Source organism: Methanosarcina soligelidi (genome assembly GCF_000744315.1).
In the GTDB taxonomy this organism is placed as follows: Archaea; Halobacteriota; Methanosarcinia; order Methanosarcinales; family Methanosarcinaceae; genus Methanosarcina; species Methanosarcina mazei.
The window spans coordinates 1,095,020-1,556,392 of sequence record NZ_JQLR01000001.1 but is presented as its reverse complement, the minus strand read 5'-3'; the positions used below and the strand labels follow the sequence as shown (position 1 = coordinate 1,556,392).

Genomic DNA, 461,373 nt, shown 5'->3' with positions numbered 1-461,373 from the left:
GAGATTGGCTATTGCTTCGGATATTTCGGCGGCATCAGCTATGTTTTTGATTACAACCATTTTTCGGGTCATATCGCCGGTCACGGTTCCGGTCATATTTCCAGCCGTAAGTACAGTCATGTTGTCCATGCCTTCTGTCATGTTATTCATACCGCTGGCATTATCCATGCCCTGTGACGTGTTCAACATGATTGTTCCGGTCATATTCCCGGTTGTAATTATGGTTATGTTTCTGGAGACATCCATATTACTGGTATCGTTGGTAGCGTTATTTGTAGCATTATTTGCGTTATCGGCAGTCTCAGTAACATTATTGACAGTCTCAGTAATGTTATTGGCAGTCTCAGTAACGTTATTTCCAGTCTCAGTAATGTTATTGGCAGTCTCAGTCATATTTTCAGTGGCATCATCCATACCTTCTGCCATGCCATCCGTTTTTCCGAAGATGACCACGCTTCCAGGTATACCATCAACTTTTCCGGCCATGACAGCTTTTTCTGTCATGTTACCCATATCTTTGATCAGAATAATCTTCCCGCTTACCTCAAGCGTTTCGGGAATATTCATATCACTGCTAACATCAGTCGTATTACCGGTGGCGTTATTCATACCGTCAGTAACATTACTCATGTTATCATCACTCATGTTATCCTCAAATTCCATTTCTTCGACAATGACCGCATTTCCGATGATATCACATGTAATGGTTTCAGTAATATCGCCGGTTGTGATCATGTTTATGTTCTCCATGTTTCCGAATACATCTGTCTGTGCCTGTACGGCCACAATAGGCAGAGCCAGACATAATACTAACAGGAAAACCATCAATTTCATCTTCATTCTATACCCCCCGTATACGAGTCCGGTCTTATGGACCGATTGCAATCATAGAGTTTGATTAAATAAAAATGGTTTTAATAATAACCACTTTAATAATAAAAGGGGAATTTATAAATAATTAATCTTTATTGAACTATAGAAGGGGTAATTTAGAGTTTCAGAGTCAATAAATGCTCAGAAAATGGTATTGACCACAAAAGTATATTTTTTATGATATTTATACAGCTTCTGCGCAAAAACTTCAAAAAAGAAATATTCCAGGCCATAATTTTTAAAAATAGAGACACAGGAAATCTAAATAACTTATTTTAAGCAGTTTTCAGCCCATTCTTTTACCATATTACACATTCCATCCGGTACTTCTGACAAATCATGCCCTGTAACTTCGAATATTGAGTTTTCTGGTTCCTATTTCAGGAAAATATGAATACATCGGACCTCATGAAGGAAGTTATTCATATTCACCTCCGCGTATAAGGAGAAATAAAACCACTTATCAGGATAAAAGACCGGTCTTCTGGAACAGGACAATAAGATGTTCCTTTCGGGTTAAAGTCAGTTTTAAAATGAATCTCATAAGTACTTGAAGAAAAAATAACATAAAAAGATAGTTTTTCCAGAGAGAAATGTTATAATAACTTCCAGGCACATTCAAAGGCATAACTTTAATTAAAAATATGGCAAATGAAAAGTGATTTTGCTGACAATACTTTACTGGCACTTACCGGAGCTATTATTATGGAAAATCTCATTAATTTTTTTAAAAAGGATAAATTCGCCATGCATTCAAGCATAGAACTGCTGGAAGCCGCCCCAGGCTATGCAAAAGCCAGAATGGAGATAGAAGAAAAACATCTTAATGCATTAAGGGCAGTGCAGGGAGGCGCATTGTTTACTCTCGCAGACCTTGCTTTTGCTGCAGCCTCGAATGCATACGGAATTGCTGCAGTTGGGATAAACTCAAATATATCTTTTGTAAAAGCCGCAACAAAAGGCACTCTTATAGCCGAAGCAAAAGAAACTTCAATAAATCCTAAAATTGCCACATACACTGTTAATATCACGGATGATGAAGGAGACCTTGTGGCAATATTTCAGGGAATGGTTTACAGGAAAAAATTTACGCTTGATTTTTCTGAAGCTTAAGCTTCAGAAATAAAAATTGCGCCTGAAATTATGACTTAAGCTAAGCTCAAAAGAAAAACAGCGGCAAAATAAGTTAGATGCTGCTTAAAGTAAAAACAAAATAAAAACACCCTAAAAATATCCGTTTTTTGTAATTTAAAAAAGCTCATGCGACTGCCGGGATTCGAACCCGGGTTCTAAGCTTGGGAAGCTCAGGTCATAGCCACTAAACCACAGTCGCACACAGTCTAAGGAACTGCTATGTACTCTTCTCATGCATCTTTTAGATATTAAAGTTTTCGGTGACAGTGATAAAAACACTCGGGAGAACCGGCTTGCCCTCTGCAGGAATGAAATCTCTTTTTTGGAAATTTGAGGGTGCAAAGCGATAAAGACCGGGGCAGGGAATAGTTATTGTAGAAATTTCAACCAGCTTTTTCGGAGAGGGGCAATGGTGAGGTTTAAAGAGCTTGCAGAGCTTTTTGAGGAGCTTGAGAAGACCACGTCCCACAGGGAAATCGTAAGAAGGATTTCTGAATTTTTTAAGAATCTCAAAGGAGATGAAGTGAAGGACAGTGCGTATCTTTTTCTTGGAAGCACCGGGCCTGCCTTTGAAAACACAACCCTGGGGATCAAGGACATGCTTGCCATAAGGGCCATTGCAGGAGCTTACGGAGTTACCAGAGAAGATGTCAGGAAAAGGTATGCAAGAACAGGAGACCTTGGAGATGTGGCTTTTGAGCTCAGCAAAAAAAGAGAATCTTCCCTGACCATTGAGGATGTTTTTCAAAGGCTTCTACGGATAAAAAAAACCTCAGGAAAAGGCAGTCAGGAAGAAAAAACAGCCCTTTTTTCGGATATCTTACAAAAAGCCACACCTGAAGAAGGTAAATATATAGTGCGACTTGTGCTCGGAAGGCTAAGATTGGGGTTCGGAGACCAGTTCTTGCTCGAAGCTTTCTCAATCGCATTTACAGGGGACAAAAAACATGCCGCAAAAATAAAAGAAAGCTACAGCGTCTGTACGGATATCGGGGAGCTAGCAAAAATCCTTGCAGAAAACGGAGCAAGGGCTACAGGGTTTATCTCCATAAAACCGGGTAGGCCGGTAAAATCCATGCTCTCCCAGCGAGTCGAAAGTTTTGAAGAGCTTGAAAAAAGGGTTAAGGGAAAAAAAGCTGCTGAAGAGAAATATGATGGAGAGAGGGTGCAGGTACATAAAACCGGTGAGGGGATTAAAGCTTTTTCCCGCAGGCTTGAAGACATAACTTCCCAGTACCCTGAAATTATCGAAGATGTCAGAAAAACCGTCCCTGCAAAAGAAATAGTGCTTGATGGAGAAATAGTTGCATACGCAGAACTGGAAAGAAACGGTAACCGGATAGAAGAATTTTACCCGTTTCAGAACCTCATGCAGAGGCGAAGAAAGTACGAGATTGAAAATTACAGGAAGAAATGCCCGGTAGCAGTATTCTTTTTTGATATCCTTTACCTTAACGGAGAGCCCCTTCTAAAGAGGCCCTATCCTGAAAGAAGGGCTTTGCTTGAGATGAACGTTGTTGAGTCAGGAATAATTCGTCTGTCAAAAAGAATCGTTACGGAAAGCGTTGAGGAAATTGAGGATTTTTTTAACGAAACCATAGAAAAGGGGCTTGAAGGAATAGTGGTCAAGTCCATGAGCAGCAACTCTTATTACGAAGCCGGGAAAAGGAGCTGGTTCTGGTTCAAATGGAAACAGGAGTATTCCGTGGGGATGAGAGAGACCTTTGACCTCGTGGTTGTGGGGAGTTATTACGGAAGAGGGAAAAGAAAAGGGTCATTTGGAGCTCTTCTCTGTGCAGTCCTGAATGAAGAGGAACGGCGGTTTGAAACATTGACAAAAGTGGGAACTGGTTTTACTGAAGAGGATGCAGAAGAGATCAACAGGTTGCTTTCAGACCATATCGTAAGCGAAATTCCAAAAGACGTTTCCATTAAAAAAGGTATGCTTCCTGATATCTTTATAGAACCTGCAGTAGTTATCGAAGTCCTTGGCTCGGAGATCACAAACAGCCCCGGACATACGGCAGGAGAAGGAGAAGAGGAAACAGGACTTGCACTGCGTTTCCCCCGGTTCTTACGAATAAGGCACGACAAAACTCCATATGATGCCATGACAGTTAAGGAAGTAAGGGACCTGAAGGACGGAACTTAAAAAGTAAAAGAAAAGTGGAAGAGTGTAAGTAAAATATTTTGAAAATAGCAGGAAAAATAACAGAGTGAGAGGGAGCCTTTGAGAAACCGTGAGGTTGCAGAACTGTTGTATGAAACTGCTGATATAATGGAGTTCCAGCAGATAGAGTGGAAACCGCGAGCTTACAGGCGGGCAGCTCAGAACATAGAGAATTTTGGCGAAGATATTGAAAAAGTCTACGAGAAAAAAGGAAAAAAGGGGCTTACAGAGATTCCCGGCGTAGGTGAATCCATTGCCGACCATATAGCCGAATACCTGAAAACAGGGAAGGTAGAAAAATTTGAGGGTTTGAAAGGTAAAGCCCCTTCAGGCACTGCCGAACTGATGGAAATCAGGGGGCTTGGAGCAAAAAAGATGAAAAAGCTTGCAGATAAGCTTGAGATAAAAACCATGTTAGACCTGAAAAATGCGGTTAAATCTCACAGGATCAGGAGGCTTTCAGGCTTCGGGGTAAAAAGTGAAGAAAATATCGCCAGGGCAATTGAAAACTATGAAAAAAGCCATTCAAGAATCCCGCTTGGAAAGGCACTCCCGCTTGCCGAAGAAATCATATCCGGCTTGAAAGAAGAACTGAAGAACGGAACTCCCGGGTTAGACCTCTCCAGGATCATCTATACAAGTTCCCTGCGAAGGCTGAAAGAAACTATTGGGGACATTGACATCCTTGCAGAAGCAGAAGAAGCAGATGCAGGGAAAATTATGGATGCATTTGTTTCTCTCCCCGAAGCAGGACAGGTTGTTTCAAAAGGCAGAACCAGAAGCAGTGTGATCCTTAAAGAGGGATTTGCGATAGACCTCAGGGTAGTTCCGCCTGAAAGCTACGGGGCAGCTTTACAATATTTCACGGGCTCAAAGGAACACAATATCGGACTCAGAAATATTGCTCTCAGAGAAGGTTATAAGCTTTCAGAATACGGGCTGTATTCCAAAAATTCGGGAGAACGGATTGCAGGCAAAAGTGAAGAGGAAATTTACAGGAAACTCGGGCTTGAGTATATCGCACCTGAACTCCGGGAAAACAGGGGAGAACTTAAGGCTGCAGCAAAGAATGAACTACCAGAGCTTGTGGATGCAGGAGACATACGGGGAGACCTGCACATGCATACGGATTACAGCGAAGGGACAGAGAGCCTTGAAACTATGATAGAAAACGCCGAAGCTATGGGATACGAATATATTGCAGTTACAGACCATTCGCGCTCCCAGAGAATTGCAAACGGAATGGATATTGAAACTTTGAAAGAGCAGTGGAAAGAGATCAAAAGTCTGTCAAAGCGCTTCAGGATAAAGGTTCTCAGGGGCTCGGAAGTTGAGATCCTTAAAGACGGAAGCCTTGACTATCCTGATGAGATCCTTAAAGAGCTGGATATTGTGGTCGGAGCTGTACATTCGGGCTTTGCATCATCGGAAAGAGAGATGACAGGAAGGATTATCACTGCTCTTGAAAACAGTCACCTTGACATACTTGCCCACCCATCAGGCAGGCTGCTAGGGAAAAGGGAAGCTTATGCGGTTAATTTCGGGAAAGTCTTTGAGGCTGCGGCGGCAAATAAGAAAATTATGGAGATTAACTGCCAGCCCTCGAGGCTCGACCTTAACGATGAGCTTATTTTCAGGGCGAAAAACTATGGGCTAAAGTTCTGCATTTCAACGGACAGCCACTCCGTATCTGACCTTGCTTCCATGCGTTACGGGCTCGGACAGGCAAGAAGGAGCTGGCTTGAAAAAGAAGATATTGTGAATACCTACCCGTACTCCAGGCTTAAGGAGGTTTTCAAGAAACTCAGGGATTGAAAGAAAAAATCAAAATTTTGTTGTTATTTTCTTGGAAAGGGATATTTTGTATTAAAATAGAGAAAAAATCTATTCTGGATATAAATATCACAGAAAAGCCTTCTACACCTCCTCTACACCTGAATTTTTCTAATAAAAGTCATTTTTAAAGATATAAATCAGGTTTAAACCCCTTATAGGATTTTGTTTCTATCTTTAGTTTCATAAAACTTATATTTTATTTCATAAATAATATTACGCTTATAGAAGCTAAGATCTTGTAAAAAGAAGGAGAGGGATGCTGAAGAGTCAGCGCTTCCGGATACAACTTTGATGGTAGCTTCAATTCTCTCAAGGGCCTGACAAGTGCAGGTGCATTAAGAAAAGATCTCTTGTGAATGCTATCTGGGTTGTTTTTCTGTGTTCTATTCTTAAGCATAACCATAAGAGTAGCAGCAGGTTCCATTTAGCAGGTAATTGACAGTAGCCTGAGAATCTTCTATTCTGCATTCTCCGGGCAGGGGCATTCAAAGAAACCTGACGTGATGACAGACATGCAGGCCTCAGTAATTGAAGAAGAATAGGAAATGAATGCTGGATAAAACAAAAAGTGATGCATAGACTTTTTCCAGCCCACAGGAAAGTCTATTTTACTCAGGGAGAAAGTTCTGAATGACAATACAAAACCGCCTTCCTCATCGCATTCATGTTCTAGCAAAGCCAGCAGGGGCTATCTGTAACCTGGCCTGCACATATTGTTTTTTTCTTGAAAAGGAACTGCTCTATCCTGGAAGCAGGTTCCGAATGTCAGATGAAATACTGGAAAACTATATCAGGCAGCTCATCGCAGCCCACAACAGTCCGCAGGTGACCGTTGCCTGGCAGGGAGGTGAACCCACGCTTATGGGCATCGACTTTTACCGGCGTGCCGTCGAGCTGCAGGAAAAGTACAGAAAACCAGGCATGACGTTCGAAAATACAATGCAGACAAACGGCACGCTGCTGGACGACGAGTGGTGCCGGTTCTTTAAGGAAAACAATTTTCTAATAGGGATCAGCATCGATGGACCGCGTGAACTTCACGACGCCTACAGGGTGGACAAAAAAGGGGGAGGAAGCTTCGATAGGGTCATGAAGGGGCTCCGCCTCCTGCAGAAACACGGCGTGGAATATAACGTCCTGACCACAGTAAACAGGGTCAATGCCGATTATCCGCTGGAAGTCTACCGATTCCTGCGGGATGAAGCAGGGACTGACTGGATTCAGTTTATCCCGGTTATTGAGAGGATCAATGATGAAGGGCGTACCCTTTACCAGCAAGGGGACAGAGTCTCGGACCGTTCTGTGCAGCCCGAGCAGTTTGGAGGTTTCCTTAGCCGCATTTTCGACGAATGGGTAAGAAATGATGTTGGAAGGGTATTTGTGCAGACTTTTGAGGCTTCTGCACGCAGATGGCTGGGGCTGCCTTCAGGAATGTGCGTTTTTGAGGAGACATGCGGGACCGGGCTCGCTCTTGAGCATAACGGAGATCTTTACTCCTGCGACCATTTTGTGGAACCGGAATACCTCCTGGGCAATATTATGGAAAATGAGCTGGGAGTGCTTGCTGCTTCGGAAAAGCAGTACAGGTTCGGGCAGGATAAACGCGACACTCTACCGCAGGTATGCCGGGAATGCGAGGTGTTCTTCGCCTGCAGGGGAGAATGTCCTAAAAATCGCTTCCTGACCACTCCTTCAAGAGAATACGGCCTGAACTACCTCTGTAAGGGCTGGAAAGCTTTCTTCCAGCATGTCGATTATCCGATGCAGATAATGGCAGGATTGATGCGCAGGGGTTACCCGGCATCAGAGGTGATGAGGATTCTGGCTCTTGATGAAGCTTTTCAAAGGACAGGACGCAACGAACCCTGTCCCTGTGGCAGCGGGCTCAAGTTCAAACGCTGCCATGGACGCAAGGATACCAGGGTAAAGAAAGAGGAAATGGGCATGTAATTTACGTGGATACTGTACATGCGAAAAATGCTGCGGAAAAAAAAATGGCACCATTAAAGAAAAATCCGATATCCGGTAAAGGAGGGTCTTGAAGGAAGAGGGGGCGGAAATACATTAGCACGCGATAATTCTGGTTGTCGATAATCAGAAAGGAGAATAAACAATGGGAGAAAAGAAACCAAATATTCTGGTCATCTGGGGAGATGACATCGGTATCAGCAATCTCAGCTGCTACAGTGATGGATTAATGGGGTACAGGACACCTAACATAGACCGCATAGCCAACGAAGGCATGAGGTTCACAGACTCCTATGGAGAACAGAGCTGCACAGCCGGACGTGCAGCGTTTATTACAGGCCAGAGCCCTTTCAGGACAGGACTGAGCAAGGTGGGCCTGCCCGGGGCAAAGACAGGACTGCAACCCGAAGACCCTACCATTGCTGAACTTCTGAAAGCCCAGGGATATGCAACAGGCCAGTTTGGCAAGAATCACTTTGGAGATAGGAACGAATATCTGCCTACAGTTCATGGTTTTGATGAGTTCTTTGGGAACCTCTACCACCTGAATGCCGAAGAAGAGCCTGAGCTGCCTGACTATCCTCCCGGGGAGGACTTCCCACTTTTCAGGGAACGGTTTGGTCCGAGGGGAGTGATGCATTCGTGGGCCACTGATGAAGATGATCCTACCGAGGACCCGCGCTGGGGTCGTGTGGGTAGACAAAAGATCAAAGACACAGGTCCGCTGAGCAGGAAACGCATGGAGAAGGTTGACCTTGAGTTCATAGAGGCTGCCATTGATTTCATTAAGCGCCAGAAAGAAGCAGGTAAGCCTTTTTTTGTATGGCTCAACACCACCTGGATGCATTTCAGAGTGCATGTCCCTGAAGAGATCCGAGGTCAGGCAGGGCGCTGGCAGTCGGAGTATCACGATGCAATGATCGAGCACGATAGGCAGGTTGGCATGATGCTTGACCTGCTTGACGAGCTGGGTATTGCCGAGGATACCATCGTTTTGTACAGCACAGACAATGGACCTCATATGAATTCCTGGCCCGATGCAGCCATGACTCCTTTCCGTTGTGAGAAAAATTCAAACTGGGAAGGTGCTTTCCGCGTTCCTGAAGTCGTGCGCTGGCCGGGTAAGATACCTGCAGGCGTTGTATCCAACGAGATCATAAGTCACATGGACTGGATGCCAACTTTCCTTGCCGCTGCAGGAGTGCCGGATATAGGAGAGAAACTTAAAAAAGGACACCAGAGCGGTGAAAAGAACTTAAAGGTGCATCTCGATGGTTATAACCTGTTACCTCACCTTACAGGCAAGGAAAAAAAGTCCCCGCGCATTGAATACTTCTACTTCTCCGATGACGGGGACCTGGTTTCAGCACGGTATGACAACTGGAAACTGGTGTTCATGGAACAGCGTGCTGTCGGAACCCTGCAGGTATGGGCTGAGCCCTTTGTACCTCTGCGTGTTCCAAAGATATTCAATCTTCGAACAGACCCGTATGAGCGCGCAGACATGACCTCCAATACATACTATGACTGGATGCTTGACCATGCTTTCCTTTTGATACCGGCCCAAAAAATAGTTGGTGACTTTTTGTCTACTTTCATAGAATTCCCGCCACGTCAGAAGGCAGCCAGTTTCACCATAGACAGGGTGATGGAAAAACTCCTGGAGGGAATAGGCAGCACCTGATTGGGATTAAAATACATGAAAATCGTTGTTTTCTGGCTCTTTGAGCCAGCTGGCAACTTTAACAGATATCACATACCTGAGAAAGCTAGCCGGAACTGACATGCATGGAAAATACATGATATAGAGGGCAAATATAATGGGCCTGTATGCCAGCCTTCCGGTAATTCTGCTCATAATCTCATAAAACTTATAATTCATGAACCGGTTAGTTCTGAAATTGTATCCAGATAAAATCAGTAAAAGTCAGAGATAATTATGAGTACTTACTCGGAAACATAGTAAATCGGAGCTGCTGGATAGAGGAAAGACTAATAAAGGAATAAAAGTTCAAATTGATACAGAATAGATATAGAATTGATAAACAAAAATCAGACAAAAGGTTACGATAATGGTTTCAAAAAACCTGCCCTTCAAAAAAGAAGATATCCTGAAAATAATGGAAAAATACCCAACTCCGTTTCATATTTACGATGAGAAAGCCATAAGGGAAAACGCCAGAAGAATGAAATCCGCCTTTAAAGATATTCCGGGTTTCAAGGAGTTTTTTGCAGTAAAAGCCCTTCCCAACCCCTTCATTCTTAAGATCCTCAAAGAGGAAGGTTTCGGGGCAGACTGCAGTTCTCTGCCGGAACTCATACTTGCGGAAAAAGCGGGGATGACAGGCGGTGACATCATGTTCAGTTCCAATGACACGCCGTCTGAAGAGTTTATAAAGGCAAAAGAGCTTGGCGGCTTTATCAACCTTGATGATATCAGCCACATCCCTTATCTGGAAAAATCCGCAGGGCTTCCTGAGATCGTTTGCTTCAGGTACAATCCAGGACCCCTGAAAGAAGGAAATGCAATCATTGGAAAGCCTGAAGAGGCAAAATACGGATTTACAAGGGAACAGATGTTTGAAGGGTACAGGATCCTAAGGGACAAAGGAGTAAAGCGCTTCGGGATGCACACAATGGTCGCCTCGAACGAGCTTAACTCTGATTACTTTGTGGAAACCGCAAGGATCCTTTTCGAACTTATAGTCGAGATTTCAAAGGGACTGGGAATTCAGTTCGAGTTCGTAAACCTCGGAGGAGGAATAGGCATCCCGTACAGGCCAGAGCAGGAGCCCGTCTCCCTTGAAGCCGTGGCAAAAGGTGTAAAAGAGGCTTATGATGCCACAATCACAGCTAACGGGCTTGCTCCTCTCAAAGTATACCTCGAATGCGGCAGGGTCATTACGGGTCCCTACGGATATCTTATCTCTCAGGTCAGGCACTTAAAAAGCACATACAAAGACTACGTGGGCCTGGACTCCTGTATGGCAAACCTGATGCGTCCAGGGATGTACGGTGCCTACCACCATATTACGGTACTTGGAAAAGAAAAGAAATCACCTGCTCATAAATATGATGTGACCGGCTCTCTCTGCGAAAACAATGACAAGTTTGCAATCGACAGGATGCTTCCCGAGGTGGAAATAGGAGATATCCTGGCAATTCACGATGCAGGCGCACACGGACATGCGATGGGCTTCAACTACAACGGAAAACTCCGCTCAGCCGAACTCCTGCTGAGAGAAGACGGAAGCGTTGTGCAGATCCGCAGGGCAGAGACCATCGAAGATTACTTTGCAACCCTGGATTTTGAGCAGTTGAAAAGTTTCAGGTAAGCAGCTTTCCAAAAAATTATAGTAAAAAAGTAACTGGCGGATAAAACCCAATTTCTTGAAATCCGTCTTTTTCTTTTTTAGCTTTATTTATTCCTTATTTTTGCTCTCTTCTTATTTTTGCTCTCTTCTTATTTTTGCTCTTTACTGGATTTATTATTCAAACGGTTTTTTAGCATATAGTGAGAACCCAATTTATGTTTTTAACTTTAATTCAGGATTTTCTCGTTGATTCCCTGTCAAAGAAGATGTTTTTCCCTTTAACACTGAGAGGAAGTCCCATTGCAACATCCGCATCAATCATTTTAAAGTAACAGGCAGCAGCCCCTGCAGAATAAAGGACGCGGTTGTCGATGCAGAGATCTTTTGCCTTTGCAGCAGCAGAGCCCACAGCAATTCCGAGGTCAACGTACTTGATCATGCACTGGGGTCCGAAGAACTCTTTCTGCACCTTTTCCTGTTCAAGCATCTCTTTACAGGTATCAAACCCGCAGGCTCCGCAGTCAAGACCGGCTGCTCCCGAGGCTTTCAGGCCAATAAGGACGATCGCATCGGCATCCCTTACGTTCTTTGCATCCCTGATGAGGAACTTAAAGTCTTTAATCCCGCTCAGCTCTTCCATCCGGTCAGCAAGTTCAGATTTTTCCTCCTGAGAAAAGAGGCAGGTTACGATGTCATCAATTCCTTTGCCTTTCGGGGCTGTACGGGCTGCAGTCAGTATAATTTTTGCAAGCATTTCGATAGATTCGAGTTCAGGGTTGAGTTTCATGTAAGAAAAAAACCCCTGCCTATTTATAAATTAAGTGCTGAAACTCTGAACAATAAAATAAAAAAGTTCTGCGAAGCAATAGAACCTTTACATAAGAGCTGAATAAGAGGTCATCTGAAAGATTAAAATGATATATAAAGATAACGATATTTATTTATATTATTAGTCTAAAAAATAGAGAGATAGATATCATAATACAAACTTGTTCCAGAAAATGCTCTTGAAAAGGTGATAGAACATGGATTCAGATGAAAGTGAAAGAATAAAAAAAGAATGGCTCGAGAGGATGAAACGTGAAGGAAAGCTAACGCGAAACCCCACGGAAGATCATAAGTTCGGACTCAAGGTTCTTCAGAACACCACAAGAAGAGAGATCCTTATTTCGCTTGGAAGTGAGAGAAAATCCTTTGAGGAAATAAAAGAAAAATTTAACCTGAACGACTCCATGGCAAATTTCCACCTTAATATGCTGGAAGATGCACTTTATATCGAAAAAGTTGAAGAAGAAGGCAAGACATTCTATATCCCAACCCCTCGCGGAGAAGGTTATGTTGAGAATGTGGAAATGAAGAAGTAAGATGACCGGTGATGCAGTAAAAAGCAGCCTGAGCCAAAAAATATAGAAGCCCCGGAATTTAAAATTCAACTGAGAAATAACCGGGAATCAAAAAATAATTTACTGAAAGAAGGAGGCAATCCTTCATAATTACTGAAAGAGGAAGGAAAACCTCCATAAAAGACATTAAATATTTTCGTATTTCTTCAGGATATCCTCAAAGGCATCTGCAACAGTACCGAGTTTTTCCTTTCCGAGCCCGAAGGTGCTGAGTTTGAAATATTTTGTAAGCCCGGACTTGATGCCGTGAATATTGCGTTCTTTTAGCTCCCTGTAGAGGAAATATCTGCCGTTTTTGACTTTCTGGGAAATCTCGTAGAAACCCGGAGCTTCAAAGAACATAAGGTCGTGAGAATGCGGTTTCTGCCCGCGCTGGATAAAGCCCATGCCTTCAAGCCTTGAAGAGAACCAGCGGGCGTTTTCAACTTCCTGGTCCCAGTTACGTGTTCGTTTTACAACCTCAGGGAAAGAAGCCATCAGAGTCATAACTGTTGCTCCGCGGGCAGTGCAGCCAAGAAGTTCAATTTCCTTTACCTTGTTGTGTACGGATTTCCTGAATACGACAGGAGCATATTCTTCACTTACGCCCAGCACTCCAACGGGACCTGAAGCTGCCATGGACTTATGCCCGCTGCCTACAATAAAGTCAGCTCCGATTTCCTTTGCAGATACAGGCATTCTTCCTACGGAATATGCCCCGTTAAGAAGAAGAGGCACATCATATTCATGGCAGACCGACGCAATCTTTGCAGCATCCGGGATGTTACCGTAACTTCCGTCAGGGAAAGTAACAAGTGCCAGAACCGGAGGCTTCCCGTTTTCTTTCGTAACTTCTTCAATCGCCTTTCCGTACCCTTCCGGGTCAAGGTAATACTCCGGGCTGCCTGCGTGAGGCACTACCTTGATATTCAGTCCGGCTCTTTCGGCTGCAACATAAGAAGAATAATGGGCAAGCCCGTCAAGTACAACCCAGTCTCCGGGTTTTCCCATGGAATGCATGACAGCAAATTTGGATTCCCTTGCCCCGTTTGTAACCCGTGCTTCATCGCAGCCCAGAAACTCAGGAAGGGCTTTGTGTACGAAATCATGGATAGGAGGCTTTTTGACGAGGTCGAGAACTCCACCACAGAAGTCACAGACAGAATAACCGTCTCCCCATTCAACAAGTGCCTGTTTAGCAGCCCCGGTCAAAAGTCCTCCTGTCTGAAGAGGGTCGATGTTTATGCTGCCGAGGGTCTCTCTCTTTATGAAACCAAACTTCTGTAAGGATGAGTCATCAAGTGTCATTTATTATACCTCATGTAAGAACTGTAATTCCTATTTAAAGCATGAATTTAACCTTAAATTTAGGATTACTCACTGAATAGCCCGATGTTAATTATAAATCAAATTGCTTAAGGCTCTGCGGTTCAATGATATGCAGAGAACTCATAAAAAAGTATTCCAGAAATAGTATAAACAATTCTAAAAAGACATCCCACCGTATAAAGTGGACGAATGATCTTTGAATGATCTTTATTTCTCTAATGTTTCCTGCTGAAAGAAAGAAATGGGCAAAACGCCTTAAAAAGACGTCCTGCGATCTTCAGTTTCAAGCATTTGCTGCTTTGCTGAAGACATCGATAAATTCGTCGCATTCAGAAACAATGATTGCTGCCACGTCCTTTAAAACCAGAATAGGATCCGCACCATCGGTTTTAATATAAAGGACAGGGTCACTGATGCTCACATATTTCATATCGTAAAAAGCCGTTACAACCCTTTCATCTTTAATCAGGAGGTCCTTAAGAAGATTAAGAAGGGTATGAGTTTCGCCTCTAAGCTCGACTTCAAGCTCATTATTTGTTTTGTTAAGAATGTTCAGTTCCACTGGTGACCACCTGTAAATGGTGAATTTAACCGGTCATAAATATGCCGTAAAATCTTTAACCTGCCGTAAATCCCTGAAGTAAGAGGAAGAGGAAATTACCTGATCCCTTTCCCATACTCAGTTGAGATCTTGCGGGTTTCAGTCATATTGCAGACCGGGCATTTAAGCTTTTTCCCTTCCAGCACAAGTTCTCCTTTGCAGTTTGAACAGTAAGCTTTTACAACTCCAAGAGAATCTTCAGCTGTAGTAAGGCGCATCCTCTCAACGTCAACTACCTTTGCTCTTACTATGTCAGAAGGCCTGAACTCATCTGCCAGCCTCTTCACATAGGAATCTCTCACACTGGAGACATGAATATCCCCGGTCCTTACACTAACGATTGCCCTGTTTTCTTTCCCTTCAATTCCTGCGACTTCCACCATTGCCCCGGACTCACGGACGTCAGATATCCGCCCGTACACGACATTTCCTACTTTGAGGATATTTGGAGTAATTGTGTTTGGCTTTACCGAGACCACTCTGGCTTTTCTGTCAATGAGCACATTACCCGTAGCAGTGGAATAGATGTCCCCTGCAATTACTGCAGTTCCATTGCCCGATTTGAACTCTTCTGTGGTTCCGACAAGTTCTCCAGGAAGTACAAAGCCTCCTTTTTCGAGATCTTCTTCAGATACAACGGCTTCTGCGGTGGGGGGCCTGAAACCCGGAGTTTCCTTTCTATCTCTGGGACCTTTCTTGGAATATGGGAATTTTCTCTTTTTATCAGGGCTGCCTTTGAACTGGTCCCTTGACTGGTCTCTGAATTGCCCTCTTGACTGGTCTCTGGGCTGAGACTTATACTGAGCTCGGGGCTGACCTTTAAACTGGTCTCTTGACTGCTCCCTGGGCTGGCTTTTAAATTGAGTCCTGGGCTGATCCTGTTGCTGACCCTTAAATTGATCCCTGCTTTCTTCATTTGAAGGAGCCGATTTCTCAGCTCCGTTCTTTCCTTCACCAGGACCTGTTAATTTTTTCCTGGTAGTCTTATTTTTTCGAATTCTAATCATGATCCCTCATTCGAATTATCGCTATTAATAATATAGATAATCGTTGTAACAATTTTTATAGCCTTTGTGGGACTGCTGGCGGAAAGCTGGATGTCGGTCACGATTGCTCACAAAAAGCATATCTGAAGTCATCAGTCCCGATTATACAATGTTAATGTGGATTTATTTATGGTATTATGGATTTATTCTCTATCTTATGATCTTTTCTTTGTTCAATAAGCTTATTAATTCCGCCTTTCAGAATGAAGCACAAAGAGATAAGCTGCAAAACATGACGCCTTAAAAGGTTCCCTGAATACAGGTCAGGCATGAACAGCAATTCTGTAAATCTCTACCTCAATAACCTCTCTTTCTTTTTGATGAAAGTCAAAAGTCCTCTTTATAGGGAACTTCGCAACGTACGAATGTGTAATGACCGCAGGCTTAATGAACTTTTGGATAAAAGCAAGGCTTCCGCGGTTGTGGATGGAGTATATTACTTCACTTGTTCTTAATGCTGACGAAAGAAAGGGTCTGTCCCTTCCCTTAACTCTTGCCCCAAAAGGAGGGTTCATAATTGTGGTTTTTACCCGTTCCGAGACTTCAGAGATATCGGAACAGATAAATTCAACGTCCACTCCGATCTTTTCAGCATTTTTTCGTGCAACCTCAAGAGCTCCCGGGTCAGTATCATACCCCACAACCTTCCTTGCTCCCAGAACCTTTGCCCCTATTGCGAGGATTCCCGTACCGCAGCCCAGGTCATGGACTGAATCATCAAGGTCTCCCTGCATGTAAGCGAAATGAAGAACTTCAGCAGCAAGGAGAGAAGGTGTCTGATACTGTTCCAGTTCAAGTTCAGGATCGGAAAAGCCTTCAATTTCCTCAAGCAGCATTTCAAGTTTTCTCTGTTTCATATCCTTTGTCTTTTAGTATTATTAGATTTAATTTTAGAATTGCTCGACCACGAATGTATGATTATGCAGCCATTTACTCCCAATCATACAGGTTCTTCAGTGATTTCGTCCAGCACAAGCTTTTCCCATTCGCGTTCCCCAAGCACTATTTCAAACTCCTGGGGTGTCAGCATAGGGGCAGGAAAACGTCCCACTTCATCAATAGCAAGCCTCGGGCAGGCTGTATTTACGAAAGCGTCTACTTTGAACTGGAGCAGCTGGTCCGGAGTTACGAGGTCGATCAGTATAAGGTGTGACTCTTTTCCATGCTTCTTTGCAAGTTCCTTTAAGGAAGAAGCAAGCTCCATCCTCTTCTGCCCGTTTTTGCTTGAGACAATAATCCCGAAGACCTGTGCATCCAGGGACTTTGCGATTACCGCACTCCTCTGGCGCAGAATCCTTGAAGGGTCAACCTCGCGGACCTCTCCAGAGAAAGGATCGGCTGCAAGGACACGTTTCTTTGTGGAAAGAGCTACCCCCAGGGGGTGGAAATCTCCGCTTCCGATATAGAGATACTCATCACAGTCTTCATCCCGGGCTGCAGAGAAATTGCAGCCGAGAACCTGTCCAGCATAAGCAATTCTGGAGTCACCACGCCCGATTACGCAGGTCTTTCCCATTCTCTCCAGCACGCCACATACATCAGGAAGTTTATGGACGTGCTGAACAGTAGTGATCAGCCCTATTTTTTGCCCTTTAAGCTCAGGGACAGCCTTTTCAATAACATGCAGGACGTCCACCGAAGACCGGGTTTCGATAAAATAGACTTTATTCGAGAGCCTGATGTCTTCCAGTTCCGCATGTCCGAAATGGAAAAGTATGTCAACGTGGTAGAGGAGAGTCCTGTCCAGGTCACATGCTCCGAAACACGGGTCTCCTGAGATAATAATTTCAGCTCCGGTAGCTTCTTCGACCTTCTTTGCCAGCTCCGGGCCCTTACGTTTTAACCCTTCAGGAAACTGAAAGCCCACAAGCTTTGCTCTGGTATCCTTTATTACGCTGATTATGTAATCAGGCCTGAGGTCGAATGCTTCACTGATTCCCAAAGACATTCTTAATCTCCACACCTTTCTCGCCCACATCAATTGTGACGAGAATCTTGGGTTCAACTCCGAGCTCCCTCAGCTTCAGGTAACCATCGCCGCGCCCGATAACGGAAATCACATCCATTACCTCTACACCTATTGTCTGCAGCGCTTTTACAAGGGCAAGGAGCGTACCTCCTGTACTGATAACGTCATCGACAATAATTATTCTGTCCCCTTTTTTTAGCCCGTTTATGTAGAGGACGCCCTTCGAATACCCTGTGCTCTGGGAGAGTTCAACTTCCCCTTCAAGGAAATAAGGCCGCTTCCGGACAATGGTAAGAGGAATCCCGGTTTTCAGGGAGAGCGCATTTGCAACCGGAATGCCCATAGCTTCCACGGTCAGGATAGTGTCAACGTTCATATCTGCGATCTCTGAGATGTAATCGGAAATCTCTTCTACCAGGTGAGGGTCGATGGAAGGTACCCCATCAGAAATAGGATGGATAAAATAGTTATACTCCCCTCGCTTGATTATAGGGGACCTGATCAGTGAATCTTTCAGTCTTTCAAGCATGGTTTTAACCTTTCTGGCTGTCTCAATATTCCGGGAAGTAAAAAATCCTGAAATTAAGCCTGCTCCTTTTAATACCGTTTCCCGAAGCTAGGAATATAAATATACATAAGCGCACGAACATGCTGCCGGGAGAGATAAATTGATTCTAAATTGATTCCAAGAAACATCGAAGTACTTGATATAATTTTGGTCTTCCGATTCCGCCTGTTTAGAATCAGGGTGCAGGAAATATTAGTAAATAGTTAAGTCAGTGTTAATAAATTTAAGGACGCTCAGATAAAAAATATAAAGACACTCAGATAAAAGATATAAAAATGGCAGAAAGTAAAAAATAAAGTCTGAAATAAAATTGAGAAAGAAAAACACAGGAAAGATAAAAAATAAGGTAAAGAGGAATCTACTAAAGATTCCACAAACTTTTTCACGCTATCCCAGGCTTGTATTTTGCTTATGCAGTTACTGCTTCAGTGGATTCCAGATTCTGAGGGCTGGCATCCTCTGCGAGGTTGAGAAGCCCTATAACTACATAAGGATTGGTATCTGCCTGTTTCATTTCGTTCAGGGCAGCATCATCGATATCAATGACAGCGATCTCTGTAACAAGACCGTCCCAATTTTCAGGATTCATAAGCCAGAGATCCTTCATATATTTTGAAACCCAGTCAGGATCACCTTCTTTTGCCCCGCAATTTGCACTCGCAACATCAGAGTTGTACCCGAGCACAACTGCCTTCAGAGTTCCTGCATTCTTATCCCTGACAACGAAAACTCCAGCAAGGTCGCTTCCAATTGCTTCAAGTTCCTCGTCTGTCAATTCAGAGACAAAAACCCCTCCTTTTCCAGGAGTAGCATCCCAGCGCTTGACAAAAACATCATCCTTACACCAGTGAGGAGTGGAGAAAACCGTATAACTTACCCCCTCTTCAAGCGGATAATTTTCTTCCATCCAGTTTGCAAGCACAAAGCCGCTCGAAACTCCGGGACAGAAGTGGTTGTGTATCTCCAGGCACTGCATAAGTTCATAATTGAGATTTCCTGTAGCCCAGGCATTGGAAATTGTAAGAATAGCAAATTCGCGCCCGTTAAAAATCTTTGAGTTTACTTTTTCACTCCAGGCTGCTATGGACTCCTGGCTTGCGGAAAGCTCATTAAAGTTTATATTTTCCGTTACCTGATAGCTGATTTTATCTTCGTTTTCGTATGTAACCTCAATGTAGGCACATTTTCCGCTTGCTTTGTCAAAGAAAGCAAACCAGAGAGGGGCGTTTCTTGCGTTCTGGACTACAAGCAGATTCTTTGTATATTTCAGCTCTTTTCCATAAAACTCAGAATAAAAGTCATTTAAAAAAAAATCGGACTCTGCAGGAGAGCCGATATCAGTCATTATAAAAGTGTTTTCAGGTCCGAGAGTCCCCAGCTCTGCTTCGGCTGCGGAAAAGACCTGATCCATCAGTTCCTTATCTTCAACTGGGGGATTAACATTTCCATTTGAGTTGAGAAGCCCGAGGACTTCATAGGGATTGGAACCTGCCCGCTTCATTTCACCAAGGGTATCCTTATCAATGTCGATAACCGCGATTTCCGTAACAAGGCCTTCTTCATCCCAGTTGCCTCTGCCCATAAGCCAGAGGTCCGCCAGGTATTTTGAAATCCATGCAGGATCATCCTTTTTTGCACCGCACTTCGCGTTCACGACATCAAAGTCAAACCCGAGAGCTACTGCTTTCATTGTTCCGGCGTTCTTATCCGTAACCACAAAGATTCCGGCAGGAGAATTCCCGATTGCTTCGATCTCTTCATCCGTCAGCGCAGAGACAAAAATTCCTCCTTTTCCAGGGGTGGCATCCCAGCGCTTGACAAAAACATCTTCTTTACACCAGTTGGGGCAGGAAAAGACCGTATAGCTTACCCCTTCTTTAAGCGGATAATTTTCTTCCATCCAGTTTGCAAGCACAAAACCGCTCGAGACTCCGGGACAGAAGTGGTTGTGTATTTCCAGGCACTGCATAAGTTCATAATCGAGATTTCCCGTAGCCCAGGCATTGGAAATTGTAAGAATGGCAAATTCATGCCCTTTAAAAACAGCAGAATTCACTTTTTTATTCCAGGCCTCTATAGACTTCTTATTTTTCGAAAGTCCATTAAAGTTTATATTTTCCGTTACCTGATAGCTGATCTTCTCCTCGTCTCCGTATGTAACCTCAATGTAAGCACATTTCCCGCTTGCTTTGTCAAAGAAAGCAAACCAGAGAGGGGCATTTCTTGCGTTCTGGACAACAAGCAGATTATCGGTGTATTTCAGGTTCCTTCCGTTAAATTCCGAGTAAAAATTGTCCAGAAAAACATAAGACTCTGCAGGAGAACCGAGATCTGTTATTATAAGTGTGTTTTCAGGTCCAATATTCCCGAGATTACTTTCGGCTACGGCAAAGACCTGAGCCATCAACTCCGAACTGTCAGTTTCAGCTGCCATCCCCGGGATGAAACACAGGGAAAAGACCAGTACTGTCAGAAAAACAAAACTGGTAATTTTTGTTTTGATTTTTTTATTAGTACATCCACGTATTCCAATCATATTTTTACCTCTTCTGCCCATAAGTCATTTATTTAATACTGCATTGGGTAGCATTTTTTAGAATATATAGCTTAATAAATAGAACAAAATATGGATTTTATGTTTTTTAGTATTACAAGTGATGAAAAAAATATTACTTAAAACTTTCGAATTTTATTGGCGTTGAAAATTCATACATGCAGAGAGGGAAGCAAAAGAAAATTTATAGAAAAAGAGAAAAAAACAATAATATAAAAAAACATAGAAAAAAAAAGAGAATAGAAAACAAAAAAGGTAGTGAAAAAGAAAGAGAAATGGGGTTTAAAATAATGTAGAAAGAAAGTGAAAAACAAAAGAGAAAAGAGAGTTAAAAATAAAAGAGAAAGAAAGTGAAAAACAAAAGAGAAAAAGAAATGAAAAAGGAAAAGTTAAGAGGGGCATACAATGTTGTCAAAAAGCCTGACCACAATCTCTGCCAGTTCTTTGCTCTTCTCAGTAGAGGTCATCAGGGTGTCTGCCCGTGAAGCATGGCAGCCAAGCCTTTCAAATGCGAATTCATCTGCACGGTCCCTTTCGTCAAAAACGAAAACATCAAGGAAATCCTGGTAGTATTCAGCAACTCCCATGGAAGAGACTTCAAGCCCGCAGGCAGGCATCAGTTTTCCAGCAGGGCCGCTGACAGGGGCATTCCCAATAATCGGGCTAACTGCAACGACCTTTTTCTTTTTCAACAGATCCTTCATCCCGGGGAGGGAAATAATCGGACCTATACTCGTGATAGGGTTGCTCGGCCCTATAAGGATATTTTCTTCCTTCTCAAAGGCTTCGAGCACTTTAGGAGAAATGGAAGCTTCGGAAACTCCCCTGATATCAACTCCACGCACATCTGGCTCTCCACGTTTTCCAATCCAGAAGTCCTGGAAATGCATAATTCCTTCAGCAGTTTCTATATAAGTGGAAACAGGATCATCGGACATTGGCAGGATATTTGCTTTGATCCCAAAAAGGGATGAAAGCTTCACTGTTGAATCCGTAAGGGACGCCCCGTCACGGATAATGTTCGAGCGGATAATATGGGTTGCCCTGTCCCTGTCTCCTAGCTTCAGTCCTTCTTCAATGCCGAGCTCCTTCATGCGCTCATAAGTCCCGAAGGTATCATTTTCTATGCCCCACCACCTCTTCCGGTCAATCTGGTCTGAGAAAAGATAGAGCACTGTATCAAGGTCTGGAGAGATCAGGTTCCCAGAAACCCAGAGGTCTTCGGCAGTGTTTACAACAACGGTCAGTTCCTCCTCAGGGAGGATTTCCTTGAGCCCGTCAAGGAGTTTGGGAGTTCCGGTGCCGCCTGAAAATATAATCATGATATTACCTGTTTCTAATCCCTGTTTCCGAATTATTATATAGTATTCGGGCAGCAGGTGCCCTGTAATTTACATCTTAAGTAATAGCATCAAAGTAATAGATACAGCAATATATAATGACATCTGTCTAAAGATTAATGAAAGTAGTCCTTGATCCCGTGCATGGTTACATCGAACTGGATGAAGTTGTTCAGGAGCTTCTGGACACCCCCCAGATACAGCGTCTCAGGAGAGTCAGGCAGCTTGGATTTTCAAACCTTGTATATCCAGGAGCAAACCATACACGTTTTGAACACTCACTCGGAACCATGCACCTTGCCTCCATGCTGATGAAAAACCTCGATTCAATTGACGAGGATAAAAAACTGGAGATAAGGGTTGCTTCCCTTTTGCACGATGTGGGGCATGGTCCATTTTCCCATGTAACAGAGAATGTTATTTATAAATATACCAGGCGCAGGCATGACGAGATAAAGGAAATCCTGGGGAAAGGGGAAATAAAAGAAGTCCTGAAAAAGTACGGGATTTACCCCGGTGAACTTGCAAAGCACGTCGAAGGCGAGACATCTTTAGGGCAGATTCTAAGCAGTGAGATCGATGTGGACAGGATGGACTACCTTGTCCGGGATGCACATTATACCGGCGTGGCTTTCGGAGTTGTGGACTACAACCGCCTGATAAATCAGATGCGTTTTCACGAAGACAGGCTTGTTGTTGACCAGGGAGGGCTCAAAGCAGCCGAATCTCTCCTGGTCTCCCGCTTCTGGATGAATACCTCGGTTTATTATCATCATGTTACCAGAATATCTGAAGCCATGTGCTCAAAAGCAGTTGAGCATATGATTGAAGACGGAGAAATTGACCCTATCCGGCTGAGCCAGATGGACGATATAGACTTAATAGCCGCAATGCGAAGCTCAAAGGGGTATGGAGGAGAACTTGCAAAGCGGCTCGATTCACGCAACCTATATAAACGGGCGCTCTATACAGGGCTTGAGGACGCAGGGAAAGGAGTGCTCAAACACCGGGATAAAATAGAGAGAGCAGAGAAGGAAATCGCAGAACTTGCCGGAGTGGACCAGGAATGTGTGCTTGTGGATATCCCGAAAACCCCTGAAATGCTTGAAATGAAGGCAATGATAAAAACAGACCATAAGCTGGTTTCCCTTAACGAAGCTTCGCACTTCGTATCCATATTGCAGGAGGCTCACATGGACAACTGGAGAATGGGAGTTTACTGCCCAAGGGAACACTGTGAAGCTGTAGGGAAGGCTGCAAAGGAATACTTTAACATAAAAAAAGTCACAAAACAATTCAAGCTGAGCGATCTGGAAAATACTAAAGTGCAGGAGTAAAATTTTTGTTTACCGTTACAAGGAAAGCCAGCAGGATAGAAATCACTCTCGAAGTGAAAAAACTGGGGGAAGACTACCTGCTAACCCTGACCGGCGGAAAAGAGCATGCTGGCGCAGTTGCAGTAGGGCTATTCGATGAAAAAAGCGGGAGAGCCAGCTCTTCTGTTATCACACTTCCCGGGCACAGGGAGGAACAGCTTGCCCTTGACAGCGCAAGACGGGTAAGCAAAGCAACAGGAAAAACATCGATAGTTGTTGTCGGAATTCATGTGGACAACATCAGCCTGGGAGAGATAAAAGAGATAGTTTCAACCGCAGAGGAAATGGTCGGAAACTTCATTGCCTCCTGTGAAAAAAGTGACGTTACAGCAAGGAGAAACGAATAATGGAAATAATTGTGGGCATCAGCGGAGCTTCAGGGGTCCAGTACGGGATCCGCCTTCTTGAAGTGCTGGCAAATAAAGGGATTAAAACCCATCTCGTACTGACCGAAGCTGCAAAACAGATAATCGAGATCGAGACTGATTTCCTGCCTGTTGAAGTGGAAAAACTGGCAACCTGGAATTATTCCCAGAAGAACTTTTCAGCTCCTATAGCCAGCGGCTCTTACAAAACTTCGGGAATGATCATTGCCCCGTGCAGCATGAAAACCCTTGGGGCGGTTGCAAACGGGATATCTGATTCCCTGATAACAAGGGCTGCAGATGTTTGCCTCAAAGAGGAGAGAAAACTGATCCTCATGACAAGAGAAACTCCCCTGAACCTTATACACCTTGAGAACATGCTGAAAGCCAGAAAGGCAGGAGCAAGCATCCTTCCTGCATGCCCGGGATTTTATTCCAGACCAAAGACTCTTGATGACATTATAGACACCATGGCTGGCAGGGCTCTTGACCTCCTGGGAATAGAAAATGACATTTACCAGCGCTGGAGACAGGAAAAAGCCGAGGATTTGGAGAATAATGGCTTGGAGAATAACGGCTTGGAGAATAACGGCTAAATGCCGGAAATTAGAGAATTCATCAAGTAAAAAAGGTAATCCAGACAATTAAGTGGGGAATATAAAATTTTGATCCTGTTTCGAGAAGTTAAGATACAGCCGTATGTTCTAACGAAAGCTATATAAAGGATAATCTCCTTTGTGAGGAGGTGCCCTTGGGATAGTAGGGTAGCTTGGTCCATCCTCGAGCGTTTGGGACGCTTGGACCGCGGTTCAAATCCGCGCTATCCCATCATTTTTTATCTTTTTTATATTTTCCACCTTTTTTACAGATGCTTTTGTAAAAATGAATATTTGCGGTTTATTTTTTAAGTTTTAGTGTTCTTAACCCCAGTGTTCTTAACCCCAGTGTATGAACCTATCCCAAAAGCTATTTTTTTATGCATTTATCATTAGGTTTCATTACTACTTTCTTGGTTAGTAGCTCGATTGATTACTTCAAAATTGAGAACTAAGTAAGTAGTTTTTGAGTTTTGAGATCAACTCTATTATTAAGCAGGATAATTTCTCCTTCGTAATTTTTCCACTTAAATTAGAGGAATTAGATAGCATATTACCATTCTTTTGATTTCCTCTTTATTCTACTGCATGCTGCTTATGAATTTTTGCAACAGAACCTTTAGAAGCGCCATAGATAGGGATATTCCCGTCAACCTGTGATTATCAAGCCTCTACAGAATAATTTTAACCTATAGAAACCTATAGGTTGTTATGGCAGCGACGACAACAATCTGTATTGATCCTAATATCAAGAGCAAGTTAGACGATTTAAAAGCATACAAAAACGAATCTTATAATTCTGTCGTTGAAAGGCTTATAAAAATGGCATATGACGAAGAACCATTAACAGATGAAGATATAAAAGGCATTGAGGAGAGCCTGGAGGATATTAAAGCGGGTAGAGTATACAGCGAAGAGGAAGCTAAACGTATTATGAGTATTGAGGATTAAATGTATTCTGTTAAGTATACAGCGCATGCGATTAAAGAAATGAATAAATTACCTGCTGAAATAAAAACAAAAATTTTCAGTGCTATTAGCAAAATCAAAGAAGACCCCTACTCACACGTCAAAAAACTAAAAACATCTGTTAAAACGCCTCTATATTCCTTAAGAGTAGGAGAATATAGGGTAATAATGGCAATTAAAGACCCTGTACTTATTATTCAGGTCGTTGAAGCCGGTAATCGGAGTAAAATATATCAAAATTATTGAGCTCTTACTCTCGGCTTTTTAGAGCTATTTTAAGAGCACCTGAAAAATTACCTGCCTGCCCTGGATATGCAAGCCATGAGCCTAATATAAAGCCTGTATTTACATCATAGGCTTCAATCCTGAGAAACGAATACTTCAGGTCAAAATATCAAAGATTCAAAACCTGTTTTCAAGAGTTCCACAAGCTGCAAAGGAAACATACTCTTACAAAATCCTCTTAATTCGTCCTTCAATCCTTTGTTAAAAACGAACTTCAATTTTCACAAAATTAGTATGAAATCTTTGCCAATTTGCGATACTAAGTATATATAGGAATCTTATTTTTACCGAAATTTCCACTGGAAAACTTCAAAATCATGTAAGTGCTCGAAAAATGCATTCTTCCTTCAATTTTGCTCTAATTTGTTCACTCGATTGAAAGCACCAATAGCGTTAGACATTGCCTATGTGTTTATGTTAGAAGTCATTCCAAAGACTATGTAACGCTTTTGAAAAACAGCTATCGGATAACCCTATATTTTGAAGAACAAATTTTTCCTATCGATAACCCCAGCTCTAACAGAAAAAAAAGGTAAGAAACACATAGGCTGTTGGAATTTATAGAACTTTAGGGTACACTGCCAGTACTTTTCTGAAAATGAGTGTATTGAATTTTCTCTGTAAGTTCCTGCATTTGAAGCCTATAGGAAAGATTATTCTCATACCAGAATAGTTGTACTTACTCGAAAAGATTGTGGGGAAGGAAGCAGGGATTAAGGTCTTTTATTATCTGTTAGTTCAAAAGACAAAAATCCGATTAATGCTGCTAATAGTACATTGGCAAATATCTCGGTTGCATCAAAAGCGGAGATTGTGCCAAGGCTGGTATTGTTAATACCATCTACAGTATAACCGATATAATCAAACATAAACGGTCCGATAATTGCTGACAAGCTAAAAAGAAAAATGGTCAGGCAGAAGATTAGGTATATTTTTAGATAATCTGTCTTGTTTTCGTCCTCAGTTTCCATCTTTATATAATAAGGATAATGGTTGATCGAATTGTAATGTTTAATTGAAGTTAACTTTTGTTTATTGCGATGTATACTCTGTATCAAAAGAAAACATACTATTAGGAAAATAAAAAAACATGCTATTGGAATTTTAAATAATGTTATTGATAGCAGTTATGTCACCCCTAACATCTTGTATAATATGTATAATAAGTTCTTGAAGTTTACTTCTTCTGTCTGTTTTAAAGAAATAAATTTTGATTTTTGGAAAATTATCTTGGTAGGGGATAAATTCAGGGTCCAGCAAGGATATAGAAGGATGCAAGCAGGATACAAGCAGGATACAAAAGAATCTGGATAAGCAAAATCCGGATATTTCAGGATACACTCTCTGTAAAAAGTACATGCTGGAAGACAGGTAAAAAAGAAAAGTAACCACAAAAAGAAGAGACACATGCCTTACTTCATAAGGCAGGCATGCGCTGAGAACGTCTTTCTGAAAAAGCAAGTTCTTATATGGTTTATATTCAATATCCGGTTTGTAAACACTTTTTTTCTTTTTTTACTTCACATTCATTATTTCTTAACTTTCTGCCCACATCTCTTTAGCGTTTTAGCGGTGCCTCACAACACAGCTTGAAAGCCCCAGGATTTCCACAATATCACTGTTGTCCGGGCTGTGGATTATCATCTGCCCTTTCTTAAGATAGGGAATTCTGCGTTCGTATTCCTTAGGGACTTTCAGGGAAGAGATTGCAGCATCGTTGTTGAGGTTAAGGATCAGCTTTGTATTTATCTGCTTGATGACAGTATCATCAATATCCTGAGGGTCCTGCGTTATCAAAAAGAGCCCGAGAGCTTCTTTTCTTCCCTGGCGGGCTGCGTCTGCAAAACGGGAAATTATAAGACGGGCATGTTCCCCGTTTGCTTTTGAGAGGTAGCGGTGAGCCTCGTCCAGCGCCAGGATAATCGGAGTTTCTTTTATGGCATCAATCCCTGTGGTATTGAGTTTGTTATCAACAATCAGGCTCATGATTGTGAGCACAATGAGATCCCTTATCCTGGGAGAGCTTATGTACTCGGTTGGGAAAACCGAAATCTGTCCCGGCTTGAAGATTTTGTCAACAATGTCGGAAATCGGGGTTGCATCGCGGTCAAAGACTTTTGAGAAGAATCTGCTGCTTACTCTCCTCACGATTCCGTCATAAGAAGACTCATGGATCCTGTTGCTGTCAACGTAATGAGAACGCGTGCCTTCATTTTCGATATGGCTTATAAAGTTCTGGTAGGTATGCGGCCCACTTGACTTGAAAAAGTCCCCCAGGAGCACATCAAGCCCTATAAATTGAAGTTCAGACATCCCGGCAGCTGCAATCAGCCAGGAATTATGTTCCACAAAGGAAAAAGGAATTGTAAACTCTATCTGCTCTGCCCTTGACTTGTCTCCGGGATACTTCTGTCCGTCAACCTTTGCTACAAAAGCCCTTGTTGACTGGACCCTGCCGCAGGCAACATTTTCGGATTCAAACCTGAATCTGTCGTCATCAGTCAGGGTTTCGTTGTCCTCGAAAATCTGGGAATACTCATCCTGAGGGTCCATAATAACGAGGCAGGGATTTTTCCTCGCATTATCAGAAGCATTCCTCAGCCTGTAACGGTTACTTTCGGTCATGAACTGGCGCAGAATGTTTTTAGATAGGAAGGTCTTTCCTGTCCCTGTGCTCCCGCAGATAAGCATATGCCTGAAAATAAGGGGGTCGCCCATCGAATAATCGTTTCTGAGATAATAAGCAACGGTTTCGGGCTCGGAATGTGTTTTTACAAGCTCTCCCCCGACGCTTAAATGCCCGAGGAAAACCCCTTCTTCCGGGATGTTCAGCCCTGTCTGGACTTCAAGCCTGTCCGTAACAGGCAGTATGGGAGTGTTCGGGCGGGGAATTCTGTCTGCCATCCTGCGTGTAAGTGCTCCCTCTGCTTTTTTTCGATAGAGGATACAGAGAGGATCAAGGCAGGCAAGAAACTTGTAGTCGGCTTCGTTTATGGGGCTTGCACGGGCATTCAACATGCGCCTTGAATGGATTTCGGTCGCATCGTCCACTGCAAACTCCTGCCTGTACTGGAGCTTCCCTACCCTTGCAAAGAGCTTTTCTCCATCTTCATAAGGCACAACAACATATGTTCCGAGCCTGATCTCACTCCTGCGGGCAGAAGCGATGTATCCTGTGATTGTGGCTGCCGAAGGCGTTATTTCCAAGGGTTCTATACCGGTTGTGACAATTCCGAAGGCTTCAACCAGGGACGGGGAGGCTCCGGAAATTCCGACATCATAGTCTTCAAACGTTTCAAACGGAAGTTCTTCCTTTTCGGAAAAATCGGCAGGATAAGAGTCTTCAGGATAAAAAGAGGAAGCAGGTGCCGGGACAGCTCTGGAAAGCCCGGAAAGTTCAGAAGCGCCTGAAAAAGTGCTTGAAAATGCTTTTGAATCACTACCTGAAGGGTTCTGTATGTCAGTTTCCGTAACAGTTTCAGGTAAAGGAACGGGGAGCTCTTCAAAAGCTGGCTTTGTGGCAGGATCAGAGCTTTCTTCAGAACCAGAGATTTCTTTAAAGAGATCTTTTTCCCGACCCCCGATCTCATTTTCGGGACTTATTTTTGACGCTGAGTTCCCGCCTGAAAGTGTCTCATTTTCCGAAACAGTAACCTTTTCAGGAGCAGAAACCGGCCTGGATTTTTTGGAAATAAAAGCGAAAATATCGGCATCTTCATATGTCATTGAACTTACCCCACCGGGTGTCATTATAAGTTGTATCAGGACTCATGCTTTCAAAGAATTTATCGATTTCCTGCCTCTCCACTTTCCGGATTTTTGCGAGATGGTCTGCCTTTGTGAGGGTAAGGGGAAAACCGTGCAGAGAAACGTCAAAGAGCACTTTTTTAGTAATTTGCATACGCAGGAAATCATCCTTAATAAGCCCGTAAGGGGCTTCAACCTTAAAAACCACATCCTTTGAAGGCACGTAAAGCATGAAGAAACATAGTGCATAATCTTCAGGGGAAAACCTGTGCCTGAGCTTTTGCTGAATCATGTCCCCGGCTGCAAGCGGGGAAGTCCCTTTAAGCATCTTTTCGTAATACCTGTTGGGCTGTAAAAACCAGTTGGTGTAAGTGAGATAAGCACTTCTGGAACCATAGTGCCTGCAATTATTCCCGTTATTTCCATTATTGTTTGAGTACCGCCCTTCATGCCCATTCCCGGAAGTTCCCCCTGCTTTTTCCAGTGAGAGTACATTTTTGAAAAACTGGGCATCCAGCATCCATGGAAGGTCAAAAGCTTCTCTTTTCTTTCTCACGCTGTCCATGATCTGCATATCAGTAGGATTTTTTACAAACCCAATTACAGGGATCTTCATTTCCAGAAAATGGTCCATGACATCAATGTAATTCTGGAGAATTTTTCGGGCATCAGGGTTCTGCCTGATCCTTACTTCAGCGTCGTCCAGAACCATCCAGTACATGAGCTGCTTTGGATAAATGGGCCCGTCCATTATGAAAAAGCTTTCAGGCTCCAGCCTGTCCTTCATAAAAAGCAAATGTTCGGATTCTGCCAGGTACATGGCAAAGCTGTGTACCATATCAGGAGCTTTTCTTTTAAGCTCATCAGGAGCAATTGTTACAAGCTTCGCCCTTCCAAGCCCTTCATCAAAGGTTTCCCATCCTGGTGTCGCCCGCATTGCAATTCTCCGGGAAGAGGAATAAGCTGCACAGACAATTGTCCTGCACCTCTGAACATCAAGGTCAGTAGGCGTTGCAGCCAGCCCGCAGTGGCAGAAATCCACAAAAAGCCCGCTGTCATAAGTTTTGGGATTCGTGCTCCCGCTGTCGCAGGCATAGGTAACAGGATAAGGATCTTCGCCCTGAGCCATCAACTCGGTTCTGACCATCCCACGGAAGAGTCGGTCCACAGCTTTAAGAATTACCTTCCCATCAACTTTCAATTCTTCAAGCAGCCTGTAAATATCCGCTGCCGTTTTCGGGTCATCAAACTCAAATGATCGGTCAATTCTCTCTGCAAGCTCCGAGATCTTATGCATATGCACGGGCTCAAGGGTCATGAATAAAAGATACTTTAAACAGTAATATATATTTGTTGAGTGAAAGCCGGTATAGTTTTACTGATAAGAAACCAGGTATATAAAGGGATAACTTACTGCATGAATATATCACAGTTGACATAATATCATTGATAAGATAATTTTATATTCGGCATGTGCATATAATGTGCATGTGGGATGTATATGATACAGGCTAGAGTTAAAATTTCGGACAGAACGAACCAGGTTCTGAATATTGTTAAAGCCAAATACAACCTGAAGGATAAGAGTGCTGCTCTCGACTTAGTTGTAGCTCAATACGAAGAGAAAATACTTGAGCCTCAATACAGTCCTGAGTTCATAAAGGAAATGCTTGATTCGGAGAATGATGAAGTAATTGGACCATTTGAAAACGCTGGTGAATTAAAAGCATACATAAAAAGCTTGCCTGATGAGGATGAGTAAGCTTGTACAAATTATTGGTCAAGGGGAAGCTTTTAAAAGAACTGCGAAAATTAAACAAGAAGAATCATGTACTTTTCGAGGCAGTCTTCAAAAAAGCTGATGAAATCTGTATCAATCCTCAACATTACAAAAATCTCAATTATCCCTTAAATAAATATAAACGAGTACATATTGATTCTAACTTTGTACTATGTTTTTCTGTTGACGAAAAAGAGCAAACTGTGACATTGGTGAAATTAGCCTATCACAAAGATGCTTATTGATTAAAGTTTAAAAATTGGGTAATGGGCTTGAGGAGTTATTGAAAACCGCAAGCAGAAAAATTTCTCTGTATTTTTCTCAAATTCGGGAGTTGTACTTGCTTTTTCAGAAATGATCAATAACTCACGGACATAACCCAAAATTTCCACCATGGTTTATTATTTTCGTATTCTCTGACAGAAGCTTCATATTTAATTTACTGTTTTCCTGAATTAAGCTCTGAATATGTACAGCTTGTTTTTGTGTAACTCAGTTTAACCGGCTTATCTGATCATCCTTCCGGCTCATATATACAAAACATGCACATGTATATTTTATAACTTCCTCAAAAAATTTATATCAAATTGATGCCATACATGAGAGCATGGGAATTCAAATAAGCATAAAGGCAGGAGCTGACGCATCAACTTCCAGCGTCAGCGCATCGGGAAGTGTACAGCACATCATCACAGACAATGAGAGAAAGACATTCGGCATTGAAGACGCAGGTCTCAAGAGTGCAGTTGAAAAATATTTTGGGAAGAAACCGAATGATGCATATCTTCACAGTCCCACTCCATGGGACGACCTTTACAAAACATACGGGTGGGCTGAAGTTCAAACAATACTTGACGTCAAGAGTTCAACAGTAACCGGGATTACTTCAGAACCAGTTATAGTGGCAACCAAGAAATTCGTCAACAGCAGCACAAAGGTAGCCACTTTCGATGCCAGCATTTCGGACCAGGTCAACGATACCACGGAAAGCAACTGGTCTCAGACAGACACAATCGATGTAGGGCAGAAGATTACTTATGAAGTCAGCTTCCTGGGAGCCGGAGGAGGGGGAGAAACGTCCATGTCTTACAGCCATTCCTGGGGTCAGGGAGGCTCTGAGAGCAAAAGCATTACAGTTGGTTCAAGTTCGGGAGTTACTGTTCAGTTAAACCCGGGAGAGTCGGTTGAAGCTGTATTGACCGCAAGCAGAGGCGTAATGAAGGTAAGGATTGTTTACCTGGCACATCTGACAGGCAGTACTGCTGTCAATTATAACCCGACTTACAAAGACCACCATTTCTGGGCCCTTCCCATTACCGGTGTTATGGGTGCTGCAAGCCTCTCAACTACCAGGGAATTTACAGAAGATATTGAGATCGGCTACTACTCAGACGCAAAAATAGAACTGAGAGACCCGACAGGACAGTTAAAGGCAACATTCCTGGCAGCCAATAAGCCAGCAATTGAAAAAATAGCTGTCAAAGCAGTGTAAAGCTTATAAGCCTATTAAGCGCAGACCCGGCAGTACACGAATTAAAGAGCCAGGCAATGATAATGAGAAATTTATGTTCTCAGTCAATCAGCTTGAGCATCTTTTTCTGGATTACCTGCCCTGTTCTGCTCAACTATTTTTTCATTTTTTAAAGAACTGTTCAGCTCTGTTTAATAGAAGGCTTCATTCTTTAAGTCGAAATCTGTGAGCTGATTTTTGTGAAGGGGTTTTATATCGAACTGCTCCGGCATTCAGACAGAAACAGGCTACCTAGTTTAATATGTAAGTCACTCAGTTAATATTTAAATTACTAAATTTAAGATATAAGTTACTAAATTTAATATTTAATTCACATTACTTTTTATTTTTACTAATTTCATCCCTTAACTCTGCTAATTTGCCGCGAAGATCGCTGTATTCATTTTTCAAGTTTTCAATGTCATCCGGGATAGTTTTTATCCTTGTTTCTATCATCCTTTTCATCTGTTCGTTTTCAATCTCGTCAGATATTTTACAGCTCAAATCTTCCTTGAAATTCACCACGTCTTCGAGATATTCGTTTAATTTATCGACAAAGCTTTCTATCTTTAATTCCCGGGACACAGCTTGAAGGCTCTCTAATTCGTCTATGAGAGCATTTGAAGTATTATCCAGATTGCTCATCTTCTGTTCCAGTGCGGTTAATCTGGAAAGTATATTCTGTTCAGTAGATTCAGACAATGTATTCCCCCCATGAACTGCATGTACGTCTCTAAATGAATTGATACCTAAATGAATTGAAACAGGAAAAAATAAAGTTTTTCCATTATCATAAATAAAGCGGAAAAAAATAAAGACAAAGGGTAAAGATAATTTAAGGGAACCGTTATTTCAGGAAACCGTTATTTCAGGAAACCGTTTTTCCAGAAAAAGTTTTTATCAGGATTTCTTTCGAATTTTTCAAATACGCTGGGATAAAGCGCCGGATACCGTGCTTCTTCAAGAGGGATACAGAACATCCTTTCAGGATAAGAAGGAACTCCACCAAGTCCAGCAGCAACGAAAAAAGGATGTTTATTTTCTCTGGCGAAGTCCTGGTAGCGTTTTAACTGCTCCGGATTGGACCAGTGAAGTTTTCCTTCATAAAGATCTGACCTGAACTTGCATTCCACATAAAAGATTTCGCCGGTTGGGACATAACGGATAGTGAGGTCAGGACCGGCATCTGCTTCCACATATCTGTCGTGCTTTCTGGCAATGTCCGTGCTCCATTGAACAATAGAAAAATATTTTTTATCAAAAAGACCAACAACGTACTTTTCAAAGTCATTTCCTTTTTCTACAGACTCATCTTCTGTCAATACTTCAACAGCTTTTACTATTTTATTCAAAATTCCCATTATGTGACCCCTTAAAAGAACATATAAATAAATAATGTGTTAGATACTTTAAAGCTTTTCTATAAGTATTCAGAATAAAGTCTCGTCGCTTTTAAAATGAAGTTGAAGCGGGAAGTCTGTACAAAATTATATAAAGAAAAAAACAGACAGAGAGGAGAAAGCGCAGAGGAAGATGGGTGCAGAAAAAAGAATATTCCTTAAAATAATGAAAGAACATGCTGAAAAGCTAAAGCAAAAAATGAAAAGTTTAGAATTAAAAATTTATTCTGGCATCTTTTTTTTCCAGGAGAATTTTTTCTTTGGATCCCGTTCAAATTTCTTATACATTTCAGGATAGATCGCAGAGTATTTTGCCTCTTCCAGAGGGATACAGAACATCCTTTTTGGCTTTCTCGCCTTTCCTCCGAGCCCTATAACCACAAAAAAAGGGACCAGATTATCCTGTGCAAAGGTCCTGTAACGCCCAAGCTGTTCAGGGCTTGACCACTGGAGTTTACCTTTATAGAGTTTTGATCTGAACTTGCATTCTACACAGAAAATCTCATTGGTGCGCCTGTGGCGGAGGACCAGGTCCGGGCCGCAGTCTGACTCTACAAACCGGGTATGTTTTCTCGCCATATCCGTGGTCCACTGCACAATAGAAAAATTTTTTTCATCGAAGAGGTCTACCACATACTTTTCAAAATCATCTCCTTTTTGCTCGGATTCATTTTCAAAAATGATACCCAGAATTGTCCTTAACTTTCTAAACAGACCCATAGTTACACCACTATTGTTTTTGAGAAAATACTGAAATATTTTAACAGATTTATAAATGTGATGGTATGCAGCTAAAAAAACAAAGAATGTATTTATCAGAAAATATCATGCGGAAAACGAATTTAGAATATTATCGGAATGTTTTGCACGCCCACAGAATTCGGGGGTCCCACCAATTATTTTTCTTAAGTTTTCAGGGTATAAATAAGAGTCCAGAAAATGTTTTTATGGGTTTCCCGGAAACCTTAATTTAAAAAAAGGATATACTATAATAGTAGAGATATATTGCAGAGACATAAAACTGGATTAAAATAATCAGAAAAAATTAAAAACCTCAGAATTCTACGCCGATAGGGGGAAGGCAAAGGAATTGCGAAGAAAAGCTGATAACACCGGAACGGGCAGCTGAGCTTATGGAAAAAGGCTGGAAACGGGCAGACCTGCATGTACATACTACCTGTTCTTTCGACGTGCTTCCGGCAAAGGATTTGAATCCCCTGAGTCTTTACGAAAAGTCTCTTGAGATTGGGATGGATTTTGTAACATTTACAGACCATGATACTGTAGAGGCATACGAACTCCTGGGCTGGGACCGTGAAAAGCTCACTCCGGGGGCTGAGATGACCTTATATGACCCGGAATTTGCAGGGCATACTTTGCACATCAACGTTTTCGAGCTTGACAGAGAGTATTTTTCAGAACTCAGGGAAATAGCAGAAATAGAACATGACCTCAAAAGTTTTACAGGATACCTCAAAAAGCACAGGCTTCCTTTTGTTTACAACCACCCTTTCTGGTTTGAGTTCCACAGGCAACCGAACCCTTCCGCAGTGCCGAAGCTGGCAAAGCTCTTTCCTGTGCTTGAATACAATATGCACGAGCTCAAGCAGAAAAATGAACTTACAATAGCTCTTGCAGAAAGGTTTGGCAAAAGCATTGTTGCGACAACGGATACCCATACCGGAAAAATGGGCCAGGTATATACCCTGGCAAAAGGGGATAGTTTCAGGGAATATTTCAGGAACATAGAGAAAGGTAGAAATTACATAGTTACCGGAGACCTTACAAGAGAATTGCTGATAAAAGAAATGAACACCTGGATAGACCTGATCTTTGAAAAAAGCCAGAAGAACAGGGACATAAAAAACTATCTTACAGGAATAAAGTCCCTGGATGCACTGGTAAAAATCTCGAGGAGCACTCTTTTAAACTACTCTCCGAGGCTTAACAGGACAGCCATGAACCTTTTTTATATGATCTCAAACACAGGGCTTCCGGCTTCATTCTACATCCATTCGGAAAAAAGCTTTGCCAGAGAGATCGAAAAAGACATTGAGATCAATAACAGGAAGTAAAGTTACATGTCTTATTTTCCGTTTTTCTTATCCCAGCGATTTTAACCAGTATTTTTAATAATTCAGCATCACTTTCCCAATTAGTTGTAATTTTGCCGTGATACAATCCAGAAGTTACATATTTAAATTTATTTAATCAGTCCCCTCAAAATCCAGTTACCATATATTCAGATTTCTCTGTCCACGTTTCTATAATCCAGCTGTCACATATTCACATTTCTTTATCCAGTTTCTCTAGAATCCAGTTTCTCTAGAATCCAGTTTCTCTAGAATCCAGTTTCTCTAGAATCCAGTTTCTCTAGAATCCAGTTTCTCTAGAATCCAGTTTCTTGAATCTATTTTTCTATTTTGATTTATTCTGCTTTGATAAAAGTCCTGAGATTAAAAACCTGTTCAAGGGACTGCTTTACAAAAAGATGGAAAAAATGAAAAGGTTTATATTGCGAAATCATTAGATTTTATAGCATAAAAATTTAATTTTTAGTAATATTTTTAATTATCCAAATATTAGATATTAACAATTGATGCGAATAAGTTCGAAAAAAGAGCGTAGAGGTAACCATTAATATTCTGCTCAAATTTCACCCATCATATTTTCAATGTCCTGTTAATCAGCAGAAAAACCGGGAAAAAATAAGTGGAGTAGAAATCTTTTCAAAGTAACCGAACCTCTGGCGCCATCTGTGAAATCAAGGAGAAAAGTCGAAACAGGAAGAGGCAGCATGATGAAAAAGAGTAAAGGTTTCAGAGGATTGCAATTAAAGAGAGGGTTAAAAAGCTGGTTGATATTTACCGCACTCATGCTTGTTTTTTGTTCGGTCATACACCTGGCAGGAGCAGCAGAGCCTGAAAATTCAGGAGAAAGCATTACTCCCTCAAACGACGGAATTATGGACAGAATTATGACATATATAAAAGGGCTGCTGGGAGAAGAAAATATTCAGGGCTCCGGAGCAGTTTCCGAAGCAGCAATCTCAGATATTCAGCAGTCGGCAGATTCCGAAAAAGCAGTCCTGAAAATTGCAACTCCGGGAATGGTAAAATCCACGTCCTTTATAGGGGACTCAAATCTCGGAGTTTTTGCCCATCTCTCAAACCCTCCTCTCATGAAAATGGACTCAGGTGGGAAACTTACAGGCCAGCTTGTCGAAAATTATGAAGTCTCGGAAAATAACACCTGCTGGACATTTTACCTTAAAAATAACCTCTACTGGAGCGACGGAGAACCTGTGACTCCGGAAGACGTTGACTTTTCAATCAGGTACTACGGAAAAAAGACTCCCTGGGCAAGCTGGATAAACGATACTCTTGAAAGCTCGGCTGTTTCGGACGCAAACAACTCAGTAACCTTCAAATTTAACAAGCCTTACACCCGCATCGACCTGGAATTTGCCACCTACAATATTCTCCCTGCCCATGTCTGGGAAACAATTGAAAACCCGATGGAATACACGAATAACGGCCCTTACACAGGCTGCGGGCCTTATTACCTCAAACAGATAGACCTCAATGCCGGGAAGCTTGTTTTTGAGAAAAACCCTTACTGGAAAGGAAAAGCTCCGGAATTCGAAACTGTGGAGGTCCATTTTTACTCAAGCGCTGACGTTGCTACCCTTTCCCTTAAAAACGGCGAGGTTGACACCTATTACAAATATGCAGGTTCATACCCCTATTCCGGAATCGAGCAGCTTGAAGGAACTGGAAATTTCGACTTTATCGAAAAGACGGATATAGGCCTTGTTTTCCTTGCATTCAATCTGGAAAAAGCACCTTTTTCGGACCCGGAATTCAGAGAAGCTCTGGCTTATGCAATAAATTATGAAGAGATCGTAAACCTTGAGATTCTGGGTCACGGGGAAGTACCTAACCGCGGTTTTGTGCCACCTGCCATGGAAAACTTCAAGGAAACCGAAAAACTTGAGTACAGCCCTGAAAAAGCCAGAAAAACTCTGGAAAAAGCAGGATATAAGGATAGTAATGGAAACGGGATACTTGAAGGAAAAGACGGGAAAGACATCAAGCTTGAAATCCTTATCCGGCCGGAGTATGCCCGTACAGGCGAACTTCTTGAAGAATACTTCGAACATGTGGGCCTTGCTTCAGACCTGAGGACTGCGGATTCCGATACCTGGATGACACTCAAGGATAATTACGAGTATGACATGACAGTAACCCGCTCCACCCCCTGGGGCATGTTAATGCACGCGAGCTGGGGAAGCGGCTACTTTGATTCCAGAAGGACAGGGCAGGGAGTTATGCATAACCTGGATGACACCGAATTCCTGAAGCTCTGCGATGATGTCCTCGCAACCACGGATCCCGAAGAGCTTCAGGCCTATGCATATGAAATTCAGGACTACTATGCAGAAAACCTGCCGGCAGTTCCTCTCTACTGGAACAGTGTTGTTACCCCGTATAACAGGCACATTGAGGGCTGGTATACCGATCCCCTTTACGGCATTTATAACCTTGATAACTTTGTAAATGTGACAAAAATAGATGCATAAAACATAACTGGAGGTATCAAAAAAATTCTGAAAAAGAAATCCTGGAAGTTAAAAAGGTAGAAAAAGAAGTAGAAAGTACGGCAAAATAGTGCAGGAAATAAAATAAGAAATAAGACCAATGTCAGGGATAACAGGAAAAGGGACCCGGTATCTTGCTTCACTCGCGCTCATAATCATCATCAACTTTACCCTTCCCAGGCTCATGCCCGGGGATCCGGTGAAAAACCTCATAGGAGAAGATGTATATGTGTCCGAACAGGTGATGGAAGAGCTGAGGGCAGAACTCGGGCTTGACAGGCCTCTTTACGAGCAGTTTGCATCCTTCGTTTCAGACATCCTGCACCTTGACCTGGGGTATTCTTACCACCTCCATGCTCCTGTTGCAGAGATCCTCCTTGACAGGATTGGATGGACCCTGCTGTTTGTAGGGTCGTCTGTAATTATCGGAGCCTTTGCAGGAAGCCTGCTCGGAGCTCTTGCAGGGTGGAAGCCGGAAAAGAGAACAAGCCGTGTTACAGGTCTTGCATTTATTGTTTTTTCCTGCACCCCTCCGTATTTTCTTGCCCTTCTTTCCCTCTATATTTTTTCTTTCAGGCTGGGACTTTTTCCTTCAAAAGGGTTTTATGACGCCCCGGAAATAGGGAGCATACTTCATCACCTTTTCCTGCCAATCTGTGTGATGTCTGTTTTTTCGGCATCCAGAAATTTTCTGGTCATGCGCGGAAGTGTGATCCAGGAAAAGAAAGAGCTTTACGCTCTCTATGCCAGGGCAAAAGGCCTGAATGATACCGGCGTACTCTTCAGGCACGTATTGAAAAATTCCTCACTCCCTATCATTACCCTTCTCGCGCTCGACTTTGGGTTTCTATTCAGCGGAGCGCTGTTTATAGAAATAATTTTTTCGTTAAACGGCATGGGAACCCTTATTTACGGCGCAATAATGGGAAAAGATTATCCCCTTCTCCAGGGGGCTTTTCTGGTAATCTCCCTCACAGCCCTGCTTGCAAACATGCTTGCTGACCTGCTCTATGCTTTAATCGACCCCAGAGTCAGGAGACCTGCATGAGCCTGGAAGCTGCCCATAGCGAAAGCTCCTGTATAACAGAAGCCTGTACTGAAGAGCATCCTGAAAAACAGCTTGAAAATTCGGATTTTATTTTAAAACTCCCTTTAAAACCCCCATTTAATTATTACAGAAAGCAGGGAAGTTTTTTGGGACAACTGAATTATGGAGGAATTTTTCTCTTTGCCTTATTCCTGTTTATGGCATTGTTTCCTTCCCTGCTTGCCCCTTACGCCCCTTATGACCGCTTCACGCCTTACGAAGAACCTTCAGGACAGCACCTTCTCGGGACGAACGACATAGGAAACGATATCCTCTCAGAACTTGTGTACGGGGCAAAGGTCTCACTGACAGTGGGATTTGCAGCCGCCCTTGTCTCAACCCTGATAGGGACCATCCTCGGGCTCTGTTCAGGCTATTTCAGGGGGGCTGTTGATGAGCTGCTAATGGGTTTTACAGATATTGTCCTTATTATCCCGAAAATTCCCCTTATCATAGTCCTGGGAGCGTACCTGCAGCCCAGCATCTGGATCCTTGTCCCCGTGCTCGGCCTCCTATCCTGGGAATCCACTGCCAGAGTTACCAGATCAAAAACCCTCCAGTTAAGGGAAACAGGCTATGTTAAAAGTGCCAGATGCATGGGTTTTTCTTCACAGCACATTATGTTCTCGGATATTTTGCCCAACCTCTACCATGTCCTGCTGCCCAAATTCATGCTGGCAACAGCCTCGGCAATGATTTCGGAAGCCTCTCTTTCTTTTCTCGGGCTCAGCGATGTAAGCATGAAAAGCTGGGGGACAATGCTTTCTTTTGCTTTTTCCAGAGGAGGTTTTATCAGGGACATGTGGTGGTGGTATTTGCCTCCGGGAATCTGCATAACCCTCTGCGTAATATCTATTGCACTCATAGGGTTCGGGATCGAAACTAAAAAAGAGGAATATGCAGCAGGCGGAGAGGATGCTGTATGAAGTCTCCCACCAGAGATAAGCTGCTTGAAGTAAAGAACCTCCAGGTCTCATTTTTGGGGATAAAAACCGTAACTGCCCTTTCAGGGATCTCTTTTTCGATTGGGGAAAGAGAAACACTGGCTCTGGTTGGAGAAACCGGGTGCGGTAAATCCGTAGCTGCACATGCAATTATGCGCCTTTTGCCCCCCGAGTCCGGAGTGAAAGGGACTGTGGAATTAAGGGGAAGAAACCTGCTCGGGTTGAGTGAAAAAGAGATGACAGAGATAAGGGGAAAAGAAATCGGGATAATTTTCCAGAACCCCTCCCTTGCCCTCAATCCCGTGTATTCCATAGGGCATCAGCTTGCAGAACCCCTGCGCCTGCACAGGAAGGAAAAGAAAAAGAAAGCCCTCTCCAGGGCAGCAGAAGCCCTTAAAAATATGGGTTTTGCAAATACCGGCGAGATAATCAATTATTACCCTTCATGGTGCTCAGGGGGAATGAACCAGCGATTTTTGATTGCAGCTTCAACTATCCTTGACCCTGCGCTCCTTATAGCAGATGAGCCTGGAAAAGGGCTTGACAGAAGTTGCTTATCCGAACTTGAAGCCGGGCTTAAGAGATTGAAAGAAGAAAAGAAAACTGCCCTGCTCCTTATAAGCCATGACCTTGGTTTCGTGCGAAACCTTGCAGACAGGGTTGCAGTGATGTATGCAGGAGAGATTGTTGAAATTGCAGACTCTTCAGGGATTTTCGAAGAACCTCTGCACCCCTACACAAAAGGTCTCCTGAATAGCCTGCCAGAGAAGGGCTTTATCCCCATACCCGGATTTTCCCCTCCCCTCAGCAGGCTCCCTTCAGGCTGCAGGTTCCACCCGCGCTGTCCTCTGAGGAAAAGATGCTGTATTGAAAACCAACCGGAGATTATAGAAACAAACGGAAGAGCTGTGAGGTGTTTCCTATACCCCTGAGAGCGGACCGGCTTTCAAAAACATACGGAGCCAGCTTTCTGAGCACGGGAAAATGTATTTTCCATGAGGTCTCGCTTGAAATCAGGCAAGGTGAAACTTTCGGGCTTATGGGAGCGTCCGGAGAAGGAAAAAGCACTCTGGGACGGGTCATTGCCGGCATTGAGAGACCCACATCAGGCTCCGTATATTATGATGACCACGGGCTTACCGAAATGAAAAAAATCGAAAATGCAGCCTTCCGCCGTAAAGTCCAGATAATGTTTCAGGATCCTGCAGATGCTTTCAACCCGAGGAAAAAGATAGAGCAGGCAATTTCTGAAGTGCTTAAACTCCTCAGAGTCCCAGAAGCCGGATATGCCTCAAAGATAGAAGAGATGCTTGTAACCACAGGCCTCCCTGATGAAGTGCTTTCCCGTTACCCCATCCAGCTTTCGGGTGGACAGCTCCAGCGCCTTGCCCTGGGTAGGATTCTTCTCCTCAACCCGGAATATATCATCCTTGACGAACCTACTTCTGCCCTTGATGTCTCGGTGCAGGCACAGATCCTCCATATGCTTAAAAGGGTTCAGGCTGAAAAAAACACAGGCTACCTCCTGATTTCCCATGATGAGGCAGTTATCCGCTTTATGTCTGACAGCTATGGAGTGCTTGAAAATGGGCAGCTGAAAATAATCGAATAATAGATTTTAATCGAATAATAATCGATAAATGATCAATAGATAATCGATAAAGAATCGCTAAGTAGATTTCATGACCCTGCATAAGTTCAGGCAAATTCTGACCGTGCAACTAATTAATTATCCTGAATTGCTCTTACGCGCCTGGATTAGAAAAATAATATTTCCTGAAAGGAAAAAGGGAAAAAGGAAAAGAAAGCAGGCTAAAATTCCGGATTTAAAAAAGCTCCAGAATGGCTTCGGGGCTTTCAAGTACGGTGATCCCCTGCAGGCTTTTTACAATCTCAACATTTCGCATGTCCACGTCCCTGACAAGGACTTCAACAGGTCCACCTTTTATAGCATTATAGGGGCAGAGTTCTTTGCAGATCCCGCAGCCTTTGCATTTAAGCAGATCTATCTGGTCCGTGACGCCGTTTTTCTCGCTGATTGCTTCATGTGGGCAGTTTTCCCGAGGTGGGCAGGTTTCGCAGTGTTTGCACTGCTTTCTGTCAATGTTGTAAGGCATTTCGGATATAATCGAGCCTTCGATGTCCACAGGTACAACAAATACCGGGACTCTCCCTTTGACAGCCTGGGAGACAGCATTGGTTACAAGGGAATCGGCAATTCCGTAGGCGATTTTCGAGACTGTGTTTGAAGTTGCAGGCGTAACGAAAAGGGCGTCATACCTGTCAAGAGCAAAACGCCCTACTTTGGGGGAACTTGAACCCTGCTCGCTTTCCCGGAAAATCTCTTCAAGGTAGTCTCCTCCCGAGATTTTTACAAGCTTTTGCTCAAGCCCGTACATCCTGAGCACTTCTTCGGCTGCCCTGGAAACGTATGTGTTTACGGAAAGTTCGGGGTTCCTGAGTTTAAGTTCTTTAAAAACCTGATAACTGCGGTCAAGGAAATGACCTGCACCTGTGATACCCCATGCAATTCTCTGAAAGCTCATGAAAATGAATCATGCCTGAGGGAGATGATATAATTTTCTAAAAGAAGACATCCTGAAAGTAAAAGAAAAATTAAAGTCCGAGAGCTTCATAAATCAGTTTCATAGCTTTTTTTTCAGCATCTCCTCCACATTTGGAAGCCAGGGACTCATAGTGCCGGATCAATTTAAGATATTTTTTTTCACCGGTCAACTGGTAACGGGTTGCATGGACTGTAGCCTCGAGCACGGCATTGAACCCTCTGTTGGGTACCGGGAGCTCCTTTATGTTGCGCTCATTAAAGCCAGCGTTAAGGGGAACAAGATCAGCAACAAGGGACTGGTCAGTGTTTCTAAGATTAATGCACTCAAAAACGACCCAGGCAATGGCTTCTTTGAGGACAGGAAATTTAAACTCGCCTGCATCAACATATTCAAATTCGGAAGGCACAAGGTCGGAGAAGGTCGAGCGTACAAAGAGAATGGGGTCGTAGACAACGTTTGATGCGAGGCACCTCTCTTTAAGGACGTTTTCCCAGGTGTGGCTGCCTTTGAAAAGGCGTACAAAAGGTCTTTCGCCCTTCATAACTATGCCTATGGGAGCAGCATTGGGGTGCTCAAATCCGGTGCTTGCGATGATCTCGGAAATTCCCTCCCTGATCCCGAAAGACGGGAGGTCAATATCATGATACTGTTTTTCAAACCCCTGGCGATCAGACAGGAACCCGATCAAAATCTCAGGCCTCCAAGAAGGGCAATAAAAAGTGCTGCAATAATGATATCTGCCGTAGAACCCGGGTTGATCCTTTTATCCAGAAGCTCGGAATCAAATTCCTGTATTCTGGGAAGAATAAAAGCAAAATCTCCTGCTTTTTTCCCTGAAATTTCCCAGCCTGAAAGAACCTCACCTGCTCTGGAAGAAACGTAATCTGCAGTTTCGGCGTCAAATTTGGTCTGGATAAAGGTGTCCCTGTGTTTTGAAAGCAGTTTAAGGAAAGTGTATACCACAGCCTCATTGATCCCTGTGCCCGAACATATGGAAACCGAGCCTCCTGCCAGAGCTTCTTCCCGGCAGTTCCGTGCATCCATGAAATCAAGAATGATTTTTGCTCCTTCAAGGCAGCGCCCGAAACCTGATGTCCATTCATTTGCGATCAGGTCATAGCCCTTTGCAATTTCCATAAGGGAGTAAAGGGTAATATTCTGATTCCTGAGGTCGGAAGTTGCTTCAGGGTCTTCAAGGTCAAATTCTTCAACGCTGTTTACCCTTACCCCTGCATGCCCGAAAGCCCTGTAGAACTCAACAGCATCTTCACAGTCCGTTTCCCGGACAAAAGCATGGGCATGGGAAGCAAGGTTCTCAAATTCCTCTGCCTCGATCCGGAAAAATGTTTTTCCACAACCGGGTTGCTCTCCCTGTTCTCTAGAAATTTCACCTGCAGCCATTGCCAGGGGGATCAGGAGTAAAAAAGCCCCGAAATGAGTGTTTCCTCCCTGCTGCCAGGCAGAACTTTCATAAACTGCACTTCTGAGAAGCTGTCCTATCCGTCCCGTGCTTTTTGCGGCAAGCTCAAAGACAGGATATACGGCAACTGAAGAGGCAACAAAATGTTCAAAACAGGTGTCTGGATAATTATGTTCCCTGTCAACGTTTCCCGGTTTAGGGGAAGCTGATACCTCAAGCAGCATGGCAAGCTGTGCACAGCGTGCGATCAGGCTTGGGGCAGGGCGTTCTCCCCTCCATTCAGGGTTATGGCAGGAGAAAACAGTTTTATCTGGATTCATTTACCGGAATCCTGGCATTGTCAAGGATATGTTTTGCCAGCTTCTCTTTAAGCTTCATGTATTCTGCGTCAGAGAGGTCTATAGTGTTCAGCACACCGTCCCTGATCCAGCAGGGCTTTGTAATCTTGCAGCACCAGACCAGGCTCCCGAAACAGGTGTCCTCTCCGAATTCAAGCATTGTGCCCCTGGCAAATTCCAGTTTTGTGCGGGCGAATTCTTCTGCGGTATATCCCAGCTTTTTGAATTTCGCGTGCACAGGACAGGGTTTTACCGGAAGGCAGCAGAAAGCCAGTCCTCTGAAGTCCCCTTCACTGCAAACGTGTTTGGGAGCATTATACCAGCCTATTGACTGCTGATAAGAAGTGATACTTTCTACAAGTTCCTTTATCAGGTCTGAATTCTCCATGGCTCCCCTTGCAACGGATACCATGTCGGCTCCCCGGGAGAACATCTCCTTTGCAGCGGCAAAATCAGTGATCGAGTTGTTGCCTATAAGAAAGAGCCTTGTAGCGTCCCTGTAATTTGAAATTGCATCAAGGTCGGCTCCAAAGCCTTCAAGCATGGCGTCAACATGGATAATATCAGCTCCTGCCTTATCAATAAGCCTGGCAAGTTCGACGTCATTTACCACGTTTGCCCTTACCTTTACGGAGAGAACAACTCCGGTCTCTTTTATTGCCTTTATCCAGGCAGAGAGCCTCGGGAGGTCATGCAAAAGAGCTTCTCCTATGCCGGATTCAAGCATTTCAGGCTGTTTGCAGTGGGCATTTAATTCAAGAATTGCGCCTTCTTCCTTTACAAGTTTTGCAGCTTCAATCAGGGGCTCAAGGGTAGTGCTCCTCACATTTACCGCAACAGCACTTCCTGAGTTTACCGCCCGAATTTCCTGTTTTATAAGCTCCAGAGGTTCATCGGAAATGAACTCTTTCCTTCCCCGGGCTACGAGTTTTGATGCAACTTCCATCGACCCTTTATCAAGGTTGAAGGCTCCAAGCACTACCAGCCCGGCATCGCCTGCATACTGGTTGGCAAAAGCACTGTCTGCAATTCCTGCCATTGGAGCAAGTGCAATAGGATTTCTAAAACGGACATAACCAGTATACAAATCAAATAGATAATCACTCATGTTTTACCTCTTAAAAATAAGCGTGGAAATGAACACAAAAATGATAGTTATAGTCAGATATTAAACTAACGAATCTTTTTAGGCTTACGAGAACTTATTTCAAAGAATTCTCGAGGATGTGAAATACATATTATTTCACGATTATAATACTTATATATTAATATTTGGGAACATATCCGGCACACAGGAATGATATAGAACAGATGAAAGAAATGACCCCGTCCGATCCAGAGCTTAAAAGACCGAAACTGGCAGAAAAATTAATTGGCAGTTGACAAAAAACTCTTATCGGGAGTTCATTTAAGTTCATTTTTACCTGTAGAAATATCATCCCATAAATATATATAGGTTTAAAAAATAGATAGAGCCAGAAATCAACAACATGCGAGAGAGGCTGGACGGCTTCCGGACCTTCAGGTCTGAGGAAAGTCTCCCCACCGCTCCGGACACACGAACATCTGTAAAGGATGTCGGGCGAGAGCCCGGGCCCTGGCACAGAAACGATAACCATCCCCTGCAAGTGCGATGATGCCATAAGCTGAGGTCGCAGGGAGAGTGGATGAAACGGCGAATCCTCGTGGGTGCAAGTTGGAAATCGGGAAGTACGAGCAGTCCGGAATCGTCCCGGTTGGTTTTGGTAACGCTTAGCCGAATGCCGTCGCTGCAAGAGTCCTCAGGGACCGTTTCTTACACTGCTGGGTGCAAGAAAGCTTTGCAGTAACAGAAGGGAGCTTACACGCCTCACTCGCACTCAATATCCTTTTTATGCTCATGTTTTTTTCAAAAGTTATCATTCTTTTTTCAAAAGTTATCATTCAACCTGTTTTTTAATTAATTTTTAATTAATTTTAATTAATTTTTAATTAATTTTTGATTTAATCCTCTAAATTACTGATTTTTATACTTAATGGACTTTATTTTAGATGCAGGTTCAGAAAAGCTGAAATTGAGCAGCAACCACCTGACATAATCTTTGTGGCTTCTATTTATTACAACCTCCTCCAGGTATTTATCAATAATTTCCTTCCTGCTGAGAGCAAGCCTGAAAGAAGTCTCAGGGAAACGGTGCATGGCTTTTTCAAGTTTAAGGGAACTGGAGAGGAAATTACCGAACTCTTGCCTGCAGCTGGTTTCATACTCTTTAAGGTCGCTCAGTTTCCGGTTATAAAGTACGATTTCGGCTACTTTTTCCGCTGCAAGCTGCCCTGAGCGAATAGCATATGAGATGCCTTCCCCTATGAAGGCGTCCACAAAACCTGCTGCATCCCCGCTCAGAAGAATCCTTGAACTTATGGTTTTTCTTTTAATTCCTCCAACCGGGATAATGTGAGAATGAACCCGAAAATCTCCTGAAAAGCCATTTACCTGTAAAAAGTCCTGCATAACAGCCTTCGGGTGCTTAAGATACTCGGCTGTTCCCACGATTCCCACAGAATAGTGTTCGGAATGGGGAAAAATCCAGCCATACCCTCCGGATGCGATTCCGAAATGCATATCTATCACATTTGGAAAACGCTTTCTTATTACTTTATCCCTTTCAGGAATTTCGGAAACAAGGGCAAGATCATATTCCGTTCTCCGGTCTTTACGCTTCCTGACACTGTATTTAAGCACGCCTTCAGATCCTTCCGCAATAAGGACAAACTTTGCAAGGTAAGTGTTCTGAGAAGTTCTAACCTCAACACACTCTTCTCCTTCCTCACAATCAAGCACTTTTTCCCCAGAATGAATGTCAATGCCGGTTTCTCTTGCTTTATCAAGCAGGAAATTGTCAAAAGCTTTTCTTGAGACCAGCAAAGATATTGAATAATCTTTTTGCATTTCAGTGCAGAGCTCCCTGAAATGAACCCTTATCCTTGAAATATCCCTTTCGACCAAATATTCAGGGAGTTTAAAATCCAGGCACGAAAGCGCGTAAGGAGATAGAGCTCCTCCGCAGGGCTTATACCTTGGGAAACTTTCTTTTTCAATCAGGAGAGTTGAAATTCCTGCTTTTCCGGCTACTCTTCCAGCAGAAGCTCCCGAAGGCCCTCCACCTACTATAATGAGATCATACATATCCAGAACACCTGTGCTTAAAGATGAGAAGCATGCCATTCATAGACAGCATCAAACGGACGATATACCTCACAAAGTAGATTGGCGTGGAAAAATAAAAAGATAAGGGAAAAGAAAAAATCAGGAAAAAACCTGATAAAACTTTTCTTCAGAAGAAACTGCCATCCCTGAAAGCTTACTTTTTTATAAAAGAGAGTACCGGTTTTCCCTCGGTTACATGATGGTGTGTGAAGAGAAGGTCCTGAAATTAGCAAAAGAGGATATGGAGAATACTGAACCAGATAGTCATGCTGACCCCCCTGAAACAGGGCAAATTCTGGAGATATGCTGTCACACACTACATGAATTTGATTTCCAGTACCATAATTTATAATCATCTGCAAAGAATATTCAAAATTTTAAGAGGATTCTTACTTAATGTAAACATATAATACTGCAGAGGATACGCCAGAGGGCCCGCAATTTCGGAAATTCGTCTATTTCTGTTTGAATGCTTCATTTTATTAATTAAATGTTCCTCTACCAGGTCGTTATATGATTCGTTATGCATTATGCTTCTTGCAGCAAGATTCGCGCTCTGAAAAGCGTATCTCATTCCGAATCCCCAGAGATAGTCCTGAAATCCTCCTGCTTCTCCGATGAGCATTGCCCCGTTCTCATCATAATAATTGTTTTTTATTTCAAACTGTCCATAACCACCAAATTTTTTTCCGGCAGCAACTTCTTTTTTATCAAGAAAATCCGAAAAATAGTTGACTGTGTTTTGAAGGAACTCTTCCGAACGATGGGTACTCCTGCGCTCATAAACGGTTGCAATCGTTCCGTGCCCATTTTTGGTCAAGAGATAAGAGTAAAACCCTCTGGCTATATCCTGTCCAAAAGCCATATGATAGCCGATCTCGGATCTGGTATTGAATTTGATTCCCCTTACATAGGCAGTTGCCTTTTTGGGACCGGTTGCATTCACTTTAGCAGTCATTTTCCTGTCCTGCCTGTAATTAAAGTGAATTTTCGCCCCCAATTTTTCAGCCTGTTCAAGTAAAGCTTTATCCAGGCAGCCTTCTTTGCTTCCCCTCCTTACCAGATAACATCCGTTTTTTACACTGGCAGTTTTCATTTTATCCGAATAATGCACAGATAATTCCGAAATAGGCTCATAATCAAAAGACAAATCGATGCCATATGATTCTATCTGTTTCAGGACATCGATTTTTTCAGACCAGTTTTCTAACCCCTGCCAATCGTCGTTGAATCTTTTACCAACATAACTGCCCTTTTCATAAATATTAACTTTATAGCCATTATTACGGAGGATTATTGCACAGGCGAGGCCGCTTATTCCTCCTCCTAAAATATTAATTTCTTTGTCCATCCAAACACCTGCAGAGACTGGAGTTCTCAAATATTTATATTTATTTCTTTTTAGCTATACCTTATATAGAAATTAATTTATTGATGACAATCAGGTTCAGAGCATGAGTCTAAATACTAAAAAAGAAGAATAATAAAAACAGGATTAAAACAAAAAGTTAAAAAAATCAGTTCGTATTAAATTCCTCAAACACTTTAAGCACATTCTGGTAATTCACCTCTGTTCCGAAACAGCCGTCTCTCTCCATAGGAACTCCATAGGTAACCACTTTTTTGTCTTTAAGGGCGCGCATGACTTTATTAATTTCGTAATCGCAGGCGATGAGCAGGACACCATCTGCAGATTCCATTTTCAGGATATTTTTAACAAATGAAGAGCCTGTCACGATGAAAACCTTATATCCGTATTTTTCAGCGTCTTTCTTTAAACGGGTAAAAACGCACTTTCCACATAACTTGCACTGGATCCCTGTCTGTGTGGAGTAAGCAGGGCAGTCAAGGCTGCGCATGCAGTGAGGAGCAAGAATGACCCTTTTTTTCGTTTTAGCAAAAGCAGATTTATGAGCCCTGTTTTTCAAGGAAGACATCCATTTGTCCAGGACACGGGTATCTGAAAATTTGAGAAAAATCTGCCTTAGAGGCAAATAAAAAAAGTCAAGTACATCTGCATAAAAGCCTGCCAGAAAAACACTACGAGTAAGGCTCCTTCGGCTGACCAGCAGGGCCACGCCTGAAAGAACGAATGAGATAACAACAATAATAAGAAGAACCTTACCTATAAGATTATACATTGCACATCTCCATTTTTTGAATTATCTCTTCAACATTTGCCTCGGTATTGAAGCATCCGTCTTTGAGAAGAAGTACACCCTGAACAGGGACAAAAGAGGCTGCTTGCATATTCTCAGAAAGCTCGTTGTAACAGGCAACTCCGAGACAGGCTTTTGGATTATATTCTTTAAAAATCTTTTTAACAAAGCTACCGCCCGGAACCACAAAAACCTTAAAATTACATCTGTCAGCCGCATCGCAGAGTTTTGCGATATCACAGAGACCGCACCTTTTGCACTCGTAACCGTGGATAGGATCACATCTTGCCTTACAATTGGGGTGGCGCAGGCACTGAGGAAGAAGCAGGATTTTCCTGCCTTTGACACGAATAAAATCATCGCACATAACAGCGTTTCTTACATCAATAAGGATATCATCCACAAGGGTATCCCTTATCCGGAAAACTCTGCAGATCCATTTTGAAGGGGAATAGAAGAGATAAAGTGTGAATAATACGAATCCCGGGAAAATGATTCTTTGTTTTTTAAAAGAATAAGCTCCGATAAGAAGGGCAAGTACGGTACCTGCAAGAGCGAAAAGTAACAGGAATATCAATACTTTTCCGAGAAATTCGTAGGGAATATGCATGTTCAGGGGAGGGTAATATCTGTATTTAAGTTTTTCTGAAAAATAAAAATAGCAAAAATATGAAGAGTGAAGATAAAGGACTGAAATCAGCCTTTACCTCTTTCACTTATTTAGTCTCAAGTCCGAGAGCTTCTGCAACGAGCTCTATGACGTCCTCGACAACCATGTCAACTTTGAGTGAGTCACGGCCGTCCATCAGATTTCTCTTACAGAATGGGCAGCAGCTGGAAAGGATATCTGCATCGGTTGCAACGGCATCCTTAACCCTTGATTCTGCGACTCCCAGAGCGAGATCAGGGATACCTGCCTTCACACCACCGCCAGCTCCACAGCAGCGCTGGAATTCTTTTACCCTGTCCATTTCGACAAACTTGACGCCAGGAATGTGTGAAAGCACATATCTGGGTGCATCAAAAACACCTACATGGCGGCCAAGGTGGCAGGGGTCATGGTAAGTGACTGTCTTGTTGATGGACTTTTCCCATTTAATTTTGTCCTGCTTGATCAGGTCCGCGAGGAACTCTGCAACGTGGACAACCTCAAACGGCAGTTCTTCTCCGAGAAGCCTCGGCCAGTCAACCTTGGAGGCACGGAAGCAGCCTGCACAGGCGTAAAGAACTTTTTTGGCACCCTTTTTCTTGATCGCCTCGACATTATGCCTTGCAAGTTGACGTGGCACGTCATCGATGTGCACCTGACCTGTCCTGATAAGGGCTGAGCCGCAGCACCATTCTTCTTCCCCAAGCATGGCAAACTTAACGCCAAGCTTGTTGAGCACGCGTGAGGTTGCATAGGCTAAAGCAAGCTGATTGTACCCTGCAGTACAGCCAGTGAAATATACGATGTCTGCTTTGTCTTCAATTTTCACGTCTGGGGGAACCCAGTTAAGCCTGTCCTTCTGGTCCTTCATGTAAGGGTTATGGTACTGCCCGATAAGTTTCGGGAACATGTTCTGCTTCCCAAAAGGACCTATCCCTTTCTTTACAAGGTTTGTCCTGAGGGCTTCCCAGAGTTCAACAGTGTTAATGCCTGATTCACATACGGTTGCACAGATACCACAGGTGGTACAGCCGTGCACGTCATCTTTAAATTCTTCAAGTTCAGACTGGGGGATTTCAGTCGGACCGAAGAGTTTTGCTTTAATCCCGTAGGATTTGTTCATGAACTGCCTCCAGCGCAGGATCTTATCCCTGGGTGCTAACCCGGGCTTCTGGCCGGAAGCTGCATAAGTTGGACACCATTTTACACATTCACCACAGCGGGTGCAGGAGTCGAGCTCCATGAGCTGGACTGCTGTAAGGTTTTTGGTGTCTATTGATGGAGTTTTTTTTGCCATTTTATTCTCCTCCCTTATTTGCAAGGATTGCAAGCGGGGTGGCGATTACATGTATATACTTGCTGTATGGGATATATGCGATACAGAAGAGCAGGGAGATCACAGAGTGGAAGAGAGCTGCCGGAGGTGCTGTTACGGGATCGAGTCCGAAGCCCCAGATGATTCCGGTTCTGATACCGTCGGCGATAAAGCCGGAGATGGTGACTATGAAAACTCCTCCAAGCAGAACCCAGTCATACATAATGGAAGCTTCCCTGACTTCAGAAACAAAGAGCCTTCTTACTACTGCAATCATGACTCCTATAAGCAGAATATAGCCGAATATGTAGTTCGGAAGAGATAGCATCTCTCTAAATTCGGCAGGAGTAAACGGAAGTTCAATTCCGATCTTTTCGGTCATTTCGACTGCAAACATCAGTCCTGACAGAGCGAAAAGGGACATCCAGCCTGCAAAGATAGTAAAGTGCATGAACCAGCGAAGAGGGCTTCTTTTAAGGATTCTTCTCTGGAAAAAGATGTCAAGGATTAGAACCTCTAAAATGGGCTTTCCATGGTGATGAGATTCTGCTCTGACCTGTGCCCACCAGGTTTTTAAGAACCTGATAGCGCTTCCTTTCTTTCCTGTTGGAGGTTCGAGAGCGTAACCTGTCACTCCTGCCCCCCATTTCTGGAAATTACCGATCATACCGTATAAAAAAATTACAACAGCTATAGCGCTGAGTATCATTATCTGGACAAACGTAAGACGAAGTGCGTCCGAGAGTCCAGAGAAGTATGCCATCTCACTGCTAATAGTTTATTCCTCCTATATATGGGTAAAAACTGAGAACTGATACTGCTTTAGAATTATTATTGATTACAGAATATCAACAATAGCAAAGACATGTCGAGAACCGTAGCGACTGTCTGTATAAGGTTTGAATAGTCTGTTAGTCTTTGTATCTATTATATTTAAACGTTATCTTTATAACACAATACATCGAAAAGCTCGCAAGAGCCACGAAAACAGGGTAGCATTAAAGCCATTTGAAAGGAAAATAAAAAGAAAACTGGAAAAATAATGATAAAATTATAATACAAGAATTATAAATCTATTTATTGAAACTCTTCCTGACGAAAAATAGAAAAAATCAGCATTAGAAAGCTCAGAGAATTCAGAAAAAAAGAAGGTGCATTAAGAAATTTGAATAACAGAGTGAAAAAAAGCTGGAGAAAAAGAATTCAGATAAAACTTTCGTATGCCGCTTGAGAACAGAGTTCTTTTCTAAAATAGAACTACCCCAGCTTTTGTACGCAACTACCCAGCTTTCACCATAACTATCCAGCTTTCATTTAAAATTACTTGCTAGATAGGACTGATTAGAACAGCTATTTGAGATCGACTCATATGAACCGATTTGACCACTGTCCAGTAATATATAGGGCTGTTATATAGGGCTGTTTACAGCCCTACTCCTTCTTTGAATTTCTCAATTCCTATTTCATCTATCATTGCGCCAATCCGTTTAGATTTTCCATATCCTTTATAGAAGTTGATTATCCTGTCGACAAGATCAAGAACTTCTTCTTCGGAAAGATCTTTTGCCACAACTTCTCCGAGTCTCGGGCGTGGACCTGCATTTCCTCCTACGCTTACATTAAAACCCTTTGCAGTACCCACAATTCCTACGTCTTTTATGATCGTTTCGGAACAGGAATTTTGACATCCTGAAACACCCATCTTGAATTTGGAAGGAAGCTGCATACCATGGTACTTTTCATCAAGTTTCAAACCAAGCCCGACAGAGTCCTGTTTTCCCCTCTTGCAGAAAGTAGTTCCGGGACAGATCTTGACGCTCCTGACGCAGAGCCCGATAGCTGCACCGGGTTTCATGCCGAGTTCACCCCAGGCTGAATCCAGGTCTTCTTCCTTAAGTCCAACAACTGCAATCCTCTGTGCTGAAGTAACTTTGAGAGCTGCAGCCCCATATTTCTCTGCAATGTCTGCCAGCTTTCTCAGGGTTTCGGGATACACAATCCCTCCGGGAATATGCGGAGCAATAGCATAAGTTTTCCCATCTCTCTGTAAAATTGCAGCCTTCTCAGGAAGGTCCCCCTTAACATATTCTTTTGTCATGCTTTTACACTCTCCATGTTAATAGTTCAAGTTTGTTTAAGGATCTAATTATCGGCTAGCCTGAGCCCTATATCCGGACATCGGAGCAAAAACTGAGTTGATGAACAGGCTGAGTTCCCGAACAAACTTTAACCCGCGAATAAACGGATATGGAAACCTGTTTTAGCCCCAGGAAATTAGACCCCTTACATAACCGAAGAACCTCGATAATCCGGCACCCTTCCGGATTAGAGGAATAAAACTTCTGGACCCATAAAGAGGACACCAGATCAGAGAAATATATGCTCAAAACAATATAAATTGTTCTCTTTCTTAACTTAATACAATTTTTACGGCGTAACAGTTTAAAATCTGCCCAGGATTGAGCATCAATAGGGACAGTAAGTTTGATTCTGTGATCTCTGCATATCAGTCCCTTCAGTAATTGCGCAGGTTTCGACTTGATCAGCATAATTCAGATTCGCCCATCTGTGCACCGGCATCCATCCACAAACCCGCAAGTACACGATTTCGCGCATATTTGTGGGGCTTAAAGCTCCAATGATCAAGTCATCCCTGTAAAATGTGATCTCTCCGGCGCTACGCAGGACGTGGATGTCTACCTGTTTTCTCACTCGCTCAGCAAATCCTAATTTTTGCCCAATGTATATTCTCGCATGAATTTGGCTCTATCCTGAGTTATATAAATACCATCTGACTATCTTAATCGATTGCCATCATAGAATTATGATCTGGCTGTCGTACCGAGTCCCGAATATAGACTTGAAAATGGGTTTCAACTTGCTGGCTTGATGATCTAGACAAATTGGGAGGATTTGACAGGACGGAGTGAGGACTGCTTGGATGAGCTGTGAAGAAGTTCGAGATTTCTGGCAGGTTATGGCAGACTAGCCCATTTTTCAGCCTGCCAGCTGGGGGCACAGCGAAAATATGTTTTTTCCGGTGGAAGTGTACCACGTCACTCGTTGCGACTGGCAGACTAAGTAATTATTGTTTAAACCCAAAAATCTTCGGATCCAATTTTAGGAGTTATTGGTTCGTCTGCATTATCTATTTCGCCTTCTAATGTATTGTTTGTGCTGTTAAAACCATAGGTTACTTTAATTTCAGTATTTAAACCTCCAGTGTTACCTTGCAATGTGTTATTTTGAGAATGATAAATTATAACTGAAAACGAATATCCACCTTTTACAATAATGTTATTAAGAACTTTATTATTATTTGAATTAATAAGACTGAGGCTGAAATAGTTATCCAGAATCGAGTTATTATTTAGCTCATTGTTAGAAGAATTAGTAAGGTTTATACCCTCCCAGTATTTTAATATAGTATTATTTATTAACCTGTTATTATTTGAATCTTCTAAACAAATTCCTCCTATTCCTCCTCCTCCATTATCTAATTTGGCAATTAGTCCAAAACAGGAGAAATTATTGTTACTTACTTGGTTATTAGTAGAATTGTTTAAATAAATTCCAAAAAAGTTGTCATTTATTTCATTATTATCTTGAGTATTTCTGTTTGAATTATTAATGTAAATGCCATACATATTATAACTTAATTTATTTCCAGTTATGTTACAACCAGACCCACTACAATAGATGCCAGATTTATTCTGTGATCCAGTTATATTAAAGCCACTAACCGTTACGTTGTTTGCAGTAATCTTAAATACATCTCTCTCTGGGTCTGCAGCCTGAATTATCGCGTTTTCATGCTTCCTTTCCTTCGAGATTATACTCAGAGGTTTATCGATAGCCAAATTTTCTTTATATAATCCCGAGTAAACAGTAACAGTACCACCGGAACAAACATTGTCTATTGCCTGTTGTATTGAATCTCCCGAATGTACATCAATATTTATCGAGCTATTGTTAATATTTTCAAAAGATTTTTGGGGATATATGCAATTACCATTTGTATTGAAAATATATAGCATTGAAGCAAAAAAAATTAACAATAAGACGAATGTTAGTTTTATATTGATTTTTTTAAGTGGCATAATTATCTCTTCTTTCAAAAATAAATGGGTGATTAAGGTCTCACCCATGTTGCTGTTGAACTGTTCCAATTTCCAAAAGTAATGTAATGTTCACTTGAATCCCATCCATCATGAAGGTAAGCATAAACAGTTGTACCCGAGATACCATAACCTACACATGTAACAGAATGGTTTTTATATGCACCAGTATGTCCGCTTCCAACCCCGCCGCCTTGCATACTCAAGACAAATGGTCTAGTGGTATTAATTTCTGACATGAGTTCAGATTTAGTCAAGGTATAGTCATTTACAGAATTAAAGTTCGAATATCCATGATTATCACAAACTGTATTTATACCATCATCAATTTTGGACACGGATGTACTATAGTTATAAGTTCCCATCGCTGTTGCTAACTCCGACATTAGTGTGTTACCAGTTGGAAAGTTTGGATATCCATTCCCGTCCCAATACCCCAGAACCATACCACCCGCAGTTGGAGCGCAGCCATAAGTAAGCGCGAGATAATAAGGAACACCAGATATTTTTTTATAATAACCAACCGCTTGAGTTGAGTAAGTACTTTCTGTACTTGATACTGTTCCTATCTCATCACTTTCCTCTACCACTTGGTCTTCTAAATAATTCCATGCTTCTTCGATTTCATCACTGTTAACAGTTTCTACTTTAACAGTTTTTACTTTATCTTTGCTGGTGTTAGAAACATTTTCAGCACACTCGATATTTGATGTAACGAGATCTACAACAACTTTCTTTTTATTTCCGTTTTTACTATCTAGAAGACTGTATTGAGTATAGTAGAATGTTGCACCTTCATAGACAGGCACACCTTCCTCAACATTCAGTTTATTTTTGTTTGCATAGTTTTCTACTTCGTTTTCTGATTTCTCGACCATTGTAGAGATTTTAGTTGGGAGTTGCCCCTTTGAGAATTCAAGGATTGGATATTTATCTTTCGTGGCAGATGTAATTATGTAGCCATCATATTCGCTATTTTTCATCACGTCAAAGGAATATGCTGTGATATTTCCTTCCAAGTCATAAAATGTAATGTCAGGCTCAACAACTGCATTCTCCCATCCCGATAACTCAGGTATTGTTCCAGAAAGTTCTACCAGATAAAAAGCTGCAATTTCTTTTGCCATATCTATACTCAGGGTTGTAGATGTTTGTTCGTTGATACTTACTGGGAGTTCATTTGTCTCTGCATAGGCAATAGAACATGAACTTATTAATAAAATTCCCATAAGTATTATAGTTCGTGTTAATTTACTCGTATTAGATAATATTCTGCTTCTTGCTTTCATTTCTTTCCACCTTATTTATATTCACGGAAAGGCAAGAATCAGCAAACTTTAATAGTCATGAAGTAGCATATTTCTTGCCTTCGGGTATGTGGGGTTCGGTAGAGTTTGAGACCTGTATTGAACCCCGCATAACATTCACACTTTGTGATTTTTTAGTTATTCATTATATAGTTTCTGTCCATGCTCTCAAACAATCAGCTGGCAGAAATAGTTACAGATTTGTATATAGATCTGGAATGAATGCATGAAAATTAGTCGAGAGTTTTCACAAAAACTATATAAAGATCAGATAATAGATTGTTACTTTTATCGTTTTTTAACATACTTTATGCACAATATTAAATACTACATATAGTGTTTTCCAACAAAATTCACTTAAATATTGCACGAAAATAGCATTTTTGACGTTTTGATCCTTAGCCAAATCCAAATGTAGATTGTATGTGTACACAAAGATCTGGAAAAATAATTAAAATGTTTATCCCTCAATTAGCCATTAAGTTTAACCCTTCCAGATAAATTTCACAGCGTAGTCTAATATATAAGGGAAATGAATAAGACCTCTTCATATTTTAATGAAGAATCATAAAGAAATAAATAGAAAATCATACTGAAAAGGATAGCAAAATATATTAAAACAAGAATATTATAAAATATTTGAAATAATACAACCGGATGGAAAATAACCGGCATGAAAATTTATATTGATGAAGAAAAATGTACAGGTTGCGGAGCATGTAAGGCTGCATGCCCTAAAGGCCCGAGGGTTTACTCCATTGAAGAAAAAAAAGGTAAAAAGGTCTGTGTTGTAAAGGACCCTTCTTACTGTCTGGGGTGCAGGATGTGCACGACTGTCTGCATGGCAGATGCAATTACCCTTGAAAACTAATTCTAAAAAATGCGTTCAGGATTGAGAAATTTGTCATTAAATATTCGAGTAGTGCTTGTAGAACCCATGTACCAGGGAAATGTCGGATCTGTTGCAAGAGCCATGAAAAACTTCGGATACTCCGACCTTGTCCTGATGAACCCCTGCGAACTTGAAGGGCAGGCAAGGGCAATGTCTTCTCATGCCAGGGACGTGCTTGAAGGGGCAAGGATCGTTTCAACCCTTGAAGAAGCCGTAAAAGGTTCAGACCTGCTTATAGGGACTACAGGAATCTCAAGCCTGAAAACCGGAGAACATATACGCCTCCCTCTTTATACTGTAAAAGAGGTCAGAGAAAAACTTAAAGGATGCAGCGGCACTATTGCACTCCTTTTCGGGCGTGAGGACAACGGCTTCAGCAATGACGAACTGAAAGGATTTGATATGCTTATTACGGTCCCAACCTCGGAAATATACCCGATTATGAACCTTTCCCATGCCGTTGCAATCGTGCTTTACGAGCTATCCGGACTCGAAGGAGGAAGCAATCCTCTTGCAGACGGCTTTGACCTGCAGCTTCTTTACGGGCATCTGGACGAGCTGCTTGAAGAAATAGATTATCCGGCTCACAAAAAAGACAAAACTTCCCTGATGCTGAGGAGGATATTCGGAAGGGCAGGGCTGACTCCGAGAGAAGTACAGACTCTCAGGGGCATAATAAGGAAAAGCGAGAGAAAAATGAGGCTTGCATCAGAGGCTGAAAACCTGCAAAAAATAGAAGATCCGGGAAGCATAGAAAAGTTCATATGATAATAAGCTGTCTTATCAGAACCTATTATATCTTATACGTTTTTTTACTTTTTTAAAATCATTTTCATGTAAGAACAACCTGATCAAAGATAGAAATTTTCATAAAAGCCAATTTTTGAGAATGTTATGACTGAAACAGAAAGCAAATGGGACGAGAAATTAAAGAGATTCTTTAAAGATTATTACTGGAATGAAATCCTTCAGCTGGCAAACGAATACCCTGACCAGCGTAGCCTTGCAGTTGATTTCACGGATATAGAGAAATTTGACAGGGATCTTTCAAGGGAATTTCTCGAGCATCCCGGAGAACTTATATCCGCAGCTGAAGCCGCCCTGAAAGAAATTGACCTGCCTGTAGAAAAGAACCTTGAGCAGGCCCATGTAAGGGTCATAAAAATTCCTAACAGGATTCCTATCAGGGAACTGAGAAGCAAACACCTCACACGTTTTGTTGCTATCGAGGGCATGATAAGAAAGGCAACAGAGGTCAGGCCAAGGATCACAAAAGCTGCCTTCCAGTGTTTAAGATGTGGGCACCTGACCATAGTGGAGCAGAACAGTTTCAAGTTCGAAGAGCCTTTTGCAGGATGTGAAGAGGAGACCTGCGGGAAGAAAGGGCCATTCAAGGTTTCAATTGAAGATTCAACTTTTATCGATGCCCAGAAACTCCAGATCCAGGAGTCCCCGGAAAACCTGAAAGGAGGGTCGCAGCCCCAGAGCCTGGAAGTGGACTCTGAAGATGACCTCACGGGGAATGTTACTCCGGGGGACCGTGTTATAATCAACGGAGTCCTGAAGTCAAGGCAGCGCACCCTCAAGGATGGGAAATCCACTTTCTACGACCTTATACTGGAAGCGAATTCCATCGAGCGCCTGGACAAAGATTATGATGAGCTTGAAATATCTGCCGAAGAAGAAGAACAGATCCTTGAGCTTTCCCGTGACCCGGCAATTTATGAAAAAATCATAAGCTCCATTGCGCCCTCTATTTACGGATACGAGGATATCAAAGAAGCCCTTGCACTCCAGTTATTTTCAGGGGTTGTGAAGAACCTTCCTGACGGCTCGAGGACGAGGGGAGATATCCACATGATGCTTGTAGGTGACCCCGGAATTGCAAAAAGCCAGCTTCTCCGTTATGTTGTCAAACTATCTCCAAGAGGCGTCTTTGCTTCCGGGAGGAGCGCATCTGCGAGCGGTTTGACTGCGGCTGCCGTAAAAGACGACATGAACGACGGCAGGTGGACGATAGAAGGCGGAGCACTTGTCATGGCTGATATGGGAGTTGCTGCAGTTGACGAAATGGACAAGATGAGGACAGAGGACAAGAGTGCCCTCCACGAGGCAATGGAACAGCAGACCATAAGCATAGCCAAAGCAGGGATTATTGCAACTTTAAAGTCCAGGTGTGCCCTTCTTGGAGCTGCAAACCCGAAATACGGCCGCTTTGACCGGTATGAAGGGCTTGCAGATCAAATAAATATGCCTCCGGCTCTGCTTTCTCGTTTCGACCTGATCTTCGTTTTGCTCGATACCCCAAACCATTCCCTGGACAGCAGGATAGCAAACCACATTCTGCAGTCGCATTATGCGGGAGAACTCTCCGAGCAGAGGCAAAAACTTCCAGGGTCTACAATTTCTGAAGAATTTGTTGATGCTGAAATGGAAATAATCGAGCCTGTTATTGCACCGGAATTTATGCGGAAGTATATCGCATTTGCACGAAAAAATGTTTATCCGGTAATGGAAGAAGATACAAGACATAACCTTATTAACTTTTATACGGACCTCAGGAGAAGCGGAGAAGGCAAGAATACGCCCGTGCCCGTAACAGCCAGGCAGCTCGAAGCACTGGTTCGCCTCTCCGAAGCCAGTGCACGTGTCCGCCTCAGTAATATAGTCACCCTTGAGGACGCAAAACGGACCATCAGAATAGTAATGAACTGCCTTAAAAACGTAGGAGTCGATCCAGAAACAGGAGCTCTTGACGCAGACATACTTGCTTCGGGTACAAGCATGAGCCAGAGGAATAAAATAAAACTCCTCAAAGACATAATAAAAAAAGTCAGTGATAGACACCCGGGTTCCAAAGCTCCTCTTGAAGAGGTCTACGCAGAGGCTGAAAGCGAGCACGGCATAGATAGAGGACATGCAGAGGAATACATAAAGAAGATGAAACAGAGAGGCGACATTCTTTCTCCGGACCAGACCCATATCAGGCTCATTAATTAAGTCAAAAAACAGCGGATTCTCGCAACTGAAACTGTTACTGTACACCAGGAAGCTCCCGAAGGAAAAAACAGTGTACCCGTAAACAAAATAATGATGGTTAAGCTGTAAATACTAAAAGGGCGAAATAGTATTCAAAAAGGGGAAATATGTATCTAAAGATCTATAAAAATGGAGAGCACGTGCTTGTTGCAGCCTGTGATGAGGAGGTGCTCGGAAAAACCCTGAAACATGGCAATACTATGGTAGAAATAAACAGAGCTTTCTATGAAGGAGAGCCTGTATCTGAGGAAGAACTGGAAAAAGTTCTGGAAGAAGCTACAACTGCAAACCTTTTCGGGGAAAAAACGATTAAATGCGCTATTAAATGCGGGCTTATCGATCCGGACTCTGTGATCGTTATAGACTGCGTACCTCATGCCCAGGTGTTTAGAGTTTAAAAAGCCTTGTGACATTTAAACAGGTACTTTAACTGTTAAGAGGGTGGGCAGTCCCGGGTGAAGTCTCCGGACGGCTCTACCAGTCCAAACAAAAAAAGCCTATAAAAAGAAACTACAGAATCGTGATACTGTGAGCGGAAACATTGAAGAAGCCGGGATCAGAATACTGCCAGAAGGGGAACTGATCTCCAGGGTTGTAGAAAAACATAAAAAGTTTCTGGAAGAATATCGGAAAGAATTTGAAGAACTGGACAGCAAGCTGAGCCAGTTTGAAGAAGACGCAAAAAATGCAAAGATTTCCAGAACCCGGATGGCAGAGCGAAAAGAAGTCCTGAAGGAAAAGAGACAGCAGTTTTATCATCAGGTAGAAGGACTGCTCGAAAAGGATCTCTTCCCGAAGCTGGACCCTGTAACTGCTGATAAAATAAAGGAAGACATTAAAAAACTCAAAGGACAGATCGAACCCGAAGAAGAACAGGATCTTAAGAACTCTTTTATGAAAAACCTGGGCGAACTTATCAAAGAGAAAGAGGCAGGAGAAAGCCTTCTCCAGCAGGTCAACGCCAGATTGGACGAAGCCGGCAGCTCAAATATTGAGCTGAAGGAAATAAAAGAGTCTGAAAAACAGCTTGAAGAGGATGATGGAAGCAAAAGCAGCGAAATTTCCAAAAGCAAACCCCAGCACAAATGGCTCAGCACTAAAATAAAAAGTCATGAAGAAGCCCTGAGTTACTGGGAAAAACAAAAAGCATGAATTGTTTCGGAAACACGTGGGTGGTAAGACATGAACAACGACGTTTCAACAGCAGAAACTGCAACGGCCGACCTTTCAAACCTTAATGAACGGGAGCTCAAGGGCAAGGTTAACGAGCTCAGGAGCAGGATAGAGAAAAGCGAAAGGCAATTGGCTTCGATTTTCAAGGATCTGAAAATAAACAGAACCGATATTGACGAACTTAAAGCAAAGAGAGACACTCTGAACCAGCAGGTAAAGGAAAGGGTTGCAAAAGCGCAGGCACTTAGAGACCGCCGGGATGAAATAAATAAACAAATCGGGGAATACAAAGAGAAGAGAAGCGGGATCAATTCCAAAACCCAGGAACTTTTTACAGGGATTGCGGAGCTCAAAGAGAAGCGTGATGAATGTAATAAACTATCCCATGGAAGTGTTGAATCCCTTTCAAAAGCTTATGAAGCTGAACTTGACGCCCTGTTTAATAAAGAACTCCCCCTTGCAGTTGAGATAAAAATAATGCAGAAGCTGGATGACCTGAGTAAACGCCTTGATGCCGCAACGAAGGCTAACGAGCTTCATTCGCAGATCCAGGAGAGTTATAAGGAATCCAAAGGTATTCATAAAGAAGGGGACGAGTTCCACGAAAAAATCCAGGCACTTTCGGATGAGTCTCAGGCATGCCACCTGGAAATGCTTGAAAATTTCAAGGCAGCAGATGAGATCCGAAAAGAAGCAAATATGTACCATGCCCAGCTTACCGACAAAATTGCAAATATAAATTCCATTAAAGAAAAAATCGACCCCCTCAAGAACAATATTGCTAACAGTCGGAAAGAACTTTCATTATATCTCGATAAATTAAAAGATCTCCAGTTAACAAAAGATGAGCACAAAGTAAGCCAGAAACACAGCGATGCACGTGAAAAGCTTCAGAAAAATGCTCGCCTCAGCCTGGAAGACCTCAAACTCCTTATAGAAAAAGGAGACGTAAAATTCTCCACAAATGAATAAGAATTGAAAAGAAAGCACGAAAAAGCATTGAAAAAGCAGATTTTAAAGTCTTAAAAGGGCTTTTCTTCTTACAGGGAACTTTAGTCCGGGACTTGAGTTCCCAGAAAAATAGATTTATTTTATATGTTTTGACTCGATAATAGCTGCTGGTTTCTTTTAACATAACTGTTAACATAACTGTTAACATAATTAGATATTCTATCCGATTTACAGAATTACGAATCATATAACTTACTACATAGATTTCATCAACATAGATTTCGATTACTTATTACAGAATCGGCTTTTCTTACATATTCTTCTATACTAATCGATTTTTCATCCACATATTCTACTATTACTGATCAGTTTTTTTCATATAATCTACTATTACTTTTTCTTATAAATTCCTGCAAAAATCCCGCTTACCAGAAGAACAGCCCCCATGCTCAGAAGTAAAATGGGCATGTCAAAACCTTTTGCCTGATTTTCAAATACGGGAGGAGGAGAAGAATTATTGTTGGAGTTGTTATCAGGAGTAGTTACCGGTGCCTGAGTCATGGGAAGGCGGGGGTTAAGGTACTGATAAACAGGAGAGAACTTTACCAGCACTCCATCTGCTCCGCCGTATATTTTCTCCACTGTGAGGTTCAAAATCTCCGTAGAATTATTAGAATATATAAAAGTGTCACCCTCGCCGACAATAGCGTCTTCAATAGAAGTGTCGTCCCTGCACAGTTCGATCCATACCCTGTTGCCTTCAGAATTAGCGCCTTTTACGTGGAGCTGATAATCCTGCAACAAAGAGTAATAGTCACCTGAGCGCACATAAATCTCGTCCCCATCAATTAGAATAATCGAAAGCCTCCCATTAGATGCTCCTGCGGTGGGAGAGACTGCACAGGCAATGAGAATTGAAAATATAAAAATGACCGGGATTGAAAAAAAAAGAGCTGAAATGAATTTCATTCCTTTACTGCTCTTTTTTTCGCATTTATTTGGGACGCGCATAAATGCATCTACCTGCAATAATTTCTTCCTTAGTATTATCTGCCTTCCTTATGATAAGGGCTCCGTCAGGAGTTACTCCAACCGCCCTTCCCTCTATAATCCTGGAAGGCGTGGTGACTTTTACCTCCCTACCAATTGTATCCGAGAGGGCGAGCCAGTCATTGAGAATATGAGAGAACGGCTGGGTTTTGAAGCTTATGTACTGCTGCTCAAGCTCGAAAAGGAAATCCTGAAGGAAAGAAACCCTCCTGATGTGTTTTCCGAGTTCCACTTTAAGGGTGGTCGAGCCTGCACGGAAAGATTCGGGGATGTCTTTTAAATCCATATTTACATTGATTCCTATACCGAGGACAACATAATCCACCCTGTCTACTTCAGCCTTTGCTTCGGTAAGGATTCCGCATACTTTTTTCCCGTTTATACGGACATCGTTTGGCCACTTGATACGGGCATCGAGCCCCATATCACGGATAACATTTGCAACTGCAAGCCCGGCAACAAGGGTCAGCCTTGAGGCATGCCTGAGAGGGATCCCAGGCTTAAGTATTACTGACATCCATATTCCGCCGTGAGGGGAGACCCATTCCCTGCCCATGCGGCCCCTGCCTCCTTTCTGTATCTCGGCAATGACAAGAGCTCCTTCTTCTTCGGAAGCTGCGATCTCTTTCGCAACACTGTTGGTGGAGCTTACCTCCTCGAAGTAATGAATTTTTTTACCCAGGAGAGTTGTTTTGAGCCCCATCTGAATCTCATCAGGGTACAGGAGTTGAGGAACGGATTTCAGGACATATCCTCTTTTCGGAGATGACTCTATTTCGTACCCATCAGCCTGGAGGGATTTAATGTATTTCCATACCATTGTCCTGGAAATTCCAAGCTTGAGCCCCAGCTCTTCTCCAGAAACCGGAGTCTTTTGCGCATCTTTAAGTGCCTTAATAATTCGAGACCTTTTATCTCCCATCCGTGCACCCCATACAAATGTATATGTTCCACCGTATATATTCTCTTAGTCCAGACATATGGTCATACCCTGATAAGCCGGAAAATCTTTTTCCTCTTTTCCGAAGAGTGAAAAGCATCACCGCTGTGTTTTCTGGGCCATGTTAACATAGGCATGTACAGCGGCCGTGATTGCTGCAACTTTCTTGTCCTTAGCCTCAAGGGCCGAAGCCAGAGTAGCACCTTTCTCACTGTCAGCCTTAACGACGTGTTCTACAGCCTCAAGGATATTCTCCTCTTCGATAAAGCTGGTTGTCATGTCGCCTCTGCGGAATGCAGGGTTCCTCATAACAGCTTTATGGAAAGGGATATTGGTTTTTACTCCAACGACCACATACTCGTAGAGTGCCCTGTCCATCCTGGCGATAGCTTCTTCTCTTTTTCTGGACCAGACACAGAGCTTGGAAATCATGGAGTCATAATAAGGAGAGATTGTATAGCCTGTATGAACTCCGCTGTCCACCCTTACTCCGGGCCCTCCTGCAGAACGGTACCTCTGGATCTTTCCAGGGGAAGGAGCAAAATCATTCAGGGGATCTTCGGCATTTATTCTGCATTCGATTGCATGCCCGTCAATAACTATATCTTCCTGTTCAAAATCGAGTTTGTCTCCCCAGGCGATCCTGATCTGTTCCCTGACAATATCAATTCCGGTTACCATTTCGGTAATTCCATGTTCCACCTGAAGGCGGGTATTGACTTCAAGGAAATAGAAATTCCCTTTAGAGTAAAGGAATTCGACGGTCCCTGCGTTTACATAACCAATTGCTTTTGCAACCTTTACGGCAGCCTCCCCCATCTGCTTCCTGAGTTCCGGAGTCATTATAGGGGAAGGAGCTTCTTCAATCAGCTTCTGGTGCCTTCTCTGGATTGAGCACTCCCTGTCTGAGAGGTAGACCATATTACCATGAGAGTCAGCAAGGATCTGGATCTCTATATGCCTTGGCTCTTCCACGTACTTTTCGATAAATACGGAAGAATCCCCGAAAGCGGAACCTGCCATCTGCCTTGTAGAGCTTAAGGATGTGGCAAGCTCTTCCCTGGAGTGGACAACCTTCATCCCTATTCCACCGCCTCCGGCAGACGCTTTGATAAGGACAGGATAGCCGATCTTTTCTGCAATTTCCATGGCTTCTTCAGGGTCCTCAACTGCGTCCTTTGTTCCGGGAACTACAGGGACTCCGGCTTTCATCATGAGGTGCCTTGCTCTGATTTTGCTTCCCATTTCGGCAATTACATTGCTTGGAGGGCCTATGAAAATAATGCCTTCTTCCTCACAGCGCTTTGCAAAAGCAGGGTTTTCGGAAAGAAAACCGTAGCCGGGGTGGATTGCCTCAGCTCCGGTGTTTTTTGCAACCTCAATGATAGCTTCCATATTCAGGTAGCTCTGGCTTGAAGGGGCAGGCCCTATCAGATAGGCTTCATCAGCATACTTGGCAAAAAGGGCGCTTTTGTCAGCCTCGGAACAGACAGCAACTGTTGAAATCCCGAGCTCCCTGCAGGCACGCATAACCCTGATTGCTATTTCACCGCGGTTTGCAACGAGTACTTTTTTGAACATGATACCTTCCACCTTTCCCGATTTACTCGATTGAAAGGATGATATCTCCGGGCGCGACGGTGTCCCCTTCGGCTACAAAGATTTCCTTAACTATTCCCGAGCGTGGGGCATGAACCGCATTCTCCATCTTCATGGCTTCGATAACAGCTACGGTGTCTCCTTCCCGGACGGTATCTTCTACTTTAACCTTAAGGGAAAGTACCATGCCCTGCATTGAGCTGGTAACCCCTCCTTTAACGTATTCTGCGCTTGGCTTTTTAGGCGACGCTTCAGAGATGGAAACTCCGCCGCCTAGAGGCTCGACCCTGACTTCGTAGACCTCATCGTCCACCTCAACCTTGAAGTGTGTAGGAATTGTGTATTCCTGAGGAGTCGCCGGGGCAGGGGCAATAACTGCCAGAGCTTCTTCTTCCATTTCCCCTTTCAGGAACTTGGGAGCAATTGCCGGATAGAGAATGTATGTAAGGATATCTTCTTCGGAATTTGCAATGCCCATTTCTTCTGCTTCTTTTTTTCTCTTCTCATACTCAGGCTTGAGAAGGTCTGCAGGGCGGCAGTGAATCGGTTCTTCATCGCCTATGATCTTTCCTATGATCTCAGGGCTGATCGGGGCTGGAGAACGTCCGTAGAGTCCGCGTACGTAGTCCTTTACCTCTTTCGGGATGACCTTGTAGCGTTCTCCCATGAGAACATTGAGTACAGCCTGTGTGCCTACGATCTGGCTTGTGGGAGTAACAAGAGGAGGATAACCGAGCTCTTCTCTGACCTTTGGCATCTCTTGAAGCACTGCCCCGTATTTATCGAGGGCATTCTGCTCTTTCAACTGAGAAACAAGATTGGAGAGCATTCCTCCCGGGATCTGGTAGATAAGAACATTGGTGTCAATCTGCTCGGAAATAGGATCGAGGATTCCTCTGTACTTTTCTTTCAGGTCTTTGAAGTACCTGACAGCCTCTTCAAAAGCCCCAAGGTCAAGTCCTGTATCATAGGGGGTTCCCTGAAGAGCTGCAACAACGGTCTCGGTAGGAGGCTGGGAGGTTCCCCATGCCAGAGGAGAGAGTGCCGTATCCAGAACGTCCACTCCGGCAGGGCAGGCTGCCATATAGCTCATAGGAGCCATTCCCGAAGTACAGTGACAGTGGAGAGAAATAGGGATAGAAACCTCTTTTTTCATGGCACTGATTATTTTTGCCGCTTCATTTGGAGAAAGAAGGCCTGCCATATCTTTGATACAGAGCGAATCACATTCCAGCTCTTCAAGCTGTTTTGCGAGTCCTACATACTTTTCTACTGTATGTACAGGACTTATAGTGTAGCAGACCGTGCCCTGGACATGAGCTCCCAGCCTTTTTGCCACTTTTATGGAAAGCTCCATGTTCCTGACATCATTTACAGCGTCAAAAACCCGGAATATATCAATGCCGTTTTCATAGGACTTGGTTACGAACTTTTCAACCACATCGTCCGAATAATGCCTGTATCCTACGAGGTTCTGGCCGCGGAGAAGCATCTGAGCATATGTGTTGTCCATATTTTTCTTAAGGTCCCTGAGGCGCTGCCAGGGGTCTTCGTTAAGATAGCGAATACAGGAGTCGAAAGTGGCACCTCCCCACATCTCAAGGGAAAAATACCCAATCTGGTCCAGTTGTTCAACCACTTCGAGCATATCCCTTGTCCGCATTCTGGTTGCCAGGAGGGACTGGTGTGCGTCCCGGAGGACGGTTTCAGTAATTTTTACACGCATGGATGAGCCTCTTAAATCGGATCAAAAAACAGAATTTATTGAAACATGCGTCTATATATTCTCCAGAAAACTGTCCAGTTTTCAGGGCATACAGAGCCTGTTTGAGCCTGTTTTTTGATCCGGTTCTGTCAAAGCATAAAATCTCCTGACAGCGGTTTATTGCAGAAACCTGCAGTTTACCTGGAGGGGAATTTCTCCGGCATTGTAGGACCGAATCTGAGTTACCGCTTAAATTAACAGGAGAAAACTGATATTAATGGTATATACCGCAAAACTTACCTGTCCTGCGTTGATACGAATATTTTTATTAATACCATTGTTAACAAGTAAATACTTTTCGCTGCCGTTAACATTAGGTATACTCTTTTGAAAAGGAGAATCAAGGACTGAAAAAATAGTTGTAATACAACAATAAGAAAGTTCCGGATTCCGATTTAAAAAAGGAAAAAAAGAAAATAAAACAAAAGAAATTCCTATTAAAATTAAATCTCCATTAAGAGTTACTTTATGTGGATGTATTTTTTTGTCTTCGCCCTACAAAGAGCCACTGATCATAAGCACCTTCTGAATCCGTATTATCCACAATTTCTCCGTCTACACCTGCCCTGAAAAGGGCATCTGCAAGTATTTCAATCTCGGGTTTGCTGCTTACGGTAAAGAGCAGGACTGCGCCATCAGCTGCAACGGAAACAGCTTCTCTTACAATACGGACCCAGAGCCCTTTGTTAAATTCGTAGACGAGCCCCAGCATAAAACCCATTACAGCATCAAAACTTCCCGGCTCAAAGTATCTTGACACGGCTGCTGCATCCATAACCATAACTCTCTGAGGGTTAAGGACCCCCTGTTCGAGCCCCTGGCAGATAGTACATTTGTTTATTTCTATTGCAAGGGGGTCAAGCCCGGATCTGTAAAGTGCGAGTGTTGACATTCCATTCCCACAGCAGACCTCAAGCAGCCTGCCTTCGGGGTAATAACCTTTTTTTCGGAGAAGTTCAAGGATTTCGGCAACCCTTTTTATGCGGTTTTCCGAAAAAACATTGCCATAGGACTCAGGTTTTACTGAGCAGCTGGTGCAGAGGTTCCGGTTAACAAGCATAAGTGAGTAATATTCGTTTACTGCGTTAAACCATGTTTCGTGGAGGAGTTCAATGTCCTTTTCAGGAGAGGTGAGGTTGAGAAGGGAATCTGCAAGAGTTTCAAATTTCTCTTTCAGGGCAGGCTGGGCAAAAGCTCCGGTAAATACCGACCAGAAATCTACAGGAACGTCCTCGTCTGCAGGATTGAAAAACAGCAGTCCGGTTGTGTGACCTGCCTGCCTTACTCTTATAATCCTGATATTCTCAATATCTGGAAAATTTAAAAATCTGTTAAGATATTGAAGGGTAAGTTCAGGGTTTCTCTGGGAGGTGTAACTTTCTTCTATAAGATAGATATCTTCGTCTATTCCAAGGAGTTCCTGTAAGAGCATGTTTGATTAGATTCGAATAATCCGATATCAAGATTTCGAAAAAGAGACTCAAAACAGAGAGGCAGGTATTCGGAAGAGAACAGACTAAGAAAAATTAAGAGAGTAAGAAATTGGGAGAATCTTGTATAAAAAACTTCCCAGAGTTGACAGTTAGTTAGAAATCTCCATAAAAATAATTAGGAATAAAAAAAGATAAAAATAGGCTTTACAAAGTAAATAGAGGGGAAAAAGAGCATTAAAGGCTGAATAAGATGGAAAGGAAACTCCGATATAAGCAAAAGTATTTATAGAATCTAAATACAAAAACAGAGATTAGAAGGAATTTATATTAAATAAAAGAAGCTTGGAGGATAATATGGCAGCAAAAGTTATACCGTTCGCACCAATCGAGCGTTTAATAAGGACAGCGGGTGCTCACAGAGTGAGCGAGAGTGCAGGAATGGCTCTTACGGAGATTCTGGAAGAATACGGGCTTCAAATATCAAAAGAGGCTATAAAGCTTGCAGAGCATGCGGGCAGGAAGACCGTAAAGGCTGAAGACATAAAACTAGCTAAAGAAATGCTGTAAATAATTCTGCTGGATAATAAAAAGAACTGAAAAATGCTGAAAAACAGCATTTTACCTATTTTTACCTGAGACTGGTTATGCAGTTGCGGCTTCAACCTCAACTACTGAGAGGGATTCCACAGGACAATTCTTTGAGCAAGCCCCGCAGCGGATGCAGATTTCGTCATCAATTATTGCCATTCCATCAATGATCCGGAGTGCAAGTTCGGCAGTTTCGGGATCAAAGTCATCGCTTTTCATTGCTTTTGCGTTCACGGGGCAGACGGAATAGCATATCCCGCACCCAATACACTTTTCAGACTGAACTATCTTTTTGTTTTTTTTATCTGCCTTTGCCATTAGAGTCACCTCAAAAATACGATAGAATTGCCAGACAACGGGGAATAAGCCGTATGAGAAGCTGTAAAAACAGGGCTGGCTGCAAATATAAAGAGAAATTTATATTTGTTCTGTCTATGCTATATTTGATATTTTTAAGATATATGAATATTTCGAAAGCCTGACCTGAAGGTCATGCCAGCGAAAAGGTTTCGAAAGCCTGACCTGAAGGTCATGCCCCTAAAATAAGTTCAAACAGGCTCATTCCTGTCATGGTAACAGCGGTTACAATAATTCCTGCGATCAATATGCCTGCAGCAATTGCAGGAAATGAATTCCTGAACTTTATTCCAAACACAAAAGCTGCTGCGCATCCCGTCCACGCCCCGGTAACAGGCAGAGGAATGGCAACGAAGAGCGTCAGGGCGAGTAGCCCGTATTTCTCAAAATTCTCAGTATGGTTCCTGCGGGTTCTTGAAAAGAGCCACGTAAAGAATATATCAAAGATACGGTAGCGACGCAGGTAATTCGAAACCGGCTCAAGGAAGAGAAGGAGTGGGATTACAGGGAGAAGATTTCCGAGAACCGAAAGGAAATAAGCCTCAAGAGGTTCCATGTGGTAGATACCCATTGCAACAGGGATTGCACCTCTTAATTCCGAAACAGGAATAGCTCCAATAAGCAGAACTGCAAGCCAGTGAGGCACAGAAGCCAGCATTTCTACCAGTAAGTTTTCAACGGACATGATGATCAGGAGTGGTAATTATAATCTTTTAAAAGAAAAGGCTCTTTTGAACGGCCTTTTCCATTTACTTTTCAGAGATCTGGAAATAGAATTGAAGTATTGATATAAATACCGCATGTGAAATATATTTTTTAGAATTACGGATTATTTCACAACTTATTTTTTCACAACTTATTTTTTCACAACTTATTTTTTCATAACTTATTTTTTCATAACTTATTTTTTCATAACTTATTTTCATTCTTCTCTCGATAGAGCAAAATGTGCAAGCAGGGCTTCCAGCTGGATTTTTTCGCTTGCTCCTTCAGTCAGTCTGAAGTCTGTTTCCCCGATAATATCCACAAGTCCGACAATATCCCTTTCCGAAAGCCCGAGGTCCAGAATCATGAGGTTATCCATTTCGGAAACCACCCTGTATATCTGCCCCACGATATCTTCTCCGGAAAGCCCTTCTTCATAAAGAAGCCTGTTAAGCTCTTTTCTGGCAACCCTGAAGTTTCCGCGCAAAGCGGTTTCAATCAGGTTTTTAATCTCCTCAGGGTTCGCAGTTGCCGTGGTCCTGTAAATGGTTTCCCTGGAGATAGGTTTTTCGACATCAATGAAAGCGGCAGCCTGGAGAGAGTTGACAGCTTTACGCATATCCCCCTGAGCTACATAAATCAGGGCTTCATACCCACCATCTGTGATGGACAGGTCCTGTTCTTTAGCAATATACTCAAGACGTTCTCTGATGGCCTTATCGGAAAGCCTCCTGAACCTGTAAACCGCACATCTGGACTGGATAGGCTCAATGATCTTGGAGGAATAGTTACAGGAAAGAATAAAACGGCAATTGCTGCTGAATTTTTCCATCGTCCTGCGGAGTGCGGACTGGGCATCCGAGGTGAGGGCATCAGCTTCATCAAGGAAAATGATTTTGAAAGGGGCTCCGCCCATAGGAGCGGTTTTTGCAAAGTTTTTGATTTTATTTCGGACAATATCAATACCTCTTTCATCGGAGGCATTGAGTTCCGTAAAATTTTCCCGCCATAAATCTTCTCCGAAGATCTCCCTTGCTATTGAAACTGCAGAAGCTGTTTTTCCTACACCGGGAGGGCCGGAAAAGAGGAGGTGAGGAAGGTTTTTAGTTGCCACATAAGACATCAGGCGCTCGATTGTTTCTTCCTGTCCTGCTACCTGATTAAGCCTGACAGGCCTGTATTTTTCAATCCAGATCTCTTCTTTAATCTTAAAGTCCTCCATTTGTGCTTGCACCTTAATTAGAGAAGATAATATTTAAACTTTCGAATGTTTTCGATATTTCTGGTATATCGACCGCATTTCGAAAGAAGAATACTAAAGAGAACGCCATCCCGGATATATAATTTTGGGATTGCCTGCCAGGGTACAGAATCAGGAATAACAGATAGAAGATTACATCATTAAATTTAGACAGTTGACGGTTTGAGATATTCCATTATTTTAGCACTCTCAGGTTTTATGAGATAATAATTATCAGAACACAGAAAAAGACTGACAGGTAGAAAAGAACCGGTCAGAGCTGAAAGGGCGATTAAATTTCCTAAAAAAGTTAATCAGTCAAGGTATACCGTATGCAGAGTCTCATAGATAGGACCTTCAGGAGTAAGAGTACTTTTTTTAAGAAGAACTTTGTTCACCTGCATACTTCCAATCTCGATATTCTTTAATTCTTTAAGGATATTTATAAAAGAATTTTTTTGATCTTTATTCAGAGATTTTACCCTTGCAAGAGTCGCATGGGCAGTAAAACCTCTTTCTTCCTCTTTGAACCCGAAGGGTTTCAGTACTGTTTCCACATCATTGTGAAGAGTTTCAAAGTTTCCTGCCGATCTCAGCCACAGGACTTTAGGGTTTGAAGGCTTAGGAAAAACCCCAAGACCCCCGATTTTTGCTTCGAAAGGCTCGCACATAATGGAATCAAGAGCTGCAGCAATGGATGGGACCTTTGATTCTTTAATATCGCCCAGAAACTTCAGGGTTATATGAACAATTTCGGGGTTAACAAACTTCAGGTCAAACTCTGAAAACCTTTCCTGAACCTGGCGGATTTTCTCCCCGAAACCAGGATCTAGCTCCACTGCGACAAATGTCCTTATCAACGCTTTCACCATTATAAATTAGAAAGAAGAAACAGAAAAACGTTTCTATAGGTTTATGTTTTCGAAAAAACAGATCCGGAATATAGATACCCTGAAGAATTGTAAACTCGTGTGAACATAATAACAAATAGAAAAAGAAAAGGAAATAAGTATCTGAAGTTGAGAAAAAGATAGTAAAGAAAAAGAGAAAAATGGGGTCAAACACAGAACAATTATAATATATCAGATATTACACTAGAAAATAAACAGGCTTATTAAGTATGCAGTTACCGTTAATGTTAACTGCAAGAAATAATGTTAACCGGTGGAAATAACACTTATCCACAGAAACAATAATTAACTTAAAAATCCAACACCAGATTATAAAAATAAACTTAGAGTAAAAAAGCAGGACTTATAAAATGATTGCGTAAAAAGGGGTGAGTGACATGGAAAGAGCACGTGTAATTGCAGAAGCGGCAGCCCATATTTCCCGGGAACTCGGTGCTGTCGCAATTATGGTCTCCGGAGATTTGAATTTTGAAGGGATTGAAACCGGAGAAATTCCTGTATATTATATTTCCATGCGCCCTAAAAGCATAATAGACCACCTCGTAGCAACCAGCAAAGATGGAAAAAGTCCTGTAAAAGAACTGGGTGATCAGCTCACCAGGGAAGCTTCGGGAAATGTTGAATACGTGCAGCATGCCGCAGCTATAGAATACGCACTTGAAGGCCCCAAAAACGGGATTGTGGTAGGGGTTATTGAAACCCGCGGGTCCAGCTCCATTATAGTCCATAACCTGGATGACAACCCTCTCATAAAAGCTATGAAAGAATGTGAAGAGAGAGTCAACCCTGAAGTAATGAATGCAGTCCTGAAAATCGCTTTTGATATCGCCCTTACGGGCAGGGAAGGAAAAAAAATAGGGGCTGCCTTTATTGTGGGTGACTCCGAAGAAGTCCTTAAACGCTCTCACCAGATAATCCTTAACCCTTATGAAGGCCATGAGGAAGCCCACAGAAACATACTCGACAGAAGAAACTGGGAGTCTATAAAGGAGTTTGCCCTGCTTGACGGGGTTTTTGTAATAGACGAGACTGGCATTGTCCGTGCAGCAGGGAGATACCTTGACGTGGACGGAAAAAATATAGATATTGAAAAAGGGCTTGGTGGACGTCATGTCTCAGCAGCTGCCATCAGCAGGGATACGGTAGCAATTTCAGTTACAGTTTCAGAGTCAGGTGGAGTCCTCAGAGTATATAAAGACGCAAAAGAAACCATTTGCATGGAGTCCTTACAACCTGCATCCAGATACGTATGAACCTGGAGTGCAGAAAAAATTAACTGATTTTTAATTCCCTGACTATTATTTCCGGTTCTATGGTTTTTCTCACAGTTATGAAAAGCCCGGGATATTCATTAATAAAGAGAAAGCACATACCTTTTAATATGCAAAAAACCGGAAAACAGAGAGTAGTCCCATGAGCAGACAGATTTTTTACATGCCTTTCAGCCTGAGATTCCTTTTCTTATTAATAATCATAACAATCTTCGGACTGGGTTCTCTGTTTCTGGGAGTCATAGTTTCTGCTTTCATGAAAATAGGATTTTCCGCAGAGGACGCCCTCTTAATTCTCTTCCTGTCTCTCCTTGGAAGCGGAATCAATATCCCGCTGACAACTCTGAAATCCGATATTCCGGTCGTCAAGGATAATTATATAAAGTTCTTCGGGATTTCCTACAGGATTCCTACCCGCCAGATTGTCAGGAATGAAACCTTACTTGCTATCAATGTGGGAGGAGCGGTTATCCCTGTCCTGATTTCCGCTTACCTTCTTACGCAATTCCCTTCTTCTCTCCTTCTTGCAGGAGCCGGTGTGGCGATTGTTGCAATTGTGACTCATTCCGTAGCAAGACCGATCAAAGGAGTGGGTATTGCAACCCCTGCTCTGATCCCACCCCTTACATCTGTCCTTTCCGCAGTCCTGCTCACCTCGATAGTCCATATTCCAGGCTGCCCTGCAGAACCGTGCCGTGTTATTATTGCCTACACCGGAGGAGTACTCGGGACCCTCATAGGAGCTGACCTGCTTAACCTGGGAAAAATTAAGAACCTTGGAGCTCCGGTTGCAAGCATAGGAGGAGCAGGCACCTTTGATGGGATATTTTTAAGCGGGTTTATCGCCCTTCTCCTGATCTGAAAAAATCCTCCTGACCTGAGAAAATCCTCCTGACCTGAGAAAATCCTCCTGACCTGAGAAAATCCTCCTGACCTGAGAAAATCCTCCTGACCTGAGAAAATCCTCCTGACCTGAGAAAATCCTCCTGATCTGAAAAAAGCAGTCTCTAAGTAACTGGCATATCCATTTCAGAACATGGAGAAATACCTTATCTGTCCCCCTGAACCGCACTGTATCCTTTAGTGTCAGTCAGGCTAAGATCTTTCATAATCATGACCGTGTTTAAATAAAAAAATCTGTAGTGACCTTCATCGGAATTGTGGTCTTGCAAAAACGGATAGTGTTGCGACACAATTGCAACTACAAAAAGTAATAAGGTTTCCTGTCCCGAGGCGCAACTCGAGAAAGAAACCCTAAAAATTCAAAAAAGATAGGAGAGATAATTCTCAAAGAGAACAGGCTTCTAAGAGAATAATACTCCATTATATTTCTTACCTGATATTTCTTACCTGATATTCCTCACCTGATATTCCTCATATGGAATAACAGATTAGCTCTTTCTTCTGAGAGCCAGACACATCATAACCCCGATAATTCCGGAGATGATTCCAAATCCCGGAAGCTTTGTAGAGGAACCCTCCGCAGCTTCTTCAGGGTGACTTTCCTTATCTTCCATGCCTGCTGTTCCAGAAGATGGAGCTGTCCTGTGATCTGCTGAGACATTTTCAGACTCGTTTGATTCTGAGGTTATATTAGTCTCCTCTGTGGAATTAGCTATCGGCACGGTGGCATTTTTGTCTTCAACAACCACATCTGTCGCAGGATAGATGATGTACCCTTCAGGGGAAATGCTGCCTTTTCCTTTATCCGAGGTCTGGAAGTACCAGGAGTCGGTGAAGTAGTTCTTTTTATCCTTATCAAGGTTCAGGGTAATACACTTTGAATTTTCAAGGACAATTCCGTCTTTGGAAGTTTCTATTACCTCAAATCCCTGGTATTCATCCCCGTTTTTGATAATAAGGATGTCATCTTTGTCAATAAGCCAGGTATACTTGAAAACTGCAAAGGAATCGGTAGCGCTCATGAAAACCGAGTCAACATAGGTGATGAAGTAAAGCTGGTCAGTCCCGTCTCCGAAGTCAGCAGTTGCGGTAAAGATCTGGTTTTCTACAGTCCCGTTTGCGTTCACAATTCCGGACTCGAGTTCTTCACCGTTTTTGGATAAGGAGAACCATACCTTGTCACCCTCAACATCTACCTGGTTTACGGTCAAAGAGTAGCCTTTGCCAAGGTCCCAGACATCACCCGATTTAAGAACTTTTTTATCACTGCTGCCCTGGGTAATGACGATATTTGCAAGCTGGCTTGCATCATTTTCAACCGTAACATATGGTTTTCCGAACCAGGGAAGTTTGTAGTAGAACATCCCGCCAAGTTCGGGAGGAATTGTACTGGCAGTAAGCCCAAGATCGGAAACAAGGTCGTATTTGTTAGAGAACTGCCTTGTAGAATACAGAAGCTCTCCTTCGCCTATAACATGGTTTCCGGGATTGTTTACACCTAGTTCGTCCTGCCCGTCTTTATCAACGTACTGAAGGCGTTCTCCCCACCAGTCTTCAGAGGCTACAAAATTCTTGTGTTTGTTTACAGGGTAGTTAAAGCCTCCAAAAGTGGCCGCATTCCAGTAAAAACCATCGGATGAAGTAACACCTGTGTCAACAGGCATTCCTCTCAGAGTATAATTTCCAGGTTTGTCCAGATCTTTTGCAAGGCGGATAATGTATCCTTCAGGGGAAGTGCTGCCTTTTCCTTTATCGGAGGTCTGGAAGTACCAGGAATCGGTGAAATAGTTCTTTTTATCCTTATCAAGGTTCAGGGTAATAGACTTTGAATTTTCAAGGACAATTCCGTCTTTTGAAGTTTCTATTACTTCAAATCCCTGGTATTCATCCCCGTTTTTGATAATAAGGATGTCATCTTTGTCAATAAGCCAGGTATACTTGAAAACTGCGAAGGAATCGGTAGCGCTCATGAAAACCGAGTCAACATAGGTGATGAAGTAAAGCTGGTCAGTCCCGTCTCCGAAGTCAGCAGTTGCGGTAAAGATCTGGTTTTCTACAGTCCCGTTTGCGTTCACAATTCCGGACTCGAGTTCTTCACCGTTTTTGGATAAGGAGAACCACACCTTGTCACCCTCAACATCTACCTGGTTTACGGTCAAAGAGTAGCCTTTGCCAAGGTCCCAGACATCACCCGATTTAAGAACTTTTTTATCACTGCTGCCCTGGGTAATGACGATATTTGCAAGCTGACTTGCATCATTTTCAACCGTAACATATGGTTTTCCGAACCAGGGAAGTTTGTAGTAGAACATCCCGCCAAGTTCGGGAGGAATTGTACTGGCAGTAAGCCCAAGATCGGAAACAAGGTCGTATTTGTTTGAGAACTGCCTTGTAGAATACAGAAGCTCTCCTTCGCCTATAACATGGTTTCCGGGGTTGTTTACACCTAGTTCGTCCTGCCCGTCTTTATCAACGTACTGAAGGCGTTCTCCCCACCAGTTTTCAGAAGCTACAAAGTCCTTGTGTTTGTTTACAGGGTAGTTAAAGCCTCCAAAAGTGGTTGCATTCCAGCAAAAACCATCGGATGAAGTAGCATTTGTATCAAAAGGAGCCCCGCAAATAGACGGACCCGCCAGACCCGGTACAGGGAGCATCAAACAGATTGTTAACGCTATCAAAAGCGCATGCAAAAATCTCTTAATACCGAAATTCATAAACACCATCACTCATTTTAATATAAATTTAATAATTAATTCAACGGAGGAATTAATTATAAGCAAATATTATTATAAACAAATCTAAAAGTAACAACAAATAAAGAAGAGTAGTTAATAAATTTTACGAATTTGAATCAAAAATAAGAAAGATAACACTGAAACAGGACATAAAAAATAAAAGAGCTGCTTCCCTCTCCTCAATGTCAGGGGGAAAGGAATTAACATTAGAAAGAAAACAAAAATAAGAAAATAAAATAACGAAAAAATAAAAAACAAAAATACAAAAAATGAATGAAAATTTAAGTAAATAATAGACAGTTAACGGCTGAATATTAACAGGCCTGCACAGGATCTTAACAGGTCTGCACAGGGTCTTAACAGGTCTGCACAGGGTCAGCCTGTTACTTTGAAACGGAGCAAAGCTGCAATTCCTCCAAGTTTGTGAAGTTTTTCTCCGGGCTCAAAGGCCGTGCTGAACACAACAACTTTTCCCTGAGCCTGTTCGACCTCCATAAGTAGTTTATCTATATCCTCACCTTTTTCCCGCCCTTCACGCAGCGTTTCGTCAGCTATGAGCAGGGTTTCAACAGCCCCGTAACCAAGAGCATTTTTCACATCTGCAAAACCGTAAGCTGCTTTTCCGTCCATAGAGATTTCCCTGATAAGGTCTTCCATGAGAGAGGATTCCCGGGCTATTCGGGACTCCTGCATGATCCGGTCCACCGCTCCTCTGCGGAGCACCTCCTGAAACCCGGACATACCTATCATGGACGTATCTTCAGTCAATGCCTTAGAAGCCATTTCAGACTCAGTTTCATTAAAATATTTCAGGAAATCTTCTTTGGTGAAACCGGGCCCTGCAATCACTATGGAAGCGTCTTCAGGAACTGCGTGCCTGAGCTGTTCAACAATTTCCCTGAAAAACTCATTCCTGAGCCCGGTCTCCCGCTTCCCGGAGGACTGCCTGATATGAGAATAGACTTCGATTCCATAGTGGCGCACAAACCCGATATCTGCGTCACCCTCCTCAACCGCTACAATAACAACTTTTGGGCGCTTTCCTGCTTCTTCGGCGTCCTGAATGCGCTGGAGCTGGTCGTTCTTCCAGTGCTCCTTAATGATGGAAATATTGGTCCCTATTTCCACATTGAGTGTGTGATAGGAGCCTGTGTCCATTCCGTGCTCAATCGGCCCGTGTATTCTCAGCCTGTTTGCAAATTTATGGAACTCCAGTTCTTCAACCCTTATCCCCAGCCTTACCTTTACCTTCTCAACCTTTTCCGGGCGGAGTTTGTCGCTTGCAGAATCGGCTTTCCTTCTGGTCAGAGCAAAGACCATGTCACCTTTTTCAATAATATACTTCAGGTGCCAGAGATCGTCAAGAGTCTCGGCTGTTACGGCAATTTCCCCTTCCCGGCCTTTTAGAGAACGGTTTGTAACCCTCATTCCTTTTTCACTCCGCGTATTTCAATTATTTCTTCATTTCCCTCTCTGGCTTCAGCTTTAACTTTTACTTCACTGCCTTCCCCTATTTCTTCTGCAAATTCTTCATCTGCGAACTCTTCTCCTGCATTTTCTCCAGATTCTTCATCAATTTCACCTTTAAGGTCTTCAAATCCGGCTTCCATTTCAGGGGTTTCGTATCCTTCACCCTCAGGCCCGAAACCCTGACCTTTCTTTTCCGGCTTCTGGTTCCTCAGATCTGATTCTCCGGCGGGGATCATCATGGCAATCTGGTCAGGAGATGCAATTTGCTTCACAAAACGAGGGTCATTGAGTTCATCTGCATAAATCCTGTAGATCTTTTTTGAAATATCATTCTGATTGAATTTGCCGGGAATAATTTCAAGAATATAGTCTCCGTGCTTCCTGACCGCAGAAGCAGGCCCTCCAATAATCCTTGTCTCGCCTTTAAGCTCAAGACCAACTGCAATGCCAAGAGGGACGTCTTTGAAGTAATTGCGCTCACCGCGGATAACAAATGCCCCTTTTTTCAGGTACTCTCCGGATTCCGGGGTCTTTGTCACCTGTTCAGATTTAATCCAGTAACAGTCACCGCTGAACTGTCCGGCTTTCCAGAGGCTCGAATAAGAAACCGCAAACTGTGAAACTTCCTGAAGCGTGGAGTCCGGAACCTCCTTCCCTCCGGTCTTTACAACCGTAAGAGGAGCGCCCGGTGTCTGTGTATGAAAAACGATGTCTCTTTTTTCCATGTACTTTTTGAAAATTTCTTCGTTGGTATCGGCATCCCTGCCGCCCACGACCAGGAAGCCGTCTGAAGATACAAACCACCTGAACCGGTCATACCAGTGCTTTTTCCGGGAAGCCTGCAGCTTCCTGCCAGCTTTTGCAGATTTTGTAGCAGCCTTTTTCTCCATAGCTTTTTTAGTGTCCTCAATAGCCCGGATAGCTCCGTCCTTCTTTTTGGTGAACTTTTTAACCTTTTCATAATATTCCTGGGCATTCTGAGGCACAGTCTTCCGGATATCAAGATTTATGCTCTTTCCGTCGAGATTGACAGTTACAGTTCCGGTTTTCTGGTCAATATTAGTAATTGTCTGGGCTGCAGGAACGGTCTTTTTTGCCTGTTTCAGGATGGAGCGAATTTCATCCCAGGAATAACCTTTTGCCCTTGCTCCGTTAAGTACTGAAAAAAGCTCTTCGATAATCTGGTAATTGGCATATACGGTTTCTGCAAGGGCATTGTTTTTCTCAATTTCCTTTTCGAACTTTGCAAGGCTCTCTTCCTGCTGCATGAGCCGCCTTTCAAAGACCCCGAGCGTTTTTTCCTTCTTTTCGGCTTCCTTTACCTCTGCCACCTGCTCAAGAGCCTTTTTCCCGAAAAACTCATCAAGTGCAGTATTAAAGGAATCGAAATATTCTTTTTCGTATTCTGAATAACGGTTAAGGTCAAAAGGCACTACATCGAAGGTTTCCATTTTCCCATTAATTTCCTGCTTTATATGCTGAGGCCTGAGCCCCGGAATAAGAGGTCCGGTTTCTGCTCCGGGCCTGTCTTCAATTTCAGCACCGCCTTCAGGCTCGCCTTCAGTTCTGGCAGCGTCCCTCGCTCTGAATAGAGGGGAAAAAAGGTCCTGAAGCGCCTCACGCAGCTTTTCAGCATCCTCTACTGTAGCTTCTTTTGCAGGCCTGGACTTGTTTATTCCTGCGCGTGCACAGGCTTCTTCTGCCAGGACTCCTCCGAGGTTGAACCTTGTAGCAATAGTCCGGACTATATCAGCCGTTGATTTAGAAAATGCATCCATAAGGTCGGAAACCTTAGCCTCGATGGGGCTCAACTGCGCCTCCGGAAGCTCGTAAATTTCTCCGCTCCTGAGCCTGCGGTCCTTGAGGGTTACGGGGTTCATGGGCAGGATGATTTTGTTTTCCGAATCCACTATCAGGACATTGCCTCGCGCAAACAGTTCAACAATAAGTGTGCTTCTGACTCCAGCCCTCTCAATCCCTATTTTTATAATCCTGTCAAAGTCATGCTGCTCGACGGATACGATCCTGCCTCCCATCAGGTATTTTCTCAGAAGCATGGGGAAAGCCTGAGGAAGAGTGGGGCTTGGCCGGATGTGTTTTGTCATATGGAGGCGCTTTCCTGCCTCAATAACCAGGTTGTCCCTTCCCTGGTGAAAAACGTAAAGGTTGATGCGTATCTCCTCGCTGGCTGGCTGGTAGATCTTTCCGATCTTCGCATCAATAATAGACCTGGGACCTGCTGACAGTTCGGCAACAACCGCAGCAACGTCTGCACTTGACATATCCTGTTTCATGAAGTGGATATAAGAGAGGATTCATGTATAAGTGTTACTGTAGAATTCTTTTTACAGTAGTCAGATTTTAATCGCCCGAATTGCGCCTCGGGAGTACGCGGTCCTTTTCGGTCGCTTTGCTCGCTCAAGAGGACTAAGCTTTGTTTATTTAATAGTGATCTGAATTAAGAGGGGTGCGTCAGGATAATGAAACGAAACCGGGAAAGCTGATAGATAAAAAAGACAGTTAGAGAAGTCTTTGAGGAATTAAAAAGAAGAGAAAAAACTTATAATTCCCTCACAAGCCGAAATCCAAGATTTGCTAAACGTTTGTCAGGCTCGCGGCTGAAACGGGAAGCTGAGCGGCAGGAATCGGTAGAGCAGTACCAGCTTCCCCCACGAGAGACACGATTGGAGCTGTTTCCGTCTTCCCATGCGCTTCCGTCAGAAGGAGCCCCATTATAGTCTTCGTGCCAGCTGTCCTGAACCCATTCCCAGACATTACCGCACATATCGTAAAGGCCCCAGCGGTTAGGTTTTTTTCTGCCAGCAGGATGGGTTTTACGGCCTGCATTCCTGGCGTACCATGCATAATCGCCAAGTTTGGATTCATCTTCACCAAAAAAGTACCTGCTCTGCGTACCTGCTCTGCATGCATACTCCCACTCGGCTTCGGAAGGCAGGCGGTATTTTGTGGTGTTTTCCATTGCGTTCAGTTTTCCAATAAATTCCTGAACATCTTCCCAGGAAACCAGCTCAACAGGACGGAAATCTTCATTAAAATTCGACGGACTGGTCCCCATTATAGTTTTCCATTGTTTTTGAGTAACCTGATATTTGCCGATGTAAAACGGATTTTTAATCGTAACCCTGTGGACCGGAGATTCGGAGTATGACCTGCCTATCTCTTCGGGAGAGGACCCCATTAAAAATTCACCGGCAGGTGCCATTATGAATTCCATACCTGTAGACGGACTGATAAATATTTCAAAAGCCTCCGTGCTTTCAGGTTCTGTCGCACCGGCAGGGTCTTCAACCCGGTCTTCAACTTCGTTCTTTTTCAGATAGTACCGGATTGTATTAATATGATTTATAATACTGATTTTACTTCCCACAGAATTTACCCCTAGAAGTTCTTACTCTCCATTATGTTCTACAGGTTCTCAGATCCCATAATCATTGACAAGGATAATTATATGGAAATAATATATATTAGTAGGAATCATTCCTAAGTCTCTTATTGATTTTATACTTATTGCAGATGGTCTCTTTTCTATGAATTCCTTCTCATCCATAACAGGAATTTTTCCATTACAGCCTTTCTTTAAACTGTTTTTAAAGAGGCCGGAAAAGCAGGCAAACTATTTTAAAAAAGCCTCATATAAACAAAAGTAAAATATGAGTTATTCTATCATAAGAGACCCCTAACCAAGATCCAAAAACCCTGAACCCCGAAACCATGGACAGCAGAACAACCCGTTATTTAAAATCCTGTTTTCAAAAATACTATAAAACCGCTGAGATAGGCCTCCCTGACCACCTGCCTAACAGAGAGTGGGCTTTCATCTTTTATGACGATATGCCGGAAAAAATGATGCACAGGCACAAGTCTTTCGGCTCGCCGGGAGAAGCTCTGGATTACCTTTACGGCATGGCTCCTGCACATGTTTACAACTCTACTGCTTATTACGAATACCCTGACGCACGAAAAATGAATGAGAAAAACTGGCTTGGGGCAGAGCTAATTTTTGACCTTGACGCGGACCACCTGCCTAATGCCCCGAGAAATTATGCAGACATGCTTGAGCTTGTAAAGAAAGAGACCCTCAAGCTCATGGATTTTCTTCTGGATGATTTTGGATTCTCAGAGCAGGAGATCGAACTCGTATTTTCCGGAGGAAGGGGATACCATTTCCATATTACCAGCCCGAAAGTCCTGACGCTCGGGAGTTCGGAAAGGAGGGAGATCGTGAACTATGTCAGCGGGAAGGATATTGATTTTAAGTATTTTTTCAGGGAAGTTGCAATGGACGGGGATTTTGGGACCGGTTCGAAGTCGTTCAAAGGGATCAAAAACCTTCCAGTGAAGTGCACGCTTGTAGGATACGACAGCGGGTGGGGAAAGAGAGTTGCACTTTACCTTACTGATTACATGAAAGCAGAGTGCGGAAAAAAATATAAAAAAGATATGTTTCCCGAGCTCCGAAAGCATGAGAAAGTAGGGGATACCACAATCAAAAAACTGATTAATATTACTAACAGTGAAAACGGCTTAAAAGATATTCTGGAGAGAGGAAGGCTGGACTTCGGCGTAAGAAACTTTAAGGAGATTGCCGCATATTTCATGCAGGAATCTATGGAAAATTTCCTTAACCGTTTTGGAGCCAGTGTTGATGAACCCGTGACTGCCGACATCAAAAGACTTATCCGTGTCCCCGGGTCCCTTCACGGAGGCTCAGGGATGCTGGTCAAAAAACTTGCTTTATCCGAACTGGAAGAGTTTAACCCGCTGAATGACGCAGTTGTTTTTGGTGAAAGACCGGTAAAAATAACCGTTTCAAAGCCTTTCTCAGTACAGTTAAAAGGCAAGGATTTAAGAATAGAGGAAGGCATACAGGAAGTTCCGGAATATGCAGCCGTATATCTGATTTGTAGAGGTGTTGCTGAGTATGGATATAGAAGGAATCAGCCAGACGCTGTATAAAGAAAAAAACCAGACCTTAAAAACAATTCCGGCTGATTTTTATCGGGAAGCCGAAAAATATATCCGGGAACTCGAGAAAGAAATAAGCAAAATAAACAATCCCCGTTCTCCGGAATCAAAGATGCTCAATGACGAGCATGAAAGGGCACTTTCCGACCTTGAGACCATTTTTATGAAGAGAATAGGGAAGGTTATTACCAGGGCAACGATCCAGTCTCACGCTGATAAACCTATCTCAAAGGATATTGAAAAGCTGCTTCCTGCGGAAAAATTGCTGTATGACCTCGTGCTTCAGGGTATCGAAGCTGCAAAAGTCGAGCTTTTAGGGCCTATTCTTTATCCGGATTCAGGAAAGACTGCTAGATGGCCCTGTGTATGGTCATCAAAACAGGCCCCTGCCCCGGGCAATCCGGAAGCAAAGAAAGGAGACGAAATAACCGCATCTGCAGAGGGAAAGGAAAACGGGATAGATACGGGCAAAAACAATATAAACGAAGAATATGTTGTTGTCCGGGTACTGAAGGATCTACCTACTTTCACAGGTGCAGACGGCCGGAATTATACGGTCAACGCTGAAGATGTTGTTGTTTTGCCGCAACTGAATGCAACCGGGCTGATAAAACGAAATGCAGCAAAACTGATTGCTGCCGGGGATAAAAGCTCAGAAGAGAAAATTTTCGAAAAGAATTGAAACATGCAGCTTATTTTAGCAAGAAAACAGCCGGGGACAGACTCAGTAGAAAGCCTGCAAACAGCAGTTTCATGCACCATGAGGAAGGAAGCACTTCAGTTAATAGTATTAGTATTTATATGTGTAGCTATATCTGTGTAGCTTAACCTTGTTAGCGTGCTTTGACCTCGTCTCTGATAGAGACCGCAACTCAGATTCAGGGGTAAAAAGAGGTCAGATTATCTCAAACTCATCAATCAAAGGCTTCCCAAATAAAATACTTTCCAGGAAAAATAAAACGCCATACGTAACGCCATACGTATATTAACAAGTATATTAAACGATGCTTTTCCGCAAAAGCCGGGAATGCACACAAATACCAATAATCAATAAAAAAAGGTGTAAAGAATGAAGATTCCAAAGAGATTCAGAACTTACTGCCCGTTCTGTAAAACCCACCAGGAACACGTAGCAGAGAGGGTAAAAAAGGGACAGGCTTCATCAATGACTCACATTGCAAGGCAGAAGCAGAGACAGCAGGGCATAGGGAACAGCGGAAAGTTCTCAAAGGTGCCTGGTGGCGACAAGCCAACAAAGCGCATCTGGCTCAGGTACCGCTGCACTGTATGCAAGAAAGCCCACCAGAGACCCTGCTTCAGGGCAAAGAAGTTCGAGTTCAAGGAGTAAGATAATATGGTAGACTATACCCAGAGACCAAAGAGCAGGTTCCTGCGCGTAAAGTGCAATGACTGCGAAAACGAACAGATCATATTCGGAAGCGCAAGCCGCAAGATTACCTGCGTTGTCTGTGGAAGAACCCTTGCCGAACCAACCGGTGGAAAATCTACAATTACCACTCACATCCTGGAAGTGCTTGAATAACCGGACAGGTAAAAGCACTGCACAGGAGTACAGTTGAGAGTAATAAAAGACAAAAATTGAGAAGTGGTACGAATGGGAAACGATAACTGGCCTGAAGTCGGAGAGTTTGTTGTCTGTACGGTGAAGAATGTAACTGATTTCGGAGCCTACGTCGAGCTTGAAGAATTCGGAGGAAGGGAAGGTTTCATCCATATCTCCGAAATTAAAGCAGGCTGGGTCAAGTACGTCAGGGACTACGTAAGGGAAGGGCAGAAGATTGTCTGCAAGGTTCTGAACGTGGACCCTTCCCGCGGCCACATAGACCTTTCATTGAAAGACGTGAACGAGCACCAGCGGCGGGCTAAAATCCAGGAATGGAAGAATGAGCAGAAAGCCGCCAAGTGGCTCCAGTTCGTGGCCGAAGAAACCAAGACAGATGAAAACGGCCTGCAGGCTCTTCACGAGAGACTTGTTGAAGATTTCGGAAGCGCATATTCAGCCTTTGAAGAAGCAGCTATCGAAGGGGAGAGGGCTTTTAAAGGGCTCAAAGTCAACAAGAAATACCTGAAGAGCATAGTCAAAATCGCAGGAGAAAACATCAAACTGCCCTTCGTGGATATCGCAGGGTATGTTGATCTGACCTGTAATCTTCCAAACGGCATAGAGGTCATAAAACAATCCCTCAATGCTGCCAATTCCATCAGCGATGTGGATGGAAAAGATATCAGGCTCGAAATAACTTACACAGGAGCCCCAAGATACAGAATCAAGGTAATAGCTCCTGATTATAAGAAAGCCGAATCAGTCCTTAAGAAATCCGCCCAGACGGCAGTAGACACTATTTCCAAACTTGGCGGACATGGGATCTTCAAACGGCATATCGAATCGGCAAAGGCGTGATACCCTTTGGGACAAAAGATCCGCAAATGCAAAAATTGCGGCAGGTACACTTTAAGGGAAAAATGTCCGGTTTGCGGGGAAGTAACTTTACCCGCTATTCCGGCTCGCTTTTCTCCTCAGGACCCTTACGGTAAGTACCGCAGACTGGCAAAGAAAGGATAAGGATTTTTATGCAACAAAGTACACTTGTCCGCCTGAAAGAAAAACTTACACTGAAAAACCCCATAATGGTAGTAGGACTTCCCGGTGTAGGACTTGTTGGCAAGCTGGTAGCAGAACATCTGGTAGACGAACTCGCAGCTGAAAGGATTATGGAGGTTTATTCCCCGCACTTTCCGCCCCAGGTTCTCGTCAACAAAGATTGTACTGTCCGCCCTGTAAGCAACACCATATACCTTGGGAAAGCAAACGAAACTGATGTTCTTTTTCTAGTAGGAGATCACCAGAGCACTACTGCTCAGGGGCATTACGAACTCTGTTCTCTTTACCTGGACATTGCAGAGGAACTGAAAGTCCCCAGGATATACACTCTTGGAGGCTACCCGACAGGTAAACTTACTTATGAAGATACGGTTCTTGGAGTTGCCAACAGCACAGAATTGATAGAGGAAATTAAACAGTACGGTGTAGAGTTCAGGGAATCCGAGCCAAGCGGAGGAATCGTAGGAGCTTCCGGCCTGCTTGTGGCTTTCAGCGGGATGAGGGGCATAGATGCCGCCTGTCTTATGGGGATGACTCCCGGATACCTGATGGACCCTAAAAGCGCCCAGTCTCTTTTGAAAGTGCTGTGCAATATCTTCGGAATCGAGGTAAATACTGATTCTCTTAAGAAAAAAGCTGAAGAGATGGAAAACATCCTCGAAAAGCTGAAAGAAAAAGAAGAACAACAGAATCTTCCCGAAGTTAAACCCACGGAAGAAGACCTTCGGTATATAGGGTAAATATACGGTTTTGTAAGTTCAGGAAGAAAGTAAGGATAAAAGGCCCGGATAGGCAGCATATAGAGAACCTGATAATTAAAAACGCCTGACGAAAGGTTCGGAAATGAAAGCCAATGCAGACCTCCATCTCCACTCGAAGTACTCCATGGCATGTTCCTCAAAAATGGAACTGCCCACAATCGCAAGCGAAGCTGCAAGAAAAGGGATGGAACTTATAGGCACAGGGGACTGCACCCATCCGAAATGGCTTGAAGATATTAAAAAAGCAGCCATTTCAGACGAGGAAATCCGGATAGGAGATATATTTTTTATCCCGACTACCGAAATCGAAGATATCGACCGTGTACACCACCTCCTGATTTTGCCTTCCATTTCAAAAGCCGAAGAGCTGGCAGAGAGGATTTCCTCTTTCGGAAACCTTGAAGCAGACGGAAGGCCCACAGTTAAGCTGGACGGTTGTGAGATTGCTGAGATTGCAAAAGACATAGGAGCTCTAATCGGCCCCTGCCACGCTTTTACTCCCTGGACTGCTCTTTACGGCTACCATGACAGCCTTGAAAGCTGCTATGGGAGCATGACAGGTTACATTTCTTTTGTTGAACTTGGTCTGAGCGCGGACAGTGATTATGCTGACAGGATTGAAGAACTGCACAGGCTGACTTTCCTTACAAATTCTGATGCCCATTCCCCTTCTACCAATAAACTGGCAAGAGAATTTACTCAGTTCAACCTGCCTGACATGACTTTTGACGGGCTCAAAAAAGCCATTTTGAGAGAGCAGGGCTACGGGGCGACCCTGAATGTCGGCTTCTTCCCTGAAGAAGGAAAGTACAACCGCTCCGCCTGCATCAAATGTTTTACTCAATATACCCTTACCGAAGCCGAAGCTATCAAATGGCGCTGTTCAGTATGCGGAGGCATTATAAAAAAAGGTGTGGAAGACCGGATCAACGAACTTGCGGACTTTGAAGTACCAAGGCACCCTGCCTACCGTCCCCCTTACCTTCATCTTATGCCTCTTGCAGAAGTCATACAGATGGCACTTGGCCATGCAAGCGTCCAGACCAAAGGTGTAAAAACGGCATGGGAAACCCTCGTAGAGTATTTCGGAAACGAGGTTGAAGCCCTGATCTATGCAGAACCCGAAGCCCTGAAAATAGTTGACGAGAAAATAGTAAACTCAATCCTCGCCTTCAGGAACGGCGATGTTATAATCCACCCTGGAGGAGGCGGCAAGTACGGCTGGCTTGAGCTCCCTGAACACCTGAAAGCGGACAAAGCTGAACCTGCAGGAAAAGCCGGCGAAGCAAAGAAAAGAGCCAGGAAGGAGACAAAAAAAGAAAGGGAAAAAACAGAGAACCAGTTCTCGTTCTCTGATTTCGAAGGAAAAAAAGAAGAGGACACATTAAAGATTGATTCAGGAGAGGCAAAGGAAGCAGAATCAGGGAACTCAGAAGAAGAAAGTGAAGAAAAAACTGCAGCCCAGAAGTCTCTTTTTGACTTCTAAAATCCTGACCCGCTGAGAATAAAATATATAAGATAGAAAGTGTATTCACTTAACTCTGCACCAGAAACGCCGGGCGATGCCCGGAAACTTCCTCATCGCGAAAAAACTTTTTAATCAAAATGCCCAGGTCGTCTAGCGGTATGGCGACGGTCTCGAAAACCGTTCCCCTTGGGATCGCAGGTTCGAATCCTGCCCTGGGCGTAATTTTCAGGATAAAAAACCTTCTCTACACTTTTCTCAAAGATTTCAGGTCAATATCTCGACCACATTCCTTTTAATCACACCTTAAAAACCCATCACGTTTTAAAAATCTATTACGTTTTAAAAATCTATTACGTTTTAAAAACCTTCTTTTCTTCAAACATTCCTTAAAAAAGTTTGCAGATTTTCCAGCCCCCATAATATATTGATATCACCCATAATATATTGATATCACCCATAATATATTGAGATTAGACTTTCTGAGCGTTAAAATAATAAATATGACCTGATAATAAGGTGAAAAAGAATTTCAAAACAGGGGAGAGAAATATGAGTTCCAAAGACAACCTTAAAGCTGCATTTACCGGCGAATCGATGGCAAACAGGACATACCTGGCATTTGCGAAAAAAGCTGATGAAGAAGGTTATCACCAGATAGCAAAGCTCTTTAGAGCTGCTGCTGCTGCGGAAACGATCCACGCCCATAACCACCTTCAGCGTATGGGTGGAATCGGAACCACAATGGACAACCTGAAGGAAGCCATTGAAGGGGAAACATACGAATTTACCAAAATGTACCCCGAGTTTATAGAGGAAGCAAGGGCAGAAGGGGACAAAAGGGCTCTCTGGAGCTTCGAAGTGGCAAATAAGGTAGAAAAAGTCCATGCCATGCTGTACGAAAAAGCACTGCAAGAAATTGGAAATAATAAAGAAATTGATTATTACGTCTGCGCTGTCTGCGGGCATACCATAGAAGGGGAGCCTGAAGGCAACTGTCCTATCTGCGGGGCAGCCGCGTCAAAGTTCAACAAAATCGACTGAAAAAAACACAATTAAGTCGTTACTTTTAGGCGGCTAGCGGACCAGGAGAGCTAATAGAAAAAGCTCCCGGTCTACTTTTTTGTTTATAGATCAGCGTTTTTCCTGCTTGAAATTTACTTTGAGCTAATCTGCCGGGAAAAAATGGATAAATTTTGGAAACATTTTTCAAAATCATTATTTCCTGCCGTTAACTATTTAAAATAGAAAGGATATGTCAGTATCCTTGTTAATCAACATTAAGGGGCTGTGGCCTAGCCCGGCATGGCGATGGGCTCCAGCGGATAAATGATGAACAACGGGTCTACCGAGTCTTTCCCGACGGGGCAGGACAATGAGGAACCGTTGGAGCACTGATAGATGCTCACCAGAAAACTGTAAAAGCAGTTGTTCGGAGATACCCGTCGATCGTGAGTTCGAATCTCACCAGCCCCACGTTTTTATTCTTTTCTTTAATTTTGTTATATTCTTTTGTTAACACTTTTTCTGCATATTCTGGACTTAATCTGTCAAGTTTAGAGAAAGGAATATAGAAAAACAGAAAAAACAGAAAACGGCAGTTTTTAAGATAATTACTTTCAGACAGCTCCCCCAACAGTTATTACCTTCTAAGTACAATTTTCTCCTGAGATACTTATTTTCTATATTCATTTAAACGACCGAGGTTCTCCTTTGAGGCGGGAAAAAGAAAAAATAGCAGTCCTTGTCAGAGCTGTCCCGGAAAAAGGAAAAAGGAACGGGGAAGGGCACGCTGTTGGAGTCACCGGAATCAATGAAGACGGAGAGCTCCTCAGGCTTTACCCCTTCAGGTTCAGGTACGGCGAAGGGCTGGTGGATTTCAAAAAGAATGACCTGCTTGAGGTTACGGTCACCAGGCCTGAGAACGGCACGAGGTGGGAGAGCAGGAAAGTCCTTGATTACGTTAACCTTGGGAAGCCTGCAAAGGACAGGGAGATAAAAGAGCTCATTCTGCCGCTTGTGACTTCACTGGAAAAGCTGAATGTAGAAAGGGCAAGTCTTGGAGTGGTAAAACCTGAGCTTCTGGACATCGAGGTTAAGATAAACAGCCTTGAAATCTTTGATCGGCAGCAGTATTTTGACATGATGGGAGATTTTCTGGAAAAAGGGGAAAAAGCCGGGATGCCTGTCGAAATAAAGTATATTTTCAGGTGCGAGGGAGAGGAAGCCTGCAGAGGGCATAAAATTGTTCTGCTTGACTGGGAACTCAATGAAGCCGTGAGGAATATTGTAAGGGGAGAAAAAGAATCCCTGGCTGTGAAAAGAAAAATAAGAGAACAGCTCTTTGACCATTTAAAAGGAAAAGAGCTTTACTTCATCATGGGAACCCATTTCATATACGGGACGTGGTTGATTACAGGGGTATTCTGCCCTGAAAAAGAAAGCGTAAATCAGAGAAGCATCTTTGATTTCAGGCAGAAAAGAACTGTCACTGAAATGAATAAAGGGCAGCAGGAACAGCCAGCATTAAACAGATAAAGCCACTCGAATTATCGCTGAACTGACCAGAAAAACATTAAAAAACAGTTAGAAAAAACAATTCGAGAAGAGCACTAAAAAAACAATTAGAAAAAAATTAGAAAAAATTAGAAAAATTAATAAACAGAAAGTGTCCGCTGCCAGATCCGAAAAACTTACCCTTCAAGCTCTTTTTCCAGAAAAGCTTCCAGGCGGTCCATTCCTTCTGTAATATTTTCCAGGCTGTTGGCATAGGAAAAACGCAGGTAGCCCTCTGCCCCGTTCCCGAAGTCTATTCCCGGGGTTACAGCCACACCTGCCTCATTGAGTATCCTGCGGCTCAGTTCAAGGGAGTCACTGCAGTATTTTCGGGCATCAGCAAGGACATAAAAAGCTCCCATTGGCTCTTTGCGTACATCAAGCCCCATACCGATAAGCCTTTTCAGCATATACTGCCGGCGCACATTATAGGTCTGGACCATCTCAGTGACATGTTCCTGAGGACCTTTCAGGGCCGCGATTCCTGCCTCCTGCACAAAAGAGTTGGCGCAGATAAAGAAGTTCTGGTGAATCTTCTGAAGTGCACGCACGCATCCGGGGGGACAGATAATATAGCCCAACCTCCAGCCTGTCATCGCATACAGCTTGGAAAACCCGTTAAGGACAAAGGCGTTTTTTGTGTATTCAAGGATGCTGTGTTCTTCACCGCTGTAAATCAGGCCCTGGTAGATCTCGTCAGAAACGATAGGAATTCCCCGTTCATCAGCTATCGCTGCAAGTCCCTGCAGGTTTTCAGGGGACATAACATGCCCTCCCGGATTTGAAGGGCTGTTGATAAGGATAGCTTTCGTATTGGGGCTCAGGCGCTGCCTTACTGTTTCCGGCTCAAGGGCAAATCCGTTTGTTTCGTTCGTATAAACAAAAACAGGCGTCCCGCCGAGGTGTTTTACAAAATTCGGATAACAGGAGTAGTGAGGGTTAGACATAATTACTTCATCCCTCTTTTCAAGCAGAGCCATGAAAACCATCAGGAGAGCCGGGCTTGTCCCCGAGGTAACGATAACCTGACCCGGGTCCAGGTCCACTCCAAACTTCTGATAATAAGACTCAACTATCGCCTCTCTGAGAGCAAGCAACCCCTGGCTATGAGTGTACTTTGTCAGTCCCCTGCCAATAGCAGCGCAGGCGGCTTCACAGATATGTGGAGCGGTAGGAAAATCGGGCTCTCCTACCTCGAGGTGGATTATGTGCCTGCCCTGAGCTTCCAGAGCCTGGGCACTTTCCAGGACTTCCATCACATAGAAAGGGGGGATATCCTCTGATTTTTTTGATATGACGCATTCGGAGTTTATCGAAAACATGAAAGACCTTCTGAAAAATGATCACTATAAAAGCCATAAGCTGGAAGCAAATAATACCACAGAGTATGTACCTGAAACTGCGTATGCTTTCAAGATTTAAAAATCCTGTGGGGAAAATAAAAAGTCAGTAAGGATGTTATAAAAGAGAAAAATTAAAGCCCGGAAAAAACGGAAGGAAATAATTTCTCTGGGAGGGCTGGTTTATGGGAACTTAATCCTTCGGCATAATTTTTTCAATAACTTCTACATCCTGCCCGTCCCATTCCTGATCTTCGAGCATCTTTACAAAATCACGCTGAAAAGCCTGGAATTTTTCAACGGCTTCAGGGACAATATTAAGGAAATCGTAGTCTCCGTAAGCTCCCGTAAAGAAAGAGGCAACCGTTTCTTCAAATTTTTCCTCTATCCTCTGCGGATACCAGAACCCGTATTGAGAAAGTAAAACGAAATTAGGATCAGGCACAGGAGTTTCTCCGGAATAGGTATAAAAACCTATAAACACTTCTTCTCCGGACTTTGCAATAACCAGTTTCTTTTCAAATTCCGGCTTCTGAAGCTTGAGAAACCATTCCCCCTTTAAAAGATCTTCGGGCTCTTTAATGACTTTATAGGCTTTCAGAATCTTTTCAGCTGCCTGCTGGATCTCCAGAAGCATGCTTTTACGCTGCTCTTCAGGCATATTCAGGCAGGAGATACAGAACTCTTCTGAGGGAGGTCCTGACCGAATATCAGGCTCTTTTCCCTGCTTCTCCTGCTCCTCATCTTTTTTTTCATAGTTTTTCCCGGGCTTATCTTCACTATTCTGATTTTCTTTACTGACAGGCGGTATTTCGATCTCAGGATATTCTACCATGATTGGAACCCCCGTTAATGTATATAGGAGGGGGATGCCCATAAGCGTTGGGATAGATCAGAGTAATAATCATTGAAATCGGGCATTTCGGAATTCAATTTAAGTCTACAATCCTGACCGGTTTAAGGAGCCGGGGGTCTCCTGACCTTTAACTATTCCTGTCTCTCTGCCCTCATCAGGATGCAGGTTCTCTTTTTCCTCTCCGGAAGCGAGCCATTTTACTCCAAGGTATACAAATGGAGTATCAAGAAGGGCAAAGATCACCTTAAGAATCCAGAGCGGCAAAATCATGGAGAATATAGCAGCTGCGCCCATCTCAGGACCTGCATGATAGAAAGCGATAAACATAAAAACGGTAGAGTCGAGAAGCTGGGAAACAATTGTTGAAAGATTATTCCTGAGCCACAGGCATCTCCCATTTGTTTTTTTCTTCCAGAAATTAAAAGCCCAGATGTCGTGGTACTGGCTTATGAGAAAAGCTATCATGCTTGCCAGGATAATTCTCAGGGAACCTGAAAAAACGTGATTATAAGCTTCATTATGAGGATATAGAGGGGAAGGGGAAAGGCCTGTGCTAACAAATATGAAAAATAGGGCTATGCAAAGTGAAAGAAAACCTGCATGCACGAAAATTTTTGTCACTTCTCTTCCTTTTACCTCTTCTACGATATCCGTAATAAGAAAGGTAGGCGGGTATCCGAAAAGGCCGACAGAGGTTACGATTCCAAAGATCTCGATCAGCTTGCCCCCCAGGAGGTTTCCGAGGAGCAGAGAACTGATGAAAATTGTCAGCAAAATCTGGATTTTATAATCTATGGGTTTCATGGATTCTCAGGGTTTTTGGGTGGGGTTTGGGGTTGTTTGGGGTTGTTGGGGAATGAATAATACTGTAAGCAAAACTAATAATTTAAGTGGAATAGTGTAAGTGAAATTAATTATGCAAGTGAGATTAATAATGTAAGAGAAATTAAATATGTAAGAGAAATTAATTATATAAGTGAAATTATTGTAAGTGAAATTCTGTAATTTTCATAAATACCTGTTTATCCTGTTCCAGAAAGAATCGAGAGTAGAGATCGAGAGTGAAGAAAATCACCTGAAACGCTCTGCTCTTTTGAAAAGATTTTGAGGCGACCGGTCCACCTCATCGCATATGATTTTATGTGGGATGGAAAGGGGAAGGATAGAGCAGGCCTGGCTGTCCGTGCCCCGCAGCCCCCATGTCTCATCCGTGAGCAGGAAGTAGGAATTTTCAAGCCTGATACCTTTCGATTTCAGGGAAGAGAGGACCTCAGGGTTTGAGAGGTCTTTCCTGATCTCTTCAGCAGCTTTTACCTGAGTTCCCGGACCTCCTTTTTTTATAGTATAAAACCTGTCATCAGAAAGGATTTTTTCCATGGTTCGGACTACCAGCCTGTAGCAGGTTTTTTTATTTGAAGACATTTCCAGCACTTTTTCAAGATAAAAAACACTGCTTTTATTGCGGGCAATGTCAGAGAGAATGTCTTCACGTCTTGAAAAGGATTCCACACTACACATAGCTGTACTTGAGAAAAAAACAGGAAACTTTTTGGACAGGCTGTCTGCGGCTGCCTGATACATCTTTTCACGTGGGATATACTCAAAGCTAATCCCGGACCCTGAAAACTCCTGTTCTGCACCCTCAGCCTTTCCCTGAAAATTTTTTACGGCTTCTGTAGAATCATTATAAACAACTATTTCTTTATCGCCTTTGGAAAAAATCCTGACAAGGGAAATGGCAAAATCGAGAGCATCAAGTTCGCAATCAAGATTATTACGAGGATTACCCCGGACTTCGGTCGTTGACTGATGGATCTGCCTGCCTTCCCGCAGCACCACGCAGCCGATATAGGACTCTCCATTTTCATTATAAGATGAGTCACAGTAGACTTCAAGCATTTTTAATTGCACCTTTCTGAAGATAAAGCAAGATAAATTTCAGGGACATAACAGATTGAGTGTAGATCAACAGTTATGAATGTGGAAATTAAGCTATCACAAAAGTATTACGCTAATGAGAGAAAAAGATTTTCAACCTATGCCAGATTGAAAAAGAAGAAAGAAGAAAAATAGAGAAAGAGTAAAGAAAAAAGAAGAAAGAAGAAAAATAGAGAAAGAGTAAAGATAAAAAAAATAGAGAAAAAAGGAGAAAGAATAAAAAAGGAAGAAATTGAGAGGAAAAAAAGGAAAAAAATACAATCAGATAATGATTGCCGCTGTCCTTTCATCCTTTTCTTCATCGAAGTCTGTTACAAGAGCTTCTGTTGTAAGCACCATGCCTGCGATTGAGGCAGCGTTCTGGAGCCCGCTTCTTACGACTTTTGTCGGGTCGATTACTCCTGCTTCGAAGAGGTCTTCAAAAACATCCGTTTTTGCGTTGTACCCGAAATGCTCACTGGATTCAGCTTTTATGGCTGCTACCACTTCAGCGCCTTCTCTTCCTGCATTTGCAGCGATCTGGCGTACAGGGTCTTCTATAGCTCTCTGGACAATTTTTACTCCAATCTGCCTGTCGCCGTCAAGGTCAAGGGAATCAAGGGTCGCCGCCGCACGGAAGAGACTTATTCCTCCTCCTGTGACCACACCTTCCTCTACTGCTGCTTTCGTTGCATTCAGGGCGTCATCGATTCTCATCTTCTTTTCCTTGAGTTCGGTTTCGGTTGCGGCTCCAACTTTAATTACTGCAACGCCGCCGCCCAGTTTTGCCATGCGCTTTTTAAGTTCGGTCTTTCTGTAGTCGGCTTCAGCAATATTGATCTGGGCTTCAATGACCCTGACTCTTTCATCGATGTCTGCCTTATCACCCCTGCCTTCAACGATAATGGTTTTGTGGTTGTCAACCGTGACTTTCCTGGCATTTCCAAGCATGTAATCGCTGAATTCTTCAAGCTTCATGCCCTTTTCTTCGCTTATTACCTGCCCACCGGTAAGGACAGCAATGTCCTCAAGCATCTCTTTTCTCTCGTTTCCGAACCCCGGAGCTTTTACAGCGCAAACTCTGAGGGCTCCGCGGATGATGTTCAGAATCAAAGCAGCCTGGGCGTCTCCGTCGACATCTTCAGCAATAATCAGGAGAGATCTCCCTTCAGAAGCAACTTTCTCAAGCACAGGCACGATCTGCTTCATGCTGTTGATTTTTTTGTCCGTAATCAGGATATATGGGTCTTCAAACTCGCAGACCATCTTTTCGGTGTCAAGAGCCATGTACGGGGAAACAAACCCGCGGTCGAACTGCATACCTTCGACCACATCAAGGCTGGTCTCCATGGTCTTTGAATCTTCAACAGTGATTACCCCGTTGTAGCCGACCCTTTCCATAGCGTCGGCAATCAGGTTGCCTATTTCTTCATCGTTGTTTGCGGAAATAGTGGCTACCTGTATGATTTTATCCTTTCCTTTTACCTCAACACTCTTGCCTTTGAGGTATCCCACAACCTTTTCCGTGGCAATCTCAATCCCTTTCTTGACTTCAATTGGGTTTGCCCCGGCACTGATGTTCTTCAGGCCTTCCCGGATCATGCTCTGGGCAAGAAGGGTTGCTGTCGTTGTCCCGTCCCCGGTGTTGTCCTGGGTTTTGGAGGCTACTTCCTTAACAAGTTTGGCTCCCATGTTTTCGAACTTATCATGGAGCTCTATTTCTTTTGCAATGGTGACACCGTCATTTGTGACCACGGGTTTTGTGCTTTTATCCAGAACGACATAACGCCCTTTGGGCCCCAGGGTGATCTTGACGGTATTTGCGACCTTATCCACACCGCTTAAGAGTGCTTTTCTTGCACTTTCATCAAACATTATCTGCTTTGAAGCCATCTATATTCACCTGAATTAAGATCAAATATTTTTATTGAATTAATTCATGATTTATCGAAATCACTGTCTGACATTCATCGGATTCCTGATTTACTTAAATTCGTCATATGACTGATGCAATACTTTCAGAAAAGGCCTCATTCGACATTATTCTTCAACAACTGTTGCCAGGATATCCTTGAAATCGACAAAAATATATTTTTCATCATCGATTTCAATCTCATCAGCCTGATATCCCCCGTAAATTACATGGTCATCCTTCTTAAGGGGAAGTTCTTTCCCATCTTCAAATGTCCCCACAGCGACAACAATTCCTTCTTTCTTTTCCTGCCTTGCTGATTCAGGGATATAGATCCCACCTTTAGTGACTTCTTCTTTCTTCTGGTGCTTGAGTAATACACGTTCGCCAATAGGTTTGACAATCATTTTTGTTCCTCCTATGTGTAAGCGACCTTAATATTAGCTGAAGGTTAACTTGCTGCTGTAAGTCAGCATAAAATCGGTGAATAATTGAGCTGTTTAAAGCCCAACTATCTGCATATAATGCAAAACTTATATTTAAAAATTACCCGCACACTTGAGAAAATGAATCAATAAAATAGCCATAATTGAAGTAAAATCGATATGATATCCACAAATCTAAATAAAATTTATATATTTGAATCTCTAAAATGATACACAGATGGTTCAGCAAATTATCCTCAGAAACCTTGAAAAACCCAGGATTAAAAGCCTTGAGGAAGACCTTATATGGTTCTGTGACAGCTTTGGCTTTTCTTCTGGGAGGGACACGGAAAATACAGCTAACAGGATAATTTTCAGCTTGCTTGAAAAGCTTTCAAATGACAGGGAAAGCTCATCCGAAGACCTGGCTGAAGATCTGGATATGAAAATTTCAAGAATCAACCACCATCTCCGAAACCTCAATGAGTCAGGGCTACTGTACAGGAAAAAACGCCTGATTTATCTTAGGGGGGGAAGCCTTAAAGCTGCAGTAAAGGAGATGAGAAAGGACTCGGAAAGGATACTGGATGAGCTGGAAAGCGTAGCTGAAGAGATCGACCTGATGATGGGCCTTAAAAACAGGTAAAAATATATTGATGAGTTTTAAAAAAGGGAAAGCGGTTAAAAATAACATATGGATAAAAACTGACACCGCGAATGAAACCGGAAAAGAATTAATAATTACCCTCATTTATTTAAAGCAATGAATAAAGTCTCCATAGTTCCCTGTTCTGATTATTCCAGCGCAAAAGAAGCAATAGCCAGAGCTCTGGACCTTCTGGGCGGTCTTGAAAATGTAATCGGCAAGGGAGACAGCGTGCTCCTGAAGCCAAATATCCTTGCAGCAAGCCCCCCCGAAGCCGCCGCAACTACCCACCCGGCTGTGGTCGCAGCGATGTGCGAGTTCGTTCTCAGCGCAGGAGGGAAGCCAGTAGTAGGGGACGGAGCCGGGATCTCAAGACCTGGGGCTACTGCAAAAGCCCTGAAAACCTCAGGGATAGAAGAAGCTGCCTTAAGAGCAGGAGCCAGGGTTGTGAACTTTGAGACCGCAGGTTTTAGCCTTGTAGAAGTCCCGGAACCTCTTCAATTCAGGAAACTGTATATTGCAAAACCTGTCCTTGAAGCCGATGTCATAATATCCCTCCCAAAACTGAAAACGCATGAGCTCACCTATTATACAGGCGCGGTTAAGAACTTCTTTGGCGCTCTTCCCCTCAGGTGCCGGAAAGAGACTCACCTCCTCGGGGAAAGAGACCTTTTTGGAGAGGCAGTTGCGGATTTATATTCTGTCATCCGGCCCGATTTTGCAGTAATGGATGGAATTGTGGGTATGGAAGGAAACGGGCCATCCCACGGGAAACCCATAAACTCAGGAGTAACTCTGGCAAGCCGGGACTGTGTTTCCCTGGATATTGTCGCTGCAGAGATGATAGGATTTGACCCTCTGAAAATTCCCACGACCGCGGGTGTCCTGAAGAAAGGCTTTGGAAACCAGTGCCCTGTTGTGGTCGGAACACCATTAAAAGAAGTCAAAAAGAAATTCAAGCCATCAAGCGGTGGAGTCAGTAAAGTTCCTCCTTTTCTGACGCGCCGCCTCGGAAAATATTATACCGCTTACCCGAGAATTAACCAGAGGAAATGCACCCGTTGCTCGGCGTGCTACAATAACTGTTCTACTCATGCTGTAGAGCGCCTTGCGGACGGGAGTTTCAGGATAAATCAGGATAAATGTATTTTATGTTATTGCTGTCGTGAACTCTGCCCCAATAATGCGGTTGAGATTAAAAAATCGCTGCTGGCAACTCTTTTGACAGCAAGAGAAAGTATATTCCAGAAAACATGACCGGTAAAATTTAAAAAAGAAAAAAAGATAGAAAAAATTGAATTCAGGGAGATAGATAATGCCTCCCCGGGTCCTTTATTACTGATATTTCTTCTCCCTTCTTTCTGCTACCGTGCGTTCCCTTTCCAGGCGTTCAAGTTTCTCTTTATCTGTCTCGGTCTCCTCCATTCTTTTAATTCTTTCTTTATCCTGCTGTGCCATTTTTTCCTCTGCGGTTTTTAGCTGCCCGTGGCTTTCGCTTTCAGCCCGTCTCTCCATTCTTGCCGGCTCTCTTTCCCTGGGACTTTCGGCAGTCTCCTCTGTCACTCCGGTTACTTCAGCAGTTTCTCTTTTCTGCCAGTATGGCTGGTATCCATAGTAGGTATAGGTCCTGGATAGGCTGTCACGGGTTAAGGGCCATCTGTCCTTATCAAAGCCTTCTGCATCCTTCAGGACATCTTTAGGAATATTAAGGACAAAGGCGTGTTCGTGAACCTTCAAAGAAAGTGCCTTCCAGGGGATGGCAAACAGTTTGTCTCCCATGCCAAGGAATCCGCCAAAGGACAGTACAGCATATCCCACTCTTCCATCATCGAGGTCGATCATCAATTCTTCAATCTTTCCAAGGTCCTCCCCTTCCGTATTGATGACTTTATCCCCTTTGATAGTGCCTGCTGAAAGGAATTCCGGACTTTCTCTGCCCGCTGTAACATCTTTTCCGGAAACCCTTTCTGAGCCTATCTCTCCGGGAAGCCCTGTCCTTTCAGTCGCCTCTCTCTGCCAGTAAGGTTCGTGTCCGTAGTAATTGTAGGTCTGCCAGAGACCCTCACGGGTAGTTACAGGCCAGTTGTCTTTATCAAAACCTTCTGCTTTTTCAAGAGTTTCTTTAGGAACGTCAAGTACGAAGGAATGCTCGTGTACTCTCAATGATAGAGAGTTCCAGGGAATAGAAAATAACTTGTCGCCCAGACCGAGGAATCCACCAAAAGACAGTACAGCATATCCTATTCTTCCTTCATCAAGGTCGATCATTAATTCTTCTATCTTTCCAAGGTCCTCGCCGGCTGTATTGACAACCTTGTTCCCTTTTATAGTGCTTGCCGATAAGAATTCAGGACCTTCCCTTCCTTCTATTCCTTCAGTCCTTGCCATTTTTGCATATCCTGTTTCCGCTCCTTTTGCTGCCATTACACCCCCTGTTCCTAACCCGGCAAGCCTTTCCTTCTCGGTCTCATGGCGCTTTTCTGCTTCCGTTCTCTCTTTTTCAAGCCTGGCAAGCCTCTCCTGCTCGGTCTCTACTTTTCTTTCAGCTTCCATCCTCTCTTTTTCCAGACGGGCAAGCCGTTCTTTCTCACTTTCTTCACGCCTCTCGGCTTCCATCCTCTCTTTTTCAAGCCTGGCGAGCCTCTCTTTTTCGGTCTCTTCCAGCTTCCCCACTCTTGCACGCTCGCTCTCCAGCTGTGCCAGTTTCTCTCTGCGGGACTGTTCCTGCCCCTGTAAAAGATTCACCTCTTTCTCAAGCCTGGATACTTTTTCAGTCTCTTCGAGCCTGATAGATTCCTGAAGTTCTTTTTCCAGCCCTGCAAGCTTCTCTTTCTCAACCCGTGACTGATTTTCAAGTTCCATCTGTTCTTTTTCCAGGCGCGAGAGTCTTTCTCGTTCAGTTTCTGTCTGCCTCTCCCGTTCCATACGTTCCTGTTCCAGACGGGAGATTTTTTCTTCCTGCGTCTCTTTTAACCCTTCAAGTCTTTCCCTTTCCTGTCTTGCCTTTAACTCTTCATCTGTTTTTACCAGCCCTTTCCTCTCTCTTTCCATCCGGGACATCTTTTCTGCTTCAGTCTCACCCATGACTCCTGCCGAAACGCCTGCCCCCACTGCCGCTGCCTGCCAGTAAGGTTCAAACCCATAGTGCGTGAAAGTCCCGGAAAGTTCCTGACGGGTTAGAGGCCAGTGACTCTTGTCGAAACCTTCTGCCTTATCAAAGGTCTCTTCAGGAATGTCAAGTATGAAGGCATTATCACGGATTCTAAGGGAAAAAGCCTTCCAGGGAATAGCAAACAATTTGCTGCCTATACCAAGGATCCCGCCATGTGATACTGCGGCATATGCCACATTTCCATCCTGCAGATCGATCATTATTTCGTCGATCTTTCCAATATCATTCCCATCCCTATTGACAACTTTATTTCCTTTTATGGAATCTGCTGACAGGAATACGGGGTTCTCACTGGCTGATTCTCTTGATAACCTTTCTGCTCCTACCTCGCTTCGTATTTCGGTCCGCTCCTCTTCCCTTCTTTGCCAGTATGGCTGGTATCCGTAGTAAGTGTAAGTATCGGAGAGCCATTCACGGTCAGCTACAGGCCAGTTGTCCTTATCAAAGCCTTCCGCTCTCTCAAGTGTTTCTTTAGGAATATCAAGTAAGAAGGTATGTTCGTGAAGCCTGAGTTTTAAAGCCTGCCAGGGAATGGCAAATAGTTTGTTTCCCATACCCAGGAACCCGCCAAAAGACAATGCCGCATACGCTATTCTTCCGTCATCGACGTCGATCATCAATTCTTCAATCTTTCCAAGGTCTTCTCCAGCAGTATTGACGACCTTGTCCCCTTTTATAGTGCTTGCCGATAAAAATTCTGGATTATCTCTATGTGCCATAGTTCCAACTCCCTAAATTAAAAAGATGTTCTAAAGTACAAGTATTCTGAAAAAAACATAAAACGTATATCGGATCTACTTCATCCTGACTTTTCAGACTTATCATATGCCAGTAAGGTGAGACCTGCGCCTTGACTGTCCGCCCATACAGGTTTTTAAATATTTCCCGGCCTATTTTCCAGCATTTCTGTCTGCCAGTATGGCTGATATCCATAATAGCTGTACATAGAGGAAAGCCATTCACGGTTGGTTACAGGCCAGTTGTCTTTATCGAAGCCTTCCGCTTTCTCAAGGACTTCTTTAGGAATATCGAGGACAAAGGCATGCTCGTGCACTCTTAACGAAAGGGCACTCCAGGGAATTGCAAATAACTTATTGCCCAGACCAAGGAACCCACCAAATGAGAGTATAGCATACGCTATTCTTCCATCACGGAGGTCAAGCATCAGCTCTTCAATTTTCCCCAGGTCCTCTCCAGCGGTATTGATGACCTTATCCCCTTTTATAGTGCTTGCTGACAAAAACTCAGGATTATCTTTATGCGCCATAGTTCCAGCTCCCAAAATTAAGGAGATTTATTTTAAAGTCAGCGTCCCCCAAGACGCAAAACTAAAACCTCTCCCCTAATGATTATTATTTTTTTAATGTTACTTAAAACTACCGGAATCATTTAAAATAATATTTTATGTTACTGAAAGAAAAATATATAAATAAAATTTAGTAAGAAATTGAAGAAAGGAAGATATTTATTATCAAAAGTCCTCCTTTAAATCCTGGAATTGTAGATTGGAAAAAAAGTCCTGGATAAAGAGGAAAACAGGTTATTGCTAATTGAAAATCGATAGAACAGAACAATAAAAACTAATAAGCGTTAAAAAAATTATTCATCAGGTTAAAAGTTAAATTTTTATTTACTTTCGTCATTCCGTAAGGTATATTTCAGGCATAAAGAAGATTTAAAGGTTTAAAGCGAAAAAGAAGGCAGAAGGAAGACGGAAATCTGTCGTACATTATAACACTTTCCATTTTATCTTTTTGCAAGATTTTTTAACCTAGGACGCCGAAAATATGTAGTAAAAGAATCTTCTGTAAAACCAGATTACCCTGTGCTCATGAATAAAGAAGGTGTTGGTTAGATGGTCTATACCTACGTGGATACGGAGTATGCTCCGGAAAGATGCTCGCTATGCGATGGAACCGGGCATTCTGAAGGCGGAATCTGTGAGGCTTGCGGAGGACAGGGGAATGTTCTCGTTGCCCAGCCTGCTATTACATGCCCGCTTTGTAATGGGTCAGGGAACCTTGAAACAGGGACCTGCAAAGCCTGCGGAGGAAGCGGATGGGCTCTTTTCTGAAAGAAAACAGGTAATGATTTCGAATAGCCTTTTTTGTTCCTTTTTTGTTCTCATTAATAATCCTGAATAAAACCTCATTTCCGGGCAAAGGATCTGTCAAAAAGGATCTGTCAAAAAGGTCCTCCATGCCCTAAAATCAACTCTTTTTTTCATTTTGCCTTGCCAGAATATCTTTCTTTTTTTCTTCAGGAAGGCAGTCAAAGCAGGTTTCATATCTTGAAGACTTATACCTTTTCCTGCATCTGGGACAGATTTCCATACCTTTCATGCTTGCAAAATGGCAGCTCTTGCAAAGCACAATCGCATGCTCAAAAGATGCGGATTCTTCCTCTGCTTTTTTAATCTCCTCTTCAATAAGTTCTTCAATTCCGTTTTCTGCAAGCCATTCATGATATAGCTGCTTAAAGTTTCCTTCTCCCCTGTCTTCGATAAGCCTCTCAATTATCTGTTCTTCAAGGTCACTATGGTCAGGTTCGATCTTATGTATTGTTGAAGCCCTGTGCCATGCAGGATGGCTTTTATGGCGGTGTTTGCCTGTCAGAATATACTCAAATTGCTGGTACTTCTCCCTGTAAACTTCTTTAAACCTGGTATAAGCAAGATTGTAAATACCTGAGCGGATTTCTGCCGGAGAGGAGACTCCGGGAGTGAAAACACACAGACGGTCCGGAGAACTGCACCAGGCGCAAACCTTGCCTTTAACAAATTCAGCCCTTTTCTGCTTCCATTCCGTGGAGGTTCGTTTCATGCGGATACCTGCAAGACCTTTTGCCGTAAAAGATATTTAAAGCTGGGTGCCCCGTGCTCCTGGACCAGTAATATCTTTTTGCTCTACTTCAGGTTAGATAAACCACCGTTAGCATCAGGGAAAGGGCGTGGAGAATCCATTGAAAGGACATTCTCTGACCGATCCCGGTAATATTCAAAAAGTTCTTTACCCCAGGCAAGGGAACGGGGCTCAAAATTAAGAAGATACTGCCCTTCAAATCTCCCCTTTTTATTGAATAAACCGAGAAGTAACGCATTATCCGAAACCGCAATCAGTGCAGGTATTTCGAGGGGTCTTCCTTCGTAAATAAAAATCGAAGCATTACCTTTTGCCATGATCTTCTCTCCAGTATCATGAAAATCCCCTGAAAGCCTGTCAAATGAGTCCCTGCTAAAGATGAGTTGTGCCTGAACATTCTTTTTTGCAAGCTCCAGAGAAAAAGATGGAATCAGGGGATGAAAAAAAGAAAAAAGGAGCATAACCTTTGAAGAATCGGTAAAATTGTCTATCAGCTCAGGAAAAAGGTCAAAGCCGTGAGTTAGCCCTGGTTCGAGTAGCTGGCTTCCTTTAAGGTCCCCTATGCGCTTTAACAGATGAGGAGGAATGGAATCAAGCTTCCTGTAGCCCCAGTAAGAATCATTGTCTTCAAATATGCCGGCTGAATTCAGCAAAGGCCTGGCTTTTCTGACCAGTATCTCACCTGTGGTGGAAAGGGAATATACGTCTCCTTTCTGGAGAATTAAACCCTTTTCCTTTAATTTTTTGATATGGGGAAGAAGAGAAATTCTGGAAATCTGAAGCAGATCCGGAATTTCATCAATATTCCTGGGCTCTTCTGCCAGCAATAACAATAAATTTTTTCTTTTCTCAGAAAATAAAAGAAGATTTACAAGCTGTAACTTCATCTGGTCTGCGCCTTCTAACGTAAATCAGCATACAATAAGCAGATGCAATTGTATGAAAATTTCAAATAAATATGACAGTGATATAATCATTAGTATATGGATATAAATGTTATTTAAAATATAATACAAAAAAACCAGAAAGTCAGGTGAAAAAACAGAGAACACCAATTTCAAATTGTCATCTGGTTGAAACCAGGGTAAAAAACATATTTAAAAAAATACTATATTAACAGGGAACTTTTAATTTGAAATTATCCCTGAATCGAAAGTCTGGGAAGAGGAGGAGATATTGATTAACAGAACATTTCCTTTACTGCTGATATTACTGTTAATTTTTATATCCGGATGTACTGAGAAACAGACAGATAACCCGGAGAATCAAACGGACGTATCAGTGAATGCTACCATAACTCACAAAACATACGGAGCCTTCACGCTCCCGGAAATGCAGCTGCAGGAGTTAACAGTGAACAGCACAGCAGTTGTGTTTACTACTTCGGATAACGAAGGCAATTTCAGGAAAACATATGAAAAGCCATTCAATGAAACTGCTTTCAGAGACCTTATCAATCTTTTCGAAGAAAAGCGTTTCCTCCAGATGGAAGAACGCTATGTCCCTCAGGAAGGCCAGCCTTTAGTTACGGATGTCGGGACTCTGGAAATTAGCCTGGAAGATGAAGTACATACAAAAACCGTAACTGTAGACCCTTATTATTCCGAATACATGCCAGAAGGCCTTCAGGAAATAGATTCCGCACTTGTTGAACTGAGAGCTTACACCCTTTCCACCTCTCGGGAAGAAGCTGAACAGATAGCCGAAGCCTGGATAGAGAACGCACCCACATACGGTTATGACGGTTTTGACTTGAAACTGGAAGACCATGAAGTTCTTGAGACGTACCCTGAACAGCACTTTCTGAACTATATATTTACCAGCAGGCACGGAGGGTATGGAAACAGGACAGACCAGATAGTAACCGAAGCTCTCACCCCTCACAGTATAGAAATTGCTGTTTCTGAAAGAGAAGTAAGGTCTGCCGTAATAGATGGAGAATGGGATGAAATTGCCCAGAAGCCCCTTGAAAAAGAGCCGCACAATGATGACAGCACTGAAGTAGTTTCAGGAGCTGAAGAGGATCTTCTGGAGATGAAATATCCTGTATCCGAAGAAAAGACTCCATGGGATCAATGGTATGAAGAAGGGAACATCCAGTTTATTAAAGCCCCCAATGAGCCGGAATTGATAACAGCATATTACGGGACTGTGTACGGAATAGAGGTCTTCGATATAAGAAGTGATGAGCCCTTTCACACAGGTAAAGTAAAAGAAAGCGACTCTGAACAGATGAGAGACCTTGGATGGACAGATTTGGAAGAAGAATAAGCCCTGAAAAAATATCAGAATAGAAGAGGCAAAAATTAAAAAAAGGATAAAAAAGCACCTTTTTTTATTAAGGTGCTTTACGTTTATTTTTTTTAAGGTGCCTTACGTTTATTATTCCAATTCAGTCAAATAAAAGTATTAAGATCCTGGAAAAATTACTTTCCTGAAAAATCGCTTTCCTGGAAAATCAGTCATCATTACTGGTGTCAGCGCTTCTTGAAGTATTCAGGAGAGGCGCGGAAAAACATTGAGCAAGGGTTTTATAGACATACTGAGTAGGAGCCATCCAGACAATTCCCGTACCTTCAAAGGTCTGAAGTGCTCCCTCGCCGCTGGTGAAATTGCCGACAAAATTCTTTGCAGACCTCCCGACCGTAAAGTTAAGGGAAGCAGTCCTCAGGAACACAAAGTTTCCATCAACCTGCAATCTCTCATTCTTGAGTTCATACTTCAGGACCTCAGCCGGAGGCACGGGAATTGCAAGCACACAAAGCCCAGTTCCGCTGATTTTTGTCTGGAACCAGCCTTCTCCTCCAAAAAGCCCTGAAGAAAGGTTTTTCTGGGCTGAAACTTCTACACTGATCCCGTTTTCACAGCAGTAGAACATTCCCCTGTCTACAATAATGGCCTCGTTCTTCAGTTCCAGCAGTATATAATGGTTGAAACCCGGCTCAAGAAAAATCTCGCCTGTGCCTGAGTACGTAGGAGTAAAAGTGGATTCACTGGTCAGCCTGTTTTTAATCAGTTTTTTCGCAAGCCCCCCAACTCCTCCTGTTTCGCATTCAGCAGCGATGTTCCCTTTATGGAAATACAGGGCTCCCCTTTCGGTTGTTACTGCACTGTTATTGAGAGTGATTTTTATCTGTTTGAGGCTCATGCCGGCTTTTTCAAGATAATACAGGTTTTCTGCAAGGCATACGTCCCTGAGGCCTCGAAGGGTTTTGTACTCAAGGATCTCGATTTTTATTCCGTCTTTTTCAATGCATTCAAGGACATTGATGTTGTCATAGAAGTTTTTCTCGATAATAGACTCGCCACCTTTCATTTTTTACGAAATGGTCTCACATACTCATTTATGAATCCAGTAAATCCTTTCTGGGCTCAGATCTTATTATAAGTAAATATATTAATAAGTATATTATAAAATTTTTGTACAGTTCTGTAAAGACAGTTACCCGGAGAGAGAAACTGCAAAAATGCAGGAAAAATACTACAAAAAACAGAAAAAACTACAAAAAAACAGAAAGAAACTACAAAATGAGAAAAAAGCTACAAAAAATAACGATCAATTAATAATTATGTTTAAATAGTATAAAAATACAGGAAATATTTAAAAAAGAAAGGCGAGATACTTAATGCAGCGGAAAAAGAAAACAAATAAAAACCGGAAATAGAGGGGGTCGTGAAATAACCCCGTCATTTCCGGCCAAAATATAAAAGCCCTAATCCGCTCCAGAAAAGCATCACGACAGCTGTGAATATAAGAACGGGAACAGGTCCGAAATTAAAGATTAAAGGGACGGAAGTGGCTGTGAAAAGTCCCCCTCCAACAACTGGTTCAAACATGAGCTGTTTGTATCCAAAGCTTTCAAGCGCAGGAGACCTGTTTTCAGGGTCTGCTATTTTCATTAGCAGAAGCCCGCTTGCAGTCATACCCATAGACTGCCCGAAATCTCCCATGCCCCTTTCAAACCAGTATGAAGGGATCATTCTGGGTGCGAGCAAAAGAAAGGCTGCTACATTCCAGAAAATCCCCACGATGCTCAGGATAAGAAAAGGTGCCAGATTTCCGCCTATTGCTTCAAGAGAAAGAGTGGCGATGGCACTAACTATCAAAATATCCAGAGAAAGCCCCTGTATCCTCATCATCAGGTTTCTATCAAGCGTTTTGTATGTATCAAACCTGTCAAGAAACATCTCAAGAATAATCCCGCCAATCATTGCAAGTGGAAAAAGGGGCATGTGTTCCAGAAGGTGGATGCCTGTTGTCCTGCCCCAGGCCAGCTCCTCTATCAACTGGAGGATTTGAAGGATAATGTAACCTATTCCTATAGCAACTCCTACATAAGCAAAATGCATTGATAGGGGTTCTATGGATTCGGGCCTTGTTGTTATTTTGCCTGCACATTCCCGTGCATCGAAATCAACAACCCCCGCCTGTTCACTTTTTTTAAGGGAGATTTCATCCGGCACTTTTAGAATGGAAGATTTTCCAGTCCTTACACCGTAGTTTAAGAGCAAAATTCCAAGGATCACACTGAAGAGTAAGCCTACAGTAGCCAGGCCGATTGACAGGTCTGCACCTTCAGGGAATCCGGCCTCTGCAAAAGTAGAAGCCATACCTGCTGCAGTCCCGTGGCCTCCTTCAAATCCTATCTCTATAAGTGCACCTGCTATAGGATTAATCCCGAAGTAGGGAGTGAGTATAAGGACAGTTACCAGTATTCCGAAAACATACTGCCCCCAGGCTACCGTCTGGCCAAATGAGACCTGAGGACCTGCTATGTTCCAGATCTCCCTAATTCCGGGAAGTTTTTTTCCCAGAAAAAGGGTGGCAAAAATGATATTTATGAAGAGTCCCGGAAGGGAAGCCCATATAGCGAGCATATCTTCAGGAAATATTCCGCCGGCAAGCATGGAAAATGCAGCGTTTTCATATTCCAGCCCCTCAACCAGGTTGCCCAGGACCTGTGGTCCGAGAATGAGGGCCAGAAATCCGCCGATTAAAGAGCTGGGGATAAAGAGTTTCTGAAGATTGGGAGTTATTACCCGTATCCACTTTCCAAGTAGCAGAATTATTCCCAGAACCAGAAAACTCATTCCTACCATGGAGGCTGACATCGTGATTACTCCGTATTCGTTATTAGAATATATTATAAAATGATACTCGATTAATAGGGAGGATGTTACTTAGTTGACCGTATTCAGTTCCTTTTCAAATTATATAATATTTATTCAACTGCAAATAATGAAAAAATAAGAATTTAATCCGGTTATGAAAAAAGTTAAAAAAACTCAAATCCAGAAGCTTTCGCCCGTTTGCCTGAAGATATCAAACTTATATTTCAGGCTTTTCGGACTTATTATCCTTAGTCATTAAACCGGAGAGTGAACTCAGTCCCCTGGTCTCTCTTAAGCTCGATGCTGCCGTCTATCTGGTCGATAAGAATCGTTATGAGCTGAAGTCCAAGAGAGTCAGTGGTCCGGAAATCGATATCATCAGGAATCCCTTTCCCATTATCTGAAACAGTCAATATGTAATGGAAATTACTGTTCTCCGGAGAATCCGGAACCGAATCGAAAATTTCATTTTCAAATTCAGGCTTTTCTTCATTTCTGAGGCTTATACAGATTTCTCCTTCACTTATACCTGGAAAAGCGTGTTTCAGGGAATTGGATACCAGTTCATTGACAATAATTCCAAGAGGGATTGCAGTATCCATGCCAAGACGGACACTTTCAAGTTCAAGTGTGAGATTTATTCCGTCCTTACCTACACGGTACGAATTGAAAAGGTCCGAAGTTAGTTTCTGCAGATATCCCGCGAAATCCAGAGAGTCCGGACTTTCCCCACCATGAAGCTCTTCGTGTATCATGGCTATGGATGCAACGCGGTTCTGGCTTTCCCTGAAAGCTTCAATAACCTCCCTATCATCAAATTTTTCTGCCTGCAAACTGAGCAGGGATGAGATCACCTGCAGGTTATTTTTTATCCTGTGGTGGACTTCTTTTATGCGGATGCGCTCTATTTTTTCAAGCGCTTCTTCAGCCATTTTACGTTCAGTTATATCATAAGCCAGGCCCTGGAAGTTTCCTGAGCCTTCAGGCGTACTCTCGATTCCCCGGATAATTTCCCTGACCCATTTTGTCTCTCCGTTTTTTTTGCGGATTCGAAGTTCATTTTCGATTACAAGTTTGGGGTTAGATTTCAATTTCTTCCTGTTTTCAAAAACAGAGGGCTGATCTTCAGGAACGACCAGTTCCGTCAGAGTTATTTTTCCAGAAAGGATTTCGTCCTTCCCGTAGCCTGATACTTCCTCAACCGGGCCTTCTATTGATACGGGCATAAAGTTCTCGTCCAGCTGGAACCAGACCCCTGGGAAATGATCTGAAAATGGATGATAGTTTTCCTGAACTCTTTCTTTATCAGAATTTTTGTTTTGAGGTTCAGAAGTCCTGTTTGCCCCTATCATCCTGCATATGAGGTGATACTCGTCCCCGAGGAGAATGGCTTTTTGCCTGAACTCTTCTTCCCTGTGTTTAAGTTCCCTGAAAAGAAGGCTGCACGGCTCTTCAAATCCGATACCCACAACTGCCTGGTATATAAAGTAAAAAGATAGCAGCTTAAAATAATGGCCTATGATATTGGGGAATTCACCGATGTGAGAATACAGAGCGAAGGATAAATCTCCCAGAGCTGCAAGTGCTATGGAAGCTGCAAGCAGATTGAAAACCTTGCTTTCAAAGTTATCCCTTTTCACATAAAGCGCTATCAGTGAGCAAAAGAGCATAAAAGAGATGATATATTCGCTTAGAATTTTAAAAGGAGTAATTCCCGAACCTTCAATATAGGCAGCCGGAAAGTTCCTGAAAAAGAAGATAGAAAGCAGGCATAAAATCGTAATTGCTGCATAAACAAGAAAAACATTCCAGGCAAAAGTTGAGCTATCAGGAGATATTATGTATCTTTTTTCAACATCCGGGTTTACGTCCTCTTTTCTTTTAATAAGGAACAGCGGAGCAAGCAGAAAGGTAATGCTTTCCAGGTATCTTGCAGCTATCCAGAGCTGGACGGTCAGGTTAATACCCGAGCCAGGGAACAGTTCCATTCCCCTGAATGTGAAGGTATGCAGGAAATCAATGCTTCCGATGAAAAAAAAGGCAACCCCTATGAATATAAGGTATCCGTTTTCCAGTCGGGATCTCGATTTCCATACTATAAGAAATATCACATATGCTACATAAACGCTGAAGAGTTCTACCACGGTATGAAAGAGAAGGTAATTTCCAAGGCTGATAAGGTAAAGCAAGCCAATTATCGCAACCCATACCACTGCTTCATAAAAACCTGGTTTAAACGTATTCCTGCTGATGTATGATATATGCAGTTGCCCCCCGTATGCTACTAACCAGATAATTAATCGATTTCATAGAATAAAACCGCATTGGAATGCATCCGTGAAATGATAAAGGGGCAGAAGCCCCCGATTTCGTACATTGCAATATAAAACTATGGAAAGAGAAAAACAGTAAAATCAAAAATAAGAAGAAGCCCGGAGAAGTCATGTCCTTTTACTGGACTCCCCAATACAGCAGCCCCGGCAATATACTCTCAAGCATACCTATCCGGAGCAGGACCAATGCCCTCCAGGCAGTTCTTTACTCATTTTTCATACCCGCTAACTTCCTAACTCCACAAATATAACATTATATCATTACTATTTTAAATTAATTAGCAGAAAAATTTCTTCCAATAAAAAAATAGTTTTATGTAGAAAATTTCAAAGTAATCATAAAATCAGAATATCTCTTTAAAATTCGCTGCTTTTCCTGTAATCCGGAATCAGAATAACATAATGGTTTGAATATATAATAACCTATACAGGAGTTACGCGGCTATGATCTATACAGGAGTTACGCAGATGGACTGAAAAATAGACAGCATTTAATCTTCAACTGTATAAACACTCACTCCATAATAATACCGATTGTGCTTGATTTTGTATTTCAAGTGCGTAAGTCCTACTATACATTTAAGGGTTCAGACATAGATACTATAAATCAACATAGATCATCTTATGAATTAATCAAGCCAACAGGGGTTGAAGGGAATGACGGCACACTTTAAAGATAGAGCAGACGCAGGAAAACGGCTGGCTAAAGAACTTTCAAAGTATTCAAACCGCCCGGACGTGCTGATACTGGCACTTCCTCGGGGAGGAGTTCCCGTAGCTTTTGAAGTCGCAAAAGAACTGAAAGTAAAAATGGATGTTTTCATAGTGCGAAAGCTGGGAGTTCCTGGAAATGAAGAACTGGCAATGGGAGCAATTGCATCTGAAGATGTCCGTGTTTTGAATGAAAATATTATAAAATCCTATAAAATACCTGATAGAGTAATTGCTACGGTGGCTGCAAACGAACTCAGGGAACTGGAACGCAGAGAGCGCAAATATCGTGGAAGCCGCCCAAAGCCGGATATGGAAGGTATGACTGTAATCCTGATAGATGACGGACTTGCAACCGGAGCAACGATGCATGCAGCAGTTGAAGCCCTCAAGACCAAACGCCCGGCTAAGCTGGTAGTTGCGGTCCCGACCGCTTCCCCTGATATGTGCAAATTCTTTAAAAAAATAGTGGATGAAATGATCTGTGCTACCACTCCCGAGCCTTTTTATGCTGTGGGTGCATGGTATGAGGATTTCAGCCAGACAACAGATGAAGAAGTCTGTGAGCTGCTGAAGAAAGCACACAGCTTTCCGGCAGAATGAGTTTACAGGTAAAGAATTCAAAGGGGGAAGCATGAACTCGTCATCGGATAATTATAAAAGGGATATTGAAGTCCGGATCCCTGTAGACTCCATAAATCTTGAAGGCAACCTGAATATCCCGGAAGGAGCCAGAGGAATTGTTATTTTCGTTCACGGCAGCGGGAGCAGCCGCCACAGCCCGCGAAACCAGTACGTTGCAGACGAACTCCGGAGGGCAGGCCTTGGAACACTTTTGTTTGACCTTCTGACAATCGAAGAAGAGAGAATTGATATGATGACTCGCCACCTCCGCTTCGATATTGAGCTCCTTTCAAAGCGCCTGATTGATGTAACCGGATGGGTCTTGAACAGGCCGGAAACCAGAGACCTTAATATAGGTTATTTCGGTGCCAGTACGGGGGCTGCAGCCGCACTCATAGCTGCAAAAGAATATGCTACCGCAGTAAAAGCAGTGGTTTCAAGGGGAGGAAGGCCTGACCTTGCCGAAAGTGCCCTGATTCATGTAAAAGCGCCCACACTGCTTATCGTAGGCGGGAAGGATACTCAGGTGATAGACCTGAATAAATGGGCACTGGAAAGAATAGTCGCACTGGACAAGGAGTTAAAGATAGTTCCGGGCGCCACACACCTTTTTGAAGAGCCTGGAGCTCTGGAAGAAGTTGCCCGGTTAGCCGGGAAATGGTTTACGAGATATCTTGCAGATGGGGTTTAAGAAATATCTTGCAGAAAGAAAACGAAAAGCCTTTATAGAGAAACTTTGAGAAAATGTTGAAAGGATTAAAAAGATTATCCAGGACTATGGAAAAAGAAATAAAAGAAAAACAGCATCATGCAGGACTATAGTCTCAAAACATGAGGAAGAAAATATTTATATCTATTGGTAGCCTACTTATATTTTTCTGATAAACACATTAAAAAGAATATAAATTTTAATGAATTCAAATATCACAGCTATTCTGAGAAATTATGACAGAAACTGATGGTACGGCAAATGAAGTAATATTTCTCTCAGGGGAAAGTGAAGACTCCAGGTATTCTCAGGCAGTTCACGTAACAAAAGTTTCTGTGGTTTCAAACATCTTGCTGACGTTTTTTAAGTTTTTTGCAGGAATTGTAGGTAATAGTTCAGCAATGATAGCAGATGCCGTCCATTCCACGTCAGATTTCATGACCGACATCGCAGTAATAGCAGGCCTGAAGGTTGCCCGAAAGCCCGGAGACAGTACACATAATTACGGGCATGGGAAGATCGAAACCCTGTCTGCTGCATTTATAGGGCTCGTACTCATTGCAGTAGCTTTCGGGATTTTCTGGGGAGGGCTCGAGAAGGTTATTGCTTTTTACCATGGGGAAATGCTGCCTGCTCCCAGCGGAATAGCTCTCAGTGCAGCAGTCCTTTCAATTGTAACCAAAGAATGGCTATTCCGCTACACAATAGTATACGCCCGGGAGCTCAGGAGTGATGCTCTTACTGCAAACGCCTGGCACCACCGTTCTGATGCGTTGTCTTCAATAGGGACAATGATAGGGATTGGAGGTGCAGTCCTTCTCGGAGGCAGGTGGGCGGTACTCGACCCCATAGCTGCTGTCATATTGAGTTTTTTTGTATTCAGAGTGGCAGTCGAGATCTCGTATAAGAATCTCAACGAACTGCTGGAAGCCTCTCTGGATTCTACAACTTACAAAAGTATTGAGGAAATCCTCATATCCACAGAAGGAGTACTGGGTTTCCATGAGTTAAAGACCCGAAAGATAGGAAATGCGATGGCTGCAGATGTACACATAGAAGTGGACAGAAACCTGAATATTGTGGACGCACACGAGATTTCGGTTAAGGTTGAAGACAGGTTAAAGGAAGTCTGCGGCAAAAACGGTTACTTCTCAATTCACGTAGAACCCTGCCCAGAGCACGAATCAGGATATGAAAGAAAAAATTAAACACAGGAATTTTCCTGAAATGAGATTTCCTTTTGAGATTATAAGTCATTTTTTTGAATACAAAACAGCATCAGGTTTTTCCCCGTTTTTTACATTTATGCCCAGAATGAACCTGGTTCCCTGACACCTTTCAAGTTTAACACCGCCACCTATCTGTTCAACGAGGAGATTTACGAGCTGAAGACCGAGGGATTCTGCATTTTCAAAATCAGTTTCTTCCGGAACACCCTTTCCGTTGTCTCCCACAGTTAAGGTGTAATCAAATCCACTTTCACAATCGACACTCTCACCGGAGATTCCTGCTTTTAATGCTATTTTTTCCGTCCTGTGGAGACCTATGTAAATTTCGCCTCCCTTTCCTTCTGGAAAAGCATGCTTCAGGGAGTTTGAGACCAGTTCATTGACGATAATTCCCAGAGGGATTGAGGTATCCATATCAAAATGGGCCTGTTCAAGGTCAAGCCTGAGAGTTATTTTATCATTGCCCACACGATATGAAGCTAGAAGATCTGCAGTCAGTTTCCTGAGATAGGCGGAAAAATCGAGAGTGTCCATATCGCTGCCTTTGTATAATTCTTCATGAATCAAAGCCATTGAAGCTACACGATTCTGGCTCTCACGGAAGGATTCAAGCATTTTTCTGTCACTGAACTTTTCAGCTTCAAGACTGAGAAGGGACGAGATTACCTGCAAATTATTCTTGATTCTGTGGTGGATTTCCTTTATGCGGACTTTCTCGATTTTTTGAAGAGCTGCCTCTGCCTTTTTACGTCCGGTGATATCGTGAATAAATCCCTGAAACTGTCTGGAATTTTTGAATTCTTCCGGAGATTTCTGAAGAAACTCCCTTATCCACCTTATTTCTCCATTTTTTCTCTTTATCCTGTACTCGGTTTCAATAGAATGATCGGGATTGGAAACAGACCTGTTTATTCTCTCAAAAATAAGATGCTGGTCTTCAGGTAAGACCAGATCTGCCCATTTGACCCTGTGAGAAAGAAAATCTTCTGTACTGTACCCCGTAATCTCTTCAACGTCCCCATCTATGAAAACCGTACCCTTACTATCATCAAAACGGAAACCTATCAGTCCTTCGATATCCTTCACCAGGGAAGAATAAGTTTTTTCATTAATTCTGGCGTTACAGGTAGAAAAGGCATCTTCCGACTCTTCCGTTTGAACGCCTAGCATCCTGTAAATTCGCCCCTGGTCGTCCTGAAGAAAAAATGTCTTCCTCCTCAAAGCCTCTTCATTCTGTTTAAGTTCCCTGAAAAGAATACTGCAGGGTTCGCTAAATCCTGTTGACACTACTGCCCTGTAAACAAAGTAGAAAGACAGTAGTTTAAAATAGTGTCCGGTAACAAACGAAAAATCATCCACATATGTAAACCTGGCAAAGATTATTTCTGAAATAATTGTCAGGACTATGGACGCTGTGAGCAGTCTGAAAACATGGTTTTCAAATCTGTCCCTCTTTAAATAAAGAAGAACTAATGAGCAAACCAGAATTAAAGAGATTACATATTCACTTATAATTAAAAAATCAGTCTGCCCTCTGCCTTCGATATAGGAGTCCGGAAAGTTCCTTAAAACAAAGATTGAAAGAAACAAAACAAAAGTAATTCCGGAATATAAGATAAATAATTCCCAGGCAAACCTTGCTTTTTCTACAGGACTGATATCTGTTTTTAAGTTCAATAGCCTGGAATTCGACAATAATAGAGGAGCAATCAGAAACGATACGCTCTCCAGATACCTTGAAGCGATCCATAGCTGGGCAGGAAGATTCATGCCGGACCATGAAAAGAACCCCATCCTTTCATAGGATAAAGCATGCAAAAGGTCAAGAGTCCCGATAAAGAAATAGGAGATTCCTATTAACAGTAGATACCTGTTTTCAAGAAATGTTTTTGATTCCCAGACAACCAGAAATATAACATATGCGATTATGACGCTGAATAACTCTAGAAGTGTATGGAAAAGAAGATTATTGCTAAGACTAACCACATGCAGTAAACCTATTATAACTGCCCAGTAGATTATCCTGAAGATTATATTCCGGTTGTTTTTTAGCTCTCTGCCAGACACATTTATCCCGTATCAATAGTGTTTCTGTACGCAGAGGAGCTACTGAGTTTATATTATTTATATTATGGCATTTTTATAATGGATATTAGAAAATAGTTTGTACTGAAATAATTCCTGAGATTTAAAAATTAAGGAGATAAAAATTAAGGAGATAAAAATTAAGGAGATAAAAATTAAGGAGATAAAAATTAAGGAGATAAAAATTAAGGAGATAAAAATTAAGGAGATAAAAATTAAGGAGGTAAAAATTAAGGAGATAAAAATTAAGGAGATAAGGTAAAGAAAAAACGGTCAGAAAGTATTATTTATGAGATACAAAGAGCAGAAAAATAACCGTAAAGCCACTACTAACTTACAAATTCATCAGTAACTCCTAAAGCTATTAATAATTAAAATAGAAAAACAAATATTAAATTGAGGAAAAAATAAACTGGGGAAATTTATGACAGACGAAATACGAGTAGGGGAAACTATCCAGGACTTCCGTCTAAGAGACCAGAAGAGAGAAGAAATACATCTTTATGACCTGAAAGGCAAGAAAGTCCTCCTGTCCTTCCACCCTCTTGCCTGGACACAGGTCTGCGCACAGCAAATGAAGTCACTTGAAGAAAATTATGAGCTTTTTACAGAACTCAACACTGTACCCCTTGGTATAAGTGTGGATCCCATACCTTCAAAGAAAGCCTGGGCAAGAGAGCTTGGAATCAACCACATTAAATTACTTTCGGACTTCTGGCCTCATGGGGAAGTTGCCAGAACCTGCGGGATATTCAGGGGAAAAGAAGGTGTCTCAGAAAGAGCTAATATAATTATTGATGAAAATAGGCAAGTGATTTATTTCATGAAATATCCAGGGCATGAGCTTCCTGATATAAAGGAGATTATAGAAGTTCTGAAAAATAAATAAGGTCTAAAAAGGAAATTTCTGAAAACCTGCCCGATGGCAGACCTGAAAGATAGGTTTTAAACCAGAAAAAGGAGCCGCCGGAGGGATTTGAACCCTCGGCCTGCTGATTACGAATCAGCCGCTATACCGCTAAGCCACGACGGCACATGGATTGAAGAATAAGCAGACTTAAAATAGCGATCAAGAATTTAACTATTTCGCTCGTTAAAGTTATTATCTTTCCTCAAAAAGAAGAATTACAGAACGGAAAAACAATAGCTTCCGACTACTTTTTTACTCTTTTTTTATTTTTGATTGGCAGTAACCATTGTTTATTCTTTTATGCACGTTTCTGAGTTCTGATTCTATAACTTCTTTTTTCCCACCCGCAAAGGAGCTTTTACTGAAATCTGATCCCTTAGGAATGATGAAAATATAACTTCCAAATTTCAGTTTGGGAACTGATCTATAGTTCCATTTCCCCCAATAACCATTCCTGGCAACAAAACCCCTTGATATTATATTTGAATCATTCCTTACGCGATCAGGTGCCAGCGCGCAGAGGGCTGAAACTCCAAACTTCAAAGAAACTGGTAGCGGCATAGATTTCAAAGAATCTTTGCCTCGATGCAGATGTTATACTGGTGAGGAGCATATGAACGGACTACCCTTTTCTCGAGAACCTCGACCTTTCTTCCTGCTTTTTCCGCAGCTTTCCGGATAAGTTCAATAGAACTTTCAAAGAGGTCGTCTTCAGGGGTTATCCCGTAGTAGTGGATTATTCCTCCCTGCTTTGTAAGAAGGACAGCAGAATCAAGGAATTCATAAGCATTATGGGGCAGGTTCATGATTACATGATCAGCAGTTCCTGCAAACCTTTTTGCCTCTTCTCTGGCATCACCTTCGATTGCTTCAATATTTTTTGCCGAATTGAGCGAAATATTTTCTCTCAGATAGCGCACTGCTTCAGGGTTTTTGTCTATTGCCACAACCCTGGAAGGCTTTTTGCTTTTTGCAAGCAGGATACTGTAGGGTCCAACCCCGGCAAACATATCGACAACAGTATCCCCTTCCTTAATCCAGGAGAAAATTCTTGAGCGTTCCGTAGAAAGGCGAGGAGTAAAATAAGCCCTTGAAAGGTCTACTTTATAACGGCAGCCGTACTCCCTGTGGATTGTTTCGGTCCTGTGCTCGCCTGCAATTACCTCAAATTCCCTTACCCTGAATTCCCCGATAACAGGAGTAAGAGGCTTGACAACGGATTTTATATTTGGCTGAGTTTTCAGGAGGGCATCTGCGATCTTTAGAGCGGTTTTTGCATCCAGTTTCTCGTCTTCCAGGAGGGCAATGTCTCCTATGACTTCATAGGCAGGAGTGAAACCGAGGAGGTCTTCAGGGACAGGCTTTTTTTCCAGGGGCTCGAAATCAAAGAATGTAAGTTCAGAACCTTCAGGCAGCCCTTCCAGTTCCCCGGTATCAGGCTCTCTGGAAAGTGGGAGATAAAGGAAGGTTTCATCCGAACCGATCTTCAAAGAATTATCAAGAATTTCAAGACCAAGGAGTATCCTTCTTGCAGGTTCTCCTTTCTTTCTGGGGACTTTTATACACTGCCTTCTCATGAAAAATCGACCTTTCGGAAACCTAAGGTTATCCTTGTATTATTAAACTATCCCAATTTTCAGTTTCACTGATGGACAAGGTTTTCCTGATATAGGAAAAGATTTCAGGTAGAGAAGAGATTTCAGGTAGAGAAGAGATTTCAGGTAGAGAAGAGATTTCAGAAACTCTGTTTCCAAAGAAATCTTTAGTTCTGAGTATTATCTTCGTGAACTACCACCCAGCTAAAGACTGAGTGGCTTCCTGAGTCATCCTTTCTCCCATTGGAGGCGAGTCGTGCAGGCTCTAGCCCCTCGTTCCGAAGGTGAAATAGATATGAGCGTGAGGTTGTACTTGAGATGCTTATAGCTACCGTCTTTCCACGGCTTAATCCCGATCCCTTCAGGATGATTCTTGCCCTGTTATCCAACTCCCTGATGTTCAAACGTTACCTCGCTTGGTTTTCGCTTTGAAATTCGGCAACGTTCTTAGGAACTGTGAGGTTGTGGTGACAGCAAAATCTAATATTAAAAACGTTTTGAAGATACTTAATAAATTACAGAATCTATAACGGATAACAGTTTGGAAGTTGACGCTTATATCTCACGAAGCTAAAGACTTCGAGGTTTTACGCTTCTTCCTATAAAACCAGAAAGCAAATTGGTTAGAGAGGTGCTGAAATTGGGAATGCCGGATATTAACAAAATCAGAAAGATCTCGCTTGGGGTGCAGGTTTCAACCCTGCTGACCTATATAACTGGAATTGCTGCACTGAAGAAAAGCCGCTTAAAAAAAGATGGAATTCTAAAGCATGCAAAGATTAACACCGCAGGATATTTGATGGGATCCCTATCTCTGATATATATGGCATACTCCGCAACCAGGCTTATAATTGCCGGAAAAGCACCTGCAGCAGTATTTATTCACGGCCCTTTCGGGCTTGTCACTCTCGCTCTCAGCTCTTTGTTCGTGGCTAACAGGTGGAGCTGGAAGACAGTCAAAAATATGAGAGCTCTTGTAGTTTTATTCCTATCGACTTTCAGTGGGGGAGTCTATCTGTTTTCAGTGCTGAGTAAAAGGGAAAAAATTTTAAAAGATATACAGCAATAAAGAATCCCTGTTAGAAAAAATATTATTAGAACAGTTGAGCTGCGCCTTTATAGTTAAACATGAAATAGAGCCCAAAAAATATTAGAAATGTTCCGCACGCGTAGAGTATGTACCTGTGTGTTTGTTGAGAGAGCAGGGTTTTTCCACGGCTGAAAGACCCGGATATTGCAGTAAACCAGCTGAGGTCTGCGATCCAGTGCCCGAGGATATAAGCTATTGAGATGATAATCCCCAGTTCATACGCCTTAAGTACAAGCGCACTTCCAGCAGTTAGCCACCAGATCCAGAAGTAAGGATTGGAAACTGAGGTTATCAGGCCCAAAGCTACGGGATTTGAAGTCAATTTCAGGCCAGACGTCTCTGGAGAAAGTCCTGCAGAAGCAGTAGTTTTTGCATCTTTTACCGTAAGCAGTCCGAAAACCGTAAGGGAAAAACCTCCAATGATGGAAACAGCTGAAATCGCTCCACTTCCGATAAAAGAAGCAACCCCAAAGAGAATCAGAATAGAAAGTACAAGCTCAACCAGAATGTGCCCGAAAACGACCTCCGGCCCTGTAAGCCACCCTTTTTTGAGTGAAAGCTCTATGGTTGCAAAAAGCATGGGCCCGGGGACCAGGGCGCCAGTAAGCCCGATGGTGAAGCCCAGGAGAAGGGCTCTGAAGATCTCAAGTGTAAGCATTATAACCCATGGTTAATATAAATTTACGTAGTTTTTATAAAAATATTTTGATTATCAGAACCATGCGTTTTTTATAACTCTGTTTTGTAAAGCTGTTTTGGAATCTGCTTTAGAATCCATTTTGGAATCGGTTTTAGAATCCGTTTTGGAATCGGTTTTAGAAATTAGATTTATATTTGCTTTAGAATCTGCTTTAGAATTTGCTTAATAAATTCAATTTATATTTATTAAAATTAAAAAAGATACTCTCTGGAACAGTTTATGAGCACAGCCGCGAATAAAGTTCCATGAAAAAGGAAAGAAAAAGAGGGCGCATTCAACCCTCTGTCTGCCTGAAGAACATCAATCAGCCTGGCTGAGAAAAAAGAAGAAAGACTTAGAGGATAATCTCGATATCCAGTTCTTCTGCAAGCTCTTTATACCTGTTTCTGATGGTGACTTCCGTGACCCCGGCAACATCTGCAACTTCACGCTGAGTCCTGCGCTCTCCGCAGAGAATGGATGCAATGTAAATTGCTGCTGCGGCAACTCCTGTGGGGCCTCTTCCGCTTGTGAGTTCTTTTTCCGAAGCCTGCCTGAGGATCTCAACGCTCTTGGACTGGACTTCTCCTTTCAGGTTAAGCCCGGAGCAGAACCTCGGGACATAGTCGATTGGAGAGGTGGGCATGAGCTTTAAGGCAAGTTCTCTGGAAATAAAACGGTAAGTTCTTCCGATTTCTTTCCTGCTTACCCTGGAAACCTCTTCGATCTCGTCAAGGGTCCTCGGGACACTGCACTGGCGGCAGGCTGCATATAGTGCTGCTGCGGCTACACCTTCAATGCTTCTTCCACGGATGAGGTTCTTGTCCACAGCTTTTCTATAGACAACTGCTGCTGTCTCCCTGACAGTCCTCGGAAGACCGAGAGCCGAAGCCATCCTGTCAAGTTCTGAAAGTGCAAAAGCCAGGTTTCTTTCGGTTGCGTTACTTACACGGATTCTACGCTGCCATTTTCTTAAACGGTAAAGCTGGGCACGGTTTTTGGAGGAGATAGACTTTCCGTAGGAGTCACGGTTTCTCCAGTCAATCATTGTGGAAAGACCTTTGTCGTGGATTGTATATGTCATGGGCGCGCCCACACGGGAACGCTTCATGCGCTGATCGTGATCGAAAGCTCGCCATTCCGGTCCTTCATCAACAAAGTCGGCATCAATGACAAGTCCGCAGTCCCCACACACGAGCTCCGCTCTCTCATAGTCGTGCACTAGGTTTCTGCTACCGCATTCTGGACACACGGCCTTTTCATTCTCAACAGTTTGCTCTTTTTGTTTTTCTTTGCGAGCTTTAATCATGGCACGTATTTTTTCCCTTTCAAGGGTGTCCGAATAGCGAACTCTTTCGACTTCTACCATATTATATCACCTTACAAATTAACATGACCATATGTCTATCCCTGAATTTCAAGCCTGTACGATATAAATCACAGAATATATATAAAAGAAGGGAGAAGAAAACTCGCGGCTATGACTAGCGAAAAACTTATAAACGGGTTAAAGTTTAACCATAACGAAGGATTAAAATCATTATCGAACGTCAGATATCTCACCGAATATAGACCCTCTCATTGACTAGAGCCCGAGTTTCAGAATCAGGAATTCGCTTAAAGCCCTTCACTAAAAAATATGGATGGTTTACAGGTCCAAAGATACTGGAGATTGTACCAATCCGATTCAGAGCCTTATCAACAACAACAGAATTCAACTTAGGAAGACTACCTGAGACCTTATCGGGTTTTACCTCATCCCCTCTAATTATCAGGTTTCTAACACCTGACCTGTGCAGCACGGTACCGAGTCGTTTCATGTCAGCCACGAATAGTTATGCCTCTATACTCAGGGCAGAAATACCCTGGCTTCGAGTGGAATAAAACTATCAGTCTTAAATAAGAAAATATATTATCGACTGAAAAGCATATGTAGTCTATGTTCATTATATATAAAGATATCGCAAGACGTATATTATACATAGGTTATAACGAAATTAAGGCAGTGAGGTATAAAATAAAGAGAAAGTGAGACCACAATTAAGCTTATATATTAAATGGACATTGCTGGCAACAATCAGATTAAGCTCTGATGATTAGTCAGTAACTGGACTACAATGACCTTAATTCGGAGAGGAGAAACACCGTCCAGCTTCTTAAAGTAAGAATTGTATACGTAAATATCTGTAATTGATAAGTCTGCTACAAGAGAAGTTATTTATTTTGAGCTGGCTTTTCTCTCCTTGACAACAGACCACTGCTCTAAATATATTAGAACAGTCTCAGGAATAAGAACTAAAATATCAGCACTTAAAGGGAAAATAAAATTCTCCTATTTTATTTTTATACATAGTTATTTACTATGATTGTTCTTCTGAATTTTACAGTTCACTTTAAGGTACTGTTATTTAGTAATCACATGTTTAGCTTAAATTCAGAAATATTTTAAATAGTGAAATTATGAGTAAATAAGATACACAGAGATTAATTAAATTAAGAAATCAAAGAATAAAGTACAGGGAAGTAAACCACAAGTTTATAATAATTAAATAGCCATTGTTGGCAACAACCGGACCTATGGTCTGGAAATAATTGACTTTAGCTCCGATTAATGATCTCGAATCCAGGGAGGAGAATCATTGTCCAAGTTCGTATATTTTTTTGGAAAAGATGTAACTGATGGAAAAAGTAGTATGAAAGACCTGCTTGGAGGTAAGGGTGCAAACCTTGCCGAGATGGCAAATCTTGGAGTTCCCGTACCACCAGGTTTTACGATCTCAACTGAAGTCTGTGTTCTTTATTTAAAGGAAGGAAAATATCCAGAAGAGGTTCTCAGACAGGTAGAAGAGGCGATCGATAAATTAGAAAAATTAAACGGCAAAAAGCTGGGAGATCCCGAAGATCCGCTGCTTGTTTCAGTAAGATCCGGAGCACGGGTGTCCATGCCAGGAATGATGGACACTGTTCTGAACCTTGGACTTACGGACAAATCCGTAATCGGGCTCGCAAATAAAGTCAATGACAAAAGATTCGCTTACGACTGCTACCGAAGATTCATCGCCATGTTTGGGGACGTGGTGCTCGGGGTTGAATTCAGAAAATTCGATTCCTTAATCGACGACAAGAAAAAGGAGCTTGGAGTCAAGTCCGACACAGACCTCGATTCAAAAGCTTTACAGGAATTGGCAGAGAGATTCAAGGAAGTAATCAAACTCGAAAAAGGATTTGAATTCCCACAGGATCCTAAAGTTCAGCTTCAGATGGCAATCAACGCTGTTTTTGATTCATGGAATAACCAGAGAGCCATCACCTACAGGAAGCTTAACGCTATTGATGACAGCTGGGGCACAGCCGTCAATGTACAGACAATGGTCTACGGTAACAGAGGGAACACCTCAGGTACAGGCGTTGCTTTTACCAGAAACCCGTCAACAGGTGAAAAGAAGTTTTTCGGAGAATACCTCATCAATGCACAGGGCGAAGATGTAGTTGCAGGAATAAGGACTCCCGACTTTATTGATACTCTCGGAAACAAAATTCCTGAAGCCTATGCCCAGCTTGTGGACATCTGCCAGAAACTTGAAGCCCATTTCAAGGACATGCAGGACATAGAGTTCACAATCCAGGAAGGAAAACTCTATATGCTGCAGACCAGGACCGGAAAGCGCACAGCTGCTGCCGCAGTAAAGATTGCGACCGAGATGGTGGCAGAAGGACTCATAGACAAAGAAACTGCTGTCAAAAGAGTTAATGCTGAACATATTGACCTTCTCCTGCACCCGAGAATTGACCCGAAAGCAAAACTCGAAGTAATAGCAAAAGGTCTCCCTGCATCACCAGGAGCCGCTGTCGGAAAGGTGGTCTTTACCGCTGAAGATGCAGAAGAGATGGCAGAAAACGGCGAGAAAACAATTCTTGTCCGTACCGAGACCTCACCTGAAGACATAGGTGGAATGGCAGCTGCACAGGGAGTTCTCACCGTGCGCGGAGGGATGACCTCTCATGCTGCAGTCGTAGGTAGAGGCATGGGTAAGCCGTGTGTTGTTGGTTGCGGAGAAATCTCAATCGACATGAAGAACGCCCTCTTTATGGTTAACGGTTTCACAATTAAAGAGCACGACTACATCACAATTGACGGAAGCGTTGGAAGCGTCATTATCGGAAAAGTAGACCTTATAGACGCAGAAATAAATGAGGACCTGAAAAAGCTCCTTATATGGGCTGACAAGATAAGGACTCTGGGAGTAAGGACAAACGCTGACAACCCGGCTGACGCAGCCCTCGCCCGCGAGCTCGGAGCAGAAGGTATCGGGCTTTGCAGGACAGAGCACATGTTCTTTGGCGAAGACAGGATCCCTGCAGTAAGGGAGATGATCATGGCCGAAGATGAAAAATCAAGGAAGAAAGCTCTCAAGAAACTGCTCCCAATGCAGAAAGAAGACTTCCTTGGAATCTTCCGCAGTATGGAAGGCCTGCCCGTAACCATCAGACTCCTTGACCCGCCTCTCCACGAATTCCTCCCGGACAAAGAAGAACTTGACGCAAAACTTAGAGAACTTGAAACATCGGGAGACTGCGGAAAGATCGATGGTGTAAAGAAAGTAATCCAGCGTGTAGTTTCACTTAAGGAACTCAACCCAATGCTCGGCCACAGGGGATGCAGGCTCGGAATTACCTATCCTGAAATATACAACATGCAGGTGCGTGCAATCATGGAGGCAGCCTGTGAACTTACTGCCGAGGGAATGGAAGTAGTTCCTGAAATCATGATTCCGCTTGTGGGCATTGTAAAAGAGCTCTCCCTCTCCAGAGAGGAAGTATGCAAGACTGCAGAAGCCGTAATGGCTGAGAAGGGCATGAAGATCGACTACAAGGTAGGGACCATGATCGAACTGCCCAGGGCTGCAATCGTCGCAGACCAGATCGCAAAAGAAGCTGACTTCTTCTCCTTCGGGACAAACGACCTGACACAGACAACCTTCGGGTTCAGCAGGGACGATGTGTCCAAGTTCGTGCCTATTTACCAGAAGGCAGGCATCCTTGAACACGACCCCTTTGCAGTCCTTGACCAGGAAGGCGTTGGCGAGATCATGAAGATAGGTATCTCAAAAGGCCGCTCCGTTAAACCCAAACTCAAGATGGGAATCTGTGGAGAACACGGAGGAGAGCCGAAATCCATTGCTTTTGCTCACGAAATAGGTATTGACTATGTGAGCTGCTCCCCTTACAGAGTGCCCATTGCAAGGCTTGTGGCTGCTCAGAGCACAATGGAAATGAGAGACGCAAAAAAATAAAGAAACTGAAATTTGAATTCCGGCAGGACTAAATCCTGCCTTCAACCTCTTTTTTAAAAAAGTTACTTTCTTGAGCGGAGCAAATCTATCTGTCGATCCGGATTTGAAAAGCTCGAAATGTCCTGATCCAAAAACCTCTCATCAAAAGGACATCTGCCATTGATCAATTGAATGCAAAAGTGATTGTTACTGATAAAAAAGCTTGAGACAAAAGCAAAAATAAAGAAATTAATGAAGAACACAATTAATGAAGAACACTCTTGTAAATATGACTGATAACATACTCGCTCGGCAGTATGTTATGATTAGAAAATAATCAGCTATGACTTGATAAGGATTAATTGAAGTGTTAACATAAATGACTTGATATAATGATTTTATATTTTATATATCAATGCTCGAACACACGTCAAGGCAGCATACTGTATTTATACCTTCTATCCAGACCATCAAACAATTACAGATTAAGAAATAGTTACAGACTTGAAAGAATTATGAAAAACAGATAGTTTAATGGAATTGAGAGAAGATTTATAAAGAATTAAGTAAGAGGAATTTATGGAGTTCAAATGTTCTTTCCAGATTCAGCCGAACTCCCTAAATATGCCTGTTAGGCATGGTTAGGTTAGCTCTGCGTATATTTAAGCTTGCCTGATTTTGCTCTCCTAGGGTAAAACAACTTAGGAGTTAGACAAATGATTAAGAACAAAATTATGATAGCCCTTCTTTTGGCCATGCTGGCTGGTATAACATTGATACCATCTGTGAGCGCGAGTGAAAACAATGAAATCAATGCAGAAGTGAATATGGATGATGCCCTCACTACAGAAGAAAAGATAATTAGTAGTATTCCTTCGAATCAAAACTCTGTAGAAAATATTACAAAAGCTAAAGAACTTTTAGAAAAAGTTAAAGCACAAAATTTACAGGAAATTTCTGATTCAGTAAATAAATCTACAAGTGGAACACAAATAAAATCAGCAACCACTGTTACCCTAGGAACGGATAAAACACTTACTACTGCAGACATAGGAAACTCTGGAACCTCAACTTCGGGAGCAGTACCTAATTTTAAAGATGCTGACTATTCTACAAGTTATAGACGAGCTAGAGCATCGGTATTAATCGGCCCGGGAGGATACGGAACTGGTGGTGCTTGGGCATGGGTTGGAAAATCTATTTATGTGTCAGGTTCTGGCTCCCGATCAGCAAATATTAGAATGGCTGGGAACATAAAAGGTGAAACCAGCGCTTTCGCTGGTGGACAAAGTAATACAGATATAAATTTAATAGTAAAAGACACAACAACAGGAACTTCATACACTACTTCGATATACAGCCAATCAGCTGGAGGAGTGGGGGATTATATTGTCGATGAAAGTTTTAATGATGGAATTTCGGTAACTCTACAAGCGGGTCACTATTATAATATATACGTCTCAGTAGATGGGAGTACTGCAGTTTATTATGCAGGTGAAGCAGGATCTGATTTCGGCCCAGGGGACGGCGACGATGGAGGGCAAAAAGTCAGTTATTCTTCGATAGTAATTGATTTTTAATAGCTCAGCACTCTAAAAATAGAGCAGTCTCTGAACTATAAGCTTTCTCAGTAGTACGGAATTGCAAATTTCAGATTTCGTATTACAAGATATAATTTTTTGATTTTACAAATGTTTAAAATATAATACCAATATCACAACATATCCATAAGAAAGCTGCTCCTAAAACCTGCGATTAAGTTTCAAATCTTGATTTTTAACAACCAATTGATTTTCTGAGTAGGAAAAATAGTTCTTAAGTCCCGGTGATGTGAAAATAAATTAGTTTTGGATGAACTCGAAAACAAAATTGTAAGCACCATAAATCGCTGTTCTTGTAGACATGGTTGATAAAATGAATGAACGCAGAAATGAAATATTAATAAAAATTATTCGATATGCTATTGCTGTTCCCTTTTTTTCGGGAGGAATAGTATTTATCTCTCAAGAAAAAATTCTCCCTGGTATACTCTCGATTTTGATCGGCATTATACTAACTCCTGCAATCGCAGATCCCATTGAAAGTAAATTGAATTTTTTATCGCTCAGTTTTCTCAGATTTATAGTTATACTTCTTCTATTAATGGCGATCAGTGCCACACTTTCACTGTAACAAAGCTACTTTAATCGTTAAATCAAAAGAAAATACAAAAAAAGGGGGTCAAAAAGAAATTGAAATGTAGATGAGCAAAATTAGCCCATCTTTAGTATTCTCGTGAGATCATATAGTCAGCAATCTGCAGGAGAAGGGTTTTTTCAGGACAGTCCCTGAGGACATCCAGTTTTTCTTTGCCTTCTTCTATATATGAAATTGCAAGGTTTTTCACATAATCGAGAGACCCGCATTCTGTAAGAGTCCTGACTGCCGCTTCGGTCTCTTCGAGAGTTGCTTCACCTTTTCCGAAAATATCCAGCTTCACGCCTTTCTCGAAAGCATTTATGACAATAAGGGTGTATTTTCCTTCCATAAGGTCGCTGCCCCTTACCTTTCCGAGAACTTCTTCAGGTGCGGTCATATCAAGGACGTCATCATACATCTGGAAGCCTATTCCTATAAGGCGTCCGTATTCGGATAAAGCCTCGGCAACTTCGTCAGAAGCCCCTCCTAAAAGGGCGCCGATTTTGGCTGAGGCTGCATAGAGGACAGAGGTCTTCTTTTCCACCATCTCGAGGTACTCGGATTCAGTAACCTTTTTCCGGGTTTCGAAATCCATATCGAGCCACTGGCCTTCGCAGATTTCGGTGCAGGTCTTTGAAAGGACATCCATGCACTTTAAAACCCTCACAGGCTCGCTTTCGACTTTAGAGAGGATTTCGAAGGCTTTGGAATAAAGGGTGTCGCCGGCAAGAATTGCTCCGGCTTCTCCCCATTTTACGTGAACTGCAGGCATTCCCCTGCGGATGTCATCTCTATCCATAATGTCGTCATGGATCAGAGTGAAATTGTGCACAAGTTCCACTGAGACTGCTGCGGGCAAAACGGACCTGAGATTGGAACCGACAGCTTCAGCAGCCAGGATGAGGACTGCCGGACGAAGGCGCTTCCCACCGGCGTCTACGAGGTAACGGGAAGCTTTATACAGCTCTTCAGGCCGGGTTACCGGAAGCAATTCGTCGATTGCAGCATCAACATGGGAACTTCTATTTTTAATTTCATCAACAAGCGTCATAAGCATCACAAGAACACGGGATTTTCATTATAGAGTTACTCCTCTATATATAACACTTCGCCATTTCTGAGAAGGTGTACGGTATCTCCGAGTACATACCCCGCATCTTCTGCCATTTCGATGTAATGCCCATGCATCTCCATGTCTCCATGTGCAGGAATCACGTGTTCGGGATTCACCATGCGAAGAAGCTCCCAGTGGTCTTCCCTGTATGCGTGTCCTGATACGTGGACATTATCATAAATCCTGCCGCCCTTCATTTTGAGCTTGGTCTCAAGGGCGTAACGGTTCGCCTGAGTCATCGGGCTCGGGATTACATTTGCAGAGAAAATAATCCTGTCCCCGGGGTCAATAGTATACGGAGTTTCCCCGTTTGCGACCCTCACAAGAATGGAACCCGGCTCTCCCTGGTGTCCTGTGACGATAGGCAGGTATTTGTTTTTGCCTTCCTGCATGATGCGCTTAAATGCCCTGTCGACATCTTTTCTTGTGCCATAAATCTCAACATTCGAGGGAAGGTCAAGATAACCGATGTCCCTGGCAGCACCCACATAGCGGTCCATGGAGCGGCCCATAAGCACAGGAATTCTGCCCATCTCTTCGGCAGCCTCGATAATCGCTTTAAGCCTGGCAATGTGGGAAGCAAAGGTCGTAACAATCATCCCGACACCTGATTCCTCGGTTCCGAGCAGGACATCCCTTACCATGTCTTTTGCGATCTGTTCCGAAGGGGTCTTGCCTGAGCGTCCGGCGTTAGTGCTCTCCGTGATCATTGCAATAACCCCTTCCTTTCCGAGGGATTTGAAACGGTCAAAGTCAGGAGCCTCTCCCATTGTCGGAGTCCTGTCCAGCTTGAAGTCACAGGCGTACAGGACAGCACCTGCCGGAGTATGTACGGCTGCAAGTACACAGTCGATGATGCTGTGCTGGACCCTGATGAACTCTATGGAAATATCTTCCGTAACCTGGTAGGTCCCGCCTGCCTGCAGAGGGATAACCCTGTTGCAAACCTCAAACTTACGTTCGGATTCTATCTGCTGCCTGATAATAGCTGCAGTATAGGGGGTAGCAAGTATAGGGGCGTTATACCTGTGGGCAAGCTTCGGAATCGCACCTATATGGTCAAGGTGCCCGTGAGTACAGACGATCGCCCTCACAGTCCCGTTGATTTCTTTCATGATAGTATCATCAGGAATTGCACCCATCTCGATCAGTTCAAGAGAATGCATTTTGTCAATCTCAACATCCTCATGGATCTGGACCCTGTCGAGCCTGAGCCCCATATCAAGAATGACAATATCTTCACCTATAATTATGGCAGTCATATTGCGGCCCATTTCATTATAGCCGCCGACTGCAACAATACCTATTTCAGTCATATTTTTTAACCTCTTATTTAATTTGAATATCTTATCCTTGTAAAAACCGAAACCTCAAAAACAGATTCGGTGACGGTCTTATACCAATGAGCATGAATGTAAACGCGTGATGCAAAAGCATGGAATAATAATGGAAATTATGATATGGAATTATCTTTTTAGAAAAGTCACTTCTAAAATTTACTTCTTATACCCTTAAAGAAGCCCCCTCCTTGATCAGGTGCATCAGGCTGCATTTCCTAGCAGAAGAATACACTTTAAATATATATTTGTTTCAGTATACAAATATTTTAACCTGCCTGAAACTTTGGAAACTATCTACTATCCTGCCCTTACTGTCCTGTTCTCATGTAGCCAGGATTCTCAGGGGAATTTCCAGAACCTTCAGGAAAATATGTCCTGATTCTGCCCTGTACTCTTTCAACATCTTTCCTTGGTAACAACTATTCTCAAAAAGCCTGTTTCCAGACAGCTTCAGATTAAGGGTAAACTTCTATATTTAAATGACTTTGCTAAACTATTTTGTATATTCCAGCGGTTTATTATTCCACATTCCAGGAGCTTATTCCACTTCAACATTTTATATTTTTTATAAAATGTTTTATATCCATTACAACGCATATTAAATTTATCATAAATTGATTTATATCTAGCATAAAACATTTTAAAGTTATTATAAATTGAGTTATACTTATTACAAAACATTTTAATTTTAGATTAATTCATTCATTCATTCATTCATTCATTCATTTTTATTCCAATAACTTTCTTTATACTCCTGATCATTTCCTTTTACGCAAGTATTCTCCTGATTCAGCACGAAATTAAAGTAACTATCTGCTGAATGATTTTTGCAATTGATTTTTGCAATTGATTTTTGCAATTGATTTTTGCAATTGATTTTTGCAATTGATTTTTGTAATCGATTTTTGTAATCGATTTTTATTTCGGTTAATTTGCGAATGGTTCCTGATTCAGTAAATGTGAGAAGTGACTCTTGATATTAATTCCTTAAATGATAGCTGAGGGATTATTTGAGGAAATTAATCTCGAATAGATACCTTACAGGACTAATTATTGGAATTAATCCCATAATCGATGATTTTTAAGGAGCAGTTTTCAGGGGAAAATAGCCCCGGTAAACATTTCTAAGGTTTTTATCCCGGGAAATTTAGATCCAGCTGAGGATTTCATTATATAAACCTTAAAAAAGGCATTCTTTTACTCTTCCGGTATACTAAGGGGAAACAAAGCTAATTACTTTTTCCCTTATTAAATTATAAACCAGCCATTTTTGCATCAATACTGAATTAGTCCCGAATCAGCCTGACCGGTCCAGGCAAATCCTGGCTGATTTTATCTATTTTATTTTGAGACATTACTGCCATTTTACCTATAAACGTTATCATAGAATAATCTGTAATCTAGTAAAACTGTAATTGAATAATTTGTGATCGGATAAATCTGTTTTGGGTCATACGGGATATGATAAAGGAAGGGATAAATGTTTTTTCCTGTTCCTTAAATTAAAGAGCGTTCCCCGGTAAAGAAAGGTCTTTTACATTAAAACCGCGCTGTTCAAGGTATTCGCGTGTCCACCCTGTAACGACAACCGGGGAGTTATGCAGGTCCTTCATATTTTCACAGCCACAGAGAAACATCGCAGCTTTGAATTCTTCAAGCATGCAGGAAAGTACTCTGACAACTGATTCTTTCCCTTCAAGGGAAGGTCCTACAAACGGCAGGGCAGCACTTGCCGCACTGGCTCCGAGAGCGATAGACTTTGCAATGTCAAGCCCGTTTCTTATGCCGCCGGTTGCGATAAGAGGGAGAGAAACTCTTGATTCTATCAGGCTGGCAACAGTCGGAATTCCAAAATCCCAGAAAAGTTCCCCGAGGCGTTCGGAAACCGAATCCCTGCTTTCTTTTGCCCTGTAAACTTCAACCCCTGCCCAGCTTGTGCCGCCAGCTCCTCCGACATCAATTGCAGAGACTCCTGCTTTCTGGAAGAGAATAGCGTCTTCCCTGGAAATGCCTGCTCCTGTTTCTTTCACGATCACCGGGGTTTTAATTTGGGAACATATTTCAGTGAGCATATCCAGGCAGCCAGTAGCATCCCTGTCGCCCTCGGGCTGGACCGCTTCCTGAAGGAAATTAAGGTGAATTGCAAGGGCATCAGCGTCGATCATTTCAATGAGTTTTTCGACCCCTTCAACACCGTACTGGCGGATCTGGGCAGCTCCGACGTTTCCGTAGACAAAAGCATCAGGTGCTTCATCCCTCACAACCCTGAATGAGTCTTCCTGAGCAGGGTCATCAATTGCAGCCCTCTGGCTTCCTACCCCTATTCCAACTCCCAGTTCTTCGGCTGCAGCCGCAAGTGCAGCATTTACAGGGATAGTATCAGGGTGCCCTCCTGTAATTGATGCAATTAAAAACGGAGCTTTAATGCGTTTTCCAAGAAAATCCACAGAGAGGTCAAGCTCATCCATATTTAATTCCGGAAGCGCCCTGTGAATGAGGGTTACATCTTCAAAGCCAGCACTGACCTGCCTGGCCTCAACCGGGCTTTCAGCGCAGAGCTTAAGGTGTTCTATCTTTCGCCTGGAGGTGGTGTTAATCATGTTTCATACCCTTTTATCCGGACTGATCCTGGTCCCTATGGATTCCCCATTCAAGAACCTGTAAATATTATCCGCTTTTCCTGCATTGAATATATAGGAGGTGATACTAGAATTTTTGCTGAGTTCAAGGAGTTCCAGAACCTTCCCGAGCATCCCGCCTGTAACATCAGTACTTCCCGAGCCTCCGATGCAGTGTCTAAATTCCTCAAATGTTTCGGGAGTTATTTCAGGCACCGGTTTTCCTTCCATATCAAGCACTCCGTCCTCAGCCGAACCCAGGCCGAGCCTGGAAATCCCGAGTTCTTTTGCCAGATAGGGAACAATCTGGTCCCCGGAAAGGATGCAGGTCCCCAGTTCTATGTCCATGGCAACATCCCCATGAAGTACAGGGACAAAGCCCTTTTCGAGCATGAGTTTTATGCTGTCAAGGTACATGGTCTCTATCCTCCCGTTTCTGCACACGGCACAGTCCATTGGGTGCACGGCAATAGCCCTGACTCCGAAACTGTTCAGGGCACCCACTACTTTTGAAGCGAGTTTTTTCACGGATTCATGGGTTACGATCGCCCCTTCGGGATCAAATGTCCTGTCAAGCCCGTATTTTTTGGCATAGGTGTGCCCGAAAGACCCGGCTCCGTGGACTACAATCATTTTTCCCCTGAAGCCTGAAACTTCCTGCGCAATCCTGAGAAGGTCAGCCTCTTTTACAACCCCTTCATACGCGCCTTTGTCTGTAATGGCGCTGCCTCCGAGTTTAAGGATAACAGGTTCGTTTGAAGCATTCATATTATCACTTGACACCTTTTTATAAATAACTCTCAATTATATTCAGAGATTATGATTTCTGCAACAATAATGATGAAAAGATGGGAATAAAAGCAATCTTATTTTACAGGAAAAAACTTCAGATTAATCCGGCTCAATCGACCTTCAACCCCTGTTCCGTGGGTTTTGTAATGGTCACTTTGCCCCCCGCACCTGCAATGGCTTCCGCTACCTGATTACATTTCTCCGGTGCAGTTAGCGCAACCATACAACCACCGCCTCCCGCTCCAGTAATTTTTGCCCCGAAAGCTCCTGCTGCCCTTGCAGAATAGATAAGCTGTGAAAGCTCAAGGATATTAACTCCAAGTGCATCAAGCAGTCCCTGATTTACATTCATAAGCCTGCCAATAGAAGTATAGTCCCCGGAAAGTACAAGTTGCTCACCGATTCTGGAGATTTTGCCAATAGAAGTCATAAGAGGTTCGATAAGATCAGGGTAATTTTCGCGGAGCTGCCTGACGTTTTCCACAAGCTCTTTTGTAGAAGAAAAAACTCCGGTGTCCCCTATAACAATTCCACAGTCAGGAGTCTTAAGCTTTCTCCTTTCAGGGATGGTAACGACTCCTCCGAAAGTAGAAACATAGGTGTCAGTAGGGCTTGCTGCACCCTGAACTTTTATCTCAATTTCATGCCCCAGTTTCGCAATTTCCTGAAGCGAAAGCCCGAATCCGAAAAGTTCGTTGAGAGCTCCTATGCTTGCAATCGTAACAGCAGCAGATGAGCCGAGCCCTGACCCAACAGGAATGTCAGAATCAACAGTTAGAAAAACACCATTTATGGGGATAGATTCTCTCATTTTTTCAATCACTGCAGAGACATAGGGATGTTTTTCAAAATCAAGACCTGTCCTGCCGATCTGAGACTGGATAGTTATGGAGTCATTTAACTCCGCCCGCACCCGGGTCCTTAACTCTACTGCACACGCTATTGCGGTTTCTCCGTAAACAACCGCATGTTCTCCGAAAAGATAGATTTTCCCGGGCGCAGAACATGAAACCATATTATTCCTCAACAGTTTTTCAATTTTGCTGAATTTGAGCACGTTAAGTAATTAACCTTACCCCTGAACGGGTATCTATGAGTAAAAGTAAAAATAGTATAAAAAAACCTATCCCTGCCCGCCTTTATCCCGGAATTATTCTGACAATCAAAATTTCCCCTGTTTTTCCTGAACCTGCTGGCATTTTTCAGTTATTCCACAATAATTGCAGCGTACCCGACAACAGCGTCCTTATCCCCGGAAACATCGCCACTATTTGAGTATTTGAGCAGAGTAGCCCGTGACCCACCGAGTTTTTTGGAAGCAGCAAGCATTGCAGTAATGGGCCCGTATCCGCAGACAGAAGCATTTCTTCTGTAAAGCCTGTCATACATGCCTGAAATATCAAAATTCAGAATAGAGTCTATGACCTCGGAATCTATCTCCTTTGCACGTTCGGCAGTCTCGTAGTGAGTAAAATCACTGGACGCTATTATGACTGCACGTTTACCACTTTCGGAAATAAGGTCGACAAGAAGGTTTCCTACCTCAACTGCAGTTTCTTCATCCTGCATGCCCATGCAGATAGGAAGGATTTTAAAGTCCCGCTCGAAGCGGTACTGAAGGAAAGGAAGCTGGACTTCAATAGAATGTTCGTATTTATGCCCGAGTTCATCTGCGTCAACGATGCTTCCGAGAAATCCATCGGCGAGTTCGAGGTCAACATCAATATTTCCAAGGGGGGTTTTCCACGTTTCCCTGGATACTGATACTGGCGAACCGTAACCGGTATGGTTGGGACCAAAAATAACATAGGTATCGGCTTCAGGAAGAGTCGCATAAACATGTGCAGCCACTTTCCCGGAATACATATACCCGGCATGCGGGCAAACAGCTCCCAGGACTTCCTGTTCCCGGATCTCAAGTCCTTCGAAACACCGTTTAAGTTCGTTTTCCAGATTTTCACAACGCAGGGGATAGAACTGCCCTGCAACTGCTGGCTGTCTCATTTCCAATCACCCATAATATAAGATATGGGCAATTTTTATAAACCCTTGCAGTATGCAGGACGGATGCCCCGAAATTAGAGCGGAGTTTCGAAATCTGTCATCTCGTAATTGAAGGGAGTGTTATTGAGTCTGGAAACTTCCCTTGCAAGCAGCCAGTAAACAAGAGAAAGTGCTTTTCTACCCTTGTTGTTGGTCGGGATCACAAGGTCCACATTTGAGGTCAGGTTGTTGGTGTCACAGAGTGCTATAACCGGTACTCCAATGCTTGAAGCTTCCTTCAGGACCTGGGCATCTCCTGCCGGGTCGGTTACAATAATAACATCCGGCTCAAAGAAACCGTGGATCTGAGGGTTTGTAAGGGAACCCGGGATAAACCTTCCGAGCATCGCCCTTGTGCCAAGTGCCCTTGAGAACATTCTTGCAGGGTGCTGACCATACTGCCTTGAAGATACCACAAGGATTCTGGAAGGATCGTAGTGAGAAAGCAGTTTTGATGCAACTCTGATCCTTTCGTCTGTTGACTGGATATCAAGAACGTATAACCCATCAGTTCTGACCCTGTATACGAAGCGCATCATATCCTGAGTCTTCTGCTGGGTTCCGATGTGAACACCTGCCGCAAGGTATTCGTCAATAGATACAAGGGATGTGGACCCTTCTTTAGCGGAAGCTGCTTCGTCGTCAGCTACAGGTACAGATTCGGTCTTTACTGCGGCTTCCTTTTCAGGTGCAGGTTTTGCTTCAGCCACGACATTCTCTTCAGGCAAAGGCTGTGCTCCGGTTTCCTCCTGCCCTGTCTGCTCAATTTCCTCCATAAAGTCACCTCATAATATATAGAATCAACAATAAAATTCATTCAGCGTCTGAAAGTATCCCAATTACGTTTTTAGCTTTTTTTACGTTTAACCGTTATAGGAATAACTCCGGCCTTCAACTCTTCAATGGCTACACCCAGGGGGTCCAGCCGCCCGTCATCTTCAACCAGGACAGGAGCCCCCATTGCAATCTGCAATGATCTTGCACCTACAATTCGTGCACGCTCGAACCGGGTATAATTTTCCTTGACCAACAGATCACCCTTAAACTTAAAAACGCTCCGATGAGTTCCGATAATCGAGAAGCATGATAAATTTGACATATTCAGTACACACCTTAAAACCAGTACCCTTGAAAGGGAAAATGGGACCGCTGAGATTCGAACTCAGGTTCCGGCGTCCCGAACGCCGAAGGATGGACCAAGCTACCCTACGGTCCCTTACTGGTACGGTGAAAGCACGTCAATAAGTTCGACATGGCTGAGGAACATTCTGCGGCAGCAGTAGCGGGTGATCCCGAGATCATCCAGCACTGCAGCAGCGTCTTCGCCGTCGGTGACGCGTCTTTTGTACTCATCCCAATAGTTAGAGATTACTTTTCCACATGAGAAACATCGGACTGGGATCATAACTTTCCTTACCTGTAAGATTTCTGATATTTAGACCTAGCTCCAGGTCCACCAAAGTTTTTGGCTTCTTTCTGCCTGGAATCGCTTACAAGTAAATTGCGGTCGTAGGCTGCAAAGTTGTCTCTGATGATTGTGTCGTTTGTCCATTCCACAATACCACGAGCAACTGCAGTCCTTACTGCATTAGCCTGCCCAACGATTCCGCCGCCGCGCACATCAACATTGATGTCGAGTCCGGAAACAACATCCTTTCCTGCAATAAGCAGAGGCTCTGAGATTTTCATCATTGCAAGCTCAGGAGTATAGAGCTCGAGCGGAATTTTGTTGATCCTGACCTTACCGGTACCTTTCATAACTGTTGCACGTGCAGTTGCAGTCTTGTGCTTTCCAGATGAATTAATTACTTTGACCATGAGGACTCACCCATTAGAACTTTGAACCCATTTTCTGGCTCACTTCACCAAGCTCTACGTACTTGTTAGAACTCAGAAGCCTCATGTCGGCATCTGCGATGGTGGTTGTCTCAGCGCCCTTAAGTTCGTAGGGGACACCTACATAGACTTTGAGCCTGGACATTGCGTCTCTGCCTCTTGCTCTCTTATAGGGCAACATGCCACGAATAGTCCTCTTCAGAATGCGGTCCGGACGCTTCGGGAAGTAAGGCCCGAATTCCGTTGCACCCCTATCCCGGGTTTCCCGGTATTCTCTGAGAGTGGCTGCCCTTGAGCCAGAAATGATGGCTTTTTCGGCATTTATGATATAAACCTTTTCGTCTCCTGAAAGCAACTGTTTTGCAACTGAACTTGCAAGACGCCCCAGAATAAGCCCTTTTGCATCGATAACCGTCATCTTCGTCACCTCAGCGGAATATCCGGATACCGGACCCTTTTGGATTTGCTTCCATGATCTCTTCAACACTCAGGCACTTGCCGCCGGCTTCGGTGATCTTTTCAACAGCAGATTCGCTGAATGTTACAGCCGCAACGGTAACAGGATGATCAAGAAGACCTGCACCCAGAACCTTACCAGGGACAAGCAGGACATCATTCTCAGCAGTGTGCCTGTTGATCTTGCTTATATTCACAGCCGCATAGTTTCTGGACGGCGCCTCAAGACGTTTCGCAATATCCTTCCAGATCGGGGCAGAATCTACATTTGCCCTATCTTTCAGGGTAAGAATCAGGGAAACGATTCTTGGATTCGTTTTTCTTGTTAGTTTTACCAGTGATTTTTTACCCAATGTATGTTCCTCCGCAAGATTTATTGAATCTCACTCACGCGGAAAAAATCCCTATCGCGTTCGAACATCGCATGACTGCCGCAGCTCAGAAGCCTGAGGCAGTAAATTAAATATCAAGCGAGTAGTCGGATTGGTATGATGTGAATAACATTTCTAGTACATAAAGATTATGCGTAATCGGAAAAGCCAAGAACAGTTCTGGAAACCTTTTCGTGTATCCTTTCTATATTGCATCCGAACTTCTTTGCCACAATAAGTGCAACTACCCTGATATCCACAAGATAAGAGAGGCGTTCCTGCATGGAATTGATCTCGGAGACAAGCCTCTGTTTGTTTATTCCGGCATCTGCGGAAATAAAATCGAGGATCTGTTCAAAGGAAATTTCTTCCCTGTTGCGGACGGCACTTACGGGTTTTCCGGGTTTTTCTTTGAGCTCAAGAAAATTCTCAGGAGGCTTGAAAGCATGAGGGAGCCGGACACTTTCAACATCAAAACAGGGCACAATTACACCTTCCTTCATGGAAAGCAGCCCTGCTTCAAGGGCACGTGCCTTCACCTCGGAAGCTATTTTCGGAGAAAACCATTTCAGGTCGAAAGCGAGGGAAAACTCGAAGTCCTTTTCCGTAAGGGAAGCTGCAAGATTTTTCTTAAAAGGAGCTGAAACAACGTGTTTAAGTTCTTCCATTAATGAGCCTCGAAAAACAACTGGCAACTTCAGTATAGTGATATTATAGTAATGTAGTAGTATGCAGCAGTATGCAGCCTTTCCGGAATAGTAGTATGCAGCCTTTCCGGAATAGTAGTATGTAGCCCTTTCTTGAGTGCAGTTTAAGATTCGGAAAAATTCCGGGAAAAAGTAAAAGTCTCCGGCACAGACTCATTAAACCCGTACCGGAATGAAGCATTTTTCTGGAATTATACTTACTGCATTTTCTCAATGGATTCAGAGGGTTACAAGCTTGGCATTAAGGATGCCCGGAACCTGCCTGACCTCATCAAGGATAGCATCGGAAACATCGGTGTCGACATTAAGAACCATCATGGTCACGCCTCCGACTTCCGATCTTCCAACCTGCATGCCTGAAATGTTGATATTGTTTTTCCCAAGGACCATGCAACAGGGACCGATAACGTTCGGTTTGTTGATATGTTTGGCAAAAATCATACGACCAGCCGGGAAGATATCTACCTTGTCATCATCGATGGAAACTATCTTGGGCTCATCCCCAACAACGGTTCCTGCGACCATTTTTGTAGATTCTCCGCTGGAGAGCCTGATACTGACAGTGGAAGAATACTCTTCCGAAGATTCAGACTTGCTTTCTACCACTGCGATTTTTCTGGACTTCGCAAGGATTGGGGCGTTGACATAATTTACCCCGGACCCGACAGCCATTTCAAGCAGCCCTTTGAGAGCAGAAACTGTAAGTGGTCTGGTATCTTTTCCGGAAATTTCCCCATTGTATGCAATTTCTACCTTTTCATAATTGCTGTCCACAAGCTGCCCTGCAATTTTGCCCATGAGCTCTGCAAGCCTTATATACGGAGCAAGGACTGCCATAGCTTCAGGTTTTACGGACGGTATATTGATCGCGTTCTTTGCAGACCCGCCTGTAAGGACGGAAACAACTTCCTCTGCAATATCGATTGCAACATTAACCTGAGCTTCCTGTGTGGAGGCACCGAGGTGAGGAGTTACGATAACATTGTCAAAGTTAAGAAGAGGGCTGGAGAAAGGAGGCTCTTCGACAAAAACGTCAATGGCTGCGCCGCCTACCTTGCCGCTTTCAAGGGCTCTTGCAAGGGCTTCTTCATTGATAATGCCTCCGCGGGCGCAGTTAAGAATCCGGACTCCTTTCTTCATAAGGGCGAACTGCTCGTCATCAAGAATATTTCTGGTTTCCTTGATAAGTGGGGTATGTACTGTTATGTAGTCAGCCTCTTTTGCGATTTCGTTAACCGTAGCCAGCTTGACTCCAAGTTCCATAGCCCGCTTCTCGGAGATGAATGGGTCATATCCCATGAGGTTCATTTCAAGCCCTGCAGCTCTCTTTGCGACTTCAGACCCTATTCTTCCAAGCCCTATAACTCCCAGGGTCTTACCCTTGACCTCAACGCCCATGAACTTATTGCGCTTCCATTCCCTGGCTTTCAGGGAAGCGTTGGCCTGAGGGATATTCCTCGACATTGACATCATCATGGCAATTGTGTGCTCTGCTGCTGAGATCATGTTCCCTTCGGGAGCGTTGGCCACGATGATGCCTTTCTTTGTGGCTGCATCCACATCCACATTGTCGACTCCGACCCCTGCCCTTCCGATAATCTTCAGGTTGTCAGCAGCCTCGATTATTCTCTGAGTAACCTGGGTACCGCTGCGTATTACAAGGGCGTCGTAGCCTTTGATCTTTTCCACCAGTTCATCTTCACAGAGCCCGGTGCAGACATCAATATCAAAATGTTCTTTTAGGATCTCCAACCCTTCGTTGGAGAGTGAGTCGCTGACCAATACTTTCATGTCAATTTCTCCAGATAAATACGATAAACATGAGATGCTAAATTTTAACAAAGAATACCAATCAACTTAATCACACTTAAGCGTTATCACATGTTTTTAGACCTGAATTATTCACTTTTAAAGCCTGTAAAGTCTTTTCTCCAGGTTAACCTACAAGCCTTATGATACCGATTTTCGGCTCGTAGCACTGACCCCCTGCAAGAAGAGAGCGGACGACTTCTTCCACCAGCTCCTCGGGTATACCTCTTGAAACTGCAGCATCTACAAAAGCGGAATAATCAATTCCTTTGCCTCCTCCCATTTCCCTGAGCAGTTCAAGTACAAACTCTTTCTGGTCAGCCTTGGCTTCTTCATTATCTTCGGATTCAAGATTAAGAGATTTAAGCCCTCCCCGAATAGAAGCCTTTAGCTGCTTTGCAAATTCCTGCGGGGCTCGTTCCCTTTCAAGGGCAATGGAAATCCCTTCGGCAAGCTCTTCGGAAATCCCTCTCTCTAGCAGGTATTCCCTGAGTATTTCTCCGCGGTATCCGCTTGCAAGTGCATCAGAAAAAGCCTCAAGCCTGTCAGTGGTCTGCTCCGCGATATCGACAACCCACCTGTTGCGTATCTCTTCATCCACTACATTCGCTTCTTCTGCCCTGATAGAAACAAAAACCGAGCCTGGTTCAGGTTCGTAAATCCGGGCTTTTCCCGTGAGTGCTATGAAAGCAGGTACCTGGACCGTTGAAAAGAAGATAGAAGCATCAGGCTGGAACTGCCCTGCATATACCGTAAAAGCCCCTGTAGGATCAACTATCCTGGCTTTCCACATTTCTTTCTGCAAGCCTATGCTGTCAAGTTCCGTAAGCACTCCGACTGCAAAAACGCGGTTGAGAATAAGACCAAGAGGGCTGATGAGAAGGTTTGGGGATTTTGAGTCGGCTGTTTCGGACGCAGGTCTTTCGGATTTATCAAGTTCCCTGCAGGCTTCAAATTCCTTTGCAAAAACCCTCTTTGCAATTTCACGTTTAAGCAAAGCTTATCCCTTCCCTGGAAACTTCTGAGCTCTGTTCTCCTTCATCCGGCCCGAGCCTGCGCAGCAGTTCAACAACCCTGACAGCAAGATCATCTTCAGGCACCCAGGCATTTTCCGCAACAAAAGAGGCTCCATATTCTCCATTTGAGGAATTCCCGCGAACTGCCAGGTAGCGGCCTGTAAGGAAACGCCTGAGGTCTTCGTAAACAGCGTCTTTAGAAATGTCGGAAAACATTAGCTGTTCGGCTTCTTCAAGTGTCTTCCCGTATATAATTTCTGCGAGTTCCCTTGGAAACATAACCGACATCGCCCCTGTACCGTCGTCCAGAACGGCTTTAATCCGCATATCCCTTATGCCCTCCACCCTGCCGTGCACCCTGCAGTTTGATTTTTGAATGACACGGCTGCATTCGGGACATCGTGAAATTATCCCCGAGCCCGGCCTGACGGAGACGATATTACCTGCAGTAACCACATCGAACATGCTGTCCCTTGAGGCTATTTCTTCAATTTTTATAGGGGAAGGGTCTTTTGAAGAGGATTCGAAAGTAAAGGCAATCTTTTCAGCTTCTTCAGCCGGTACTGGGGAGGTTCTGGTGCTGCTTATAAAATTAATAGAAGGCATGCCTCTGAACATGCGGATCTGGGCTCCTTCTATCCTGATTATGCTCCCAATATCAATTCCGGGGAGTTCAACCCAGGCGGTGAAAGGCAGCCTGGCAGTCTCATCCGCGAGCACACCAGAAATTACTTTTGATTGCTTGCCCCTGACAGGGACTTCCCTGTGGGAAAGCTGGAGCACACAGGCTGTGGTGCTTACAGAAAAGTCCGCAGAGCCTATTTCAATTAGTTTCTTTGCAGGGGTTTTAGAAAGTTCGGATAGCCCGGGAAGGGAAGAGTCGGAAACCCCGGATACCAGGGACTGTTCCCCGATAGAGAGCCTGATCCTGTTCTGCCAGAGGCGGGTATAGGCATTTTTGATATTAATTACATCCCCGATAGAGCCCGGAAGTCCTTTCCAGGAAGAAAACATGACAGAACCCGTTTCGTCTGCAAGGATCCCTGTATACAGTTTTGAAGGCCCGTCCTGAACTCCTTCCTGAGGGCGGAGTGCTTTTTCTCCCATGTCAAGGATCCTGCCCGTTATTTCAAAATTCTTAAGGGAAGCTGAAAGGTCCTTTACTTTCAGGATTTTCCTTTTCCCACCAAACTTGCGGAGTATAGTCTCCTTTGCAACCTCGGGCGAAACGCGAAAAGCAAGAAGCTTATAAAATTCTGCCCTTATGCCGGTTTTTTCAAGATCTCCAAGCGCCCTGGTTAGCTCTTCAAGATGGGGCGCAATTTTCTCGTCCATTTTAAGCCTCCATTTCAGACAATAATAAAACAATTCAGATATAAGGTTTTTAGGTTTTAAGGATTTTAGATTTCAAGAGTTTTAACCTTTAATCTGGAGCTGTTTTAGCTTTTAATCTGGAGCTCCGGTTTTGTAAGTTGCCTCCGGCAGCCGCCTGATCCAGACCAGCAAGCTATTTTAGTCTTTCAACCCCAGCTTTTCAAGAATAATTGTTCAGAATTTAGAGTCCCAAAAATATATCATTTCAAACGAATCTTTTTTCTAATAAAATATTGAAAGAATAATCTCTGAAAAATAAACGTGATTCATTTGTGAAAAATAGATAAGACCCTTTCCTGGAAAAAGGATGAAATGAGAAAAATAGAAGATTAAAGGCTTTTAAAAAGATAAAATAAAACAAAGATATTGTAAAGAAATGGAAGAGTAAAAGGGGAACTAAATATGAAAAATATAAAAGAAAAGGGCTCACAGGCATTAAAAATTACAGCAACTGTCCTTATTCTGGCAGTTATATGCATGTCTTCTGCCGCTTCTGCAGCAAACCTGCATGTAGACCCTGAAGCAGAAGAAGGCTATACTACAATTCAGGCTGCCGTGGATGCTGCAAATGCAGGGGACACTATATTTGTAAGCCCGGGAACTTATGTTGAAAACCTCAAAATAGACAAACAGGTAAGAATCTGGTCTGACTCGAGAAACCCTGAAAATACGATTGTAAGGCCGGCTGACCCTGCAGAAAGTCCCGTAGAAATAACCGGGGAAAGGGTAACTTTCAGCGGTTTTGGGGTAGAGGATTCGGAAAAAGCAGGTATTTTACTGTCAGGAGCTACAAGCTGTTTTATCAATAATAACAGAGCGCAAAATTCAAAATACGGGATTCTCCTGCAGGATGCAGAGAGTAATAACATAAACGGGAACGTAATAACCCTGAACGAAGCAGGATTAAGGCTCGAAAGCTCCAGATCAAACACCATTCAGGACAACCTTATTGCTTATAACTACGGGCCAGGAATCTCCCTCGAGGAAAGCAGCAGGAACATTTTCTTCAATAATTACTTTAAAAACACCGAAAACATTGAAGAGAACGCCGCAAATGCAGACAACACCTGGCAGAGCACCCTGGCAGTCAAAAGAAACCTTATAAGGGGGCCCTATATAGGCGGGAACTTCTGGGCAGACATTGAAGGCACAGGTTACAGCGAGACCTGCGAGGATAAAAACAGCAATGGGATATGTGATGCCTCATACACGTTAAATGGGGGCGGGTCCGATAACTCTCCGCTTTTCCCTAAAGTTCCCAGCGCTGTCACTGCCCTTGAAAACAAACTGGATGCCGAAGCTTATGAACTGGGCATGGAAACCAGAGGCGTGGAAGTAAATGAGACTGAAAACCCCGCGGGCGAGCAGACAGGAGAAAACGGACCAGAAGGGGAAGAAAATAAAACTGCTGAAACAGAAACTTCTGAAAACGGCACCCCGGCACCGGGAATCGGGTTTGCAATAATGGCAGCCGGAGCGGCTTATTTCCTGAAGAGGAGAAAGTAACTGAAATAAAAGACAGGAAAAAAGAGATAGAAAGAAAAGAACGGGCGTTTTCTGTCCGCTTTCTTTCCCTGATCATTTGTGGGCAAAGTACGCCACGACATTTTCTCCGTCTACGGCGTCGATCCTGCAGAAACCGAAGCGTTCAAACTGGACAATATTATCAAGCTCGGTCTCGATCCCGCGTTCTCCTGTCCCTTCGATATCGCCCTCTGGCCCGCGGACTTTCACAGGAATTCCATCAACCGGCACCCAGTGGATGATTTTTCCTTTTGCTTTTTTGAGGTCTTCGAGAGAGGTTTCGGAGCGCTTAACCCGCAGCGGGGAAAGGGAAGTAATTTCAACGTTGCAGAGGTCTTTTAAGCGGAGGACAGAACCTACATTGAGCTTTTCAATGTCCTCGGCACAGACAAGAACCTTATTTTCGATAGATATTTCCCTCATTCCTCTTGCATGGTCTGTTGGGTGACGGGGGACCTTTGCGACCGCAGGTTTCATGCCTTCAATTTCAAGCTCCACAGGGTTCCAGACAAAGAAATAGCGGTTTGCAACCGGGTCCACTATTTTGCGGTTCTCGGCATAAAGAGATTCCATGCTGATGCTCACATCGGTCATCCCGACTCCCATTTCTATCATGAACTTTTTGAGAGCTTCAGCCCTAATTCCACGGCGCCTGATTGCCCTTATTGTCGGCAGGCGGGGGTCGTCCCAGCCGCTGTATTCTCCGGATTCGATAGCTTTACGCAGGGTACTTGTGCTGAACTTTCCGAACTCATGGATCTTTACCCTGCCCCAGTGAGTTGTTCTCGGGTATGTCCAGCCGAAGTATTTGTAAATGTATGTCTGCCGTTTTTCACTGTCGATAAGGTCTTTACCCCGGATGATGTGGGTCATACCGAGCTCGTGGTCTTCGATAGCACCTGCAAAGTCCAGAAGGGGCCAGACGATGTATTTATTTCCAATCTCAGGGCGTGGGTGGGACATTTTTCTAATCCTGAATGCTCCCCAGTCCCGAAGTGCAGGGTCTTTGTGCTCTATATCGGTCTTTATGCGCAGCACAGCCTGCTGGTCTTCATATTCTCCGGCAAGCATCTTTTCCCAGTGCATAAGGTTTTCTTCAGGGTCTGTGTCCCTGTGAGGGCAGGCCTTTTTGGAGTCTTTTAACCTTTTGAAGTCTTCTCCTTTACAGAAACAGACATAGGCTTTTCCCATCTCAATCAGTTTTCTTGCATAATCGTAATAAATCGGGAAACGGTCAGAGGCACATACAACCTGGTCAGGAACAACCCCGAGCCATTTAAAGTCGTCCATGTACCAGTCATAGGCTTCGAGCATGGGACGCTTTATATCAGGGTCAGTGTCATCAAAGCGCAGGATAAACTTTCCTTTATACATCTTTACATACTCTGAATTGACAACCATTCCCCTTGAACTTCCCAGGGTTGCGGGTCCGTTAGGATTTGGGGCAAAGCGCATTACAACCTTACCGGTTTCGGCTCCCTCAAGGGGTTTTAAGCCTTTGTCAGGCTCTTTCTTTACACTGAGAGCCTCTATAAGCTCGGGAGCGATTTCCGACAGGCGGGCTTCCCAGGCTTCAGGGTTTCCTTTAGCAATTTCTGAAACTATATTTTCAAGGGCAGCAGATACCCCGCTGGGGTCAGCCCTTAACTGGGGACATTCCCCCATAACTTTACCCATAACAGCTTTGGGCTGTGGGGCTTTTCCGTATTTTACAGCATTTTGAAGAGCGTATTTTTCAATTATTTTAATATCTTCAGGACTTAAGGTCATAGAAAATTCTCCAGAAATAAACCTTGATTAAATCTTAATCTGAGGCGATAAGAATATCATAAATTTTAACTGAATGGATAATCCGCACAGAGGTGGACAGTCCCCGATATATTGAAAGGGACAATTGCGGAAAAACATGTAAATAGGGTTATAAAAAGTCACCGAAGCCAGGAACTCCAGAGAAAGAGCCTGAGAGCAAAAATCGTTCGGAAAGGACTTTCAGGTAAATGCCTTTACTTCGGGATAGAAGCTTCAATCTCCCTTATCCGGGACACTTTTTCATCAATCTTACTAACTTCCTGTTCGAAGTTCTGCAGGAATTTATGGACAGCATCCCCGGGAACAGCTCCCTGAGCTGAAGGTTTTATAAGATTTGCCTGTTCAAGGACTCGAAGGGAATAACGCACCTTATGGTTCTGCATCCCGGTAACCTCTGCAAGTTTAAGGATTCCTATGGGACCTTCTTCAATTACCTTTTTGAGCACGATCAGGTGGCGCTCCGTAAGTTCAAGTTCGGTTGCAATATTCTCGAGCAGCATCAGACAACCTCGTTTCTAAGTGTTCCTATCCCCTGGACCTCGACTTCCACTGTGTCCCCCCTGTGGAGTTCTCCAACTCCCGAGGGTGTTCCTGTAGCTATAACGTCTCCCACTTCCAGGGTCATAATTTCGGTGATGAACTCAATAAGGTGGGGAATGTCAAAAATTAAGTTTGAAGTGCTTGAGGACTGTTTTGTTTCCCCGTTTACCCTGCAGGAAATCTTTGCATCGGAGATATCAAATTCTTCCGTAGATACTATATAGGGTCCGAGGGCAGCAAAGGTATCAAAGCTCTTTGCCCTTGTCCACTGTCCGTCTTTTCTTTGAAGGTCACGTGCGGTCACGTCATTAAAACAGGTATATCCTGCAATGACATCCTCGGCTTTTTCGGCTGAAATGTTTTTACAGCGCTTTCCGATAACGACTGCAAGCTCGGCTTCAAAGTCCACCCTTGTACTGGATGCAGGATAAATGATCTTGTCCCCATGCCCTATAACCGCAGAAGGAGGCTTCAAAAAAAGGACAGGGGATTCAGGGATTTCCATAGAAAACTCTTCAGCATGATCCCTATAATTCAGGCCGACACAGACAATTTTAGAAGGGAAGGAAGGGGGCAGAACGCGAAGTTCCGAAAGTTCAAACGTCCCGGCAGAGGTCCCTCCATTGGGATAAACACGCCCACCTTCAATTTCTCCATAAAAAATGGTATCTTCTGACCTGAACCTACCAATCATATCTTCGCCTTCCTTATCCTATTTTTGCGGGTCTTTCACTCCGCTTTCTTTCATTTTTTAAGAGGATATATCCAAACTTAAATTTTAACTCTTCGCCCGCTGGCATCCCGTGAGTATTTCCCGAGCTCGGAACCTGTGAGCTGAGTGCCGGAAAACACAGGCCCGTCCTTGCAGACCCTGAGGCCGGAACTGTCTATGCAGCACGCCCCGCAGACCCCGATACCGCATTTGAAATAACGGTGAAGGCTGAACTCTGATTTTTCCAGCACTTCTCTCTCTTCAAGGAACCTGAAAACCGAAGCCATCATTATTTCAGGTCCGCAGACCGCAATTCTGTCATAGGATGTAACATCAAGGTTTTTGAGTACATCAGTCACAAACCCTTTAACTCCTTTTGAACCGTCATCAGTTGACACATAAGCGTTTCCGAGAGCTTCGAAACGACCTTCAAAAAGCAGATGCTCCTCGCTCCTTGCCCCGAGAACGGTATTCACTTCCGCACCTGCCGCAGAAGCTGCTTCGGCATACGGTGAAAGAGGAGCAGCTCCAACCCCGCCAGCTATAATAAGAACCTTTTCTCCTTTTGCAGGAAGGGTAAAACCTTTTCCAAAAGGACCCCTGAGCCCGAAAGAGTCTCCTTCTTTTAACTCAAAGAGCTTTGAAGTCGCCTCGCCCACTTTCTGGACGGTTATGGAATTATTTCTTGAGAGCCCCATAGGAACCTCATCCACACCCCTGACCCAGACCATTACAAACTGGCCCGGTTCCATATCCTCAAATTTGTGGTCAAAGAAAAAAGTCCTGATCAGAGGGGATTCTTCAATTATCTGTGTTATGGTAGCATTAAGAGGAAGCATCAGACCATCTCGTGGGCAAGCCCTGTAATTTTCTTTATATCAGAATAGCCTTTTCTTTTGAGGAAAGCTTCTATTTCTTTGCCTATTTCAGAGAATATATCTAACCTGTCATATACTGCAGACCCAACCTGAACAGCGGCTGCACCTGCCATTATCATTTCCACAGCGTCTTCCCAGGAAGAAACTCCTCCCACGCCGATTACCGGGATTTCCAGGGCAGTGAAAAGGTCATAAACACATTTTACTGCTACGGGCTTAACAGCTTTTCCCGAAAGCCCTCCTGAACGGTTTCCAAGCACAGGGTACCCGGATTCAATGTCAATAGCCATTCCCTTTACCGTGTTGATCGCAACAACGGCATCCGCGCCCCCGGACTCGGCTGCATTTCCAATGCATGTAATGTCCGCAACATTGGGGGTCAGCTTGACCCAGACAGGTACATTGACAACATCCTTTACCGCCGCCGTAACTGCTTCAACGAGGCAGGGGTTGGTACCTATTGCAGCCCCGTAACCCTCTGCATGGGGGCAGCTCACGTTAAGTTCAAAAGCATCGGGCTTTGCCGGGAGCAGCCCCTCTGCAACTTCAGAGAATTCGGAAGGGGTGCCCCCGAAAATGCTTGCAATTACCGGAGCATCAGAGTTTTCTTTTGCAAACTCCAGCTCCTGGAGGAAGCCGGGATAGGAAGGGTTTGGAAGCCCCATGGCATTTAAAAAGCCGCAGTCCAGCTCAATCATGCTCGGGTTTGGATGCCCGGTTTTGGGAGCAGGACCTATGGATTTGGTCACAACTGCACCAGCTCCCCCTTCACGTGCGACCCTGCAGAGGGAAGCCCCGGTTGTCCCGAGCACCCCGGCTGCAAGAATAGTGGGATTTTTTAATTTAAGTCCGGTAAGAGTATACATTAAATAACTCCGTTTCCTGCCCGCAGGCAGTTTCTGCATCAATAATCACAGGAATTTTCGGAATCGGCACCTCTGGAAATCTGAAGGAGCGCTTCCTCAGCAAGTCTCCTTCCGCCCATCTCCACGAGCCTGTGCCCGAGTTCCCTGGCTTTCTCAATTCCTCCGCGCAGGGGGATAAATTCGTCGATCCTGATAGCTTCCCTGCCGTCAAGAGAAAGGACTTCAGCCCGGACATGGATTTCCTGCCTGTCAGGTGTAATTTCAGCATACGAACCCACAGGAGTTGTACATCCCCCTCCGAGCTCGGCGATAAGGATGCGTTCGATTTCGGTAACAATCCTGCTTTCGGTATGGTCAAGCATGGAAACTGCGGCTTCAGCTTCGGTGCCTTCTCTTGTTACCACTGCAACCGTGCCCTGGTTAGGAGAAGGGCAGAAAAAGTCAGGGGAAAGGATTTCCCCTTCAATCTCCCAGCCCATGCGTTCAAGACCTGCCTTCGCGAGCATAATCCCGTCATACTGACCTTCCCTGAGTTTTCTGAGCCTTGTGTCGATATTGCCTCTGAGGTTCTGGGTAATAATGTCAGGCCTGTACCTCCTGATCTGGGCAGTCCTTCTCAGGGAACTTGTGCCTATAATTGACTGTTCAGGAAGCTCGTCAAGCGGAGTCCCGTCGTATGTGAGCAGAATATCAAAAGGTGTGTCCCTCTTCAGGACTGCAACGGTGGGAATCGCTTTCGGGCGGATTGTGGGCATGTCCTTCATGGAATGGACTGCGATATCTATTTCCCCTGCAAGCATGACATCGTCCAGTTCCCGGACAAAAGCCCCGACTCCTCCGGATACGGCGTGCAGAGGGCGGTCAGTAAACCGGTCACCGCTGGTTTTTATAATCTTAATACTGGTTTCAACGCCTTTTTCTTTAAGGAGGCGTGCAACATTCTCGGTCTGGGCAAGCGCAAGCTGGCTGCCCCGGGTGCCTATTATCATGTGGAATCCTCAAACGTTTTAAAATATAATTCAGAGAGACAAATCTTCAGGAACGTAAGCACTCAGAGATTTTCCAAATAAGCTTCAAGGGTCTTTTCAATATCCTCATCACTGTGGACTGCTGATATGAAGTTGGTCTCAAACTGTGAAGGAGGCAGGAAAACCCCGCTTGCAAGCATTCTGTGGAAGAAAGCAAGGTAACCTTCTTTATCACATTTCAGGACTTCCTGGTAATTATGCGGCTCGTCCCCGAAGAAGATCTTGAACATGGAAGCTATTCCGCATACGTGGTAATCAAGCCCTTCGTCCTCGACAATTTCCGAAAGTGCAGCCCTCATATAATCGCCGGCTGAATTCAGCTTTGCATGAATATTTTCCTCTTTCAGGTAATCGACCATGGAAATGCCTGCAGCCACTGAACACGGGCTACCGCTGAATGTACCTGCCTGATAAACAGCTCCTGAAGGTGCGATCATTTCCATAATCTCACGCTTTCCTCCGAAAACCCCGATAGGCAGGCCTCCGCCCACAATCTTTCCAAGAGTGGTCATGTCAGGCACGACTCCGAAATATTCCTGTGCCCCGCCCATAGCAAGCCTGAATCCTGTGATGACTTCATCGAAAATAAGAAGTACATCGTTTTCTTCCGTGAGTTTCCTGAGCTCTTCGAGGTATCCCGGAAGTGGCAGCACAGGGCCTATATTTCCGAGTACAGGTTCTATGATCACTGCTGCAAGGTCGTCCCTGTTCTTTTCCACAAGCGAGGTCATCGTCTCAATATCATTATAAGGAGCCTGCAGGGTGTGTTTCGTGAAATCTGCAGGGATGCCCAGAGAATCAGGCTCTCCAAGGGTTGTTGCTCCCGAACCTGCCTTTACGAGCACGGCGTCATGGGCTCCGTGAAACCCGCCTTCAATCTTGATGAATTTGTTCCTGCGCGTAAAGCCGCGGGCGAGGCGGAGGGCACTCATGGTCGCTTCCGTCCCTGTAGACACAAAACGGAGCATGTCAATGCTCGGATAGTAGCTTGCAACCTTTTCTGCAAGGGTTACTTCAAGCTCGGTAGGGGTCCCGTAAAGCCAGCCCCTGTCAAGCTGCTGCCTGATTGCTTCTTTTATGACAGGATGGTTATGCCCGAGGACAGCAGGCCCGTAGGCAAGGCAGTAGTCAATATATTCATTTCCGTCAAGGTCCCTTATCTTCGAACCATTAGCAGAAGCGGTATAGAAAGGATAGGGCTTGATAGCTCTTACCGGGCTGCTAACCCCGCCCGGAATAAGGGTTTTTGCTTTCTCATACATCTGTCTGGACTTCTCAAGTGTAATCTCAGATACCATGAACTCTCACCGGATAGACTTGAACGTTTGATAAAGGGGTAAGTGATTAATTGAGTAAGTAAATCAAATTTAAATTGAGTAAGTAAATCAAATTTAGATAAGTAAGTAAATCAAATCAAAGCGAAGAGGCTCTGGAATTATTGAATCATAGAGAGCCTCTGGATCTGGATGATTCTCTTTTCTATGCTTCTTATTCATCCATATAACAGAGCCTTCCCCTATTAAGCAGTTTTTGATGGAGGCAATTATAATGACAGCACACAGGCGATTATGATGGTCGCATACAGGTAAAATTAACAGGCAGGCTTAAAAATGAAAAGTAAAAGGAAAGGAAAAAACAGATTGAAGCCCCTTAAAAAATAATACCTGAAAAAGCTGTTATTTCAGCATCCTGGCAGCATCCTTTGCAAAGTAAGTGATGATGAAATCCGCTCCCGCCCTCCTGATAGAGATAAGGGACTCGTAAATAGCTTTTTTCTCATCAATCCAGCCGCTGGCTGCTGCGGCTTTGATCATGGAATATTCCCCGCTCACATTGTATGCGGCTGTCGGCATGCCGAACTCGCTCTTGACCCTGTACACGATATCAAGATAAGGAAGCCCGGGCTTTACCATAAGAATATCCGCACCTTCTGCCACGTCAAGGGCTACCTCCCTGAGAGCTTCGTCACTGTTTGCAGGGTCCATCTGATAGGTTGAACGGTCCCCGAAGGAATAACCGGATTCTGCAGCTTCCCTGAAAGGACCGTAGAAACAGGAATGATATTTTGCGGCATAGGACATAATAGGAATATTCTCAAACCCGCCTGCGTCAAGAGCCATACGGATTGCACCTACCATCCCGTCCATCATTCCTGAAGGAGCTACCATATCTGCTCCGGCTCTTGCGTGGCTGACAGCAATTTTTCCCAGGACTTCCAGGGTGGGGTCATTCAGGACTTCCTGAGTTTCAAAGTCGACTATTCCGCAGTGGCCGTGGCTTGTGAATTCGCACATGCAGATATCCGTGATCACAACAAGCCTGTTTCCAAGTTCGGCTTTGATTCTCCTAACAGCTTCCTGAACCACGTCGTTTTCCCCGCAGGAAGTGCTGCCCTCGGCATCTTTGAATGCAGGGACTCCGAAAAGGATCACTGCCGGAATCCCGAGGTCTGCAATCTCTTTTGCTTCTTTTGCAACCTCAGAAAGTGGAAAATTGTATATTCCCGGCATGGAAGAGATCTCAACAGGGGAATCAATATTCTCATTCACAAAAATGGGCATAACCAGGTCGTCCACGGATAAGGTGGTCTCACGCACAAGGTCCCTGATCTTCCCTTTTCTCAACCTTCTCAACCTGATTTCTGGAAACATGTGATCACTCCTGAAATATGAAATGCTTACCTGTGAATTGATTTGATTGTTTTTATTGAGAATTGATTTGTTTTATCTGTAAATTTATTTGATTATTTTTTACTGTGAACTGGATTAGTATTTTTGTTTTAACCCTTGAATTATTCCGTTTTTTATTTTCCTGTACCCCGAGTTTAATCTTTTACAGCGTATTCTTCTTTGACCTCTGCCTGTTCTTTTGTACAGCCGGGTTTTATATGGTCAAACTTTGCCTGTTTTATTTTTTCAAATCTCACCTTCTCCTTGTCGAGGCAGAAGACCCTTGAAACCACATCAAGAAACTCTTCGTTCCCGAGTTCTGCAGCCTGGCGGAGGACTTTGGTAGGTTCTCCCAGGATCTTGTTAACAATAGAACGGGTCAGGTCGTCAAGAACCTCGGTTTCTATATCCCCGATCGTATGATAGGAACTTAAACGGTTGACAGCTTTTTGCCTCTCTCTTAGCCGGACATCATATACCTGCTTGTAGAGCTCGGAAATCAACCTGTCGGCTTTATGGCGTTTGTACTGGAGGTTTAAAAGCCGGATCTCTTCCTGAATGATAGCTTCGGCTTTTTTTGCTTCTTCTTTCCTCATCCTGAGAGTCCTTTCACTTATGACCCTGAGGTTGTCGATATTGCAGAGTTCGACATTTTCAAGCTCCACAACGGATTCCTCAATGTCCCTGGGGTTTGCGATATCGATAAGAAGGAGTTTCCTTTCCCTGCACTTTATAGCTTCTTCAACAATTTCACGCGTAAGGATATAATGAGGGGCTCCCGTACCGCTTATTACTACATCAGCACCAGGGAGGTAAGCCCTGATATCATCAAGCCTGACCGCGTGCCCGCCGAGTTCGTAGGCGATTTCTTCGGCTTTTTTATAAGTGCGGTTTGCAATATAGATAGCCTCAATATCCTTTTCGGCAAGGGCTTTTGCGACAAGGACTCCAATCTCTCCTGCCCCAATAACAAGCACGTTTTTTCCTGTAAGCCCCCCGAAGATATCTTCAGCAAGGTCCACGGCAGCAGAGCCTATGGAGACCGAACCTTTATTGATCCGGGTCTCATTCCTTATCCTTTTTCCTACCTGAATGGCTTTTTCAAATGCCGTTTCAAGGATTTTACCGGTTGTCCCGGCTTTCTTCGAATAAGCGTAGAGGTCCTTAATCTGCCCGAGGATCTGGTCTTCCCCCACAATCATGGATTCCAGGCCTCCTGCAAGCCTCAGCAGGTGTTCCAGGGACTCGTCATGCCCGTAAAAGTCAATAATATGGGTGGAAGCTCCCATTTCTTTTGCAAAAGAGAAAAGTATACTGCTGCTCTTGGGGGAAACAACGTAGATTTCAACACGGTTGCAGGTTTTTAAAACGACGCACTCATACACATACTCATGCTTGTAAAGGTTACGAAGCAGACCGTCCAGGTCTCCGTGCCAGGCGGACTCCATTTCCTCAACTTTTGCTTTTTTATGGGATATAACCATACTTGAGATTTCTGTCACAGAGAGCCTCCGGATAGAATGAATAAGGGAATAGAATGAATAATATAAGGAGTTATAAATTAAACTTTGTCCGGAAATCCTCAGCCGTTTTTCACTAAAGGGTTTCCATTAAAGAACGAATGCCCGAGATTACTCAGGGTGATTCGAGATTGTTCCAGGTTATTTGATTACTCAATATTATTCGAAATTACCGACATTGTCCGAAATTATCTTATATGCTTCTTCTGCCGCTTTTTCGTAGGATTCGGAAAAGCCGTTCCAGACTTTTTCATTTTCAAGGACCTTCCAGAGAAGAACTTTCCTTTTTTTCTGTTCTTTTATATGCAGTTTTAGGTAACTCCTGAGCTCGTCCTGAAGCCGGATCATATCGGAATATGCAGGAGTTATCACATTTTCTATCTGTTTACGGGTATATTTAGAGACCGCAGGGCTATGCCCGAGGGTGGAAATCCCTATTACAAGGTCTCCTCTTTTGATGACCGAGGGGATTACAACACTACCTAAAGCATCCACCTGATTAATCAAAATATCGCTTTCCCCGGCAATATTACTTATCTTCCGGTTAAGCTCGGAGCTGCTGGTCGCAGGGATGACAAGAAAAGCCCCTGAAACGATTTCCCTGAGTTCGGAGTCCGTGGCTACCGTAAGGTCAAGCTTTGACAAACGGACCTGACCCGATGCCTCAAGCTCCTGAAGCCTTTCGGAAAAGTCGAGGCTGACGACAACTGTGTCCGCGCAGCCGCAGAAAAGTTCGGCTTTGCGCTCCCCGACCGACCCGCCTCCGAAAATCACTATTTTCCTGCCTGAAAGGTCAAGCATGAGGGGGAGAAAATTGTTTGTTTCAGCCATTTTCAGAGACCTCGCAAATGAAAGCTACGGTAAACGATAGATTGGTGTTTAATGATAGATTGGTGTTTAATAATAGTGTTTAATAAATTCTGGGTAAATGAAATAAATGAGCGATATTGGGTAATAAGTACGTAATAAATGAATAATAAACGGGTAATAAATACTTTAAAGCCAGCTTTTACAGCCAGCCCTTAAAGCCTTACCCCGGTTTTCTTAAACTCTTTTTCGCTGAAGAAAAGGGTGTAGTCCTTAATTCCGGTAGCTTCCGAAATTTTCTCAGCTACTTTTTCGCAGTCTTCAGGGTTATAGGAATGGACCATTGTAAACAGGTTATACTGCCAGTCAGGATAGCGGGGGCGTTCATAACAGTGAGTGACTTCGGGAAATTCAGCCATGATATTCCCTACTTTTTCGATCTGCTCATCAGGAACATTCCAGACACACATTGCATTGGCTTTTATGCCTATGGCTCTGTGCCCGATTGAAGCCGCAAAGCGACGGATCTTCCCGGCTTTCTGGAGGTTTTTAAGCCTGTCAACAACCTCCTGTTCACTGATTCCAAGTTCAGAAGCAAATCCTTTGAAAGGGGAATGAGTGATAGGAATTCCGTCCTGCACCAGTTTTAACAGTTTTACATCCGTTTTATCCATAATTTCACCTGATATCAAACTTTACCTGAATCTTAAACAGGTGCTTGGTAGGAAGATCAAGAAGAGGACAGCCTGTTTTCTCCCGAATTTCACTGAGAATCTCCTCAAGCCTGTTTTTATCTGGAGCCGAAAGCGTAAACCAGAGATTATACTGTGCAGCACTTCTGAGATAATTATGGGAAACTTCGGGATATTCGTTAATAAAAATAGCAATTTCCTCTATGCGGGACTCGGGGACTTTCAGGGCTACAAGAGTACTTACGCCCCCCATATTTCTCGTGTTGAGGACAGGACCTACCCTTCTTACCGCCCCTTTCCTGTTAAGTTCTCGAAGCCTTTCAATGACTTCGGTTTCCGGAAGCCCGAGAATCTCGCCTAATCTTGCAAAAGGTTCGACTTCGAGGGGGACTTCCTGCTGGATAAGGTTTAGGATTCTTTTGTCCGTCTCATCAAGTTCTACTACCGGAACTTCCCTGTCATTAGGATCCATATCACAGGAAAACTCGGCAGCCTCTTTTCGGAGCTGATCTTTTAAACTATCAATGTCAATCATCTCGATCACTATCACTTTTTTCCGGGCCTGTATATGCAGTAAGGCTCTTCTTCGAGATAGTCACCCGTGGCAGCATAGGCTCTTGCCCGGCAGCCTGCACAGACTTTTTTATATTCACATATCCCGCACTTTCCTTTAAGCTCTTCGGGATCCCTCAATTTCCTGAAGACCTCGGAGTTCTCCCAGACATCTTTGAAAGGTTGTGCTCTTATATTCCCGGCAAGCACCGGAAGGTAGCCGCAGGGATAGACCTCACCAACACTTGACACGAAACAGAAACCAGTCCCTCCGAGGCAGCCCTTTGTCATGGCTTCATAGCCGTGGGTCTTTACGGAAATTTCAATGCCTTCTTTTTTTGCCCTCTGGCGCATTATCCTGAAATAATGAGGAGCACAGGTCGCTTTCAGCTGGATTTCCGATTCTTTCTGCATGTCATAGAACCAGTGAAGGACGCGCTCATAGTCTGCAGGGGAAACTTCATCGGACTCTTCTCCCCTTCCCGTGGGCACAAGGAAAAAGACATGGTAAGCAACTGCCCCGAGCTCTTTTGCAAGCTCAAAGGTCTTCGGGATTTCTTCAAGGTTGCGCCTTGAAATCGTGGTGTTGATCTGGAAGGGGAAATCTGCTTTCCTGAGAATTTCAATGCCTGCAAGCGTCCTTTCAAAGGCTCCGGGCACGCCGCGGAACTCGTCATGAGTCTTTGCAGTCGCTCCGTCAAGGCTGATGCTCAGCCTCTGCACTCCGGCATCTCTTAATTTTTTCACGATCTCAGGGGTCAGAAGGGTCCCGTTTGTTGCGAGCACTACACGGAGCCCGGCATCAGTGCCGTAGCGGGCTATTTCAAAGACGTCCGTTCTGGTAAGAGGCTCGCCTCCGCTCAGGATGAGGATTGGTTTTCCAAGCTCCACAACATCATCAATGAAGTGTTTCGCTTCTTCGGTTGTAAGCTCGCCTTCGGGAACTGAAGAGGTGGAAGCTCCCCTGCAGTGCACGCAGTTCAGGTTGCAGCCTGCAGTCAGTTCCCATGCAATAAGCCGTGGTGGGTTTGTCATGGCAATCATGAATTAATGGTTTATATTATGGAAGTCAAGGTTAATAGATTTACAAATTAACCATAATTAGGGATTTGCATATAATCAAAGGATGGAATATAGGTCAGAATCCATTTTACTTAAAGTTAGTATATGAAACTTGAGAGGTCATATTAATAAAGTAATATTAATATTGTGTCATTTCAAACGGTTAACTGTAAAAAGAGACGGGGAAGTAAAGCTTTGTCCTAGTGGAAAACTGAAGATTTACCGTCATATACTTGTAATTTCGCCGGACAGTATGAAGCCCGAAAGACTCGCATCAGCCCAATCATCCGCACCCCTGCAGAAAAACACTTCCTAGAAAGTACGGTTACTGGCAAAAATCTGAGCGCAAGCAGTAAAGTCAGCTTTGGGGTCATTGAAAGCTTGGAAAGAAAAAGACGACAAAGAAATAGGAATAGAGTTACTTCAAAACAGTTTTAGATGAAGTTTGACTCTATCTATTCTCTTTCTTTATTTATCCGATAATGTTAGGAAAAAATCGAATCTGTTCTATATTTATTTAAATAATAAAGTTCATAGCCATTTATTTTCTTCACAAAATATCTTTATCTCTTTCTCGGATATGCTTTTGTTAAATAGAAACTGTAAATCATTTTTTTCTCTTAGCGTATTTTCGTAAATTTTGACAAAACCTCATTTAATACTCAATTTATCCTTGTTCTGGGGAAAAATTGTGTAGCCTTCAAAAGGCTACCTGAATAGTTGCATTTATTATTAAATTGTGTTCAATAACTCCTCCTGACTAATATTTTGATTCCATCCTATGGCTCTCCCATCATCGGTTAATGTGAACTTACCCTGCATGTATCCTGTAACTTTGAAGTGTTCAGGACCAGTATCTTTAGTACCTGGGCTAGTATCTTCAGTTAGATATAGCAAAACTTTTTCACCTGTTTTAAAGCTCGGTTCATCTTCTACCGCCATTGTATCATTTCCGACTTTTCCACCCTCCACTCTCACAATAACCTCTTCGGATGATAATGGGTTTTTGACATATTTGTCTACACTTATGATGATATCAGTATAGATGAGGTCATAAGGGCCGAATTCAACTACTTTATCTGGTCTTTTTCCGTCGGCAGAATTCCATTTACTTGGAAGTATTTCCTTGACTGTACCCATAACGATCACGTCAGAATTTTTACTTAAATCCTCAAGAGTGTATTCTTCAAGCAAAAAACTCATGCTACCGCTTAAGGGCTCATCGATATTATTTGAAGGTTTACTATTTTCTTGTGAAGATTGCATAGAGTTGGAGAATGCTAAACCTAACACGATCAGAGTGAGTGCTCCAACCAAAACGATTCCATATTTTACATTGTTTCGACTCGTCATAATTCATCACCTATTAGGGGTAAATGTAGCAGATACCTGCTATATCATCGGAGTGTAAACTTCTTTTCTTTGTTTCCCCTGTTGACATAGTACTGTACATTGTTGCTTCAGTATTGCTAGAATGACCCAAACTTAACCAGTGCCCAAATTCATGAGTAGCAGCACTTTGTACGTCGAAATATCCTGATGCTCCTGTAGTAGACCAACTCTTATCACTATTAAATCTTACAATACATTTCGTCATCGAGGTACCACTATATGTCTCAGTAGTTGTCGCTAGCGGTCCACTTGATCCAAGTGACGTATAGTAAAGTTTGTTTTCACACCCTATCTGATAAAAGAAGAAATTTGCACCAGCATTATTCCACGCACTCATAGCCTGAGTCAGAGAATTTGACCAAGAACTTGGAATTGAGGAATCCTTGTCGACTTGGGCAAATCCGGAATGCCAATAACGCCCATTGTAGGTATACGCCGATGCCGGAGAAATAATGCTGACCAATGATATCGTAATCAACAAAGCTCCTATCAACATTTTTTTTCTATGCTTCATATTTTTATTTCCTCCTACTAATCTCCTAGGAGGCAAGATCGAGCAAGCCTTAAGTACCCTTAAAGCTATCATTCCCTTGCCTCAGGGCATGTGAAGTTCAAATCTGCTCTGGAGGGTTGTTTGAACTTCACATTCAAAAATCTCTCTTAATCTTCTCCTATACATTTATTACGGTGATGAATTTTTCATCAGCTTGATTAACATCCATTAAACCACTTCTCTTTTTCATCAAAAATAGTAAAGTTTCATAGCTCTAATTGACGTCAGGAATTCGATCTTACTTTCAGCAAATAATTTGGAGATTATTTCCTTCACTAAACCATAAAATTAACAAAAAAGTAGCAACATACGTGCCCCAACAAAGAAAAGAATATATTACGTCAAAACAATTTAATAAGAAAGTGAAGAAAAAAATCTGTAGATACGGCAACAAGAATGAATCATTTCGAAATTTATAAGAATATGGATGATGGCGTTCAGGCAATATACAGGTCAAGGCTTCTAACAGAGATACTTCTATCATTAAACGAGGGCAGCAGAAAGCTTTCTCAACTGCGTGAAATTACCGAAAGTACATCTCAGGCAATAATTCCAAAGCTCAGGAAACTCGAAGCAGATCATCTGATAGAAACAAAAGAACATGAGTATTTCCTGACGTCAGCAGGAAAAATTGTGGCTTCAGGAATAGCTGACTCTTTTGTAACATTTTGGACAATTAATAAGTTTAAGCATTTCTGGTTGAGACATTACCTCGAAGAAATTCCAAGTCCTCTGTTAAAAGAAATCGGATGTCTTTATGAGTCTGAAATCCTCAAGAATCGAGGCATGGAGATCCTTAATATCTATAATAACCAGTTAAAAATGATTAAAGAAGCAGATCATATATACGGGATATCGTCCGCGGTAACCGAAGGATATGCCGATTCTATTTCTGAAAGGGTGAAAGAAGGAATCCCTATTGAGCTTATAGTTCCTCTTCATGTTGCAGGAGAGTTGAAGCTATCACCTTACGTAGAAAAACTAGCCGCCCTGAAAAATCATGAAAACTTCAAATTAATGGTCATGGATGAAGATATAAAAGTTGGGCTCGTTGTTACAGACAAACACCTTTCTCTGAGCCTGTACAAAAAAGAAGGTATTGAGTACGACATAAGCACAGGCTTGTTCAGTTCTGACTCGAAGGCCATTGAATGGGGAGAGAGGCTTTTCTGGTATTGTAAAGGGAAGGCAGACTTCACAAAATTTCAGTGATGTAGAAACTTGTTAGAAAATAACTGGATAGTCACCTTCTCAAACCGTATATACCATTATCAGTATTGGATCCTCGTTTTCCCAATCTATATCTATGACAGCGGTGCTCCAGCGATGTAAGGATATTGGAATGTTTTTCTCTTCAATTCCGTTATCCAGTGTAATCTTGAATGTATATTTTTTCATTCCAGTAGAATATTGAAGACCGGACGGTTTTGCTTCTGAAGCCCTTTCACCAGGATAAAGCTTGTATGATTCTTTGAACATGGAACTCTAAACAGTAGAAGTATTTTGATTTATTTCTGTAACCGTCTCAACGACTACTTCTTTTTCTTCATCAACCAGGAAATCTACTATCTTGTTTCCAGACTGAATTCTCAAAGCGGGAGCACATCCTGGGCCGTCATAATTTTCAGGTGTTGGATGACAGGAATAAGTCACACCCATTATTGTCCCTCCTTCCTGAATTAACTGTCTCACACGGTTGTCTTTGAGTGCGATTTTAGCTATATTAGAAGCATCTGTTTTGAGCCATTCTGACTCCGATTCATCATAAGGTGGAAGTACTTCAATCGCAGAGTAATTAATATCTAAATTATCTACTCCTTTGCTTACAGATGTATTAGTACTGTCTGATGTCTGAGAAGAATTCTCAATCGATTCTTGGCCTATACATCCAGCGAAGCTACAGATAAGCAAAAAAATAGTCAGGAAAATAACTTTAAATTTATTATTTTTAATACAAAAAGAGTCTGTGAACAAGTTCTTTTCCTCCATATATCCTTTTTGTCTACTTTATTCTTTAATTTTATAGGAGCATAACAATAAAATATAAAAGATAATGAGACAATTTTTTACCTGCATTATTTGTTTAATAGATCTTTGATTGGTCTTGTCCGTGAGTTATTGATCAGTTCTGACTTGAAAGCCACTGGATGGGAGAGAGGCTCTTCTGGTATTGTAAAGGGAAAGCAGACTTCACAAAAGTGCAAATATGATTTTGTAGAAATTATGGCAACCGGTGTAAAAAACAAAGATTTAGCAAGTCCTCTCTAATTAATTCCCAATTTAACAACAGCCCAGTAGAAAAGAATCCCGATAAGAAAAGATACCATAAGTGAGATTTTGATTGACATATAATCATTTATTACATTTTTAGCCACAACTTCACTAAGTATGATCATACCAATAACCATAAAAATTGAAATTAAAATCCCTAATATACGTTGTCTTTGCATGTTACCACCTAATAAAAAACTGGCTGATTAAAAAATCAGCCCACACTCAATTAAATCCAATACCAATGACTACCAATTTTCACGTAAATCGTACCTGTTAATAGCATTGAGGGTATATTTGCGTAAGGTATTCTTACATCTAAGCTGCCATCGGACTTCTGTTCCTGCCAATAAACAGTTTGCACTGCTACAGCGAGTAGAGCACTAAGTATTATTGAAGCAGTAGGTGTAAAAAATGAACCTATGATAGCACCTATTGCTCCAGCTGCACCTGTTCCCACATCTGCAACCCAATTTGCATCTCTTTCGCTGAAGTAAATGTGCACTCCCCCTGTTAAAGTGTCACCATACTGCTCGATATAACTTCCATGCCAAAAACTTGTCCTAGCTACAGAAATTGCTGCTGCAGCTGCCGAACTATCATTGAGACTTGAAGCAGATACGAGCTTTTTGGATACCAATTCATTCTGATCTACAAAAGCAAAATTTACTCTGTTAGGATTCTCTTCATCTTTCCATGAAATAGTGTATCCAATTGATCCATCTTGTTTCTTGAAAGATACTATTTTTTCGTCATCGGTTTCTTTCAATACATTCACATTTTCTGATACTTTTTTGAGGTCTTCCTTAGAAATTGATTTTTTGTTCGAAATGTCTATTGCATCAGCATGCTCTTTATTTTGAGAAATGTCAGCCTGTGCACTTACTGCTGGTACAATAGCCATGCTTGTCAGCAGCATTGCAGCAAGCAGTGCACCAAATACAAATTTCTTCTTCATTTCATACTTACTTCTGTTTATTTTCCAGGAGGCATTTTATGTGACAATTCATTTTTTGAGAACTCATTAAGCTTCAGGAAAAAGATTTTGCTATATTAAGCAGTTCTGCCTTATCGAAAGAGGAGACGATAGTGACTTCAAGCTCTTCATTTTCCCAGGTTAGAGCTTTCATATTTCCACCAAATATCGGAGAAATCGTACCGTTCATGTTATTTACCTGAATATATTCTCCTTCACTTTCAAAATTCTGAATTTCATGTAAACCTTTTTCAGAAACACCTTCGATGATACGTATTTCATTATTTCCTTTCGTATACACGAGAGTGATTTTTTCGTAATGCTGCCCTGCAAAAATACTAAACCCACTATGGACAAAAGTTGAATAAGGTGTATCCTTACTGGAAGAGACCATTGAATAATTAAATTCATAGCCCTCCGGGAGATATTCAGGAGTGAGTATTTCAAAATCAATAAACTGTTTTGCTTCTTCAAGCGTCATTTTTTCGGTTTCATTTTTGAAGTCTTCCGATCCCAGTACTTTTACCTGCGCGCCATCTGGAACTTTAAATTCAAATTCAGAATCTGGAATTCCAGTATTCAACTTCATATCCCGAATTTCTATCTCAAGATAAATATTCTCTTTGTTGTCGTATATTTCAGACCTGAGGAGCATCCAGTTTTCTCTGTCAACCCATATTTTTGATTTCCATTGGAGCGATTCGTTTTTCTCGGAAGGGGTAAGCTCAAGTACATATGCGTTTTTCCCATCGATGTTTTCGGTCCCGAGGAGGGAAGGTAGCTTCCCATTAAGGATAATACCATTTAAAAACTCAGCGTAAACATCAGGCTCGAAGAGTTTCAAATCATTAAAATCATCAGAAATCTCCGTTTTGAAAACAGTCCTGGATTCGGAACTATAGATCCATTGGAAATCTCCGTCAGATGCCATAATTACTTCCGTATCTTTATCCGGGCTTAAAATAGTCATTTTCATTAAATCGGGTTTTTTCCATATAACTTCATGCACTTCTGGATTCTGCTGCCTTGAAGTTGAATTTACATACATAGTAAAAGAATAGTCTTCGAGACTGTCCATTCCCATCTGCATGCTAGACACAATTTCTTCAGCACTGGGTTGAGTGTTAGATGAAACTTCTTCGGCACCGGACTCTTCTGCGCAACCTGAAATAAAAATGGAGAGGGTTATCAGGAACAAGATGAGCAGTAAATATCTTTTGGAACTAATCTTCATTTATTTACCCCAATTTAGAGACATTTTGTATTAATTCTATCTTCTAAGGAAGCCAACACAGCTTATTTTTGAATAATAGGTAAAAATTTAGATTTACACTCATCCAGATTTTAAATCTAACCTTTTAGCCCGAAATCGAGATATTATAGCTTGGATAGTCCCAAATAACAATCCGAATGGGCATAAATTCACAAAGATTCTCAACACTGCCTTTTCAACACATCAACTTCCGAAAATTGAGTTTAAATAACACAATTGCAGGAGCCCTCTCGAATTGCGATTAAAGTCTTTACAGGCAGATATGCGTAACATTTTGCTTCCAATTTCACGTTTGTCCTGTAATTCCCACTGCTTGGTACATCGATTGTCTCTGCCCCAGAAGCTGTGCATGAGCTTGGAACCTGGTGAACAATTGCAGGCAAATTGATGGGTTCACTTATCCAAATTGTTATTTTCATCTCACAAGGAGCAGGAAAAGGAAATTCTTTAGAAGTTGTTTGACATCCGCTTACAAACCATGATACATTCATGTATCGACTTCCATTGGAACGCTGATATAATTTGGAAGTAAACTTTATGTATATGTCTCCGGTACCATCCAGATATTCCCTAGTGCAGCTATTTATAAGTGTATCTGCTAAAACAAGGTCTGGTTCTAAAAGTTCACTTTTTTGCTTTTCACACATATTGTATGCACTTTTTTTCTTTACTCCAGAGACAGGATCAAGCAGCCTTAAATATTTGCAAAGCTATCATTCCCTTGCCTCAGGGCATGTGAAGTTCAAATCTGCTCTGGAGGGTTGTTTGAACTTCACATTCAAAAATCTCTCTTAATCTTCTCCTATACATTTATTACGGTGATGAATTTTTCATCAGCCTGATTAACATTCATTAAATCACTTCTTTTTTTCATGCCAAATAGTAAAGTTTCAGCGTTCTAATTGACGTCAGAAATTCGATCTTACTTTCAGCAAATAATCTGGATATTACTTTCTTCACTAAATCATAAAATTAACAAAAAGATAGCAACATACATGCCCCAAAAAAAGAAAAGAATATATTACGTCAAAACAATTTAATAAGAAAGTGAAGAAAAAAATCTGTAGATGCGGCAACAGGAAATGAATCATTTCGAAATTTATAAGAAGATGGATGATGACGTTCAGGCAATATACAGGTCAAGACTTCTAACAGAGATACTTCTATCATTAAACGAGGGCAGTAAAAAGCTTCCCCAACTGCGTGAAATTACCGGAAGCACGTCTCAGGCACTGATTCCGAAGCTCAGGAAACTCGAAGCAGATCATCTGATAGAAACAAAAGAACATGAGTATTTCCTGACGTCAGCAGGAAAAATTGTGGCTTCAGGAATAGCTGACTCTTTTGTAACATTTTGGACGATTAATAAGTTTAAGCATTTCTGGTTGAGACATTACCTCGAAGAAATTCCAATTCCTCTGTTAAAAGAAATCGGATGTCTTTATGAGTCTGAAATCCTCAAGAATCGAGGCATGGAGATCCTTAATATCTATAACAACCAGTTAAAAATGATTAAAGAAGCAGATCATATATACGGTATATCGTCCGTGGTAACCAAAGGAGATACCGATTCTATTTCTGAAAGGGTGAAAGAAGGAGTCCCTGTCGAGCTTATAGTTCCTCTTCACGTTGCAGAAGAATTGAAGCGATCACCTTATCTGAAAAAAATAGAAGCACTGAAAGATTATGAAAACTTCAAATTAATGGTCATGGATGAAGATATTAAAGTTGGGCTCATTGTTACGGATAAACGCCTTTCTCTGAATCTGTACAAAAAAGAAGGTATTGAGTACGACATAAGCACAGGCCTGTTCAGCTTTGACTCGAAGGCCATTGAATGGGGAGAGATGCTTTTCTGGTATTGTAAAGGGAAGGCAGACTTCACAAAATTTCAGTGATGTAGAAACTTGTTAGAAAATAACTGGATAGTCACCTTCTCAAACCGTATATACCATTATCAGTATTGGATCCTCGTTTTCCCAATCTATATCTATGACAGCGGTGCTCCAGCGATGTAAGGATACCGGAATAGTTTTCTCTTCAACTCCGTTATCCAGCGTAATCTTGAATGTATAATTCTTCATTCCGATAGAATATAGAAGACTAAATGGTTTTGCTTCTGAAACACTTTCATCCGGATAAAGATTGTATGATTCTTTAATTATTGAATTGTTGTGCAAGTCCAATATTTCTACAGTTACTTCATGGGTCCCTGCATCATTGTTTCTGATTTCAAAAAAATCAGGTAAAGCCGGACCGCCCAGAAGGAACATCAATGCATAATAACCTATAATTGCAACTATGGGTATGATCAGCAAGAAGAGAAGTGTTTTTTTAATATTTTGCATTTGAAATCCCTTCTATTATAGAAGAAGATTTGGTATCTCCTTCAAAATCGCCAAAAGGAGTACTCCTACTCCAAACCCTTTACTATTTATCGATCTCCCTTCTGACGATTTTCTGGAAAGCTAGGATCAGGCAAGTTTTAATTATTCGCAAAGTTAACATAAACCCATGCCTCGGACAAGATATGGATCAAAACATACTCTGGAGGTTGTTCGGACTATATAAACTGTTTTTCTAATATACCGTATATAAATTATAAAGTTTTTAGTCAAATTGCCAGACAATTCATTCTTAATTTATGACTGCATATTTCAACAGTAATACTTCATATGACAGATTGTGTAATACTCGGATAGAAGCATAGTGCATCTATGGCTGCGGTCAGTATTTTCAAGGAGAGGAAAAAGCACCTTGAGATTTATAAATGGTTTTTCTCCTGAAAACCGCGCTTCGGATCACACCTTAAGTGTCATCTTCTAAAACTTCTTTAATTACAGTTTCTGTAGTCCATTCAGGCAACTCGTCAACCTTTTCAATAGATATCACCGTCCCGTTTGGAGTGTCAACAGTTATCATGTAAAATTCTCCACCGGTCATTTGTGAATAAGTTGATGTTACAGACCCGTTCAGTGAGTCAGCTTCTCTGTAGAGGTTTTCCAGAGAGTTGTCCGGTCCGAGGGTTTTTAATGTACCATTTTGCATTTCAACAGTTATTTTGTGAATATAAGAGCCGTTAATCCGAATATACCCTATAGACTCCCCTGCTTCATTGAAGATTGCACCTGCACCTGAATAGTTCCCTTTTGTCAGGTTTTGAAAATCGCTATCATTAGTGTATATTTCAGTTAATACTTCCCATCCAGACCTTCTGTTAATCCCTCCATGATTGTCAATATCACTCGTACTCCAGTGCAAATCACTGGATTCATAGAGGGATAAAAGAAATATTGCAGAGAGAAGCCCGATAATCATGAGTGAAGACAATTTACTTCCGTCCAGGATTATTCCTCCCTGACCACCAGCGCATTTATATGTCTGTGTCTATTTTTTGAACTTATAGGAACCTGATATGTTACTTCTTTTTCCGAAATACGTAAGTATTCCATAAAAAGGAAAGTGAGAGAGAAGAAAAACTATTGAAAGTAGCATCTTTTATACCCTGAATGAACTCACCCATTCAGGCCTTTCAGGAGGGTTATCATTCAACATTTTTCTCCATTCTTCATCTGTTAACCTTTCTCCTGAAGGCTGCCAGAACTCATAATAACTCATCACAGGACCTGTACCGAGTACGATCCTGCCGTCAGGCTGTTTGTACGCTACTATCATCAGGTCCAGTTTCCCTGTCCCTTCTTCCAGAACGCTCCCTCCGGGACCTGTATGAACATCCGCAACCAGAATGGAGCTCTGGGACTTTATATCCACATTTTCAAGCATTGGAGATATGTTTTGTCCGAAGTTTCGGATGAATTTGTACTCTGCATCTGTTAACTCTTTATCTTCAAGTTCTTTAATCGAGATTTCCAGCAGTTTTTCAAGGGTATTTTCAAGAGTTGTAAAATCTTTATCAGACTGCTCGTCAAGCACTTCCATTTCAGCAAGACCGTTGTGTGCCATTTTTGTAAGGGCGAGCATCCTGGCATAGAATTCAGGAACTGGTTCCACATATCCCTCCACAGGTTTTTCTTCCTGAATTTGAGGAGCACCCAGGAAGTAGGTCTGTTTTGCATAGAGAATGGTATCATGCCTGAGTTCGGTCCAGGAGGCAAGGGCAGTGTTAAGCTGCTTGTCTTCCCATGCTTCGGTTTGCATGAAAGTAGGGTAACCCTCAGGATAGCGTGTAAAGAGAGGCTTTAAGGCGTATAGTTGAGCCCAGTAAAGGTTTTTATTCCAGTCCTCTTCATCAAAAGCTCCAAATTCATTTTCCAGAGATATGTGAGCTTTTTTGTAGTCTTCATTTTCAGAAATACCCATATTTCTCAGGTGTTCGCGGGCTCTTTCAGAACCAAGGAGATCCATGATGTTCAGGGCAGGAGGATTGAGTTTCTGAAGGATATACGAGTCAGGTGTGTATCTCTGCCCCATGAACCGGAAACCTTTTGTGGCTTCAAGAGTCTCATTTTCAGTTTCAGAACCTGCTGGAATTATTTCCCCCGTTCCCCCATAAATTTTCGGACTTTCATATTTATCCAGCTCAGTTATCAGTTCCTCAAGGCTTTCATTATCAAAACTCACCCCGGATCTATCATTACCAAAAACAGTATCCAGAGCTTTCGCATATTCATAGGGCCCGAGATCATCGGAAAAACCAACATAGAAAGCCGTCACATTGTAAATTCGATCCCATCTATCCCGGATGTTTTTATCCCTGTCAAAGTGATCAGAAATTAAAAGAGCCTGCATAGTTTGAATTCTCGCTTCCTTTTCCGGAGATTCTCCAGCTAATCCTTCTACCGTTGAGTCTTCTACAATAATCATTTTCGACTGAAGGAGCATACTTATTCTTCCATGCCACATCATGGCTTTGAAGTAGTTTTTCAGTTTCTCAGAAGACGTATAGTGTCCCCGCGGGGAGTACTGAGAGTAATCTTCAACGTACTTGAAAATTGGAGATATTTCCTTTTTTTGAGCTCCTATCAAAAAGAGTTCAGCCTCTACATCATCTTTTACAAATGGAGGGATTTCAACACTGTATTCTTTTACATCCTTAGTAGCGAAGAGTGTAACTTTCTCTGGATCTTCCCCTGACTGCTCAGTCTGTTCGGGTTTCGGCTGGAGAAGACTCAAAGCCACGGCAAAATATGCAACATTTCTTCTTGCAGCTTCCTTTTCTACTCCCGACGCACTGTTATAATCCTCTATGGAAGCTTCAAAGAGGGCTTTGTCAAGTTTCCAGAGTTCATCGTAAAATTCCTCGGCTTCTACCCTTTTTAACGTCTCATCAAACTGGATGTGATAAAGGTGAAGAAGGGAATCCGACGTGATGAAAATAGGAACATCAGCCACTTTCAGGCCCCGGTAAGTTTCATTCACCAGTGTCTGCCCTGATATCAATTGATTTTTGGGATCTTCACTATCGTCTTCACTATCGAGTACAACAAATCCATTTTTGTACAGCAAATCCTTGCTTTCGTTTGTAAAGAGGATTTTCTGAGTCAAATCGTCATAATTTGCAATTTCGGATGCCTTAAGGGGCAGAGAATAAGCGGGAATTGCAGGCTCAAACTGTAGATATTCTTTACTGTAATGTCCGGAAAAAGAGCTTTGATTTTCAAGAGTATTACTCTTTACAGAAAGGGTTTTTTCAGGAGCGGTTTCTACGATATCATTAAATGAACTTTCCTGATCATCTATCGCTTCTTCCGGTCTGGCCTCATTGATCGGCCCGCTGCTACTGTCGATGCAGCCTGATTCAAGTGTAAGTAACATTGTCAGCAGAAAGGCTGTTATTACCACTTTTAATTTCAAGAAAGGTCCCTCGTATTGAATTAAACAAACAGATTCAAAAAATTAAAGATATAAGATCCCCCGGAGACATGATTATGCAAGCCTTAATAGCTCTTAAAAACAGCATAATCATGCCCTAGAAGAAGAGGTATGGAGTTCAGGTGATCATGGAAAGTATATTAGAACTCCATAATTCACTTCTAGCAAACTCTATATAAATTTTCTATCCATACTATAAAACTAACATTTTTTCATGCTCTTTTATGCTTTTTGGGAAGAAAGTATCCTTTATATCCCTGATTATTTAATATCATTGACAGAGAGTTTATGAAGTTATAGTTGCTGCAGTTGTTTTCCACGGATAAAAAAAGTAAATAAGGTCTTTTGGATAACAGGCTAAAAAACGCTCATGACATTCCTGGAATAACAAGCCGAAAAAATGAAAGTATCCGGAAGTACTTTCATGCTAAGAAAGATGATTTGTGGTTTGGAGTGTTTATTATCGAAGCAAACCGGAGGATACAAGCTAAGGATACAAGCTAAATTATGCTTATTTCTTCACCCTAACAGGGTCCTGGGATTGATAAAGCCGCTTCTGAGCATATGGTCGGCAAGCACGAGGGCAACCATTGCTTCGGCAACCGGCACCATGCGCGGAGGAATCGTGGGGTCATGCCGTCCTTTAATCGCTATTTCGGCATTTTCCCGGGTTGTGAGATCAACCGTTTGCTGAAGTTTACTTATGGAAGGGGTGGGCTTTACTGCTACACGGCAGACGATGTCCAGGCCCGATGAAATCCCTCCGAGGATGCCGCCTGCGTTATTGCTCGAACAGGTAACTCTTCCGTCTTCCATGAGGAAGGAATCGTTCATTTCACTTCCGCGCATACGGGCAGCCTCGAACCCGGCTCCGATTTCAAAGCCTTTGACTGCGGGAATGCTCATAAGAGCTTTTGCAAGGTCTGCATCAAGCCTGTCAAACACGGGTTCTCCGAGACCTGCGGGAACTCCTTTCACGATTACCTCGACAATTCCGCCCGCGCTGTCTCCTTCCTGGCGCAGGGCTACAACCTTTTCAAGCATTTTCTTTGCTGCTTCAGGGTCGGCACAGCGCACAGGAGTTTTCTCTACATTTTCGAGAATTTCATCAAAAGAGAGGGATTTTGCCCGGATCCCGCCGAGTTCGAGAACGTGTCCGACAATCCGGATTCCGTAATGGGAAAGTAAAAGCTTTGCAAGGGCACCGCCTGCGACCCTGCCTATTGTTTCGCGAGCTGAAGACCTGCCTCCTCCGCGGTGGTCCCGAATTCCGTAGCGGGTAATGTAGGTAAAATCAGCATGTCCCGGGCGGGGAGTATTTTTAATGGCATCATAAGAAGAAGACCTGGCATCCGAGTTCCAGACAAGCATGGAGATGGGAGTCCCCGTGCTCTTGCCCTCGAAAATTCCGGAGAGTATTTCCACACTGTCAGCCTCGCTTCGAGGTGTGGAGACCTCGCTCTGTCCCGGACGCCGCCTGTCCAGCTCTTTCTGGATGTCGGCTTCGGAAAAAGGAAGCCCTGCAGGCAGCCCGTCAACAACAACTCCGACAGCCCTGCCGTGGGACTCCCCCCAGGTCGTGATTCGAAACATCTGCCCGAAAACGTTTCCAGCCATGCATCTTAAGTGGTTTTTTTGCTATATGATCCTTGGGGTAAGGCAGGTTCAAGGTGCACAACCACATCAGTAACATCATTATATTCGGCTTTCAGCATTTTGCTTACCCTGTGGGAAATAAGGTGCGCTTCTTCAAGAGTAAGGTCAGCCTGCACAAGCACATGCATATCTATCCGTATATCGCCCATGCCTCCGCGAGTCCTGATCTTATGGCAGCCCAGAACTCCTTCTACTCCCAGAACAAGGTTACAGATCTCGTCTTCTTCAAGCCTAGACATGTCAAGAAGTACCTTTGAACTTTCCTTCATGATCCTGAACCCTGCCCTGAAAATGATAAAAGATATAAGAACAGCGATTATAGGGTCAAGAAGGGGAAAACCAAGCTTTACGGCAGCCAGGCTTAATATCACTGACAGGGAGACATAAATGTCGCTTTTTGTATGCAGGGAGTCCGCAATAAGAACCTGGCTCCTCAGGGCTAAACCCTGCCTGTATTCGTAGCGGGTAACCAGGTAATTAATGCACATTGTGCCGATTATCACAAGAAAACTTATAGCTGTTACCTCAGGTACACTCCGGATGAGGAACCTGTCAAGCGCATGCCTGAAAATCTCAACTCCCACGTAAAGGAGGAGAAGTGCAATAAAAATAGAGGCTATGGTTTCATATTTCTGGTGCCCGTAAGGGTGCTCTTTATCGGGAGGGCGTGCTGCAATAAAGCTTCCCACAAGCCCCACAATATTGGAGACACCATCGAAAAGTGAATGGTAGCCATCTGCTGTCATGCTGAGGGTGCTGGTTAAAGTCCCGTAAATAATCTTAGCAAAAGCTACTGCAAGGTTCAGGAAAAGTACAATCAAAAGAATTCTCTGGACTTTTTTAAACCTCTGTATCGCTGGACAGCACCTCCTGAATCCAGACCTCAAAATAACAGGACAGAAAGCGATAAATCAAATAATGTAAGTCAGAATGATGCTATATATTCTATACTACTTGTGTTGATTTATATTATAATATTCTGCTACATTAAAATTGAGAATTATTAAGAGGCAGAAAAACAGGTTGACTGCCTTTTATTTTTTAGTTTTTTCATAAACGGAAGGCGCTTTTAAAGAAGATACCTGTAAAGAAGAGAAATGAGAGTTTAAGAAAGGATTGAAAAGGATTCAGAGTTTTAAGAAAGGATTAAAAAGGATTCAGAGTTTTAAAAAAATTGAAAAGGATTAAGAATTTGAAAAAAGAATTGAGAAGGATTGAGAAATTTAAAAAAAGAATTGGAAAAGATAACGAATCAAAAAGAAAAAAATGAGAAACAGGGAAGATTTTCAGCAATCTGTACCTGCCCAGAGCAAATAAGCTTCAACTATTTCCTGCCCTTCGAGGAAGACAAGCCCATGTTCTTTTCCGTATTCTTTTGATTTTTCTTTTGAAAGGGCTTTCCCGCTGTCATCGTCCAGCATTTCACAGACAACCATCGCGGGGGTTATTCCTGCCATACGGGCAAGTGCAACCGAAAGTTCTGTCTGGCCCATGCGCTCGTCAAGGAGCCCTTCGGCAGCCCTGAGGAGAGCAACGTGCCCTGGAGTCCTGAACTCGTTTCCAAAACGAACCCCGTTTCCTGAAAGGGATTCTTCTGTGATCTCACCTATTTTCCTGATTGTAAGGGCTCTTTCAATGTCAGGAATGCCTGTCCTTGTGTCCCTGTGGTTGACCCAGAGAGAGAAAGAGGAATGGGCATCGTATTTGAGGTCTCCGTCTTTTTCAACAACTTCCCCAAGGGAGTCACTGGTCTTGCTGGCTTCCCTTACAAGGTCTGCCATGAACGGCAATTTAAGCTGTTTTGACGCCACCGGGTCCACTGCCACGCAGATAAGACCACCGGCATCTTTCCGCATCCATTTCACATCAGTATAAGTGACAGCTTTCGCAGGAATTACAAGATCTGTTTCTCCTTCTCTTGAGTCCGAGTCATAGATCTGGATCATTTTTCCTGCACGCAGGGCTTCCAGAGCCCTGTTAATATTTTCATTGCTATATTTCAGACATTCATAGGCCATGTTCTCGCTCATTTCTGTCCCTCCATACCCTGCTTTTTCAGCTGTGTCACAACTCTGTCTCCATCTTTCAATTTCAGGGCATCCCTGAGTTTTACCGGTGCAATAATCTCAATTAAATCCGAAGGGTAATGAGTCCTGTCAGGGACTACAACAGCAGCATCTATGCCCTCTACTCTGACAGGATAACAATTTCCACCCCCGAAAGTGCGTTCTCCATCATTAAAACCGTCTATCCGGACAGAAGGCATTTCTCGAAGCCTGTTCCTGAGAGCTGAACTGTTTTCCGAGAGCTGCACGTTAAGGGTTCCGGGGAAGGGGATGAAGTGCAGTTTTTCTTCAAATTGAGTCCTGTACCCCGGGATATTTATATAATACTGACCTTCACCAAGACCTTTGAGGACGTTTCCTTCAAGCTCCAGAGTATCGGGCTCTGAAGAAAAGATCCTGCTGTATTCGACGTATTCGTTCTTCAGGATTTCAATCCCTTTTTCTGTCATTTTTATCAACTGGCCACCGGGCACCAGTTCTCTTTCGATCAACCGCTCTTTCTCAAGCTGTTTTAACTTTCGAGCTGCGGTTTTGGAACTGTCTCCCGTATGCTTGTGAAACTCACTCGAAGAGACTTTAACAGTTTTATTTACTGCCCCTATAAGGGCAAGTTTCTTCAGGTATTCAATGTCCGGCACTGTCGGCACCCATGTTACCTTAATTTTGAGATGCGTCTCAATTATGAGATAGAAAACTACGCATTTCAATATAATAAAACTTTTGATATCGAGCGAGGCACTAGGAAAGAGGAAGCAGTATTCCTAAAGCATATATAAAAAGCTTTACGAAACTATTAAGTATAATAAGAATAATTAAAAATGAGACCTGCCATGACACAGCATATCAAAATAGAATGCCCCTCATGCTCACCTGAGGAAAAAGTCCCGCATGAACTGATAAAATTTGGGATAAGTCCACTGGTGCACTGCCTTGAGTGCGGGCTTGTTTACATTGCCTCAGGGTTAAAAGCTCCTGAAAAAATAAGCGTAAGGGTCTTCGTAAACAGGATAGAACATCCTTTCACGCACTGGGTAAAGTTGAACGCCGGAGAACTTCTGCGAGAAGATGAAGAAATAATTCTGGATAAAGTAAAAACCGGTGAAGGAAGCCCATTTGTCATAACTTCGCTTCAGGTTGGAGTCAGGAGGGTGCCTTCTGCCCTTGCCGAGGAGCTCGATACAATCTGGGCAAGACCTCTGAATGAAATTACATTCGCAAAGAGAAGAAAAATAAGGCAAAAACACCCGATGTCCTTTGAAAATATTACATCCACAGCTGGAACTTCCACTGCTTCCGAATATTTGGAAGTAGTTGATGAAAGCTGATTTTTAAACAGGCAACTACAGTTTATAGACTGCAATTTATGGACTACAATTTATAGAGATCTATTTTTGCAAAACTCTGCTTTTACTTTTACCTTTACCTCCCTGAAACTTTTTTTCTTCCCATCGCTCCTTCAGAACACATTCTTTAAAACATCACCGGAGAAGTTAAGTATTTAGTATTTTGAATCCATCTATTGATTAGACTATGATGAGAGAAATTGAAGTCGAATGCCCCGCATGTTCCCCGGAAGAAGAAGTTGGGCATGAAGTTCTTAAAGAAGGGCAGAGCCCGCTTGTCCGATGTCTGGAATGCGGACAGGTACATGCAGCGAAGATAAAAACCCCAAAATCAGTCAGTTTGAAGGTTATAGTTAGCAAGAAGGATACTTCAAACACCTACAGAACCGAACTGGATTCTGAAACCGTTCTCCAGGTAGATGAAGAACTGGTTGTGGATGACGAAGAAACAGGAATGGTATGCCCTATCCTGATTACAGCCCTGGATGCAGGAGGAAAAAGGGTCAAAGTAGCCAAGGCAGAAAACACCGAAACAATATGGGGAAGAGCCATCGATGAGGTGACTGTAAAGTTTTCTGCACAGGAAGGAACTGAAAAAACAGAAGTAATTGAGAAACGTGTTCCCGGAGACTATGAATTTGTCGTGGGAGCAGAGGAAAGAGCTGGAAATACCCGTCTTTTCATTACCAAGATAAAGATCAGAGACGGGAATTTCAGATCCAGAAAAGGTGACGCTGTACTTGCAAAATATGTGAAAAGGATTTTTGCCAGAAAGAAGGGGGATAGTTCTGGTCAACGCAGTTTCAGAAAAGGACCTTGGTGAGGATAAAAGAAAAAGAGAAAAAGAAAAAGAATGTGAGAAGCTCCGCAAGCTCCTTGTAGAAGGTCTTGAAGGTTTCGTAATAGACGAAAAAGTGCTCCAGGCCATGCTCCGTGTCCCAAGGCACAGGTTTGTTCCGGAATATGAGCAAAGGGCAGCTTATGTGGACATGCCTCTTGAAATAGGCCATGGGCAAACAATATCTGCCCCCCACATGGTTGCTATGATGTGTGAAATCCTGGAGCTGGCTGAAGGGCATAAAGTTCTGGAAATTGGGGCAGGTTCAGGATATAATGCTGCAGTGATGTCAGAGCTTGTAGGAAAAACCGGGCATATTTACACTGTAGAGCGGGTAGAACCTCTTGCAAATTTTGCAAAGAAGAACCTGAAAGAAGCAGGGTATAAAAATGTTACAGTTTTACTTGAGAATGGGTCAATGGGTTATCCCGGATATGCCCCCTATGACAGGATAGCTGTAACATGCGCAGCTCCCAATATCCCTGAAACTCTCCTGGAACAATTGAAGCCCGGGGGTATAATGGTAATCCCTGTGGGGAGCTATTCCCAGGAGCTAATCAGGGTTAAAAAAGACAGCACAGGCAAGATATACAGGAAGAAAAAAGGCGACGTTATCTTTGTGCCTATGATTGGCAAACACGGCTTTCGAAGGATTTGAGAGAGAGAACCGGAATTAAAAAGTATGAAATAAAACTCAAAGATTCTTCTTTAATAATCTGAAAAGAATTAATAAATTATTAATAAGTGTGAAATTAACTACTTGATATGGACATCGATATATACGAGGATTTTGAAGAAATTCATGTAAAAGATGTCTATATAGTCGATGTGTTCAGTGACCCTACCCCTGTTGTGCTTCTTGAGAACCTGAAAGGGGAAATGCTTCCTATATATATAGGGCACCTGGAAGCCCTTTCAATAGGGAACGTACTTAAAAACATTTCTCCTCCTCGCCCCATGGCGCATGACCTTATGGTCAATATTTTCGATCGCCTGGACATAAAAATTGAAGGCGTGTTAATTGACGATAAGGTGGATAAAGTATATTATGCCCGTCTTCTGGTAAAAAAAGATAACAGTATAATGCAGTTTGATGCACGGCCAAGCGACTGCATTGCACTTGCGCTCAGGGTGGGAGCCCCGATAAGAATACGGAAGAGAGTGCTGGAATGTTCAGAGATAGAGATGTCCAGGCTTGAAGGCGCACGCGTGATAAATATCTTCGGCTAAGAGAATATCTTGTCCAGGACACCTGGTTAAAGCCGGTATTTTTTCAGAAATAATGGCTGGTTCATCTTTGCCAAAAACCTTTATTCGATTCCTGTTTTTTCAAAAAATCCCGCCTTTTCAAAGAAACCTGTTTTTCAGCAATTTCTGCCCCATAAGCAGCCTGACCCTTTCCGGATTTCTGCCTGTTTAATTTCAATAAGCTTTTAATAACAGTTAATTTCATTATCCCTTAGATGCTCACCAAAAGAATCATACCATGCCTTGATGTAACCCTTGACAGAGCAGGCGGCTGTGTTGTCAAGGGCGTGGAGTTTGTGGACCTGAAAGAAGCCGGAGACCCTGTGGAGCTCGCCAAGCGTTATAATGAAGACGGTGCAGACGAGCTTGTTTTTCTGGACATCACAGCTTCAGCTCACGGCAGGGAAACCATGATCGATGTAATAGAAAGGACTGCAGACGAGGTATTCATCCCCCTTACAGTGGGGGGCGGCATCAGCTCGATTGAAGCTATCCGCCAGATCCTCAGAGCAGGTGCTGATAAGGTTTCTGTTAATACATCAGCAGTTAAAAATCCTGAATTTATCAAAGAATCTTCCGACATATTCGGAGCCCAGTGCATTGTTACTGCCATTGACTGCAAGCGAAATACCAATGTAAAGGACAATCCAGATAAGACCATTCTGGAGCTGGAAGACGGGACACCTGCCTGGTATGAAGTGGTAATTTACGGAGGCAGGAAAAACACGGGTATTGATGCAGTCCAGTGGGCAAAAAGAGCAGAGGAGCTGGGTTCAGGGGAAATCCTGCTCACAAGTATGGACAGGGACGGAACCTGTGCAGGGTATGACATCCCTATCACAAGAAAACTCTCAGAAGAACTTGATATCCCGATTATCGCCTCCGGAGGAGTGGGAAACCCCCAGCACATCTATGAAGGCTTTTCGGATGGAAAAGCCGATGCCGCCCTTGCAGCAAGTATCTTCCACTTCGGGGAATATTCGATACAGGAAGTAAAAGAGTTCCTCAAGGAGAGAAAAATCCCTGTCAGGCTCTGAAATCCGAAAAACAGAATTTTTAGGATCTATCCGAACAGATTTCGGCCTGGCAGACTTATCCAGAATGGAGATTTCCAGACAGGAATTTTGTCCGATCCTATCATTTAATGCCTTAAAAGGGTCAGCCGAACAAAAGATTGGCAGAAAATACCGGAAAAGGTGATAAAGTTATGGAAATTTCCGAGTTTCAAAAGCTTATGTATGAACTCTATGCCCACAATGACATAAGGAGGGGCGGAAAGGCTACAATGCTCTGGCTGGTTGAAGAAGTGGGAGAACTTGCCGAAGCTATTCGCAGGGAAGAGCCCGAAAACATAGAAGAAGAACTTGCAGACTGCTTTGCCTGGATAGGTGCTCTTGCCAACCTTTACGGAGTAGACCTTGAAAGGGCATTCCTTAAAAAGTATCCTGGAGTCTGCCCCACCTGTGGGAAAAAGCCCTGCATCTGTACTGACTGATTACAGAGTACAGGAATATTCAGGGATATTTATTAAATTTAATGGAAGCTCATATTCAAAACCCTTAATTTTCAGGCTTTGCCTGTATTTTCAGTAATTCTTTTTATGCTTTAATTTTTTCAGGGTTTCCAATCTTTCAAACTTTTGCCTGGACACTATTTTTCTTCCGTTATTATATTAACTCTCATATTTTTTGAGATACTTTTTTATTTATTAGAGGCAATCTCTTATCTGGAATTTAACGGAATTCTTTATTTATCGGGGTAATAGAAGATGTCAGAAACACAAAATATGGAAGCTCTTGAAGGTTTGCAGCTGAAGATCCTGAATAATACCGAGGAGAACTTTGTGCTTCAGGCTCAGAAGATTGAAAAAGGGAAATATAAGAAAGGCTACGCGGCTCCGGAAAATGTTGGGTCTTATGAGGAAAAAAGTTTCGAGCTCATCGCATGTGAAGGAAGCTGTGAAGGCGGAGCAGATATCGAAGGATGGATTAAATACGGCATAGGGTGCTCGGAGGGATATTTCAAGATACATTTCAAATACATAGGAAAGCAGGACAAAGTCAGCTATTCCTGTGAATCCCATATGCATGATGGAAAAATACTATGTGAGACATCGAAGGATAAGAAAAGCAACAGAATTGTGACCTGGATAATAGGACCAAAAGCATAAACCGAAGGAAATTCGTCCGGACTTTGTCCAGCAACACTTCACTCAATAACCCCTTTTGTTATATTTGCTCTGCCACAACCATCAGTTATAAATTTAATGTTTCTGGCAGAGCAAATAAAATACTCTTCTAACCTGCCTGAATTCTCATTATTTACAATAATCAGAAATGGAAATTAATAACCAGAAATGGAAATTAATAACCAGAAATGGATTTTTATATGACGATTTTTATAGGAAAAAGCGTAAAACCCCGAAGTCTTTAGCTTCGTGGGATATAAGCGTCAACTTCCAAACTGTTAACCGTTATATATTCTGTAAGTTATTAAGTATCTTCAAAACTTTTTTAATATTAGATTTTGCTGTCACCACAACCTCACAGTTCCTAAGAACGTTGCTGAATTTCAAAGCGAAAACCAAGCGAGGTAACGTTTGAACATCGGGGAGTTGGATAACAGGGCAAGAATCATCCTGAAGGGATCGGGATTAAGCCGTGGAAAGACGGTAGCTGTAAGCATCTCAAGTACAACCTCACGCTCATATCTGTTTCACCTTCGGAACGAGGGGCTAGAGCCTGCACGACTTGCCTCCAATGGGAGAAGGGATGACTCAGGAAGCCACCCCAGTCTTTAGCTGAGTGGTAGTTCACGACATATTTAATATGACGCTTTGCAGATAGTTTTTAAAATCTGTGGAAAAATGGATCCGATTGGTTGTTTCGTTTTTAGTTTTTCCGTCAATAACTGCTTTTGTCATAAGCATAAGATTCCTTGCCCCATCTTTTGAGAATCCTGCCTGTATCAATGTATTTTCCCATTCTTCAGGCAACACCTGCTGTAAAGTTACATTTTTATTTAATACATCTCCAAATATTTTGCCGATATCTGAAGAACTATAATCACGCGGCCCGGAGATTTCATGTATTCTTTCCTGCTGAGTTTTGCAGGTCATTACGTCAGATAAAAAACCAGCAACATCTGGAGGGGCAATCATAGGCAGCTCCAGTTCAGGTGGGAAAAAAGTCGGCAGTATTCCATATTCTCTGACCAGTTCCAGGTATCCGAGCCAGTTGCTGAAATAATAAGCAGGCCGGACAAAGACCTGTTCAATTTCAAGATCGGAAAATGCATGTTCAAGCATATAAGATGCCATCAGATTGCCTGTCCCGGATTTGTGCTGTGCGCCCATGGAAGATAAGCCAACAATTTTAGAAATCCCGGATGATAAAACAGCTTCTCTGTAATTGCTTATAATCCTTTGAATCTCGTTTATAAAATTCTCAGATTCAGGATTTTCAGGCGTTAATAGAAAAACTGAACTTCCACCCTGAAAAGCCTTTTTTAAGGCTTCTACATCTAAATAATCCGCAATCTTAACCTCAACACCCTTATTTTTCAGGCCCTGTGCTTTAAGACCATCTCGAACAACAGCTCTTACTGGCTGACCTTTATCTAAAAGGTTATCAACGAGCATTGAGCCGACCTGTCCTGTTGCTCCCAGTATTATATTCATATTATACCTTCCAGACATGAGGATAATTTGTAATTAAATTTAGTTTTTAAATCTAGTTGGATTGCCTGCCAGTTAAACAATTCCTCACACTAAATAACTCCTCAAATTAAACAATTTCTCAGATTAAACAGTTACCGCTCAGGTATTCCTGAAAAAGAAAGGATGCCAAAGTTTAATAAAGAGCATACTCAGTTATCCCATCTGATGAAGCCTGCAAAACCTGAACTGCTGGCTCCAGCCGGCGGCATGGAAGCTCTGATGGCAGCCGTAGAAAACGGAGCCGATGCTGTATACCTTGGAGCCAGGGCTTTTAGCGCCCGAGGATATGCATCCAATTTCTCAGAAGAGGAGATTGAAAATGCTATTGATTACGCCCACCTCAGAGGCGTGAAGGTATACGTAACAGTAAATACCCTGCTCAAGGAAGGGGAAATAGAAAGCGCCCTTATGCTGCTCTCCCGCCTGAGAGAAATGGGGGTAGACGCGATAATCATTCAGGACCTCGGGCTCATTTCCCTTTCCAGAAAATACCTCCCTGACCTTCCACTCCATGCGAGTACTCAGATGACCCTGCACAACAGTGTAGGTGCGGGGTTTATAAAGGGTCTGGGAATCGAAAGAATTGTGCTTTCACGGGAAGTTTCGCTTGAAGACATAAAAACGGTAAAAGAAAGAAATGACGTCGAGATCGAGGTATTCATACACGGAGCTCTCTGTATTTCATATTCAGGGCAGTGCCTCCTTAGCAGCCTGATAGGAGGAAGAAGCGGAAACAGAGGATACTGTGCCCAGCCGTGCCGCAAAAAGTACAGGCTTTACTGTAACGGGAAGCAGGTAAAAACTACAGGCAGCTATCTTTTGAGCCCTAAAGACCTTAACACGGCTACAGCCCTTGGGCCTCTTATAGAATCAGGGATAGAGTCTTTCAAAATAGAAGGCAGGATGAAAAGGCCGGAATACGTTGCAGGAGTTGTCAGGATCTACCGCCGCCTGATTGACAGATACCTGAAAGACCCTGCCGGATATTCAGTTTCCGAAGAGGAACAGGAGACTCTTACTCAATTATTTAACCGCGGATTTACCTCAGGCTACTTTTTTGAGAACCCGCGAGGAAAACTCATGAGCCGGGAAAACCCGCATAACCGCGGAATTCCTGCCGGCAGAGTTATCAGTTATGACAGGCGCACAAAACATCTCCGCGTAAAACTCTCAAACTCCCTCCGCCTGGGGGACGGAATAATGGTCGAAAACGCAGAGACCCGACCTGAAGATAAAGGAAAAATCATATCCTCGATGTATACTGAAAAAGGCCCTGTATACAGCGCAGAAAGAGGCGAAGTCGTAGAAATTCCTTTTGACTCAAGGGCGCCGTCAGGGAGCACAGTTTACAGGACACACGACAAGAAGCTTATGGACTCCCTCAAAAAAGAAAGCGAATCAGGGTCCCTGAGGCCAAAGATCCATATCTCCCTCAAAGCAACCATCGTTCAGGGTAAACCTGCCAGACTCGAAGTGATGGACAGAGATTCAAATTTCGTGGTAGTTGAGTCCGGGTATCTTGTCGAGAAGGCAGAGAAATCTCCAACCTCAAAAGCACAGATTGAAAAACAACTCACAAAGCTTGGGAACACTCTTTTTGAGGCAGCCGAACTGGAAGTAAATACGGAAGAGGATATTTTCATTCCCGTAGGGCAGTTGAATGACCTCAGGACACAGGCAGTTTCTCAGCTTGAAAAACTGAGAATATCAAAATGGAAACGGGAGACACTTGAAATATTTCCTCTCTCTGCACCCGGAGAAAAAAAGGCAGCAGAAATAAAGAAACCGGAGACGACAGGAGGATTGGAGGAGAGAGGAGAGAAGGATAGAACGAAATCGCAGAAACCTTCAGAAAGACCCTTAATTTCGGTTTCCGTATATTCCCTGGAAGAGCTTGAAGGGGCTCTTGAAGGCGGAGCAGACTGCGTTTACTTCGGAGAAGGGCTTTTCAGGAAACCAGAAACAGCCGAAAAAGAGAAAAGCTTCAGTAAAGAAGGGATTTCCGGAACTGACCTTGATTTAATTTTTGAAAGCTCTGTCCTGAAAACCAGAGATGCAGGCAGAAAAATATACTTCACTACTCCAAAAATAGTGAAGGACTCTGAAATAAAAACAGTAGAAGAGCTTCTCTCCCGTGCAGAAAAGTTCGGAGCCGACGGGGTTATTGTTTCAAACCTTGGGACATTCAGCCTCGCAAAAGAAAAAGGGGTCCCATGCGTCGCAGACAGTTCTCTGAATATTTATAATGGTTACACTTTTGCTCTACTTCTGGAAAATAGGGCAAAAATGGCAGTCCTTTCTCCCGAACTGACACTTGAAGAGATAAAAGAGGTGGCTTCTAAAGGGCCTGCGGAATGCATTGTGCACGGCCGCCTCGAACTGATGGAATCTGAACACTGCATCGCCGGCGGGCTGCTCGGGGGAAATAAAGGGCAGTGCAGCGCTCCCTGCCGCTCAGGAAATTTTAAGCTTGTGGATGAGAAGAACTACGAGTTTCCCCTTCTCATGGACTACCAGTGCAGGACTCATCTCCTAAACTCAAGGTCTCTCTGCATGCTCGAATATGTTCCTGCGCTTATAGAAAGCGGGATTTCAAGCCTGAGGATAGAAACCCTGGGGATGGATGGGAGCGCAGAAGAGGTCAGAAAAATTACGGAAAAATACAGAAAAGCCGTTGACGCATATTATAAGTCAGGAGAAAAGACAAAGGAAAAATGTGAAGGCCTCGGAAAGGGTTTTACCACAGGACACTATTTCAGAGGTGTACAGTAAGGAATCCTGTGAGAGGTGTGAAGAAATGGAAAAAATAATACCTTCGGGACAGGGTAAAAAAAGTATCTTCCTTTCGGGATCCATAAGGGGAGGAAGACAGCTGCTTGAAACATACAGGTTCATATATGATGCTCTTGAAGAAGCAGGTGCGGAAGTGCTCAGCTGGCATGTTGCAGACCCGGAACTGGAAAAAACAGAATCAAAAATGACTGAGCAGGAGATTTATGCCAGAGACCTCGGTTTGCTTGAAAAAAGTGATGCACTGATTGCAGAGGTAACTGTGCCGTCCACTGGCGTTGGGTATGAAATATGCAGGGCGCTTGTCCGAAAAATTCCCGTACTCTGCCTTCACATGCCAGATGTGGCAGTTTCATCAATGGTGCTGGGGAACCCTGATACTCTGATGGAAGTCCGGTCCTATCCAGATAAGGAGGCACTTAAAGAGATTATTATTGATTTTATCCGGGCTCTCTGAAGAAAAATGCGCCATAAAATACATTATGTTCATCAAATAAAAGAGATCGGATGGCATTTTCAAGTACTTCTGGCACAATTTTTTTAAAAGCCCTGACTGTGTCATAAAACTCAATGATAAATATAAATAATTTGAACACTATGTATAATCTATGGTAGTTGGTATTACCGAAATCTCAGTATTAATTCTGGCAGCTGTAGCGGCATTTTTGCTATATAAAGTTCTCAAAACTGCCACCAGCCTTGCGATAAATGCAGTACTCGGAATCTTATCCCTGATAGTAGTAAAGTTTTTGCTGGGACTTGAGATCGCAATTACATGGGTGGCAGTCCTTGTCTGTGCAATTGGAGGAATTTTCGGAGCACTTGTAATAATCGTGCTCAATTATCTAAAAATAGCCTTTATATGAAAAAATTCAGAAAAAATCGGGGGCAGATCAATGTTTCCGAAAAACTCCTCTGATCATATGACGCTGATATGATTTCCCCCTGAAAGTTTTATCTTTTATTAAATTTTCCAGCTCAATAGTTTCAAACCCGTAGAAAAGTTCCCTTACCTCTTTTTCAGTAAAATAATGATAAATTATACCGTTTTGCCGAGAAAAAGTTTTTTCTTCAAAAGGGATTGAGGGCTCCCCTCCACATCGCATATCCTCACAGCCAAAACCTTCAAAAAAAACGAAGCCTCCGGGGCAGAGGATGCGGAAGAATTCCCTGACAGCAGCCCTCCTTTCTTCATTAAACAGGTGCTGGAGTACCCCATAACAGATTATCCCCTCAAATGACCCGGAATTGAAAGGGAGGTCATGCACACTTGCTCCAATGTGCTCTGCAAATCTTTCGTTTCTTTCGAGCTGTAAGCGGGAGCTGTAGAGAGCGGTTAAAGATACATCAACCCCTACCGCAATAAAATTCCTCGAAAGCTCTCCAAGGTACCTTCCGTTCCCTGAACCCGCATCAAGCACTCTTGCCCCCGGAAAAAGGAAGGCATGTAAATTTCGGATAGATGCAGGACCTCCCCATTTAAGGTGAAGGTACTCTTTATCCCAGGCAAGGAAGTGTTCTTTAGAAGAGCCTGCAAGTTCCCCTGTTGATTTATCTGTAATCTTTATGTCCTGTATGCCTGAGTTTTCTACTCCCATATCCACGGTTTCCATATTCGCCTGCCCTGTTTTCATTCGCGCTTCTCAGGGCTGTAAGTAGAAGCTTCCCTGAATCTGTTTATCAGGAAGTCCTCTTCAAAGGAAGAAAGGAACCAGCCAGCTTTAGGTCCCGAGCTCTGCCCGAGAATTGAGGTGTAAATCGCTTTGAAAAGATCTTTGGGATCTACCTGAGGAGCAGGCACATTCAATTTTTCTGCAATCAGCCTGTTAAGCTCGGAACCTTTTTCTTTTGCAGAATAAACCAGCATATGATATTCTTCTCCACTGATTTTGCCTTTTGACTCAATAAGGTCTGCAAATGCCCCGAGGAAGGCTTTCTGGAGTTCGGAAAGGGTTGCTACCTGCACGGGCACATTTTCCTTTACGCTAAATTTCGCGAACGGAGGGGCATAAAGCTCGAGCCATTTTGAGACGTTGTCCACAAGTTCCCGGATACATTTTTCATCTTCAGTTGAAAAGCCTGAACGCTTCACAATCTGGAGAATCTGCTCGAAATTTCCTCTGGCAACCTGGAAAATAGTCACCATCTGCTTGAAAGGAATTTCCGGGTGGCAGATGCCGGTAGCCCTGGAAAGCTCGTAAATCCTCTTTTCAAACTCCCCCATGGAAGGATCATTATCCCTGAACTTTTCCCTTAAGCGTTCATATTCATCAACTATGGTAAGAAGAGGCTGTGCGGGGTCGAACTGGATATGCTTTTCAGGCTTGGTACGGATGATAAGGTAGCGCAGGACTTCAGGAGGCACTACTTCGAGCATATCAGAAATCGAGACAACCACACCTGTAGAAGAAGACATTGCCCCCTGCTTCCCCAGCATAATCCATTCGTAGACTATGGGGAAAGGAGGTTCGTGCCCGTAGATTTCCCGGACGATCCTCTTTCCTGTGTCATAAGAGCCACCTCTTGAAGCATGGTCTTTTCCAAAAGGCTCGACAGTTACTCCAAGTACAGCCCAGCGGGCAGGCCAGTCCACTCTCCAGGTGAGCTTTCCCCCTCCTGCCATAGGGACTGTACCCGAGTGCCCGCAGGCACAGACATAGTCCACGGTTTCGGCATCCGGGTCAAAGCCTGTAACCTTCGTGGTGGTTATTTTTCCGCATTCGTTACAGCGCGGGTTGAAGGGGCTCCATTCTTCTGCTACGGTTTTGCCTGAGACCTCTTCAAGGATCTTTGCAATTTCATTTCTTTTTACAAGGGCTGTCTTTATCGCTTCTGTATACATTCCTGCCCTGTACATTTCGTCCGCCCTGTAAACCTCAGGGTTGATGCCCAGGCGCCTTAGAGCTTCAAGGAAGGGTTTCAGGAAGTGCTCGGAATAGTTTGCACACTCCCCGCAGGGGCATGGAACCTCAGAAATGGGTTTTCCAACATGTTCGGCATAACTCTCCGGAAGGAAAGGATAAACCTTACGCAGGGGATCGAAATTGTCAGCAATATAGATAAAGCGGGCATCTGCGCCTCTGTCAAGAAGAGCCCGATAAGCAGCATCGGCAGTCACTACCTCTCTCATATTGCCTATATGGATATGCCCTGAGGGAGTAATTCCAGTGGCTACAAGGTGTTTGCCACTCTTATTTAGCACGTCTTCGGCTATGACGTCTGCCCAGTGAATTGTGTCAGCCATATTTATCACCAGAATTTGATAGCTGTAGAGTCAGGTATGAAAACAAAAATCAGGATCTGTTCATGCATATATCTACAGGAGGTTTCCTGCATAATTATCGTGTCGACTAATAAACTTTGGGCTGGAAAAATGAAAAACCCTTCACAGCCTGATCCTTACCTCACCGTAATACTGAAACAGGAAAAACAGTAAGTGAAAAAAGAAAGAACGAGAAAGGAAAACAAGAGAGAAATGGTTCAGGAAAAAAGAAAAAAAGAAAAAAAAGTAATGGAGGTTCAAAGGCAAATTTCACAGGAGTCTGCAGAATTACAGAGATTTAAAATGGCGCTTTTGAAGCAAATCAAGTAAATTTGATTTACCAATAAATAAAAGCACGTATAAATATATAAATTTATCGTATTGAGTCGATTACCTCCGTAAGAAAGTAGAATAAGGAGAACAACTTTGCTGAAAACAACCTTCGTAGAGTCGATAATATAATAAATCCTGATATGAAGGAAAAAGTGTGGATTAATGGAAGAAAAAGGAAAATGACTGCAAAAAAATAAAATGTTTGAAATATGAAGATCAATCAAAAAAGAGCATATTTAAAAAACAGGGGATAAAAAGAGCATGTGTATAAAACAGGGAATAAAGAGAACTTTATAAAAAGTTCTCAGCCCGAAAAAAATAGTTAACTCCACCTGGAAATTTTTCGTTTTCAGCGATCATCGTCATCTGCAGGTTCATAGTTCCACTGAAGAACTGTTCCGGTGACGGCGTCAATTTCAAATTCGTATTCTGTGTTGTTAAAAAGGATAGAACCTTCATATACTGGCTTTCCATCTTCAGAATCCAGATAAAGCCGGATATCAGACTCCGTTGCTCCTGAAACTTTTGCAAGTGCTATGGACTTTGCTTTTTCTTCCCCGATATAAGTATTATTGCCGGCTGACTGTGCGCTATCGGATCTCGAATAGTTTTCCGCATCAGAGTCATAGCTTACAATGTCTCCAGTAAGCGCGTCGATATCATAATCATATTCTGTGTTACCACGGTAAAACTCGATTTCATATTCCTGTCTACCGTCATCGGTTTCAAGCCATGATTTAACAAAGGTAACATCAGTTTCTTCAAGTCCGGCATGAGCAAGTGCGATTTCCTTTGCCCTATCCAGAGTAATAACATCCTCGCTGGCAGCAGTTTCATTTTCAGGGGAGATTGCAGAATCTGCAGAAGATACCTCCTCGGAGGGCTCTGCTTCATCAGCAGGAATGGATGATGCATCTTCCGTGTCCGTACAGCCAGTAACACTGATTGCTAATATACTGATAATTATTATTGTAAATAGTAATTTTCTCACAGTAAATGCCTCTTATGTGATTTTATTTAGTGTTAAGGGTAATTTTAGTCTTAGAAATATAAAGGTGTTACTATTTAGATCTGACTTGAACATCAAGGTCAAAAGCTACCAGATGAAATATGTAAAACATAAAAGATAAAAAGAGGTCTTCCTCAATATAGAAAAAAGTATCAGGGAGCTTCTGTTCGATTCAGTTTGAAAGCAAGAAGAATAGCTTATTCCAGCCTGAAAAACAGGGAGAAAAGAGATTCGATCCTGAACGCAATAAGGCCTAAAAAATAAAAAGCAGCAGAAATACACTATGATTAATCAGAAAATTATTTTTCAAACATGCAGCCGATTAAATCATCTTTATTCGTAACTGCTCAGAGTATAGTTAACGGCGCTCCTATGAGCGCCGCACGAATACCCTCTAAAACAGGTAAACCGTTCTTTTTTCCTGTAGAAATGTACGCCCTAATTCTGCAGAAAGCTTGCGCTCCCATTGCTTTTCTGAAAGTTCCCGATATTTTCTGCTGTAGTTTCATCATCCTGATATCTCTTTCTGCCTGATTATTATCAAATGGAACTTTCAAATCTGTCAGGAATCTCAGAATCTTTTCTTTGTGTTCTATAAACCTATCCAGCAGATTCCTTGATTTTGTTTTTGGATTTTTACCGCGTTTTCCCTGTTTTTCAGGATTTAGAGAATGCGGATTTTCTTCAAGCGCTCTAATGATAATTGCATCAAACCTTTCTTCCAATGCTTTAATTTGCTCAAAATCAGGTTCTCTTAATTGCTCTTTACACTCATCAGTGTATTTCTTCATCTCAGTGAGCAGTTCATTCATCTCTTTAGCCCATGTCTGTTTATAGTTCTCTTCAATTCCTGTAAGTTCTCTCTGTAAATGAGCGTTACACAGAGCATGATCACAATCATAAACGTTGTAAGGTTTCCATCCATCATGAACTGCTACTCCCTTAAACTTCGGAAGAATTCCCATAGCATCTATTGCTTCTGCTCCTCTTTTTGTATGAGCAAAATAACATGTGTATTTTTCATTAGAAGCTACATGAAGCCAGTGTCTTTTTCCTTCAATCTTCATACCAGTTTCATCAAAATTGATTACAGGCGAGGCTAATAACTTCTCTCTAATAACGTTTTCAAATTCCTCTAAATTCTGGAAACATTCTCTTTCTGCTCTAATTATCGTAGCAGGACAGATTTTTATTCCCATAATGTCTTCAAATAACTCAGAAATTCTATCATAAGGAACAAACTGGTAATTTTTACAGTAAATAGCTGAAGCTAAAATATTAGGGCCATACTGAACCGGATATTTCACTGATTCGGGAAAAACGGCTTTATTCAACTTTCCACAACAAGGACAGGTTTTAATCTGACTTTTATGTTCTGTAACAATTAGATTTACGGGAGGAATGTCAAAGACCTGTCTTCTCTCATAAGCTTCAACTTCAACATTCTCAAGGGTAGATCCGCATTCTTTGCAGCAGGTCAAAGAATGTTCTATTACCTACTCAGGATGATCAACCATATCAAGAGTCGTGCCTGGATGACCTTCCTGACCTCCAGGTTTCTTCCCGCTTGGTTTACGCAGACTCTTGGGATTAGGTTTCTCTTTGACAAAATAATCAGTAGAAGGAGGTCGACTGCTGTTACGACTGTTTTGATTTAAACGAGATTCTAAGGCTACAAGTCTTTCAGTGAGTTCTTTAACTTGAGATTCTAAACTCTCAATGTAAGCTACAATAATTTCAGGATTTGAAGCACAGTAAGAAAGAATCTCATCACGTTTCATAAAGCTAAAAAGGAATCATTTTATATCCAATTTTTCCTCGGAACGAGGAAAAATGTGTAGCCTCGTTAAGGCTACCTGAATAGTTACCTTTATTCAAGACCTTTGTGTTTATCTCTATTCTTACACACATTCTCCCTGCTGCTTTTTAATGAAGGAGGCAGGCATATACCCTTAACTAAAAGTTATACCTGGGACTCCTTCAAAGGTCTGTTCTTGAATTTTTTTAATCAACCGTTTTTTAATCAACCGTTTTTTAATCAACCGTTTTTTAATCAACCGTTTTTTAATCAACTGTTTTTAAATTGACCGTTTTACTGAGCGTTTTTAATTGATCTATTCTTTACCGGGTCTGTTTCCTGAAGAGATTGCAGGAATTTATCTTTACATCGAGTAGTTTCTCGATATTCATTTTAGCGGCAATTCCCTTTGCAGCACCAGGCACTGAAGTGATCACGCCTATGTCGAGTTCCTCACGGAGTTCGCGCATAACGTATTCATCCGCCAGGTCCATGGTTTCTACATTTAGCTTCTTTGCAACGTATTCCTTTGCCTCTTTAATCTTCATGTTCTTTGAGAACTGCATCCTTGCAACAAGGTCTCCTGCTGCTCTCATTCCTGTCATGCCTGAGGCCATTATGTGGGAGATCGGCATACCCAGAGGGTCGCCGACCCCGATCTATATGCCGTCTACGCCTGCAATCTCGACCATTGCCTTGCTTGCCCTTGTAACGGCATCAATCGGAGGAGTTTCAAGCATGGGAATTCCGCCGACTCCCATGCCCATGTCAACATGGCAGGGAATTGAAGAAGCCTGAACTGCTGCCTTCATGAAGTTGACAGCGCGTGCAAGGTTCCAGGGAGAGGTCTTGCTTGTGTTGGTGTTGCATACAGGCCCGAAAACGTTTGCACCTGCTTTTGCAATAAGAGGAGCCTGCTGGTGTGGCCAGAGCCCTGCAAGTGTAACCCCGTCATACTGGAGGTTACCGTGCATACCAAGTACGCATTCGCCAGCCATGCCTGCTTCAATATACATGTCAGGGAACTCTTTTCTAAGAGCTTCGATTGCATGGAGGGTGCCGTACATGTCAGCATCGCCTGCGGCAGCGGTGGTGTCAAAGTTAACGCCGTCTGCTCCCGAGGCAAAGAGTTTCTGCATAACCCAGACCGTGTCCCTTGTAAGGTGCGCGGCTGCATGTTCCATGGAGTCCCAGGCTTCCTGGATCTTGAAAGCCTTCATGAGGTCTCCGGGGTTTTCGAAAGGCCCGTCAGGAGTGTAGTACAGCCCCATGTTCGGCATTGCACCGTAAAAGAGAGGGATGATCATGTTCTGCTGGCAGACTTCCATTGCCTGGCACTCGTTTGCTACGACAGGCTTTACAGGCTTGTAGCTGTAGTCGATGTGACCCAGTTCCATTGTGTCGGCGCCAAATGCCCTTTCGTGCATCATGCACCCGACAAGACGGCTGGAAGGTATACCAACACCGCTGTTGCCCTGGTCACCGTCAAGCCTTAATGTGCCTATGTCGTGTGTGACAGGGACTTCCATGCCCTGCTCGACACTGACGGCTTTGCCGGGCATCATCAAAATTTCTGCAAGCTTGTCGATTTCATCGCCGCTGAGGTCGGGAATTTCACCGAGGTCAGAGGCATTCGCCATTCCTGCCTCAAGCTCCTCTATGATCTTGTCCTTAGTAAGGAAGATCCGTTTCCCGTCTCCCATCCTTAAAGCATATTCGGTTGCCATTTTTATTCTCCACTTATATTGCTTTAGTATTAGATCTGAAAGCTGTATTCCTGGTTCAGAATTTGGACACGAAAGTCCTTGCCTGCCACAGGGCAATCACTGCCAGGATGAGGATAAAGACCATCCACATAATATCCCCAGCCGGTATGAAAGAATTTGCCCAGTAAGCGTTGTAAGCTTCAAGAGCTGCTGCTGTTTGTACCATTTTCTAACCTCCTTGAGATTATGCATACCTCATGCAGGCGTCGGAACCTCGGACTTTTCCGAAATCTGTGATCACATATTTGTGCAGGAGGAAGCCTTTTTTGTAAGTTCCTGCCTCATCGACTTTCTGCTCGATATCTTTCAGCATCCCTCCAGATGCAAGTTCAATGATATCGAAGTTGATGCTGTCCCTTCCGTATGCACTGTTCATATTGTACTCATCCTGGATCTTTGAGACAATCTCGTAGTTCCAGTACTCTTTTCCATCCAGGAAAAGCTCCAGAATTCTGAACTTAATAGGCCTGTTTCCCATCTCATTCACCTCTCAGAGTTTCAAGTGCGCTTGCATCTTCAGTGAACATAATGAAACTGCCAGCAATACAGAGGGCACCTCCGACAAGAATCGTCCACTGAGGAACTTCCCCGAAGAAGAGGAAAATGAATATGATCGCACAGAACCCGTATAAGTTTCCTATACCCTGTCCTCTTCCAACCCCTATTAGAGGGAAAGATTTGTACCAGGTAACGTAACAGAAACCAAATGTGATTCCCGCAAAGACCAGGACCAGCAGAGTCAGAGGCTCAAAAGCCTGGAATGCAAAGGAGTACATTGGGAAGCCAACGATTGCCAGAATCGGCACAATAATGATCCACCAGATGATGTTCTCTCCAAGGAAACGCAGTGTCAGGCCGGCATCCGGTTCTGCTATATCCAGACCTTTGCCTGCGATAGCGCCTTCAATTCCCCAGCCGGCTGCAGCCATTAAACCTCCAAGGTATCCTATCCACTGGATGTTACCTGAAGAAAGCTCTGTCAGGAGTCCACCACCATAAATAGAGATTCCTCCGAGAACAATGACAGCGATACCGATTGCTGCTCTCTTTGAAATCTTTTCTCCATACCAGTAATAAGCAAGAATAGAGCCCACTACAGGATAAAGAAGACCGGCAACAGCTGCAAATGCTCCACCTATAAAGCCCATAGCAATGAAAGAACCTAGAATTGCCATTGGACCTCCGAATATTGAGGCAAGGAAGAACCATTTGGAGCAGGGTTGGAATTCTTTAAGAGTTCTGCCGAGTTCTCCATATTTGCCAAGCACTCCGTTCCAGAGCATAAGTGCGAGCATGACAGTGAGCGCGTTGAAAGCAGTAATCAACACAGCAGTTACAACCAGGGATACGCCATCTCCGTTTGTTGCGGCAATAGCGCCGTACATTTCGTCAAAAGGATTAAGCACCCAGACAACAGTTCCCGGGAGATACCAGATTCCCCAGAATACAGCACAGAAAAGGGCCCACATATACCCTTTACTAATTTTTCGTTTACTTTCCTGTTTTTTTAAGGCTTTTAAATCCACGGAAAATCCCTCCATTTTTCAGAGTCACTATAGAATTCCCTCAGGGAAGAGTCCGTCTCAACCCTATTCTACAGCCTGAAAGCACAGTTTGCGAACCTTCTATCGGGCATTCATATCTCAGGGGATTATGGTTACTTTCCGATTAAATTCAGATAATATTGTTTCATGAAAACTGTACATATATTAAAAGACAGTTTATAATTACTGTATTTATTCCCTCATTTTACCCTGGTTAACTGGAGTAAGCAGGCTCTCTGAAAATTGCATCAATTTCCCATTTTTAGACAATTTTCAGAAGCCTTAAGATTCGCCAGAGAGTGATGCTGAGCAGGTGTACTGCACAGCTTTTTCTATGCTTATTGGGTTCCCGTGAGCTATAACCAGATCCGCGAATTATGAATGGGTGCAGATCCTGCCTATGCCGTCAACTACAGGTTTCGCAGCAACTGTACAAAATAAAGCTGAACAGAAAATGCATTAGACAAAATCTCCTGCATTTTCTGCTTATTGAGCCTTTAGAGTAAGGCTGCTTTTACCTTGCTGACGACATCTGTGGCACTTTCCCCATAGATGTCTGCGCCGATCTTGTCAGCCCAGTCCTGAGTAACGGGGGCGCCACCGACCATGGTCTTGACCTGGCCGCGGATACCTGCTTCTTTAAGCTGTTCCTCGATCTGGATCTGGTTGACCATGGTTGTGGTCATAAGGGCGGAGGATGCGATTATCTGTGGTTTGATTTCCTTTGCCTTTTCAACGAAGGTTTTTATCGGGACATCTCTTCCAAGGTCCACAACTTTAAAGCCTGCAATATTCAGCATGGAAGCAACAATGTCCTTTCCGATGGAGTGGATGTCGCCTTCGATGGTCCCGATGACAATGGTTCCGAGGCTCTTGGTCTGAGACTTGCGCTTTTCCATTTCCGGCTTAATTACCTCTATGCCTGCATTCATTGCTTCTGCGGCTGCAAGCACGTGAGGGAGGAAAAGGGTACCCTGTTCGAACTGTTCGCCGACTTCCTGCATACCAGCAGTAAAGCCTTTCTCAATGAGTTCTACCGGGTCGATCCCTGCAGCGAGAGCTTCTGCTGCGACTTCTGCTGCAAGTTCATCATCAAAATCAGTGATTGCGTCTTTTGCTTTTGCAATTATTTCTTCTTTGTTTGCCATTTTTAGATCTCCTGAATATCCTGGTATAATTACATGCCTCTGAAAGCTTTGTCAGCTTTGTCCACAACAGCTTTCATGTCCTTGAGGATGTCTGCATCGATCGGTTTAACTACGTGGTTTTTAAGGACATCCACAACTTTTTCGTGTGCAGCGGCTGCAAGGTCCTTTGAGCCGGCTGCTGCCCAGTCTCCGAACATGCGCCTGTCAATGAGCATAGGGTCAGAGGGGTAGTTCACAAGCTGCCTGGTCTGTTTGAGTGCAAGGAAGTTGTTTCCGATTCCTACTTTCTGGATGGACTCAACTGCGAGGGTTTCCTCATTAACAGGGACTCCCTGCAGGGCTTTTTTGGTCATCTTGATGATATCGTTGTCAATAACGAGCTGTTCCATTGAGAAAGTCATACCAAGCTCAAGCATTCCGGCACCGTACAGGGTGTTTGCACCTGCAAGAGCTGGAAGGAGACAGGTCATTGTCTTTTCGTGTCCTGCCTGGTTGTCCGGGATCTTTGCATCAGACTAGGTGCCTGCCACGAAAGCGGGGAGGCCATAGAACTGGGCGAGTTTTGCGACGGATGCGCTGATCAGGCCGAGTTCGGGAGATCCAACGGGAGCAGTGCCCTTCTTCAGGTCAAAGGTTGTTGTTGAGCTTCCATACCAGACTTTGGCTCCTGGAACAGTAAGCTGGGCAAGGGTGATACCTGCGAGAACTTCTGCGTTGTGAGTTACAAGGGTCCCTGCGAGGTATACAGGAGAAGAACCGCCTGACATTGCCATACTGAGGACGTTTACAGGCATTCCGAAACGTGCACCTTTGATAATGACCTGGCAGGCATTGACACTGAGTTCAAGCGGGCTGGTCGGGCAGAGGAGCATGGAGAAGATTGGCTTTTTCCTTGCTTCTTCTTCGTCGCCGCCGTAGTAGGCATTCACGATGTCACGGTAGTATTCGACATTCTCACCCACAGGGTCAATGTGGTGGAAGTGCTTTGCAGTGTTTGTAAGCGGGGTGAAGGTCTCGTGGACGTCCTGTGCACCCTGACCTGCAATATCCCTGGCGGAAACCGGAAGGGAGAAGTAGTCGATATTTTCTGCCCAGTCACAGAGCTTTGCAATGTCTGCAATGTCCTGTTCTACGGAATCTACAGTTACGTATTTTCCGTCCTGGTACTTGCACATCTTAACACCGGTACCGAAGCAGGTCCAGTGAACTTTGCCCCCGGATTCCTGGACGGTGTTGTATTTTTTGTCGCGTCCCCAGAGGACAAACCTGGAGGGAGCGAGCTGGAGAGCTCTTCTTACAAGATATTCAGGAATTTTTACGACATTGGTCTGTTCGTTAACTTCACAGCCATTTTCCTTGAAGATCTGTCTTGCCTCGGGATCAGAGACCTGGATACCCGGGTCCATCAGAACTTCCATGGTGGCATAGTGAATTGCTTTGAGTTCATCAGTGGTAAAAAGGTTTAATTCTACACCGTTAAGTGCATTGAATCCTGCAACTGCATTACATTTTGCCATTTTTATAACCTCCGAATAAGAATGATTTAAGCCAGAAGCTCTTTTGCCTTTGTGACGGCTTCACTTGCGTTTTCTGCATAACAGTCTGCCCCGATCTTGTCAGCCCATGCCTGGGTTGCGGGTGCACCGCCGATCATGACCTTTACTTTGTCTCTCAGCCCTTCTTCTTTGAGAAGTTCTATAACATCTCTCTGTCCGGGGAGGGTTGTGGTCATAAGAGCAGAAAGTCCAATCATGTCAGCATTGACTTCTTTTGCTTTCTCGATAAAGTTCCTGATCGGGACATCACGACCGATGTCATGCACTTCAAAACCGGCTGACTGGAGCATTGTGGACACAATAGATTTACCGATGTCGTGGACATCGCCTTCTACGGTTCCGTTGACAATAACACCCATTTTTGAGCTCGCAGAGCCTTCAGGCATAAGATCTTTAAGGGCGTTTACTCCTGCAGTCATCGCGTCGGCAGCCATCATTACGTGGGGTAAGAAAAGTTTGCCTCTTTCAAAGCGGACCCCAACTTCATTCATGCCTGCTGCAAGTCCGTTTTCAATTATTTCGGAAGGGTCTAATTCTCCTTTTGCCTTTTCAACGGCAGCGAGTACCGCATCCTTCTTACAGGTGATTACTGCATCTGCAAGTTCCTGAAGCAGTTCTTCTTTGCTAATATTGCATCCTCCATTCTAATTTTTAAACATTGGAGACTTCTACCAACTATCACGAATAATCATGATGATTGGGATGCTAGCTCACGCTCTTCGAGTCATGAGATGCACGAAAAGTAACTTATGATGTCAGGGTGGGAAGCCAGGATCACCACAAGCAAAACTGCAAAATCATGAATTCTTCATGATTGCTTACTGAGGTTCATGAGAATTTAGCAGAGGGAACATTTTGGTGCCATTTTAAATCCCGTCTGTTAACTCATCTTCACAGATGTCTCCAGATTAAACTGCGCTTTACTGGTATAAATATTTTGTTAAAAAAGACGACAGAAAACAGATGGTTCTATAAATAGTTTTTGGTTTAAATATTTTGAATAGAGTAAATGGAGAAGAAAAGAAGAGGGTAAACGAAAAAATATAAATACTAAATACTAAAGATGTCCTTTTACAGGCACATAGTGAGAGAAAAAATAACCACATCATTTCAAGAGATTAAAGAGACTGAAATAGATATAATTTTTGGCACATAATAGGCAAGAGAATAAATTAAGTCGCATGAAGCTGTTTATTATTCAAACTTCAAACCGGGGATTATATTGAGGATCAATAATTAATTTTTATGGGCACAATTTTTTATACATTCCTGAGCCTGAACAAATTCCGGATAAAAAACAGGAAAAAAACGAAAATATTATATATGAGATTTTTTACCGGGAAAGACATTAAGCAGGATCTCTACAGGGGAAAGAAAAAAAGCAATCTAAAAAACAGGAAATCAAGGAAAGCAAACAACATTAAAATTATATTAAAGAAAATCCAGTAAATAGTTAATAGAATACGATAAATAGAATACGATAATTTGAAATTCGTGGAGCGGAATGCAAAAAACAAAAGAAAGGTAAAAAAGGATAAAGATTTCATGTAAGGGCAAAAAGAGGTTAGGACCCCATATTTATGAAAGGTCCGGTTCTTTGTATCCCGGAACACATAAATTGTAAGCCCTGTTTACAAGCTCTATCATTCTCCGGTCTTCTCTTTCTATTTTTATTCCGCAAGCAAGGGCAAGATACTCAGCAAGATCAAAGATCTTTATTTTCTCATTTTTTCCGGCTTCGGCAAGGTTCTGCATACAGCCGCCGCAGTTTGTTATAATCGCGTCGCAGCCCAGTTTTTCAGCAGCCCGGAACCTGTCAGAAGCTACGGAAATAGATTCTGAAGGATAATTTACCCTTACTCCTCCCCCGAAGCCACAGCAAGCCGAACCTTCCGGAGTTTTATTTGCCAGCCCTGTCCCCGGAATCTTTTCAAGCACATCCCTTGCTTCCGTGTAGACTCCCATCCCTCTTGTCAGGTGGCATGGGTCATGGTAAAAAACCCGGAATTTAAGAGCGTTTTCCGGAGTAAGCCTGCCTTCTTTTAAAAGCCGGTCAAGGTACTGAGAGACCTGCAGAACTTCAAAGTCCAGTCTTCCAAACATGCGTGGATAAATATCTTTAAAAGCTTTGAAACACCCGGGGCAGGCAGTGATAAGGACTTTTGCCCCTCTTTTCCTGATTTCGTCAATATTTTTCTGCCCATGCTTGCGGATAGGGTCCTGGTCTCCTGCACCTGCGGATACAGCCCCGCAGCAGTATTCAAGACCGCTCAGGACAGTATAATCAACCCTGGCTTTTTCCAGAAGAGTCACAGAAGCCTGAGCCATTACTTTGTTGATATAGGTGCCAGCGCAGCCCGGAAAATATACCACTGATCCGGACCTGTCCGTATACTCCGGGATCCCATCCATTTCAGAAATTTTTTTGAATAGGTTATTCTCAGACTCGGGATCCACCATGGTCTGCCTCTCAGAAAGGCCGTTTTCATTTACCCATTTCTGTCGGGAAGGAGATATCAGAGGCTTGATCCCGAGGTTTTCAGGGCAGGCAGAAATGCAGAGCCCGCATGTAAGGCAGCGCAGCAGGGACTCGGAATCGATATTTGATGACCCATCAAGATACCCGTAAAGCCGGTCAAGCACACCGAGGTCTTCATACCGGGAGCAGACCTCGAGACACTGCCCGCATCTCGTACATTTTTCCCTGTGTTCTTCTACTATATTCATATTTTAACTCCATATCATTTTAAACTCATGCGACTTTATTCTTATAGCGATCCTTAAAACCTCTTTCTGAAGAATTCCACCCCTGCAGCCATTGAACCGGAAAAGCCTCCTTTAAAACGTATGGGAGGCTCTCTATGAAAGCTGGAAACCTGAAACCGGAGATCTTTCAAAAGAAGATAAGACTATATCCATAGATGCAGTATCAATATCCAGATAAAGGAAGGGATTGAAATATTTGATGATTTAAAAAACAGCGCGAGAAAACTGGTAATTCCATTAGCCCGTTCAATACCTCTCTCCCCGAACACCCTTACCCTGCTCGGCTTTGCAGTAAGCGTGGCTGCAGGAGCTGCATTTGTCCTTGGCAAACCCTTTGAAGGTGGTCTCCTTATCCTCCTCAGCGGAGTTTTCGATGTCCTTGACGGAGGAGTCGCAAGAGCAAAAGGAAGGATTACCCCTTTCGGAGGCGTGCTTGACTCGGTATGCGACCGCTATTCAGACGGGCTCATGTTTCTCGGGATAATGGCAGGAGCAATAAACGGGAGGCTTACGGTTCTCCCTATCATGGGGGTCGAAGGCTGGCTCTGGTCAGGCTATGCCCTTATCGGTTCTTTTCTAGTAAGCTACACACGCGCCCGCGCAGAGTCCGCAGGCTGCAGGAAATTATCTGTAGGAATTGCCGAACGCACGGAAAGGATGCTTATCCTGGCTTTCGGAGCCCTTACAGGATTCCTAGGCTGGGCGCTTGTCCTGATAGCGGTATTTTCACATATCACCATGATCCAGAGAGTCCTGCGGGCAAAAAGCATACTGAACAATCCGTCTGAGCCCGGCATCCAGAAACCGTAACCGGAAATCCCGTAAAAGCCGCACGAAAAAGAAACAGGGACTGCAATCGAAAAAGAATAAAGAAAAGATGCTGGCTATTCTCTACCGATACGCATTTATACTACATGTTTAATTACAATAGTTGGTTGATGGCGAGCAAGGAAAACCCTTTGCCATCGAAGAAATAGATCTGCTCTGCGGGGCCGTAGGGTAGCTTGGTCCATCCTGCAAGACTGGGGGTCTTGCGACTTGAGTTCGAATCTCAACGGCCCCACCAGAATCATATTTTGATCAGGCTTTTTTATATGACCCGGTGCTTTCATGATCAGTGTTTTTACATGATTTCAGTGATTTTATATTCAGTGTTTTTACAATTGCCTTTTTTATGAAGAAATTCTGTTTTTCAGCTTATTTAATCGTTTTAGATTTTTTAAGGCTTCAATCACCTTTTTTCCAAAAAAGGAAAGAAAAAAATGAAAAATCCGGATTCAGAACTCTCAGATTCCTCTACGTTTGACACCTACATATTTTCATTTCATGATAAAAATCCCTCTTAATATACAGAGGCACCACAACCTGAGAAAAGATAGCAAACCATTTTTATAATGTAAACGCTGTTTACATGTCGGGTTAGTATGAGACTTTACTGGATTGATGCATTAAAAGGGATCGGGATTATGCTTGTGGTGTTTGCGCATCACAGTTTGCCGATAGCGCTTGATACCTATATATTTTCATTTCACATGCCGCTTTTCTTTTTCATTTCCGGGTTTCTGTTTGATTTCGGAAAATATGCTGAATCGGCTGGAAATTTTGTCAAAGGGAGGTTCAGATCTCTTATTGTGCCTTACTTTGCTTTTGCTCTACTGACCTGTCTGTTGTACTTTTTGCTGGAGACCGCATTCCAGCCAGGAGTCACAAACATCGAGTTTTTCCGGAACAGCGCTCTTTATGGGATCTATTCCATCATATATGCACTGGGCCCCCTTGTGTCCTATAATCCGCCTCTCTGGTTTCTGACCTGCCTTTTCGTGACAGAAATCCTCTTTTACGGGCTTGCAAAAAACTATTACGGAAAGTCGGGAAAGATTGTATTCTGGCTTACTGCCGCCGGGGTGCTGGGGTATCTTTATTCAGTTCACGTGCCTTTCAGGCTTCCCTGGAATACTGATGTTGCCCTCTCTGCAGTTGTATTTTACGGAGCCGGAAATCTATTCAGAAAATATACCGGACCTGAACAACTTGTAGAACCTGCAACAGAGCCAAAATCAGGTAAGGAAATGGACTCAGGTCCAGCCAGAGAGTTGGATTTGAAAATAAGGAACAGCTTCATCAGGGTGGAGAAATTTTTACCTGGGATCTTTATCTTTTTGAATCTGCTTTATTTAGCTTACCTTCTGGAGTTCCCCGCCTCAGACAAGGTAAATATGAATGTACTGAAATACGGGAACTTTTTTTCGTATTACCTGCTTGCTTTCTCAGGTATCTTTGCCTTTGTTTATCTTTTCAAAAAAATTAATAGTTCCGGATTACTGGAATATTACGGGAGAAACAGCCTGATCGTACTCGCCCTTCACTTCCCTGTAAAGGATATCCTGACTAAACTGGCAATTCTCGGTTTCGGAGTCGAGCTTGAGTATTTCTATTACAATACCGCCTTTGCTCTAAGTCTGACAGTACTGAACCTTATCTTCCTGATACCTGTTATTTTCCTTATCAATAATTATTTCCCTTTCCTGATCGGGAGAAAGAAGGTTTCTGCGCTACCTGGGAAATTAAAGATTTGCTTCAGGGAGCCTGCAAATTAAAAAAGTTACGTTTTTAAGCAGTCTGGAAGAGAAGACTAAAAAATATGATTGAATGGATTGAATAGTTGAGAATATGTTAGCTGAAGCCAGGACAGGGTTTCCTTAAAGATTTTAAAGGATTAGAGCAATATATAAGAGAAAATATATATTAAAGTCAATTTTCCTCTTTCTCTCTTTCCCTTTTATACTTCTCTTTGATCTTCTCAATCATTTCCTCATTAGCCTCAATAACAAAAGCTCCAACATATCCACACTCCTTGCAGTGGTAGACCGCACCTGCATACCCTCCAACCTCATAGTATATATCCGAACTCCCACAGACAGGACAGACCTCAACTAACTTTTCGTGGTCCAGGGCAATTTCCTCCTTTGATAAGGCTTACAATACCGAATTGTTAAATTATATATAAGAAGCATGATTCAAGATAAAGGCATAGTATTTCTAACTGATATTAAAACAGATACCCATTTAATATTCAAACTAATATTCAAACTAATATTCAAACTGAAACTCAACTTATATCATCAAATTCTATTCAAACTTACATGCGGAAAAACCAGGTCGGTTGGTATGGATAGATATCTGCCCATTCACTCCCGTTCACTCCCGTTCCAGATACGTAAATGCTTTCCAGATTCAAATGCTGAAATTCAGCATTTGTTATTAAAGGCATATTATTCAAAGCCTGTTATTCAAGAGTTATAGATTCAAGGTTTACAGTGAGTAAAAAATGACTGAAATGATGACCCCTGCAATGCGCCAGTACTATGAAGCCAAGCAGGCATACCCTGACACCCTTATCTTCTTCCGGATGGGAGACTTTTACGAATCCTTTGGAGAAGACGCAAAAACCATTGCAAAAGAGCTCGAAATCACGTTAACAGCCAGGGGCAAGGACAGGTCAGGGGAGAGGATGCCTCTTGCAGGCATTCCTTACCATGCCATTGATACATACCTTCCAAGGCTGATAAACAAAGGATACAAGGTAGCCATCTGTGAACAGCTCGAAGACCCGAAGCAGGCAAAAGGAGTTGTAAAGAGAGGCGTTGTCAGGGTGGTAACCCCGGGGACAGCAATAGACTCATCCATGTTCCCGGATGCGTCAAATAACTACCTTATGGCGGTTGCAGGGAAAGAAGTCGGAAAGACCGGAAAAAGCGGAGAAAAGGAAATGGAATTCGGACTCTCATTCCTCGACATTTCAACAGGGGAGTTCCTTACAACCCAGTTTACGGATTCCGGAAGCTTTGATAAATTACTCAGCGAACTTGCCCGAATGAAGCCTGCGGAATGCATCCTGCCCCCGACCCTGTACGGGAATTCGGTACTTGTTGACAGGTTAAGGGAACAGACAATAGTCCAGGAATTTGCCCCGGAAATCTCTGGGATAGAAGAAGCCGGGGAAAAACTGAAAATTCATTTCAGGGTTTCAACCCTCGAGGGCATGGGCTGTGAAAAACTGGAATTCGGAGTCTATTCCGCATGGTCTGCCCTTGAATATGCAAAAACGACCCAGATGAGAGACCTTGCTCATATCAATACCCTCAGGACCTATTCAAACACCGAATTCATGGTCCTCGACTCTGTCACCCTCCGCAACCTCGAAATCGTGAAAAACGTGCGGGATGAAGGGGACCATAACTCCCTTTACAGGACTTTGAGCTTTACAAAGACGCCAATGGGGAGTAGAATTCTGAAAAAATGGCTCTTAAAGCCGCTCCTTTCCGTAGAACAGATAAACCACAGGCTGGACGCAGTAGAAGAGCTGGCAGGAAACCCTCTGCTCCGCTATGATATTCGGGACTGGCTTTCGGAGGTAAGGGATATTGAACGCCTCGTAGGCAGAATAGTGTACGGAAACGCCAATGCAAGGGACCTCGTAGCCCTGAAAAAGTCCCTTGATGCCGTACCCTCTATCCGGGACTGCCTTCTGGAAAAAGCCGGAGCAGAGATGTTAAAAGGGATTGCTGAAGGTCTCGCATCATTTTCAGAAATTGAAGAACTGGCCAAAATGATTGGAAATGCAATTGTTGAAGAGCCTCCCGTAAGCGTCCGCGAAGGCGGGATGATAAAATCCGGGTTCAGCGAGGAACTTGACGAGCTAAGAGACATTTCAAGCAACAGCAAGCAGTGGATTGCAGCCTTCCAGCAGAAAGAAAAGGACAGGACAGGGATCAAGTCCCTGAAAATCGGATACAATAAGGTCTTCGGGTATTATATCGAGGTTACCAATGCAAACAGCAGCCAGGTACCTGATGACTATATAAGAAAGCAGACAATGGCAAATGCCGAGCGTTTCTTTACGCCTGAGCTTAAAGAAAAAGAAAGCCTGATCCTGACAGCAAACGATAAAGCCGTGGCTCTTGAGTACGAAATTTTCACAGAAATCACAGAGACCCTTTCAGCCCATTCAAAGGAGCTCCAGGAAACAGCAGAAAGGATAGGCGTACTTGATGTCCTTGCAGACCTTGCCGAAGTTGCGGAAAATAATAATTATACACGCCCTCAGCTCACAGAAGACTGCAAGATTCTTATCCGGGACGGCAGGCATCCAGTAGTCGAAAGTACGGTATCCGGAGGTTTTGTCCCGAATGATACGGAAATGGACTGCAAGGAGAACCAGTTTTTGCTGGTTACAGGCCCCAATATGGCAGGGAAATCAACCTATATGCGCCAGACAGCCCTTATTGCAATTATGGCTCAGGCAGGTTCTTTTGTCCCGGCTTCCTATGCTTCCATAGGTGTCATCGACCAGGTTTTTACAAGGATAGGGGCTTTTGACGACCTTGCAAGCGGACAGAGCACTTTTATGGTTGAGATGGTGGAACTGGCAAATATCCTTAACAATGCAAGCCCGAAAAGCCTTGTGCTGCTTGACGAAATAGGCAGGGGAACGAGCACCTATGACGGGTACAGCATTGCAAAAGCGGTTGTTGAGTTTCTGCACAACAGGGGAAAGGTAGGCATAAGGGCTCTTTTTGCGACCCATTACCATCAGCTCACATCACTTGAAGAGAAATTAAAAAGGGTAAAAAATTATCATATTGCAGTAAAAGAAGAAGGACACGAGCTGGTTTTTCTGAGGAAAATCGTGCCGGGGGCAACCGACAGGAGTTACGGGATACATGTTGCAAGGCTTGCCGGAGTCCCGGAAAAGGTAATCGAAAGGGCAAATGAGATCCTCAGGGAACTCGAAAGGGAAAGCGTACTCGAAGAATCCGAAGACTGTGAAAACGGGAAAAAAAGAAAAGGCAAAGCGACCACCCGTTATACTCAGATGCTCCTTTTTGACCCCGGGAGCAGAAGCGGGAATTCGGAAGTAAAAAGAGGATTAAGCCCTGTAGAAGCAGCCCTGAAAAAGATGAATGTGGATGAAATGACCCCGATAGAAGCCATGAATAAACTTCATGAGCTGAAAAAGCTGCTTGGTTGAAAGAAATAGATAGAGAAAAACGGTTGAAATAAAAGAAATAGATAGAAAAAACCGGTTGAAATAAGAGAAATAGGTATAAAAAATTAGGATGAAATAAAAAATTAGATAGAATAAAATTTGGAAGGACAGATGAAAGAGCAGGTTGAAGATATACCGGAAGAGAAAACAGGAAAGCAAGCTGAAAAAAAGCTTGAAGAAGAGATGGAAAAGAAGATGGATATGAAGGGAAATAAAATCCGGATTCTTGATAAGGACACGATAAATAAGATTGCAGCCGGAGAAGTAATAGAACGACCGGCATCCGTTGTAAAGGAACTTGTGGATAACTCAATCGATGCCGGAGCAACAGAAATCCGAATCGAAGTCGAGAAGGGAGGAAAACGTTCCATCCTTATCAGGGACAATGGCTGTGGCATGAGCAGAGCCGATGCCCTCCTTGCATATAAAAAACATGCAACAAGCAAACTCACAAAGATAGAAGACCTGGATAAAATTTCTACAATGGGCTTCAGGGGAGAAGCCCTTGCCTCCATAACCGCCATTGCAAAGGTGGAAATCCTTACACGCCCTCCGGAAGAGATTGCAGGCACAAAAGTTGTAATCCATGGAGGAAAGGTAGAGGAAATTTCTGATGCAGGCACGGCTCCGGGGACGTCAGTACACGTAAAAGACCTCTTCTATAATACACCTGCAAGGCGCAAGTACCTGAAAACCGACCGTACGGAACTTGCCCATATCACTGATACCGTCATGAGACTTGCGCTGGCAAATCCGGGGATTTCCTTTACCCTGCTTAACGAAGGAAAGCCAGTTCTTAGGAATACGGGGTCAAGTGACCTTTTTAACAGTATGGTAAACCTTCTGGGACCCGATACCGCACGCTCGATGCTTCCTCTTGATTACGGGACAGAAGAATTTGATATCAGGGGCTATGTCTCAAAGCCCGAACTTAACAGGGGAGACAGCGACCAGCTCTTTCTTTTTGTAAATACCCGCCCTGTAACGTCAAGCACGATCAATAAAGCTGTCCGCGAAAGCTATTACACAAAAATGCCTAAAGGCCGTTATCCTGTAGCTGTGCTCTCCCTTACCCTCGATCCGGGAGAAGTGGATGTAAACGTCCATCCGCGCAAAGCTGAAGTCCGTTTCAGCCGCGAAAAGGAGGTCGGGGACGCTGTCACCAGTGCGGTTGAAAAGGTACTTTCGGAACATGGCCTGGCCCCTGAGATAAGGGGAAAAGAAGCAAAAAGGTTACAGAAAACCTTTGATGCCCCGGAATCACCAAAAATTCAGATACCGGATATCAGGAAAGTAATTCCTGAGAGAGAAAACGCAGAGGTAACCGGACAAGCAGCCGGAAAAGAAATAGAAAGCGAGCCTGGCGTTTTAACGGTTTCAGAGGAAAAAAAGGTTCTGCAAGACGGGAATAGAGTCCTGAGAGATAAGCCCGGTGCTTATACCTATCCTGTAAAGGATACGGAGAGGAGGCTGAAGAAATCCGAGCGCCTCCTTGAGTTTTCAGGAGAGGGGGAGGAGAAGAAGGCTGTAGAGAATAAAGAAGGGAAAACGGAAGAAAAAAAGCTACCATCAGAGATACAGCCGGAAAGTAAAAAAGCAGAAGAAAAAATAGAAGAAAAAATCTCAGAAAAAAGTCAAACCCGGAAGCCGAAGCAAAAAGCAAATACTGACCTTCTTGAAGACCTGCGGGTTATAGGCCAGGTTTCCAGGATGTATATTCTTGCTGAAAAAGGTGAAGACCTTGTGATTATTGACCAGCACGCAGCCCACGAGCGCATCCTTTACGAGCAGGTCCTGAGAAGCAAAAAATCAAGGGTACAGGAACTGATTACGCCGGTAATGATAGAACTTACTCCGAAAGAAAAGGTCCTCATGGAGGAATACATACCCTACCTTGAGGAATACGGGTTTGGAATTTCGGAATTCGGGGATAATACCTATGTGGTTACCTTTGTACCCGAGGTTTTCGGACGTCTCGAGAATACCGATGTAATTCATGATGTTATAGCTGACCTGCTGGCTGAAGGAAAGGTCAAAAAAGAAACAGGAATATCGGAAAAAGTGAGCAAGACATTTGCCTGCAGGGCAGCAATTAAAGGTGGGGCAGCCTGCACCCCGGAGCAAATGGAAGATTTGATAGAGCAGCTCAAAACGGCTGAAGCCCCGTACTCCTGCCCGCATGGGAGACCAACTGTCATAACCATTACGAAAAGTCAACTTGACAGGATGTTTGCCAGAACTATTTAAACAGCGTTAACCGAATAAAGAAGATCTTGAGAAAATCCGGAAAAAGCTGATAGCTCAGCAAAAAAATTATGATATGAAAAACGTAACTTTTCGATGAAATATATAGAAAGGACACCAGATATGGTTTAAGACGAAATCGAAAGAGTTTCCACTTAAAATATATCTTTATTTCCTATAGTTTTATATAATATAACTGAGATGTAGGTAAGTGTCAGACCAGTACTGACACCACAGGCATCATTCCATAAGGCTATTTTTCACACCCCAACCCCCAAACCCAACAAAGAATGGTCACCCCCATTCAAACCCCCAAGAGAATACCCCAACTTCCAGAAAAAAACGAAAAACTCCATTCCTGGAATGATGCCGCTCTTTTCTATTATGTTGTGTTTTTCCATCAGTTTCTGTGATATTTCTGCAATCATTATGTAATGATTTTATAACACTCTGCAAAGATATTATGAGACATTATAATTATTTTATAGGTCCCCATAATATTTTAAAAAATATTTTAAATTATTCTAATTGTCGTATTATTTTTGTGATTATTTTTGTGTTATTTTGGACAATACCCGTATTTTCGGGAATAAGTTGTCTCAGTCGAACTTATTTCTTCTAATTCTTATCCGGTTTTTCAGGTCAATACATTTATAATAAAAAACCTCCGAGTATTCTTCCATGATAGATCCTGTTAACAATTTCAAGATCCCTGAAGAATGGATTGCCCTTACAGGGCTGCCCAGGGAAGAGCTTGAAAAAAACGTGGAATCCGGCATGGTCGTGGTCCTGAGCGACGGTTCAGTGCTTAAGAGAGGATACACCACAGGAACCACTGCCAGCGCTGCTGCAAAAGCAGCTGTCCTTTCCCTTAAGAAAAAGATTGACAGCATATCCGTTCCCACCCCTGTCGGACTGAGAGCCCACCTTGAAGTCAGCGAGTCTTCCCCCGGGCGAGCAGTTGTAAAGAAGATCCTTAACGACCATGAATCCGATATTACACGTGGGCTTGAATTTGTTGGAGAAGCCAGGGAAGCCGAGGGAATTCACGTCCTCGGAGGAAAAGGCATAGGAGTCGTAAGAAGAGACGGCCTCCAGGTCCCGAAAGGAAAGCCCGCTATAAATCCGAAACCCATGGAACAGATAAGAGCAGCAGTAAAAGAAGCTGTAGAGGAACTGGGCCTGCAGGGAGCCGAAGTTACGATTTCAATTCCTGAAGGAGAACGGATAGGAAAAGAAACCCTGAACAGCAGGATCGGAGTCGAAGGCGGAATTTCTGTCCTCGGAAGCACAGGTTTTGTTGAACCCTGGAATGACCACCTCGGAGAAACGAGAGGAGACCTGATACGCTGCACAGACAAAGTTGTTCTGACAACAGGCAGGATAGGAATGCGGTATTCTCACATGCTTTTCCCTGAATATACGGTTGTTATGGTAGGGAGCAGGATCTCGGAAGGCCTTGATTATGCTTCAGGCGACATCATTATTTGCGGACTGCCAGGACTTGTCCTTAAATGGGGAAACCCTGAGATGCTTGAGGGCAGCGGGTATGCAACCGTTGTTGAGATGCTTGAAAAGGCTCCGCAACACGAGCGCCTGAAAGAAGCTTTTGAAATGGCAGTTGAGAAAGGAAAAGGTGCAAGAATCGTTGTAATTGACAGGGACGGGTCTGTCCTTATGGACAGCAAAAGAAGGAATTAAAAGAATAAAACAAAATAAAAGAATAAAGCAAAAATTGAATTTAAAAAACTTAATCGGACAACTTAAACCGGACAAGGGGAAGAAAAAATATGATAGTGGTAGGAGTCGGGGTCGGGCCCGGCATGCTTACGGAAGAAGGGATAAGGGCGATAAAGAAAGCTTCTGTGGTTTACGGTGCAAAAAGAGCGATTGAACTTGCACAGGAATACATTACCTGCGAAGCAAAAACGATTAAAGACTACAAGTCTCTCCACCTCCTGCCTGAAGATGCAGTTGTCCTGTCTACAGGAGACCCCATGTTTTCCGGGCTCGGGAAATTTGCAGGGGAAAAGGATACCGTGATCCCCGGAATATCTTCAATGCAGGCGGCCTGCGCCCGCACGAAAGTAAACCTGACAAACCTCTGTGCAATAACAGCCCACGGCAGGGATTTTGAGCCTGCAAAAGCCGAACTGATCCGGGAATTGAGGAACGGAAGGAATATTTTCCTGCTGCCGGAAGAGACATTCGGCTCCCTCGAGGTTGCAGAAGTGCTTAAAGAACTTGGGATAGAAGCCGAGCTCTATACATGCGAAAACCTCGGATATCCGGAAGAAAGGATTGCAAAGGGTACTCCTGATAACCCCCCGGTTGCAGAAACCATCCTCTACGGGCTGCTTGTCGTGCAGAAAAGATAAAAATGAAAATGGAGACGAGATTTCCGGTTCAGCCCCCGATAAGGTTAAAGACGGCATAAAAGATCAAATCCCCGAAAACGATTGCGGTTATGAAGCCTGCCGTGATTGAGAGCATAAAAGGAAGGCCCGGAGTAACCCAGATCTCTTTTTCGATCAGACCTTTTTTTACGTATTCCTCAAGTTCGGGCTTCCGATTTGCATCAAAATCAAGTCCGGACCGTGCAAATTTCCTGGTTACTGTCCCGTTTTCATCAAGCTCGAATTTTTCAAGCAGGCCCAGATGCTCCTTGTTTTTCAGAGAGGAAACTTCAGTCCTGTACCCGATGAACATGTAAAGGGGATTTTTGAGCATTTGAGGCGAGAAGTGCAGAAGGTTGTGAAAAAACATCCCGAGTGGCACGAGGACAGTTATAAGAAGAGCGTTTTCCAGCACCGTGAAGGTAAAAAGCCCTATAGGAGGCAGCCCCAGCAGGGGATAGACTTTTTCCGAGAACAAAAATACCGGATAGAGAGGGAATAAAATGGAAAGCACCATCAGCCCTTTTGCGTCCCCGCCCCCGAAGGCTCCAAGCTGAAAAAGTATGTAAATAGAAATAAAAACAATAATACTTGAAAGAATCAGAGATTTAAAGTAAGGGAGCCCCCCGGTAAAAACCTCATAGATTACAAATACAGAACCTGATGCAAGCATGTATTTCCATACTTTATTTGAAACTCTGCGCTCCTTCAGGTCGGTGTAGCATCCGTAGAGTAAAAACGGCATGGTGAAGAGGATTTTCAGGATTTCTATCATATAATCCAACAATTAAATTATTTCTATAGTTATAATCACTATTACTTTATTAGTTTTTTACTTTATCGCCTGAATGAAATTTCCCGGAACAGGTCTGGGAATTTCAGGCACAAACTGAAAAATGCCTGCCGGAAAAAATACAAAAAGAACTGCAGAACAGGTCCGGCCAAGCCCAAAACAGGTCTGCAAGCGATAAGCTTATACATAAGAAGTTCTATTTTATGGTTGCTTAACCCATATTAGTTTTCAATTTAATTTCATGGGCTCGTGGTCTAGACGGTTATGACGTCGCCTTCACACGGCGGAGGTCCTGAGTTCGAATCTCAGCGGGCCCACTTTTATATGAATATTTCTTAACCTATTTTTCCGATTAAAAGAATTTCCTTTCCAGCTTTTTGTCTCTTGCTTGAAAGTTAGAGTTTATTTGATTTTGTAATTTTAATGTGCCCTTTTTAAACTTTACAAATTTTTAGTGAAGAGATTCAAGTTATACAAATGAAAATTGTTTTTAGATAGACCCTAAGAGTTGCTCTAAGAATAACTTCAAGAGTTACTCTAAGATCAGGTCTTAAGTTACTTAAGAATAAATACTTAGAAAAATAAGAGTGTCAATGCAGATGCCGGTATTAAAAGTAAGAAATCTTAGAATAATCTTAGAACGGTTCAAATGGGAGACTATGCAAAATACTTGTTTCTTTTAAAGATAAATCTTGGGCCAGAAAAGCTCACAACCATCACGCAAATCCTTATCAAAAAATGTTTCAAATCTGGCAGGCAGGTATATTGCCTAACTATCCAGACTTGATCAAACACTTCGTGGATAATCTTCTTTATCTTCTATATAGGAATACGCCAAGCAGACCGATTATTCCGCAAACCATTTCAAAGCCTGGTATGCCTTTGTTTTCGTTCTCATTGGACTCGTTGCCAGCCTTAGATCCTGTATTTCCAGTGTTATAATCTGAGTTGCCAAGTTTATTTCCGGGCTCTATTTCAGTTACAGCTTCTTCGAGAGAAGCACACGGCCTTCCTGTTATTGCAAAGAAAGAAAATCCCGGAACATCTGCTATAAAGTACAGGTACTTACTATCTTCTCGTGACAGACTGACTGGCAACTGTTCCCATGTTTTGTTGGTGTACCTGTTCAGGGTAATTGAATCTTGATCTATACTTTTGTTCTGCACCCAAGATTTTTCTACCTTGAAACAAATAGTTGGATTTTCTATATTCTCATAGCTTGCAAATCCGCTGTTTCCTGCCCATACATTGAAGTACTTATAGACCTCTCCTTCAGTCAGGTTGGAGACGAGAGTAGATTTATTTTTCAACTGTTCGACTATGGTTGTGGTTTTTCCAACTGTCTTCTTAGCATCAAAACCTACATACACTACACAGGTTGCATTCTTTGTAAAATCAAACTGAACAGCTTTTCCGTTAATGATGAAGACCTGGGAAAGTTCCTTAACCTCAATATTCTTTGCAGGTTCAGGCGAGCCACCCCCATTTCCACCGCTTCCCCCATTATCAGTGTCATCGTCATCTGCATTGCCTATTTTGAGGTAAACAGTATAAGTTCTTGCTATTTCTCTCGTTACAGGTTGTATATACGTTCCTTTTATCTCCTGATCGTTTTCAGAGTTGACTTTTATTTTCCATATATGAACTACTCCCATAGTCCCTCCTGGCTTTTCGATTTTTAACGGAGGATTTCGTGGTATTGATTTTTCACTTAGAATAGTAAGACCGCTGCTCAGTTTGAGTTGCAAAGAATATGGCGTACCTGGGTTTTCAGAAAGTATCAGGTAAAAAATCTCCCCATTTTTGAAATTTATGCTTTTTCCGTTTTCAGCTTCAGTTAATTCAGGTATTACTTGAGCAACATTGATGCTGAGATTTGAATCAGGAATTACTGATTTTCCTCCTATGAACTGCCCGAAAGCTATTGGACTGTTTCCTACATTCACCGTACCTATAACGTTGTTTGTAGTAGTGTCAATTATGGAGACATTGTTGCTACCCTGGTTAGCTACATATACTTTTGTCCCATCAGAGTTTACTGCAACTCCATAAGGACGATTACCCACAGAAATTATGGACATAACGGTATTTGTAGACGTGTCAATTACACTGACATTACTGCTGCCATAGTTCGCTACATATACCTTTGTTCCAGTTGGGTTGACAGCAATGCCGGAAGGAGATTCACCTATCTTTACCGTCGCTGTAACGTTATTTGTTGTTGCATTAATTACAGAAACTGTGCCAATCATTCGTTCGTAATTCATTTCACTTCCGAATGGATTGATATTCGCCACATATACCTTTGTCCCATCAGGATTCACAGCAATTCCAACAGGAAAATCACCCACATTCACTGTATCTGTAATTTTGTTTGTTGCAGCGTCAATTACAGAAATATTGTCGCTATTGTAGTTTGCTACATACACTTTTTTTCCATCTGGGCTAACTGCAACTCCTAAAGGAGTAACTCCTACAGGCACAGTAGCTGTAACTGTATTAGTTGAAGTGTCAATTACACTGACATTATTGCTTCCATAGTTCGCTGCATATACCTTTGTTCCGTCTGGATTTACTGCAATTCCATAAGGATAATTTCCTACTTCTATCGTTCCTATAACATTGTTTGTGGATGTATCAATTATTGAGACAGTTCCATCCATATTAGCCACATATACTTTTGTTCCATTTGGGTTGACCACAACTCCCAATGGATAATGTCCTACATTTATAGTAGCAAAAACAAGGTTCGTGAATGTGTCAATTACAGAGACATTTTTGCTGCCCATGTTCGTAACATATGCACAAACAGAAGGTTGTAGAACATTTATCGTGCCCAATTTTGATACCGAGCCATTAACATTACTTACTGTCAAATTAACAGTATAGACTCCTGATGCAGAATAAGTGTGAGCTGGATTTTGGTTAATTGAAGAATCTCCATCCCCAAATTCCCAGCTTCTTGATACTGCATTTTGCGAAAGGTCAGTGAACTGAACATCAAGAGGAGCATAACCCGCAGTGACATTGCTGGTAAAGTTTGCAATAGGGAATATTGGTTCCAGCTTCTCTTCCAAGATAGTGCATATATAGATTTCGTAGTTTCCATTGCGACTATCCTGCCATACTATTCTATTTCCATAAATAGCAGGTTTCAACTGACTTGATCCATTGGTAGTAATCTGAGTCTCATTAGAAGTTGACAGATCGTACATGTAGATATCTTGATTACCATTACGCTCATCTTGCCATACAATTCTGTTCTCGTAAATATCATAGTATGTCTTAATCGATTTGGATGCGGCCATCTGAGTTTCAGTTGAAGTAGAGATATCGTACATGTAAATATCGTTAAATATTTGACTGCTACGTTCATCTTCCCAAAATATTCTGTCTTTATAGACATCAGGGGAATGCTGATCTAATTCGTTGGTAGTTATCTGACTTCCCTTGGAATTTGAGAGATCATACATGTATATATCCCAGTTTCCATTTCGTTGATCCTGCCAGACTATCTTATCACCATAAATAGCAGGAAGTGCCTGACTTGATCCGTTTGTCGTAATTTGGGTTTCCTTGGAATTTGAGAGATCATACATGTATATATCTTGATTTCCATTTCGATCATCTGTCCAAACTATTTTATCTTCATAGATAGCAGGGAAATACTGATCTGATTTGTTGGTAGTTATCTGAGTTTCCTTGGAGGTCAAGAGATCATACATGTAGATGTTGTAGTCATCATTTCTATTATCTACCCAGATTATTCTATTCCCGTAAATTCTAGGGTCTTCCTGCCTCGATGAGGTTGTAACTACTTGAGTTTCGTTGGAAGTTGAGAGATTGTACATGTAAATTTGTATCTTCCCTTCACGATAGTCCACCCACACTATTCTGTCACCGTAAATAACAGGATCTTCCTTCCATGACGGATTATTGGTTATTTGAGTCTCAACTAAAGTTAATTGACCATCTGCGCTCTCTGCGAAAGCTGTAGAAGCCATACATGAAATGGAAATTAAAAAAACTAAAATAAAGGCAATTAAAGCTAAAGCCGTTGAATATAACTTTCCCTTATTCCTCATTGATTTTCCCTGACCTATCATTAATTATTTTACATTGTAAAAATAATTAGGTAGATTACCAATTGATAGTTTTTAAACTTTTCTTAAAATTTGATTTTATAATCTTTTAATTTGAAAATATAGTCACCATTTTAAATAATGCGACATCTTGTGCGTGAATACATGCTTCTCCCAAAACTCATCTAGTTCTTCCTTTAATACTTTAAGATTCTTGAATGATTTTATTGACGTTAACTCTTCTCTTGTCGTTTTCCAACAATATTCCGTTGGGTTCCTATCTGGAGTAGCTGGAGGGAAAAGTAATATTTGCAACCAATATTTGTTATTTTGAAAGAATTCTCTTGCTTTTTTCGATTTATGCCATGTTGCTCTGTCCAGTAGAAGAAATATTTTTCTTCCTATGTCTTTTTTAAGCTTTATTAATGATTTTAAGAAAGAGTCTGTATTCTTTTTAATCCCTAAATCATACCAATAAAAGTCTCTGTTTTCAGTGTAGAATCCTCCAATATTGATCTTTGTTTTTGAACCACTTATAAATTTAATAGGCTTAGAGCCTTTTTTTGCCCAACATTTTGATCTGTTTGAGTCTAAATAAAAACTACTCTCATCCTGAGTGACAAATAAATAGTCAGGATTTAAGAGTCTTTTTTTTGATTTCAGCAATAAATTCGTTTGTTAATGCCTGATTTCGTCTTTTTGATTGAGGTCTACATGTAATTCTACTAAATCCTAAATTTTTAATAATTTGTCTCATTCTTGATTTGGAATAAGATATTCCAAATTTCTCTCTGACAAATTGAATTGCATCCTTAGTTTGCCAACCACGAGAAAAGCCATCATCTGTTGGTATTGGCTCTGATAATGCTTTCTTTAACACAGAAAGTTGCTCTTCAGTTAAAAAAGACTTTACTCCTCGACCAGGTCTACATTTAAGGCTGGACAAACCTTCTTCTTCAGCTCTTTTCATCCAACGATGAACTGTTGAACGATGAACTGAGAAATCTTCTGCAACTTTAGCTGGACTCAAACCATTTTTAACTAACAGCAACGCTTGAAGTTTTAACTTCTCATTCTTATCACAGGAACTACAGATAGCCGTGGCAACATCAGAAGTAGTAAACATTTCCAAACTCATAATTAAAATAATATAATTACTTCAATTATATAAATGTTGCATTATATAGAAGGGTCACTATAATTAATCAAGGAAATGGATTAAAAAGGATATAAGTAAAAATAAGATAGTGTAATCTTAACCATATTTACAAAAGTGTAGGACTGAATTCAACGTACCTATTATGGAAAAACAGAAAGCAGAAGGTGACTTTCGAATTTGACCTGGCAAGATTTGGTAAATAACCTTCTACTTGATTACTATTCTCTATGGTTTACTGATTTTTAATTTTGTACAAGAACATGCAGAATAGACAAACAATTCCACTGATTAAACCAAATCCAGGAGATTCTTGGTCTTCTGCAGATTCTTCAGTTACAGTGACACCTTCACTTTCTTCTGAGTTACTGCTTTTATATGTTGCAGTAGGTTCTGTGGTCTGTACATTTGGAGTTCCTACATCTCCTGTTATAACGAAAGAAGAATACCCCGGGACTTCAGCTGTAAGGTACAGGTACTCATTGTCTTCACCTGACAAAATCACTGGAAGCTTTTCCCATTCCTTATTCTCTTCATCATAATTGTATAGGATGATAGAAGATTGGTCTATTCCATTCATCTGCGACCAGGATTTTTCAACCTTGAAGTTTACAATAGCATTCATGATACTGTCAGAATTTCCATAACCAGCATTACCGACCCATATGTTGAAAGATTTGTAGATCTCTCCTTCTGGTAGATCTGAAACAAGAGAGGATTTCTCCTTTAGGTTCTCAACGATGGCAGTAGTCTTACCCATGGTTTTATCTGACTCGAAGTTTATGCTGTTGACTACGGTAACATCGTTTGTAAAATTGAAAGTTACAGTTCTTCCATTCGATATGAACGCTTTAGTTGTGTCTTTATATTCTACATTGCTCTGTGGTTCCGGAGATCCACCAGCTCCACCGCCTGATGATCCAGAGCTGTGAGAACTGCCTCCTGAGCTTCCACTGGAATCAGAATCTGATTCTTCTGTCGGAGTTCCCGTAGGAATTTCAGTTGGTGTTGGAGTTTCAGTGACGGTTTCGGTAGGAGTCTCAGTCGGGGTTTCAGCAGGTGTTTCTGTTGGTGTTTCAGTGGAAGTTTCAGTCGGAGTTTCTGTTGAATCTGTATCTGCTGTCTTCTCTGTGACTACAGAATAAGTAGAGCCATCAGTTGTTATTGTGATTGTACCATCAATATCTGTTCTGTAAACCTTTGATACTTTTTGTAGCGTTTCAAGTGCTCCATCATGTGGGTGACCGTAATCGTTTTCCGCACCAACTTCGATAACGCTTACACTTGGACTTACAGCAGAAATGAAAGTTTTCCCACTGGACGTGCTGCTCCCGTGATGTCCTGCTTTCAGAACATCGGCATCGACATCATATCCGTCTCCCATTATTGCGTTTTCTGCTTCTACTCCTGCATCACCCATTAGCAGAAACGATATTTGTCCATCCGTGACCTTTAAAACAATTGAATTCTGATTGAGGTCATCATCGAAATATGTATTTCCTGGATTGAGAACCTCAACAACAATTCCTGGAGCGAAATTTATCTGATCCCCTCTTTTCACCGTTGAAAAGTGAATATTTTTATTGCTAATGGTATTCAACATGTCTTCATATGTCTGGGTTGTATGAGGATATCCACTGTCTATGAACTCCCCAATCGGAAAATCGTTAAGGATTTCATCCATTCCACCAATATGATCTTCGTGAGGATGTGTTGCAACCACATAATCCAATGACGTTATTCCTTCTTTTTTCACGTAATTAGCAACGTCATCACCTTTTCCATTATCTCCAGCATCAATGAGCATGTCATTATCGCCATACTCTAAAAGAATCGAGTCCCCTTGACCAACATTGATAAAGTGAATAGTTAAATTTCCATTGACAGGTGTTGTCGTTGTTGTAGGTGCTGGTGTAGGTGCTGGTGTAGGCGTTGGTGCAGGTGCTGGTGTAGGTGCTGGTGTAGGTTCAGGTTGTGGCTCTGGCTCTGGCTCTGGGGTTGGAATTGGTGTAGGTGTAGGCGATGGTGTCGTACCAATGCACACACTGCATGGTCTATAACCAGCTTCTTCTGCTTCTTGTATACTGTCAAATGTGATGAGATTCTCTGGCTTAATTCGTGAGACGTAACGGCATCCTTCAACATGATATACATCAGATTTCGAGCTAGCGTAATATAAAGTGTCGACCTTGTTATTAGAAGTAGTTTGGCCAGCAGTATTCTCAGACAAAACATTATTTTCTGCTGCTGCAGAATTCACAGATAATATGGGTGAAAATGTTGTAAGTGTTAAACAAAGCACAACAACAAAAATTGAAAATTTGTGCATTGAAACTTTTAATCCATTTTTAGAGCGATCCGTAAACAAATTAATGTGTATGGTATTTTTAAAAAACTCACATAATTTATTGTGTTCTAACTTTTGTCTCATGTAAAAATATACAATTATCCCTAATAGTAACAAAAATATTAATGACAAATCCACTAGTATCACCTTTTTACTTATTTACTCTTACAAATATTGATATAAATTCAAATGTTTTATGTATTATAAAGAGTGTTCGAAGTATACTTGTTTTTTACAGCATCTGAGAACCATTGAAGTAAGTACAGTTGTTTTTATTTTGCCGGAAGCTAAAAAATAACATAAGTTATAACGAGAAAAAATATTTATTCATTTTAATAAAAGAAAAGTACTTTCAGTACTTCCTCTTCCCGAATATGGAAGAACCCACACGTACCATTGTGGCTCCTTCCTCGATGGCAATCCTGTAGTCACTGGACATGCCCATGGATAGCGTCCTGATATCGATATTGTCCCGGTTTTCCTGCTTTATTTCATCAAAAAGGGCCTTCATCTTCCTGAAATAGGATCGGGTTTGCTCAGGGGGTACGAAAGGAGGGATGCACATGAGGCCTTCAACACGGACATTCCTTAAAGAGCGGATCTCTGTTATTGCGTTTTTTATCTCATCAGGTCGGAATCCGTATTTTTGCGGTTCGTTGCCGATGTTAACCTGAAGATAGACTCTCTGTACTTTGTCAATATCCCTGGCTCTCATATCAATATTCTGTATCAACTTCAGGGAGTCAATTGACTGGATAACATCAAATAGATGTACGGCTTTTTTGACTTTATTTGCCTGCAGATGGCCTATAAGGTGTGTCTCACAGGGCAGTATATCATCACGTTTATCCTCGTACTCCTGAACCCGGTTCTCTCCAATGATAGTGGCTCCGGCTCGAATGGCTTCGTTTATCCGTTCAGGTTCAATCGTCTTGGTAACACAAACCAGTGTTGTGCTTCCAATCTTTTCAAGGATTAACTTTGTATTTTCATAGACTGGCATCGCTGTCCCTAAATCTGTTTTTATCAAAAGTAGTTGTATTTAAATGATTCCAATTATGGCTTTATGGAGCGAAAATATAATTATATTAATAATGATAATAAATTGGAATCATTTCAAATACGCAATTCCTATAAAAAAGCAAACATTTTTCAGAAATATTATTTGAGAGCTTATTCCAAAACCTATTTTTCCTACATCGGTAAAAGTTTCAGAACTATTTTCATCATCTGTAGCTCGATTGATTATTCTATATTCAAGATTCAAAGAGCCGGGATTTTAAAGACTTCATTTTCTAATGATTTGGCTATTGCTTCGAGGAAGGATTTTCGAGGAAGGATTTTCGAGGAAGGATTTTCGAGGAAGGATTTCCGAGGAAGAATTTTGCGTCAGGTTGTGAAACTTCAAGTTAGAATTTAAGCTTCTTCTTCAAGAGCAATTACATAGACAGGCATACATTTTCTCTTAAACCTGAAGGAATGGCTCAATAAAGACTGAAGATTGAAGGAGAAACTGGTAAAGGTTATTAATTAAAACATTAAAAATAATTTTTGAAAAAATGATCATCAAAGATTATGGCTAAGATCAGAGAATAATATACAAATAAGCCTTAATCACCTGTTTTTCCGGCTTTTCACCTTATCTGGCTAATATAATACCATCAATATCCCTGAAATACTATTTAACTAATATTAGCTCAATGAGATAACTATTTATAGAAAGTGTTTGTACTTACTATCAAACAAAGTACAATCAAAAAGAGCTTTACAGTGGGGAGAAAAACAGTAGGTGGGATATATGAAACAGAATGAGGCATATTTCAGGCAGTTTGACAGCGCAATAGGTTATGATGGTGCTGTAATTCACGGAGGAAACAGCGTTGAAGTTCGGATAATGAGAGGTCTGAGCTCGCTTGGATTTTTCCTGTACGTGTTCCTGGCATCATTGCCAATAGCTTACGTACTGATAAAAATATCCTCAATGATCTTTGGAAAAATAATGTAAATATTTATTTCCAGGTAAAAATGTAGGACCCTTGAGGCTATACTGGAGATTGGGTTGCACAGCTTATCGATTACACATCACCTTTATCCGATCTCCAGCTTAACATTCTTTTAAGTCTTTTTTATTGAGCAGCTTTTACGTCTTTTTTATTGAGCAGCCATTTTTTGAATTTGCCCTTATGTTCAGCCCGGATATCGTGAAGAGCATTACCCGTTGTTCGTCAGAGTTCTTATGGTTTGCTTCTCATTCACAAAGAAAGATCTGCATATCCGGCTCGTAAGGCACAGTGCTTTTACCGCTTTCACCACTTTTACCGCTTACTCCCAGCCTTCACACGGCGGAGTTCCTGAGTTTTAATCTCAGATAAGCCATTTTTCGGTTTTGTTTTTATTCTCCTTACTTTCGAGCTCAAAGAATGTACTGAGCTTCTTTTCCAATGTTTCTATCTTGCTTTGAGGCAGGATTTTTCTAAGGGATGTGTAGTTTTAAGTCCACAGTATTCCACAGTATAACTCTTACTCTTCATAACGAAGATCTTCTTAAAGAATGATTAAATAAACAGGATTATCATTTTACTAAGGAGAGAAGCAACTATGGCTGAAATGACTGAAAAAGAAAAAGCAGCTCAGGGCTTATTATACAATGCATACTATGATGAAGAGCTGATCTCTCAACGGGCTTATTGCAAAGCAATTTGCTACGAGTATAATCAGCTTCATCCAGCAAAAATTGAGGAAAGGACGGCTTTAATTCAGAAACTCTTTGGCAAGACCGGAGGTTCTTTTCTTATTGAGCCGCCATTTATATGCGACTACGGTTACAACATCGAAATAGGCAGCAATTTCTATGCAAATCACAACTGCATCATCCTCGACGGAGCAAAGGTTGTTTTTGGGGATAATGTGATGATCGCTCCAAACTGCAGCTTCTATACAGCCGGACATCCACTTGATGTAGAACGCCGCAATGCAGGACTGGAATACGCTTATCCGGTAAAAGTCGGCAGCAATGTATGGATATGCGGCAATGTTGCTGTACTTCCCGGGGTAACTATAGGGGATAATGCTGTCATAGGCGCCGGGAGTATTGTGACAAAAGATATTCCTTCCGACGTTGTTGCTTTTGGGAATCCCTGCAGGGTTATTCGTGAGATTAGTGATGAAGATAAAAAATTTTAATCCTTTTTTGCTTGAGCGTTTAAGTTCTATCCAAATAATAAGGAAAACGGAATTCAGAGAGGCTTTTAAAGTTTATAATACGCTTCTGGCTTTTAGAACTTATATTCTTACGATTTTATTAGCTTACATAGATAACAGGTCAGAGAATAATGATTAAGCAAACAGAGTATTATTATTGTTATTATTATTGATATTATTATTATTATTATTATTATTATTATTGATATTATTATTCCTTGTAATAACAGATTATTATTCTTTGTAATTTATGCTTACCGTTTAATCAGAGCGATATGTATGGACCCCCAGAGTATGCCCTTCATGTCGAGAAAAATATGTGTGTTATGATCTCTGGTCACAGGATATTTTATAGCACCTTTCAGATCATCCATATCTGTGCTGAAATTGACAGGAAACAAAGGCTTCATATTCGTAGATGTCAGGAGATATTTTTCCAGTTCTTCACGGGTGAACATTTCGGAAAATATTTTATAACGTCGAAGGAGATGATTGGGAAACTTGCCATACTTTTCGCGAGACCTGTAAAGTTTTTCCAGTTCATTTCCTGCGTAAATTTCAGTTGCAATACTGGCGATTCCGCCGGGTTTTAACACTCTTTCAATCTCTTTCATACACTTCACAGCTGCCTCTTTTCCTCCGAAGTGTTCAATCGAAGAGTAGCTGAATACGGCATCGAAAGTATTGTCTTCAAAATTAATGTCAGTGCCGCTCATAACCTGTACCCCGAGCCTTCTGCGGTTAAACTTACCTGGAGAAAAATGCTCAGGACCCGTTAACATGCTCGAATCTGCTTCCTTCCACCTCCCTGAAGTTATCGTATACAGATCAGTGCAGAAAACATATTTTGCATGGTTTGTCAGATAAAAAACAGGTGCTTCGCTACCGCTACCTATCCCCAGAATAACTGAGCCACTATCCAGCTTGCCTGTCTTTTTCAGTGAGAGCATTCCAATAGCCCATTCCCAATGTTTCCGATGGCGGTTTTTGAGCTTGACATCCTCTCCAGTTCCGGGATGAAGAATGTCCCGCATCATCTCTAATAATTCCGGATCGTTCCAGTCTGCCGTGGAACAAATCTTATTAAAGTTCTTCATGAAATTCCGACCTGTGATGTAATCCAGTCACTTATAATTCAGTAACTTGTAGATAACATGCTTAAATTATATAAAGAGTTTGCACTGGATCAAACTCCAGCTCGTCACAGGCGCAATAAGAAAAGATGTTGTAGCTCGTCATATATTGTAACTCGTCACTATATTTGTAACTCGTTACTATATTGTAGTCCGTTACTGTATTGTAGTTCATCACAAACATAATAAAAAGATAATATAAAACTCGCTATAAACGGATCTGGAAGAATTTATTGCTAGATTTGGGAACTCAACAGGATTCCGGAATTAAAATCTCAGCAAATCAAATTTCCTTTTTTCGTTAGTTCTTTATTTCCTGAACCAGATAGTGAATTTTGTCCCGTGAACCCTTTTGAGATCTATACAGCCGCCTACCTGTTCAACAAGAATGTTTACAAGCTGGAGCCCGAGAGAATCTGAATTTGTAAAATCTATCTCTTCGGGAATACCTCTTCCGTTATCTTCTACGGCAAGTATGTAATGGAAGCTGTCTTTTTCATAAAAGCAGGGACCCGATGAAATATCATAGTTTGAAAATCTCTCTTTTTTGCAGAAACTTATGTGAATTTCACCTGCTTCTCCGGAAGGGAAAGCGTGTTTTAATGAATTTGATACCAGTTCGTTAACGATAATGCCAAGAGGAATTGCCGTATCAATATCAAGATGGATCTTCTCAAGGTCAAGCTTCAGGCTGACACCGCTGTTCCTGAGGCTATATAAGTCAAACAGGTCTGAAGTCAGATTCTGGATATAATCTGCAAAGTCGAGGGTGTCCAGTTCGTTTCCTTTATAGAGCTCTTCGTGAATCAGAGCCATTGAAGCTACCCGGTTCTGGCTTTCCCGGAAAGATTCAAGGATTTTTGCATCACTGAATTTTTCAGATTCAAGACTTAAGAGGGAAGAGATTACCTGCAGGTTATTCTTGATTCTGTGATGGATTTCTTTTATATGGGTTTCCTGTATTTTTTCCAGGGCTTCTTCAGCTTTCTTTCTCTCCGTGATATCCTGGATGATTCCCTTGGACCTAACAGGGGTATTATTCCGGTCAAAAATGAGTTCTTTTTCTGCATGGACTGTGCGTTCTTCCCCGTTATCCCTTATGATCCTGTAATCAATTCCATAGCGTTTCCCGGTAAAACTATTCCGGATAATGCCATCCACAAAATCCCGGTCATCCGGGTGAATGTAATTCAAAAGCTCTTCATAATTTGCAGCGCTTTTTTGAGGGTCACGCCCGAAAATGTTGAAAAGTTCATCAGACCAGTGCACTTTGCCGGTTACAAGGTCCCAGTCCCAGTTTCCAATATGTGCCATTTTTTGAGCTTCAGAGAGACTTATCTCATTTTCCTTCAATGATTCATAAGCACTCTCAAGCTGGACAGTCCTCTCTTCAACCAGTTTTTCTAAATTATCATGTGCTTTCTTCAGGGCATCCTCTGCTTTTTTAAGTTCCGTAACATCACGCGCAGCAGCAAAGACCCCTATAACCTCTCCGGACTCGTCCCTGTAAACTGAAGCATTATACAGAACCTGGGTTACACGTCCGTCTTTATGCTGGATCTCAAGAGGATAATCCTTTACAAACCCTTTCAAAAATACATGCTGATAACCTTTTTTGGCTCTTTCAGGCTCAGTAAAATAGTCTGAGAAGTCCGTGCCTATGAGTTCGTCCCTTGAATAGCCGGTAACAGTTTCAGTGGAATTATTAACATCAGTTATCTTCCCGTCCTGGCCGATAGTGACAAGCGGATCAGGACTGGCTTCAATCAAACTCCGGTTATAAATATTTGAGATCCTAAGAGCTTCTTCAACTTTTTTGCGTTCGGTGATGTCCTGTGTGATACCGAAACCGCCGGTTACCCCTCCGTTTCTGTCAAACTCAAGATATGCTTTTTCACGTACCCACTTAATTTTATTACCTACTACAATTCTGTGTTCGATGTCATATGGTTTCCCTCCCAGCCCCTCCTTCCATTTCCTATCGACATATTCCCTGTCGTCCGAATAGACAGTTGAAAGAAAAAACTCATATGTCAGAGGAGTTCCTTTTGGTATGTCGAAAATACGGTGGGTTTCGTCAGACCATATCAATTCATTTTTACGCACATCAAGACGCCAGCTTCCGATATTTCCAACTGCCTGGGCGCGGTCCAGGTCTTCCCTGTTTTTCTGCAGTTCATTTACCAGGTTATTGCGTTCCATCAACGCCATGGAAAGCCTGATGTTGCTGTAACTCAGCTCGGAAAGCATGTTGGCAAACCCCATAAGGAAAGCCATGCCTGTATTCACAGCCTCTCTGCTCAGGCGCGGCACTTTATCAAGAGCTGCTATATATTCCTCTTCATTAAAGCCATATTTTCTGGCTTGAGACCGGAAAAGTCCGTAGTCCAGAGGTTCATCCTCAAAAAAGAACTGCCCTGAAAAGATATTGCCTATATGATGACCGCCTACCATAATCGGGGTCACTATGTCCCACATATTGTTCCTGCACCTGTACATCTTAAACTTCCCTGGAGAAACTCCCGAAGATAGCATGATGTCACTTGCTATGCAGTGCTTGCATGTCTCAGGGTGAACCCTGTGAAACCTGGTGCAGATATCCTGCCAGCCAACGCCTATCAGAACATTTCCTTTAAGATCGTTTAAGCCTATGGGAATGTTAGTGAGTTTGTAGAAATTGTCCATTAAAGGCTCAATAGCATGGACATTGATAATTTCAGTCAGCTCAAGGTCCTCTACCTTCTGAGAAGGTGAAAGACTGTCCTCCAGCTTCTGCCTGAAATACTGTTCACTCTGGTCCGGAGTTTCCTCAACACGTTTTATATCTATGCCAGAATTTTTCAGGTTCTCTTTCATTTCATATCTTCCCCGATCTTGAAGGGTTCACCCTGTCTATCGCAGCCAGCAACAGAACCCGGTTATCTATTTTCCAGGTAGATAGTATCTGTTTGCGGTTATCACCTATATAATTTATAAGTTTTTATATAAAAATAACATTTGATTTTATTCAACAGCTGCCAATTTAGAAGTTGTCCAGTAAGTTGTGTATGCTTTTAGAACCGCAATAAAAACAGAATCATTTATAAAGTTTAAAAAAACAGGAAAAAAGAATAAATAGGCTTTAATTTTTGTAACAGGGTTATTATTGCCTTAACCGCCTCTCATTCTTAAAGCAATTTTTAATATTGAATTGAGGCCTGCAATTAGAACTCATAATAAAATTAGTATATAATTAAAGGTTGGAAAATATTTTATTCGCAAAATTATATAATTGCTTAGCCTCTTTATTAATTTATCACATAATTAGCCGGCCAAAGAGCCCGGATCTGGATTAATGTGACTTTAGTAATAGATGATTCAGATGTAATTACAGAATATTACAGAACCTGATATTACAGAATAATGTAGGACCCGAAAAATACAGAATATTATAGAACCCGAAAAATACAGAATATTATAGAACCCGAAAAATATCCAGAGTATATAAACTGTATATTAATTTGAAAAATAAAGATAACTGGGGGAAAATAAATGGGAAATAAGGGGAAGCTATGTTCAATAGCTTTAGCTTCATCAGTCCTGGTTTTTGTTTTTTTGGTTTTGATCTCAGCCGCAGCTTCCGCGGCTCAAATTACGAAAATCGGAACCGGATACGACCCTGCTGTTTATGGTGATAAGGTGGTGTGGACAAACGGGGTCGTTATTCATCTATACGACCTGACAAACAGAACAGGCATAAGGTTTAGCTCTTCCGGGGCATCAAGTCCGGATATTTATGAAAACAAAATAGTGTGGCATGATGAAAGTATTGGAACTCCAAGGATTGCTGTTTACGATATCCCGACAGCCACGAAAAGTTACATCACGCAGGAAGTAGACCAGTACAGCAGACCTGCTATTTATGACAACAGAATTGTCTGGAGCGCAAACGATAGCGTGTATCTGAGGGACATATCCAATTCCACACAGGAAAAAATAGGAAACGGCACCAATCCCGACATATATGGCACCAAGGTAGTGTATTACTCATATTCAGAAGATCCGGAAGCGGATATAACTATCAGGATGTATGACATTGACACCGGGGAAAGAAAAACTGTCGTTTCATACGGAGACCCAAACATACCGCGCATATGGGACACGAGGGTCATCTGGTCTGACGTATATAATCATCAGGGATATATTGCGATGTATGATATATTAACAGAGAATATCACAGACGTCACACGCCCTCTTGACACTGATCCGGATGGAAATGAATACGGCGCCAGCACAGGGACACATATTGCCATACAGGATGATAAAATTGTATACAATAAATGTGTTGATGATTATGAAGGCAAACCCGGGGTGTACCTGTATAACATATCTGCAGGACAAAGCACACTGATATACGGTTATCCTGAAGAAGTTTATACGACACCGGAAGTGTACAATAATACTATTGTATGGGGACTTGACAGGAACTATGTTGATGGTACATCTGGCAATGACATCTATTTATGCGACCTCGCAGCCGGACCGGAAATCTCACAAACATAAGTGGTGGAAATCCACCACAACATTTTATTGAAAAATGAATTCCGGATCTGGCGATGATAAAAAGAATATCAGAGCATTTTTAATCTTCAGACAGATTGTCCTTTTCCTTCAGGCAGATGAGGAATTTATTTTAATTCTCTTCACTTTCTCCATTGATCGTGGCTATAATCTCCTTGAAACTTGCCAGTGAAGCTTCCATATTCTCAATTATCTCGTTTGCAAGAATATCCGGGTCAGGGAGGTTGTCGAGGTCAGCAAGGCTTTTGTCCTTGAGCCAGAAAATGTCCAGATTCGTTTTGTCCCTTGCTATTATTTCGTCATAGCTGAACTTCCTGAACCTGCCTTCGGGAGATTCTTCACTCCGGGTCTCTTTCCGATTGAAGCGGTTTTCCGGGTTGTAACATCTGATGAACTCTTCAAGGTCGGAATATTTCATAGGGTTCTTTTTCAATGTGTGGTGCACATTTGTGCGGTAGTCGTAGATCCACACTTCTTTTGTCCAGGGCTCTTTTGATGCGGGTTTTGCTTCAAAGAAAAGCACATTTGCCTTTACGCCGTTTGCATAGAAGATGCCTGTCGGCAGGCGCAGGATCGTGTGCAGGTCTGTGGTTTCAAGGAGCTTTTTGCGGATGGTTTCACCTGCTCCGCCTTCAAAGAGGACATTATCAGGCAGTACAACTGCTGCCTGCCCGCCGGTTTTGAGGATCGTATGGATGTGCTGCAAAAAATTTAGCTGCTTGTTGCTTGTGGTTGTCCAGAAGTCCTGCCGGTTGTAAGTGAGTTCTTCTTTTTCCTGTTCGCCTTCTTCGTTTGTGAAGGTCATGCTGCTCTTTTTTCCAAAAGGCGGGTTTGTAAGGATGTAATCGTAACGGTAACCGGGATCTGCTATGAGCGCATCGGAATTGGAGATCATGGGCTCACCGTCTATTTCCCCGATGTTGTGCAGGAACATGTTCATCAAAGCAAGCCGTCTTGTCCCTGCGACTATTTCATTGCCTCCGAAAGTTTTGTTTTTCAGGAAGCGGCTCTGGTCCCTGTCCAGACGGCGGTGAGAGGTAAGGAAGTCATAAGCTGCCAGAAAGAACCCGCCTGTGCCGCAGCAGGGGTCTCCGATTGTTTTCATGGGTTCGGGCTGGAGGCACTGCACCATGACCTTAATGAGAGGCCTGGGTGTGAAGTACTGCCCGGCTCCGCTTTTCGTGTCTTCGGCATTCTTTTGCAGGAGCCCTTCGTAGATCTCCCCTTTTGTGTCCACACCCATCATGACCCAGCTTTCCTTGTCAATCATATCAATGATTTTGTAGAGCATGGCAGGGTCGCTGACCTTGTTCTGGGCTTTAAGGAAGATTTGCCCGAGCATCCCCGGCTTTTTCCCGAGTTCTTCGAGAAGCTCCCTGTAATGGGTATCGAGTTCTGCCCCTCGCTGCTGTTTCAGTCTGTCCCAGGTATATTCTTCGGGGATGCCGATATTTCTATTGTAGGGCGGCTTCCTGTATTCTTCAGCCATTTTAAGGAATATGAGGTAGGTCAGCTGTTCCAGATAATCTCCGTAGCTCACGCCCCCGTCCCTGAGGACGTTGCAGAAACTCCAGACTTTGGAAACGATGGATGATGTGTTTTCAGACATGGTTTGGATCCTTGAGATAAGAGTAATATTTTTGGTTAGGACTATTCGGTTTATCAGGGATGGTTAGGAAAAGTTTTCCTTCCTGAATAAGTGGATTCAGGATTTCTAATCTGAAATGTTTCCTATCTTTTAATCCCATAAACTCTTGAATTTCCTCTCTACTTCTTGGTTCGATACAATATTCTAATAATGCGTTGATCTTGTCGTTCTCAGCTTGGGGGGTAGCTTGGGGGGTAGCTTGGGGGGTAGCTTGGGGGGTAACTTGAGAGGTAACTTGAGGGGTAGCTTGGGGGATATTTATAGTCTAATTTACAGTATCAATGAATCTTCTTTCCATTCTGCGCCTTTTCAGCCTTTATTCGTTCCAGCAAAACCTCAGCCGGCTCCCAATCCTCTGCCCCGCGAACCTCTGCAAGTTCCCTTTCATTAAGCAGCTTCCCCTCAAACGCTTTTTTCAAAATACTCTGCCGCAGCGCTTCGGCTTTTTCCAGATTTGTTTCAATGTCCTGCTCTATCTTATCGCAGACTGAAAGGCGGGTTTCGATTTCCTGAACGATGGCTTGCATTTCTTGTTTGCTACATATTGGTACTTGTTTGGCCAGTAGTTTTCCTTTGTTAATGAAAGGTATATCAATACCCTGCAAATCTTTCTCAAACTTAGATATGAAAAAAGGTCCTTGCATGAAATACAGAATATAGTTTGCAAGTCCCTCAGAGAGAAGATCTAATCTGCCAACTCGTTGATAAAGAATTGCCGGGAGATCGCTCTTATGCAAAGTACAAATTTTCAGATTCCGTTGAATTAAAGGACGATTTAGAGCAAGTAGTAGATTACCTTCTTTGAGGACTAATTCTGGCCATTTTTGAAGATATTCTTCTGGTAGGTAAACTACGTCATCCCATAATGTATGTCCAAACGATACATTGGCAATCTGGAAGAGTTTAATTCCATGACTGCTGTATTCGCTCTTTTTAAATGCGCGCCCAGAAGTCATATCAGTTAACTCCCCAAGCTTCACCCATCTCCACCTATTCGGCAATCTCGGCAATTCGTTTACTTCGACTTCAGTAAGAGGTTTAACAGAATTCAGTTTCTTGCCCGAGTTTTTTGCAGCTTCTTCTCTTTCCTTCCCAATATGCTCCCGCAACTCCCTCGCATCCGGCAAATCCGTCTGCTGCTCCCGCCATTTTTTAGTAAGCTCTCCTTCAAAAGCTTTCTTCAGCACTGCCTGTCGATAAACTTTGAGCTGTTCCTGTGCCAGTTTGAGATTGGAAATGCCGTTATCCAGTTCGCTGAAGAGTTGCTCTATTTTGGAAACTATGGCGCGTTGTTCTTCTATTGAACATAATCCAATAACATGATCAAGAATATGATTTTTAGACAAGCCAGGTATATCACCCTGAGCTTTCATTATCAACACATCAATTTGATGTTTTATAGCGTGAAGTGTATATTTGAAATCAACTTTAGAAGACGGTAAAAAAGCATAAATATCACGACCAATTGCACAAGAAACGCCTGGAAATATTTTACCAACGCCAGCTCCTTTAACAGTAATGAAAATACAACCCTCTGGTACTAGACGTTTAGGAAATTCAGTCCATTTTGTTTCTTTAATTTTACTGCCATCCCATTGCTCCGGACCAGTAACATAGGGAACCCCGCGCTTTTCTTGATTCACTTCTGCAATTGAAGGGGATTGACCACAAAATAGTTCTCCGATAGAATCGAGTCTAACCCATACCCATCTCTCGGACAGCTGTGGTAATCCAGCGATTTCGGCTTCAGTTAGAGATTTAATCGTTTTCATCTTAATCAGTCAAAGCCTCGTTTAATTTGTTAATAATATCGTTCATGAGCCGGAGTATTTTCTCCGAACTTTTTTCCCAACCTTTCACCACAGTTTTCACCACAGTTTTCTCCGAACCTTCACAACTCCGACGCTTCATCAATATTTTCATTCTTGGACTCATCTATTATTTCCCAATGGCCGCCTTTCGCAGGACCTACACGCTTCAAAATACCCTTTTCTTTGAATTTTGTGATGTTATTTTCAATAGCTGTGGTACCGAGTCCTATTTTTTGACTTAGTTCCACAATTGAGATCTGGGGATCGTTTATTATCTCTCTAATTATTTCCAATTATTTTTCACCCCACTTTTCACCCCACTTTTCACCCCACTTTTTACCACAGTTTTCACCACAGTTTTCACCACAGTTATCTCTTAACCTCTACTTCCACCGATTATTCTCCGAACCTTTCACTATCAATTCAGGAGTACTTTTAAGATGTCAGTTAATTAAATAATTGTCTACTTCTGCCTTTCAGGGATTGCATTAAAAATTAGAACGGCATGAGGGATATATATCCATGCGCTGGGGTCGCAGATAAAGGAAAAGGGAGGAGGAAAGCAGTAAAAGAAGAGAACAATTCTATACGTTTTAACTTTGGTTAAAAGAGTGAATAAGGAGTTCACAAGGTTTGGTCTGCAACAATGAAGTTTATTTCGGGAACAGGCTCTACTCTGTCCTGAATTTGCCTCATTCTACAGCTTACACGCCAATGAAGTAGGTTTCGAGACCGGTTTTCAAGCCGTCCTGAATTTGCTTCATTTTAAGCTTACATGTCAATGAAGTAGATTTTGGGATCGCCTTCAGACTGCCCTGAATTTGCCTCATCTCGCAGTTTACGCTATAAATGAAGGGATACTAGGGGATAGGATTTCAAACCGTCCTGAAATTGCTCCACCTTATGCTTACGCGTCAATGAAGTATATTACGGGATCAGATTTTACTCTGTCCTGAATTTGCTCCACCTCGCAGTAAAAGCATTAATGAAGTATATCTATGGATAGGTTTTCAAGCCGTCCTTAATTTGCTTCACATTATAGCTTACGCGTCAATGAAGTATATTCGGAATCAGTTTTCAGGCTGTCCTGAACTTGCTTCATTTTAAGCCTGCGTGTCAATGAAGTTCATTGCGGGATCAGGGTTTTACTCTGTCCTGAATTTGCTTCACTTTACAGCTCAGTTCCTTGTGAACAATATATACTATGTAAGTTCCTGTATATAACACTGGCGGTATAATTACTGAGAGTAATATAATTAGTTTAATTATTTATCAAGTTAGCCTGCAAATCATCAGTCACGTACTCTGCCAATCAGTCGATGGGAAATAAAAACAAACAATGGGAAATAGGTGTAAAGTGTTTGACGGTTACAAACTGGTTATCATCCGTCCTTTCTATAAAAATCACGCCGCCAGCGCTTCATTCAATTCGCTGATAATCGTATTCATCTCGTCCCCGAAAAGCTGGTACATCCTGCCGCGCCCACCAAGGATATCAAAGGGGTGGTAGTCAAGGTCATCGATTTCCAGATGGAAGCTGGTTGCAACATAATCTTTTATCATTCTGAGCCAGTTCATCTGGTCTTCATTAAATTTCAGGGTTCCAGCCTGCTTTTTGAACACCCAGTCCTGGAAGTTGCGGTTCACGGTCTGGTCGTACGAGGTCAGCACAGGGTCAATCTCAGTTACCCTGCGGATTAAGGAGACAAGGGCAGTGAGTTCGTTTTTAGGGGAATTTCCTTTTACCTTATCCAGCCGCTCATAAGCCTGCCATACATCGAGAGGGGCAAGGTAAGGCTTTTCCAGTTTCATTTTTTCCAGCACGTCCTTTATCATCGCAAAAGTTACTTCCCTGCGCTGGTAGGGCTGGTTGTAGAAAATTCTCAGGGCTGTGATCTCGTCTTTATTGGCTTTCAGATATGCTTTAAAATCGTTGATCAGCTTCTCATCCCTTGCCAGTATATCCATGTCCCATCCGGCTTTTTTAAGGGTATCAAGGTTCACTGTATCAATTATCTGCTCATGGACCCTGCGCACGTTTTCGATATATTCGTTCAGCTCGCCGGAAAAAGTGGACCTGGCAATATCAATAAGGATTTCCTGCGCCTTTTTCTTTACATCGGTGTCCTGAATTTCCGGCTGGCGCAGTTTGATTTCATCAGCTTTGAGGTCGATCATATCAGGGTTATATGCATTGAGCAGGTCCTTTACAGTTTGATAGATAGTTTTTCCATTCGCTTTTTCAGCAAAAGTTGCTCTCTCGTTCTCATTTATCTGCCTGTTCAGCCTTGCAAGACGGTTAGCCAGTGAAACATAAAGGTCTTCGTCCTGAGCGCCGAAAGTAACCGCTGCCAGCAGGTCTTTCAATGAGGTATTTTTCTTACGTTCAAGAGGCCGGCTGTCGGTCTTCATAGTTTTTGTAACACCTATTGCGTCCACGATCACAAAATGAGTCTTGGCTGAAACAGCCGATGGAGTCACTTTATGCAGATCGTCAAAGCCCAGGGTTCGTGTCCCTCTGCCTTTCATCTGCTCAAAATAATTGAGGCTTTTGACATCCCTCATAAAGAACAGGCATTCCAGAGGCTTAACATCCGTGCCTGTTGCAATCATGTCCACAGTAACCGCTATTCTTGGATTGTATTCGTTGCGAAAAGCCGACAATATCGATTTTGGGTCTTCTTCGGCTTTGTACGTTACTTTCTTGCAAAAGGCATTGCCTTCTCCAAACTCTTCCCGCACAATATTGATAATATCATCAGCATGGCTGTCGTTTTTGGCAAAAATAAGAGTCTTGGGAACTTCCTTTCTTCCGGGAAAGATTTCAGGCAGCTTCTCCTTAAATGTCCGTATCACGCGCCGTATCTGGCTGGGATTGACAACTTCCCTGTCAAGCTGCCTGGAAGTATAGGCCAAATCTTCGTCCAGCTGTTCCCAGCGTTTTTTGCGGGTAAGCTTCTCACGTCTGTCCACAAACTCCCGGGCTGGTATGTTTGCTCCGTTCCTTCCAATGTCAGTCTCAATTAGATACACATCATAGCCCACATTCACGCCGTCCGCAACTGCTTCTTCATGGCTGTACTCGCTCACCACATTTTCATTGAAAAAGCCAAAGGTGCGTTTATCCGGTGTGGCTGTCAGACCTATTAAAAAAGCATCAAAATAATCCAGAACCTGCTGCCACACATTGTATATTGAACGGTGGCACTCGTCTATGACAATAAAATCGAACTCTTCAATAGGGACCTTTTCATTATACACAACAGGAAGCGGTTCCTTTGGCTGCCAGCCCCTCTCGGCAGGGTTTTCCTCTTCGGTTTTTTCGTCCAGCTCCTCGCCTTTCAGGATGGAGTAAAGCCGCTGAATTGTGGAAATACATACCTGGCTGTCCGAAGAAATATAGCTTGAACGCAGGCGCTGAACATTATACAGCTCGGTAAATTTGCGGTTATCGTCATTGGGCACATAAGCCATGAACTCCTGTTCCGCCTGCTCACCCAGATTTTTAGTGTCAACAAGGAAAAGCACTTTTCTGGCATCCGCAAATTTCAGTAACCTGTAGATGAAGGTTATGGCAGTATAGGTCTTTCCGGATCCTGTTGCCATCTGAATCAGAGCCCGCGGGCGGTAATCCTTAAAGGACTTTTCAAGGTTTAAAATCGCCATAACCTGGCAGTCTCGAAGACCTTCGGTACACAGCTCAGGAATATCGAGAAGCCTTTCCCGAAGTGGTTTCTTTTTTAAATGTTCTTCAAATAATTCCGGGCGGAAAAAAGAAAAAACAGGCCTTGACCGCGGCTTCGGGTCGCGGAAATCCGTGAAACGTGTGAGTTCCCCTGTACTCTCGTATACAAAAGGAAGGGGGTCATTGTTAAGGTACTTTAGCTTGCTTGATGCATATTCGGCGGACTGTTCTTCAACAACGGTTAATCTGTGACCTTCTTCGTCCCTTTTTGCCTCGATAATTCCGACCGGCTTTTTATCAACAAATAACACATAGTCAGCAGGTCCCACATCGGTAAGATACTCCTTAACTGCAATGCCCCTGGAAGCACTCCAGTCTATCATGCTCTTTTCCTGCACAATCCAGCCAGCATCATTTAATTTTTTATCGATTTCATTTCTGGCTTTCTGCTCCGGGGTCTGGTTATTGATCATATCTTTACCTGTCTTTGACTGCGATTCGTTTCTTTACCAGTAGTCTATTCATTATGGTACTCGGTTGGAATGCCGGGCTGAAACTCTTTCACTATAACCAAAATTAGAGATTCAAATTAATACAAATATTTTTCTAAATTCGTTAAATCCTGAATTTCAGTATCATAACTTTCTAGAGTTAACAAACGGGATATTAATAATTCCTTTATAGAAGATGGACATCGGAACTTCCTGTTTCAGAACTTCCTGTTGTGTGAGGGTAGATTTGAAACACCTGCCGTTCAAAAGTATAGGGTTGCAAGTAGTAAAGCAGGTATTATCAGCTAAGGTTTTACCTGATTCGGAGGAATAGAAGGATTTCTATTTACATTTGACCATGCTAAAACTTAACTAGGAAAGAGGCTGTTTTCTTTGTGGGCAGCGTATAAAATCAACACTATCCTTTTTCTCTCTATAAAAGGTTCTATTATTCGGATAAACGCAAAAAATACGGGGGGTATTAATGCATCCTGAATTCAAAGAGCTGCTGGATAAAAGGGACTGGGAAGGCTTAAGGGTAATCAGGGAGATGAAACCTTCCGAGATTGAGGATCTGTATTTTGAGTTAGATGGCAGAGATTTTGTGATACTTTTCCGGCTTCTTGAGAAAGATCTGGCACTTGAAATCTTTGAAAGCTTTAGTGTGGAACATCAGGTTGAGATAATAAAATTAATGGAAGAAGCGGATACAATAGATCTGCTTGAGCCCCTTGACCCTGATGACTGTGCAAGGATATTTGAAGAACTGCCTGCAAAGATAACAAAACGCCTGCTTAACGGGCTGAGCCCTGAGAGGCGCAAATATGTGAACCTGCTCCTTGGTTATCCTGAAGGAAGTGCAGGCAGATACATGACTCCCAGGTACGTTTCAGCGCATAAGTATCAGAATGCAGGCGAGGTTTTGACGGGTCTACATGCCTCTCCCCTGAGAGCCGATGAAATGCCAATGATTTTTGTAATCGATAGGGAGAGAAAGTACAGCGGGTATGTAATGCTGGGCGACCTCATAAAAACCGAACCTTTAACACCTCTGGAAAGTATTGTTAAAGGAGAGGACATTTTCATATATACTACTGATCCAAAAAATAGAGCGGTAGAGATTATTAGCGAATACGATATCCCGTCACTGGCTGTCCTCGATGCCGAAAAGCGTCTTGTAGGAGCGGTTACTTTTGATGACGTGATGGATGTTGCAGAAGAGGAGGCAACAGACGACTTCCATAAAATGGGAACAGTCGGACTTATGAGAACGGGTCTGAAAGATGCAAACGTCCGGCTATTGTATGCAAAAAGAGTCCCATGGCTATTGACACTTGTTTTCATAAATATATTCTCAGGCGCTGCTATTGCATCCTTTGAGGACACAATCCAGGCTGTTGTCGCTCTTGTAATTTTTCTGCCACTGCTAATAGACAGCGGAGGAAATGCAGGGTCCCAATCCGCAACTCTCGTAGTCCGTTCCCTTGCAACAGGTGATGTCAAAAACAAGGATTGGTTTTACCTTATTGGCAGGGAGATGCTGGTTGCAGCCACAATAGGAATTACAATGGGTGCAGCTGCAGCGGGTCTCGGAATTTATAGAGGGGGGCTGGAACTGGGTGTAGTTGTAGCTGTGACCATGATCATTGTGATTTTTGCCGGCTGTCTGATAGGCACCACCCTTCCTTTCCTGCTTACAGCATTAAAAATGGACCCCGCAACAGCCAGTGCTCCTTTAATTACCTCTATAGCAGATATTGTTGGCGTAGTTATATACTTCAGAATTGCGACGTGGTACTATGGCATTGCATAATTCCGGTTTATTTTGTTAATTTTATATCACCTCACCAGCTGTTTAAGTGCAAATATAGCTGAAGATTTAACTGAAATTTTTAAGGAGGGTACTAGCTAAAACGACATAAGCTAATACCTGTAAACATTTTTCATTAATCCGCTTAAACCATTTCTGTAAACATCAGAGGATAAGCAGAAACCAATGTAAGCTGTAGAGTTTATCATAAATATGTATAAATTTTCATACTCCTTTTCCAATTTTAGTTTCTTTCTCAACTTTGACATCTAATTTAATTGAGCTCTGGAGTTTTTTAATTGAGCTCGGGAGTTTAGAAAATAAATACTCAGGATTTAGCAGAAGAATAAAGAAAATTAGTGGAGAGATCAGAAAACTTAGTGGAGAGATCAGAAAACTTAGTGGAGATGTCAGAAAACTTAGTGGAGATGTCAGAAAAGAATTTCCAGGATACGACAGAGAAAGTATCATATCCTGGTATTCTTAGTATTGGAGGGCTCTATTTCAATATAATTTTGGATTTCTTTTTTCATTAAAAGTGTGTGTTTTATCAAAAGAAGGCTGACTGTTCTTCTGTTCTCCTGAGACTTTAAAGTTCTCAAAAAGGGTATCAACCGTCCTCCGGGCAAGCCCGCTGACATTCTGTACAGAGGTACTGACCTGCTGCATTGCAGCTGTCTGCTCTTCAATTGCAGCTGAGGTCTCTTCACTGCTTGCAGCATTTTCTTCTGCTGTTGAAGCGGTCTCACTTATGCTTTTCTCAATATTTTCGATCTTGATAAGTCCTTCTTCCGCAAGCCTGTCAAGCTCAGCAAGCATGAAGTTTATAGTGGCAACAGCATCGACAATCTCATGGCTCTTATTCAGGGCCTGTTTAATGTTCTTGCTCCCATTTTTCGCCTGGCTGTCTGCTGTGTTGATGGCGTCTGTAACTTTTCTGGTCTCTTTCTGGACGTTTGTAACAATCTCATTTATTTCGTCAGTGCTCTTTCTCGAATCTGCTGCAAGTTTCCTGACCTCGTCAGCAACGACAGCAAAACCCCTGCCGTATTCTCCGGCTCGTGCTGCTTCGATAGCTGCATTTAAAGCCAGGAGGTTGGTCTGGTCGGCAATGGACTTGATTTTTCCTGTGACGGCTCCGATGTTATAAACAGCATCATCAAGAGAGTGGACGATGTCTCCCAGCTGGGAAATTCCCGCAACAAGCTGTTCCACTTCTTCGAGCGCCGTATTACTGAGCCCCTGGGCTTCATCGCTGGTTTTGTCAGCATGGGAAGCATAACTGGAAGACTGCGTGGAGGATTCGCTCAGCTTTTTAAAGATCTCCTGAGAAGCTTTTATATCAGAAGCTGCTATGCCTGCATGCCTGGAAAGGTTTTCGGAACCGGTTGCGATCTGCTCTGCAGCAGTTGAGATCTGCTGCATCCCCATGTTCATCTGGTTAACAGCTTCTTCTGACTGGCGGGCTTCTTCAAGAGTAGTAAGCATATCTTCGAGGACATTCTCAATAACAGATTTCAAATTATTGACAAGCCTGTTAAATTCATCAAAAGTATCACCGAAGTCATCGTCTTTGATTTTCTCAAGATGAACGTCGAGAGCTCCTTCACTTATTTTTTGGATTCCGTCTCCAAGATTTTTCAGGCAACTGCTGGTGTAGTTTAAAATTTCCTTGACCTCTGTTTCCCGGTCTTTCATCTCGGTCATATCTGTTATTACCATAAGGCTTCCAGCAATAGTTCCGGTTTCATCTTTTACAGGCACTGCTGAAAGCACGGTAAATAGAGGTTTATCCAGAGCTTTGAATTTGATGGATTTCTCTACATTATAGATACCTTCTCCGGTTTCCATCACCTTCTCAGCAAGCGTCCTTCTGGAACTGGTGTCCAGTAATTCGGAAGGGGACCTGCCAGTGGCTTCGTCAGCACTCTTAAACCTGCAGATTTCCAAAAAATACTCATTAATGTACTTTATTTTCCCGGAAGCGTCCACATAAAGCGCAAGTGACGGCCTGGGTATGCTGCTGACAATCGCCCTCTGTGACTCTTCTCTTCGTTTTATCTGGGGGGTAACGTCCAGAAACACGCCGTCAATATAAGCTATATTGCCATGTTCATCATTCACCAGACGGGCCTGCTCCTGAACAAATACCGTATCGCCACAGGATTTCTGGATCCTGTATTCGACCTGATAAGGACTCCTGGTTTTCATTGAGTTCTCTATAGCAGCATCGATTCTGGAAACGTCCTCCGGAAAAACAATATCTGACCATGAAAGTCTCCTGGAAAGAAATTCCGCTGCCGGGTAGCCGGTGAGTACTTCCACACTTTTACTGATATAACAAATAGGCCATGAAGATTCATTTGAGACTCTGAAAACAGTTACTGGCAGGTTATCTATCAGCCAGCCTGTCTCTATGGTTCCAGTATCTGCATCTTCATTAAATTTATTCGAAGAGTCTGCCGACTCATTCAGTTTTAAATCGCTATTCTGTAAAGCCATGACCAATCTAGCCCCTGAGAAGTTATATATTAACAGATAATATAAATCAAGGGAGTATTTAAGTATATAGGGAAGTATAAAAAGATGCCGGATTTCAGCAGGAAAAACTGGGCAAATATTTATACAAAGAACACCTATTCTTAGTATGGTTCAGTTTGATATCGAATCAAAGCTACTGGGGATCTGCGTACTCATACTAATTATCTATATATTATGCAAACTGATCCCTGTTTTATCATTAGACAGTTAATTTAGAATTACTACATAAAAATTATAATTGTATAAAACTATTTTTTTTCCGGATACACTGCCAGTCAAACCCTTCTCTGTCGAGCGTCAGAGTTCTGAGAAAACTTCCTTTTCTGCTTTCATCGGATAAATTAAACGTTCTGCCGTTTTTTACCGGGAGATTTTCAGGGTTCCTGTGACCATGCACCTGATAGGTATTCTCATTCGTATTTTTGTTGAAATTTTCAGCGACCAGGAAAACGTCTTCAGGCTCTCCCACGCCGTTAATCATCTGTTCAGCACCCATAAAAATCAGGTTTTCAGGAAGGCTGCTCAGGCCTCCGTGAGTTACAAGCACGGATTTGTCATGGAACTTATAGTAAACGCAGGGCACTGTTTTCCCGCATAGTTTAAGGGCATCCTGCAAAGCCCCTTCTCTTTCAAGTTCTTTCAGAATACCTGTGGTATCAGAAAAATCTTCTATCCGTGTCTGCTTCTCACCGGCTGCAGGGCGGCAAAGGCGTTTTTCATTATCTCCTTCAAGCAGAACCACATTATCCCTGCACATGATTGAGACAAGGAACTTAACGACTCTGGAATTTTCATTTCCCCTGCCTGCATAATCTCCAAGAAAGATATACAGGTCATTGTCGCCCAGTCCGCATGAAAGGTATTTCATCAGGGCTGTATAACTGCCGTTTATATCCCCGATGTGGTGAATTTTTTTATAGTTAGAGAAATCAGGAGTATTATACTGCAGCCTTTTGCGGAATTCATGAGGCTTTATTACCGTAACAAATGAAGGTACGCTCTGCCTTTTGATTATAGCATACATCTCTTCTATTACAGTCTCAGGTACGATCTCATATGCAGGCCTTCCCATGTTTCTTTCCTTTGCAAGTTCAGGAGACACATCAGAAAAATCAACGCAAAAAGCTTCATACCTGTAAGCTTTAACAGGAGACCTGTACTTTGCTATGTCAGCATTTCCTGCATTGGTTGCATCAAGGACTGTAAATTCACCCTCTTCCATGCGGCATTTAATAAGCGAATAAATAAGCCCCCATACCCTGCGGTTGATTTTCTGGGAAGTAACTGGTTGTCCGGCAACGGAAAGTACCGGGGGTTTTATAAGAAGCCGGACTGTGTCCGAGGAAATAGTGTAAGGTTCAAGCCCTTCTTCTTTAACAAAAGTCGATTTGCCGGATCCGGGTATCCCCCTCAAAAATACAAGGTACCTCATATGACATCCCTCACTTTTCTTAAATTCTGCTTATTTGATCAATCCTGTATTTTGACCAGTATTTTTGTGTTGACCAGCTCTTCCTGTTTTAACCGGTTCTATTTATTTTAATCAATTTTGCTTAAACGAAAAATACCTGAGTTAATATTACTATTGATTTTTATAATATTTAATTAGATAATTTTATACCATATATTCTGGAAGAAGTGCAGGGAAAAATGGGAGTGGGTGGACTGCACTGACCTGAAAAAACATTGACGAAGCCTGCTTTTAGACCTGGCTGAATTTAAATCCGACCGGTAAGAGCGTTCAGAGGAGTAGAAACCCGGGAAAAATTATACTGGTGAAAAATATGGAAAGCAAGAGGGAATACGATTATATCCTGCCCGGCAGGGCAGAATCATACTGGCTGGCAACTGTACCCGAGCCCAGCTATCCTGCGCTTAAAGGGGACATCAGAGTTGATATTGCAATAATCGGAGGAGGAATAGCAGGGCTCACAACGGCTTACCTGTTAAAAGAAGCAGGTTTTTCGTCCATTGCAGTGATTGAAGCGGGCCGAATCCTGAGAGGAGTTACCGGACACACCACAGCCAAAGTTACATCTCAGCACAGCCTGATCTATGACCGCCTGCTCTCAAAATTTGGAAAAAGGCAGGCGCAGCAGTATGCAGAGTCCAATCAGGCAGCCCTGGAAAAGATAGCTTCGATAGTGGCTTCAAAAAAGATAGACTGCGATTTTGTCCGCAAGCCTTCATATGTCTATGCAGGGTCCGAAGACTCTACCAATAAAATCCAGAATGAAGCTCAGACAGCCCGGAATCTTGGGCTTCCTGCTTCATTTGAAGAAAATCTTCCCTTGCCTTTTAAAACGTATGGAGCAGTCCGCTTTAATAATCAGGCACAGTTCCACCCTGTAAAATACCTCAACGCGCTGGCAGAGCAAATTCATGAGGGCGGATGCCACATCTTTGAGAATACAAGAGCATTGAAAATAGAAGGGGAGGAGCCTGTAACAATAACAACGGATAAGGGGACCATACGCGCACACAAAGTTGTTCAGGCAATGCATTATCCGATCCACGACAGGCCAGGGCTGTTTTTCCAGCGCCTTTACCAGTCCCGCTCATATGTTCTTGGGGTAAGGATTAGAGATCCTTTTCCTGATGGGATGTTCATAAACGCCGAAGAGCCAGTCCGTTCCCTGCGCTCGCAGAGTACGGATAAAGGAGAACTTATTCTCGTGAGCGGAGAGGGCCACAGGACAGGTGAAGAAGAACACGAAATTTCTCGCTACCAGAATCTTGAGAAATGGGTAAGGTCCGTATATTCCGTAGATTCCATTGATTACCGCTGGTCCAGCCAGGATGCCATAAGCATTGACCATATTCCCTATATTGGAAGGCAAACCTCAGGTAATGACAGCATATTTCTTGCAACAGGGTTCAAAAAATGGGGCATGACCATGGGCACGGTTGCAGCAATGATCATTAAAGACATGATCCGCGAGAAGTACAACCCCTGGGAAGAGGTGTATGACCCTTCACGGTTCAAGCCTGTGGAATCGGCTAAAACCCTGCTCTCTCAGGCTGTGGAAGCCACCAAGGGCTTTGTGGGCGACAGGATACTGCCCACTCATAAAGAAGCGTCTCAGATTGGCCCGGAGGAAGGTGCAATCGTCAAAATAGAGGGGGAAAGAGTGGCAGCGTACAGGGACAGAAACGGGGTACTTTATACTCTCGATCCCTCCTGCAGACACCTGGGATGTATCGTTTCCTGGAACGATGCAGAAAAGACATGGGACTGTCCCTGTCACGGTTCTCGATATAAAGCAACTGGCGAGGTAATTCACAGCCCTGCTGTTTACGGGCTTTCGGAAAAGAAAATCAGGGGACAGGACAAAAATAATATTCATACATAAGAAACAATTCGTAATTCCTATTTTTATATGAATATGCTGAAATAATAGTTTATGCCACCAGAAAATAAAAATTCCGATCCCTTTGAGGAATTAAAGTGGAGTGACCTGCAGGACTGGGCAGGAGGGAAGGCAACTGCAAAGGGGATAAAGTACCAGGAAGAAGAGAGGGTTAAAGAGATAAAGCGAACCCCTGAAGGCAGCCTTGTAGCCCTGGTAGAAGGGACATCTGATTATTTTACGGAAATTTTCCTGAAAGACGGGAAATTGAGTTCGGTCTGTACCTGTCCTGTGGGGCACGACTGCAAACATGGGGTTGCAGCGGTACTTGAATACCTTGAACTTGCAGAGCAGGGAGAAGAGGTTCTGATTGCTTCCGAAGAAGACCCTTTCGTTGCAAGAGCCAGACAGGAATATACCGGAGATGAAATCTCTGCCCTCGGAGAAGAAGAGTCATCAGCCAGGGCTCTCCGTGAGTACCTGCAGCGTCTGACCAGGACGGAATTGATCGAAATACTGGTGACATTTGCAGAAAAGGATACCGGGCTTGGAAAGTATCTCAAAGAAAGGCAAACTCTCTCAGCAGAAAACGTGGAAGAAATTGTAGGGGAAGTCTACTCCGAACTTGACGAGCTTCTGGAAGAAGCCGGAGATTTTGAGTATGCGGATTATGAAATGGATGTCCCTGATTTTTTAGACGTGCAGGTAGGGCTGGAAAGCCTGCTCGATTCGGGACACCCTGATGAACTTCTTGATATCGGAAAAGAGCTGATGGACAGATACGAAAAAATTGCGGATTATGATGAAGAAGGGGAGATAGGAACAAAAATATCATTTTGCATGGACGTGGTTTTTAAAGCTCTGACCCGTTCTTCAATTCCTGCTCACGAAAAAATGCTTTATATGCTTGAAATTGAACTCAGAGACAATTACAATATTCTTAATGAACACGGTTTCTGGGAAAAAGACTTTACTCCCGAAGAATGGAGGCGTTTTTCAGAATCCCTTAAGATCAAGCTAAAAGAAGCTGAAAAGACAGAAAATCCCCTTTATGACTCCCTCTGGCAGAGAGACTATGCTGTTGACAGGCTGGTTTATGCTCTTGAAAAATCCGGGCTCTTTGAGGAGGTAATCCCGTTATGTGAAAAAGAAGCCAAAAAAACAGGAAATTACATCCGGCTGGTAAGGGTGCTGCTTGACTCAGGGAAGAGAGAGAAAGCAGAAGAATGGATCTACAGGGGGATTAAAGAGACCAGAGAACATGAAACTGAGACTGCCCATTAGCTCTTGCAGATCCTTCTTGAGATTAAAGAAGGGGAAGGAGACTGGCTTTTTGTGTCTGCCCTTGAAACAGAAGAGTTTTTCAGGCATCCAGACATATCCAGCTATTCTAGCATGCAGGAAGGAGCAAAGAAGGCGGGAAAATGGGAAGAAGTCCGGGAGGCTGCCATCAGGTACCTGAAAAATGGAAAACTCCCAGCCAGTAAGGGTAAAAATAAAGAAAAAGCTTCGATCCTTCCCGGGGTTCTCCCGAAAACAGGGCTTCTGGAGAAGGAGTTATTAAAAAAGATCAAAACTCCTGTATTTGACCTGCTGATAAAGATAGCAATTCAGGAAGAGGACCCACAGGAAGTTATCCACTGGTATGAGGAGCTTAAAAAAAGCGGAGAAGAATCCCAGGGATACTGGCATTCAATCTCCGAAAGCGAAATTGCAAATTCGGTGAAGGAAAAGTATCCTGAAGTTGCGCTTGAAATATGGAAAAGCCTTGCAGAAAAGCTGATTTCGGAAGCAAAAGTGGGCTCGTATGAAGAGGCGTCCGCATACATTAGAAAAATAAAAGAAACATTCGAAGCCAGCGGAAAAAAAGAAGAATGGGAGAATTATCTCTCTGAGATAAAGGAGGCAAACAGCCGTAAAAAGAAGCTTCTTGGGATTCTGGATACACTTGGAGAAGACAGGATCATAAAGGTATAAATAATAAGAGGAGAAGCATCAGCATCTCCTCTTTAAAGTCAGGAATACACAGGTAAGCAGCACCATAAACAGGTAAGCAGCACCAATGAAAATCTAAAATCCAAGCCTTCTGCATTCTCATTTTCATTAAAAATAGGAAGAAAATGAGTATTTAAATAACCGGAGATATTTTTATTCTTCAACCGGTTTTATACTTAACTTGAATCATTCTATATACATTTTTTTACATGATTTATGTATTTCAGAATTAATTTTTATCAGCATTTGAGAGAAAAGCCAAAAGCCTTTGTAGCTATTTCCGAGTCATTTCTATTTTTTGCCTCAAAAAAACACTACGTTACGCCGTTTCAAAGAAGAGAAAAAATAATTCATACATGGCAACTGTATAAATTATCGCGCTTGTGCAGGTGAAACTGGAGCATTAAGTTTATACAGAAAACTATTAAATAATTAAGATTCATACTAATTATCAGTAAATTTAGACAATGTTGAGATCATATAGGAAGCTTTGGGAAGAGGTAGAAGTATTAGAGATTATACTTCCCTATTTGATCTCAGGCAAATATATCAGATTATAAATAGGGAAGAGGAGTGGGGAATTTGAGGATTTTAACTAAATCCGGGTACTGGAAACCTGCCTGATCACATTTAGCGGAGTTGCAGCATCCTGTAACTGTGGATTAACGAGTATATTACCCTGTTTACCGGGAAAAATATAGAGATAATGCTCTGCAGTTTTTTACCTGAGTGAGAAGGGTGCTTTTATGGAGACAGATCAGTACATAGTGGGTACTGTAGAGATGGTCTGGATCTTTAAGAGGGATAAATCCACGTTTACCAATGCGATTTCTGCCTCCAAATAAATGTGCTGTTTTATCTGAAGATATCTCGCATAGCTGTGATTATGATCTTTTGCCGGTTGTGAACCACAATGAAGAGATCCGTCAGATCAGTGCATAAAAATTGAGATTTCCAGAATAAAACAGATGCCTGCTATCATAGGTTTGCGTTAAAATTTCCCTTTAAAATCTGTTACCAATTGAGCAGTCAGCTCAGTAAGATGCTTGGTGGGGTTCGAGATGGTTAAAGAACGTATCGGAGATTTTGTAAAATTTCAAAAAACAGAAGTAATAAATCGACCGGAGACTATATTTGGAAGAAAAGAGAAGAGCGATAAAAAATTCTCTGATTCTTCCGGCAATAGCGTAAATAAATTGATACCTGTTGCCTCATTAATTCTGGCTGTATTAATCACTCTTTCAATCGGATTATTTCTTTACGAGGGAATTAACCACTTAAATAATGGTACTCCCGGCAGTGTTACTATCCTGGAAGAACCAGAGCTTCTTGACGCACTGAGGAATGCGCAGGATAGAGGAGTTCTTCTTGCAATGCATGGATGGGCACATGAAGATTATTCAACTCTAACGCCATTGCAGATAAAAGAAAATATAGAAAAAGGAAAATACGTCTTTGAAAAAGCCGGGATTGTTCCTGTGGCATTCATCCTTCCAGAAGAACCTATTCATGGAACAATAGATGCATCACTAAAACGGGAAATAGAGAGCAACGGGATCCCAACAGAGTTACCTGTGCTCGAAACCGATGGAACCTACAGGAACGAATATACATGGAACTGGCGTGAAATGGAAAGTTTAGAAGATTCCCGATACCAGGAGGCTTCTGAGCAAATAAGGGAGGATAATCCGACAACGATTCTGCTCCATGCACAGGACTGGAATCCTTATACGAAGCAGTTTATCACTGATTACTTATCATCGACCAATGAGAGAAATATCACCATCAGGGTAGATGATGTCGAGGTGAATACCAGACCAGAAATGGTCTCTGACATGGCCCAGTTGACCCAATACGAATCAGTTGGACAGGTTGCATTTGCAGTAATTCCTGCGGGAGCAGGAAAAGGAGACAACCCTGCTATCGGGAACATAAATATAAACAGGATTATGGGGGTTTACTTCTGGTTCTTTATCATAACCTCATTGTTGCCACTTTCATTTTTTGCAACATGGAAATTGTTATCGAAGTGGCACAAAAATAGGAAACAAAACAGGTATTTACTTGAGGATGGCCGAGATCCAAAAGATCCAAACACGAAAGGTCCAATATTAGTCTCCGTTATTTCCCCGGCTTATAATGAAGAGAAATCAATAGGGAAATGCCTTCAATCTATTCTTAATCAAGACTATAAGGGAAAAATGGAAGTGATCGCTGTTAATGACGGCTCCAGCGATCGAACTGCAGAGATTATTTCAAAGTATCCTGTAAAACTTCTCGACCTTAAAGTTAACGGAGGAAAAGCAAACGCTCTTAATAAAGCTATTGAGATTGCAAAAGGAGACATTCTGATCTTTACGGATTCAGATTCTTATATGGCACCGAATGCTGTGAGTTCTCTGGTGAAATGTCTCAATGAGAATGAAGAAGCCCAGATGGTGGCAGGAAACGTGTTTATTCATGATAACCGGGGAAAAAAAGGAATCATGAAGTATTTCCAGATGATTGAATATCGTACCGAACAGGAGATTATCCGCCACCTTCAGGGCTTGTCAGGCAGCATCCTTGTATGCCCTGGCCCTCTCACTGCTGTCAGGCGCAAAGTGTGTGATGTAATTAGCTTCAGTAACGAGACCATAGTTGAAGATGCTGACTTTACGATTAAGGCTCTTAAAAACTCAATTAAAATTATTCAAGAACCAGAAGCAATAGTCTACACTGACGCACCTGAGACTGTTAAAGGGTGGTATAAACAGAGGAAGAGATGGTGGTATGGAAATCTCCAGTTATGGAGACTCCACAAAAAATGGGCAATGAAGAATCCGTGGATGATATTCAATTATTCAGGATATATAACAGGGATTTGTTCAATCATCCTGATCATGTCAATACCATACTTAATCCTTCAGTATGACAACATTCCAATGATACTGATGAGTGGAATCCTGTGCCTTGCATTCTCTATAATGCTGTACATTATATATATTGGCCCATTATTTGCCACAGACAAAAGATTATTACTAATGTTGATACCTTATGTATTGATCTATGCAACAATAAAAGTAGTAGTAATCAGCAGCCTTTTCCTGTGCTACCTGACAGGTAAAGGAGTAAAAGTTAAATTCGGTGCAAAGAGCTTTGTGGTGAGGTAATGAAAAAAGACTACAAAAAATATTTTTTAGCAGGGCCAATACCCTTAATTTTAGTTATAATTCTATTTTATTTACACCCGGTTAACGAAGGTCCTCCGCGATCAGAATATTCGGAAGGAATATGGAATAATTGTAATTTTACAAAACCTGCTGAAGAGTGGTCTGCGGCTGCTAAGAGGTTTGGGGGAGAAAATGCAGTGATTGATCTGGTCGTTGCCCAGGCTCATGCAAATGAGCTTACATACCTGCCATATCCTTTTGAAAAAAGTGAAAATGTTTACAGCTACAGTCAGACTGATCAGGTAGAGCCACACCTTAAAAAATTCGATGAAGATGGCTTGAAGGTGATCCTTTCAATTCAGCCTAATAATGCTGATGTAGCAGATTTGATTGACATTATACTTACAAGGTATGGTCATCATGAAAGCATAATAGGTGTAAATATTGATATGGAATGGAAATTGACCGGGAACCCGTGTCATGTCAGCAATGAAGAGCGTAACCTCTGGTTAAACAGGGTCCAAAAATACAATCCGGAATTTAAACTGTTTCTGACTTATTTTAAAGATTACACCTATTTCCCAGATGATGCAGAAGATGTTGTCATCCTATATGATGGAGAGAAAGCTACTCAAACAACACTCATGAGAGAATATGGAAATCTTGCGAGCCATTATACATCAGCAGGAATATATACAGGTTATTCCTCCAGCACCCCGCCAACAGCATCTCATGATAGTATCATGGCTGCAGCTCCGAATACGCAGTATATCTTGCATATAGTCTGATAAATATTGGATATCAAAATATCTCTACTTTGAAACTTAAATACGGACCATAATGCCTTCAGAGAATGAATAAAGGACGGATCATCAGGAAACGAAGTGGAAGTAAAGCAAATTTTTATATATAAAAAACGCTCAATAAAAATTGAGTTTGGTGAGTTAACCTGGATTCTGATTTCTGGTTTTGATTCAAAAAAACAGTCCGAATACAATAAAGAATGCTATTTGAATAAGGAGTGGAAATTAATGGTAGCAAAAGTCAACAAAGAAGAATGCACCGGATGCGGGACCTGCGTAGATGAATGTCCTGTAGAAGCAATCATTATTGACGAAGATGAAGGTTGTGCGGTAGTGGATGAGGATGAATGTGTAGACTGCGGGGCCTGTGAAGATGTCTGTCCCATAGGAGCCATAAAGGTCGAATAATACAGGATTTACAGTTAAAGATACACTCTGAAAAAGAAACCTCACCAATTGAATTAAGGAAAAAGAATGGGAAAGCTGAAAAGTATATTTTTCAGCTCTTCAGGGCATTTTCCCATTCAGACTCCCTTTTTTTTACATTTCGCCGGTTTATTCCACTTGAAGAAGGCAGAACCTTTGTCTCATAGCCCATTGCACTGAGAACCGGCTCATATCTTCCTGATGCCTTGCCATTAAAAAATACCTTCTTCAGTTCCGGTGCCATCTCTTTTAATTCAGAAAACTGATTTACCTCTTCTTCTCTTATGTTTGAGTCCTGGCTTCCTTCCCTTTTTCCGGCTTTAAAAACATCCCAGAGCCCTATTCTGTGGCGTTTGAGAGTTATAAGCCTTGTTTCATAATCCATATCCTGGAGATTCTCTCCTATTGCATTACCGACCAGCCTCCAGAAATCATTGCCCGGATGCCCGTAATACTGCCGCCTCCTCAAAGACTCGTCGCCGGGAAGTGACCCCAGAATAAGAATCTCAGTATTATTATCGAGAACTGGAGGAAACCCTCTTTTTATCATGGTAAAGAAAACTTGATTCGGAAATATTTTAATTTTTAGAACCTAAAAAAAGTGAATTAGTGTAGAGTCCCTATTAAATTAGTGTAAAACCCATTTTGAATTCTTATTGAATAAGTATTGGATTTTTAAAATCCAATACCGGATCAAATCTTTATAACCTGCTCAGACATGTCCTTATAGTAGTCGAAAAGTTCCCTGCCCCATTCAAGAGCGCTTTTTTCAAAGCTTACCATCTCGTGGTTATAATATCTCCCGTCTTTTGAGATCATGGATAAAGAAATGAACCGGTCGGTAATAATGCTGGAAGCGAGATCAATCCTGTCGCCACAAACAAAAAGGGAAGTATTCTCCATATTCAGGAACTCTTCTACACCTTTCCTGTAGTCACGGACCAGCTTCCTGTATATTGGCCTTTCAAGGACAAGAGATACCTCAATCCCTTTTTGCGCGAGATCCAGATAAAGGCCTGGATATCCCGGACGGAAAAACGAAGATATTTCCATTACTATTCTGGACTTGTAAAGTGGGTCCATAATTTCCGGAGGGTAATCGAAGATATGCGTTCTCTCAGGTACAAGTTCTCTGCAGGTGCCCAGTTCCCCGATTCTGTCCAGCAGGTGAGCAGGAAGAGTACGCAGGTTCTGCCTTGCCCAGTAATCATGGTTCTCATCAAATACCTGGAAAGTAGAGAGAAGCGGCTCCATTTTGGGGACTATAAGTTTCCCTTTTACAGAGAGTTCGTAACTATCTTCGTTCTGCACCAGCAGCCCATCTTTAAGAAGTATACGGATCTGAGCCATAATAGGGCTGGAACTGACTTCAAGCTCGGTCTTTATCTTTTCAATCGTTTTTGGCCCGTTCTTCAGGAGCAGAAGCAAATTTTTCCTTTTGTCCGAAAAAAAAATGGTGTCTATTAACTGCAGTTCCATACTCATTCTATTTAGCCTCCCTCCGGAAAGGAGTTTGATATCAATGTAATAAGATGATTAATTCGGGATTTAAATCTCCAAACATGTATTAAAGCTGTTGACACGCCAGTATTTCAGGCATCTCAGTATTTCGAGCCCGTCATTATTCGAGCTCGTTATTGAGATCATTATTATCCGAGCTCATCATTATCCAGACTCATTATTGAGATCGTCATTATTTAGTGAAAGCTTACAAGCTGGGATTCGACAAATGTCTCGTTTTCTGACGTGCATATAAAACTGTCAATGATTTTCTCGCTTACAACCTTTAAAGCCCTTGATTTGTAGAAATCAAAGAGCTCTTTTGCCCAGGAAATTGCCTGAGGCTCGGTACAGTGCATATACTCATGATAGAACCTGCCCTGGTCGTCAAAGAGAGAGATCATCATCCCACGGTCGGAGACGATGAGTTCGGCAATCTTCACTCCATCCTTACAGACAGAAAGTTCGGTATTGTCCATTGTGGTGAATTTACGTATTTTCCGTTCATAGTTATGGAGAAACTTTTCGAGCACAGATTCCGTAAAAATAAGTGAAACATCGGACTCAAGTCTTGCAAGCTTCAAAAAGAGAGGAAGGAATTCAGGCCTGTAAAAAGAGGAAAATACCATAAGATAGCGGGAAGAAGAAAAGAAGTCCAGAAGTTCTGTATTCGGTTCGAATATCTGGCTGGGATCCGCTTTGATGGGGTTGCAGTCCTTGATGTCTCCTATCCTGTCAAGAAGGTACTGAGGGATTCCATCCAGGTCGTGTTCCATCCAGTAGTTGTCTTTTTCAACGAGGCAAAGTACATCTACAAGGGACCTGACTTTTTTGAATACCTGCTCTCCCATATCTGTTAATTCATAGCTGCCATTTTTCTGGATAACCAGGTCACTGTCTGCAAGCCTTTTGATCTGAGGTAAGATAGCTGTGGGAGAAACATCGAGGAGAACTTTAATTTCTTCCATTGTTCTGGGTTCTTCTCCAAGGAGCAGGAGTAGATCCCTTCTTTTCTGGGAACGAAATACTATATCTATTAACTCAGGTTGAATTCAAACCACCTCTATCTTGTTTTTTGTAAATGTAAAATATATGATCTTTTTATGATCTTGCGGCACAGAAAATTTGCCGCAGGGAAGAAAAATTTGAGACCCTTTCGCTTTCTCTGCGGGCTGAACAGGAGGAAAAGTTTGTGCCATATTTGGAGGTAACCGATAAGCAGAGATATATAAAAGCGTTTGGATTAATAATTTACAAACCTGAGGGAAGTTAAACAGAGAAATTAAAAAAGTTAGACGGAAAAGGAGAAATTAAAGAAAAAACAGCAACATAAGCCGGAATTTAAAAAGGAAAAGACATTGAAAGTTTATAAATTAGTTTTAGAATTTACAGAGATCTGGCAAATAAGAACATTGAAATTTTTGAACCGCTTTATCTGAATAATGGCATTGTTTAAAAAAAATTAAATTGTTTTAATTCACATACATAGTGAAATCATTGAAACTGTCACCCAGAATTCACTTCAAAAATTTAGAGCTCTTTTATCAAAAAATAAAAGTCCAGAAAATATGAGGGCAGTAAGTCGCAAAGTAGCCTCAAAATTTTAGACCCTGCATTTTTTCGTAAAAATCAGGAAAAAATTTCCGTCGGTTATGGTATATGTGATGATTTCCCCTAATTATGATGTAAACACATGCCAGTGTACTGACATGCAATACATTAAAAAAGGAAAAGTTCCGGAAAACAGGAGAAAGAAGATTTTTTCACCGGTACATACCGTAGAGATCTGGAATTTAGCCCTTCAAAGAAGAAAAACTCCAGATAAGAGTATTGCCACGGAAAAATAGCTTTACAGAGGCAAAACCGGAACCTCCAGCACCTTATGAACCCGGAAACTGCAGATTCGGAGAGGCAAGGACCTTTTTGTTAAAATCTAAATGGAGGTTTAGAAATATGTTGGACTTTACAGAGGCAAGTCTGAAAAAGGTATTAACCAGATACAATGTAGCTCTGGAAAAGGCAATGACGCCAGAAGACGCCGCCGAAGAGCTCTATCCTAAGGACGAACTTATTTACCCGATTGCAAAAGCTATCTTCGAAGGAGAAGAAGACGACGTAATAGAGGGTCTCGAAGCAGCAATTAAAGCAGGCAAGGACCCAATTGCTCTTATCGATGACGCACTCATGGTCGGCATGGGCGTTGTCACAAGACTCTACGATGAAGGTATCATTTTCCTCCCCAATGTCATGATGTCCGCTGACGCCATGCTTGATGGTATTGAATTCTGTAAGGAAAACTCCGAAACTGCTCCTGTAACAAAGGGAACTGTTGTCTGCCACGTCGCAGAAGGTGACGTTCACGACATCGGGAAGAACATCGTTACAGCCCTCCTCAGAGCAAACGGCTACAATGTAGTTGACCTCGGAAGGGACGTTCCTGTCGATGAAGTTCTCAATGCAGTTGCTGAAAACAACCCAATCCTGGTCACAGGTACTGCACTCATGACCACCACCATGTATGCATTCAAGGAAGTTAACGACAAACTTCTCGAGAAAGGATACAAGATTCCATTCGCATGCGGTGGCGGAGCAGTTAACCAGGACTTCGTATCCCAGTATGCACTCGGTGTATATGGTGAAGAGGCCGCTGACGCCCCCAAGATTGCTGACGCAATCGTTGCAGGTACCACAGATATTGCAGCATTAAGAGACAAATTCCACAAGCACTGAGGTGAGTGAAATGGCAGCAACAAGATTCACTAAGATGGCATACGCAAGCGCGGACGAAATGACCTTCGGCGTATCCAAGTACCCTGTAAAAGCAGGACTCGGCCTTGAAATCGGTGCAGGTTACACAATTCCTGAAGTTAACTACGCCCCAAGACCAGAAGCCGGCGCATCCAAGGAAAAACTCATAAAAGAATACGAGAGGATCACCACTGACATCATGGCCAGAATGGTCCAGGTCGGTTTCCCGGCAGTTATCCTCGAAACAGAACACGTTCAGCAGATGTCCAACAACCCCTCCTGGGGAGCAGAAGTTGCACACGCCCAGAAGACCATCATGGAAGAATACCACGATGAATACGGCATAAAGTGCGCACTTCGCCACACAATTGGTGACATCCGTGAGAACAGGGACTTCCTCCAGCTCAGAGGCGACAAGTACTCCATCTTCCTCGAAGCATTCGAAGAATGCGCAAAGGCTGGCGCAGACCTCCTGTCTGTTGAATCAATGGGTGGTAAGGAAGTATTCGACTACGCAGTTCTCAGGAACGACATCGCTGGTATGCTCTACGCAATCGGCTGTCTCGGGTCCATTGACATGGAACTCATCTGGTCCGACATCTCCGCAATCGCAAAGAAGACCGGAACTGTTTCTGCTGGTGACACAGACTGTGCCCAGGCAAACACAGCAATGTTCATCGGCGGTGGACTGCTCGACAAGAACCTCGCACACACCCTCGCAATCCTCGCAAGGGCAATTTCCGCACCCAGGTCCCTCGTTGCATACGAGTGTGGCGCTGTTGGTCCAGGAAAGGACTGCGGATACGAGAACGTTATCATTAAAGCCATCACCGGTATGCCAATGACCCAGGAAGGTAAGACCTCCACCTGCGCTCACTCTGACGTAATGGGTAACCTCATTATGCAGTGCTGTGACTGCTGGTCCAACGAGTCTGTTGAATACCACGGTGAATTCGGTGGTACAACCGTTCAGTGCTGGTCCGAATCCCTTGCATATGACTGCGCACTCATGAACACCGCTCTTGAAACCAAGAACGACAAAGTACTCAGGGACCTTCTCATGCTCTCCGACAGGTACAGAGACCCACAGGCCTACGTGCTTGCATACGACAACGCATACAAGGTCGGTCAGGCAATCGTCAAAGACGGAGACAACATCTACCTTAGAGCAAAGAACGCTGCAATCGCATGCTGCGACATCGTCAGCGAAGGTGCAGCAGGCAAGCTCGAGCTCTCCAGGTTCGAAACCAAAGCACTCGCAGACGCAAGGGCATCCCTGGACTCCCTCACAGACGATATGGACAAGTTCATGGACGACTGCCTCACAAAATACAAGAGCGAAGTTAAAGTCTTCCTCCCGGAGAACTACGGCTTCTAAGCCTCCAGTTCTCTTTTTCTTTTTTCTTTAAATTCACTTACTGCACTTTTATCCTCATTTTTTGAAATGAAAAATATAGTGTAGCCTCTATAGCTCCTGCATCATCCCCACATGCTTTTCTATTATCTATAAATCGACTCCCGTTTTCCGCCATACATGAAGTCAGGAAAAGGCTGCTTCGCAAAAAACAGCGACAAAACTTAACAGGCTGGATGTTGAGTTCTCAGACTTCCTGTAACAGTGAGACCACATTTACAACGTATTAACAAACAGACATGAAGACGTTGCGGTCTGGAAACAGGGATTATTCGGGGAAAACAGACTAATAAATTTAATAATGTTGGAGTGCATATTCAATAATATGATATTGCCAGAAAATACAATAATCAAATTGATACTGGTTACGATAGTTATTTTCGGCATAGCAACCTACTTCCTGTTAGCCAAATTATACGGATTAGCAAAATTATACTTATGGCCTCAAGATAGGAGAGAACAGTAAACGATTCATGACAGGATTTCCTGTAAATCAAAGGAGAAACATGCCCCCTGGATATGATTGCAACAACATCAGGCTTCGGATTTCAGGTTGATCCATGCTAACTTTTTTACCTCCACACGCAGGCTCTTCACTCCATCCAATATGAAGAAAAAACCCGAAAACGCCATCAAGTTACAAAATTTCTATAATTTTATAGACAACAGTTGCAATGAAAAGTACCAGCAGTGGTCCGATCACCATATTTAAAGAACTTATTATAGTTTTTCTTTGCACTTCCGATACTGAGAGGATATCCTTGAGCAGGAGAAATAAAACCAATCCGAATACAATTGCGTATTCAAATACAGGAATTCCGGTTGTGTTTACCATTGAGACAGCACTGGATATCACACTTACTAGCATTTAAACGCCTTCGAATGAGTTTATTCTATGAAACCTTTGAAAATCTTCAATTCCATTATGTCGATGAATTAAAACATTGAGAGTTAATTTCAACGTCCGTAGAATTCGAATATTGGAATTGAATTTAATAACTCTGTGTGAAACTATCCCCCACGTTCTGATTTATTAAGCAGAATAAGTAAATAAATTCAATAGAAAAAACTATTCTGAGGTTTAATAGTTACATAAGATATTGACTATTTGAAAGATTACAAAATATTTTTTGAAATATTCCGTAATTGTAATTTGAAGATGTATTATTCTATAATTATAAATTAGAAATGTGTGAATCCATAATTATAATTTAGAAGTACTTTTTCTATTTTTCTGTTATTAAATACTGGAAATTTACCCTATTAGATCAAAACCTGATCATGACCTGAAACCGGTAGAACTCAAGAAATAGCCGAGTGCACATAAAAAAGTTTAGAGATTGGAAGACATCTGGGTCTTCCCTCAGAAATGGTTCATATTTGATTATCGAGGTCTATTGGGTGATAGTCTATGTAAGTATAATTTTCGTGATCACTCCAGGACTCTGAAACTCCCAATCCCAGCTCAGCGGCATAAGATTGGACAAGACCTGTCGCCTGTGAACCTACTTCTCTTCTAACATAATCTACCATGACCGAGTCTGTTGCTACGGGGTCAACTCCAAAGAAAAGTGTTTCCGGAGGCTTGTTTCCAAATGACTTCCATAATGTAGGCGGACCATAATTAATATCGGGATTACCCATTATGCCATCACCTACAACTAATCTTGTTTTTTCTCTAAAAACTGGATTATTATTGATATCTGCCAAAAGTTTTGCAAATGGCTGAGCATTATGTGCAGGATCATCGCCCAGAGCATCGGCAGTATAATACACACTTCCAAAATTATTTTTTAGACTAAAAGTTACTCTCCCAACACTCTTCATTCCATGTCCTTTTAACTGAGGCATATTAATTATATAAGTTGCATCAGCAAACACTTGAGCAGGTCTTATTTTTTCATCATATGCTGTGCTTGTAGATGCATATACAGAGTCATCTGGAACATAACCGGTCACTGAAACGTTTGGTCTTCCTTCAATGTATGCCTCACAATTTTGATTTATATAGTACTGCACTCCCTTATCTTCAATTCTTTCCCTAAATTTATCATGTATAGGCCTTGATGGGTCAGTTATCCATATTTTTTCCGAAGGGACACCAGCAGACTTCAATCCCCTTATTACGGAATTTACAACTGCAGCATAATTAAGCATATTTGTATTGGAATCATCATTATAATAGAACCCATTAGAGGAAAAATGCCAGTTATTATTAAAATTCACTTTAATTACAACTGACTGCCCGGCAGTATATGGAATTATCTTTCTCCATCCTTCTTGAGGAGATGTTGTTCCAGTCAATTCCATAATTCCAGAATCTACCATTTTATCAATTTCAGTTTGATTCATGTAGTTATTAGGATTTCCCTCTCCTTCCCAGGTAGAAGCATTTGAATTATGAACTGTTACAACTCGATGAGGAGAAGGTAAATCATATGCAGCCGGAATTGTTGTAAATTCAATTTGACCAGATTCAGATTCAATGGAAGAATTTATTCTAGGTCCAGATTCTACAGGAGAGGCTACTGGCCCATTAAAGTAATTCGTAGTTAAAAATACTCCAAATCCAAATATAGAAGCCAGGATTAATGTAAACAGAGATAATCTACTAAATTTAAAATCCTGAGTGAAAAAACCTCTAATTTTTGTTAGAAACAAATAAAGTGGAGAAGCTACTGCAACTATTACAAATGTACTCAGGTTTGTAGCAGCAACTCTCTGGCAGGGATAAACAATTCTTGAGGGTTTGGTTCCTGACTTATATATTAACCAAAATAAGCTTGCAAGAGCTACGAAGAAAAAACTGGATTCAATTTTGTGCCACAAATGTTTTATCCTGTATTTCAAAGGAATTTTTCCAGAATGGCCATGATTATGGGAACGGACTTTATCATGAGGATTATTACAATGAGTAGTTGTAAAATCTTTCATATGATCTCCGGATGTTATTCATTATAATTACGGATGTAGAGCAAACTTTCAGATTATGTTAAGTACTCATAGTCATTTTTTTGCATCAAATTACAAATTTAAAAGCACATAGGTTTAGAAACTGGAAAGTAAATAAACTTAATAGAAGAAATATTCCTTACAGTTTGTATCATTACTCAATAATTAAATTTACTTCATTGGATAGTGAAAGTTAGAAAATAAATATTCAAATAATGAAACTAAATTAAAAAATCTTATTGATCTGAGAATAAAACCGTTTTTTTGGATGAGATTCACAATAGTTTGCATGCTTATCCTCTTTACAGTAAAAATGTAATTAAGAATATAAATCGAAGATGTAACAACAGATTCCGGGAAATCTGTCCATTCCCGGAAGCTGCAGGAAATTCCAGTTAAATAAACAATACCCGAACGGGAAGCTAAGTATTTAAAAACGCTCATGATATTCTTGGAATAACATGCCCAAAAAATGAAAGTATCTGGAAGTACTTTCATGCCAAATTAATAGAAAAGCTTTAAAACTTCAGGAATTAGATCATCTCTATAATATTTAATTTGAGCAAGGTTCAATTCATTTATATTTATTGGAATTATTTCTCTATTTACCTGAACTTCAGATTTATAGTCTGTTCGTTTAATACCAAACACTTCAAAGTCGGATCCTAAGATAATTATCGAGAGATTATTTATAAAATCTGAAAATGGTATGTATCTAATAAAACGAAAATCTTTTGTGAAGCTTTCACGGTTAATTACAGGATTAGATGTGATATCATTTATTGTTTCCATATATTCATTAGATGTGCGAAAATGATGTGTAATTCCAATTCTTGCTGCTCTATTAACCTTTGTGATAAATAATTTTAGCAATGATGACACACAGGGTTCTTTGATGATAATTAGTCCATTTGGGGAACAAACTCTCCAGATTTCATCTAAAAGAGATTTAGGATCATTGATGTGATGAAGAGTCTCCTTGCAAAATACTATATCGAATGATTGATCCTTAAAAGGTAGCACTGTACAGTCAGTAATCACTCTTTCAAAATAACATTCTTTTACTACCTTATCTGATGCAAAGATAAATTCCGGACATATCTCTGTGGCGGTTACATCATAACCCCTACTCGCAAACTGCCAAGCCTGAAAACACCCCCAACCGGACCCGATATCTAATACCTTTCTTCTATTCATAGAGTTCTCATCAAAAGCTTCTATGTAATCGATAATCTGCTTACCTTTTTGAGAACTAGACTTTGCAAAATTTATATGAGGTTGCAGATCATTAGCAGTAGAAGTCCATTCATTTTCAGCATTGATCTCTTTTATTCTTTCTTCCTTATGATCAAGCTTTAGACCAAAAATAGAAACTCCTTCTTCGATATCAAAATTTAAATGACAATTTATGCAATGAAGGCTTCCTTTAGTGACATTATCCATCTCATTTTGAATTTCATTTAATTGAAGATTTCCCAGGCAACGTGGACAGGATAAAGTATTCAAAAAACTTTTATACACAATAAACCCCCTTTTATTACTAAACGTGATTAACTATATTAATATTAAAGAATAGGGAATAAGAAAAATAGTTATACTAGCTATTATTTAGGAGGATATTTCCTTTTTATATCACATTTTTTTGAATAAAATTTTTATTATTTTTTAGAGGAAAAAGTGTAAACCTCCGAATGTATATCTGAGGGCATATAAGCGTTAGCTTCAAAACATTTAACTGTTATTGCTTCTGCTAAATTATTTTTCGTATTAAGAATCTGTGATAGTAATTGCTATCACCACATTCGAACAACCCACAGAGAAAACCAGGCAAGAGGACTGTAAAGAGAACTGTATAACAGGGAATCTCCTATACCTGAAAGAACCGGGATCATTAAGGCGTAGAAAGCCAAAAGATATAAAGCATCTCAAGTGCAGTTTCATGCCCATATATCCTATTCCCCCTTGAGAACGGAAGGAGCCTGCATGAATTCCTAACAGTACAGGACTTTTGGTACACTGCCAAAAATTATGGAATTAATCAAAAATAAAGTCTTCAGGTCTTACCAAAAACTGTAGTATTCCTAATTATAACCATTACGAGCCATAGGGTTCTGCGAGTTCACTTTATTGCTACCAATTGTGCCATAACATTATTGCAAAAATTGTAAGTCTTACATTTGTGTAATTTATGTAATACTGTTACATCGCTTTTATCAATAAATTCTGGAACCTGGCCTTCCTGAACACCTGAATTATAATTATTAACGCTCCAATTCCGTAACTGATTATCCAGGCATATCCGATCCCTTCAATTCCAAGAACAGGTATAAGCAGATAAGCCAATCCTATTAACAAAACAAAAATTATTCCGCTAAGTAATGTAATTTCCTTAGTATCTTTCTGAATTCTTTTTATTGCAAAATAGATATTATTCACCACTACAAAAAAGCTGGCAAAAATCATTAGCGTGAAAACACCTAAACCCCCTGCAACATAATCCTGCCCAATAAATCCGAGTATCAAGCTGCCACATAAGTAGAAAAATAACGCAATTGGGGTTAGAAGCAAAAATATAATGACAAGTGATTGAATAACGGTTTTTTTCAGTGATTGACCATTACTCCCTTCAACAAACAAAGATGTACTGATAGATTCTGGAATCATAAATAATAAAGACACAATCCCAAAGACAATGTAGTAATAAGCTGCCTGTTCAACCAGATGCATATTCAGGATCATAATTGGCAATAACGTATTCGGAACAGTCATAAACAAACCTGTAAGGAAGTTCCCGGCAGAGAAATTAAAACTATCAGCCAAAAATTTACGGTCTATTTTCAGTTTTAGATCAGTCCCGGACTTCAAAATTAGAACTAAAGAAATAAAAAATGCAATAAAGAATGAGGCACCCACCGCATAGAAAATTCCAATAGCTCCCAGAGAGATAAATAGTATCACGAACAGAACTCTGGAACCCACAATCAGGTTCAAATACAATTGAAATTCTGCTTCTCTAATCGCGACAAAAAAGATACCCGCCATGAATATTACTGAGCTCGAAGTAAGTGATATGAAGTAAAAAAGAGTATATAGTGGTGATCTTAAAAAAGAGAGTTCTGGTGAAAAAGAATTTATCCCTGATATAAATATTAAGCCAAAGATTAATGCAATTAATGTTGAAATAACTGTAGATGTGCTGAAAACCTTACACTTATCATGCGTGGGAAAAAAACGGATAATTGAATAATCAAGGCCAAATCTTGATAAATTAACAATTAATGTCATTGAGGACATAATTCCAGTTGCAATTCCCACATCGCTTGCGGAATAAAATTTTGCAGCCAGAAACCAGAAAATAAAGCCAAAACCTGCAGTAGATATACTTGAGAGCATGAGAAAAAAAGCATTTTTAAATAAAGAGTCATGAAGGAAGTTAATGTGATGTATTTTTGTTTGAATGTATGAAATCATTGTCGAACTCCTTCATTTGTCATTAGTTTAATAGTTTTCTTGCCTGCTTATTACGATCCCTGTGCAAAATTGTTTTTTACTCCGCCAGATATAAATGGGATTTTTCACTATTATATATTTTATTAGAATTTTTTAATGTGGAATTATAAAATAATGTGTCTTGTAAATCCACGTCTTCTTCACCATCTTCTACTTTATCCACGGAATATTTCCCGAGAAATAAATATGAATTATATAGTGTTGTTGTGTTTGTTTGAATTGGGATTAAATCCTTTGAGTAGAAATTTTCTGCGACTAATAAACCATCTCTGCTCTTTATAGTATCCCACTGGTTGAATACAGCTATTCTATTATGCTCATTCTCGTGAGATTTGAGCCAGTCAACTCCACAAATCTCACTTTCAGAATAAACAGGCCAACCGGAATTTGGATTTATATTTATACAGTAGCCCGGAAGTGGGTATCCAGTCATCCAAAATATAAATCCGGAATTAAATACAAAAAAGATCATTAAAAATATAGAAAAACAGAGCCTTGCCTTTTTAGAGAGATTAGTTTTGTGATTATTATTAATAGCTTCGTTTCTGGTTAATGTGGATTCAAAAATTAAATTTAGATTTCCATTTTCTTTATTACGATAAATCCTTTTAGAAATAATACGCGCATACACACTATTTAGATTTTTTACACAGAAACTATACCCCCAAATTGATAAAGGAGATAATAAAATCAAAGTTATTTGCAAAATTCTATCGAGTCCCATTCCATAAGTTTTAAAGAATTGGACAAAGAGAAACGCATAAAAAATAATTGTAAGTAGAGAAATCTCAAAGGATTTAGTTTTTTTATGCATAATAGATAACAATAGATTCAAGACCCCGATAGATATAAAAAACTGGAGAATTAAATGTATTAACATATAAATAACCCATAATATTCCATTAGAGAGATATGACAGATAAGCTGAAGCTGATCTACCATCATCATTTGCTTGAAATATATCCTTTATACCACTTAGAAAGTGATACCCAACCTGAGTGATAACCTCAAATACATCTCCAGCTGAGATATAGATATACCAGCTGAATGTGAGTACAGAAAACAAAAGAGTATAGGTTGGTGTTAAAAAGGAGGTATCCGCATTAACTCTAAATCTGCTCATCATGGATACAAAAATAAGAGAAAACACAAAAAAATAACTTATACCATAATGGGATACCACTAAGGAAAAAGAAAATATAAAAAGAAGAATTCTTTTTTGAGTATTAAAAATACTTAGAATCAAAATAAGCGCTAGAAATAGCTCTGCAATATGCTGTTTATCGGGCATATCTTTATAAAATCCATAGAAAAATATGAATACGAATACTGATAGCATTGCTATTTCAGAGTCTATTTTGTAATTTCCAAAATCCAGTTCTTTATAGACATAATATAAGGCAAGAGGGGTTAACGAGAAAAAAAATGGGAATATTATCTTGAAAACCCATATAACGTTTAAATCACAAATTAAAGAATAAACTGGACTTAAAATAGTGAATAAAAGGAGAGGTACCATGGTTTTATTACCTGGATTCCATATGCCATTTTCTAGGACGTATTTTGAAGTATGTGCTTCATAAAATATATCATAAGACCATAAATGAGTTGAAATTAAGTTCATATTATACAGTATTGCGAGTGAAATGGATAAAATCATAAAAGGATAAAGGTCCCTTGAGATTCTATCTAAAGCGATTAATATGGGGGATAATGATATTACAAAAAGTAATATCAGAACAGGCACATTGAAATTATAATGATTCACAGATTCTGTTCCAAATATACTGAATAAAGGCAGGAGAATCAAATAGAATAACATCGGAGAAAATGTAATACGTAACTGATTTTGAGATGAATTGAATTCTTTATCCCTGAAATAACAAATAATCATCAAGACTAAAATTGAAATATTTAAAGAATAGAAAAGAGGAAAAGTTGAAATTGGCTTTGAAACCCCAATATATGGAAGAAACATATTCACAGTAAATCCAAAGATCATAATAAAAGAAAGACTCAAACCAACAGCTAATAGAAGGGTTACCACTCTATCGATATCATGTACTTTAAAAATTCTTAAGATAATGTATCCGGGAATGAAGGTAAGAATAACAAATCCGAGTATTTTCGACAATATTTCTATGCTATATAAAGGCACATTTGAGATAAAAGAAAAATCATAAGCTACCAGAATAGACCATATAAATAGATTAAACCTTCTTGTACTCCAATCGTTTAATCTAAATAAGTCAGGTATTATCATCAGATGGTCCCTCTTCTGGTAAGATAATTAATCCTCAAATAAGAGAAATTTAATTTTTTTTATTTAAGAGTGTTGTTTGTATAAACAGGTAGATAATTACTGCAAGCTACCTATTAAATACCGGGGTTTTTCGAAATTCCCCAGAAGTTTTTGATACTCTACTATGGTTTTTTGAGCAATCCCTTTCCATGACATATTCTCTTTCATAAATTCATATGCTGCACTACCCATACTATTCTTTAGATTTTTATTAAGTAAGATATTTAATAAAGAATCGGCTAGAAGTTTAGAATCTCTAGGTGGTACGATAAAGCCTGTAACACCGTCTACAATAACTTCCGAGAGGCTTCCCACATCTGTTGCAACTACAGGTTTTTTAAAAGCGTAAGCTATTGGAATTATCCCGGTTTGTGACGCTTCAACGTAAGGAAGAACGACAACTGAACTCTTTTGAAATAATTCAGAAACTTTTTCATCCGGGATATATTCGTTGATTATTTCAAAGTGATTTTTATTATTTATCATGCTTTCATATTTAGAGAAATCACCACTACCAGCAATAATTATCTTAATATTGGGTATTTTTTCGGATATCAGAGGCTCTGCTTTTATTAGATAATCTATTCCTTTATACTCAAGTATTCTGCCAAAAAATAGAATTGTATTTTCTTCTTCATTAATTTTTTTATGAATTATGGAGCTAAAAAAGGAGTAATCCCCATGAGGTATAATAGATATTTTTGAATTCAAAACACCTCTCTTAATCAACTCTAATTTGAGTTTTTCCCCATGGACAAAATCCAAATCCGCAAGTTTGGAAGTAATTAATGTACTCATGTCGCAGATGAGATTCTTTTGGTCAGAATGTAACTGAACGTCATGCACTGTAGCAGCAACAGGAGCTATTTTTTTTAAGACCGGTAGTAAAGGAACTATGAATGGATGCACCATACTGGTGTGTATGATATCGGGACCAATATCCAAAAGATACTTAACCATCAGATCTATTCGATACCCATGTCGATCAATAGAAGGAATTTTTCTCAAAATTACACGACTATTAAAGAGATTTTCATTAATACCTTCTGGAGCAATTAGATAAACATCACATTCAGCACTAAAATCAGCTAAAGAATTACAAAGCTGCGAGACATAGTGTACCATCCCACCTTTATTTATCAATAAAATGAAACATATTCTAATAAAACCGCCCCCAAGTCAGTTTATATTTCAATGATTGTTTGAAACCTCATAATTCAAAATGTTCAAAATCACCTTTAAATGAATCATCATCAGTATGCAATTTTACAAAGTCCTTTCTTTTTTGCGAATTTAGAGATGTTTTAAGTTTGAGAAGAAAATTTTCGGGAATATCCGGAATAAATGCGTAAATCAAATTTCATAAACCCAATACCTCTTTTATTGGAGAAAATTTGAAATTTGCAAGTAAATAATCTAATTTATTAAAGGCAGAATTAACCCCGTAATATGTAATGAAATGAGAAACTAAAGGAAGTTGAACCTTCCGTGTATGTGAATACATTTCCCATGGGTGCATGTATATAACAACAGATCTTTCCATATTGACTCTATTTATAGCATATTTCAAAAAAGATATTGGAAAAAGCCTGAGATAAAATCCTCCTGAAATCGGAATATTAATTCCAAACTTTATAACACTTAAAGGATATTCTATTATCGGGCCATCTGGATCGTGTACAGTAATATCATTTCTGGAAGGGTTGTAAGAAACAACTGGGGCGTCCGGGACTCCATATAAGTTTGTTTTCACAGGAAAAATGCTGGAATCATATCTGTAACCATTTTTAACCAGTATATCTAAAGCCCATTTATTCGTATTATCAATTGAGAATGTCGGAGCCCTGAATCCAAGAGGGTACCTTCCAGTAATTGATCTCAAAATTTCGTTAGTCTTTTCAATCTCATATTCAAAGTTTTTTATCCCAAGTTCATGAAGAGTTTTATGAGAATATGAGTGAGAACCAATTTCGTGACCATTTTCAGAGATTTCCCTTATTAACTCAGGGTATTTTTCTGCTAATTTCCCCAAAACAAAAAATGTAGCTTTGGTATTGTATTCGTCTAACAGGTCAAGTAAGGGATATACAGCTTCTATTACTTGATCTTCTTTTTCGTCAGGTACACATCTGCAAACAAGTTCTGCTGTATACCAGTACTCCAGATCAAAACTTAGTGCATTAATCATTCTTAACCCCCCAGAAATCCCCAAAGTAAACCGCACTAATTATTCAAGTTTCTTTAGAACCTTAGCAGGACACCCAATTACAACCGTATAAGGTTCTACGTTTTTCATAACCATACTCCCGGCGCCAACAACACTATGTTCCCCAATTGTAATACCTGCAAGAATTATGCTCCCGGGCGCAATCCATGCCCCACTTTTTATAGTTACAGGTTTTACTTCCCTCGGATAGTACTTTGTTTTAAGATACGGGGAACAGGTGGGATTAGAATGCGCAAATATCATTGTTCCCATTCCGATACCGACGTAATCTTCAATTGTAATTAATTCAGGGTATAGATCATCGAGATTGACACCAGGCCCCAGAAATACGTGTTTCCCGATATTTACACCTCTCATCCGCTGGAGTTTTACAGATATTCCGTAATGAGGACTAATTTTAGCCATTGTTTGTAATATCCAGTTAAATGCATAACGGAAATAGAATTTTATCACCCCGAATGAACCGGTGTAACCATAATACTCCATAAGTTCTCTTTCGTTAATTTTTTCAGGGCATTCCATACGTATGCTAGCTTCCTCAAAGCGTTCCATTCAGACCCCCACACCATATTTAATAAGTAAATTTGATAAGACAATAAAAAGTTATTATTCACTTTGAAAATGACTCATTGGATTTGTTCATGCCTGCGTTTAAGAACCATCATTAAGAGATTCAGTTCCTTTTTGACCTGGTACTATTTGAGAAATCATCTTAGAGACTAAATGAAGTATAACCCCCGTAAACACCATAAAAATCCCAGTTAAAATCATCAAAAAAATTAATGAAATCACTCCAAAACCGAAACTCCCTACTAAATGTAAAAATGCTATTTCTATAAGCAATCCAGCGGCAATCAGCAATATTCCTGGAACCGTAAAATAATACAGAGGTCTTCTAAATCCCATATTCTTTAAAATTTGAAATGCCACCTCCATACCATGCAAAAAAGGATTCTGGCTTGAACACTGATCAAGATCATACCTGCAGTGAATTTCAACTTCTGTAAACTTAAGATTGTGATCCTTAATATATAGTAAAATTTCAGAACCTGCAGACATGTTATTCCCGTCGAAACGAACATTTTCAATAGCCTTTTTTCCATAAGCTCGAAAACCGCTCTGGGAGTCTGTAACGAGAATCCCTCCCGCAAGGTATGTGGCAATATCGAGAATTTTCATACCAACCTTTCTGTAGGCTGGCACATTTTTCCCATTACCATTTATAAATCGGGAGCCAATTACAAGGTCTGCACCATGTTTTAAAGGTTCTAGCAGCCGAGGAATCTCATCCGGGTTATGTTGCCCATCAGAGTCCATTATTATCATTACATCTGCATTAAATTCACGAGCCAGTTTGAAGCAGGATTTGAGAGCCGCACCGTATCCCTTATTCACCTCATGTTTTACTACATACCCTCCCGCAGATCTTGCAACCTCTGCAGTATTATCAGAACTGCCGTCGTCTACCACAATGACGTTGTCTACATATTTTTTACATCCCAAAATCACTTCTGCGATCACATGTGCTTCATTGTACGCAGGCATTGCTGCAATTGTAAGAGTCAAATACAAAAACTCCCTTTCTGGAGGATAATTATTCTAGTTTTAAAGCTAATAGAATTAGCCTGGTTTTCAAATTTTTTTTTTATTATTCATTTAGATAACAATGAAATAAAAAAGCGTAGAAGAAGAAATATTTCTTAAATTAGATAGTGATATGAAGATTAGTCGATAAGGAGAAGATTTATAAATTTCCATTAAACAGATATTAACAAAATGTATTCAAAAGATAGTTCCTAAAAAATTTATATAAAAGATGAAATATGAGAATAATATTCCATATTTTTTAAATGAGGCTCCATAAAACGGAATATCATCAAATTCTGTGAAAATTACTTTCTTAATTTTTATAATTATATCTCAAATTTTAAATCTAATTTTAAAAGAAAAAGATTCTCTGCTTAAGAGTTAAATTTTTAGATAGAGCGGAGAATTGTGCACCTGAGATAATAGGATAAGTGTCAAAAACATCATCAGCAAGAATATTCACATTTGGGATTTGCCAATCAAGTTATCATCAAAAATATTTACGTTTTAAGATTTGCCAATCAAGATATCATCAAGAATACTCACATTTTAAGATTTGCCAATCAAATCAGTATATGAGATCTTAACAAAGATTTCTAATTACATTTTCTCTAATAGTTTTATAGAAATTACTACTTTTAATTAAGCACGGCATATTGAACAGATGAAAAAATAATCAGAACATAAAGTAAAAAACGAGTTGTCAACCAAAAACAAGTTAGATTTAAAGGAGTAGCTTTTCATGCCCTATCCAGTTGTGCACATTTTGTTCTTTGTATTCTGTGTCAGTGCAGTAGCTGTTTATGCTACTTTCAGATCAATTTCTCAAAGGCAGGCTACTTTTGGGAGTTCATTGAATTTACTCCTGTTATTACTGGTGGGCAGTGTATGTACGCTACTTCCAGACGTCATGATCATTTATAATTTATTCGTAAACGGCACCATTGAATATTGCTGGATTGGATCTATCCCGACACACTCACTTATATTCAGTTTTTCTGCTATCGTATTGGGAACATTTGCAGGATATGTTGTATACCAGAAAGTTGCTAAAGCAATACATCTAGGCCTTTTTGGCGAGGTCGCGTTCTCTACTCATCTCTTGCTTGATGATGCCTGCGGAGCCAGTTGTTACTACTTCTATCCAGTATACAGCGAAAGAATTAGCATATTCCCATTTATGAACATAAGCTTCCTGGAGACCGGAGTTTTAAATTATCTGATAATATCTTTTGTATCCGTTTCTTTTCTTTGCCTCTTAATAATGATGGCATTGTATTCCTTGCATCATTTTGGCTTTGAGTTCAAATATGAGTTTAAAGGATAAATAAGTCTGAAGTGTTTGCTATACTTATTTTGCAGAAAAAGAAAGATTATCAAATGGCAGTTAAAATAACCATACTAATAAGCTAAAGGGCATGCAATCAATGAGAGTTATTCCGTAAGCAAGGAGTTATTAATTCGCTAATGTACTTATTTTCAATTTGATCTTATTTTTGAATCTCTTCTTGGCATGAAAGTACTTCCAGATACTTTCATTTTTTGGGCATGTTATTCCAAGAATATCATGAGCGTTTTTTGTATTTACATCTGAGTTTTATTCCTTTCATTTATAAAAAGTTCTGAAACTTATTCTCTGCAGGTCGCGACCAGCATCTGGAGAATTCCATTTAAATCTGTACTCACATTTAAGTTATGTTTAAAAAAGTTTACCTTCCTCTAGAACAGGAAATGACTTTGATAAAAAATGCATATAATGCATATTATGTATATTACAGGGCAAAATTCAAAAAAAAGAGAACCAGGGAAGTATATTCGGGAAAGGGAGAAAGCCAGGATGAAAATAATTATATTCATATGCGGAGAAGGGCTTGGCCACACCAGCCGCTGCCTTGCACTGGGAAAAGAACTTCTTGCTGCAGGGCACGAGATAGTATTCGGGGCTTACGGTTACTCAAAAGAAGTGGTTGAAAAGACAGGTTATCGGGTACAGGAAATACCTTCGGAGATAAAACTGGTCGGGAAAGCTGGAGGGTTTGACCTTTCGGGCTCAATAGAAGCGACCCTCAAAAATGCCCGGATACTTGGAGGTCCAAAGGTTCTGAAACTTATAAAAGACTTCAAACCGGATGTGGTGGTTTCGGACAGCTATTACCTGGGAACTCTTGCAGCTATGCTTCTTAATATCCCTGTGTATCTTATTATTAACCAGTCAAATATGGAAGACTTCTTCAAAAACAGGGGCGTTCCTATAAGGCTTCTCGGAGATCTGACAAAAAAATTCTATAGGGAAGTCTTTGAAAAAACCGATAAAATAATTATTCCTGATTATCCCCTTCCATATACGGTTTGCAGAAAAAATCTGAATTTTGCCCCCGGACTCCGGGAAAAGCTGTATTACAGCGGCCCTCTTGTAAAAGAAAAGTATGAAGAAGTGGAACAGATCCCTCTGAAAAAGCCTCATGTTGTTTCCCTGATAGGAGGTTTCGGCTACAGGGAACCGATTTTCAGAAAAGTGCTCACAACTGCTGCACTCGACCCCGGAATAAATTATACTCTAATTTCTGGCCCCAACCTTGACCCCTCAAGGTTCAAAGAAATCCCCAGAAACGTTCAGATCCTCAGGTTTGTAGGAGATACTTTTCCATATATCAGGAATTCAGATGCCGTAATAGCTCCAGGCGGGCACAGTACAATGATGGAAGCTTTAAGTTTTGGAACCCCAATTCTTTCTTTTCCTGACGAGGGGCACAGCGAACAGGAAAACAACGCTGCAGTGGTTGAAGAGGAAGGTTATGGAAGAATGCTCAGTTATTCTACCCCACCTGAAGTCATTCTGGAATGTATAAGGGAAGTTCTTGAAGACAAGAAATACAGAGATAAAGTAAAAAAATTGCAGCGGCTTTCGTCCGAACTTGACGGCCCAAAAGCAGTCAGGGAACTGCTGGAAAAAGAAGCCGGGAAAAAAGTCTCCTGAAAATTCCTTTACCCCTCGCTCGACGCCTGCATAGAGCCTTTGCCGGTTAAACAGGCCTGAGTGAGGGTTATCAGGAAAAAATCAGGTTCTTTATGTTTGCGGTTTTCCAGGTATGAGACTTCTGAGATAATCGAATAGAGAAGCGTGGTCTTCGAGCACCAGGTCAGCGTGCTGTACCTTTTCAGGCTCAAGCATACTTGCAACCGCGACACAGTAGAGCCCCGCCCTTTTGGCAGCGGTAATTCCAAAAGGTGCATTTTCAATTACCATACATTCGTTTTTTGTCAGACCAAGCATTTCAAGCGCTTTGAGATAAGGGTCTGGATCGGGTTTCCCGCGTTCCAGGTCACTCCCGTTTATAACAACATCAAAGTAGCCTGAAAAAAACTTATCTACAATTTTTCCTACTGTATTCCGGTTCGATCCAGAAACCATGGCAAGCCTGAAGTTCCGCTTCAATTCATCAAGGCACTCAGGAATGCCTTCAAAAGGTTTTATTCTGTCAAATTCCAGAAGATCGCGTTTCTTTTCAGGCAAGCGCTCAAAATGCTCGGGTTCAGGCTCTTTTCTGGCTTCTTTGAAGATAGATTTTATCAGCCTTTTATCATTTGAACCTTCGAGCTCGTAAATATCTTCCCGCACAATATTGATACCAGCATCCTGGAAAGCTTTTGCCCATGCGTCAGCCTGGAAACGCATGGAGTCCACAAGAACCCCATCCATATCGAAAATGATTGCTTTTAACATCCATAGGATAGATTGTTATGATTTGTGATATATTTTATGAAAAAAAGGAACTTATTAAAATCTCTGCCCTGAAATTTAAAAATAATCACAGTCCTCATCTGAGATATCTGTCATAAAGATATCCACCGAGCCAGTACCCGAAAAAAGCAAATATAAGAGTTCCCGGCGCATAAAAAGGATATCCTGTTCCTTCAAACCGGAAAAATATGTTGAAAAAAACCAGGTAGAGAACCAGAAAAATCAAAAATCCACCAATTTCGGCATACTTTTTAGTGAGGTTCAAATTATCAGGGCCTCCTTTTCCTTACCCAGATTCCCTGAAGATCGCAACTATGGGGCTCTGGTGTTCTTATGCCCGAGAAGTCATGTTTTATTCTTTTTCTTTCCCTGCATCTTCTTCCTTTGTGAAACCAAGAGAGACAGAGTTGATGCAGTAGCGTTGCCCAGTAGGCTCAGGCCCGTCTTCAAATACATGCCCTAGGTGGCTTCCGCAGCGAGAGCAGACAACCTCTATCCTTTTCATGAAATAGCTGTTATCTTCATGAAGCCGGACCCTGTCGCTGGAAATCACATCATAGAAACTCGGCCAGCCAGTCCCGGATTCAAACTTGGTATCAGAGGAAAAGAGCTCCTGCCCACATGCAGCACAGGTATAGATTCCTTTTTCTTTGTTGTAGTACAGGTTGCCAGAAAATGGTCTTTCCGTGCCTTTCTGCCTCAAAACATGGTATTGTTCGGGTGTTAGAACACTCTTCCAGTCTTCTTCGGATTTCTCGATTTTGTTCTGTGCCAATCGTAAACCCCCTTTATGTTATGTAAACCTGATTTGACTTAATTATATCGGAAGTCAAGGCAGATCTATCCGGAAAGTTTTATTTACAGGGAAGTGAAAGCCCTGAGGAAGATTTGGATTTTCACACATCATTTCCTTTTTTGCCCTGTAATAATTTATTTCATTTTATTCGTACCTTAAAGAATCCACGGGTTTCATTTTTGCAGCTTTTCTTGCAGGATAGACTCCGGAGATAAAACCAACAGCAACCGCAACAACAAATCCGGCAACTATCAGGCTTAAGGGAAATACCACCGGAAGGGAAAGGAAGCTTTCCACGCCATATGCGCCTGTAATTCCAACTATGCCTCCTATAATCCCTCCGAAAACTCCAAGAAGGATTGATTCGATCATGAAAAGGAAAAGGATGTCAGAACCTGTAAAGCCGAGAGATTTGAGCACGCCTATCTCTCTTGTCCTCTCAGTAACGCTTACGAGCATGATGTTCATGATTCCTATGGAGCCAACAAGAAGGGAAATCAGGGCAACGGCTGTCAGGAAAGAGCTGAGGGCTGCTGCCATCATGTCGGTCTGCTCAAGAATCTCAGCCTGATTTATGGTCATGTAGGGCCTTGAATCTTTATCCTCAAGATCCCTTTCAGAGATCCCGAAACTCCTGGCAAGGCGCCTGTCCACCTCATCCGAGGTATTCTGAATCGTTGCAGGGTCCTCAGCCATTGCAAAGGCTCCTCCATAGTCAGTTTCGCCAAGCATCTCGTTCATTACCGCAATAGGGATAAGAACTGCCTCATTATCGTTGAAACCCTGAACCATTGTGTTTAGAGGGTTCTGGATTATTCCTTTGACCTTGAAGGTTTGTGTGACCTTATCATTTTCGCCTATCCTGAAAGTTATGTCTATTGAGCTCCGGACCGAAAGGTTTCTGCCGAACTTCTCGTTTGCAATATTATACCCTATAATTGCAACATACCTGTCATTGTCATTAATAAAAGAGCCTTCACTTAGCTGGGTTTTTGCAACCTCATCGTAGTCCTCCCCTACTCCGCTTACCATTATGTTTTTGGTCTCAGACATATAAGTGACTTCAGCAGTTTGCGACTTCAGAGGTGAAACTCCCAAAATCCCGGGAGTATTTTCAATAATCTGGAGCTGGTTGTCATAGAAGAGCTTCGGCTGCATCCCCTGAACATAAATAAAATTCGAACCTATATTTGTTACTTCATTTGTAAAGTGCTGGTTGAAACTTGCCCCCAGGGACACGTTTGCAATTACAGCCGCAACTCCTATAACTATACCAAGTACTGTAAGGGTTGAGCGCATCTTTGCATTTGTAATGCTTCCAAGAGCTATTTTTCCTGCACTTAAAAGAGGGATCATGAATGAGTGCTCCGTTTTAGTTTTTGGGAAGAAAAATTAAGCATTAAAAGTCAGAAATAATTTTTCTTAACTTTCTTTAAATGAAGATATCAGGCATATAAATCCTGCTGAATACAGGAGCATTCAATCACGAGTAAAAGGAAAAAGACGGGTTGTTGAAAAATCAGAACTAACATGGTTCTGAGGTTGAACATCCAATACTATACCAAAAATTTTTAAAATATTAAAAAAGTCCAGATATACAAAGAGCAAAAAATCTGATACGCCTCTTAAAATCTGCCCCAAATCCCCTTCAGATTATCCCGCTATAACCAGAGCAAACAACCCTGTCTTCGGGCAGCCCAATAAGCAGAACTGATTGAAAAACTCTGAAAAAACTTGAAATTTGTCCCTGAACTATCTCCGGTAGTCGAATTCAGGGAAAAGTTGCAGGTTATGTCTTTTTTCCGATAAATTTAGAGTTTTTTCCCGAGAGCTCTTGCTTCTTCGAATATTTCACTCTGGTGCAGGATATCATCGGGGCCTATTGTACCCGAAACCCAGATGCTTCCCTGGACATCAAAGCCTAAAAAGCTGAAAAGCCCTTCCATATATTTGAAATACTGGTTGAAGTTGTTGGGGTCCGGGTTCCCATATGTATAAGCAAGGATCAGTCTGGTCTTTATTTTCAGCAGGTTGGGAAATTCAGGCTTTGCGCAGGGCTGCCAGCAGGTTAAAGCTATCAGGCGGTCAACAATTGTTTTTGTAAGGGCTGTGATTTCCCACATATATATAGGAGAACCGAGTACAATGGCATCCGCGGATAGAATTTCTTTATAGAGCTCCTGCATATCGTCATCAATAATGCATTTTCCCTCAAGCTTGCAGGACATGCAGCCTTTACAGGGTTTCAGATCCATTCCGGCAAGATGGTAGATTTTTATCTCAGCACCTTTTTCGGCGGCACCTTCAAGAATAGCATTCACAAGCTTTTCAGTGTTTCCATCCTTTCTGGGGCTTCCGATCAATCCTAAAACTTTCATCTGAGTGCATTCCTCCGAAAAAGGAAAATAAAGAGTAATAAGAAGATGGAAGGACAGAGGTATAAAATGTTTCCCCAGAAGATCTTTTTTCTACCAGCCGTTAATATAAAAAAGAAAGAGATGAAGAAATGGAAAAATCAAATAGATGGTGTAGGGCGCGGTTCGGCTCTTCTGTACCTCAGACTTGCAGGATTTGAAGCCGAGATCAGTTTTCCCAGTTCCCGGGATTTTTCCAGTAACCTGGGCCTGAAAGCCACTTCAAGGTTATCAGTGCCTGCTGCTACAATTGTCTCCAGAACATCAAATCCCAGATAATAAAGTACACCTGCTGTATATTCGAAATACGAATTGAAGGCATCCCTGTCCGGAATTCCCTGAGTAAAAACCAGAATTAATTTTTTATGGTCGAGCCTGCTGGAGAAATTCGGCTTTAAAAACGCTGTCATGCGGTCAATAAGGAGCTTTGTCTGGGCTGTCATCTGCCACATATATACAGGAGAGCCGAGTACAACGGCGTCTGCTTCCTCTATTTGCCGGTAAAGCTCCTGCATATCATCATCTATAGCACAGCAGCCAGTCTCCTGGCACCTGTGGCAGGCATCACACCCTTTGATGTCAAGAGAAGCAAGATTATAAATTACGGTTTCTGCTCCATTTTCTGCAGCTCCTTCCAGAATTGCATCAACCATTTTCGCGGTGTTGCCATCGACTTTAGGACTACCCACCAATCCAAGAACTTTAATGCTAGAACCCCCATTCAAATTTTAAATATCTGATACTAAACATTTTTACACAAAAGTATAAACGATGAATCAGGATAAAAACGTTTCTCTTATTTAAAAAAATAAGCCAGTATGTATGAACACATATTTAAAAAAATAATAAATAGGAAAAGGGAAGAGGAAAAAATCCTGCTTTTCCGGGCTTGCATATCCAGTTTACTATCATTCCTGACGGTTACCTCTTAATGACCATAATAGCACTGAAAAGAGCCACAATAAAGACCAGTGCCGTGAAGACTGTCGAGTAACCTGCATCCTCAGTGTTTTCAGCACCTTCAGCATCCTCGTCTTCAAGGTCTTCCGCATCATCTGACTGAGAAACAGGCTCTTCTGAGCTAACAATATCCCCATCATCCTCACCAGCCAGGCTTGCTTCTGAACGTCCTCCGGCTTTATCAGAGGTTTTAGAATCAGCAGTCTCGTTCTTATTCACGACTCTGGCTTCACCTGTTGAACCGCTGCTTCCTCTTGATTCCGTTCCGCTGACACTGGAAGAGGCGGAATTGTTTATGTCAACTTCAATGATCGAGCCCGGTTCTTTACTTTCAATATTTTCGATATTAGAAACGGGAATCCCGGAACTGGCTTTATTTCCATCGACATAGAGCTCCACATCCCCTATGTTGGTGTAGTTTTCAGGAGTCATATTCAGGTACAGGCTGTATCTACCCCCCTCCCCTACGGTACTTTTTGCAATCAGCTCACCCTCATAATATGCCGTAATTTCACAGCCTGCTGAAGCAGGTTGTCCGTTTAAATCCATCTCGCCCTGCAGGATGAGAGGCAGATCGGGAGCATCTCCGATAGAATCATTATCTTCAGATAAAGCGGTCGCATTTACAGCTGCAAATATAAACAGCATAATCAGGCTTAAAATAAGCAATCCGAACTTTCGGCACTTAACCAAAATTATTTCCCCCTACTTCACTTAGCTAAATGTATAGCTTATGAAACCACTACTCTGGCCTGACCCCTTTTTGTTCAAACAGTGAAGACACCACAGTTTCTCTTAAAAAATGACCTTTCATAGCAGGTTTCTACTTTCAGGCAGGATTTATCTCCTGACAATACCCATAAATATCTGATTTGAAAACACTTCCTTCCTGGCAATTCAAGAAGGCAAGAATTATCGAGTAATAATATTATTAGATAATATATATAGCAATATATTAAAAAATATTAATTATTTAATAATAATCAGGCGAACCCCGTATTTATATCAGGCAAAATTAACTCTAAAACCCCGTTTTCAGATTCAATATTTAATTGGAAAATATAAATCAATCGAATGATGAAGTTACATGTAACGTTACATATAACGATAGAACTGAAGAAAACAGAAAATAAAAAAAGGAAAGGAAAAAATGGAAGTAAAAAATGAAAGGAAAAAATGGAAAATAAAAAGAGAAAAAAAATTAAGCTAAAAAGAGAAAGAAAAGAAAAAAGAGAAAACTTTTTTACTCTTTTTCCTCGTTTTGTATTCTTCTTCACTTTACTGTATTTCCCTACCAGAGATCTATTTCCTGATTCTGGTTTACTATCTGGTTTTTGGTTACTAGCTGGTTTTTGATCCGTCGCCCTAATTTGTTTTGGTTCACTCTCATGTTTTGGGTTCATTGCCTCTCAGCTCTAAGAAAAGCAAAAGCTGCTAACCCTGTTAAGAGTACGGAAATAGCTCCGAACCCAGGCAGTGACAGCTTATTTTCTTCGGATTCAGCATCTACAGGCAGGTCTGTATATGTAACATAGTTGGAAATCGAAACCCCTGTAAAAGCCGGATCTTCTCCATAATATTTCACAAAACTGGCAAAAAGGTTCTGTATTTCGAGCCTATCTGCAAATCCTTCTTCTACGGAAATCTCGATTATTCCTTTTGAATTCGCACCTCTTACCTCTCCCATATCGGGTGCAATATTATCCACAATATCCGACATGGAGGTAAGGTCTTTATTTCCACGGTCGTAAGCCCTGACAATGAAGAAGTCTACCAGAGGAGAAATAGTCTCAACCTCAGATGCAGTATGACCGGGTGGCAGGCTTGCTGATACGGATATGTTTTCTCCGGCTTTTTCATGGGCAAGATCAAAAATAGGCTTATAGTCCATACAGCTGTTTTCGGAACCTGAATAAGGAGAAGTTTTCACGCAGATATTGATGCCGTCGAAAGGCGCAAGTGACTTCTCATTATAATCAAGAATCGCATTAAGAGAAACACGGGAAATGCTCGGAGCTGTTTCTGATGTACAGTTGAGCTCTTCAAGGAGAACTGCGTGCACAGATATTCCTTCCTCATGAGCCATTTTTACAAAACGCTCATACTGCCAGACATCAGGACCGTTCATACTCAGGAAAATAGTATCAATTCCCGAAGCTTCAAGTTCCTTTACAAGTGCGGGGAAATCAACACTGTATGGGGAAGAAAGTTTGATTCCTGAAACATTAACATTGTATTTCGGGAAACGAGTTTCCCGGGTTTCAGTATTATTTCCGCTCCGGCTTTCCTGAACCTTTACTGCTTTTTCCGGGGCTTCGTCAGTATCTGAAACCTCAGGTAAAACAGTTTCATTTTCAGGAGTAATGCTTGATTCCGAAGATGTGTTTTCGGATTCGTAAACATTATCAGTTTCAGAAGTATTATCTTTGGCAGAGCTTTCAGTCTCTATCTGACCTGAGGCGAAACTGACAGCTGGCTCGGATTCAACAAATTTGCGGACAAAAGCGTAGTCCACAGCCATATAGCCTGTGTTCTTCGAGGCATCGGAATAAGATTCTGCATAAAGATAAACGCGCATAGGGAAGTTTGTAATGTAATCACTGGAAGAATAATCCATCTTTGAATCGCGGATTCCGTTATTATACCAGGCTACACTGCGCGTGTCGTTTTCTTCGTACCAGGCAACTCCCGAGGTGTACCACTGCCCTTCAGGGACACGGACGTCAGTTTTGTCAAAGGAATTGTACCTTTCTTTTCTGTAAGCTGTCTCCCAGCCCACCCGACTTTCACCGGCAAATTCGGTCTTATGCGTGATTTCATTTTTTCTGCTGCTTATCTGGTCTATGAAACCCTGTTTCAGGAGAGGGCCCCTTTCATCTTTTCCTGTGGTAACTTTCATTCTTTTGACGACAAACATGGAATTAATATCAAAGCTTTTTTTGGAATAGATAAGAGAAGTATCATAAGCGTGAGGCTTGGGAACTGTTACTTTACATGTGCCGTTACTGACTTCAATAAATCCTCCGCCTGATTTTTTGGAGTCCCATACAAGACCTTTGAGCTTTTCCCCCTCAAAGCCATCAAAGAATTCAAAGGTCCTGCCTCCATTACTCACTGCCTCAGCGTCAGGATCTCCGCATTCCAGAAGGAGTGCTGTATCTCTATTCGCAGGTAGAGAAGGTATTTTAACCCAGACAAGAGCTTTTTCGGCTTCCGGGTCCCAGGATTCGATCCAGTAATTAAGTGATTTTCCTCTGGAAGAAAAACGCAGGTCAGAACCATCCGGTTTTGCCTGTGAGAAATTGAAGTTAGAAGAATTCAGGAAAATAGGAACCTGATAACTTGTTAGATCTTTTCCGGAATTTTCAGTAATTATGATCTTCTGGGAATAACCTTCCGTATTATTTACTGTGGATAGGCCAAAAAGATCATTCGAACCAGCCAGGGAAATGCCTGTTATCAAAACAAAGAAGAAAATAAAAATAATCCCACATGTGATCAATCTCTTTTTCATTTTTAGCATCCTCTTTTAACCCTTTAATAAACAAAAAATGTCATCAGGACGTTCTAAGGAATATAAATGATATCATCTATTTTACCTAGAGGTATTAACCCACAAACAATAAACCTTTTCATAAATACTTACACAGAATAATATTGAAAATAATAATAATAAGTTATATAAAAATTTAGAAAAATAAAGAGAAGAAGAAAAGAAAAGAAGAGAAAAAGAAAAGAAGAGAGGAGAAAAAGAGAAAAAGAAGGGAAGAGAGGAGAAGAAGAGAAAAAGAAGGGAAGAGAGGAGAAAAAGAGAAAAAGAAGGGAAGAGAGGAGAAAAAGAGAAAAAGAAGGGAAGAGAGGAGAAGAAGAGAAAAAGAAGGGAAAGGGAGGAAAAGAAGGGAAAAAGGAGATAAGAAGAAAATAAAACAAAAAGAGAAACAAATATAAGAAAAGAATAAAGTTTGAAAAGCCCGAAATGGTAATAAAGAATACACACAATTACAGTTTTTCATGGCTCTTTTATCCAGCAATGAACTGAGAAAATTAATAAAAGCAAATCCCCCTTTACTTGAAAACGCAGTAGACACCGAAACCCAGATACAGCCAAATGGGCTTGAGCTCACCCTGAAAGAGATAAAAACAATAGAAGGTGCGGGAGCTGTTGATTTTGACAATTCCGAAAGAAAAGTTCCGGACGCAAAGCCCCTGGAATTTGGAAAAGACGGATGGATCCACCTTCCGGAGGGGATTTATAAAGTTATATTTAACGAAATCGTCAATATTCCAATGAACCTTGCTGCAATCGCAAAACCAAGATCAAGTCTTATTCGGTGCGGGGCAACTCTTGAAACTGCAGTATGGGATGCAGGTTACAGGGGACGAAGCGAATCCATGCTTGTAGTTTATAACCCTGCAGGCTTTAAGTTGAAGAAAAACGCCAGGATAATGCAGCTCCTTTTCTATACACTTAATACCGAAGTAGAGGAAGGCTATTCTGGAGTTTACCAGAACGAAAATACAAACTGAATTTATAAAAAATATGGAATAAAATAACTAAAATTGTAAAAGAATTTGAGGTAGAATGACTAAAATTATGAGAAACATGCAGTAAAATGACTAAAATTATGAAAAAATACGCAGTAAAATGATTGAAATTATGAAAAAGCATACAGTAAAATAACAGTATTTTGAGGTCCTGAGCGGGAATCTTTCGAAAATATATAGATAAAGTATATATTACCTGATTTGTATATCACAGCCTATGAGTACTATAGGAAAATCCGTAAGGATGGAGCGTATTTTCAACAGGAATACAGGTAATGCCATTATCATACCCATGGACCATGGAGTTGGTGCAGGGCCCATATCAGGACTCACAAACCTTCAGGAGGCTGTAAACAGGGTTGCAGAAGGGGGAGCAAATGCTGTTTTAGGACACATGGGGCTTGCAAAGCACGGGCACAGGGGCTATGGTCACGATGTAGGCCTGATAATCCACCTTTCAGCTTCAACCTCACTTGCTCTTGACCCGAACCATAAAGTTCTTGTAACAACCGTTGAAGAAGCCATAAAAGTGGGAGCAGATGCGGTTTCCGTTCATATAAATATAGGAGCTGAAGACGAGTTTGAGATGCTGCAGGGTCTTGGCTATGTAGCTGGAAAGTGCGACGAATGGGGTATTCCTCTCCTTGCAATGATGTATCCGCGAGGGAAAAAGGTCCGTTCCGAATACGATGTTGATGTGGTAAAGCATGCAGCACGGATAGGCGCTGAGCTTGGAGCAGATATCGTCAAAACAAACTACACGGGAAACCCGGAAACTTTCAAAGAAGTTGTCAACGGATGCCCTGTACCTGTAATTATTGCAGGAGGTCCTAAAATGGGCTCGGAAAAGGAACTTCTGGAAATGATTGAGGGATCTCTTGAAGCGGGCGGGCGTGGTGTTGCCATAGGAAGAAACGTATTCCAGGCAGAAGACCCGACAGGTCTTGTACGCAGAATTTCAAAAATAGTCCATGAAGGCATGACTGCGGAAGAAATAATAAAAATGGGTAAAAATGCCTGAAAAATGAAAAAATTAAAGCAACCAGGGAATCAACTAATTCTTAAAGTTTGAGACTTGATTAAGATTCATATAGTGAATCTCAGGAACGGGAAATTTACATCTCAGAAAATTTCCTGTTAACCATTCGAGTGGAAATAGAGAAGAGGTTACAGTTTAGAAGAATTGTTCTTTTTAATACACAAAGAACATAATTAAAGATTTCACTTTATGATTACAATTAAATTTCAGAAAAATTAAAAATAACAGAATAAAAATTTTAATTTAAAATTCCGTATTCTCTCGGCCATTCCTAACCCTCCGGCAATTTTCGCCAACCTCTCTTTTTTCTGTTCCTTTAAACTTGATAGCTACTGAGAATATACAGAATATCATCTAACTGACTTTAATAAAAATAATTAGATGCCGGTTTCCTGACAATGAGAATTCCTTTCTAAAAAGACCCGGGATCTGTATTGGAAGATTGTCAGATCCAAACTATATTTCTGTATATGCCATTTAAAGAATATTGAATTTACATGTAGATTCCAGTGGAAATCCGGGGCTTTTTTGGATTCTATCGGAAAGCAGGTATGAAACAGATATTATTAAAGAAGTTAAAATAAGGAAATCAGTGAAAAAATAAGTGAGACTCGGGATAAAATAACATGAATAAAGACCTGACAGGAAGAGTGATTTGAGAAAATCAGAAGACTCTTTAAGAATAAGACTGCGAAGAAAGGCTTCTGCTGGCGAAAAGTAATGAGAAAAGAAAGGGAAAACCCTGTTTGAAGAAAAGAAAATCCGGAAAACAACTGAAAAAATACATAGTGAAAAACGAAAAGTTATAGATAAGGAATAACTAGGAATATTGAAAAAAATAAATTTACGAAAGATTCCAGTGGAAATAAAGGGGTTTCTCTCAGAAGAAAACAATAAAATAGAAAAAATTAAAAATAATTTTTGAAATTATAAAAGTAAAAGAATAAGCGAAAAATTGAAAATTAAAAGTCAGACAATGGAACTCAAAAAAGACTGTTCTCCAAACCGGACATACATTTTTTATACAGAACTTGCCTGAATCAGAAATCCACGAAGGGCACAAGATCACAGCCCGTGCATTTAAGGCACATCGTCATTGCAAGTGAGGGATCAAGCCCGTACTTCTTCAGGATTTCAGCTTCCATTTTCGCAAGTCTCAAAAGGCGTTCAGGAGAAGGACGTTCTGTAAAACAGTCTCCTGACCTGAGGGGATGCGGATTTACCGGGCGCAGGACAGGAATTACGCCTATCTTTGCAAGAGTTTCGACTCCTTCCCTTACAGAGTCATCACTTTCCCCAAGCCCTATAATAAAATTGCTGAAGACCCTGTTTTTTCCGAAAACTTCCACAGCTTCTTTAAGCCGACCCAGGATGTAATCAAGAGAAAGGTCCCCACAGACCTTCTGGAAGATCTCTCTGTCCATGGTTTCAACATTGTATTTAACCTCGGCAACCCCGGAATCATAGAATTTCCGGGAACACACCTCTGTAGGATATACTGAAACCCCTATGGGGACATTGTATTTTTTGAGGGCGGGCATAAGTTTGAGCACACGTTCCACTTCATCTTCAATTGAGGTTTCAACGCCTGAAGTAAGGGAGATGGCTTTTAGACTTCCCGCCTTCATGACGTCATCCACTATGCCCAGGACTTCTTCATCAGTTTTGACATGTCCCTGGAGTTTGGGCACAGGGCAGTATTTGCAGTCAAAGATGCACCTCTCGCAGAGAGTTATAAAAGCCTGATCCGGACAGTGTGCAGGGGCAGGTTCAAGTTTTCCCCTGACAAGTTCTTTTCCTTCGTACAGAATCGTGACTGTTCCATCATCCCCTGCCGCTTTAATGGAAAGGGGAGAATTTTTATTCACACTGAGCCTGACCCGTTTATCTCCCGCCCTGAAAAATACTGAGCTTGTGCCTGCTCCCGGGCCTGCAGTAGAGCCCCGGTCCCTGGCAATAAGTGAAGGGTCCACGGAAACGGAGCCTGTTGAGATAAGAAAAGCTTTTAATTCAGGTGTAATTTGTGTGCATTGCATAAAATGTCCCTCAGGAAGAGATTTTTTTCCCTTAGTTCCAGTCTTTTTTGATCTTCACGAGATAGTATATAAATTCTTCTGAAAATATAATTTTATCAGCAAGAAGCAACAAATGAAATAAAGAGCATTTTTTCATTATACATTAATTTAATATTGAAGAATAGAAAAAAAGCTTTTTTTTCTCACAAAATAGAGAATAAGCACATATAAATAAAAAGAAAATCACTTAAATTTTTAAAAGAAATCAAGGAGGAATAGGTGTTATTTTAAAGAAGTGGTTTTCAGTACTTATAATACTAATGTGTGCCATTTTTGCCGCTTCTTCGGGGTGCAGTGAAAACACCGAAGAAGATATGAATGTGCCTGAAGAGTCAGCCGAAGACAGCGAAGAAGAGTCTCCTGATGAGGATGAAGAAGTAAAAGTTGAGATGGAATCTACCGGAGATTCCAGTAACTGGTGTGCTGTGGGATCTTCCTGGAAATCAACAAACCCCCAGACAGGTGAAGAAGTTGAAATGAAAATCACAGGAATGGAAACCGTTGACGGAATTCCTATGTGTAAAGCAGTTTATGAGACAAACATCGACGATGAAGATTTCTCCAAAATCGAATATATGTGGTCAGAAAACGGGGAAACTTATTTCTGGACTGCTTATGATAAATCAGGAGAGGTAGTTTCCGAAATGAGCATGAAAGACGGCAAAATGAAAATAGTTGATGAAGAAGGCAATGTAATGGAGTATTCACAGGGACAATAAAACGATAAAGAAAAAACAATAAAATATAGAGATTGCGATAAAGAACTGAAAATTGTGCTAGATTACCAGCACTTTTTATTTAATTAAATTTTTTGATTTATTATATTTTTAGTGATTCTTTTTTAGTGATTCGTTTTTAAGATATCATCTTCATAGTTTAGGAAGAATTGAGTTGAATTTCTCTTCTCACAAGCAATTATATTCATACCCGTTATTTTAAAATTTAATAAGAATTTTGTTTGAGTAGGGCAGATGTTTTTGTTATTACAGGATTTTCAGAGTATTATTCTTAAGCGTTATATGAATCCGATAATATGAGTCAAATGGATAAGGATTACAATGATGTATTAATGACATACAAATCAAATAACATTATGTGTTACATAAAATTACAAAAGTGTTATATACAAAGAATACGTAGTATAGCTTGCGTTCTCATCCCTTCAACACCCCACAAATAGCACAAGATCTACTCCACACAAGAAAGGGATAAAAGAAATAAAGAAACTAGTTAAACTCGCAACCCGTGAGTTCAGTACCTCAATATCTCTTCCCAGATAAAACAAAAGCATCTCTTAATGCCGTTCGGAACTTCCAGGTTTTTGGATGGGAACGCAAACCAATTTTTAAAAATGTTTACAGAAAGGCGCTCTTTTACCGGAGAAGTCTTCACACACTTTTTCAGGATTTGCAATATTGAATTAACAATCTCCAATTAATAATATTAATTGTCAGTCCTATTGACAGCTTCGAGTTAACAACTTTTTTTAATTGGCACCTTTTATTGATAGCCTCTTATTAACAACCTTTTTTAATTGATAGCCCCGGGTTAACAACCTGTTTTAAAATGACGCTTACTTTAATTTTGCAGTTCTTCCTGCCCACTCAACCTCTTCTTTCCTGCATACAGAAAAATAAAACTCCTTAAACAAAATCAAAATAATTATATATTAACCATTCTGATTTTCAAAAGATAGTTTTACAGAACAGGAGATCGCGAATGATGGAAGAGAAAGACGAAATTGACCTTTTTCTGGATTCCCAGGTAAAAACCGAGAAAGAAATACTGCAGGAAAAATGTGAGAAAACTTATAATGCAGCATCCAACCAGACCAGGAGAGACATAATGAGGACGGTTTGTTTTCTGGGAAAAAAGAAAGAAGAACTTCTTAAAGAAACCGGTCTTGATGAGGCTGCTTTAAGGTTCCATATAGAAATTCTGATAAATAGTGATTTTCTTTTTAAGGACGAAAAAGGTATTTACAGGCTAACGGAACTCGGACTTAAAGTGCTTCCAAAGCTTTGAAAATTTCTTCCGGCATGGTTTACCGGAACCCCTTTCATTTTGAAAAACTTATCCGCAAACCAGAATTTATTTTCTTCAGACACATCTCTTCTCAAGCATATCAAATTCGTGCGCAATAAAAGGAAAAAGCCTCTATATTAATCGTTTATGAGATATCTCCGCGGAGGAAGGGCTTACCAATTTTATATATATAAGCAAATATATTGTATTTGTCAGCCAGACACAATCTATTTTCAGGCAATGAGGACAGGAAAAACATGAAAGTCATGATCATAGGAGGTTTTCTCGGAAGCGGGAAAACAACTGCAATTCAGAGAATTAGCAGGCAGCTCAGTGATGCCGGAAAACGGACAGCGATTATCGTAAACGAAATAGGAGAAATAGGGCTTGATGGAGATACGCTTAATAGCCCCGGAATCACGACTCGGGAACTGACAAGCGGCTGCATTTGCTGTACATTGAAAATAAGTATGCAGTATACACTTCAGACCCTTGAAGAGGAGTTCAGGCCTGATATTGTAATTATCGAGCCAACAGGAATTGCTTTTCCCGGGCAGATAAGGGAAGAAATCGAGGTAATGGGGCTTTCCGAGTTATCCTTTTCCCCTGTTGTGACCCTTGTGGACCCGGGTCGTTTCGGCACCGAGGCAAAAGAAATTCCAAAGTTTATCGAGACCCAGGTAAAGGAAGCTGAAATCCTGGGCATAAATAAAATGGACATCGCTCCTGCAGAAATCGTCAGGGCAACAGAAAAGATGCTTGCGGAACTGAACCCTGAAGCCAGAGTCCTGAAGTTTTCAGCAAAGCTTGGAGACGAACAATTTGAAGATCTGTTAATCCATCTTGCATTGCCAGGGATTGAGAAACCTTCTCAGGAAAAGAAAAACTCCATTGAGATTTCTGAAGTCTCGGCCCATTCGGTTCTCTATACTCTTAAATCCGGCGTGCAGAATCCTGAGGAAGGCAGGCAGTTTATAGAAGGGAGCCTTCAGTCGATAAGGGACAGAGTTAAGGAAATTAACCCTGATTTTATAGGGCATGTAAAACTTTCCATGAAACTCCCTGACTCCATAATTAAGGGCAGCGTTACTTCTTCCGGAGAAGCCCCGCAGGTGGAGTTTATTCCCCGCAAAAATGAAAATCTTGAACTCAGGCTGCTCTCCGCAATTACAAAGGTCCCGAAAGTCAGGCTTATAGAAATAGTAGAAAGCTCTCTTGAAGAGAAATTAAGGGAATCAGGTATCTCGTTTGAGAAAAAGGAACAGCAGCACGGCACGCTTACGAAGATAAGCGAGATCACAAAAAAAGAAGTTAGAGTGGAATAAAAAAGCCCGAAAAGGAAAGACGAATACCAGTAGAAGTAAAGTTTTAATCAGTGAAGGAAACAAAAGGTTAGAGAAACTGATATACTGAAAAAAAGCGGAGTTAGAGAAGCTGATACTGAAAAAGGAGAGGAGTCTCAATTATGCACGATGAAATTGACGAAATTGATACATATTTTGCTTCCAGAGGAGAAATTACAGAAGGCGAAGCTGTCAAAATGGAACATATTATGATGGAAAAAGTTTCCATAAACCCGGAAAGAAGGAAATTACTTAGGACAGTTGGGGTATTCGGGAAAACTGAAAAACAGCTAAAGGAAGAGTCAGGTCTGACAGATTTCTTCTTTAAGTTTCACATGGATTTTCTGCTTAAAGAAGGGCTCCTCAAGCTTGATGATGAGATTTACCGTCTGACGGAGATGGGAATCTCATTGCACGATTCCGTATGCTGAAAGCATATTTTCCCATATTATTTCTTATGTTTTTGTTTAAACGAATGTTGATAATAATGAAACAAGTGAACTACCACCCAGCTAAAGACTGAGTGGCTTCCTGAGTCATCCTTTCTCCCATTGGAGGCAAGTCGTGCAGGCTCTAGCCCCTCGTTCCGAAGGTGAAATAGATATGAGCGTGAGGTTGTACTTGAGATGCTTATAGCTACCGTCTTTCCACGGCTTAATCCCGATCCCTTCAGGATGATTCTTGCCCTGTTATCCAACTCCCCGATGTTCAAACGTTACCTCGCTTGGTTTTCGCTTTGAAATTCGGCAACGTTCTTAGGAACTGTGAGGTTGTGGTGACAGCAAAATCTAATATTAAAAACGTTTTGAAGATACTTAATAACTTACAGAATCTATAACGGATAACAGTTTGGAAGTTGACGCTTAGATCTCACGAAGCTAAAGACTTCGAGGTTTTACGCTTCTTCCTATAAACCAGGGTTATTTATCAAATATTTCTGGTTTATCTGCAACTAATTCGATATGCCCGCATTTTGGACAAACATAGGTGTTTACGCCATAAACTTTACGATTAAAGCCTTTCTTTATTTCTTCTACTAAAGCATAGCCACCATTTGAACTTAATGAAGCGTTTTTCATTTCTACATTACAATTTGTACATTTTCTTTCCATGATTACTTCTTTTCATTTAACTTTATTAGTTATGCCTGGCATAAGGCAAACCTTTGCCCCTGCCTGTTCAGTGCATTAATTATAGCATAATGCCATAACGGAATCAAACATTAACATTTACTAAAAACAGAGCCTTTCTTATACATCTACACAAATACAAAACAAAATTTTGGAAGCGTAAGCCTTAGCTCTTTACGATTCTTGAAAAATTGCTTTTTGCTAAAAAGCGATAAGTTTTTATGGTTATCTGAATAATGGCGTTATGATCATTTTTTCGATATTCTATGGAAGTTTCAAAAACGCCCCGATATAATTTCCTGGTACATATCGAGCAAACAAAAAGGAGTGAAAAAATATGCCAGCATTAGTAAACGCAGATGAATGTTCTGGATGCGGAACCTGTGTCGACGAATGTCCCTCTGAAGCAATCACCCTCGATGAAGAAAAGGGAATTGCAGTTGTTGACCAGGATGAATGTGTAGAGTGCGGTGCATGTGAAGAAGCATGCCCGAACCAGGCAATTAAAGTAACGGAATAAAAAAACAGAGATTGAGATGGAATAACTTTTTATTCCATTCTTTTCTTTTTCTCTTTTATCAAATCATTTCTTATCTCTCCGGAGGTAGCTTTTTAGATGGCAGCAGTTAAAGCGGGTATTTTAGGCGCCACTGGCGCTGTAGGGCAGAGATTTGTAGAAGCACTTGCAAACCATCCATGGTTTGAGATCACAGCCCTTGCAGCATCCGAAAGGAGCGCCGGCAAAACGTATAGAGAAGCGGCAGGCTGGAGGCTTGACACAGCCATGCCGGAAAGTGTCGAAAACATAGAGGTTGTTCCTGTAGACCCAAAAACAGTTGATGCAGATGTGGTCTTTTCAGCTCTTCCTGCAGACCTTGCCCTTACAGTGGAATCCGAGTTTGCAAAAGCCGGGTTTGCAGTTGCAAGCAATGCATCTTCCTACAGGATGGAAAAAGACATCCCTCTTGTAATCCCTGAAGTAAACCCCGAACACCTGGGGCTCCTTGAAGTCCAGCAGGATACAAGGGGCTGGGACGGATACATTATCACTAACCCTAACTGCTCCACAATTGTCATGACAGTTACCCTGAAGCCCCTGATGCAGTTTGGGCTCGAAACCGTACAGGTCGCCACAATGCAGGCGATTTCCGGAGCAGGTTTCTCCGGAGTTGCAGCCATGGCAATCTATGACAATGTAATCCCCTATATAGGAAGCGAAGAAAAAAAGATGGAAACTGAAACCTTAAAGCTCCTGGGAGAATTCAACGGCTCAGAAATCGTGCCTGCAGATATGAAGGTCAGCGCTTCCTGCCACAGGGTGCCTGTAGTTGACGGGCACACGGAAGCCATCTGGGCAGGCATGAGAGAAAACCCCACGCCTGAAGAAGTAAGGGAAGCCTTCCTGAAATTCGACCCAAAACTTGGAGAACTCCCCTCAGAGCCGAAAAAAGCTCTCATAGTGCGGGACGAAGTAGATAGACCTCAGCCGCGCCTTGACCGCAACATGGGAAAAGGCATGAGTGTCTCAGTGGGGAGGATCAGAGAAGGTATCCGATACATCGCAATGGGGCACAACACGATCCGCGGAGCTGCGGGCGCGAGTGTCCTGAATGCCGAGCTTCTTCATTCGATGGGCAAGCTCTGAGTTGATAAAACTTTTAAAGAGCGATAAAAAGCAAATTATAATCGCATAAATCGAAAGAAATAGTGAAGAATAAGAATAAGAAGTAAAAAGCCCGAAAACCGGGACTTTTACTTTTCTTCAAAAGTCTCTGTTTTAAATTTATTTTTATAAAGTCAGAGATTGATTTTTATTTCTCCCGGAGTAATTTTCCAAATTTCCCGGTTTCCGGCAGTATTCAGGAAAACAGCTTCCTTGCAGCCTCTTCTGCCCTGCGCATAACCTCTCTTACAGGAACTCCGCTGGTTTTTGCAATTTTTTTGCAGTCTTCAAATTCCGCAGAGATATTGAGAAGAACCCCTTCCGAGTCCCTGGCGATTTTGACCGCAGTTTCAAATTCCTGACCTTCAAGATCAATTTTTATCCTTTCAATATTTCGGGAAGCTGTTAACCTGTGCCTGGCCGGCATGACTCTTACTCCAAGAGACCCTGTTTCAACTATTATTTTCCGGGCAAGTTTTGCGCTGTCTTCGGGCTTTGCAATAACCTTGATAATATGGGCAGGCCTGCCTTTTTTCATGGTTGCGGGCAAAATCGCAACATCCCTGGCTCCCATTGAAAGCAGTTCATCAAAGAGGTTGCCCAAGACTTCTCCACTCACATCGTCAGCATTGGTCTCAAGGACTTCGATTATATCAGGAACCAGATGAGAATCAGGCTCGATCAGCACTCCCTGGAGCACATTGGGCCCCTGGAGCTCGGCATCCCCTGCGCCGTATCCCATGGCAACTGCCCTGCCCTGAGGGAAATTTTCAACAGGCTTTGCAAAATGCGCAAGAATTGCAGCCCCTGTTGGAGTAAGCAATTCCCTATTCACATTCCCTCCCCTGAAATAGAGCTTTCCTCTCCTGAGAATCTCAAGGGTAGCAGGAGCCGGCACAGGTAGGGTCCCGTGCGCACATTCTATTGTTCCACTGCCCACATTGATAGGGGTGCAGTAAACCGAATCACAGTTAAGGGAATGAATGGCCGCAGAAGAGCCTATAACATCGGCAAGGGCATCGCTCTGCCCCACCTCGTGGAAATGAAGCTTTTCAATGTCAGGCTGCCCATGAACCGCAGCCTCTGCTTCTGCCATTTTCAAAAAAATGTCAAGGGCACTTGCCTCTACTTTTGGAGGCAGTTTTGACGCCTTTACAAGATCCACAATTTCAGGGTATGTCCGGAAGTGCTCTTTTTCAGGCACATTTATGCGTACATCCAGGGCTTTGATCCCTTTTTTCACAACCTCCCTGATATTCACGGATACCGGTGCCGAGGATTCGATTAATTCCTTTACATCCCCCCTGTCAGCCCCGAGGTCGAGGGCACATCCCAGAATCATATCTCCGGCTGCACCTGAAAAAGGGTTAAAGACCAGTGATTTCATAAATTTCCTCCCTGAATTTTACTTTTGAACTCGTCCTCGTTCGTCGTTTTCAAGATATTATTACTCTCCGGTTTCTTCCTGTTCCGTTTCTTCAGTTATTTTCCCTTCTCCGGCAGCAGCAATCATATTGGCAATCCTTGCCGCATAAGCCCCTGCAACGAATCCAGCATCGATATTTACCACTGCAAGGGTCGAGCAGGACTGAAGCATTGACAGAAGAGCCGCTTTTCCACCGCCGCCTGCCCCGTAACCTGTGGATACCGGAAGCCCTATTACCGGTACATCAACAAGCCCTGAGACTATGGTCGGAAGTGTTCCTTCTCTTCCGGCTGCAACAACAATCGCGCCGGGGTTCCGGAGCTTGAGCTTCTGGAGTTCAGGGATCAGCCTGTGGATCCCGGCAACGCCTACATCATATACAGCAATGGTTTCGCAGCCCATTTCGGAAGCAATAGTCCTTGCCTCTTCTGCAGCAGGGATGTCTGCCGTACCTGCGGATATGACTCCAACAACTCCTCCTGTGCGTGGAGCAGGAGTCCCGTCGTGAACAACCACCGTACGTGCCCGACTGTTCCATTCGAGTTTATCATCACCAAAAGCTTTCATTAAGGCTTCCACATGTGATGTAGACGCGCGGGTAACCAGGGCTCTTTTACTTTTTTCTACCATAACCCTGGCAATCTCGACAACATCCTCAGGCTCCTTGCAGTCAGCAAGAATCGCCTCTATTACACCGGTCCTTGTTTTCCTGTGAGTATCCACTTTAGCTATGTTAGAATAACTGACAAAACCCAGACTCCGGACATGCTGTTCCGCAGTTTCGAGGTCGATTTTCCCTTCTTTAACAGCCTTCAATATATCATTAAGATCCATGCGCCACCCTTAATCAGAAGAATTGAATGCTCTAACAATAAACAGCTTAAATATCAAATTATCAGGCAATAATTATTGGTTTGGAGGCTTTTTAGAGTTTCGTGCTATACTCGTCTAGATTATTTTTATAATTATCTGGGTTATTGCTTTGTAATTTGAGATAAAATTAAACATTCTAAAACTGAATGAGTGTATGAGTGTAATTAACTGAATCTGGGTATAAGCAGCGGAAAAATGGGGATATTGTTTAATTGTTTGATAAAAGTCAGCTTAAACAATACCTTCATTTTCTCTTTTCAGCACTTCGGATTGCTTCTACTTTAAGTCTACTTCTTGAATATCTGTTTTGCTATGGCAACTCTCTCCTCCAGGTCGGACCCTTCAAGCTCTTCTACAACGGATTCAAGAATCGTTGGGATATCAAGGTGCTGGGGGCATTTCTCAAGACATTCTCCACATTGTACGCACAGGGATGCAAATTCAGGCTCTCCACCGGATAGTACCCCGCCCAACCTTGCAGCATACATGAACTTAGTCTCGTCTGCATTGCCGGACATATATAGAGTATTGTACGTTTCGAAACATAATGGAATATTCACCCCTTCCGGACAGGGCATACAATATCTGCACCCTGTACATCCTGCTTTCATAAGTTCACGATATTTCCGCTCTACTTTCTTTACGAGCTGTATTTCAGCTTCAGTAAGAGAATTCGGGTATGCTTTGTCTGCTACTGCGAGATTCTCTTCAATATGTGTTTCTTCATTCATCCCGGAGAGAACAACCGTGACCTCTGGGTGGTTCCATACCCAGAGAAGAGCCCATTCTGCAGCGGTCCTTTTTGTAGAAGCTTCATCCCAGATCTCCTGGACAGCAGGAGGGACAGGGTTTGCAAGGTACCCTCCACGGAGGGGTTCCATAATGATTACTCCAAGGCCTTTTGAAGCTGCATATTCCAGACCTTCAGTGCCTGCCTGGTTCTTTTCATCCAGGAAGTTGTACTGGATCTGACAAAAGTCCCAGTCATAGGCATCCACTATCCTTTTGAACTCATCTCCCGAGCCGTGGAAGGAAAAACCTGCGTTAATTATACGGCCGTCAGCTCTAGCTTTGTCAAGAAAATCGGCTATACCCAGTTTTTCAATATAATCCCACAGGTCACCAACGAGAGCGTGGATGAGGTAATAGTCGATGTGGTCAATATTAAGTTTCTTCAGCTGAGCATCCAGAAACTTATCCATATCCTCCCGGCTCTTTATAAGCCAGGAAGGAAGCTTTGTGGCAAGTTTAACCTTTTCTCGATATCCGTCAGCAAGAGCACGGCCCAGGAAAGGCTCGCTCTGTTCCATATGATAGGGCCAGGCCGTATCGACATAGTTTACTCCGTGGTCGATTGCATAACGTACCTGCCTGGTGGCTCTGTCTTCATCTATACTACCGTCTTCTTTCATCGGAAGGCGCATGCACCCGAATCCAAGTATAGAAAGTTCATCTCCGTTCTTGGGCATTTTTCTGTAAAGCATTTTTAGTTCTCCTGAATTTTTAAATTGTTTTGCCCGTTTTTGATTGACTGATCACTCACACATGAAATGAAAAAAATTACACTTTAGCCAGACCTCTCCAGAGAATCTGGAATCCATCTGCTATGATTTTGTTTTTATCCAGTGAAGAATCTGAATCAAGAATAAGGTTTACTACCTCCCTGCTGCCCTGATAAAACATTGCAATAACCAGCTCCGCAGGAAAATCTCTAACCTCTCCCGTTTTTATCCCTTCATCCACAAAATTATGGAGGAAGACATATTCTTTCATCACTTCATCACGCGTAAATTTTGTTATGTAAGGAGAAGAGCAGAATTGTCCAACAAAAAGGAATTCTTCCTGATTGTTTACACCCCAATTGACTAAATTTGACCATATTCTTTTTAATTTATCCTGAAAGGTAGTCTCAGCTTCGAGACCTACCCCCATAGAGTGGCCCAAGTTTCCTTTAACCTCAAAATAAAGGCTGTTTATAAGATCTTCCTTTGTGGGAAAGTAATTGAAAAGGGTGCCTGTGGCTACACCTGCGTTTTTTGAAATTTGAGCAGTGGACGTACCGTGGAAGCCTCTTTCAGTGAAGAGCTTCAGGGCAGCTCCCATAATTGCTGTTTTTTTGTCTTTGACATGTTCTTTCATATACTATCTCTAAATTGACTGATTAGTCAGTTATAGAACTGAGTTATATCACAATATAAATAATTAATGGAACTTACTCTTAATTTTGTTCTTTATATATTTGAAAACTATGAGAGAATGACACTCAATAAAAAATATCATTACAGTAGAAATATCTTTACAGTAAAAATATCTTCACGGTAAAAATACCTTTCACGGAAAAAAATTTCAGGATAATAAAGATCTTTGAAAAAAGACGCCTTAAACCTAAAAAAGTAAAAGCGAGATTCAATTGCCGAAACAGATTTTCGTCTCATCTTTACAGCACAGTTTTTTTGAAACAGGGAACAGAGACTCGCTGTCCGGTTCCGAACCGCAGCCGTTGAAATTGATAGTAAAGTCCTTTATGCCTTTCAGAGCTCTTTCTTCAATCAATTCCTTAATTTCGTACATGGAAAGCTTCAGGCCAGCTTCTTTTACCCTGCCTGACAGTTCCTTAAGTTCTTCGTACTCCACCCTAGCAGAAAGCGGCTTCTGGTTTTTCCCTTTAACAATTTTCAGGCTTATGTTCCCTTCCCATAACGGCGTTTCAGACCCATCAAGAAAAGATATAAAAAGCTTTTTTATTTCATAATCGAATGGATAATGCTCTGTAGTTAGAACCCTGACACCAAGAGCACCGGTCTCCAGTGCCATGAACTCTGCAAGGGAATCAAGAGTTTCTTCCTCACTGTCAATCAGGAAGATGTGCTCAGGTCTTCCCTTTTTAGTAATGGCTGGCACTACATGTACATTTTTAGCTCCGAGCTTCATCAATTCTTCAATCAGATAGGGGACCTGCTCACATGTGATATTGTCAACATTTGTCATCAAAAGCAAAAGTAGACCTCCGGCGTTTTACAGAAAAAAATAAGGCAAAGGTAAAAAGGTTAAACCTGTAAGTCGGACCCTTTTACCTTTGCCCGGAATTCAGGCCGTTTTTGTGGTTTGGTGGATTTTTTGGATTGGTGTGTATTCATCGGGATTTACTCAATGCATTCCATGGATTTCATTATCCTGACAGCCAGTTTTGCAACATCCGTTGCTTTTTCCCGGGCTCCCGGAATTGCAGCTGAACAGGACTTTCCTCCTTTTTCCGCAAGTTTTGCAGCTTCTTTTGGATCGGCAACTTTCATCGCAGCTGCAACGGCTGCAGGCACCGTAATGTTAATAATCGAGTGCCCAGAAAGCTGGAGTTCACAGACCGGTATGGCTGCCAGGGGGATAATTTCCAGAAGCTCCTTTCGATCGTTGAAAATAGCATCAGGGATCACATTCTGCCCAAGCCCCAGAAGTTCAAAAGTCCTGCCGTCTACAGTCAGTTTAACATCGGCATCTGTATCAAACCCGTAATATGAAGTAGTAAAGGGATGGCTACGGCGGGCACCTCCAACCATTTTCGTAATCTCAATCCTGACTTCGTGTCCTGTCATGGCTCCAAGCATCGCAGCAGCCCTTGTTTCGACAGTTTTCTTCCTTTCCAAGTCGAGTTCTTTCACGACATCCTCAACGGACTTTCCGGATTTTATATCCTCATATGCCTTTTTTGCCCTTCTGACGATAGCAGCTGAGCGGACCCCGTCAGTCCCAAGTATCATGGTACGCGTAATGGGGCCTCTCCTGACCTGTTCGGTTTTTCGGGCAATTGTATTAAGGGCAACCGCGGCAATTTCCGGGTCAAGCCATTCATTCTTTTTCACCTCTGCAATGACATCTGCAGCCTGCTCAATATCGCCTTCAAACTTTATCAGGGACCTGAGGGTAATTATTGTGTCCGCAGTCATATGTCCGAGAGGAGGCATTATAGGTCCTCCGGAAAATCCGGCTCCGATTTCAACCGATTCCTTAAATGCGCACAGCATCTCGCCAAAAGACATCATCCCCACTACAGTGGGAGCACCTATATCTTTCAGGATAACTCCAAGGTCTCCTACGAGCCTGAAAGAATCGTACTCTTCGTCTGTACCGCGCATATGGAGTTTTTCCGGAATGCCTGCAGCCTGACAGGCAGCTTTTCCTGCAAGATAGGCACTGTTCACATCAAAAAAGCCGCCGTACTCCTCACCAACAAAAGCATCAGGGTGCACGATTTCAAGAGCTGCTGCAGCTCCGAGTACTGCAGAAATAATAGGACTTGCGGAAATGCCTGCTCCCCAGTAAGCCTGCATCATAGCTTCTGTCCCTATCTTTGCAGCGTTCATGGATACTTCCGGAAATCCTATGTCTTCACCAAGGGTGTTGTGCCCATAAAGGGGGCCGCCTGCAACCCCAAGAGGAAGTTTCCGCCCGTCAATTTTTGTGAGTTTGCCTTCTGCCATGGCACTGTAAATAGCCTGTACGGCTGCAAAGCCTGAGACCTTGTTATTTGACTTTGGAGTGGGAATGGCTATAACCCCTGTCCTGTCGGCTCCTGCGATCATGCGAGCAAGAGCTCCTATTTTCCGGTTCCCTGCAGGGACTCCGGCCTGGGCATTTGAACCTGCAAAGTAGCAGATTGTAGCTGCAAAAAGGGCTGCGTTTGCCGGGCTTGCTCCGGCTTCTTCTGCGGCTTCAATGCCTTTTTTGAGTACATGATCAATTTCCAGGCTGCCGCTGTCTTCATCTGTAAGCGTGATATTGGCACCCCGGAAAAGCTCTGTAGCAATAGCATTTGCAGCACACATCGCGCCGATGTTTGTCATTCCATGACCTTTGGTAAGAGCTTCAATCCTGTCATTTGTAAGATTCTGGATACCTGAAATTGAAGCCATTACTGCAGCATAAACTTCGTTATTCAAAAAAATTTGCCTCCTTTAAAAAAATAATTCGAGATGATTTTTTCTCAATAGTTTAAAATTCGTCATGTAAATAGTTATTCATTAACACTGTGACTATATTAAAAAAAGAAAAAGTCAAATCGAAAAGTTACAAGTCAAGTTAAATGGAGTTTAGCGTTATTATTAATACAGAAAAATTAAAAAGAAAAAAGCCTTCTTGATCCATGCAGCAGCCTGCAAAATAGAGAAGTGTAAAAACTCTGAATAAAAAATACCAGCGATAAATTTAAAAATCCGCATTGTTAATGTGTAGAGATCATCATGCTCATAGTACTCTCATTAGGCGGTTCAATTCTCGCAAAAAACCTTGATCCGGATCGTTTTTTAAAATATGCAAATGCTCTGCGCGACATATCCAAAAAACATACACTGCTTGTAGTAACTGGAGGAGGAGAAGCAGCAAGGGACTATATAGGTGCTGCACGGGCTATGGGGGCAGATGAAGTAACCTGCGACTACATAGGCATAGAAATCACTCGCCTGAACGCAAGGCTGCTTATTTCAGCTCTCGGACCCGATGCTTATCCTGAAATCCCTTCAAACTACCCTGAAGCCTCAAAAGCCATGACTTCAGGAAAAGTTGTGGTAATGGGAGGAGTCACCCCCGGCCAGACAACTGATGCAGTTGCTTCAATCCTCGCAGAATACCTGAGGGCAGACCTGCTGACAATTGCAACGTCAATTGACGGGGTTTATTCCTCAGACCCTAACTGCGACCCCTGTGCAGTCAAATACGAGAAAATCTCCCCTGAAAAACTCATAAACATTGTTATGGCTATCGAGATGAAAGCAGGCTCAAAATCCCCTGTTGACCCTGTAGCTGCAAAGATTATAGAGCGCTGCAAGCTCGACGCTCTTGTAATGGACGCCAGAAACCCTGATCTTCTTGTAGAAGTCATATGCGGAGAGGCTGCCAAAAAATCCCCGGTCTCCTGCGGAACCTGGATTACAGCAAAAAAATAAAAAATCGAAACAATAGAAGTAAAAACAGTTCTTTTCTGGCATATTAAAACCGGAAAAGAAAAAAATCAAAAACTTAAACATAGAGGTTCCGACATACATCCATATTGCAGAGATCCTGATTGGGCTGATGGCTCTGCTTCTCTGCAGCTTTTGGAAAGAAGGAGGACCCGGGCTTGAGCCTGCCAGAAAAAAAGAACTGTTTGAAACTGAGAGAGTTTACTTTAAGTTTATTTTCTCTAACCCTATTCCTGATTTTCTTCTGCACACAGATAAATCCTGTTTACGGAGCTGTAAACGGGGCAGCTATTGAAGAAGAGAATGAAAACAGAATTATTATTGGCTTTTTTTCAGACCATGACCTCAGTGATGCAACAGTCAGGTTTGAAGAACCCCATGAAAACGTTTCTCTTGTTTTTACCCTGAGTTCGGGAAAAGAAACCCTGAAATCGGAAACTTTCCACCTGGGTTCCGTAAAGAAAGACCAGGAGATTTCAAAAGTCTTTTTCTGGGAGCTTGAAGAAGACTTTGGGAAGGATAGGGACTCTTATACAGCACAGCTTTTTGTAAAAGAAGGCAATCAAATCCTTGAAACCCAGAAAACCTCATTTTCTTACCGTAACCCTCATCTTTCAAACCTGAAAGTTGTGGATTTTTCTGCAGATTCCGAAAAAGCTTCATTCCTGATAGATCTTGTAAGTTCCGCAAACCTCAGACTCGTGCAGATGCCTGAGCCCGGCATTGTAGATTTTGACCTTAAACTCCTTTCCGGCAAGGACATAATATACAGCGAAAGCCTGAAAAATGTCCCTGTAACTGATGCTTATTATAAAACAATTAACTGGCCCTTGCTGCTGGAAAAAGACAGGAGCTACACCGCTCTCCTGAAAGTTCATTCACACTCCCCCGAGCTTACCACCGCATATATGTCAGAATTCTGGGCGGAAGAAAAGGTAGAAATCCTTGATTCTGACATCAACGTGGACGAGTACGGGGCAAGCGTGACTGTAACAGGAAGGTCACAGGTTCCTTTTAATGGAATTGTCAGGGTTGTTCTAACTCCTGAAGAAGGAGATGTCCGGGTGTTTGAAGAAACTGCGGATATCCTTACTGCGGGAAAAGAAGATACAGTAGGAATCATCTGGCAGGGGGTTCCCAGAGGAGACTACAATGTAAAAATAGATGTGGTAAACCTCGACGGTGAAATACTTGACAGCCATGAAACGGTTTTGCGTGTTTTTGAGCCCGTAGCTGAACTAAATCCTCCTGAAGAGACTCCAGCACTTAGCTCTCAGGCAGCAACTGGAATTTTACTCTGTGTTGCTGTTTTTCTGGGAAGAAAAAAGAGAGGAAAAAAGGACTGAACCAGGTAACTTTTGAATTATCTGGAGTTAAAACGAATCTGTATGCGGGATCACTATGCTTGACCTGATCATCCGAAACATAACGAACCGGAAAATCCGGAGCTCACTGACTATCTGCGGGATAGCCCTGGGGATTTTTGCAGTCATAGTTATGGGTGCCATGTCTGAGAATTTCCATCAGACTTTTGAGCGTTCCATGAGTGTGACCAGTGACAAAATCCGGGTCTTTGCCGAAAGCGGGGTCTTTGGAGGGGGACTCACGGAAGATAAGGTCAGCGATGTCCTCCGCGTGGCCGGCGTAGAAGACGCCTACGGGCTTTTAATGACCACTTTTGACGAAGATAAAATGGGCATGACAGGAAAGCAGATCCTTGGTGTCCCTCCTGAAAAATCCAGTGTTGCCCTTAACCCTGTGCAACTAAAAGCAGGCCGCTTTCTGGACCCGGGAGATTCTTATAGCGTGGTCGTAGGAAACAATATAAAGAGAGAGTACAACCTTGAGATCGGCAGCAAGTTTGAGATCCACGACAAATATTTTACCGTTGTTGGGATCCTTGATTATACCGGCTCTATTTTTGACAATGCTGTGATTATTCCTCTTGAAACTGCCCAGGACCTTTACAGCGTGGGAAATTCAGTATCCTATATCTTTGCCGTGCCTGATGATAGGGTGGATGCAGAGATGCTCTCCAAAAGGATCGAGTTAAGTGTAAAAGGCACAAGCACCCTTTCTCCGGGAGAACTTGAGGTGCAGGCAAGACAGTCCTTCATGATTTTCAGCGTAATAACCATCAGTTCCGGTCTCCTTGCAGCAATCATAGGCGGGCTCTGTGTAATGAATACGATGCTCATGTCAGTTGCAGAAAGGACACGAGAGTTTGGAATTTTGAAAGCCATTGGCGCAGAAACTAAAGATATCCTGCTCCTGACACTTGGAGAAGCCTCCTTGATGGGTCTTTTAGGAGGAATCCTTGGGATTATTGTTGGTATCGGGGCTGTCCAGATTATGAACGCATGGCTCGCAACAACCAGGATTGTCCTTTTCCTGATAACCCCGAGGCTCCTTATAATTGCAATGCTTTTTGCCTTATTAATAGGGGCTCTTTCAGGGCTTTATCCGGCTTACAGGGCTTCGAAGATGAGTCCGATGGAGGCTTTGAAGCATGCGTGAAGAAAAAGAGGGAGAAACTGGTGCCGGTAGAAAAGTTATCATGCAGATAGAAAACCTCTCCAAGACCTATATGCAGGGTAAAATTCCTGTCCATGCCCTCCGCTGTGCATGCATAACCGTAAGAAAAGGAGAGCTTCTTGCGATCATGGGACCTTCGGGTTCGGGGAAATCAACTCTTCTGGCTCTAATCGGCACGCTTGAAAAAGCCACGGATGGGAAAATTATTCTTGACGGGACAGACCTTACATCAGTACCTGAAAAGCTGCTCCCGGGCGTGAGAAGAGAAAAAATAGGCTTTATTTTTCAGCACTACAACCTGATTCCTACACTTTCAGCCCTTGAAAACGTTGAACTTGCAATGCGCTTTTCAAGAGTGCCAAAAAAAGAGAGAAAAGAAAGGGCAAAATCCCTTCTTGAAGACCTGGGGCTGGAAGACCGGCTCAATCATAAACCTACGGAGCTCTCAGGTGGAGAACAGCAAAGGGTTTCTATTGCAAGGGCTCTGGCAAATAAACCTGCCCTGATTCTGGCTGACGAACCTACAGGTGAGGTGGACAGCAAAACAAGAGATTCTATTGTAAGGGTTTTTAAGGAACTGAGCAAGAAGGGGCAGACAATTCTTGTTGTCACTCACGATCCCGAGGTTGCAAAGGAGTGTTCAAGGGTGCTCCGGATTACGGATGGGATGATCAGAGACGATTGAAAGCATAAAGACCACCCGCGAAACTTGCCCGGCTTCCCTTTAAAAAAGAAGAAAAAAGAAAAAAGTCCTGAAAGGAAAAATTATTTAAATTTCTCCAAACTCCCAGCCGAGGTGTTCTTTTATTACTGTATATGCCATTGCAGGCGGAATAATTCCTATATCGGTTACTATCATATCGATGTATTCAGAGGGAGTAAAGTCAAAAGCCGGATTTTTCACCTGCACATGAGGGAGTTCTTCAAGAACCGACGGGTCAACAACTTCCTCCGAGGATCTTTCTTCAATTTCTATAGGGATTCCCAGGATAGTGCTCGGGCTGAATTTGAAGGTCTCGGCAGCTACCATGAAACTTTTTCTGGCTTCGTGGGCAGCAAGAGCAAGCTGTGAAGTCCCTATTTTGTTTACAAGGGCTCCATTTGCTGCAATCGCATCAGCTCCGACTATCACTTTATCAACATCTTTCATATAGTAGCGCACAGCAGAGTCCACAATAAGGGTTGTGGGGATGCCAAAGCCGTTAAGGTGCCTGACTGTCAGCAAGCCCTGGCGCCTGGGGCGGCTTTCAGTGGCGATAACCGAAATATTTTTTCCGTCTTCAAAAGCCGTTGTAATTATGGAAAGGGCGGCATGGGAATTGCAGTGAGTCATTATTACGTCCCCGTCCTGAACTCTCCCTGCTCCAATTTTTCCAATTCTTCCAAGAGCTTTATCTGCCCTCTCGATAAAGAGGTTGGCGTTATTGATGACCTCCTTCCTGGCGTTCTCTACATTATCAGAAGAATATCTGGAAGAGAGCTTTACGGCGTTAGGGAGGGATACGGCTGTAGGGCGTGTGCTGATAAGGTAATTGGAGACTTCCGTGATCCCGGCTGCAAATTCCTCAATAGAAGCAGCCTCGAGCCCTGCAGCATAGTCCCTGATTGCTTCAGCTGCAGCTTTTGCAATCCTGCCTGCACCCCGGATTTCCATTGTCCGGATCTTTTCTGCGGTTTCCTGAACTTCTTTCATAATATAAGGGATAGTCAGCGCCTGATTTATAGCTATCTTTCAGCTCTCCTTCTCTCATTGAAAGACCGGAGGAGGACAAAGACCGGAATTGATCTGGTTATACTTTCTTTATTTTTTCTGATCTATCCCTGTAGTAAGCAAAAAGGTCTTCTCCCCATTTAAGTGCAACAGGGTCAAAACACAGGACATCGCGCGTATGGTCAAAAGCGCCGTTAGAAAAAGGAAGACTCAAAGAGAGAAATTTATCAGTGACAACATGAGAAAATTCTATTTTTTCCTCGCATACATATAAACAGGTGTTATCGAGGCTGAGAAATTCCCTTAATTCAGACCTGTATTCTCCTTTTATTCTCTCATAAACCGGAAGGGTCACAAGAAGAGTTACATCTGCTCCATTTTTCGCAAAAGAAAGGAAAAGGGAAGGGTAAAGAGGAAAAAAGATGGCGGAAATTCCTTTTATCTTTCTCGATACTGTAAGTTTTTCCACGAATTCCCTGTGAGGTTCAAAGAGGTGTGTCCAGTCAGGAGGTTCGGAAAAGATACAGTTCTCCAGATCTCCAATCCTGCTCTTTAAAGGAGAAGGCAAACACTCAACTGCATGGTCTGCCCAGTAATCGTAGTTCCTGGAAAAGACATTTAATACACGCATCATCGCGTGCATTCTCTCAGCTACCGCTATGCCAAGAGGAGACAGAAAGTAAGAGTCTTCTGTCCTGAATACCAGAGAATCATCCCTTAATTTTTTAATCTGGGGAAGAATGGCTACAGCGCTCGTATCCAGATTTGTTTTTATTTCTTCTATATTTTTTGGCCCCTCTTTTAAAAATAAAAGAAGATTTTTCCTTTTTTCGGAGAGGAAAATCAATTCTAGAAGCGAGTTACTCATGTCTATAAGAGATAAGTAAAGACTTGATAAGTATCTTTCGTATTATTCAACTATTTTTATTCAAAAGCGTGAAACCAGATATGAAAATTTTTTTGGGATGTGAAGGTAAAAAAGTGGTAGACTATCAGGACAGAAAAGAATAAAGAATGAGAGATATTGCAGAGCAAAAATTAACCAAAACTGAAAATGCAAGAAGTTATTTGAGCCAGAGTAAGTGGATTTTGAGGCAGTGAAATAATTCAATGGGAAGTAAATTTTAAGGTCGTATAGGTTATATACCTCTATAACATAAAGAGGAAGTTGACGGTTAAGAGTTAAGGGGTTTTTCTCTTAATCGTAGGGGTTGAATCACACAATTGGGAGCCATATCAGAGGTGGCAAGCGGCTCCCAATTATAACACCACCGATCTTGGAGAACTTTTATCTTCCAGTATTCATCATTTTTCTATCATCCAATCATAAAAAATATAAGAAATGGTGAAAATATAGCCCAATATATTTACATAGTTCAGTAAAGATTATAGAACTTATGAGAATTTACGGACTAAGAATTTTTTTGAATATAGTAGGAGATAAATAAAAAGTGTTCAGGACATATTGTTTAAAAAAAGAAAAACTGTTCATTTTGGATTTTTTAAGATTTATTTCATAAGAGAAAAGAAATAAATTAAGAGGTAATTTTGACTGGCTTGAAATTTTTAATGCTAACAAATAATTTAATAAAATAAGATATTTTAAACTCAGATAAAAAAATACAGTCATCTATAATTTGAGTATTAGCAAATATTTTATGACGTTTATGTTATATAACTAGAAATCATAAGAATTTGATAGAGATTGAGAGTTAATGGGTTTCCTCTCAGTCCAATGGGGTTGGATCATCAGTAGGGACCTAGGAAAGGAAAATTCGGTCCCTATTTCCTTCTTACAGAAATAAAATCAAACTTTTTTCCAGAGCAAATTCTTCCTGAGGACCTGATTTTTAAATTAATTTATATTTTGCTAATGAATTTACCTCTTTATGAATGAATTTACTTCTTTATGAATGAATTTACCTCTTTATAAATGAATTTACCTCTTTATAAATGAATTTACCTCTTTATAAATGAATTTACCTCTTTATAAATGAATTTACCTCTTTATAAATGAATTTACCTCTTTATAAATGAAGATTGATCAAATTGATTATCAGGATAATCAACTGAAACTGTGATTTTTTGTTATTAGTTAATCTGTTCATCGAAGCTACACATCTTTAAAGAGACCGATAAAAATCGAGAGCGGATTAATACTCTGGATTTTTTTTGTATTATCAATTAAATACAGAATTTATAAATAGTATTCAGAGAATATGAAACAGGTTAATTAAATTAACCCGACAGATAATGAAAAGTAATTGAAGTAGGAGTTGAGAACCTGGATTTCAATGATGCTAATTTCGATACCGCTGTAAAGTTCCACGGACATGTCTGCCCTGGCATATCGATAGGATACAGAGTGGCTATGCTGGCTACCGAGCGTTTTAAAGACAGGAGCGAAGATGAAGAACTCGTTGCAGTTGTGGAAAACAGGTCCTGTGCAGTAGATGCGATTCAGGCAATCAACGGCTGTACCTGCGGGAAAGGAAACCTCATCTTCAAAGAACATGGAAAGCATGTATATACATTTTACAAAAGAAGAAGCGGAAAAGCCCTGAGAATTTCCCTTAAACCCGATGCCTTACCCCAGGATAGTAGACATACTGCTCTTTTCGCAAAACTGAGGGCAGGCACTGCAAGCCCGGAAGAAGAAAAAGAGTTTCAGGCTTCACATGATGCGAAAAGCCAGAGAATCCTGGAAATGCCGGAAGAGGAGCTTTTCCGTGTCAGTGAAGTGAATATTGAGCCCCCGGAGAAAGCCATAATCTACCCCACAGTCATATGCAGCAAATGCGGAGAAGGATTTATGGAACCCCTGGGAAGGGTTAAAAATGGAGAAATTGTCTGCATCTCCTGTTTTGAGGCAAAAAATGAGTGAAAATTCAGAAAATGCTCCCGAAAAAGTTGAGTTTACCCCCATAGGCTACGTGGAAAATGACTACTTTAAACCGGAGTATAAAGAAGAGGTCTACGAGAAGGTTTCAAAAATTGTCCTGAGAGAAGATCTGGTAGACGGCCTTTACAGGGTAGAAGAGCTTGAAAAACTCTATATCCTCTTTTATTTCAGCAAATCGGAAGGTTATAAGCTGATCCACCGCCGCCGTTATGACGGAGAGATGTCAGGAGTCTTCGCAAGCAGGAGCCCATACCGGCCCAATGGGATAGGTCTTACCCTTGTGGAGCTCTTGAAAGTAGAGGGCAACGTGCTCTATGTAAAAGGCATTGATGCCATCAACGGGACGCCTGTACTGGACATTAAGCCATACATGAAAGACCTTGAAGAAAAAGCGAAAGAAAAAGCGAAGTGAAAAATCGCAAAAAAACAGTATCTAAAACCGATAAATCAAAAAATAAAGCCTTTTTTCAAATAAAAAAGAAAAGGGGAATTACCCTTTTCTAAGTTTCATTTACATTTTCTTTTTCCGGAATCCCAGATAAATTCCACCCACCACTGCTACCACAAAGAGAGTTCCAATGATATCAGCTCCTGAGAAGGACATACCACCACTTTCCGCTTCTTCAGACGATTCTTCTTTCTGCATCTCATAACCTTCCACGTAGTCAGGATCTGCAGATTGTCTGACCTCAGGGGCAGGTTCAGGGGAATCCACACCATATCCTGCATCAGAATTCTGAACGGTCTGGTTGCTGACCGGTTCTTCGGTGTTTGATTTGGCAGTCTGGTTAAGTTTTTCGGCAACACTCGTCTGGTGCCCATTGCTGCTCCTATGCTCTTCAGTCCTTTCCTGCTTAAGAGATTCCTGCGTAGCCTCTTCAATCGCTTCGACAAAACCGGGTACTGATACAAGGCCCGATACGTAGTTGTTGAGGAGAGAATTCCCGCAGGTGTGGTGGCAGCAGGTAACCCCGTCTTTGACCACGGACTCTGCATATTCCTCAGCCAGGCTTTTGAGGACATCATCCGATGCGTCCCAGCTCCCCTTGCGGGCAGTCTCCAGCATCCGGGCAGTCATGGACTGGTATGCGTAGGGGTTGTTCTGCTTTACCCAGTCGCTGAGTTCCTGGTCTGCCATATAGGTCTGGTATACCTTATTCCACATATCATCGCTGATCAAATCCGGGTTTGTGGCTTCCCAGCCCCAGAGGTTTTCAACGAAATCCGACATTTCCCTTGCTCCTGCATAGCCGTTTCCCTGCATGCCGTCAATCCATCTGGGATTGAAATATCGGGAATAAGTTTCCCTTTTGAGGAATTCTTCCAGGGTTTCGGTTTTCTCATCCCCTCCGGTCAGCATATTCGTAATAAATGAATCAGGATACTCCCCTCCGGAAACGGAACTGACAGCAAGATTCAGCCCTCCCAGATACTGGAAAAAGTCATCGTTGTCAAGGGTCCCGTAAAGGTTTGTGCTCCGGCTGTGAACTGTGGCTTCAACCCCTTCAAGGCTCTTTTTGAAAAGGTCCTTAAGGTTTTCGCCCCAGACGTTTTCTCCGTAAGCATTGCACATCCTGTTGATGTAAAGATCTGCAAGAGCATCATTGCTCTCCCAGGTATCACTTGCTGAAACAGCGTTCGGAAGCCCTGTGCCGTAGGCGCCGTCCTCAGACCCGAAAATCCTGAGCAGGGAAAGGTCCAGTGCCTCACTTTCATTAAGTGAACCCTTACTCATCAAAGAGGTCTTCAGAGCATCAGCATTTTCCCTGACATAGTTAGGGGAATCCTCCTGGGCATAAGCAAGTTTTACAGCTTTATCCAGCAGGCGCACCTTGTCAGGATACATATCCCTGTAAAGCCCTGAGATCTGGATTACCACATCAATCCTGGGCCTTCCCAGAGTCTCCATGGGAATAGCTTCCACATCAACCACCCTGCCGCTGTTCCATACAGGTTTGACGCCGAGCAGGTAGAGGATCTCTGCTTCCATGACCCCTTCGTGCCTGGTAGTCTCTCCTGCCCATAGGACATAAGCCACTTTTCTCGGGTAATTCCCGTGCTCGGCGAGATATGCTTCAAGCATCTGGTCAGCCATCTCCTGCCCGAGAGTCCAGGCGGCTTCCGTCGGCACTATCCTCTGGTCAAAAGCATAAAAGTTTCTTCCCGAAGGCAGTGCTTCAGGGTTTCTAACAGGGTCTCCTCCCTGGTTTCCGGGGATGAACCTGCCGTCAAGGGCATTTAGGACCTGCTGGATTTCCTCTTCCCCGAGAGCCAGGTTTGCAGCATATTCTTCGGCACTGGCAAGGAAGGTGCTGACAGTTTCATTGCCTGTCCCAAGTACCTGGACCTGAGCCTCAGTGGAATTGACTCCCTGGTTAAGGACAAGGTCAAGAAGGTAGAGCTGGGCACTTTCGGTCTCGTTAAATTCACTGACAGAATCGGCAAAGTCAGTCCCAAGCATGGAATTCACCATACCCACAAGCTGTTCCCCTTTCGGACTGGTCCCAAGGATGTGCAGCCCATAAGGCATGGACTGGCTCTTATATTCATCCAGCAGCTCTTCAAGCCCTTCAAGGAAAACGGCATTAAAGTAAGTCTCGTTATTTTCCGCCTCTGTCATATTGAATTCTTCATCCAGGGAGAGGGATAAGGTCAGGTTTAAAACTTCAGACCTGTGAGCTGTTTTAAGGGAAGCATCTGCCTCTGCCTGTCCATAGTTATGGATAGCTTCGCTCAGGTTTGCATAATCCCCATAGCTTCCCGCAGAAACAATCGGAGGAACAAGATGGTCGACTATTACTGCCCCTCCTCTGCGTTTTGCCTCATTTCCTTCCCCAAGCCCGTCCATGACGTAAGGATAAATAACGGGTACGTCCCCGATCATCAAGGAAGGCCAGTCGTACCTCGAAAGCCCGAACTCTTTTCCGGGAAGCCATTCCTGAGTCCCGTGCCTGCCAAAGTGCACAAGGGCATCACTGCCAAACCCGCCTTCTTCTTCGGAGTGCTGGAGCCAGAGATAGAAAGCAATGTACTGGTGGTGAGGAGGAAGTTCAGAATCGTGATAAAGGGCTTCACTGTCATCAAGCCAGCCTCTCGAAGGCTGGGGAGCCAGAAGCACGTTATCCCCTGCCTCAATTCTGGGGATTACAAGATATCTTCCACTCTCGTTTTCCCAGACCATGATCTCTCCAGGAGCAGGCCCCCACTGTTCAATAACCTCCTGCTGTTTCTCTTCAGGAAGTTCAGAGAACCATCCTTCATATGTACTTTCAGGGACGAGAACTACCTTGCCTGTAGCAACCATCTTCTCGAGTTCTCCGGGAGCCCAGGTACCTATATTGATGCCCTGGGTAAGCATCAGATTAAGTAGCTCGGTTTCGTTCAGGGACTGGTTTTCATTAATGGCATATCCTCCGGCAGCCATAGCATCAAGCAGGCTGGACAGACTGGGGACTACATCGAGGTAAGAAGCCCCTATGTTGTCCTTTCCTCCTCCGTGGTTATAATAAATGATAGCAACTTTCTTGTCGGAGTCAGGAATTTCCCCAAGGTTTACCCAGCTTTCAACCCGGTCAATAAGCCAGTCTACCTGGTAGTCTATGGAAACCGAAGTCTCGGTCCCGGTTTCGGGATCTATTTCAGTGGCAGCCATAATTACCGGGTCAATCGCCCCCCAGAGTTCCTGCAAATCAAGTTTCATCATTTTATCCGCAGGAAGCGGCCTGCTGCTGACTTCATACCCGGTCCTGTTCATGTAATTGTTAACTATACCGTTAATTACAGGCACATCAAGCCCTTCGGCATCAAACTTATTTCCGAAGTACGTAAAAGAGATGATAGCGTCTACAAGAACCTCGTCCCCCTGCTTGAAGAAATCCCCGGAGGAAAGGTTATCAGACCCGTAAGTGGCAATGACATTATATCCTCTGGCTTCCAGTTCAGAAATCAAAGCGTCAATGGGCTCAATCTGGAAGGGGAAATAGCTCTGGTACATGGTAATTGCAACTGTTGGCTTTGCAGGGTCGTAGACATGCCCTCCGTCACTCCTGTTTGAGTACCAGATAAGGTATGTATCAAGAGAATCGGTGAAGTAACCTGTCATGTTCGTATGATAGATCGCTCTTTCAGGAAGAGTGTGAGGAGCCTCATAAAGGAGGTCAGTCCTGCCGCAGCAGTCACTGGCTATGCAGAATAAAAGGTTTTTCAGGTTACTCTGGTCGTAAGCCCCGTTGAGCCAGTAATTGTTGAGTTTTTCCCTGTAGCTCTCTATCAGGTCTGCAGGAAGAGGGATGCTCTCGTTTAGCAGGGTATCGTCGTCAATAACCACACACCCGTTAGAAATTGCGCTGTCCACTGTGGGTGTAAGCTTCCGGGCAGTTGAAGGGCTGAGCATGTTGATGTAGATGATATCCATACCGCTCAGGTCAACATCGTTTTCCATAACATAATCAGCCATAAAACAGCTAAGGGAAAGGTTCAGGCTGCTGTTGCCGTTGATCTCCTCCATCAGGTTTTTGAGGGGAAGTTCATGGCTCCGGTACCCGGTAACAATAGCAATATCAAGGTGCTGACCGGGGCTTGAGTCTACAGGGGTTTCCTTTACCTGCTCTCTCAGCAGAAGAACTTCTGTGAACCCCAGAGAAATAGGGTCTCCTCCCATCTGTTTTTGTCGGGTGAGCCCGCGGATTGAAGAGGCTCCTTCCAGGGGAACTCCACTGCCCTTCAGGTCAAGAATTGCCTGGGATTCGGTTTCATCAATATCCCTGCTTGAAGTATCGAGGTTTACAGAAAGATCTGTACCCTGAACCTGGATCTGTTCATCGGCACGACGCCATTTGTCCTCACTGGAAATAGCAACAAGAGTATAGTTTCCATTGGGAATACCGGAAAGCAGATAGTTTCCCTCAGCGTCACTTGTAGTGTTAGCAATAAGTTCGTATCCCGTGCCTGTACTGCCTGCCACCGGAGAAGAAGAAAATAGCATTAAAAGGATTAAAATTGTCAATCCGGAAGCCTTAATTTTTTTGTTAAAAGTATTTTTATCAACATTAACCTGTTCTTTCATAATCCTGCTCCAGAATATGATTAAGCTTATCGCTGTGAGAGCCACTTATCGCGGAATTGCTCGGATGCCTGCAAAATACTTTGGAATTTTACTTACAGGATATCGCCGCCAGAGATACCAGTACATTCTGGTAGAAAACCCGGACTACACAGCAAAGAAATAACAAAAGTAAACTTTACCTGTCATTCAGGGAAAAACATCACTCAAATATTGGTTGTCAAAAGCTGTTTTTGATAGATATAGCCCAATAAAATATCAGTACCTCACCTCAAAACATAAATAATACCGGATAATTTGAACGCAATTTTACTTTATTTGCATAAAAACCTGCGATTATTGGTAACAATTATTAGCCTTGGAGATAACAAGAACGGAAAAGCGATAAAAAGAACAGAAAAGGATACGGAAGATAAGAAAAAAATATCAGGAAAAATTTAAGTCAGGGCTAAAAAAAGGAGAGAATTAGAGAGAGGAAAATGAAGAGAAAAGAGCATAAAAAAGCCCTTTTCTTCCAAAAAGCATTTAAACCTTCTTTTTACGGAATCCCAGATAAATTCCTCCAACTGCTGCCAGGACGAAAAGAATTCCGAATATGTCAGAGCCGGAGAAAGACGGACCTCCACTTTCTTCTTCCGTTACAGGAGTTTCTTTCTGCATCTCATAGCCTTCCACGTAATCGGATTCCGAATTCTGGCGGACTTCAGGAGCAGGTTCTGGAGAATCCATTCCATAGCCTGTGCCGGAGTCCTGAACAGTCTGGTTGCTTTCCTGTGATTCCGAACCTGATCTGGATGTCTGGTTAAGTTTTTCAGCAACACTTGTCTGATGCCCTTTACTGCTACTGCTGCTCTGAGATTCTGTTATTTCCTTGGTCTCGACTCTGGTCGCTGATTCGATCTGCTCAGCATAGCCAGGAACAGATACCATCCCGCTTACGAACTCGTGAAGCAGGGGGTTTCCGCAGGTATGGTGGCAGCATGAAGCCCCGTTCTCAGCCACAGACTGTTCATATTCCGTTGCAAGGCTTTCAATAACGTCTTCCGAAGGTGCCCAGTAATCGTGCCTGACAGCTTCAAGCATCCTGGCAGTGATTGACTGGTAAGCGGCCGGGTTATTCTGTTTGAACCATTCTCTCATGGCAGGGTCATTGGAGTAGGTCTCATACACCTGCTGCCAGACAGTGTCATCCACAAGCTCAGGGGAACTTACTTCCCAGCCAAAGAGGTTGTCCACAAATTCGGACATCATACTGCCGCCTGAATACCCTGAGTTCTGCATGCCTTCAATCCACCTGTCATTGAAATATCTGGCTCTCAGGTCCTTGCTGAGGTATTCCCGCATTCCAAGCATCTGAGCCCCGTCGGGGTTGCTTGTATCAGAAACATACATTTCAGGAGTTGTCCCGTCACCTTTTACATACCTTGTTGCAAGGTTCATGCCTCCGAAATACTGGAAAAAGTCGTCGTTGTCAAGAGAATCGTAAAGGTTTGAAGAGGCTGAATGTACCGATGCTTCAACATTTTTCAGGTTCCCTTCAAGGAGGCCTCTGGACTGTATTCCCCAGAAATCCTCTCCGTAGGCGTATCCCATCTTGTCCAGGTATACGTTTGCAATGGCTTCTTCGTTTTCCCATGTCCCGCTTGCACTGACAGCGTCCGAGACCCCTATATCGTAGGTGCCGTCCATTACCGCAAAGCAGCGCATTGTTGAGAGTTTTGTTGCAGTATCGTTGTCATATCCTGTCTCAACAAGGGAACCGTAGAGTGCAAGTGAACTCTGGTTGACGTAGTTGGGATAGTTTACGGGGGGGAGAGAGCTTGCAAGTTTTACAGCGCTGTCCACCATTTTGATCTTATCCGGGAAAGCATCCCTTATCCCTGCCGTACTATAGACAATATCAATACGCGGCCTCCCTGGCTTTGAGCTGTCGTAATTCGGCAGCAGTTCTTCTTCGGGAATAACTTCGACTCCTGTCACATACCCGTATTCGTCCCATACGGGCTGGATCCCAAGCAGGTAAAGAATTTCGGCTTCCAGGGTCCCGTGGTCGCCGATAAATTCAACACCGAACCTTGAGAATGAAACCTTTTCAGGGTATTCCCCGTGCTCACTATAATAGTCCTCAAGCATCTGGATTGCAAGGGTTTTCCCGACTTCCCATGTTGCTTTTGAAGGGTACAGTTTTGAATTTACGCTGTAATAGTTGCGCCCTGTCGGTACGGCATCAGGGTTCATTATGGGGTCAAGCCCAGACGCCGGCGGGATAAACCCTCCATTCAGGGCTGAAAGAATCCTGTCAATTTCCACATCACAGCCAAGAAGACGGTCCCTGTAGTCCAGGCCAAGCTCAAGGTCAGGTGTGACAGAACTGTTGGTCTGCCCGTAGACTGCAATCTGGGCAGCGGAAACATCTGTATTATTTGTTACAACTTCCCAGACAAGTTTAGTGACTTTTGTATCATTTAACGGAATCCCGAGAGGATAAGCGGATTCTGGATAGAAGGCTGCAGTAACATTATCCTCAAAGCTCCCTCCGAGCATAGCCCTTACCATCGCAGATAATTCGTCTTTCTCAGGGTCTGTCATGTTTGTCCCCGGAACACGGCTGAGGATATGCATTCCGTAGGGGATATTTTCATTTCCTATGTCTTCCAGGTACTCGTGAAGGACATCTTTTACAAAACTTTCAAATTCTTCATCACTGTAGTTCTCGAGATCAGTTACGTTTTCCATTCCCAGGTCGACACTGAGGTTGAGTGCTATTATCTCATCAATTATTGCCTGCTGGTATCCTGCCCTGGTCTGAGAAGTAATGCTGGGCTCATAATACTGCTGGACATTAATTGAGAGGTTCAGCAAGCCTCCGTAAAGTCCGCTCCGTTCGAGAGTAGGGGTCAGGTGGTCGATAATAAGGGCGTTACCCCTGTACTCGGCGGTTATTCCCTCTCCCACGTTGGCAACTATGTAAGGATATATGTTTGGCAGGTCCTGAAGAAGCAGAGGAGACCAGTCAGAGGTTCTGTTCATACCGTAAGTGGGCCCCGGAAGCCATTCATGCGTACCGTGAGTCCCCAGGTGAATAACTGCATCGGGCTGCCATTCATGGTTTAACCAGAGGTAGAAAGCTATGTACTGGTGTGTTGGAGGTACAACATTGCTGTGGTAAAGGGTATCGTTGTTTTGCCCCGTTCCCCTGGCAGGCTGAGGCATGAGCCAGACATCCTCGAAACGCACCGTAGGAATCACAATATACTTTCCGGTTTCGTTTTCATAGATCATAACGCTCTTATCCTGGGGCAGGTCTTCGGACCAGGGCTGTCCCCATTCAGCCGTTACACTGGATCTCAGGTTCTCCGGAATTTCAGACTCAAACCACTCTCTGTAAGTCTCCATGGGTATGAGGTGCAGCCCCCATTCGGTTTTGTTTTCAACCATTTCATTCAGGACTCCCGGAGCCCATGAACCGACATTGATACCCTGAGCCTGGAGCATGTCCATAAGGATACTGCTATTATCAGGAATTCCGGAGACTTCATACCCGCTTTCATTCATTGAATTGAGGAGGTCAAACATGCTCTCCGTGGTGTTGAGGTAGTTTGCCACTATATTGTCCTTTCCTGAAGGATAATTGTAATAGATGACAGCTACTTTCTTGTCCTGGTTAGCCTTTAACTTCAGTTCTGCCCAGTTAATTGACCTGTTTGACATCCAGTCAATCTGGGAAGGCAGAGGTTCATAGTTGCTTTCTCCGGTTTCGGAATCGTAATTGTCAATTCCTATTACAATATACTCGAAAATCCCGTCAACGCTTGGAAGCAGGGTTTTGTACACAACCTCGCTGCTCGGGATGCCCCTGTTGCTGTCAGCAACATCAGTAGAATTCTCAGGGTTGTTAACAACAAGTCCGGTGAGGACAGGGACATCAAGGTCCGTAAGCTCCTGTACACCTTTGTCAGGGTCTTCGTAATTTAAACGGAAACTCTTAAGAGAAATTACACACTGGACAAGAGGTTCCCCGTTTTCGTCAAAGTAAAATTTGTGGATATCGTTGAAGGTATCAAAACCCGCAATTACGTTGCAGCCCTTTCCTTCCAGGTCGCGGATAAGGGCATCTATGACTTCAAGATTGTCTCCGGTATAATCCGAAGCATGGAACCATATCCCGATAGTGGGCTTACTTTTATCATAAACATATTTTGATTCATTGAAGTTAGTTAAGTTAGTTGAGTTAGAGTACCATTCAAGGTAATCAGTGGTGTTTTCGAACCAGTCAGGCTGGGATTCGTCAGTTGGAGAGCGGGCGTCAGGATGGTAAAGACCTGCTTCCGGGAAGTCTACAGGATCTTCATAAACCCAGCTGCCTGTAAGTTCAGGTTTGTCTCCGTATGTTTTTGCAAGATAAATAAGGAAGTTTTCAGCATTTTTCTTCAGGACTCCTCTTGTACCCATGTTGTAAAAGAATTTCTCCTCAGTGGAATTGTATGGTTCGATCCCTGAAAAAATCTGGTCGTAATTTGAAGTGTTTATATATGCAGTATCTATTGCAGAAGAGATGTCTATGAGAACGGTCCCATTTTCATGAGCACTTTTAAGGTCATCCCCGATATCTTTGAACTGCGACCAGAGCATATAGGAAAATATTATATCCTGATTTTCAAAAGTGACATTACTGAAGTCAGAATATCCCGAAAGGTACGTGACATTTATACTCGCATTGTATGGATTGGACTGCTCTGCCGCAGCTAGAGCACTTCCATCATAACAGATAAAAGTAATATTTACCTGATTTCCATCAGCCGATACATTCTGTGCGAGAAGTAAAAGAATCACCGCACATAAAACCAGTAACCTGCTTCGTGCCGTACGCATTTTATCCCCAGATAATCTATTATGAACACCCGGGTACTACAGGAAAAAAATAACCTGTGAACCCGTCCATAGAATTATTTTTTCAAGAAGTTTGCGAATTTTCGAAACTTAAGATAGAACGTCCTTCAATTTTTGAAGATAATAGAAAGAGCTCTCGATTATGGCTCTTAATTTATAACTTTTAATTCAACTTTATAACTTCCTCAAACAAATGAGCAGCCGATTCTGTTTAATATCTTCAACACTCGGAGCATCGAGTGAAAAATATATAAAAGACATTTTTTGGCTCACAATTGTTAGCTATTCGACTAAGAACCGCACATAAACAAAGAAACATCCAGAAAAATAGTTTGAATGAAAAAAGGAAGAAAACTGAAACGATAAAGCTCTATAATTAAGTAGTAAGCTTTTAGCTGGATCCGACAATGTACGCGTATAAAAATAGGTAAGTGAGGGAGGATATGAGACACGATACTTATCAAAAAATTATTGAAAACTATATTGATGCCTATAATAGTTTTGATATCGACAGAATGCTTTTAGATATGCACGATGACATAAAATTTGAAAACATTTCAAACGGAGAAATCAACTTAACAACAAATGGTATTGCAGAATTAAGAAACCAGGCAGAGCTTGCCAGACATCTATTTAGAGAGAGAAAGCAGACAATTACGGATATTAAATTTAATGCTGACCAGGTTGAAGTAAAAATTGACTATTATGGGATTCTAGCAGTTGATTTTTCGGATGAACTGAAAACCGGAGATGTAATTGAATTAAAAGGCAGTTCGATTTTCAGATTTAAAGACAATAAAATAATTGAACTGAAAGATATTGGTTGAGTCACCTGGGGAATTGAAGATATTAAAATTGCACAGTGACCAGCTTTTATAGTCATGCCAGCGAATTCCAGAGCTTTTTCAGGATTGGAAGCTGGTTGAATATCGAGATGAAGACCTTAAGATTCCTTGGTATTCTGAATCCAGGGGAGTTTCCACCAGAAAAGAACGTTCGATAACAGTGTTAACAGGAATAGAACAAAAACTAATATCATTATACATTTTTCTTGCATTTTCAATCTCCTGAAACGGTATTATGAGCCCTGAGTGCTGAAAGAAAACGGAGTGCCCTGAAGAAAATACCCAGAAATTCCAGCTCATTAAACTATTTTGGTTCAAAAATTTACTGATGTTAGGAACTGTTAGAAATATGCATTTCTAGTTTAAAAATTTAATGAAAAACTTTTAGTTTTAACTTTGAATTCAAACCGGAATCTCCTGAAATATATAGACTGCCGATGCCGGTTGAAAATTTAACAATCGAGAGATAAGGGAAATGATACGTGAACTACCACCCAGCTAAAGACTGAGTGGCTTCCTGAGTCATCCTTTCTCCCATTGGAGGCAAGTCGTGCAGGCTCTAGCCCCTCGTTCCGAAGGTGAGATAGATATGAGCGTGAGGTTGTACTTGAGATGCTTATAGCTACCGTATTTCCACGGCTTAATCCCGATCCCTTCAGGATGATTCTTGCCCTGTTATCCAACTCCCCGATGTTCAAACGTTACCTCGCTTGGTTTTCGCTTTGAAATTCGGCAACGTTCTTAGGAACTGTGAGGTTGTGGTGACAGCAAAATCTAATATTAAAAACGTTTTGAAGATACTTAATAACTTACAGAATCTATAACGGATAACAGTTTGGAAGTTGACACTTAGATCTCACGAAGCTAAAGACTTCGAGGTTTTACGCTTCTTCCTATAAAATGCAGCTTTTGGATAATGATTGTTAGCTTTTCGGGAAAAAAAGCCTCAAAAATTTCAATGTATAAGATAAAGGCTCAGAGCGATAACAGACATTCCAGAAAATACCCCCAGAAAAGTCAGATGCTCGTTTCCATATTTTATGGAGATCGGCAGCAGTTCATCAAAACATATAAAGACCATTACCCCTCCGACCGCAGCGAGCATGAGGAAAAGCATTTCAGGAGATAGAAAGCGGAAAAGAAAAAAATATGCAAACACAGCTCCCAGAGGTTCGGTAAGCCCTGCAAAGAAAGAATAAGCAAACGCTTTTTTTCGGTCACCACTGGCATAATAGATAGGAACCGAAACTGCAATTCCTTCAGGGATGTTATGGATTGCTATGGCCAGAGCAACCGAAAACCCCAGATAAGGAGAACCCAGGGACGCAGCTAACACTGCAATTCCTTCAGGGAAGTTGTGCATGGCAATTCCTGCTGCAGTCAGCAGGCCGGCTTTTTGAAGGTCATTCTCTTCACTCCGGGAAAGAGTGTTTCTATCAGGGAGAGTATCCGTATGAATGTGCTCTATCACGCGGTCAAGAATTCCCATCCCCAGCATCCCCAGAAAAAAAGCAGCATTTGCCTGGAAAAAACCAACTGCACCAACAGATTCAGCAAGTAAATCTACAAATGAGATATAGATCATTGCCCCCGCAGCAAAACCAAGCAGCATGGACAGCCAGGTAAACTTTAGATTGGGAACCAAAAAAGCTATAAGACTGCCAGTACCGGTTGAGAGTCCTGCACATGCTGTGAGAATAAAAGCAGTTGTGACATCTCCCATTTAGCTCCCCAATAAATAAAATACGGGATAGGATTTAAATTCATAGAAAAAGAAAAGACAAATACGGGAGAGTTTTATATAAAGTAAATTAATAAATATACTTAAATTCCGGAAGATAAGCTGAAGATCTAAAAATTAATCTGGAGAGGATGCCTCAGTGGAAACAGAGGTATCCGCAGATGTACTGTTGCTCTCAGAGTCTTCTGGCACGTAAATGACTCTGCCGTCAGCAAGCTTATAAGCAGTTCCCAGAGCTTCTCCTGTGCCTCCGCCAATGCTGTCAGTCATGTTCAGGACTTCTATGGGTTTTCCTTCTTCTTTTATAATTATCTTCATGTCCTCAGCTCCGGGGTTTTTTACAATTGTAAAGTCCTCACTTGAGCTCAGAAGTTCGGGGAGGTGGTAGGACATCACAAGGGCTACGAGCAACGCCACGGAAAAGACCATTGCAACATCAAAAACATTGGCAACAGTGACCATGGGGCTTTGCTCATCCTCGGCATGTAAAAGCCCTGTACGCCTGAATCTTCTCGTTTTCCGCATGATTTATTCCTCCTGTTAAAAGATGCCAGGCATCAGATCTTTTCTTCAATTGTATCCAGGATGTAATCGATGTCGGACATGTCTTCCCAGTACCAGCGCCTTCTGACCTGTGTGAGCACATATCCAATTCCGGCAGCAAAAAGACCCACAACGGTTGTTGCAAAGGCGATCATGAGGTTCTGTGCAAGGGTTTCAAGGTCTCCTGCCGACAGTCCTATAAGAGCGGGGCCCAATGGAATCAGGGTCCCCATGAGTCCCAGCATGGGGCCAATTGTAGAGGTTATCTTTGTATGTTCAAGGCGTTTTGCCATCTGGATCTCATATTCCTGAGAAAGCCTTTCAATTGCAGGGAGATGCTGCTCTTTCAAATATTTTGAAGCATCCCTTGCAAAGGAAGTGACCATGTAATTCTGCTTTATATTCTCAAGAGCCCTGGAAGCTTCTGTAAAATCCGAGTTCCTGAGGTCATTCTCGAGTTTTTTGCAGTTAGCCTCGAGGTTATTCCAGTCCCTGTGCCTTTTTGTGTATTCCGAAAGGAATTCCCCCAGTTGAATTAATGACAGAAACACAAGGAGAGTGAGGAGAAACATTACGGGGATCAGTAAAGCAGTAGAGAAGACATTCATCATGCTTGATAATAAACTCATCATGCTCACAGATCATGCCTCCTTATACGGTCCATGAAAAAGCCCGCAAGGACAATGACACCAAAAGCCATGAGAGGTATGATCCCTGTATCCCCACCGCCTGTGGAAACAAGGTTCATCTGTTTGGTTTTAATATATGCCGGAATTAGCAGAGCTCCCAGAAGATAATAGATCCCGAGAAGCATCATGGCGCTTCCCATTGTTTCGGGAGTCTTTCCAAACCGGGTCTTTCCAAACCTGAAAAGAAAAGAAGAAGCTACCACTGCTGTAAAAAAAGCAAGCCCGACAAGAAGCCCTATTTTTATCCCGGATAAGTTCAGGCTTTCTGAGAGCAGCATACAGGATACTGCAAGAGCACCCAGGCAGACCGGGCACGGCATGGATATAGCCAGGAAAGTGTGTCTTGAAACGTCCTTGCCCGAGTTCCACTTTTTCTGGGTGTAAATGCCTGCCCCTATAAGGAGCAGAGAGACCAGGACATGAATTCCCATGCCCATTGAAGAGAGCTTTTCAAAAACTTCCAGGCTCAAGCGGTCAGCAACGCTTCCAAATAATAGTGCAAGAAAAAAGTAACTGCTGGCAATTGTAAGAATCTCCCGAGCAGTAATATTTGAGAATCCACAGCCTAATCCTGTTTTTATCCCGAAGATAAGGATACCTATCATAATTCCAATAACAGTTAACATCGCAGAGTCCATAGTACCTTCTGAGCATCTATAGTTGAATTAAATAAAAACTGGTTTTTGGGTAACGTTTGTTATCTAAAAAGATAACAAGTGCACATGATATCGTTTTTTTGGATAAAAAGTTCAAGTTCATGCTTTTGAAAGAAAGGAGTTGAAAGAAATAATTAAAAAAGTAATAGGAGCTTCACGGGAGCAGGGAAATATAAAATTAATTTTAAAAAAGTATGAGACAAGGGAATAACAAATCAAGAGTCAAATTTAACAATAATTATGTAAAAACTTACCCCGTTAACTGGATATAAAGTTTTATACACTATAGCGGAAAGGCAATAATTAAAGTAAATTTGTTAGATCTATAAATAAAAAGAATAATAGAAGACAGGAAGACATACATTACTTGAGTTAAAAGGGAAATAATTATAAGTACTTAGGGTAAAATAGAGGATCATCATGGTAGTAAGTGTTATGCGAGATCCAGGAATTAACGGAGGTAGAGAAAACCTCTTTAAAGCAATTTCAAGCGATACACGCCTTTCAATTCTTGAGAGCCTGAGTGAAGGAGAAAAACATATTTCAGGTCTTGCAAGGGAGATAGGCATTTCGGTACCAGTAGCAGCTAAACATGTGAAAGTGCTGGAAAAAGCCGAACTTGTGGAAAGAAAAAAGTTCGGAAATACCCATATGATAGGCATAAAACTGAGCAATGTCTATTCTTTCCTTGACCGTTTTGCAGAAAACAGGCAGATTGAGGTAGAAGAAGGCACGAATTTGCTTGAAGCCCTGAAAAGTGTGGCAGCTGTTGAGGTAATGAAAATGGGAGACAGGATGAAAGTTGTCTCTACGGATGGGGAAGAGGGCTTTTATGTATATGAGGTGGACGGCAAATTTTCGGATAAAACCGTAGATGAATACGAGTTTCATGAAGATTCGGTTGTAGAGTGGAAAAAGCTGATTCCGGTCACGAAAAAAAGGCTGTTTGTAAATATAAGAAGGTAAAGCAGTCCTTAAGGACCAGCTTTTAATAACTCGAAAAAGTCGTCTTATAGTACCTCTGCTAAAGTAACTTCATACTACCATTCAAAAAGTCCTGACCTGAAAAGTTGCGGAATGGTTCAGCCTTCTGAAAGAGCAGGATTCAAAAGTGAGATTTAAGTGGGTTTATTCCTTTAATCTGGCCAGCACTCCAAGATGGTCTTCATGATAAGGCATAAGTTCCCTTGCTGTCAAAACTTCGAATCCGGGTTCGAAGGCTTGTTCAAGCTTATTTACCTCTTCTTTGAAGATCTCCTTCGGGCTTGCTGCAGTATCAATACTGCGAGCTTTGATAGAAAGCAGGAGATATCCGTCCTTTTTCAAAAAACGGACAGCATTTCTTGCAGCTATTTCTGCCTGGTTGGGCTGGGCAACATCCTGAAAGATAACATCTACAGGCTCAACAATATGTGCGTAACTGTCCGGCTTTCCAGCATCTGCAAGAATAGGGAAAATATTTTTGCGTCTGGAAGCAAGCCCTATGAAGTCGCGCATGCTTCTTGGGGCAAATTCAACAGAATACACCGCCCCTTCGGAAACGATATCCGATACGTGGCTTACTGTTGTTCCCGAAGCAGCCCCGAGATAAAGAACCTTTGAACCCCTTTCCAGGGGGATATCAAATTTTTTGAGGACCATGGCTCCTAGTTTGCTTCTGCGGGGGTCCCATGTCCTGTATTCATTTCCTTCAACAGAAATCAACTTTTCTCCGTAAACGACTTTTCCCGGGTCAAGGTTAAGAGTTGAAAGCTGTTTTTTGTCTTTTGTAACCTCAAAAATCCCTTCGGAAAGCTGCCTTATTTCGGGCATTTACTTCCTCCTCTTCTTTTTTGGCTTTGTCCTGATTTCCTGCCGCTTCTGGGGAGGTCTGGGGTTTTCAGCCCTGATCTTCCGGATCTTTTCTTCCAGTTCATTTTCAAGTGAAGGGTTCCTCTTTGCAGAATAAAAGTCAATTCTTGCGGCAAGAGAGAGCTTTGCTGCAAGAGCTCTTGCGACTTTTCCCCTTACCCACCAGGGAGAGGTATTGATAAGGGGATGGCTGTAAATTATGCCATGTTTGGGGGACGGAGCCCTGGAACGCAGGTGTTTGAAGAGAGCTTTACTTGCGCCTATTACCTGAATGGTGCTTGAAGGAAAAGCTGCCAGTTTTTCAAGGCTGCCTGCAATGCTTATCAGCCTTGCACCCAGCATGGGCCCTGCAAGCAATGCCAGATTGGGGGCAAGGATTTCCATGCTGCTTTCAATATACGCTTCAATCTGTTTCCGGCGTTCGTAGAGGCTGCACACACTCTCTGCAAGACCTTTAAGAAGAACTTCATCTGCGGCTTCGAGTTTTGCGCCCATGGAATTTTTTGCCTTCAAATAATGAGGGTCTTCAGGAGGTACATTCTCACGAGACCCGTACCTGCTTATAAAAACCGCAAGCTCTTCCCCGCTTAACCCGCTTTCGGGGAAATAACCTCCGTACCATTCAAAAAGCCTTTCAGAAAGGGAATTGGTCGTTTCATTAATGTCATCCAGGGCTTCTACTGCCTGAATTATTCGCTGGTCAGGGGTGAGCGCCTGTGAGACCTGAAGTTTTACGGTTTCCAGAGTTACTTTGTGTAAAAGAGAATAGTATTCAGAGATGGATTCTGTGAATCCACACTCCAGGGCTGCAGTTTTGAGGTCAAAGCCTTCCGGAGGCAGGTTTTGCCGGCTCTCCCTGAAAGAAAGCGAACGGAGAGCAAGCTCTCTTATATCCTTTGGAAAAACCTCGGAGGAAAGAGTTTTTCCTTTACTGTCCAGCTCAAGGACACCAAACCAGGTATTGACTTTCAATCAGAGCCCCCTAAGATGTCCGCGCCCCGGTTCCTTCCTTTTGTAAGCAGAACTTCTCCACCTAATGATTCGTCAAGCATACGCTGGACCTCTTTCTGGAGCCTTCCAGCCTCTCCGGAACTCTCTACAATTCCGTAAACAACAGGCCCGAAAGAACTGACTCCCGAACCGCTTGCTCCGTTGTCCTGCATGTATTTCATGACATTGAGTACGGTTTCGGACTGAAGTTCAACCTCTCTCTTTTTGAAGCCCACAGTCTGAAAATGGTTAACCGCGCGGCCAAAACTGTCTATATCTTCTTCGATAAGCGCAGGCAACATCTGCATAAGAATTACGTGAGAGATCTCCTGAACTTCCGGGAGAGGTATCGGACAGGCCTTTTTGAAAACATCCACTTCTTCCGCATCATGAACTCCTTTTGTATTGGGGATTGCAAGGACAATATTCCAGTCAGGAAACGCTCTTCTGAAAAGTACAGGCCCCGGAGGCATACGGCTGGCTGCGGAAGGAGAAAATGCACCTTTATCCCTGAACCTGTGACCTCCGTCCAGGATAAATCCTCCACTTTCAAAGGCAGCAACCCCTATTCCGGAAGTCCCTCCTCTGCCCACGGCAACTGCGAGTTCCCTGACACTTTTACCAAGCCCGTAAATCTCATTTATGGCTGCAGCTACCGAAAGCGCAGCCTGGGTTCCGGAACCGAGACCCACATGGTCAGGGAGATCTCTTTTAATATGGATTTTGATCCCCTTTCCTTCCGGAATTACAGCTTTTGCTGCTTTTAGCATCCTGCCTGAGAGAAGAGAAGAACCCACAACTTCAACCGTATCCGCTTCAGATGCCGAAATTTCCAGGCTGGGTGACTCGAGAGTGATTCCTACCCCTCCGTCTACCCTGCCAATCTCCGCATTGAGGTCAATAAGGGTGAGATGGAGTCTGGACGGAGACACCACATTAATCATATTCATCTGTATCCTCATTGCTTATTCATAAAGCTTAGGAGTTAATCTTCGAACTACCCCGAAGTTTTTCCTTAACAATCAAATAAGTAAAAGATAAAGTTTTCCCGCTAAATATAAATTTAAGGAATGGGAAAATCAGTGAATATATTTTTACACGGATCTCCGCGCTCCCGTGAAAATCCAGCAGTGTCTCCATAAAAACAGGACAGACAGAAAAACTGCAGCGCCTACAGCGGCTGTAAATCGTCCCCAGAATGGCATGTATAAGCCCGCAAAGCATCCCTGTATCCGCGGGGTCCGGAAGCCCGAAAGTGAGGTCAGCTTTCAGGTATTTAATTTTTATTGCATTGAGCATGTCGGAAAATAGTCGGAAAAGAGGTTTTCTAAGAGCTTTGTAAGCTTCCAGACCCCAGTGAAGCTTTTCCCTGATGGTCATTCCGTCCTCTTCTTCAACCTCAAATTCCCCGACAGAACTTTTCTTCCCTTTTATGCGGTCAAATATCCCTCTTTTCTTTTCAACCCGGATTTTTTCTTCAGCCCGGGTTCTATCTTCACTTTCAGGAGCAAATGTTTTCTCCTCAGATCTCTCTTTTACGGGCTCTCTGCTTTCATCTACCTGAATTTTATATTCTGCTTCCCGGCCTTCATCCCTGATTTTGATTTCTTCAGGTACTGATTCGTCCTGCCGATTTTCGGTTTCAATTACTTTTTCATTTCCCTTATCCTCCATATCTGACTCATCAGGAGAATATTTTTTCTCGCCGGGTTCTCCAATTAAAAAAGTGTGGGAAAAAAAGAGCCATTTAACGGTTACTGTGCCTTCCAGTTCGTTCTTTTCTTTCAAACTCAGGGCCTTAAGCTTGAAGGTAAAGACTATTGCCGTGAGAAGTACAAATAAAATAAGTAAAAAAATCAGAATAATGAGATATATGGCAAGCATGCGGAACATTTTGAGGGAAGAAGGATAGTTCTGACTATCCTGACCACTTTAACCGTCAATTCAGATTCCAGTAAAACCCCTTAAAAAGTTTTAACCGGAGGGATTTAGCGGAAACAGCCCCCTTTCTCGACTTCAATCTCCGTGTGCTCTTTGACCTCTGTTTTAACGGCTTCGGAGCTCCCTTCTTTTTTATGTTTTCCGGTTTTGCCTTTGATTTTGTCCAGAAGCTCAGGCACTGCCTCCTGAATGGAACCAAGGATTGCACCTACATCTCCTTTCTCAGAGATCCTGAAGATCTTTGCATCATCCTCGGAGAGCATAATAAAAGCGATAGGCTCGATCTTAGCGCCTGCACCGCCTCCACCACCGTATCCAATGTCGGATTCCTTCTTGCCGCCTTCCCCGCCTCCTCCTCCAAAGCCCATTGTAAGTTTGGAAACAGGAATAATTGTTTTCCCGGCAGCAGTAATAGGGTCCCCAACTACGGTTTTTGTAGTTGCAATTTTTTCAAGTTCGCTCGCAATTTGTTTAATAGTATCTTCTACACCCATCTAGTTTCCCCCGATGTGTTAGTATCATCTGTTTACGTGGATAATAAATGTTATCTATATGTTTTAGATTTTCAATCCAGATTATTATACTATTATCTTTATTATTTTTATTCAGTTCTGGATTTACAACTCCAAGCATAAATCTTATTGCTTTAAATATATATTTTATTGTCATTACAGTTTTTTTCAGAAACTTTTCAGAATATATTTTGAGTCCTCTTCTGATTTAAGCTTAATCTCATAACCGTTTTGGACAATCTCTTTGAAAGTAAGAGAAATTACTTACGTTAATAAAAGGCACCTATTTTTAATAAGAGAGCCCTGTACTGTAAAAATAAATTTAACCAACAGATAAGAATAAATAGTCCCTGTATTTGCTATAAGCACATTGCTCCGCTCTTCTACAAAAAATATGTTTTTTATTTCTATTAAAAAGTATTAATCTAAATCAGTATATTTATATTGTTTTACATATTTTCCAATTTAGTAAAGGTTTGGGGAACAAGGTATTAAATTAGAATATAGAAAATCGCCATTAGACATTTATAAATAAATCTGTATATCGATAGCGAGATAAGGAATTGAGGTAAGTTGCCAGTAAATCAATTCATCCGTAATACAGATTTTACCCCCAAATTTCTTGAGTGGATGGAGGGATTATAAATAAAAAACAAATTATTTACTTTGCAAATTGCTGTTTTCCTTCTGGTATCAATTTCGGGTATAGGAACGGCAGCTGAGATAATTGTCCAGCCAGGAAATTCAATACAGGCTGCAGTTGACAATGCGAGCTCGGGAGATACAATAATTATAAAGCCCGGGACCTATACCGAAAACATCAACATCACTAAAGGGGACCTCACAATCAGGTCAGAGTCCGGAAACCCCGAAGATACAACAATTAAATCCAGAAGCTCGACAGCCAGCGTGCTCTCAGTACAGGCAGATAATGTTAAAATTAGCGGGATCAGGGCTATTGGGGCAAGCGGGTCCAGCTATTCAGGAATTCATCTGTACCAGTGCAATAAATGTATAATAGAAAACAATATGCTCGCAAATAATGGGCGTGGAATTTATCTCCAGAATTCCAGAAAGTGCACGCTCTCAGGCAACACAGCCACGAATAACAGAGCATATGGGATTGTTCTCGGAAGTTCCAGCTATAACACTATTTCCGAAAATACTGCTTATAACAGCAGTCGTGGCATCTATCTGGGTTCCTCTGACTACAATATAATTGCAGGCAATAAAGTGACTTATAACAATTACTTAGGGTTTTACGAATGCAGCCTGTGCGACTATAATGACGTATATAATAACTATTTCAACAACACCGATGTAAGCGTAAAAAGTGGGATTGGAAATTCCTATAATGCTACAAAAACCGAAGGCGCAAATATAATTGGCGGCTCCTATATCGGCGGAAATTACTGGGGAAAACCTGACGGCACAGGCTTTTCTGATACAGCTATAGACAGGGACGGAGACGGTATTGCAGACTCTGCTTACAGACTGCCGGGCGGCAGCACAAGCTCGGATTACCTGCCTCTTGTATATCCATTGAATTTGCCCGAGCCTGTACCCCTGACTGCAGACTTCAGCAGCAACGTTACTTCGGGAACCGCACCACTGGATGTCAGTTTTATCGACAAAAGTACAGGAACTCCTGTTGAATGGAACTGGGATTTCGGAGACGGGACCAGTTCAACAGAACAGAACCCTGTACACACATATTCCACAGAAGGAACCTATACTGTCAGCCTTACAGTAAGAAATGAAAAAGGAACAAATTCAAAATCGGACACAATCACTGTATCACAGAATATTGGCCCTTCAGAGCCGGTGAGCCCTGTCGCGGACTTCGGCACGAACTCCACCGAGGGATTTGCGCCCCTTGCCATCCAGTTCACCGACTTTTCAAAAAACGCGGAATCATGGAGCTGGGACTTTGACAATAACAGACAGCCCGATTCCACCGTCCAGAACCCGGTTTATGTTTATGAAAATCCGGGAGACTATATCGTTAACCTGATGGTAAGTAATGCAAATGGAACGGCCTCAAAAACTCTGCAAATAAAGGTACTGGAAATAGAAGAGGAAAAAATTCTGCCTGTTGCAGATTTTAATACGAATGTCACAGAAGGATATGCCCCACTCCCGGTCCTTTTCACTGATAGGTCACAAAATGCAGCTAGTACAGGCTGGGATTTTGAAGGGGACGGATCTGAGGAAGTAAATTACGGCACTGTGGTTTACGTCTACACCTCTCCAGGAACCTATACTGCGAGCCTGACCGCGACCAATGAAAACGGTACGGATACAAAAACCACTACAATAAATGTAATGAGAAACCCCGGTCTTCCTGTTGCAGATTTCAGTGTCAGTGCTACAGGCGGATATGCCCCGCTTTCGGTAACTTTTACAGACCTCTCGCAACATGCGATATCAAGGAGCTGGGACGTTAACAACGACGGAATTGAAGATTCAAACGCATCAAGCTTTGTTTACGAATATTCCTCTGCAGGGACTTACACTGCTAAACTGACAGCAATTAATGTAAACGGCACGGATACAAAAACCACTACAATAATTGTGGACCGGAAGAGCAGCGGAGGAAGCAGCAGTGGAGGAGGTGGAGGAGGCGGGTCCCCTGAACCTGCAAAGAATGTTAAGGTTAAGGAACTTTCCCAGCTCTTTATCACTAATGGTAAGGCTGTAAAGTTTGACTTCACAAAGAATGCTACATGTGTCGTATATGTAGGCTTTGATGCGATCAAGAATGTAGGTAAGACCACGACCATAGTTGAGGAACTGAAAAATAAGTCCGCACTTGTTTCCGAACTGCCCGAAGGTGAGGTTTATAAGTCATTTAATGTCTGGGTTGGAAACAGCGGGTATGCAACTCCAGAAAACATAGAAAAACCGGTAATATGCTTCAAAGTTGAAAAGAACTGGCTGCAGGATAAAAGTATAGACCGGAGCTCTATCATACTGAACAGGTATAGCGATAAAAAGTGGGAGCAATTGCCAGTCAACCTGTCAGGAGAAGATAACGACTATCTCTACTTTACAGCAGAAGTCCCGGGTTACGCATCATTTGCGATAACAGGCAAGGCTACTGTCCAGCAGGCAAAGACAGAAAATACCTCGATCCCTGCTGAAGAAAGGTCTATTGAGGATATCCAGCCTGAAAAGCAGGAGGCTCAAGATACTGAGACAGGTAATGAGTCCAGTAAAAACAACCGCAATACCATATTAAGTGTGGGTATTGTGATCGGAGCTCTGGGAGTAATAGGACTGGTGCTGAAAAGTATGAAGGAATGAACTGGAATGCCCTTCGGCGTTCCATTCACCAACATCCTATTTTCCAAAGTTCCATTTCCCACATTCCATTTTTTCATATACATTCCGGTAATGAGCAGAAAAATGGAAATCATCAAAGAAATCATCAAAGAGAACTGGTTTTGAATCTAATATCTAAATCTAATATCTAAATCTAATATCTAAATCTAATATCTAAATCTAATATCTAAATCTAATATCTAAATCTAATATCTAAATCTAATATCTAAACCTTGAAAATTGACGATCTCAAATCAGCGGCCAAAACCTGCATTAATTCAGGTTATTTCTTATTTTTAATAAAACGGCCAGATGATAAGGGAATAAAAACCTCATATTTTTAGCTCTTAATAAAGTTAAAAAAATAGAGACACAATTTCATAATTTAGTGATTTCTCATTTTTTTCTTCCTTAAATCTTCACTTTTCTCTGCTAACTGCCCAAATAAACTGTAATATTCCTTGAGAAACAATTTCTTTGGCATGAATGCCAAAGAATTCTTTTATTCCTTTAACTTTTCACTTTATTTTTTGCCTAAAATCGATACGCTCCGCTACATAATCCTTAACTCCTCTCTCAAACTAGATTACTAAAGCTTAAATGGATTAAATAATCTGAACAATTCCAGAAATGACTTTTGTGGTTTCTTGAGCAAATTTAATCTTCTCATTTGAGTAAGTTTAATCTGGTTCCCAATTCCTTTATCAGTCCTGAACTGCTTCTTGTTATCAGTTTTTAGACTTTTAGAATAATAGCTTTCTATAGGGTTATTTGTCGCTGGCGCTCCTGGAAGATAATGGAACAAAGTAAGATTTAACCAGTGTTTATTGATCATCCATAATCGTTTTTGAATCGTTTGATCGTATGTTCTTATATTTTCCATTAATTTATCGAAGTTATCTCTTGCTTTTTCAAGACTATTAAGTGGAAGATTTTCCTTTTTTCGTCTTCTTTCAAGCTTTAATTTACGTCTAAATTGGTTAAATTCCTTTTTTGCTTTTTTACTCCATTCTTGATGTTTTTCTTCATTATTAATTACGTTGAGTTCTTCAGATTGAAGTTCTTCCAAAAATTTAATTTCATTCTCTCGATTGTAAAATATATTCAATAACCTGTACTTCAATAGTTCCTGTTCAATCGTTGTATTCTTTGGGAAATCACTAACTATAAGCTTGTTTAAGTGCATCAAACAATATTGATGAACTAACTTATCTCCAAAAATTTCCTTTAATATATCAGGATATCTCTTATCAAAATCCGTAACGATAAATACAGGTTCTGATGCATCAAGATTTTTCCGTAGAAATTCCTTGATTGTTTCTGGACTCTTATCATCAAAAAGGTCATCTGCTATTGTTGTTTGAGTTTTTGCGTCCAGTAAGGTTAAACGGTATTTCTGACATCGTCCTTCTTTTGGATGCTGTTCGTCATAATGCACCATATGTATATTTTCTGAATATGGAACAGTTTCCTTTTCCATTCCATTGTAGAATGCTCTTAAGACAGTGCTTTTTGATCTTGGAAAAATGAAACCCATTACATCAGAAATTCCATCGTATGAAACGTTATGGTATCTGAGTAACTTGAAGAAATTATTGAATGAATCAAAAAGTAAAGTCTTCAAATCTTCCCAAAAACTATGATCTTCTTCGTGTGTACTACCACAATTTGAGCATTTATATCGACCAATGATGATTTCTCCAAGACCTTGTTTGGTATGGGGATTATAGCCATTATGAACCATTGGAGTACTACAAATAGAACAGATTGGAGGAATTTTTCTACGAAAAATTCCTCGTGTAGTATATTCATAATCGTTTCCAAAACAACCAAAAACGTCTAAAAGAGCAGGGAGCTCCGAAAAGTTATTAAGAGTAAGGTTTATAGTTACCATTGTTTGTGCCGTAACATCATTACATAATTATAGAATTATAATTTTGTGTAGTGATGTTATACTTACTTTTATCACTAGATTTTGGAACTGAGTCAAAATAGAGTTAAAGAGTTAATTATTCCCTACAATTAAACTATTGATTCACTGATCTGTATACTTTTTTTTCGTTTTTTGGAAAGTAATACTTTAAATCAGTATACTTATATTGCTTAAATACATTCCCGTGTAATTAAAGTGATTTACGCTAAAATTTTGTTCTTCGTTACAGTCAAATTAGGCGCAAATTCATCAGTTTTACATCTGTACATTATTTTCATGTTGAGTACAGTTTTCGTGAATTACTAACAATACAAATTTACCCCCTGATAGGGATTTCACCCTAACTTTCTTGAGTGGATGGAGGAATTGGAATTAAAAATAAAGTGCTAATTTTACTGGGAATTTTTCTTATTTTATCATTAATTTCAGGTATTGGGTCAGCTGCTGAGATAATTGTCCAGCCAGGAGACTCAATACAGGCTGCAATAGACAGTTCAAAATCAGGCGACACAATAACCATAAAACCCGGGACCTACACTGAAAATGTCAACATAACCAAAAGCAGCCTTTTGATAAGATCAGAGTCCGGCAACCCTGATGACACAATAATCAAAGCTAAAAGCTCATCAAGCAATGCGCTCTCAATGCAGGCATGGAATGTTACGATTAAAGGGATAAAAACCATAGGAGCAAGCGGTTCCAGCTATTCTGGAATTTATATGTACAAATGCAATCAATGTGTGATTGAGAATAATAAAATGACGAATAACGGATATGGGATCCGTATCGTAAGCTCCAACAGATGCACCGTCTCGAAAAATACAGTTCTGAATAACGGAGTTTACGGGATTTACCTCGGGAGCTGTAGCAATAACACTATTTCCGGAAATACGGCAACCAATGACAACCGCGGCATCCACGTAGGGTCCGCTGATGACAATACAATTTCAGACAACACTGTGACTTCAAACAATATTTTAGGAATGTATGTCTGCGGGCTCAGCGACAGGAACCTCATTTATAACAACTATTTCAATAACACAAATATAACCATTAAAAACGGAACAGGGAATGCCTATAACACCGCAAAAGCCTCAGGTAAAAACATTGTCGGCGGAACCTACATTGGCGGAAACTTCTGGGGCAAACCTGATGGTTCAGGCTTTTCCAATAAGGCAACGGACACGGACAGAGATGGGATTTCCGATTCAGCATACAGTATTCCGGGCAGCATATACATAGATCACCTGCCTCTAGTTGTCCCTGCCCCTCTAACAGCTCCTGGCGCAAGTTTCAGCAGCAATGTTACCTCAGGGACTGCACCTCTCAACGTCCTGTTTACTGACACAAGTACAGGTTCACCAACGACATGGAAATGGAACTTCGGAGACGGAACCAGTTCAACTCAGAAGAGTCCAACACATGCATATTCAACGGCAGGAACCTATACAGTAACACTTACAGTGACCAATTCAGCAGGCAGCAATACGGCAACGAAAACAAATTACGTAACAGTAACCACAGGAACCACAGGAACAAAACCGGTATTACAGTACTGGGGGTCTCCAAGGTCGGGAATTGCACCGTTGACTGTAACATTTAAGGACAATTCTTCAGGATCTCCGACGGCATGGAACTGGAGTTTCGGAGATGGAGCATATTCAAACGAAAAATATCCAAAGCATACATACACTGCACCAGGAAGTTACACGATATCACTTACAGCGAGCAATGCTGCAGGAAGTAATACGTTAACAAAGAGCAATTATATAGTGGTGACAGGAACTTCTTCTCAAACACCGGTTGCTGCATTTTCGGCATCTCCAACAGCCGGGACTGCACCATTGAGTGTAAGTTTTACTGACAGCAGCACGGGTTCGCCAACAACATGGAAATGGAACTTTGGAGATGGAACAAGTTCAACAGAGAAAAATCCTGTGCATACATATTCGACAGCGGGAAGCTACACAGTAACGCTTACAGCAAGCAATACAGCAGGCAGCAATACGGCAACGAAATCAAGTTATGTAACAGTAACTACAGGAACCACAGGAACAAAACCGGTATTACAATACTGGGGGTCTCCAAGGTCGGGAACTGCGCCGCTGACTGTAACATTTAAGGACAATTCTTCAGGATCTCCGACGGCATGGAACTGGAGTTTTGGAGATGGAGCATATTCAAACGAGAAATATCCAAAACATACGTATATGGCACCAGGAAGTTACACGATATCACTTACAGCCAGTAATGCAGCAGGAAGTAACACATTAATAAAGAACAACTATATAGTGGTGACAGGAACTTCTTCTCAAACACCGGTTGCTGCATTTTCGGCATCTCCAACAGCCGGGACTGCACCATTGAGTGTAAGTTTTACTGACACAAGTACAGGTTCACCAACGGCATGGAAATGGAACTTTGGAGATGGAACAAGTTCAACAGAGAAAAATCCTGTGCATACATATTCGACAGCTGGAAGCTACACAGTAACGCTTACAGCAAGCAATACAGCAGGAAGTAATACGGCAACGAAATCAAGTTATGTAACAGTAACTACAGGAACCACAGGAACAAAACCGGTATTACAGTACTGGGGGTCTCCAAGATCGGGAACTGCACCCTTGACTGTAACATTTAAGGACAATTCTTCAGGGTCGCCAACAGCATGGAACTGGAGTTTTGGAGATGGAGCATATTCAAACGAGAAATATCCAAAACATACGTATATGGCACCAGGAAGTTACACGATATCACTTACAGCCAGTAATGCAGCAGGAAGTAACACATTAATAAAAAACAACTATATAGTGGTGACAAATGCCTGAAAATTCTTGGAAATCAGTTTTAAGAGAAAAAGATAAAATCAGGTAAAAAAAGAAAAAACAAAATGACGAGAAAAACAAAAACAACAAGAAAATAAGAGAAAGGAAAAGACGGAGTTAAATAATAAACATAAAGGGTTTGGCTGAAGTAAAGGAGCCATTTCCCCATTAGAGTTTTTCTGCAAGGCTCCCGAACTCTAGCCGACCTGAAGCCGGAGATTCCGGCTCTTTTTTTTCAGTTTCAATTTTTTCGGGATTATAAGGCAATGTGTTTGCGAAGAACTCTTCTACCAGGCTTCCTACATCTTTTGGGGCTACATCAATGAATTCCCTGCTTTCTTCAGGTGGGAAGTATCCAAAAACAGAAAATTTTCCCAGTTTTCGCACCTGAGAACCCTGGTAGCGGGCGTCAAGAAGAATCCTTACCCCGAAATCTCCCGGAGAGCGGACAACCCTTCCCATTGCCTGCCTCACTTTCCTTATTGTCGGAACCTGGACTGCAAATTCCCAGCCTTCCCCGCACCCAAAAACAGTATCGTATGCCGACTCGACAGCTTTTATCCTGTCATTCAGAGCAGGGTATCCCACGCCCACTACAATTACAGTCCTGCCGCGGGAGTCCCGGAAATCAACTCCTTCGCTCAATGTTCCCCAGAGGTAGGTTATGAGCACAGCTTTTCCTCCCTGCTCCCCTATTTTGAAAAACTTCGGCCTTATCTCCTGAGCTGATACCCCAATCTCATCAAGGAAAATAGGAATTGAGAGTTCAGGCTCAAGGAGTTTCGTATATCTGAGTGCTTCGGCATAGCTCTGGAAATAAATGATTACATTCCCGGGGGAGGCAGCAGTGGCAGCAAGAAGAGCCTCTCTCAAACCTTCAAGGGTCTCAGGGCTGTCCCTGTTTTTTGCAAAGAGGGGAGGAACTGAGACTGCAAGAGTAAGCCTTCGTTCCTGTGGGAAAGTTGTCCCATAGGTAATTTCCTCCACTTCCCGGCTAATGCCCAGTGTGGACCTGACCATTTCGAAAGGACGGAGAGTGGCAGACATTAGCACCGCGGAATAAACGGAGTCAAGCAATGGCTGGGTCACATTTTTCGGGATGCAGGTGAAGAGTTCAAGCCTGCCTACAACCCTGTCACTTTTAAAGTCCCTGCGCATGTTCAGGATCGGATAATAGTTCTGCCTGTCCGAAAGCACAAGGTAAGAAGAAAGGAAATCTGCAACATAACGGATCTGGGAACGCTTGGGCACGGAAAGAAGCCCTTTTTTGTAGTTCTCAGCATAAATCTCTTCAAGCCTGCCTCCGAACTCCCCGATTTCACGCAGTCTGGTAAGAACCGTTTCTTCGTCTGCAAAACCCTCCTTCTGTGCGTCCCGCAAAAAGCGGGCTTTCAGGACGTCATGGCGTTCATAGGGGTCGCTTATCTGGATATCCTGCCAGTGTTTTCCAAGCCTGTTCCTTTCCCCGAACTTCAGCTTTGAGTCATAAGTATCCCTGATTGCGGTAAGAAGACAGGAAAAGAGCCTTCTGGCATAAATCCTTGAAGCGTAATCTTCGTCAAGAGGGATCCCTGTACCGGAGAATGAACCTCCCCCGAATACGGGAGAGCTTTCAGGCTCAGGAATTTCTCCCACTTCATAAAGGGCTTTTTCAACGGTCAGTTCAGAAAGCATTATTGAGGAATGGGAACGTGCTGAAGCCTCGATATTGTGGGCTTCGTCAAAGATGAGGATGACGTCTTCAGGGTCTCTCTCAAGCCATTTGAGAAGCGTCATGAAGATGTCAGCACTTAACACATGATGGAAATTACAGATAAGGAGCTCAGTATTTTTGAGTTCTTTTTTAAGCAGCTCATACCCGCACATTCCCCGGTCTTTTGCATACTCCATAATTTCTTCCGGACTCCTGACGTCCGAAAAGAGCCAGGAAGAAAATTCGCTGCTTTCGAACTTGAGGACTTCATAAAGCCTGGAGCAGGAATGGTTCCTTAAGGACTGAGCCTTTTTTCGGGCTTCATCGAGTTCTTTTTCGAGCTCGTTCCTGAGGATGTAAAGGGCAGGATCTTTTGATTTCTTGTGTTTTTCGAAGGCGTCTTTGAGTTCTTTTTCCTTTGAAGAGACCTCCCTTTCAAAATCAAGAAGGTCATAGGTGTTTTCCCCTTTGAGCCTGCATTCCTCGTAGTCAAGATTATCAGGGCACATCGAAGCTTTACCTTTAAAAACGATTGTTTTTATGCTGTTGTCCCTGTTGATGTCTCTTGCTTCATTTATGAACTGGACCATCTGCTGGTGGACATTCGTGACTATAATTACAACCTTATTGAGCTTCTTTCCCGCATGCAGTGCAGGAGCAAGTGCACTTAAAGTCTTGCCCGTACCGCATGCCCCTTCAAAGAGCACTATTTTCTCATTCTGGAGAGCAGAATGAATTTTATCCATAGCCTCTGACTGATTTGGGTAGCAGCTTTTTTTTGTAAAATATCGCATGTATCCGTTCTTTTGCATCATACGCTTAATCCTGAGGTCTCTACGGTTTCCAGAGCTCTGTATTTATAGCTATTATACGCTTATTGCAATACAGCACAAATTGCAGTTTCTTTTAATTTACTTTGAGGACTGTTGTCAAGGATTTTAAGAACTGTAATTAATTATCACCTAACAGTAATTAAATATTTTGAAACCCATTTTTATAAAGAATTATGGCCTGTTTTCAGACATCTATTTTTCCTGAAATAATGGTCCTGTAAACGATAAATCATATAAAATGACTTCTGATACTGATAATATACAGGCTTACTGTAAAGTGGAGAAGTCAGCAGTTTTTAATTCCCCGCTTTTACCAGAAGAGCATTCCCTTTCAAGGTATTTACTTCCCCACTCGCAGAGTGCGTCCAGGACAGGGAGCACGGTTTTCCCGAATTCCGTTAGAGAATATTCGACTCTGGGAGGGATTTCAGGATAAACTTTCCTTAAAATAAGCCCCGCGTCTTCAAGTTCCCGGAGCTGCTTTGTAAGCATCTTGGGAGATATCCCCTGCATATTCTGCTGGAGACCGGAAAATCTCAGCTTTTCCGTTTTCAACTGCCAGAGAATAATGGGCTTCCACTTGCCTCCGATTACATTCAGAGTCGCTTCAACAGGACATTGATAATGTTTATTCTGTTTTACCTCATTTGCCATACTCTTTCATTGTATCCTTTTTGTTACTGAGTATCCGGATTGTATGTATAGTATATAAGTATAGTTGCTGTAAATTAAATATCGAGAAATGTAAATTACTGACAGAAAGATCTCTATTTTGTAAAAAAGCTCGAATAAAAGATAAAAGGTGTAAGAATGAAAGTCATAGGAATTGTTGGAAGCCCCCGAAAGAATGGAAACACAAACATCCTTGTACAGCAGGTTCTGGAAGGCGCAGCAGAGGCAGGTGCCGAGACCCGGAACTTTATCCTTAACGAGATGAACTACAGCGGCTGCCAGGGATGCAATTACTGCAAGAGCCATGATAAGTGTAAGCTTGAAGACGACCTTATGGAATTATTCGACGAACTTGCATCAGCGGACGGGGTTGTTTTTGGCTCCCCCATCTACTTTGGTCAGTTTACAGGTCAGATGAGGCTTTTCCTTGACCGTTGCTATTCCCTCATAAATGCTGATTTCTCTCCCCGCCTCCCTGCCGGAAAAAAAGCTGTGGTCATAGGAACTCAGGGAGCACCTGATGCGGAAGCTTTCAAAGGAGTTTATGAGGAATTCAAAGGACAGATTTCGAACTTCATGCGCATGGATGTAAAGGATACGATTGTAGGAATCGGATACCATGCACCCGGAGAAGTAAAAGAAGACACAGAACTTATGGAAAAAGCAAAAAATACAGGCATTAACCTCTTTAAATAAGATAAAACAACCGGAAAAGAAAACAAAAAAACAAGATAAGATAAGATAAGATAGGGAAACCGGGAAAGAGAATAAAAACGGGATAATAAGACAGGGCGAAAGAAAACTGGAAATAGTTTCCTCGTCCAGATCTTTCATCAACGAACAGGAGGAGTCTGAATATGGAAACTCTTGAAGCAATCCACACTCGCCGAAGCATCCGAAAGTACACTGACAGACCAGTTCCGAGAGAGCTTGTTACCGAACTGCTCAGGGCAGCAATGAGTGCCCCCTCTGCGGTTAATGCCCAGCCCTGGGTCTTCATTGTAATCGATGACAGAAAAATTCTGGACGAGATTCCAACATTCAGCCCTTATGCCGGCATGTGCAGGGAAGCTCCTCTGGCAATTCTGGTCTGTGGGGATACTACCCAGGAAAAAGCACCCGGGTACTGGGTACAGGACTGCTCGGCAGCCATTCAGAACCTTCTTCTTGCAGCTCATGATGCAGGGCTGGGAGCGGTCTGGACAGGAATTTTTCCCATGACAGACAGAGTTCAAGGCTTCAGGAAAACATTTGGACTGCCTGGTCATGTATTTCCTCTCGGGCTTGTGCCTGTTGGTTATCCTGCAGAAAAACCCTCACCTCAGGACAGGTACAGGGAAGAGAAAGTCTACAATAACAGATACGGTCAAAAAAGAGAATGATTCTGCAAATACTGGCAGATCAAGACTATTTGCAGGCTGGTGATTTATTGGCTATAAGGGTTGTTGCAAAAAATCAGGTCAAACCTGAAAAGGTTCAGGAATTTATGGATTTGTGTAAAAGCCTTATTGAAGAGACGCTAAAAGAGGAAGGCTGTATAGATTATGGGGTATATCAGGAATTGGAGAATCCTGAAATCCTGACAATGTTAGAAGAGTGGAAAGACGAGGGCAGCCTTGATCAACATATAAGATCCGATCATTTTAAAGAGATATTTCCTTTGCTTTCAGAGTGTCTTGACAAAGAAACTGAAATCAATATATACAGAAAAAAGCTGTAATTTATTATATTTCAGTCCTTAAATTATATTTTCACTCATTTTTTGAAGGAATGAGTCAGGAGTACTCGGGAGAGAAAAATAATGAAAGTTGTTGCATTTAACGGAAGTCCGAGGAAGGAAGGCAATACAGCTTCTTTAATAAAGCATGTCCTTGCAGAGCTTGATAAAGAAGGAATAGAAACCGAGATAGTGCAAATCGGTGGGAAAAGCGTGCACGGCTGTACTGCCTGCTCAAAATGCTTTGAAAACATAGACAGAAGGTGCGTAATTGACAATGATATTGTCAACGAATGCATCGAAAAAATGCTTGAAGCCGACGGCATAATCCTTGCTTCACCCACGTATTTTGCAGACCTGACACCTGAACTCAAAGCTCTTATAGACAGAGCAGGTTTTGTTGCGAAAGCCAATAGCGAAATGTTCAGGTACAAAGTAGGGACGGCTGTTGTGGCGGTAAGGAGAGCCGGGTCAATCCACGTTTTTGATTCCATTAACCATTTCTTCACGATTTCCCAGATGATAATTCCAGGATCCAGCTACTGGAATATGGGGATAGGGCGTGCAGAAGGGGATGTTGAAAAAGACGATGAGGGCATCCAGACCATGCAGATCCTGGGCCAGAACATGGCATGGCTTTTGAAAAAACTTAATGAATAAATTAACAGAAGAATGCATAACTTAACAGGGGAGGCAGCCTTACATATTTATTCAGGGAAACGAATTTCATGGATAGAATAAGGGGGGAAATAAAATGAAAGTCCTTTATATCTTTGCACACCCTGAGCCGAAGTCCTTTAACGCTGCAATGAAAGATACAGCTATTGCTGCCTTGAAGGGCAAAGGGCACGAAGTAAAGCTCTCCGACCTTTACGCGATGGAATTTAACCCTGTGCTGAAAGCCTCGGACTTTACAGAGAGAAAAAACCCGGATTTATTTAATGCTTTCCTCGAAGCTATCAAAGCCTCAAAAACCGGGGCTTTTTCATCCGACATAAAAGAGGAGATGGAAAAAGTAGAATGGGCTGACCTGTTGATATTTCAGTTCCCAATTTACTTTACAACCATGCCAGCAATAATGAAAGGCTGGATTGACCGTGTACTGGCTCCAGGATTTGGTTTTAATCCCATAACCAGCAGTGCCTATGACACCGGACTCCTGAAAGGAAAATCAGTAATGCTTGCATTTACTACCGGCGCTCCGAAAGAAATGTATTCTGAGGGTGGAGCTCATGGCGATATTCACAGGCATCTTGAATCCGTAACTCACTGCGTTTTTGAGTATATGGGAATGAAAGTGCTGCCATCCTTCATAGTTTATGAAGCCAGTGCCATGAAACAGGAAAAGGGAACCGAAGAACTGGAGAGATATAAAAAGAGAATTTCCGAACTATAAATAGAAAAGAAAACGCCTTTTTTTAATTTTTTAAGTATTCAGGGAACTGTGGAGCAGCCTGAATCATACCCAAGTCTTATGCTACTGGATAATAATATTTACATATAATGTTTTTACAAAAAACTTTATTAACCGTTATGTATGTTCAGACATATCATTGAAATTCCATCTGAAGAGGTCTTTGAGTGAAAAAAGTCTGTGCATTCATAATTATCATAGTACTGGCATTGTCTCTGGCAGGCTCAGGTTGCGCTGAAAAAGGGGCTTCTACACCTGTATCTGAAAATCCGGAAAAAGCATTTGAAGGAAGGCAGGTCACGGTTTGCGCTGGAGCCGGGTTGATAAAGCCCATGAACGAATTGATTGAGAATTTTGAGAAAGAAACCGGAGCAGATATTGAGGTCCGCTACGGGGGAAGTGCAGAAATCTTCGGATTTCTGACCTCAAAGGAATGTGACATCTTCATCCCGGGAGACTACTACTATACTGAACAGGCTATGGACAGGAACTATGTTTTCAATGAAAGCGTGGAAAACCTGACCCTGCACATCCCGGTTATCGCAGTTCCTGCGGGAAATCCTGCAAATATAAGCAGACTTGAAGGCCTGGCAGGACCAGGGGTAAAACTGGCTCTAGGAGACCCTAATGGGCCTGCAATAGGCAAGGTATCGGAAGTCATCTGCACACAGGCAGGAATCCTTTCTGCAGTCGAAAAGAACATAATTGTCAAAACGGCTACTGTAAATCAGCTCCTCATCTACATTGCATCCGGTGAAGTTGATGCGGCAATTATATGGGAAGATATGGCAAGCTGGGGAGAAGCCAGCGGAAAGCTGGAAATTGTTTCTATCCCCGAAGAACAGAATAAAATAAAGACCATCCCCACAGCAGTTTCCATATATACCGAAGACCGTGAACTGGCAGAGGCATTTAACACTTATATTGCTGGAGAAGAAGCAAAAGAGGTCTGGGAAAAATGGGGCTTTGAGCCATGCGACACTTAAAATCCCGGGGCGTGAAACGCTCCTGGTTCAGGACCTTTACCGTGGGTATCGCCTGTACATTCACTTTTTTGCTCTTTATGACCGTAGGGACCCTGCTCTTTGTGCTCAAACCTTCAGATCTTCTTTCATCCCTGATTTCTGAAGAAATGCTTTATTCCATGAAGCTTTCCATGCTGACCTCTTCAGCCTCAACCCTTTCCGTTATGTGCTGTTCAATCCCCACAGCCTACGCACTTTCCCGTTTTTCCTTTCCCGGAAAAAGCGTTATAAAAACCGTACTCGGGCTTCCTATGGCATTTCCTGAACTGGTAATGGGACTTGCGCTCCTGCTTCTTTTCGGGCAGGGATTCCTTGGTCCTTACCTTGAAGCTCTGGGGATAAAGGTTACTTTCAGCAAGCTTGGGATAATAATTGCGCAGTTTTTTGTCGCTTTTCCCTATGCTGTAAGAGTAATCTACTCAACTTTTAAAGATATCAACCCGAGATACGAACAGGTCTCGAGGAGTTTCGGGTACGGGGAATTCGAGACATTCCGACATGTGACCCTTCCTATGGCAAGAAGCGGGCTATTTGCCTCGGGAGTAATTACCTTTGCACGCTGTATAGGAGCTTTCGGAGCCGTGCTGGTGCTTGCAGGAGGATCATATATGCATACCGAAGTCCTGCCCGTTACTCTTTACCTGAACATTTCCTACGGAAACCTGGAAATGGCTATCACAAGCGGGATTTTGTTAATGGGAATAGCCTTTCTCGCAATCCTCAGCGTTGAGAAGTTCGAAGGGGGAAGGATTTGAGCTTTCTTGAGGTAAAGGACCTCTGCCTTGATGTAGGAGATTTCGAACTCAGCGGGATAAGGCTCAAAGCTGAGAAAGGCGATTACCTGGCCCTGATAGGTCCTACAGGCAGCGGGAAATCCCTGCTTCTTGAAACCATAATAGGATTTTACGGACCCGAGAAAGGAAGAATTATCCTGGAAGGAAAAGATATCACTGACTTTCCTCCTGACATGAGGCAGATGAGCATAGTGTACCAGGACCATGTGCTTTTTCCCCACATGGATATTTTTGAAAACATAGCATATGCCCTCCGAAAAAAGCTCAGAGACAAAAAGCAGATCGAGGCGGAAGTAAAGCAGATCGCCGGAGTCCTGGGGATAGGCGAGCTCCTTCACAGAAAGCCGGCTACCCTGAGTGGAGGAGAGAAGCAGAGGGCAGCCATTGCAAGGAGCCTTGTGGTCAGGCCAAAACTGCTTCTTCTTGACGAGCCATTCAGCGCCCTTGATGCAAGGACAAAAGAAAAACTCAGGGAGATGCTGAAAAAGGCGATAAGTGAATACAGCACCACTGTCCTGCACGTGACCCATGACTTTGAAGACGTCTGGGCTCTCGCAAACCGCGTGGTCGTAATAAGAAAAGGTGAGGTTATGCAGGCAGGAGACCCTGAATCAGTATTTAAGAGACCTTCTCCAGACTTCGTGGCCGAGTTTCTGGGCACCAATGTGCTGAAAGGTTGTGTAAAGGCTCTTGAAGGAAAACTTACAGTGGTCGAAGCCGAAGGCATGAAAATATATTCCTCAGATCCAGCCGAGCCCGGGGAAGGTGTTACAGTCTCTATCCGCCCTGAAGAAATTATCCTTGCCAGAGAAGCTTTAGAAAGCTCGGCGCGGAACACAGTGCAGGGAAGGGTTTCAGGAGTTTTCAAAAAAGAACACCTTGTCGTGGTCGAGGTGGAGATCGGAAATGCTGAGATTAAAGCTGTGATCACGCCGACATCCTGTGAAATGCTTGGGCTCGAACCGGGAAGAGAAATCTATGCTGTGTTCAAGGCTTCAAATGCCAGGATAATAAGGTGAATAAGTAAGGTGAATAAGTAAGGGGAATAAGTAAGGAGAATAATGACAGGAAACAGAGAAAAAGATGTGAAAAGCTCGTAATAAAAGAAAATGTTAAAGATCCGCAGTAAAGAAAATATCAGAAAAACATCAAAAATAGAAACAAAAAGTAAGGAATTTTCGAGGCAAAACATGATAGACCTTTTTGATCTCTACTTTTACGAAGACTGCCCCTATCAGGATGAAAGCGCAGAACTGCTCAGGCTTGTGGGCAGGGGGAAAATGAGGATTGTTTCGAGGGAGAACGGGACCTCTGCCTGTGCCGGCGACCTTGCAGGATATTATGAGAAAAAAGGGCTGAAAGTCCTGAATTACTTCAGGGACGGGGAAAATTTCAAGCCCGGAGATGCAATTTTCGAAGCAGAAGGAGACATCAAACTTATATTCAGATTCTGGAGAGTTTCCCAGACATTTCTGACCATGATGTGCGCCATTGCCACGAAAACAGCCTCTATGGTCAGTGAGGCCCGAAGAACTAATCCTGATATTATTATTGCAACGAGCCGGAAGACGCACCCAGGGGCCCGGATATTTGAGCTTAAAGCAGTCCGGGCAGGCGGAGGAGATATCCACAGGAATTCCCTCAGCGACTCCATTCAGATAAGCCAGAACCACCTGGAAGTTGCAGGGGAACTGGGAAAGCTCAGGGCTATGAAAAAGATAGAAATCGAGCCCAGATCGAGAGAAGAAGCATTCAAATATGCTGAAATGTCGGACATAATGCTCCTTGATCATCTTTCCCCGGAAGAACTGAGGGAACTCGGACCAGAACTCAAGGAACTTAACCCTGAACTCGAGCTTGCAGTGGGAGGAATCGAGGCAAAAAGAATCCTCGAATACGCTCCCTTTGTTGAGATTATTGTCATAAGTGCTCCCTATTACGCAAATCCTCTTGACTTTACAACGAAGATCGAAAGGCTGTAAGCTGATAAATAAAAGGTGAACGCATGCCAGAAATCAAAAACATACAGGAAACCGAAAAAGAAGAAAACGGAACCCTGCCTGCCCTCGTAACCGCGCTAAAAAAAGACCTTGGTCCTGCTCTTGAAGAAATCGAAGTAAAGGATGTCAGGATCGGGCTTGCTTATACTGGAGTCCTGCTTTCCGAAAACTACGGGGGCGTTGCCTGCACACCACTTTATGAGTTTTCGGGCTGTCCTGCCCTCGGTTTTGCGGGCTTTCTGAAAGGAAGCTCTGCGGATAAAGTGCTCGAGTTTGCCCTGTCGAGAAACCCGTTTGAGGCAGCAATCGGAGTTGCAACCGCAAATGCGCTTTCTCATATGCTCCATGATCTGGAACCCAAAAAATTTTCTGTTTCAAAAATAGACATTCTTGACCTTATAAAACCTGAAGATAGGGTTGTAATGGTAGGCTATTTTGCTCCTCTTGTCCCGAGAATCCTGAAAATAACCGAGAAACTTACGATCCTTGAGAAGCGTGAAATCGAATTTCCTGAAACCACGACCCTGCCTTCGGAAAAAGCCAGAGAAATTCTCCCCGCATCGGATGTGATGATCCTCAGTGCAAGTACTCTTGCCAACCGGACTTTTGATGAGCTCCTTTCCTTCCGGGGTGCAGCAAGAGAAGTTGTCCTGCTCGGACCAAGCGCGCCTCTCTACCCTGCCCCGTTCTTCAGTAGAGGGATTACTGCAATAATGGGAACCCGGATTATCGACCCCCTGACAATGCTTACGGTGGTAAGTGAGGCAGGAGGAACAAAAAAACTGCACCAGTGCTGCGGGGAGAAGGTTGCTTTCCAAAATAAAAATGAAGACAGAAATAAGTCCTCTTGAGCGAAACGAAAAGGACAGTGAACTGCAGAGACGTAACTCTGCCGAAAAAGCTGAATTATCTGGGGAGAAGGTACCTTTCAGAAGAAGAAAACGAGAAGAAAAATAACTATGTTGAAAAAAAGGGGAAGAAAGCCAGAAAAATTTAAAGAAACTGGCAAAAAGAGCTTAAAAAAGAATGTTATTAACGCTTGATTATTATGATAAAAGTCCCAAAATGAACATTACCGAAGTAAAGCCAGGTATTTGATTGGTAGTCTCATTCCCAGCAATACCTTCTTCACTGCCTGGTAAGAGTGTATCATCACTTTCATTCACATTTGGAATTTCATCTTCTGGTAAAAGTTCTTCGTCTAATTTTGGAACTCCCATCCACTCGAACACTACTGGTACCTCACTTATACCTTCCTGTTTACAGTGTTCCTCGATTATTAGATAAATTTCATCAATTATAGAATCATTAACACTTTCTGGAGATTCTGGATCAAGTCCTACGGATATATATCCCCTATAATTATAGCCATACCCAGTCAATGGTCCACCAGATGACTTCATGTAGGGCCGAAGTTCAGTTCTGAAACTATGGATACAATCCCGTGCTTTCTCTTCCCACTCCACTTTTCCACTGGAATCTGTAACTACAGGCATTGTTCCCCGAGTGGCTATGAACCCGGGCTCATTTTTAACTTCCTCGAAAATCTGAGGTCCGTAGTCAGGTAGCGGGAGATCCTCCTCGTCCTGTGCCCACATAAAAATCACAGGGATATCACTTATTCCCTCCTGCTCTTCGCAATATTCCTCAATTTTCAAATACATCGCGTCAATTCTTGAGTCATCTACTTCTCCTTTATAGGCAGATCCCAATTCCACTATAATTACATCACTGGCAGCAACGCCTGATATAGAGCGGTCAAATTCGGAATATGAAGGCCCTATTTTGTTAAGATTTAGCCAGCAATCTGTAATTGAATTTTTCCACTCCTGATTGACAGTTTCTGGTATAGTTCCCCTGTATGCTATGAACAAGGGGTTATTTGCAAATTTCTTTATAGAATCTGGGGGCTCATCTGATTCGGAATCGTTAAATTCACTGTCATCTGCACCTGCGAAACTGCATAATAAAATAAAAGCAGAAATTATAAGCATTAACCATTTGCCAGTATTCCTTCTTTTGATCATTTAATCAGACCTTAACAGTTAGTTTAGAACTCCAGTCTTATTATTGTATTAAACTGAGCTCAAAATCAAGCATCTGCGCATTAGTGAAATACAGTATGATTAAATTCCTTATCTTTTTGCTCCACCGGCTTCAGAGCTCAGCTGCACAATTTTATTAAATAAAACATTGACATATCATAAAATACTTTTTAAATTTTCTAATTATATACTTGTTAGATTAAGACGAGAAACTATGATTCGAAGGTTAAACAACTTTTTTTGAAAACATATGGATTCAAATTCAGAATAAATTGGCAGGCCATTCATATTTATGAACGGGAATGAGGAGATTAACGGGAAGTATTGAGAATCAAAAAACAGATTTGAAGAAGCTTCAGCAGCCATAGAAATTTATATATAGACATAAAAATAGAACTCTTCAGTATCTTTTCACAGTTTTGAGTTATTTTGGGGAAAATAACCGAGAGAACTGACAATAGCAAACTGGCTGATTTTAGAGTTCATAATAGAGGTATAGAAAAAGCAATACTTGGGGGTATGAGAGGCATGGCTATGGGGCATGAAAAAAAAGTGTCTGGGATTTATGAAAAAAACAGATCAGGAGGATACGAACAAAACATTTCAGAGGGGTATGAAAAAAATGTGTTAAGACCAAAAAATGTATGGGAAGAGTTTTTTGCAGATAAAAGAAGTGGGGGTCACAGGTCTTCAGCTGAAGAATTTCTTTCTATGGAAGCGAGAGAAAAATTATTCCATCTCAATGGCGGAAAAACTATTCTTGACTTTGGGTGCGGAGCTGGAGAACTCCTGGTCTACTACGCACCGGAATATGAAAAAACAATAGGAGTTGATTTTTCTCCGTCCATGCTTGAGGAAGCAGGCAAAAGAATAAGGGAAAGAAATTGTAAAAATACAATTTTAATTCTGGCGGACGACAAAACCGTATGGGACAGGCTGGACTCTCCCCTTGATCGAATAACTGCAGCCGGAGTGTTTCAATATCTCACATATCAGGAAATTGATGATTTTATTTTCAATGCATCAAAATATCTTAATAAAGACGGGAAAATAGTATTGTTTGACATGCTGGACCCCCGATTATACCCTCTGTGGAAAATAGGGCTTTTTTCACAGGATAATAGCTGTAAGAAAATAGTAAGCAAAGCAATTTGCGGGGTTAGAAATACAATATCATCAAGCATAAAAAGGCGCCCGAGAGACATTCTGGGGTATTCACATCATCCCGGTAAAATTAAAAAAATTGCAAATAAAAATGGTTTTGAAATGATTTGTGTACAATCAATGTACTATGAATACAAATATCATGCAATAATATTCAGGAGTTAAACAGCCTTTAAAGTGGAGACTGGATCAAGCCTGTTTTTAACAGATGAACGTAAAACTCATTTTATTTTTTCTTGATGGATAACTTTCATTTCACTAACAGATTTTGGAACCGAGTAGTTCATCATAAATAAGAATAATTATCTATTTTTACGGGGCTTAAAATGGACGGAATTGAAGTTAGAGAATTACTGCCATCCGAATACAAAGAATGGGATTTGCTTGTAGAAAAAGCTCAACCCGGTACACTCTTTCATACAAGTGAATGGCTTGAAATTTGCAGGGATGTCCTGTCAAAAGACCTTAGAATCTACGGCTGTTTCAGAAACGGCGAACTTGTGGGAGGCTGCCCTCTTTTTGTAAAAAATATAAAAGGAGTGTTGAAAGTAGCAAGTTCAACCTGTAAAATGACCAGCTACAGCGGTCCCCTTATAAAAGAAAGTGCCAGCTTCAGAGCAAGTAAACGGATACAGGAAACCCATGAAATCCTCAATCCCCTCAGGGAATTTTTCTGCAAGCAGGGATTTGACAGCATTCACCTTACATTCGCTCCGGGCTTTGAGGATATAAGACCGTTTACGTGGAACGGATGGGATTCTGCCGTACATTACACCCATTACCTGAGTCTGAAAGAAAACATAGACGGAAACCTTTCAGGAGGAAGGCAGATGGAACTTAAAACTGCAACCGGGGCAGGACTTAAAACCCGGGTATCCAATGACCCTGAAACATATTATCGCCTGCTTTCACTGGCTTATGAAAAGAAGAATTTAGAGCCTCCTTTGCCTGGAGGGTTCTATGATAGAGTATTTAAGCTGATTCAGAAAAAAAGCGCCGGATACATGTTTGTCTCCGAGACTCCTGAGGGCGAAGCTGTTGCAGCTCACATAAACCTGTACGGAAAAAAATGCGCTGTAATCTGGACCTCAGCCCTGAACCCTGATTTTGATCGTTTGGGCTCCAATGCTCTTCTGTATTATAATGAATTTCTTGACCTGAGATCCCGAAACTTCGAATACATGAACTTAATGGCAGCAAATATTCCTGTATTTGTGGATTTTATTATGGGCTTTTCTCCTGAGCTGATTCCATATTATAGTGTGACCCTGGAGAGCAAAAAATACTCCGCCGCGAAAACCTTATACAAAACCACTCATAAGGAAACCTATTGATAGAAAAACTGCATTCCCCTGGATAGAAAATAGGGAATAAAAAAGAAACATAAAATTCTTCGAAGAACAGGCACAAAAAACGCACATGAAATTCTTCGAAGAACAGGCTCAAAAAACGAAAGTATCTGGAAGTACTTTCATGCCAAAGAGAAGTATGGGCATAAATCAGGGAGTGATGCATAAAAGTTACATTGACCTGAGAAGTCGCAAACAATATCCGTCATCTGCAACTCCCGGTCACCTGTACATTTAAGCGGTCAGACTCCCTGGTCCGGATTTCTTTTTTACAGATTTCTTATTTAATGTAGTACGTGACCTGTACTGACATCGAGACAGTAGACTCGCCTGGCTCAATAGGAGTGGAAACTGCTCCGGAAGCCTTTTCTTCTACTGCCATATCGTATTCATAATATACTCTGGGCCCGTTGCTTTCACTTATAGATGAAGTCTTCACACCAGTAATCTCAACACCCAGGCTCTTAGCAAGCGTATCGGCTTTTGATGATGCGTCATTGATCGCCTCATTCATCAGGTCCTCACGAAGCTGCTTTTGCATATCATCGGATACTGAGAATGAAATGCTTCCAATCTCATTAGCTCCGAAAGCTGTGGACCTGTCAATAATCTGACTCAGGTTGTCGAGATTTGTGGTTGTGATCTGCACGCTATTGGATGCTGCGTAACCTGTGATTTTTTGTGTCGTATCATAGCTGTATACAGGGTATACGGACACATAGGAGGTCTGTATTTCCCTGTCCTGCAATCCAATTGCTTTGAGCTCTGATACTATATTGCTCATAATGGCTGCATTTTCGTCGGATGCTTCCTTCGCAGTAGCAGCCTGGATCACAACACCTATTCTCATTGTTGCCGTGTCAGGGACAACCTTCTGTTCAGCATACCCGCTCATGGAAATAGTATTTTCCGCATCCTTTTCAGGCTCATTCTGTGAAATGGCATATATCGTTGCTGCCATCAGCACCAGAACAACTGACAGCGCAATGATAACATAATAAGATTTATCGTTTTTATTTTCCTGTGGCATTTTTCACATACTCCTTGCTCAATGCTTTATTTGCTGGCGGTTCGGTAAATTATAGCAAGTCATAGATGCACACGCACATATTAAAGAATTGCTTAAACTTCAATTGCGGTCGCAGTTATAATAACCGAATAACCGCATGGTATTGAAGGAAAAATATGTATAAAGTAAGGGATAGCCAGAGGATTATGGCATTGAGTCACAGGGAACTGAAAAGATAAAAAAGGTGAGAGCTTTTGATCACTCTCACGTCGTCTGTTTGTTCCGTACTATCCTTCAACCGGAAGTCCGTGAAAACAGACTCAACTTATTTTCTTGCCTTAATCTTCTCAAAGAGCTGCTTCAGGGTATCTTCATTGCTCTTCGTAAATTCGAAAGGCGAGGTTGTGAAAGGTTCAAAGTGCACTGCCACATCGTCGAGCCTGTAGAAGGTCCCGTCACATTCCATGGCATCAATGACTCCAGGGAGCACAACATCCGAAGCAGCTGTGCTCGGGCAGGGAGCAATGTCCAGGCAGACCATTGGGATTTTAGCAAGATAGGAAGCACAGTCCGCAGGGATGTGACAGACAAGGTCGGCGCACATTACAAAGGCTGCATCCACATCTTTTTCCCTCAGCACGTCCACGGTTGTATATTCTCCAGGATTGTAACGCGGGTGCCCGCGCATGAAGTCCAGCCCGAAGGGATAGCCGTACATGTAGGAAGCGACCTGGTTAAAACCTGCTACATTGCAGTGTCCACGGAGAGCTCCGAGAGTGAACTTGGCATAATTGTTCAGTTCTTTTACCAAGTTCATGGCAATTTCGGCGTTCCTGTGCTTTCCAATGGATGAGGAGAGCCCGAGCCCAACTGAAATGGCACCGAAGTTGCAGTTCTTCATTATGTCAAGCATCTCTTCCATGACCGGGATAGGTACTCCTGTGATCTCTTCCACAGACGGATGAGGAGTTTTCCCATGAAGCAGGGTAAGAAGAGCACTTATCAGTTCATAGTCCGAGCCGGGCTTGAGCTGCACGTGCAGGTCGGAAGCTTCAGTGGTCGGGGTTTTTCTCGGGTCCACGGTGATAACTGTCCTGTCAAAACGCCCGCGTTTGGTCCAGTAACCCCTTGGGAAAACTCCGTACCTCGACATCTGACGCGGCATGGACTCAAGAGGGTTGGTCCCCCAGTAGACAATGAGATCGCCTCTGTTTTTCTTCTGCCCTTCGGTTGCACCAACTTTTCCGGATTCCTGGATTCCCATCGCAGTTGGCCCGTGGCAGATAGTAGCATTTGAGTCAACAAGGGCACCAAGATATTCTCCGATCTTGAGCCCGACTTCATGCGCTTCGCAGGAAGTTTCGCTTCCCATAAAAAGGAGAGGGCGCTTTGCAGAAACAAGGATATCTGCGGCTCTTTCAAGGGCTTCGTCCCAGGCTGCCGCGGTCAGCTTTCCGTTAACTTTTATAAGGGGCTGCCTGAGCCTGTGAGAACTTACAACTTCCTGGAACTTGGCGTTCCCCATTTTACACGCATTTCTTGCCTCAATCTTTCCGTCCCCGAACTCGACCTGGATATCATCGCAGGCTGCCCCGCAGACCGGACAGACTATGTTTTTATAAATCATGCTCACTGCCCTCCAACATAAATTTTCATTACTACATCTTCGGCGCTGAGGACCTCTTCTTCTGACGGCTCAATGTATACGGGAGCTCCCTTATAGAGAGGTGAGCCCGTAGAAAGGGTATCCGGGTCAACGACAACATTCGACCAGATAGCCCTCGGCATGAAAACCTGCCCGGGCTGAACAGAGTCCGTACATTTCGCATAAACGACAATAGAATGTTTTCCATCCCTGCTTGTTACTTTTACTTTATCAGGGGAGCAGAGGGACACAAAATCCGCAGGAGAAATCCAGCATGAAGCACACTCCAGAGTGTACTCTTCCGTGAACTTGTCCCCACCTTTAGCAAGCCTGCCTTCATCAATTGTACTTCCGGAAATAAGTAATACTTCCATGTTTCCCACCTCAGAGCTCCGGGTTTGTATCTGCAGACACATAGAGAGCGCCTTTTGCCCTCTTGCTGATCGCATAGTCCCCTGTGTATTTTTTGAATTCGCCTATCAGCTCAAGCTCACCCGAAGTTATTTTGTTTTCCATAGAAACAAATTCGAAGCCCGGAGCAAAACGCTGTATTTTGCCCCCTACAACTATGGTTCCGCCTGCCATTTCAGCACCCAATCCGCGGAGAGCTCCGCCTTTTACAAAAATGAGCCCACCGTTCTGGCGGATCCCGCAGAAGCTTTCAACATTACCTTCCACAAGGATTTCTCCGCCGTCCATGCCGCCTCCAAGCTGGTGCCTAGCCGATCCTTCAATAACTATGCGTCCACCTTTCATGCCGTGCCACTTTCCTCTGTAAGCACAGCCCACATGGTCCCCGGCATTGCCTTTAATGTGCAGGAGACCACCAAGCATTTCCATGCCTGCCCAGGAATCAACATCTCCATAAACGGTGATCTCTCCTCCTTTCATTCCTGCCCCAACGTGCATGCCTGCAGAGCCTTCAATCTCAATTTTTCCTGCATTCATGCCTTCTCCGATCCTTTTGACCCTCATTGCGTCGCCTTTTATGCGTATCAGAGTCTCAGCCGCAGAACTGCCTGCGCTGCCCATCACTTCAAAGAAATCGGAAAGAGGATAGGTTTTAGGACCCTGCCAGACAGACAGCATCCCTATTTCTTCGGTGGTCTTGCCTGCAAAGGAATCAGGAGTTATAATATCTGCTTCCAGTTTAATGTCAATCGCTTTTTTAGGAATAAGCGTTACTTCTTCCATTTCTCCGGAACTTTCACCGGCATCGGTTTTTTTCTGAACAAGTACTCCCTCTGTCATCACTTCACCTCTCACTGTTAACCTGTATGGGAGTCGGGTTTGCCAGATATTTCTCTGGAGTCGGGTAGTTGGCAAAACCAAGAGTGTAGTACCTGAACCACTCCTTCACGTCAACCAGCATTTCCTTTTCCCGCTCATTTTCAACATGCACTTCGGAATAGTAAGTCCTCTTCTCAGGCAGGGAAACGATCTCCCCTTTAACAGCCACTATTTCGCCGCCTTTAACAGTATATTCCGCCTTCCTGAAGGCCCTGAGGAGGGCTTCGTAATTGTTTGCGTCAAGCTGCTGAGGGTTTATGTTGTAGACTGTAACATCTCCGTCCGCACCCACACCAAGAGAGCCTTTTCTGTGGGCCATGCCAATTGTCTTTGCAGGGTTAGCCCTTGTCAGAATCGCCAGATCATAGAGAGAAAGCTCACGGTTTATGCCTCCCAGCTCGCTCCTATCGTTTGCCCACTTGTGGCACTCACTGAAGGTCTGTTTCCTGAAAGCCTCGGACATGATCCAGGTCATAACCTCAGGGTATTTCGTAAACGGCCCACCATTCGGGCTGTCCGTGGTCATGATAGTTTTCCATGGGTCTTTGATAAGCAGGAGACATTCAAGCCCCATTGCCCACTGCAAACTGTGCACAGGGTTAGACTTGAGGTAGGTAAAGGGAAGGACACCTGAGCCGCATTCCATTTCAACATCAGTGTTCGACCACTTATTTCCTGTAAGGGTGTAAAGGTCATGGATAGCAGGCCCGTCTCCTGTCATTACTGTAGCTTCTCCGAAGGGAGTGCATCCGCTGTCGATTACCACATGGTCTTTGTTGTTGATATAATCTGCAATATCCTTAACACCGGATTCGCAGTCCCCCCAGGTTGTGCCTGCAAAACTGTTGAACATCAGGTGGGTGAGGTATACCGAACGGTCCCTTGAAAGGTCCATTTTAGTTTCTGCCCACTCCACAGCCATGTTCTGTTTTGTCTTTACCCCATCAGGGATTTTGAGGGAATCCTTGGTAATTGCATAGCAGCCGGGATGACCCAGGTTGTTCGCATGCAGGTGGACTGGCATAGGCATGCCGAGAGTCTCGTTAATCTCCGTAAGCCCTTTAATGACTTCTCTGGGAGTAATTTCGAAATGGATGTTGGTTTCGTCAAGAGTGCTGACGTTTTTACCCCATGCCCAGTTTTCGACTCCTGCGGGGTTGACGCATTTGATCCCGTAGGTCTTATGGGTCTTCATCATCCAGGCAACATAAGCAGCCGCCTTTTCCATATCCCCGTCCCTGAGGTAGCGCATCAGGAAAAAGTTGTTTCCGAGAACAAGGTACCCTCCCATGTCAAGAAGGGGAGTTGCACGCATCTCTTCATGGGTGTGGCGGGCTTCAAGAGGAGGAACTGCAGCTTCGAAAACCGTTGTATAGCCCATTGCTGCATAATCGTACCCCTGTTTGTAGACAGAAGGAACGGTATAGCCTGAACCTGAATGGGTAAGTGCGGTTTTCTTAAGGTTTGCTTTATAATGGTCTTCAGGGCGCATCGACCTGCCGGCATTAACCTTTGCACCGGCAACGTGGGAATGGGAGTCAACCCCTCCTGGCATAACAGTCATTCCGGAGGCGTCAATTAACTTAGAAGTTTTCATCTCAGCTGCAGAAAGCTCTTTTACGACTTTTCCGTCCCTGATGAAGATATCCATAATCTCCCCATTTATTTCGTTGAGGGGGTCAAAGACGTATCCGTTCTTGATTGCAATTGTTCCTGCCATTTATTCCACCTCTTTTTTCACAAGCCTTATCGCATCAACAGGGCAGATAAGGGCACAGGTCCCATCTCCTCCGCAGCGTTCCTGGTTTACGACCGAAATTTTTCCGTTCTTAACCCCAAGAATAGCTTTTTCGTCCATGTCGTACAGGTAGCCTGCGGCAAGTTCACGGTTGTCGAATGCGTTTACAGGGCAGACAATCACGCAGTTCCCGCAGCCAAGGCATGCATCGTCATCAGTTTCAAGTTGGGTGCGAAGCGCATCTTCGGGGGCAGGGACTTCAATCAGCTTTTTCTCGAGGGGGACCTTTTTCTCCATTTCCGGCAGAATTGCAGTTTTTCTGACGTCAATAGCATCAACAGGGCAGGCAACTGCACATGCGCCACAGTAAATGCAGGCATCCGGCCGGTGGGTGATCTTTTCAACTCTTTCCCCGGACTTTGCCTTCTTATTGAAAATTGCATTTGCAGGACAGACATTAATACAGGTATGGCAGGTCTGGCAGACATTCTCATCCCTGGACCAGCGTCCTTCAAAGGGCTTTTCCACAGAAATAGCATTTACAGGGCATACTGCAGCACACCAGCCGCAATGGACACAACATTCCGTATCAATATGGGTTTTTCCGATAACCTTCAGTTTCCCGTCCGTAGAAATTTCCCGGGTCACTTCAATACAGCCCTGTGGGCAGATATCTTCACAGAGACCGCAGTGGACACAGCTTTCGTTTACTGATGTCGGCCTCATAGCCCTTGAAATATAGGACATGTCTGTGAGGGGTTTTCCTTCCTGTCTCAGTTCAAGAGCACCTGTGGGGCAGACTTTTGCGCAGATCCCGCAGACAAGGCAGTCTTCACTCTTTGCCATCTCCAGGAAATACGCATCCAGTAACCCTCTAGCTACAGCTCCCACAGCCCCTATGGAAAGGGTGCCTTTGGGACATGCCTGTACACAGGTCCCGCAGCCAATGCATTTTTCAGGCTGATAGACCAGCTGCCGGTCTTTTTTTTCGGAAAAGACTGACAATCGCATCTCATTTTGCATTTTATTTACCTCTCAACGTTATTCTGTGCATCCGCCGCACAGCAGCTCATCATCATGTTGAACGAACATCTCACCACATTTTTTGCAGCACTGGATCCGCTTTTTCTTCCTGACCGGGACTTCCAGATCCACGGTTTTCCAGGAATAAACATTATCCCCTGCTTCCAGAAGGACAGGCACAACCTCTTCATGGTGAAACTTTTCAGTGTTCAGGTACCAGGCATGAAGTTTTGGGTAGTCCTTTGTCTTTTCAGGGTCAAGGTAAATCCTGATACCTTTTATGCCCTTCATCCCTTCAGGCATCTGCCTGTTAACCGTTACAGCCATCTTCCCCAGGTTATTGATTTTCAACCCATTGTTCCCGATAGTAGCTCCGGCAAGGATCTGAAAAGGGTCAGGAATGCAGCTTTTCGTTTCACAGGTCACGTAAATGCGCTCCCCGTCCCGGACGTCAAGCTTCCTCCTTGCAATATTGAGCATCTGGATGCCGATTAATGCCCCTGATGTCAGAAAGCCGTGAAAAGGGACGACCTTTTCAATCTGTGAAAGCAGCTCAGGGTCTTTCACCTGCTTCAGGATTGTCTCCATGCTGTGTTTCTCTTGATCGGAATTCTTATGCAATTGGTACACCGCCGCAGATTTGATCGTTATGTTTAAATAAACATAACGCCAAAGATGTTGAATACAGACAGGTGAGTTTAATAAAGACAGGCGATATTCAGGAATTTAATTATGTAAATTCCAACATAACGCAGAAGGATACACTACTATATTTATAGGTAACTTTTTGACAGAAACTTATATCTGGAGTACAATTCAGAGGAGTTTCAGGTTGCAGTTTAAACAACGGGGGCCAAACTCCTCGTGATTGGCAGGCTCATAAAAAAACACCAGCCAGAAGTCTACTGCTCCCGGATATGTAAAGCTCAACATATCTATGAAATCAGAAGACAGGACTCTTGCGATTAAAATATATAAACAAGTGTTTTATAAAATTATCGATTAAGAAGAGAGTTTCCTTTAAAAAAGGCCAATAAATAGAACTTTTTTAATCAAATTCCACCTGTCCCTGAAAAACAAAATATGTTAATCTTCCGGCAATCAGACTGAATATTCAGGCATTTTATCCTGTGTACGGACCTGGATTCAACCTGCCATGTTATGATCGCATAAAAAACGATGCACAGGAAAAATTAAGCGTGAAGAAGTTTAGCCATCTGAAACGAACTGTCCTGATTTTAAAACCCCTCAAAAAAGAGAAGTTTCTAATTTTCAACCGTATACCAGGTAAGATATCTGCAAATAACAGTGTCATTTTTGTAATCACAAAAATAGTAACACTGGAACTTAATGTTACAAAAAATTACAATAATTATAATTAGTAATACAAAATAGAAAATTATTAATTAAAAGATAAGTAAGTACTGATTGATGTCTTCTACAGAGATTCAGATCAAAGAGATGGTAGCCCATAAATGGGACCTTGCGTCCGAGACTTTTGATACTCATGCCGGGCACGGGATCCAGAGCCAGAAAGAAAAAGATGCCTGGAAGCGTGCTTTTCAGGACGTTTTTCCGAAAAAGGATTTGAAAATTCTTGATGTCGGTTGCGGGACAGGAGAATTAAGCTTGCTGTTTGCTGAGATGGGGTACAAGGTTACCGGAATTGATATTTCCAGACAGATGCTGAAAACAGCAAAAACAAAGGCTGAAGCCCGTGGAGCTGACATAACCTTTGGGGAGGGAGATGCAGAAAACCCTCCTTTTGATATATCTTCTTTTGACATTGTGTTCAGCCGCCATCTTCTGTGGACCCTTCCGAACCCAAAAAAAGCCGTAGAGAACTGGAAGAGGGTTCTCCGGAAAAATGGGAAGGTTGTGATCATAGATGGTGTGTGGGACAGCGGAACCCTGGAGTCCAGAGTCCGCAGAGATGCAGGTGCCCTTTTAACCCTTCTTCTTGAGAGAAAAGATCCCCGAAAAGGACACGCCGGATATTCGGATGAACTCAAAGCCCAGCTCCCGCATGCCGGAGGGGCTCCGCTTGAAAAAGTAAAGGAGTACCTGTCGAATACGGGTTTTGAAAAAATCCAGATTTTTGACCTGAAAGAGGTGAGAGAGGCCCAGAAAGAGAACATGCCGTTAGGCGAACGGATTGTACGCAGTTACCAGTACTATCTCATCTGCGGCCGGAAGTAAAAAACATTAAAAAAGATAGAGGTTCCGAAATGAAAAATAAAAGCTCCCCCCTGTTTGTATTATTAATTATCCTGCTGACCTGCTTCTTCCTGATAGCTTCCGGGTGCAGCAGTACAGAAGAAAGCGAAGAAAAAGAAGCAGTCTCCGGGATGGAAATGACCTCGGGATCTGATGCCGCTTCCCAGGCGGAAGGGAACTATGAAGCTGACTCTGAGTCCAGTACACTTGTACTTGCAGAAATGTGGGATATTGAATCGATAAATACCATTGATGGAGACGGTGGAACGCTGATCTGTGAGAAAGCTGCGGTAACCGAAACCCTCATTGGCGCAAATGAAGATTTCTCCCTGAAACCCGGGCTTGCAACTTCCTGGGAACAGCTTGATGAAAATACCTGGGAGTTTAAGCTAAGAGAGAATGTTACCTTCCATGAAGGAAGAAGGATGACTGCAGAGGACGTGAAGTTCACGCTGGAAAAAGTTATTGAAGCAAATTCAAAAGTTGCTTCCATGCTTAAGATAGATTCCATGGAAGCAATTGACGACTACACCCTGAAAATCAAAACTACGGAAATCAATCCAATTCTTCCCGGAGTTCTCCACTACCCCTGCACTGCCATAATAAGTCCATCTTCTTATAATGAGAAAGGAGAATTCGTAAAACCTGTTGGTACAGGCCCGTATAAATTTGAGTCGTTTGACGAGCAGACCAGAATTCTTACTGTTGTGAAGAACGAAAACTGGTGGGGAGGAGAAGTAGGACTTGATAAGATGATCCTTAAAGGGATACCTGACCCGAACACAAGAGCAATGGCAATCGAAAACGGAGAGGTTGACTTTACCGTTGATGTGCCCTACAGTGAAACAGACAGAGTTGACGCCATAGATGGTATTACTGTAGAGAAATACCAAACTCCTAGAGTTTACAAACTTGAACTGAACCTGAAGCATGAACCTCTTGAAGATATCAGAGTAAGGCAGGCTATGTCCTATGCCATCAACAGGAAAGAAATTGCAGAACATGTGCTCTACAATGTAGGAGAAGCTGCTGCAGGCCCCTTCCTTCCAACAATGGTCTGGGCAAATAAGAGCCTGAAACCCTACAACCAGGACCTTAAGAAAGCTGATGAGCTTCTAGCAGCCGCAGGCTGGGTAGACACTGACGGGGATGGGATAAGGGATAAAGATGGAAACCCCCTAAAGCTTAACCTGATGACTTATTCCGAAAGGCCAGGACTTCCTCCAATGGCTGAAGCCATGGCTGCCCAGTTGAAAGAAATAGGCATAGGTGTAAAAACAGAAGTTATGGAGTACGGATCGATAGAAGAGAGAAGAGGAGAAGGAAACTGGGATCTCTTCCTGATTGCAGCTAATATTGCAATGGTTCCTGATCCCGAATATATTCTCAATAACTGGTATATGACAAACGGGACTGATAACGGGCCCGGGTACTCAAATCCGAAAGTTGATTCCTTGATAACGGAAGCCAGAAAAATCACTGACCTCGAGGAGCGCTATAAGAAGTTCAATGAGGTAGAAGCCATCGTGTACGACGAACAGCCCATGATCATAGTGGCTTACTACGGCTGTGCAATTGTAAAGAAAGATTACATAAAGGGCTATGTTTTCGATCCGACAGCCCACGATTACCGCATAAATGCAGGAATGTACCTCGAAAAGTGAAAACAAGAGGAAACTCGTAAGGGTGCAGAGCTCATGCTTGTGCCCTTAAATTTCCTTTTGAATTTCCTTTCACCCAGATAACACGAGACAGGTAGACATTTTTGCCTCCTGTCCGTTTTGAGGAGGAAATATGAAATATTTCTTAAAAAGGGCAGGTTTCATGGCATTTACGGTTTTCGCAGTCTGTGCCCTGACTTTTTTCCTTATGAACATGATTCCGGGGGGCACGGCTGAGTTAATTCTCAAGCACACCCTTGTAGGTCTGGAAGAAAGTGCAACCGAAGAGCAGCTAAGCCAGATATCAAACCGGTACAACCTTGACGACCCCCTTTACCTGCAGTTTTTCAGGTGGGTAAAAGAAGCACTATTGAGAGGGGATATCGGGACATCCTATGTCTATAAAAAACCGGTCTTTTACCTCCTAGCCCTGCGCCTTCCGGCAACTGTCCAGCTTGCAGGGGCAAGTATGGCGCTTTCAGTGGTTGCGGGGGTAAGCCTTGGAATTTATTCTGCCCTCCGGGAAAACCGGATTTCGGACCACATCCTCAGGGTTGTAACACTTTTTGGAGTTTCGATGCCCGGTTTCTGGGTAGCCCTACTCCTTATCCTTGTATTTTCCCTGAAGCTGAAACTTGTGCCTGTGGCAGGGTATGGAAGCCTCGAAAACCTGCTTTTGCCCGCAGCAGCCCTTTCCCTTCATTCCGTTGCTTCGGTTATGAGAGTTACCAGGACAAGCATGCTTGAAACCCTGGGGCAGGAATACATCAGGTTTGCAAAAGCCAAAGGGCTTCCGTTATGGAAGATCATAAGCCGGCACGCCCTTAAAAACGCCATGCTCCCTGTCATCACAGTAATTGGTTTTCAGATGGGAAGCCTGCTTGGAGGGGCGGTTGTGATTGAAAAAATCTTTGCCTGGCCCGGTATAGGAAGCCTTCTTGTGGATTCGATTTCGGCAAGGGACCTGCCTGTGGTCCAGGGCTGTGTGCTTGCGATTGTTACGATGTTCCTCCTTGTGCATTTCCTTGTGGATATGCTCTATACGCATCTGGACCCGCGGATAAGGTACGGCTGATACTATGGATAACGCATTTGCTGATAGGTTAAGAAAAAAAAGCTTCTTACTGCCGAAAGCTTACGGAAATGAATTTGTAAAGAGAGTCTTCCAGAGAAAAGACATGCTTTTTTCTCTGGCAGCCCTTTTGCTTTTTATCGGGATCGCCCTTTTTGCTCCCCTGATCTCTCCTTATGACCCCAATGCCATTGACCTGAAGAACAAAAACCTGAATCCTTCAGAAGAACACCTGCTGGGTACGGATTATCTCGGAAGGGACCTGCTCAGCAGAATCCTTATAGGAGCCAGGACTTCTCTTTTCATTGCCTCAGGGGTGGTGTTTATTTCCCTGTTTCTGGGAACTGCGGCGGGTTGTGCGGCAGGTTATTATGGGGGACTTGTGGACGAAAGCGTTTCAAGGGTCATTGATATCTTCCTTTCTTTTCCCGGAGTCATATTTGCCCTCGCGGTTATGGGGGTTCTTGGAAGCGGAGTTTTCAACCTGATGCTTGCCCTCTCGATCGTCCACTGGGCAAAGTACGCAAGGATGATGCGGGGACAGGTCCTTTCCATCAAAAAACAGGAGTTTATTCTTTCCGCCATAACAGGTGGAGCCGGAGACTTCTACATAATCCGGAAACATATCGTGCCCAATGCAATAGCCACTCTTCTCGTGATTACAACAATCGACTTCGGACACGTTATTCTCTCAATTGCCACGCTGAGTTTTCTCGGAATAGGGCTGCCTGCAGATGTGCCTGAATGGGGAGCAATGCTTTCCGCAGGCAAGGAGTTCATGAGGACAGCCCCTTACCAGACAATCTTTCCCGGGCTTGCCATAACCCTCATTGTGGTCATCTTCAGCATCCTGGGAGACGGCATGAGAGATATTCTTGACCCGAACCACGAAGGAGGCGAAATCTATTGAGCCTGCTTGAAATAAGAGACCTCTCCATTGAGTTCCCTGCGAGAGAGAACACCGTAAAAGCAGTTTCTCACGTCTCTTTTGAAGTAAAGGAAGGAGAGACCTTCGGCATAATCGGAGAAAGCGGGTCAGGAAAATCCGTTATAGGACTCGCCGTGCTCAGGCTCCTTCAGGCAAATGCAAAGGTTTCCGGAGAAATATATTTTCATGGACAGGACGTTCTTTCCCTTAAACCTTCAGAGCTCCGGAAAATCAGGGGAAAACAAATCTCACTCATGCCCCAGAACCCGGCAGGAGCCCTTAACCCTGTCCTGAAAAACGGGATTCAAATGGGAGAGGTGTTTGAGGGGAACAGGGCTGAAAAAAAGGAAGGAATGAAAAAAGCTCTGAAACTTATGAAACAGCTCTTTTTGAGAGATCCCGAAAGACTTTGCAGCCTCTATCCTCACCAGCTTTCCGGAGGCATGAGGCAGCGGCTGATTGCCTGCATATCCCTTTCCTTTGAACCCGAAATTCTGATTGCGGACGAACCAACAAAGGGGCTTGACCCTGAAGCGAAGGCAGGAGCAGTTGATCTATTCACCAGAATAAAAAAAGAGTACGGAAAGACAATGCTCCTGATCACCCACGACCTTGACCTGGCTCTTGAGGTCTGCGACCGCATAGCAGTGATGTATGCAGGAGAAATAGTGGAGCTGGACGGGGCTTCAAAAGTCCTGAACACACCACTTCACCCTTATACAAAAGGGCTTGTCCGGGCTCAGCCCAGAAACGGGCTTGTACCTCTGAGCGGACAGAGCCCAAGCAGGATAAGGCTCCCTGCTGGTTGTTTTTTCCATGAAAGGTGCAGGTACTCAAATATTGAATGTTCAAGAAAACACCCTGAAATGAAAAATCACAGAGGAGGTCTGGTAAGATGCTGCCACTTCCGGTCCTTGCAGTAAACGATCTGGCAATGAGATTCGGGACTTCGGAGGTGTTCAGAAACGTCAGTTTCTCAGTAGACCGCGGAGAGACCCTGGGCCTTTTCGGAAAAAGCGGGTCGGGAAAAACCACTATGGGAAGATGTATTGTAGGGCTTGAAAAACCCACCGGAGGAGAAATCCTCGTCCAGGGAGCGGATATACTCAGGATGGGAAAAAAAGAGTTTCGGAAACTTCGCCCCAAAATACAGATGATTTTCCAGCATCCTGAAACTTCCCTTGACCCCCGCATGAAAGCCTTTGAAAACCTTATCGAACCTTTGAAACTCCATTCCGGCCTCAAACAGGATGACCTCATGATGAGAGGAGAGGAACTGGCAGAACTTACAGGGCTGCTTCCGGAACACCTTACCCGTTATCCAGGCCAGCTCAGCGGAGGTGAGATCCAGAGAGTAGTGCTCGCAAGAATCATGGCTTTATCTCCGGATTTTATAGTCGCTGACGAGCCAACTTCCATGCTTGATGTTTCAGTACAGGCACAGATCCTGCGCCTTATGCAGGAGTTACAGAGGGAAACAGGCGTTTCTTACCTGCTGATATCCCACGACCTTGAGGTGTTAAGGAAAGTCTGCCACAGGATCGCTTACCTCGAAAACGGAACCATTACCTCAATTGAAAACATAAACAGAGGCGTTAAAAGATGACCATTCAGGAAAACCAGATCAAACAGACAATTGCCCGCATATGGGATGTCTCGTCCGAGACCTATGACAGCCATGAAGGGCACGGGATTCAGAGTGAAGCTGAAAGAGAAGCCTGAAAAAACGTATTTAAAAATCTGCTTCCTCCGGGCAGGCTGAAAGTGCTTGACGTGGGCTGCGGGACATGCGAAATCGGGCTTCTATTTGCGGAAATGGGACACCATGTCACGGGCCTTGACCTTTCGGAAAAAATGCTTGCAAAAGCCAGGGAAAAAGCCTCCAGAAGAGGATTTGACAGTATTTTCAAAAAAGGGGACGCTGAAACTCCTCCATTTGAGGCAAGGTCATTTGATATAGTTGTTAACCGCCACCTCCTCTGGACTTTCCCCCACCCTGATACTGCAGTCATGAACTGGAAAAAGGTGCTCAGGAAAGGAGGAAAGCTTATTGTTGTTGATGGGGTCTGGAATGACGGTTCACTCGAAACAAAAGTGAGAAGGCTTGTAAATGATTTCATCACTTTGCTTGTTGAAAGAAGGAACCCGAGAAAAGGGCACTACTCCAGGGAAATAGACAGCGAACTTCCCAACAGGCACGGAGTCCCTCCTGAAAAAATGCTTGAATACTTCAGGGCTGCAGGATTCAAAAATATCAAAAACCTGGACCTGAAAGACATTATGAAACTTCAGAAAAAAAAGATGCCGTTCAGGAAACGGATAGCCTATAACTACAATTACCATTTGATCTGCGGAGAAAATTAAGATCACTAGAGAGATAAGATCACTAGAGAGATAAGATCACTAGAGAGATTTTCCGGGATCTTTAATAGACAGTTAAGAAAATACAAATTATCCTGAAAAACAAATTAATTTTTCATGGATTAAAATACATGAACTGCAGATGCTTTAAAATATAACCAGATACTGGTTCCTATAGAAATATTGAGTTCATTAAGGGATTCGCGTGTTATAAAAATAGTGAATAATTCGCCGGTGTTTACTGTTAGTTTTATAAGGGACCCGGTGTCAATTATTTCATCAACTTTACCCTGAATTGTATTTCTGGCACTGGTCTGTACCTTTCCCCTGGATATTGTTATTTCATCGGGCCTTATAGTAAAATGGACTTTACCTTCTTTTTCCGTTACGGCAAATACAGTTATGGAATCTGTTTTAATTGCTGCCAGACCATTGGAACTGTCCTCAATTATACCACTCATCAGGTTTTGAATACCAACAAAATCAGCCACAAATCTATTCTTCGGTTTTCTGAATATCTGATCAGGAGTTCCAGATTGAAGGATCTGGCCATTATAAAGTATGACCATATTCTCTGCAAGCCTCTGGCCCTGTAAAAGGTCGTGAGTGGTCATTATAATGGTTGTTTCGGATTCCCGGTTAATTTTCAGGATCAGTTCTTCAAGTTTCTTTTTAGAGATAGGGTCAAGATTTGCAGTTGGTTCATCAAGTAACAGTAACCTTGGTTCTGTAATCATTGCCCGTGCAAGTGCAAGCCTCTGGGTTTCGCCACCTGATAATTTAAGCGCGTTTCTGTTCTCGTAACCGGGAAGACCAATCATTTCGAGGAGTTCTTTGATTCTCCCGTCCATATTCTCTTTTCTTCCCCTGATTTTCAAACCATAAGCAATATTATCATAAACGCTTGCCTTAAAAGCAAGAGGTTTTTGAAAAACCATTCCAATTTGCCTTCTTACCTCCAGCCTGGTATTATTGGATTCATTGGCATTAGCACCTTCAAAATACACAGTTCCAGAAGATGGTTTTTCCAGTAAATCGATTAATCTGAGCATAACAGTTTTTCCAGAGCCAGTCGGTCCAACAAGAGCAGTGCTGGTCCCCTTTTCTATTTGCAGGTTAATATTCTTTAGAACCTCAAGTTTTCCGTAATTTTTGTAAATTTCTTCCAATTCCACTATGTGCATCTTTAAACCTGAACTAAGTTTTTTTGAATTAATCCTTGCCCTGCAAATAGTTCAATAAGAAATTGATTACTAGAGACAGAGAAAGAAGTATAAACCCCAATGCTATAGAAAGCACCAGATTACCTCTAGATGTTTCAAGAGATATGGCTGTGGTAAAAGTTCTCGTAAAACCTCTGATATTGCCTCCAATAAGTATGGCGACTCCTACTTCTGATATAGCCCTTCCAAAACCAAGTATCACAGCACTCATTATAGCATAACGGGCTTCTATTATAATGGTAATTATTGTTTGGTATGTGCTGGCTCCAAGGGATATTGCCAGTTCTTTTATTTGAGTGCTGACCCCAACAAGGGCGGTGATAGTAAATCCAATGAGAAGAGGCAGTATTAGCAATACCTGCCCTATAATCATTCCAGTGGGAGTAAAAAGAAGTTTTAAAAACCCGAAGGGACCCTGCTGGGATATTAACAGGAAAAGGAAAAGCCCCACCAGAACTGTGGGAACACTGTAAAGGGTCTGGATCAGGTTTATTATTGTCCGTTTTCCCCAAAATTCATAATAGTAGATCATTCCACCAATGGGAATCGATATTAATGAGCCTATCAGTGTTGCAGTTAACGAAATATAAAGGCTTAATTTCGTTATTTGAATCAGTTTTGGATCAAGTTCTACTATCAGTTCTATTGCCTGAAAAATTGCCAGAATAATTTCATTCAAACGACCACCTGAACTTGATACACACTGTAATTTAGTGATATTATAGTTATCTCAGTTTCTTTGAGTTGCTCTGGCTAAAAAAATTGCAGGTTAACCATCCTCAGGATGGCAAACCTTCGGATATTGGGGTAAAGAGAGGCTCCCCGTATTGTTCCCTGCCAAAGTTTCCGATTATTTCCTGCCCTTCAGAGGAAACAAGGAAGTCTACAAAGTTTTGCGCACCTTCATAATTCACATTTGGATGCTTTTCTGGATTCACAGGCATAGCTGCATAAACATTAAGCAGTTCATCGCCTGCAGTCACTATTGGTACAATCTGTATCCTTCCTTCGTTCGTATATGCAAGAAATGTTCCGGAATCGGTTAAAGTATAAGCATTCTGTTCATTGGAAAGCAAAAGGGTTTCTCCCATGCCTCTGCCGCTTTCAATGTACCATTCACCCGAACTATTAATTTCGCCATAACTTACTCCAGTACTTTCCCAGATTTTTTTCTCCCGTGCATGTGTACCTGAATCATCCCCACGAGAGGCAAACTTAACCTGATCAGAATCATTCTGACCTTCTTCCATTATCCTGGTAAATGCTTCCGTAGCGTTAAGACCATTTATTCCTGCAGGATCATTTTCAGGTCCTACAATCCAGAAATAATTATATGCTATTTCCGTACGATTTGTACCGAATCCATTATTCACAAATTCTTCTTCCCGACTTTTGTCATGAGTAAGAAGAATATCAGCATCTCCTCTTTCACCATACTGTATGGCTATTCCTGTGCCTCCGGATATAACCAGTACGTCCACTCCGGGATATTTATCCTCAAATGCTGCCTCTATTTCTTCCAGAAGCCCTGTGTCCTCCAGACTGGTCGTGGTAGAAACTATCAACTTTGAGGTCTCTGACTGTGCAGTTGTTGTAGTGTCCGGTTCTGTAATCGTTGTAGTATCTGGCTGCTGTTCGGTATCTGTGCATCCTGTTGCAAGGAATACGCTTAACAGGACCATCAAAATAAAAAATGCTTTTCTCATACTCTTCTCCATATAAAATAATATTTTAGTTAGAAATGTGTATTTGAACATAACGAATATGGTCCTCAAGTTATTTATTAACAAATATTACAAAAAAAGTAAAAAAGAGATGCTGCGGGATAAATGCAAAAAACATTCTTAGAGAAAAATCAAAAATTGAGAGTTTTGATAAGCAGTTAAGTTCTTAAAAAACAGAACCCAGATTAGTTCAATATTTGAAAAATGTTGACAATTAACGGAAAGAATTTAGCATTTTCATTCACCCATATCATTTCACATATGTCATTAATTAGCAATGCTGTTTCTCGTATCAAATCAATCTACAAATTTGACAGTAGCTTTTTGTTCAGAAATGACATTCCTGCTTTTTCTGTCAATAATTTTCAGGGTTATTTCAGTACCTGCTTTGAAACCGTAATTGTCAGAGGTGTTACCGTTCCCATTTACACTGACTACTACACTGGATTTAGCGGACTTTTTTGGGCTGTCCTGTCCGCAGAGGATAAGTCTCTCCCCGATATCCCAGGAGCCATCTTCAAGAGTGGCATTATTATTGGCAACGTAGTATTTTTGATTTTTTCTTTCCTGGCTCAGATCCATGTAAAGAACCTCTAAATTTCCTTCAGCTCTTTTTCCAGTCCCATTAGAAATGTTCCCCTGGAAAGAATTTCCATATCCGGAAATTTTTATAGAGATAGAGTCTGGTGAAAGGGAGTCTCCTCCCTCATGCATAAGAACAATCCGATTTTCTTTAAATGTGACCCAGTGGCTTGAATGGCCAACTCCATAAAGCCCTCCTTCACAGGATTCAAGATCTATATTTACAACAGGAGGCTGGAGATTCATTCTACTGCCAGAGAGGGCTACACTGCTAACAATTGCAGCCACGAGTATAAATGTAATCAGCAGAAGGAGAAGGGAGCCGATAACAGGAGAGAGACCTTCAGGTGAAGCCTTAAAGGAATTAAGAAATTTACATCGGACATTTCCCCACGCCTTCATCAGTAGATAATAGGAAGAACTTGAATAAATAATTACTTAATTGACTAAAAAAGAATAAGAATTATTAAAAAAAGAAATAGCAGAGAGAATTGTAAAAAGAAATTATAAAAAATAATAAAAAATAATAAAAAATAATAAAAAGTAATAAAAAATAATAAAAAGAAATAATAAAGGAAATCCTTACCTTAAAGTTATTTCTTTTTTCTCTGTCCTTTCTTTTCGTATTCTTTTTCGAGTTCGAAGATTTCCCTGACGCTCTCCAGTTCCTTTCTGCTTCTGGAATAACGCATAAGCACCATCACAACCCCGAAAAGCAGAGCCACGATTGCGGCAAAGAAATACATGGGCGCGGATTCAGTATAATATTTAACCTGAATAGCTTCTTCACGTTCTCCCATTTCAGAATAAACCCACAGGAGAGTATGTCTTCCTTTCTCATCAAAGCCTGTGCTGGAAGGTGCAGGTCTTGCTATCCCGAAAACCCTGTTGCCTGTAACATAGCCCTCAGGGAGAATCACACGTATAAACTCGGAATCAGGTTTCATAAAGGTAAAGCTCTGGGTTCCGGGCGCATCAAGAGTATATGCAATAAAACCTGTAACGTTTTCCTCAAATTCGAGATTTACTACCTTCATGCCCCTGGAAACGTCCTGCGTGAGAGTGTAATTCAGGTATGTAACGTTGATGCTGTTTGCAAGCCTCGAAAAGGTTTCCGGTCCCGCAACTGTTTCGTTCGCAGGCTCTACCAGCAGTACAAAGTTTTTAATGGGTTCCTTCTCAGAGCCTCCTCCAAGAGAATCCGGAGGGAAAATTTCAAGCTTGCTGCTATTTATAACCAGATGGACAGCCTGAACTTCAACTTTGTTTTCCAGAATATAGTATGTGGTGGTATTTACTGGAGTGTTGTTATCCCACTCTTCCAGAAAAACATCAAATTCATAACTGGAGATGTTGCCAGGCTCATCAATAGTGATCTCTTTTTTCTGGTCAACACAGCCCGATATGAAGATCACCATCAGGGCAAGGAGTATAAACATATTTTTTGTATTCATTTTCACGGAAGAATTCTCCCTTGAGCTCGAAGCGATCTCTTTTTAGCCGGCAGCAATTTATTAAGGTTTAGAACAAGCTGCAGGATCATAACAGGTCAATCTTTACCTTATTGCTCCCTCTTCTTAATAAACAAAGCGGATAATCTATAAAGACCTGAACAAAAAGATAACCTGTAAAGACCTTAACAGAAAGGATAATCTATGGAATCAAAAGTGAATTTATCGTTTCCGGCCCATTCTCACAAAAATTCAGGTTTTTGATTCTCCTGAAGAACTCAAGTACCTTTCTACCATAGGCCAATCAATTTTTTTGATATACTTTGCCTGGAGTTTTGAGACGTAAAGAATATTGCTGCCAACAAGAATTTTCATATCAGAGGGCTTTGGAGAAATTTCTCCGAGAGGAAGAAGTACAGGACCATTCGGGGAAGTGGATAGCCTGAAGTCCATCCCACTCTTCCTGATGTAAGCTGTGACTTTTTCATCAATTGAAAACACAGGAACCATAGTAATACACCGTGGAGAAATTATCGGGGAAAGATAAATAATTACAGGTTATTGATTGAAAAAAATGATCACAGGCTATAAGATTGAAAAATTACGGGATATGAAATTAAGAATACGGGATATAAAATAAAAAATACAGGCTACAAGATTAAAGAAAAAAAGGTATAATATTAAAAAATAGAATTTTCTCGTAAATCTCTCATAAATAATAAAAACTCAGGGACGGGAGATATTCAGAAATAACCCGGAAATTATGGAAGCTTCCGGGCAGTTTTAAATTTGATGAAAACAATTTAGGACGCAGATAGCATGATGATGAAAGATAAGGGAAAACTTGTAATCTGGCCGGCATATATCGACCAGACAAAATCCAGAAGCAGCGGCAGGATAATCTCACGGAAAAACTCCATAAAGGAACCGCACCTGAACGAAATCAAAGAAGCTGCCAGACAACTTGGCCTGAACCCGGAAGTGGAGCCTGAAAAAGCCTATCCCAAATCCTGGTGGGAAGTTAGCGGAAGAGTGCTTGTAGACGATAATGGCCCAAAGTCCGTTATTGCAAAACAGATAGCCCTGGCAATCAAAAAAATGAGAGGACAGGAAGTCCCTGCAAAAACATGAAAATAGTTTAAACAGTATTTTATATTTCAGGATTAGTGTAATTATCTGCTCGCTGATGATCATTATCCTGATCGCTAATGAGTGTTATTCTGTTTGTGAAGACAGTACCCGGATCGCTACCTGAATTGCAAATGAAGCTTAAAACTGCCTGTAACCTGGAAAGGGGGAAACATAACCCTGATTTTATTTTAATTTTTTATAAGGATACCTCATTTCCTTTCCGCAATGTTCACAGGTTATGACAACAAACCCTTCATTCAATCTGTAACGTGAATTATATCCGGGAGTAAGAAAAGAATAGCAGTGTTTACAGATCCTGCTTTTGATTTCTCTCGGAATGCTTATCCTGTTCCTCATGGAAATGTTTCGTATGAGCTGCACGTAATGCCTGCTGCGCTCAGGGTTTTCCGGAAGCTCAACTTTTGCACGCTCAAAAAGCCGCCACATACGCTGGACGGCTATGTTCTGAATAAGGTTTTTTTGCTGTTTCCTGGCTGCTCTGGGCATTGGTAAATCTATCCTGAAATTTTACTTAAATGGGTGTCCTGTTCTATCCGTCGAAGGAAACTGATCAGGAATCAAAATAATCACATTAATATCCGGGTTCTTGCTGTGTACAAGAGCTTTAAACCTTTCGGGGTCTCCGTTAATTCCTTCTGAACCATAATGCATGGGAATAGTAAAACCGGGAGATATAACTGCTGCTGCATTCGCGGCTTCTTCCTCGTTCATGGTATACGTACCCCCGATAGGCAGAAGAGCTATATCGGCATTGATAGCCTCTATCTCTGGAATAAAGTCTGAATCTCCTGCGTGATAAATCCTTAACCCTTCAAGTTCTACGATATACCCCACTCCAAGCCCTCTGGGATGATACGGCTTATCAATATTATAAGCAGGGACCACTTCAATACGGGTCCCTTTGATCTCAAGCCCATCAGCCAGAATATCCCCTTCAGCAACCCTCCTTGCATCTCCCTTGAATTCAAGAGAACAATTTTCAGGGATAAGGGTAGTAGTGTCAGATTTCCTGACCTTCCTGATATCATCAGGGCTGCAGTGATCATAGTGTTCATGAGTGATAAGGAGAATATCTGCCCTGTCATCAAAAGCAGGCTCCTGAGCAATCCTAAAAGGATCAATATAGATTTTTTTGCCTTCCCCTTCAAGCAAAAAACCGGCATGCCCTAACCATTGAATGCTGATATCCTTGATTTTCACACTATTCACCATATACACCTGCCGAGATTTATTTTCTGGATTTATAAATATAAACCTGTAAGGGAACTTTATTATTAAATCATATTAATATTACCCGAAGATTGGGACTTTATAAATACAGGCCTGAAAAAGTTTATCAAGCAGATTTACGATTTTTTTTAACGAAGCTTGGCTCGAGAACCCTATCATAAATCATCTTTTGCAGGTAACAAACAACTGGCAGTTTGATTACAACCGCTTCTCTTTTGTCTCCTGCGCTGTGCACCCCTATTGATTCCTTTCCGTCAGCTATCATAAAAAATTCTTCGTCATACCTGATTCCATCAATTACGATATTGTTCAGGAACTCGCGAAATTCTTTAGTGGTTTCCCGGAACTCAAATGGAAACGATTCAAACTTTTCAGGTTCACTTATAATAAAGGTTAACTGGCAGGTTTTTTCCAGTTTTTTCAGTTCAGCTTCAAATTCCTGAAAGAACCTGGGGCTGGATGAGAAGACAATCAGCTCTTCTTTTACCCCATTGAGAATTTCACGGATCCTGTTTTTAATCCCCCATTCGCTCTGGATGCACCAGACAGGAGATGTCCTGGGAAGCTCATAACTGAGTTCATTGAGCTGGTCAAGAGTTTCGATTGCGCAGTTAATGAATTCGTCTTTTATCTTGCCTATTACCTGCTTGGGATCAACTGCACGGAAGTAAGTCGGAGAGCCCTGTCGGACTTCCAGATAACCCCTTTTTGCGAGTACTTTAAGGACTTCATATATCTTGGCTCTCGGCACGTTTGTAAGTTCATGAACTTCTCGTGCCGTAGCCTCTCCAAGACTGACAAGCCCTACATAGGCTTTTGCCTCGTTTTCAGTTAGCCCCATCTTCTCCAGATTGCAAATTAATTGATTATTGTGCTGTAAAAACATCTGTTACCCCTAAAGTAACAATAGATTTAAATCTTTTCTAAATATAATACTCACAGAGCCTAGACATTAAAGAACTATTCATACAGTCGGAAAAGAGAAGTTTGTGTGAATAAGCCTTGAATGGCAGATCTCCAGCCTGAATAAAGACAGGCAGGTCAGATAAATGCAACAAGGCCCCTAAATTGTATGGATACTAAAAATTATGAGAGGATTTACTATTAAAAATACTTTTGAAAAACTGGGATTTTTTATTCAGAATAACCGTTTTTCCATACTTCTGGTAGCCTTTCTGTTCATAGTCATAGCAACACAGGGCGCACAAAATATAGAGATGGCTTCAGGAACAGAGACATTTGTAGGGAAAGACTCCCCTCTCTATCAGGACTACGATCACCTTTATCAAAAAATATTTCAGACTCAATCAATTGTGGTAATGGTAGAGGGCAATGAGGTGAAAAACGCTGACCTGATGAAAGCCGTGGACAGAATGGAACACCAGCTCCAGGGCACTGAGGGTGTAATAGAAACCACAAGCCCTGCCTCCCTGATCAAAATGGTTAATTACCAGATGACAGGAAGATACGTGATTCCAGATACCGATAAAGAGATTGAAGCTATTATAGATGGAAACCCTGAAATTTTCGGACAGATTGTCCCTGATAATACTCACATTCTGATTTCAGTAGTAATGGCCGGCTCAACCAGTGACGCTGCACAGGAAGATATCCTTTATGCCACTGAAGATTCGGTTTCATTTGCAGAATTTCCACCTTCTTACAACATCATCGTCACAGGTGACCCGGCCTTCATGGTCTCCATGAACTACGAAATGAATTCCAGCATGGGTGTGCTTCTGGGACTTTCCGGTCTTTTCATGGTTATCATATTATTTTTCGTGTTCAAACACGTCCGATGGGGCCTTCTCCCTCTACCGGTAGTCCTTCTCGGAATTATTTACACCTTTGGAGCTATGGGCTATATCGGAATTTCCCTTTCCATGGTCTCAATGGCTGCGTTCCCGATCCTCATAGGCGTGGGGATAGACTATGCTATCCAGTTCCATAACAGGCTTGAAGAAGAACTGCACAAAAGCGAGAGCAAGGAAAGGGCAGTTGTAGAAACCATAAAGAATACTGGACCTGCAGTTTTAATAGCTCTGGGAATGACAGCGCTTGGCTTTGTATCTCTCTTTACATCTTCAGTGCCTATGATCCAGGACTTTGGAAAACTGCTCCTGATAGGCATTATAATGTGTTATCTCTCCTCCATATTCGTGGGAATTACAACAATTTCACTATTTGATAAGTATTCGGACAAAAATCCTCTAAAGAAAATTGCCAGAAAGATAAAACCGGCAGGTCTGGATAAAAAGAAAAAGTCGGAAAAAAAGAGAGGAGAGGGGCATATAACAGAGAAATTGCTCCAGAAAACTACCGACCTGACAATCAGATACGATATTATTGTACTGGGAATTGCAAGCCTGCTCTGTTTAGGCGGGCTTTATGTGGATCAGTCAGTACCAATTGAGACTGACGTGCAAACATTCGTTCCCCAGGATATGCCTGCTCTTGTGGACCTCGCGCATATGGGAGACATCATGGGCGGGACAGATGAACTGAACCTTATTATCAAGGTTAAAGATACAGCGAATCCGGATGTTCTGAAGTGGATAGATCGGTTTTCCGAGCATGAAGTTGAAGGAAGAAAGCACATTTACAGCGCTTCTAGCATTGTACCCCTGGTGAAGGAAAGGAACGGAGGCACGATCCCGGATACAAGCCAGGAAATAGAAGCTATTTATGCTGAGATCCCGGAATCTCAGAAAGACCGTTACATGTACGGGAAAAATATGCTTCTCCTTAATTTCAATATAGGAAATGCGGTTGCGGACATTAAAGTAACAGGTATTCAGGAACTAACTGACATTGTTAAACAGGATATGCAATGGATGCCAGCCCCTCCGGGTACATCTGTCACTATTACCGGGAACAATGTTGTATTTATAGAAGTTATTACAGCTCTTACCAGTGGTAGAGTAGCAATGACTTTCCTGGGGCTTATTCTTGTGCTTGCAGGGCTTTTCGTTGTTTACAGAGACTGGCTGAAAGCGGTAGTCCCTATCATCCCCATGTTCATAGTAATAGGCTGGTCAGGAGGAGTTATGTATTACCTTGATATCGAATACACTCCCATGACAGCAACTCTTGGAGCTCTGATTCTGGGAGTAGGGTCTGAGTATGCGATCCTTATGATGGAGCGTTACTTTGAGGAAAAAGATGCAGGTGCAACTCCTATGGAAGCTATCCATATGACCAGTGCCAAAATAGGAACTGCAATCATTGCTTCAGGAGCGACCACTGTATTTGGATTCCTGGCACTGGTCGTTTCCCCCTTCCCTATGATCAGCAATTTCGGAATAGTTACGGTTGTGGATGTCCTGATGGCTCTCCTGGCAACTTTTGTAGTTTTCCCACCGCTTATAGTGGTCCTTGATACCTGGAGAGAAAAGAGGAGAGGAGCCACGGCAGAGAAAGAGGCAAAAAAACAAATTCAGGGGGCAGATGTATGATACAAGCACCCGGAAAAACCAGACAAGAAATAATGAAGAAAGCTTCGAGATTTACATTAGTCCTGTTAATAATTTCAATCACTGCATTCCCAGCCCTTGGAGACGATGAGACAGACTTTATTGTCCCGGATTATGGATATACAGTGGACTATTACAGGAGTTACGGGGAACCTGTTCTGAAGGCATCAGTAACAGGAAATCCAGAGTTCAGCAGGGGAGAGACTGCAAACCTGCAAATAAAAATTGCGAATAAAGGAGTAATAGACGGATTTAAGAGATTAAACGTTAATCAGGCCGGAATAAGCGATGCCAATGAGGAGATGCTTGCGAAGGCTGAAATGGAAGAAGAAAAAGAATGTACAACAGCGAAAAACATCAATGCAGTCCTTGTTTCCGGAACTGAATACATTGAAGTAAAGTCCGCAAGCAATATCCAGAATGTGGAAGAGCTTGAGACGGGATATACAGCAAATATCCAGTACACTATAAAAATCGACAGTGATACCCCTGCTGGAAATTATGAACTCCTGCTGCCCGTAAGTTATGATTATCAGGCAAATGTCCGGACCGCAACCGGGGAAATTATAAACCTGGGACTTACGGACATGGAATATACGATAGATTACGATACAAAAGAAGAGACTCTCAGGATACCGATTTCCATAAAAAGTGAGCCGAAGTTTGAAGTGACAGAGGTTTCAGGAAACCTGAAACAGGGAGAAAGCAGAGTCATCAATGTTACCTATATGAACACAAGAGAAGAGGTTGCACAGGATGCCACTGCCCGAATAATCGTAATGACTCCACTCAGCACACAGAAGTCCATGGTGAGACTCGGAGACATAGGGCCGGGGGAAAGCAGGACTGCCAGCTTCGAGATTGCTTCGGCCAGGGAAGCTACTGTAAAGAATTATGGAATTGACAGCGAGATAAAGTATGTTGACAAGGATGGTGAAACCTCCTTTTCAAATAACCTGAAAGTGCATGTGCCTCTTGAAGCGACTGAGAAAAAAATCAGCATAACAGGCATAGCAATCATACTGATTATCCTTATCGCCCTTTACCAGATCGTAAATATGTACAGGAAAAGAAACAGGAATAATGATGAAACCGCGCCAGGTGATGAGAATGAATAAAAATGGATTTTTTGCTACTATCACAGCTCTTCTAATCCTTTGCTCTGCTGCCCTGCCAGCACAGGCAGCTTTCCCTAAAAACTTCGATATCAGTGAGAACTACTACACTGTTTACGGAGGACCCGATATTAACGCCACACTTGTTGGAGACAACGAATATTCAAGGGGAGATACTGTAACCCTTAACATAAATATGATGAATAAAGGCGCCATCACCGGATTTAAGTCAGAAAAAGATGCAGACTTTGGGGAGTATGTTGACATAATGCTTCAGCAGGCTGAAATGCAGTATGAAGCGCAGGCTACAACAGCAGTAGGCATCCTTGCAACCCTCAAATCTGATAACGAGTATGTAAAAGTTAAATCCGGGCCTCAGGAAGCAGGCACCCTCAAACAGGGTAAACAGAGTTCAAGCCCGACAAAATTCACTGTTGAGATAAACAAGAATACTCCTGCAGGAACGTATCCCCTGACCCTTGACCTGTCATACATGTACCAGCATAATGTGCAGTTGAGCGGAGACGACTTTGACAACAACATCGGCCTTGTCAGGAACAAAGAGGTAGGCATCTGGTATGAAAATCAGACCCAGACCCAGACTATAGAGATAAAGGTCAAGGAAGAACCCTACTTTGAGGTTACGAATGTAACAGGTGAGCTTTATCCTGATCAAGGCGGGATGCTTTATGTAACATACAAGAACACGGGAGAAAAGCCTGCAAAGGATGCAACCGTAAGGCTCAGTGCAAGTGACCCCTTCAGTACAACCGACGACCAGGCTTATCTTGGAACCCTGGGCCCGGGAAAGACCGCTGTTGCCATTTTTGATATAGACGTGGATGAGGATGCAACAGCCAAACTGTATTCCCTGAACAGCGAGATCCTCTATGAGGATGTAAACGGGCATGACCAGATCTCTGACAGTGTAAAGGTTAATGTTGAAGTTCTGCCTGCTCAAAAAAGGCTTCCAGGGTACCAGTTTGGAGCCGGAATTGCTTTCATGGCTCTGGCAGCCTTCTTTGTGATTTTCAGGAAAAAACAGCAGCAAAAATAACCTGAAACCTGGAAAATAAGCTGACCCTGAAAACAGGAAGTTAAAAGAATAAAACAAAAAGAAACAAAAAGTGCCTGTAAATAATATTCTTACAGGCACTCATCTTTTTTTCGAATCCTGATTAATAAAGTTCTCAAAATTAATAAAGTTCTCAAAATTAATAAAGTTCTCAAAATTAATAAAGTTCTCAAAATTAATAAAGTTCTCAAAATTAATAAAGACCTTAAAATTAATAAAGATCTTAAAATGCCCCTAAAAAAAAGAGTTCAGTCTGTATCAGACCTTTTTGAGCCAGAATTTACAGGCTCTTTTTCACCGATGGCTTTTGCGACCATTACTTCTGTGGATTTTATGACCGCATAAATCCGGTCTCCTGGCTTTATGTCCAGTTTTTCGACTGCCTCCTCCGTAACCACTGAGGTAAGGACTGAAGGTTCAATCTCAATTGTGAGCTTGGAGACAAGCCCATTTTTCTCGACTTCAACTACTTTTCCGGGAAGCTTATTTCGGGCTGAAAGCTTGAAGCCTACATTTTCCCATGAGGTTTCGTCCCCTACAGCTTCATTAATCAGCTTTTTATTTGTTTCGTACTCAACAAGCAGTTTTCTTCCAAGATCAGTCAGAAAAGTTCCCTGGTCTTTTCCCCCACGTACAGTAACTACCGCAGGCTCGCCAAGAGCATCATTCATTTTTTTAAGCATCATCCAGGCATGTTTATAGGAAATTCCAAGTTTCTGACAGGCTTTACGGAGGGAGCGTTCTTCGTCAATTGTTTTCAACAATTCGGCTCTGCCAGCCCCCATTACTGTCCTTCCATCTTCGGTAAACCAGAGCTTTGTTTTCGCTTTCACAGACCTCACCTTTTAGCGGAGTACATGAACAGAATTTGCCCTGAACCGGGCATAAACCCGGGCATCCGGAGAAATATCCATTTTTTCTGCCGATTTCCAGGTTATAAGGGCATTCAGGGTGATTCCGCAGTTCAACCTTTACCCGGGACAAGAGCTCCAGGTATCAAGACTTCCGTAACCCTGCCCTGCAAGAGTTTCTGATGCTGGATTGTGCGGAAGTTTTACTTAAAGCTATGTTTTCCGGTCTCAGGAAAGCAAATACCGTATCTCCTGCATCTACCTTGCCAGAACCATCAACTACTGTTTCTCCTGTTTCTATACACAAAATATATACCGAATTCTGGTAAACAAAAGCAAGATCATACTTTTCTGGAGGCAGGTTCGTTGCTTCTTTCCATCAAACAGATTTGAGTTTATATAGACATGTGGTCTTTGATATAACAGATATAAACTTTTTGAGTAAAATTTTTGCTTTTTCCTGTGAAAAGGAAAATAAAAGGTAAAAGGAGGGAGCTTGAAATTGTAATGGTACTTCCATGCAAGAAATCGATATTATAGGGAATAAATCAGCAATAAAAAAATCAGCAATAAAAAATGAAATTTAAAAAATCAGCAATAAAAAAATCAGCAATAAAAAAATCAGCAATAAAAAATGAAATTTAAAAAATCAATAAATCTGTTAATGAGCCAGGACCGAAAATTCGGAAATTACAGCGAATTAATGCAAGTTAACTTGAATTATTTGCAAAATAAAGTGCGTAAAGCATCTCGGAATAAATAAATAGTAGAATTAAAGTAAAATTTACTCATCCAAATTTAATAATATGAGAATATATAAAAACTAAGTACTCCTGAATAATTGTATTAATTTCGGAAAAATTTCTATAATCAGATACTACTCATACACATTATGATTCTTTTAAAGGTGTCCTTATGGATGGTTATAATATCTTTTTGGCTTTGCTTGCAGTCTATATAATCGGACTTGTGACTGTTGGCTGGTACTTCAATAAAAAACAGAAATCTATTACCGACTTCTGGCTTGCAGGACGAAAAGTAGGTCCCGGAGCACTTGGATTTTCAGCTGCAGCATCATGGCTTACAGCTGGAGGAATTCTTGCGGTTATCGGGTATTTCATACTGCAGGGAATGGGCTCCATATGGGCTTTTGTAGCTCCAAATATTGTCGCCCTCCTTGTCATCGCTGTACTTGTGGGCAAGATCAAAAACCTGCCTGCAATTACACAGCCTGAACTTCTGGAACAGCGTTATGGGAGCTCAGTCCGGTGGCCTGTTGCTCTGATCATTACCGTAGTGATGATTCTTTTTGCAGTAGCAGATGTTACAGGGCTCTCCCTCGTGCTTCAGGTATTTTACGGGCTTGATCCGCTCTATGCTGCGGCTATTGTTGCAATTGCAGTATCCCTTTACGTAACCCTCGGCGGCCTTTCGGCAGTAGTCTGGACAGATGTCATCCAGTTCTCGTTCCTCTCTCTTTTTACAATAGCAATGGCTTTTGCTGCAGTAGGGACCGTGGCAGATGGAGGTCTTAATACTCCTGCAATAAGCAGCTCTGAACTCTTCGGGAGCCTTCCCGATGTATGGTGGAACCCCTTGTCAATCGGCCTCCCCATGGTTCTGATCTTCTGCCTTGCCATTATTCCGGGATGGATTACAGAACAGGACCCCTGGCAGAAGGTATGGGCTGCAAGAGATGCAAAATCCGCCCGTACAGGGATGATCATAGGGTCTCTTATGATCACCATAGTTTTCTCGGCATGTGCTGTAATAGCAATAGCTCTCAGTTCCATATACCCGGAAATCCCACAAATGGGCTTCCCTGCAGGCATGGCACAGGCAGAGCCTGCACTTCTTGCTTTTGTCAGTGAGCGTTTTGCTTCTGCTCCCCTGATCGTAGCTATAAGTGCAATAGGGCTTGCAGCAGCTTCCATGTCCTGCGCTGACACCTTTGCAACATCTGGAGCTTCATGCATTTCAAGGGACATTTATCAAAGGTACATAAAGCCCGATGCTACAATGAAGGAGATGCTCATTGTAAACAGGGTGAGTGTGCTAATTATCGTACTTGCAGCAACAGCTGGCTCATTTATTATCCCCAACATTATAGATGCAATTCATATTGCTACCTTTATTGCAAGCGCTTCTTACTTCTTTCCTCTTATGGGAGGGCTCTACTGGAAAAGAGCGACAAAAGAAGGAGCTTTTGCAGGGATGGTAATCGGATTTATTGTCCAGGTAGCCCTTGTAGTTCTGGACCTTGTAAAAACCCCTCCCCTGGCTCCAAGTTACCTTGAGACCATCCATCCCGTTCTGATGAGCCACGGTGTTATTGTAGGAATGAGCCTGAGTGCAATTGCATTCTTTGGGGTTTCCCTGATGACAAAACCCTCAAGCAGGGTTAACCTTGCACCCTTTTTCGAAGAAGAAGCAGAAGAGCTTGCCCGCTATGAGACAGGTGAGATCAACGAAGCAGATCCATCGTACAGCGCATTCCTCAAAAACGTTAATGAGAAAGTTGCAGGGGAACGTACTCACCTTCAGCTTAACCTCAGGACTTCAGGAACCCTCAGCTGGCACGAGCTTGTAGAAAAGCTGAAAAGCAGTTCTCCTGCATGGGTTACTCCTACGGGGCTTGACTCCGTATACAGGTTGACCCACGGAGACATGCTCGCCTGCGTGGCTGTTACCAGAGGAAGCGGAGAACAGGACATCTGGCTCAAAGCCGAACCAAAAATAGAAACCGTGAGAAGGCAGAGAAAAGAGCTTTTTACAGCCTATGAAGAGCTGAAGAAAGTGCTTGACCAGAAAGGAGTTAAACTGGATTTTTACTGACTTAAATTTGAATACTTAAGACAGGGGTTCCTTACAGAACCCTGCCTTAATTTCTTTTTTTGGAACTTAATATTTCAGGAATACAGAGCTTTTTCAATGACTTCTTTTCCAAGCCTTACATCTTCCAGAGAGAAGACTTCCAGATTGTAGACCCCTCTGTAACCTGAGAGCAGTTTGAGGACAGAGAAGTCAACACATCCTTTTCCCGGTGCCATATGTTCGTCCCCGTCATACTTTTCTGTCCATTGCCCTCTATTATCGTGCAGATGAATGTGAATAACATGTTTCTGTAGAGTCTGAACAAAAGCCCTTAGTTTTCCGGGGTCGCCGCCGCAGGTAAGGTTTGCGTGCCCGATATCCAGGGTAGCCTTCAGGTGGTCTGAGTTTACAAGTTCAATGGTCCCAGCGAGTTCTTCTGCTTCGCAACAAAAGTTTGAAGGGTCTGTTCCTTCTTTATTTTCAAGCCCGAGTATAACTCCATAGTTTTCAGCAAGAGAGGAAAGAGATTCCAGATTTTTGACCATTGAATCAAAGGACTTTTCCTTATCGAGCCCTATTTTGCCAGGGTGGATGACAACTATCCTGGAACCTATCCTGTTTGCAATTTCCATGGACTCTTCAAGAAGAGTAAACTCTCTTTTTCCCATGTTTGCAGTATCTACCTGCAGGGCTGTGGGATATCCAGGAGCTGCCGCTGAATAAGGAGCATGGACAGTCCCCGGAAAGCCGTATACTGACATTTCATCAAGAATACATTCAAGTTTTCTATTTTCAAGTACAGTACCGCTGTAAATTCCGAGTTTGGGGACGTAAAGTTCTATCGACCCCACATTTTCCTTCAGCTCCTGAAGGGAGCCGGCAAAAGACGAAGCTCCGAAAATCACGTACTAAGCAAGAAAACCAGATATAAAGTTCTTTTGCGATGCCCGGTTTACAGCCACAAAATAACAAACTGAATGAATAAATGAAGAAACTCAGGAAAAACATTTGAATGTCAGAGGAAAAAAGAGGAGGTCTGAACTTAACCCGTGTCAGAAGGCGTTCAGTATATAAAGAAGCGGAAAAAATAGCCAACATATTTATATATAAGTAATTGTTACCGGCTTTTCTTTTTAAAAGAATTTATAAATAGATTAAATATAAATATATAGTAAGTACATGGAGAATATATTTTTACTGACGAAAAGAACAATAAAAAATAATTAAAAATATCTATAATCGTAAAAATATCCTTTTTATCCCTGAGAAAATAAAAGAACTTAATGAGCATTAGATTATATAAAATTTAGAAATATAAAAACCACATCAGTATAACGAATTATTATAAAAATAGTTAATATATTTTAAAAAATAAATAAAAAAATTCATTAGTAATAATCGGAATCTTTATATGATATTGAAAGAAGTAAAATTTATTCTTTTTTATATAAATATAATTTTGTTTGATTTACCCGGCTCGGTACATCATATAAAATTGATTGTATAAAATATAAACCTATAATAATATTTTAAAAGCGTTCCTATTTCGAAAGGTTTATGAATGATCCTCTCTAATCCAAAAATTAACGTGCGTCATAATCATATTTCTTTGTAATGATATGGCAGACGCTTTTAAAAAAATGTACAGCGTTTTTTGGAATCCAGTTTATTACATGTAATAACATAAAGGAGGAAAATGAATGGAACCACTCATAGGCATGGGAGTGCTTGCACTTATTGGAGTGGCTGCGACCATTGCAGGTGCTTCAGAGGACCTGGAATCTGACATAGGTTCGCAGAGCAACCCTAACTCTCAGGTGCAGTTAGCTCCCCAAATGATGTTTCCCCACAGAATATATAACAAAGCGATATCTGGAGAACCACCATCCAACGCATTAATGTGTTCGATCGGTGCAGCCATTGCAACAGTATTAATAAGTGAATTTACAGTATCCCCACTTTTTGCACTGGTATTTGGTTCCGTTATTGCAGCATGCGTGCATGGAACCTTTGCGGTAACTGCCACAATGGGTAGATGTGCCAGTCAGAGTCGATTCAAGCAGCCGATTTATCTGGACATGATAAGAAGTCATACCCCGGCAATTATGGGATATGCGTTCATAACGACCTTCTGTGTTCTGGTGATATCGTACCTGATGACAGTTGTACTCGGACACCCCTTCCCGCTAACTATGCTGGCTTTCATCTGGGGTATTACAATAGGTGCAATAGGATCATCAACAGGCGACGTCCACTACGGTGCAGAGCGCGAATTCCAGCAGTTTGAATTTGGTTCCGGGCTGAACGCTTCAAACTCAGGTAACATTGTAAGATATGCCGAATCCGGCCTCAGGAATGGGTTCGACAACTCCTGGTTCTGCTCAAAGTTCGGCGGACCTACCACAGGAATTGCTTTTGGTATGACCGTATTCCTTGGAAGCTGGATAACCACTATTTTTGATCCTTCACAAGGTCTGTCCATGGGATGGCTTTCTGTAATTGCAGGTGTTATTATCGTCCTTATTTTAATTATCTGGAACTGGAAAATCGAAGTCCAGGCCCGCAAAGCATATGGACCTTACAAAGAAGACAAGGCTGAGGAGGCTTCCGTATGATTGACGCTATCTTAGGAAATATCCTCTGGATGGTCTTCATTATTATCGGCGGCGTTCTGATTTCCTGGGGTGTTCACTTCGTGCCCGTAGGTGGAGCACCTGCAGCTATGGCTCAGGCAACAGGTGTCGGTACCGGTACAGTGCAGCTGGCAACAGGCGCAGGTCTGACAGGGCTTGTGAGTGCCGGATTTATGATGAACGTGACAGACAATTTCCCACTTATTGTTGCCTCAGGCGCAGTAGGAGCAATGATCATGATCGCTGTGACCATGATCGTAGGTACCTGGGTCTATGTTTACGGTGTAGGCTGTGTGCCTTCTTCCGCAAAAGTAAAGGTTGACCCAATAACAAAATACAGACAGGACCTTTACGTATCCCAGGGTACTGAAGGGCACGGAATTCCGACTGTCAGCTTTGTGAGCGGAGTTATCGGTGCTGCTCTTGGGGGAATTGGCGGATCTCTTATTTACTATTCACTTATTGAAGTGGGTGTAAGTGTAGGACTTGAGCGCGTTGGAGTTACCTCTGCAGTAACAGGAAACTCGCTTGTAGCAGTTGCAGCAATATTTGCAATAGGCATTTTCCTGGTAAACGCCGTAATTCCGTCCTATAACATAGGAGGTACAATTGAAGGGTTCCACGACCCGAAATTCAAGAAATGGCCGAAAGCGGTTATTTCCTCCCTCGTGGCATCAATACTGTGTGCTATCGTGGCAGTAATTGCAATAGCACAGCTAGGAGGTATCTAAAATGTCTGCAGGTGGAGCAGGAGGAGAAGCTAAAAGTGCATACCCTCAACAGACAATAATGGCCCTGGGTATAGTCGGCGGTCTTGTCGGAGTTTACCTTGGTCACTTCATGCCTCCCGCATATTCCTTCTTCGGAGGAATTGGAGCAATCTGTGCAACAGTCTGGGGTGCTGACGCTGTCAGGCGCGTTGCAAGCTATGGACTTGGTACCGGTGTCCCATCAATAGGTATGCTGGCTCTAGGTATGGGTATTCTTGCAGCTCTCTTCGGACTTGCCCTGGGAGGCATTGCAGGACCCATATTAGCCGTCGTTGTAGCAGCAATTATTGGTGGCGTTATTGGCGCTCTTGCAAACAAAGTAATCGGAATGGGTATTCCAATAATGGAACAGGCAATGATAGAGATTTCATGCGCAGGCACCCTTGTAATCCTCGGTCTGAGTGTTGTCATTGCAGGATCCTTTGATTATGCTGCAATCATAGAAAATGTGATTGCAAACGGATACATTGCACTGATCTTTATAATAGGCGGTATTGGAATCCTCCACCCCTTCAACGCTTGCCTGGGCCCAGATGAGTCGCAGGACCGAACTCTTGTACTTGCTGTTGAAAAGGCGGCTATTGCATTGATAATTACAGGCTTTGCATCATCACTCCATGAAGGACTAATGACTGCTGGCATAAACATACTCGTAGGACTTGTCATCTGGTATGTTGCTTTCAGCAAGTATTATGCACTTATTAAGAGAGATGCATATGCAGTGGTTGGAACCGGTCTGCTGCCGAGTGCGGAGGAATTGCAATGAGCATTGTTCGCATAGCTCCCGAGATAAATTTAGTCATGGACACAGAGTCGGGAACCGTAACTCAGGAAAGGAAAGACTCGATTCAGTACTCCATGGAGCCCGTTTTTGAAAGGATGGAAAAACTGGATGCGATAGCAGACGATCTGGTGAATTCCCTTTCACCCAGCAAACCATTGCTTAATTCGTGGCCAGGACGTGAGAACACCTCCTACATAGCAGGAATTTACTCTAACTCCTTCTATGGAATTGTTGTAGGTCTTGCTTTCAGCGGTCTGCTGGCCCTCATCATATATATAACAAGACTGATGGGAGGGGTGGTGTAAAATGGCAGATAAAAGAGAACCAGCCCCAGGATGGCCTATCCTGAAAGGAGAATACGAAGTAGGCGATGTAAAGAACTGCATACTGGTAATTACATGCGGCTCACACCTTCCAGGGAAGCCGATTCTTGATGCAGGTGCAGCCTGTACCGGGTCATGTAAGACAGAAAACCTTGGTATTGAAAAGGTCGTCGCCCATATCATCTCAAACCCGAACATCAGATACCTGCTTGTAACCGGCTCTGAAGTTAAGGGGCACATTACCGGACAGTCCATGATGAGCCTCCACGCAAACGGTGTAAAAGAAAACAGGATTGCAGGAGCATTGGGTGCAATTCCGTATGTAGAAAACCTGAATGCAGCTGCAGTTGCCCGTTTCCAGGAACAGGTTCAGGTCGTCAATCTGCTCGATACTGAAGATATGGGGGCTATCACCTCCAAGGTGAGAGAACTGGCCTCAAAAGACCCTGGTGCCTTTGATGCGGACCCACTGGTTGTGGAAATAAGCGAAGAAGGTGAAGAAGAAGAGGAAGGCGGCGTTGTAAGGCCGGTTTCCGGGGAAATCGCTGTTCTCCGCAGCAGGTTGAAAGCAATTGAAGCCCGCATGATGGATATAGGAAACTTGAACAAGTTCCACTCAGGAGTTCACGCAGGAAAAGTCGAAGGCGCCATGATTGGGTTGACAATAACCATATCCCTGCTTGGGTTATTACTGCTAGGGAGGTAATGAAGATGGCAGAAGAATACGAAAAAGGCGTCCCAATGGTGCTCGCCCCTCAGATGGGTGCAATTGATGCGACTGTTGAGAACATTCGATATAGAGCACAGTTGATTGCAAGAAACCAGAAGCTTGACTCCGGGGTCGCAGCAACCGGAATAATCGGCTTTGCAGCAGGTTTTCTCTTTTCACTGCTGATGGTCATCGTACTCCCATTAGCTGTCGGCCTATAAGCATGAGAGGTGAATAATATGGATGGAAAAGCACCAGCAGCGTTTGTAGAGCCAGGCGAGTTTAATGAAGTAATGAAAAGGCTCGATCAGATTGATGAAAAGGTAGAGTTCGTCAACAGTGAAGTTGCACAGAGAATAGGAAAGAAGGTAGGAAGAGATATCGGAATTCTGTACGGCGGAGTAATCGGCCTGCTGCTCTTCCTGATCTATGTCCAGATATCATCAATGTTCATGTAAATGAGGGATCAAAATGTTCAAGTTTGACAAGAAACAGGAAGTTTTCGAACTCGGTGGAGTTAAGTTCGGTGGACAGCCGGGTGAAAACCCAACCGTGTTAGTCAGTACCATGTTCTATGCAAGGCACAAGATTGTAACTGATGAGGACAAGGGTATCTTCGACAGGGCAGCTGCAGAAACCCTATGGAACACCCAGGTATCACTGAGCGATGCCACAGGGCTCCCCTATGTAAATCAGATTGTAGGAGAAACCCCTGAATCGATCAAACGCTATATTGAGTGGTTCATTGGGATAGATGATAGAACGCCTTTCCTGATAGACTCCTCAGCCGGAAACGTGCGTGCAGCCGCAGCTCAGTACTGTACCGAAATAGGTGTTGCAGACAGGGCAATCCACAACTCGATCAACGCAAGTATTGAACAGTCTGAAATCGATGTCCTCACAGAAAGTGATGTGTCAGCTGCAATCGTTCTTGCATTCAATGCAACTGACCCGACCGTAAAAGGAAAAATAGATATCCTTGAAGTCGGAGGTTCCGGACAGACCAAAGGTATGCTCCAGGTCGCCAAGGAATGCGGAATAAAGTATCCCATTATCGACGTTGCAGCCATGCCTCTCGGTGCAGGCTCAGGCGCAACAATCCGCTCGGTACCCACACTCAAAGGAAAATTCGGGCTGCCAATCGGCGGTGGATACCACAACATGGCTTCTGCATGGGACTGGCTCCGCAAATTCAAGAAAACTCAGCCTGACCCCAAGGCAATCTACATGCCTACAGACATTGGTACCAACCTGGTAGCCCAGATTGCAGGTTCTGACTACCTGCTTTACGGTCCGATCGAGAACGTCAACCAGATTTTCCCGGCTGTTGCAATGGTCGACATTATGCTCGGTGAAACTGCAAAGGAACTTGGCGTCGAGATCGCAGATCTGGAAAACCACCCTGTTACCAAACTGACATAAGTTCAAAACAGATTACAAGGACTACAGAGTCCGGAAGCAAAGAGAAATTTCTCTTTGTTTTTTCTTTTTTTGCGCCTTAAGTTCAGAATCTTACTTTAAACCGCTTTTAACCGGATTCTAAATCAGCCATATCATCACTTTAACCTTTGAGAAATATCATTACCTTAACCTTTGAAAAATATCATTACCTTAACCTTTGAGAAATATCATTATCTTAACCTTTGAGAAATATCATTATCTTAACCTTTGGAGACTTCCATTAGTTTTTCCTTCAAACTACCTTTAAGAATTAAAAAATACATGAGCAAAACTTGAAAACGACAGAAAAAAGTTAATAACGGTTAGTCCACTTAAAAATATATTTTATAGATTTAAAATGTTTTGTAGATTTAGCGAAGGAAAGTACCTGGCTGACGAGGAAGTATTAATGAGCCTGCCAGGTACTGATGAATCCACTCCCAACTCGCTCAATGGGGAAACCTCTACCCTGAATCAGATAAAGATATGCAAAAACCTGAGCGAGTATTTATACAGAACCCCCACTCGATCAGGAGTTATACAAATCCATTCAGGCTCACTGTTTGTCCGGGATTAATCACGTCTTCCGCTAAAGGACAACAAAGACAGGACAAATTGAGAGCCAGTCACTAATCTGAGATTCAGGGTATTTGAGCCCCATTAACTCTTGTAATTTATTTGAGTACATGTTGTACACTGTCTTACATATATAAATAGAGAATTGTGAACCGATATTATCTGTTCTGGTGAAGTTGCCACCTACCCGGTGAAGCAGGTAGCAGAGGAGTTTAATCAGATACAGGAGATAGATCAAGCAAGAAAAATCACTGATAAGAGAAAATCAATAAGATTTTAAAACAGGGAATATTATATGAAACTGCGAATTAATCTTCTCTCCGGAGAATAATATAAATTGACAAAAATTCTCAAAAAATGGTACTAAACAGAAAGATTTAATATTCGGTAGCACTTACCAATATATAAACTAATAATGAATATTTTTGAATAGTAAGCCTGTATTAAATTTAAGAAAACAACTTTCTAAATCAGTAACTTGAAAAAGTGAAAATGTTATCAATATCAGGGGTACATATCATGGATCGTAGCATAGAAAGTCACAAAATCAGAAAATCCTGGGTGAAAATATGCTGATCAGGAAAAATATATCCCTGGATGATAAATACCTTAAAAAATTACAGCCTTTTCTGGATGCAAACGATGGAAATCTTAGCGCTGCAGTAAGGGACACGATTGAAATCGCGGATACTGCACTTACAAATCATAGAAGCATTGACGAAGCAATCAGATTTTTGAGAGAAAACCCTGCAAAAGAAGAGTTGAGTGATACAATTAAAAGCGGGGAAAATATAATCATAAATAAAACAATTCTTGAGTGGCTTTTCAGGTACACGAAAGGAAGGCTCACGGATGAAGAACTGGTTAATGAGCTTATCAATCCTTTTGAGATCAGCAATATGAAAGATCTTGAGGATTACCTGAACCGGATCTTCAAAAATAACCAGTGGACAATAAGAACTTCAATTAAGTGCGAAGACATACAGAACCCTGAATCTGCCCTTATACTTCTCTCCAATGCTACCATAAACAGCAGGGAATTTTTCGCCCAGCTTATAGCCCATTTTCTGGCAAGATGGAAACAGCTTGATGTTGATCATATTTTCAGGCGGGCGAATTCGACCCAGATTTCTTTCAAAAAGAACCTTTCCGTTTCCCTCAATGAAACAATGCCTGGAATTCGAAAGCACTTTGGTTATCTTGACATAATATGCAAAGAACTTGACGATAATACAGAATTCTGGACGCAGTTAATGCACACATACAATGTTGAGAGATACAATCTTGTGACCCTGCACAGAAATCAGTTCGAAACCTTTGCGGCTGGAGAAGTCCCTAACCCGACAAAAATTCTGGAACGCCTGTGCAAACAGTCAGTAAATGAGATGTCTCTTCCAGATTTGCTGGTATACTTCAAGAAGATGTACCTGGCAACCCAGCTGGTAAAGAATATAGAACTCTGCCTTGAGCCAGAGAAAGAATCAGTAACTATTTTCCATGATTTTAAAAATGAAAAAGTTATCCACAGCCTTGTGGAATATTTTTCGAATATATTCAGAGAAAACGGCACACCTTTTGTAACCTCTTCATATTCGAGTATGATCGTATTCAGGTTCTATGAGGAACATGAACATGAGAACAGCTCCGGAATATATGGAATGGAAGAGTTTACGGAGCCAGATTTTATTTCGGGGGAATAATACTGTCCACAGGATTTCTAAAAATTATCCAGTTAAAAAATAAGAAAAATAAAAAATAAGGCTATTTTCACGCATTTAACCTTTTGCAACCCCGAGCGGGATAACTCTTGCTACCTTGCGGGCAATACCAAGTTCATGCACGACATTTACCACTTCACTGCTGGACTTATACACACCGGGAGCTTCTTCGGCAATCACGGAGGGATGAGTTGCCCTTACAGTGATTCCATGAGCTTCAAGGTCCTCTTTTATGCTCTGCCCGTGGAATTCCTTCTTTGCATGCGCCCTGCTCATAACTCTCCCGGCTCCGTGGCAGGCACTACCGAAAGAAACGTCCATAGATTCCGTTGAACCGCAGAGTATGAATGAAGGAGTCCCCATGCTTCCGGGGATTAAAACAGGCTGCCCCACATCCCTGTATGCGGAAGGAACTTCCGGATGCCCTGCGGGAAAGGCTCTTGTTGCCCCTTTTCTGTGTACGTAAACCTCTTTTTTCCTGCCTTCAATGCTGTGTTCTTCCAGTTTTGCCACATTATGGGCAACATCATACAGGAGGCTCATTTCCATGTCATCGGCATCCCTGCCAAAGATTTTTTCAAAAGACTCTCTTGTCCAGTGGGTAATCATCTGCCTGTTTGCCCATGCATAATTTGCAGCACAGAGCATGGCTTTGAAATAATTCTGTGCCTCTTTTGACTGAGCCGGAGCACAGGCAAGCTGTTTGTCCGGAATCTCAATTCCATATCTCTTCACAGCCTGGGAGAGTTCTTTAAGGTGGTCGGTACATATCTGGTGCCCTGCCCCCCTTGACCCGCAGTGAACCATAACCGTGACCTGGCCTTCTTCAAGCCCGAAGGCTGAAGCCACTTCCGGGTCATAGATCTCATCTACATACTGTACTTCGAGGAAATGGTTGCCGCTCCCGAGGGTCCCTAACTGGGGTTTTCCACGGTTTCTCGCCTTTGAACTCACATGAGAAGTATCTGCTCCTTCAAGGAAACCATTCCCCTCACAATGTTCAACATCGGCTTCCACCCCATAACCGGCATCTACTGCCCATTTTGCACCTTCAAGAAATGCGCTGTCCAGCTCTTTATCAGAAGCCTTGAAACGGCTTTTTGAACCCACACCTGAAGGCACATTACTAAACAGCTCATCTGTCAGCCTCTTTATATGAGGGACGACATCTTCCTTTTGAAGGTTTGTGCGGATAAGCCGTACACCGCAGTTAATATCAAAACCCACTCCTCCCGGGCTGATAACTCCTTCTTCGACGTCAAAGGCTGCAACGCCCCCTATAGCAAATCCATATCCCAGGTGGGCATCAGGCATTGCCATGGAATATTTCTGGATTCCCGGAAGTGTTGCCACGTTTGCGATCTGGTCAATTGTACCTGGTTCAATGCCTTCAAGCAATTTTTCAGATACAAAAAGGCGTCCTGGAACTCTCATATTAGGAATGTGTCCTTTCGGAATTTCCCAGTTATTATCGGAAAGTTTCCGGACCAGGCTTCTGACATCCCTCCTATCAACTTCAGCACCCGATTCTTCTATATCTTTATTTTCGCTCTCAACCATAATTTATACTCCCTGCTCCATTGCAAATATAATTTTGAGTTAAAATACTGATATCAATATAATTCTAAAATTATTTTACTTTATGTTTCCCTGATGTCCTGTAAACTATAAAAAAATACAATAAAATACTGTTTGAGACTGTAAAAAGATTAAGCACTACAGTCTGCACAACCAGTACATAAAAGCGATGTATAAATTCCTCAGAAAATTAAATCTCAAATATCCATGAGATATTTAAGTCAAATATTCATATCCTTAAATGTCAACAACAACCTGAGCTTTCCATCCTCCAGCAGTTTTCTCAAGTACCAGCTGGTTATATGTGACAGCTTTAATTTCAGTTTCAAAGGGATGGCTTTCAGGATAATATTTCTCACCTGATGCCAGAGCTTTTATCGAGTATTCTCCTTCTTTTTCCCTGATTTCTTCTACCTGGAACTTCCAGAATACAACCTCATCGACCTCAAAGAGGTATAAAAGCTCGGAAAGCCAGTCAACAAGCAGAGACTCTAGATCAGGTGATGTAAGAAGAACTTCTATTTCCGTCTCTCCGGAAACTTTTTCGGTATCGATTATAACATTAAACATGGCTAGAGCTGCGTTTTCAAATACCTCTTCCACGGTCTCCCCATAGGCCAGGAACTTGATATCAGCGGTATGTTCCAGGTACTCATACTTCTTTCCTTGAGACGGCATAGTCCAGTATTGGGTTTTGTCTTACATTAACCTATCCGCTTTATAAACCTGTTTTAAGACGTCAAAAGATCTAAAAGAGCTCTTTCCGGCTGAATATCCGGAACGGTTCCGGATTCAGGTCAAGAAATACTGAAGGACATCAGTCCAGCCTGTTCCATATATAGAGAATTCTCTGAACTGCAGTAATATGGCTGGTCACAGCAATCAGGATGACAGCCCAGCCCAGGATAGAAAAACCTGCTATTGAAGCAGAGTAAACAGAGTTGGCAAAAGCGGCAATAATTATTACTACAAGACGATCAGCCCTGCCCATAATTCCGCCGTAATATCTTCCGAGGTTGAGCGCCTGGGCCTGAGTCCCGAGGTAGCTGGTAAGAAGCACGCCCACAATTGCCGTGACTCCTATCTGCCAGGATACATAGCCTGCGAAAAAAATGCTGCAGATGATAAAAATATCCGAGTAGCGGTCAATTACGTGGTCCAGAAAATCGCCTCTCGGTGTTGCTCTATTGGATTTGCGTGCGATTACCCCGTCAAGGGCATCGAAAAGGGAATTGAATATTACCAGGATGCCTGCGAGCAGGATAAGCTCCTTATATCCAGGAGAAAAGTAAAAACTGAGTCCGGCAAAGAAGGCACAGATAAGGGAAACTATGGAAACCGTATCAGGTGAGACCTCGTATTTTATAAAGAAATCTGCAAGAGGGTCAATAACTCTTGTAGCAACAGGTCTCAGGGCATTAAATGTCATGGTACTCTGGAATCTTTCTTTTTATTTTTGTTATTAAAGACAGGCCTGAAAGAATATGGCAGCATATCCTGCTTCTTATACCGAACAAAACCTATTATTTATATTATTTCTTTGATTACCTGTCTTTTGATATTTATACTTAAGGCTTTATTCTTTGAGTATGAGTTTACTCCAGGATAATAATTAATTATCTCATTTTTACTTCTATTTCACTTTTGTACTGCAAGGTCGTACAGGTATTTCACTCTGCAGGAGTGCTCAAGCTGCGTGGTCACAATATAAGCTTCACCTAACGTTCTCCCTGTGGCAAAGGTACCGTGGCTGAATACTACAGCTCCCCTGTGCCCGGAAAGCGAATCTGCAAGGTTTTTCGCAAGCTCTGAGCTTCCGATTCCTCCTCCCACAACCGGAATATCTCCAAGGAAATACTGGCCCTCGCTGTCTACGGGGACAATCACATTACCAGGACCGGCAAGCAGAGATTCCACCACCGAATAAGGGCAGTGTGCATGAATTATTGCAAGGACAGAAGTCCTCCTGTAGATCTCCCTGTGCACCACGGCTTCGGAAGACGCAATCATGTCCAGGGACGAGGTATCCCGGATGCCAACCTCAACAATATTATCACCGGTGATCTCGTCAAGTGCGGTCCCGCTCCGGGTAATGACCATTCTGTCCCCTGCCCTGACGCTGATATTTCCAAAATTTGATTCCACAAGCCCGTGTTCAACCAGCTTGCGCCCGTATTTTGCCATTTCCTGCCACATCTTAAGCGAGATATAGAGAAAGAGTGCCATAAGGCTTGTGCACTGCCAGAACGGAGGGATACCAGAAAAAGGATTAAGAGACTTCAGAATTTAAAATTTTTGAAACTTAGAAGGAAAAGATTCTGCCATAAAGTTTATCTGTGAGTATTGTATTTAGATAAGTCTGCAATCAGCTTCATTGCGCCTCGTTGGCTCAGCCCGGTAGAGCGAGTGACTTGTAATCACTAGGTCGCGTGTTCGAATCACGCACGAGGCTTCGTACTTTCTTTTTATATATCTTGTTCAAAGCTCACTTTCGGAGGATTTCTTCTGGATGTGAGCAATATAAATTTTCAGGATCTTCCGAAGTCATTAAAAAAACGCACTGTTTTCTGGCATCAACAAAAAATTTATTTTACTCTCAGCAGAGAGTCAATTTCATCATATAACGCCCTCAACGCTATGCTGAGCCTGCGGACTTCAACCTGCCACACTCTTTTACTGATCTGCTGGTCTCCTCCGGCTTTGACAGCTGCTATCCAGGCATATTTCCGGGCTAATTTTGAATTGCGTAAGGGAGAGTTAAAAACCTGTCCTGTTTTCTGGTTGCTGTATTTTTCATTAATAAGGAACTCGTAGAGCTCCTGAACTCTTTCAAATAATGCTTGTTCACTTTCAGAACCTGAAGCCCCAAAGAGCGCCAGATTCCAGAGACGGAATTTAACTTCATTGGTTTCAGTAACAAGTTTTTTGGACTCTGCGATATCCAGCATTTCCCTGAATTCAAGAAAAATATCCGTATTCCCGGACGAAGAGGGAAGGGTCTTTCCAAGTGAAATCATAACATGAATGCATTCGTGAAAAAGAATCCTGGCTACAAGAAACTCTATTCTCTCCTGAATATTCCAGAACCTTTTTACAAGGGATTCATCCCAGAGCTGATACGGGTTAACCAGAATAAAAGACCTGTAAACTATCTTCTTTTCCTTCCCTGAGAACGAACGTTTAGGGTAAAAGGCAACCCCCTGCATTTTCCCGAAAAACTGGACCCTGATTGCCAGGTCCCAGCAGAACTCCCATTCTCCATCTTTTGCACACTTCACCCTGCAGTATTCACCATCAAAATGAACATTTTCAAGCAGGTGGTACATGTCCTTGCTGTGTGCTTTGATAATTGATTTCACTCCGGTTTCCCGGCAGATGCTGAGATCAAGGCAAGGAATATACTGCACCGAAGTGAAAGAGGAGCAGGGCGAAGACAGATTAAGGTCATAAAAGCCCTGAAAAAAGTAACCTGAATTGTCCTGGGAGATATTTTCGTTTTGTTCAAGTGGTCGGGTTTTTTTTTTCATGCCATCTTCCCTCCAACGTACCCTATAAGATATTATCACTGAGGATATATAAAAATTGATCAACAGGAAATATAAAATGAAAAAATAGGAGTGGAACAAAGCAATCGTATCATGCCGAAAGGAAGCAGCCTGATCAAACTTTTTCACCATTACTTCCGCAAATCGGGCAGTTGTTCAGTTTTGCGAGTGAAATTTCACTGAAACTACCTGAAAGCCCGTTCCAGAATAAAAGCCTGCCCTCCAGAAGTTTTCCTTTTCCTGTCAGAAACTTGACTGCTTCACTTACCTGAATTGAACCTATAATACCCGGAGTGGCTCCGAGAATCGGGAAAACTTCTTTTTTCGGGATTCGTGGAAAAATACAGTAAAAACAGGGTGTTTTTCCTGGAATAATTGTTGTGACCTGCCCGTCATAACCCGTAACTGCCCCGTGAATTAAAGGAATTCTCCGTTTAATCGAAAACCTGTTAAGAATATGCCTTGTTTCCATATTATCCAGAGCATCAATTATAATATCGCATTCAGGGACAAGATAATCAATATTTGACTCGGTAAGCATCTCTTTAATTATCTCAACTTCAATTAAAGGGTTCATTAAAAGAAGCTTCTCCTTTGCAGATTCAACCTTTGCTCTCCCAACGTCTTTTTCATAATGCAGGAACTGCCTGTTCAGGTTGGTAGAGTCTACAGTGTCAAAATCCGCAAGGATTATTTTTCCTATCCCTGCAATTGCAAGGTAAGTAGATACAGGAGACCCAAGCCCCCCGGCACCGGCAACAAATACCTTTGCAGCTTTTAATTTCTCCTGCCCTTCCTCTCCAAAAAGAAGAATCTGCCGGCTGTACTTTTCTCTTTCCATCTTATCCATGTGAATCCCTTCCAGAATATTAATTTCAGGAATTATGATGAGATTAATTTATATTGACTGCTTGAAAGCTGGTTTTAATAACGGCAAAATATGGGGATCAAATGAACTATTAAGTTGAATAGTGACCTATTTTGCATAATCTGTTCACTTTTCTCAGCTGTTTACTTACTCAGCTGTTTACTTTCTCAGCTGTTCATTTTTCTCAGCTGTTCATTTTTCTCAGCTGTTTACTTACTCAGCTGTTTACTTACTCAGCTGTTTACTTTCTCAGTAGATTGATTTCTTTATGCATAACATCTTCGGAGAGCAGAAAAAAGAACAGAAAGCCTGATGTTGAAACACATCATAAGAAAACGTGATGCCTGCATTTAATAAAAATTTGCCCAAAATCCGAGGAATGTCTGAAACCCTGAGATGTCTGAAACAGCATCAGAACGAATATAAAAAAAGTACAGGAGAATGTATATCAATGAGAAAGGGCATAACCGGAAAATGGAAAATTTAAAGGCCTGAAAGGCAAATTTTTTTTTTGGAAAAATTAATTAAGGCAAGACCCATAAAAATGGTTACATCATTTTTGGCAATACTGGAACCGGATACAGCTGCTCATATTTATCAGCACCATCTGAGAGCTTACAGATTAGTTGCGGAAGTACGAATGAGACGCGGTAAAATAAAAAATAAGGATTTTGGAATTTATGAAAATTCTGGATTTAAAAAATACTATCCTGAACATAAAGCAGGAATTTTCTGCTTATTTTAAAGAAAGAGATGCCGAAATCAACGGTTCTCTTCTGGCACTACTCTCGGGAGAACATATACTTTTGCTTGGACCCCCAGGCACGGCAAAAACTCTGCTTGCAAGCAAAATTTGCGAAACCATAGAGGGAGGAAATTTTTTTCATTATCTTCTTACCCGTTTTTCCACTCCTGAAGAGGTTTTTGGCCCTCTTTCCTTAAAAGCGCTTGAGAGGGATGAATTCAGCCGGAGGGTGGAAGGTTACCTGCCAACTGCACACATAGCCCTTCTTGATGAAATTTTCAAAGCTAACAGCTCCATACTGAACAGCCTTTTAACAGTTTTGAATGAGAGAAAATATCATAACGGCAAGGAAGTCATGGATGTGCCTCTCTTTTCAGTCTTTGGGGCTTCGAATGAACTGCCGGAAGAAGATGAAAGCCTTGAAGCACTTTACGACAGGTTCCTTTTCAGGTATAGTGTAGACTATATCCAGCACGAAGAGAACCTTGAGGCCCTCATTTTCGAAAACGCAGAAGATTTCCTCCCCTCAACAAAACTCTCAGTTGAAAACATAAAGGAAATCCAGAAGAAAGCAAAGGAAATGCCTGTAGACCCTGAAGTCCGGACAATTATTAGAGGGTTGAGAAGGGAGCTTAAAAACTCGAATATCTTCGTCTCTGACAGGCGCTGGAAGAAAATTATAAACGTGCTCAGGGTTGCTTCGGCTGTAAACGGGCATACAAGCGTAGACCGGATGACTGTTGTCCTGCTGCAGCATATGCTCTGGGACCTTCCGGAACAGAAAGAGACCATCAGGAAACTCATCCTGAACAGGGTTATTTCTGGAGGGACTGACACAGGAAAGTTAAAACAGAATGTTCTTGACCTTAGAAATTCCGTTTATAGTTGCCTGCAGCAGGAACTTCCTGATCTGGTATCCTGCAATAAATGCTTTGAAGAAGAGAAAAAGCCTGCAGGTGGCCTGAAGAGTTCCAGGTTTGCGGGGATGACAGCCCCAAAAAAACTTACATTCAATAATGCTCTCGATCTCTTAAAACACCATACTGAGTTTCCGTCCCATACCTATAGTCTGGGTCTTGATTATGGCAATACTAACGGTTCGCTTACCTTCGAAGCCGTAGCAGAGCAGTTCCGCCGCAGATACGGGTTTGAATTCAAGCTGAGCCTGGACTATGGGGACAAAAAACTTTACGAAAAAGAGTATGAACACCTTGAGGAAAGGTTGAATTACTTCAGGAAACATGTGCAGGAAGAAGAAAAAGCTCTAGAAGAGACCCTCAGGGAAAATATCTGGATTTCCGGACAGGACAGCAAAGAAATTCTTGTAAAATACCATTCCAAAAATACGGATATTTATGAGATAGCGGGTCATCTGAACGAAATCAGGGCCCTTCTGGAAAAACCGAAGATATTCGACGTGGAAATCGAAGAAATAAAAGTTGCCTGAATGGAAAACTCCTGAAAAAGGAAACAAAGAATATGCAGGGCCTGAAAAGCTTCAGAAAACACTTTGAAAATCCTTCCGGATCAGATAAGGCGGTTTTTGACAGAGACTTTAATCCCGGTACTATACTGAACACAGAGCTGAGGGAATTTCTGGCAACTCCCCGAAAAGTGCCCTACAGGCTCAGGGAAGAGATTGCAGAGGTCCTCATTCACGAGCTTCTTTCCGGAAAAGACTACGAGATAAAGGACGAAAAACTCTTTATGGGGAAATTCGGAGTTTTTTATCCACTATTTCTTGGCATGAGGAATCAGCAGGTATGGGAAGAAATAAAAATCCTCGCAGGAGAAAACCGTATGGCAGGGATTTTTATCCTGAGAACCCTGCTTGAAGAAATTTTTACTCTCCTTGGAGATTATGAAAAATTAGAAAAAGATCTTTTGAGAAAACCCCAGAAAGGGCTGGAAAAAGCTCTGAAAACCCTGAAAGAGCTGATTAATGAAACTCAGGCCCTGTGGGAAAGAAACAGGCTGGAAAAGGTAGAGAGCCCGGGGAATTATGAGTGGGAAAAGAATTTGAAAGAATCCCGGGAAGAGAAAAGTGAAGAAGAGAACAAACAGAATATCCAGGAAAGTTTTCTTAACACATCCGAAAACCAGGCAGAGACATATAAAGAAGAAGAACCTGAAGAACCGGAAGCATCGGAAAGGCTTGCCTTAATGACCAGAGAATTCATGTTCAGTGAAAAAGCTGGCGAGGCTGTAGACACAGTCGTGGAGGAAAAAATAACTGTAAAACTTGAGGAGCTTATGCCCCTCCTTGAAGACCACCTCGAAATGCTTGAGATCCTGTCCATGCTTTTTCCCGGGAGGGCATGGGACTATTCCTTACAGGCCCTTCACAGGGAATATTTCGAAAATCTCGAGAAATATGCATCTCTTTTCAGAAAAAGCTCTGACCTGCATAAGATCCTTGAACAGGTGGGCAGAATCGAGCTTGAGTATGGGTCAAAAAAACTAAGATTGTCGCCCCACAGCAAAACTGAGGTTCATTCCATCAACCTGTCAGGTGATATCCAGACCCTGCTTCCGATAGAAACCGTAAAGCTCAAAAACCCCGTGCTGAAGCGCAAGTTCTATGCTGACATGATTGAAGAAAAACTCCTCACATACCAGTTAAGAGGAGAAAACTGGAACTCGGATTTTGCAGGAAAAAAAAGGAAGGGACCTGTTGTAGCCCTTGTGGATACTTCCGCTTCCATGAGAGGAGCCCCTGAACTTCTTGCAAAAGCCGTGGTCCTGGCAATTGCAAGAAAGATGTTAAGAGAAAGCAGGGATGTCAAAGTAATTCTGTTCTCATCAAAATGGCAGACAGTTGAGATCGAACTTACGGACAAAAAACGTATGGGGAAAGAGTTTCTTGAATTTCTCAAGTATACGTTTGGCGGGGGGACGGACTTCAATACCGCACTCCGGCAGGGGCTAAAGACAATAAAAAAAGAGAAAGCATTTCAGGGGGCAGACCTTCTTTTTCTTACGGACGGGAGTTCGGAACTGTCAGAGAGGCCTCTTATCCGGGAGTGGAATGAAATAAAAATAGAAAAAAAAGCACGCATTTTTTCCCTGATAATAGGGAATTACGATGCAGGCGGTCTGGACCAGGTATCAGATCAGACTTATATCATAAACGACTCCGGGAACTGGCAGGTAGAACAAAGCCCTTCAAGGCTTATAAAAGCGGTCAGCAGACCTGCAAGAATGTTCTGACATGCAGATAAAAGGATGCCTTAACTGGAAGGAAAAATTGAGAAAATAGAGTTCCCGCACCCGCAGATTGCAGATTTTATGATCTCAGGGCTTAATGTGAACTACCACTAAGCTAAAGACTTAGTGGCTTCCTGAGTCATCCTTCCAACCAATGTTGACAAGTCGTGCAGGCTCTACCCCGCGTTCCGCAGGTGAAATAGATATGAGCGTGATATACTTGAGATGCATATAGCTACCGTCTTTCCACGGCTTAATCCCGATCCCTTCAGGATGATTCTTGCCCTGTTATCCAACTCCCCGATGTTCAAACGTTACCTCGCTTGGTTTTCGCTTTGAGAATCGGCAACATTCTTATGAACTGTGAGGTTGTGGTGACAGCAAAATCTAATATTAAAAAAGGTTTTGAAAATATTTAACAATTGACAGAATCAATAACGGTTAACAGTTTAGGTTGACGCTTATATCCCCTGAGCTAAAGACTCAGGGATTTTACGCTTCTTCCTATAAAAACATAGAGGGGAAAGAGGCAGAACAGACAGTTAATTCCTGCGCTTAAGGCGCCTGCTAACCTCTTTTATGAATTCTTCCAGGTCTTTTTTGCCCGGGCTTTTGTGATTGCAAATACTTGAGAGGATAACAAATGCTGCCTGTTTGCCTCTCGAAGAGTTCTTCAGCAGGCCAAGCTCGATAACTGAAATTATAGTATCGGCGATGAGTTTACGATCCCTGGGGCTTAAATTGCTCCACTTTTCATTGAGTATTTTTGAGGAGACTTTGACAGACTCTTTGCCTTCGGAAGCTATTATGGAGGCTTTTGAAGAGACGACCTTTGAGAATTTTAGAATCTGATCTCTTCCGCAGCAGGCGGTTTTAGAAAATGTCCTGAAAGCCCTGCCCGGAATTTCCTTCATTCTCACTTTTTCGTAACCGGAACTGTTTTTCCAGTGGTTTCCAGAAAATTCACCATCAGAACGTCTTTCTTCAAGAGTTTTTCGAATTTCCTCAAAGATTTCGGTTATTTCCTCTTTTGATCTGGTTCTGAGATATTCTCTGAGATTATCCAGCAGTTCGGAATCTACTTCGTCAGGACTGATTCCTTCAGAAACGGAATCTTCGCTAACTTCGACAAAATCAGCGTCAATTACAGGGCAGGACCCTATGAAAGATTCACGTAACGAATCTTTTCCTGTCTTCGAACTTTTCCTGGACCTGTAGCCGGAATTTGAAAATCTTCTGAATATGTCCTCTTTGTTTTTGAGCAAGAAATCACATCCCTGATATGTAAAATAAACAGGTGATAATCGATTCCGATCTGTGGCATCACTTGAATCTGGAATATCTATAGAATGAAGCAGTCTCAGTATTATCTTTGTTATATATGGTTCGTAATTACATAAACAGATTTCATCTTCAGATTTAATATTTTTTCTGTTTACATTACATTCCATCTACATTACATTCCATCTACACAACATCCCATCTACATTACATTCCATCTCTGAGATATCCTGAGTACACTGTACATGTACGTTAATTATCCTGTAGAACCCGGGCAGTTCAGTAAATATAATAGATGGCACATACCCGCAACCACACTTTCCCTATATTCCATAAGAATTGAAGACGGTAAGGAAACTTATAATTAGGGAAGCTATCAGAACAGAATTACAGGTTTTGTAGAGATCTGCACCGTCTTTGTAGAGGCCCATAATGTCCCGGGAGCTGCATGAGGCTGGACGATTTTAATCCTTGCAGGAGACACGGAAAACTTTGAGTATTCCATTACAAGAGAGGCTGCTGAGCAGTAAAATGAAAAGCTTCTCATCAGCGGCAGTTAAGCTTTAAAAACTTTTTTCTTTTTTCAGGAAATCCGGGCATCTTTTATCCGGAATTATTAATTGGACACCTGAAGACCATGTTTAAAATTAATACTTTATCTATTCCGGAACCCGGATAGAAAATCTTTCAATTTTTTTCACTCCTGTAACCCCTGGATGGCGGCGCCTTCCATAAAAGAAAAAATAATCGACAACCACGTACCACAGTTAAGAAAATCAATGATAGAAAAAATTCATGAGAAAATATTTTTTCAACATTTTTCATCCAGCCTGAGTTCGACAAATATAAGAAAAGAGCCTGATTTATAACATAACAGGACTTAACCGGAGAAGTATAAATACATGAAAAATACAGCCTGTGCCTGTAATTATATTTGAGTGCTAAAAATCTGGTGAGAATCAGGTATCCTGGGTTAATTACCCCAAAGTTTAACCATCAGGTTGCTTCCTATTACGCATTAGAATATTCATCCTCTGTAGAGTGAAAAAAGAATATAGAGGAAACAAATTAAGCCTGTTTCCCGAAAACACGAAGATAATAAGCCCGAAGGACTAAAGTAGTCTAAAGGTAAGATAGGGCTCTCACAGGATAGAATAAAGTGAAATAATATTCCAGAAAACAAATCATAGAAAGTAATCCATAAACACTCATCATTTAATTTCATATTTTTGCTGGAGGTAAAAAGTAAAATGAGAGAAGGTCCGGACCCCTTTGGGGTAAGAGACAGCATCGAAACAACTGCCGGAAAAGCTACGATTTACAGACTGGGTAAACTGGAAGAAAAGGGCTTTGAAGGGATTTCCCTGCTCCCCTACTCTATAAGGATCCTGCTTGAATCCCTGCTCCGGCATGCGGATACTCAAAAGAAGATAATAACTGCAGAAGACGTTGAAGCCCTTGCCCGCTGGAGTCCCGAAAATATAAGTGAAAAGGACATCCCGTTTATTCCTTCAAGGGTAATCATGCAGGACTTTACGGGCGTTCCAGCAGTAGTTGACCTTGCAGCCCTCCGCTCGGCAATGGAGCGCCTTGGAGGGGACCCTGCTAAAATCAACCCTGTAATCCCTGCTGACCTGGTCATTGACCACTCGGTCCAGGTTGACTCTTACGGCACGGCATATTCCCTTGGGGAAAATGAGAAAAAAGAGTTTGAGCGCAACAGAGAGCGTTATACCGTCCTTCGCTGGGCACAGAAAGCCTTTGACAACTTCAGGGTCGTGCCTCCGGGAAGAGGGATTATCCATCAGGTAAACCTTGAATACCTGACTCCCCTCGTCCACCTGAGTGAAAAGGAGGGAGAGCTATTTGCTTTTCCTGATACCCTTGTAGGAACCGACTCCCATACCACGATGATCAACGGGATAGGAGTGCTCGGCTGGGGAGTAGGCGGAATAGAAGCCGAAGCCGTTATGCTCGGGCAGCCTTACTATATGCCTGTTCCTGAGGTTGTCGGTTTCAAGCTTTACGGAAAACTGGAACCCGGAGTTACCGCCACAGACCTTGTTCTCACGATCACAAAGATGTTAAGGAAGCACGGGGTTGTCGGCAAATTTGTCGAATTCTACGGGCCCGGTTTAAACTCTCTCAGCCTTCCGGACAGAGCAACAATATCAAACATGGCTCCGGAATACGGGGCAACTCTCGGGATTTTCCCGCCTGACCAGGAAACTCTGGACTACATGAAGAGGACAGGCAGGAGCGATGAACAGGTTGACCTTGTGAAAAAGTACCTGGAAGCACAGGACCTTCTTTATTCGGCAAACAAACCCGAACCTGTCTTCAGCAGCAACCTCGAACTTGATATGGGCACGGTAAAGCCATGCCTTGCAGGTCCCAGACGCCCGCAGGACCAGCTCTTCCTGAATGAGGTCTCTGAGAATTTCTGTGAAACAATGAGGCAGACCTTTATAAGAAAGAAAGAAGGGGGCACGGATCTTGCAAGAGACCCTGCTTATCTTCGCTGGATTGGGGAAGGAGGAGCTCCTGTAGAAGAAACCGAAGCACAGGTAGCGAGAGAGACGGAAAAGGTCGGTCCTGTTGAGAAAGACTTCAGGGTCACACACGGTTCCGTTGTGATAGCATCCATTACTTCCTGTACAAATACCTCCAACCCTTCAGTCCTTATAGGAGCCGGGCTGCTTGCAAAAAAAGCTATTGAAAGAGGTCTTAAGGTAAAGCCTTTTGTAAAAACAAGCCTGTCTCCAGGTTCAAGAGTGGCTACCGAATACCTTGGAGCCGCAGGACTCCTGCCCTATCTTGAAGCTCTGGGCTTCCACCAGGTGGGATACGGTTGTACGACCTGTATAGGAAACAGCGGGCCTCTGCCAGAACACGTTTCAAAGGAAATTGAAGAAAAAGACCTTACAGTTGCAGCCGTACTCAGCGGGAACAGGAACTTTGAAGGCAGGATTAATCCCCACGTAAAAGCAAACTACCTCGCCTCCCCGCCACTTGTTGTCGCATACGCAATTGCAGGCACTGTGAACATAAACTTCGAAACCGATCCCCTTGCATATGACCCTAACGGGATTCCCGTGTACCTGAGAGATATCTGGCCCATGCAGGATGAGATAAAACAGGTCGAAAAGGAAAGTGTCAGGCCTGAGATGTTCAAAAAAGAATACTCAGGCGTTCTTGAAGGAGCAAAACTCTGGAAAGAGCTGGAAGTCCCCGAGGGCACTCTTTATGAGTGGATCCCGACCTCCACCTATATTCAGGAGCCCCCTTATTTTGTGGATTTTCCGCTTACTTCGCCTCTTCTCGGGGATATACGGAATGCCAGAGTCCTTGCCCTCTTCGGAGACAGCATTACTACTGACCACATCTCCCCGGCAGGCGATATTCCGGCAGAGAGTCCGGCAGGCAGGTACCTGATGTCCTGGGGTGTGGACCAGAAAGATTTCAATTCTTACGGCTCCCGCAGGGGCAACCATGAAGTAATGATGCGCGGAACCTTTGCAAATATCCGGCTCAGAAACAGGCTTGTAAGTAAGGAAGGAGGCTGGACTGTTTACCACCTTAACGGAGAAGACTTCCCGCCGGAAGCCTGTGGAGAAGGAATGCCTATTTATTATGCATCTTTACTTTATGCGGAAAACAATGTCCCCCTAATTGTTATCGCAGGAAAAGAGTACGGGACAGGCAGTTCCCGCGACTGGGCAGCAAAAGGGACATTCCTGCTTGGAGTAAAAGCAGTTATTGCCGAATCCTTTGAGCGCATTCACAGAAGCAACCTTGTGGGCATGGGAGTTCTTCCCCTGCAGTTTAAAGCAGGAGAAAATGCAGATTCTCTAGGGCTTACAGGGAAGGAGAGCTATGACATCCTTGGGATTGAAAAAATGGAGCCTCATGGAGAGCTTACCGTACTGGCAAGAGATGACAGCGGAAAAGAGACGGAGTTTAAAGCAACACTGAGGCTTGATTCTGCTGTAGAAATAGAGTACTACAGGAATGGCGGGATTTTGCATAAGTTCCTGCGGGATTCTGTGAAGAAATAAGAATAAGTTAATTGCGCCAGAATAATACAGAGGAATATTAAAGAAAATACAGAGAAGTATTAAAGAGAGTCCCGAGAGCCGGAATAAGGCTTCTTCTCTAAACGGGACCTCTCTTATTAACCTGGCTGGATAAGGCGATGTTCGGGCCGAAGGGATATTTTATAAATTCTTCGTCCAGAAATAATTATGGTTAAGACTGAATATCTTTCCAGTATAAAAGGAAGGGATCCTGACTTCAGGGAATATATTTAAAACGATTTAAATTTACAATTTCAACAAATTTAATATACTAATTTAACGATAATACAATTGCATTGTCGCTCTATTTTTGGACCCAAAAAGTCCTTCGTGTTTAAATATTTCACGTATAATCAGAGGATTCCCCATTTCAAAATTTTTTGAAAATCCTCTAGGCATAACTGCGAGGTAGAAAATGAATAAAAATATATGTTTCATAGACGGGCTGGAGGGCATTCTGAAGTACAGGGACGTCGATATTAACGAACTGATCGACCTGCCCTATGACGCAGTTTCCTATCTGCTGATTAAGGGAGAGCTCCCCGAAGAAAAGGAACTTGCCGAATACTCAGCCCGCCTGCATGCGGAACGAGGAATCAACAGGGAGGTTATGGACGTTATCCGCATGTGCAATTTAAATATCGACTCTATGGAAGCTCTTCTCACTGCCGTTTCTTTTATATCGCAATTTGATCCGGACCTGTATGATAATTCTCTAGAAGGAAATATGAGAAAAGCCATAAGGTTAATTGCCGTGGTCCCAACTATTGTTGCTGCTTATTATAGAACGGCAAATGGAAAGGAACCTGTTCCCCCCGATCCTTCCCTTGCCCATGGAGCTAATTTTCTGTACATGATAAAAGGGAGCAAGCCAGACCCTCTGGAAGCTGAAGTCATGGAAAAGGACTTTATTCTCAGCGCTGAGCATGAGCTAAATGCTTCAACTTTCTCCTCCAGGGTTACAGCTTCAACCATGTCCGACCTTTATTCTGCTGTTGTTTCCGGGCTCTGCACACTCAAAGGTCCTCTTCACGGAGGAGCAAGGTCAGAAGTTATGACTATGATTGAAACAATCGGCAGCCCTGAGAATGCCGAGAAATTTGTCCTTGAAAAAATCGAAAAGCGAGAGAAAATAATGGGCTTCGGGCATAGAGTCTATAAGACATATGACCCCAGGGGCACAATATTTAAGCAGCTCTCCAGGAGACTCGCTGAAGCTAAAGGCGATATGCACTGGTATGAGACAGCCGAAGCAATAGAGAATGCTGTTATACGCGAGCTTGTGGAAAAGAGGGGAAAGCCGATTTATCCCAACATTGATTTTTATTCAGGAGTCATTTATAAATATATGGAAATCCCCCCTCAGCTTGCAACCTCAATCTTTGCAATAGGAAGAATCTCAGGCTGGATAGCTCATTGTTTTGATCAGTATGAAAAGAAAAAGATCATAAGGCCCAGGATCTTCATGCTGGATGAGTGTTAAGACCCTGAGAGAGCCCTGCTATGCCTGAAAACCGGCAGAAGTTATCGAAATTGAAATAAGCTCATAGAGTCAGAATCCGGCATATAATATGCAGGATCTGACAGACAAAACCGAAAACTAGTTTTATTTCTGGTTTTCAGGCAAAACAGATTTACTGGAAGAAATTGTCCAGAAGAACAGAGTTTTCAGGATAAAAGTTTTCCTTATTATTCCAGTCACAGCACAATTGATATCAGGCAACAGAGCTGAAGCTTTTTTACCTGATATCAGATAATCTTTTTATCATCTGACAGCTTTCTGGTATTCAGATACCCATGACTTATAGAGATTTTATAGGCCGGTTAAAAGAAAACGGGAAACTGGTCGAAATTCAGCAGCCCGTATCCCCCATATTTGAGGCTTCAAGAATTGCAAAAAAAACAAAAGGTCCGGTTCTTTTTCATAATGTTTCGGGCTCAAAGGTTATTATGAACCTTCTCGGGTCAAGGGACGAGCTCTCTTCCATGCTCGGGGTCCCCAAAGAGGAGATTATAAAGAAGCTTTCTGAAGTTTCTCCCGAAGGTGAGGTGAGGCGGGTCTCAGGATCTCCAACTCTTGAAGTAATCGAAAGCGAGGTTGACCTTACAAAAATTCCGATTCTTACGCATTTTGAAAAAGATGGAGCTCCTTATATAACCGCAGGAATCGTTGTTTCCGAATATGAAGGCGTGATGAATGCTTCTATACACCGCCTTATGCTCGTGGGAAAAGATAAGCTTGCAGCCCGCCTTGTCCCCCCGAGACATACCTACCTCCTGCATAAAAAGGCTGCAGAAAAAGGCGAGCCTCTACCTGTTGCGATTGTTCTGGGCTGCGACCCGACTATTATTTACGCAACTTCTACGAGAGTGCCTGCAGGAAAAGAATTCGAATACGCAGCTGCCCTGCGCGGGACTCCGATAGAAGTGTTTGAGTGTTCAAACGGAATAAAAGTGCCGCATTCCGAGATCGTTCTCGAAGGATATATTGACACGAAAGAAAGGGTTGACGAAGGACCATTTGTTGATATTACAGGAACATATGATATGGTAAGGAAAGAACCCGTCATTCACATTACCAGGATCATCCATAGAAAAGACCCTATTTACCACGGAATTCTTCCGGCTGGCCCCGAACACCTTTTGATGATGGGTGTGCCGTATGAACCCAGGATATACAGGGCTGTGGGGGAAGTTACGACCGTTAAAAACGTGGTCTTAACGGAAGGGGGCTGCTGTTATCTCCACGCAGTCGTGCAGATAGAAAAACAGACCGAAGGAGATGCAAAAAACGCTATTATGGCTGCCTTTGCCGCCCATACAAGCCTGAAACATGTTGTGGTTGTAGACGAGGACATAAACATTTTTGACCCCAATGATGTCGAGTTTGCAATTGCTACAAGGGTAAAAGGGGATATGGATATCCTGACCATTACCAATGTCCGCGGAAGTTCCCTTGACCCGAGAGGGGCCTCTGATGGCACTACTACAAAAGTGGGAATTGACGCTACAAAAGTCCTTATTGAAAAAGAAAACTTTGAAAGGGCAATAATTCCGGAAGAATAACTGATCAGCAACTTTAAGCGGGTAAGGCAGAAAAATCCGAAAAATGGATTTAAAGTATTAAATATCTGCCTGACCTGGAGCTTTATTATCAGCTTGCTGTTCCGTACTTACATTAATATTTATAACAGCCATATTTATAACGGCCGCATATGCTGCGAAAAGCTGTACCGGTATTCTGCACCTGCATTTATTACCTCGCAGTTAAAGAGTGAATTTTCATGTATCTAACAAAAGAAGAAGAACAAATCCTGAACGGAGAAGCCGGAGAAACTCTCAGGCAGGCGATTCAGATCCTTGTAGCTCTTGGAGAAATCTACGGAGCGGACAGGTTGATCCCTATCAAAAGCGCCCAGATTGCAGGTGTTTCCTATAAGACAATAGGAGATGCCGGGCTTGAGTGGATTTCCGACCTTGAGGGACAGGTAAAGGTTCCTGCAATCCTTAACCCTGCAGGAATGGATCTTGAAGACTGGGAGAGGCTGAGAATCTCTCCAGAATTTGCAGAAAAACAGAAAGAAATTGTTCAGGCTTACAAAAAACTCGGTATTCGCTGCGAATGTACCTGCACTCCCTATACCCTTGAAGGATTTTCAGTTAGCTATGGGGACCACCTTGCATGGAGTGAGTCCTCAGCCATTTCTTATGCAAACTCCGTGATCGGAGCCAGGACAAATAGAGAGGGAGGCCCGTCAGCCCTTTCGGCAGCACTTCTCGGGAAAACTGCAAACTACGGGTTTCACCTGGATAAAAACCGCGTGCCTGAGGTCTCTGTCAGTGTGGAGTGCTCACTTAAAGAATCAGATTACGGAGCACTTGGGTATGTTGCAGGGAAACTCATTGGGAACAGAGTGCCTATTTTTCAATTAAGGAGTAAACCGGAAAAGGATGAATTGAAATCCCTTGGGGCTGCAATGGCGGCTTCAGGAGCAGTGGCACTTTACCATGTAAAAGGAGTAACACCTGAAGCCTGCAGAATGGATTTTGAAGAGCCTGAGGAAAAAATAATAATTGAGAGAAGCCAGCTGGATGAAGTTTATGAGAGCAAAGGCAAAGAACCCGAACTGATTACTATTGGATGCCCTCACTGCTCTGCGGCCGAACTTAAGAAGGCGGCTGAATTATTGAAAGGAAAAACAGTCTCAAAGGAGACCTGGATTTTTACCTCAAGGGAACTTGCAGAAAGATATCCTGAGTATATAGGGACCATTGAAGAAAGCGGAGCTAAGGTTGTACGCGATACCTGCATGGTAGTCTCCCCTGCAACTAACAGTTATTCCTGCGTGATGGTAAATTCGGGAAAAGCCTTTGCTTATGTGCCAGGGATGTGCGGGGCTCAAAGCGTATACGGGAATATGGAAGCCTGTATCAATAAGGCGACTGGCGGGAAAGAGAGAAAGGCAGGTGATTCCCATTAAATTCAAAGGCAGAACAATTTCAAGGGGATGCGCAGAAGGGGAGGTTTTGATTTCAAGGGACCCGATCTCCTTTCTGGGAAGTGTGGATCCCAGAACCGGGATTGTTGTTGAGGAAAAACACTCTCTGGCAGGAAAATCAATAAAAGGTAAGGTTCTTGTTTTCCCTCATGGGAAAGGCTCTACTGTTGGGTCCTATGTGATGTACCAGCTTAAAAAAAATGAGGCAGCTCCTGCGGCAATCATCAATCTGGAAACCGAACCTATCGTAGCAGTAGGAGCAATTATATCCGAAATCCCGCTCGTTGATATGCTGGAAAAGGACCCTTACGAGTTTTTAAAGGACGGAGACACTGTCCTGGTAAACGGCAGTGAAGGATATATTGAGCTGCTCAAACAGGGCGAAGGGCAGGCAAAAAAATGAGAGATTTAAATTTGTAAACCTGATTGACATGCCGCTTAAAGCTTAAAGGATGAAATTATATTGGCAAAGGTATGAAATGCCTTAAAAATCCATAAAACACAAAAAGGGATTAAAAACATCCGAATTAAAAGATGTAAATAAAATTATAAAACCTGAAAGGCTAATTTAAAAGCTAAAAAAACCTCAAGCCTTAAAGACGTGAATCCTAAAATGAAACCGGAAATAGAAGATCAGAGAAATGGTCGCGGTAAGTCCGAAGTTGAAGAGTCGATTTCACGCATATATCCTTTCATAAGCAGGGTATTTGATGTATATGAAATCCAGAAATCCGGAGATATCCTTTATTTCTTTGGTACGCCTAAAGTGGATACTGAAAATGTAATGGGAGAGCTCTGGGCTCCCCTTGAACAGCGTGGTTTTGGGGGCACCCTGAAATACGAACTTGGAGAGCATGTTATTATTGTTGCTCCCGTAAAAAAGTCAGAGGAAAAAATCTGGATAAACCTTGCACTTTTCATGGCGACGGGGTTCACAACCATGATCTGTGGAGCCTGGATGTTCGGAGTCAACCTCACAAGTGACCCCATTCAGGTCTTCCGGGGTTTGCCGTTCACACTTGCAATACTGGCTGTACTCGGCTCACATGAAATGGCGCATTATGCAATGGCCAGATACCATGGAATGAAAACCTCCCTTCCGTATTTTATCCCTTTTCCGACTTTCATAGGCACAATGGGGGCGGTAATCCGTTACAAAGGACCTATCCCTGACAGGAAAGCTCTATTTGACGTGGGAGTTGCGGGACCTCTGGTAGGACTTTTTGTCTCTATTGCAGTCACCATAATAGGGTTGAACCTTGATGTCCCTGAAATCAATCCCCTGCCCGATTCCCTGATGTTTGAGATTGGTCTCCCACCCCTTTTTGTGATGATCCAGAAGGTTGTCGGAGTTACAGGAAGCAACCTTCACCCTGTGGCTTTTGCAGGCTGGGTGGGGATGTTTGTGACCCTACTGAATCTCCTGCCTGCAGGGCAGCTTGACGGAGGGCACGTACTCAGGGCAATGCTTGGAAAAAAGGCTGACCGGGTATCTTCCATGATGCCGCGTATCCTTTTCCTCATAGGTTTTTACGTAATCTACTGGCTTAAAGGAGACGGCTTTATATGGATATTCTGGGCTCTCTTCCTCTGGGCTTTCGCAGCAGCCGGGCATCCGTCCCCTCTTCGCGATAAAGTGAAACTGGATAGAAAGCGCATCCTTATAGGGATACTTACTTTTATACTTGGCCTGCTTTGCTTCACTCTGATCCCTTTCAAGCCCATAACCTGAAAAGAGAACAAAATCTGAAGCTTGCCAGGACCTGAAAAAGAACCTGAGAGAGGAAAAAAACAACAATGGAAGTGAATTTTCGATACAGCAAAAAGAATTCCTACAGCTTTGCGGTACTTTCACCTGTGCTTCCTGAAGCGGGATTTACGGACAGTCCCGTTGACGGGATAATGATCTATAGTTTTACCACACGACAAGCAGCAAAAGTATTCAAAGAGGTAGAAAACGCGGGTACGGACTCGATCTTCATCGCAGGAGGACCTCACCCTTCCGGGTGTCCAGAGGAGACGCTAAAATATTTCGATTACGTGGTAATTGGAGAAGGCGAGAAAACTCTTCCGGAACTTGTAAGGGTCCTGCAGAAGAAAGGAGATCCCGGAGAGGTAAAAGGAATCGCTTACAAAAATCCGGATACCGGCAGAATAACCCTGACTCCCGAAAGGCCCCATGTAAATCTGGACTCATATCCCTGTTTTGACCCGAAGAAACTCCGCGCCCCCATTGAAATAAGCCGTGGATGCCCCTGGGGCTGCAAGTACTGCCAGACTCCAAGACTTTTTGGGAGGGAAGTCAGGCACAGGAGCATTGATTCCATCCTGAAGAATGCACAGCACTATAACGACCTCCGCTTCATAGCTTCAAATGCTTTCGCTTATGGAAGTGATGGAATTCACCCGAGGTTCGATAAGGTAGAAAAACTGCTCTCTGCGCTTCAAAAACTGCCCGATAAAAAAATCTTTTTCGGGACTTTCCCTTCCGAGGTCCGTCCCGAGTTCGTGACCGAAGAATCTGTAGAGCTTGTAAGGAAATACTGCGCAAACGACAGCCTCAGCCTTGGAGCCCAATCCGGCAGCGACAGAATCCTTAAAGAGATAAGAAGAGGTCATACGGTTGAAGACAGCATTTCCGCTGTAGAGTGCTGCCTTGAACATGACATTATGCCTGCAGTTGATTTTATCTTCGGGCTTCCGACAGAAACCGAAGAAGACCAGGAAAAGAGCCTTGAACTCGTGCGCTGGATCTGCGAAAAAGGAGGGACTGTCAGGGCACATTATATGACCCCACTTCCGGGAACTCCATACGCATCATCAGTACCATCAGAGGTCAGCGGCCGTGTAAGGAGAGAGCTTGGAAAACTTGCCCTTGGGGGAAAATTAACAGGTTACTGGGAAAAACATAGAAAAGTTTAAACGTAAGTTTAAAAAAGAAGTAAAAAGGAAAGTAAAAAGGAAAGTAAAAAGGAAAGTAAAAAGGAAAGTAAAAAGAGAAGTAAAAAGAAAAGTAAAAGCGGAAGTAAAAAAGATTAAGGAAAGCCGGTGTATAATTTCCGCACCTGCTTTTTAAGCCTTAATCTTGCTTTTTGGCCCAGGTCTGATTTTAAATTAACTGCATAAGGAGACCTTCATTTTATCCTGTTACTTCACCTCTCTATTACTTTGATTAATTGGAATTTTTAATTCCAATAGATAACGTTTTCAATTAGATCTTGACTTCAGGTTTAATTGCCTATTTCTAAAATATGTGCACTGATTTCTCAGCCTTGATGGCTTGATAGGTTCAAAGGATGTTGTTAATCTCGTACCAGGTCTGTTTCTAACACTTATGTGATTCATTTCTAACGCTTACGTAATTCTGTCCTGTGTGTTGTCCTTTTTATCAGGCATTTCGAGCCATTCACTATTATTTTGCTATCAGGAGCTGTATATTTTTCTGATAAGGAGGCTCAGTTACTGACTGGTTTAACTCGGGAGTATTTCCTGTTTTTCTTCCATAGAATAAGAAAGACTTCAATCTATTTATAATTTATTGTTACTTATTTTAACTTAGTTCATAATAAATGTTAATTTATTGAGATAAGAATGAGGCAAAAACAAATCAAAGTTGCGCTGGCGCACCCCGCAGCAAGCTAGCGAGGTATTCGACTGAAATAAAGGAGGTTTTTCAGGAAAACAGATTCCGGAATCAGTTCAGAAAAAAATTTATTCCAAAAAAGAACAAATTCCTATCAATAACCCATAAGCTGATTAGTTGTTACCTTCAGCTTCAGCCTTAAGAAGATTTATTGAATTGAGGATTTATTGAATTGAGGATTTATTGAATCGAAGATTTTATTGAATTGAGGATTTAAAATAAAAAAGGAAATTAAGGCTCAAACTCTGTTAAGCCTCATTAAGGCAATTTCAGGCACTCTCTGATCTTAAAACCATTTCCAGGCCCTGGTTCATTAATTCCTCTGCTCTTTCCTGCTTTTTCGCTTCGGCAAATATCCGGAAAATTGGCTCTGTACCTGAAGGGCGTATAAGGACCCATCCGTCATCGTACCAGATCTTGACTCCGTCAATAGTGTCTGTTTTAAGGCCCATGCTTGAGGTCTCATATCTGATCCTTCCCATAGTGCCAACTATATCCCTGGAAGGAGTCTTGGTTTTTGCATTGAAATATACAGGCACGCTTTCAGTTAGCTCGGAAAGCTTCTTTCCACCGGCAAGGATCTCGAGGATTTTTGCACATGCCATAGCTCCGTCCCGGCAGTACTGGTGTTTGGGGAAGATAAGACCTCCATTGCCCTCGCCACCAAAAACAGCGCCTACTTCCATCATTTTTCTGGCTACATTTATTGAACCCACAGCAGTCCAGTGAAGTTCAACCTCTGCTTCCTTTGCGACATCAGCCATGCGCTGGGAAGAGCTTACAGGAGTGACCACAGGCCCTTTTTCGAGCTCAAGCATGTATTTCGTCATCATTGCGAGCAGGACTTCCTCGTTTACAAACTCCCCGTTCTCGTCCATGAAGACAATTCTGTCTGCGTCCCCATCATGAGCTGCCCCAAAAGCTGCCCCTGTCTTTTTAACGAGAGCTGAGAGCTCTGTCAGGGCATCAGGAGTGGGCTCCGGGTTTCTCCACGGGAAAGTCCCGTCAGGCTGGGCCCCGAGAGTAAGGACTTCACACCCCAGTTCCCTGAGCAGGAAGGGAAGGGTAAGGGAACCTGCCCCGCAGCCGGTATCAACCACTACCTTAAACCTCCGGCTCCTTATAGCTTCGGCATTAACCGCACGCACGACATTTTTTATGTAATAATCGTTAACCGACGAATCGAACCTGAAACTTCCGGTTTTGTCCCATGAAACAATCGAGAATTTGCCTGAAAAATAGATTTTTTCGATTTCCCTTTCCCCGTCCCTCGGGAATTCCGAGCCGTCTCCTGCAATCAGCTTAATTCCATTGTATTCCCTCGGGTTGTGGGATGCAGTGATAACGATCCCGGCATCGGCATAGTCGCGCACGTAATATTGAATGGAAGGAGTAGGGACGGTCCCCACATCAATTACGCTCAGGCCTGTTGCAAGAGCTCCGGCAATTGCTGCGGATTTCAGCATCTGGCCCGAAATCCTGGTATCGCAGCCTATTGCAACCGTACCTTTTGAGCCCATGTACGTGCCAAGGCTTTTAGCCACATTGACCGCCAGTTCAGGCGTTATAAATTCGTTGGCGATACCGCGCACACCATTGGTTCCGAATAATTCCATTTAAGATCTCCATCTTGTCATTTGCGTCAAAATTATACTATTATAAGGAAATTAGGTTCTAATTAGATTTATTATTATAACCAGAGCCCTGATAGAAAAACAAAGTTTCGGTACAGAAGGTCGATTTGCCTATAAACTGAAGAGAGCAACTTTAGGAATAAATCATTTCAGGTTACAGCTGGAAAAACCCTCAATTAAATTCACCCATATTCTTTTACTCAGAATGCCGCGGAGCACCTGACTATAAGGCTGGAAAATACATATATCTTATTAGCTGAAACTCGTTATTAATGGATATCGCCAGGATAGAAAAGATAAGAGAAGCTATTAAAGCCAGGGAAAGTGTAGTAATCGCATTCTCCGGGGGAGTGGACAGTACAGCTCTTGCGGCTCTTGCATTTGAAGAGCTTGGGGACAGAGCACTTGCCGTTACAATAGATTCTCCACTTTTTCCCAGACAGCAGCTTGAAACAGCTTCCCAGGCTGCCTGTGAAATAGGGATTCAGCATAAAATCCTCCCTTTTTCCCTGAACAGTGTGCCCTATTTTACTGCAAATACGATTAACAGGTGCTATTTCTGTAAAAAAGCACTTCTTGAAACCCTTCTCGAATTCGCGGAAAAAACAGGATATAATGCCGTGCTTGAAGGAACAAATGCTTCAGAAATAAAAGGGGAAAACCGCCCAGGATACAGGGCGATTCAGGAAGCCGGAGAAAAGATTTATTCCCCGTTTGTGGAGTTTAACGTTACAAAAGAAGAGATAAGGGAAATTGCTGCGAACCTCTCACTTTCTGCAGCCGGCAGACCGTCAGCAGCCTGTCTTGCCACACGCATCGCTTACGGACAGCCCATTACCCCCGAAGCTCTTGAGAAAATAGAAAAAGCCGAAGATTATCTGTTAGATCTGGGTTTTACTCAGTTCAGGGTCAGGCTGCACTCAAACCTTGCCAGAATAGAGCTTACTGAAAAAGAAATTGAAGAAGCGTTCCGAAAAAGAGAAAAAATATCAAGGCATCTCAAAACACTTGGTTTTGACTATGTAACCCTCGACCTTGAGGGCTTCCGTTCAGGAAGCATGGATGAACCATATTTGCAGAAAAAATCCGAAGAAAAATAACCGTAAAAACACCGGCAGCTAAAAGGATATGACAGAAATTCAAATCAGAAAAGCCGAAAAAAAAGACCTGCTATCAATCCAGAGGCTTCTATCAACTTATTTTCTGGACATGGAAAATCTTGGTCCTGAAGACTTTATACTGGCGGAAATGGGAGGAAAAATAACTGGATGTGCTGCACCCGTAAGAGGCACGTATGGGGACAGGAATTTTTTAGAAATTCATTCCATAGCCGTACACCCAAACTTCCGAGGAAAAGGTATCGGGAAAAGGCTTATCGACGACATTATAAATACCCTGAAAGATCCAGATAACTCGGATAACCCGGTATGTGAATTATACGTCAGGACAGGTTCTCCGGGCTTTTTTGAAAAACTTGGTTTCATAAGATTACCTGATACCGATAAATTACATCTCTGGGCTGAGTGTAAAAATTGTGAGCATTTTGAGGGATGTACCCAGCATGCCATGAAATATTCCAGGTCCGTGAACTACCACTAAGCTAAAGACTTAGTGGCTTCCTGAGTCATCCTTCCAACCAATGTTGACAAGTCGTGCAGGCTCTACCCCGCGTTCCGCAGGTGAAATAGATATGAGCGTGATATACTTGAGATGCATATAGCTACCGTCTTTCCACGGCTTAATCCCGATCCCTTCAGGATGATTCTTGCCCTGTTATCCAACTCCCCGATGTTCAAACGTTACCTCGCTTGGTTTTCGCTTTGAGAATCGGCAACATTCTTATGAACTGTGAGGTTGTGGTGACAGCAAAATCTAATATTACAAAAGATTTTGAAAATATTTAACAATTGACAGAATCAATAACGGTTAACAGTTTAGGTTGACGCTTATATCCCCTGAGCTAAAGACTCAGGGGTTTTACGCTTCTTGCTATAAAGGGACAGACCTGATAGGGTTAACGAAACATTATTTTAGAGAAAAGCATATGAAGCAGCTTATGCTCACTCTCGGAATCGTTAACACCTATGACAAGATCAAAGTTCTGGATGCCCACTACAGGGCAATTGCCAGAGCCGCCCCGATCTGCCACGCTTTTGGGTTCCACCTTGCTCTTTACGACTTCCCTTTCAAAATGACCGCAGAAGAGCTGGTTGCGTTTGTAATGGAAAAAACCACAATAGGCGAATCTGGAAGTTATCTGAAAATCCTTTATGAAAAAAATCATCTTTCAGTGTCCGATCTCCCAAAGAAAGGTTTCCCGTCCCAGTTTGGAGAAACAGTTATTACCACTTCAAAACCGGACCCAAAAAGGAAAGTAATGCCCGTAAAAATCGCTGAAGAAGCTTTTCACAACCGTTCTTTCTTATTTCTTGTGGGCCTCGGGCATAAAGGGCTTCCAAAAGAACTTTTTGAAAGAGGGAAATACCACCTCGATATCACCTCTAAAGGCCTTTCCCTCGAGACATGCACTGCAATAGGGGCTGTACCTGCCCACCTCACCGGGCTGATGGAAAACCTGCAATGTAAAAAGTGAATATAAGCGAAGCTCCGGAACAAGCAAGAAGGCAATGTAGACTTATCTGTTTAAAATTATACTATAATGCAAAAAATTTTAGAATAAATCAAAAAATATTCCGGAATGGATATATATCACGAGTGACAATTAATAATTGTTGTGGGTAAGAACAACGCCTGTAGCGCTGTTATGGGGTTTGCGGCCTGAAGGACTGAAATTTGACCTGCTTTTCAGAGGTCATCCAGACAGACCGGGAATTCCGCCCGAGGGATTCTGAGGAAGTATTTGAACTTCTGACCTGCAGTACGGTTTATGCTTTCGATAAAAGGCAAGAACCTCTCCCGACCGCAGGAATTGTATCCGGAAGGGGAAATTATGTCCGGAAGGAACGAAATTCGGACCCCAGACCGAGCGCAAATATTGAAGAGACAGGAGGAAAACTATGAGTGAGCTAAATCGTGAAGAAGTAAAAAGAAAAGAATGTAGATATGGATGCCGTCAAGACAGGTATCACACAGTTGTAAAGGGCTGCACAGACAGCCTTGACACAGATGAATTAGACCTTTACCGCTATATGATAGGCGGGATGCAGGGTAAATAACCTGCACAACCTTTTTTTATTTCTCGTTCCTAGAAAAGAAGCATGTACGATGTAGATGCGGTCCGTGAAGATTTTCCTGTTTTAAAAGAAGTTGTGTACCTTGACAGTACGGCGACCACGCAGACTCCGGTCCCTGCAGTCGAAGCCATGGTTGAATATTTCTACAGGTATGCCGGCAACCACGGGAGAGGAGCGCACCGCCTTGCCAGAGAGACCACAAACCGGTACGAAGACGCAAGGGAAACTGTTGCCCATTTTCTGAATGCAGACCCTTCAAAGACCGTATTTACGAAAAACACGACCGAAGGGATAAACCTTATTGCAAATAGCTACCCCTGGGAGGCAGGAGACCATATAGTTACAACCATGCTCGAGCATCATTCAAACCTTCTTCCCTGGCTGCGCCTGCAAAAAAAAGGAATTGATGTGACAGTGATAAAACCGGACCGTGAAGGCATAATTGATCCACGCATGATAGAAAATGCCCTTACTGACAGGACGAAACTGATCGCCGTCACGCATATCTCAAACGTTTTCGGGTCCGTCCAGGACGTCAGCAGGATCACGAAACTTGCCCGCAAAAACGGAGTAAAAATCCTCATTGACGGAGCTCAGTCCGCAGGGCATGTACCGCTGAACATTAAAACACTTGGATGTGACTTTTTTGCGACTGCAGGGCATAAAGGGCTTCTCGGACCCCAGGGGACTGGCGTACTTTACATTAAAGATCCTGAAGTGATGGAAAGCGCATCTGTGGGAGGAGGAACGGTTTCGGATGTCACAGGGCATGAGTACACTCTTGAGCCCTCCCCGACATGTTTTGAAGCCGGCACCCCGAATATCCCGGGGGTTATAGGGCTTGGGAAAGCAGTAGAGTATGTAAAAAAAATCGGGATTTCCGAAATTGAAAAGCATGAAGCTGAGCTTTCCCGGCAGGCTGCGAAAAGGCTCTCGGAACTTGATCACGTAGAGGTTTACGGGCCTGAAAACAGGGCAGGGATTGTTCCTTTTAATGTTACCGGGCTTCATGCCCATGATGTCGCCCTGATTCTTGACCAGACAAGAAAAATTTGCGTCCGTAGCGGACACCATTGTGCAATCCCTGTTACCCGTTTCCTCGAAGTGGAAAGTACGGTAAGGGCTTCTTTTGCACTTTATAACACAGAAGAAGAAGTAGATATCCTTGTAAAGGCTGTGGATGCTCTCAAGGCGCTAGTATCCTGAAAACCTGATCTCCACCCGGGCAGAAGAAAAACCATATTGCAGCTTAAAGACTTTTCTCGCTCACATTTTCTAATTTTACAGGTTGAATTTAATACAGGTAGAGAGGGATATCCCCACATATTTTTAAATTTGAAAAATTAAACGTAAAAAATAATTTACTTCAAAAAAACTCTTTTTTGGATTTACTTCTACAGGAATATCATTCTTAGCTTAACTCAGGAATTACAATATAAATTAATTTTATTTAGACTTTCCTACTAAATTTTAAAAGGTAAAGCTAATTTCATGTATTTATTGAAAAATAGAGGAGAAATTAGCTTTATTACATGACCTACAGAAGATAATAATTAATACATTTAGTTGCCCAGATCGAAAGATTTTATAAGAAGTTGCCATCTATATAGCGTAAGAAAAAATCTGAAGGCGAGAGTATGGATGAAGTAACAGAAATCTCGGAAAAGAGAAGTTTTATTTCGGGGTTATTCGGGAAAAAAGGCGATAGTAACTCCATCTCGGATATATTGAATAGGGCTAAAACTTATTTTGATAAGCCTTTAAGAAGCATGCCTGCGTACGACCAGGAAAAAGACGGACCTCTTATAAATTTTGAAGTTCCTGAAGGCTTAAAGGAAATTGAGAGGTACTGGCTCCAGGAACCCTATGCTCTGGTATCGATCCTGGAAGACCGCAGGACAAGGTACTACAGGCTGATAGAACCCGCCCTGACGAAGTTCGAAAAAGAGCTGCTAGAGAGGCTCTACGAAGATTTTCAGGACATTCTGATTTTGAATCCCACAACCTCAAAGATAGAAAAAGACGCACTACTTGTAGATAAGACACATTTACTTCTTGAACGCTACAAAGCTGAGATTTCGGCCGTAACAATTCACAAAATAGTTTATTATCTCAAAAGAAACCTTCTCGGTTATGAAAAAATCAATTCTCTTCTTTATGACCCTTATATTGAAGATATATCGTGTGACGGTGTAGGAGTTCCTCTATATATTTATCATATCAGATATCTGAATATTGAAAGTAATATTTCTTTTGGAGAAGAAGAGCTTGACTCGCTTGTAATCAAGATGTGCCAGCTTAATAATAAGCACATCTCTGTCAGCCAGCCGATTGTGGATGCAACAATTCAGGACGGGTCAAGGCTTCAGGCTATGCTGGGGAGAGAAATTACTCCGCGAGGCAGTTCTTTTACTATCCGTAAGTTCAGAAAAGATCCAATTACACCTATCGACCTTCTCGGCTTTAAGACGTGTGATATGGAGATGCTTGTATATCTCTGGCTTGTTATTGAAAACGGCTACAACATGCTTTTTGCTGGTGGGACGGCTTCAGGAAAAACCTCGATGCTTAACGCGACATCCCTTTTCATGCCTTCAACAGCCAAAATAGTCTCAATAGAAGACACAAGGGAACTCCTGCTCTACCACAACAACTGGGTATCGGGCATTGCAAGAGAGAGTTTTTCAGCAGATTCTACCGGGGAAGTTTCCATGTACGACCTTCTGAGAGCCGCCCTGAGACAGCGTCCCGATTTCATAATTGTGGGTGAAGTGAGAGGTGAAGAAGCCCGCACCCTTTTCCAGGCAATGTCAACAGGACATGCTACAAGCTCGACAATGCACGCAGGAGATGTGCAGACCGTTATAAACAGGCTCACACACGAACCCATAAACGTGCCTCATATTATGCTGCAATCTCTTGATGTTCTCTGTATCCAGGAACAGGTGTACATAGATGAGAAAAGAGTCAGGAGGACAAGAAGCCTTGTTGAAGTCCTTAACGTTGACCCTGAGACAGGAGACCTTGGTATAAACGAGATTTTCAACTGGGATCCTTCTGAAGACGGCTTCCTGAAAGTTGGAGACTCCCATATCATGCAGGAGATAATGCATGTCAGAGGATGGGATTCGGGCCAGTTGAGGGGTGAGATGGAGAACAGGAGAAAGATCCTTACCTACATGTATGAGAAGAATATGAGGAGCTACATCCAGGTATCCCTTGTAGTGCAGGCGTATCAGAGTTATCCGAAAATGGTAATGGAAGCCATAGAAAACAACACCCTGCAGGGAATGATTCAGGATATGGTCGCTTGAGAGGGGGAGCATGACTTACACTTCTGTGGACGAACTGGCATACAGAGCTTTTGGAAATTTCTTTTATAAAAATAAGGAAAGCTTCCAGGAGCTCAAAGTAAAGATGCGCCACTCCCATATTCCAATGTCAGTGGACCAGTACCTTGCATCAGTTTTAATGTATTCCATATTTGCAGGCATAATAGGAGGACTTTTTGGATTATGGCTCGGGCTGAAAACCTTTGGAGACCCTGTGTCCAGACTCAGCCTTTTTGTGGATTCAACAAGGGCAGGATTTGCAGAAGAATACCTTTATTTGCTTGCGCTTTTAGTTGCAATCCTGTCATTCATTATAAGTTTCCTTATAATTTTTGGCGTTGCATATATCTATCCTTATTTTCAGGCAGATATCCGGAAAGCCTGCATTGACAAGTCTATGCTTCCAGCTGTAACTTACATGTACGCCCTGACAAAGGGAGGCATGTCAATCTATGATGTTTTCAGGTCTTTAAGCAGGTACACCCACATATTCGGCACAAGCGCGGAGGAAATCTCCTATATTGTGAGGGATATGGACTACCTGGGAAAGGACTTTATAACTGCCCTTAAAGAAGCAAAGGAACGTACTCCTTCGGAGCGTTTCAAGGACTTTGTTGACGGGTTGATCCTGGTTTCAAGCAGCGGAACCATAACCGGATATATAAAGAATAAGTCCGAGCAGTACCAGGATATGGCTGAGATGGCAAACAGGAACCTCTTAAAGACGCTTGATGTCCTTGCAGAGGTCTATGTTACCGTGCTTGTGGCAGGTCCATTATTCATAATGACAACTCTCATAGTGCTGCAGTTTTTCAGGCCTGCTTCAGCCCAGATACTTTACATGCTGATTTATATTATAATACCTCTTGCGACCCTGCTTTTCACAGTTCTTCTTGATACGGTTGGAGAACTCTCCATGAGCCCGAAGAAGGGAGAAGTCCCTGATTATCCTATAAACCTTTCCGATATTCCTGAACTTAAATCAGAAATCAGCGCAGAAGAGGAGGAAAAAAGGGACAAAAAGTTAAAGCTCTACAGGCAGGTTTACAATATCAGGGACCTTGTTGTTAACCCTTACAGGACTATCCGCGATGAACCAAGGTACACTTTCTTTTTCGGAATCCCTCTCGGGCTTTACTATCTCGCCAACCTCCCGGAAGCTCTTAAAAAAAGTATCAATTTAAACTTCCACTGGAACCCGAACTTTGCCCACATCAGCGATAGCAGCGTCCAGTTTATAAGCTCAATTGACGACTACATTGTCATTTTCATCGCCATCGCACTCATTCCCTTCATCATATTTTATGAAATCAGGGCGTGGAGAATGAGGAAGATCGACGAGAGAATGCCTGAAATGCTGAGAAACCTGTCAAGCATGAATGATTCAGGGCTCCTCCTGTCCAATTCCTTAAAAATAATGGCAGAATCCAAGATGGGGATTCTCAGTAAAGAGCTCAAAAAATTAAAGGAGGACCTTTCCTGGGGGACTTCTACTTCAAGAGCCCTGATGAAACTGGAGAACAACATCAGAACCGCCACATCAAGCCGGATTCTGCATACCGTTATTAAAGCGAACGAATCCACAAGTGACCTTAAAAGTGTGTTATCCATTACCGCAGAACAGGTCAAGAGTGAGGAGCGGTTGAAAAAGGAACGTTCTTCTGAAATGGTCGTTTATGTTGTCACCATCTACGTTTCTTTCTTTGTTTTCCTTTTCATAGTCTATGTCCTGGCTATGTATTTCTTCCCTGAGAGCGCCTCATTTAAAGGATCTTCTCAGGGGATGGGATACGGAGGAGTCGGAAATGGTTACTTCAACATACAGGAGTACACGATGCTCATGTACCACTCAGCCCTTGTCCAGGCTTTTACTTCCGGGCTTATTGCAGGAAAAATGGGGCAGGGTTCGGTTTACATGGGACTGAAGTACAGCGTCAGCATGATGATACTCACCTATGTTGTCTTTACAATGTTCGTCTAAGGTGTTTTTATGCAAGAAACTCCCAGGAAGGGAACTTCAAAAGAAGCTGCAGTTTCAGAAGTAATGGGCATTGTACTTCTCACAGGTATAGTGGTCATCATGCTCAGCACTCTCGGCACAACTGTTTTCTCGATGGAGGGCCCTGACGATGTCCCCCATACAAACGTCCAGGAAATAATGGACATTTCCACGGATACGATCTACCTGAAAAACGGTGGGGGAGAACCGGTAAGCACTGAAAATTTAAGGATCTTAGTAAATATTAACGACAGGAAGTACGAATATCCATCCTCGAAAATTTACGAAAGCCTGGGAAACAGTAGCGTATGGAAAATGGGGGATACTATTGAAATCAATTCAAAGGATACGTGGGGCGTTAACCTCAACAATAACGACAAAGTGGAGCTATTCCTGGTCGACACCCCCTCAAACGAATTGATCCAGAAAAGTACGCTTACGTGCGAGCTTCAAAAGAAGCCCGATTTAAGTCTATGTTTCACTCCGATGGGAGATATAACGGATACATCAGAATCAGGAAAAGATTCATCAAAGAAAGGATATGGAGACAAAAAACAGGTTCATTTTACAGATGCTGATGATAAAACGCTAAAGGAAAAAAACAATGAAAAAAGAAACTGCACAACTTATTACCCCCCTACAAATGTAATTAACACCAGTATATATCAAGAATTCGAATTCAAGATTAAGCCCGCTGCATGTGGATTAAGACCAGGAGACACTTTAGTAAATGCAACTCTGATAATTATTTATTATACACACGATAGCTCCGGAAAAGACTCCAAAGGTGTGGCTATTAAACTCAAATATTATGACACTCTCGAGAACGGAAGTGGAGAATGGGTATACTCCGATACAGTTCTTCCTGCACATAATAATAACTTCGAGCCTGAACTTGTCAACCTGACAGATCGCATCAATACTCCTGCTGATCTGGCTAATTTCAAAGTACGGATTGAAGCATCAACGGAAGCAGATAAGCACGCAGAGAAAGAATTAAACATCGATTACATAGGGTTATTGCTAGAAAGAGCGAGCAACGAGAAAGAGTAAGATTATTAATGGAGTTTTGAGACCGGATTTAATCTAATCTTTAAAAAAATAATAATTGGTATTAAAAAATAGTGAAAAGTAGGGGAGTGGAGAGACCTTGCCAGAAATAAAAAAATTCTTCAAAAATTCCAGTGCTGTTTCGGATGTCCTGGGGGAGATACTCATGACAACAGTAGCGGTTATCTTAATCGGTTCAATAGCCGTGTCCATTTTTTCATATGGCGGACCGGATGATATCCCACGAACTCAGGTGAATGAATGGATAGACGCAGAGACAGATACGATCTATCTGGAAAATAGTGGAGGAGAGTTCATCGACACAGAAAACCTTGAAATTGTGGTAAATGTCAATGGAAACCGGTATACTTATTCTTCTTCTAATATTTCCGAAAACCTGGGGAATAAAAACAACTGGGAACTGGGAGACAGAATAGAAATCAATACTTTAAGCGAATGGAATCTCCACATAGAAGAGGAAGATGAGGTAGACATGTACCTTATCGATAAACCCTCAAAAAAGGTGTTCCAGAAACTTCGGCTCTCCGCCGGAGAAAATTGAGGTTTGCGGTTATTAGCTCAGGAACAGCTGGTGCGAGCATCGTCGACCTCAATGTTAGTTTTTATGGTGTTGCATGTAAGTTAAAAACCAAAGCAGGAAAGGGAAATAGATGAAAAAGCGATTCTTTGAATCAATCTCTTCTTTTTACAAATCCGAATCAGGGATAGCAGCTGCTGTTGCTGCGGCTCTGCTCCTCGGGATTATAGTCGTTTCTATGACAACAATCCAGGTCCAGTACGTGCCTGTCTGGAAAGAAGATGCAGAATACGCCCATATGTCCGACGTCTGGCAGGACATGTCCAGATTCAAGTCTAACGTAGATATTCTGGCTGCAGGCATAGAAATGAACCCGAATTCCAGAATAACCCTGAACAGCCCGATCCAGATGGGAGGGTCAGATGTGCCTTTCATAGGCGGCATGAAAACAGGAGGAACCCTTACTGTAAACAATGCCATCTCAGGCATGTTGATAGAAGTAAATGATGATATGAGTGGATACAATAGCAGCCTATCTGATATCGGCTCGGTTTCATACCGCCCTACAAATATCCATTCCGTGGAAGAAACTTATTGCTATGAAAATGGGGCGCTTATCGTCACCCAGAACGGCAGGTCTGTAATGAAACTATTTCCAGGAATCGTGCTCGAAGATGGTGCAGGAATAGCTTCCGTAAATCTCTCGGCGAGGATAGCTACCCTTGAAGGAACAAGAGGTGTAATGGCCAGTAACAGTATAGAGAATATCAGGCTAACGTCCCAAGACTTCATAAGCATATATGACTCTGAGCAGGAATATACCAGTGGAAATACAACTAAAAAAGCTAACGTTACTTCCGTAGACCTTACGATCTACACAGAAAATACAGAAGCCTGGAAAAAATATTTTGAAGATTCAGCCAACGAGACTCACCTTCAGGAAGGAACGGATTATAACATAACTAAAGAAGATTATTCCGTGAAATTTTCCCTTTTCCCGGAAAACAAAACCATCAATTTTAAAGCATACAATGCGATAATAAAAATGAAGACAGAAATTCAATAAAGTCTATCTTAGCCCCTTTCCTTACCAATTTTTTAAGACGTGCAGCCGCCAGAAAAATAGAAAAGATTTCGGAAAAATAAATTCTGTAAATTTTTCTGCATCTTTTTTACTATTTCGTTTCCAGTAGAAAACAGAAACTCTATAGATGGAAGAGCCGTGTAAGCTTTTCAAGACCTTTCTTATTCAATTTACAGGACAGGCTTTTTCAACTTCATAATGAAAAAGAGAATAGAACAAGAGAATTGCCTCGTGTTCTATTATTCATTTTATTCGAGCTAAAACCGAAGAATGGGCCGGTTCGGTTTCAAGCCCAAAGTTTTCTGGCGGGATGTTCCGATCCTACTTTCGGCAGGTAACTAATTTTTTCCGCAATATTTTTACTGATAGCGTTTTTATTGAAAAACACATTATCCCTGATACTAAACATTATTTTAAAAATGGTTCATTGCTTATATATCTCGTAAGATTTGTGCCATATGTTAACCGATTTTAAACTTTATACCTATTTGCACTATGTTTGAAAAACGTTATCAACAAAAATTCTCAAAATTTAATGTCGACCTGCCGAACATAGGTTCCGATTTTCACCGAAAACACTTAACTTGACGGCGCGGAATCAATAGTCACCAGAACTACAAGATCCTAGAAATAGGCCGCAGGATTGTTAAGGTTCGCTGTTCCCGGTTAAAACAGAAAACCGCCTCATTTTCCACCAGTACGATCCTGCCATCCTCAAAAATCTACTAAGTACACAAGTTGGTACCATTAGTTGAATATTGATTCTCAGATTTTTGTACAATAGATTCTCCTATGTGTGCAGAGAAATAATATCAAGAAGGTAAAACCCAGAACAAGCGAGCAACATATACAAAAATATTAATTTTGTCTTGATAGTTATTTAAGTCTTTAAATTTGTATTAATTTATTCACTCTAGGGGGAATAAATAGAAGTTAGATAAAAAAACAAATAGTTTGAAGAATATAAATAAAAATGTTTACAATGCCATCATCCTAATTTTATTACAATGATGAGAAAGGTTTTTGTGAAATTCATATAAGCTTCATAAGATGGAAAGCTTAAAAAAATGAAAATTTCCGGTAAAAAATTAAAAATAGGTATCAAATTAAAAAAGAAAAAAAGCACCTGAAGAAGGTGCTTTCCATTCGCGTTTAGAATCTCAGATCCTTCTCGCAAATGAGCTGACTTGTCTTTATGTCTACAATTTTGATCTTAACTGTACTACCGGACGCGATGGGGATAGGTGAAGTATCGTTCCCTAATTTGAGAGTTTTGACATCACCAACACTTAATACGTCAAGATCTTCAACGACAGTAGGGTCAACAGTTTCAGAAGTGTCACCATTAACGGATACTGTAACCTTTGTCAATGTGGCACCGAAATTAATCGGGTCTCCACCAAGGTGCTCGACTTTTACAGTTGCTGGAACACCAGTATCAGAGATGCTTATTGGTTGAATAGCAAGGTTCGCCTGCGGTGCGGGTTCTGAAGTTCCCTGGCCAAAGACGGAAGATCCGATTGCGGCAGCAAGGATGACGGTGATTGCAACCATCAGCACGACACCGATTACCGGGGAAACTGCTTTATTATCATTATATATTCTTTTGAGATCCATATGTTTCTCCCCTTGGTTAAAGGTATTCGGGCAGGAGAGCCTGCCAGATACTTTTAACGCCTTAAATGCATAATCTAAACAGAACATAATTTTTTAATCAGCATGCAATCTTACTCCTTATATCTATATAAATTTTTTTGAACATTAAAAGAATAGTTTTTGTTTTAATAAATAATTTTTTATCAAAGTAACAAGCGGAACTTTAGTATTCAGTAACGGGCTTCACTATTACTGTAATTCCAAAATAAGCTCATAAAACGTGAAATTCGAATTTGTCCAAAGATTACAGACTTTTCCTATTTAATAAAAAGCTTATTTTGGAATCGAAGCACTAGATTTCAAGAATTTGAAGTAATTGAAAGGTCTGAGCCTGAGAAACAACGAGAATAATCCGTAAAAACAAGCGAATATAAAAAGAGTAAAGCGTCTGTTTGAGGCGCTTAAATTAGTGCTTAGAATCTTACGTCCTTATCGCAAATAAGCTGACTGGTTTTTATATCAATAATTTTGATATTGACAGTATTGCCAGATTTCATAGGAACAGGAGATGTGCCAGAATTATCCTTAAGTGCTTCTTTTGGATTAGCGGTAGAAGCATCGTCTATCAAATATAGTGTTTTTATATCGCCAACAGTAACAGTTCCAAGAGCAGCTGTAATCGGTTGAGAGTTCCCACCATTGACAGATGCCATAACTTTTGTCGTATCAAAATTAATAGGGTCCCCACCAAGGTGCTCGATTTTGATAATTGCCGTGCTATTACTACTAATAATCCCAGCTGCTTCAATATCGAGGTTAGCCTGCGGTGCTGATTCAGAAGTCCCCTGTCCAAAGACGGACGAGCCGATTGCGGCGGCGAGGATGACGGTGATTGCAACCATCAGCACGACACCGATTACCGGGGACACTGCTTTGTCATTCTTAGACATTTTTTTGAGATACATATGTTTCTCCCTCCTGAGTTAAAAACCCCTAGACAGGTTGTCCTGCCTGAATTTTAACACTAGAATTTACAATTATTACATTTTAAAATTACACTGAAAGATATTCTTCATTCGTATATAAATTTTTGCTGAAACTTTTCAAATTTATTCGGCAGACGTATAATTTGTGTTTTATAATAGTTTTTATATGAGTTGAAGAAATAGAGGGAATTTCTTAAAACAGTCAGGTTAATATTCAATTAAAAACATTATAAGAAGTTAGGTACAAAATTGTAGAAGGTGACTGTTATCGTGGAGGGTAAAAAATACAGGGAACTTTTTCAGGACTGCAAGGCAGTATCAGAGACAATAGGGCAGGTGCTTATGGTAGCTGTAGTTGTTCTGGCTTTTTCTTCAATCGCTGTTACAGTGTTTTCAGATGGAGGAGCGGTGAAACCGCCTCATATTCCCCGTACTGATTTGCAGCAAAGTATTGACAGGTCCGGAGAGACCGTACAGATATTCCACAGCGGAGGAGAGGCAATCGATCTTGAAGACATCAAGATAATACTCAGCGTCAATGGGACACAGGCAGAATTCAATATGTCAGACCCCAGTGTCACATTCTATGATGCAAAAGGCGAGACTTCTTCTGATGATGTCTTTATGCTCGGAGATTCCATATTAATCAACACCAGGGGCAGTGCAGTTAATATCACGGATGAAAATGCCATCATAGACTTCTATTTTGTGCATACGGAATCCAACCAGGTGATTAAGAAAGGAATACTCTGAAGAAAAAAGCAATTCTCTGAAGAGAGTTAAGGAATTGCTAAAAACTCTTTACTATTTTTAAGAAATGATTGTATAAACGGGCTCGTCCCAAACCCAATTTTGTCCCTGTTTAAATAAATTTTTTAAGAGTATATCGCCATCAAAGACTTGATTGAAAAAATCATAATACAGGATGAAGAGACGTGATATTTAGTGTTAAGATCAGCTCGACAGGTTAATATACAATAATCAATAATTTAGAAAGTCAGGACGCAATATTATAGAAGGTGGCATTTATCGTGGAGGGTAAAAAATACAGGACGCTCGGTCAGGACTGCGGGGCGGTTTCAGAGGTAATGGGGGCAGTGCTCATGATATCTATTGTCGTGCTAGCTTTTTCTTCAGTCGCTCTTACAATATTTTCAGAAGGAGATTCGATGGACCCGCCGCATACTCCGCATACCAACCTGCGCGAAAACATTAACACTTCAGAAGATACTGTGGAAATCTTCCATAATGGGGGGGAAGAAATTGACTTTGAAGATATAAGGATAATACTCAGAACTGGAGGGAAGCAGGCAGAATTCAACATGTCCGAATCTGCTGTCAAAATTTTTGATCCCAAAGGCAATCAGCTACCTTCTGACGGCGTTTTTGCATTAGGAAACCGCATCGTAATTGATCCCACAGGTAAAATCAATGTTACAAGCGGAAATGCAGTTGATCTCTATTTTGTGCACACAGCATCCGACCAGGTGATTCAAAAAACTAAACTATGGAAAGATGTCAGGGACCTGCCTTACTGGATAACTCCTCATACATTTCCTGCCGGAACAGCATATGATAATTATACGGAAACATGGCTGGATACGGAGTTAGTCGACAAAGTCGACGATGAATATACGGACAGTTTCATACCAAAAAAAGAGGAAATATACGAAAACTTTACTTTTGGCATAGATACTGGGGAGCTGGGCATTCCAGAAAACGCATTATTTACCAAAGTTATCCTGAAAATTGTCTCTACACGACACGACAACAGTGCGAAAATGATGAGACCTGTAATATATAATGGATCCCAATGGATCCCGTTTGATTTCATCCCGTTTGATGGTAAAAATGTCTATGTGGTAACAGAACTCGATATAACTGAACATGTAAAAAACACTACAGAACTAAGAAATCTAGAAGTCAAGATATCAGCTGATGGGAAAGCTGCCGATCCAAGTGAAAAATATTTCAGGATTGATTTTGTAGGTGTCCACGTGGAGTACTAACATATGAAGAAGGGCATTCAGATAAGGGGTTGAAGCATATGAAAGGAGAGATTTCAAAAAATTCGCAGACAAGTAAGCCCTTTTTTCTCCGTTCAGAGTCTGCATCATCAACGGTTGTAGGGGCAGTTTTGTTACTGGCGATCATTGTTAGCGTATTTTCGGTGGTCAGGATTGGTTATATACCCGAATGGAAAAATGATGCCGAATATTCCCATATGAATGATGTCTGGAAGGACATGGCAGACCTCAAATCAAAAATCGACTTAATAACCATAGCCCTGGCATCGGACCCGGATTCTCAAAATACTGAAATTACTATGAGCGTACCATTTCATATGGGAGGAGGGGACGTCCCGCTTATTGGGACAATAAAGTCAAGTGGAACTCTTTCGGTAAATAAAAACGAATGTAATATAACCATAAGTCAAGGTTCCAATGGGAACTTGATAGACCCAGTTGCATGCGGCTCTGTAAGCTACACATCACAAAACAGGTATTATGTGAATCAGGATTTCATATACGAAGGAGGAGCCCTGATCCTTTCCCAGGGAGAAAGATCTTCTATGATGCTTTACCCTTCGATCCGTTTCTCCAGAACACCGGCAAATGAATACAATGTTTCGATACACATTGTAGAGATCGATAAAAATCCGTATGCTCCTGCCGATGTCATATCTTCTAACACGGGATGCTCTCTCCGACTTTCAGGCAAAGAGTATGAGCCTCTCTATGATAACAACAACATAAGTTCGTTCACCTTAACGGTTAATACTGACCATCCCGATGCCTGGTACCTGTATCTTCAGGAAACAACAAAAGAAGCAGGGATAACTGATTCTACAACACTTACACAAAATGAAAACAGCGTGAGTTTAACCTTCCCCTCCGGATCAGGTGAAAAGGGTTTGAACAGGCTCTATGTTAGTAAGACAATAGTAAAGGTAGAACCTGGAATAGGGATCTAAGCTGAGAACATGAACCAGGGAACGAAGGGAAACGGGATGTCTCGAAAAAACCTATTAAAATCCGAATCCGCAGCTGCAATTGCAATTGCGGCGGTGTTGCTTTTAGGGCTTGCATTTACTATGATCTCCGTGGTCAAACTAAACCACGCTCCTGAATGGAAAATTGATGCGGAAAGAGACTATAGTTATGATGCATGGGGCAATATGGAGGACGTGAAAAACAGGATAGACTTATTCACCCGGTTCATGGATTCTAATAGCAATTATTCGGGATATGGTCTTTCAGCAACTGTTCCTTTCAGCATGGGAGGAGGGGATGTCCCGGTATTCGAGCCTTCCAAATCTAATAGTAAACTTTCGGTGAACAACGAAGAGTATACAATGAATATAACTCTCGCCAATCATTCTTTTTCTCATAAAATTGACTGTGGGGGTGTCACCTGTTATTCAGAAAACAGACAATACCCTGATCAGGTTTTCAGGTATGAGAACGGAGCCCTCATCATGGCCCAGGGAGAAAGTTCTCAGATGAAACGAAAACCTTCCTTCGATATACAGAAAATTGGCAATGAAAATTATGCAATTACCATTAATGCCATTAACCTTACAGGAGAAACTACATCCGTATCCTCCAGCAACCTCGCTGCCCTGCGTCTTACCGGATGTTCTATAAATCCTATTCTCAACAGTAGTACCGACTATTTGAACGAGAGCATAAACTCTTTTAACCTGAGTATTTGCACACGCTACACGGATGCCTGGGCAACTTACCTCAACGACACAGCAAAAGAAGCAGGACTTGAATACGGCACTGATTATCAGATTACCTACCCTGATTCAGGCTGCGTTTGTCTCTCTTTCCTTCCCACAGGCAATAACTACAGCATCTACGTCAATAAGACCATAATCGGTGCAGAACTTGGAACTGGAAGCGGCATGGACATTGGAAATACCAGCGATTCTGAGCCTGACGAAGATGAGGATGAATCCGTGATGAAAGTAGGTACGTGGTATACATTTGAATTATCAGATAATGGAACAGCGATTCTCCCGCTAAGAGATTATAAACCGGGATTCGTTTTTCCTGCAAGTTCAGGAGTAAATGTAAAGCTTGAAAATTATGATAACAATTATCCGACTAACGAATTTAATTACTCGATGGCGACATCTTTCGAAGATACTTTCCGGTTTAATTCATTCGCTGACTTCAATTCCAAACCCAACTCGGCAACTATTCGGATGATTTATAAACTCGATTATAGTTCCACATCGGTAACTAGGAATATTGCAGAAAATAACCCTGAACATGCTGTCCTTGTTGGTAATAATAATGGCAAAGATTGGTATTTGTATAGCGAGACAACTCCGATAAATATAATTGATCCTTCGGATCTTACATTTTATTTAAAAATAGATGAAAAAAATGGAAAGAACTTCCATATCGACTACCTTGCAGTACGCCTTAACTAACGGAAAAGAAAAAGGCATATGGACACCATACTCGCTATAAAGAAAAAGCGAGAAAACCAGATCCATATGCCTGAAAAATACACGACCCCATACCCTGCCAGAAGAATCCATTCCGACGGCAGGGCTGAAGATACTGAAGTGCTGCTTGCAAAGGAATGCCCTGTTAAACTATTTCTCGACGGGAAGCAGCTCACTACTCTTTTTGCCTCCCCGCTTGAATTGAAAGAACTTGCAGTAGGTCATCTGATTACAGAAGGGATTCTCAGTTTCAAAGAGATTGCAGGGGTTGAGGTGGAAGGCAATGAAGTTAATATACTGACTCTAAAGGGAAAACACCTCATACAGGATGAATCACCCCGACCAGCCGGAGAAGAAACAAAAAAACAAATTTTTGTGAATTCTGACGCCGTTTTTGACCCTGGAGCCATTTTTGCAGGCACAGCTTATCTTGAGTCCGATACATACAAACTTACCAGAGGCACCCATCTCGCCGCCCTTATAGATAAAAAAGGAAAGCTTGCAGTTCAGATCGTTGACGTAGGCAGGCACAATGCCGTAGATAAGGTGGTAGGGGCTGCATTTCTGAGGATGATCGACCTCTCTCAACACTATATGCTTTCCACAGGCAGGCAGCCCGCTTACATGGTCACAAAAGCAGCCCGTGCAGGAATTCCACTTGTCGCCACAAAAGCCATGCCATTCGATTCCGGCGTCGAAGCCGCAAAAAAAGCTAACTTATGTCTTGTAGGGCAGCTAAGGAAAGAGTCAATGCTCGTCTTTACGAATGAGTGGCGAGTCAGGATTTAAGCGTGCAGTTCCAGCTAATGGGAAAGAAAACCGGAATTTATAAACACCTGAATTTAAAAATAATTAGAGGGTGCCTTTCGTGCTCTTTACTTCTTCGCCTTCGATTTTTACAGCCCTTTTCATAGCATAAGCAAAAGCCTTGAAGAGAGCCTCTATTTTGTGGTGGTCATTGTCACCGTAAACGCTGGCGTGTATGGTAATCTTTGCATTTGAGGCAACGGTCTCAAAGAAGTGCTTTACCAGCTGGGTACTGAACTGCCCTACCTGAGGAGCAATAAAGTCAGCTTTCATGACAAGATAGCTGCGGCCTCCCACATCCAGGGCAACTTCAGCAAGAGCCTCGTCCATAGGGATCCTGGCTTCCCCGAAACGGGCGATTCCTGCCATATCTCCAAGGGCTTCGGCAAGAGCTTTTCCGAGGACTATTCCCGTATCCTCAATGAGGTGGTGCTCGTCCACATAAATGTCACCTTCGGCACGCACTTTAAGGTCAAATTCGGCGTGCCTTGCGAAAGAAGAAAGCATGTGGTCAAAAAACCCGATCCCTGTACTGACATCTGCAGTGCCTTTACCGTCAAGGTTAATCTCGAGCTGAATGTCGGTTTCCTTCGTCTTGCGGGAAATTTTGCTAATTCTCATACAGCATCACACTTTTCTTTAAAATAATTAAATATCTCCAAAGGCAGCGTTAATTGCTTCTTCCAGAGTAAACCTGCCCATATAAAGGGCACTGCCTACAACAACACCCGCAGCTCCGGTCTTTTTCAGGGTTTTTATATCTTCCAGGGTGCTTACCCCACCGGATGCGATTACAGGAATGCTGACGGATTCTACAAGCTCTTTTGTAGGAACAGGGTTTACCCCCTGCATCAAGCCTTCGGTGTCAATGTTGGTAAAAAGAAGGCTCCCGGCTCCAAGCTCTTCAAATTTCCTGCCCATTTCAACAGGAGTTTGAGCGCATTCTTCGGTCCAGCCTTTAATTGAGATTTTCCCATTCTTTGCATCCAGGGCAACGTTTACATGTGAACTTCCAAAAGAACTGGAGAGCTGCTTTACAAGTTCTGGGTTCTGGAGGGCGGCTGTTCCGAGAATTACCCTTGAGACACCGATCTCAAGAAGCGAGGCTGCATCTTCAAAGCTCCGTATGCCCCCTCCTACCTGGATACTCACGCCTTTTTCCCTGCATGTGTTGACGATCTTTTCAATAATTGGGGAATTTTTTCTTTCCCCTTCTATTGCTCCGTCAAGATCCACAAGGTGAAGGGTTTTTGCTCCTTTACTCACCCAGTCAAGGGCGACTGCGAGTGGGTCATCAATGGACACGATCTCGCTGCCAGGCACTCCCTGTACCAGCTGTACACACTTCCCTCCTCTCATGTCCACCGCAGGTATTACTTCAAAGACCATAAAAAGCTACATCTCCATATTTTACAGGAATGTTTTTTCACTTCAGTGATTTATGTATTTTATGTATGCTATTCAGATTTTTCATTCAGGGCATGATCCTTTCTATGGGGACCACAAGGACGTCTCTTGCGCCCACTTTCTTCAGCCTGTTTACGATAGTAAAGATCAGGTCCGCGTCCACAACCGCATGAACGGCAAGTATTGATTCTTCAGAAAACTTGCTGGACTCAACTTTCATCACTGTCGGGCCGGACATTCCCGGAAGAACCTCTTTTACGGCTTGGAGGGAAGATTCAGGCACGTTCATCATAAGATAACGTTTTTTCTTTGCATTGAGCACGCTTTCGAATGCTGTTTTTATGTCAAGGATTTTTTCTTTTGTCCTGAGGCTCTCTTTGTTAGCAATAAGATAGACAGTGGAAGAGAAAGCCGTATCAATAGCCTTCAGGTGGTTGATAAGCAAAGTTGTCCCTGAGCTTGAGATATCAACAATGGCATCTGCAATCCCCACATGCGGGGTCATTTCACATGCGCCGCTTACTTTTATAATATTTACGTTAACTCCGAGTTTTTCAAAGTACCGCCTGGTAATTTCAGGAAACTCGGTTGCCACTTTTTTACCTTCAAGGTCCTGTGCTTTTTCAAAGTCCGAGTCTTCCGGGACAGCCAGCACAAGATTCGCCCTCCCGAATTTAAGGTCCAGAAGAGCCTCAACATTTGCCCCTCTTTCGGTAATCAGGTCCATGCCCGTAATACCGACGTCTGCAGCTCCGTCCTGTACATACTCAGGGATGTCAGCAGCCCTGGCAAAGAGGATATGGATATCCGGATCTGTCGTTTTTGCAAAAAGTTTTCTGCTTTCGGCTCCTCCACTGATAGGGAGCCCTGCATCTTTAAAAATAGAGATTGTGGGTTCGTAAAGGCGCCCTTTATTGGGTATTGCAATGCGAATCATCTGCTCTGTCCTCTAAATATGTAATCTGATGGGAAATTTCCCGGTAAGCTCATCCGTATAAAACGTTTATCCAGAACACCCTTGTATAATATAGACTTCACGGTGGTTTTCATGAAAATTCCTTCCCGCTTACCTCTAAATGTGGAGAAACACTGCCCATGAAGAAGAACACTGCCCATTGTATGGACAATTTCCGGAGAGTTTGGGAAATCCCTGGAAAAAAGATTGGACCCCCTTTTGATAATGAAATATAAAGCTTGCTTACTTAAAGAAAAAATATTACCTCCAGTAATGAATACAGAATAAACATTATATAGCCCTAGTAATTTAATAGAAACAGACTATCGTGTCATATAAATAATATTATCAATGTTGTTGTAACATAAGTAATTAATTTATAATTAATGCTAAGAAAGTAGATTGATTACGGCGACAGAGTAAAGATTAATAAAGCGGTAATATCAACACCTAGAAATAAAAATACCTATAATTTTGAAAAAAGAGGATCCAAATGGCCCGAAATATAAAAGTGGAAGAGCTCTTGCAAACCCCTATTGAGAAGCAACAGATAGAGCTTGTAGAACGCAAAGGGATAGGGCACCCTGACAGCATATCGGACGGACTTGCCGAAGCCGTAAGCCGAGCGCTATGCAGGGAATACATAACCAAATGTGGAGCCGTACTCCACCACAACACTGATGAAACCCAGATAGTAGCCGGAAGATCCAGCCCGAAATTCGGGGGAGGAGAAGTGCTGCAGCCCATATACATGCTCCTGGTAGGCAGAGCCACAAAAGAATTCGAAGGTGCAGAGCTTGCCACAGAGTCCGTAGCCCTCAAAGCCGCCCGGAACTACCTGAGAAATACCATGGTGAATATGGACCTCGAAAGAGACGTGATCATAGACTGCAAACTCGGGACAGGATCTTCAGACCTCAGAGACGTTTTTAAGAGAGATAGGGTTCCGATGGCAAATGACACCTCTTTCGGAGTTGGACATGCCCCATTTTCTGAGCTTGAAAATATTGTATACAACACAGAGAGACAGCTCCTTACTGACCTGAAGTCCCGCATGCCTGCAATAGGAGAAGACATGAAGGTCATGGGACTGAGGGACGGGGACGACATCTCCCTCACCATATGCAGCGGCATGATAGGGAGATACGTTGACGACCTGGACAGTTACATAAACATGACACAGGAAATGAAGACCTATACGGAAGAGCTTGCAGCTCGCTATACCGAAAGGAACGTGAATGTTTTTGTCAACGCAGCAGATAACCTGAAGGCAAGCTGCGTCTTCCTTACGGTTACCGGGACCTCAGCCGAAATGGGAGACGACGGTTCCGTAGGGCGTGGAAACCGCTGCAATGGATTGATCACACCTAACAGGCCCATGAGTATGGAGGCGACCAGCGGAAAGAACCCGATCAACCATATCGGAAAAATCTATAACCTCCTCTCGACACAGATGGCCCGGGATATTGTAAAACAGGTTCCGGACGTTCAGGACGTTTATATAAGACTGCTCTCCCAGATAGGAAAGCCCATTGACCAGCCTCTTGTGGCAAGCGCTCAGATCATTCCAAAAGAAGGCACTTCCTTTGCAAACGTAAAATCGGAAGCTGAAGTGGTAATTGATGACTGGCTCTCCAATGTGACAAAGATTACGGAAATGGTTATCAGGGGAGAACTGAACACCTTCTAATAACACCAGAATCTGAAAACAAACCAGAATCTGAAAACAAACCAGAATCTGAAAACAAACCAGAATCTGAAAACAAACCAGAATTTGATATAAGAAGATCTCGAGAAGGACCTTCGGGTTCTTTTCAAGCCTTTTTTCTATACCTGTCTTCGAGCAGTCCTTTAAGATTCTGTGGTCTTTGTGGTCTTAAAACTCAGTTTAAGCAGAGTTATCTCCTTGGAGGGGCTTTTAATTCATTCGGCTTTTAATTCATTCATTTTCATCTGTAATTATCTCTATACACTCAGTTTTTATCCCTGAGAAATTCTCCAGAATGCACAAAATTATTTTTAACATGCATAGAATATATTAATAATGTAAAGAATTTTACTTAATCCAGCGAAAAACATAAATACCATCACCATATATGGAGATGGTGCACTGAAGCAGTGCAGCAACATGAAGCACTGGCTCAGTATCATTGTCCCGCCTTAACTCAGTGGTAGAGTGCGCGGCTGTAGTTCGGCTCGTGCGGGCAACCTCCCGTACATCTCTGCGCAGGCACCGCGATGTCCCCGGTTCGAGTCTGGGAGGCGGGACCTGAAACATTCACCAGAATCGAAATCAGTCAACGGGAACATTTATATATCGGAAAGACATTTAAGGTTTGCTCGCAACGCGGGCAAAACAGCATCTAAAAAGACCGAAGTGTCCGGATAGTGTAGAGGCCTATCATGGAGCCCTGTCGAGGCTCCGACCCGGGTTCGAATCCCGGTCCGGGCGCTTCTTTTTTTTTCAATTAAGGAACATTACAATATTTTTTAGTTTTAGGGTCTTGAGATTGTTTTTATAATAAAGAAGTTTTCTATTCAGGTTTTTAGCAGAGTCTTATGCTCGAGTTTACTCTATGCTAAGTCAGCCCCTATCCCGAAATCCCTAACTTGTTGGGGAAGCCCCTATTTTTCTATAGTTCCTTTGTTTTCCAGTCCTCTATTTTCCAGTCCTCTATTTCCCAGGTTTCTGTACTTTCTATGGATCCTGTATTTGAGTTTTTAATTCTTTGTTATCCCCTCGTTTTATTTTCCTGGTTTTCTAAAACCTTCTATTCTCAAGAGCTCAGCAATGAGGCAAACTGAAGTTCTGAAAGCTCCAATAAAAAACAAGTTTCCAGAGAAAATATGTTAAAAAGGAAGAATAGAGGAATAAAACTGAACAGGAGATAATAAAATGGGGATTGAACCCTTTACTTCGGACCGCTCCGGGGAAGGAGCCGACAGAGTCAGCACCCTCTGTAAAGAGATAAAAACTACCAGAGAAAAAATGGAAAAGGAAGCCCTTACTTTTATCGAGGCTACTAAAAATTTCTCACTGGAATGGATTCAGAGAGAAATGAACCCAAACATATCTCAGATGAAAAGGGGAGCTTGCCCTGAGAATGGTGAAATTTGCAAAGGTAAAGAGAGTGAACTGGCGAGCCCTGAGGGCTTGCCCTCACGAGTACAGGATATTATTGAAGAGCAACTCAACCGAGATGATTACTGGATACACAGAAGCGGAAAGCTTTGTACGGACATTTCCCTCGATTATATTGAGTTCAAAAAAGAAAAAATCTGGAAGGATCTCACATCAAGCGTCAGGATGATTCTGGGCTGCGCAGCAGAGATCTTCGCCGGAATAAAAGATGAAAACCTAGAAGATAAGATATGGGTAAGAGAGCGAGGTAGACGAAAATACATATGCATCCTCAGGTTTTCGGACGAAATGACAGCTTCCCTTGACCGCTATTTCTCTATGCTTGCGGAGCTCTTTTTCCTGGAGTATGAAATGAATAAGGAGAAAGAAAAGGAAACCGGATAGCAGTAAGATAAAAGAAACCCCGAAAAGAAACCTGAAAAACAGCCAGAACGATACTGGGAGAGGAAAACATTCAGGTTAGATCAGGACTTGATAAGTATTCTTTTGTCATCGGTTAACGAATTTTATGCACAACTTCGAATACCATGTATGGCGATTTTCCGACAAAATTAGTTGATATATTGCATAAAAAATAACATTTTTTGACTTTTTGCACCTTAACCGAATCCAAATGGATAAGTATTAGATTTGTTGTTGAGTATTAGATTTGTTACTAAGTATTAGATTTGTTACTAGCCGGATTTGAGTTTACATGCAGATCCATACATATGCCTGCCGGCTGACGATAACAACTTTATCTACAAACATCAGAATTACCCAGCATGAAAGTTACGGACTTTAGCTTAAAAAAATCCCTTGAAGAAGCAAAAGCAGATGCTTACCTGATGATAGGGGATATCCATAACGCCGACATTTACTATGTAACCCGTTTCCTGGCATCGGATGAGTTTATGTATCTGCAGACAGGAGCCGGGAAAGAGATCCTTTTTATTTCGGAAATGGAGCGCGGGAGAGCTGAAATTGAATCAAGGATTTCAAATATAAAAACAACCCAGGAATTTGGCTACCGCGAGAAAATCAAAGAGAAAAAGGATGCATCTATTGCTTATGCAGCCTGTATCTCAGAGCTGCTTCTAGGGGAAGAAGTAAAAAAAATTGCAGTCCCCTATGATTTTCCGGTCTTTTATTCAAACTATCTTACAGAAGCGGGTTTTACCATTGTGCCCATAAAAAGCCCTTTCAGAAAAATGAGGAGCGTGAAGAGGCAGGAAGAGCTTGAAGCCATAAGATACTCCCAGATGGCAGGAGAAAAGGCTATGGAGGCAGCCATTGCCCTGATAGAGGGAGCAGAAGAAAAAGAAGGCATACTTTATGTTGAAGGGGAAATACTTACCGGGGCTAAAGTGAATTCAGTCATTGACCATACACTGCTTGATTTCGGGTGTGAAGCAGAAGAAACTATAGTCTCCTGCGGAGAAGACACAGCAAATCCCCACGGTACTACAGACGGACCTATCAGGGCAAATGCACCTATTATTCTTGATATTTTCCCGAGAAGCAAGAAGAGGCGCTATTTTGCAGACATGACGCGCACGGTGCTCCGGGGAGAGGCTTCGGAAAAGCTGAAAGAAATGTATGAGACTGTGTTTGAAGCCCAGAAAAAAGCATTATCCATGGTTAAAGCTGGAGTTCAGGCAGCCGAAATACACACTGCAGTCTGTGACCTATTTGAAGCAAGAGGCTATCACACTTACAGAAGCGGATCAAAAGCAGGCTTCACACACTCCACAGGGCATGGAGTAGGGCTTGATATCCATGAAATACCCGGTGTTGGAGAAAGCAGCTTTATCCTTGAGGCAGGCAACGTAATAACTATCGAACCGGGCCTTTATTACCCGGAAATCGGAGGAGTCCGGCTCGAAGATATGGTACTGGTTACTGAAGAAGGGTGCGAGAACCTTACACGGCTGGAAAAGAAATTTGTATTAAAATCTTATTTATAAATAAAAGAATAAATTGTAACCGGAAATTAACCTGAAATTCTCCTGAAATTCTCCTGGCTACGTAAAATAAGCACTAAAAAAGCAGAAAAGAAAGCAAACCCAGAATTTACAGATATAAACTCATTAACGGACTTGCTGGCCTAATAAAGCAATAAAAACAACTATAATATTGTTTACAAACAGAAAATATCCAGGATTTGTATAAAAGCATCCTGAAGCGGGGTTAATATGACAGATAATGTTTACAACAGAGAAGATGTTCTTGAAAAGTATAGAGAAGCAGGCAGAATCCTGAAAATTGTCAGGGCTGAGGCTGCAGATATGATAAAAATAGGAAACGGCCTGCTTGAAGTTGCCGAATTTGTAGAAAATAAAACCATAGAACTGGGGGGCAAACCTGCATTTCCCTGCAATATCTCAAGAAACCAGGAGGCTGCCCATGCAACCCCGAAAGCAGGAGATAAGGACGTTTTTGGAAAAGATATGGTGAAGCTGGACCTTGGAGTTCATGTTGATGGATACATAGCAGATTCGGCAATAACTGTGGACCTTTCAGGCAATCCTGATATTGTAAAAGCCTCTGAGGATGCCCTGGCAGCAGCTATAGACCTTATGAAGCCCGGAGTCAGTACAGGAGAGATAGGAACTGCAATAGAAGAAAGTATCCGCAGCTATAGTTTAAGTCCTATTATGAACCTCACAGGCCATGGGCTTTCTCAATATGAAGCTCACGACAACCCCTCAGTGCCCAATAAACACGTGGAAGGTGGGGTCATCCTTAAGGAAGGAGATGTTCTTGCAATCGAACCTTTTGCAACTAACGGGACAGGGCTTGTACATGACGGGAGCTGGGCTGAGATATACAGCATCATAAGGAAAAAGCCTGTCCGCATGCCAGCAGTCAGAAACGTTCTTAAACAGGCAGAAGAATACAGGGAACTCCCCTTCGCTAAACGCTGGCTCAAATCAGATAAACTCGAATTTTCACTTATCCAGCTTGAAAGGGCAGGAATCCTTCACTCTTATCCTGTACTTATTGAAAGTGCCGGAGGGCTTGTTTCCCAGGCAGAGCATACTGTCATAATAACCCATGACGGATGTGAGGTAACAACTAAATAAATTTACGAGGATATAAGTTACAGAAAAAATGAGAAGTTACCGGGATGGCAGACAAATAAAATGAAAAAAAATGAAAAAAGAGTTGACATTCTTGAAACTGTATCATCTTTTCTTAGCCAGTCTTTTACTGGCGACCCTTCTCTCCCCAGTTCTTTTTGCAAAACCCTGCGCTGCCGCTTTTATTCCCGGCAATAATATCACGCTGGAAAAAAACGGGATAACATGGGATTATGACGAGAAAACCACAGATAACGAAGCTGTTTTATTCCGGAGAATTATAGACGCAGAAACAGGCAATAATGACGGCTTTGTTAATGCCTGGGAAATTCGGAAAATGGAAGTCCTTTTAGGGGAAAAGATGAAGAAAGCCGTAGAAGAAGAACCTGATATAAAACTAAATTCAACCTCAGAAATTGTTGAATTAAAAGACATTGAGTTCTGGATTCCCGAAGAAGCCCTCGGAAGAACTTATAAAAATTCATCAATCATAAACCGTGCCAGCGTTATATACGGTTTCAAAGAAGAGGCCGGCCCCGGAACAGAGATCTGGCTAATGGGAACTCCAGATTCAAATGTCACGATCACTCTTCCATCAGGTTTTGACGCAGAGAGAATTGAGGGGCTTAACAACAAAAGCCTCGGGTTTGAAAATAAACGTACAGTATTGAAGGGAAATTTCAACTCTGAGAAAAACATTACCTTATGGCTTTCAGAAAATGAAAGTTTTAAAGCCGAACTGCAGGATATTGAAGCTAATGAGAATAAAAGTGCAGAGAACGAGAGCGGAACAGTAGAAAACAGCACATTGAACACCGGAGATAAGTCAGAGTCCGGGAGCCTCAAAGGTTTTTTTAAAAAAATCCTTAAAAAAGCTGGCTGATTTTTCCCTGGCCCTGCCTGAGTCCAAAAAGTTAATCTGGTTTGAGGCTAATTCAGAAAAACATGCTCATAGAACAGATTCCACTTAAAAACGGGTGCGCTCTTGGCCTCCGATTTGAGATGCAGAAGTATTCTCTTCTGGTTATAAGAGCAGAAAAAGGATTTTTAATGTGCGGCTATCTCAACGTCAGCGCTGCAGAAGCCCTTGGGGATGCGGCTGCAAAGGTAAAAGGCGTTCAGAGTTTTGAAGACATGCTTGAAGCCACTGTTGTCGAAGCCACAAAGTTTGCCAGAGATCTTGGTGTTGAAGCCGGGATGGCTGGCAGGGAAGCCCTGGAAAAAATGTTCTGAAAGGCAGGAGCCGCTTTACAGAAGCTTATGAGGACTCTTACAGGCTGGTCATCAGCTGACCTGTGATAATGATCTTTTAGAGTTTCTTATTGGTCTTTAAGGCCATTCTGTCCAGAAAATTTTTACTTATACGTATACGTAGCCCGCTTTTGCACATATACAGCTCGTTTTTGATTTCGACTCAAAATTATATCAAGTTATACAGAATAATGTCAAACCGGATCAAAATCATATCAAATTATATCAAAATCATATCAAATTATATCAAAATCATATCAAATTATATCAAAATTATATCAAATTATATCAAAATTATATAAAATTATATTAAAACAGTATTCGTTAGCAAAAAATAAAACTATGAATAAGAGTGGCTTAACGCCTTTTATATAAAATCCAGTTTCCTGTTCCTCAATTCCACAAAATTATTTTGAATTACCATTACTGTGAACTGACATCGTCTGTTTAGAACTGACTGAAGATTATTTCAAAATATATTAATCAACATTAATCAACACGTTTCGGATTATCATGTTATACGCTTTTGAATTATCTGGAGAGCATGAAGAACTGCCAGCCGCCGAAGTCCTTGCCTGCCTCAAAATAGAGGAGCTTGATTTCAAGCCCTTCATCAGGGTTGACCAGTGCCTTGTAGTGGACATAGCAGGCAGAGAAGAGGAAATTGAAAGAACTCTGACATGCACTATAACCGAAAGGCTGGCAATGACCCATCATATACTGAAAGTTGTAGGAATTGCCGAAAACAGCCCTGAAGCCATTCTTGAGCTTGCGGAAGCTTTTGAGCCCGAAGGATACATAAAAGAAGGAGAAAGCTTTGTTGTCAGGGCAAAGAGAATTAAACACCACGTTGATTTTCCGTGCGAGTACCTGGAACAGAAGATTGGAGGCTGCATCTACAGGAAAGGTTTCAGGGCAAACCTGAAAAACGCTGATGTGGAATTCCGGCTGATCCTGAGCGAAAAAGCAGTACTTGGAACCCTGATTTCCTCTGTAGACAGGAGCGCATATGAAGCCAGGACTCCCCAGAACAAGCCTTTTTTCCACCCCGGTGTGCTTATGCCAAGGGTTGCACGTGCACTTACGAATTTATCCGGGATAAAGCCCGGAGAGCTCTTTCTTGACCCCTTCTGCGGCACTGCTGGAATACTTGTAGAAGCCGGGCTTGTGGGCGCAAAGGTTGTGGGAATTGATGCCCAGGAAAAGCTTGTCCTCGGGGCTTATATGAACCTGGAAGCCTATGAACTGGACTATTTTTTGATGGAAGGGGATGCCTGTAGAATTCCCCTGAAGGACTGCACAATAGATGCAGTTGTTACTGATCCTCCTTACGGCAGGTCGGCAGCAATTCTTGCCAGTTCCCTGGAAGAGTTATATTCGGGTGCTCTTTCGGAAATCCAGCGTGTCCTGAAACCCGGAGGAATTGCAGTTGTCGTCTCTGATAAGGCATCAGTTGAATACGGGGAAAAAGCCGGGCTTAAGGTCCTTGAAATATATGTCCAGAGGGTGCACAGGAGCCTTACACGGATAATAACAATTTTTCAGAAGGATGAGGATTGAAGTTGTCTGGAGGAATGAAAGAATGGAAAGAAAAAAAGATAATTAAAAAGTGAGAAACTGAGCCAGAGACTGAGCCAGAACCTGAATAAAGATAAAAAATTGATAGGAAAAGCAAAAAAAGTAGTGAAGACGGAAATGAAGTTATTTACTCATGGTAAATCAATTCCTCGAGCACTTCAGCCATAACCCTGTACCTGAGGATGCGCTTGGAGTTCTGGTCACTTGCCCTTAGGATTGAGTAGTTATCTTCAATCCAGTTTATTTCCTCTCCGTAGTTTACTCCCATAAGGGTCAACCCATAGGCAGGAGCCGGTTCAATACCTTCTTCATAAATATCAGGATTTAACATCTGGATCAGCCAGTCATTGTCACGTACACCTTTTCCGATCATTGAAAGGGCGGTTACTATTTTCCTCACCATATTCCAGAGAAAACTGTTGCCTACAACGTCAATCTTTGTAATATCTCCATCCACGCGGACGTTGATCCTTTCCAGGGTACGAACCGTACTTTTCTCTCCGTTTGATCTGGAAAAGTTTTCGAAATCATGGGTTCCGAGAAGCAGTTTTGAAGCTTCCCTCATTTTTGAGATATCGTACCCTTCACCGCTAATTACGTATCTATAATGCCTGGAAACTGCATGCCTCCTGGCATCAAAATCGTAGGGGACTTCTGCATGAGCCCATACCCATATGGTTGGAGGAAGTCCGGAGTTTATGATTCTGGGAATTGCCAGGTTTGGCCTGTCCGTATCAAAAGCTATAACCTGTCCAAGAGCATGAACACCCGCATCTGTCCTGCCCGCGCAGATATAGTTAGCAGATTTGGGGCTTTCTATAATCCTGAGGTTCCGAAGAGCTTTGAAGAGTTCTTTCTCCACTGTTTCAACACTAGGCTGAATCTGAGATCCATGAAACTCGGTGCCTATGTATGCAAGTTTTAAAGCGACTCTCATACAATCCCTGATTACTTGGTTTTTTTCTTATAATAGATTTCTCTTACAACTACCAGAAATATCACGAAGATGCACCCGAAAAGGAACCAGATCCCCGGATGAAGGGAAAGTGAATCATAAATCCCGTGTATCCCTCCGAGATGTGTAAGCCCTTCGGGAGGAACAGGGGGAAGTCCCTGGCCCGACTCCAGTTCTTCGGGAACAGGAATTTCAGCGCTATCAGCGTCCAGTGTTGTAGACTCCGTTTCCGAAGGCAGATATTCCTCCTCTGCTACTTCAAACTCCTGTTCTTCGACAACTGTTTCAGGGCTTTCATCTACGATTTCATCTTTTGCAATAGAATGCTCGTCCAGAGCAGACCCCTGGCTTCCGGCTTCAGGTTTAAAGCTCTCCTCTTCAGCACTCTCCGTTTCAGGCTTAAAGCTCTCTTCTTCAGAGCTCTCCATAATTGTTGCTTCCGGATAGGTCCTGTTTGCCGGACCCGTAACCCCCATCCGCAGGGGGGCAGTGGCATCGATGATACTTTTTGCCCGCAGATAGGCTGAGAGGTATTCTATTCCTGCAGCTGCAAAGACTGCAGCACCTATTACTCCCATGTATTTTTGCAGCAGGCTTATTATGGAGAGTTTATCTATCGGATTTTTTGAAGGGACAAGGACAATCAGTTTTTCCACGGATTCATAGATCTTAACCTGGCGGCCTTTCTGGCTCCACTTAATCTGTTTGACTTTAATAAGGTCGGATTCAACCAGGGAATCAAGGTTGTATTTGACCGTTGTCAGAGGAAGCTTCAGCTCTTCTGCAATATTCGTTGCAGACATGCTTTTCTTCCCCAGGAGTTCAAGTATCTTCAATGAGGTTTCGTTGGAGAGGATCTGAGTAATTTTTCTTGAATCTCCATTTACAGGGAGAACAAGAACCCTGTTATCCTGCTCTTCGAGTCCAGGACCCCTGGGAGATTCACCGGTTTCAGACAGACCGTCTCGATCTTCAAGCCCGTTCATGCTTATTTCCTGATTTAAAAACCTTTTTATCAGTATTTTTTAATTGTACTCTATACTGTACTTTACAACGATCTCAATATAAAGTTTTATTTTCTGAGCGTTATTATAGATCCACTACTATATTTATATATAGAATCCTGCCCTTAAGCTTAAATATAGCATTGTATATTCTAATCTAAATTTTTCGCTGGTAGCAATCATGATCACAAAACAGCAGGTTCTTGAATTTCTGAAAAATTACGATTTAGATAACATCACTATTGCAACAGTCTGTTCTCACTCAAGCCTCCAGATCTTTGATGGGGCGAGAAAAGAAGGCTTCAGAACTATGGGGATCTGCGTTGGTAAACCTCCCAAGTTCTATGAGGCATTCCCCAGAGCAAAACCTGATGAGTACCTTATTGTCGAAAGCTATGAAGACATAATGAACAAAGTTGAAGAGCTCAGGAAAAAGAATGTAATAATTATTCCTCACGGTTCATTTGTTGCGTATCTGGGTACGGAAAATTTCGCAGAGATGGCTGTACCTACCTTCGGGAACCGGGCTGTACTGGAGTGGGAATCAGACAGGAGCAAGGAACGGGAATGGCTGCTTGGAGCAGGGATCCATATGCCCGGAAAAATAGATGACCCTCGAGACATCAACGGACCTGTAATGGTCAAATACGACGGGGCAAAAGGAGGAAAAGGATTCTTCGTTGCGAAAACCTATGAAGAGTTCGATGAGCTCGTAGACCGCACCCAGAAATATACGATTCAGGAATTCATTACCGGAACCCGCTACTATCTTCACTACTTCTACTCCCCTATCAGGAACGAAGGGTATACATTAAGCGAAGGCAGCCTTGAGCTCCTCAGCATGGACCGCAGGGTAGAGTCCAATGCTGATGAAATCTTCAGGCTCGGTTCCCCCAGAGAACTCATAGAAGCAGGAATTCGCCCGACATACGTGGTTACAGGAAACGTGCCCCTTGTTGCGAGGGAATCCCTCCTGCCCCTGATCTTCGCTCTTGGAGAAAGAGTGGTCGAAGAGTCCCTTGGCCTTTTCGGCGGGATGATAGGGGCTTTCTGCCTTGAAACTGTTTTTACTGACGAGCTTGAAATTAAGGTATTTGAGATTTCCGCCAGAATTGTTGCAGGAACGAACCTTTACATTTCAGGTTCCCCCTATGCAGATCTTATTCAGGAAGACCTCTCAACCGGAAGGAGAATAGCGCAGGAAATCAAAGAGGCAGTCCGGAAAAACCAGCTGGATAAAATAATATCCTGAGCTTCCGGGTGTCCTGAATCTGCTGAAAAATCCTCAGCAGCTTTCAGGGAATTGATTTTTTGTAAATTCGGATCTGACGGACTCAGATTTGATTTTTAGGGAAACTAGCGTATCAAAACTGATTTCCTCTGTTTTATTGTCCTTCTTTTTTTACTCTGCTTTTTAACTATTTTTGCTTCTTCTACTTCATTTACTATTGTTACGTCGTTTATTATTGTTACATTAGTTATTATTGTTACATTATGTATTATTGTTACAGTATTTATTATTGTTACGTTATTTACTATTGTTACATTATGCATTATTGTTACGTTATTTATTATTACTTCATTTACATTTTATACTTCGTTTTTCTTAAACAGGAGATTTGTAACAGATCAGAACCCGTTCCATATCCTGATTTTTTTCCAGGGGGAATAATTTTTTCAGAGAGGAGGCGATCAGCTTTGTCTCCATAAATCTTTTTAGAAATCTCTCTGTAGTACATAAAAAGTTCTTTACCCCACTCGATTGCCTCACTTTCGGAACTTATTAGAAGGTTCTGATCGAGCTTTCCTTTTTTATTGAGAAGCATTAACGCCATAAACCTCTCGGTCACGGTAAGCGAAACCAGAGAAGATATGCCGTCATATACATAGAGATTCGCCCTCTCAGGGAGCAACAGTTCATCATATTCTTCAGAATGGGGGCTGGAGATCCGTTCAAAAAAGTTTTTTGTAAAAATAAAAGTAGAATCTGTCCTTTTCTTTAAAAAATCCTGATCAAAACCTGAGAAACAGGGCTGAAAAAATGAAGAAAAATACATTATTTCCGTGGATTTTTTGAGGGAGTTTATAAATTCTTCTGGGGGCTCAAACATCCTGTTAAGCTGGGGCTCGATCACCTCATATTGGGAGAGCATCTCGAGTTTCAAACGCAAAAAAGCAGGGATTCCTGTGAGGTCTTTCTGTGCCCAGTATTCAAGGTTATTTTCAAAGACCTCAATAGTTCCCAGAAGCGGAACCAGCTTCTCAGTGACGATCATCCCGACTGTTGAAAGCCTGTAAATTTTATTTTCCTGCCTGACCAGTCCCTTTTCGATTAGCTTTTTCATCTGAGGAAGAACCGCAGTACAGGAAGAGCCAAGAAGCGCTGTAATTTCCTCAATATTTTTTGGTCCTTCCTTAAGAAAAAGCAAAATTTTTCTTCTTTTATCCGACCTTAAAAGCAAATCTATCATTGTAGTTTTCTGAAGAGAATCCACAACTACCCACCACCATACTCCAGTGAATTATAAGCTGTTACAGATATACAGCTATCAGACACAGCTATCAGACTTGTCTCAGATTATCCATAAAAACAGTAGACCCTTACTGATATTTTGCCCTTTTCGAGCATAGCTGCTTCTATCATTAAACATGACTCCCCTTAAACAACAGTCTGCCAGGTGTAAAACTTCTCCCGTATTTTTGCCTGACAGAGAGACCCGATATAATTTGTAATCATATTAACAACTGCGCAGACTCAGGTATCAATTCTGCATAACTTACTTTTATCCCGCGGATAAATAAATATTTCTATCCAGATGGAGCATGCCATGAAATTATCTTAAATTGAAACGTTTTTCTAAAAAAATATGATTTTAAAAAGTTAAATAATTAAAAAATAACAAGTTAATAGTAAAAAACGCTCATGATATTCCTGGAATAACATGCCCAAAAAATGAAAGTATCTGGAAGTACTTTCATGCCAAATATAAATAAAAACATAAAATGAAGCTACAGGTCCATTACTCAAAAAATACTGGAGGGCAGATTAAAAGAGTTGAAAAGGAACACTGTGAAGGGAAACTTAAAAATTAAGAATTTTATTTTACATGTTCAGAATAAATTATTTTAAGTAGTTTTCTATCAGATACAAACGTGATGCATGAAAGAGAGAGTAAAGATTTAAGACCTGCGTCTGGGGGAAAGTTCGGCGGGACACTGCGTGTCCTCGGTAATGAAGAAAACAACGGGGAAGGGCTTCTGTTTCTTGGGAACTATATGGCGCTCGACCATTCAAGGGGAGCTGACGTTTATCTCGATGCCCTGAAACCTCATGCCGTTTTGATCTGTGGAAAAAGAGGGTATGGAAAATCTTATACAATGGGTTGCATGCTGGAGGAACTTGCATTTCTTCCTGAGCCTGTTAAAGGAAACCTTGCAGCCCTTATTATCGACACTATGGGGATTTTCTGGACGATGAGGACTCCGAACTCATCCGAAGCAGGAAGGCTGAAAAGCTGGGGACTCCCTCCTGCAGGGCTTGAAATAGAGGTTTTCGTGCCAGCTGGGAATATTGAAGCTTATAAGAAACGAAACATACAGGTAAAGCCTTTTTCGATTTCAATTCGAGAACTCTCAGGTAGCCAGTGGTGCAGGATTCTCAGGGTCGAAGAGGTTTCTCCGCTTGGAATTCTGCTTGTAAGAGTTGTTGAATCCCTGAGGGAGAAGGAAGACCCGTATTCTTTTGAAGATATTATTAACGAGATATTTCTGGACGAGAGATCGGATTCAGCATCAAAAGGGGCTGCTGAAAACTATTTCAGGGCTGTGAAATCATGGGGTCTGTTCTCCAAAGAAGGAACGCCCCTGTCAGTATTGATAGCAGGAGGCAGGACAACAATCCTGGATGTAAGCACCCTTGAAAACGAAAACGTCTGCGCTGCGGCAGTGTCGATTCTTGCAGGCAGGCTTTATGCAGAACGGCTTGAGGCAAGAAGGCTCTACGAAAAGAAACAGATGGGGGAAAAATTAGAAGAAAAAGAATTCCCCATGGTCTGGCTGTTTATAGACGAAGCCCATATTTTCGTACCTGCGAAAGCTGAAAGCCTTGCTTCCGAAGTTCTTATAAACCGATGCCTCCGGCAGGGAAGGCAGCCCGGTCTCTCCCTCGTACTTGCAACCCAGAGACCTGCAAGCCTCCACCCTGATGTTGTCTCGCAGAGCGACCTTCTTATCTGCCACCGCCTCACCTCAAGTGACGACATCCTTGCCCTTGAGAGTTCCAGGCCCCTTTATATGCAGGAAAGCCTCAGGGCATACCTGAAGAAAATGGGGAGCGAAAGGGGTGCTGCATTGATAGTTGACGACCATTCCGAATCTGTCCATATGGTCCGAATCCGCCCAAGAAGGAGCTGGCACGGAGGAGGAGAGCCAAGTGCACTCGACCCCTGCAAAAGGGAAAAAGAAGAAATAAAAATTCAAATCCCGGAGAAATTCAGATAAATTGAATCAGGACTTTAAAATAAGCATCTGTTTACCGAATTTCCAGGCAAAATAGAGTAAAACGTAAATAATTATTAAGCATTCGTTAACCTTTTTTTGATCATGTCAGAAAATAATTTTAAATATTACCTGTGATCTTCAAACCTGTGAGTTTAGCTGAGTTACAGGCTGTGAACATTATATCAATCAACAGCATTTAATTACAGCAGATTACTGGTGATTTCATGAAAGGAAGAGCCTGGAAATTCGGAGATGACGTGGATACGGACGCAGTAATTCCCGGAAGGTACCTTATATTCAATACCCCGGGGGAGCTTGCGAAGTATACATTTGAAGGCGTACGCCCTGATTTTGCAAAAAATGTCCATGAGAATGATATCGTAGTCGCAGGAAGCAATTTCGGCTGCGGGTCCTCACGCGAACACGCACCTCTTGCCCTAAAAGGGTCAAAGGTTTCCTGTGTGATCGCAAAATCTTTCGCAAGGATTTTTTTCAGAAACGCAATCAATATCGGAGTTCCTGTCCTTGAATGCCCGGATACGGACAAAATAGATGACGGAGATGAACTCGAAGTAGATATTTCAACAGGGGTCATTCAGAACAGGACAAAAGGAGAAACCTACCAGGCAACCCCTCTGCCGGATTTCGTCCGCGAAATCGTGGATGAGGGAGGACTTATAGAATATGCCCGGAAGCTGGTCTCTGAGCACTGAAAAACAGTAAGCCTGTCCCGAAAAAAGCCTGATCCACGTTTGACATCTCGTACTGAAAAGGCAGTTTTGCCTCTAAACTAGAAAGGAGTATAAACATGACGCAGTATAAGGTTCCCGTCCTCCCAGGAGATGGGATTGGACCAGAAATCATCGCCGAAGGCAGAAAAGTTATAGATGCTGCAGGCGAAAGATTCGGTTTTGATGTAGAATGGATAGAATATCCTCATGGAGCAGACCACTACCTGGAAACGGGTGAGCTGATCTCGGAAGAGACCTTAAAGGAATTATCCGGCTACCCTGCAATTTATCTTGGCTCCATAGGAGACCCGAGGATTGCCCCAGGTGTCCTTGAAAAGGGGATCTTATTAACTGCACGCTTTTACTTTGACCAGTACATTAACCTGCGCCCGATAAAACTCCTCGAGGGTGTCTGGACCCCGATAAAGGACAAGACATCAAAAGACATTGACTTTGTCGTGGTAAGGGAAAACACCGAGGACTTCTACATAGGCATCGGTGGCAGGGCAAAAAAAGGAGCGAGTAAAGACCTCCTTGAAGTCAAGAGGACACTCTACTCCGCAAAGTTCGGCCTCGACATCGAGACCGACAGCGAAGAAATAGGATACCAGATAGGCCTTATCTCCAAAGAGGGCACAAAGCGTGTTATTGAGTACGCTTTTGACCTTGCAGAAAACCGGAAGAAACACGTCTCATCTGTTGACAAGGCAAACGTCCTTTCCGACATCTACGGGTTCTGGAGAGAAGAGTTCAACGCAGTTGCCGAAAAGCATCCTGGTTTTACTACGGACTTCAACTTCGTTGACGCTATCACAATGTGGTTTGTTAAAAACCCTGAATGGTTCGATGTGGTAGTAACCCCTAACATGTTCGGAGACATCATCACCGACCTCGGAGCCATGATCCAGGGCGGCCTCGGACTCGCCCCGGGCGGGAACATTAACCCGAACGGCACAAGCATGTTTGAGCCCATCCACGGTTCAGCCCCTAAGTACAAGGGCCAGAACAAGGTTAACCCGATCGCAACAATCTGGGCAGGTGCAATGCTCATAGAACAGCTCGGAGAAAAGGAAGCCGCAGACAACATAGTCAGTGCAATCCAGAAAAACATTCTGGACGGCAAAGTAAAAACCTACGATATGGGCGGCAAAAATACTACCTCAGATGTCGGAGACGACATTGCAAGGATAATAAAGGGAGAGTAATTTAAACCTCCCTCCACTACATTTTCTTTTCTGAATAAAGTCAAGTTTCAAGGACAATTTTGAAGTAAACTCCAAAAATCTCCGGGCTATTATTGCAATTACTGTTTTGCAGGGGTTACTGAGAAGCTAACATCTTCCGTTTATCTTCCCCTTTCGGGTTTTATAAATTGGGTCCCATACCTTAAATATGCAAATTTTTTCTTTCGTTAAAAGTTAAAATGCAAAATTTGCATATATAAATGAAAGAATAATAAACTTGAGTAATATAAACTTGAGTAATCATGGAGTATGAAGGGCGAATAATAAAGGGAAGCGATAGGTATGGTTTCGATCAGACCTTTTAATAAGGGCGATAATCAAAGGATGCTTGAAATAGAAAAGCTCTGTCCGCAGGGGGACGAAAAATGTGCAATGGGTGTGGATAAGAAGGATATCATTACCCGTTATAAAATGTACGATAACTGGGATGTATTTGTGGCAGAAGAGGGTGGGAAAGTTGCTGGCTGGATTGGTTTAACGTTAAAAACAACACCTGAACAAAAAGAAAAGTATGTGTACATTATTGAAGTGATGGTTGATCCGGCTTTTCAAAGGACAGGAATTGCCACAAGACTTATTAAAGAGGCGGAAAAGAAGGCGCAGGAAATGGAGGCGGCTTATGCTTACTGTTATATATACGAGCCAAACAAAGCCTCCAGGTTTTTATTTGAGAAGATGGGATATTCTGAAATGAGGAGTATCAAATTTCCAGGGATATCGACTTATAAGAAGCTGGATGTTCCTCCAGAATATTCAATAAAGCCTGTTGATACAAAGAAAATTAACGATGCAGTTAATCTCATTAACGAATACAACTCGGGATTCAGGCATTTCATGCCTTTTACCGATCAAACTTTTGGATCACGTCTAAAATTCATTCCTGGATATGGACCGGAAAACTTCTGGACAGTCAGAGACAAAGAGAATAAAATCGCAGCCTGTGCAGGATTATGGGACAGTTCAGGACTGGCTCATTTATATTATGCCAGAGAGCCAGCAGCAATGAAAATGATGGCATCAGTTTTTGGAGCTTTAAGCCATATTACGAAAGTGCCAGAGTTTCCAGCTGAAGGAGAACATTTCAGGGTATTTTATATCGTGGATTACGCATTTGACAAGAGACAAAACGATGCTATGCTGGCGCTTCTTAAGCATTTGAATAATATCTCATTTGACAGGAGACAGGATTTTCTAATGGCTATGACAGATCCTGAGGATGATCTTCTTGCAATAACGAAAAAGCTAAAACCACAGACCGAAACCTGGAATGTGTTTGCCAGATCTTTCGAAAGGGAGCTCCCGGTTTTCAGCCCATTTTACGTTGATATCAGAGATATGATCCCCTGAGAGACTATTTCAGAATTATCCGTTTCAACCCTGTTCAGGGCAGGCAAGTTCGGATTGTTGAGTTTATGGAGTATTACTACAGAGATCAGATATGGACTGGAGCAATTCTGCGATTTTCTTTTTCAGTTGCCTTTAAATCTCATAAAACTCCTACTAATCCTCTGATCGATGTGGCACGGAAAAAGCAATTTGAAAAACCCCTGCATGGGGATAAGGAAAGCGTGCGCTTTGCGACCCCTGAGCCTATCGCCCGCTACAGGGCGCAGCGCCTGAGATGCGGAACTCTTGCTGATATCAGCTGCGGGATAGGAGGGCAAACCGTCTTTTTTGCGCAGCAGTGCGAGTTTGTATATGCAGTGGAAATCGACCCTGAAAAAATAGAATATGCGAAAAAGAACTGTGAGATGTACGGGCTTGACAATGTGAAATTCATCTGTGGGGATGCGCTTGATCCGAAAGTTATCGAGCAAATACCGGCAGTAGATGTTGTTTTTTCAGATCCATTCCGCCCTGCAGAAGAAGATAAAAGGCAGGTCTCAAGCCTTGAACCCGGGATCCCGAATGTGCTTTCAGCCTATGGGGAAAAGACAAAGAATTTTGCCTTTGAAGCCCCTCCCCAGATGCCCCCGGAAAGGATTCCTTTTGACTGCGAAAAAGAGTATATTTCCCTGGATGGTCAGCTCAACCGTTTGACTCTTTATTTCGGTGATTTAAAACAAAATGAACGGCTGGCTGTAGCCCTGCCTGCGGGAGAAGGGCTGGTTTCACAATACGGACCGCTTCCAGAGATAAGGGAAACGGAAAAAATGAAACTCTTTGTCTATGAACCCGAACCTTCTGTTATTGCAGCAGAGCTTCTTCCTGAACTTATTGAATCCATGATGCAGATGGCAGGGCCTCTAATGGGAGCCTTCGAACTATTCAGGGTTGACAAAAAGAGGCTGTTAATAACCTCGGAAGCCCTGATAAAGCAGCCCATGATTAAAAACCACTACCTTATCCTGAAGGTCTGTCCCTTTGAACCTCGTGAGATCAACAGGTTCCTGAAAGGCAAAAACGTTGGAAGTGTCATACTCCGGGCAGGCGTAAAACCTGAAGAGTACTGGGAAGTTAGGAACGAAGTGGAAAAAGGGCTTGAAGGAAATAAGACTGTCCACCTTTTTGTAAAAGATGGCGTTGCAATCCTCTGTGAAGTGCTGTTTAAAGTCTGAAAAAGGAAAAAATAAGAGCCGGGCCTTAAAACCCGGTACCCTTTTTTAATTTCAGGCTCAAAAGATCTTAATTGAGCCTTATTTAACTGATGTACTCATATGTAGATAGGCCTGACAATTAATGGCCTGTCAGGCTCTCAGGCTTCTTTGCAGGCTGCTGTTTTCACAAGCTCAAGACCTCTGGTAAGAGCGTCCTGAATCCTTGTGGGATCGGTTCCGCCGCCCATTGCAAGGGCAGGCTTTCCTCCTCCGCCTCCGCCGACAATCTTTGACATCTCGCGGACAAGGTTACCGGCATTAACACCGCATTTCATGGCTTTTTCTCCTGCAGATGCCACGATTTTTACTCCTTCAAAATCGCTTGCGAGAAGGGCGACCACGTTTTCGGTCTTGAGGAGTTCGGTAGCTATCTTCTGGAGTTCAAGGGAATCCGCCCCTGAGACCTGTTCGGTGATAACCTTCAGACCTGAAACCTCGGAAGCATCCCCAAGCATCCGGTAAACTCTGGAACGGGCAAGCTCTTCTTTGAGCCTTTCATTTTCTTTCTTGAGGTCTTTCCATTCCCCGAAGAAACGGTCAACACTTACCGGAAGGTGTTCCGGGGGTACGCTCAGGGTCTTTGAAGAGTCAACAAGGAGAGACTCTAGTTTCTGCATAGCACGCACCGCTGCTGTTCCGGCTGCGAACTCAATCCTTTCCACACCGTCCTGAATCCTTTCAGTCTTCAGGATTTTAATAGGCCCGATAATGCCGGTGCTTGTACAGTGAGTCCCACCGCAGGCTTCGACATCGTCTCCGACCTTTACAATCCTGATCTTCTCTCCTGGAGGCACTCCACCCTGATAAAGCCCGAAACCATAGACCTGTTCAGCCTCAGTTCTGGGCATCCATTCAGTAACCACACGTTTGTTTTCCATGACCATGCGGTTAGCCAGAAGCTCGATCTGCCTGATTTCTTCAGGGGAGATATGTTTATAATGAGAGAGGTCAAGCCTCGAATGGTCCTCGAATTTCTGGGCACCAGCCTGCCAGATGTGTTTTCCGAGAACCTTTCTGGCTGCATCATTTACAATATGGGTTGCTGTGTGGTGCCTTGCAAGGGTCATTCTGCGTTTTTCATCTACCTTGCCGGTAATAAGCTCGCCTTTAGTTATAGCGAGTTCCTTTCCCGGATTCTCAATTGTATGAAGGATTACACCTTCATAGACCTGAACATCCACAACCCGGTAAACAGTATCTTCGGCAACTATGGTTCCGATATCTGCAGGCTGCCCTCCTCCTTCCGCATAGAAGAAAGTGTTGTCCAGTACGACATGGTTGTCAAATACATCAAGGACAACTGCTTCAAATTCAAGGCGGGTGGGCTCGTCATAGAAGCGGCGCTTGGTCTTTGGAAGGTGCTTTAGCCTCTCTGCATAAGGGATTACTTCTTCTTCCTTTTCTTCAGCTTTGTTGTGAAGCTCGCCTATAATCGAATAGAAATTGTCAGGGAACTCAACGCCTACCCCTATTTCAGCTGCAACTTCTTTTGCCATCTCCGGGGGAATTCCGTGCGAATCGTAAAGTTCGGTTAACTGAGACAGAGGGATTTTTTCGCCTGTCTTCTTGAAATGGGATGCCGACTTCTGGATGATCCTGCGGCCCCTTTCCATGGTTGTATTGAACTTCTCCTCTTCTGACTCCAGGATGTCCTGAATTACAGGGAAATTTTCCCTGAACTCTGGGTACTCTGGCATGTTCTTTATGTGCATGTCCACAATTTCGGAGAGTGGAATCCTGATATCGAGGTCTTTCATCATGCGCAGAGTCCTTCTCAGGACAAGGCGTGCAAGATATCCTGCTTTAACATTGGAGGGGATGATTCCGTCTCCGAGCATGAAGGTAAGGCAGCGGGTGTGATCGGTGATTGCATAGACTTTTTCCACGGGCTCCATAATAGCCGAGAGTTTATCCACTGTCATCCCTATGCTGGAGGCAACCTTTTTTCTGAGTTCCATCAGGTTTGCCTTTTCACTGACATCCATAAACCCTGCGAGACGGGCATTCTGTGCCAGGATATTTGCGTATTCTGAGTCGTTCAGTTCATGTTCTATTCCTGCAAGCCCCATGAGTTCGTTTACTATTCCCGGGAAAAGGGCATCATAAATTGTAGGGGAACCTCTGGAAGCCCAGACAAAACGCTCAAGGCCATACCCTGTATCCACAATATAGTTGTCCATCTTCGAGTAGGTCTCGCCTTTAATCTCGATATCTCCCTTTTTGTCTGTCTTCAGGTCCATGAAGACAAGGGTTGCAAGTTCAAGCCCGTGAACAATGACTTCCACGCAAGGTCCTGCATTGCCTCCTCCTGCCCAGGGCTCTTCTTTATAGGTTACTGCAAGAGGGTTTACCTTGAGAGAGTTTAAGAGCTCATCACAGAGTTCCAGAGTGTGCTCTTTCCAGTAAATTTCGTTGTCTCTTCTGTTAAAAGCATGATGAGCCATCATTTCAAAGTTTGTCAGGTGGCGTCCGCTTCTGCCCACGGAGTCAAGGTCATTTAACCGGATACAGGGCTGGGAAATTGTCAGGGGGTTTGCTGGAGGCGGCACCTGTCCTGAAGTTACGAAGGGCTGGAAGTCTGCAATCGAAGCTATGGTAAGGTATATGTCGTCTCTCCAGCGGGCAACCACAGGATAGCGGTTTATTCTTGTATGCCCTCTAGCTTCAAAGAATGAAAGGTAATATTCGCGCATCTCTGAGATATTGAATTCCCTGGAAAATACAGGGCTTCCTATGAAGGAATAAGGGTCGCAGGGCGCATCTCCACACGTATTTCTTTCAGGGTCACGTGTCCAGAAGAATGTGCCACACTTCTGGCACTGCTTCCGGACAAAACCGTTGTTTTTGAAAAAGTCAAGTTGGTACTCATCTTCAAGCATAGTAATCTCTCCGGATGGTGGGTGTGATCTGCCCCGCTGTATTTCGAAACAAAAAGAAAGCAGAAGATTCCCAGCGCAACCGATTCAGGGGTTTCAGGCATTTTAGTGCTATATGATGATTTTTAATCGAGTTTATCCGTTAATTTTTCAGGTACAGCGGTATGAAATCAATCTCATAATAATGAGATCAGGCGGATTTATATACGAATAAACTTTTACAGTTAGTTGTTTTTCAATATAAGCTTACATAATACTGGGGAAATATATAATAATGCCATATAATAATTGATATTTAAACAGGTTCACAATAACGAACCTTAACTATTAGAGGTACTTCTATACAAAAACCTTATTCTTCATTACAAAAAATAAGAGTGTGTCCTCTGCCTCCGGAACACGTCCCTTTCTAAAGAGCCGGAAAAACGAGATTCAGGGGAAAGCTAAAGGAGTAAGGTTCTGCCTTTAAGTAAGGCTGTTCCCCGGAATCTTACCTGTACAGCACAACTGTCCTGCCGCGTACATCAATAAGCGTGGACCTTGTTGCTTCGGCAAGCTCATCTGCGATAGTTTTCAGGTCTTTTCCTTCTTCTGCGCTTTTGAGTACTTTGACCTTTACGAGCCTGTTGGCTTTTATCTGTTTGTTCAGTTCTTCAATCAGGGTGTCGGTGACCCCATTCTTTCCAATGTTAAGAATAGGACTTATTTTGTTTGCTTCGGATTTCAGCCGGTATAATTTTTCTTTCTCCATTGCCCTTCCTCCATAACCAGTGATTAAACTCGCCTGCCAGTTATAAAAAGCTCACACCACCAGTGTGATGAGATATGTACAGCGTCAATGAAATAATTCTTTTTTATCTAAAGAAATTCATTTCTTTTAAAAATGAAATTCATTTACTTTAAAGATGGAATTCATATTTACTTAAAGCCAGTTTACCCTGGGATAATTCCACCCATTCTCACCAGCAACTATATCAAAGTTTCCCGGTGAGCCTATTTCAGATTACAGTCTTCTTCCAGTATTACTGTTAATTGCGTGGTTTACATATTTGTTGCAGCTTCCTGAGTAAATATATACCGAAACTGGATGAGTATTTCAAATAATTTCGACATCTTTATCATCAATCTGGTATTCATTAACGCTATAGAGAACCAAAACCGGAAAAAAACCTCTCTTCTATTTCCGGGCGGCGATAATAAATGAACCCAAACTTGCTTGATTTGATCCTGTTTTCAGAGAAAAGAAAGGCTTTTCTCATGCTCCTGAGAGAGGGACCGAAGAATACCCAGGAGATCCTTGACAGGCTTAAGGTTCCAAGAACAGCTCTTCTTCCCCAGATAAAAAAGCTTAAAGAACAGAACCTGGTAATTCACGAAGAAGGAGTCTATCGCCTCAGCCTGATAGGAGAGATCATTATAGAGAAGATGCAGCCTCTTCTAGATACTCTGGAAGTTTTTGAAAAACAGGAAGAGTTCTGGACAGACAGGAAACTCACTCCTATTCCCCCTCATCTTATTAAACGGATCAGTGAACTTGGGAATTACCGCCTTATAGAACCTGACCTGAGCCATACTTTTGACCTTAACCCTGAATTTGTGAAAAATGTCTCTAACTCAAATCATATCCTTATGTTTTTCTCCTATTTTCATCCTCAATTCCCTT

The 461,373-nt window shown here is 42.5% G+C and carries 399 protein-coding genes, 11 tRNA genes, 1 other RNA gene and 3 pseudogenes (2 of these 414 only partly in view); 193 read left to right on the top strand and 221 right to left on the bottom strand.

Going from position 1 to position 461,373, the window contains the following annotated elements; genetic code table 11:
* Positions 1–840, bottom strand: the beginning of a protein-coding gene (locus M886_RS06885; protein WP_235203890.1) for a DUF4430 domain-containing protein. Its footprint begins 1,089 nt before the window's first position; the window shows 840 of its 1,929 coding nt (coding positions 1–840); the start codon lies at positions 838–840; the stop codon falls past the left edge of the window.
* A 684-nt stretch (positions 841–1,524) separates the two neighbouring features.
* Between M886_RS06885 and M886_RS06880 the strand changes: the two genes are divergently transcribed.
* On the top strand, positions 1,525–1,986 hold the full coding sequence (locus M886_RS06880) for a PaaI family thioesterase (protein ID WP_084685050.1): 462 nt from the start codon (positions 1,525–1,527) through the stop codon (positions 1,984–1,986).
* 148 nt (positions 1,987–2,134) lie between these two features.
* On the opposite strand, the gene M886_RS06875 is transcribed toward M886_RS06880, so the two are convergent.
* Positions 2,135–2,206 (bottom strand) — tRNA-Gly (locus tag M886_RS06875).
* A gap of 210 nt (positions 2,207–2,416) precedes the next feature.
* On the opposite strand from M886_RS06875, the gene M886_RS06870 reads away from it, so the two are divergent.
* The 4 genes from M886_RS06870 (at position 2,417) to M886_RS06845 (ending at position 9,665) form a co-directional block, all read left to right on the top strand.
* A complete protein-coding gene (locus M886_RS06870) occupies positions 2,417–4,159 on the top strand; it encodes an ATP-dependent DNA ligase (protein ID WP_200880716.1) in 1,743 nt (580 codons plus the stop codon).
* Between the two features lie 78 nt (positions 4,160–4,237).
* Positions 4,238–5,992 carry a DNA polymerase/3'-5' exonuclease PolX gene (gene polX, locus M886_RS06865; protein WP_048050918.1) on the top strand — a complete coding sequence of 585 codons (1,755 nt, stop codon included), beginning with the start codon at positions 4,238–4,240 and terminating at the stop codon, positions 5,990–5,992.
* Positions 5,993–6,643: 651 nt separating this feature from the next.
* Complete coding sequence (locus M886_RS06850; RefSeq protein WP_015412160.1) at positions 6,644–7,963, top strand: anaerobic sulfatase maturase; 1,320 nt, start codon at positions 6,644–6,646, stop codon at positions 7,961–7,963.
* Between the two features lie 163 nt (positions 7,964–8,126).
* Complete coding sequence (locus M886_RS06845) at positions 8,127–9,665, top strand: arylsulfatase (RefSeq protein ID WP_015412159.1); 1,539 nt, start codon at positions 8,127–8,129, stop codon at positions 9,663–9,665.
* Positions 9,666–9,671: 6 nt separating this feature from the next.
* Here the strand turns inward: M886_RS06845 and M886_RS18620 are convergent, their stop codons facing one another.
* Positions 9,672–9,839, bottom strand: a complete 168-nt coding sequence (locus tag M886_RS18620; protein ID WP_155395583.1) for a hypothetical protein — start codon at positions 9,837–9,839, stop codon at positions 9,672–9,674.
* Positions 9,840–10,053: 214 nt separating this feature from the next.
* Between M886_RS18620 and lysA the strand changes: the two genes are divergently transcribed.
* On the top strand, positions 10,054–11,316 hold the full coding sequence (gene lysA, locus M886_RS06835; protein WP_015412155.1) for a diaminopimelate decarboxylase: 1,263 nt from the start codon (positions 10,054–10,056) through the stop codon (positions 11,314–11,316).
* A 211-nt stretch (positions 11,317–11,527) separates the two neighbouring features.
* Here lysA and M886_RS06830 read toward each other — a convergent pair whose 3' ends face one another.
* Positions 11,528–12,082 carry a ferredoxin domain-containing protein gene (locus M886_RS06830; RefSeq protein ID WP_048036531.1) on the bottom strand — a complete coding sequence of 185 codons (555 nt, stop codon included), beginning with the start codon at positions 12,080–12,082 and terminating at the stop codon, positions 11,528–11,530.
* Positions 12,083–12,320: 238 nt separating this feature from the next.
* Between M886_RS06830 and M886_RS06825 the strand changes: the two genes are divergently transcribed.
* A complete protein-coding gene (locus tag M886_RS06825) occupies positions 12,321–12,659 on the top strand; it encodes a winged helix-turn-helix domain-containing protein (RefSeq protein WP_011033817.1) in 339 nt (112 codons plus the stop codon).
* A 165-nt stretch (positions 12,660–12,824) separates the two neighbouring features.
* Here M886_RS06825 and pscS read toward each other — a convergent pair whose 3' ends face one another.
* The 7 genes from pscS to M886_RS06790 all read right to left on the bottom strand — a co-directional run bounded on the left by pscS (position 12,825) and on the right by M886_RS06790 (position 20,726).
* On the bottom strand, positions 12,825–13,985 hold the full coding sequence (gene pscS, locus M886_RS06820; RefSeq protein WP_048040789.1) for an O-phospho-L-seryl-tRNA:Cys-tRNA synthase: 1,161 nt from the start codon (positions 13,983–13,985) through the stop codon (positions 12,825–12,827).
* A 304-nt stretch (positions 13,986–14,289) separates the two neighbouring features.
* Positions 14,290–14,568, bottom strand: coding sequence for a DNA-directed RNA polymerase subunit L (locus M886_RS06815; protein WP_048044055.1), 279 nt, complete (start codon positions 14,566–14,568; stop codon positions 14,290–14,292).
* A 95-nt stretch (positions 14,569–14,663) separates the two neighbouring features.
* Entirely contained in the window at positions 14,664–15,614 is a 951-nt protein-coding gene (locus M886_RS06810) for an exosome complex RNA-binding protein Csl4 (RefSeq protein WP_048040786.1), read from the bottom strand.
* Positions 15,615–15,916: 302 nt separating this feature from the next.
* Positions 15,917–16,510, bottom strand: coding sequence for an METTL5 family protein (locus M886_RS06805; protein ID WP_048050917.1), 594 nt, complete (start codon positions 16,508–16,510; stop codon positions 15,917–15,919).
* An 83-nt stretch (positions 16,511–16,593) separates the two neighbouring features.
* Positions 16,594–17,601: a diphthamide biosynthesis enzyme Dph2 gene (gene dph2 / locus M886_RS06800; RefSeq protein WP_048050916.1), complete on the bottom strand. Its 1,008-nt coding sequence runs from the start codon at positions 17,599–17,601 to the stop codon at positions 16,594–16,596.
* Complete coding sequence (gene hpt, locus M886_RS06795; protein ID WP_015412150.1) at positions 17,582–18,151, bottom strand: hypoxanthine/guanine phosphoribosyltransferase; 570 nt, start codon at positions 18,149–18,151, stop codon at positions 17,582–17,584. The genes dph2 and hpt overlap by 20 nt, the downstream gene beginning before the upstream one ends.
* Positions 18,152–18,599: 448 nt before the next feature.
* Positions 18,600–20,726 (bottom strand): FmdE family protein, encoded by a 2,127-nt coding sequence (locus M886_RS06790; RefSeq protein ID WP_048050915.1) that lies wholly within the window; start codon positions 20,724–20,726, stop codon positions 18,600–18,602.
* A gap of 176 nt (positions 20,727–20,902) precedes the next feature.
* Here M886_RS06790 and M886_RS18615 point away from each other — a divergent pair, with 176 nt between their 5' ends.
* Positions 20,903–21,040, top strand: coding sequence for a hypothetical protein (locus M886_RS18615; protein WP_160173160.1), 138 nt, complete (start codon positions 20,903–20,905; stop codon positions 21,038–21,040).
* Between the two features lie 93 nt (positions 21,041–21,133).
* Here the strand turns inward: M886_RS18615 and cofD are convergent, their stop codons facing one another.
* Positions 21,134–22,066, bottom strand: a complete 933-nt coding sequence (gene cofD / locus M886_RS06785; RefSeq protein WP_048047471.1) for a 2-phospho-L-lactate transferase — start codon at positions 22,064–22,066, stop codon at positions 21,134–21,136.
* A 137-nt stretch (positions 22,067–22,203) separates the two neighbouring features.
* Between cofD and M886_RS06780 the strand changes: the two genes are divergently transcribed.
* From M886_RS06780 to M886_RS06755, 6 genes are all read left to right on the top strand, one after another.
* Positions 22,204–23,421 carry an HD domain-containing protein gene (locus M886_RS06780; RefSeq protein WP_048047469.1) on the top strand — a complete coding sequence of 406 codons (1,218 nt, stop codon included), beginning with the start codon at positions 22,204–22,206 and terminating at the stop codon, positions 23,419–23,421.
* 5 nt (positions 23,422–23,426) lie between these two features.
* Positions 23,427–23,807 (top strand): prenylated flavin chaperone LpdD, encoded by a 381-nt coding sequence (gene lpdD, locus M886_RS06775; RefSeq protein WP_015412146.1) that lies wholly within the window; start codon positions 23,427–23,429, stop codon positions 23,805–23,807.
* Positions 23,807–24,421, top strand: a complete 615-nt coding sequence (locus tag M886_RS06770; RefSeq protein ID WP_048050914.1) for a UbiX family flavin prenyltransferase — start codon at positions 23,807–23,809, stop codon at positions 24,419–24,421. Before lpdD ends, M886_RS06770 begins: the two co-directional genes overlap by 1 nt.
* 157 nt (positions 24,422–24,578) lie before the next feature.
* A tRNA-Pro gene (locus M886_RS06765) sits at positions 24,579–24,653 on the top strand.
* 479 nt (positions 24,654–25,132) lie between these two features.
* Entirely contained in the window at positions 25,133–25,372 is a 240-nt protein-coding gene (locus tag M886_RS06760) for a DUF7557 family protein (RefSeq protein WP_048050913.1), read from the top strand.
* The gene (locus tag M886_RS06755; RefSeq protein WP_048050912.1) at positions 25,373–25,636 is read left to right on the top strand and encodes a type II toxin-antitoxin system RelE family toxin; all 264 of its coding nucleotides are present in this window, start codon (positions 25,373–25,375) and stop codon (positions 25,634–25,636) included.
* A gap of 752 nt (positions 25,637–26,388) precedes the next feature.
* Here M886_RS06755 and M886_RS06750 read toward each other — a convergent pair.
* The 3 genes from M886_RS06750 to M886_RS06735 all read right to left on the bottom strand — a co-directional run bounded on the left by M886_RS06750 (position 26,389) and on the right by M886_RS06735 (position 30,740).
* Entirely contained in the window at positions 26,389–26,646 is a 258-nt protein-coding gene (locus tag M886_RS06750; RefSeq protein ID WP_152558000.1) for a hypothetical protein, read from the bottom strand.
* Positions 26,647–27,241: 595 nt separating this feature from the next.
* Positions 27,242–29,401: an ATP-binding protein gene (locus M886_RS06740; RefSeq protein ID WP_235203889.1), complete on the bottom strand. Its 2,160-nt coding sequence runs from the start codon at positions 29,399–29,401 to the stop codon at positions 27,242–27,244.
* A complete protein-coding gene (locus M886_RS06735; protein ID WP_048040778.1) occupies positions 29,391–30,740 on the bottom strand; it encodes a DNA double-strand break repair nuclease NurA in 1,350 nt (449 codons plus the stop codon). The genes M886_RS06740 and M886_RS06735 overlap by 11 nt, the downstream gene beginning before the upstream one ends.
* A 183-nt stretch (positions 30,741–30,923) precedes the next feature.
* On the opposite strand from M886_RS06735, the gene M886_RS06730 reads away from it, so the two are divergent.
* From M886_RS06730 to M886_RS06720, 3 genes are all read left to right on the top strand, one after another.
* Complete coding sequence (locus tag M886_RS06730; protein ID WP_048040776.1) at positions 30,924–31,184, top strand: DUF2683 family protein; 261 nt, start codon at positions 30,924–30,926, stop codon at positions 31,182–31,184.
* Positions 31,185–31,186: 2 nt separating this feature from the next.
* Positions 31,187–31,447 carry a type II toxin-antitoxin system RelE family toxin gene (locus M886_RS19460; protein ID WP_048040774.1) on the top strand — a complete coding sequence of 87 codons (261 nt, stop codon included), beginning with the start codon at positions 31,187–31,189 and terminating at the stop codon, positions 31,445–31,447.
* A gap of 362 nt (positions 31,448–31,809) precedes the next feature.
* Positions 31,810–32,694 carry a follicular epithelium yolk protein subunit gene (locus M886_RS06720; protein WP_048040772.1) on the top strand — a complete coding sequence of 295 codons (885 nt, stop codon included), beginning with the start codon at positions 31,810–31,812 and terminating at the stop codon, positions 32,692–32,694.
* Positions 32,695–33,048: 354 nt separating this feature from the next.
* Here M886_RS06720 and M886_RS06715 read toward each other — a convergent pair whose 3' ends face one another.
* The 3 genes from M886_RS06715 to M886_RS06705 form a co-directional block, all read right to left on the bottom strand.
* The gene (locus M886_RS06715; RefSeq protein ID WP_048045002.1) at positions 33,049–33,414 is read right to left on the bottom strand and encodes a hypothetical protein; all 366 of its coding nucleotides are present in this window, start codon (positions 33,412–33,414) and stop codon (positions 33,049–33,051) included.
* 161 nt (positions 33,415–33,575) lie between these two features.
* Positions 33,576–34,073: a hypothetical protein gene (locus tag M886_RS06710; protein ID WP_048040768.1), complete on the bottom strand. Its 498-nt coding sequence runs from the start codon at positions 34,071–34,073 to the stop codon at positions 33,576–33,578.
* A 261-nt stretch (positions 34,074–34,334) separates the two neighbouring features.
* Positions 34,335–34,832, bottom strand: coding sequence for a hypothetical protein (locus tag M886_RS06705; RefSeq protein WP_048040766.1), 498 nt, complete (start codon positions 34,830–34,832; stop codon positions 34,335–34,337).
* Positions 34,833–35,245: 413 nt separating this feature from the next.
* Between M886_RS06705 and M886_RS06700 the strand changes: the two genes are divergently transcribed.
* From M886_RS06700 to M886_RS06675, 6 genes are all read left to right on the top strand, one after another.
* Positions 35,246–36,187, top strand: a complete 942-nt coding sequence (locus tag M886_RS06700; protein ID WP_048050908.1) for a PHP domain-containing protein — start codon at positions 35,246–35,248, stop codon at positions 36,185–36,187.
* A gap of 683 nt (positions 36,188–36,870) precedes the next feature.
* A complete protein-coding gene (locus tag M886_RS06695; RefSeq protein WP_230670512.1) occupies positions 36,871–38,694 on the top strand; it encodes an ABC transporter substrate-binding protein in 1,824 nt (607 codons plus the stop codon).
* A 118-nt stretch (positions 38,695–38,812) separates the two neighbouring features.
* Positions 38,813–39,760 (top strand): ABC transporter permease, encoded by a 948-nt coding sequence (locus M886_RS06690; RefSeq protein WP_048037867.1) that lies wholly within the window; start codon positions 38,813–38,815, stop codon positions 39,758–39,760.
* Positions 39,757–40,725 (top strand): ABC transporter permease, encoded by a 969-nt coding sequence (locus M886_RS06685; RefSeq protein ID WP_011033792.1) that lies wholly within the window; start codon positions 39,757–39,759, stop codon positions 40,723–40,725. The genes M886_RS06690 and M886_RS06685 overlap by 4 nt, the downstream gene beginning before the upstream one ends.
* Positions 40,722–41,675: an ABC transporter ATP-binding protein gene (locus M886_RS06680; protein ID WP_011033791.1), complete on the top strand. Its 954-nt coding sequence runs from the start codon at positions 40,722–40,724 to the stop codon at positions 41,673–41,675. Before M886_RS06685 ends, M886_RS06680 begins: the two co-directional genes overlap by 4 nt.
* A complete protein-coding gene (locus M886_RS06675) occupies positions 41,657–42,355 on the top strand; it encodes an ABC transporter ATP-binding protein (RefSeq protein WP_048050907.1) in 699 nt (232 codons plus the stop codon). Before M886_RS06680 ends, M886_RS06675 begins: the two co-directional genes overlap by 19 nt.
* A 214-nt stretch (positions 42,356–42,569) precedes the next feature.
* Here the strand turns inward: M886_RS06675 and M886_RS06670 are convergent, their stop codons facing one another.
* The 4 genes from M886_RS06670 to M886_RS06655 form a co-directional block, all read right to left on the bottom strand.
* Positions 42,570–43,289, bottom strand: coding sequence for a dihydromethanopterin reductase (acceptor) (locus M886_RS06670; protein ID WP_011033789.1), 720 nt, complete (start codon positions 43,287–43,289; stop codon positions 42,570–42,572).
* Between the two features lie 70 nt (positions 43,290–43,359).
* Positions 43,360–43,998, bottom strand: coding sequence for a DUF447 domain-containing protein (locus M886_RS06665; RefSeq protein ID WP_048037872.1), 639 nt, complete (start codon positions 43,996–43,998; stop codon positions 43,360–43,362).
* Positions 43,995–45,050 (bottom strand): triphosphoribosyl-dephospho-CoA synthase, encoded by a 1,056-nt coding sequence (locus M886_RS06660; RefSeq protein ID WP_048037873.1) that lies wholly within the window; start codon positions 45,048–45,050, stop codon positions 43,995–43,997. Before M886_RS06660 ends, M886_RS06665 begins: the two co-directional genes overlap by 4 nt.
* Complete coding sequence (locus M886_RS06655; RefSeq protein WP_048050906.1) at positions 45,037–46,176, bottom strand: methanogenesis marker 9 domain-containing protein; 1,140 nt, start codon at positions 46,174–46,176, stop codon at positions 45,037–45,039. The genes M886_RS06660 and M886_RS06655 overlap by 14 nt, the downstream gene beginning before the upstream one ends.
* Before the next feature lie 386 nt (positions 46,177–46,562).
* Between M886_RS06655 and rnpB the strand changes: the two genes are divergently transcribed.
* An RNA gene (rnpB, locus tag M886_RS17570) (RNase P RNA component) lies at positions 46,563–46,923 on the top strand.
* A gap of 141 nt (positions 46,924–47,064) precedes the next feature.
* On the opposite strand, the gene M886_RS06645 is transcribed toward rnpB, so the two are convergent.
* The 9 genes from M886_RS06645 to M886_RS17710 all read right to left on the bottom strand — a co-directional run bounded on the left by M886_RS06645 (position 47,065) and on the right by M886_RS17710 (position 57,785).
* Positions 47,065–48,234 carry a geranylgeranyl reductase family protein gene (locus M886_RS06645; RefSeq protein WP_048036594.1) on the bottom strand — a complete coding sequence of 390 codons (1,170 nt, stop codon included), beginning with the start codon at positions 48,232–48,234 and terminating at the stop codon, positions 47,065–47,067.
* Between the two features lie 373 nt (positions 48,235–48,607).
* Positions 48,608–49,606 (bottom strand): NAD(P)/FAD-dependent oxidoreductase, encoded by a 999-nt coding sequence (locus M886_RS06640; RefSeq protein ID WP_011033782.1) that lies wholly within the window; start codon positions 49,604–49,606, stop codon positions 48,608–48,610.
* 166 nt (positions 49,607–49,772) lie between these two features.
* The gene (locus M886_RS06635) at positions 49,773–50,396 is read right to left on the bottom strand and encodes a DUF116 domain-containing protein (RefSeq protein WP_015412127.1); all 624 of its coding nucleotides are present in this window, start codon (positions 50,394–50,396) and stop codon (positions 49,773–49,775) included.
* Positions 50,389–51,024, bottom strand: a complete 636-nt coding sequence (locus tag M886_RS06630; protein WP_015412126.1) for a DUF116 domain-containing protein — start codon at positions 51,022–51,024, stop codon at positions 50,389–50,391. The genes M886_RS06635 and M886_RS06630 overlap by 8 nt, the downstream gene beginning before the upstream one ends.
* A gap of 106 nt (positions 51,025–51,130) precedes the next feature.
* A complete protein-coding gene (gene hdrD, locus M886_RS06625) occupies positions 51,131–52,360 on the bottom strand; it encodes a dihydromethanophenazine:CoB--CoM heterodisulfide reductase subunit HdrD (protein ID WP_048050905.1) in 1,230 nt (409 codons plus the stop codon).
* 1 nt (position 52,361) lies between these two features.
* Positions 52,362–53,141, bottom strand: coding sequence for a dihydromethanophenazine:CoB--CoM heterodisulfide reductase subunit HdrE (hdrE, locus tag M886_RS06620; protein ID WP_048037877.1), 780 nt, complete (start codon positions 53,139–53,141; stop codon positions 52,362–52,364).
* A gap of 660 nt (positions 53,142–53,801) precedes the next feature.
* Complete coding sequence (locus M886_RS06615; protein WP_048050904.1) at positions 53,802–54,476, bottom strand: NAD(P)/FAD-dependent oxidoreductase; 675 nt, start codon at positions 54,474–54,476, stop codon at positions 53,802–53,804.
* 994 nt (positions 54,477–55,470) lie between these two features.
* Positions 55,471–56,496, bottom strand: a complete 1,026-nt coding sequence (locus M886_RS06610) for a right-handed parallel beta-helix repeat-containing protein (RefSeq protein ID WP_235203888.1) — start codon at positions 56,494–56,496, stop codon at positions 55,471–55,473.
* Positions 56,497–56,510: 14 nt separating this feature from the next.
* Positions 56,511–57,785, bottom strand: coding sequence for a C39 family peptidase (locus tag M886_RS17710; RefSeq protein WP_080943206.1), 1,275 nt, complete (start codon positions 57,783–57,785; stop codon positions 56,511–56,513).
* 691 nt (positions 57,786–58,476) lie between these two features.
* On the opposite strand from M886_RS17710, the gene M886_RS06605 reads away from it, so the two are divergent.
* From M886_RS06605 to M886_RS06580, 6 genes are all read left to right on the top strand, one after another.
* Entirely contained in the window at positions 58,477–58,674 is a 198-nt protein-coding gene (locus M886_RS06605; protein ID WP_011033773.1) for a 4Fe-4S dicluster domain-containing protein, read from the top strand.
* 30 nt (positions 58,675–58,704) lie between these two features.
* A complete protein-coding gene (locus tag M886_RS06600) occupies positions 58,705–59,463 on the top strand; it encodes an RNA methyltransferase (protein WP_048040753.1) in 759 nt (252 codons plus the stop codon).
* 126 nt (positions 59,464–59,589) lie between these two features.
* Complete coding sequence (locus M886_RS06595; protein WP_048040749.1) at positions 59,590–61,695, top strand: minichromosome maintenance protein MCM; 2,106 nt, start codon at positions 59,590–59,592, stop codon at positions 61,693–61,695.
* A gap of 146 nt (positions 61,696–61,841) precedes the next feature.
* Entirely contained in the window at positions 61,842–62,132 is a 291-nt protein-coding gene (locus M886_RS06590) for a DUF424 domain-containing protein (RefSeq protein ID WP_048040747.1), read from the top strand.
* A 130-nt stretch (positions 62,133–62,262) separates the two neighbouring features.
* Entirely contained in the window at positions 62,263–62,886 is a 624-nt protein-coding gene (locus M886_RS06585; protein WP_048040745.1) for a hypothetical protein, read from the top strand.
* Positions 62,887–62,916: 30 nt separating this feature from the next.
* The gene (locus M886_RS06580) at positions 62,917–63,879 is read left to right on the top strand and encodes a coiled-coil protein (protein ID WP_048050903.1); all 963 of its coding nucleotides are present in this window, start codon (positions 62,917–62,919) and stop codon (positions 63,877–63,879) included.
* Between the two features lie 369 nt (positions 63,880–64,248).
* On the opposite strand, the gene M886_RS06575 is transcribed toward M886_RS06580, so the two are convergent.
* From M886_RS06575 to M886_RS06555, 5 genes are all read right to left on the bottom strand, one after another.
* Positions 64,249–64,869, bottom strand: a complete 621-nt coding sequence (locus tag M886_RS06575; RefSeq protein ID WP_048050902.1) for an S-layer protein domain-containing protein — start codon at positions 64,867–64,869, stop codon at positions 64,249–64,251.
* Positions 64,853–65,830 (bottom strand): biotin--[acetyl-CoA-carboxylase] ligase, encoded by a 978-nt coding sequence (locus M886_RS06570; protein ID WP_011033766.1) that lies wholly within the window; start codon positions 65,828–65,830, stop codon positions 64,853–64,855. The genes M886_RS06575 and M886_RS06570 overlap by 17 nt, the downstream gene beginning before the upstream one ends.
* Positions 65,831–65,947: 117 nt before the next feature.
* Positions 65,948–67,429, bottom strand: a complete 1,482-nt coding sequence (locus M886_RS06565; RefSeq protein WP_015412118.1) for an acetyl-CoA carboxylase biotin carboxylase subunit — start codon at positions 67,427–67,429, stop codon at positions 65,948–65,950.
* 22 nt (positions 67,430–67,451) lie between these two features.
* Entirely contained in the window at positions 67,452–69,173 is a 1,722-nt protein-coding gene (gene oadA / locus M886_RS06560) for a sodium-extruding oxaloacetate decarboxylase subunit alpha (protein ID WP_048050901.1), read from the bottom strand.
* A gap of 505 nt (positions 69,174–69,678) precedes the next feature.
* Positions 69,679–70,644, bottom strand: a complete 966-nt coding sequence (locus M886_RS06555; RefSeq protein ID WP_011033763.1) for a class I SAM-dependent methyltransferase — start codon at positions 70,642–70,644, stop codon at positions 69,679–69,681.
* 355 nt (positions 70,645–70,999) lie between these two features.
* On the opposite strand from M886_RS06555, the gene M886_RS06550 reads away from it, so the two are divergent.
* Positions 71,000–71,212 (top strand): histone family protein, encoded by a 213-nt coding sequence (locus M886_RS06550; protein ID WP_011033762.1) that lies wholly within the window; start codon positions 71,000–71,002, stop codon positions 71,210–71,212.
* A gap of 75 nt (positions 71,213–71,287) precedes the next feature.
* On the opposite strand, the gene M886_RS06545 is transcribed toward M886_RS06550, so the two are convergent.
* The 4 genes from M886_RS06545 to thpR form a co-directional block, all read right to left on the bottom strand.
* Positions 71,288–71,551, bottom strand: a complete 264-nt coding sequence (locus M886_RS06545) for a DUF362 domain-containing protein (protein ID WP_015412113.1) — start codon at positions 71,549–71,551, stop codon at positions 71,288–71,290.
* Between the two features lie 211 nt (positions 71,552–71,762).
* A complete protein-coding gene (locus tag M886_RS06540; protein WP_011033760.1) occupies positions 71,763–72,275 on the bottom strand; it encodes a COG2426 family protein in 513 nt (170 codons plus the stop codon).
* Between the two features lie 237 nt (positions 72,276–72,512).
* Positions 72,513–73,517, bottom strand: coding sequence for a replication factor C small subunit (locus tag M886_RS06535; RefSeq protein WP_048036587.1), 1,005 nt, complete (start codon positions 73,515–73,517; stop codon positions 72,513–72,515).
* 332 nt (positions 73,518–73,849) lie between these two features.
* Positions 73,850–74,407 carry an RNA 2',3'-cyclic phosphodiesterase gene (gene thpR / locus M886_RS06530; protein WP_053228871.1) on the bottom strand — a complete coding sequence of 186 codons (558 nt, stop codon included), beginning with the start codon at positions 74,405–74,407 and terminating at the stop codon, positions 73,850–73,852.
* A gap of 416 nt (positions 74,408–74,823) precedes the next feature.
* Between thpR and M886_RS06525 the strand changes: the two genes are divergently transcribed.
* Positions 74,824–75,699, top strand: a complete 876-nt coding sequence (locus tag M886_RS06525) for a DNA integrity scanning protein DisA nucleotide-binding domain protein (RefSeq protein ID WP_048050899.1) — start codon at positions 74,824–74,826, stop codon at positions 75,697–75,699.
* Between the two features lie 160 nt (positions 75,700–75,859).
* Positions 75,860–76,579, top strand: a complete 720-nt coding sequence (locus tag M886_RS06520; protein WP_011033754.1) for a DUF1614 domain-containing protein — start codon at positions 75,860–75,862, stop codon at positions 76,577–76,579.
* Positions 76,580–77,108: 529 nt separating this feature from the next.
* On the opposite strand, the gene M886_RS06510 is transcribed toward M886_RS06520, so the two are convergent.
* From M886_RS06510 to M886_RS19305, 5 genes are all read right to left on the bottom strand, one after another.
* Entirely contained in the window at positions 77,109–79,334 is a 2,226-nt protein-coding gene (locus M886_RS06510) for an S-layer protein domain-containing protein (protein ID WP_048050897.1), read from the bottom strand.
* Positions 79,335–79,730: 396 nt separating this feature from the next.
* Entirely contained in the window at positions 79,731–80,783 is a 1,053-nt protein-coding gene (locus M886_RS06505) for an mRNA surveillance protein pelota (RefSeq protein WP_011033752.1), read from the bottom strand.
* Complete coding sequence (rqcH, locus tag M886_RS06500) at positions 80,780–83,119, bottom strand: ribosome rescue protein RqcH (RefSeq protein ID WP_048050896.1); 2,340 nt, start codon at positions 83,117–83,119, stop codon at positions 80,780–80,782. Before rqcH ends, M886_RS06505 begins: the two co-directional genes overlap by 4 nt.
* A 266-nt stretch (positions 83,120–83,385) precedes the next feature.
* On the bottom strand, positions 83,386–84,213 hold the full coding sequence (locus M886_RS06495; protein ID WP_048050895.1) for a formylglycine-generating enzyme family protein: 828 nt from the start codon (positions 84,211–84,213) through the stop codon (positions 83,386–83,388).
* 48 nt (positions 84,214–84,261) lie between these two features.
* Positions 84,262–84,393: a hypothetical protein gene (locus tag M886_RS19305; protein WP_268745851.1), complete on the bottom strand. Its 132-nt coding sequence runs from the start codon at positions 84,391–84,393 to the stop codon at positions 84,262–84,264.
* 164 nt (positions 84,394–84,557) lie between these two features.
* On the opposite strand from M886_RS19305, the gene priS reads away from it, so the two are divergent.
* From priS to M886_RS06440, 12 genes are all read left to right on the top strand, one after another.
* A complete protein-coding gene (priS, locus tag M886_RS06490) occupies positions 84,558–85,802 on the top strand; it encodes a DNA primase catalytic subunit PriS (RefSeq protein ID WP_048050894.1) in 1,245 nt (414 codons plus the stop codon).
* The gene (locus tag M886_RS06485; RefSeq protein WP_048050893.1) at positions 85,768–86,493 is read left to right on the top strand and encodes a hypothetical protein; all 726 of its coding nucleotides are present in this window, start codon (positions 85,768–85,770) and stop codon (positions 86,491–86,493) included. The genes priS and M886_RS06485 overlap by 35 nt, the downstream gene beginning before the upstream one ends.
* Positions 86,494–86,880: 387 nt before the next feature.
* Entirely contained in the window at positions 86,881–87,159 is a 279-nt protein-coding gene (locus tag M886_RS06480; protein ID WP_011033746.1) for a 50S ribosomal protein L44e, read from the top strand.
* Positions 87,160–87,165: 6 nt separating this feature from the next.
* Positions 87,166–87,354, top strand: coding sequence for a 30S ribosomal protein S27e (locus M886_RS06475; RefSeq protein ID WP_011020692.1), 189 nt, complete (start codon positions 87,166–87,168; stop codon positions 87,352–87,354).
* Positions 87,355–87,426: 72 nt separating this feature from the next.
* Positions 87,427–88,233, top strand: a complete 807-nt coding sequence (locus M886_RS06470; protein ID WP_015412100.1) for a translation initiation factor IF-2 subunit alpha — start codon at positions 87,427–87,429, stop codon at positions 88,231–88,233.
* A gap of 6 nt (positions 88,234–88,239) precedes the next feature.
* Positions 88,240–88,395, top strand: coding sequence for an RNA-protein complex protein Nop10 (locus M886_RS17705; protein WP_011035258.1), 156 nt, complete (start codon positions 88,240–88,242; stop codon positions 88,393–88,395).
* An 8-nt stretch (positions 88,396–88,403) separates the two neighbouring features.
* Positions 88,404–89,174, top strand: coding sequence for a proteasome assembly chaperone family protein (locus M886_RS06465; RefSeq protein WP_011033744.1), 771 nt, complete (start codon positions 88,404–88,406; stop codon positions 89,172–89,174).
* 103 nt (positions 89,175–89,277) lie between these two features.
* The gene (locus M886_RS06460) at positions 89,278–90,681 is read left to right on the top strand and encodes an endonuclease Q family protein (RefSeq protein ID WP_011033743.1); all 1,404 of its coding nucleotides are present in this window, start codon (positions 89,278–89,280) and stop codon (positions 90,679–90,681) included.
* A gap of 121 nt (positions 90,682–90,802) precedes the next feature.
* Positions 90,803–90,882: transfer RNA gene (locus tag M886_RS06455), tRNA-Ser, on the top strand.
* A gap of 330 nt (positions 90,883–91,212) precedes the next feature.
* A complete protein-coding gene (locus M886_RS06450; protein ID WP_048036869.1) occupies positions 91,213–91,704 on the top strand; it encodes a rubrerythrin family protein in 492 nt (163 codons plus the stop codon).
* A 240-nt stretch (positions 91,705–91,944) separates the two neighbouring features.
* Positions 91,945–92,136: transfer RNA gene (locus tag M886_RS18235), tRNA-Trp, on the top strand.
* 237 nt (positions 92,137–92,373) lie between these two features.
* Positions 92,374–93,198, top strand: a complete 825-nt coding sequence (locus tag M886_RS06440; protein WP_011033741.1) for a hypothetical protein — start codon at positions 92,374–92,376, stop codon at positions 93,196–93,198.
* A 155-nt stretch (positions 93,199–93,353) separates the two neighbouring features.
* On the opposite strand, the gene M886_RS06435 is transcribed toward M886_RS06440, so the two are convergent.
* The 6 genes from M886_RS06435 to groES all read right to left on the bottom strand — a co-directional run bounded on the left by M886_RS06435 (position 93,354) and on the right by groES (position 99,648).
* Positions 93,354–94,538, bottom strand: coding sequence for a pyridoxal phosphate-dependent aminotransferase (locus M886_RS06435; RefSeq protein ID WP_011033740.1), 1,185 nt, complete (start codon positions 94,536–94,538; stop codon positions 93,354–93,356).
* Between the two features lie 211 nt (positions 94,539–94,749).
* Positions 94,750–95,391, bottom strand: coding sequence for a hypothetical protein (locus M886_RS06430; protein WP_015412093.1), 642 nt, complete (start codon positions 95,389–95,391; stop codon positions 94,750–94,752).
* Between the two features lie 105 nt (positions 95,392–95,496).
* A complete protein-coding gene (locus M886_RS06425) occupies positions 95,497–96,216 on the bottom strand; it encodes a queuosine precursor transporter (RefSeq protein WP_048050892.1) in 720 nt (239 codons plus the stop codon).
* A 267-nt stretch (positions 96,217–96,483) separates the two neighbouring features.
* A complete protein-coding gene (locus M886_RS06420; protein WP_048040722.1) occupies positions 96,484–97,311 on the bottom strand; it encodes a hypothetical protein in 828 nt (275 codons plus the stop codon).
* Positions 97,312–97,611: 300 nt separating this feature from the next.
* Complete coding sequence (gene groL / locus M886_RS06415; protein WP_011033736.1) at positions 97,612–99,222, bottom strand: chaperonin GroEL; 1,611 nt, start codon at positions 99,220–99,222, stop codon at positions 97,612–97,614.
* A 147-nt stretch (positions 99,223–99,369) separates the two neighbouring features.
* The gene (gene groES, locus M886_RS06410; protein WP_011033735.1) at positions 99,370–99,648 is read right to left on the bottom strand and encodes a co-chaperone GroES; all 279 of its coding nucleotides are present in this window, start codon (positions 99,646–99,648) and stop codon (positions 99,370–99,372) included.
* A gap of 256 nt (positions 99,649–99,904) precedes the next feature.
* Between groES and M886_RS06405 the strand changes: the two genes are divergently transcribed.
* On the top strand, positions 99,905–100,312 hold the full coding sequence (locus M886_RS06405) for an ArsR family transcriptional regulator (protein WP_011033734.1): 408 nt from the start codon (positions 99,905–99,907) through the stop codon (positions 100,310–100,312).
* A gap of 117 nt (positions 100,313–100,429) precedes the next feature.
* Positions 100,430–101,569 carry a DUF362 domain-containing protein gene (locus tag M886_RS06400; protein WP_048040719.1) on the top strand — a complete coding sequence of 380 codons (1,140 nt, stop codon included), beginning with the start codon at positions 100,430–100,432 and terminating at the stop codon, positions 101,567–101,569.
* A 78-nt stretch (positions 101,570–101,647) separates the two neighbouring features.
* Here the strand turns inward: M886_RS06400 and M886_RS06395 are convergent, their stop codons facing one another.
* Positions 101,648–104,203, bottom strand: coding sequence for a PRC-barrel domain-containing protein (locus M886_RS06395; protein WP_048050891.1), 2,556 nt, complete (start codon positions 104,201–104,203; stop codon positions 101,648–101,650).
* Positions 104,204–104,358: 155 nt separating this feature from the next.
* Positions 104,359–104,751, bottom strand: coding sequence for a PRC-barrel domain-containing protein (locus M886_RS06390; protein WP_048050890.1), 393 nt, complete (start codon positions 104,749–104,751; stop codon positions 104,359–104,361).
* A gap of 588 nt (positions 104,752–105,339) precedes the next feature.
* Between M886_RS06390 and M886_RS06385 the strand changes: the two genes are divergently transcribed.
* Positions 105,340–105,558: a hypothetical protein gene (locus tag M886_RS06385; RefSeq protein WP_015412086.1), complete on the top strand. Its 219-nt coding sequence runs from the start codon at positions 105,340–105,342 to the stop codon at positions 105,556–105,558.
* 136 nt (positions 105,559–105,694) lie between these two features.
* Here M886_RS06385 and M886_RS06380 read toward each other — a convergent pair whose 3' ends face one another.
* Together M886_RS06380 and M886_RS06375 are read right to left on the bottom strand one after the other, a co-directional pair.
* Entirely contained in the window at positions 105,695–106,306 is a 612-nt protein-coding gene (locus M886_RS06380) for a hypothetical protein (protein WP_048036363.1), read from the bottom strand.
* 83 nt (positions 106,307–106,389) lie between these two features.
* Positions 106,390–107,172 carry a helix-turn-helix transcriptional regulator gene (locus M886_RS06375; RefSeq protein ID WP_235203887.1) on the bottom strand — a complete coding sequence of 261 codons (783 nt, stop codon included), beginning with the start codon at positions 107,170–107,172 and terminating at the stop codon, positions 106,390–106,392.
* 526 nt (positions 107,173–107,698) lie between these two features.
* On the opposite strand from M886_RS06375, the gene M886_RS06370 reads away from it, so the two are divergent.
* A complete protein-coding gene (locus M886_RS06370; RefSeq protein ID WP_235203886.1) occupies positions 107,699–108,616 on the top strand; it encodes a hypothetical protein in 918 nt (305 codons plus the stop codon).
* A gap of 187 nt (positions 108,617–108,803) precedes the next feature.
* Here M886_RS06370 and M886_RS06365 read toward each other — a convergent pair whose 3' ends face one another.
* The 3 genes from M886_RS06365 to M886_RS06355 all read right to left on the bottom strand — a co-directional run bounded on the left by M886_RS06365 (position 108,804) and on the right by M886_RS06355 (position 113,670).
* The gene (locus M886_RS06365) at positions 108,804–109,661 is read right to left on the bottom strand and encodes an AIM24 family protein (RefSeq protein WP_015412083.1); all 858 of its coding nucleotides are present in this window, start codon (positions 109,659–109,661) and stop codon (positions 108,804–108,806) included.
* Positions 109,662–110,032: 371 nt separating this feature from the next.
* Positions 110,033–111,457: a sodium/glutamate symporter gene (locus M886_RS06360; protein WP_048050887.1), complete on the bottom strand. Its 1,425-nt coding sequence runs from the start codon at positions 111,455–111,457 to the stop codon at positions 110,033–110,035.
* Between the two features lie 248 nt (positions 111,458–111,705).
* Positions 111,706–113,670, bottom strand: coding sequence for an MASE3 domain-containing protein (locus tag M886_RS06355; protein WP_048050886.1), 1,965 nt, complete (start codon positions 113,668–113,670; stop codon positions 111,706–111,708).
* 777 nt (positions 113,671–114,447) lie between these two features.
* On the opposite strand from M886_RS06355, the gene M886_RS06350 reads away from it, so the two are divergent.
* The 3 genes from M886_RS06350 to M886_RS06340 all read left to right on the top strand — a co-directional run bounded on the left by M886_RS06350 (position 114,448) and on the right by M886_RS06340 (position 117,042).
* Positions 114,448–115,104 (top strand): phosphoribosyltransferase, encoded by a 657-nt coding sequence (locus M886_RS06350; protein WP_048037444.1) that lies wholly within the window; start codon positions 114,448–114,450, stop codon positions 115,102–115,104.
* A gap of 31 nt (positions 115,105–115,135) precedes the next feature.
* Positions 115,136–115,816 carry a dienelactone hydrolase family protein gene (locus tag M886_RS06345; protein ID WP_048050885.1) on the top strand — a complete coding sequence of 227 codons (681 nt, stop codon included), beginning with the start codon at positions 115,136–115,138 and terminating at the stop codon, positions 115,814–115,816.
* Positions 115,817–116,070: 254 nt separating this feature from the next.
* Positions 116,071–117,042 carry a cation diffusion facilitator family transporter gene (locus tag M886_RS06340; protein ID WP_048050884.1) on the top strand — a complete coding sequence of 324 codons (972 nt, stop codon included), beginning with the start codon at positions 116,071–116,073 and terminating at the stop codon, positions 117,040–117,042.
* 45 nt (positions 117,043–117,087) lie between these two features.
* Here the strand turns inward: M886_RS06340 and M886_RS06335 are convergent, their stop codons facing one another.
* Positions 117,088–119,130, bottom strand: coding sequence for an MASE3 domain-containing protein (locus M886_RS06335; RefSeq protein WP_235203885.1), 2,043 nt, complete (start codon positions 119,128–119,130; stop codon positions 117,088–117,090).
* A 442-nt stretch (positions 119,131–119,572) separates the two neighbouring features.
* On the opposite strand from M886_RS06335, the gene M886_RS06330 reads away from it, so the two are divergent.
* Positions 119,573–120,037, top strand: a complete 465-nt coding sequence (locus tag M886_RS06330; protein WP_048050883.1) for a peroxiredoxin — start codon at positions 119,573–119,575, stop codon at positions 120,035–120,037.
* A 72-nt stretch (positions 120,038–120,109) separates the two neighbouring features.
* Here the strand turns inward: M886_RS06330 and M886_RS06325 are convergent.
* The 3 genes from M886_RS06325 to M886_RS06315 all read right to left on the bottom strand — a co-directional run bounded on the left by M886_RS06325 (position 120,110) and on the right by M886_RS06315 (position 121,635).
* A tRNA-Thr gene (locus M886_RS06325) sits at positions 120,110–120,181 on the bottom strand.
* A gap of 129 nt (positions 120,182–120,310) precedes the next feature.
* Positions 120,311–120,628: a hypothetical protein gene (locus M886_RS06320; protein WP_152557999.1), complete on the bottom strand. Its 318-nt coding sequence runs from the start codon at positions 120,626–120,628 to the stop codon at positions 120,311–120,313.
* Complete coding sequence (locus tag M886_RS06315; RefSeq protein WP_048050881.1) at positions 120,625–121,635, bottom strand: class I SAM-dependent methyltransferase; 1,011 nt, start codon at positions 121,633–121,635, stop codon at positions 120,625–120,627. The genes M886_RS06320 and M886_RS06315 overlap by 4 nt, the downstream gene beginning before the upstream one ends.
* Positions 121,636–122,293: 658 nt before the next feature.
* On the opposite strand from M886_RS06315, the gene M886_RS18230 reads away from it, so the two are divergent.
* Positions 122,294–122,722: a hypothetical protein gene (locus M886_RS18230; RefSeq protein WP_152557998.1), complete on the top strand. Its 429-nt coding sequence runs from the start codon at positions 122,294–122,296 to the stop codon at positions 122,720–122,722.
* A 25-nt stretch (positions 122,723–122,747) separates the two neighbouring features.
* Here the strand turns inward: M886_RS18230 and M886_RS06305 are convergent, their stop codons facing one another.
* The 3 genes from M886_RS06305 to M886_RS06295 all read right to left on the bottom strand — a co-directional run bounded on the left by M886_RS06305 (position 122,748) and on the right by M886_RS06295 (position 125,242).
* Positions 122,748–123,401, bottom strand: coding sequence for a LysE family transporter (locus M886_RS06305; RefSeq protein WP_048050880.1), 654 nt, complete (start codon positions 123,399–123,401; stop codon positions 122,748–122,750).
* Positions 123,402–123,777: 376 nt separating this feature from the next.
* Complete coding sequence (locus M886_RS06300; RefSeq protein ID WP_011033712.1) at positions 123,778–124,791, bottom strand: transcription initiation factor IIB; 1,014 nt, start codon at positions 124,789–124,791, stop codon at positions 123,778–123,780.
* Positions 124,792–124,981: 190 nt separating this feature from the next.
* Positions 124,982–125,242 (bottom strand): Gar1/Naf1 family protein, encoded by a 261-nt coding sequence (locus M886_RS06295; protein WP_048047026.1) that lies wholly within the window; start codon positions 125,240–125,242, stop codon positions 124,982–124,984.
* Positions 125,243–126,061: 819 nt separating this feature from the next.
* On the opposite strand from M886_RS06295, the gene ppdK reads away from it, so the two are divergent.
* From ppdK to M886_RS06280, 3 genes are all read left to right on the top strand, one after another.
* Positions 126,062–128,716, top strand: coding sequence for a pyruvate, phosphate dikinase (gene ppdK, locus M886_RS06290; RefSeq protein ID WP_048046787.1), 2,655 nt, complete (start codon positions 126,062–126,064; stop codon positions 128,714–128,716).
* A gap of 695 nt (positions 128,717–129,411) precedes the next feature.
* Entirely contained in the window at positions 129,412–130,275 is an 864-nt protein-coding gene (locus M886_RS06285; protein WP_048050879.1) for a hypothetical protein, read from the top strand.
* A 322-nt stretch (positions 130,276–130,597) separates the two neighbouring features.
* The gene (locus tag M886_RS06280; protein ID WP_137726699.1) at positions 130,598–130,867 is read left to right on the top strand and encodes a hypothetical protein; all 270 of its coding nucleotides are present in this window, start codon (positions 130,598–130,600) and stop codon (positions 130,865–130,867) included.
* Between the two features lie 91 nt (positions 130,868–130,958).
* Here the strand turns inward: M886_RS06280 and M886_RS06275 are convergent, their stop codons facing one another.
* From M886_RS06275 to M886_RS06195, 17 genes are all read right to left on the bottom strand, one after another.
* A complete protein-coding gene (locus M886_RS06275) occupies positions 130,959–131,924 on the bottom strand; it encodes a polyprenyl synthetase family protein (RefSeq protein ID WP_048051658.1) in 966 nt (321 codons plus the stop codon).
* 35 nt (positions 131,925–131,959) lie between these two features.
* The gene (locus tag M886_RS06270; RefSeq protein WP_048036264.1) at positions 131,960–133,303 is read right to left on the bottom strand and encodes an RNase J family beta-CASP ribonuclease; all 1,344 of its coding nucleotides are present in this window, start codon (positions 133,301–133,303) and stop codon (positions 131,960–131,962) included.
* Positions 133,304–134,829: 1,526 nt separating this feature from the next.
* Positions 134,830–135,927 carry a type 2 isopentenyl-diphosphate Delta-isomerase gene (gene fni / locus M886_RS06265; protein WP_048050878.1) on the bottom strand — a complete coding sequence of 366 codons (1,098 nt, stop codon included), beginning with the start codon at positions 135,925–135,927 and terminating at the stop codon, positions 134,830–134,832.
* 3 nt (positions 135,928–135,930) lie between these two features.
* On the bottom strand, positions 135,931–136,713 hold the full coding sequence (locus M886_RS06260) for an isopentenyl phosphate kinase (protein ID WP_048050877.1): 783 nt from the start codon (positions 136,711–136,713) through the stop codon (positions 135,931–135,933).
* A gap of 133 nt (positions 136,714–136,846) precedes the next feature.
* Entirely contained in the window at positions 136,847–137,752 is a 906-nt protein-coding gene (locus M886_RS06255) for a mevalonate kinase (protein WP_048051657.1), read from the bottom strand.
* A 191-nt stretch (positions 137,753–137,943) separates the two neighbouring features.
* On the bottom strand, positions 137,944–138,747 hold the full coding sequence (locus M886_RS06250) for an MEMO1 family protein (protein WP_048050876.1): 804 nt from the start codon (positions 138,745–138,747) through the stop codon (positions 137,944–137,946).
* A 68-nt stretch (positions 138,748–138,815) separates the two neighbouring features.
* The gene (gene rpsB / locus M886_RS06245; RefSeq protein WP_015412069.1) at positions 138,816–139,556 is read right to left on the bottom strand and encodes a 30S ribosomal protein S2; all 741 of its coding nucleotides are present in this window, start codon (positions 139,554–139,556) and stop codon (positions 138,816–138,818) included.
* 71 nt (positions 139,557–139,627) lie between these two features.
* Positions 139,628–139,810: a DNA-directed RNA polymerase subunit K gene (locus M886_RS06240; RefSeq protein WP_048050875.1), complete on the bottom strand. Its 183-nt coding sequence runs from the start codon at positions 139,808–139,810 to the stop codon at positions 139,628–139,630.
* 111 nt (positions 139,811–139,921) lie between these two features.
* Positions 139,922–139,996: transfer RNA gene (locus M886_RS06235), tRNA-Pro, on the bottom strand.
* The gene (locus M886_RS06230) at positions 139,997–140,185 is read right to left on the bottom strand and encodes a DNA-directed RNA polymerase subunit N (protein WP_011033698.1); all 189 of its coding nucleotides are present in this window, start codon (positions 140,183–140,185) and stop codon (positions 139,997–139,999) included.
* Between the two features lie 8 nt (positions 140,186–140,193).
* Positions 140,194–140,598 carry a 30S ribosomal protein S9 gene (locus tag M886_RS06225; RefSeq protein ID WP_048050874.1) on the bottom strand — a complete coding sequence of 135 codons (405 nt, stop codon included), beginning with the start codon at positions 140,596–140,598 and terminating at the stop codon, positions 140,194–140,196.
* 13 nt (positions 140,599–140,611) lie between these two features.
* Positions 140,612–141,034: a 50S ribosomal protein L13 gene (locus tag M886_RS06220; RefSeq protein WP_011033696.1), complete on the bottom strand. Its 423-nt coding sequence runs from the start codon at positions 141,032–141,034 to the stop codon at positions 140,612–140,614.
* Positions 141,035–141,044: 10 nt separating this feature from the next.
* A complete protein-coding gene (locus M886_RS06215; protein WP_011033695.1) occupies positions 141,045–141,425 on the bottom strand; it encodes a 50S ribosomal protein L18e in 381 nt (126 codons plus the stop codon).
* A gap of 167 nt (positions 141,426–141,592) precedes the next feature.
* Positions 141,593–142,111 (bottom strand): DUF2240 family protein, encoded by a 519-nt coding sequence (locus M886_RS06210; protein WP_048050873.1) that lies wholly within the window; start codon positions 142,109–142,111, stop codon positions 141,593–141,595.
* Positions 142,112–142,369: 258 nt separating this feature from the next.
* Positions 142,370–143,941, bottom strand: coding sequence for a phosphoglycerate dehydrogenase (gene serA / locus M886_RS06205; protein WP_048050872.1), 1,572 nt, complete (start codon positions 143,939–143,941; stop codon positions 142,370–142,372).
* Positions 143,942–144,086: 145 nt separating this feature from the next.
* Positions 144,087–144,956, bottom strand: a complete 870-nt coding sequence (locus tag M886_RS06200; RefSeq protein WP_048050871.1) for an RPA family protein — start codon at positions 144,954–144,956, stop codon at positions 144,087–144,089.
* Positions 144,949–146,310 (bottom strand): Single-stranded DNA binding protein, encoded by a 1,362-nt coding sequence (locus M886_RS06195; protein ID WP_048036259.1) that lies wholly within the window; start codon positions 146,308–146,310, stop codon positions 144,949–144,951. Before M886_RS06195 ends, M886_RS06200 begins: the two co-directional genes overlap by 8 nt.
* Before the next feature lie 441 nt (positions 146,311–146,751).
* Between M886_RS06195 and M886_RS06190 the strand changes: the two genes are divergently transcribed.
* The gene (locus M886_RS06190; RefSeq protein WP_048050870.1) at positions 146,752–147,855 is read left to right on the top strand and encodes a right-handed parallel beta-helix repeat-containing protein; all 1,104 of its coding nucleotides are present in this window, start codon (positions 146,752–146,754) and stop codon (positions 147,853–147,855) included.
* A 72-nt stretch (positions 147,856–147,927) separates the two neighbouring features.
* Here the strand turns inward: M886_RS06190 and M886_RS06185 are convergent, their stop codons facing one another.
* The 15 genes from M886_RS06185 to M886_RS06115 form a co-directional block, all read right to left on the bottom strand.
* Positions 147,928–149,643 (bottom strand): glutamate--tRNA ligase, encoded by a 1,716-nt coding sequence (locus tag M886_RS06185; protein WP_048038116.1) that lies wholly within the window; start codon positions 149,641–149,643, stop codon positions 147,928–147,930.
* 233 nt (positions 149,644–149,876) lie between these two features.
* Positions 149,877–150,182: a hypothetical protein gene (locus M886_RS06180; RefSeq protein ID WP_011033688.1), complete on the bottom strand. Its 306-nt coding sequence runs from the start codon at positions 150,180–150,182 to the stop codon at positions 149,877–149,879.
* The gene (locus tag M886_RS06175) at positions 150,182–150,916 is read right to left on the bottom strand and encodes a fumarylacetoacetate hydrolase family protein (RefSeq protein WP_048038114.1); all 735 of its coding nucleotides are present in this window, start codon (positions 150,914–150,916) and stop codon (positions 150,182–150,184) included. Before M886_RS06175 ends, M886_RS06180 begins: the two co-directional genes overlap by 1 nt.
* Before the next feature lie 77 nt (positions 150,917–150,993).
* Complete coding sequence (locus tag M886_RS06170) at positions 150,994–151,773, bottom strand: dihydroorotate dehydrogenase electron transfer subunit (RefSeq protein ID WP_048038111.1); 780 nt, start codon at positions 151,771–151,773, stop codon at positions 150,994–150,996.
* Positions 151,773–152,678, bottom strand: coding sequence for a dihydroorotate dehydrogenase (locus tag M886_RS06165; RefSeq protein WP_048036268.1), 906 nt, complete (start codon positions 152,676–152,678; stop codon positions 151,773–151,775). Before M886_RS06165 ends, M886_RS06170 begins: the two co-directional genes overlap by 1 nt.
* Positions 152,679–152,716: 38 nt before the next feature.
* Positions 152,717–153,667, bottom strand: a complete 951-nt coding sequence (gene hemC, locus M886_RS06160; protein WP_048036256.1) for a hydroxymethylbilane synthase — start codon at positions 153,665–153,667, stop codon at positions 152,717–152,719.
* 62 nt (positions 153,668–153,729) lie between these two features.
* A complete protein-coding gene (gene hemL, locus M886_RS06155) occupies positions 153,730–155,004 on the bottom strand; it encodes a glutamate-1-semialdehyde 2,1-aminomutase (protein ID WP_048040529.1) in 1,275 nt (424 codons plus the stop codon).
* 378 nt (positions 155,005–155,382) lie between these two features.
* Positions 155,383–156,357: a porphobilinogen synthase gene (gene hemB, locus M886_RS06150; RefSeq protein WP_048040527.1), complete on the bottom strand. Its 975-nt coding sequence runs from the start codon at positions 156,355–156,357 to the stop codon at positions 155,383–155,385.
* Between the two features lie 173 nt (positions 156,358–156,530).
* Positions 156,531–157,877, bottom strand: a complete 1,347-nt coding sequence (hemA, locus tag M886_RS06145; RefSeq protein ID WP_048050869.1) for a glutamyl-tRNA reductase — start codon at positions 157,875–157,877, stop codon at positions 156,531–156,533.
* 177 nt (positions 157,878–158,054) lie between these two features.
* Complete coding sequence (locus M886_RS06140; RefSeq protein WP_048050868.1) at positions 158,055–158,726, bottom strand: precorrin-2 dehydrogenase/sirohydrochlorin ferrochelatase family protein; 672 nt, start codon at positions 158,724–158,726, stop codon at positions 158,055–158,057.
* A 191-nt stretch (positions 158,727–158,917) separates the two neighbouring features.
* Positions 158,918–159,376: a siroheme decarboxylase subunit beta gene (ahbB, locus tag M886_RS06135; RefSeq protein WP_015412057.1), complete on the bottom strand. Its 459-nt coding sequence runs from the start codon at positions 159,374–159,376 to the stop codon at positions 158,918–158,920.
* A gap of 4 nt (positions 159,377–159,380) precedes the next feature.
* The gene (gene ahbA, locus M886_RS06130; protein WP_048036267.1) at positions 159,381–159,929 is read right to left on the bottom strand and encodes a siroheme decarboxylase subunit alpha; all 549 of its coding nucleotides are present in this window, start codon (positions 159,927–159,929) and stop codon (positions 159,381–159,383) included.
* Positions 159,930–159,940: 11 nt separating this feature from the next.
* Entirely contained in the window at positions 159,941–160,990 is a 1,050-nt protein-coding gene (gene ahbD, locus M886_RS06125) for a heme b synthase (RefSeq protein WP_048044122.1), read from the bottom strand.
* Between the two features lie 750 nt (positions 160,991–161,740).
* Positions 161,741–162,361: a hypothetical protein gene (locus M886_RS06120; protein WP_011033676.1), complete on the bottom strand. Its 621-nt coding sequence runs from the start codon at positions 162,359–162,361 to the stop codon at positions 161,741–161,743.
* Between the two features lie 13 nt (positions 162,362–162,374).
* Complete coding sequence (locus tag M886_RS06115) at positions 162,375–162,914, bottom strand: matrixin family metalloprotease (protein WP_157858614.1); 540 nt, start codon at positions 162,912–162,914, stop codon at positions 162,375–162,377.
* Positions 162,915–163,349: 435 nt separating this feature from the next.
* Between M886_RS06115 and M886_RS06110 the strand changes: the two genes are divergently transcribed.
* Positions 163,350–164,165 (top strand): helix-turn-helix transcriptional regulator, encoded by an 816-nt coding sequence (locus M886_RS06110; RefSeq protein ID WP_048050867.1) that lies wholly within the window; start codon positions 163,350–163,352, stop codon positions 164,163–164,165.
* Between the two features lie 39 nt (positions 164,166–164,204).
* Here M886_RS06110 and M886_RS06105 read toward each other — a convergent pair whose 3' ends face one another.
* Both M886_RS06105 and M886_RS06100 read right to left on the bottom strand, forming a co-directional pair.
* Positions 164,205–164,432 carry a hypothetical protein gene (locus M886_RS06105; protein WP_011033662.1) on the bottom strand — a complete coding sequence of 76 codons (228 nt, stop codon included), beginning with the start codon at positions 164,430–164,432 and terminating at the stop codon, positions 164,205–164,207.
* Between the two features lie 6 nt (positions 164,433–164,438).
* On the bottom strand, positions 164,439–164,942 hold the full coding sequence (locus tag M886_RS06100; RefSeq protein WP_080503046.1) for a hypothetical protein: 504 nt from the start codon (positions 164,940–164,942) through the stop codon (positions 164,439–164,441).
* Between the two features lie 105 nt (positions 164,943–165,047).
* On the opposite strand from M886_RS06100, the gene M886_RS19085 reads away from it, so the two are divergent.
* Positions 165,048–165,221: a hypothetical protein gene (locus M886_RS19085; RefSeq protein WP_155395388.1), complete on the top strand. Its 174-nt coding sequence runs from the start codon at positions 165,048–165,050 to the stop codon at positions 165,219–165,221.
* 232 nt (positions 165,222–165,453) lie between these two features.
* Here the strand turns inward: M886_RS19085 and M886_RS06090 are convergent, their stop codons facing one another.
* The 3 genes from M886_RS06090 to M886_RS18225 form a co-directional block, all read right to left on the bottom strand.
* Positions 165,454–166,182, bottom strand: a complete 729-nt coding sequence (locus M886_RS06090; protein ID WP_015412043.1) for a hypothetical protein — start codon at positions 166,180–166,182, stop codon at positions 165,454–165,456.
* 73 nt (positions 166,183–166,255) lie between these two features.
* A complete protein-coding gene (locus M886_RS06085; RefSeq protein ID WP_011033659.1) occupies positions 166,256–167,434 on the bottom strand; it encodes an outer membrane lipoprotein-sorting protein in 1,179 nt (392 codons plus the stop codon).
* A gap of 242 nt (positions 167,435–167,676) precedes the next feature.
* Positions 167,677–167,892, bottom strand: a complete 216-nt coding sequence (locus M886_RS18225; protein WP_152557997.1) for a hypothetical protein — start codon at positions 167,890–167,892, stop codon at positions 167,677–167,679.
* A gap of 663 nt (positions 167,893–168,555) precedes the next feature.
* On the opposite strand from M886_RS18225, the gene M886_RS06075 reads away from it, so the two are divergent.
* Positions 168,556–169,371 (top strand): helix-turn-helix transcriptional regulator, encoded by an 816-nt coding sequence (locus M886_RS06075; protein ID WP_048037861.1) that lies wholly within the window; start codon positions 168,556–168,558, stop codon positions 169,369–169,371.
* Between the two features lie 39 nt (positions 169,372–169,410).
* On the opposite strand, the gene M886_RS06070 is transcribed toward M886_RS06075, so the two are convergent.
* The 7 genes from M886_RS06070 to M886_RS06040 form a co-directional block, all read right to left on the bottom strand.
* Entirely contained in the window at positions 169,411–169,821 is a 411-nt protein-coding gene (locus M886_RS06070) for a hypothetical protein (protein ID WP_048037862.1), read from the bottom strand.
* A 460-nt stretch (positions 169,822–170,281) separates the two neighbouring features.
* A complete protein-coding gene (locus tag M886_RS06065) occupies positions 170,282–170,791 on the bottom strand; it encodes a hypothetical protein (RefSeq protein WP_015412039.1) in 510 nt (169 codons plus the stop codon).
* 180 nt (positions 170,792–170,971) lie between these two features.
* The gene (locus M886_RS06060; RefSeq protein ID WP_048051656.1) at positions 170,972–173,248 is read right to left on the bottom strand and encodes a DUF3160 domain-containing protein; all 2,277 of its coding nucleotides are present in this window, start codon (positions 173,246–173,248) and stop codon (positions 170,972–170,974) included.
* A 576-nt stretch (positions 173,249–173,824) separates the two neighbouring features.
* Positions 173,825–174,922, bottom strand: coding sequence for a chorismate synthase (aroC, locus tag M886_RS06055; RefSeq protein ID WP_048050866.1), 1,098 nt, complete (start codon positions 174,920–174,922; stop codon positions 173,825–173,827).
* Positions 174,923–174,927: 5 nt separating this feature from the next.
* The gene (locus M886_RS06050) at positions 174,928–175,848 is read right to left on the bottom strand and encodes a cation diffusion facilitator family transporter (protein ID WP_015412036.1); all 921 of its coding nucleotides are present in this window, start codon (positions 175,846–175,848) and stop codon (positions 174,928–174,930) included.
* A 399-nt stretch (positions 175,849–176,247) separates the two neighbouring features.
* Positions 176,248–176,991 carry a 3,4-dihydroxy-2-butanone-4-phosphate synthase gene (gene ribB / locus M886_RS06045; RefSeq protein ID WP_048050865.1) on the bottom strand — a complete coding sequence of 248 codons (744 nt, stop codon included), beginning with the start codon at positions 176,989–176,991 and terminating at the stop codon, positions 176,248–176,250.
* Positions 176,988–177,665, bottom strand: coding sequence for a winged helix-turn-helix domain-containing protein/riboflavin kinase (locus tag M886_RS06040; RefSeq protein ID WP_011033651.1), 678 nt, complete (start codon positions 177,663–177,665; stop codon positions 176,988–176,990). Before M886_RS06040 ends, ribB begins: the two co-directional genes overlap by 4 nt.
* Before the next feature lie 192 nt (positions 177,666–177,857).
* On the opposite strand from M886_RS06040, the gene nrpA reads away from it, so the two are divergent.
* The 7 genes from nrpA (at position 177,858) to M886_RS06005 (ending at position 182,626) form a co-directional block, all read left to right on the top strand.
* Positions 177,858–178,352, top strand: a complete 495-nt coding sequence (gene nrpA, locus M886_RS06035) for a transcriptional regulator NrpA (protein ID WP_235203884.1) — start codon at positions 177,858–177,860, stop codon at positions 178,350–178,352.
* A gap of 208 nt (positions 178,353–178,560) precedes the next feature.
* On the top strand, positions 178,561–179,193 hold the full coding sequence (locus tag M886_RS06030; RefSeq protein WP_235203883.1) for an HVO_0476 family zinc finger protein: 633 nt from the start codon (positions 178,561–178,563) through the stop codon (positions 179,191–179,193).
* Complete coding sequence (locus tag M886_RS06025; RefSeq protein WP_011033648.1) at positions 179,135–179,866, top strand: protein-L-isoaspartate O-methyltransferase; 732 nt, start codon at positions 179,135–179,137, stop codon at positions 179,864–179,866. The genes M886_RS06030 and M886_RS06025 overlap by 59 nt, the downstream gene beginning before the upstream one ends.
* 107 nt (positions 179,867–179,973) lie before the next feature.
* The gene (locus M886_RS06020) at positions 179,974–180,438 is read left to right on the top strand and encodes a bifunctional nuclease family protein (protein ID WP_011033647.1); all 465 of its coding nucleotides are present in this window, start codon (positions 179,974–179,976) and stop codon (positions 180,436–180,438) included.
* A gap of 233 nt (positions 180,439–180,671) precedes the next feature.
* On the top strand, positions 180,672–181,493 hold the full coding sequence (gene hisF, locus M886_RS06015; protein ID WP_011033646.1) for an imidazole glycerol phosphate synthase subunit HisF: 822 nt from the start codon (positions 180,672–180,674) through the stop codon (positions 181,491–181,493).
* 170 nt (positions 181,494–181,663) lie between these two features.
* A complete protein-coding gene (locus M886_RS06010) occupies positions 181,664–181,951 on the top strand; it encodes a MazG nucleotide pyrophosphohydrolase domain-containing protein (protein ID WP_011033645.1) in 288 nt (95 codons plus the stop codon).
* A gap of 273 nt (positions 181,952–182,224) precedes the next feature.
* On the top strand, positions 182,225–182,626 hold the full coding sequence (locus M886_RS06005) for a hypothetical protein (protein ID WP_011033644.1): 402 nt from the start codon (positions 182,225–182,227) through the stop codon (positions 182,624–182,626).
* A gap of 642 nt (positions 182,627–183,268) precedes the next feature.
* Here M886_RS06005 and M886_RS06000 read toward each other — a convergent pair.
* Complete coding sequence (locus M886_RS06000) at positions 183,269–184,135, bottom strand: NmrA family NAD(P)-binding protein (protein ID WP_048050863.1); 867 nt, start codon at positions 184,133–184,135, stop codon at positions 183,269–183,271.
* Between the two features lie 204 nt (positions 184,136–184,339).
* On the opposite strand from M886_RS06000, the gene M886_RS05995 reads away from it, so the two are divergent.
* From M886_RS05995 to M886_RS05985, 3 genes are all read left to right on the top strand, one after another.
* The gene (locus tag M886_RS05995; RefSeq protein ID WP_048047027.1) at positions 184,340–186,946 is read left to right on the top strand and encodes a DUF3656 domain-containing U32 family peptidase; all 2,607 of its coding nucleotides are present in this window, start codon (positions 184,340–184,342) and stop codon (positions 186,944–186,946) included.
* Positions 186,947–186,971: 25 nt separating this feature from the next.
* Positions 186,972–187,421: a nucleoside 2-deoxyribosyltransferase gene (locus M886_RS05990; RefSeq protein ID WP_015412026.1), complete on the top strand. Its 450-nt coding sequence runs from the start codon at positions 186,972–186,974 to the stop codon at positions 187,419–187,421.
* A 151-nt stretch (positions 187,422–187,572) separates the two neighbouring features.
* The gene (locus M886_RS05985; protein ID WP_015412025.1) at positions 187,573–187,830 is read left to right on the top strand and encodes a pro-sigmaK processing inhibitor BofA family protein; all 258 of its coding nucleotides are present in this window, start codon (positions 187,573–187,575) and stop codon (positions 187,828–187,830) included.
* A 27-nt stretch (positions 187,831–187,857) separates the two neighbouring features.
* Here the strand turns inward: M886_RS05985 and M886_RS05980 are convergent, their stop codons facing one another.
* Positions 187,858–188,598, bottom strand: coding sequence for a class I SAM-dependent methyltransferase (locus M886_RS05980; protein ID WP_015412024.1), 741 nt, complete (start codon positions 188,596–188,598; stop codon positions 187,858–187,860).
* Positions 188,595–190,208 carry a lysine--tRNA ligase gene (gene lysS, locus M886_RS05975; protein WP_015412023.1) on the bottom strand — a complete coding sequence of 538 codons (1,614 nt, stop codon included), beginning with the start codon at positions 190,206–190,208 and terminating at the stop codon, positions 188,595–188,597. The genes M886_RS05980 and lysS overlap by 4 nt, the downstream gene beginning before the upstream one ends.
* 192 nt (positions 190,209–190,400) lie before the next feature.
* On the opposite strand from lysS, the gene M886_RS18610 reads away from it, so the two are divergent.
* On the top strand, positions 190,401–190,556 hold the full coding sequence (locus tag M886_RS18610; RefSeq protein ID WP_015412022.1) for a hypothetical protein: 156 nt from the start codon (positions 190,401–190,403) through the stop codon (positions 190,554–190,556).
* 352 nt (positions 190,557–190,908) lie between these two features.
* Here M886_RS18610 and M886_RS05970 read toward each other — a convergent pair whose 3' ends face one another.
* The 10 genes and pseudogenes from M886_RS05970 to M886_RS05910 form a co-directional block, all read right to left on the bottom strand.
* The gene (locus M886_RS05970; RefSeq protein WP_011033637.1) at positions 190,909–191,550 is read right to left on the bottom strand and encodes a PepSY domain-containing protein; all 642 of its coding nucleotides are present in this window, start codon (positions 191,548–191,550) and stop codon (positions 190,909–190,911) included.
* 365 nt (positions 191,551–191,915) lie between these two features.
* Positions 191,916–193,349: pseudogene (locus tag M886_RS05965) on the bottom strand (IS66-like element ISMma14 family transposase).
* A gap of 340 nt (positions 193,350–193,689) precedes the next feature.
* Positions 193,690–195,093 (bottom strand): annotated as a pseudogene (mtbB, locus tag M886_RS05950) ([dimethylamine--corrinoid protein] Co-methyltransferase).
* A gap of 55 nt (positions 195,094–195,148) precedes the next feature.
* On the bottom strand, positions 195,149–195,298 hold the full coding sequence (locus tag M886_RS18875) for a hypothetical protein (RefSeq protein ID WP_015412019.1): 150 nt from the start codon (positions 195,296–195,298) through the stop codon (positions 195,149–195,151).
* A gap of 18 nt (positions 195,299–195,316) precedes the next feature.
* Complete coding sequence (locus tag M886_RS05945) at positions 195,317–195,610, bottom strand: hypothetical protein (RefSeq protein WP_011033634.1); 294 nt, start codon at positions 195,608–195,610, stop codon at positions 195,317–195,319.
* 1 nt (position 195,611) lies between these two features.
* Positions 195,612–196,673 (bottom strand): DMT family transporter, encoded by a 1,062-nt coding sequence (locus M886_RS05940; protein WP_011033633.1) that lies wholly within the window; start codon positions 196,671–196,673, stop codon positions 195,612–195,614.
* Positions 196,674–197,173: 500 nt separating this feature from the next.
* Entirely contained in the window at positions 197,174–197,824 is a 651-nt protein-coding gene (locus M886_RS05935) for a cobalamin B12-binding domain-containing protein (protein ID WP_048036796.1), read from the bottom strand.
* Positions 197,825–197,853: 29 nt separating this feature from the next.
* Positions 197,854–199,341: pseudogene (gene mttB, locus M886_RS05925) on the bottom strand ([trimethylamine--corrinoid protein] Co-methyltransferase).
* 26 nt (positions 199,342–199,367) lie between these two features.
* Positions 199,368–200,009, bottom strand: coding sequence for a dimethylamine corrinoid protein MtbC (gene mtbC, locus M886_RS05920; protein ID WP_048036790.1), 642 nt, complete (start codon positions 200,007–200,009; stop codon positions 199,368–199,370).
* A 949-nt stretch (positions 200,010–200,958) separates the two neighbouring features.
* Positions 200,959–202,107 (bottom strand): (Fe-S)-binding protein, encoded by a 1,149-nt coding sequence (locus tag M886_RS05910; protein WP_048050862.1) that lies wholly within the window; start codon positions 202,105–202,107, stop codon positions 200,959–200,961.
* Positions 202,108–202,395: 288 nt separating this feature from the next.
* Between M886_RS05910 and M886_RS05905 the strand changes: the two genes are divergently transcribed.
* From M886_RS05905 to mutL, 5 genes are all read left to right on the top strand, one after another.
* Positions 202,396–202,956, top strand: a complete 561-nt coding sequence (locus M886_RS05905; protein ID WP_080927530.1) for a CDP-alcohol phosphatidyltransferase family protein — start codon at positions 202,396–202,398, stop codon at positions 202,954–202,956.
* Positions 202,957–203,134: 178 nt separating this feature from the next.
* Positions 203,135–203,212: transfer RNA gene (locus M886_RS05900), tRNA-Pro, on the top strand.
* 358 nt (positions 203,213–203,570) lie between these two features.
* Positions 203,571–204,743 (top strand): acyltransferase family protein, encoded by a 1,173-nt coding sequence (locus M886_RS05890; RefSeq protein ID WP_048050860.1) that lies wholly within the window; start codon positions 203,571–203,573, stop codon positions 204,741–204,743.
* Positions 204,744–205,474: 731 nt separating this feature from the next.
* The gene (gene mutS / locus M886_RS05880; protein WP_011033625.1) at positions 205,475–208,177 is read left to right on the top strand and encodes a DNA mismatch repair protein MutS; all 2,703 of its coding nucleotides are present in this window, start codon (positions 205,475–205,477) and stop codon (positions 208,175–208,177) included.
* Positions 208,178–208,306: 129 nt separating this feature from the next.
* Entirely contained in the window at positions 208,307–210,442 is a 2,136-nt protein-coding gene (mutL, locus tag M886_RS05875) for a DNA mismatch repair endonuclease MutL (protein ID WP_235203882.1), read from the top strand.
* Positions 210,443–210,699: 257 nt separating this feature from the next.
* Here the strand turns inward: mutL and M886_RS18605 are convergent, their stop codons facing one another.
* Complete coding sequence (locus M886_RS18605; RefSeq protein WP_160173159.1) at positions 210,700–210,867, bottom strand: hypothetical protein; 168 nt, start codon at positions 210,865–210,867, stop codon at positions 210,700–210,702.
* A gap of 253 nt (positions 210,868–211,120) precedes the next feature.
* Between M886_RS18605 and M886_RS05870 the strand changes: the two genes are divergently transcribed.
* Positions 211,121–212,140: a cobalt-precorrin-5B (C(1))-methyltransferase gene (locus M886_RS05870; protein ID WP_048044139.1), complete on the top strand. Its 1,020-nt coding sequence runs from the start codon at positions 211,121–211,123 to the stop codon at positions 212,138–212,140.
* A gap of 89 nt (positions 212,141–212,229) precedes the next feature.
* Positions 212,230–212,817 (top strand): cobalt-precorrin-7 (C(5))-methyltransferase, encoded by a 588-nt coding sequence (locus M886_RS05865; RefSeq protein ID WP_048044140.1) that lies wholly within the window; start codon positions 212,230–212,232, stop codon positions 212,815–212,817.
* Between the two features lie 28 nt (positions 212,818–212,845).
* On the opposite strand, the gene M886_RS05860 is transcribed toward M886_RS05865, so the two are convergent.
* Positions 212,846–213,610, bottom strand: a complete 765-nt coding sequence (locus tag M886_RS05860) for an A24 family peptidase C-terminal domain-containing protein (protein WP_048044142.1) — start codon at positions 213,608–213,610, stop codon at positions 212,846–212,848.
* A 261-nt stretch (positions 213,611–213,871) separates the two neighbouring features.
* On the opposite strand from M886_RS05860, the gene M886_RS05855 reads away from it, so the two are divergent.
* Positions 213,872–213,945: transfer RNA gene (locus M886_RS05855), tRNA-Val, on the top strand.
* A gap of 495 nt (positions 213,946–214,440) precedes the next feature.
* On the opposite strand, the gene M886_RS19080 is transcribed toward M886_RS05855, so the two are convergent.
* From M886_RS19080 to M886_RS05830, 4 genes are all read right to left on the bottom strand, one after another.
* A complete protein-coding gene (locus M886_RS19080; protein WP_015412006.1) occupies positions 214,441–217,713 on the bottom strand; it encodes a PGF-pre-PGF domain-containing protein in 3,273 nt (1,090 codons plus the stop codon).
* 123 nt (positions 217,714–217,836) lie between these two features.
* A protein-coding gene (locus M886_RS17695) for an IS630-like element ISMma17 family transposase (RefSeq protein ID WP_152557995.1) occupies positions 217,837–218,848 on the bottom strand; the annotation gives its coding sequence in 2 pieces (ribosomal slippage) (positions 217,837–218,365 and positions 218,364–218,848; 1,014 coding nt in all).
* 253 nt (positions 218,849–219,101) lie between these two features.
* Complete coding sequence (locus tag M886_RS05835) at positions 219,102–221,351, bottom strand: PGF-pre-PGF domain-containing protein (RefSeq protein ID WP_152557994.1); 2,250 nt, start codon at positions 221,349–221,351, stop codon at positions 219,102–219,104.
* Between the two features lie 214 nt (positions 221,352–221,565).
* Complete coding sequence (locus M886_RS05830) at positions 221,566–222,216, bottom strand: YggS family pyridoxal phosphate-dependent enzyme (protein WP_048045884.1); 651 nt, start codon at positions 222,214–222,216, stop codon at positions 221,566–221,568.
* Positions 222,217–223,011: 795 nt separating this feature from the next.
* Here M886_RS05830 and M886_RS05820 point away from each other — a divergent pair.
* Together M886_RS05820 and M886_RS05815 are read left to right on the top strand one after the other, a co-directional pair.
* Positions 223,012–223,218 carry a hypothetical protein gene (locus tag M886_RS05820; protein WP_048040690.1) on the top strand — a complete coding sequence of 69 codons (207 nt, stop codon included), beginning with the start codon at positions 223,012–223,014 and terminating at the stop codon, positions 223,216–223,218.
* Between the two features lie 593 nt (positions 223,219–223,811).
* On the top strand, positions 223,812–224,396 hold the full coding sequence (locus M886_RS05815) for a sugar O-acetyltransferase (protein ID WP_200880714.1): 585 nt from the start codon (positions 223,812–223,814) through the stop codon (positions 224,394–224,396).
* 272 nt (positions 224,397–224,668) lie between these two features.
* Here M886_RS05815 and M886_RS05810 read toward each other — a convergent pair whose 3' ends face one another.
* Both M886_RS05810 and M886_RS05805 read right to left on the bottom strand, forming a co-directional pair.
* On the bottom strand, positions 224,669–225,511 hold the full coding sequence (locus M886_RS05810; protein ID WP_048040688.1) for a class I SAM-dependent methyltransferase: 843 nt from the start codon (positions 225,509–225,511) through the stop codon (positions 224,669–224,671).
* 345 nt (positions 225,512–225,856) lie between these two features.
* A complete protein-coding gene (locus M886_RS05805; protein WP_048046800.1) occupies positions 225,857–228,403 on the bottom strand; it encodes a PocR ligand-binding domain-containing protein in 2,547 nt (848 codons plus the stop codon).
* 675 nt (positions 228,404–229,078) lie between these two features.
* Between M886_RS05805 and M886_RS05800 the strand changes: the two genes are divergently transcribed.
* Positions 229,079–230,089: a hypothetical protein gene (locus M886_RS05800; RefSeq protein WP_048050858.1), complete on the top strand. Its 1,011-nt coding sequence runs from the start codon at positions 229,079–229,081 to the stop codon at positions 230,087–230,089.
* A 130-nt stretch (positions 230,090–230,219) separates the two neighbouring features.
* On the opposite strand, the gene M886_RS05795 is transcribed toward M886_RS05800, so the two are convergent.
* From M886_RS05795 to M886_RS05775, 5 genes are all read right to left on the bottom strand, one after another.
* Positions 230,220–231,716 carry a type I restriction-modification system subunit M gene (locus tag M886_RS05795; RefSeq protein ID WP_048050857.1) on the bottom strand — a complete coding sequence of 499 codons (1,497 nt, stop codon included), beginning with the start codon at positions 231,714–231,716 and terminating at the stop codon, positions 230,220–230,222.
* On the bottom strand, positions 231,709–231,915 hold the full coding sequence (locus tag M886_RS19495; RefSeq protein WP_048039229.1) for a Fic family protein: 207 nt from the start codon (positions 231,913–231,915) through the stop codon (positions 231,709–231,711). The genes M886_RS05795 and M886_RS19495 overlap by 8 nt, the downstream gene beginning before the upstream one ends.
* Before the next feature lie 118 nt (positions 231,916–232,033).
* Positions 232,034–233,527 carry a restriction endonuclease subunit S gene (locus M886_RS05785; RefSeq protein WP_080934224.1) on the bottom strand — a complete coding sequence of 498 codons (1,494 nt, stop codon included), beginning with the start codon at positions 233,525–233,527 and terminating at the stop codon, positions 232,034–232,036.
* A gap of 119 nt (positions 233,528–233,646) precedes the next feature.
* Positions 233,647–233,859, bottom strand: coding sequence for a winged helix-turn-helix domain-containing protein (locus M886_RS05780; protein WP_052718764.1), 213 nt, complete (start codon positions 233,857–233,859; stop codon positions 233,647–233,649).
* A 1,111-nt stretch (positions 233,860–234,970) separates the two neighbouring features.
* Positions 234,971–237,724 carry a type I restriction endonuclease subunit R gene (locus M886_RS05775; protein ID WP_048050856.1) on the bottom strand — a complete coding sequence of 918 codons (2,754 nt, stop codon included), beginning with the start codon at positions 237,722–237,724 and terminating at the stop codon, positions 234,971–234,973.
* Positions 237,725–238,226: 502 nt separating this feature from the next.
* On the opposite strand from M886_RS05775, the gene mgtE reads away from it, so the two are divergent.
* Both mgtE and M886_RS18220 read left to right on the top strand, forming a co-directional pair.
* Entirely contained in the window at positions 238,227–239,555 is a 1,329-nt protein-coding gene (mgtE, locus tag M886_RS05770; protein ID WP_048050855.1) for a magnesium transporter, read from the top strand.
* Between the two features lie 259 nt (positions 239,556–239,814).
* The gene (locus tag M886_RS18220) at positions 239,815–240,039 is read left to right on the top strand and encodes a hypothetical protein (RefSeq protein ID WP_152557993.1); all 225 of its coding nucleotides are present in this window, start codon (positions 239,815–239,817) and stop codon (positions 240,037–240,039) included.
* Positions 240,040–240,056: 17 nt separating this feature from the next.
* Here the strand turns inward: M886_RS18220 and M886_RS05765 are convergent, their stop codons facing one another.
* Both M886_RS05765 and M886_RS05760 read right to left on the bottom strand, forming a co-directional pair.
* On the bottom strand, positions 240,057–242,054 hold the full coding sequence (locus M886_RS05765) for a methyl-accepting chemotaxis protein (RefSeq protein ID WP_048050854.1): 1,998 nt from the start codon (positions 242,052–242,054) through the stop codon (positions 240,057–240,059).
* A 271-nt stretch (positions 242,055–242,325) separates the two neighbouring features.
* Positions 242,326–243,525 carry an AAA family ATPase gene (locus M886_RS05760; protein ID WP_048050853.1) on the bottom strand — a complete coding sequence of 400 codons (1,200 nt, stop codon included), beginning with the start codon at positions 243,523–243,525 and terminating at the stop codon, positions 242,326–242,328.
* A gap of 352 nt (positions 243,526–243,877) precedes the next feature.
* Here M886_RS05760 and M886_RS05755 point away from each other — a divergent pair, with 352 nt between their 5' ends.
* From M886_RS05755 to M886_RS05735, 6 genes are all read left to right on the top strand, one after another.
* Positions 243,878–245,446 (top strand): FAD-dependent oxidoreductase, encoded by a 1,569-nt coding sequence (locus M886_RS05755; RefSeq protein ID WP_048038383.1) that lies wholly within the window; start codon positions 243,878–243,880, stop codon positions 245,444–245,446.
* Between the two features lie 51 nt (positions 245,447–245,497).
* Entirely contained in the window at positions 245,498–246,727 is a 1,230-nt protein-coding gene (locus M886_RS19075; protein WP_235203881.1) for an SWIM zinc finger family protein, read from the top strand.
* A 3-nt stretch (positions 246,728–246,730) separates the two neighbouring features.
* The gene (locus tag M886_RS19070) at positions 246,731–247,420 is read left to right on the top strand and encodes a hypothetical protein (protein ID WP_235203880.1); all 690 of its coding nucleotides are present in this window, start codon (positions 246,731–246,733) and stop codon (positions 247,418–247,420) included.
* Positions 247,421–248,499: 1,079 nt separating this feature from the next.
* Positions 248,500–250,590 carry a bifunctional polysaccharide deacetylase/glycosyltransferase family 2 protein gene (locus M886_RS05745; protein ID WP_048050852.1) on the top strand — a complete coding sequence of 697 codons (2,091 nt, stop codon included), beginning with the start codon at positions 248,500–248,502 and terminating at the stop codon, positions 250,588–250,590.
* Entirely contained in the window at positions 250,590–251,378 is a 789-nt protein-coding gene (locus tag M886_RS05740) for a hypothetical protein (protein WP_084685049.1), read from the top strand. The genes M886_RS05745 and M886_RS05740 overlap by 1 nt, the downstream gene beginning before the upstream one ends.
* A 243-nt stretch (positions 251,379–251,621) precedes the next feature.
* Positions 251,622–251,801 (top strand): indolepyruvate ferredoxin oxidoreductase subunit alpha, encoded by a 180-nt coding sequence (locus M886_RS05735; RefSeq protein ID WP_011033595.1) that lies wholly within the window; start codon positions 251,622–251,624, stop codon positions 251,799–251,801.
* Between the two features lie 91 nt (positions 251,802–251,892).
* Here M886_RS05735 and M886_RS05730 read toward each other — a convergent pair whose 3' ends face one another.
* The 3 genes from M886_RS05730 to M886_RS05720 form a co-directional block, all read right to left on the bottom strand.
* Positions 251,893–252,369 (bottom strand): DNA-deoxyinosine glycosylase, encoded by a 477-nt coding sequence (locus tag M886_RS05730; protein ID WP_053228870.1) that lies wholly within the window; start codon positions 252,367–252,369, stop codon positions 251,893–251,895.
* 143 nt (positions 252,370–252,512) lie between these two features.
* Complete coding sequence (locus M886_RS05725; RefSeq protein WP_048050851.1) at positions 252,513–253,304, bottom strand: helix-turn-helix transcriptional regulator; 792 nt, start codon at positions 253,302–253,304, stop codon at positions 252,513–252,515.
* Between the two features lie 212 nt (positions 253,305–253,516).
* A complete protein-coding gene (locus tag M886_RS05720) occupies positions 253,517–254,350 on the bottom strand; it encodes a helix-turn-helix transcriptional regulator (RefSeq protein ID WP_449288744.1) in 834 nt (277 codons plus the stop codon).
* 922 nt (positions 254,351–255,272) lie between these two features.
* Here M886_RS05720 and mtaC point away from each other — a divergent pair.
* Together mtaC and mtaB are read left to right on the top strand one after the other, a co-directional pair.
* On the top strand, positions 255,273–256,049 hold the full coding sequence (gene mtaC, locus M886_RS05710; RefSeq protein ID WP_015411985.1) for a methanol--corrinoid protein MtaC: 777 nt from the start codon (positions 255,273–255,275) through the stop codon (positions 256,047–256,049).
* Between the two features lie 10 nt (positions 256,050–256,059).
* Complete coding sequence (gene mtaB / locus M886_RS05705; protein WP_048050848.1) at positions 256,060–257,445, top strand: methanol--corrinoid protein co-methyltransferase MtaB; 1,386 nt, start codon at positions 256,060–256,062, stop codon at positions 257,443–257,445.
* 673 nt (positions 257,446–258,118) lie between these two features.
* On the opposite strand, the gene M886_RS05700 is transcribed toward mtaB, so the two are convergent.
* From M886_RS05700 to M886_RS05660, 9 genes are all read right to left on the bottom strand, one after another.
* Positions 258,119–258,349 carry a hypothetical protein gene (locus M886_RS05700; protein WP_235203879.1) on the bottom strand — a complete coding sequence of 77 codons (231 nt, stop codon included), beginning with the start codon at positions 258,347–258,349 and terminating at the stop codon, positions 258,119–258,121.
* Between the two features lie 506 nt (positions 258,350–258,855).
* Positions 258,856–260,415, bottom strand: coding sequence for a DUF362 domain-containing protein (locus M886_RS05695; protein WP_048050847.1), 1,560 nt, complete (start codon positions 260,413–260,415; stop codon positions 258,856–258,858).
* Positions 260,416–260,937: 522 nt separating this feature from the next.
* Positions 260,938–261,954, bottom strand: a complete 1,017-nt coding sequence (locus tag M886_RS05690; RefSeq protein WP_048050846.1) for a methyltransferase domain-containing protein — start codon at positions 261,952–261,954, stop codon at positions 260,938–260,940.
* Positions 261,955–262,632: 678 nt separating this feature from the next.
* Positions 262,633–263,904 carry an oligosaccharide flippase family protein gene (locus M886_RS05685; protein ID WP_048050845.1) on the bottom strand — a complete coding sequence of 424 codons (1,272 nt, stop codon included), beginning with the start codon at positions 263,902–263,904 and terminating at the stop codon, positions 262,633–262,635.
* A gap of 76 nt (positions 263,905–263,980) precedes the next feature.
* The gene (locus M886_RS05680) at positions 263,981–266,206 is read right to left on the bottom strand and encodes a DUF2206 domain-containing protein (protein WP_048050844.1); all 2,226 of its coding nucleotides are present in this window, start codon (positions 266,204–266,206) and stop codon (positions 263,981–263,983) included.
* 96 nt (positions 266,207–266,302) lie between these two features.
* The gene (locus M886_RS05675; protein ID WP_048041871.1) at positions 266,303–267,370 is read right to left on the bottom strand and encodes a glycosyltransferase family 4 protein; all 1,068 of its coding nucleotides are present in this window, start codon (positions 267,368–267,370) and stop codon (positions 266,303–266,305) included.
* A 235-nt stretch (positions 267,371–267,605) separates the two neighbouring features.
* Complete coding sequence (locus tag M886_RS05670; RefSeq protein WP_048050843.1) at positions 267,606–268,433, bottom strand: polysaccharide deacetylase family protein; 828 nt, start codon at positions 268,431–268,433, stop codon at positions 267,606–267,608.
* A gap of 39 nt (positions 268,434–268,472) precedes the next feature.
* A complete protein-coding gene (locus M886_RS05665) occupies positions 268,473–269,024 on the bottom strand; it encodes an acyltransferase (RefSeq protein WP_015411974.1) in 552 nt (183 codons plus the stop codon).
* A gap of 99 nt (positions 269,025–269,123) precedes the next feature.
* Entirely contained in the window at positions 269,124–270,038 is a 915-nt protein-coding gene (locus M886_RS05660) for a glycosyltransferase family 2 protein (RefSeq protein ID WP_048050842.1), read from the bottom strand.
* Positions 270,039–270,801: 763 nt separating this feature from the next.
* On the opposite strand from M886_RS05660, the gene M886_RS05655 reads away from it, so the two are divergent.
* Positions 270,802–271,386: a metal-dependent hydrolase gene (locus tag M886_RS05655; RefSeq protein ID WP_048050841.1), complete on the top strand. Its 585-nt coding sequence runs from the start codon at positions 270,802–270,804 to the stop codon at positions 271,384–271,386.
* A 510-nt stretch (positions 271,387–271,896) separates the two neighbouring features.
* Positions 271,897–273,036 carry a UDP-N-acetylglucosamine--N-acetylmuramyl-(pentapeptide) pyrophosphoryl-undecaprenol N-acetylglucosamine transferase gene (locus M886_RS05650; protein ID WP_048051651.1) on the top strand — a complete coding sequence of 380 codons (1,140 nt, stop codon included), beginning with the start codon at positions 271,897–271,899 and terminating at the stop codon, positions 273,034–273,036.
* Positions 273,037–273,126: 90 nt separating this feature from the next.
* Here the strand turns inward: M886_RS05650 and M886_RS05645 are convergent, their stop codons facing one another.
* The 7 genes from M886_RS05645 to M886_RS05615 form a co-directional block, all read right to left on the bottom strand.
* Positions 273,127–273,783 carry an HAD family hydrolase gene (locus M886_RS05645; protein WP_048050840.1) on the bottom strand — a complete coding sequence of 219 codons (657 nt, stop codon included), beginning with the start codon at positions 273,781–273,783 and terminating at the stop codon, positions 273,127–273,129.
* A gap of 94 nt (positions 273,784–273,877) precedes the next feature.
* Positions 273,878–274,066, bottom strand: a complete 189-nt coding sequence (locus M886_RS05640) for a hypothetical protein (protein ID WP_048050839.1) — start codon at positions 274,064–274,066, stop codon at positions 273,878–273,880.
* Between the two features lie 87 nt (positions 274,067–274,153).
* Positions 274,154–274,576, bottom strand: a complete 423-nt coding sequence (msrB, locus tag M886_RS05635; protein ID WP_048050838.1) for a peptide-methionine (R)-S-oxide reductase MsrB — start codon at positions 274,574–274,576, stop codon at positions 274,154–274,156.
* Positions 274,577–274,741: 165 nt separating this feature from the next.
* Positions 274,742–275,953 (bottom strand): ABC transporter permease, encoded by a 1,212-nt coding sequence (locus M886_RS05630; protein ID WP_048050837.1) that lies wholly within the window; start codon positions 275,951–275,953, stop codon positions 274,742–274,744.
* 455 nt (positions 275,954–276,408) lie between these two features.
* Entirely contained in the window at positions 276,409–276,975 is a 567-nt protein-coding gene (locus M886_RS05625) for a flavodoxin family protein (protein ID WP_048050836.1), read from the bottom strand.
* Positions 276,976–277,112: 137 nt separating this feature from the next.
* The gene (locus M886_RS05620) at positions 277,113–277,718 is read right to left on the bottom strand and encodes a flavodoxin family protein (RefSeq protein WP_048051650.1); all 606 of its coding nucleotides are present in this window, start codon (positions 277,716–277,718) and stop codon (positions 277,113–277,115) included.
* A gap of 214 nt (positions 277,719–277,932) precedes the next feature.
* A complete protein-coding gene (locus tag M886_RS05615) occupies positions 277,933–278,664 on the bottom strand; it encodes a hypothetical protein (protein ID WP_048050835.1) in 732 nt (243 codons plus the stop codon).
* A 483-nt stretch (positions 278,665–279,147) separates the two neighbouring features.
* On the opposite strand from M886_RS05615, the gene M886_RS18600 reads away from it, so the two are divergent.
* Positions 279,148–279,327: a hypothetical protein gene (locus tag M886_RS18600; RefSeq protein WP_054869790.1), complete on the top strand. Its 180-nt coding sequence runs from the start codon at positions 279,148–279,150 to the stop codon at positions 279,325–279,327.
* A gap of 43 nt (positions 279,328–279,370) precedes the next feature.
* On the opposite strand, the gene M886_RS05605 is transcribed toward M886_RS18600, so the two are convergent.
* Entirely contained in the window at positions 279,371–281,485 is a 2,115-nt protein-coding gene (locus tag M886_RS05605) for a DUF2341 domain-containing protein (RefSeq protein ID WP_048051649.1), read from the bottom strand.
* A 497-nt stretch (positions 281,486–281,982) separates the two neighbouring features.
* Here M886_RS05605 and M886_RS05595 point away from each other — a divergent pair, with 497 nt between their 5' ends.
* Both M886_RS05595 and M886_RS05590 read left to right on the top strand, forming a co-directional pair.
* Positions 281,983–282,498 carry a deoxyuridine 5'-triphosphate nucleotidohydrolase gene (locus M886_RS05595; protein WP_011033571.1) on the top strand — a complete coding sequence of 172 codons (516 nt, stop codon included), beginning with the start codon at positions 281,983–281,985 and terminating at the stop codon, positions 282,496–282,498.
* Positions 282,499–282,733: 235 nt separating this feature from the next.
* Entirely contained in the window at positions 282,734–283,537 is an 804-nt protein-coding gene (locus M886_RS05590; RefSeq protein ID WP_048041178.1) for a 2-amino-3,7-dideoxy-D-threo-hept-6-ulosonate synthase, read from the top strand.
* A gap of 1,058 nt (positions 283,538–284,595) precedes the next feature.
* Here the strand turns inward: M886_RS05590 and M886_RS05585 are convergent.
* Positions 284,596–285,591: a radical SAM protein gene (locus M886_RS05585; RefSeq protein ID WP_048041179.1), complete on the bottom strand. Its 996-nt coding sequence runs from the start codon at positions 285,589–285,591 to the stop codon at positions 284,596–284,598.
* A 299-nt stretch (positions 285,592–285,890) separates the two neighbouring features.
* Here M886_RS05585 and M886_RS05580 point away from each other — a divergent pair, with 299 nt between their 5' ends.
* The 4 genes from M886_RS05580 (at position 285,891) to M886_RS05565 (ending at position 289,429) form a co-directional block, all read left to right on the top strand.
* Positions 285,891–286,349, top strand: coding sequence for a hypothetical protein (locus M886_RS05580; RefSeq protein WP_048041180.1), 459 nt, complete (start codon positions 285,891–285,893; stop codon positions 286,347–286,349).
* Between the two features lie 1,000 nt (positions 286,350–287,349).
* Positions 287,350–287,655, top strand: a complete 306-nt coding sequence (locus M886_RS05575; protein ID WP_011033567.1) for a hypothetical protein — start codon at positions 287,350–287,352, stop codon at positions 287,653–287,655.
* A gap of 257 nt (positions 287,656–287,912) precedes the next feature.
* Positions 287,913–288,980 carry a CobW family GTP-binding protein gene (locus M886_RS05570; protein WP_048041181.1) on the top strand — a complete coding sequence of 356 codons (1,068 nt, stop codon included), beginning with the start codon at positions 287,913–287,915 and terminating at the stop codon, positions 288,978–288,980.
* A gap of 140 nt (positions 288,981–289,120) precedes the next feature.
* Positions 289,121–289,429 carry a hypothetical protein gene (locus M886_RS05565; protein ID WP_011033565.1) on the top strand — a complete coding sequence of 103 codons (309 nt, stop codon included), beginning with the start codon at positions 289,121–289,123 and terminating at the stop codon, positions 289,427–289,429.
* A 489-nt stretch (positions 289,430–289,918) separates the two neighbouring features.
* On the opposite strand, the gene M886_RS05560 is transcribed toward M886_RS05565, so the two are convergent.
* Positions 289,919–290,110, bottom strand: a complete 192-nt coding sequence (locus M886_RS05560) for a hypothetical protein (protein WP_048041182.1) — start codon at positions 290,108–290,110, stop codon at positions 289,919–289,921.
* Between the two features lie 355 nt (positions 290,111–290,465).
* Here M886_RS05560 and M886_RS05555 point away from each other — a divergent pair, with 355 nt between their 5' ends.
* Both M886_RS05555 and asd read left to right on the top strand, forming a co-directional pair.
* Complete coding sequence (locus tag M886_RS05555; protein WP_015411957.1) at positions 290,466–290,648, top strand: indolepyruvate ferredoxin oxidoreductase subunit alpha; 183 nt, start codon at positions 290,466–290,468, stop codon at positions 290,646–290,648.
* 96 nt (positions 290,649–290,744) lie between these two features.
* Complete coding sequence (asd, locus tag M886_RS05550) at positions 290,745–291,773, top strand: aspartate-semialdehyde dehydrogenase (RefSeq protein WP_011033563.1); 1,029 nt, start codon at positions 290,745–290,747, stop codon at positions 291,771–291,773.
* A gap of 214 nt (positions 291,774–291,987) precedes the next feature.
* Here the strand turns inward: asd and larC (M886_RS05545) are convergent, their stop codons facing one another.
* From larC (M886_RS05545) to M886_RS05520, 6 genes are all read right to left on the bottom strand, one after another.
* Positions 291,988–293,178, bottom strand: a complete 1,191-nt coding sequence (larC, locus tag M886_RS05545; RefSeq protein ID WP_048050834.1) for a nickel pincer cofactor biosynthesis protein LarC — start codon at positions 293,176–293,178, stop codon at positions 291,988–291,990.
* A gap of 60 nt (positions 293,179–293,238) precedes the next feature.
* Positions 293,239–294,051, bottom strand: a complete 813-nt coding sequence (gene larB, locus M886_RS05540) for a nickel pincer cofactor biosynthesis protein LarB (RefSeq protein ID WP_011033561.1) — start codon at positions 294,049–294,051, stop codon at positions 293,239–293,241.
* A gap of 326 nt (positions 294,052–294,377) precedes the next feature.
* A complete protein-coding gene (locus M886_RS05535; RefSeq protein ID WP_011033560.1) occupies positions 294,378–295,574 on the bottom strand; it encodes an aldo/keto reductase in 1,197 nt (398 codons plus the stop codon).
* Between the two features lie 76 nt (positions 295,575–295,650).
* The gene (locus M886_RS05530) at positions 295,651–296,193 is read right to left on the bottom strand and encodes a TetR/AcrR family transcriptional regulator (RefSeq protein ID WP_230633301.1); all 543 of its coding nucleotides are present in this window, start codon (positions 296,191–296,193) and stop codon (positions 295,651–295,653) included.
* Positions 296,194–296,496: 303 nt separating this feature from the next.
* A complete protein-coding gene (larC, locus tag M886_RS05525; protein WP_226987745.1) occupies positions 296,497–297,078 on the bottom strand; it encodes a nickel insertion protein in 582 nt (193 codons plus the stop codon).
* Between the two features lie 155 nt (positions 297,079–297,233).
* Positions 297,234–299,024 (bottom strand): hypothetical protein, encoded by a 1,791-nt coding sequence (locus tag M886_RS05520; RefSeq protein WP_011033557.1) that lies wholly within the window; start codon positions 299,022–299,024, stop codon positions 297,234–297,236.
* 300 nt (positions 299,025–299,324) lie between these two features.
* Between M886_RS05520 and pyrH the strand changes: the two genes are divergently transcribed.
* The 4 genes from pyrH (at position 299,325) to M886_RS05500 (ending at position 303,261) form a co-directional block, all read left to right on the top strand.
* The gene (pyrH, locus tag M886_RS05515; RefSeq protein WP_048050833.1) at positions 299,325–300,026 is read left to right on the top strand and encodes a UMP kinase; all 702 of its coding nucleotides are present in this window, start codon (positions 299,325–299,327) and stop codon (positions 300,024–300,026) included.
* Between the two features lie 173 nt (positions 300,027–300,199).
* The gene (locus tag M886_RS05510; RefSeq protein ID WP_048050832.1) at positions 300,200–301,387 is read left to right on the top strand and encodes a hypothetical protein; all 1,188 of its coding nucleotides are present in this window, start codon (positions 300,200–300,202) and stop codon (positions 301,385–301,387) included.
* A gap of 55 nt (positions 301,388–301,442) precedes the next feature.
* On the top strand, positions 301,443–302,558 hold the full coding sequence (locus tag M886_RS05505; RefSeq protein ID WP_048050831.1) for an ABC transporter permease: 1,116 nt from the start codon (positions 301,443–301,445) through the stop codon (positions 302,556–302,558).
* Positions 302,551–303,261: an ABC transporter ATP-binding protein gene (locus M886_RS05500; RefSeq protein ID WP_048038732.1), complete on the top strand. Its 711-nt coding sequence runs from the start codon at positions 302,551–302,553 to the stop codon at positions 303,259–303,261. The genes M886_RS05505 and M886_RS05500 overlap by 8 nt, the downstream gene beginning before the upstream one ends.
* 84 nt (positions 303,262–303,345) lie before the next feature.
* Here M886_RS05500 and M886_RS05495 read toward each other — a convergent pair whose 3' ends face one another.
* Together M886_RS05495 and M886_RS05490 are read right to left on the bottom strand one after the other, a co-directional pair.
* Positions 303,346–304,269, bottom strand: a complete 924-nt coding sequence (locus M886_RS05495; protein WP_048038731.1) for a ribose 1,5-bisphosphate isomerase — start codon at positions 304,267–304,269, stop codon at positions 303,346–303,348.
* Positions 304,270–304,366: 97 nt separating this feature from the next.
* Positions 304,367–305,155: a helix-turn-helix transcriptional regulator gene (locus M886_RS05490; RefSeq protein ID WP_011033550.1), complete on the bottom strand. Its 789-nt coding sequence runs from the start codon at positions 305,153–305,155 to the stop codon at positions 304,367–304,369.
* A gap of 1,395 nt (positions 305,156–306,550) precedes the next feature.
* Here M886_RS05490 and M886_RS05485 point away from each other — a divergent pair.
* Entirely contained in the window at positions 306,551–307,171 is a 621-nt protein-coding gene (locus M886_RS05485) for an FmdE family protein (RefSeq protein WP_152557992.1), read from the top strand.
* On the top strand, positions 307,164–307,601 hold the full coding sequence (gene tsaA, locus M886_RS05480) for a tRNA (N6-threonylcarbamoyladenosine(37)-N6)-methyltransferase TrmO (protein ID WP_048046825.1): 438 nt from the start codon (positions 307,164–307,166) through the stop codon (positions 307,599–307,601). The genes M886_RS05485 and tsaA overlap by 8 nt, the downstream gene beginning before the upstream one ends.
* Before the next feature lie 99 nt (positions 307,602–307,700).
* Here tsaA and cobN read toward each other — a convergent pair whose 3' ends face one another.
* Complete coding sequence (cobN, locus tag M886_RS05475; protein ID WP_048050829.1) at positions 307,701–312,254, bottom strand: cobaltochelatase subunit CobN; 4,554 nt, start codon at positions 312,252–312,254, stop codon at positions 307,701–307,703.
* 16 nt (positions 312,255–312,270) lie between these two features.
* Here cobN and M886_RS18595 point away from each other — a divergent pair, with 16 nt between their 5' ends.
* A complete protein-coding gene (locus M886_RS18595; protein WP_155395627.1) occupies positions 312,271–312,417 on the top strand; it encodes a hypothetical protein in 147 nt (48 codons plus the stop codon).
* A 359-nt stretch (positions 312,418–312,776) separates the two neighbouring features.
* Here M886_RS18595 and M886_RS05470 read toward each other — a convergent pair whose 3' ends face one another.
* Positions 312,777–317,123, bottom strand: a complete 4,347-nt coding sequence (locus tag M886_RS05470; RefSeq protein ID WP_048050828.1) for a cobaltochelatase subunit CobN — start codon at positions 317,121–317,123, stop codon at positions 312,777–312,779.
* A gap of 461 nt (positions 317,124–317,584) precedes the next feature.
* On the opposite strand from M886_RS05470, the gene M886_RS05465 reads away from it, so the two are divergent.
* Positions 317,585–317,968 carry a nuclear transport factor 2 family protein gene (locus tag M886_RS05465; protein WP_048050827.1) on the top strand — a complete coding sequence of 128 codons (384 nt, stop codon included), beginning with the start codon at positions 317,585–317,587 and terminating at the stop codon, positions 317,966–317,968.
* Positions 317,969–318,941: 973 nt separating this feature from the next.
* Here the strand turns inward: M886_RS05465 and zupT are convergent.
* The 4 genes from zupT to M886_RS05445 form a co-directional block, all read right to left on the bottom strand.
* On the bottom strand, positions 318,942–319,709 hold the full coding sequence (zupT, locus tag M886_RS05460; protein WP_048050826.1) for a zinc transporter ZupT: 768 nt from the start codon (positions 319,707–319,709) through the stop codon (positions 318,942–318,944).
* Between the two features lie 135 nt (positions 319,710–319,844).
* The gene (locus M886_RS05455; protein ID WP_048050825.1) at positions 319,845–320,252 is read right to left on the bottom strand and encodes a DUF2149 domain-containing protein; all 408 of its coding nucleotides are present in this window, start codon (positions 320,250–320,252) and stop codon (positions 319,845–319,847) included.
* Between the two features lie 32 nt (positions 320,253–320,284).
* Positions 320,285–320,908 (bottom strand): MotA/TolQ/ExbB proton channel family protein, encoded by a 624-nt coding sequence (locus M886_RS05450; protein ID WP_048050824.1) that lies wholly within the window; start codon positions 320,906–320,908, stop codon positions 320,285–320,287.
* A complete protein-coding gene (locus tag M886_RS05445; RefSeq protein WP_048050823.1) occupies positions 320,905–321,597 on the bottom strand; it encodes a DUF2162 domain-containing protein in 693 nt (230 codons plus the stop codon). The genes M886_RS05450 and M886_RS05445 overlap by 4 nt, the downstream gene beginning before the upstream one ends.
* Before the next feature lie 438 nt (positions 321,598–322,035).
* Between M886_RS05445 and M886_RS05440 the strand changes: the two genes are divergently transcribed.
* On the top strand, positions 322,036–322,581 hold the full coding sequence (locus tag M886_RS05440; RefSeq protein ID WP_011033540.1) for an ArsR family transcriptional regulator: 546 nt from the start codon (positions 322,036–322,038) through the stop codon (positions 322,579–322,581).
* Between the two features lie 162 nt (positions 322,582–322,743).
* Here the strand turns inward: M886_RS05440 and M886_RS05435 are convergent, their stop codons facing one another.
* From M886_RS05435 to M886_RS05415, 5 genes are all read right to left on the bottom strand, one after another.
* Positions 322,744–323,427, bottom strand: a complete 684-nt coding sequence (locus M886_RS05435; RefSeq protein ID WP_048050822.1) for a fibrillarin-like rRNA/tRNA 2'-O-methyltransferase — start codon at positions 323,425–323,427, stop codon at positions 322,744–322,746.
* Positions 323,428–324,438, bottom strand: coding sequence for an NOP5/NOP56 family protein (locus M886_RS05430; RefSeq protein ID WP_048050821.1), 1,011 nt, complete (start codon positions 324,436–324,438; stop codon positions 323,428–323,430). It abuts the gene before it with no gap.
* Positions 324,435–325,400 (bottom strand): beta-ribofuranosylaminobenzene 5'-phosphate synthase, encoded by a 966-nt coding sequence (locus M886_RS05425; RefSeq protein WP_048050820.1) that lies wholly within the window; start codon positions 325,398–325,400, stop codon positions 324,435–324,437. The genes M886_RS05430 and M886_RS05425 overlap by 4 nt, the downstream gene beginning before the upstream one ends.
* 34 nt (positions 325,401–325,434) lie before the next feature.
* Complete coding sequence (locus M886_RS05420) at positions 325,435–326,244, bottom strand: DUF2953 domain-containing protein (protein WP_235203878.1); 810 nt, start codon at positions 326,242–326,244, stop codon at positions 325,435–325,437.
* A gap of 200 nt (positions 326,245–326,444) precedes the next feature.
* Positions 326,445–326,891: a GerW family sporulation protein gene (locus M886_RS05415; RefSeq protein ID WP_048038286.1), complete on the bottom strand. Its 447-nt coding sequence runs from the start codon at positions 326,889–326,891 to the stop codon at positions 326,445–326,447.
* A 684-nt stretch (positions 326,892–327,575) separates the two neighbouring features.
* Here M886_RS05415 and M886_RS05405 point away from each other — a divergent pair.
* Entirely contained in the window at positions 327,576–330,215 is a 2,640-nt protein-coding gene (locus M886_RS05405) for a PGF-pre-PGF domain-containing protein (protein ID WP_048050817.1), read from the top strand.
* 607 nt (positions 330,216–330,822) lie between these two features.
* Here M886_RS05405 and M886_RS05400 read toward each other — a convergent pair.
* Positions 330,823–332,127, bottom strand: a complete 1,305-nt coding sequence (locus M886_RS05400) for an ISNCY family transposase (RefSeq protein ID WP_048050816.1) — start codon at positions 332,125–332,127, stop codon at positions 330,823–330,825.
* 422 nt (positions 332,128–332,549) lie between these two features.
* Between M886_RS05400 and M886_RS17690 the strand changes: the two genes are divergently transcribed.
* Positions 332,550–334,994 carry a right-handed parallel beta-helix repeat-containing protein gene (locus M886_RS17690; protein WP_235203877.1) on the top strand — a complete coding sequence of 815 codons (2,445 nt, stop codon included), beginning with the start codon at positions 332,550–332,552 and terminating at the stop codon, positions 334,992–334,994.
* 165 nt (positions 334,995–335,159) lie between these two features.
* Here the strand turns inward: M886_RS17690 and M886_RS05390 are convergent, their stop codons facing one another.
* A complete protein-coding gene (locus M886_RS05390; RefSeq protein ID WP_048050815.1) occupies positions 335,160–337,499 on the bottom strand; it encodes an ATP-dependent DNA helicase in 2,340 nt (779 codons plus the stop codon).
* A gap of 285 nt (positions 337,500–337,784) precedes the next feature.
* Positions 337,785–338,171, bottom strand: a complete 387-nt coding sequence (locus tag M886_RS05385) for a winged helix-turn-helix transcriptional regulator (RefSeq protein WP_011033531.1) — start codon at positions 338,169–338,171, stop codon at positions 337,785–337,787.
* A gap of 156 nt (positions 338,172–338,327) precedes the next feature.
* Between M886_RS05385 and M886_RS05380 the strand changes: the two genes are divergently transcribed.
* The 11 genes from M886_RS05380 to M886_RS18590 all read left to right on the top strand — a co-directional run bounded on the left by M886_RS05380 (position 338,328) and on the right by M886_RS18590 (position 346,136).
* Positions 338,328–338,885: a flavodoxin family protein gene (locus tag M886_RS05380; protein WP_011033530.1), complete on the top strand. Its 558-nt coding sequence runs from the start codon at positions 338,328–338,330 to the stop codon at positions 338,883–338,885.
* Positions 338,886–339,046: 161 nt separating this feature from the next.
* Positions 339,047–339,571, top strand: coding sequence for a nitroreductase family protein (locus M886_RS05375; RefSeq protein ID WP_048050814.1), 525 nt, complete (start codon positions 339,047–339,049; stop codon positions 339,569–339,571).
* Positions 339,568–339,909, top strand: a complete 342-nt coding sequence (locus tag M886_RS05370; protein WP_048050813.1) for a putative quinol monooxygenase — start codon at positions 339,568–339,570, stop codon at positions 339,907–339,909. Before M886_RS05375 ends, M886_RS05370 begins: the two co-directional genes overlap by 4 nt.
* A gap of 81 nt (positions 339,910–339,990) precedes the next feature.
* Entirely contained in the window at positions 339,991–340,566 is a 576-nt protein-coding gene (locus tag M886_RS05365) for a flavodoxin family protein (protein ID WP_048050812.1), read from the top strand.
* A gap of 94 nt (positions 340,567–340,660) precedes the next feature.
* The gene (locus M886_RS05360; protein WP_048050811.1) at positions 340,661–341,302 is read left to right on the top strand and encodes an NAD(P)H-dependent oxidoreductase; all 642 of its coding nucleotides are present in this window, start codon (positions 340,661–340,663) and stop codon (positions 341,300–341,302) included.
* Positions 341,303–341,487: 185 nt separating this feature from the next.
* Entirely contained in the window at positions 341,488–342,306 is an 819-nt protein-coding gene (gene modA / locus M886_RS05355; RefSeq protein ID WP_048050810.1) for a molybdate ABC transporter substrate-binding protein, read from the top strand.
* Positions 342,294–343,100: an ABC transporter permease gene (locus M886_RS05350; protein ID WP_084685047.1), complete on the top strand. Its 807-nt coding sequence runs from the start codon at positions 342,294–342,296 to the stop codon at positions 343,098–343,100. The genes modA and M886_RS05350 overlap by 13 nt, the downstream gene beginning before the upstream one ends.
* Positions 343,097–344,158, top strand: coding sequence for an ATP-binding cassette domain-containing protein (locus M886_RS05345; protein WP_048050809.1), 1,062 nt, complete (start codon positions 343,097–343,099; stop codon positions 344,156–344,158). The genes M886_RS05350 and M886_RS05345 overlap by 4 nt, the downstream gene beginning before the upstream one ends.
* Before the next feature lie 171 nt (positions 344,159–344,329).
* Positions 344,330–345,121, top strand: coding sequence for a nicotinate-nucleotide pyrophosphorylase (locus M886_RS05340; RefSeq protein WP_048047033.1), 792 nt, complete (start codon positions 344,330–344,332; stop codon positions 345,119–345,121).
* A gap of 23 nt (positions 345,122–345,144) precedes the next feature.
* Entirely contained in the window at positions 345,145–345,990 is an 846-nt protein-coding gene (locus M886_RS05335) for a Rossmann-like domain-containing protein (protein WP_048050808.1), read from the top strand.
* Positions 345,987–346,136 carry a hypothetical protein gene (locus M886_RS18590; protein ID WP_160173158.1) on the top strand — a complete coding sequence of 50 codons (150 nt, stop codon included), beginning with the start codon at positions 345,987–345,989 and terminating at the stop codon, positions 346,134–346,136. Before M886_RS05335 ends, M886_RS18590 begins: the two co-directional genes overlap by 4 nt.
* Positions 346,137–346,185: 49 nt before the next feature.
* On the opposite strand, the gene M886_RS05330 is transcribed toward M886_RS18590, so the two are convergent.
* Positions 346,186–347,166, bottom strand: coding sequence for a hypothetical protein (locus M886_RS05330; protein WP_048050807.1), 981 nt, complete (start codon positions 347,164–347,166; stop codon positions 346,186–346,188).
* A gap of 642 nt (positions 347,167–347,808) precedes the next feature.
* Between M886_RS05330 and M886_RS05325 the strand changes: the two genes are divergently transcribed.
* Together M886_RS05325 and M886_RS05320 are read left to right on the top strand one after the other, a co-directional pair.
* Positions 347,809–348,513, top strand: coding sequence for a class I SAM-dependent methyltransferase (locus tag M886_RS05325; protein WP_048038738.1), 705 nt, complete (start codon positions 347,809–347,811; stop codon positions 348,511–348,513).
* A gap of 161 nt (positions 348,514–348,674) precedes the next feature.
* Positions 348,675–349,682, top strand: coding sequence for a GNAT family N-acetyltransferase (locus M886_RS05320; RefSeq protein WP_048050806.1), 1,008 nt, complete (start codon positions 348,675–348,677; stop codon positions 349,680–349,682).
* A gap of 295 nt (positions 349,683–349,977) precedes the next feature.
* Here M886_RS05320 and M886_RS05315 read toward each other — a convergent pair whose 3' ends face one another.
* The 7 genes from M886_RS05315 to M886_RS05285 form a co-directional block, all read right to left on the bottom strand.
* Positions 349,978–350,727: an SIMPL domain-containing protein gene (locus M886_RS05315; protein ID WP_048050805.1), complete on the bottom strand. Its 750-nt coding sequence runs from the start codon at positions 350,725–350,727 to the stop codon at positions 349,978–349,980.
* 304 nt (positions 350,728–351,031) lie between these two features.
* Entirely contained in the window at positions 351,032–352,333 is a 1,302-nt protein-coding gene (locus M886_RS05310; protein WP_048038712.1) for a formylmethanofuran dehydrogenase subunit B, read from the bottom strand.
* Positions 352,334–352,335: 2 nt separating this feature from the next.
* A complete protein-coding gene (locus tag M886_RS05305; protein ID WP_048038736.1) occupies positions 352,336–352,725 on the bottom strand; it encodes a molybdopterin dinucleotide binding domain-containing protein in 390 nt (129 codons plus the stop codon).
* A 10-nt stretch (positions 352,726–352,735) separates the two neighbouring features.
* Positions 352,736–353,602: a formylmethanofuran dehydrogenase subunit C gene (locus M886_RS05300; protein WP_048038710.1), complete on the bottom strand. Its 867-nt coding sequence runs from the start codon at positions 353,600–353,602 to the stop codon at positions 352,736–352,738.
* Positions 353,603–353,606: 4 nt separating this feature from the next.
* Positions 353,607–355,361: a formylmethanofuran dehydrogenase subunit A gene (locus M886_RS05295; protein ID WP_048050804.1), complete on the bottom strand. Its 1,755-nt coding sequence runs from the start codon at positions 355,359–355,361 to the stop codon at positions 353,607–353,609.
* The gene (locus tag M886_RS05290; RefSeq protein ID WP_048050803.1) at positions 355,362–356,402 is read right to left on the bottom strand and encodes a 4Fe-4S binding protein; all 1,041 of its coding nucleotides are present in this window, start codon (positions 356,400–356,402) and stop codon (positions 355,362–355,364) included.
* 18 nt (positions 356,403–356,420) lie between these two features.
* Positions 356,421–357,032 carry an FmdE family protein gene (locus M886_RS05285; RefSeq protein WP_235203876.1) on the bottom strand — a complete coding sequence of 204 codons (612 nt, stop codon included), beginning with the start codon at positions 357,030–357,032 and terminating at the stop codon, positions 356,421–356,423.
* An 801-nt stretch (positions 357,033–357,833) separates the two neighbouring features.
* Between M886_RS05285 and M886_RS05275 the strand changes: the two genes are divergently transcribed.
* The 7 genes from M886_RS05275 (at position 357,834) to M886_RS05245 (ending at position 364,644) form a co-directional block, all read left to right on the top strand.
* Positions 357,834–358,601 (top strand): class I SAM-dependent methyltransferase, encoded by a 768-nt coding sequence (locus M886_RS05275; RefSeq protein WP_048050802.1) that lies wholly within the window; start codon positions 357,834–357,836, stop codon positions 358,599–358,601.
* Between the two features lie 29 nt (positions 358,602–358,630).
* On the top strand, positions 358,631–360,283 hold the full coding sequence (locus M886_RS05270) for an ABC transporter substrate-binding protein (protein WP_048040541.1): 1,653 nt from the start codon (positions 358,631–358,633) through the stop codon (positions 360,281–360,283).
* Positions 360,284–360,413: 130 nt separating this feature from the next.
* On the top strand, positions 360,414–361,355 hold the full coding sequence (locus M886_RS05265) for an ABC transporter permease (RefSeq protein WP_048040543.1): 942 nt from the start codon (positions 360,414–360,416) through the stop codon (positions 361,353–361,355).
* A gap of 4 nt (positions 361,356–361,359) precedes the next feature.
* On the top strand, positions 361,360–362,262 hold the full coding sequence (locus tag M886_RS05260; RefSeq protein WP_048040545.1) for an ABC transporter permease: 903 nt from the start codon (positions 361,360–361,362) through the stop codon (positions 362,260–362,262).
* On the top strand, positions 362,259–363,203 hold the full coding sequence (locus M886_RS05255; protein WP_048050801.1) for an ABC transporter ATP-binding protein: 945 nt from the start codon (positions 362,259–362,261) through the stop codon (positions 363,201–363,203). The genes M886_RS05260 and M886_RS05255 overlap by 4 nt, the downstream gene beginning before the upstream one ends.
* Positions 363,176–363,886, top strand: coding sequence for an ABC transporter ATP-binding protein (locus M886_RS05250; RefSeq protein ID WP_235203875.1), 711 nt, complete (start codon positions 363,176–363,178; stop codon positions 363,884–363,886). Before M886_RS05255 ends, M886_RS05250 begins: the two co-directional genes overlap by 28 nt.
* A 134-nt stretch (positions 363,887–364,020) precedes the next feature.
* Complete coding sequence (locus tag M886_RS05245; protein ID WP_268745874.1) at positions 364,021–364,644, top strand: class I SAM-dependent methyltransferase; 624 nt, start codon at positions 364,021–364,023, stop codon at positions 364,642–364,644.
* 119 nt (positions 364,645–364,763) lie between these two features.
* On the opposite strand, the gene M886_RS05240 is transcribed toward M886_RS05245, so the two are convergent.
* From M886_RS05240 to M886_RS05215, 6 genes are all read right to left on the bottom strand, one after another.
* Complete coding sequence (locus M886_RS05240; protein WP_048050800.1) at positions 364,764–365,825, bottom strand: ABC transporter ATP-binding protein; 1,062 nt, start codon at positions 365,823–365,825, stop codon at positions 364,764–364,766.
* A gap of 28 nt (positions 365,826–365,853) precedes the next feature.
* The gene (locus M886_RS05235; protein WP_048050799.1) at positions 365,854–366,543 is read right to left on the bottom strand and encodes an ABC transporter permease; all 690 of its coding nucleotides are present in this window, start codon (positions 366,541–366,543) and stop codon (positions 365,854–365,856) included.
* A 100-nt stretch (positions 366,544–366,643) separates the two neighbouring features.
* Complete coding sequence (locus M886_RS05230) at positions 366,644–367,570, bottom strand: substrate-binding domain-containing protein (protein WP_052273694.1); 927 nt, start codon at positions 367,568–367,570, stop codon at positions 366,644–366,646.
* Positions 367,571–367,885: 315 nt separating this feature from the next.
* Entirely contained in the window at positions 367,886–368,572 is a 687-nt protein-coding gene (locus M886_RS05225) for a type IV pilin N-terminal domain-containing protein (RefSeq protein WP_011033506.1), read from the bottom strand.
* A 191-nt stretch (positions 368,573–368,763) separates the two neighbouring features.
* Entirely contained in the window at positions 368,764–369,624 is an 861-nt protein-coding gene (locus tag M886_RS05220) for a DUF5803 family protein (protein ID WP_226987744.1), read from the bottom strand.
* Positions 369,625–369,873: 249 nt separating this feature from the next.
* Entirely contained in the window at positions 369,874–370,131 is a 258-nt protein-coding gene (locus M886_RS05215) for a hypothetical protein (protein ID WP_011033504.1), read from the bottom strand.
* Between the two features lie 315 nt (positions 370,132–370,446).
* On the opposite strand from M886_RS05215, the gene M886_RS05210 reads away from it, so the two are divergent.
* Positions 370,447–370,752 carry a signal recognition particle protein Srp19 gene (locus M886_RS05210; protein ID WP_011033503.1) on the top strand — a complete coding sequence of 102 codons (306 nt, stop codon included), beginning with the start codon at positions 370,447–370,449 and terminating at the stop codon, positions 370,750–370,752.
* Between the two features lie 183 nt (positions 370,753–370,935).
* On the opposite strand, the gene M886_RS05205 is transcribed toward M886_RS05210, so the two are convergent.
* The 3 genes from M886_RS05205 to M886_RS05195 all read right to left on the bottom strand — a co-directional run bounded on the left by M886_RS05205 (position 370,936) and on the right by M886_RS05195 (position 372,889).
* Entirely contained in the window at positions 370,936–371,259 is a 324-nt protein-coding gene (locus M886_RS05205; RefSeq protein WP_048036437.1) for a ribonuclease P protein component 4, read from the bottom strand.
* A gap of 21 nt (positions 371,260–371,280) precedes the next feature.
* Positions 371,281–371,985, bottom strand: coding sequence for an MBL fold metallo-hydrolase (locus tag M886_RS05200; protein ID WP_048036433.1), 705 nt, complete (start codon positions 371,983–371,985; stop codon positions 371,281–371,283).
* Positions 371,986–372,109: 124 nt separating this feature from the next.
* Positions 372,110–372,889 carry a TrmB family transcriptional regulator gene (locus M886_RS05195; protein WP_011033500.1) on the bottom strand — a complete coding sequence of 260 codons (780 nt, stop codon included), beginning with the start codon at positions 372,887–372,889 and terminating at the stop codon, positions 372,110–372,112.
* A gap of 202 nt (positions 372,890–373,091) precedes the next feature.
* On the opposite strand from M886_RS05195, the gene M886_RS05190 reads away from it, so the two are divergent.
* The 3 genes from M886_RS05190 to M886_RS05180 are packed head-to-tail and all read left to right on the top strand — an operon-like array spanning position 373,092 to position 377,648.
* Positions 373,092–375,458: an efflux RND transporter permease subunit gene (locus M886_RS05190; RefSeq protein WP_080942096.1), complete on the top strand. Its 2,367-nt coding sequence runs from the start codon at positions 373,092–373,094 to the stop codon at positions 375,456–375,458.
* Positions 375,455–376,594 carry a COG1361 S-layer family protein gene (locus tag M886_RS05185; protein WP_011033498.1) on the top strand — a complete coding sequence of 380 codons (1,140 nt, stop codon included), beginning with the start codon at positions 375,455–375,457 and terminating at the stop codon, positions 376,592–376,594. The genes M886_RS05190 and M886_RS05185 overlap by 4 nt, the downstream gene beginning before the upstream one ends.
* Positions 376,587–377,648 (top strand): COG1361 S-layer family protein, encoded by a 1,062-nt coding sequence (locus M886_RS05180; protein ID WP_048039319.1) that lies wholly within the window; start codon positions 376,587–376,589, stop codon positions 377,646–377,648. The genes M886_RS05185 and M886_RS05180 overlap by 8 nt, the downstream gene beginning before the upstream one ends.
* Positions 377,649–377,914: 266 nt before the next feature.
* Here M886_RS05180 and M886_RS05175 read toward each other — a convergent pair whose 3' ends face one another.
* Positions 377,915–378,499 (bottom strand): TOBE domain-containing protein, encoded by a 585-nt coding sequence (locus tag M886_RS05175; RefSeq protein WP_048039318.1) that lies wholly within the window; start codon positions 378,497–378,499, stop codon positions 377,915–377,917.
* A gap of 12 nt (positions 378,500–378,511) precedes the next feature.
* Positions 378,512–378,634, bottom strand: coding sequence for a TOBE domain-containing protein (locus tag M886_RS17685; protein ID WP_080503040.1), 123 nt, complete (start codon positions 378,632–378,634; stop codon positions 378,512–378,514).
* A 798-nt stretch (positions 378,635–379,432) separates the two neighbouring features.
* Between M886_RS17685 and M886_RS05170 the strand changes: the two genes are divergently transcribed.
* On the top strand, positions 379,433–381,352 hold the full coding sequence (locus tag M886_RS05170; RefSeq protein WP_048041192.1) for a sodium:solute symporter family protein: 1,920 nt from the start codon (positions 379,433–379,435) through the stop codon (positions 381,350–381,352).
* A 74-nt stretch (positions 381,353–381,426) separates the two neighbouring features.
* On the opposite strand, the gene M886_RS05165 is transcribed toward M886_RS05170, so the two are convergent.
* Positions 381,427–382,236, bottom strand: coding sequence for a sugar phosphate isomerase/epimerase family protein (locus tag M886_RS05165; RefSeq protein WP_048050798.1), 810 nt, complete (start codon positions 382,234–382,236; stop codon positions 381,427–381,429).
* A 795-nt stretch (positions 382,237–383,031) separates the two neighbouring features.
* On the opposite strand from M886_RS05165, the gene mtrE reads away from it, so the two are divergent.
* The 10 genes from mtrE (at position 383,032) to M886_RS05120 (ending at position 390,266) form a co-directional block, all read left to right on the top strand.
* A complete protein-coding gene (gene mtrE / locus M886_RS05160; RefSeq protein ID WP_048050797.1) occupies positions 383,032–383,946 on the top strand; it encodes a tetrahydromethanopterin S-methyltransferase subunit E in 915 nt (304 codons plus the stop codon).
* Positions 383,943–384,695: a tetrahydromethanopterin S-methyltransferase subunit D gene (mtrD, locus tag M886_RS05155; RefSeq protein WP_048050796.1), complete on the top strand. Its 753-nt coding sequence runs from the start codon at positions 383,943–383,945 to the stop codon at positions 384,693–384,695. Before mtrE ends, mtrD begins: the two co-directional genes overlap by 4 nt.
* A 1-nt stretch (position 384,696) precedes the next feature.
* Complete coding sequence (gene mtrC, locus M886_RS05150) at positions 384,697–385,500, top strand: tetrahydromethanopterin S-methyltransferase subunit MtrC (protein ID WP_048050795.1); 804 nt, start codon at positions 384,697–384,699, stop codon at positions 385,498–385,500.
* Positions 385,497–385,823: a tetrahydromethanopterin S-methyltransferase subunit B gene (locus M886_RS05145; RefSeq protein ID WP_048050794.1), complete on the top strand. Its 327-nt coding sequence runs from the start codon at positions 385,497–385,499 to the stop codon at positions 385,821–385,823. Before mtrC ends, M886_RS05145 begins: the two co-directional genes overlap by 4 nt.
* A gap of 1 nt (position 385,824) precedes the next feature.
* The gene (gene mtrA, locus M886_RS05140) at positions 385,825–386,547 is read left to right on the top strand and encodes a tetrahydromethanopterin S-methyltransferase subunit A (RefSeq protein ID WP_048050793.1); all 723 of its coding nucleotides are present in this window, start codon (positions 385,825–385,827) and stop codon (positions 386,545–386,547) included.
* The gene (locus M886_RS05135) at positions 386,547–386,771 is read left to right on the top strand and encodes a tetrahydromethanopterin S-methyltransferase subunit F (protein ID WP_048050792.1); all 225 of its coding nucleotides are present in this window, start codon (positions 386,547–386,549) and stop codon (positions 386,769–386,771) included. The genes mtrA and M886_RS05135 overlap by 1 nt, the downstream gene beginning before the upstream one ends.
* A gap of 18 nt (positions 386,772–386,789) precedes the next feature.
* Positions 386,790–387,008 (top strand): tetrahydromethanopterin S-methyltransferase subunit MtrG, encoded by a 219-nt coding sequence (gene mtrG / locus M886_RS05130; RefSeq protein ID WP_011033487.1) that lies wholly within the window; start codon positions 386,790–386,792, stop codon positions 387,006–387,008.
* Between the two features lie 13 nt (positions 387,009–387,021).
* A complete protein-coding gene (gene mtrH / locus M886_RS05125) occupies positions 387,022–387,972 on the top strand; it encodes a tetrahydromethanopterin S-methyltransferase subunit H (protein ID WP_048041989.1) in 951 nt (316 codons plus the stop codon).
* 376 nt (positions 387,973–388,348) lie between these two features.
* Positions 388,349–388,567: a hypothetical protein gene (locus M886_RS18215; RefSeq protein WP_137726774.1), complete on the top strand. Its 219-nt coding sequence runs from the start codon at positions 388,349–388,351 to the stop codon at positions 388,565–388,567.
* Positions 388,568–389,135: 568 nt separating this feature from the next.
* A complete protein-coding gene (locus tag M886_RS05120; RefSeq protein ID WP_048050791.1) occupies positions 389,136–390,266 on the top strand; it encodes a hypothetical protein in 1,131 nt (376 codons plus the stop codon).
* A gap of 75 nt (positions 390,267–390,341) precedes the next feature.
* On the opposite strand, the gene M886_RS05115 is transcribed toward M886_RS05120, so the two are convergent.
* The 4 genes from M886_RS05115 to M886_RS05100 all read right to left on the bottom strand — a co-directional run bounded on the left by M886_RS05115 (position 390,342) and on the right by M886_RS05100 (position 394,088).
* Entirely contained in the window at positions 390,342–391,844 is a 1,503-nt protein-coding gene (locus M886_RS05115) for an RtcB family protein (protein WP_011033484.1), read from the bottom strand.
* Between the two features lie 255 nt (positions 391,845–392,099).
* Positions 392,100–392,540, bottom strand: coding sequence for an archease (locus M886_RS05110; protein WP_048050790.1), 441 nt, complete (start codon positions 392,538–392,540; stop codon positions 392,100–392,102).
* 139 nt (positions 392,541–392,679) lie between these two features.
* Positions 392,680–393,291 carry a CDP-alcohol phosphatidyltransferase family protein gene (locus tag M886_RS05105; protein WP_015411898.1) on the bottom strand — a complete coding sequence of 204 codons (612 nt, stop codon included), beginning with the start codon at positions 393,289–393,291 and terminating at the stop codon, positions 392,680–392,682.
* 209 nt (positions 393,292–393,500) lie between these two features.
* Positions 393,501–394,088 carry an aldolase gene (locus M886_RS05100; protein ID WP_015411896.1) on the bottom strand — a complete coding sequence of 196 codons (588 nt, stop codon included), beginning with the start codon at positions 394,086–394,088 and terminating at the stop codon, positions 393,501–393,503.
* A 152-nt stretch (positions 394,089–394,240) separates the two neighbouring features.
* Between M886_RS05100 and M886_RS05095 the strand changes: the two genes are divergently transcribed.
* Positions 394,241–394,314 (top strand) — tRNA-Thr (locus M886_RS05095).
* 133 nt (positions 394,315–394,447) lie between these two features.
* Here the strand turns inward: M886_RS05095 and M886_RS05090 are convergent.
* The gene (locus tag M886_RS05090) at positions 394,448–395,389 is read right to left on the bottom strand and encodes a hypothetical protein (RefSeq protein WP_048050789.1); all 942 of its coding nucleotides are present in this window, start codon (positions 395,387–395,389) and stop codon (positions 394,448–394,450) included.
* Between the two features lie 133 nt (positions 395,390–395,522).
* Entirely contained in the window at positions 395,523–396,257 is a 735-nt protein-coding gene (locus M886_RS05085; protein ID WP_048050788.1) for a HesA/MoeB/ThiF family protein, read from the bottom strand.
* Between the two features lie 529 nt (positions 396,258–396,786).
* Here M886_RS05085 and M886_RS18585 point away from each other — a divergent pair.
* The 3 genes from M886_RS18585 to M886_RS05075 are packed head-to-tail and all read left to right on the top strand — an operon-like array spanning position 396,787 to position 400,230.
* Positions 396,787–397,020 carry a hypothetical protein gene (locus M886_RS18585; protein WP_160173157.1) on the top strand — a complete coding sequence of 78 codons (234 nt, stop codon included), beginning with the start codon at positions 396,787–396,789 and terminating at the stop codon, positions 397,018–397,020.
* Positions 396,956–398,467: an AAA family ATPase gene (locus tag M886_RS05080; protein ID WP_048050787.1), complete on the top strand. Its 1,512-nt coding sequence runs from the start codon at positions 396,956–396,958 to the stop codon at positions 398,465–398,467. Before M886_RS18585 ends, M886_RS05080 begins: the two co-directional genes overlap by 65 nt.
* Before the next feature lie 32 nt (positions 398,468–398,499).
* Positions 398,500–400,230 carry a vWA domain-containing protein gene (locus M886_RS05075; protein ID WP_048050786.1) on the top strand — a complete coding sequence of 577 codons (1,731 nt, stop codon included), beginning with the start codon at positions 398,500–398,502 and terminating at the stop codon, positions 400,228–400,230.
* Positions 400,231–400,769: 539 nt separating this feature from the next.
* On the opposite strand, the gene M886_RS05070 is transcribed toward M886_RS05075, so the two are convergent.
* Together M886_RS05070 and M886_RS18580 are read right to left on the bottom strand one after the other, a co-directional pair.
* A complete protein-coding gene (locus tag M886_RS05070; protein WP_048050785.1) occupies positions 400,770–401,492 on the bottom strand; it encodes a hypothetical protein in 723 nt (240 codons plus the stop codon).
* Between the two features lie 392 nt (positions 401,493–401,884).
* Positions 401,885–402,055 carry a hypothetical protein gene (locus tag M886_RS18580; protein ID WP_155397890.1) on the bottom strand — a complete coding sequence of 57 codons (171 nt, stop codon included), beginning with the start codon at positions 402,053–402,055 and terminating at the stop codon, positions 401,885–401,887.
* Between the two features lie 703 nt (positions 402,056–402,758).
* Here M886_RS18580 and acnA point away from each other — a divergent pair.
* The 7 genes from acnA (at position 402,759) to M886_RS05035 (ending at position 413,005) form a co-directional block, all read left to right on the top strand.
* Positions 402,759–405,566 carry an aconitate hydratase AcnA gene (acnA, locus tag M886_RS05065; protein ID WP_048046838.1) on the top strand — a complete coding sequence of 936 codons (2,808 nt, stop codon included), beginning with the start codon at positions 402,759–402,761 and terminating at the stop codon, positions 405,564–405,566.
* A gap of 433 nt (positions 405,567–405,999) precedes the next feature.
* Entirely contained in the window at positions 406,000–407,067 is a 1,068-nt protein-coding gene (locus M886_RS05060; RefSeq protein ID WP_048050784.1) for a citrate/2-methylcitrate synthase, read from the top strand.
* A 314-nt stretch (positions 407,068–407,381) separates the two neighbouring features.
* Positions 407,382–408,650, top strand: coding sequence for a UbiD family decarboxylase (locus tag M886_RS05055; RefSeq protein WP_048050783.1), 1,269 nt, complete (start codon positions 407,382–407,384; stop codon positions 408,648–408,650).
* 218 nt (positions 408,651–408,868) lie between these two features.
* Entirely contained in the window at positions 408,869–410,065 is a 1,197-nt protein-coding gene (locus M886_RS05050; RefSeq protein WP_048050782.1) for an aconitase X, read from the top strand.
* The gene (locus tag M886_RS05045) at positions 410,052–410,486 is read left to right on the top strand and encodes a DUF126 domain-containing protein (RefSeq protein WP_011033470.1); all 435 of its coding nucleotides are present in this window, start codon (positions 410,052–410,054) and stop codon (positions 410,484–410,486) included. The genes M886_RS05050 and M886_RS05045 overlap by 14 nt, the downstream gene beginning before the upstream one ends.
* 210 nt (positions 410,487–410,696) lie before the next feature.
* A complete protein-coding gene (locus tag M886_RS05040) occupies positions 410,697–411,815 on the top strand; it encodes a site-2 protease family protein (RefSeq protein WP_048050781.1) in 1,119 nt (372 codons plus the stop codon).
* 65 nt (positions 411,816–411,880) lie between these two features.
* Positions 411,881–413,005, top strand: coding sequence for a TIGR04013 family B12-binding domain/radical SAM domain-containing protein (locus M886_RS05035; RefSeq protein ID WP_048050780.1), 1,125 nt, complete (start codon positions 411,881–411,883; stop codon positions 413,003–413,005).
* A gap of 990 nt (positions 413,006–413,995) precedes the next feature.
* On the opposite strand, the gene glmM is transcribed toward M886_RS05035, so the two are convergent.
* Entirely contained in the window at positions 413,996–415,342 is a 1,347-nt protein-coding gene (glmM, locus tag M886_RS05030; protein ID WP_048050779.1) for a phosphoglucosamine mutase, read from the bottom strand.
* 290 nt (positions 415,343–415,632) lie between these two features.
* On the opposite strand from glmM, the gene larE reads away from it, so the two are divergent.
* The 11 genes from larE (at position 415,633) to M886_RS04980 (ending at position 426,539) form a co-directional block, all read left to right on the top strand.
* Positions 415,633–416,460, top strand: coding sequence for an ATP-dependent sacrificial sulfur transferase LarE (gene larE / locus M886_RS05025; RefSeq protein WP_048050778.1), 828 nt, complete (start codon positions 415,633–415,635; stop codon positions 416,458–416,460).
* Positions 416,461–416,488: 28 nt separating this feature from the next.
* Positions 416,489–416,959: a GNAT family N-acetyltransferase gene (locus tag M886_RS05020; protein ID WP_048050777.1), complete on the top strand. Its 471-nt coding sequence runs from the start codon at positions 416,489–416,491 to the stop codon at positions 416,957–416,959.
* Between the two features lie 445 nt (positions 416,960–417,404).
* Entirely contained in the window at positions 417,405–417,953 is a 549-nt protein-coding gene (locus M886_RS05015) for a DUF531 domain-containing protein (protein ID WP_084685046.1), read from the top strand.
* Positions 417,954–418,153: 200 nt separating this feature from the next.
* Positions 418,154–418,381: a hypothetical protein gene (locus M886_RS05010; protein ID WP_048037037.1), complete on the top strand. Its 228-nt coding sequence runs from the start codon at positions 418,154–418,156 to the stop codon at positions 418,379–418,381.
* The gene (locus tag M886_RS18575; RefSeq protein ID WP_015411881.1) at positions 418,378–418,536 is read left to right on the top strand and encodes a hypothetical protein; all 159 of its coding nucleotides are present in this window, start codon (positions 418,378–418,380) and stop codon (positions 418,534–418,536) included. Before M886_RS05010 ends, M886_RS18575 begins: the two co-directional genes overlap by 4 nt.
* Positions 418,537–418,578: 42 nt before the next feature.
* Positions 418,579–419,760, top strand: coding sequence for a cysteine desulfurase (locus tag M886_RS05005; protein WP_048050776.1), 1,182 nt, complete (start codon positions 418,579–418,581; stop codon positions 419,758–419,760).
* A gap of 431 nt (positions 419,761–420,191) precedes the next feature.
* Entirely contained in the window at positions 420,192–421,868 is a 1,677-nt protein-coding gene (locus M886_RS05000) for a type II/IV secretion system ATPase subunit (RefSeq protein WP_048050775.1), read from the top strand.
* 10 nt (positions 421,869–421,878) lie between these two features.
* On the top strand, positions 421,879–423,867 hold the full coding sequence (locus M886_RS04995; protein WP_048050774.1) for a type II secretion system F family protein: 1,989 nt from the start codon (positions 421,879–421,881) through the stop codon (positions 423,865–423,867).
* Between the two features lie 9 nt (positions 423,868–423,876).
* Positions 423,877–424,938 (top strand): type IV pilin N-terminal domain-containing protein, encoded by a 1,062-nt coding sequence (locus M886_RS17680; protein WP_084685045.1) that lies wholly within the window; start codon positions 423,877–423,879, stop codon positions 424,936–424,938.
* Between the two features lie 97 nt (positions 424,939–425,035).
* Positions 425,036–425,497: a type IV pilin N-terminal domain-containing protein gene (locus M886_RS04985; RefSeq protein WP_011033459.1), complete on the top strand. Its 462-nt coding sequence runs from the start codon at positions 425,036–425,038 to the stop codon at positions 425,495–425,497.
* A gap of 109 nt (positions 425,498–425,606) precedes the next feature.
* Entirely contained in the window at positions 425,607–426,539 is a 933-nt protein-coding gene (locus tag M886_RS04980) for a DUF7289 family protein (RefSeq protein ID WP_048050773.1), read from the top strand.
* A gap of 1,170 nt (positions 426,540–427,709) precedes the next feature.
* On the opposite strand, the gene M886_RS04975 is transcribed toward M886_RS04980, so the two are convergent.
* Both M886_RS04975 and M886_RS04970 read right to left on the bottom strand, forming a co-directional pair.
* Entirely contained in the window at positions 427,710–428,174 is a 465-nt protein-coding gene (locus M886_RS04975) for a type IV pilin (RefSeq protein ID WP_048051644.1), read from the bottom strand.
* Between the two features lie 452 nt (positions 428,175–428,626).
* Complete coding sequence (locus M886_RS04970) at positions 428,627–429,118, bottom strand: type IV pilin (RefSeq protein WP_048050772.1); 492 nt, start codon at positions 429,116–429,118, stop codon at positions 428,627–428,629.
* A 279-nt stretch (positions 429,119–429,397) separates the two neighbouring features.
* On the opposite strand from M886_RS04970, the gene M886_RS04965 reads away from it, so the two are divergent.
* The 5 genes from M886_RS04965 to fdhD all read left to right on the top strand — a co-directional run bounded on the left by M886_RS04965 (position 429,398) and on the right by fdhD (position 434,390).
* Entirely contained in the window at positions 429,398–429,892 is a 495-nt protein-coding gene (locus M886_RS04965) for a type IV pilin N-terminal domain-containing protein (protein WP_152557991.1), read from the top strand.
* 266 nt (positions 429,893–430,158) lie between these two features.
* Positions 430,159–431,148, top strand: a complete 990-nt coding sequence (locus tag M886_RS04960; protein WP_235203873.1) for a type IV pilin N-terminal domain-containing protein — start codon at positions 430,159–430,161, stop codon at positions 431,146–431,148.
* Positions 431,149–431,186: 38 nt separating this feature from the next.
* Positions 431,187–432,113, top strand: a complete 927-nt coding sequence (locus tag M886_RS04955; protein ID WP_048050770.1) for a DUF7289 family protein — start codon at positions 431,187–431,189, stop codon at positions 432,111–432,113.
* A gap of 36 nt (positions 432,114–432,149) precedes the next feature.
* A complete protein-coding gene (locus tag M886_RS04950) occupies positions 432,150–433,583 on the top strand; it encodes a hypothetical protein (RefSeq protein ID WP_235203872.1) in 1,434 nt (477 codons plus the stop codon).
* An 18-nt stretch (positions 433,584–433,601) separates the two neighbouring features.
* Positions 433,602–434,390, top strand: a complete 789-nt coding sequence (gene fdhD, locus M886_RS04945) for a formate dehydrogenase accessory sulfurtransferase FdhD (RefSeq protein WP_235203871.1) — start codon at positions 433,602–433,604, stop codon at positions 434,388–434,390.
* Between the two features lie 63 nt (positions 434,391–434,453).
* Here fdhD and hisB read toward each other — a convergent pair whose 3' ends face one another.
* The 3 genes from hisB to hisG form a co-directional block, all read right to left on the bottom strand.
* Positions 434,454–435,029 (bottom strand): imidazoleglycerol-phosphate dehydratase HisB, encoded by a 576-nt coding sequence (gene hisB, locus M886_RS04940; RefSeq protein ID WP_048050769.1) that lies wholly within the window; start codon positions 435,027–435,029, stop codon positions 434,454–434,456.
* Positions 435,030–435,056: 27 nt separating this feature from the next.
* Entirely contained in the window at positions 435,057–435,797 is a 741-nt protein-coding gene (hisA, locus tag M886_RS04935; protein ID WP_048050768.1) for a 1-(5-phosphoribosyl)-5-[(5-phosphoribosylamino)methylideneamino]imidazole-4-carboxamide isomerase, read from the bottom strand.
* A gap of 85 nt (positions 435,798–435,882) precedes the next feature.
* Positions 435,883–436,752 (bottom strand): ATP phosphoribosyltransferase, encoded by an 870-nt coding sequence (hisG, locus tag M886_RS04930; protein WP_048036974.1) that lies wholly within the window; start codon positions 436,750–436,752, stop codon positions 435,883–435,885.
* Between the two features lie 511 nt (positions 436,753–437,263).
* Between hisG and M886_RS04920 the strand changes: the two genes are divergently transcribed.
* From M886_RS04920 to M886_RS04880, 9 genes are all read left to right on the top strand, one after another.
* On the top strand, positions 437,264–438,460 hold the full coding sequence (locus M886_RS04920) for a methionine adenosyltransferase (protein WP_048050766.1): 1,197 nt from the start codon (positions 437,264–437,266) through the stop codon (positions 438,458–438,460).
* A gap of 464 nt (positions 438,461–438,924) precedes the next feature.
* Positions 438,925–439,038: transfer RNA gene (locus tag M886_RS04915), tRNA-Tyr, on the top strand.
* A gap of 111 nt (positions 439,039–439,149) precedes the next feature.
* Positions 439,150–439,222: transfer RNA gene (locus M886_RS04910), tRNA-Asp, on the top strand.
* Between the two features lie 444 nt (positions 439,223–439,666).
* On the top strand, positions 439,667–440,296 hold the full coding sequence (locus tag M886_RS04905) for a hypothetical protein (protein ID WP_048050765.1): 630 nt from the start codon (positions 439,667–439,669) through the stop codon (positions 440,294–440,296).
* Positions 440,297–440,676: 380 nt separating this feature from the next.
* Positions 440,677–441,858 carry a M24 family metallopeptidase gene (locus tag M886_RS04900; RefSeq protein WP_048050764.1) on the top strand — a complete coding sequence of 394 codons (1,182 nt, stop codon included), beginning with the start codon at positions 440,677–440,679 and terminating at the stop codon, positions 441,856–441,858.
* A 228-nt stretch (positions 441,859–442,086) separates the two neighbouring features.
* Positions 442,087–442,977 carry a type II methionyl aminopeptidase gene (map, locus tag M886_RS04895; protein WP_048050763.1) on the top strand — a complete coding sequence of 297 codons (891 nt, stop codon included), beginning with the start codon at positions 442,087–442,089 and terminating at the stop codon, positions 442,975–442,977.
* A gap of 91 nt (positions 442,978–443,068) precedes the next feature.
* A complete protein-coding gene (locus tag M886_RS04890) occupies positions 443,069–443,857 on the top strand; it encodes a hypothetical protein (protein ID WP_048051640.1) in 789 nt (262 codons plus the stop codon).
* Between the two features lie 62 nt (positions 443,858–443,919).
* A complete protein-coding gene (locus M886_RS04885; protein ID WP_048044245.1) occupies positions 443,920–444,207 on the top strand; it encodes a YunC family protein in 288 nt (95 codons plus the stop codon).
* 531 nt (positions 444,208–444,738) lie between these two features.
* A complete protein-coding gene (locus M886_RS04880) occupies positions 444,739–445,785 on the top strand; it encodes a TRM11 family SAM-dependent methyltransferase (protein ID WP_048036976.1) in 1,047 nt (348 codons plus the stop codon).
* Positions 445,786–445,930: 145 nt separating this feature from the next.
* Here the strand turns inward: M886_RS04880 and truA are convergent, their stop codons facing one another.
* Both truA and M886_RS04870 read right to left on the bottom strand, forming a co-directional pair.
* Positions 445,931–446,740: a tRNA pseudouridine(38-40) synthase TruA gene (gene truA / locus M886_RS04875; RefSeq protein WP_048050762.1), complete on the bottom strand. Its 810-nt coding sequence runs from the start codon at positions 446,738–446,740 to the stop codon at positions 445,931–445,933.
* Between the two features lie 11 nt (positions 446,741–446,751).
* Positions 446,752–447,744 carry an ArsR/SmtB family transcription factor gene (locus tag M886_RS04870; RefSeq protein WP_048050761.1) on the bottom strand — a complete coding sequence of 331 codons (993 nt, stop codon included), beginning with the start codon at positions 447,742–447,744 and terminating at the stop codon, positions 446,752–446,754.
* Between the two features lie 199 nt (positions 447,745–447,943).
* On the opposite strand from M886_RS04870, the gene M886_RS04865 reads away from it, so the two are divergent.
* The gene (locus tag M886_RS04865) at positions 447,944–449,014 is read left to right on the top strand and encodes a formate--phosphoribosylaminoimidazolecarboxamide ligase (RefSeq protein WP_048050760.1); all 1,071 of its coding nucleotides are present in this window, start codon (positions 447,944–447,946) and stop codon (positions 449,012–449,014) included.
* 104 nt (positions 449,015–449,118) lie between these two features.
* Here the strand turns inward: M886_RS04865 and M886_RS04860 are convergent, their stop codons facing one another.
* Positions 449,119–449,316: a hypothetical protein gene (locus M886_RS04860; RefSeq protein ID WP_015411860.1), complete on the bottom strand. Its 198-nt coding sequence runs from the start codon at positions 449,314–449,316 to the stop codon at positions 449,119–449,121.
* 29 nt (positions 449,317–449,345) lie between these two features.
* Positions 449,346–450,257, bottom strand: a complete 912-nt coding sequence (locus M886_RS04855; RefSeq protein ID WP_011033438.1) for a helix-turn-helix transcriptional regulator — start codon at positions 450,255–450,257, stop codon at positions 449,346–449,348.
* Positions 450,258–450,918: 661 nt separating this feature from the next.
* On the opposite strand from M886_RS04855, the gene M886_RS04850 reads away from it, so the two are divergent.
* From M886_RS04850 to M886_RS04830, 5 genes are all read left to right on the top strand, one after another.
* Positions 450,919–452,262: an ATP-binding protein gene (locus M886_RS04850; RefSeq protein ID WP_048050759.1), complete on the top strand. Its 1,344-nt coding sequence runs from the start codon at positions 450,919–450,921 to the stop codon at positions 452,260–452,262.
* Between the two features lie 224 nt (positions 452,263–452,486).
* Positions 452,487–452,975 (top strand): 3-isopropylmalate dehydratase small subunit, encoded by a 489-nt coding sequence (locus M886_RS04845; protein WP_048050758.1) that lies wholly within the window; start codon positions 452,487–452,489, stop codon positions 452,973–452,975.
* A 95-nt stretch (positions 452,976–453,070) separates the two neighbouring features.
* Entirely contained in the window at positions 453,071–454,198 is a 1,128-nt protein-coding gene (locus M886_RS04840) for an isocitrate/isopropylmalate dehydrogenase family protein (RefSeq protein WP_048050757.1), read from the top strand.
* A 321-nt stretch (positions 454,199–454,519) separates the two neighbouring features.
* On the top strand, positions 454,520–455,584 hold the full coding sequence (locus M886_RS04835; RefSeq protein WP_048050756.1) for a GNAT family N-acetyltransferase: 1,065 nt from the start codon (positions 454,520–454,522) through the stop codon (positions 455,582–455,584).
* Between the two features lie 170 nt (positions 455,585–455,754).
* Positions 455,755–456,795, top strand: coding sequence for a methyltransferase domain-containing protein (locus tag M886_RS04830; RefSeq protein WP_048051639.1), 1,041 nt, complete (start codon positions 455,755–455,757; stop codon positions 456,793–456,795).
* Between the two features lie 137 nt (positions 456,796–456,932).
* Here the strand turns inward: M886_RS04830 and alaS are convergent, their stop codons facing one another.
* Both alaS and M886_RS04820 read right to left on the bottom strand, forming a co-directional pair.
* Positions 456,933–459,713: an alanine--tRNA ligase gene (alaS, locus tag M886_RS04825; protein WP_048050755.1), complete on the bottom strand. Its 2,781-nt coding sequence runs from the start codon at positions 459,711–459,713 to the stop codon at positions 456,933–456,935.
* A gap of 487 nt (positions 459,714–460,200) precedes the next feature.
* The gene (locus M886_RS04820; protein WP_011033431.1) at positions 460,201–460,461 is read right to left on the bottom strand and encodes a YhbY family RNA-binding protein; all 261 of its coding nucleotides are present in this window, start codon (positions 460,459–460,461) and stop codon (positions 460,201–460,203) included.
* A gap of 449 nt (positions 460,462–460,910) precedes the next feature.
* Here M886_RS04820 and M886_RS04815 point away from each other — a divergent pair, with 449 nt between their 5' ends.
* Positions 460,911–461,373, top strand: the 5' portion of a protein-coding gene (locus tag M886_RS04815) for a helix-turn-helix transcriptional regulator (protein ID WP_011033430.1). Its footprint extends 335 nt past the window's final position; the window shows 463 of its 798 coding nt (coding positions 1–463); its start codon is at positions 460,911–460,913; the stop codon falls past the right edge of the window.

Bases quoted from the DNA above. Each gene is read 5' to 3' on its own strand.
- mutS (WP_011033625.1), top strand. From the start codon at position 205,475: ATGACTGAAATGATGACCCCTGCAATGCGCCAGTACTATGAAGCCAAG.
- M886_RS04865 (WP_048050760.1), top strand. From the start codon at position 447,944: ATGATCACAAAACAGCAGGTTCTTGAATTTCTGAAAAATTACGATTTA.
- M886_RS06555 (WP_011033763.1), bottom strand. From the start codon at position 70,644: ATGCTCTTACAGGAACTCCTTGGAATAGACGAAGATATCTATCTTATA.
- mtrE (WP_048050797.1), top strand. From the start codon at position 383,032: ATGGAACCACTCATAGGCATGGGAGTGCTTGCACTTATTGGAGTGGCT.
- M886_RS06635 (WP_015412127.1), bottom strand. From the start codon at position 50,396: ATGTATAATCTTATAGGTAAGGTTCTTCTTATTATTGTTGTTATCTCA.
- M886_RS05810 (WP_048040688.1), bottom strand. From the start codon at position 225,511: ATGAAGAACTTTAATAAGATTTGTTCCACGGCAGACTGGAACGATCCG.
- M886_RS05035 (WP_048050780.1), top strand. From the start codon at position 411,881: ATGGAAGTGAATTTTCGATACAGCAAAAAGAATTCCTACAGCTTTGCG.
- truA (WP_048050762.1), bottom strand. From the start codon at position 446,740: ATGAGAGTCGCTTTAAAACTTGCATACATAGGCACCGAGTTTCATGGA.
- M886_RS06120 (WP_011033676.1), bottom strand. From the start codon at position 162,361: ATGACGAGTCGAAACAATGTAAAATATGGAATCGTTTTGGTTGGAGCA.
- ahbD (WP_048044122.1), bottom strand. From the start codon at position 160,990: ATGATTGCCATGACAAACCCACCACGGCTTATTGCATGGGAACTGACT.
- M886_RS05310 (WP_048038712.1), bottom strand. From the start codon at position 352,333: ATGATTTATAAAAACATAGTCTGTCCGGTCTGCGGGGCAGCCTGCGAT.
- M886_RS05530 (WP_230633301.1), bottom strand. From the start codon at position 296,193: ATGGGAGCTGCCCTGAAGCTCTTCACTGAAAGAGGCTTCCACGGTACG.
- cobN (WP_048050829.1), bottom strand. From the start codon at position 312,254: ATGAAAGAACAGGTTAATGTTGATAAAAATACTTTTAACAAAAAAATT.
- M886_RS06385 (WP_015412086.1), top strand. From the start codon at position 105,340: ATGGTCTATACCTACGTGGATACGGAGTATGCTCCGGAAAGATGCTCG.
- serA (WP_048050872.1), bottom strand. From the start codon at position 143,941: ATGAAAGTATTGGTCAGCGACTCACTCTCCAACGAAGGGTTGGAGATC.
- pyrH (WP_048050833.1), top strand. From the start codon at position 299,325: ATGCTCATAGTACTCTCATTAGGCGGTTCAATTCTCGCAAAAAACCTT.
- ahbA (WP_048036267.1), bottom strand. From the start codon at position 159,929: ATGATTGACATTGATAGTTTAAAAGATCAGCTCCGAAAAGAGGCTGCC.
- M886_RS06570 (WP_011033766.1), bottom strand. From the start codon at position 65,830: ATGGGAGATAAAAGGTCTCGAATTATTAAGGCACTTAAAGATGCGCAA.
- hemB (WP_048040527.1), bottom strand. From the start codon at position 156,357: ATGTTTCCAGAAATCAGGTTGAGAAGGTTGAGAAAAGGGAAGATCAGG.
- mtaC (WP_015411985.1), top strand. From the start codon at position 255,273: ATGTTGGACTTTACAGAGGCAAGTCTGAAAAAGGTATTAACCAGATAC.
- M886_RS06185 (WP_048038116.1), bottom strand. From the start codon at position 149,643: ATGACCTTAAGTCCTGAAGATATTAAAATAATTGAAAAATACGCTCTT.
- groES (WP_011033735.1), bottom strand. From the start codon at position 99,648: ATGATTGTCAAACCTATTGGCGAACGTGTATTACTCAAGCACCAGAAG.
- M886_RS05910 (WP_048050862.1), bottom strand. From the start codon at position 202,107: ATGAATATAGTAGAAGAACACAGGGAAAAATGTACGAGATGCGGGCAG.
- M886_RS05100 (WP_015411896.1), bottom strand. From the start codon at position 394,088: ATGGCACTCTTTCTCTATATCTCGCTTAAGATGTGGCAGGAAATGGCA.
- M886_RS05760 (WP_048050853.1), bottom strand. From the start codon at position 243,525: ATGAGGTACCTTGTATTTTTGAGGGGGATACCCGGATCCGGCAAATCG.
- acnA (WP_048046838.1), top strand. From the start codon at position 402,759: ATGAGAGAAGGTCCGGACCCCTTTGGGGTAAGAGACAGCATCGAAACA.
- ahbB (WP_015412057.1), bottom strand. From the start codon at position 159,376: ATGGATAAAACGGATGTAAAACTGTTAAAACTGGTGCAGGACGGAATT.
- M886_RS05505 (WP_048050831.1), top strand. From the start codon at position 301,443: ATGCTTGACCTGATCATCCGAAACATAACGAACCGGAAAATCCGGAGC.
- alaS (WP_048050755.1), bottom strand. From the start codon at position 459,713: ATGCTTGAAGATGAGTACCAACTTGACTTTTTCAAAAACAACGGTTTT.
- groL (WP_011033736.1), bottom strand. From the start codon at position 99,222: ATGGCTTCAAAGCAGATAATGTTTGATGAAAGTGCAAGAAAAGCACTC.
- M886_RS06580 (WP_048050903.1), top strand. From the start codon at position 62,917: ATGAACAACGACGTTTCAACAGCAGAAACTGCAACGGCCGACCTTTCA.
- mtrH (WP_048041989.1), top strand. From the start codon at position 387,022: ATGTTCAAGTTTGACAAGAAACAGGAAGTTTTCGAACTCGGTGGAGTT.
- M886_RS05445 (WP_048050823.1), bottom strand. From the start codon at position 321,597: ATGGACTCTGCGATGTTAACTGTTATTGGAATTATGATAGGTATCCTT.
- M886_RS05725 (WP_048050851.1), bottom strand. From the start codon at position 253,304: ATGAGTATGGAACTGCAGTTAATAGACACCATTTTTTTTTCGGACAAA.
- M886_RS05740 (WP_084685049.1), top strand. From the start codon at position 250,590: ATGAAAAAAGACTACAAAAAATATTTTTTAGCAGGGCCAATACCCTTA.
- M886_RS06505 (WP_011033752.1), bottom strand. From the start codon at position 80,783: ATGAGGGTTACAAACCGTTCTCTAAAAGGCCGGGAAGGGGAAATTGCC.
- M886_RS06435 (WP_011033740.1), bottom strand. From the start codon at position 94,538: ATGTTTTCGATAAACTCCGAATGCGTCATATCAAAAAAATCAGAGGAT.
- M886_RS06645 (WP_048036594.1), bottom strand. From the start codon at position 48,234: ATGTATGATCTCATTATAGTAGGTGGAGGGCCTTCGGGAGCTTCTGCT.
- M886_RS05830 (WP_048045884.1), bottom strand. From the start codon at position 222,216: ATGCCAGTCTATGAAAATACAAAGTTAATCCTTGAAAAGATTGGAAGC.
- M886_RS04850 (WP_048050759.1), top strand. From the start codon at position 450,919: ATGCATGAAAGAGAGAGTAAAGATTTAAGACCTGCGTCTGGGGGAAAG.
- M886_RS05655 (WP_048050841.1), top strand. From the start codon at position 270,802: ATGCCCTATCCAGTTGTGCACATTTTGTTCTTTGTATTCTGTGTCAGT.
- M886_RS05730 (WP_053228870.1), bottom strand. From the start codon at position 252,369: ATGATAAAAAGAGGGTTTCCTCCAGTTCTCGATAATAATACTGAGATT.
- M886_RS05985 (WP_015412025.1), top strand. From the start codon at position 187,573: ATGGTAGTTGGTATTACCGAAATCTCAGTATTAATTCTGGCAGCTGTA.
- M886_RS05220 (WP_226987744.1), bottom strand. From the start codon at position 369,624: ATGAATACAAAAAATATGTTTATACTCCTTGCCCTGATGGTGATCTTC.
- rpsB (WP_015412069.1), bottom strand. From the start codon at position 139,556: ATGGAGGAAATTGAGCAGACAGGGCAGGAGGAAACCGGAGCACAGCCT.
- M886_RS06830 (WP_048036531.1), bottom strand. From the start codon at position 12,082: ATGAAACTCAACCCTGAACTCGAATCTATCGAAATGCTTGCAAAAATT.
- M886_RS06595 (WP_048040749.1), top strand. From the start codon at position 59,590: ATGACTGAAACAGAAAGCAAATGGGACGAGAAATTAAAGAGATTCTTT.
- M886_RS06340 (WP_048050884.1), top strand. From the start codon at position 116,071: ATGACAGAAACTGATGGTACGGCAAATGAAGTAATATTTCTCTCAGGG.
- M886_RS06810 (WP_048040786.1), bottom strand. From the start codon at position 15,614: ATGATTAGAATTCGAAAAAATAAGACTACCAGGAAAAAATTAACAGGT.
- M886_RS05210 (WP_011033503.1), top strand. From the start codon at position 370,447: ATGAAAGATAAGGGAAAACTTGTAATCTGGCCGGCATATATCGACCAG.
- mtrG (WP_011033487.1), top strand. From the start codon at position 386,790: ATGGATGGAAAAGCACCAGCAGCGTTTGTAGAGCCAGGCGAGTTTAAT.
- M886_RS06070 (WP_048037862.1), bottom strand. From the start codon at position 169,821: ATGCAAAATATTAAAAAAACACTTCTCTTCTTGCTGATCATACCCATA.
- M886_RS05135 (WP_048050792.1), top strand. From the start codon at position 386,547: ATGAAGATGGCAGAAGAATACGAAAAAGGCGTCCCAATGGTGCTCGCC.
- dph2 (WP_048050916.1), bottom strand. From the start codon at position 17,601: ATGTCTTTGGGAATCAGTGAAGCATTCGACCTCAGGCCTGATTACATA.
- M886_RS06520 (WP_011033754.1), top strand. From the start codon at position 75,860: ATGAGCAGACAGATTTTTTACATGCCTTTCAGCCTGAGATTCCTTTTC.
- M886_RS06460 (WP_011033743.1), top strand. From the start codon at position 89,278: ATGAAAGCCAATGCAGACCTCCATCTCCACTCGAAGTACTCCATGGCA.
- M886_RS05945 (WP_011033634.1), bottom strand. From the start codon at position 195,610: ATGGGAAACAGGCCTATTAAGTTCAGAATTCTGGAGCTTTTCCTGGAT.
- M886_RS05215 (WP_011033504.1), bottom strand. From the start codon at position 370,131: ATGGTTCCTGTGTTTTCAATTGATGAAAAAGTCACAGCTTACATCAGG.
- M886_RS05190 (WP_080942096.1), top strand. From the start codon at position 373,092: ATGAGAGGATTTACTATTAAAAATACTTTTGAAAAACTGGGATTTTTT.
- thpR (WP_053228871.1), bottom strand. From the start codon at position 74,407: ATGGTGAAAGCGTTGATAAGGACATTTGTCGCAGTGGAGCTAGATCCT.
- M886_RS06305 (WP_048050880.1), bottom strand. From the start codon at position 123,401: ATGCTTACACTTGAGATCTTCAGAGCCCTTCTCCTGGGCTTCACCATC.
- M886_RS06465 (WP_011033744.1), top strand. From the start codon at position 88,404: ATGCAACAAAGTACACTTGTCCGCCTGAAAGAAAAACTTACACTGAAA.
- M886_RS06165 (WP_048036268.1), bottom strand. From the start codon at position 152,678: ATGTATACTCTTACCGGACTTAAATTAAAAAATCCCACTATTCTTGCA.
- M886_RS05180 (WP_048039319.1), top strand. From the start codon at position 376,587: ATGAATAAAAATGGATTTTTTGCTACTATCACAGCTCTTCTAATCCTT.
- M886_RS05650 (WP_048051651.1), top strand. From the start codon at position 271,897: ATGAAAATAATTATATTCATATGCGGAGAAGGGCTTGGCCACACCAGC.
- M886_RS05860 (WP_048044142.1), bottom strand. From the start codon at position 213,610: ATGATAGAAATCCTGAAAATCCTCTTCACCATGCCGTTTTTACTCTAC.
- M886_RS05625 (WP_048050836.1), bottom strand. From the start codon at position 276,975: ATGAAAGTTTTAGGATTGATCGGAAGCCCCAGAAAGGATGGAAACACT.
- M886_RS05565 (WP_011033565.1), top strand. From the start codon at position 289,121: ATGCACGATGAAATTGACGAAATTGATACATATTTTGCTTCCAGAGGA.
- M886_RS05335 (WP_048050808.1), top strand. From the start codon at position 345,145: ATGCCAGAAATCAAAAACATACAGGAAACCGAAAAAGAAGAAAACGGA.
- M886_RS05735 (WP_011033595.1), top strand. From the start codon at position 251,622: ATGGTAGCAAAAGTCAACAAAGAAGAATGCACCGGATGCGGGACCTGC.
- cofD (WP_048047471.1), bottom strand. From the start codon at position 22,066: ATGATTATATTTTCAGGCGGCACCGGAACTCCCAAACTCCTTGACGGG.
- M886_RS06360 (WP_048050887.1), bottom strand. From the start codon at position 111,457: ATGTCAGCCTCCATGGTAGGAATGAGTTTTCTGGTTCTGGGAATAATT.
- oadA (WP_048050901.1), bottom strand. From the start codon at position 69,173: ATGCGTGTAAAAATTACTGAAACCGTCCTCCGGGACGCACACCAGTCC.
- M886_RS04840 (WP_048050757.1), top strand. From the start codon at position 453,071: ATGACGCAGTATAAGGTTCCCGTCCTCCCAGGAGATGGGATTGGACCA.
- M886_RS06060 (WP_048051656.1), bottom strand. From the start codon at position 173,248: ATGTTACTTACACTTGAATCAGGCTGCATCGACAGTAGCAGCGGGCCG.
- M886_RS06210 (WP_048050873.1), bottom strand. From the start codon at position 142,111: ATGGAAGAACTTAAACACGTTGTTTCAGCTCCTTTTAAGAAAAATCTT.
- M886_RS06010 (WP_011033645.1), top strand. From the start codon at position 181,664: ATGGAAATTTCCGAGTTTCAAAAGCTTATGTATGAACTCTATGCCCAC.
- M886_RS05500 (WP_048038732.1), top strand. From the start codon at position 302,551: ATGCGTGAAGAAAAAGAGGGAGAAACTGGTGCCGGTAGAAAAGTTATC.
- M886_RS05785 (WP_080934224.1), bottom strand. From the start codon at position 233,527: ATGAAAACGATTAAATCTCTAACTGAAGCCGAAATCGCTGGATTACCA.
- M886_RS06605 (WP_011033773.1), top strand. From the start codon at position 58,477: ATGAAAATTTATATTGATGAAGAAAAATGTACAGGTTGCGGAGCATGT.
- M886_RS06690 (WP_048037867.1), top strand. From the start codon at position 38,813: ATGTCAGGGATAACAGGAAAAGGGACCCGGTATCTTGCTTCACTCGCG.
- M886_RS06285 (WP_048050879.1), top strand. From the start codon at position 129,412: ATGATTAAGAACAAAATTATGATAGCCCTTCTTTTGGCCATGCTGGCT.
- M886_RS06280 (WP_137726699.1), top strand. From the start codon at position 130,598: ATGGTTGATAAAATGAATGAACGCAGAAATGAAATATTAATAAAAATT.
- M886_RS06480 (WP_011033746.1), top strand. From the start codon at position 86,881: ATGAAGATTCCAAAGAGATTCAGAACTTACTGCCCGTTCTGTAAAACC.
- M886_RS06230 (WP_011033698.1), bottom strand. From the start codon at position 140,185: ATGATCCCAGTCCGATGTTTCTCATGTGGAAAAGTAATCTCTAACTAT.
- M886_RS05605 (WP_048051649.1), bottom strand. From the start codon at position 281,485: ATGAAAAAGAGATTGATCACATGTGGGATTATTTTTATTTTCTTCTTT.
- M886_RS05795 (WP_048050857.1), bottom strand. From the start codon at position 231,716: ATGTCTGAAAACACATCATCCATCGTTTCCAAAGTCTGGAGTTTCTGC.
- M886_RS06590 (WP_048040747.1), top strand. From the start codon at position 61,842: ATGTATCTAAAGATCTATAAAAATGGAGAGCACGTGCTTGTTGCAGCC.
- M886_RS06510 (WP_048050897.1), bottom strand. From the start codon at position 79,334: ATGAATTTCGGTATTAAGAGATTTTTGCATGCGCTTTTGATAGCGTTA.
- M886_RS05490 (WP_011033550.1), bottom strand. From the start codon at position 305,155: ATGAGTAACTCGCTTCTAGAATTGATTTTCCTCTCCGAAAAAAGGAAA.
- M886_RS06805 (WP_048050917.1), bottom strand. From the start codon at position 16,510: ATGAAACAGAGAAAACTTGAAATGCTGCTTGAGGAAATTGAAGGCTTT.
- M886_RS05995 (WP_048047027.1), top strand. From the start codon at position 184,340: ATGAAGCCTGCAAAACCTGAACTGCTGGCTCCAGCCGGCGGCATGGAA.
- M886_RS06115 (WP_157858614.1), bottom strand. From the start codon at position 162,914: ATGAAGCATAGAAAAAAAATGTTGATAGGAGCTTTGTTGATTACGATA.
- M886_RS06005 (WP_011033644.1), top strand. From the start codon at position 182,225: ATGTCAGAAACACAAAATATGGAAGCTCTTGAAGGTTTGCAGCTGAAG.
- M886_RS05370 (WP_048050813.1), top strand. From the start codon at position 339,568: ATGATTCTGCAAATACTGGCAGATCAAGACTATTTGCAGGCTGGTGAT.
- M886_RS06345 (WP_048050885.1), top strand. From the start codon at position 115,136: ATGAACTCGTCATCGGATAATTATAAAAGGGATATTGAAGTCCGGATC.
- M886_RS05145 (WP_048050794.1), top strand. From the start codon at position 385,497: ATGAGCATTGTTCGCATAGCTCCCGAGATAAATTTAGTCATGGACACA.
- hpt (WP_015412150.1), bottom strand. From the start codon at position 18,151: ATGCTTGAAAGACTGAAAGATTCACTGATCAGGTCCCCTATAATCAAG.
- M886_RS06000 (WP_048050863.1), bottom strand. From the start codon at position 184,135: ATGAATATAATACTGGGAGCAACAGGACAGGTCGGCTCAATGCTCGTT.
- M886_RS05250 (WP_235203875.1), top strand. From the start codon at position 363,176: ATGCTGCCACTTCCGGTCCTTGCAGTAAACGATCTGGCAATGAGATTC.
- M886_RS05330 (WP_048050807.1), bottom strand. From the start codon at position 347,166: ATGATCAAAAGAAGGAATACTGGCAAATGGTTAATGCTTATAATTTCT.
- M886_RS05765 (WP_048050854.1), bottom strand. From the start codon at position 242,054: ATGGCTTTACAGAATAGCGATTTAAAACTGAATGAGTCGGCAGACTCT.
- M886_RS05080 (WP_048050787.1), top strand. From the start codon at position 396,956: ATGAAAATTCTGGATTTAAAAAATACTATCCTGAACATAAAGCAGGAA.
- M886_RS06065 (WP_015412039.1), bottom strand. From the start codon at position 170,791: ATGATTATCGGGCTTCTCTCTGCAATATTTCTTTTATCCCTCTATGAA.
- M886_RS06475 (WP_011020692.1), top strand. From the start codon at position 87,166: ATGGTAGACTATACCCAGAGACCAAAGAGCAGGTTCCTGCGCGTAAAG.
- M886_RS06760 (WP_048050913.1), top strand. From the start codon at position 25,133: ATGGCAGCGACGACAACAATCTGTATTGATCCTAATATCAAGAGCAAG.
- M886_RS05300 (WP_048038710.1), bottom strand. From the start codon at position 353,602: ATGACAGAGGGAGTACTTGTTCAGAAAAAAACCGATGCCGGTGAAAGT.
- M886_RS06640 (WP_011033782.1), bottom strand. From the start codon at position 49,606: ATGGACAAAGAAATTAATATTTTAGGAGGAGGAATAAGCGGCCTCGCC.
- M886_RS05440 (WP_011033540.1), top strand. From the start codon at position 322,036: ATGGTAGTAAGTGTTATGCGAGATCCAGGAATTAACGGAGGTAGAGAA.
- M886_RS06615 (WP_048050904.1), bottom strand. From the start codon at position 54,476: ATGACAAAAGAATATGTTAAGGGGGACCTTCCTGAGAAGGCTGCAATT.
- aroC (WP_048050866.1), bottom strand. From the start codon at position 174,922: ATGGCTGGAAACGTTTTCGGGCAGATGTTTCGAATCACGACCTGGGGG.
- M886_RS06485 (WP_048050893.1), top strand. From the start codon at position 85,768: ATGGATATAGAAGGAATCAGCCAGACGCTGTATAAAGAAAAAAACCAG.
- M886_RS04955 (WP_048050770.1), top strand. From the start codon at position 431,187: ATGAAAGGAGAGATTTCAAAAAATTCGCAGACAAGTAAGCCCTTTTTT.
- M886_RS04880 (WP_048036976.1), top strand. From the start codon at position 444,739: ATGTTATACGCTTTTGAATTATCTGGAGAGCATGAAGAACTGCCAGCC.
- M886_RS18875 (WP_015412019.1), bottom strand. From the start codon at position 195,298: ATGGTACAAACAGCAGCAGCTCTTGAAGCTTACAACGCTTACTGGGCA.
- M886_RS05390 (WP_048050815.1), bottom strand. From the start codon at position 337,499: ATGATGCAAAAGAACGGATACATGCGATATTTTACAAAAAAAAGCTGC.
- M886_RS05110 (WP_048050790.1), bottom strand. From the start codon at position 392,540: ATGCCGTCTCAAGGAAAGAAGTATGAGTACCTGGAACATACCGCTGAT.
- M886_RS06660 (WP_048037873.1), bottom strand. From the start codon at position 45,050: ATGAATCCAGATAAAACTGTTTTCTCCTGCCATAACCCTGAATGGAGG.
- M886_RS05870 (WP_048044139.1), top strand. From the start codon at position 211,121: ATGATAGATCCTGTTAACAATTTCAAGATCCCTGAAGAATGGATTGCC.
- M886_RS04905 (WP_048050765.1), top strand. From the start codon at position 439,667: ATGGGGATTGAACCCTTTACTTCGGACCGCTCCGGGGAAGGAGCCGAC.
- M886_RS05630 (WP_048050837.1), bottom strand. From the start codon at position 275,953: ATGATCCCTCTTTTAAGTGCAGGAAAAATAGCTCTTGGAAGCATTACA.
- M886_RS05805 (WP_048046800.1), bottom strand. From the start codon at position 228,403: ATGAAAGAGAACCTGAAAAATTCTGGCATAGATATAAAACGTGTTGAG.
- M886_RS06450 (WP_048036869.1), top strand. From the start codon at position 91,213: ATGAGTTCCAAAGACAACCTTAAAGCTGCATTTACCGGCGAATCGATG.
- M886_RS06140 (WP_048050868.1), bottom strand. From the start codon at position 158,726: ATGGCTGAAACAAACAATTTTCTCCCCCTCATGCTTGACCTTTCAGGC.
- M886_RS05415 (WP_048038286.1), bottom strand. From the start codon at position 326,891: ATGGGTGTAGAAGATACTATTAAACAAATTGCGAGCGAACTTGAAAAA.
- M886_RS18215 (WP_137726774.1), top strand. From the start codon at position 388,349: ATGTTTTGTAGATTTAGCGAAGGAAAGTACCTGGCTGACGAGGAAGTA.
- M886_RS05360 (WP_048050811.1), top strand. From the start codon at position 340,661: ATGAAAGTCCTTTATATCTTTGCACACCCTGAGCCGAAGTCCTTTAAC.
- M886_RS06535 (WP_048036587.1), bottom strand. From the start codon at position 73,517: ATGGAGGACTTTAAGATTAAAGAAGAGATCTGGATTGAAAAATACAGG.
- M886_RS04845 (WP_048050758.1), top strand. From the start codon at position 452,487: ATGAAAGGAAGAGCCTGGAAATTCGGAGATGACGTGGATACGGACGCA.
- M886_RS05560 (WP_048041182.1), bottom strand. From the start codon at position 290,110: ATGGAAAGAAAATGTACAAATTGTAATGTAGAAATGAAAAACGCTTCA.
- M886_RS06750 (WP_152558000.1), bottom strand. From the start codon at position 26,646: ATGGAAACTGAGGACGAAAACAAGACAGATTATCTAAAAATATACCTA.
- M886_RS05200 (WP_048036433.1), bottom strand. From the start codon at position 371,985: ATGGTGAATAGTGTGAAAATCAAGGATATCAGCATTCAATGGTTAGGG.
- M886_RS05675 (WP_048041871.1), bottom strand. From the start codon at position 267,370: ATGGTACACTATGTCTCGCAGCTTTGTAATTCTTTAGCTGATTTTAGT.
- M886_RS05890 (WP_048050860.1), top strand. From the start codon at position 203,571: ATGAGACTTTACTGGATTGATGCATTAAAAGGGATCGGGATTATGCTT.
- M886_RS06655 (WP_048050906.1), bottom strand. From the start codon at position 46,176: ATGAGTGATTATCTATTTGATTTGTATACTGGTTATGTCCGTTTTAGA.
- M886_RS05365 (WP_048050812.1), top strand. From the start codon at position 339,991: ATGAAAGTTGTTGCATTTAACGGAAGTCCGAGGAAGGAAGGCAATACA.
- M886_RS06170 (WP_048038111.1), bottom strand. From the start codon at position 151,773: ATGCTTCCTCTTAATGCTACCATAACACAGATAATTGAAGAATCCCCT.
- M886_RS06470 (WP_015412100.1), top strand. From the start codon at position 87,427: ATGGGAAACGATAACTGGCCTGAAGTCGGAGAGTTTGTTGTCTGTACG.
- M886_RS05455 (WP_048050825.1), bottom strand. From the start codon at position 320,252: ATGCGGAAAACGAGAAGATTCAGGCGTACAGGGCTTTTACATGCCGAG.
- M886_RS05230 (WP_052273694.1), bottom strand. From the start codon at position 367,570: ATGAGAAAAGCATTTTTTATTTTGATGGTCCTGTTAAGCGTATTCCTT.
- M886_RS06275 (WP_048051658.1), bottom strand. From the start codon at position 131,924: ATGACGCTTGTTGATGAAATTAAAAATAGAAGTTCCCATGTTGATGCT.
- larC (WP_226987745.1), bottom strand. From the start codon at position 297,078: ATGACAAATGTTGACAATATCACATGTGAGCAGGTCCCCTATCTGATT.
- M886_RS06315 (WP_048050881.1), bottom strand. From the start codon at position 121,635: ATGAGAAGGCAGTGTATAAAAGTCCCCAGAAAGAAAGGAGAACCTGCA.
- M886_RS06180 (WP_011033688.1), bottom strand. From the start codon at position 150,182: ATGCTGCTCGAGAATATTGCAACCGAACTTGAACTTACGGAGCGCCAC.
- fni (WP_048050878.1), bottom strand. From the start codon at position 135,927: ATGATTAACACCACCTCCAGGCGAAAGATAGAACACCTTAAGCTCTGC.
- M886_RS04970 (WP_048050772.1), bottom strand. From the start codon at position 429,118: ATGTATCTCAAAAAAATGTCTAAGAATGACAAAGCAGTGTCCCCGGTA.
- M886_RS06075 (WP_048037861.1), top strand. From the start codon at position 168,556: ATGAATCATTTCGAAATTTATAAGAAGATGGATGATGACGTTCAGGCA.
- M886_RS05340 (WP_048047033.1), top strand. From the start codon at position 344,330: ATGATAGACCTTTTTGATCTCTACTTTTACGAAGACTGCCCCTATCAG.
- M886_RS19075 (WP_235203881.1), top strand. From the start codon at position 245,498: ATGCCACCAGAAAATAAAAATTCCGATCCCTTTGAGGAATTAAAGTGG.
- M886_RS05320 (WP_048050806.1), top strand. From the start codon at position 348,675: ATGGACGGAATTGAAGTTAGAGAATTACTGCCATCCGAATACAAAGAA.
- M886_RS05225 (WP_011033506.1), bottom strand. From the start codon at position 368,572: ATGAAGGCGTGGGGAAATGTCCGATGTAAATTTCTTAATTCCTTTAAG.
- fdhD (WP_235203871.1), top strand. From the start codon at position 433,602: ATGGACACCATACTCGCTATAAAGAAAAAGCGAGAAAACCAGATCCAT.
- M886_RS06880 (WP_084685050.1), top strand. From the start codon at position 1,525: ATGAAAAGTGATTTTGCTGACAATACTTTACTGGCACTTACCGGAGCT.
- M886_RS06405 (WP_011033734.1), top strand. From the start codon at position 99,905: ATGGTTCAGCAAATTATCCTCAGAAACCTTGAAAAACCCAGGATTAAA.
- rqcH (WP_048050896.1), bottom strand. From the start codon at position 83,119: ATGAAACAGGATATGTCAAGTGCAGACGTTGCTGCGGTTGTTGCCGAA.
- M886_RS05935 (WP_048036796.1), bottom strand. From the start codon at position 197,824: ATGGCAAACAAAGAAGAAATAATTGCAAAAGCAAAAGACGCAATCACT.
- glmM (WP_048050779.1), bottom strand. From the start codon at position 415,342: ATGGAATTATTCGGAACCAATGGTGTGCGCGGTATCGCCAACGAATTT.
- hisG (WP_048036974.1), bottom strand. From the start codon at position 436,752: ATGATTCGCATTGCAATACCCAATAAAGGGCGCCTTTACGAACCCACA.
- M886_RS05205 (WP_048036437.1), bottom strand. From the start codon at position 371,259: ATGCCCAGAGCAGCCAGGAAACAGCAAAAAAACCTTATTCAGAACATA.
- M886_RS06085 (WP_011033659.1), bottom strand. From the start codon at position 167,434: ATGAAGATTAGTTCCAAAAGATATTTACTGCTCATCTTGTTCCTGATA.
- M886_RS06395 (WP_048050891.1), bottom strand. From the start codon at position 104,203: ATGGCACATAGAGATAATCCAGAATTTTTATCGGCAAGCACTATAAAA.
- M886_RS05700 (WP_235203879.1), bottom strand. From the start codon at position 258,349: ATGCTAGTAAGTGTGATATCCAGTGCTGTCTCAATGGTAAACACAACC.
- M886_RS18600 (WP_054869790.1), top strand. From the start codon at position 279,148: ATGGAAAATAAAAAGAGAAAAAAAATTAAGCTAAAAAGAGAAAGAAAA.
- M886_RS05260 (WP_048040545.1), top strand. From the start codon at position 361,360: ATGGATAACGCATTTGCTGATAGGTTAAGAAAAAAAAGCTTCTTACTG.
- M886_RS05755 (WP_048038383.1), top strand. From the start codon at position 243,878: ATGGAAAGCAAGAGGGAATACGATTATATCCTGCCCGGCAGGGCAGAA.
- M886_RS18620 (WP_155395583.1), bottom strand. From the start codon at position 9,839: ATGAGCAGAATTACCGGAAGGCTGGCATACAGGCCCATTATATTTGCC.
- larB (WP_011033561.1), bottom strand. From the start codon at position 294,051: ATGGATCTTAATGATATATTGAAGGCTGTTAAAGAAGGGAAAATCGAC.
- M886_RS06190 (WP_048050870.1), top strand. From the start codon at position 146,752: ATGAAAAATATAAAAGAAAAGGGCTCACAGGCATTAAAAATTACAGCA.
- M886_RS04995 (WP_048050774.1), top strand. From the start codon at position 421,879: ATGACTTACACTTCTGTGGACGAACTGGCATACAGAGCTTTTGGAAAT.
- M886_RS05115 (WP_011033484.1), bottom strand. From the start codon at position 391,844: ATGGTTGAGAGCGAAAATAAAGATATAGAAGAATCGGGTGCTGAAGTT.
- M886_RS05775 (WP_048050856.1), bottom strand. From the start codon at position 237,724: ATGATCAATAACCAGACCCCGGAGCAGAAAGCCAGAAATGAAATCGAT.
- M886_RS05040 (WP_048050781.1), top strand. From the start codon at position 410,697: ATGAAACCGGAAATAGAAGATCAGAGAAATGGTCGCGGTAAGTCCGAA.
- M886_RS05195 (WP_011033500.1), bottom strand. From the start codon at position 372,889: ATGTTTTTACAGCACAATAATCAATTAATTTGCAATCTGGAGAAGATG.
- M886_RS06545 (WP_015412113.1), bottom strand. From the start codon at position 71,551: ATGGCAAAGGCAGATAAAAAAAACAAAAAGATAGTTCAGTCTGAAAAG.
- M886_RS06550 (WP_011033762.1), top strand. From the start codon at position 71,000: ATGGCAGCAAAAGTTATACCGTTCGCACCAATCGAGCGTTTAATAAGG.
- M886_RS05425 (WP_048050820.1), bottom strand. From the start codon at position 325,400: ATGATTAATGTGGTGTCTCCGTCCAGACTCCATCTCACCCTTATTGAC.
- hemL (WP_048040529.1), bottom strand. From the start codon at position 155,004: ATGGTATCTGAGATTACACTTGAGAAGTCCAGACAGATGTATGAGAAA.
- M886_RS05570 (WP_048041181.1), top strand. From the start codon at position 287,913: ATGAAAGTCATGATCATAGGAGGTTTTCTCGGAAGCGGGAAAACAACT.
- mtrC (WP_048050795.1), top strand. From the start codon at position 384,697: ATGTCTGCAGGTGGAGCAGGAGGAGAAGCTAAAAGTGCATACCCTCAA.
- M886_RS05695 (WP_048050847.1), bottom strand. From the start codon at position 260,415: ATGAAAGATTTTACAACTACTCATTGTAATAATCCTCATGATAAAGTC.
- M886_RS05645 (WP_048050840.1), bottom strand. From the start codon at position 273,783: ATGTTAAAAGCAATCATTTTCGATATGGATGGGGTTCTTGTGGACTCC.
- M886_RS06030 (WP_235203883.1), top strand. From the start codon at position 178,561: ATGAGAGAAATTGAAGTCGAATGCCCCGCATGTTCCCCGGAAGAAGAA.
- M886_RS05580 (WP_048041180.1), top strand. From the start codon at position 285,891: ATGTGTGCCATTTTTGCCGCTTCTTCGGGGTGCAGTGAAAACACCGAA.
- M886_RS05865 (WP_048044140.1), top strand. From the start codon at position 212,230: ATGATAGTGGTAGGAGTCGGGGTCGGGCCCGGCATGCTTACGGAAGAA.
- M886_RS04820 (WP_011033431.1), bottom strand. From the start codon at position 460,461: ATGGAGAAAGAAAAATTATACCGGCTGAAATCCGAAGCAAACAAAATA.
- nrpA (WP_235203884.1), top strand. From the start codon at position 177,858: ATGACACAGCATATCAAAATAGAATGCCCCTCATGCTCACCTGAGGAA.
- M886_RS05315 (WP_048050805.1), bottom strand. From the start codon at position 350,727: ATGCCACAGGAAAATAAAAACGATAAATCTTATTATGTTATCATTGCG.
- M886_RS05265 (WP_048040543.1), top strand. From the start codon at position 360,414: ATGAAATATTTCTTAAAAAGGGCAGGTTTCATGGCATTTACGGTTTTC.
- M886_RS05495 (WP_048038731.1), bottom strand. From the start codon at position 304,269: ATGAAAGAAGTTCAGGAAACCGCAGAAAAGATCCGGACAATGGAAATC.
- M886_RS06730 (WP_048040776.1), top strand. From the start codon at position 30,924: ATGATACAGGCTAGAGTTAAAATTTCGGACAGAACGAACCAGGTTCTG.
- M886_RS18595 (WP_155395627.1), top strand. From the start codon at position 312,271: ATGATTAAGCTTATCGCTGTGAGAGCCACTTATCGCGGAATTGCTCGG.
- M886_RS06270 (WP_048036264.1), bottom strand. From the start codon at position 133,303: ATGACTGAAATAGGTATTGTTGCAGTCGGCGGCTATAATGAAATGGGC.
- M886_RS06705 (WP_048040766.1), bottom strand. From the start codon at position 34,832: ATGGGTCTGTTTAGAAAGTTAAGGACAATTCTGGGTATCATTTTTGAA.
- M886_RS18615 (WP_160173160.1), top strand. From the start codon at position 20,903: ATGCAGAGAGGGAAGCAAAAGAAAATTTATAGAAAAAGAGAAAAAAAC.
- M886_RS05055 (WP_048050783.1), top strand. From the start codon at position 407,382: ATGACTTATAGAGATTTTATAGGCCGGTTAAAAGAAAACGGGAAACTG.
- M886_RS06100 (WP_080503046.1), bottom strand. From the start codon at position 164,942: ATGGAGGAAAAGAACTTGTTCACAGACTCTTTTTGTATTAAAAATAAT.
- M886_RS06020 (WP_011033647.1), top strand. From the start codon at position 179,974: ATGGACATCGATATATACGAGGATTTTGAAGAAATTCATGTAAAAGAT.
- M886_RS05090 (WP_048050789.1), bottom strand. From the start codon at position 395,389: ATGAAAAAAAAAACCCGACCACTTGAACAAAACGAAAATATCTCCCAG.
- M886_RS19080 (WP_015412006.1), bottom strand. From the start codon at position 217,713: ATGAGGAATAAGGGAAAGTTATATTCAACGGCTTTAGCTTTAATTGCC.
- M886_RS05745 (WP_048050852.1), top strand. From the start codon at position 248,500: ATGGTTAAAGAACGTATCGGAGATTTTGTAAAATTTCAAAAAACAGAA.
- M886_RS06540 (WP_011033760.1), bottom strand. From the start codon at position 72,275: ATGTCCGTTGAAAACTTACTGGTAGAAATGCTGGCTTCTGTGCCTCAC.
- M886_RS06300 (WP_011033712.1), bottom strand. From the start codon at position 124,791: ATGGTAGAAGTCGAAAGAGTTCGCTATTCGGACACCCTTGAAAGGGAA.
- hisF (WP_011033646.1), top strand. From the start codon at position 180,672: ATGCTCACCAAAAGAATCATACCATGCCTTGATGTAACCCTTGACAGA.
- M886_RS06365 (WP_015412083.1), bottom strand. From the start codon at position 109,661: ATGAAAGGTGGCGAGTCTATTATCGAGAAAAACTTCTATGACAACATC.
- M886_RS05815 (WP_200880714.1), top strand. From the start codon at position 223,812: ATGGCTGAAATGACTGAAAAAGAAAAAGCAGCTCAGGGCTTATTATAC.
- M886_RS06870 (WP_200880716.1), top strand. From the start codon at position 2,417: ATGGTGAGGTTTAAAGAGCTTGCAGAGCTTTTTGAGGAGCTTGAGAAG.
- M886_RS06110 (WP_048050867.1), top strand. From the start codon at position 163,350: ATGAATCATTTCGAAATTTATAAGAATATGGATGATGGCGTTCAGGCA.
- M886_RS04980 (WP_048050773.1), top strand. From the start codon at position 425,607: ATGAAAAAGCGATTCTTTGAATCAATCTCTTCTTTTTACAAATCCGAA.
- mtaB (WP_048050848.1), top strand. From the start codon at position 256,060: ATGGCAGCAACAAGATTCACTAAGATGGCATACGCAAGCGCGGACGAA.
- M886_RS06090 (WP_015412043.1), bottom strand. From the start codon at position 166,182: ATGAAGAAGAAATTTGTATTTGGTGCACTGCTTGCTGCAATGCTGCTG.
- M886_RS05060 (WP_048050784.1), top strand. From the start codon at position 406,000: ATGAATAAAAATATATGTTTCATAGACGGGCTGGAGGGCATTCTGAAG.
- M886_RS05980 (WP_015412024.1), bottom strand. From the start codon at position 188,598: ATGAAAACAGGGCAGGCGAATATGGAAACCGTGGATATGGGAGTAGAA.
- M886_RS06430 (WP_015412093.1), bottom strand. From the start codon at position 95,391: ATGGTAGAATATCCTGAGATCGAAATACCGCCTGTCAGTAAAGAAAAT.
- M886_RS05820 (WP_048040690.1), top strand. From the start codon at position 223,012: ATGAAACAGAATGAGGCATATTTCAGGCAGTTTGACAGCGCAATAGGT.
- M886_RS05290 (WP_048050803.1), bottom strand. From the start codon at position 356,402: ATGCAAAATGAGATGCGATTGTCAGTCTTTTCCGAAAAAAAAGACCGG.
- M886_RS06700 (WP_048050908.1), top strand. From the start codon at position 35,246: ATGGAAAAAGGCTGGAAACGGGCAGACCTGCATGTACATACTACCTGT.
- M886_RS06390 (WP_048050890.1), bottom strand. From the start codon at position 104,751: ATGGCGCATAAAGATAATCCTGAGTTTTTGTCAGCAAGCACTATAAAA.
- M886_RS05120 (WP_048050791.1), top strand. From the start codon at position 389,136: ATGCTGATCAGGAAAAATATATCCCTGGATGATAAATACCTTAAAAAA.
- M886_RS06710 (WP_048040768.1), bottom strand. From the start codon at position 34,073: ATGGGAATTTTGAATAAAATAGTAAAAGCTGTTGAAGTATTGACAGAA.
- M886_RS05275 (WP_048050802.1), top strand. From the start codon at position 357,834: ATGTCTTCTACAGAGATTCAGATCAAAGAGATGGTAGCCCATAAATGG.
- M886_RS05590 (WP_048041178.1), top strand. From the start codon at position 282,734: ATGAGTACTATAGGAAAATCCGTAAGGATGGAGCGTATTTTCAACAGG.
- M886_RS05240 (WP_048050800.1), bottom strand. From the start codon at position 365,825: ATGCACATAGTGGAATTGGAAGAAATTTACAAAAATTACGGAAAACTT.
- M886_RS05015 (WP_084685046.1), top strand. From the start codon at position 417,405: ATGAAGCAGCTTATGCTCACTCTCGGAATCGTTAACACCTATGACAAG.
- M886_RS06575 (WP_048050902.1), bottom strand. From the start codon at position 64,869: ATGCGCGTCCCAAATAAATGCGAAAAAAAGAGCAGTAAAGGAATGAAA.
- mtrD (WP_048050796.1), top strand. From the start codon at position 383,943: ATGATTGACGCTATCTTAGGAAATATCCTCTGGATGGTCTTCATTATT.
- M886_RS06845 (WP_015412159.1), top strand. From the start codon at position 8,127: ATGGGAGAAAAGAAACCAAATATTCTGGTCATCTGGGGAGATGACATC.
- M886_RS06105 (WP_011033662.1), bottom strand. From the start codon at position 164,432: ATGTTCAAAGAATCATACAAGCTTTATCCTGGTGAAAGGGCTTCAGAA.
- M886_RS18225 (WP_152557997.1), bottom strand. From the start codon at position 167,892: ATGAAAATAACAATTTGGATAAGTGAACCCATCAATTTGCCTGCAATT.
- M886_RS04950 (WP_235203872.1), top strand. From the start codon at position 432,150: ATGTCTCGAAAAAACCTATTAAAATCCGAATCCGCAGCTGCAATTGCA.
- M886_RS06420 (WP_048040722.1), bottom strand. From the start codon at position 97,311: ATGCTTGAAGTCTACTGTGACTCATCTTATAATGAAAATGGAGAGTCC.
- hisA (WP_048050768.1), bottom strand. From the start codon at position 435,797: ATGGTCTTTGAAGTAATACCTGCGGTGGACATGAGAGGAGGGAAGTGT.
- M886_RS05075 (WP_048050786.1), top strand. From the start codon at position 398,500: ATGCAGGGCCTGAAAAGCTTCAGAAAACACTTTGAAAATCCTTCCGGA.
- M886_RS06720 (WP_048040772.1), top strand. From the start codon at position 31,810: ATGGGAATTCAAATAAGCATAAAGGCAGGAGCTGACGCATCAACTTCC.
- zupT (WP_048050826.1), bottom strand. From the start codon at position 319,709: ATGGGAGATGTCACAACTGCTTTTATTCTCACAGCATGTGCAGGACTC.
- M886_RS06680 (WP_011033791.1), top strand. From the start codon at position 40,722: ATGAAGTCTCCCACCAGAGATAAGCTGCTTGAAGTAAAGAACCTCCAG.
- M886_RS06195 (WP_048036259.1), bottom strand. From the start codon at position 146,310: ATGGACGAGAAAATTGCGCCCCATCTTGAAGAGCTAACCAGGGCGCTT.
- larC (WP_048050834.1), bottom strand. From the start codon at position 293,178: ATGAAATCACTGGTCTTTAACCCTTTTTCAGGTGCAGCCGGAGATATG.
- M886_RS06565 (WP_015412118.1), bottom strand. From the start codon at position 67,429: ATGTTCAAAAAAGTACTCGTTGCAAACCGCGGTGAAATAGCAATCAGG.
- M886_RS04870 (WP_048050761.1), bottom strand. From the start codon at position 447,744: ATGAACGGGCTTGAAGATCGAGACGGTCTGTCTGAAACCGGTGAATCT.
- M886_RS06175 (WP_048038114.1), bottom strand. From the start codon at position 150,916: ATGATTGGTAGGTTCAGGTCAGAAGATACCATTTTTTATGGAGAAATT.
- M886_RS05465 (WP_048050827.1), top strand. From the start codon at position 317,585: ATGAGACACGATACTTATCAAAAAATTATTGAAAACTATATTGATGCC.
- M886_RS05575 (WP_011033567.1), top strand. From the start codon at position 287,350: ATGATGGAAGAGAAAGACGAAATTGACCTTTTTCTGGATTCCCAGGTA.
- M886_RS06225 (WP_048050874.1), bottom strand. From the start codon at position 140,598: ATGGTCAAAGTAATTAATTCATCTGGAAAGCACAAGACTGCAACTGCA.
- M886_RS05295 (WP_048050804.1), bottom strand. From the start codon at position 355,361: ATGGCAGGAACAATTGCAATCAAGAACGGATACGTCTTTGACCCCCTC.
- M886_RS04900 (WP_048050764.1), top strand. From the start codon at position 440,677: ATGAAAGTTACGGACTTTAGCTTAAAAAAATCCCTTGAAGAAGCAAAA.
- M886_RS04860 (WP_015411860.1), bottom strand. From the start codon at position 449,316: ATGCATAATGTAACAATAGTAAATAACGTAACAATAATAAATACTGTA.
- M886_RS17710 (WP_080943206.1), bottom strand. From the start codon at position 57,785: ATGAAAGCAAGAAGCAGAATATTATCTAATACGAGTAAATTAACACGA.
- M886_RS06670 (WP_011033789.1), bottom strand. From the start codon at position 43,289: ATGAGCTTTCAGAGAATTGCATGGGGTATCACAGGTGCAGGTCATTTC.
- M886_RS05940 (WP_011033633.1), bottom strand. From the start codon at position 196,673: ATGGAGGGATTTTCCGTGGATTTAAAAGCCTTAAAAAAACAGGAAAGT.
- M886_RS05350 (WP_084685047.1), top strand. From the start codon at position 342,294: ATGCGACACTTAAAATCCCGGGGCGTGAAACGCTCCTGGTTCAGGACC.
- asd (WP_011033563.1), top strand. From the start codon at position 290,745: ATGGCAGCAGTTAAAGCGGGTATTTTAGGCGCCACTGGCGCTGTAGGG.
- M886_RS05085 (WP_048050788.1), bottom strand. From the start codon at position 396,257: ATGGATAAGATGGAAAGAGAAAAGTACAGCCGGCAGATTCTTCTTTTT.
- M886_RS06350 (WP_048037444.1), top strand. From the start codon at position 114,448: ATGACGGCACACTTTAAAGATAGAGCAGACGCAGGAAAACGGCTGGCT.
- priS (WP_048050894.1), top strand. From the start codon at position 84,558: ATGGACAGCAGAACAACCCGTTATTTAAAATCCTGTTTTCAAAAATAC.
- M886_RS06735 (WP_048040778.1), bottom strand. From the start codon at position 30,740: ATGACCCTTGAGCCCGTGCATATGCATAAGATCTCGGAGCTTGCAGAG.
- lysS (WP_015412023.1), bottom strand. From the start codon at position 190,208: ATGGCTGACACAATTCACTGGGCAGACGTCATAGCCGAAGACGTGCTA.
- M886_RS05555 (WP_015411957.1), top strand. From the start codon at position 290,466: ATGCCAGCATTAGTAAACGCAGATGAATGTTCTGGATGCGGAACCTGT.
- M886_RS04920 (WP_048050766.1), top strand. From the start codon at position 437,264: ATGGCCCGAAATATAAAAGTGGAAGAGCTCTTGCAAACCCCTATTGAG.
- M886_RS06740 (WP_235203889.1), bottom strand. From the start codon at position 29,401: ATGACATATGAAGATGCCGATATTTTCGCTTTTATTTCCAAAAAATCC.
- M886_RS06260 (WP_048050877.1), bottom strand. From the start codon at position 136,713: ATGAATGCTTCAAACGAACCTGTTATCCTTAAACTCGGAGGCAGCGCC.
- M886_RS18575 (WP_015411881.1), top strand. From the start codon at position 418,378: ATGAGTGAGCTAAATCGTGAAGAAGTAAAAAGAAAAGAATGTAGATAT.
- M886_RS06295 (WP_048047026.1), bottom strand. From the start codon at position 125,242: ATGAAACGACTCGGTACCGTGCTGCACAGGTCAGGTGTTAGAAACCTG.
- M886_RS05050 (WP_048050782.1), top strand. From the start codon at position 408,869: ATGTATCTAACAAAAGAAGAAGAACAAATCCTGAACGGAGAAGCCGGA.
- M886_RS05305 (WP_048038736.1), bottom strand. From the start codon at position 352,725: ATGGAAGTATTACTTATTTCCGGAAGTACAATTGATGAAGGCAGGCTT.
- M886_RS05005 (WP_048050776.1), top strand. From the start codon at position 418,579: ATGTACGATGTAGATGCGGTCCGTGAAGATTTTCCTGTTTTAAAAGAA.
- mutL (WP_235203882.1), top strand. From the start codon at position 208,307: ATGAAAGAGCAGGTTGAAGATATACCGGAAGAGAAAACAGGAAAGCAA.
- M886_RS05595 (WP_011033571.1), top strand. From the start codon at position 281,983: ATGGCTCTTTTATCCAGCAATGAACTGAGAAAATTAATAAAAGCAAAT.
- M886_RS05000 (WP_048050775.1), top strand. From the start codon at position 420,192: ATGGATGAAGTAACAGAAATCTCGGAAAAGAGAAGTTTTATTTCGGGG.
- mtrA (WP_048050793.1), top strand. From the start codon at position 385,825: ATGGCAGATAAAAGAGAACCAGCCCCAGGATGGCCTATCCTGAAAGGA.
- M886_RS06255 (WP_048051657.1), bottom strand. From the start codon at position 137,752: ATGGTTTCATGTTCTGCGCCCGGGAAAATCTATCTTTTCGGAGAACAT.
- M886_RS05380 (WP_011033530.1), top strand. From the start codon at position 338,328: ATGAAAGTCATAGGAATTGTTGGAAGCCCCCGAAAGAATGGAAACACA.
- M886_RS05270 (WP_048040541.1), top strand. From the start codon at position 358,631: ATGAAAAATAAAAGCTCCCCCCTGTTTGTATTATTAATTATCCTGCTG.
- ribB (WP_048050865.1), bottom strand. From the start codon at position 176,991: ATGAGCGAGAACATGGCCTATGAATGTCTGAAATATAGCAATGAAAAT.
- M886_RS05185 (WP_011033498.1), top strand. From the start codon at position 375,455: ATGATACAAGCACCCGGAAAAACCAGACAAGAAATAATGAAGAAAGCT.
- M886_RS06525 (WP_048050899.1), top strand. From the start codon at position 74,824: ATGGAAAGAGCACGTGTAATTGCAGAAGCGGCAGCCCATATTTCCCGG.
- lysA (WP_015412155.1), top strand. From the start codon at position 10,054: ATGGTTTCAAAAAACCTGCCCTTCAAAAAAGAAGATATCCTGAAAATA.
- M886_RS18580 (WP_155397890.1), bottom strand. From the start codon at position 402,055: ATGAGAAGCTTTTCATTTTACTGCTCAGCAGCCTCTCTTGTAATGGAA.
- hemC (WP_048036256.1), bottom strand. From the start codon at position 153,667: ATGATAATAGGCACCCGGGGCAGCCAGCTTGCGCTTGCCCAGACCGAG.
- M886_RS04835 (WP_048050756.1), top strand. From the start codon at position 454,520: ATGGTTTCGATCAGACCTTTTAATAAGGGCGATAATCAAAGGATGCTT.
- M886_RS06630 (WP_015412126.1), bottom strand. From the start codon at position 51,024: ATGCATATTCCCTACGAATTTCTCGGAAAAGTATTGATATTCCTGTTA.
- M886_RS04975 (WP_048051644.1), bottom strand. From the start codon at position 428,174: ATGGATCTCAAAAGAATATATAATGATAATAAAGCAGTTTCCCCGGTA.
- M886_RS05585 (WP_048041179.1), bottom strand. From the start codon at position 285,591: ATGCAATGCACACAAATTACACCTGAATTAAAAGCTTTTCTTATCTCA.
- M886_RS05680 (WP_048050844.1), bottom strand. From the start codon at position 266,206: ATGATAATACCTGACTTATTTAGATTAAACGATTGGAGTACAAGAAGG.
- M886_RS06685 (WP_011033792.1), top strand. From the start codon at position 39,757: ATGAGCCTGGAAGCTGCCCATAGCGAAAGCTCCTGTATAACAGAAGCC.
- larE (WP_048050778.1), top strand. From the start codon at position 415,633: ATGGATATCGCCAGGATAGAAAAGATAAGAGAAGCTATTAAAGCCAGG.
- M886_RS06380 (WP_048036363.1), bottom strand. From the start codon at position 106,306: ATGAAACGAACCTCCACGGAATGGAAGCAGAAAAGGGCTGAATTTGTT.
- map (WP_048050763.1), top strand. From the start codon at position 442,087: ATGACAGATAATGTTTACAACAGAGAAGATGTTCTTGAAAAGTATAGA.
- hisB (WP_048050769.1), bottom strand. From the start codon at position 435,029: ATGAGAATTAGCAAAATTTCCCGCAAGACGAAGGAAACCGACATTCAG.
- M886_RS17680 (WP_084685045.1), top strand. From the start codon at position 423,877: ATGCAAGAAACTCCCAGGAAGGGAACTTCAAAAGAAGCTGCAGTTTCA.
- tsaA (WP_048046825.1), top strand. From the start codon at position 307,164: ATGAGTGAAAATTCAGAAAATGCTCCCGAAAAAGTTGAGTTTACCCCC.
- M886_RS05400 (WP_048050816.1), bottom strand. From the start codon at position 332,127: ATGGTAACTATAAACCTTACTCTTAATAACTTTTCGGAGCTCCCTGCT.
- M886_RS06330 (WP_048050883.1), top strand. From the start codon at position 119,573: ATGACAGACGAAATACGAGTAGGGGAAACTATCCAGGACTTCCGTCTA.
- M886_RS05670 (WP_048050843.1), bottom strand. From the start codon at position 268,433: ATGATTAATGCACTAAGTTTTGATCTGGAGTACTGGTATACAGCAGAA.
- M886_RS05170 (WP_048041192.1), top strand. From the start codon at position 379,433: ATGGATGGTTATAATATCTTTTTGGCTTTGCTTGCAGTCTATATAATC.
- hdrE (WP_048037877.1), bottom strand. From the start codon at position 53,141: ATGGCATACTTCTCTGGACTCTCGGACGCACTTCGTCTTACGTTTGTC.
- M886_RS05375 (WP_048050814.1), top strand. From the start codon at position 339,047: ATGGAAACTCTTGAAGCAATCCACACTCGCCGAAGCATCCGAAAGTAC.
- M886_RS05800 (WP_048050858.1), top strand. From the start codon at position 229,079: ATGGGAAATAAGGGGAAGCTATGTTCAATAGCTTTAGCTTCATCAGTC.
- M886_RS05385 (WP_011033531.1), bottom strand. From the start codon at position 338,171: ATGGCAAATGAGGTAAAACAGAATAAACATTATCAATGTCCTGTTGAA.
- M886_RS05020 (WP_048050777.1), top strand. From the start codon at position 416,489: ATGACAGAAATTCAAATCAGAAAAGCCGAAAAAAAAGACCTGCTATCA.
- M886_RS06780 (WP_048047469.1), top strand. From the start codon at position 22,204: ATGAAAGTAGTCCTTGATCCCGTGCATGGTTACATCGAACTGGATGAA.
- M886_RS06400 (WP_048040719.1), top strand. From the start codon at position 100,430: ATGAATAAAGTCTCCATAGTTCCCTGTTCTGATTATTCCAGCGCAAAA.
- M886_RS06790 (WP_048050915.1), bottom strand. From the start codon at position 20,726: ATGATTGGAATACGTGGATGTACTAATAAAAAAATCAAAACAAAAATT.
- pscS (WP_048040789.1), bottom strand. From the start codon at position 13,985: ATGACACTTGATGACTCATCCTTACAGAAGTTTGGTTTCATAAAGAGA.
- M886_RS05990 (WP_015412026.1), top strand. From the start codon at position 186,972: ATGGAAAAAATAATACCTTCGGGACAGGGTAAAAAAAGTATCTTCCTT.
- hdrD (WP_048050905.1), bottom strand. From the start codon at position 52,360: ATGGCAAAAAAAACTCCATCAATAGACACCAAAAACCTTACAGCAGTC.
- M886_RS06425 (WP_048050892.1), bottom strand. From the start codon at position 96,216: ATGAAACCCATAGATTATAAAATCCAGATTTTGCTGACAATTTTCATC.
- M886_RS06755 (WP_048050912.1), top strand. From the start codon at position 25,373: ATGTATTCTGTTAAGTATACAGCGCATGCGATTAAAGAAATGAATAAA.
- M886_RS04885 (WP_048044245.1), top strand. From the start codon at position 443,920: ATGCTCATAGAACAGATTCCACTTAAAAACGGGTGCGCTCTTGGCCTC.
- M886_RS05470 (WP_048050828.1), bottom strand. From the start codon at position 317,123: ATGCGTACGGCACGAAGCAGGTTACTGGTTTTATGTGCGGTGATTCTT.
- M886_RS05665 (WP_015411974.1), bottom strand. From the start codon at position 269,024: ATGGAACGCTTTGAGGAAGCTAGCATACGTATGGAATGCCCTGAAAAA.
- M886_RS06825 (WP_011033817.1), top strand. From the start codon at position 12,321: ATGGATTCAGATGAAAGTGAAAGAATAAAAAAAGAATGGCTCGAGAGG.
- M886_RS19305 (WP_268745851.1), bottom strand. From the start codon at position 84,393: ATGGATGAGAAGGAATTCATAGAAAAGAGACCATCTGCAATAAGTATA.
- M886_RS06220 (WP_011033696.1), bottom strand. From the start codon at position 141,034: ATGACGGTTATCGATGCAAAAGGGCTTATTCTGGGGCGTCTTGCAAGT.
- M886_RS18605 (WP_160173159.1), bottom strand. From the start codon at position 210,867: ATGATTGCAGAAATATCACAGAAACTGATGGAAAAACACAACATAATA.
- M886_RS05535 (WP_011033560.1), bottom strand. From the start codon at position 295,574: ATGCTTTACAGAAAAATGCCCAAGAACGGAGATGAACTTTCTATACTT.
- mgtE (WP_048050855.1), top strand. From the start codon at position 238,227: ATGCATCCTGAATTCAAAGAGCTGCTGGATAAAAGGGACTGGGAAGGC.
- M886_RS06770 (WP_048050914.1), top strand. From the start codon at position 23,807: ATGGAAATAATTGTGGGCATCAGCGGAGCTTCAGGGGTCCAGTACGGG.
- M886_RS05685 (WP_048050845.1), bottom strand. From the start codon at position 263,904: ATGATTTCATACATTCAAACAAAAATACATCACATTAACTTCCTTCAT.
- M886_RS05435 (WP_048050822.1), bottom strand. From the start codon at position 323,427: ATGCCCGAAATAAGGCAGCTTTCCGAAGGGATTTTTGAGGTTACAAAA.
- M886_RS05105 (WP_015411898.1), bottom strand. From the start codon at position 393,291: ATGACATTTAATGCCCTGAGACCTGTTGCTACAAGAGTTATTGACCCT.
- M886_RS06850 (WP_015412160.1), top strand. From the start codon at position 6,644: ATGACAATACAAAACCGCCTTCCTCATCGCATTCATGTTCTAGCAAAG.